The sequence below is a fragment of the Streptomyces sp. Rer75 genome (assembly GCF_013414305.1).
Taxonomy (GTDB): Bacteria; Actinomycetota; Actinomycetes; order Streptomycetales; family Streptomycetaceae; genus Streptomyces; species Streptomyces himastatinicus.
Map to the genome: position 1 here is coordinate 1,718,547 of NZ_CP058693.1, position 454,398 is coordinate 2,172,944.

Below are 454,398 nucleotides of genomic sequence, written 5' to 3' on the forward strand. Positions count from 1 at the left end.
TGCTCGCGCAGCGGGGTGAAGTCGACGTCGAGTTTTGGGTCGTACGCCTCGGGCTGGATGCCGAGTTCGTGGGTGCTGTACTCGCCGAACCGGTTGATGTGCTCGGTCAGGTACGGCGTGCGCTGCCGCATCGACTTCAAGTACGCCCTCGGCCTGGAGCTGGAAGACCCCGGCTTCCACCACAGCGTGCTGTCCGACTTCCGCGACCGGCTCGCCGAGGGCGACCGCGCCGACCGGCTGCTGGGCCTGGCACTGACCCGGATCCGGCGGGCCGGCCTGCTCAAGGGGCGCGCCGCCCGCGCCAGTCGACCATTTCCATTTCCATAAACTGTGAATATAAAAATGCTATGCTTCGAGCATGAGTCGTCAAGACACCGCTCCTGGCGCGTCCGCCGCCATCGGGGCAGCCCTCTACGGCCTGGCCACCAGGGCCGCGAGACGCCTGCCCCGGGACATGAGCCTGACGTCCGCCGCCACCCTGGCCACCCTGGACCGGACCGGCCCGCGGCGCATCACCGATCTGGCCGCGGTCGAGGGCGTCACCCAGCCCGCAATGACCGCCCTGGTCCGGGTGATGGAGGAGTCCGGCCTGGTCGAGCGGCGGGGCGACGCGTCCGACAAGCGGGTCACGCTGGTGTGCCTGACCGAGGCCGGCGCCTCCTATGTCCGGACGCGGCGCCAGGCGGGCGTCCACGCGTTCGAGCGGTTGATCGGCGAGCTCACCGGCGACGAGGTCGAGGCACTGGTGGCGGCCCTTCCGGCGCTGAAGCATCTGGAAGAGCTCGAAAGCCAGGACCGCGAAGGGCCGAAGCAGTGACCGGGCAGCCGGTCGGCGGGGTCGCGGTGAAGGCGTTCCCGGTGGCGCGTTCCGAGGCGCGGCTGCTGGTCCCCGCCCTGATGTTCATCGCTCTGGTCGTGGCGGCGGTCGCCAGCCTCGGGACGCCGCTCATCACCAGCGTGGCGACCTCGTTCCACGTCTCGCTCGGCAGCGCGCAGTGGACGCTGACCGTCGCGCTGCTCAGCGGCGCCGTCGCCACGCCGGTCCTGGGCCGGCTCGGAGCCGGCCCGCACCGGCGGGCCACGATCCTCGCCACGCTGGCGGTCGTCGTCGTCGGCAGCGCGCTCACCGTGCTGCCGCTGCCGTTCGCGTGGCTGCTGGCCGGCAGGGCGGCCCAGGGCGTCGGGCTCGGGCTGACGGCGCTGATGATGGGCGTGGCCCGGGACCACCTCCCCGAGGAGCGCAGCGCGGCCGTGATCGCCCTGATCTCGGTGGTCTCGATCATCGGGGCCGGCGTCGGCTACCCGCTGGCCGCACTGCTCGCCGAGCTCGGCGGGGTACGGGCCGCCTACGGCCTCGGCCTGGTCGTCACCGCCGCCGCCCTCCTGACCGCTTGGCGCTCCATGCCCGAAGCCCCCGAAGGCCGCTCCGCCCACGTGGACGTGGCAGGCGCGGTCATCCTGGCCGCTGCGCTGCTCCTGGTGCTGTTCCTCGCCGGCGAACGGAATCTGTGGAGCCGGCACCTCGCCGTGGCGGCGGGCCTCGCCGTCGTCGCGGTGGCGCTGCTCTGCGTCTGGGCCGTCATCGAGCTGCGCAGCACGACGCCCCTGGTCGATGTGCGGGCGGTGCGGCACCCGGCGGTCGCCGGGGCGAACCTCGCCATGTTCGTCGGCGGGATCGGCATGTACCTGCTGCTCACGCTCATCACCCGGTACGCGCAGACGCCGCACGGCGCCGGCTACGGCTTCGGGCTGACGACCTTCGTCGCCGGGCTGGTCCTCATCCCGTTCTCGGTGCTGGGGTTCGTCGCCGGCAAGCTCACGCCACGGGTCCGGACGCGGATCGCCGACCCCCTGCTCCTGGCCGGCAGCGCCGTCGTGGTCGGCGGCGGGTTCGCCCTGTTCGCGGCGGCCCGGTCGGACCTGGCCGAACTGTTCGCGGCGATGGGCGTGCTCGGCTTCGGCGTCGGCGGCTTCTCGGCCGCGATGCCCGGCGTCATCCTGGCCGTCACCCCCAAGAGCGAGACGTCGAGCGCCATGAGCTTCAACTACGTCGTCCGCAGCGTCGGGTACTCCCTGGGCAGCGCCATCGGCGGCCTGATCCTCGCCGCGGGCACCGGCCCCGGCCACCTCTTCCCCGACGACAGCGCCTACACCACCGCGGCGCTGGCCGGCATCGGCGCCATGGCGATCACGACGCTGACAAGCCTCGCTCTCGCCCGCCGACGCTCCTCCGAGACCAACCCGTAAGTCAGATGCACTCATCCCAACACTGGAGGTTCCATGCCCAAGGGCTACTGGGTCAGCGTCTACCGCACCATTTCAGACCCTGAGAAGCTGGCTGCTTACAACAAGCTGGCTGGTCTGGCCGTCGAGCCCGGGGGCGGTCGGACCCTCGTCCGTGGCGGTCGGGTCGTGGCGCATGACGCCGGAATCGCCGAGCGCGTCGTCCTGGTCGAGTTCGACAGCTTCGAGCAGGCCGTCGCGGCGCACGAGAGTGCGGCCTACCAGGAGGCGCTGGTCGCCCTCTCCGACGGCGTCGAGCGCGACTTCCGCATCGTCGAAGGCATCGACTGACCGAGGTCCAGTCGGATCTTCACTGAAGCAGCAGGATTCTGGGGTATACCGGCCCGCTCCCGTGAAGGGCGTCACCAGCTAGTTGTGCTGTCCGGAGAGGTTGGTGATGCGGCTGGCTGGGGTGTGGCCGTGTGGGGTCGGTGGTAGTTGTACCAGTCCAGCCAGTCGGGAAACGCTGCCTGACGTTCGCGCTCTGAGGTGTAGGGCTGTTGGTAGGCCCATTCGTCCAGCAGGGTGCGGTGGAAGCGCTCGACCTTGCCGTTTGTCTGCGGTCGCCAGGGGCGAGTCCAGCGTGGGCTGATGCCCAGGTCACGGCACGTATCGCGCCAGGTGTTCTTGCTGTAAGCCCAGGCGTTGTCGGTCAGCACCCGCTCGACGGTCACGCCGTGGTCGGCGAACCAGACGGCAGCTCGTCGTAGGAAGGCCGCGCAGGTGGCCGCCTTCTCGTCGGGCAGGTCTTCGGTGTAGGCAAGGCGGGAGTGGTCATCCAGCGCGGTGTGCAGAAAGGCATAGCCGACCCTGGTCTTGTTCTTGCGGCCGGCCGCGCGGCCCAGGACTTTGTGCCCGCCGCCGTCGGGGATGCGGCCGAGCTTCTTGACGTCGATGTGGACCAGTTCGCCCGGGCGGGAGCGTTCATAGCGGCGGAGGGGTTCGCCGGTGGCCCGGTCGCAGACGGTCAGCGGTGGCGGGCCGTGGCGTTGGAGGATGCGGTGAGCGGTGGAGGCGACGACGCCAGCACGGGCGGCCAGCCGCAGCGGGCCGATCCGGTGTTCACGGCGCATCCGCAGCACCCGCTCCTCCACACCGGCGGGTGTCCGGCGTGGTGAGTGATGGGGGCGGCTGGAGCGGTCGTGCAGGCCCGCTGCCCCGTGACGGCGGTAGCGTCCGGCCCAGCGGGCTGCGGTGGTGTGGCTGACCTGGAACCGTTCGGCCGCCCGTCGCAGCGGCCAGCCGTCCTCGACGACACACCGGGCCAGATGCAGCCTGCCGGTTGGAGTCAGCGGGGCGTTACGGTGGATCAACGAGGGCCTCCTGCGTGTTGGTGCAGATGTCGCAATCCACACCGAACCCAGAGGCCCTCACCTCATGCAAGGCCCCCTGAAGGCGAGTCGCCTGTCACCAACGTCCCCGGACAGCACAGCTAGTTCCCTCACGGCTCAGGCAGCCTGGCCGAGACCGGCGGCGGTCAGGTCCTGCTCGCGCAGCGGGGTGAAGTCGACGTCGAGTTTCGGGTCGTACGCCTCGGGCTGGATGCCGAGTTCGTGGGTGCTGTACTCGCCGAACCGGTTGATGTGCTCGGTCAGGTACGGCGAGATGTGCGCCAGATCTTCCGGGTCAATCTCCCATCCCTCTTCCCAGCAGCTGGCGGACGATCTCCGCGATGTCCAGGGCATTGCGGAGATCGTCCGCGTTCGTGAGCAGGGCGTTGAACTTCATCGCCTTTTCCTGCTCGATGGGGTCGTTGTCGGCGATGACGCCGCGGTTGCCGAAGCCGATCCACTGGGAGAACCGGTTGAACGACTCGACCTTCTTGGTCGCCGCGGTCACCCGTCGGCGAAGCGGCGCGTCCGAGAGGTAGCGCAGGAGCTGGACGCTGCGGATCACGCGGCCGACCTCGCGGAAGGCGGCGTAGGTGGCGTTCTTGCGCGACCCGGAGCGCAGGCGCTTGAGCAGTGTGGAGGAGGAGATGGTGCCCTTGCGTACGAAGACGGCGACGCGCATCAGGTGGCGGAACTGGGACTCGATCAGGTCGAAGTCGATGACGTGCTTGCCCGGCTCGCCGAACAGGGCGTCGATGTGCACGTACTCGCTCTGCTTGGAAGGCCGGTAGAAGGCCAGTTCCTTCCAGTTCCTGATCCTGGGCATCGAGTCGAAGCCCAGCAGGTGGGCGAGCGCAAAGACAGGGAAGCTCTGGCCCTGCGTATCCGCGTGCACGGTGGTCGGCTGCACCTCGCTGGTGTTCTCAAGACCTGGAACCGGGCACTGCGAACCTCCGCCTGCTGAAGCGCACAGCCCGCACACCTGTACCCGCGACAGCCTTCTGGAGACGCCGTGAACACTGTGTCCATACTCATCCTGCCAACGAAGCGGCTTGTGCACGTACTTGACGCTTGGGCACGCAGCGCCTGCCGCTCGCTTCGTACGGATACCTGGTGGTGGGTATGACTACGGCAAACGGGGATGCGTCCTCGTCACCAGATGAACCCGCAGGCGTGCCCGGTCCCCGCCGTGAACCGCTGGATCTTCCGCCGGCGTCGTTACCCACAGGGCCGAGGGACGGTGATGTGGCCGATGAGCTGGAAGAGGCCTACTGGGCGGTCTATGACGGCGCAGCTGCCAAGTCGACGGTCGGTGAAGTTCTCGTGCGGCTGCCGCGCATCGTGCGGCAGGTCGGCCGACTGGCGTGGCAGGCCGACCGGTCGGCCACGTTGGCGGTCGTGGTGCTGCAGTTGGCCTCGGCAGCGATGTCGGCCTTCGGGCTGGTGGCATCGGTCTCCGTGCTCCGTGAACTGTTCGGTCATGGGCCGACGCCGGACAAGGTTCGCAACGCGGTGCCGCAGATCCTTCTCGTAGTGGGCTTCCTGTCCGCACGGGCGCTTCTTGAGGCCGGAGTGTCCGTCGCCCAGGCGCGGGTGACCCCGAAAATCCGTACGGCCCTGGAATGCGACTTCCTGCGGTTGACCGCGCATGTGCGGCTGGAAGTCGTCGATGATGCCGACTGGCATGACGATGCCTATCGCGCTTCCGACCGCGGGCTGTTCTACGCCCGGCAGATCGTCGGCCAAGTCATCTCGCTGGCTTCCGCCCTTCTCGAGCTGATCGGGACGGCCGGCGTGCTCACCTCTTTACACCCCGTCCTTCTCCCCCTGCTCCTGCTGTCCGTCCTGCCCGTGGGCGTGGCGGCGGTACGTACGGCGCGAGCCCGGTTCCACAGTTTCAAGCGGTGGAACGCTCTGCAGCGCCGGGTTCGGGTCTTCTCCTGGCTGTTGCTGGAGCGGGACGCCGCCGCCGAGCTGCGCTCCGACACCGCGCAGAACGCCCTCTTGGATGAGCACCGTCGACTGGCCGCCCGGATCGCCGAGGAGGACACGAATCTCGGGGTCAGCTCTGCCGTGCTGACGCTGGCCGGGCGGGCCGTGGGAGGGATCGGAACGGGCATCACCTATGTCGCGCTGGGAGCCATGCTGATTTCCGGATGGCTTCCCCTCGCGGCCGGGGCCGGTGCGGTCCTGGCGATCCAGACCGGGCAGACCGCGCTGCGGCGCTTCGTGGACGTGGCGCACTTGGTCTACGAGCACGCCATGTGGGTCGATGACCTGCTGAAATTCCAGGAACGCTGCCGCGAGCTGCAGCCCCGCCGACGTGGCCTGGCCGCACCCACCACCGTCGCCGCCCTCACGCTCAAAGACGTCAGCTTCACCTACCCCGGCAAGAAGACACCGGCCCTGAGCGGCATCTCGATGACGCTGCGAGCCGGAGAGACCGTCGCCTTCGTCGGCGTCAACGGCTCCGGAAAGAGCACCTGTTCACGGCTGCTCGCCGGGTTGTACGAGGCGAGCGAAGGCACCGTGTGCTGGGACGGGGTGGATGTGAGGGAGATGGACGCCGAGTCGTTGCAGGCGCGCGTCGCCACCGTGCTCCAGGACCCGGTCCACTTCCCATTCAGCGCCTTGGCGAACCTGACCATCTCGCGCGGCACGCTCACCGGAGCCGACCCTCAGCGGGCCTGGGAGGCCGCGGTGGCTTCCGGAGCGGACCAGGTCATCGCCGACCTGCCGGGAACGTGGCAGGCGGTGCTGTCCAAACGGTTCCGGGGCGGTCAGGAGCTGTCGGCCGGCCAGTGGGCGAAGATCGCCGTCGCACGAGGACTGTACAAGAACGCCCCCGTACTGCTGCTCGACGAGCCGACCGCGAGCATGGACCCCAAGGCCGAGCACGCCGTGTATCAGGCGGTTCTGCGGAACAAGGGAAGGGCCGATCAGATCACCGTGCTGATCTCGCACCGGCTGGCGAGCGTCATCGAGTGCGACCGGATCTTCGTCTTCGACAGCGGCAGGATCACCGAAACCGGCTCGCACCAGCAGCTCATGGACCTCGGCGGCGACTACGCCCAGATGTTCACCCTCCAGGCAGCCGGCTACCAGGCCGCGTCCGCGGCGTCCGACTCGCAGCCAAAGACGGTGCACCCGTGAACGAGCAGACATCGCCCATCGGCTCAGCCCTGCCGCGCGCGTTCCCACCGGCGAACGCCTCAGCGCTGATCTACAACGGGTCCGGCGAGTACCTGCTTCACCTGCGGGACGAGATTCCCGGCATCTGGGAGCCGGGATCATGGTCCCTGCTCGGCGGCGGCCGTGAACCAGACGATCGGTCTCTGGAAGAGACGATCAGGCGGGAACTGCGAGAAGAGGCCGGCCTCGACCTCCCTGTCCTCGTCCCCTTCGCAGTGGAGCACGCCCGAGGCAGCGACGGCACGACCGTCCCGATCCAGATCTTCGCCGGCCACTGGTCCGGCGATCCCACGGCCTTGGACCTGACCGAGGGCGTCATGCTGCACTGGTTCCCGCCAGAAGTCATGCCACGCCTGAGGATGCCCCCTTCGACCCGCGACCTGGTCCGCCGCCACGCCGAGCTGCTCCATGCCGACCGTTACGGCTCCGCGCCGTCGGCGACGGACGCCAGCGCTCTCACGACCGCCCACCGGTCTCCGCACCCGCACACCCCATCAGCAGCGACCGCAGGCGGAAGGGCCGTCCTCAACGTCATCGGCGTCCACCTCTACCTGGAAAACACCGACGGCGAGGTCCTGCTCGGGCTGCGCCATCCTGACTCCGCATACGCGGGATCGACGTGGCACTTCCTGGCTGGCCACTGCGAGCAGGAGTCCGCCGTTGCCTGTCTCGTCCGAGAAGCACGTGAAGAAGCCGGCCTGCTGATCGACCCCGCCGACGTCACCTACGTGCACGCCGTCCATCTCGTCGACACACCCGGCACGCAGCCACGGATGCAGATGGTCTTCCGCGCCCGGCACTGGACAGGTACGCCGGAAATCCTTGAGCCCGACAAGTGCGTCGCCTGGAGCTGGTGGCAGCCGGAGACGCTCCCGGATCCGATCGTGCCCTACACCCGCGCCGCGATCGAAGGCATCCAGGCGGGCCGCCTCTACACCGAGATGGGCTGGTCGTGACCGATAGCCTCACGAGCTGCTCCACTTAGGCACCAAAAGCATCGTGATGCCGCACCAGCAGCGTCCGATCCCGTCTTGCCCAGCCGGGAGCGGTACACCTCACTCCTCGTAGGTGCCGTCGCTGCTGGCGTCACCAAAGGTGCCCACCAGCACGCTGACCACTGAAAAGCCGCGGAATGAGTTTGCCAAAATCAGCGCCTTCAAGGCGGGCTGGGCTGATCGAGTCGCCTGCCGACATCAAATGCGTACCGACGTGCGTCCCCCTGGATCAAGCAGTACGGGTACGGGCCGAGATCATGGACCGGGTGGCGGGGCGACCCCGCCCCTGGGCATCGCCATCATCGCGTTCCACCCGGAAGCCGAGCAGTTGGAGGCGCGCCCGAGTTCGGCCGCGACCACCGAAGGCCAACATCACCGTCGGCAGACCGCACAAGAGCACGCTTCTCCCCGACGAGTCACGACTCGAACCCCAGGCATCTGTGCCTCTTCTGTCACGCGAACACCCGATGGTGCGCTACCAATAAGGAGCAGTGAATGCGTACGGAAGCAGGCGGCGTTCACCTGCTGCGGACTACCCTCTCGTTGGTCAGCATGTTTGAAGGCAGCACTCGTGCCACAGGGTGCCTACAACGATCACCGCGCCCCGGGGTCTCACCCATGAGAGGAACCGTCAGGATGATCACGATGGCTTATGCCTTCTTCCGGGCTGGGAGCCGGCACCTCGATGTGCGCACCGGAGCCCAAGTGAATGAAAACAGCGTTGATCGCAGATAGAGCCCCAGGTCAACAAGTGTCGGCCCCGCGTTCGCGGGGGTTGCTCATCCGGGGGCGGGGTGTCGGTGTCGGGCTCTACGTCGGCCCCGCGTTCGCGGGGGTTGCTCGCGTGGGCGGACGGCGTACGCGGCGCGGACGGCGTCGGCCCCGCATTCGCGGGGGTTGCTCCTCGTACAGGGCCTGGCTCGGAGTCCGGTTCGCGTCGGCCCCGCGTTCGCGGGGGTTGCTCGGGCGGCGAGTGCGGCGACCCTGCCGAGGGCCAGTCGGCCCCGCGTTCGCGGGGGTTGCTCGTCCTTCTTGCGCACGGTCATCCCTCCTCGTAGGTCGGCCCCGCGTCCGCGGCGGTTGCTCGCCGCCGACCCCGCCGTCGTCCTCGACGTACACGTCGGCCCCGCGTCCGTGGGGGTTGCTCGCGCATGGCTTGGCTGTACGAGATCGAACGCGCCCTTCAACAACGCCGGTTCCTGGGAAGTTCATTACCGGGGCCTCCTCTTTACCAGCAGAAGCCAGCCTGGCACGCCCCCTGCAACCCGGCCACGGCGTTGGTGACGAGGCTCAGGTTTGGCCGTCTGCGACAGGCTCTGGCAGACCTCATGCTGACCCAATGCTGACTTTCCTGACTGGCCGCCAGAGTTACTGGCCGACGCCGCGCTGCGCTGCACGAACGGCGAGCCGTACGCGCTGATCGACCACTACGCCGGCGACGGGTACGCCACCGCGCCCGTGCCGAATTCCCACCGCTGGCCGCCATGTGAACGCAGACAGGCCCGCCGCGCGCGGGATTCAGCGGTCCGGTTCTCCGTCTTCTGCCTCCTTGAGTTGTTCGTCCGGGACGACGTGCACGGCGGCTTCCTCCGCTCCAGCGGCACCCGCGTCGATGCCCTCGTCCCTGGCGAGGACTTCCTTGGTGGCGTCGGGGCGGGTGCCCTCGTCGGGGGCAACAAGGCGGCCTGCGCGGTCCGTGCCGGCCTCGGGATCGATGGGCTCTCCCTCGCCCTCTTGCACATCTCCGACGCCGTCTCCCGCTGGGGCTTCGACGTCGGGAACCTCTTCGGCCAGCCGCTGGTCGAGCGTCTCCCGCTCGTGCTGTTCGGCTGCCGTTGTGCCGTGCTTGGTGACACCAAGCGGCTTCTCCGGCGGGGAGAAGCCCTCGTCGAGCATCTCGTCGTAATCACGCTCGTCCAGCGCGTCCTGGGTATCCAGAGGGGCCGCGTCCGCCTGTTCCTCGTTGGTTCCGGTCGGCTGGTAGACGTCGTCTGCCTTGTCCTCGCTCGTCATCACTGCCTCTTTTCGCATCTGAGGGTTTCGTCCGCAGTGCCGCTGATGCGGATGCGGACCGCTCGCCGGTCGAGTCAGCTCGCGGCTCGTCCGGCCATGGAGCTTGGCCCACTCGGATCTATTGCTCGAGTTACGCCTTGCCGGGATGATCGGGCGGAACCACTCCCCCCACGGTCACGGTGACGCGCTCGCCGCGTGCGCAGCGGAGCCCGTCGAGATCAGATGGCATGTCGTCGACGGCCAGGGCGGGCTCGGTCAGCCGCCGGGACATCAACCCCTTGCCCAGATAGGCGTACTGGCCACGGTGGAGGAAGTTCGGATCGGTGAGCAGGGTGAGCGCCCCATAGCGGATGAGGAGGGTGGCGTTGCCGACGAAGAGGAACTCGGCGGCTCCGTCCGGCCGAGGCGTCATGGGCCGACCACCGTCTCCTGCGCTTCCGGCCGACCGGGGGCGAACAGCGCGGCGGCCGCGGCTTGGTGGAGCGACTCCAGCACCGTGCGCTGCCGCCGGGCCCGGTTCAGCAGCTCGGCGAGCCGATCCGGGTCCAGACGGGTGTCCTGGTCGGCCGCGCCCAGCAGCGAATGCCACAGCATGGCCTTGCCCTCCACCCCGATCCGCAGGCCCTCCAGCTCGACGAGCGTGCTGAGCCCCGAACGATGCCGCAGACGGCCATTGGGCTTCAGTCGCCCGGCCTTCTCGCCCAGCCAGCCCGCGCAGAGCTTGTAGCGGCGTACGGGCACCTCAAGGTCGGCCATGATGTCCAGGAGCGCCTCCCGGTCCTCCATGATCTGTGCGGCGATGTCCTCCAGGTCGCCGCCGAAGGCCGACTGCCGGTGCTCGCGGGCCGTCCGGCGAGCGAGCTCCGCTCCGCCCGTCGCTCCTGCCGCATGGTCGTTGAGGTAGATGCCGAGCATGCGGGGGGATGTGCTGGGCTCGTTCATGATCACCCTCCCGGATCAGGCAAGGTTGCATCAGGCAATGTGCCCCTCCGGAGTGCCCAGTCATCGCCGCCTCAACCAGCCTCCTGACCTCTCCTGCCCGGCTGCTCGAACCGCGACGACGGCACCACGGATCCGGCTCGGCGACCCGGCACTCGATCACCGCCTGATCCGGCTCAAGGCGTTGCCCGACGGCTTCCAGACCGAGCTCATCGAGACGGCAGAACGTGGTCAGACAGGGCGCGGCGAAGGCAGCGTGGAGCATGTCGAGGTCTTTCGGACCTCCACCCCTACCCGCCAACACCCCCCGACTGCGAGAGGTAACGATCACTCCGCTGATCTGGGGTTTTTGCGCTGGTTGGCGTTGAAGCGCGCTTTCTTCTGACGATTCCCGCACGTGTTCATGTCACACCATTTGCGGGTGCGACTTTGACTGGTGTCGAAGAAGGCGGCTCGGCAGGTTGGTGATGCACACAAGGCCAATTTTCCGTCTCGTTCACCTGCGATGATGCTGATCGCGTCGGCGGCGATCACGCCGAGGGCATCTTCCACGCAGGAAGCCGAGCTGAGCCGCCATCGCCGCTCACCCTCGGGCGTCAGGATCGCCGCGGCCCGGCCCTGAGCGCTACAGCCATTGATGACTTGGACAGCAGACGCAGGGAGAGCGTCCTGGGTCGCGGCCGCTGTCGCGGCGGCGTGAATCGACTCCCTCAGTTCCCGAGCGAGGTCGAGCTGGGCAGTGGTGCAGGAGTCCACGGCGAGGCCGTTCACTGCCAGCCAGTCGACGAGTCGGTGCGGCGTGGGAATGCGCTCCACGGCGTTGCCATGCCGCTCCGACAGAGTCCCCGTGAAGCTGGTCGCCAGCACGCTACCGAGGCGGAAGTCAGGGAATCCAGCACGCATGGAACCACCTTAGGGGGTTGCAGCGTGGCTCTGAGAACTGCTAGAACCGCCTTAGCCGGTTCCACGATGGCCAGGAGGCCTCATGCCCCGTCTGACCAGCGACGTGCAAGCATTTGAAGCCCACGCAACTGACGCTGACCTCGACGATCTGCGCGCGCGACTGGCCGCGGCGCGACTACCGGAGGCCGAGACGGTCCATCGCGCCGCGCCCGACCCTCGCCGATGGGAACAGGGCGTTCCTCTCGCCGACCTCGTCGATGTCGTGAACTACTGGCGCACCGGGTACAACTGGAGGTCGTTCGAAGAGCGCCTGAACCGCATCGGCCAGTTCCGCACGACCATTGATGATCTGGGAATCCACTTCCTGCACCGCCGATCCGCGCGCGCAGATGCCACTCCTCTGATCTTGACGCACGGCTGGCCAGACAGCATTACTCGGTTCATCGATGTAGTGGACGAGCTGGCAGATCCGAAAGATGCAGGCGCGCCGGCCTTCCATGTCGTGGTCCCGTCGCTACCAGGCTTTGGTTACAGCGACAAGCCGGCCACCACCGGGTGGGGAACCGAAAAGATCGCGGCCGCATGGGTGGAACTGATGGGAAGGCTCGGCTACAGCAAGTTCGCAGCCCACGGCGGCGACTGGGGAGGTAATATCACCACGGTTCTCGGCGGCAGGTTCCCGGCGCACGTTCTCGGCATCCACACAACGTTCGCGGAGGGACCGCCCGGGTTGACAACGGACGGGCTGACGGCGGTCGAGCGCAAGTGGACCGAGGACACCCGCGATTTCTGGCGCCACCACGCGGCGTACGCGAAGCAGCAGGCGACCCGACCGCAGACCATCGGCTACTCGCTCGTCGACTCACCGGTCGGGCTTCTTGCCTGGATCCTTGACAAGTTCGCCGAGTGGTCGGACACCGAAGATAGCCCGTTCGAGACGATTTCCAGGGACAGCGTTCTTGACGACGTCACCCTGTATTGGCTGACGCGGACCGGCGCATCGGCGGCCCGTATTTACTACGAAAGCCACAACTCGCTGGATCCCGAACTTCGGGTCGACGTCCCGTCAGCAATCACTATGTATCCTCGCGACGTCGAGAAGTGTCCGCGCCCCTGGGCACAGGAGCGGTACCGACAGATCGTCCGATGGGGGTCGCCCGAAATCGGGGGGCATTTCCCGTCGCTGGAGGTTCCCGAGTATTTCGTCAAAGACCTGCAAGAGGGCCTCGCGGCAGTGCTGGCCGCTCATCGGTGAACGCGGCTCGGCGCCCCGGCACTCGATCACCGCCTGATCCGGCTCAAGGCGTTGCCCTACGGCTTCCAGACCGATCTCAAGAGGTCACCCGGCTCTACACCGACTGCCACGTGGCACTCACCAAGGAGATATTGCGTACCGTTATCAGCCGCGGCGAGGATCTCAAGCCGAATTCTCGCAGCGCTACGAACTGCTCAAGAAGCGGTTGCTCGTAGCCACGTTGGCTTCACTGATCGCACTCTCGATGCTGATGGTGACACTCCAGTACGGATACCTCTCCTGACCCCCTCCGGGGAGCCTGGCGCAAGCCACGCCAGGGCCACCTGAAGATGTATGCCAGTGGGCGAAACGCGGATGCCACTAGGCTGGAGAGCGCCTGCCGCGCTGGTGGAGGGAAACCGAGTCGCACGGCAAGGAGAGGTGATCGGTATGAGACATGACCGACGGCGCGATCACGGGCCGGGACCAATGGTGTATCCAGTGTTCCTCACCAGGGCACATGGTCTGTTCAATCTCGCTTCCGGGGCTTGGCCGCTGCTGCACATGACCGGCTTCAGGCGCTTCTTTCGGCCCCACACAGCCGGATCCGGAGCAGAACTGGCTGGTGAGAACGGTGGCCGGACTGCTGGTCACCACCGGGTGGGGCCAGCTGCGGGCGCGTCCGGCCGCCGATTCCCTGGCTGAGGCCCGGCGCAGTGGCCTGGGGACGGCCGCCACCCTCCTCGTGGCCGACGTGATCTCCGTACCCTCCGGCCGGGCACGCCCGGCCCACGGCCTCGACGCGGTGGTCGAAGCGGGATGGCTCGTCGCCTGGTGGGCGTGCCCGCCCCCAGGCCGCGCAGGGGCCGACCGGCGACCGCACAGCGCCCTCCGACCGGGACGCCGGGGCCGGTCGGAGCGCCGGCGCCCAGGTCCCGTACCGCACGGGTGCCGCCGGTGGCGTTACGGGGCAGGACGTGGTGGAAGCCTGTGACGGCCGGGGCGGAGGCATCGACCACGGCCGTGCGCGGGGCCGCAGACCAGGTGGGTACAGGGGTTTCCGGTTGCGCCAGCTGGTCGACCAGGTCCGCACCGTCCACCGGGCCCCGGTCAGCGGCCGTTTCAGGGCCGCTCGCCCACTCCGGTCGCCACCTCGTGGGCACGGCCCGCGGGCGAGTCCTCGGCCAGCGGCGCCGTGGGGCCGCCCGCTCCCCGCCGCAGCCCGTGCAGGAACTCCTCGAGGGCCTCGGTGGCCGTATGCCGCGGCTCCCACTCCAGCTCCCGCCGGGCGCGCGTGGTGTCCATCAGCGGGATCCGCAGCACCGCGTCGAAAAGCTCCGCGGAGGCCGGTGCCAGATGCAGCTTCCAGGCGGCCGCGACGCAACCGCGCAGGAAAGGCCGGGGCACTCGCAGCACCCGCGCGCCCAGGATCTCCGCGAGAACGCCCGCGTCCACCGGTGGCTCTGCCGCGATGTTGAACGCGCCGCGTACGTCCCGGATGGCCGCTGCCCGATAGGCCGCGGCGGCATCCTCGGTGTGCAGCACCTGGAAACGCAGCCCTGGCACATCCGGGACGACGGGCACGAGGCCCGGCCGGACCAGGCGGCCCGGCACCAGCGGCCCGCCGAAGAGCCGCCGCTGCTGGGAGGCGGACTGCCGCTGGAACAGGAAGCCGGGGCGCATCCGCACCACACGCAGGTCCGGATGACGCTGCTCGAAAGCGTCGAGGAAACGCTCCAGATACGACTTCTCCCGGGTGTACGCGGCCTCCGGCCAGCCATGGGTGGACCAGGACTCATCGACCGCGCGGCCCTTCGGCCCCGGCGCGTACGCACCAACCGACGACGCGTACACCAAAGCGGGAACACCCGCGGCGGCCACGGCCTCGAAGACTCGGACACTGCCCAGCACATTGCTGCGCCACGTGGTGACCGGCTCATGGGTGGGCTGGAACAGCCAGGCCAGGTGCACCACCACATCCGCACCCCGGAAGTGCGGCACGAGGTCCACGTCCGGGTCGCCGAGGTCCACGGCATGCCACGCCGTTTTCTCCGGTGCCCAATCCGGAACACGGCGCGCGAGCCCCAGAACCGAGGAAACGGCCGCCTCCTCGCCGAGCGCCCGCACCACCGCGGAGCCGACGTTGCCGGTGGCTCCCACCACGACCACCCGCAGTCCGGATGCGTCCGGATCCCGCTGGCGTGCTTTCGTCCGGCGATCAGCGGGCATCGGCCGCTCCTTCGGGACAGGTGGGGGGGACGAGTGGGACAGACCGGTTGCGAGGGTGCTCCCGCCCCTGCGCCGGTCGGCGCCACTCACCGCCCGAGTACCCGAAGCGGGCTGCCTCAATACGGTGCCCGGGTGGAGGGGTGTCAGGCCGCGCGCGTCAGCTCGATCCGGCCGAACAGGAGGGGTTCGGACTGGACCGGCATGGCTGGGTTGGTCGCCCAGACCAGCCACGGAGTGCGACGTCTCGGCCCGCTTGGTCCTTCGTGGCGGGGATACCCGGTCAGCGACGGCCGCACTGTGCGCTGTGGGGTCGACGTCTGCCGCGCACCACTACTGGCCCGCCGAGCCCGAATGGAGAAGCGGATGACCAAGACCATCAAAGAACAGACCGTCGGGCAGCTGGGCGGGAACGGCAGTGTCCTGGCGCGGCAGCGGCGCGATCACGCTGAGATCGACCGGCTGATGGACCACTACGCCCTTGCGGAAGGCGACGAGCGGGAGCGTGTGCTGAAGGAGATCGTCCAGCTCGTCTTCAGCCACGCCTTCGCCGAGGAAACCGTGCTGTGGCCGGTGGTCAGGCGCAGTGTGGCGGACGGAGAAGAACTCACCTCCCGCGTGGAGGAGGAGCACCAGGAGATCAACGATTTGATCGCCGAGGTCGAACGCCTGCCCCAAGGCGATCCCGTGCGTGAGGAGAAGATCGAGCGCGCCTTCAGCCTGATCCGTCAGGACATCCGCGACGAAGAAGACCTGCTGCTGCCCCGGCTACAGGGGGCGACGGACGCCGCCCGGCTGCGCCGACTCGGAGCGGTCTGGGAAGCCGCACGTCTGACCGCCCCCACTCACCCCCACCCCGTCGTCCCGCGGCGCCCTCCGGGCAACGCGGTCCTGGGCGTGCCACTGAGCGGATATGACCGGTCACGCGACCTGCTCGGCGGCCCCATCGGCCGCGGTGCCAGGAAGCTGCTGGCCTGGGGCGCGGGCCTGCTGTTCGCGGCCTTCACCGCAGCCCGATGGCTGCGCAAGAGGTCTTGAGAAGGCCCGGACCCGGAACGACGCCCATGCGGCCGTATCTCGCCGAACCCCGCGATATTCGCGGCGGCGGACTCGACGCCGGGGTGCGGGCGAGTGCATGCTGCATCTACTCGAACCGTTCATGGGCTTCGCGGACGTATCCGGCGCCCAGGGTGGTCAGGTCCAGCTGGTCAGCGATCAGCTCGCGCAGATACCCCTTGCGATGCGCAGGTGCTCCAGCTCCATGTTCAGGTGCAGCTCCCAGATCGCCTTGACCTTGGGGTCGCTCTCCTGCTCCATGCATTCGGACATCGTGGGCACTGGGGGGTGGCTTGCCGATCATGCCGGGCTCCCGGCATCGCCAGGCGTCGCCGGGACGGGCTGGGAGATTTGCGACGGCGTCGGGGTGCATACGAGTCAGCCGACAGGACGGGAGGGCGCGAAGGACCAGCGGTCCCCCGGCACGCGGTGCCGGGCGCCAGGGTCCGCAGGGCCGGGGTGAAAGGCGGGCCAGGACGAGCAGCAGCGGGGCTGTCCGACGATCGGTGCTGGACCATGTGGGTGGTGAGCGGCCCGCCCGGCATGGAGCCCGCCGCTGCGCAGGCTGCGCTGGTGCTCCCGGCGGCGCAGGACACATCTGCCACCAGGGCCATACGTCACCGCGGCGCCGCAGATGGGCGGCGGTGCCAGCGGATGGGCGGTTGCCGCCAGGAGCGCGACCCCGGCAGTGACCACCTCGCCCGGGCCAGCACCCGTGGCCGGGCCGGGATGGTGGGGTGTCTTCTGACAGAGCCTGCGTCTGCCGCCCAGTACGCCTGCCCCGCCCCGCCGCAAGCCCGCCGACCGCAGCATCCGGGTGAGCCGCCCAGCAACCGAGTGGAGTCCGTCCCGACCGGCGCCTCGAGGCGCCGGCACCGGGTACCCGTCGAGGCATGATCAAGCGCGCGCTGTGGCAAGGACTGATCGCCGGCACCGCTGGAGGTGTCGTGATGACCCTCGGTGAGAAGATCGAGCAAGCCCTCACCAAACGGCCCGAATCACACGTGCCCGCACGGGTCCTCCAGCGCCTGACCGGCTTGCCCGAACAGCCCGGAAAGCAACCCGTGCCGGTGAACTGGGCCATGCACTTCGGCCAGGCCGCTGTCCTCGGCGTGCTACGTTCCGTCATGGCCCACGCCGGGCTGCGCGGCCCGGTGGCCTCGGCGAAGTTCACCGTCGTGCGCCTCACCAACGACCAAATCCTCGAAAACGCCACCGGCATCGGCGCCCCGCCCTCCACCTGGCCCCGCAAGGAACTGATCGTGGACGTGTTGCACAAGACCGTCTACGCCTTCGCCACCGGCGCCATCGCCGACGCCCTCGCCGCACGAGGCGGCCCCGGGCCCGGACAACGCCACGCCGCCATCCGCCCCGGTCGCCACGGCGTCGGCCCCCTGCCCCGCAGGGACGCCTACGGCCGCTGACCCAGCCCCACACCGCCGCGACGCGCTGCGCCAGGTGCCGACAAGCCGGGCCGCCGGGGGCTACCGGCGGACCGCGGGCGAACCCGGGCGGTGCGGTGCCCCGGGAACGGCCGGTGCGGCAGGCCGGTTGCGTGTCAGCATGATCGCGGGCACGGCAGCGAGGGCGAAGAGCACTCCCGCCATCACGACGTAGAGGTACACGCCGGTCGCCGTGCTCACCGGGGCACCGTCGGCAAAGGTCCCGGGAATGAGGGTCGCTTTGAGCACCTCGCCCCCGGCGATGTTGAAGACGACCGAGCCGAGGGCGAGCACGACCGACACCAGACCGGCGATCGTGCCCTGCCGCTCGGGCGCTTCGATGCTGGTCGCCAGGTTGTAGCCGGAGGCGCCGATCGCGCCGGCGGCCATGCCGAGCATGGCGCCGCAGACGATCGCCAGCGGGAGCACTGATACGCCCGCCAGCATCGCGAAGGTCCCCACTGTCCCGACGGCGATTCCGCCGAGGAGGGGCAGTGCGGGGCCGAACCGCCCCGCGATCCATCCGGCGCACGTGCCGCCGATGACGATGCCGACGTTGGGCGTGGCGAGCAGCACCGCGACCGCCTCTCCGTCGCCGAGCCCGTAACCGAGCCCCAGGTCGGGGGGCACCTGGGCGATGAGGCCCGTCAGTTGCAGCATGCTCCGGAAGGAGCCTGCTGCCAGTACCAGGGCCAGCAGCGTCAGCAGGATCGGGCGGCTGAGGGCCCGGATGTCGATGATGGGTTCGTCGACCCGCAGCGCGAGGAACGCCCAACCGGCCAACGCGGCGGCACCGGCCGCCAACAGCGCGATCATGCCCCCGGCCAGCCATCCGAGGTTGCTCCCGAGGCTGGTGTAGGCGAGCACCGCGCCGAGGCCGCCGCCGAGCAGGAGCGCCCCGCCCACGTCGATCCGGCCGGTGCTGCGGATCGGCGACTCCGGGATGAAGGAACGCACGCAGAGCGCGGCCGCCGCGGCGAGCAGAGCCGCCACGATGAACACGCTCCGGTAGCCGAACACATCGATGACCGGCTTCATCAGGAACGGCTCGATGATTCCGACGACCGACGAGCCGGACGTCACGAGCCCGACCAAGGCCATCGCCACCCGCGGGGTGCAGATCTGGCGCGCGAGGGCCACCGTGAGGAACACCGCGGCGAAGGCGGCGCCTTGGAGGAAGCGCCCCACCAGGAAGATCCAGACGTTGGGGGCAACGAGGCAGACCAGCGCTCCTGCGCATGCGAGGAGCAGCGTGCCGATGAGTATCCGGCGCTTGCCGAAGATGTCGGAACTCTTCGCGAGCAGCGGCGACCAGAGGGCCCCGGCCAGCATCGCGCTTGCATTCAGCCACGCGGCCTGGTCGGTGTCGAAATGCTCCAGTAACTGGGGCAGGACCATCATCGGCGAGCCGATGGCCACGTCGGCCAGGACGTTGGCGAGCGTGAGAACGGCCGCCCAGAGGATGAGCCGCTTGCTCCAGCGGTGCTCCTGGGCAGCGCCGGGGGCGGGCTTTTCCAGCGTGTCTTTCACTATGCATTCTCTCCAGCGCATTGGGGGTGAGGTCCCGTAGCGGTGCCGGGTGCTTGCAGCGCCTTGTTCCGGGCGGCAATGGCAGCCCAGGTGGTCGGGAGCATGCGGTCGCGACCGCTGTAGACACGGTCCTGGGCGAACGTGACATAGGGGCGCTGCCGGGCCTCGTACCGTGCGAACGCGGCGGTGTGGTCATTGCCGCACCGCTGAAGTTCTTCGGCGAGAAAGCGGGCGCCGGTGAGCGCGAGTGAGGTGCCCCGGCCGGATAGGAAGGCCGGGCTGTACCCGGCGTCCCCGACGAGGGCGACGCGGCCGCGGTGCCAGGAGGGCAGGTGGATCTGGCTCGCGGAGGTGAAGAAGAAACCGGGATCGGCGCGGGCCACATCGAGCAACTCCGGGATCCGCCACGACCGGTAGCCCGCGAAGGCGTCGATGAGGATCTTCTTCTGGGCGTCCAGGTCATGGTGGTCGTAGTCGATCCGTTCCGAGCGGAACTGGAAGACCGCGACGGCCTTGCCGTTGTACCGGAAGATGCCTGCCATCCGGCGGGGGACGTTGTATATCGAGTTGGCGGCCTCGGATTGCGCCTCGCCGGGGTGGTCGGCGAGGGCTAAGTAGACACCGAGGTGCCGGAGGTAGTCCTCCTCGGGCCCGAACACCAGTCTGCGTACCGCGGAGTGCTGGCCGTCGGCACCGATCACCAGGTCGTACCGCCCGGTGCGGCCCGATGCGAAACGCACATCGACGCCGCCGCCCACGCCGCCATCGGTCAGTGTCTCGATCGAGTCGCCGAAGCGGATCGCCGCGGTGTCCGGGAGCGCATCGGCGAGGATGCGCACGAGGTCCTCGCGGAGGAGCTCGATGTCGTCGTCGGAGTCGCTGATCTCCGCCATCGGGATCCGGGCCACCGGCTCGCCCTCGCTGTCGACGAACTGGGTGAGCTCGGACATCCGGATTCGTTGCTTCTGGATCTCCGCGAGCAGTCCCATCCTGTCCGCGGTCTCGATCGCATCACCGCGGATGTCGATGGGTGTGCCGGTGAGCCGGAGGCGGCGGGCGTACTCGACAACGGTGACGTCGTGGCCGCGGGTGCCGAGCTCACGTGCGCAGGCGAGCCCGGCGATACCGGCTCCGGAGACAAGGATGTTCACGTGTGCGCTCCAGGTTTCGATGAGGTGGGCGTGCGGATCGGATCGGCCGCCGCTCGCCGGTCGGACAGGCGAACCCGCGGAACGGCGCGGCCGTCGGGCAGGCCGAGGCGCGGCAATCCGAACGACTAAAGAAACAAACTGTCGCTTTTAGCGAGCCTACTCACCACCGGCTTGCACCGCAACGCGGCACCTGGCGACAATCGGCACCCGAGGAGAGAACAGGAGGCGAGCGCGGCGATGGCCAACGGGACCGCTGACCGGCCGCCCGCACGGCGCCCCGGTGGCCGCAACGCGCGGGTGAGGGCGCAGATCCTCGCCGCGACCGTCGAGCTCGTGGCGCGCGACGGCATCGCGGGCTTCCGCTACGAGGAGGTCGCCGAGTTCGCCGGCGTGCACAAGACCAGCGTCTACCGCAACTGGCCCGACCGCGAGGAGCTGGTGGTCGAAGCGCTGCTGCGCTACGCCGAGGACCTCGCTTCGGTCGCCGACACCGGCGACATCCACCGGGACCTGGTGGACTTCCTGCTGGCCCTCGCCGGTGGCATGGAAACGCCGTTCGGCCGGACGCTCGAACAGGCCATCCAGCCCGCCCGCCAAAGCGCCACCGTCGAGGCGCTGACCAAGATCCTCGACCAGCGCGTGGCCGCGATGCAGCGACGGGTGGACACCGCCGTCGACCGGGGTGAACTCCCCCCGGTCGACAGCTCGTTCCTCGGCGAGATGATCTCCGGCCCGGTGCACCTCATCGTCAACCGCGGGATGCGCACGTTCACCCGCACGGACGCGGAACGCATCGTCGGCGTGGTGCTCGCCGGTATCCGGGCCACGGCACCGCACGTCTGAGCAATCGCCCTGGCCGCACCGTTCAGGCCGAAGGCCGGAGCGCCCGTCATACACCCCGGCACACGGCGGTCATGGGATGGTCATGAACTGCTTGGCGCTGGCAGGATCTCGACGTACCCGTCGGTTCCGTGCACACGGATCCGCTGCCCGTCCCGGATCAGCCGGGTGGCCTGCTCCACGCCCACGACGGCCGGCAAGCCGTACTCCCGGGCGATCACCGCGCCATGGGTCATCAGGCCGCCCACCTCCGTCACCAGGCCCGCGATGCCGACGAACAGGGGCGACCAGCTGGGGTCCGTGAAGGGCGTGACCAGGATGTCGCCCGCTTCGAGATCGGCCTCCGCCATGTCGAGGATGACGCGGGCCCTCCCCTCGATGGTCCCGGCGGAAACAGGTATGCCGATCAGGGCGCCGGCCGGGACGTCGTCGCGCCGGTACGCCCCGGTGACGGCCTCGCCATCCGAGGTGAGCACCCGGGGCGGTGTGAGCGCGTGGTACGACCGGAACGCGTCCTTGCGCCGCTGGATGAGCTGGTCGTCCACCTGCTTCGAGCGCACGACGTCGTGGAGTTCCTGGAACGTGAGGTAGAAGATGTCCTCCCTCTCAGGAAGCACGCCTGCCTGCACGAGGCGCCCGGCCTCCTCCAGCAGGGCCTGCTTGTAGACGAAGTAGCGGCTGACGATGCCGTACTTCGGGTACTCCCGGTACCCGATGAAGGTTCGGACGCGGTCGATCATCCGCTTGGCCTCGTCGGCCTTCTGGTCCCCGTCCGGCAGGGCCCGCAAGCGTGACAGCACGTCCTGTTCCTTCTTCTGCGCCTTCTGCCGCCCTTCTTCGAAGCGCCGTTCGGCGGCGCCCGGCTCGAAGTTCCTGACGTTGTCGAGGATCGCGGGCACGAGCGTGGTGGGGCGTTCGCGCCAACGTGGCCTCGTGATGTCGATCTCGCCGACGCAGCGCATGCCGTACCGGTCGAGGTAGGTCTCGATGGCGTCGCGCGCTTCGGTCCCGCCCGCGAGCTTCGCCAGCTCGTGCAGGAAGCCCTCGTCCTCGACGTCCTGGAGGAACGCCACCACCTCCGGATGCGGGCGGATCACGTCCGCGACATCGAGCAGCGCCAGTCCCATCTCCGACGTGACGTTGTCGGGGGCGGACAGCGTGAGCGTGTCAGCCGCGTTCTTCTCGCCCAACCACTCCTGAAGCTTGTCGTTGAGCCACCACGTGGCCTCCATCCCCGCCATGATCGCCTGAAAGTTCAGCGGATCACTGAGGACGCGTTTGTGCTCCTCGAAGGCCTCCAGCAGGAAGTCGAACAGCGCCGGTCCGGTCTTCGTCCGGATGTCGCGCTCCAGGGCGGCGATGGACGCCTGGCTGCGCTCGATCAGCTCGGTGACGATGGCCGGATCGGTCTCGATCGGGTCGGGCGCACCGCCGGGCGGCGGCCCGCCGGGGCTCGCGTCCGGGAGCGACGGGACGAAATCGTCGCGGTCGAGGACGGTCTCCAGCGCGTCCCTGACCAGCGGATCGCCTCTCTCCATGAGGTCCAGGAGGTTGGCGCGGCTCGCGGGCGAGGCCAGGCGCCGGGTGACGTCGACGAACAGCCTCCCGCCGGCCGTGTGCATCGGCGCCATGGCCGTCAGCTGCCACATGGAGAGCCCCAGGGGCTTCATGGGGTCGGTCATCATCTGCTGATGTCCGACGGAGACGTAGACGTGGTTCTCCTGGTCGTCGGTCTCGGGGATGGGGAACAGCGTCGTGATCGGCCTGCTCTGAACGATCTGGAAGTCATCGTCGACCAGGCACCATTCGATGTCCTGCGGGCGGCCGAAGTGCGCTTCGATCCGCCGCCCGAGCTGTACGAGCCGCACGACCTGCGCATCCGTCAGTGCCGGCTGCTCCTGCCGCTGCGACTCGATCGCCACTTCCTGCGTACCGCCGGTCGGCAGGGCGTGAACGGCACGCTGTTTGGCGGCGATCGCCTTGGCGACGACTTCGCCGTGTCGCACCGTGAAGACGTCCGGGTTCACCAGGCCGGAGACCAGGGCCTCGCCGAGGCCGAAACCGGCGTCCACGGTGGCGACCTTCCGGTTGCCCGTGACGGGGTCGGCGGTGAACAGGATGCCGGCCGCATGCGGGAAGACCATCTGCTGCACGACCACGGCCATGTGGACCGTACGGTGGTCGATGCCGTTCCGCTGGCGGTACGTCACGGCCCGCTCGGTGAACAGCGAGGCCCAGCACCGGCTGACGTGCTGGAGGATCGCCGCCGGCCCCACGATGTTCAAATACGTGTCCTGCTGACCGGCGAAGGAGGCCGTCGGCAGGTCCTCTGCCGTCGCGCTGGACCGGACGGCGCAGGCGGCGTGCTCGCCGAGTTGGGCGAGCGCGCGGGTGATCGCCCCCGCGAGATCGCCCGGGACGGCGATCCCTTCGATGGTCCGGCGGATCTGCGCGCTGAGCGTGCGGACCGCCTCCCGGTCGTCCGGGTTCAGGCGCGACAGCTGATCGAGCTGATCGTCGATCGACGGCGCTTCCGCCATGATCCGCCGGAAGGCGTCCGTCGTCACGCAGAAGCCGGCCGGGACGCGGATGCCTTCGAGGCGCGACAGCCCGCCCAGGTGCGCGCCCTTGCCGCCGACGACCGCGACCTGCGCCTCGTCAACCTCTTGAAGATCCCTCACGTACTGCACGTCGTGCCCCCCGTATCCGCAGGCTGTGGCTTCGGCCGACGATTCTGCGCCGCGACCGGGGTCTTGCCGCAAGCCCCCCATCGCGCTATAACTTGAGAGTGGCAAGGAGAGCGATCTCCTTGCCTTTGTCGTTTGCCGTCCGCGGTGGGAATGGTCCGCGAGGGCGCCTGGGTCGGCCGGACCCGGGGCGCGGCGCCGCTCAGCTTCTGACGCACGCCTCGATGACCGCCGCCACCTGTTCCGTCGCCGCCGAATTCCGGCCCGCTCGGCGCGCCAGCCCCAGGTCGACGGTTTCGGTCTCGACGAGCGGCAGGTAGGTCACGCCGTCGAGACGGAGGCTCTGTACGGACTCCGGGACCAGGGCGACGCCGTGGCCTGCGGCGACGAACACGACCAGAGTCGCGGTCTCACCGACCTCGACCAGGGCGGAGGGTTCGAAGCCCGCGCGGGCGCAGGCGGCGAGGACCCGGCCGTGCATGGAGGAACGGGCGCGGGACGGATGGACGACGATCGGCTCGTCGGCGAGTGCCGCGAGGGGGATCTCGTGGCGGTCCGCCAGCGGATGTCCGGTGGGCAGGACGGCCACCAGGCGTTCGGACCGGAGGGTGGTGACCTCGACGGCGGCGTCCACCGGGGTGTCGGTGCGCATCAGGGCGAGGTCGTAGGTGCCTTCGAGCAGTCCTCCGACCAGTTCGGGGTTGAGCAGCTCACCGCGCAGTTCCAAGGACACGCCCGGCAGCTGTGCCCGTACCGTACGGGCGATCCGCGGCAGGACGTCGTAGGTGGCGGTTCCGACGAAGCCGATGGACACGCGTCCGGTCCGGCCGGTGGCGAGCAGCGCCATCTGGTCCTTGGCCCGCTCCACCTCATCCACGATCGACCGCGCATGGGTGACCAGGTGGCGGCCTGCCTCGGTGAGCTCCACGCGCCGCGTGGAGCGGGTGAAGAGCGTCGTCCCGAGCTCTCGCTCCAGTTGCTTGAGCTGCTGGGAGAGGGCCGACTGGGCCACGTGCAGGCGCTGGGCGGCGCGGCCGAAGTGGCATTCCTCGACGAGAGCGAGGAAGTAGCGGACATGCCGGAGTTCCATGACCTCAGCTTATCTCTCCAGCTGATTAATCAAGCGGAACTGGATACTGGATTAGATCAATCCGGGAACCTACGTTGAGTCCCATGGTTGCCAGCTTCGTCTACACAGCGGCGAGAACGCCCTTCGGGCGGTTCGGTGGAGCGCTCGCCGAGGTTCGGCCGGACGATCTCGCCGCGGTCGCCCTCTCCGGGGCCCTGGCCAAGGCGCCGTCGCTCGACCCGGCCCTGATCGGCGACGTGGTCTGGGGCAATGCCAACGGCGCGGGCGAGGAGAACCGTAACGTCGGCCGGATGGCGGTCCTGCTGGCGGGGCTGCCGACATCGGTGCCCGCCACGACCGTCAACCGCCTCTGCGGCTCCTCGCTGGACGCGGCGATCATCGGCTCGTGTGCCGTCGAGAGCGGTGACGCCGACATCGTCCTCACCGGCGGAGTGGAGTCGATGACGCGTGCGCCGTGGGTGCTGCCGAAGCCGTCACGCGCCTTCCCCGCCGGTCATGTGACCGCCGTGTCGACGACCCTGGGATGGCGGCTGGTCAACGAGCGCATGCCGGAGGAGTGGACCGTCTCCCTGGGCGAGGCGAACGAGCAGCTGGCCGAGCGGTTCGCCATCGGCCGGGAACGGCAGGACGAGTTCGCCGCCCGCTCGCACCACCTCGCGGACGACGCCTGGAACTCGGGTTTCTACGACGACCTGGTGGTGCCCGTCGTGCTGGACGGCGAGGTCCGTCTCAACCGCGACGAGGGCATCCGGCCCGGATCGACGCCGCAGAAGCTGGCCGGTCTCAAGCCGGCGTTCCGCCCCGACGGCGTCATCACGGCCGGAAACGCCTCGCCCCTCAACGACGGTGCGTCCGCCGTGCTGATCGGCTCGGAGGAGGCGGCGTCGCACATCGGCCTCGCGCCGCTGGCCCGGATAGCGGGCCGCGGGGTATCCGCGCTGGAGCCGCAGATGTTCGGGTTCGCGCCGGTCGAGGCGGCCGAACGGGCCCTGAAGCGGGCAGGGATCTCCTGGTCGGACGTGTCCGCGGTCGAACTCAACGAAGCCTTCGCCGTTCAGTCGCTGGCCTGCGTGGACGCCTGGAAGATCGATCCGTCCATCGTGAACACCAAGGGCGGTGCGATCGCCATCGGCCATCCCCTCGGCGCCTCCGGCGGACGGATCCTGGGCACGCTCGCCGCGCGGCTGCGCGAGTCGGGGAAGCGGTGGGGCGTCGCCGCGATCTGTATCGGTGTCGGACAGGCCCTGGCGGTCGTCCTGGAGAACGTTGCGGAGCAGACACGATGACCGTTCAGGTGTGTACGGACGCCGATGAGGCCGTGGCCGGGATCAGCGACGGCTCGACGGTGCTGGTCGGAGGGTTCGGCATGGCGGGCATGCCGGTCGAGCTGATCGACGCGCTCATCCGGCAGGGCGCGAGCGATCTGACCGTGGTGTCGAACAACGCGGGCAACGGCGACACGGGCCTGGCCGCCCTGCTGGCCAAGGGACGGGTGCGCAGGATCGTGTGCTCCTTCCCCCGCCAGTCCGACTCCTGGGTCTTCGACCGGCTCTACCACGAGGGACGGATCGAGCTCGAAGTGGTGCCACAGGGCACCCTGGCCGAACGGATGCGCGCGGCCGGCGCCGGCATCGGCGCGTTCTTCTGCCCCACGGGCGTCGGTACGCCCCTCGCCGAGGGCAAGGAGACCCGCGAGATGGACGGCCGCACCTACGTGCTCGAGTACCCCATCAAGGGCGACGTCGCCCTCATCGGCGCCCACACGGCCGACCGGATGGGCAACCTCCTCTACCGCAAGACCGCCCGCAACTTCGGACCGGTCATGGCCACCGCCGCGACCACGGTCGTGGCACAGGTCCGCGACATCGTCGAGACCGGTGCCATCGACCCGGAGACCGTCGTGACCCCGAGCATTTACGTCGACCGCATCGTGCGGACGGAGGTGGCCGCATGAACCCGACCGACTCACTCGTGGAAAACCCCGACCGGGGGCCGCTGGGCAAGGACGAGATGGCCGCCATCGTGGCGCGCGACATCCCGCACGGCTCCTACGTCAACCTGGGCATAGGCCAGCCGACGCGGGTCGCCGACCACCTCCCCGCCGGATCGGGGGTGGTGCTGCACACCGAGAACGGCCTGCTCAACATGGGCCCCGCGGCCAAGCCCGGTGAAGTGGACCCCGACCTCACCAACGCGGGGAAGATCCCGGTCACCGAGCTGCCGGGAGCGGCCTACTTCCATCACGCCGACTCCTTCGCGATGATGCGCGGCGGCCACCTCGACGTGTGCGTACTCGGCGCGTTCCAGGTCTCGGCCGTCGGCGACCTGGCCAACTGGCACACCGGCGCGCCCGACGCGATCCCCGCCGTCGGGGGTGCGATGGATCTCGCGATCGGCGCCAAGAAGGTGTTCGTCATGATGACGCTCTTCGCGAAGGACGGCTCGCCCAAACTGGTGCGGGAGTGCGGTTACCCGCTGACCGGGCTGGGATGTGTCGACCGTGTCTACACCGACCTCGCGACCTTCCGGGTCGGGCCCGAAGGCGCCACCGTGCTCGAAACGTTCGGCATCACCTACGACGACCTCGCGGCACGCCTCGACGTACCTCTCGCACCGGCGAACGGGGCCGGGAGTGTGCCGCACGGCACCTCATGAAGGCGGCCTTGAGCCCGATCACGAGGAGGCCCCGGACGCCCTGTCGATTGCTGTCAGCACCTCCGCGCGCCGGGGCTGCCCGGACGCCCTGCTCACGACCTGACCAGCCGGGTCGAGCACCAGCACGGTCGGCGTCCGGAGGATGCCCAGCCGCCTGACCAGCTCCAGCCGCTCCTCCGCGTCGATCTCCACATGTGCCGTGCCCGGCACCGTCCCGGCGATGTCCCCGAGCAACCGCCGCGTCGGCCGACAGGGTGCGCAGACGGCGGTGGAGAACTGGACCAGTGTCGCCCGGTCCCCCAGCTCGGCCCCGAGTTCCGCCGCCGACAGGCGCACCGCGCCGTCCCGCGGCCGCGCCCGGAACCTCCCGCCGCGCGCGGCACGCACCACGCCGAAGGCGCTCGCCAGAAGGAGCACCGCGGCACACACCACCAACCCGATCATGCGACCAGTCTGCACCCGCCCGGCCCCTTCCACGCCACCTGGCCATCGCCGCTCGGTACGCCGCGCCACTACCATGACGGTCATGGACTCCCCCTGCCTGCTGTGGCTGACCACCCGCCGTGTGGTCGACCTCTGCCGGGCCACGACCACCGGCTGTCGCTGACACCCGCACCGGCCCGATCACAGCCCTCCCCTCTCCGGAGTTCCCCTCATGCACATCGACCCGCGCGGCCCCCGGTTCGCCGCCGCGCTCACCACCCTCGTCCTGTGCGCAGTACTGATCACCGGCAGCGGAGCCCTGCTCGCCGCGCAAACCGCGGTCTTCGCGCTCGGTGCGTTCGCCGGTGTGCGGTACTCCCCGTACGGCTGGCTGTACCGCGTCGCCCTCCGGCCCAGGCTCGCCGCGCCGGGTGAGCTGGAGGACGCCCGGCCGCCCCGCTTCGCCCAGGGCGTCGGCGCCGTCTTCGGCGTCGTCGGCACCGTCGGCTACCTCGGAGGCGCCCACTGGCTGGGCATGGCCGCGACCGGGCTCGCCCTGGCGGCGGCCTTTCTCAACGCGGTCTTCGGCTACTGCCTCGGATGCGAGATGTACGTACTCATCCGCCGCGTCCGAAGCGCCTGAGCACACGCGTCAACTCGTCGCTCACACCGCGGTGTCCGCCTCGCGGTCCGCCTCGCGGGAGGTGAGCAGGGCACGTACCGCCTCGATGGTGGCCCGGGTCATGGCGGGGTCGCAGCCGCTGCGGGCCCGGGCGCTGAGGCGGACCGGGGGGACGGCCGGGAGGTCGTGGCGTGGCGCGAGGCCGTCGGGGTACGGGCTGCCGGGGATGGCGAGCAGGGCGGCGCCGAGTCCGGCGCGGGCCGCGTCCAGGACTCCGGCGAGGTATCCGGCCTCGGCGACCACGGTGGCGGGGGTGTGCCGGGAGGCGAGCGCGGCCAGGGCGCGGCGGCGGATCACGCACGGGTCGCTGATGGCGACCAGGGGCAAGGGGGCGGGGGCGGCGGGTGGTTCCCAGCCGGGGGCGGCGTACCAGCGCAGGGGCAGTTCGCCCACCGGGGTGCCCGGGGCCTGTGCCGCCTCGGTGACGTAGACGGCGAGGTCGAGTTCGCCGCGTGCGACGGCGTCCGTCAGCTGCGCCGAGCGGTCGATGCGCACGCGGATCTCGGCGCCGGGCCGGGTGTCGCGTACGGCTGCGGTGAGTACGGGAAGGATCTGGTCGGCGCCGTGCTCGGTGGCGCCGATGACGACGGGTGCCTCGTCGGGCCGGTCCTCGCCCATGAGCCGGCGGAGGGCGGCGTCGTGTGCGCCGATGATCTGCTGGGCTTCTTCCAGCAGTCGGGCGCCGTGGGCGGTGAACCGGGTCTTCCTGCCGTCGCGTTCGACGACGGGGCGGCCGAGGGACTTCTCCAGCCGTCGAATGTGCTGGCTGACGGTGGATTGGCTGAGGGCGAGCGCGTCGGCGGCGCGGTGGAAGCCTCCGAAGTCGGCGACGGCGATGAGGCTGCGCAATGCCACGATGTCCAGTACCGGCCGCATGTGCGCAGGCTAGCACCGATCGATCGCTTATCACGATCGATTTTGATGGCGAATCATCGTTGGACGGTCGACTCCGGGCTCGTGCATCCTGAGGTCATGCCCCGCACACCGCTCGTGGCGGCCCGCCGGCCGCACACGCACCGCACCGGATCCGGGCCTTCGGCCGCCGGACCGGCGGTGTGCCGCGCCAGGTGCGCCTGGCTGACCCGGCGGCGCGTGGTCGACTTCGGCCGCACCGGCGCCATGCGCTGTCGCTGACCAACAGCTCTCCCCGGCCCTCGCCGCCGGTTCCCGCCGCCGGTCTTCGTGCCCGTCAGCCGTCGCCTGTTCGTCTCCTCGCTTCCGCGTCGGCAACGGCTTCCTGCCTTCGTCTCACCCTGTCCCGTCCGCGCATCCGCGCCGCGCGGCTGCTCCGCCCCGCTCGTGCGGGCGGGCGTCGCCGTCGATGAATCGAGTTCTCATGTCCTCTGCTCAGCCTGTCCACTCCTGGGACGAACCAGCGGGAATCGCCCCGCGTGGCACGCTCGTGCTCCTCCCCGGGCGGGGTGAACACGGCGGTGTGTACGAGCGGTTCGGCCGCCGGATCTCCGCCGACGGCTATCGCGTCCGTGCCCTGGGGGATGCCTCGTCCGCCCCGGAGGCCATCACCGAGGCGGCCGCCAAGCTGTTGCGCGACGAGACGCACCCGGGCCCCCGCGTACTGGTCGGCTCCGACACCGGGGCGTCCCACGCGGCGCGGCTCGCCGCCCTCGGCACCCCCGGGCCGGACGCACTGATCCTCGCCGGACTGCCGACCGGGCCGCACCCCACCGAAACGGCCACTGCGGACTGGGAAGACGAGCTGGAGCGGCGCACCGCCTGCCCCACGCACCGGGGCAGGCTGACCGCCGACGAGGCGTTCCGGCGCGGCGCGCTCACGGCCCCCACGGCGCCGGAGTCGCCGGTGCTGGACGGCATTTCCGTTCCGGTGCTCGGGCTGCACGGCGCCGAGGACGCCGTCAGCCCCCTCGATGCGGTCCGCCGCGTGTTCCGCGGCCTGCCCGGCGCGGAGCTGGTGAGCCTGGTCGGCACGCGGCACGACGTCCTCAACGACGTGACCCACCGCACCGCCGCCGCCACGGTGGTCCTCTTCCTGGAGCGGCTGCGGCTGGATTCCGGTCCTGCACCCATCGCCGTCACGGAGGACCTCGGATGACCGCGCCCGTCCTCACCACTCCGGCCGAGCTGTACTCCCGGCTGCTCCACGGCGATCAGGCGCCCGTCGTCCTGGACGTACGGTGGCGGCTCGGCGATCCGCACGGCCATGAGCACTACCTCGCCGGACACCTCCCCGGCGCGGTCTACGTCGACCTGGACACCGAACTCGCCGCTCCTCCCGCCCCGGAGAGCGGCCGCCATCCGCTGCCGGACCCCGCCGCGTTGCAGCGGGCCGCGCGCCGCTGGGGGCTTGCCCCCGGTCGGCCGGTGGTGGTGTACGACGACAACGGCAACACCGCCGCCGCCCGCGCCTGGTGGCTGCTGCGGTGGGCCGGGGTCGAACGGGTGTCGCTGCTGGACGGGGCGCTGGCCGCGTGGCGCGCGGCCGGACTGCCGGTCGAAACGGGCGAGCCCGCCCCACCGGCCGAGGGGGACATCGTCGTCGCCGCGGGGCACCTGCCGGTGCTGGACGCCGACGCGGCGGCCGAAGTGGCCCGTACGGGCGTCCTGCTGGACGCGCGGGCGGCCGAGCGGTACCGGGGCGAAACCGAACCGGTCGATCCGCGCGCCGGGCACATTCCCGGCGCCCGGTCCGCCCCGACGGGCGACAACCTGGCGCCGGACGGCACGTTCCACAGCGTGGAGGAGCTGGCGCGGCGCTTCACCGCGCTGGGCGCCGACGGCACGTCAGACGTCGGTGTCTACTGCGGCTCCGGCGTCACCGCCGCCCACACGGTCGCGGCCCTGGCCCGCGTCGGCATCACGGCCGCGCTCTACCCCGGCTCCTGGTCCGCCTGGTCCGCCGACACCGCGCGCCCCGCGGCCGTGGGTGCGGCGGCGGGCTGATCCGCCGCCCGCACACCTCCTGTGAACCCTTCCCGACCGAGAGGCCGCACCATGCCCTCCCCGCACTCCTCCGTGTCCGGGGCCGCACCGCCCCCGCGCACCTCCGCACCACCACCCCCCGGTGCGGCGAAGGACCCGACGCCGCCCGCCAAGTCCCCCGTGGCGCGGACGCCCGCCGCTACGCCCGCGCCCTGGACGACTCCGGCTTCGACTACACCCTGGTCACCTACCACTCGGCCTCGCCGGACGCGCTCCAGCTGGCCCAGTTCGTCGCCCATCACACCGAGCGCATCAAACCGGTGCTCGCCCACCGCCCCGGGGTGGTGTTCCCCACCCACGCGGCCCGCGCACTGGCCACGCTGGACCAGATCAGCGTCGGCCGGCTGGTGGTGCACATCATCTCCGGCGGCAACGACGAGGAGCAGCACCGCGAGGGCGACTATCTGGGCAAGAGCGAGCGGTACGCCCGCTCGGACGAGTACATCCGGATCCTGCGCAGGGTGTGGGAGGCCGACGGGCCGATCTCCCATGAGGGCCCGTACTACCGCTTCGAGGGCTTCCGCTCCGATGTCGCCCCGTACCACGGCACCATCCCCATCTCGGTGGGCGGCTCGTCGAGGGATGCGTACCGGGTGGGCGGGCAGCAGGGCGACATCTTCGGGCTGTGGGGCGAACCGTTGAAGGAGACCGCCGAGCAGATCGCCTCGGTGAACGCCTACACGGACGCCGCGGGCCGTCCCCGGCCGCGCATCTGGGTGTCCTTCCGGCCGATCATCGCCCCCACCGACGAGCTGGCCTGGGAGAAGGCCCACCGCACCCTGGGCGCGGTCAAGGCCCACCACGCCGAGCGGGCCAAGCAGCGGCACTACCCGGCGGTCGGCCAGGGCACCCCGTCCAACGTCGGATCGCAGCGGCTCCTGGCCGTCGCCGAACGCGGCGAGGTGCACGACCGCTGCCTGTGGACCGCGCCCGCCGCGGCCACCAACGCCGCCGGTGCGTCCACGGCCCTGGTCGGCTCCCCGGAGACGGTCGCCAAGGCACTGCTCGACTACGTCGACATCGGCTGCGAGCTGCTGTCCATCCGCGGCTACGACCCGCTCAACGACGCCATCGACTACGGACGTCACGTCCTGCCGCTGGTCCGTCAGGAGCTGGCGCACCGCGCCGCCACGTCGGCCGCCTGACCCCCTTCTCCCCGGTGCGCTGAGCGCCTGTGGCGAATCCGAGGCTGTCCCGCGACAACCCCCTGGAGCGCCATTTCCGAGACGTCCAGTGCGCCCCGGTACACGCCCCGCAGGAAGACACGGCGCTGCTCGCCATCGGCGCGGCCGCGCTCGGCACACGAAGTGAGAGGCCGACATGACCGTCCCGCTGTCCGATCCGGATACGGCCGAGCGCACGGGCTCCGCGCCCGCGCACGCCGCCGATACGGATACCGCCGACACAGGTGCCGCCGCGCTGCTGACGGCCCTGCGCCGCGACCTGCCCGACGATGCGCTCGGCACCGGTCCCGAGGCCACCGGCCCGTACGCCACCGACCGCTCCGGCAGCCAGCCGGACGGCGTGCCGCTCGCGGTCGTCCACGCCACGCACACCGAGCACGTGCAGACGGCTCTGCGGCACGCCCACGACCTGCGGATACCGGTCGTGCCGCGCGGGGCGGGAACAGGGCTGTCCGGAGGGGCGAGCGCGGGCGCGGGCAGCGTCGTCCTCGACCTGTCACACATGAACCGCATCCTGGAGCTGAGCCCCGAGGAACAGATCGCCATCGTCGAGCCGGGGGTCATCACCGCCGAACTGGACCGCGCGGCGGGCGAGTTCGGGCTGCGCTACGCCCCCGACCCGGCGAGCGCGGCGATCTCGACCGTCGGCGGGAACATCGCGACCAACGCGGGCGGACTCCGCTGCGCCAAGTACGGGGTCACCAGGGACGCGCTGCTGGGCCTCGACGCGGTGCTCGCGGACGGGACGCTCGTACGGACCGGACGGCGCACGGTCAAGGGCGTCACCGGCTACGACCTGACCGGCCTGCTCACCGGCTCCGAAGGCACCCTCGGGGTGATCACCTCCGCCACCCTGCGGCTGCGCCCGGTCCCGGAGGAGACCGTCACGGTCGCCGCCCACTTCGCCACGTTCGCTGAAGGAGCCGAGGCCGTCTCCGCGCTCACCGCCGCCCGTGTCGAGCCCGCCATGGCCGAGCTGCTCGACGGCCCGGTCCTGGCCGCCGTGGACGACGCCCAGGGCACGGCCCTGCGGTCGCGCGGGGGCGCCCTGCTGCTCCTCCAGTGCGATGGGCGGGGCGCGGCCGCCGAAGCCGACGCGGCCGTACGGTGCTTGCGCGGACACGCGACGTCGGTCGAGGTCACCGGGGACCCGGCCGAGGCGGATCGGCTGCTCGCCGCGCGGCGACTCGCCCTGCCCTCGCTGGAGCGGCTGGGCCGGGTCCTGATCGAAGACATCGCCGTACCCCGGAGCCGACTGGCCGCCGCCGTACGCGAGATCGACGCCGCGGCCGACCGCCACGGGGTGCGGATCTTCACCTTCGCCCATGCCGCCGACGGCAACCTCCACCCCATTCTCGTCCTCGACCCGGCCCTCCCCGGCATCCCGGACGCCGCCTGGCAGGCCGCGGGCGACATCTTCGGCGCCGCCCTCCGCCTCGGCGGCACGCTCACCGGCGAACACGGCGTGGGCACCCTCAAACGACGATGGCTCGCCGATGAGCTCGGACCGGACCAGCACCGGCTTCAGCGCCGCATCAAGGCGGCCTTCGACCCGCACGGCATCCTCAACCCGGGCAAGGCGCTCTGACGTTCCCCGGAGCCGGGCCCACCGGCTTGGCGCCGCGTCGTCGTACGAACGGCGGGCCGGTAGCTCTGGAAAAGCTCTGAACCGCACCATCAGGCCCACGGTTCTCCGCGGTCACCGCCACAGTAGGGGCATGCGAGCCTTTCGACAGTGGCCGCCGGGTGCGGCGTGGACCGCGGCGGCCGGTGGGTTGGTGGTGGGCGGGGCGCTGACGCTGGTGTTCACCCCCGTGGGCCAGTGGGTGGCGCAGTGGGCCTGGGGCCCGGACTGGCCGCGGATGGACGGTGCCGCCCGGTCGGCGGCCCTCGGACAGTTCCGGCTGGCCGTCGTCCAGACGGCGGCGTTCCTCGGTGCGGGCACGGCGCTCGTCCTCACCGGATTCACCTACCGCCTCTCCCGCCGCGGCCAGGTCACCGACCGTTTCACCAAGGCCCTCGAACGGCTCGGGTCGCCGGATCTGCATGTGCGCCTCGGCGGGATCCTCGTGCTGGAGGAGTTCGTGCGGGACTGGCCCGAGCAGGCCACCCACGCCGCCCATGTCCTGGGCGCCTACGTCCGCGACCGCGCCCCGCGCGCCCGGCGCCCCACGACGCGGGGCGCCCACGACGCGCGGGGCGCCGCCGCGCTGCGCAGCGCCCTCAACGAGAAGGCGCCCCGATCCCTCGCCCGCGCGAGGCTGCACGGGGCGCCCGACGCCGACGTACAGGCCGCCCTGACGGCGCTGACCCGTCCGGCGTCCCGCCGCCGCGCCCTCCCCCACCACACGATCGACCTGAGCGAACTCGACTTGTCGTACGCGGAGTTGGACGGCGCGGACCTCGCGGGCGCGCGGCTCGTCGATACGGACCTCACCGGCGCCCGGCTGGCAGGAGCGAAACTGACCGCCACCTGCCTCCAGGGCGCCGACCTCACCCGCGCCGAGCTGGACGGCGCCGACCTCACCTATGCGCAGCTCGACCGCGCGGACCTCTCGTACGCCACACTCGAGCGGGCCGACCTCACCGGCGCCTGGCTCAACGCCGCGAACCTCACCGGTGCCCGGCTCGACGAGGCCGACCTCACCCGCGCCCAGATGGACCGCACCGACCTCACCGGGGCACAGCTCGACGCCGCGAACCTCACCGACGCCCAGATCCAGCGTGCGAACCTCAGCGAAGCCCGCCTCGTGGAAGCGGACCTGACCCGCGCCTGCCTCGACGCGGATCTGACCGGCGCCACCCTGTACGGCGCCGTCCTCACCGATACCTGGCTCGACGGCGCGGACCTGCGGGAGGCCGGACTCATCACGGCGGAGCAGGTGGCGGCGGCCTGCCCCACCGCGGCCACGCGGCTGCCGTCCGAAATCGCCGACGATCCCCGGGTCACCGGCCGCATCGCCACCGTCGCGACGCGGGGAACCCGATGGAACGTCACCACCGTCTCCGTCACCTTCACCCGCGGGGCGGCCCGCGGCAAACGCGGCGCGGAAGGCGACGAGGTACTGGCCTTCCGGCGCAACGCCATCGAGACGGGCCCCGCGGCGCACGGCTCCGGGAACGGGGAGGTCCACGCGGTCAAGGCGACGAAACGCACGAAGGCCCAGCGCCGGCTTCGCCCGCGGATCATCGACAACAGCAGCAGTCCGTGAGCCTGCGGTCAGGACGACGGCGCACCGGCCCATCGGTGCAGGGCAGCTTCGAGGCCGGTGACGGCGGCAGGGTCGGCGGCGCTCGGCCTCGTAGGTGTCGAGCAGCCCGTCGGGCGCCCACCCGGCGACCACGGCACCGAGCTTCCAGCCGAGGTTCATCGCGTCGCCGACTCCGAGGTTGAGCCCCTGACCGCCGAACGGCGAGTGCACGTGCGCGGCGTCTCCGGCCAGCAGCACCCGCCCCGACCGCGGCCTGGCGGGCGTTGTCGGTCCAGCGGGTCGCGGCGCCGCGCAGCGCGGTCAGCGTGACGTCGGTGCCGAAGGGGTCCCCCCCCGCGCGAGCGAGGCCGAGCGTGGGGGAGGTCGGCGGGAGCACCGTCGAACTCCACGGTGACCACCCGCCCGGGCGGGGTCGGTGCCGGGGAAGTCGATGCCCGCGAGGCGGCGTACGGTGCTGCGTCCGCCGTCGCACCCGCCCAGCCACCCGGTGCGCCCCGGGGCGTCGGCACGTTGATCGCCCCCGCCTTCATCGCCCCGTCCGGCTCGGCCCGTCGCTCCAGCACCTGCACCGTCGCCCCGGCGAGCGCCAGCTCCGCGGCGAGCACGAGGCCCACCGGCCCGGCTCCGACCACGGTCACGTCGACGTCTTGGCGCTGCTACCCCGGGAGCCCGGCACCACGGGCCCGTCAGGAGCGCGTCAATCCCCCGGGGCACGGCGTCAGGATGGCGCCAAGGCCCATGGTCCGGATGCCGCCGCCGTGGGACGTTGAGGTCTCGCGGCGGAGAGAGCCGCGGAACGGCCGCTCAGCGGTGTGTTGGGGGTAGCAGCGCGTGACGGGCACCGTCGCCGCTGGCACCGCGGTCCGACGCGCTCACGGTGCCCGGCACCGTCACCTGAGTGCGCGTCGGCCCCCGTGGGGCACCGCTTCCGCCCCTCCCGCTCTCTCCGCCGCGCACCGTACGAGCCGCCTCGCCCCTCCGCCGGTCACGGCCTCCTCCACCCGCTGAAACCGCGCGCACGCGCTTGGCACATTATTTCTTTCGGCGCGATCGGAACCGTCTGCGAACGTGGAGCGTCAGTGATGACCACAAGGTGATCGTCGATGATGCGATCGGCAGCGGATTTGCAAAACGCCGAACGATAGAGCGAATACACACCCGCACCGCTCCGATAACATGATCGAACTCACGACGAGCACCCTCATCGCCCGCCAAACCATGCCACTGGCGCGAAGAGGAAACCAACATCGAACAAATCGGCCGAATAATTGATACCTAAAGCATCGCGGGTGTTTTCGCGAATAAACAGCAAAAACGCGTTCGCCGCGTGGCGTCGGCCACGGGCGATCCTGTGGGCCACGGCGGGTGTGGCGACCCTCGGATTCCTCATCGGGCTGGAGATCACCGCACGTCGCTACGGTCTGCCGGGGCCGCTCACCAGCCAGGTGCAAGAGGTGATAATCGCCCCCAAATCGGGATTCCTGCTGTACGCCGGTATGGCGTTGATGATGGTGGTGCTCACCTGGCGGGAACGGTTCATCGCGACCGGTGCCGCGATCGGCATCGACATCGTCTTCTTCCTGGTGCGGTGGGCGGTCGGCGCGAAGGTGACCGAGGGCCACCCCTTCGGCAACGGCGCGCTGTGGGTGATGCTGGGCTATGCGGTCATCGCCCTCACGCGCCGCACCGGCCGGGAGCGTGCCTTGCTGCTGAAGGGCGTCGGGCTGGGCCTGCTGCTGGTGGCCGGGCGCAAGACCGGCGACACCTGGCTGCTCATCACGGCGAAGACCCGCCCGGCGGTGCTCGACCAGTACCTGGCGGTCGCCGACCACGCACTGGGCAACCCCTCGTGGCTGGCGGGCCGGATCCTCAAGGCCACCGGTCCGATCGGGACCCATCTTCTCGACTACGTCTACATTCAGCTCCCGGTGGCCGCGGTCATCGTCACGATGTACCAGATGCGCAACGTGGCGACCGAGCGCCGCTTCCCGAGCCACCACCTGGTGCGCACCTTTCTGGCCATAGGCCTCCTCGGGCCGGCCATCTACATGATCTTCCCGGTGGTCGGACCGATCTTCGCCTACGGCGGCGGCGCCTTCGGCACCGGCGGCGAGCACTGGGCGATAGCCACCCTGTGGCCGAACACTCCGGTGCCGATCAACTCCCCGCACCCGGTGCTGTACGACGACCTCACCCCCCGCAACTGCATGCCCAGCCTGCACACGGCGTGGGCCACCGCGATCTTCATACATTCCCGCAAGGGCCCACGGATTCTGCGATTCGCGGGCACCTTCTGGCTCGTTGCCACGCTCGGCGCCACCCTGGGATTCGGCTACCACTACGGCGTTGACCTCATTGCCGGTGTGGTGTTCGCGCTCACGATCGAGGCGGCGCTGCGTTCGTCCGCACGCGGCTGGGACCGGTCGGGAATCCAGCTGGTCGCCTACGGCACAACGGTCTTCGCCGCGCTCCTGGTGTCGTATCGCTATCTGCCGATGGAGATGGCCAGGCATCCGTGGGTGTTCGGGCCACTGCTCATTCTGGCGATGGCCGCGGTGATCCAGGGATACGTACGGACCACCCAGCTGTGGGAGCCGAAGGTGCCACCGGTGCCGCAGCCGGAACCGCAGCCCGAACTAGCGTGAGTCCTGCGGGTACCAGCGCAGTTCCACGGTGTTGCCGTCCGGGTCCCGCACATAGAGGGAGACCGCGGTGCCCCGGGCTCCGAAGCGCTCGCCGGGGCCGTCCAGCACCGTGAAGACGCCGGAATCGATGACCTGCTGCCAGTCGAGCGGCTCGACGACCAGACAGATGTGGTCGACGTTGGATCCCTCCGGCCGCCCGTCGGGCGTCGCGTCGGGCGCCTCGACGAGGTCGATGATGGTAGTGGGGCTCACCCTCACGGACGGGAAGGAGACCTCGCCCGCGCGCCACTCCTCCGCCCGCACCGGTTCCAGCCCCAGCGGGCCGGTGTAGAAGGCGAGCGAACGCTCGACGTCGGCGACGTTCAGGACGAGGTGGTCGAAGGCGATCACGCGCATGGGTGTCTCCGCGGGGTCGGGGCGCCGGGGCGCCGGTGGGTTGCGTACGACGGGGCGCTTCGGCTGCCGTGCCCCGCCGTCGACTTCAGCATCGCCGAGCGAAGATCCATCGGTCCAACACATGTTTGTCATCCGATCCATCGTGTTTCACGATGGATCGATGGACCTCCAGCAGATGCGCTACGTCCTCGCGGTGGCGGAGACCGCGAGCTTCACCCGCGCCGCCGAGCGGTGCCACATCGTCCAGTCCGCGCTCAGCCACCAAGTGGCCCGGCTGGAAAAGGAACTGGGCGCCCGGCTGTTCGAGCGGACCAGCCGCCGGGTGCGGCTGACGACCGCCGGAGAGGCGTTCCTGCCAGCCGCCCGCCAGGCCCTGGAGGCGGCCGAGCGGGCCCGGGCGGAGGTGGCGGCGGCCACCGGCGAGATACGGGGCAAGCTGGCCGTCGGATCGATCTCCACCGTGTCCGCCGTCGACCTCCCGGCGGCGCTGCGGGACTACCGTCTGCGCTACCCCCGGGTGCGGATCAGCCTGCGGGTCGACTCCAGCGAGCGGCTCGTCGAGCAGGTGCGCGACGGCAGGCTGGACGCGGCGTTCCTCGGCGTACAGCCCGGATTCCGGCCGCAGGGCGTCCGCGACCGGGAACTCGCCCAGGGGCGGCACGTCGCCGTGGTCGCCCCGGGCCACCCGCTGGCGGTGGAAGACGAGGTGGACCTCCACCGCCTCGCCGAGGAAGTGTTCGTGGACTTCGCCGACGGCAGCGCCGCCCGCGCCCAGTCGGACGAGGCGTTCGCGGCGGCCGGTCTGCGGCGCGAGGTCGCCTTCGAGGTGTCCGGCGTCGAACTCATGGCCCGGATGGTCCGCCATGGCCTGGGCATCGCCCTGTTGCCCGCGGCGTTCGCCGCCGACCTGCCCGGCCTGCGGAGCGTGCCGGTCATCAACGGGCCGGTACGGGTGGAGCGCCTCGCCTGGAGCCGGTTCGCCCCCTCCCCCGCCGCCTCCGCCTTCCTCGCCCTGCTGGGCGTCAGTGAGCGGGATGGGGGCTGAAGCCCCCACCCCGGCTCCTCCGGGCTGAGCCCCGACCCCGGCTCCTCCGGGCTGAGCCCCGACCCCGGCTCCTCCGGGCTGAGCCCCCACCCCGGCTCCTCCGAGCGGTCAGCCGACGGCGGCGCCGAACCACTGGGGCAGGCGGCCGAGCAGATCCTGCTGGTCCTCGCCGACCCACGCCACATGGCCGTCCGGCCGCACCAGCACCGCGGGCGCGTCCAGTTCCTCGCTGACGTCGACGACGTGGTCGACCCGGTCCGCCCAGCCCGCCGCCGAGAGCCGGCCGGTCTGGTCGAGCAGCAGCCCGCGGCCGCCGTGCATCAGGTCGTAGAGACGCCCCCGCTTCAGCGCCACGTTCCGCAGCCTCCGGCCGAGCAGTTCGTGGCCCTCGCCGATGTCGTAGCGGACGTCGACCGCGGTGATGATCCCGGTCACGTACCGGTTCACCTCCTCGAAGTCCATCAGCTTCGAGAACAGCTCGCGCAGCGCGGTCGCGCCCGGATCGGTCCCCAGCAGCGCCATCTGCGCGCGGGTGTTGTCCAGCACGGCGGCGCCCACCGGGTGCCGTTCGGCGTGGTAGGTGTCCAGCAGCCCGTCCGGCGCCCAGCCGTCCACCGCGGCGGCCAGCTTCCAGCCGAGGTTGAACGCGTCCTGGACACCGATGTTGAGCCCCTGCCCGCCGGTCGGCGGGTGGATGTGCGCCGCGTCGCCCGCCAGCAGCACCCGGCCGACCCGGTAGCGCTCGGCCTGCCGGGTGGCGTCGCCGAACCGGGACAGCCAGCGCGGCGCGTGCACGCCGAAGTCGGTGCCCGCGGTGGCCCGCAGCTGCTGACGGAACTCCTCCAGGGTCGGGGCGGACGTACGGTCCTCCGCCACGCCGTCGGCGGGCACGCCGATGCGGTACACCCCCTCGTTCCCGTCCACGTCGGGGATGGCGCCGAACCGCAGCTGGGTCTTGCGGACTTCCTCGACGACGGCGGCGATCACCGCCGGGTCCTCGGTCGCCTCCATGTCCCCCAGCAGCGTCTCGACCGTGGCGGGCTCGCCGGGAAAGCCGACGCCGAGACGCTTGCGCACCAGGCTGCGGCCGCCGTCGCAGCCGACGAGGTAGCGCGAGCGCAGGTGCGTACCGTCCGCCAGCTCGACGGTCACCCCGTCCTCGTCCTGGCTCAGCCCGACCACTTCGCAGCCGCGCCGGATCTCGGCCCCGGCTTCGAGGACACGCTCGTTGAGCAGCCGCTCGGTGAGCTGCTGCGAGATGGCCAGGCCGTACGGATGCGCCGTGTCCAGCCGGTCCGGCCACGGCTTGATGATGCCGCCGAAGAGGCCACCGACCTGGAACGTCGAGCTGACCGCGAGGAACCGGTCCAGCAGGCCGCGCTGGTCCATCATCTCGACGCTGCGCGCATGCAGACCGCGCCCGCGGGACTGCCGGGTCGGCTCGGTCAGCCTCTCCAGCACGACCACGTGCACGCCGTGCAGCCGCAACTCGGCGGCCAGCATCAACCCGGTCGGTCCGCCGCCGACCACGATCACGTCAATCATGAAAGCCCCACCCACATACGCACTTCGCGAATCACCGAATTCCCCAGGTTCCGGCCCTGGGCGGGTCATTCTGCGGCAGGACCGGGGCCTTGCCGCAAGGCCCCTGGTGCGCTATATGTTGAGAGTGGCAAGGAGTGGGTGACCTCCTTGCCTTTCGTTTTGCCGTCGCATTTGCCGTCTCAGCGGCTGCCCGTGCGCACCGCGCCCGCGCTCGCCGTGACCACCATGGCGATCGCGGCGCACTGCGGCAGCGACAGGCCCTGGTCCAGCACCAGATAGCCCGCCGCCGCGGCGACGGCAGGGGCGAGGCTCGTGAGGACCGCGAAGGTCGCCGCGGGCAGCCGTCGCAGGGCGAGCAGTTCCAGGGCGTAGGGCACGCCCGAGCTCATCACCGCGATCGCCAGGCCCAGGCCGAGCGCCGTCGGCTCCAGCAGTGCCCCGCCCGATGCCCCGACGCCCAGCGGCAGGCTGATCAGCGCGGCGACGGACATCGCGATCGTCAGGCCGTCCAGGCGCGGGAAGCGGGCGCCGGCGCGGGCGTTGAGGACGATGTACGCCGCCCACATGACCCCGGCGCCGAGCGCGAAGGCCACGCCCGCGGCGTCGAGCTGCCCGAAGCCGCCGTGACCCAGCAGGTACACCCCGGCCAGGGCGAGACCGGCCCACAGCAGGCTGGTGGCGCGGCGCGAGGCGGCGACCGACAGCAGCAGCGGGCCGAGCACCTCGATGGTGACCGCCGCCCCCAGCGGGACGCGGTCGACCGCCTGGTAGAAGAGGATGTTCATGCCGCCCAGGGCCAGGCCGAACCCGCAGGCCACCGCCCAGTCGGTGCGCGCGTATCCGCGCAGCCGGGGCCGGGTGACGACCAGCAGCAGCAACGCGGCGATCGTGATCCGCAGCGCGACCGTGCCGAGCGCCCCGGCCCGGGGGAACAGCAGCGCGGCGCACGCCGACCCGAACTGGACGGACACGGTGCCGATGAGGACCAGGCCGACGCCGCCGAGCGTGCCACGGCCGGGGGTGTGGCGAAGGAGGACGGGGGCGGTCGTCGTCGCGGAAGAGCTGTGCGCCGGGGATGTCATGCCCCACACGCTAGGAACCCGGCCCACGCCCTGTGAAATGCGCGATTTCCTGCGGTTATGCTTCTCGGGCATGACCATCGAGCTGCGGCATCTGCGCGCCTTCCTCGCCATCGCCGAGGAGGGCAACGTCACCCGTGCCGCCGCCCGTCTCCATCTGAGCCAGCCCGCGCTCTCGCGCACGCTGCGCCAGGTCGAGGAGCACCTCGGCACCCGCCTCGTCGACCGCTCGACCCATCACCTCCAGCTGACCACGGAGGGCCGTATGTTCCGCGACAAGGCCCTCGCCGCCCTGGCCGCCGTAGAGACCGCACTCGACCCCCGGGGCCTCCGACGCTGGCCGCTACGGCTGGGCCACCCGTGGGCGGCGCTCGGCGACCACACCATCCCGTTGCTGCGCCGCTGGGACGAGACCCACCCCGGCACCCCGCTGGAGCTGCTCCGCATCGACGACCGCACGGCGGGCCTCACCCAGGGGAAGGTCGACGCGGCCCTGCTGCGCGGCGAGGTCACCGCGGACGGGCTCCGCACGGAGTTGCTGATGTCCGAGGAGCGGGTGGTGGTCATGCCCGCGGACAGCCCGCTGGCGACCCTCCCCCGGGTCACCCTGGCGGACCTCGCCGCCCATCCGATCGCCCTCAACACCGTCTCCGGCACCACGACGATGGACCTGTGGCCGCCGACGGCCCGACCCGTCGCGGCCATCGAGGTGACCAACACCGACGAGTGGCTCGTCGCCATCGCGGCGGGCCGCGCCGTGGGGATCTCCACCTCGGCCACCCCGAGCCATCACACCCACCCCTCGCTGGTCTTCCGCCCGCTCGCGGACGCCCCGGACATTCCCGTCGTCCTGGCCTGGCGCGAGGGGCTGGGGCACCCGGCCATCCCGAACCTGGTGGCGCTCGCCCACCAGGTCATCGCGGCCGACGGGGCGGGGCGCGCCACCGGGTGATCGACGCGCCACCCCGGCTTTTCAGACGCGGCGGACGCGGACGGTCAGCCCCTCCGGGCTGCTCACCCTCGCGTCGCGGCGACCGGTCTCGTCCCACCAGGTGACGGCGCCCGGGCCGTGGTCGCGGGCGCGCGCGAGGACGCCGTCCAGATCCTCGACGGCGACGACGAGTTCCCACTGCGGGGCAGCAGTGAGGGGTCCGGGTGCGGTGACGAAGTCGGCGCGGGCAAGACGGGCGCCCGTCGTCTCGCGGTAGAAGCGCCGGGCCCGGTCCGGCTCCTCGCACGCCAGGACCATGCGGTGGGGGGCGCCCGCGGTGCGGGGCGGGAACCCCCATCCGGTGAACCGATACGGCTGCCACAGGGAGAAGGCGGCGCCCACCGGATCGATCAAGGTCGCCATGCGGCCCTGATCGCCCGCGTCGAAGGGAGGGACGACGAGGCGGGCACCGTGCGCCGTCGCCGCTTCGGTGCGGAGGTCGACGTCGTCGACCGCGAGGTAGGAGGCGATGTGCGCGGGGGTTTCCGGTGGGTAGACCGGTTGCGCGAGGTCGCTCACGCCGCCGATCCGGTGGCCGTCGACGGCTATCACGGTGGCTTGGCGCCAGTCCTCCTCGTCCACCGCGAAGTGCCAGCCCAGCGTCTTCGAGAAGAAGGCGGTGGTGCCGGGCAGATCACGGGTCTTGAGGTCCATCCAGCAGAAGGCGTTCACGGATTCCTGACAGGGCGTCACCAGAGCTTCGCCGTCATCAGATTGATGCTTCGTCATGGCAACATCCTGCCAGCGTGGATCTTCGCTCCCCGCGGAGCGCAACCCTGTGCGGGGGCGGTGGGTCATGTAAGCGCCCGCCTACGGCTTTCCTGAGAGGAATCCATGAAGCTTCGCCGTGCCCTGTCGGCTGCCGCCGCCGTCGCCGCCCTCGGCTCCGCGACACTGCTCGCCGTCCCCGCCGCGCAGGCGACGGGGAACGCGCCCGCGGCCACTGCCGAGCCGTCGCCGTCTCCGACGTACACCCGCCCGACCTTCTGCTCCGGCATTCCCGATGAGGAGCGGGGGAAGACGGGGCTGCGCGGACTGCCGAGCACGATCGTCGCCGGGTCCGGATGGCACGAGTTCACCTATCGCGTCACCAACGTCTCCACGGTCACGGTGATGGAGACCGTCATCGGCCTCTATCCCGGTACCGCCGACCCCGAGATCGACGATGTCGCCGAACTCGGCATCACGGTCGAGTGGTTCAACCCGCAGACCGGCGCGTGGAAGCCCATCGAGGGTGAGGGCGCGGAGCCGCTCGACAACTACGACTTCGCCACGCTGGGCATGGTGAAGCCGGGCGAGCACACGGACGCCACGATGCGCATCAAGATCGCCAAGACCGCCAAGGCGGGCACCGGCTACTTCTTCACCCACGGGTATTCCTACGGCGAGGACGACCAGTGCGGCTTCGACGAGATCAGCCGGTTCAACTTCACCGTCACGTCGGCGAGCTGACGTCCGCAGGGAGATGAAACCGCCGGTTCGGACGATCCCCCGCGTCGCCCGAACCGGCGGAGGTTACGAGCCATCCTCGAAAGATCGCCGGACGGCATCCTGCCGCCTGAGTATATTGGCTCGCAGCCAACCAACGCAGGAGTTACAGCTTGTCCCCCCGCAGCCCATCGGTCAATGAGGAGTTGCGCCGCCGGTCCCAGGCCCGTCTGCTGCAAGCGACGGTGGAACTGGTCGGTGAGCGCGGCTACGAGGCGACGACGCTCGCCGACATCGCCGACCGGGCGGGGGCCGCGCGCGGGCTGGTCTCGTACTACTTCCCGGGCAAGCGCCAGCTGCTCCAGACCGCCGTGCACCGGCTGATGCACAGGGAACTGGCCAAGGCGCTGGAGCGCGAGCCGCGCCCGGAGGGCGCGGGCGCGGGCCGCGAACTGCTGGCACGCGCGATCGACGCGATCCTGGGGCTCGCCCGGGACCAACCGCGGCTGATGCGTACGCACATGGCGGGGATCCTGACCGCGGAGGGGTTCATCCAGTGCCCGGAGCAGCAGCGGCTGGCCGCCCTGCTGCGCGACACGGTGACCCGTTACGGCTCCCGGGACCCGGAGGCCGACTACCGGCTGCTGCGCGCGCTGCTGATGGGCGCGGTGGTCGCGGTGCTGCTGCCGGGGGCGCCGATGGAGCCGGAGCGACTGCGGACGGAGCTGTTCCAGCGCTATGGGCTGGACTGGGAGCTGGGTGTCCCGCCGGGCGGGGAGCCGCCCGGCGGGGTCCCGGTGAACGACCAGCCGGAAAAGGATCAGACAGGCTGAGCGCTCAGGCGAGCTGTCAGCGGTAGTCCGGCTGCGTCTGGACGTTCAGCTCGCGCAGCCGCACCGACCGGGCGCTGTCCGTGCGCCGGTCGTCGATCTTCAGGACGTCGAAGCCCTTGCTCATGTCGTTCGAGTAGATGTGGCCGTTGTAGTAGTACGCGGACCAGGAGCCGCCGGAGACCAGCTTGTCGGCCGAGATCGGGCCGCGTTCGAAGTAGCCGATCTCCTTGGGGCGGGTGGAGTCGGTGAAGTCCCAGATGGACACGCCGCCCTGGTACCACGCCTGGACCATGATGTCGCGGCCCTTGGCGGGGAGCAGCGAGCCGTTGTGGGCGACGCAGTTCTCGGTGGCTGCCTGGTGGCGCGGGATCTTGTAGTAGCTACGGAACTTCAACTTCCGCTTGTCGCCCTTGCCGACGATGTCGTAGATGCCGTCGGCGCCGCGCGTCGGGCCGGTCGCCTCGTTGCAGGTCGCGCTCGTGCCACCGCCCAGCTCATCGGTGAACACGACCTTGTTTCCGCGCTCGTTGAAGGTCGCCGAGTGCCAGAAGGCGAAGTTGACGTTGTCCTCGACCCGGTCGATGACCCGTGGCTTCGCGGGGTCGGCGATGTCGAGGAGGATGCCGTCGCCCATGCACGCGCCCGCCGCCAGCTTCAGCTTGGGGAACGTGGTGAGGTCATGGCAGCCGGTGGTCTCGCTGACGCCCGGGTTGGCGGGATCGCCGGGGTTGCCGCCGTCCGGGAAGAGGACGGGGAAGTCGACGACCGCGGCCTTCTCGGGCGCCTTGCGGGGCACCTTGATGACGGAGATGCCGTCGTGCGGGGGCTGGCAGTCCGGGAAGGTCTCGCTGGGGAAGTACGAGGAGACGTAGACGTACACGTTCTTGCGGTCGGGCGCCAGGGTGTGGGTGTGCGAACCGCACGAGGTCTCGACGGCGGCGACGTAGCGCGGGTTGCGCTTGTCGCTGATGTCGAAGACCTTCATGCCCTCCCAGGAGGACTTCTCGGTGGCGGGCTGCGTGGTGCTGTTGCAGGAGTTGTCGCTGCGCGAGGAGTCGGTGGAGAGGAAGAGCAGGTCCCCGGAGACCGAGATGTCGTTCTGCCCACCGGGGCAGAGCACCTGGCTGACGACCTCCGGGCGCTTCGGGCGGCTGATGTCGTAGATGACGAAGCCGTCGTAGTTGCCCGCGAAGGCGTACTTGCCCTGGAAAGCGAGGTCCGAATTGGTTCCCTTGAGGTCCTGCTTGGGGATGTTGGTGAGGTGACTGACGTTGTCGCTGTGAACGATCTCGTCCACCCCGGGGACCTCGCCGTTCTCGATGGCGGCCCTGGTGCCGGATGCCTGATCCTTCGTCATCCGCTCGCTGTGCGGCGCGTCACCGGGGTCCGGTGTCGCGACCGCGGGGCTCGCCGCCAGCAACGAGGCCACCAGGCCGAAGGCGGCTACGGCCGCACCGAGATATCTGCGCCGCTGCGGGGATCTTTCCCACGGCTTCACTGCGTCCTCCCTTACGTCCCTTGTGCCCGTTCGGAGTTGAACGGTTCATTGGACGACGTGGGCAGTATCGCGCCTCTCATGTACACCACAACAGACGGCAACATAGTCGTAACGAAGATCCCGACTTCCCCTGGAGGCAACGGTGTTGCACCGGCGTACGAGGCTTCACGCCGCATCCCTCGCGTTCGCGGCGACGGCCGCCGCCGTGATGCTCGCCCTCACCGGCTGTGAGCCGGACGGCGGCAGGCAGGACACCGGGAAGGGGAAGGACGGAAAGCCCGCGGTGATCGCCCCGGGGCGGCCGGGCGAGGCGGCACAGACGCTGTCGGCCGAGGAGGCGGCGAAGGCGGGCGACGACGACTCCCCGAACGCCGCCGACCGCCGTTACGTCGCCATGATGATCGAGCACCATCAGCAGGCCCTGGTCATGACCGACCTCGCCCCCGACCGCGCGAGATCGGCCAAGGTCAGACGGATCGCCGAGCGCATCGCGGCGGCGCAGGGGCCGGAGATCGACGCGATGCGGGGCTGGCAGCAGACGTCCGGCGGCGGTGCGGCCGACAAGCACCACCACGGCGGGACGGCGGACATGCCCGGCATGGCCACGCCGAAGCAGCTGGACGCGCTGCGCTCCGCCAAGGGCACGGGCTTCGACGCGCTCTTCCTCAAGCTGATGATCGCCCACCACCGGGGCGCGGTCTCCATGGCGACGGATGTGCTCGGCCGGGGCAACAACGTCCGGGTGGAGGAGATGGCCAACGATGTGATCGCCCAGCAGAGCAGCGAGATCCGCCGGATGCAGCGGGTGACGTGAGCGGCTCGCCCAAGCGGCCCGCCCGAGCGGCTTTGCTCGGGCGGCCCGCCCGAGCGGCTCGCCTGAGTGGCTTGCCCAAGCGGCTCGCCTGAGCGGGCCTCGTAAGCGGCTTGTGTCGGCGCCTCGCGTACACCAGGAGCCCCTTCCGTCACTCGTCCTCGTCGCCCGGCGCGTAGCACCGCACACCGCCGCCCGCCGGGTGCGATGCTGGAGACAGCCTGCGGAAGGAGCTCCTCCGTGCTTCGCGTCGCCGTCGTGGGATCCGGGCCGAGCGGCGTTTACGCCGCCCAGGCGCTCGTCCAGCAGCAGGCCGTACCCGAGGTGTCGGTGCATGTGCTGGACCGGCTGCCCTGCCCGTACGGGCTGGTGCGCTACGGCGTCGCGCCCGACCACGAGAAGATCAAGTCGCTCCAGAACACCCTGCGCGCGGTCCTGGAGCACCCACGGGTCAGCTTCCTCGGCAATGTGCACGTGGGTCCCCCGCCGCTGGTACCCGAGCGGCTGCTCGGGCTCTACCACGCGGTGGTCTACTGCGTGGGCGCGGCGACCGACCGGCGGCTCGGGGTGCCCGGCGAGGAGCTGTCCGGCAGCTACTCCGCCACCGAGTTCGTCTCCTGGTACAGCGCCCATCCGGACGCCCCCGGCGACGCCTTCGCGCTCGGCGCGCGCTCCGCCGTCGTCGTCGGGGTCGGCAACGTCGCGGTGGACGTGGCACGCATCCTGGCCCGCGGGGCGGAGGAGCTGCGGCCCACCGACGTGCCCCATCTCGCCCTCGGCGCGCTCGCCGACAGCCAGGTCGCCGATGTGCACGTGGTCGGGCGGCGCGGTCCGTCGCAGGCGAAGTTCACCACCAAGGAGCTGCGCGAGCTGGGTTCGCTGACCGGTGCCGATGTGCTCGTAACGCCCGAGGAGCTGGCGCTGGACCCGGCGTACGGCGACCCCTCGGGGCTGCCCGCGGCCAACCGGCGCAACGTCGAGGTGCTGCGCGACTGGGCGCGGCGCGAGCCCATGGGCCGTCCGCGCCGCATCCATCTGCGCTTCTTCCTGCGGCCCGCGGCGCTGCTCGGCGAGGGCGCGGTGCGCGCCGTACGGTTCGAGCGGACCGCGTCGGACGGGCGGGGCGGGGTGGCGGGCACGGGCGTCTTCGAGGACATCGAGGCGCAGCTGGTGCTGCGGTCGGTGGGCTACCGGGGCGTTCCGCTGCCCGGGGTGCCGTTCGACGAGCGGCGGGGCACCGTGCCGAACGCGGCGGGGCGGGTGCTGCGCGGCGGTGTGCCCGCGCCCGGTGAGTACGTGGCGGGGTGGATCAAGCGCGGGCCGACCGGGGTGATCGGCACCAACCGTCCGTGCGCCAAGGAGACGGTCGCCTCGCTGCTCGCCGACGCGGACGTCCTGGCGGCGCGGCCGGTGGCCGAGGACCCCCTCGCCGCGCTGCGCGCGGCGGGTGTGGAGCCGGTCGAGTGGACGGGGTGGCTGCGGATCGAGGCGGCGGAGGTGACGCTCGGGGAGGCGCTGGGCCGTACGAGGGTGAAGATCCCGGACTGGACGGGCCTGCTGGGCGCGGCCCGCGGGGAGGACTGAACCGGCGCACCCCGTGGACCCGGCGCGCCTCAGCCGTGGTCGCCCGCCCGGTCGTCCTGGCGGACGACGGCGGTCAGGACGCTGTCGAGCAGGCCGGGGAACAGCGCGTCCAGGTCCTCCCGGCGCAGGGCGTTCATCTTGGCGGTGCCCCGGTAGATCTGGTGGATCAGACCGCATTCGCGCAGCACCCGGAAGTGGTGGGTGGTGGTCGACTTGCTGACGGGCAGGTCGAACACCGAACAGGACAGGTCGCAGCCCTCCTCGGCCAGGGTCCGCACGACCCGCAGCCGCATGGGGTCGGACAGCGCGTGCAGCACGTCCTCCAGCCGGATGTCCTCGCGTCGCGGATGCTCCAGCGAACGGCCCGTCCCCTGCGCCTGAGGCGTGGTCTGCGTCTGCACGACTGCTGCTCCTCGTCGCGTCGTTCCGGGACCCACCATGGTACGAAGCTCCTCGTAGTTTGACATCCGCCGTACAACAACGGCAGGACGACGACGCGGGCGCGGGCCGTACTTGATAGTGAGTAGCCGGGATTGTCGGTGCGGACGACGACGGGCGGGGCCCGTCCGGAAAGGCTGGTGAGGTTCCCGAGAGCAGATGCGGAGACCTCTTCCATGGCGACCTTCTTATATCGACTGGGCCGTTGGGCCTTCCGGCGGCGCCACCTCGTCGCGCTCCTGTGGACGGCCGTCCTGACCGTCGTCGTCTTCGGCGCCGCCAACGCCTCCGAGCCTCCCGACGACTCGTCCTCGATGCCGGGCATCGAGGCCCAGAAGGCGTTCGACCTGATCAACGAGCGCTTCCCCGGCGCCGAGGCGGACGGCGCGGGCGTCCGGATCGTCTTCGTCGCCCCGGACGGGCAGAAGGTCACCTCGGCCGCGCGCCGCTCGGCCATCGACGCGCTGGTGACCGAGGTGGCCGACGGGCCGCAGGTGGCCGACGTGGAGAGCCCGTTCGACGGGCGCGGGGTGAGCGAGGACGGCTCCACGGCGTACGCCACCGTCACCTACCAGGTGAAGGAGGACGACGTCACCGACGCCAGCCGGGAGGAGGTGAGGGACGCCATCGAGCAGGCCCGGGACGCGGGTCTGACCGTCGAGGCGGGCGGGAGCGCCCTGGCCACCGAGGCACCGGCCGGGGCGGGCGAGGTGATCGGCGTCGGCATCGCCGCGGTGGTGCTGCTGATCACCTTCGGCTCCCTGGCCGCCGCCGGGCTGCCGCTGCTCACCGCGCTCCTCGGCGTCGGCATCAGCATGGCCTCGCTCATCGCGCTGGGCAACGTCCTCGGACTGTCCTCGACGACCGGCGAGCTGGCCATGATGCTCGGGCTCGCGGTCGGCATCGACTACTCCCTGTTCGTGGTGTCCCGCTACCGCGAGGAGCGGGCCAGGGGGTACGAGCCCCAGGAGGCGGCCGGGCTGGCCGCGGGCACCGCCGGTTCCGCCGTGGTCTTCGCCGGGCTCACCGTCGTCATCGCGCTGGCCGGGCTCTCCGTGATCGGCGTCCCGATGCTGACCACCATGGGCTGGGGCGCCGCGGGTGCGGTCCTGACGGGCGTGCTGATCGCGCTGACCATGGTCCCGGCGCTGCTCGGCTTCTGGCCGAACGCCGTCCTGGCGCGCCGGGTCCGCAAGGGCGCAAGCGGCTCGACCGGAGCCGCGGAGAGCGATGCGGGGAACACGGGCACCCGCTGGGCCCGGTTCGTCCTGCGTCGCCCCGTACCCGTGCTGGTCGCCTCGGTCGTCGGCCTGGGCGCGCTCGCCGTACCGGCGCTGGACCTGCGGATGGGCATGCCCGGTGACGAGGCCAAGTCCACCGCGACCACGGAGCGACGCGCCTACGACGCCCTCGCCGATGGCTTCGGCCCCGGGTTCAACGGCCCCCTGACCGTCGTCGTGGACACCCGGAGGGCCGACGACCCGAAGCGCGCGGTGGCGGCGGTCTCCGGCACGCTCGCCCGCACCGAGGGCGTGGTCTCCGTATCCCCGGCCCGGTTCAACGCGGCGCGGGACACCGCGGTGCTGTCCGCCGTCCCGTCCGCCGCGCCCACCAGCGAGCGGACGAAGGACCTCGTCCACACCATCCGCGGCGAGCGCCCCGCGACCGAGGCCGCCACCGGTGCCACCTTCGAGGTCACCGGCACCACCGCGCTGAACATCGACGTCGCGCAGAAGATGCAGAACGCGCTGGTCCCCTACCTCGCGGTCGTGGTCGGGCTGGCCTTCGTCCTGCTGCTGGTGGTCTTCCGTTCCGTGCTGGTCCCCCTCAAGGCCGCGCTCGGCTATCTCCTCTCGGTCCTCGCGTCCCTCGGCGCGATCGTCCTGGTCTTCCAGCAGGGGCACGGAGCCGGGCTCATCGGTGTCGAGCAGACCGGCCCGATCATGAGCATGATGCCGATCTTCCTGGTGGGCATCGTCTTCGGTCTCGCCATGGACTACGAGGTCTTCCTGGTCTCCCGGATGCGCGAGGCACATGTCCACGGGGAGCGGCCGGGACAGGCCGTGGCCACCGGGTTCCGCCACAGCGCCCGGATCGTGGCGGCGGCCGCGCTGATCATGATGGCGGTGTTCTCCGGGTTCATGACGGCCGGTGACTCCATGGTGAAGATGGTCGGCTTCGGTCTGGCCGGTGCCGTCCTGTTCGACGCCTTCGTCGTCCGCATGGCGTTCGTGCCCGCCGCCCTCGCCCTGCTCGGCAAGGCGGCCTGGTGGCTGCCGCGCCCGCTGGACCGGCTGCTGCCGCGCGTCGACGTGGAGGGCGAGGCTCTCGGGCGCGTCCGCAAAGTCGCGTCGGATCAGCAGGACCCGGTGCGCGTCTGACGCCTGCGCCGCACGGCGGGCGCACGGTCCGGTTGGCCGTCCGCCCGCCGTCACCCACTATGGGCCCACATCCCCGACCGGAGGACCCCATTGCTCACCGGCTGGCGGCGGTACGCCGCTCATCACCCCCGCCTCGTCGAGGCGGCGTTCCTGCTGCTGGTGTGCGCGGCCACCGGCAAGCAGTACGACCGGGGCGGGCCCGGCTGGTTACCCGGGCTGCTCATCGCGACCGCCGCCTGCCTCTCGCTGCTGTGGCGGCGCCGTCACCCCGGCCCGGTCGTCGCCCTCACCGCGGTCTGCGCCGGGGTCTCCAACCCGCTGGGCTACCCGGTCAGTCCGCTGCTGCTGCTTCCGGTGATCGTGGCGCTCTACGCGCTGACCGTCCGCGTCCCGCCGCGGACCGCGTACGCCTCCTGCTGCGCCGTCATCGCGCTGGTCGTCGTCACGGCGCTGCTGTCCGGCCGGAGCGACCAGCCCTGGACGTACAAGACGGTCGGCCTCGCCTTCTGGGTCGCACTGCCGGTCGTCCAGGGCTCGGCGGTCCGGGCGCGGCGCGGCTATCTGGACGCCGTACGCGCACGCGCCGAGCACGCCGAACGCACCCGCGAGCAGGAGGCGCGCCACCGCGTCGCGGAGGAACGCATCCGCATCGCCCGCGAGTTGCACGACGTCGTGGCCCATCACATGGCCCTGGCCAACGCCCAGGCCGGCACCGCCGCCCACCTCGTCCGCACCCGCCCCGGGCAGGCCGAGAAGATCCTCACCGAACTGGCCGGTACGACCTCCTCGGCACTGCGCGAACTCCAGGCCACCGTCGGTCTGCTGCGCGAGTCCGACGACGGCCCCGAGGATTCCCTGGAACCGGCGCCCGGACTCGGCAGGCTGCCCGAGCTGGTCTCCGCGTTCGCCTCCGCCGGGCTCCGGGTCACCGTCACGGTCGACGGCGAGGAGCGGCCGCTGTCGCCCGGGGTGGATCTGACCGCCTTCCGGATCGTGCAGGAGGCGCTCACCAACGTCACCAAGCACGCCGCTGTCGACGCGGCGCGGGTGAGGCTCGCGTACGCCGGTGACCGGCTGACCCTCACCGTCAGCGACGACGGCGGCACCACCCCGCCCGCACCGGCTCCCGGCGGCGGGTTCGGCCTGATCGGCATGCGGGAGCGCGTCCGGTCCGCCGGGGGCCGCCTCCAGTCGGGCCCACGCCCCGAGGGCGGCTTCGCCGTCACCGCCGAACTGCCCGTCCACGCCTGACCCGTTCGCTTCCCCCGGCCTCCATCCCCCTTGACCGACCCACCCCGGAAGGGCCCCGATGACCATCCGCGTGCTGCTCGCCGACGACCAGACCCTGCTGCGGGCGACCTTCCGGATACTGATCGACTCCTGCGCGGACATGGAGGTGGTCGACGAGGCCGCCGACGGCGCCAGGGCCGTCGAGCTCACCCGCGCCACCCGCCCCGATGTCGTCGTCATGGACATCCGCATGCCCGGCACCGACGGCCTCGCCGCGACCGACGCCATCTGCGCCGACCCGGACTTGCACGCCACCCGGGTCCTCATCCTCACGACGTTCCAGACCGACGAACACGTCGCCCGGGCGCTGCGCGTCGGCGCCAGCGGCTTCCTCGGCAAGGACGTCTCCGCCGAGGCGCTCCTCGACGGCATCCGCACCGTGGCCTCCGGTGACGCGCTGCTGTCCCCCGCGGCCACGCGCTCCCTCATCACCCACTTCCTCGCCACCCCCGAGCCCGGCGCGGCCACCGCGCTCCCCGAGCACCTGGCCGCCCTCACCGCCCGGGAGCGCGAGGTGATGGCGCTCGTCGCGGACGGCAAGTCCAACGCCGAGATCGCCGAGGACCTGTTCGTCAGCCCGCTGACCGTACGCACCCACGTCCAGCGCGCCAAGATGAAGCTGGGCGCCCGCGACCGCGCCCAACTGGTCGTCTTCGCCTATCAGTCCGGTCTCGCGCGGCCTCCGCGCTGACCAAGGAACGAGCGGGTCGGCGCGGGCGCGGCGGCGGAGCAGGACCGCGAGGTCCACGTCAAGGACACCCGTTCTGAGACACCCGCTCCGACCTGCGGGAAGACGCTTCCACGGGCCGTTGTCAGTGGTGGGGTGCAGACTCTGTGATGTCGGACACATCCTACGTCGCTCTTCTCACCCCCTCACCTCTCCCTACGTCCCAAGGAGTGAGTCCGTCATGGACGATGTTCTGCTCGCCGTCGGCACCCGCAAGGGTCTCTTCCTCGGCCGCCGCCGCTCCGGCCCGACCTGGGATTTCACCGGGCCGCACTTCCCCATGCAGGCGGTGTACTCCGTCGGCATCGACACCCGACGCTCCGGCACGCCGCGGCTGCTGGCCGGAGCGGACAGCTCCCACTGGGGCCCCTCGGTCTTCCGCTCCGACGACCTCGGGGAGAGCTGGCACGAACCCGCCCGCCCGGCGGTGCGGTTCCCGGAGGGGACCGACACCTCGCTGGAGCGGGTGTGGCAGCTGCACCCGGCCGGGCCCGCCGCGCCCGACGTGGTCTACGCGGGCACCCAGCCGGGCGCGCTGTTCCGCTCCGAGGACGGCGGCGAGACCTTCGAGTTCGTCCGGAGCCTGTGGGACCACCCGCAGCGGCCCGAGTGGGGCGCGGGGTTCGGCGGCCAGGCGGTGCACACGGTGGTCACCGATCCCCGGGACGCCGACGCGGTGACGGTGGCCGTCTCGTCGGGCGGGGTGTACCGGTCGACGGACGGCGGGGCGAGCTGGGCGCCGTCGAACAGCGGGCTCAGGGCGGAGTTCCTGCCCGATCAGTACCCCGAGTTCGGGCAGTGCGTGCACAAGATCGCGCAGGACGCGACCGATCCCGACCGGCTGTATCTCCAGAACCACGGCGGGGTGTACCGCAGCGACGACCGCGGGGCGCACTGGCAGGAGATCGGCAAGGGGCTGCCCGCCGACTTCGGGTTCGCGATCGCCGCCCATCCGCGGCGCGCCGGGGTCGCCTATCTCTTCCCGGTGTCCGACGGCTCGGACCGCTATCCGCCGGAGTACCGCTGCCGGGTCTTCCGCACCGAGGACGCGGGCGCGTCCTGGGAGGAGCGGTCCGCCGGGCTGCCGGGCGAGCCGCACTACGGGGTGGTGCTGCGGGACGCGCTCCGTACGGATGACGCGGACCCGGTCGGGGTGTACTTCGGCAATCGCAACGGGGAGGTGTACGCGAGCGCGGACGAGGGCGAGAACTGGCAGCAGATCGCCCGGTACCTTCCCGATGTGCTCTGCGTGCGAGCGGCGGTGATCGGATGAGACCGTGACCGGGTGAGACGGCACGCGGCCACGCGCTGAGCCACTAGAGTGACGCGGTGTGGCTGCACGACCGTTGAACGAAATTGTGGAACCGGGCTGGGCCAAGGCACTTGAGCCCGTGGAAGAGCGCATCGCGGCGATGGGTGACTTCCTGCGGGCCGAGATCGCGGCGGGCCGCACCTATCTGCCCGCCGGACCGAATGTGCTGCGCGCCTTCCAGCAGCCCTTCGACGAGGTGAAGATCCTCATCGTGGGTCAGGATCCGTATCCGACGCCCGGTCATGCGGTGGGGCTGAGCTTCTCGGTGGCGCCGGAGGTGCGGCCGCTGCCCGGCAGCCTGGAGAACATCTACCGCGAGCTGCACACCGACCTCGGTCTGCCGCGCCCGTCCAACGGCGATCTGACGCCCTGGACCCGGCAGGGCGTGCTGCTGCTCAACAAGGCACTCACCACGGCACCGCGCCGCCCCGCGGCACACCGCGGCAAGGGCTGGGAGGAGGTCACCGAGCAGGCCATCCGGGCGCTCGCCGCGCGCGGCCGTCCACTGGTGTCCATCCTGTGGGGCCGCGACGCGCGCAATGTCCGTCCGCTGCTGGGGCCGCTTCCCTCGGTCGAGTCCGCGCACCCCTCCCCCATGTCGGCCGACCGGGGATTCTTCGGTTCGCGCCCGTTCAGCCGGGCCAACGACCTGCTCGTACAGCAGGGAGCGCAACCCGTCGACTGGCGCCTTCCCTGAGCGCTTCTTTCCAGGTGGGCGAGGGGTAGTCTGCCCGCCATGACGACACATCCGAACACCCCTGCGGGCTGGTACGCCGACCCGCAGGGCACCCCCAACCAGCTGCGCTGGTGGGACGGCGCCCAGTGGACCGAGCACACCCACCCGGGGCAGCAGCCCGCACAGCCCGGACAGCAGCAGGGCCACCCCGGACAGCAGCCCGGCCATCCCGGACAGCAGCCGGGCCAGCTCCCGCCGCAGCAGGCCGCCCAGCCGCACCCCAGCCCGGCCAAGGTCCAGCACCAGGTGCAGCAGCAGGCGCACGTCGCCCCGGGCGCGGGCGGCGGCGGCACGCTGTTCACCGAGCCGGTGCTGGTGGTGAACCAGAAGGCCAAGCTGATCGAGCTGACCAATGAGTACGGCGTCTTCGACCAGCACGGCCGTGCCATCGGGTCGGTGGTCCAGGTCGGTCAGAGCACGCTCAAGAAGGTCGCACGGTTCGTGTCGAGCCTCGACCAGTTCATGACGCACAAGCTGGAGATCCGGGACGCGGCCGGGCAGCCGCATCTGGTGCTCACCCGGCCTGCCAAGTTCATCAAGTCCAAGGTGCTGGTGGAGCGCCCGGACGGCCAGCCGGTCGGCGAGATCGTCCAGCAGAACGCCATCGGCAAGATCAACTTCGGGATACAGGTCAACGGCCAGCAGATCGGCGCCATCAAGGCGGAGAACTGGCGCGCCTGGAACTTCGCCATCGTCGACCACACCGACACCGAGATCGCCCGGATCACCAAGACCTGGGAAGGTCTGGCGAAGACCATGTTCACGACGGCGGACAACTACGTCCTCCAGATCCACCGTCAGCTTCCCGACCCGCTGCTGAGCCTGGTGGTGGCCACCGCCCTGACCGTGGACACCGCGCTCAAGCAGGACGCCCGCGGGTTCGGCTGAGCCGGTGGACGATGCGACACATGTGCTCGGGATCGACTCGGGCGGATCGGGCGTACGGGTGGCCGTGGCACGCGCCGAAGCCCAGCTCGGCAGCGCCGCAGAGACGCCGCTGACCTGGGCCTCGGCCACCCCCGCCGGGGTCGGCGACCGGGGCATCGACGCGGCCGGGCTGCTGGAGCGGGTGCTGCCCGCCGCCCATGAGCTGCTGCGCCGGGCCGGGGCGCCGCGCCCGGCGGCCGTCTGCGTGGGCGCCGCGGGAATGGCCTCCCTCGGCGACGATCTGCGGGCGACGCTGCCGGGCGCGCTCGCGGAGGAGTTCGGGGTACGCCGCCTCGCGCTCGCCGCGGACGCGGTGACCGGCTATGCCGGGGCGCTCGGCCAGCGGCCCGGCGCCGTGGTCGCCGCGGGCACCGGCCTGATCGCGCTGGGCGCGGTGCCGCTGCCGGTACCGGTGGCCCCGGCCGGGAGCGCGGCGCGTGACCGCACGGGCGGCCCGGGCGGTCCGGGCGGTCCGGGCCGCCCCGGCGACGGCACACCCGGCGACCGTACGGCCGGGGACCGTACGCCCGGGGAGCCTACGACCGGGGGCGACGCGCCCGGCGACCGCGCGCCCGGGTGGCGGCGGGCCGACGGCTGGGGGCATCTGCTGGGCGACTGCGGCGGCGGGGCGTGGATCGGGCGGGCCGGTCTGGAGGCCGCGATGCGCGCGTACGACGGGCGCGAGGGCGGCTCGCAGCCGCTGCTGGCCCGGCTGGAAGCGGTCTTCGGCCCGGCCGCCGAACTGCCGGGCAAGCTGTATCCGCGGCCCGACCGGCCCGCCGTCCTGGCCTCCTTCGCGCCGGAGGTCGGCCGGTGCGCCGCCGCGGGCGATCCGGTCGCGGAGGCGGTCCTGCGGGACGCCGCCCGTCACATCGCCCAGGCCGCGGAGGCCGTCTGCCCCCGGCTGGAGTCCGGTGAGGTCGCGCTGACCGGCGGCCTCTTCCGCATGGGCGCACCCCTGCTGACGCCCCTGCGTGCCGAGTTGGCCGCGCGGCTGCCGGGGGTCCGGGTCACCGAGGCGGCCGGGGACCCGCTGGACGGCGCCCTGCGCATCGCGGCGGCGCTCGCCGCCGGGGAGCTGCGGCTGCCGCCGGACGCGGGGCTGCTGAGCGTCATCACCGCGTGAGGTGACGACGGCCACGACCGATAGCCGGGACCGCGGTTCCGGATGACGAACACCCTATCGGCTGTACGAGCAGCTCTGTTCGCCCACCGCACAGCAACGAACAGCAAGGCTCGGCAAAAGGGGACAGAAAACGCCCAGTCGCACCCCTCCCGAACAGCCAACCCTATAGAGCGACTAACATGCGGCGCCATGAGCTCCCCCACAGGGCCCGCGTCCGGCCTGCCAGTACGAATGCCGCGTCCCCGCCAGTCCGGACGGCACCGCCGCCCGGAGCCCGCGGCCGCACCCGTGGGCGCACCGCCGCTGGTGCTGGCCGTTCCGGGGACCCCTGAAGCCGCCACCCGGGGCCTGGCCGAGGAGATCGTGAGCATCGCCCGCTCCGAGCTGCCCGGCCTCGACGCCCAGGTCGGCTATGTGGACGTGGAAGGCGAGAACGAGGAGTTCCCGCAGCTGGAGACCGTGCTCGCGCGGGCCGCCCAGGACCGCACCGAGCGGCTGCGCCAGGCGCGGGAGGCCGCCAAGGCCACCGCCGCGGCCACCGCGGAGGCGATCGCCGCGGCCGAGGCCGCGGGCGAGGAGATCCCGGAGATGCCTCCGCCGCCGCCCGTCCCGACCGACGGCCCGTCGGCCGTGGTGGTCCCGCTGCTCGCGGGCCCGGACAACGCGCTGCTGCGCCGGATACGCCAGGCCGTCGTGCACAGCGGCTCCGCCGCCGACCTCACCGACGTCCTCGGCCCGCACCCGCTGCTCGCGGAGGGTCTGCACGTCCGGCTGTCGGAAGCGGGCCTCGCCCGTGCCGACCGGGCCCGCCTCTTCACGGTGGCGACCGCCGCGGACGGCATCATCCTGGCCACCGTGGGCGGCGGCGAGGCGGCCGACGCCGGTGGGATCACCGGCATGCTGCTCTCCGCGCGCCTCGCCGTGCCGGTGATGGCCGCCGCGCTGGACGAGGACGGGGCCGTGGTCCGCGTCGCCGAGCAGCTGCGCTCCGCCGGCTCGGCCCGGCTCGCGCTCGCGCCGTACCTCATCGGCCCGGAGGTGTCCTCCGAGCTGACCAAGGCGGCCGCCGAGGAGGCGGGCTGCGCCGCGGCCGAGGCGCTCGGGGCGTACCCGGCCGTGGGCAAGCTGGTGCTGGCGAAGTACGCGGCGGCGCTGGGCATCACGCTTCCGGCGTCCTCGGGACTGCGCTGAATCGTCCCTCCAGCCGAAGGGCCTGCGCTGCGCGGGGCGTGCCGCCCCGCGCACGGCCCGCGCCGTCGCGACTTTTCGGACATCCCCTGGCGGTCAGCCGAAGATCACGCAGGACGCGGCCGGTGCCTCGAGCGAACCGTCCCGGCTCGGCACCCCCGTGGTGGGGTCGAGGCCGAACCAGGTGACCTCGCCCGAGCGTTCGTTCGCGACGTAGAGACGGCTGCCCGAGGGGTCGAGCGCCAGGTCACGGGGCCAGTGGCCGCCGCAGGGCGTGGTGGTGACCAGCTCCATGCGGTCGCCCGGGGTGTCGAGGGCGAGCGTCGCGACGCTGTCGTGACCGCGGCTGGCGACCCAGACGAAGCGGCCGTCCGGGGAGACCGCCACCTCGGAGGGGAAGGTGGCGGCTTCCGTACCGGGCGGGACGACGCGGGTCTCGCCGAGCGGTTCGAGGGTGCCGGACGCCGCGTCCCAACGGCACACCGTGACCGTCGGATCCAGCTCGTTGACCACGTACGCGCGGTCGCCGCGCGGGTGGAACGCGAGATGGCGCGGCCCGCTCCCCGCCCGCAGCCGGACCTTCCGGTGCGCCCGCGGCCCGGCGGGCTCGTACACCCACACCGCGTCGGCGCCGAGGTCGACGCTCAGCAGCCAACTGCCGGACGGGTCGGGCAGCACCTCGTGGGCGTGCGGCTCGCTCTGCCGCTCGCGGTTCGGGCCGCTGCCCTCGTGCCGCAGCACCACCGTCGGCTCGCCGAGCCCGCCGTCGTCGCCGACGGGCAGCGCGCTGACGCTGCCGGAGCCGTAGTTGGCGGTGAGCAGATGCCCGTCGGCGAGCGCGAGATGGGTGGGCGCCGCGCCGTGGACGGGCACGGGGGCGCCGAGGAGGATGAGCGGGCGGGCGGGGTCGTCGCCGGTCCGGAAGGCGGCGGCCGCGCCGTCGTCCGTCTCGCTCACCGCGTAGAGGACGTCCCCGCCGGGTGAGAGCGCGAGATACGAGGGGTTGGCGACCTCGTCCGTGGCGTACCGCGGGGTCAGCGCGCCCGTGTCGCGGTCGACGTCCGCGACGGTGATCCCGGCTCCGCCCGCCTCGGTGAACGACCCGATGTACGCCCTGTACGCCCGTTGCTCCGTGCTCACCGTGCTGCCTCTCCAGCGGTTCCGCTTGCGGCCGACGCTAACAGCCCGGTCCGGACCACGACCGTGGAATGCACGATTCCCTGCTTGACGCGCAGTCAGCGCGCCCCGGTTGGGGGAACTGCCGCCGGAGCCCGCCCCCTCAGGCCCGCAGCGGGTCCGCGAGGCCGGTCAGGGCCGTCTCCAGGTCGTGCAGATGGGCCAGGGCGCGGTCCGTGGCCGGGTGGGGCGGCGGCCCGGCGGCGGGTGCGGGGGCGGCGGAGGACGGGGCGACGGGGGCGGTCAGTCGGCTCACCGCCGCCTCGACCCGCGCGCACGCCGCGGTCAGGCGGGCGTCGTGGGACGCGACCGGGTCGGCGGCGAGCGCGGCGAGGGCGCGCGCCTGGCGGGCGCAGTCGTCGAGTGCCAGCATGACCCGCCGGGCCCGGGCCCGGCGGGCGCGCAGCGGGCTGAGCGGGTGCAGCAGCGGGGCGATCGACATCCGCAAGCCCCGCAGCGCCGCCTCCAGCTCGGCGACGTGCGGCGCGGGGTCCGCGGCCGGGTCGCCCGCGAGCCGCCGTGCGGCGTCGGCGGCGCAGTGCCGTACGGACTCCAGGGCACGCCGGATCCAGGCGTCGGTCGCGGCGTGGGTGGTCACCGGGAGCACGAGCGCCACGGCCAGTCCCGCCCCGGCCGCGCCGATGGCGGTCTGCTCCAGGCGCAGCGCGAGCAGCCCGGGGTGCAGCACGCCGAGCAGGCCGTACAGCAGCCCGGCCATCAGCGTCACGAAGAACACCATCCAGCTGTACGACAGCGGCGCGGTGTAGAAGATCCCGAAGACGCAGGCGGCGACGAGGACGGCGGTGGGCGCCGGGGCGCCGTGCAGCGGTACGGCGACGGCGAGCCCGGCCGCGATGCCGCTGACGGTGCCGACGACCCGGCGGAAGCCGCGTACCAGTGTCTCGCCGCGCGAGGCGGTGTTGACGAAGATCCACCAGGCGGTGCCGACGGCCCAGTACCACCGCTCACCGGAGAGGGCCTGGCCGACGGCGAGCGCGAACGCGCAGGCGGCGGCCGCCTGGAAGGCCTGCCGGGTGGCGGGCCGCCCCAGGCCCGCTCCTCCGGGCGGCGCGGGCGCGGCGGTGGGCGCCCCGGGGGTGCGCCGCTCGATGCACCACACCCCGAACCGTACGAACGCGGCGACCGCCACGCCCATGGGCACCGCCACCGCCAGTACGGGCAGTTCCCGCGGCCCCGCCTCCAGGAACTGCGCCGCGAAGAACATCATGAACGCGAAGATGCCGAGCGCGTTGCCGCGCGGCCCCCACCGCCGGGCCGCGACACCGCAGAAGACCACCGCGAGGAAGGCGGCGTCGCGCCCGAGCGGAACCCGGTGCAGTACGGCGGCCAGCGCCAGCACCGGGAGGCCGACGGCCGGGAGCAGCGCGGTGGTGACGGCCTGACGCCGGGGCGTCGGGTCCGCCACCGTGAACAGCGCGAGGAGCGCCGCGAGCCCGCCCACGATCGCGGCGGACAGCGGCAGCCCGGCCCACGCCACCGCGGCGACCGCCGAGCCGACGCCGAGCACGGCCCGCGCCGAGATCCGCAGCCGCCGCAGCCCCGGGTCCGGAGCCGCGAACATCGTCGCGCACGGCCTCACCACCGTCTGAAACTCGCGCAGCACCGCTGTGACCTGTCCCTTTCACGTCCGGGCATGACAAAGGCGCTGCGGGGACCCGGATGCGGCTTCCTTGCCGTCCGGCGCAGCCCAGCGCAACGCCATCTGCCCCCAAGAGAAGCACCCCGCCACCATCGGCTCAAGCGATCACCGTTTCACTGGGCCATTGGTACAGTCACCCATCGAAGAAACCGACCACGAGGGAGCCGATGGCCCATGCCCGCACCGGTGGACGCGGTGGACGCGCTCGACGCGAAGATCCTGCGGCTGCTGCTGGAGCAGCCGCGCACCAGCGTGCGCGAGTACGCCCGGATCCTGGGCGTCGCCCGCGGCACCGTGCAGGCGCGGCTGGACCGACTGGAGCGGGACGGCGTGATCACCGGCTACGGGCCGTCGCTCTCCCCCGCCGCCCTCGGCCATCCGGTGCTGGCCTTCGTGCACATCGAGGTCACCCAGGGCCACCTGGACGACGTGGGCGACGCGCTGGCCACCGTCCCGGAGATCATCGAGGTGTTCTCGACCACCGGCGCGGGTGATCTGCTGACCCGGGTCGTGGCGCGGGACAACGAGCATCTGGAGGACGTCGTGCAGCGGGTGATCCGGCTGCCGGGCGTGGTCCGCACCCGCACCGAGATGGTGCTCCGGGAGCGGGTGCGCCATCGGATGCTGCCGCTGGTCGACGCCGTGGGGCAGACCGCGGGAACCCGCCGTCGACCTTGATCACGTGCTTGGCATGCTGTCCGTATGAGCATCCGGCGAACCCCTTCCGTGATCTTCGACCTCGACGGCACGCTCGTGGACAGCGAGCCCAACTACTACGAGGCGGGCCGGCGCACCCTCGCGCAGTACGGCATCACCGGCTTCAGCTGGGAGGAGCACACCCAGTTCATCGGGATCGGCACCCGCGAGACCCTGGAGACCCTGCGCGAGCGGTACGCGCTCGACGCGCCGGTGGACGAGCTGCTCGCCGTCAAGAACGGCCACTACCTGGAACTGGTCCGCACCTCCACCACCGTCTTCCCCGAGATGCGGGCGTTCGCCGAGCTGCTGCACTCCGCCGGGCATCCGATCGCCGTCGCGTCCGGCTCCTCCCGGCCCGCGATCGAGGCGGCGCTGACCGCCACCGCTCTGGACGCGCTGCTGCCGCTCTACGTCTCCGCCGAGGACATCGGGCGCGGCAAGCCCGAGCCGGACGTCTTCCTGGCGGCCGCGCGGCTGCTGGCCACCGATCCGGCCGACTGCGTGGTGATCGAGGACGCCGGGCCGGGGGTGGAGGCGGCGCGGCGGGCCGGGATGCGCTGCATCGCCGTCCCGTACGACGAGCACGCCGCCGGCGGCGGATCGGCGTACGACCACGCCGGGCTCATCTTCCGGGGCGGGCAGCGGGAGTTCGACGCGCGAGCGGCCTACGACTGGGTGACGTCCGACATATGAGACCCCGACACATCACCATTTCTCGTCCGGTGAGACGATGCGGGCGCCCATCCATCATCTGAGGAGAGCGAGGGCGAATGGGAAGACATGGGGGTAACGCGGTCCGCCGCTGGGGAGCGGCGGTCATCGCGACCACGGCGGCACTGGCGGTCGCCGCACCGGTGGCGAGCGCGCAGGCGGCACCGGCCGCCGCACCGGCCGCGCAAGCCGCCGCGGGCCCGTCCGGCATCAGCGCCAAGGGCGCCTATCTGCTCGACAACAGCGCGAACAAGAAGCTGTGGAGCAAGAGCCCGGACACCAAGCGCCAGATGGCGAGCATCACCAAGCTCATGACGGCGGTCGTGGTGCTCGACACCCGGGGGGTGAACCTCAACAAGAAGGTCACCGTCAAGAAGGCGTACCTGGACTACATCAGGACCAGTGGCGGCAGCGCCGCGGACCTGAAGCAGGGCGACAAGCTCACGGTCAAGCAGTTGCTGTACGGGATGCTGCTGCCGTCCGGCTGTGACGCCGCGATGGCCCTCGCCGACACCTTCGGCAGCGGGAGCACCACGGCGAAGCGCACCAAGTCGTTCATCTCCAAGATGAACAAGAAGGCGGACGCGCTGGGGATGACGAAGACCCAGTACGACTCCTTCGACGGCATCTCCACGCACGGCGCCAACTACACGACCGCCCGTGACCTGGCGAAGCTGGCGCGGCACGCGCTCCGCAACGCGACCCTCCGCACGGTGGTCAGGTCGGTCGGGACCGAGCAGAAGGCCCCGGCGGCCAACGGCCGGACCCGGACCTACTACTGGAACAGCAGCAACAAGCTGCTGGGCTCGTACGACGGCGCCATCGGCATCAAGACCGGTACCGGCACCGCCGCCGGCAAGTGCATCGTGTTCGCCGCCAAGCGGAACGGCCGGACGGTCGTCGGGGTGCTCCTCGGCGACAGCAAGCGGTACCCGGACGCGAAGAAGATGCTCGACTGGGCGTTCCACACCCGCACCACGGTGACCTGGCGCCAGCTTCCCGCGGGCACCCCGCAGGACTGATCACCCGCAACGCCCGGTGCCCCGGCCGGAATCCCTTCCGCCCGGTGCCCCGGCCGGAATCCCTTCCGGCCGGGGCACCCGCGTAGCGCGAACCGCTCAGGCGCGCGCGCGGCGAAGTCCCGCCAGGGCTTGCCCGCGACCGGTTCCGTGTCGACCCACAGGGACGTCACACAGTGCGGGCAGACGCAGGCGACGACGGTGAGCGCGTCGTGGACGCGGACGTCCCTGCCCAGGTCGTCCGGGCCGAGCGTGACGCGGCCCGCGAGCGCGTCGCGAGCCCGCCGCCCGACTGCATGAGCAGCGGCGCGGTCCGCAGGCCCACCTCGGCCAGGGTGGATTCGAAGCTGTCCAGCGACGCCCCCAGCAGCGGGCGCAGGCCCGCGTTGACCGCGGTGGTCAGGGTGCGCTCGTACTCCCCGATCCGCGGCAGGAACTCAGCTGACAGGGTGACGCTCGCCCCGGGCACCTCCTCGGCCACGATCTCGCCGACCCGGCGCTCGTGCGCGTCGTTGGCGAAGGACCACAGCAGCGAGACGGCGAACACCTCGGCCCCGGCGTCCCGCAGCCGCGCCACGGCGCGCCGCACGTCGTCCTCGTCCAGCGGACAGACGACCCGGCCCGCGTAGTCGACGCGCTCGGTGACCTCCTCGGTCAGCGAACGGGGCACGGCCGGGGGCTGTTTCACCAGCGTGCGGAACCGCTTGATCTCCTCTTCCTCGAGTCCGGTGCCCTTGAACCCGCGCATGGTCGTCAGGGTGTCCCCGAAGCCGCGGGTCTGGATCAGGCCGACCTTCTTGGTGCGGCCTTCGAGCATGGCGTTGGTGGCGATGGTGGTGCCGTGGGCGTCTCGACGTCCGCGAGCAGTTCGGCCAGGTCGACGCCGCGCTCCTCGGCGGCGTCGACCAGGGTGCCGAGCACCCCTTCGGCGGGGTTGTCGGGAACGGTGGAGGACTTGTACCTGCCGACCCGTCCGTTGCCATCGATCACGACGGTGTCGGTGAAGGTGCCACCGATGTCGGAAGCCACGTAGTACGAAGGCATCCGGGAAGGATCACTCGTCGGTATTCAGCTGATGCACGACGTGACGAGCCTTTCCGCCACGCCGGATCACTGTCAACCGGAAATGATCTTCGTCGGCGCCTCCGCCGGTGCCGGGGCCGGGGGGCCGGGGCGTCACGCGGCCGCGTGGGCTCCGGCCCCCTCCTCGCGGTGAATGGGCGTCCCCGAGCCGGTCAGCGGCACGCCCGTGCCGCCCCGCCGCGCCGCGACGATCTCCGCCGCGATGGACAGGGCGGTCTCCTCGGGCGTACGGGCGCCGAGGTCGAGGCCGATCGGCGAGCGCAGCCGGGCCAGTTCACGGTCGGTGAGACCGACCTCGCGGAGCCTGCGGAGGCGGTCCTCGTGGGTGCGGCGCGAACCCATCGCGCCGACGAACGCGACCGGCAGCCGCAGGGCCTCCTCCAGCAGCGGCACGTCGAACTTGGCGTCATGGGTGAGCACGCACAGCACCGTCCGGCCGTCGGTCTCCGTCTGCCGCAGATAGCGGTGCGGCCAGTCGACCACGATCTCGTCGGCCTCGGGGAAGCGGACGCGGGTGGCGAAGACCGGGCGGGCGTCGCACACGGTCACGTGGTAGCCGAGGAACTTGCCCGTGCGCGCCAGTGCGGCGGCGAAGTCCACGGCGCCGAAGACGATCATCCGGGGCGGCGGCACGCTCGACTCGACGAAGACCGTGAGGTCGCCCGCCGCACTCCCCTGCTGCTCCGGCAGGGTGAACGCGCCGGTGCGGCCCGCGGCCAGCAGGGCGCCCGCCTCGTCCGCCGCCGTGCGGTCCCGCTCCGGACGGCCGCCGAGGCCGCCTTCGTACGAGCCGTCGGGGCGGACGAACAGCGCCCGGCCGAGGAGTTCGGCCGGACCCCGGGACACCCGGGCGACCGCGGCCGTCTCCCCGCGGGCGGCGGCCGCCAGGGCCGCCGCGAACACCGCCCGGTCCGGGGCGTCCGCCCGCACCGGGATGACCAGGACTTCGAGCTCACCGCCGCAGGTCAGCCCCACCGCGAACGCGTCGTCGTCGCTGTACCCGAAGCGCTCCAGCACCGTTTCGCCGTCGCTGAGGGCCTGGACGCAGCGGTCGTACACCGCGCCCTCCACACAGCCACCGGAGACCGACCCGATGGCCGTGCCCTCGGCGTCGACGGCGAGGGCGGCGCCGGGACCCCGCGGCGCGCTGCCACCGACGGCCACGACGGTGGCGACGGCGAAGTCCCGGCCCTCCTCGACCCACCGGTTCAGCTCGGCGGCGATGTCAAGCATCCACGTCCCCACCCGGCGCGGCGCCCGCCAGCAGGACGCGGTCGGGGCGGATCGGCAGGTGCCGGTGGCGCACACCGGTCGCGTGCCAGACGGCGTTGGCGATCGCCGCCGCCGCTCCGACGATCCCGACCTCGCCGATGCCCTTGATGCCGACGGGGTCGTCCGGGTCCGGGTCGTCCACCCAGCCCACCTCGATGGGCGGCACGTCGGCGTGCGCGGCGACGTGATAGCCCGCGAGGTCGGGGCCGACGTGGCTGCCGAAGGCCCGGTCCCGGATCGCCTCCTCGTGCAGCGCCATGGACAGGCCCCAGGTCATGCCGCCGATCAACTGGCTGCGCGCGGTCAGCGGGTTGACGATCCGGCCCGCCGCGAAGATGCCGAGCATGCGCCGTACGCGCACCTCGCCCGTGGCGGTGTCCACGGCCACCTCGGCGAACTGCGCCCCGAAGGAGTGCCGTTCCTTCTGTGCCAGGGCGCCGATGGCCTCAGCCGTGTTCGACCGGGCGGTGATCCCCTGCTCCGGGATGGCGCCGCCGAGGGCCAGTTGCTCGCGCAGCTCCTTCGCCGCGGAGGTGACGGCCCAGGCCCAGGAGCGGGTGCCCATGGAGCCGCCCGCGATCATCGCCTGGCCGAAGTCGCTGTCCGCGATGCGCATGTGGATGCGGCTCGGCTCCACCTCCAGCGCGTCCGCGGCGATCTGGGTCAGCGCGGTCCGGGCACCGGTGCCGATGTCGGCCGCGGTGATCCGTACCGTGAACGAGCCGTCCGCCTCGGCCGTCACCGCGGCCGTGGACGGCATGGCGTTCGAGGGGAACGTGGCCGCCGCCGTGCCGGTCCCGAGCAGCCAGCGGCCCTCGCGGCGCAGCCCGGGACGCGGGTCGCGCTCCGCCCAGCCGAACCTGCGGGCGCCCTCCTCGAAGCAGTCGATGACCCTGCGGGTGCTGTACGGCAGCCCGGAGACGGGGCCCGCCTCGGGTTCGTTGCGCGCCCGCAGCGCGATCGGGTCCAGGCCGCACTTCTCGGCGAGTTCGTCGAGCGCGGACTCCAGCGCGAACGAGCCCGGGGCCTCGCCCGGCGCGCGCACGAAGGTCGGTGTCGGCACGTCGAGCGCCACCACGCGGTTGACGGTGTGGTGTGCGTCGGCGTCGTACATCGCGCGCCCGTAGTCGGCGCTGCGCTCGATGAATTCGTGCACGGTCGACGTGAGGCTGAGGGCCTCGTGGTCGAACGCGCACAGCCGCCCCTCCGCGTCGGCGCCCAGCCTGACCCGCTGCACGGTGGGGCTGCGGTAGCCGGTGATCGAGAACATCTGGCGGCGCGTCAGCACGACCCGGACCGGGCGGTGCAGGACCGTCGTGGCCATCACGGCGGCCACCTGGTGCGGGCGGAGTCCCTTGGAGCCGAAGCCGCCGCCGACGTGCTCGGACAGCACCCGCACCGAACCCAGGTCCAGGGAGAACATCTTCGCCAGCTCGTCGGCCACCCACATGCTGCCCTGGTTGGAGTCGACGACCTCCAGCCGGCCGCCGTCCCAGCGGGCGGTGGCCGCGTGGGGCTCCATCATGGCGTGGTGCTCTTCCGGAGTGGTGTACTCCGCGTCCACGACGGCGGCCGCAGCGGCGAGTTCGGCCGCGAGGTCCCCCTTCTCGGTCTCCGCCGACGGGTCCTCCGGCTTGCGGGCACCGGGGTGTGCGGCGGAGAACGCGATGTCGTGCGGCTCCTCGTCGTAGCGGACCACCAGCGCCTCGGCGGCCTCCCTGGCCTGCTCCGGCGTCTCCGCGACGACCAGCGCCACCGGCCAGCCCGCGAACGGCACCCGGTCGGTCTGGAAGAGCGTGACGGTCGGGTCGGGCTTCCCCAGCAGGCCGACGTAGTCGCCGTCGACCTGCGGGGCGTTCCCGTGGTGCAGGACGGTGAGGACGCCGGGCATCGCCTCGACGGGGGCGGACTCCACCGAGCGGATGCGGCCGCGGGCGATGGTGGACACCACCAGCCAGCCGTGGGCCAGGTCGGAGAAGGGGATCTCACCGGCGTAGCGGGCCGCTCCGGTGACCTTCTCCCGGCCCTCGACGCGGGTGTGCGCGGTTCCGACGGACGGAGTGACGGCGGCGGTTCCGGTCGTCGTGGTCATCGGACGGCCTCCTCGGAGAGTTCGGTCAGCATGGCCACGACGAGGTTGCGCATCAGCGTCACCTTGTATCCGTTTCCGGGCAGCGTCTCGGCGGCCGCCAGTTCGGCGTCCGCGGCGGCGGCGAACGCCTCGCCGGTCGCCGGCCCCCCGGTCAGCGCCCGCTCGGCCGCGCGGGCGCGCCACGGCCGGGACGCCACCGCGCCGAAGGCCAGGCGGACTTCGTGGACGACACCGTCCCGGACGTCGAGGGCGGCGGCGATCGAGCCGATCGCGAACGCGTAGGAGGCGCGCTCGCGCACCTTCCGGTAGCGCGAGTGGGCCGCGACCGGAGCGGGCGGCAGGGTGATGCCGGTGATCAGCGCGCCGGACGGCAGGGCGGTCTCCAGGTGCGGGGTGTCCCCCACGGGCAGATAGAAGTCGGCGAACGGCAACTCGCCCGGCCCGTCGGCCGTTTCGTACCGCACGACGGCGTCGAAGGCGGTCAGCGCCACCCCCATGTCCGAGGGGTGGATGGCCACGCAGTGCTCGGAGGCGCCGAGGATCGCGTGGTTGTGGTTCTCGCCCTCGACGGCGGGACAGCCGCTGCCGGGGACCCGCTTGTTGCACGGCTTGGCGGTGTCGGTGAAGTAGCCGCAGCGGGTGCGCTGGAGCAGGTTTCCGCCGACCGTGGCCATGTTGCGCAGCTGGCCGGAGGCCCCGGCCAGCACGGCCTGGGCCAACGCCGGGTAGCGGGACCGCACATCGGGGTGGGCGGCCAGATCGCTGTTGGTGACGGTCGCGCCGATGCGCAAGGCCCCGTCCGGCGTGGCCTCGATCTGGTCGAGGGGGAGGTCGCGCACGTCGATGAGGCGCGCGGGCCGCTCCACCCCGGTCTTCATCAGGTCGACGAGGTTGGTCCCGCCGCCGAGGTAGCGCGCGTCGGGGTCGGCGCCGAGCAGGGCCACCGCCCCGGAGACGTCGTACACGCGCTCGTACCCGAATTCCCTCATACCGCTGCCTCCGCTTCCGTCGCGCCGATCCCGTCACCCGAGCCGCCGGATGGCGGCTGCGCGGCCTCCGCCGCCCGTGCGACCGCCTCCACGATCGACACGTACGCGCCGCAGCGGCACAGGTTGCCGCTCATGCGCTCCCGGATCTCCTCGGCCGTGAGGGGCTGCGCTCCCGCGTCGGGCCGCACGTCCTGGGTCGCGGCGCTCGGCCAGCCCGCCGCGTGTTCCTCGATCACGGCGATGGCCGAGCAGATCTGGCCGGGGGTGCAGTAGCCGCACTGGTAGCCGTCGAGGTCGAGGAACGCCTGCTGCACCGGGTGCAGGTCCTCGCCTTCGGCCACGCCTTCGATGGTGGTGATGACACGCCCCTCGGCGGCCACCGCGAGCTGGAGACAGGAGACGGCGCGGCGCCCGTCGATCAGCACCGTGCAGGCACCGCACTGACCTTGGTCGCACCCCTTCTTCGTGCCGGTCAGGTCGAGACGTTCGCGCAGGGCGTCGAGCAGGGTGGTGCGGTGGTCGACGGGCAGCGTGTGCTTCTCGCCGTTGATGTTCAGCGTGATGGCGCTGGACGTCGGGGAGGGGGCTGGGGCCATGATCAGCCTTCTTTCGCGTATCTGGTGCGCGTCGAGCGAGATGATCCGGGCGGTGCGGGAAGGGCCCGGGGAGTGACCCGGGAGGAGTCTGGGAAGGTGAGCTGGCTGGTGGCGACCGGCACCAGCCGTTCGCACCGGCCGGTTCTGCCGCTAAGGTAGACCTAAGTGGACAGCTGTCCGGCTGGTATGAACTTATCGGACAGTTGTCCGGTTAGCAAGGGCGGCCCGACCGCGATTCCGGGAAGGAGGAGGCGTGCCCGAGAAGAAGGACACCCCACTGCGCTCGGACGCGCAACGGAATCGCGAGCGCATCCTGGAAGTGGCCCTCGCGGAGCTGACGCGCTCGGCGGACGCGCCGCTGAGCGCGATCGCGAAGAAGGCGTGCGTCGGACAGGGGACGTTCTACCGCAACTTCCCCAACCGCGAGGCGCTCGTCCTGGAGGTCTACCGCTACGAGGTGCAGCAGGTCGCCGACACCGCGGCCCAGCTGCTCCGGACCCGGGCACCGGACCAGGCGCTGCGGGAGTGGATGGACCGCCTCGCCCAGTACGCCATGACCAAGGCGGGCCTGGCGGGGGCGCTGCACAAGGCCACCAGCGCGCACGGCGGCCTGGTCCAGCTGGCACGCGGCTCGCTGACCTCCGCCGTCGCGCTCCTGCTGACGGCGAACGAGGAGGCGGGCACCATTCGCCCGGGGGTCACCCCCGACGACTTCATGCTCGCCATCGCCGGGCTGTGGCAGATCGATCCGCACGGGGACTGGCAGCGGTGCGCGGGACGGCTCCTGGACCTGGTCATGGACGGCCTGCGCGCCGGTGCGCCCGGGCAGGCGCCTCATTAGGACTTGCGGCGCGGCCTGCCGCGCTTGGCGCCCTTGGGGGCCGCGGAGCGGCCCCGCGGGTTCTTCCCGGCCCCGGCCGCCCTGCCGGATCCGGACTTGCCGGATGCCGACTTGCCCGCCGCCGCCTTGCCGGACGCCGTCTTGCCCGCCGCGGGCTTGCGCTTCTGCTGCGCCGGGGGCGGAGTGCGGCCCCGGGTGCTGTTGACGGTCCGCCCGCGGACGATCCCGATGAAGTCCTCCACCAGGTCGGTGGTCGCGTCCTCCGGCCATGACAGCGCGACGCTCGACTGGGGCGCGTCCGTGAGCGGCCGGTACGTGAGGTCCCTGCGGTGGTGCAGCCGGGCGAGCGACTGCGGCACGACCAGCAGCCCCACTCCGGCCGCCACCAGCTCGATGGCGTCCGCCGTCGTGGCGGGGCGCTCGATCGCGGGCCGCCCCGGCGGGCGCTCCCAGCCGATCACGTCGTCGAGGGGGTGCAGCACGATGTCGTCGGCCAGATCGTCGGCGGTCACCTCGTCGACCGCCGTCACGACGTGGTCCTTCGGCACCACGACCACCGTCGTCTCGGTGTAGAGGGGGATCGCGCTGAACACCGTACGGTCCACCGGCAGCCGCACGAGCCCCGCGTCGGCGTCGCCGCCCCGCAGCACATCGGGGGCTTCGGCGGCGGACACCGCGAGGAGGGTGAGCGGGACGTCGGGCAGGCGCTCGTTCCAGATCCGCACCCACTTGGCGGGCGTCGCCCCCGGGACATACGCGAGCCGGAACGTAGGGGATTCTTCCGAGCCTGTCACCCCGCCAGGCTACCGGTCGCGCGGCCCGAGGCCGTGGTCCGGGGCCGCGCATACGGTCGATACCCTTGACACCATGAAGTCGCACCAGACCACCCAGACGATGAAGCCCGCGACCGCGGCGAAGAAGCTGGGTGTGTACCTCCAGGCCACCCCCGCCGAGTTCCAGGAGGGTGTCGTCACGCGCGCCGAACTGAACGCCCTCCAGACCGATCCGCCCGAGTGGCTGCGGGAGCTGCGCCGCAACGGCCCGCACCCCCGGCCGGTGGTCGCGGCGAAGCTGGGCACCTCCATCTCGGGTCTGGCGCGCGGCGGCATCACCGAGGCCCTCACCACCGAGCAGATCGAGGCCCTGAAGGCGGAGCGCCCCGAGTGGCTGGAGAAGGAGCGCGCCACCCAGGCCGAGGTGCGCAAGGAAGCGGTGCGGATCAAGGAGAAGAAGGCGGAGAAGGCCGAGAAGGCGGAGCGCGACGCCCAGCCCGGCCCGCCGCACTCCTGACCCTTTCCTCCGTCCCGTTCAGTCCCTTCAGTCCTTGTAGTCGGGAGCGACGCGCTCCACGAGCCGCAGCAGCGCCGACCAGGCCAGGTCGAACGCCTTGTCGTCCTGGAGGTCGGAGCCCTCGTCCTCACCCGCCAGCTGACGCGCCGTCAGTTCGCGGATGTCCGGAGGAGGCATGACGAGTTTCGCGCCCCCGGCCGTCGCCGCGACCTGGATCTCACACGCCTTGTCCAGGTAGTACATGCGCAGGAATGCCTGGGCGGGGGTTTCCCCGACGGTCAGCAGGCCGTGGTTGCGCAGGATCATCGCCGGGTGACCGGCGAGATCGGCGACGAGCCGCTGCTGTTCGGCGAGGTTGAGGGCGACGCCCTCGTAGTCGTGGTAGCCGAGCCTGCCGTAGAACTCCATGGAGATCTGGTTGAGCGGCAGCAGGCCGTCCTCCTGGGCGGCGACGGCGCAACCGGCCTTGGTGTGGGTGTGCAGGACGCAGTGGGCGTCGGGCCGGGAGGCGTGGACGGCGCTGTGGATGACGAACCCGGCGGGGTTGACGGGGTGCGGGGTCTCCTCGACGGGGCGGCCGGACAGGTCGACCTTGACGAGGTTCGACGCGGTGATCTCCTCGAAGAGGAGACCGTAGGGGTTGATCAGGAAGTGGTGTTCTGGGCCGGGGACGCGGGCGCTGATGTGCGTGAAGATCAGGTCGGTCATCCGGAAGTGCGCCACCAGGCGGTAGACCGCGGCGAGTTCGCGGCGCAGCCGCACCTCCTCGGCGTAAGGGTTCGCGGTGGCCGGAGCGGTGTGGTGGGGCGTCGAAGCGGTCACGGGGTGAGTCCTTGGGTCGTGGGGGTGACGGAGGAGTCGATCCGTCTCAGACGGTCACGGGTGCGGGTTCGGGCGCGGTGGCCGGTTCGCCCGCCACGCGGCGGCGCCAGGCGTCGACCGCGGCGTCCTCGGTCGGCTTGGTGGCGAGGCTGACGGCCACGTAGGCGACGAGGGCGGCGAGGAGGCCGAAGTAGATCGGCTCGTTGGCGAGCAGCCCCTCGACCACCATGAGCGTGATCACCGTGATGCCGCCCGCGATCATCGCGGCCAGCGCACCGGGCAGGTTCCCGCGCTTCCACACCAGCCCGCCGAGGATGGGCACCAGCAGGCCGCCGACCAGCAGGTTGTAGGCGACGGTGAGCGCGGCGAGGACATCGCCCAGGACACAGGCGATGACGATGGCGGTCACGCCGAGGACGACGATGGCCAGCCGGTTCGAACGGATCTCATCGCGCTCGTCCGGGCCGTCCGCGGCCCCTGTGGTGCGACGTCGCAGCCGGGCCCAGATGTCGTTGTTGGCGACCGTGGCCGAGGCGATCAGGGCACCGCTGGCGGTGGACATCATCGCCGACAGTGCGGCGGCGAGGACGAGCCCCCTGACACCGGTGGGCAGGGTGTGCTGGACGATGGTGGCGAACGCCTGGTCGGCACTGGCCAGATGCGGGTACAGCGCCTTGGTCGCCATGCCGATGAAGGCCCCGGCCAGGGCGTAGACGAGACAGTAGATCCCGGCGGCCGTACCGCCCCAGGTGGCCACCCGGTCGTTGCGGGCGGTGAAGACCCGCTGCCAGATGTCCTGCCCGATCAGCATGCCGAACGTGTAGATCAGCACATACGTGAAGATGGTCTGCCCGCCGATGGAGGTCGGGGAGAGGTAGCCGTGCGGCAGCCGGTCCGCCATCTCCGAGAATCCCCCGGCCTTGATCACCGCGATGGGCAGTAGCAGGACGAGCACGCCCACGCTCTTGACCACGAACTGCACCATGTCGGTGAGCGTGATGGACCACATGCCGCCGAGCGCCGAGTAGCCCACGACGATGCTCCCGCCGATGACGACCGCGGCCCAGCGCGGCACATCGAAGAGCACGTCGAAGACGCTGGCGTACGCGATCGTCGAGGTCACGGCCAGCATCAGGGTGTAGACCCACATCACCACGCCGGAGATGACGCTCGCGGCGTCGCCGTAGCGCAGGGAGAGCATTTCGGCGACGGTGTAGACGCGCAGCCGGGCGATCCGGGCGGAGAAGAACACGCTGAGGGCCAGCAGCCCCAGCCCGATGGCGAACACCATCGCGGCGCCGGAGACACCGTAGGTGTAGCCCAGGCGCACCCCGCCGATGGTGGAGGCGCCGCCGAGGACGACGGCGGCCATCGTGCCCGTGTACATCAGCGGGCCCAGCCGCCGCCCGGCGACCAGGAAGTCGCTCTTGGAGGCGGCGAGTCTCTTGCCCCACCAGCCGACACCGACGATGGCCAGCAGATATCCGAGCATGACGAGGTAGTCGACGGCCATCAGGTCCTCCGGTTCCGCGGCCGCGCCGGGGAAGGCGAGGCCGCCGCGCACATACGGCGTGGGGGGGTGATGCGTGACCTTATCCACGGTGCACACTGGCGCTGAACCCGCGGATTCGCCCGATGTGAAACCGTCCGTTGGACGAATCCGACACCCCGGCGTGGTGCCGCAGGATGAGAGGATCCCTGCCTTGTGACCGAGCACGATCCACCGTCCATCCACCTCAGCGTGCTGCTCTCCGATCCCTCACTGGGGCTGCGCCGGGTCGCAGGTCCCGCCGAGGACCGGCGCATCGGCACGGTCGGCACCACCGAGATCGAGGACCCCACGCCCTATCTCGTCGGCGGCGAGCTCCTCCTCACCGCCGGAGTGCGGCTGCCGCCCGACGCGGACGGCATCGACACCTATGTGGCGCGCGTGGTGGCGGCCGGGGTCGCCGCCCTCGGCTTCGGCGTCGCCCCGGTGCACGAGGAGGTACCGGCCGATCTCGTCGCCGCGTGCGACCGCCATGGGCTGCCGCTGCTGCGGCTGCCGCCGCACACCCCGTTCGTCGCCGTCGGCCGGGCGACGTACGCCGCCATCGCCGAGGCGCGCAACCGCGACCTGAAGAAGGTCTCGCAAGCGCAGTCGGCCCTTGCCTCGGCCGCCGCCCGTCCGGACGCGCTTCAGGCCGTGCTCACCCAGCTCACCGCGCACACCGGCGCCTGGGCCGTCCTCTTCGACGGCCGGGGAAACGAACTGTTCCGCGCGGGCCGGCGTCCCCCGGAGCCGGTGCCCGGTCTGCTGCGCGACCTCGCCGTCCGTACGACCGCCCGCACCGCCACCGGCCGGGCCGCGAGCAGGCCGCCGCCACCCGCGGCGGCGGCCCACCACCACGACGGCGTGCACCTGACCGTGCACACGTTGCCCGGCGCCGACGGCACCACCACCCTGGCCCTCGGCCAGGCCGCCGCCACCGCCGCCCTGCCGCTGGTCCACCGCCAGGTGACCGGCACGGCGACCGTGCTGCTGTCCCTGCTCACCAGCCCGCGCCACGCCCTGAACACCGACAGCCACAGCGTCGGCGCGCTGGTGCGGCTCATGCTCGGCGCCACCCCGGCGGAGGTCGCGCCCGCCCTCGTACCCTCCGAACACCCGGCGCACGACCACTGGATCGTCGTCCACGGGCGGCAGGATCCCCGGCACCGGTCCGCGCGAGCACCGCGGGGCGAGGACCCCGCGCAGCTCGCCACCCTCGGCACGGCCCTCGGCACGCCCTATCTGCACATCGACGGCCCGGCGTTGAGGGCCCTCGTCCCCTGCCCGCCGGGAACCCGCCCGCACGCCCCCGCCCAGGCCGCCGCCCTCGGGTGGACCCTCGGCTTCAGCGACCCCTCCCCCGCGGCGGACCTGCCCCGCGCCGACGCCCGGGCCGAACGGGCCCTCCAGCGCGCGATCGCCGCCGAGGTGCCGGCCGTCGTGCACGAGGCCACCGCACCGGCCGTGCACAGCCTCGTCTCGCCCGCCGACGCCCGGGAGTTCGCCCGTGCCCGCCTCGCCGCGCTCGACCGGGCCGGGCCGCCGGGCGCCGCCGTCCTGCTCGGCACCCTGCGCACCTGGCTGACGTTCCACGGCAGTTGGGACCGTACGGCCGCCGAACTCCAGGTCCACCGCAACACCGTGCGCCACCGCATGACCCGGGTCGCCGAACTCCTCGGCGCCGACCTCCAGGACCCGGCCGTCCGCATGGAACTCTGGTTCGCCCTGGAGTGGCTTTCCGACGACGACTTCTAGTCCGGGCTAGTCCGGCAGCCCCCACGGCTTCGCGTCGCCGACGGCCGGTACGTCGCGCGGGCCCGGGTCCGGGTGGGTGCCGCGCGGGGCGACGACGGCCGTCTCCTCCCGGCGGAGCGGGATCTCGATGCGGCCCGGCCCCGTCTCCCGGTACCGCAGCCGCCTGCCGCGCTCGTCCCGTACGTCCACGGCACCGCGGATGCCGTGGTCCAGCACCAGTGGCGCGCCCGCCTCGCTGCGGACGCGCACCCACCGGGTGCGGCCACCGGCCCGGTCCGCGTCGATCAGGAACGCGCCCTGGGTGCGCAGGGAGGCCACGGACGCGTCGGGCCAGCGGCGCGATACGGACGGGAAGACCCGCACCACGCCGCCGTGGCTCTGCACGGCCATGTCGAGCACCGACTGCGTCGCCGTCAGAGGGCTCTCGATACCCAGGTTTCCGCCCTCGACGTACATGGTGTTCGGGGTCATCCAGGCGTTGTTGATGACCTTGCCGCCGGTGAAGAAGGTGAGGAAGTCGAGGGCCTCCTCGGGGCGGTCCATCCGCGAGGCCATCGACGAGGCGGCGGCGTAGCTGTAACCGGCCCACAGGGCACGGTCCTTGACCCAGTGGTCGAAGGTGGTCCGCATGATGTCCCGGTCGCCCGGCCGGTCCCAGTCCAGCTCGTGCAGCGGATACAGCCACAGCATGTGCGAGAAGTGGCGGTGGGATTCGGTGAGCGGCTTGCCCGAGCCGATCATGACGCCGGTGGCGTCGCGCGGGTAGTCCACCAGGCGCTTCAGGATCTCGCGCCAGCGCGCGGCACGCGGATGGTCCGTACGGAGGATCCGCAGGCAGTCGAGGAGCGTGGCGCAGCCCCAGCGGAGCAGGGAGAGGTCGTAGGTGCAGTCCTCGGCGTCCGCCCACTCGGGGGAGCGGGTGAGCGGAAGGTGCAGCTTTCCGTCACTGCCCTCATGCAGGAAGTGGTCGTAGAAGTTCACCGCCTTGACCAGGACCGGGTAGAGGACGTCGCGCACGATGCGGGTGTCCATGGTGTGGCGGTAGCTGAGCCAGACGTTGTGCATGGCCCAGATGAGGTTGCCGTTGTTGTCGGTCTTGGTGGAGGTGCCGGGGATGCCGACGGTCTTGGCGCCGGGACGCAGCATCCAGTCGGAGGGGTGGGCGAGGGCGTAGGTCTGCCCGTCCTGGTACTCCGGCGGGACCGAGAGCGGCAGATACTTCTCGAAGCGCTGGAAGGTGGAGGTGACGGAGTCGAGTTCGAGGTGGTTGGACCCCTGGATCAGCCAGGTGGCGATCTGCACGTTGAGGTTCCACCAGACGGCCGTCCAGCTGCCGCCGGTCTCCGGGTACCACGGCCCCCACTCGGACATCGAGGGCCCGTCGGCCCGGGTGGCGCAGGCCGCCTTGTAGAGCTGGATCCAGTAGAAGTCCTGGATGCGCTTGTCGGGTACGGACAGCAGGCTGCGCCGGTAGAAGCGGTGCCACCAGGCGCGGTGTTCGTCCACCAGGTCGTCGGGGTCCGCGGCCAGCGTACGGGCCACTTCGGCGACGGCCAGCTCGGTGGTGCGGGACAGGTCTTCGGGATGGCGGTAGACGATGTGCGCGGCCAGCAGTCTGCCGGTGCCGACGCGCCGTTCGCGCCAGGCGGTGGTCCATCCGCCGCCCGCGATGAGCGGCTGCTCCACGTATCCGGTGTCGCCTGTGGAGCCGGTGCGGGGGTCTGGGTTGCCGGTGTAGTCGGCGGGCTTGTCCTTGGTGCGCGGCGAGGTGGCGGGCAGCCAGGTGAACGACCAGGCCGCTTCGCGCTCGCCCGCGCTGGGCCGGGTGGAGATGAGCAGCGCGGTACGGGTGTTGTGCACCAGCATCGAGAAGCGGACGCTGCCCCGGGTGGTGGTGACGGTGCCGCGCAGCTCGGCGTCCCAGAGGTCGAGGGTCCAGTCGATGCCGGTCACCTCCCCGGCCAGGGTGAGGTCGAAGTGGCCGATGGGCAGCCGCGAGAAGCCGTACGGGGCGCGCCACTGCGGCCGCTGGTCCTGCACCTGGCTGTGGCTGACCATGACCTTCACGGAGTTGGGCGTCGCGCCCCGGTAGACCTGCGCGCCGAGCAGGCCATTGGCGAGGAAGGGGCCGTCCTTCCAGTCGCCGGGCATCCGGCGCCACCGCAGGGCCGCGTCCCTGACGATGCGTTCGGTCAGGTTTCCTGCCCGGCCCGCGTCCTGGGGTGCGGCCCAGGCGGTGCCGGATCCGGCCAGCCAGCCCGCGGCACCGGCCGCGGCCGCCGAGCCGATCACACCTCTTCGAGAGATCCCGTTCCCTGTCGTCGGGGTCACGTATGTGCCTCCCATACCTGGTGGTGAACTACCCGGCATGGTGCAGGGGTCGGGACAGCAAGGGAAGACCTCCGACGTATCGGAAATCGACCCGCTTCATCTCCGCAGGTGGACGAGGCGTGCGTGATCGGAACGCGGCGACAGCGGTGTCAGCCAACCGATCTCTCAGACGCTGACCAGGCAGAGGAGAGCGACCACACCCACGAAGCCGAGAGCGCCGAGAGCGGTTCCGGCGACGCACATCCACAGACGGCCCGCACCGCGGCGGGCGTGGTGGATGCCCATGGCGCCGAGGGCGACGGCGAGGCCCCCGGCGATGGGCACCAGGGGGAGGGTGAAGGACAACAGCAGGGGCGGCAGTACATCGACGATGGCGAGGACACCGACGACGGAGAAGACACCGAGGACCAGGGCGGTGGGGCCCAGCGCGACGGCGGGTGTGTCGGTGCGGTGGGCCATGGTCGGTGCAGGCATGAGTATCCCCCTTGCGAAGCCCCCGGAGCGGGCTCATGTGACGTACCGATCGTAACTGGGGTTCCTCTGCGCTCCGGTGGGCAGGGTGGGTGCGTCAAGTCCGCCTGATGGAGAGGACGTTCCATGCGAGGCATTCTTCGAAGACTCGGTCCGCTGGTGGCGGTTCTCCTCTGCGTGACCCTGGTGGCGGTCGCCCAGGGAGCCGAGCGGAGCCGGGCGCGCACCGCGTCGGCCGAGGAGGGCGGCGGGCCGCGACCGGGCAGCCACTGGGTGGGGACCTGGACGTCCATGCCGCAGCTGACCGAGCCGGCCAACATGCCGCCCCCGCCGTACACCCAGGACGGCGCGGTCCTCGCCGACAGCACCCTGCGGCAGACCGTGCACGTCTCGGCGGGCGGCCGCCAGCTGCGGCTCCGCTTCTCCAACGCCTTCGGCGGGGGCCCCTGCCCATCTCCCGCGTCTCCGTGGCCCTTCCCGCGGGGGGCAGGGCCGGGGTGAGCGCGATCGAACCGGGCACCTCCCGGCCCGTCACCTTCGACGGCCGCGCCGCCACCACGGTGCCGATGGGCGCCCTGGTGGTCTCCGACCCGCTGGACTTCCGGCTGCCGCCGGGCTCGAACCTCACCGTGACCGTGTACCTGGCCACCGGTCAGCAGTCGACCGCCATCACCTCCCACCCCGGCTCGCGCACCGCCTCCCACATGCTGCGCGGCAACCACGTCGACGCAACCGACCTGACGGGCGCGGCCTCGGTCGAGCACTGGTACTTCCTGAGCGGCGTCGAGGTGTGGTCACCGGCGCGCGCCCGGGCCACCGCCGTGCTGGGCGACTCGCTCACCGACGGGCGGGGCTCCACCAGCAACCACAACGACCGCTGGACGGACCGGCTGATGACCCGTCTGCGCACCGACCACAGGACGGCCGACACCGCCGTGCTCAACCAGGCGGCAGGCGGGAACCGGATCCTCCAGGACGGTCTCGGCCCGAACGGTCTGGCCCGTCTGGACCGTGACATCCTGGCGCAGAGCGGCGTCACCTCGCTCGTCGTCTTCGAGGGCATCAACGACATCGGCACCGCCCCCGCCACCCCCGAAGCACAACAGGACGTCGCGGACCGGCTCATCTCCGCCTACGGCCAGATCCTCCTGCGCGCCCACGCCCAGGGGATCCGCGTCTACGGCGCCACCCTCACCCCCTTCGGCGGCAGCACCCCCTACGACGACGCGGCGGGCCACCGCGAAGCGACCCGGCAGCGGATCAACGACTGGATACGGACCAGCGGCCGCTTCGACGCGGTCGTGGACCTGGACCGGGCGACACGCGACGAGGACGATCCGAGCAGCCTCCGCGCGGACCTCGACGTGGGCGACCATCTGCACCTCAACCCCGAGGGCTACCGCGTGATCGCCGACGCCTTCCCGCTGCGCCTCTTCCACCGCTGACGGCTTCCCGCCCGCTGACGGCCGGGGTCACGCCCGCAGACCGGGGTCACGCCCGCAGATAGGTGAGCACCGCGAGCACTCTGCGATGGGTGGCGTCGGTCGGCGGGAGGTCCAGCTTGCCGAGGATGTTGCCGATGTGCTTGCCCACGGCCGCCTCGGACACCACCAGGTGGCGGGCGATCGCGCCGTTCGACTTGCCCTCCGCCATCAGGGCCAGGACCTCCCGCTCGCGCGCGGTGAGCCGTTCCAGCGGGTCGCGGCGGCGGCGCAGCAGCTGGCGCACCACTTCGGGGTCCACGACCGTGCCGCCGTCCGCCACCTCGCACAGGGCGTCCACGAACTCCTCGACCCGCCCGACGCGTTCCTTCAGCAGATAGCCGACGCCCGTTCCGTCGCCGGAGTCCAGCAGCTCCGAGGCGTACGTGCGCTGCACATACTGGCTGAGGACCAGGATGGGCAGGGTGGGCCGGGTCTCGCGCAGCCGCACGGCCGCGTGCAGTCCCTCGTCCTGGAACCCGGGAGGCATGCGAACGTCCGTGAGGACGATGTCGGGGGCGTGTTCCTCGACCGCGGCGAGCAGCGCGGGAGCGTCGCCGACGGCCGCGACCACGTGGTGGCCGCAGCGGCCGAGCAGCCCGATGAGCCCTTCCCGCAGCAGCACGCTGTCCTCGGCGAGTACTACGCGCAGCGGTCGGTCCGGTCGCAAGGAAACTCCACACGCAGCAGGGTCGGTCCGCCCGGCGGGCTGGACAGGGAGAGTCTGCCACCCAGCGCGGACACCCGGTCGCCGAGTCCGGTGAGCCCGCTTCCGGCGCCGGGGTCCGCGCCGCCCCGGCCGTCGTCGCGCACCTGGAGGAACAGCCGTCCGTCGCGGTGGGCGCCGCTCACCTCCGCACGGTTCGCCCCGCTGTGCCGGGCGATGTTGGTGAGGGCCTCGCGTACCACGAAGTACGCGGCGGCCTCGACCGCCTGGGGCAGCCGTCCGGGCAGCTCCAGGGCCACGTCCACGGGAACCACGGAGCGGTCCGCCGCGTCGGCGACCGCCGCGGGGAGGCCGTAGTCCGCGAGCACCTTGGGATGGATGCCGTGGATGAGTTCGCGCAGCTCCGCGAGCGCCTCGTCCGCCTCCTCGTGGGCCGCGGCGAGCCGGTCGGCGAGCGGGCCTGGGGTGACGTCCAGGCGGGCCAGGCCGAGCGTCATCGTGAGCGCCACCAGCCGCTGTTGGGCGCCGTCGTGCAGATCGCGTTCGATGCGGCGCCGTTCCGTCTCGAAGGCGTCCACCAACCGGAGGCGGGAGCGGGCGAGTTCGGTGACCTTCTCCTTCAGGTCACCCTCGCGCGGGGCGATCAGCAGACGCGTCAGTTCGGCCCGGGCCCCGGCCACGACCCCCAGCACGTAGCCGCACAGGCCCAGGAGCACCAGTCCGAGCACGGCGACCGCGAAGGCCACCGGCCAGGAGGTGACGATCCATTGCTTGAGCACCTTCGTCTCCCGGCCGCCACCGACCGTGGCCATCAGCAGCGGTGTCGCGACCACGGAAAGCGGGGCGAGCAGGGCGACGGCGAGGACGATCGCGTCGACCGGCCACAGCAGCACCGCGAACAGCACGGCGTATCCGAGCTCCCGCCACGTCGTCCGCTCCCTCATGCGGGTCGTCAACCAGGCCCACAGGCCGTAGGCCGTGGGCGCCCGGTGCCGGTCGGGGGCCGGGTCCCGGTCGATCAGGCGCAGCCTCCGGCGTTCCACCCAGGCCACCGGGATTCCGGCGAGCGCCGCGAGGACGAGCAGCGGCAGCCCCACCAGCACGACGGCGAGGATGCCGCCCGCCGCGGCCGTGGTGGCGATCCCCGCGAGGGCGACCGCGCCGGTCACCACACCGGTGAGCAGGTATCCAACCGAACGCCACGGCCACGACGACAGCAGGAAGCCCGGCCCGGACATGGCCTGCCACACATTCCGAGGGTGCATGGAGATCACCGTAGAAGGCCCGGCCTGCCCGTGCCATCGGTCCAGGGGGCGTACCGGAGGTATGCCTGGCCCTACCCCAAGTCTCGGTTCCGCCGTACTGCGCCGTGGTGTCCGCGCGCGGTTTCGTGGCGCTCGACATCGATACGACTCGACATCGATACGAGTGGGGACACATGAACAACGACGCGATCCGATTGCGCTCCGTCAGCAGACGCTTCGGCACCGGCGACGGCGCGGTGACAGCGCTCGACCAGGTCTCGCTTTCCTTCCCCGCGGGGACGTTCACCGCCGTCATGGGCCCTTCCGGCTCGGGCAAGTCGACGCTGTTGCAGTGCGCGGCGGGGCTGGACCGTCCCACGTCGGGGTCGGTCACCGTGGGCGGCACCGAGCTGACGACGCTGAGCGAAACCCGGCTGACGCTGCTGCGGCGCCGGCGCATCGGCTTCGTGTTCCAGGCGTTCAACCTGCTGCCGTCCCTGACCGCCCAGCAGAACGTGGCACTGCCCCTGCGGCTGGCGGGCCGCCGTCCCTCCGCGGCCCGGGTGCGCGAGGTGCTCCGGCAGGTCGGGCTCGGCGAACGGGCACGGCACCGGCCGTCCGAGCTGTCCGGCGGCCAGCAGCAACGGGTCGCCCTGGCCCGCGCCCTGATCACCCGCCCCGAGGTGCTCTTCGGCGACGAGCCGACCGGTGCCCTCGACACCCGGACCGGCCGCGAGGTGCTGACCCTGCTGCGCGGCATGGTCGACGGCGAGGGCCAGACGGTCATCATGGTCACGCACGACCCGGTGGCCGCGTCCTATGCCGACCGGGTGGTCTTCCTGGTCGACGGACGGGTCGGCGGCGAGCTGGCCGGTGCGGGCGCCGACGCCATCGCGGCGCGCATGACCGGCCTGGAGAGCCCGGAGGACGTGCCGTGCTGAGCATCGCCCTGAGTACCCTGCGCACGCGCTGGGTCACCTTCGTCGGCAGCTTCGTCGCCCTGTCGCTGGGTGTCGCGCTGCTCGCCGTCATGGGCCTGGCCCTCGCCTCGTCGCTGGACGCGCCCGACCGGAAACCCGAACGGTTCGCTGCCGCGCCGGTGGTGGTCAAGGGAGCCGACACGTTGCGGGTGCGCACCCCGAACGGCGTCCGGGTCCGGAAGCTCGCACATCCGCGCGCCGTCCCCGCGGCGACCGTCGCGCGACTGCGGCAGCTCGGGCCCGTGGTCGAGGACCGTTCTTTCGCCGTACGGGCGCGGAGCGGGCCGGGCGATCTGGTGGGCCACCCCTGGTCCACCGCCGCGTTCGCCCGGTACGAGATCGGCGCGGGGCGCGCGCCCCGCGCGGCCGACGAGGTGGTCATCAGCGGCTGGGCGAAGCCGGGCGAGCGGGTACGGACCGGTGGCGGCACCGTACGGGTCGTCGGCACGGTACGGGTCGCCGGAAACGCACGGGCCACCGGGACCGCAGTCGGGCGCGGCCTCGAGAACGCCGTCTTCTTTACCGACGAACGCGCCGCCCACCTCTCCCCCCGCAGCGTCCAGCTCGTCGTGGACGCCGACCCGGCGGCCGTGCGCGCGGCGGTGCGCGGCAGCGAGGGGGTCCGGGTCCTCACCGGGGACGGGCGCCGCCTCGCCGACCCCGCCCCGGACCGGGACCGCGAAGCGCTGATGGCGATGAACGCCCTGTTCGGCACGGCCGGTGGTGTCACCGCCTTCGTGTCGGTGTTCGTGGTGGCATCCACCTTCGCGTTCGCGGTGGCCCAGCGGCGCCGCGAGTTCGGGCTGCTGCGCACGGCCGGGGCGACCCCGGGACAGCTCCGCCGGATGGTGTTCGCCGAGGCCCTCATGGTCGGCGTCCTCGCCTCGGCCACCGGTTGTCTGCTCGGCGCGTACGGTGCGCCACGGCTGGCCGCGTGGGTGGTCGACGGTGGTGTGGCGCCCGGCTGGTTCACCATCGGCGACCACATCTGGCCGTACCACGTGGCGTTCTGGACGGGTCTGCTGGTCGCCCTGTGCGGCGTGGCGGCCGCGTCCTGGCGGGCGGGCCGCACCGGACCCGCCCAGGCGCTGCGCGAGGCCGCCGTGGACACCGGGACGATGCCCAGGGGGCGGTGGCTGTCCGGCCTGGCGCTCCTGCTGACCGCCGTCGTCACCCTGTGCCTGGCCCTGGCCACCGACCCGGGAGACCTGCTGCACCGGAAGACCTATGTGAGCCGTCCGATGCTGCTCATCACCGCGGTCGCGCTGCTCGCGCCCGCCGTGGTGCCCCCGCTGACCCGGCTGATCGCCTGGCTCCCGGCCCAACTCCCCGGCGCCGGTGGCATGCTGGTGCGGGAGAACGCCGCCGCCGCTGTGCGCCGCACCGCCGCGATCGCGGCGCCCGTGCTGGTCACGGTCGCCCTCACCGGTTCGCTCCTGGGCGCCACCGCGACGCTGAACGAGGCGAAGGCCACGGAAGTCCGCGCGCGGACGGCGGCCGACTTCGTCGTCACCCCGGCAGGCGGAGCGGGCTTCGACGCGGCGACCCTGCGAAAGCTGCGCGCGGTGCCCGGCGCCGAGGTGTCCGCGACCGCGTCGAGCGCCGTCTACGTCCTGGAGGACGGCGTGTCCCTCGTGACCTCCGAGGCCCGCGCCGTCGACCCCGGCCCGCTCGCCGCCACCACCCGGCTGCCGGTCGAAGCCGGAACGGCCGCTGATCTCGACGACGACTCGATCATCGTCAACGGCGAGTGGCAACAGCACACCGTGGGCCGACGCGTTCAGGTGTGGCTCGGCGACGGCACCAGGAAGTGGCTGCGCATCGCCGCGGTGATGGCCACCGGCACCGGCGGCAACGGCGTCTACGTCACTCCGCGCAATGCCCCGGGCGCCACTGTCGACCGGGTCGACGTCACCCTCACCGACGGCGCCGACGCGAGCGCCGTGGCCACAGCGCTGAGGAAGGCGGTGCACACCGCGGGCGGGCGGCTGCTCACCAAGGACCAATGGGTCAGGGCGAGTTACCCCCAGACGAAGGACATCACCCGGATCGGCCTGCTGCTGGTCCTCGGCATCGCCCTCCTCTACACCGGCATCTCCCTGGCCAACACCATGGCCATGGCGACCTCCGACCGCGTCCGCGACCTGGCCACCCTGCGCCTGGCCGGGGCCACCCCGGGGCAGATCCTGCGGCTGGTGGGCGCCGAGGCGCTGATGGTGGTCGTGGTCGGCGCGGTCCTGGGTGTCTTCGTCGCCGGGCTCAATCTGATGGGCATGGGGAGCGCTCTGCACCTGCTGTCGGTGCGGACAACGATCCGGATCCCCTGGGCGGCCATCGGCGTGGCCGTGGGCGCGTGCGCGATGCTCGCCGTGGTCTCGTCCGTCGCCCCCGCCGCGCTCGCCCTGCGCTCAGTGGCTCCCCGGACCCGTCGCGAGCAGTCCGCCCACCACGAGGGCGGCCAGCGATTCGGCCGTGGCCGTGAGCTGTTCCGGTGAGACGGGCTCGGGCCTGCCCAGGCGTCGCGCCAGGGGCACGTCCACCATTCCCGAGACGGGCGGGACGACGGCGAAGAACAGCACGTCGCTGCGGGAGATCGGCACGCGATCGTCATGCTGTAGGAGTCGGGTCCGGCGGGGCGTCGCATACTGGCCACATGGCTGCTGAGGCGGGACGGGAAGGCGAGGCGTTCCAGGAGTTCGTGCGGTGCACGCCCCGGCTCGGCGGGATGGTCGCGTCCGCGGTGGGCTATCGCTCCGGCGGGCAGCCACCGGCCCTGCACCGGGGGCTGCCCTCCCCCTGGCTGACGTTGATCTTCTCGCTGGACGGGCCGGTGACCAGCGGACTCACCCTGGAACAGGCGCGCGGTGCCGATGCCGTGCGGACCGACATCGTGGTGGGCGGGCTGCACCAGAGTCCGGCGTACATCATCCAGCCTGAGCACGAGACCGGGGTGCAGCTGGCCCTGCATCCGCTGGCGGCGCGCAGGCTGCTCGGCCTGCCCGCGGGTGCGCTCACCGATCAGCTCGTGGTGTCGGGGACGGAGGTGCTGGGCGCGCGGGCCGCGGAGATCCACGAGCGGATGCGGGAGCAGCCGGGGTGGGAGGAGCGGTTCGCCCTCCTCGGCTCGTATCTGCGGGCGCGTGCGGCCGCGGCGGACGAGGCCACGCCGGTCCGGCGCGAGATCGTCGAAGCCTGGGCGTGGCTGGCCCGCCACCGTGGTGCGGGCACGCTGCGCGGGCTGGCCGAGCACGTGGCGCTCAGCCCGCGCCGGCTCACGGCGCTCTTCCGGGCCGAGACCGGTCTGAGCCCGAAGCAGGCCGCCCGGCTGATGCGCTTCGAGCACGCCAAGGGCACCGTGGTCCGGGCCTTCGCCGCGGGCGCCCCGGCCGATCTGGCGCGGGTCGCGGCCGACTGCGGCTACTACGACCATTCGCATCTGGTGCGGGACTTCCGCCAGTACACCGGCGTCAGCCCCACGGTCTGGCTGGCCGAAGAGTGCCGGAATATCCAAGCGGGCGGGCACCGGAACGGCGAAGAGTGAGAGGCATGAACACCATGGAATCCCCCCAGCGACCGCCGAACATCTGGCCGACCCTCCAGGCCCATGACGCGCCCGCCCTGATCGACTTCCTCGTCGGCACGGTCGGCTTCCTGCGCACCGCCGTGTACGAGGACGGCAACCGGGTGGCGCACGCCCAGCTCGACTGGCCCGAGGGCGGCGGGATCATGCTCGGGTCGTACAAGCCGGACAGCGCGGAGTGGTGTCTGCAACCGGGCACCTTCGGCGCGTACGTCGTCACCGACCACGTCGACAGCCTCTACGAACGGCTGAAGGCGGCAGGGGTGAAGGTCATCCGCGAGATCGAGGACCAGCCGTACGGCAGCCGCGAGTTCGCGATCGCCGACCCCGAGGGCAACAAGTGGTCCTTCGGCACCTACCGGGGCGAACCCCGCCCGACGGGCTGACCCGGCCCGTGGCCGCCGCGCCGCACCGCCCTACGACGACGTCGTGGGCGGTGCGGCGCGGCGCGCCCGGTGTGCGTCGGCCACCGCGGCGTGCAGCTTCGTACGGATGTCCTCGGGAAGCCCGGCGATGCTGCGCCGCGCTCTGGCCCACATCGACGACCACGCCGACCAGCCCGTCACCGTCGCCGCGGCGCGCGTCACCGTACGCGCGCGCCAGTACGCCTTCCGTCGACACGTGAACACCACGCCGCTCGCCCATCTGCGCCGGGTGCGCCTCTCCCGCGCCCACCATGACCTGCTGAACACCGATCCCGGCGGAGGAGCCACCGTCACGGAGATCGCTGCCCGATGGGGCTTCTGGCACCCCGGCCGCTTCGCCGCCCTCTACCGGGAGGCCTATGGCCGGTCACCGCACCGGGCTCTCCGCGGCTCGTACCACGACTCGTGAGGCCGTACTGCCGGGCGACCGGCCGCTCCGCCCGCCTGAGGCAGGCGGGCGGAGCGGCCCCTGGTCACGGCATCAGCCGAGGTTCAAATCGAGGTTGGTGACGTACCAGGCGTCCTGGATCTCGGTGGCCTCCACCTTGACGTCCAACTGCCCCGCCTTCAGGCCGGTGGAGTTGGACAGGATGACCTTGTCGAGCGTCTGTCCGTCGACGGTGACCTTGTCGGCGGGCACCACCGCCTTGCCACCAGTGGCCGGAACGCGGGCGACGTCCACCTTCGGGTCGCCCGTGGACTGCTTGGGCGTGAACGACGTACGGAGCTTCCCGACGTTCTCGCGCATCTCCCGCACCTCGGGCGTGTTGCCGTTACACCTCGACGGGGTGCCGACCTGCGCGGGCGACGAACCGGCGGCCGGGTCCGCCATCACCAGGCACGCCTGCTTCGGCTGCCCCTTGATGACCGCGGTCACCCACGTGGCAACCGCCTCCTCGGCCGTGGCCTGACGGGTCTTCGAGGGCTGCGAGGCCGCCGAGTCCTCCCCCTTCTCCTCCGACCCGGCAGCGGTCGAGCTGTTCGCCACCGGCTTCTCCCCCTCGCCGGATTCCGTCTCCATCGAGCAACCCGTGACACCGACGACGGCCGCCACCACGGCGGCCCCGGCGATCCAGCGGACGGTCCTGTTTCTGTAGCTCTCTGACACTCTTTCAGGAGCCTTTCGCATAGACATCCATATGACCCGATGTCACCCCGAGGTGTCTCTCATCAAGACACCACATCGACCATGGAGACGAGTTGGGCGGCGAAACGGTTTCACCCGCCGCCTGGCTGGCCACGGGCCCCGGCCTGCTGACAAGATCATTTGGTCGACACGGCCCACGCTGGGCGGGTCGAGTGCCATCAACGCGATGGTGTTCCTGCGCGGACACCGCAACGACTACGACCGCTGGGCCGCGTCCGGGTGCACGGGATGGGGCTTCGACGCGCTCTTGCCGTACTTCCGGCGGCTGGAGACCGTCACCGGAAAGGACCCGGAGAGTTCCGCGGTGACAGCGGCCCGATGCGTCCGGCGCAGGCACAGGACGGCAACCCGCTCTCCCAGGTCTTCGTCGATGCCGCCACCTCTGCCGGGCACCCGGCTACGGACGACTTCAACGGCGCCGCCCAGGAAGGCGTCGGCTGGGCACGACCTGAGCATCGCGGACGGCAAGCGGCAGAGCACCGCGGCCGCCTACCTGCACCCGGTCAGCGCGCGGCGGCCGAATCTGACGGTCTCGACCGACTCCCGCGCGCACCGCCTGCTCGTCGAGGGCGACCGGTGTACGGGCGTGGAGTTCCGGCGGGGCGGCGAGCCGGTCGTCGCGCACGCCCGCGCCGAGGTGATCCTCAGCTCCGGCGCCGTCGATTCGCCCCGTCTGCTCCTGCTGTCGGGCATCGGGCCCGCCGACGAGCTGCGGCAGGCCGGTGTGGACGTCCGCCACGGCCTGCGCGGCGTGGGCCGCAACCTGCACGACCATCCGCTGTGCGGGGTCGTCTACGAGGCGAGCAGGCCGGTCCCCGAAGGACTCACCAACCACGCGGAGACCTCAATGGCGTGGCGCAGCGACGCGTCCGCTCAAGGCCCGGACATGCAGCTGATGTTCATCCATGTGCCGTTCCACCCACCGACGTTGCGGGCACCGGAGAACAGTTTCACCTTTGGGGTGACGACCGTCCCCGAGAGCCGTGGCGCTCGCGCGAGGTGCTCGCCGGGGACGACGTCAAGGACGAGGAGGGACTGCGTGCCTTCCTGGCGCGCGGCACCGGAACGTACTACCACCCCGTGGGCAGCTGCGCGATGGGGGTGGGCCCGGACGCCGTGGTCGCCCCGGATCTGACCGTTCACGGCCTCGAGGGCCTGCGGGTGGTGGACGCGTCGGTCATGCCGACGATCGTCTCCGTCAACACGAACGCGGCGACGATCGTCATCGCGGAGAAGGCCGCCGACCTCATCCGCCAGGCGGCGTAGACCGGCCATCACTCCGGGGCCACTTTTTGCGGGCCCCGGTGTGATGGACCGATCCCGCACCGGAGCGCGCCCATGCGGAGCGCGGCCCGCTCGGCGACCCTGGGGGTGTGACACACCAGCCCCCTGCGCCTGATGCGCGGAGCCGGCCGCCGACCGGTGCCGCGCGCGTCGACTACAGCGGCGCGGTGTACGGCTCGCTGCTCGCCGCCTCCGTGGTGGCCGGTGTCGGCACGCTCGGCTCGTATCCACGGTTGGAACTCGTGTTGCTCCTGCTGTGTACGGGCGTGGTGTTCTGGGCCGCGCACGTCTTCTCCCGCCTCTTCGGAGCCCGGATGGCGCAGGAGCCCGGGAGCCGCGAGGAAGTCCGCCGCGTGTGCGCCGACGAGCGGCCCATCCTCGAGGCGGCCGTTCCACCGGCCGTTGCCGTGGCGATCAGTCCACTCCTCGGGCTGGGAGTCGAGGGCGCGGCATGGCTGGCGCTCGGCGTCGCACTGGCCGGGCAGGTCGGCTGGGCGGCCCTGGGCGCCGTCCGCGCCGGCGCCTCACGCCGTCTGATCCTGATCGCCAGTGCGGCCAACCTGCTCCTCGGCATGGTCATCGTGGTCTTCAAGGTCGCGCTCCAGCACTGACCTCAGGGCTGCTGCGCGTTCGAGGCCACGTCGGTGTGGAAGGCCAGTTGTCCGTCCGCGACCTCCACCCGGATCCGCTCGCCGGAGGCGAGGCCGCCGTCGAGGAGCATCCGGGACAGCCGGTTGTCGACCTCCCGCTGGATGGTGCGGCGCAGCGGCCGGGCCCCGTATTCGGGCTGGTGGCCGTGGCGCGCGAGCCAGTCGATGGCCTCCGGGGCGAACGCGACGGTGATGCCCTGGGCGTGCAGCCGACGGCGGGTCTCCTCCAGCATCACGTCGGTGATCCGGCGCAGCTGCTCGTCGTCAAGCTGCCGGAAGACGACGATCTCGTCGATGCGGTTGAGGAATTCGGGGCGGAAGTGCTCGCGCAGCGGGCGCAGGACGCGCTCGCGCCGGGCCTGCTCGCCGGTCTCGGCATCCGTGGTGCCGAAGCCGAGCGCGGTGCCGCCGATGGCCTCGGAGCCGAGGTTGCTCGTCATCACGACGACGGTGTTGCGGAAGTCGACCGTGCGGCCCTGGGCGTCGGTGAGGCGGCCGTCGTCCAGCACCTGGAGCAGGATGTTGAAGACATCGGGATGGGCCTTCTCGACCTCGTCCAGCAGCAGCAGTGAGTACGGGCGCCGACGCACGGCCTCGGTGAGCTGTCCGGCCTCCTCGTGGCCGACGTACCCGGGCGGGGCGCCGACCAAGCGGCTGACGGTGTGCCGCTCCTGGTACTCGCTCATGTCGAGTCGCACCATCAGCTCTTCGCTGCCGAACAGCGCCTCGGCCAGTGCCCGTGCGAGTTCCGTCTTGCCGACACCGGTGGATCCGAGGAAGAGGAAGCTCCCGGTCGGGCGGCCGGGGTCGGCCAGGCCGGTCCGGGAGCGCAGCACCGCCTCGGCGACGGCGCCGACGGCCTCGTCCTGCCCGATGACGCGCTTGCGCAGGTGTTCCTCCAGGCCGAGCAGCCGGTCCTTCTCCTCCTGGGTGAGGCTGCTGACCGGAATGCCGGTCTGTCGGGACACCACTTCGGCGATGTCCTCGGCGACGACCTCCAGGCTCTGCCCGTCGTCCGGCTCCGTGCCGTCGTCCGCCTCGATCCGGCCGTTCAGCTCGCCGATGCGGTCGCGCAGTTCGGTGGCCCGCTCGTATTCCTCCGCGGCCACCGCCTGGTCCTTGTCCCGCGTCAGCTGCTCGACCTCCCGCTCCAGTGCACGCACATCGGTGCCCTTGGTCCGCGAGCGCAAGCGCACGCGGGCACCGGCTTGGTCCATCAGGTCGATGGCCTTGTCGGGCAGGAACCGGTCGGTGAGGTAGCGGTCGGACAGCTCCACGGCCGCGCACAGCGCCTCGTCGGTGAAGCGGACCTGGTGATGGGCCTCGTAGCGGTCGCACAGGCCCCGCAGGATCTCCACCGCGTCGGCGGCGGTGGGCTCGGGCACCAGGATGGGCTGGAAACGGCGGGCCAGTGCCGCGTCCTTCTCGATGTGGCGGCGGTACTCCTCCATCGTCGTGGCACCGATGACATGCAGTTCGCCACGGGCCAGCGCGGGCTTGAGCATGTTGCTCGCGTCCATGGAGCCGCCCTCGCCGCCGCCCGTGCCCGCGCCGACGACGGTGTGGAGCTCGTCGATGAAGACGATCAGCTGCTCGGAGTGCGTACGGATCTCCTCGATGATGCCGCTCAGCCGCTCCTCGAAGTCACCCCGGTAGCGGGTGCCCGCGACGACGGCGGAGAGGTCCAGGGCGACCACGCGGCGGCCGAGCAGGATGTCGGGGACATCGCCTTCGGTGACGCGCTGGGCGAGCCCTTCGACGATGGCGGTCTTGCCGACACCGGCATCGCCGATCAGCACGGGGTTGTTCTTGCCGCGGCGGGACAGCACCTCGACGGTCTGTTCGATCTCCTCTCCGCGGCCTATGACCGGATCGATGCGGCCCTCGTGGGCGAGTTCGGTCAGGTCGCGGCTGAACTTGTCCAGGGTGGGCGTGTCCTGCGCCCGGCCCCCGGGCTGCTGCCCGTTCGCGGTGACCGGCGGCTGCCCCGGTGCGGTCTGCGGTCCCTGCTGGGCCGCCGCGGGGTCGAAGTGGAGGGTGTTGAGGATGCGGCCGGCGGCGGAGTCGGGGTTGGCGGCGAGCGCCCCGAGGACGTGCTCGGGGCCGATGTAGGAGGCGCCGGTGGCGCGGGCCAGGTCGTGGGCGTCCAGCAGGGCGCGCTTGACCGCGGGGGTGACGGACAGCCGGTTCTGTGGCGGCCCGTCGCCGCTCGTACGGTCGATCTGGGCGGCCAGCGCGTCGGTGTCGGCCCCCGCCCCCGCCAGCAGACCCCGGGTCGGCTCCGCGGTCAGCGCCGCGCGCAGCAGGTGCTTGGTGTCCAGGTCGGTGCTGCCGTGCTCGGCGGCGTAGGAGACGGCGTCGGCGACCAGTTGCCGGGCGGGGTCGCTCATCAGACGACCGATGTCGATCTGCCGGGGGCCGCGGGGCCCGCCGCCGAGGAATCGCGCCAGGTATTCCTCGAACGGATCCGGCCCGAAGCCTCCCGGACCCATGAAACCGCTGTTCATAGCCTTCCGTTCCGCGGTTCCGGCCAAGCGCGTACCGGCCGGGCCGGGCCCGCTGTTCTGGTAGGCGTGGTGCTTGCCGGGCGCGGGTGCCCGGGATCGGCGCGGATTACACCTGGTGCCGCATGAGCTCCGTCGAGCAGGAGGGCATTCGTCGCGGGGCTTCTTCCATGACGGTCGTGTTCATGCCACGATGCACAACATGGGAGCGCTCCCATTCGCTCCCACTCCCTGCCCCCAAGGAGAGACATGACCCTGACCCAACGACGCGGCCGGCGCCGAGCCTCGGTGCTCGGGTTGGTGGCGGCTACTGTCATGACCATGACCGGATTGGCCGGGACCGCGGGTGCGGCGACCGGCCCCGCGCAGGACCGGACGACTCACGACCGGACGGCTCAGGGCCAGACTGCTCTGGACCGGACGACTCACGACCGGACGGCTCAGGGCCAGACGGCGACCGGCTCCGCCAAGGCCTCCACCCTGGGCGCACAGGCGGCCCAGTCCGGGCGGTACTTCGGGGCCGCCGTGGCCGCGGGCAAGCTCGGGGACTCGACGTACGCGACGATCCTCAACCGGGAATTCAACATGGTCACCCCGGAGAACGAGATGAAGTGGGACACGATCGAGCGGTCCCGCGGCTCGTTCAACTTCGCCCCCGCCGACCAGATCGCGAACCACGCCACCTCACGCGGACAGCGCTTACGGGGACACACCCTGGTCTGGCACTCCCAGCTCCCCAGCTGGGTCAGCTCCATCGGCGACGCCACCACGCTGCGCAGCGTGATGAAGAACCACATCACCACCACCATGGCCCACTACAAGGGCAAGATCTACGCCTGGGACGTGGTGAACGAGGCATTCGCCGACGGCGGCAGCGGCCAGCACCGCCCCTCCGTGTTCCAGAACCTGCTGGGCGACGGCTTCATCGAGGAGGCCTTCCGCACCGCCCGGTCGGCCGACCCGGCGGCCAAGCTCTGCTACAACGACTACAACATCGAGAACTGGACCGACGCGAAGACCCAGGGCGTGTACCGCATGGTGCGCGACTTCAAGGCGCGCGGGGTGCCCATCGACTGCGTCGGCCTCCAGGCCCACTTCGGCACCGGCAGCCCGCCGGCCAGCTTCCAGACCACCCTGTCCAGCTTCGCCGCCCTCGGCGTGGACGTGCAGATCACCGAGCTGGACATCGCACAGGCACCGGCGGCCGCGTACACGAACACCACCAGGGCCTGCATGAACGTCCCCCGCTGCACCGGCATCACCGTCTGGGGCATCCGGGACCGCGACTCCTGGCGCGCCGGGGAGAACCCCCTGCTCTTCGACAACAACGGCAACAAGAAAGCGGCCTACAACGCGACGCTGACCGCGCTGGGCGGCACACCCACGACCAAGGCCACCGCCGCGCGGGCGTCCTCACCGGCCTCCCCCGCCGCCTCGCTGCCCAGCAGCTTCCGGTGGAACTCCAGCGGGATCCTGATGTCCCCCAAGCCGGACGCCACCCACAACATCGCCGGGCTCAAGGACCCGACGGTGGTCCGCCACAACGGCAAGTGGCACGTCTTCGCCAGCGTCGCCAGCTCCTCCGGCTACAACCTGGTGTACCTGAGCTTCACCGACTGGTCCCAGGCGGCCTCGGCCACCCATCACTACCTGGACCGAAGCGCCATCGGCACCGGCTACCGGGCCGCGCCGCAGGTGTTCTACTTCGCGCCGCAGAACAAGTGGTACCTGGTCTACCAGACCGGCAACGCCTCGTACTCCACCAACAGCGACATCAGCAACCCGAACGGCTGGAGCGCCCCGCGCCACTTCTACTCCTCGATGCCGGACATCATCAAGCAGAACATCGGCAACGGGTACTGGGTGGACATGTGGGTGATCTGTGACAGCGCCAACTGCTACCTGTTCTCCTCCGACGACAACGGACACCTGTACCGCTCGCAGACGACCCTGGCCCAGTTCCCGAACGGCTTCACCAACACCGTCATCGCGGCCCAGGACTCCAACAAATACGCCCTGTTCGAAGCGAGCAACATCTACAAGGTGCAGGGCAGCAACCAGTATCTGCTGATCGTCGAGGCGATCGGATCGGACGGCAAACGCTACTTCCGGTCCTGGACCTCCGGCAGCATCGCGGGCTCGTGGACACCGCTGGCCGCCTCCGAGGCCAACCCCTTCGCCCGGGCCAACAACACCGCCTTCCCCGCGGGCGCCTGGACCAAGGACATCAGCCACGGCGAGCTGATCCGCGCCGGAAACGACCAGACGCTCACCGTCAACCCATGCAAGCTCCAGTACCTCTACCAGGGCATGAACCCGAACGCCAGCGGTGACTACAACACCCTGCCGTGGCGCCTCGGCCTCCTCACTCAGACCAACTCCACCTGCTGAGCCCCCGAGATGCCGAAGCCCTCGGCCGACTCGATGAGCCGGCCGAGGGCAGAGGGCAGGCTCAGCCAGGGGTGACGGTGTAGGTGAAGGACTGGGAGGAGTCGGTGCCGCCCGCACTGGTGAGGGTGACGGTGACGGTGCCCGTGCCGCCCGGGGAGTAGGCGATGATGGTGTTGTCATCGATGATGTTGAAGGACGTCGAGTCGGGGCCGTACGAGATATCCGTGACGTCACTGAGGTTGGTGCCGGTGATGGTGGAGGCCGTGCCCCCGTAGTCCGGTCCGGCCGTCGGGTCCATGCTGGTCACCGTGGGATCCCCGACGTAGGTGTAGGTGAACCCGTTGGTGGTACCGCCCACCGTGGTGACGCTGACCCCGACGGTCTGGGGGGTGGTCACGGTCGGCACCGTGACGTTCAGCGTGCCGTCGTTCACGACTGTGGGAACTGCGGTGTTGGCGCCGAAGGCCATCGACGTGGCGGTGTACAGGTTCGCACCGGTGAGGGTGGTGGTGCCGCCGCTGAGCGGTCCCATGGTGTTACTGAGACTGAACTTGTGCGGGGCCGGGATGTAGTAGTACCAGACCGGAGCGGACGAACCGCCCGGCGTGGTCACGACGACCTGGACGGCGGAGCTGTTCGAGGGTGCGACAGCGGTGATCTGGGTGGCGCTGTCGACCACGAAACTGGCCGATTTGATTCCGAACTTCACGCTGGTGGCGCCCGTGAAGCCAGTGCCGGTGATGACGACCTGGTTACCACCCGAGGTGGGTCCCTGGTTCGGATTGAGAGTGGGCACGATGCCTTCTCCTCGCCTTGAGTGATTTCTTCTCCGGAAAGGGACGACCCCCGCATGCAGGAGTGCGGCTGGGCCTATGGGCATCGGCACGACGCGCGGTGGAGACTGATTCCCTTACAGGGCATTCCCTTGTACGAAAATTGAACCAGGCATTCCACGAAAGGGGGAGGGCGTATATGGGGCACTCGCTGGTTAATGCGATGATGTGAATTAACTTTTCAGGGTCGAGTGTGCGCCGGAGTGACCCCGATTGCCCCCTTCTGCTGGGTCCCGGTCGATGGGATGCTCATGGAACATATAGGGAATCGACTCCTGAAGCCTGGGCGCCAGGTTACGAATGTCAGCAAGTGGGAGATCAACTCGCTCTGGTACTCGCCGAATTCGGGAGTTCGGACGAGAGGAGCCCACATGCCCGCCACGCATATCGTGCCGACTGTCCAGCAGTTCGCGGATCCCCCGCGCACCAGGCGGATGCCCGTCTCGGTCGCGATGTCCACGCCCGGCACCATCCCCGTCGGCTCGGCGCCCCATTCCATTGCCATGCGGCCCGACGGACAGCGCGCCTATGTGACCAACTCCGGTTCCGGCACTTTGAGCGTGATCGACACCGCCGCCGGCGTCGTCACCGCCACCATCGGCGTGGGTGCCGGACCGTGGGGCGCGACGGTCACCCCCGACGGCCAGTTCGTCTGCGTGACCGAGCCGGGCTCGGGATCGGTCGACTTCGTCAGCACCACCACCGACGCGCTCGTCGGCACCGTCAGTGGCCTGACCGTGCCGCGGGGGCTGGCCGTCACGCCCGACGGGACCCGCCTGTACGTCGCCAACTCCGGTACCAATACGGTGAGCGTCATCAGTACGGCCACCAGAGCCATCACCGGCACCGTCACCGTGGGGAACAGCCCGGAGACCGTCGTGATCCGTCCGGACGGCCTGCGTGCGTATGTCTCCAATTCCGCCAACGGCACCGTAAGCGTGATCAACACGCTCAGCAACACCGTCACGGCCACCGTGACGGGGTTCGACGTGCCTCTGGGCATGGCTGTCGCCCCCGACGGGGCCCGACTGTACGTGGCGAACTCCGGCGGCACTGAAGTAAGCATCGTCAGCACGACCGACAACTCCGTCATCGGCACCATCACCGTCGCGGCCAGCCCTGCCCATGTGGCCGTCTCCCCGGACGGGACCCTCGTCTACGCCACGATGACCGGCTCGGACTCACTGACGGTGATCAACCCGAGCAGCAACACGGTTACCCACACGCTCTCGGGGTTCGCCACGCCCCACGAGGTGACGACCACCCCGGACGGCGGCTACCTCTATGTCGCCAACTACGGCGACGACACGGTTGGCGTCCTGAGAAGGCCGGCCGCCATCTCCCCCAACCAGGGCCCCCTGGGCGGCGGCACGACGGTCACCATCACCGGCCGGGGCTTCCTCGGGACGACCAGCGTCCTCTTCGGTAATCGGCCTGCCAAAAGCTTCGCCGTACTGAGCGACACCACGTTGACCGCCGTCACCCCTTCCCTCAGCAGAACCGGCGCCAAGGCCGTACCGGTCACCGTGACCGCCAGTGGCGGAAAGGCGATCATCGGCCACTTCTACTACCAGCTGCTGCCCGTCATCGACGAGATCTCGTCACCTTCCGGACCTACGACCGGCGGGAACGTCCTCACTCTCACCGGCAGGCGGCTCACCGGCGTCAAGTTCGTGCGGTTCGGCAACGTCACGGCCCCAGCCACCGTCCTGTCGGACACCCGGCTCACCGTCACCGTCCCGCCATCGGTGCTCGCCCGCAGCGTCCCCATTTACGTGACCAACAGGGGAGGCGTCTCCAACAGCCTCTCCTACACCTACGTCAGCACCGCCGCGATCACCAGCATCAGCCCGATCTCGGGACCCTCGGCCGGAAGCCGTATCGTCAACATCAACGGCACCTCACTGTCCCAGGTCAACAGCGTGACCTTCGGGGGCGTCCCGGCCCTCTCGTTCAAGGTCATGTCCGCCATCAAGGTCCAGTCCATCACGCCGCCGCACGCGCCCGGCCCCGTGGCCGTCGTGGTGACCACCTCCACCGGCGCCACCGCCACCGCCCCCCAGTCGTACACCTACACCTGATGAGGGCAGGGCCGGTCAGCCCAGGAAGCTCAGCCGGACCTTGCGGTGGGGGTTGTCCCGGTTGGTGTCGACCAGGCACACCGACTGCCACGTGCCGAGCGCCAGGCTGCCGCCGAGGACCGGGAGGGTGGCGTGGGGCGGGACGATGGCCGGGAGGACGTGGTCGCGGCCGTGGCCCGGGGAGCCGTGGCGGTGGCGCCAGCGGTCGTCGGCGGGGAGGATGTCGCGGAGGGCGGCGAGGAGGTCGGTGTCACTGCCCGCGCCCGTCTCCAGAATCGCGATACCGGCAGTCGCGTGCGGGACGAACACATTGAGCAGGCCGTCGGCGCCCTGCGCCACCTCGCGAAGATACGCCTCGCAGTCGGCAGTGAGGTCGGCGACGGTCTCGGTGGTGCCGGTGGTGATGTCGAGCGTGTGGGTGCGGAAAGTAGTCATGACTCCATCCTCGTACGTGCTCCGTTAAAACTCCCGCAACAAAGGTCCGAGGGGCAAGACGGCGTTGACCCCGGTCGGACCCGCTGGCTAGCTTCAGGGGCATGTCTACGTCAGCCCTGCTCACCACGCGCGGTCACATCGACCTGCTGCGGGTGGCGTCCGCCACGTGTCCTGGCGCCTGCTGACCTTTTCTCACCCCTCCCTCTTTTTCGTTTTCGTCGTACCGCGCTGACCGTCGTGCCGTGCGGGCGCCGAGGCGTACCCCTTTCCTGGAGTCCCCGTGTCCCCGGTTCTTCTCGAACCGGTCGTGCCCCTGTCCGCGCGCCGTCGCTCCGTACCCCGCTGGCTGCGCCGCACGACCGGTCCCCTCTTTCTGCTGCTGCTCTGGCAGGTGTGCAGTGCGACCGGCGTGCTGCCCTCCGACATGCTCGCCTCGCCCGGCACCATCGCCGGTACCGCCTCCGGCATGGTCCAGGACGGCACGCTCCCGCACGCCATGCTGGTGTCGGTGCAGCGGGTGCTGAACGGGCTGGTGATCGGCGGGGTCGTCGGGGTTGCCCTGGCGCTGATCTCCGGGCTGTCGCGGCTCGGCGAGGACCTGGTCGACGCGAGCGTGCAGATGTTCCGCACCATCCCGTGGGTCGGGATGATCCCGCTCTTCATCATCTGGATGGGCATCGGCGAGGCCCCCAAGATCGCGCTGATCGCGCTCGGTGTCACCTTCCATCTCTATCTGAACGTGTACGCGGGCATCCGTGGTGTGGACGCGCAGCTCATCGAGGCCGGCAACTCGCTCGGGCTCGGGCGCTGGGCGCTGATCCGTCATGTGGTGCTGCCGGGCGCGCTGCCCGGGGCCATGACCGGGCTGCGGTATTCGCTGGCCACCGCCTGGCTGGCGCTGGTCTTCGGCGAGACGATCAACGCGGACGACGGGATCGGCTTCCTGCTCAATCGTGCGCGTGAGTTCTTCCAGACCGATGTGATCGTGGTCTGCCTGATCGTCTACGCCGCCCTCGGCCTGCTCGCCGATTTCATCGTCCGCACTCTGGAGAGGCTGCTGCTGCAATGGCGACCGACCTTCACCGGCAAGTGAACCCGCTCACGAAGGAAACGACGGACGACGCGGCGGTACGGGTCGACTCGCTCACTCGGTCCTTCGACGGCCGCGCCGTCATCGACAACCTCGAACTGACCATTCCGCAAGGCGAGTTCGTGGCGCTGCTCGGCCGCAGCGGCTGCGGCAAATCGACGCTCCTGCGCGTACTGGCCGGGCTCGACCGGGAAATCAACGGCGAGGTGCTGGTCCCGCGGCGCAAGGCCGTCGCCTTCCAGGCGCCGCGGCTGATGCCGTGGAAGAAGGTGTGGCGCAACGTGCTGCTCGGGCTCCCCGGCCGCCCCGGGCGGGAAGTCGCAGAGCAGGCGCTGGAGGAGGTCGGGCTCGGCCACCGGACCGACGCCTGGCCCAAGACGCTGTCCGGCGGCGAGGCGCAGCGCGCCTCGCTCGCCCGGGCGCTGGTGCGCGAACCCGATCTGCTGCTGCTCGACGAGCCGTTCGGCGCGCTGGACGCGCTCACCCGGATCACCGCGCAGCGGCTGGTCGCCGAGTTGTGGCAGCGGCGCGGCTGCGCGGTGCTGCTGGTGACGCACGACGTCGAGGAGGCGCTGCTGCTCGCCGACCGCGTGCTGGTGATGGACGGCGGTGTCATCGCGCATGAGATCCGGGTGGACCGTGACCGCCCGCGCGACATCGCCGACCCCTACATCGCGGATCTGCGCACCCAACTGCTGGACCGGCTGGGTGTGGAGGCACCCGAGACCGCCGAGGTCGAGAAGGTCGCGTAGCCACCCCTCACCCCCCGTCCCCTCCTGTACGACCCTCACGAACGGAAACCCGCTGCCATGAGACGGCGACTCGCCCCTGCCCTGCTCCTCCCCCTCGCCCTGGTGCTGTCCGCATGCGTCAGCTCGAACTCGAACAATGCCTCGTCCGGTGCCGCCGGCAACGTCGACGGCAAGGGCGATGTGACCCTGAACGTCGGCGACCAGAAGGGCAATGACGAGGCGGTGCTGCGCGCCGCCGGTGAACTGAAGAACCTTCCCTACAAGATCAAGTGGTCGACGTTCACCTCCGGCCCGCCGATCCTGGAGGCCGTGAGCGCCAAGGCCGTGGACATCGGCGGCGTCGGCAACACCCCGCCCGTCGTCGCCGCGGCCGCCAAGTCCAAGATCAAGGTCGTGGGCGCCAAGCACGGTACGACCGACGGCGAGGCGATCGTGGTGCAGAAGGGCTCGCCGCTGAAGAAGACCGCCGACCTCAAGGGCAAGAGGGTCGCGGTCGCGCAGGGCAGCTCGGCCCACTTCCAGCTCGTCGCCTCGCTCCGCAAGGCCGGGCTCTCGATCAAGGACGTCAAGGTCAGCTTCCTTCAGCCCGCCGACGCGCTGGCGGCCTTCAAGGGCGGCAAGGTGGACGCCTGGGCCATCTGGGACCCGTACACCGCACAGGCGCAGCGCCAGGCGGACGCACGGGTCATCACCACCGGCAAGGGCGTGACCAACGGCCTCAACTTCCAGGTCGCCAACCCCTCCTCCCTCGACGACAAGAAGAAGACGAAGGTCATCAAGGACTATCTGGAGCGGCTGCGGCGCGCCCAGAACTGGGTGTACAAGCACCCCGAGGCGTGGGCCAAGGTGTGGGGCAAGGAGACCGGGCTCCCGTACGACGTGGCGCTGGACGCCGTGAAGCGCACCAACGGCACCCGGGTGTACACCGCCGTCGACAAGCCCGCCATCGCCTCCGAGCAGGAGATCGCGGACACCTTCGCCGAGCTGAAGCTCACCCCGCGCCGCTTCGACTTCTCCGACTACGTGGACACCCGCTTCAACGGCGGTCTACCGCCGTCCAGCACCGCGCCCCGCACCCTCGGGAAGGGCTCTTGATGTCCGTCCGCCTGCACTGGTTCCTGCCGACGGGCGGCGACGGGCGCACCCTTGTCGACCGGCACGCCTACACCGGCGGTGACCGCTCGCGCATCACCCCGGTGAGCGGCGTCCGGACACCCGACATCGACTACCTCGCGCAGATCGCCAAGGCCGCCGAGCACCTGGGGTTCGAGGCGGTGCTGACCCCGACCGGCACCTGGTGCGAGGACGCGTGGCTGACGACGGCGGCGCTCGCCCAGCACACCGAACGGCTGAAGTTCCTGGTGGCCTTCCGTCCAGGGCTGATCTCACCGGTGCTGGCGGCGCAGATGGCCGCCACGTACCAGCGGGTCACCCGCGGGCGGCTGCTGCTCAACATCGTCACCGGCGGCGACTCCACCGAGCAGCGGCGTTTCGGCGACCATCTCGACCACGACCAGCGGTACGCGCGCACGGCGGAGTTCCTGGAGGTCGTACGGGGTGTGTGGGGCGGCAAAGCCTACGACTTCGACGGTGAGCACTACCGGATCGCGGGCGGGCTGACCGCGGTGCCGCCCGACCCACTGCCGCAGGTCTTCTTCGGCGGCTCGTCCCCGGCCGCAGGGCCGGTCGCCGCCCGGCACACAGACGTCTATCTGACCTGGGGCGAACCGCCCGCCCAGGTCAAGGAGAAGATCGACTGGATCCGGGGTCTGGCGGAACGGGAGGGCCGGGAGGTCCGTTTCGGCATCCGCCTGCACACCATCGCCCGCGACTCCTCACGCGAGGCATGGGCCGTCGCCGACCGGCTGCTGGACGACCTCGACCCGGAGGCGATCGCCGGGGCCCAGCAGGCGCTCGGGCGCAGCGAGTCCGTGGGGCAGCAGCGGATGCTGGCACTGCACGGCGGCTCGCGCGACCAGTTGGAGATCGCGCCCAATCTGTGGGCGGGGGTCGGGCTGGTGCGCGGCGGCGCGGGGACGGCGCTGGTCGGCAGCCATGCGGAGGTGGCCGACCGGATCGAGGAATACCACGCGCTGGGCATCGAGCACTTCGTGCTCTCGGGCTACCCGCACCTGGAGGAGGCGTACTGGTTCGGCGAGGGCGTGACGCCGGAACTGGCTTCGCGCGGTCTGGTGGCGGACACCCCGACCGCGGGCGGCGCGCCGCTGCTGGTCGCCGGGGGCCGGTAGGCCCGTACGTACGTCCGCGGTCGGGCCCGCCCTTGTGGTCAGGGCCCGCCGTCGACGAACAGCAGCCTGCGGTCCAGGGTGTCCTTACGGATCTCCAGCGCCTCGGCGTACTCGGGGGACGCGTACCAGCGGCGGGCCTCGGCCATGGAGGGGAACTCGAGGATCACCATCCGCCGCTCGTCCGGCCACTCCCCCTCCACCGCGTCCGGACGGCGGCCCCGGGCGAGATAGCGGCCGCCGTAGCGGGCGATCGACTCAGCCGCCAGCTCGCGGTAGGTGGCGGCGCGCGGCTCGTCGAGCACCTCGACCTCGGAAATGACATACGCAGGCATTCCGCCCCCCATGTCTCTCGCCGGACAGTTTTCCTGGAAGGTACCACCGGCCCGGCCTAGGGGATCGAGCGTGCGTTGGCCCGCAGCGTGTCCAGGTCCCGTCGGACCGCTTCGTACGCGGCCTTGTTCCGGTCGATGTCGGCTCGCTGACGCTTCGCCATCACGGACCACCACACCCCGAGGGTGTTGTGCTTCCGCTTGCACTCGATGTCCGCGACGGCAGTGCCCACCTCCCGCTCGGTGTGTGTGGTGTTGCCGTCGCGGCTCGTGCCCCAGCCCTTGTCCTTCCGAGCGGCCTCCGGGTTCCCGTATCGCTTGAACCCCTTGTCCACGACGCAGTCCGACCAGGTCGCGACCGCCTTCCGCAGGCGCGGTTCCTTGGCCACCGCCTTCTCCAGCCGCTCCTCGCGGCGGCTGGGGTACGCCCACATGTGGGTGGTGTCCTCGACGCCCTTGAGCAGCTGCCGGTCCCCCTGCCCCGCGCAGCCGCCCTTCGGGGCGCGGGAGCTGGACAGGCCGTACAGGGCCGCGTACTCCTTGTCCGTCATGGCGCGGCCCTTCGGCCCGGCCCCGCCCAACGGGCTTGCCTTCGGAGCCCAGCCGTACCCCCACCGCTTCGCCCGGTCGAGGTCGAGCGGCCCCAACGGCGTCTCGCTCAAGCGGAGCGTCAGGAGCGACGACCCCGACGACCCGGAACTCTTCGGGGGTTTCGGGTCCAGGGGGAAGTCGGCGAAGCCGAGGCCCACCATGCAGCGCTGTGCGAGGCGATCCCGCGCCGTGTCGAACTCCTTGGTGGCCCGCTTGCCGAGCTTGTACCGGTCGATGGGCAGCATCGGCAGGTCGTCCGCCTCCTTGACCTCGGGCACCTTTCCACCTCCGGATGGGGAGGAACCGGAGCCGCAGCCCGCCACGACCACCGTCAGCAGCAGTGGGGCAACTTGCCACCACACCCGATTCGGCCTCAAGACCCTCCCCCATTCCTCCGTCAGCAGAGGTTGGACCTTACCGCGCTGACGAACGCGGTCCACGCGACGGCCGGGACCACCAGGGCGGGGCCGGTCTTGTCCTTCGAGTCACGGATACCGACCTCGGTGGTGCGGGTGAGGTGGGCGATCTCCACGCAGCCGGTGCCGTTCGCTTCGCTGTAGGAGGATTTGAACCAGGCCGCCTCGGGTGCGACGTTGGTTGCTATGCCGTGGGTCATGTCAGATCTCCCGTACTAGTCGTTGCAGGAACGCCGGTGTATCGCCAGGCGCGAGAGCGGCGGCCCGCAGGTTTTCGAACCTGCGTGAGAAGGACCAGATCGTCGTTTCCTTGTCGCTGATGTCGGATCCGTCGACGGCGTCGCTCTGCACCACGGACGGCAGCGGGGCGCCGAACTCCCACAGGTTGAAGTTCGTGTGAGGCCGATAGGCGGGTGTGGCCATCGGAATGATCTGGACCGTCACATTGTCGAGCCGCAGCAGGGTCTGGATCTCCTCGTATTGCTCGCGCATCACTTCGGGGCTGCCGACCACGCGTCGCAGCGACGCTTCATCCTGGATGACCCAGAGTTCCATCGGGTTGTCCCTGCGCGTCAGGGCCTTCTTCCGTTCCATCCGGATCTGGATGTGCCGTTCGACGAACTCGGTCGTGGTCTCCTCGACCGGCTTGGCGGCCTGGAACAGCTCCCTCGCGTAGCGATCGGTTTGCAGCAAGCCGAAGACCACGTTCGGCTGCCACGTCCGGCTGGTGCGGGCGCCGCTCTCCAAACCGATGTGCATCCCCATGCCGGACGGCAGCACACTGCGATAGACGGACCACCAGCCCCTATTGAGCGAATCGCGGTGGATCTGCATGAGGAAGTCGATGTCTTCCTCGTCCTCGACGCCGTACCGGTCCAGGAGGGCTTTCAGGTCCGCGGCCTTGGGCAGGGCAGAGAGCCCGTTCTCGACGCGGAACAGCTTCGTGGTGGAAAACGTCAACCCGTCCACCGCCTCCGCGAGGGTGAATCCGGCCTTGTCCCTCAACCGCTTGAGTTCCCAGCCGAGTTGCATGCGACGGACCGTCGGTCCTGTTGGTGCTGCCACGAGTATGCCTTCCGTCGGGTCGAGCCTGCCATGCCGTGATGCGGGTCCTGAGTCTGGCAGCGGCAGACCAGCACATCAGGCCAATGGCTCACTCGGTCACATATGCCATCTGAAGCGGAAATTAGCTGTCATCTTGCGCGTCAGCTTTCGCGCGCCCGAAGCTGTTTCCGCCATCACGTCCCCATTCCACGGAGCCGCCCCATGCCATCCCCACGCCCCCGCCTCCTGCCCTGGCCCGCGGAGAACGGCAAGCCCTGCTACCTCGTCGCCGACGACTCCGGAGCGGGCTACATCTCACTGCTGGCCGACGAGATGGAGACCGTGCAGCTCCGCACCGGGGCCGAGCTGCTGGCGCACGCGCGCCCGCTCCTCCGGGACCGTAAGGCGCACGCCGGTGAGCTGCGCTTCGTGGGGCATCGGCTCGCCGAGGCGCTGCACGACGCGCTGCGGGTGGCCGAGAGCCGGGGCATGCGGCTGGAGCACCGGGAAGAACCGGCGCCGAAGCCGAGTTAGTAGAAGCATGAACAACGTGGACGTCGTGGTCGTGGGCGCCGGGCAGGCGGGGCTGTCCGGGGCGTATCACCTGCGGCGGGCGGGGTACGAGCCGGGCACCGGATTCGTGGTGCTCGACCACTCCCCCGCCCCCGGCGGGGCGTGGCAGTTCCGGTGGCCGTCGCTGACGTACGGCAAGGTGCACGGGATGTACGACCTGCCCGGGATGCGGCTGGCCGACGACGACGCCGACCCCGAGCGGCCGTCGTCCGAGGTGGTCCCCGCGTACTTCGCACGTTACGAGCGCGCCTTCGACCTGCGGGTCGTCCGGCCCGTGCACGTCACCGCCGTGCAGGAGGACGACGGCAGGCTACGGGTCGAGACCTCCGCCGGGACGTGGTCCGCCCGCGCGCTGATCAACGCGACCGGCACCTGGGACCGCCCCTTCTGGCCGCGCTACCCCGGGCAGGAGACCTTCCGGGGGCGGCAGCTGCACACCGCGCAGTACCCGGGCCCGGAGGCGTTCGCCGGGCAACGGGTGATCGTCGTCGGGGGCGGGACGTCCGGGGTGCAGCACCTGCTGGAGATCGCCGAGGTGGCGGCCGCGACCACCTGGGTCACCCGGCGCCCGCCGGTCTTCCGCGCCGGACCGTTCGGCCAGGACCAGGGGCGGGCCGCGGTGTCGCTGGTGGAGGAGCGGGTACGGCGGGGGCTGCCGCCGCAGAGCGTGGTGTCGGTGACCGGGCTGCCCATGACGGAGGCGATGGAGCGGGCCCGGGCGCGGGGTGTGCTGGACCGGCTGCCGATGTTCGACCGGATCACCCCGTCCGGGGTGAGCTGGGCGGACGGCCGCACGGTGGCGGCGGACGTCATCCTCTGGGCCACCGGTTTCCGCGCCGCGATCGACCACCTCGCCCCGCTGCGGCTGCGCGAGCCGGGCGGCGGGATCGCCGTCGAGGGGACCCGGGCGGTCCGGGATCCGCGCGTGCACCTGGTGGGCTACGGGCCGTCGGCGAGCACGGTCGGGGCGAACCGGGCGGGCCGGGCCGCGGTGCGCGAGATCCGGGCGCTGCTGGACGCGGCTCCTGCGCAGGCTGCCGTCTGACGGATCGGCCCGTCACGGGCACCGCGTCCCCGGGAACAGCCCGCGGCTCACGCGCCCGGCTTCGCCCCCAGCGTCGAGTCCCGTACGACCAGTTCCGGCTGGAGGACGATCCGCTGGTGGCGGTGGGCTTCGGCGTCGTCGCCGGTCTCCTCGATCAGCAGCTCCGCCGCCGTACGCCCCATCCGGAACGCGGGCTGGCGCACCGAGGTCAGCGGCACGGCCGCGGCCGCCGCGAACTCGATGTCGTCGTACCCGACCAGCGCCACCTCGCCCGGCACCGAGACCCCGGCCGCGAAGAGCGCCTGGAGGACGCCCAGCGCCAGCAGGTCGTTCGCGCAGAACACCGCGGTCGGCCGAGGTGAGATGCCCAGCAGCCGGGCACCGGCGTCGCGGCCCGCCGCCACGTCCAGCCGCGCGGCCTCGATGTGCAGCAGCGCCTCCGGCGGCAGGCCCTCGTCGGCGAGCGCGGCGAGCGCCCCGGCGCGGCGGTCCTGGCACTGCGGCAGCTGCATCGGGCCGCTGACGTACACCAGTCCGCGGTGGCCCTGGGCGAGCAGGTGGCGGACGGCGAGCGCGCCGCCCTCGATGTCGTCCACCGACACCGAGCAGCCCTCGGCGCTGGGCACCTCGCGGTCGACCAGGACGAAGGGGATGTCGTGGCGGCGGAAGTTCTCCAGGTTGCCGCCGGTGGCGTCGGCGGGGGTCACCAGGACGCCGCGTACCCGGTGCTCGGCGAAGAGCCCCAGGTAGTCGGCCTCCTCGTCGGGGCTCTGGGCGCTGTTGCACACCATGACGCCGAGGCCCGCGTCCCGGGCGGCGCGCTCGGCGCCGCTGGCCACGTCCACGAAGAAGGGGTTCGCCATGTCGAGCACCAGCAGCGAGATGATCCGGCTGCGTCCGGCGCGCAGCTGGCGCGCGGATTCGCTGCGTACGTAGCCGAGCCGCTCGATCGCGGCCTGCACCCGGTCACGGGTGGCCTCGGCGACCATCTCCGGTCGGTTGATCACGTTCGAGACGGTGCCGACGGACACTCCCGCCTGCCGCGCGACGTCCTTGATCCCCACCATGCGTCCCACGACCTCGGCCTCCGCCTTCCCGCGACCCACCTCGGCCGCGGGACCCATGCTATGGCGTGCCCGGCGGAGATTTCCTCCACCCCGCCGCCACCGTCACATGCCGTGAACGTTTCGGGTCAGGCTCGATCCCCGGACGACGAGTTCGGGCCGCAGCACGATCCGCCGGTGGCGGTGGGCGTCGGCGCCGTCGCCCGTCTCCTCGATCAGCAGCTCCGCCGCCGTACGCCCCATCCGGAACGCGGGTCGGCGCACCGAGGTCAGCGGCACCGCCGCGGCCGCCGCGAACTCGATGTCGTCGTATCCGACCAGCGCCACCTCGCCCGGCACCGACACCCCCGCCGCGTACAGCGCCTGCAACACCCCCAGCGCCAGCAGGTCGTTCGCGCAGAACACCGCCGTCGGGCACGGCGACATGCCCAGCAGCCGCGCGCCCGCGTCCCGGCCGCCCGCCACGTCCAGCCGTTCCACCTCCACGTGGCGCAGCGCGGCCTCGGCGACCCCCTCCTCTCGCAGCGCACTGAGCGCACCGGCGCGGCGGTCACGGCACTGGGCGAGGTGCATCGGGCCGCTGACGTACGCCAGCGTGCGATGCCCCTGGCCGAGGAGGTGGCGGGCGGCGAGCGCCCCGCCCTCGATGTCGTCCACCGACACCGAGCAGCCCTCGGCACCGGGCACCTCGCGGTCGACGTAGACGAACGGAATGCCGTGCCGCCGGAAGGACTCCAGGTTGCGCCCGGTGGTGTCGGCGGGGGTGACGAGGACGCCGCGTACCCGCTGCTCGGTGAAGAGCCCCAGGTAGTCGGCCTCCTCCTGGGCGCTCTGCGCGCTGTTGCACACCATCACCCCGAGGCCCGCCTCGCGCGCCGCGCGCTCGGCGCCGCCCGCCACGTCCACGAAGAAGGGGTTCGCCATGTCGAGCACCAGCAGCCCGACGATGCGGCTGTGGCCCGCGCGCAGCTGGCGTGCCGACTCGCTGCGGACGTACCCCAGCCGCTCGATGGTGGACAGCACGCGGGCCCGGGTCTGCTCGGACACCGCATCCGGGCGGTTGATGACGTTGGAGACCGTGCCGACCGAGACCCCGGCCTCCTTCGCCACCTCCTTGATGCCGACGCCGTGGGCGCTCAAGTCCCCTAGCCCGGCAGTCGGAAGTCGATGACACGGAGGGCCGAGGGCGTGGTGCCGCTCGACTTCCGCTGGTACATGAACGACAGCACGCCGTCCTGGGCGAGCCGGGTGTCGTCGACGACGACCTCGCCGAAGGCGTTCAGCCCGCTGCCGTCGAAGAGCGTCTTCCAGTCGGTGTATCCCGACGCGCTGGACGCGGCGACGATGCGGCCGTACGGCATGACGGCGTAGGCGTTGTCGTACTTGTCGAAGGCCAGGTGGGTGCGCTGGCTGGAGTTGAGCGCGACCGGGATCTCGGTCTTCTTCCAGGCGCCCGCGGCGTTCTTGAAGAGGTGGAAGGCGCGGCCGTTCGCGGTCCGGTCGGCCACATAGTTGGTGGTGCACTGGCCGAAGCGGCCGGGGACGTAGCTGATGACGGCGTGGGGGCGCCCGGCGGAGTCGGTGGCCTGGCTCTCCTGGTTCATCAGCGAGTGGTCGGGGTTCAGCGGATCGACGACGGTGCCGGTGTCGTTCACGGTCACCTTGTCGGCGCCGCCGGTGGTGCCGACCACGGTGCCCGCCGCGTTGCGCCAGGTGCGGCCGCGGTCGGTGCTGTAGACGTAGCCCGTGTCGTGGTTGGTGAGGCCACCGGCGTTGCACATCACCGCGTTGTTCTGCTCGCGCCAGGTGTAGAAGGCGTGCAACCGGCCGTCGGCGCCGTAGTCGATGCCGTGCAGATACATGTTGCGGGCGGTGCTGGAGCCGTGCTCGCTGGTGTACGTGCCGGTGGACGCGGACCACTCGCCGAGCGCGGTCCACTTGGTGCCGTCGTACTCGGCCAGCGCGTTGCGGCCGTTGCCGGAGACCCCGACCCGGTAGCTGAGCTGAAGACGGCCCTCGGGGGTGGCCACGAACTGCGGATACGTGAACTGGGAGGTGAGCGCGAGCCCGTCCAGGGTGGTCTGCACGGCGCCGAACTGCGCGCTGTTCCACGGGTGTCCGGCGGGATCGTCCAGCAGCCCGGCCACCGACTTCACGTAGAAGAAGCCGCTGCTGTGCGAGTCCATGTTGAGGTGCAGTCGGCCGTCGACGCGCGAGATCCCCATGGAGATCACGTTGTGGGAGTCGTCGGTGGTGAGCTTGTGCGGCAGCCGCACGGTCTGCCAGCCCTGCTGGTTGAGCGCACGGCGCCCGATGACGGCGGTGCGGTCGCCGGTGTACCAGACGGCGTACTGGTAGCCCCGGTAGGTGAGCAGCCCGTTCTTCTGGAACGCGTTGTTGTTGACGAGGCCGTTGTACGACTCGAAGTACACGGCCCCGGGGTCGAGCTGGGTGTCGGCGACCTTGCCGACCGCCGGGCCGGGGGCACTCGGGCCCGCGGCGGTCGCGTTTCCGGCCGGGATGGCGGCGGTGAGGAGGGTGGTGGCCAGCACGGCGACGGCCAGGGGTCTCATATCCGTATGTCTCCTGCGTGTCCTAGGCGAGGTGAAACACTTCGGTGAGCGGTGTCATGGCCTCATCCGGCTTGGCACCGTCCAGCGCTTCGAAGAAGGGCGCCATCTCCGCCTGCCACCGCGCGTTGACGTCGGTGGCGGCCATCGCGGCCTGCGCTGCCGCGAAGTCCTCGGTCTCCAGATAGCCGACCAGCAGCCCGTCCTCCCGCAGGAAGAGCGAGTAGTTGTGCCACCCGGCCGCCGAGAGCGCCTCCAGCATCTCCGGCCACACGGCCTCGTGCCGCTCGCGGTACTCGGCCAGCCGTTCCTGACGGACCTTCAGCAGAAAACACACACGCTGCATCACCGACCGCCCGCCTCAGAAGTGGAACTTGTCGATGTTGGACTTGTCGAAGACCGTGGGCGGGCCGAGGATGACCTCGCCGTTCTTGCCGACGGTGTACTCACCGAGCTTCCCGGCCTTGAACTTCTCCCCCTCGGCCCCGGTGATCTGCCCGGAGGCGAGCGCCGCGGCGGCGTACGAGCCCAGGTAGCCCAGCTTCTTGGGGTCCCACAGCGCGAACTGCTCGACGGTGCCGTCCTTGATGTACTTGCGCATCTGGTTGGGCGTGCCGAGGCCGTTCAGCACGACCTTGCCCTTGTACGAGGAGTCGCTGATGTAGCGGGCGGCCGCGGCGATGCCGACCGTGGTGGGCGAGATGATGCCCTTCAGCTTGGGGTACGCCTTCAGCAGGCCCTGGGTCTCCTGGAACGACTTCTGGTCGTCGTCGTCCCCGTACACCGTCTTGACCAGCTTCATGTTCTTGTACGCGGGCTTCTTCAGCTCGTCCTTCATGAACCCGATCCAGGTGTTCTGGTTGGTCGCGTTCTGGGTGGCCGAGAGGATCGCGATCTCGCCCTTGTAGTCGAGCTGCTTCGCCAGGTGCCGGACCTGGCTGCGGCCGATCTCCTCCGAGCCGGCCTGGTTGATGAACAGCTGGCGGCACGCCGGGGCGGTGTCCGAGTCGTACGCGACGACCTTGATGTTCTTCTTCATGGCCTGCTTGAGCGGGCCGCACACCGCGTTGGGGTCGTTGGCGGCGATGAGGATGGCGTCCTGTCGCTGCTGGACCAGGGTGTTGATGTACGACACCTGGGAGGAGGCGCTGGCGTCGGACGGCCCGACCTCCTTGCCCTTGCTGCCGAACTCCCGGGCGGCGCCGATCCCGGCCGTGTCCAGGATCTTCAGGTACGGGTTGTTGATCTGCTTGGGCAGGAAGGCGAGCTTCAGCCCCTTCTTCAGCGGGGCGTCGGGGTTGGCCTTGGCGTTGCTCTTGGCGGGGCCGCTGTTGTCGGTGTCCTTCTTGGTGGTGCCGCCGCAGCCGGCGAGGGTGACGGCGAGGGCGCAGACCGCGGCCGCGGTGGCGGCGGCGCGGCGCCGCGAGGAGTAGCGCTGGATCATGGGTGACCTTTCAGCCGTATCTGTGTCAACTCGTCGTGGCGGCGCGCCGATGGCGCCAGGCACTCACGGTGGTGATCATGCGCGGGGTGAGGACGGACGCCACCAGCAGCAGCCCGGTGACGATCACCTGGACCTCGTTGGCCACGTCGTTGAGGGTCAGCAGGTTCTTCAGGACGCCGATGAGCAGCACCCCGGCGACCGCGCCGAACACGGTCCCCTTGCCGCCGTCGAAGTCGACCCCGCCCAGCAGGACGGCGGCGATGACCAGCATTTCGAAGCCCTGCCCGTTGTCGGCGCGGGCGCTCCCGTACCGCAGGGTGAACACCACCCCGGCGAAGGCGGAGACGAGCCCCGCCACGACGAACAGCAGCAGCTTGATCCGCTTGACGCGGATGCCCGCGAAGTACGCGGCGTCCTCCTGGGCCCCGATGGCGAACAGCGACCGCCCGAGTCCGGTGGAGTGCAGCACCACGGCGGCGACCACGGCCAGCACGATGAACAGCGCCACCGGATAGGTGAGGAAGGTCCCGGGCACGGTGGTGGTGTCGACCGCCCACTTCGCGTACGTCTCCGGGAAGTCGGTGATGGCGTTCGAGCCGAGCACCACCGAGGCCAGCCCCCGGTACAGGGCGAGCGTGCCGATGGTGACGGCGAGCGACGGCAGCCCGACCCGGGTGACCAGCCAGCCGTTGAGCAGCCCGCCGGCCACGCCGACCAGCAGCACGCACGGCACGATGGTCTCGAACGCCCAGCCCTTCTCCCACAGTTCACCGGTCAGCGCGCTGGACAGGCCGAGCATCGAGGCCACCGACAGATCGACCTGCCCGGCCACCACCAGCAGCGTCATCGGCAGCGCCATCAGCGCGACCTCGGCGATGTCGTTGAAGGCGAAGGCGAGGTTGTCACGGCTGGCGAAGCCGTCCGTCGTACCGAGCCCGGTGACGAAGACGGCCACCAGCAGCACCCCGACCGCGGTGTCCCACCTCGGCTTCATCGCGCGCTCCTCTTCCTCAGCGCACGGGTCATGCGCACGTTCACGATCCGGTCCACGCTGATGGCGGCCAGCAGCAGCGCGCCCGCGATGGCGTCCGCCCAGAAGGAGTCGACCTTCAGCACGGCCAGCGCACTGCCGATGGTGGTGAGCAGCAGCGCTCCCAGCGCCGCGCCCCACACGGTGCCGGTGCCGCCGACGATGGCGACCCCGCCGACCACGACCGCGCTGACCACGGTCAGCTCCCAGCCGTGCGCGTTGTCCGCGACGACGGTCCCGAAGCGGGCCAGCCACAGCGCGCCCGCGAAGCCCGAGACGGCCCCGGAGAAGAGGTACGCGCCGAGCACCCGCCGCCGGATCGGCACCCCGGCGAGCCGGGCGGCCTCGGGGTTGGAGCCGATGGCGTACAGCTCCCGGCCGCTGCGGTACGTCCGCAGGACGTACGCGGTCCCGGCGAGCACCGCTATGGAGATCAGCGGCAGATACGGCAGCCCCAGGACACTGCCGCTGCCCAGGTCCAGCACGGACTGCGGCACGTCGGCGGCGTTGATCTGCTCTCCTTGCGCCCACCAGTAGTCGAGGCCCTGGATGATGTAGAGCATCCCGAGCGTGACCACCAGCGCGGGCACCTTGCCGAAGCTGACGAGCGATCCGCTGACGAGGCCGCAGACCGCGCCGACGAGGACGCCGAGCAGCAGCACCGTCAGCACCCCGTGGTCCGTACCGGAGACGAACTTGCCGCAGGCGAAGGCGGACAGGCCCACCACGGACCCCACCGACAGGTCGATGTTGCGGGTGATGACCACGACGGACTGCCCGACCGCGAGCAGCACCAGGATCGCGGCGTTCAGCAGCAGGTCCTTGATGCCCTGGTCGTTCAGGAAGCGGGGTTCGGCGACCCAGGTGAACAGCACCAGCAGCACCAGCGCGCCCGCGATGCTGATCTCCCGCGCCCGGAAGACGGCGTCGACCAGCGAGCGCGCCGACCGCTCCGTGTCCGGCGCCGGTGCGGGTTTCTCGACCGTGACCGTCATGCCGCCCTCCCCTCGCCGCCGAGCCCCGTCGCGGCGGCCATCACCGACTCCTCGGTGGCCTCGGCACGCGGGATCTCGGCGACCAGCCGCCCCTCGTGCATCACCAGCACCCGGTCGGCCATGCCGAGCACCTCGGGCAGATCGGAGGAGACCATCAGCACCGCAAGCCCCTCGGTGGCCAGCGACGACAGCAGCCGGTGCACCTCGGCCTTCGTGCCGACGTCGATGCCGCGCGTCGGCTCGTCGACGATGAGCACCGCCGGGTCGGTGGCCAGCCACTTGGCGAGCACGACCTTCTGCTGGTTGCCGCCGGACAGCACCCCGACGTGGTCGCCGAGGCTGCCGTACTTCAGCTGGAGCCGCACCGCCCAGTCGGACGCCCGCCCGCGCTCCAGCGCGCGCTTCACCATCCCCGCGCGGCCCAGCCGGCCCAGCCCGGTCAGCCCGATGTTGCGTTCGATGGACATCTCCATGACCAGGCCGCGCTGGCGCCGGTCCTCGGGGACGAGCGCGAGCCCCGCGTCCATGGCCGCCGTCGGCGACCCGGGCCGCAGGACCGTGCCGCCCACCCGCACCTCGCCCGCGTCCGCCCGGTCCACCCCGAAGACGGCCTGCGCGACCTCGCTGCGCCCGGCGCCGACCAGCCCCGCGAGCGCGACGATCTCCCCGCGCCGCACGTCGAACGACACGTCCCGGAAGACGCCCTCCCGGGTCAGCCGCCGCACGGACAGCGCGGTCTCGCCGACCCGGGTCGGCTGCTTGGGGTACAGCTCCTCCAGGTCCCGGCCGACCATGCGGCGTACGAGGTCGTCCTGCGTCAGCCCGTCCAGCGGCTCGGACGCCACCCAGCGCCCGTCCCGGAGCGTGGTGACCCGCTGGCACAGCTCGAAGATCTCCTCCAGCCGGTGCGAGATGAAGAGCACCGCGGCGCCTTCCGCGCGCAGCGCCTCGACCACCGCGAAGAGCCGGGCGGTCTCGCTGCCGGTCAGCGCCGCCGTCGGCTCGTCCATGATCAGTACGCGGGCGTCGAAGGAGAGCGCCTTGGCGATCTCCACGATCTGCTGGTCGGCGATGGACAGCCCGCGCGCGGGCCGGTCCGGGTCGAGGTCGACACCGAGCCGCGCCATCAGACCGGCGACCTGCGCCCGTACCGCCTTGTGGTCGATCCGGCCGAACGTCCGCCGGGGCTGGCGGCTCATGAAGATGTTCTCGGCGATCGACAGATCGGGGAAGAGCGTCGGCTCCTGGTAGATCACGGCGATGCCCGCGTCACGGGCGTCGGCGGGGCCGTGGAAAACCACCGGTCCGCCGTCCAGCAGCACCTCGCCGGAGTCCGGCCGGTGCACTCCGGCCAGAGCCTTGATGAGCGTCGACTTACCCGCGCCGTTCTCCCCGGCCAGGGCGTGCGCCTCCCCGGCGAAGAGCTCCAGCGAGACGTCCCGGAGGGCCCGTACGGCGCCGAAGGACTTGTTCACCCCCTTGAGGGCGAGGACCGGAACGCCGGTCGGAACAGACTGGCTCACGGAGTCTCCTGATACGTGCCGAGCACAGTGCGAATGAAATGTTTCAATGCGGATCCCGGGAAGCTAGCTCCACGCCATGGACCCGTCAAGGGGGTGCGCGCCAGGTAAATCCCCTACCCGCACGACCACTTGACGCACCCCGGCCACCACCCCTACGGTCCAGGCGCCTGCTCGGTTGAATCGTTTTCATCCAGCCGTCCCTGGAGGAAGCTCGTGATCAGCAGACGCCACCTGCTCGCCACCACCGCTGCCACCGGTACGGCCCTCACGGGTCTGCCCGCACTCGCCCCCTCCGCCACCGCGGAGAACCGCCCCACCGCGGGACTGCGGATCCGGAGCACCGCGGTCGAGTACGCCACCCAGCCGCTCGGCCTGGACACACCCCACCCCCGGCTGAGCTGGATCCTCGAATCCGACGCCCGCAACCAGTCGCAGAGCGCCTACCGCATCCGGATCGCCACCTCCCCGGACCGGCTCGGCGACCCGGACGTCTGGGACAGCGGCAAGCGGAAATCGAGCCAGTCGGTCCTGGTCCGCTACGACGGCCCGGCCCTGCGCCCGCGCACCCGCTACCACTGGTCCGTACGCGTCTGGGACGACCGCGGCCGCCCCTCCCCGTGGTCCGCCCCCGACTGGTGGGAGACCGGACTGCTCGGCGCCGGGCAGTGGCGGGCGCACTGGATCACCGCGCCCGCCGAGCTGACCGCGCCCCCGCAACTGGACGGCGCCACCTGGATCTGGTTCCCCGAAGGCGATCCGGCCGCCGACGCCCCGGCGGCCACCCGCTGGTTCCGCACCACCGTCCGGACCACCGGCACCGTCCGGCGCGCCCGCCTGGTCGTGGCGGCCGACGACGGCTTCACCGCCCACGTGGACGGCACCGAGGTCGCCGCCCGCGAGGCGTTGGGCGTGGCCAAGGCGTGGGCCCACCCGGTCACCGTCGACGTCACCGAACACCTGCGCCGAGGAGCGGCCACCCTCGCGATCGCGGCCACCAACGCCGAGCAGGGCCCGGCCGGTCTGCTGGCCACCCTGGAACTCACCACCGAGGACGGCACCACCCACCACCACACGGACCGGACCTGGCGCACCACCGACCGCCGGCCACCCGACACCTGGACCTCCCCCGGCCACGACGACAGCGGCTGGACCACCGCCGAGGAACTCGCCCCCTGGGGCGGCGGGCCGTGGGGCAGGGTGCTGCCGCAACAGTCGCCCGCCCAGCTGCGCCGCACCTTCCGGCTCGAGCGGAAGCCCGTCGCCCGCGCCCGGCTGTACGCCACGGCGCTCGGCCTCTACGAGGCCCACCTCAACGGCGTCCGCGTCGGCCACGACCAACTGACCCCCGGCTGGACCGACTACCGCAAACGCGTGCAGTACCAGACGTACGACGTCACCGACGCGCTGCGGCGCGGCACCAACGCCATCGGCGTGACCCTCGCCCCCGGCTGGTACGCCGGCAACGTCGCCTGGCTCGGCCAGCACCAGTACGGCACCCACCCCGCGCTGCTCGCCCAGCTGGAGGTCACGTACACCGACGGCAGCACCGAGCGCGTCACCACCGACCCCGCGTGGCGCGCCGCCACCGGCCCGCTGCTGACCGCCGACCTGCTGATGGGCGAGGCGTACGACGCCCGCAAGGAGACCCCGGGCTGGACCTCACCGGGCTTCGACGACACCGGATGGCGGCCCGCCACCACCGCCGCGGACATCACCACCGAGGTGGTGGCCCAGGTCGACGCGCCGACCCGGGTGGAACGCGAGCTGAAACCCATCAAACGCACCGAACCCGCCCCCGGGGTGCACCTCTTCGACCTGGGCCAGAACATGGTCGGCAGCGTGCGCCTCACCGTCTCGGGACCGGCCGGCCACACGGTCCGGATCCGCCACGCCGAAGTGCTGAACCCCGACGGCACCGCGTACACGGCCAATCTGCGCACCGCCCACCCCGCCGACACGTACACCCTGAAGGGCGGTGGTACCGAGACCTACGCACCGCGCTTCACCTTCCACGGCTTCCGCTACGTCGAGGTCACCGGCTACCCCGGCACACCGCCCCTCGACGCGGTGACCGGCCGGGTCATGCACACCGCCGCCCCGTTCACCATGTCCTTCCGCACCGACGTGCCGATGCTGAACCAACTGCACTCCAACATCACCTGGGGCCAGCGCGGCAACTTCCTCTCCGTCCCCACCGACACCCCGGCCCGCGACGAACGGCTCGGCTGGACCGGCGACATCAACGTCTTCTCCGGCACGGCCGCGTACACCATGGAGTCGGCCCGCTTCCTCACCAAATGGCTCCAGGACCTGCGCGACGGACAGGGCGCGGACGGCGCCTTCCCCGACGTGGCCCCGGTCGTCAGCGGCCTCGGCAGCGGCACCGCGGGCTGGGGCGACGCCGGGGTGACCGTCCCCTGGAACCTGTACCAGGCGTACGGCGACACCCGGGTCCTGCGCGAGAACTGGCCCGCCATGCGCGGCTGGATCGCCTACCTGGAGAAGCACAGCTCGGGCCTGCTGCGCCCCGCCGAGGGCTACGGCGACTGGCTCAACGTGGACGCCGAGACCCCCAAGGACGTCATCGGCACCGCCTACTTCGCCCACGCCACCGACCTCGTCGCCCGCACGGCACACGTCCTCCGCGAGGACCCCGCCCCCTACGAGGACCTGCTGGCCCGCATCAAGAGCGCGTTCACCGCCGCGTACGTCTCCGCCGGCGGCAAGGTCAAGGGCGACACCCAGACGGGTTACGTCCTGGCGCTCTCCATGGACCTGCTGCCCGCCACCCTTCGCCGCCCGGCGGCCGACCGCCTCGTCGCCCTGATCGAGGCCCGCGACGGACACCTGTCCACCGGCTTCCTCGGCGCCCCACGGCTGCTCCCGACGCTCACCGCGACCGGGCACACCGACCTGGCCCACCGCCTCCTCCAGCAGCGCACCTTCCCCTCCTGGGGCTACCAGATCGACCGGGGCTCGACCACGATGTGGGAGCGCTGGGACTCCATCAAGCCGGACGGCGGCTTCCAGGACGTCGGGATGAACTCCTTCAACCACTACGCCTACGGCTCGGTCGGCGAGTGGATGTACCAGAACATCACCGGCATCGCCCCCGCCGCCCCCGGCTTCCGCCGGATCCTCGTCCGGCCCCGCCCCGGCGGCGAGGTGCGTTTCGCCGAGGGCCGCCACGACTCCCTCTACGGGCCGATCACCACACGCTGGTCACAGCGGGACGGGCAGTTCACGCTCGCCGTCTCGGTACCGGTCAACACCACCGCGGAGATCTGGGTGCCCGCGCGCCGCGAAACCGACGTGGTCCAGCGGGGCGCCCGGTTCCTGCGGCTGGCCGACGGCTGCGCGGTGTACGCCGCGGGCTCGGGTTCGTACCGCTTCTTGACGCGCACCGACCTGCACGCTTAGCTTTCTTGAATCGTTTCACTCCCAAGGAGACCCATGTCTGACGTTTCGGCCGTGAAGGCAGCCCTCAAGAGCCAGGCGATCGAGACGCCGTCATGGGCGTACGGCAACTCCGGAACCCGCTTCAAGGTCTTCGCCCAGCCCGGTGTCCCCCGCACCCCCCAGGAGAAGCTGGACGACGCCGCCCAGGTGCACGCCTTCACCGGCGTCGCCCCCACCGTCGCCCTGCACATCCCCTGGGACAAGGTCGACGACTACGCGGCGCTCGCCAAGTACGCCCAGGAGCGCGGGCTGAAGCTGGGAGCGATCAACTCCAACGTCTTCCAGGACGACGACTACAAGCTGGGCTCGGTCACCCACCCCGACCCGGCGGTCCGCCGCAAGGCCGTGGACCACCTCCTGGAATGCGTCGACATCATGGACGCCACCGGCTCCCGCGACCTCAAGCTCTGGTTCTCCGACGGCACCAACTACCCCGGTCAGGACGACATCGCCGCCCGCCAGGACCGCCTCGCCGAGGCCCTGAACACCGTCTACGACCGGCTCGGGGACGACCAGCGCATGCTGCTGGAGTACAAGTTCTTCGAGCCCGCCTTCTACACCACCGACGTCCCGGACTGGGGCACCGCCTACGCCCACTGCCTGAAGCTCGGCCCCAAGGCCCAGGTCTGCGTCGACACCGGCCACCACGCCCCGGGCACCAACATCGAGTTCATCGTCGCGCTGCTCCTCCGCGAGAAGAAGCTCGGCGCCTTCGACTTCAACTCCCGCTTCTACGCCGACGACGACCTCATGGTCGGCGCCGCCGACCCGTTCCAGCTGTTCCGCATCATGTACGAGGTCATCCGCGGCGGCGGCCTCACCCCGGACATCGCCTTCATGCTCGACCAGTGCCACAACATCGAGCCCAAGATCCCGGCGATCATCCGCTCGGTGATGAACGTCCAGGAGGCCACCGCCAAGGCCCTCCTGGTCGACCGCGACGCCCTCGCCGCCACCCAGCGGTCGGGCGACGTCCTCGGCGCCAACGCGGTCCTGATGGACGCGTACAACACCGACGTACGCCCCCTCCTCGCCGAGGTCCGCGAGGAACTGGGCATCGGCCCCGACCCGATGGCCGCGTACCGGGCGTCCGGCTGGGCGGACCGGATCGTCGCGGAGCGCGTGGGCGGCCAACAGGCGGGCTGGGGCGCGTAACGCCCGCCGTATCCCCGCCCCTTCCTCCCCAGACAGGTCCGCACCCCACACAGAGGACGACATGACCGCAGAACTCCACCCCGAGGCGGCCACGCTGCTGGAGCGGAGCCACCGCCTCGGTGCCGATCCGCGCAACACCAACTACGCGGGCGGCAACACCTCCGCCAAGGGCACCGACACCGACCCCGTCACCGGACAGGACGTCGAGCTGATGTGGGTCAAGGGCTCGGGCGGCGACCTGGGCACCCTCGCCCCCGCCGGTCTCGCCGCGCTCCGCCTGGACCGCCTCCGCGCGCTCACCGGCGTCTACCCGGGGGTGGAGCGCGAGGACGAGATGGTCGCCGCGTTCGACTACTGCCTCCACGGCAAGGGCGGCGCGGCGCCGTCCATCGACACCGCCATGCACGGCCTGGTCGACGCCGCCCATGTGGACCACCTCCACCCCGACTCCGGCATCGCCCTCGCCTGCGCCGCCGACGGCGAGGCGCTCACCAAGGAGTGCTTCGGCAATCAGGTGGTCTGGGTGCCCTGGCGCCGCCCCGGCTTCCAGCTGGGCCTGGACATCGCCGCCATCAAGAAGGCCAATCCCCAGGCCATCGGCTGCATCCTCGGCGGCCACGGCATCACCGCCTGGGGCGACACCTCCACCGAATGCGAAGCCAACTCCCTACGCATCATCCGCACCGCCGAGAAGTTCCTCGCCGAACGCGGCAGGACAGACCCCTTCGGCCCCGTAGTCCACGCCCCCCTCCCCCCGGCCGAGCGCCGTGCCCGCGCCGCCGCCCTCGCGCCCGTGATCCGCGGCCTGGCCTCCACGGACCGCCCGCAGGTGGGCCACTTCACGGACAGCGACACCGTGCTGGACTTCGTCTCCCGCGCGGAACACCCCCGCCTGGCGTTGCTGGGCACCTCGTGCCCGGACCACTTCCTCCGCACGAAGGTCCGCCCCCTCGTGCTGGACCTCCCCCCGAACACCCCCCTCGACGAGACAATCACTCGCCTCAAGGAACTCCACGCCACCTACCGCACCGACTACGCGGCCTACTACGACCGCCACGCCACCCCCGACTCCCCGGCGATGCGCGGCGCGGATCCGGCGATCGTGCTGATCCCCGGGGTGGGCATGTTCAGCTACGGCAAGGACAAGCAGACGGCCCGGGTCGCGGGCGAGTTCTACGTCAACGCGATCAACGTGATGCGGGGCGCCGAGGCGGTCTCGTCCTACGCGCCCATCGAGGAGTCGGAGAAGTTCCGCATCGAGTACTGGGCACTCGAAGAGGCCAAGCTCCAGCGCATGCCGAAGCCCAAGCCCCTCGCCACCCGCGTCGCCCTGGTGACCGGCGCGGGTTCGGGCATCGGCAAGGCGATCGCCCACCGCCTGGTGGCAGAGGGCGCCTGCGTAGTGGTGGCGGACCTGAACGCGGACTCAGCGGCAGCCGTGGCCCAAGAGCTGGGCGGCCCGGACAAGGCAATCCCCGTAACAGCAGACGTCACCAAAGAAGACGACATCAACGAGGCCTTCACCACCGCGGTCCTGGCCTTCGGCGGCGTGGATCTCCTGGTCAACAACGCCGGGATCAGCATCTCCAAGCCACTCCTCGACACCACCGCCAAGGACTGGGACCTCCAGCACGACATCATGGCGCGCGGTTCCTTCCTCGCCTCCCGCGAGGCGGCCCGCGTGTTCATCGCCCAGAACAAGGGCGGCGACATCGTCTACATCGCCTCCAAGAACGCGGTCTTCGCGGGCCCCAACAACATCGCGTACTCCTCCACCAAGGCCGATCAGGCACACCAAGTACGCCTCCTCGCCGCCGAGTTGGGCGGTCACGGCATCCGCGTCAACGGGGTGAACCCCGATGGCGTCGTCCAGGGCAGCGGCATCTTCGCGGGCGGCTGGGGCGCGCAGCGCGCCGCGGTGTACGGGGTGCCCGAGGAGAAGCTGGGCGAGTTCTACGCCCAGCGCACCCTGCTCAAGCGCGAGGTGCTCCCGTCCCACGTGGCGAACGCGGTCTTCGCGCTCACCGGTGGCGATCTGTCCCACACCACGGGCCTGCACATCCCGGTCGACGCGGGGGTCGCGGCGGCGTTCCTGCGCTGACGCGCGCGTGAGGGGGACGGGGTCGCAGGGGTGGGGTCCTGGACGCTGACGTGTATTTGTGGCGCCTGCTTCCGGCCCACCTCACGTCTCCGAGCACCGGCGCCAAAAATATACGGTCCAGGACCCCGCCCCGGAGGCCCCGGCCCCGCCCCGAACCGAACACCGCAACCACAAAACCGCCCACCCCACCACGAGGTCAACGTGTCCAAAGAACACCGCTTCGCCGCCGTGGACCTCGGTGCGTCCAGCGGCCGCGTCATGGTCGGCCGGGTCACCCCGGACACGCTGACGCTCCAGGAGGTGCACCGCTTCCCCAACGAACCGGTGCGCCTCTCCGGCACCCTGCACTGGAACATCCTGTCCCTCCACCAGGGCGTCCTGACCGGTCTCAAGGCAGCCGCAGAGGCAGCCGCAGCGGCAACCACAGGGGCCGCACCCCTGACCAGCATCGGCATCGACAGCTGGGCGGTCGACTACGGCCTGCTCGACGCCACCGGCTCGCTCCTCGGCAACCCCGTCCACTACCGCGACACCCGCACCGCCGACGCGGCGGACACCGTCTCGGCGGCCATCCCACCCCCGGCCCTCTACGCGGCGACGGGCCTCCAGCACCTCCCCTTCAACACGATCTACCAGCTCATCGCCGCCCGGGGCACCCCCGCCCTGGCCGCCGCCCACCGCCTGCTCCTCATCCCCGATCTCATCGCGTACTGGCTGACGGGCGAGGCGGGCACGGAGCTGACGAACGCCTCCACCACCCAGCTCATCGACCCCCGCACCCGCACCTGGTCCCCCCACATCGCGGACACGCTCGGCATCGACCTCGCCCTCTTCCCACCCCTCCGGAACCCCGGCACCCCCGCCGGAACCCTCCTCCCGGACGTCCTCGCCGCAACCGGCCTCCCGCACCCCACGCCCGTGACCGCGGTCGGCTCGCACGACACCGCCTCCGCCGTGGTCGGAGTCCCCGCCACGAGCCCCCGCTTCGCGTACATCGCCACCGGCACGTGGTCGCTGGCCGGGCTGGAGCTGGACGCGCCGGTCCTCACCGAGGCGAGCCGGCTGGCGAACTTCACCAATGAGCTGGGCGTGGACGGCACGGTGCGCTACCTGCGCAACATCATGGGCCTGTGGCTGCTCCAGGAGTGCCTGCGCACCTGGGAAAACACCGGAGAACAACACCACCTCCCCGCCCTCCTCGAAGCAGCAACCCACGCCACCCCCCTGCGCTCCGTCGTGGACGCGGGCGACCCGGCGTTCATCGCCCCCGGCGACATGCCCGATCGCATCGCCGCCGCCTGCCACCGCACCGGCCAGCCCGCGCCCCGTACCCCCGCCGAGACGACACGCTGCGTTATGGACTCCCTCGCCCTGGCGCACCGCCGTGCGCTCCAGGACGCCGTCCGCCTGTCGGGCCGTACGGTCGACACCGTGCACATCGTCGGCGGTGGCGCGCACAACACCCTGCTGTGCCAGCTCACCGCCGACGCCTGCGGCCTCCCGGTGGTCGCGGGCCCGGCCGAGGCGGCGGCGCTCGGAAACGTCCTGATCCAGGCGCGCACGGCCGGAACGATCAGCGGCGGGCTGCCGGAACTCCGCGCGCTGCTTCACAGCACCCAGCCACTGAGGCAGTATGAGCCCACGGGTGATCACTCGGCGTGGGACAGGGCAGCGTCCCGCCTGGAAGGCGCACAGGTCACCGCGACCGAGGAGGCCGAGGCGGCCGAGGAGGAACCGTGCGGGTAGCGCTCTTCATCACCTGCGTCAACGACACGCTCTATCCGCGCACCGGCCAGGCCGTGGTCACCCTGCTGGAGCGGCTGGGCGTGGAGGTGGGCTTCCCGCCCGAGCAGAGCTGCTGTGGCCAGCCGCAGTTCAACACGGGCTACCGCCACGACACCGAGCCCCTCCTGCGCCGCTACGCCACCGCGTTCCGCGGCTACGACTACATCGTCACGCCCTCCGGATCGTGCGCCGCGATGGTGCGCGACAACTATCCGAGGATGGGCGCGAAGGCCGCCGCCGAGGGCCGTGGCCAGGAGCTGGCGGACCTGGCGGCCACCGTCGTCCCGAAGACGTACGAGCTGACGGAGTTCCTCACCGAGGTGCTCAAGGTGACGGACGTCGGCGCCTACTACCCGCACACCGTCACGTACCACCCCACCTGCCACGGTCTGCGCATGCTCCACCTGGGCGACCGCCCGCGCACCCTCCTCTCCGCCGTCAAGGGGCTGGACCTGGTGGAGTTGCCGGGCGCGGAGGAGTGCTGCGGTTTCGGTGGCACGTTCGCGGTCAAGAACGCGGCCGTGTCGGCGGCGATGGGCGCGGACAAGGCGCGCAACATCACGGCGACCGGCGCCGAGGCGGTCTGCACGGTCGACAATTCCTGCCAGATGCACATCGGCGGCACCCTCGCCCGCCAGGGTTCGGCGGTCCGCCCGGTGCACATCGCCGAGATCCTGGCCAGCACGGAAGGAGACGTCTGGTGAGCGGAACCCACCAAGCCACCTATCTGGGGATGCCCGCCTTCCCGGCGGCGGCCGACGCCTCCACCCGCAACACCCAGCTGCGCGCCAACCTGCGCCACGCCACGCACACCATCCGCGCGAAGCGCGCCACGGCCGTGTCCGAGCTGGACGACTGGCAGCGGCTGCGCGCCGCGGGCGCGGCCATCAAGGACCGTACGCTGCGCCATCTCGACCACTACCTGGAGCAGCTGGAGAACGCGGTCACGGCGGCCGGGGGCCAGGTGCACTGGGCGGCGGACGCCGACGAGGCGAACCGCATCGTCACCGACCTGGTGCGGGCCACGGGCGAACGCGAGGTCGTCAAGGTCAAGTCGATGGCAACGCAGGAGATCGGGCTGAACGGCGCGCTCGCCACCGCCGGGATCACCGCGTACGAAACCGATCTCGCCGAGCTGATCGTGCAGCTCGGCGACGACCTCCCGTCCCACATCCTGGTCCCGGCGATCCACCGCAACCGCGGCGAGATCCGCGACATCTTCACCGAGCGGATGGCAGGGTGGGGCCGCCCGGCCCCCGAGGGCCTGACCGACGCCCCCGCCGATCTGGCGGAAGCCGCCCGTCTCCACCTCCGCGAGAAGTTCCTGAACGCCAAGGTGGGGATCTCCGGCGCCAACTTCATGATCGCGGAGACCGGCACCCTGGTCGTCGTCGAGTCCGAGGGCAACGGCCGGATGTGTCTGACCCTCCCCGAGACGCTGATCTCCGTCGTCGGCATCGAGAAGGTGGTCCCCACCTTCCAGGACCTGGAGGTCTTCCTCCAGCTCCTCCCCCGCTCCTCGACCGCGGAGCGGATGAACCCGTACACCTCCACCTGGACCGGCACCACGGACGGCGACGGCCCGCGCGCCTTCCACCTCGTCCTGCTGGACAACGGCCGCACCGACACCCTCGCGGACACCGTGGGCCGCCAGGCGCTGCGCTGCATCCGCTGTTCGGCGTGTCTGAACGTGTGCCCGGTGTACGAGCGGGCCGGCGGCCATGCGTACGGCTCGGCGTACCCGGGCCCGATCGGCGCCATCCTCACCCCGCAACTGCGCGGCACCCAGAGCGAGTTGGACGCCTCCCTGCCGTACGCGTCGTCCCTGTGCGGTGCGTGCTACGAGGTGTGCCCGGTGGCCATCGACATCCCCGAGATCCTGGTGCACCTGCGCGAGCGGGTGGTCGAGGGCGGCCCGGCGTCGGTGCGCGGCACCCGCGCGGTGGTCAAGCCCGCCAAGGGCCACGCCGCGGAGCGGGCCGCCATGCGGGCCGCGCGCTGGGCCCTGGACCACCCCGGGGTGCTCCGCACCGGCCAGCGCCTGGCCGCCCGCACCCGCCGCTTCCACCCGCGCCGCCTGCCCGGGCCGGGACGGGCGTGGAGCGACACGCGGGACCTGCCGAAGGTGCCCGCGGAGTCGTTCCGCGACTGGTGGCAACGGACGCGGGGCACCACGCAATCCGCCCATGACCACGACGCGAGGAAAACACCATGAGTTCCCGAGCCCTGGTGATGGCCCGTATCCGCCGCGCCCTGGCCGATGTGCCGCGCGCGGAGACACCGGCCGAGGTCGCGGTCGACCGTACGTACCACCGCGTTCACGGCGACCGCACCACCGCCGAGACGGTCGACCTGCTCGCCGAGAACCTCGCCGACTACCGCGCGATCGTCCACCGCACCACGGCCTCCGAGCTGCCCGCCCTGATCGCGAGCCTGCTCACCGCGCGCGGTGCGACGAGCGTGGTCGCCCCGTCCGGTCTGCCCGCCGAGTGGCTGTCCGCGACCGACGTCGTACGGCTGACGGACTCCCCCGACCAGACCCCCCACGACCTGGACGACGTGTCCAGCGTGGTCACCGCCTGCGCGGTGGCCATCGCCGAGACCGGCACCATCGTCCTGGACGCCGACACCGACCAGGGCCGCCGCCGCATCTCCCTCGTCCCCGACCACCACATCTGCGTGATCCGCGTCCCGGCCCAGGTGGTGGACTCGGTCCCGCAGGCCCTCGAACGCCTCGACCCAGCCCGCCCGTTGACCTGGATCTCGGGCCCGTCGGCGACGAGCGACATCGAACTGGACCGCGTGGAGGGCGTCCACGGCCCCCGCACCCTGGAAGCGGTCCTCGTAGCGGACTGAGGCCCTCGACGTATCCTCCACGTATTCGAACACGCCGCACACCCTCCGTCGCTCGCGGTGACCACGTGTCGTACGGTGCTGGTTGGATGGGGGCCGTGTCGAACGGGGAGGACGAGCGGTGAGCGGCGGCGGCGCCAAGGGCGGCAACATAGACCTGGCCTTCGACAAGGATTCGCAGGCCGAGATCGTGAAGGGCCTGCGGGCGGCGATCGGCGAGCTGAGGGACATTGCCTCGGCGTCGGATGCCGAGACGGGGGCGGGGTTCGAGGAACTGTCCATGACGTCCATGGAGGCCGGACACAACGGACTGGCCAAGGACTTCGAGGACTTCTGCGAGCTGTGGGACTGGGGTGTGCGCGGCCTGATCGAGGACGCCAGCAAGCTCGCGGAGAAGGTGGGACTGGCGGCCGGCTCGCAGTGGGAGCAGGAGCAGTACGCCCAGGGGACGTTCAAGGTGGCCGCGAACTCGATGCTGGGCAATCCGCACCTGGATGAGAAGACGGTCGTGAAGCAGGACATGGGGGAGCTGATCTCGGTCGACACCTGGACGCCGGACTACAGCAAGGAGTCCTTCGAGAAGAGCGCGGCCGACTCCGAGAAGGCATGGGATGCCGCACGTGAGGAGACGTCCCAGAAGTCGACCGGCATTCAGCATTTCGTCGACCAGGCTGCCGAGGAGAGCGCCAAGAGGGGCGACCGCTGATGGGCTGGGACCTGACCCCCGACTTCGTCGACGACGCCGTCGAGAAGGGCGGGGAGCTCGTCGGCGACGGCGTCGAATGGGCTGGCAACAAGACCGCGGACGGGCTGGACAAGGTCGGCTGGGAGAGCGGGGCGGACTTCGTCCGTGACAAGTCCCGTTCCGCCGCGAACTACCTGGGCGCGGACGTCGCCGAGATGCAGCTCGGGGAGACCGAGGACCCCAAGAAGCTGATCTACGGCAGCGTGAGCAGGATCCGCTCCACGGTGAAGCACCTGAAGGACTTCCAGTCGGCGTTCGAGAAGGTCGGCAACGGCCTGAAGGCGCTGGACTCCTCCCACTGGAAGGGCGAGGCCGCCGACGCCTTCCGGGACGAGGTGTCGGTCAAGCCGAAGGAGTGGTTCAAGGCCGCGGACGCGTGCAAGAAGGCCGCCGGGGCGCTGGATGACTTCGCCGGGACCGTGGAGTGGGCGCAGGGCCAGGCGCAGGACGCGATCGACGCGTACAAGGCGGCCAAGACCGCGTCCGAGGAGGCCCGTTCCGCGCACAACGCCAAGGTGGACGCGTACAACACTGCCGCCGAGGCGTACAACGCGAAGGTGGACGACGGCAAGGACCCGGGCAAGAAGCCCACCAAGCCGGGCGAGTTCCACGACCCCGGCACCGCCAAGGCGAAGGCCGCGCAGGAAAAGCTGGACGAGGCGCGCCGCCAGCGGGACGAGGCCGTCATCGCGGCACGCAAGGCGGTGCAGCAGGCCAAGGACGCGGCCCCGCCGAAGCCGTCGTACGGCGAGCAGTTCGGGGCCGGCCTGGACGGGCTGGGCGCGGACGCGATGCACTTGACGGGCGGAGTCATCAAGGGCGTCGCGGGGCTGAACTCCTTCGCGCGCAGCCTGAATCCCATGGACCCGTACAACCTGACCCACCCGGCTGAGTACCTCACGGGTCTGAACAGCACGGCGGCCCAGCTCCACACGGTGGCCAGCAACCCGGGCGCGGCCCTCAAGAACATGTTCAACGAGTTCTCCAAGGACCCCTCGGAAGGCTTTGGCCGGGCCCTCCCTGAGCTGCTCGGTACGAAGGGCCTTGGTCTCGCTCGCAAGGGGGCCACCGCCGGCAAATATGGTCGTCACCTGAATGAGGCTCGCGAAGCGACGAAGGGCCGCAGGCCCGGTGAGAACACCACCGAGCAGAGGAACAGGGAGAACGGCAACACCGATCCGGTCGATCTGGCGACCGGGAAGATGTACCTCCCGCAGACGGATGTGTCCCTGCCGGGTGCGCTGCCGCTGGTGTTCCGCCGCCAGGTGGAATCGGGCTACCGCGTGGGCCGGTGGTTCGGCCCCTCGTGGTCGAGCACGGCGGACCAGCGGCTGGAGATCGACGCCGAGGGCGTCATTTTCGTCAGCGAGGACGGTCTGCTCCTCGAATACCCCCACCCCGCACCCGAAGTCCCGACGTTCCCCTCCGCGGGCCCCCGCTGGCCCCTCGAACGCGACTCCCAGGGCGACTACACCGTCACCGACCCCGCCACCGGCCGGGTCCGCCACTTCAACGGTCCACGGGACGTGGATCCGGGCGGCGACGGGGTCGCCCCGCTGGAGCAGATATCCGACCGCTCCGGCCACTGGATCACCTTCGAGTACGACGCCGAGGGCACCCCGACCGCCATCGCGCACAGCGCCGGATATGAGCTGAAGCTCAGCACCGCCGATGGACGGATCACTGCGCTCCACCTGGCGGGCGCGGCCGAGGACGGCAGCGACCAGGAGCTGATCCGCTACGCCTACACGGACGGCAACCTCACCGAGGTCATCAACTCCAGCGAACTCCCCCTGCGCTTCGAATACGACGAAGAACGCCGCGTCATAGCGTGGATCGACACCAACGACCGCCGGTACGACTACGCGTACGACAACCAGGACCGCTGCATCGCCGAGGGCGGCGAGGCGGGCCACGTAGCCATCCACATCTCATATGACGAGGTCGACCAGGCAACAGGCCACCGCGTCACGAGGGTCACCACGCCCGAGGGCCACACCACCCGCTACTTCATCAACGACGCGGGGAAGGTGGCCGCCGAGACCAACCCCCTGGGCCACACCACCCGTTCCACCTACGACCGCCACGACCGGCTGCTGTCCCGCACCGACGCGCTGGGCCACACCACTCAGTTGACGTACGACGAGGCGGGCCACCTCATCCGGATCACCGCCCCGGACGGCAGCGAGTCGACGGCGACGTACAACGACCTCGGCCTGCCGACGTCCATCACCGGCCCGGACGGCGCCACCTCGACACAGACGTTCGACGAGGCGGGCCGCCGCACCTCGGCCACCGACCCGGCGGGCCACACGACGCACTACGCCTACGACTCGTACGGCCACCTGTCATCCGTCACCAACGCGCTGGGCGAAACCACGGTGGTCCGCTGCGACAAGGCGGGCCTGCCGGTGGAGATCACCGACCCACTGGGCGCGGTGACCCGCTACGAGCGCGACGCCTTCGGCCGCCCCGTCACGATCACCGACGCGGTCGGCGCCACCACTCACCTGACGTGGACGGTGGAAGGCAAACTCACCCGCCGCACCAACCCCGACGGCTCCACGGAGACCTGGACGTACGACGGCGAAGGCAACTGCACGACCCACACCGACGCCATCGGCGCCACCACGACCTTCGAGTACACCCACTTCGACCTCCTCGCGGCCCGCACCGGCCCGGACGGCGTCCGCTACGAGTTCGAGCACGACGCGTCGCTGCGCCTCACGCAGGTCACGAATCCGCAAGGCCTGACCTGGTCGTACGAGTACGACCCCGCTGGCCGCCTGACCTCCGAGACGGACTTCGACGACCGCACGCTCACGTACGAACACGACGCGGCGGGCCAACTAATCCGCCGGACCAATCCCCTCAGCCAGTCCGTCACGTACGAACACGACGCGCTAGGCCAGATCACCCACAAGACCGCCGACGACCACACCACAACTTTCACCTACGACCCGGCAGGCCGCCTCACATCCGCCGTCGGACCAGATACGGAAGTCGTCTATCAGCACGACCGCGTGGGCCGGATCAAGTCCGAGATGGTGAACGGCCGCGTTCTGGCCCACTCGTACGACCCCCTGGGCCGCCGCACCCGCCGCGTCACCCCGACGGGCGCGACGACGACGTACGCGTACGACGCGGCAGGCAACCGCACCGCCCTGACGGCCGGTGGCCACACGCTGGCCTCCGAACACGACGAGGCGGGCCGCGAGACCACCCGCCGTATCGGCGACACCCTGACGGTCACCAACACCTGGGACCCCCTGGGCCGCCTGACCACCCAATCCCTTGCCGGGGTGTCCGACCACGAAGCCCCCATCCAGCACCGCACCTACACCTACCGAGCAGACGGCAACATCACCGCCGTAAACGACCGTCTGAACGGCCCGAGCAGCTTCGACCTGGACGCGGCAGGCCGCGTGACAACGGTCCGAGCCACTGGCTGGACCGAGACGTACGCCTACGACGAGGCAGGCAATCAAACCCAAGCGACCTGGCCCGCGCCCCATCCCACCGAAGCCACCGGCGAACGCACCTACACCGGCACCCGCATCACCCGCGCCGGAAATCTGCGCTACGAACACGACGCCGCGGGCCGCCTCACCCTCCGCCAGAAGACCCGCCTCTCGAAGAAGCCCGACACCTGGCGCTACACCTGGGACGTCGAAGACCGCCTCACCACCGTCACCACCCCCGACGGAACCCTCTGGCGCTACCTCTACGACCCCTTCGGCCGCCGCACCACAAAGCAACGCCTCGCCACCGACGGCGAAACCGTCCTGGAGCAAACAGACTTCACCTGGGACGGCCCCACCCTCATAGAACAAACCACCACCACCCCAGACCTCCCCAACCCGGTCACCCTCACCTGGGACCACGACGGCCTGCGCCCCATAGCCCAGACCGAACGCATCACCGAAACGACAACCCAGCGCGAAATCGACGCCCGATTCTTCGCCATCATCACCGACCTGGTCGGCACCCCCACCGAACTCGTCGACGAAACAGGCACCATCGCCTGGCACACCCGCTCCACCCTCTGGGGCACCACCACCTGGGCCGCCAGCAGCACCGCCTACACCCCCCTCCGCTTCCCGGGCCAATACTTCGATCCGGAAACCGGCCTCCACTACAATTTCCACCGCTACTACGACCCCGATTCCGCCCGCTACCTCTCCCCCGACCCCTTGGGGCTACTTCCCGCCGACAACCCAGCGATCTACATCCACAATCCTCACACTTGGACAGACCCACTTGGCCTGGCCCCAAAGTGCCTGAACGAACTCGGCAAGCAAGGGAAAGACGCAAACGAAAACTTCATACCCGGATCCGCCGAAGGACAAAAACTAGCCGATCACCTCCGAAGGAAATCCGCCGAATCCCTCTTCAACGAGAACGGATGGCTCACCCCGCAGGCGATCGCGGAATCACGTCGCATCATTCCTGGTGACGATATCCAAAATCCCGGAGCCCGTCATTACATGACGTCAGATGGCAGTAATCTCAGCGACTGGGGCAAATACACAACCAGGACACATCAGTCCCCATACGGGAATTTCCAAGTCCACTACTATTACAACCCCGAGACGGGCAGAATGCTGAATTACGCCTATAAAGTCGTCATGGACAGAAGGAAGCAATAAAATGCGCGCCAGATTCGAGTCACCCCGAACTGCAGATGCCAGGCTCCTGCAAGGCGCGGATGCACTCAAAGAAGGCGGGGAATACGTCATTCTCGAGCTTTTCGCACCTCACGGCAAGAGCGCACTATTCCGCATCGAGCACACTGAAGGAGAAGGGCCCGCTCTTTTCGACAGCAGGCTGTTCACCGTAATTTCCCCCATCTTGCCACCCACGTGGCGCTACGTTCAGTTCGATACAGGATCGTTCGCGTTGCGCCCCGAGCCGTGGAGCCAGCCAGGGTTCTGGGAATCATATTTCGATCACGAGCCTCAAGCGCGTGAGGTTTTCGAAGCAGAGAAGCGAAAGATCCTGGCATCTTCTTAGCGGAGCTACGTAACAGCGGAGTCGACCCCTGGTCTAGCTCTCAGGGCGCGTACACGAGTATGGGCGGCGCGTTCGCTCTGTACTCGCACCCCGATCCCTTGAACCATGACATCGCGCATACCGACCATCTCGACGGTGCTCTGTATCTGGAGGAGGATGCGACCGTGGAAAAGTACTGGAGGGCCTTGGACGGACTGCGGACGGCAGCGCTATCGTCGCGGCAGTCCATGGAGCCGATCTCGTCGATCGTGCGAGACCTTGAGCATGAGTGAAGAGGCACGCGCGTGATACGTCACGGTCTGCCGGAGAGCCGATGGCACAAGTCGTCGTGCAGCTCTGGTGAAGGTCCGACTTGTGTCGAGACACAGTCCACGGACGACGGCTTGATGGCAGTGGGCGATAGCAAAGATCGCAGCCGTGGCGCCATCACCTCCACTACCGTGGCCTGGGCAACCTTCATCGACGCGGTGAAGTACGAGGGATTCGCCGCACTGTAGTTCCCACTCACGTCTCTCGGCGGCAGCCCTGCGCATACGTGCGCCAGGCCGCGAGACACACACTTCGTATAGGCAACATGGGACGCGCTGGGCCGCCTGACCTCAAAGTCGTGGACCAGGGTGACCGACAACTCGGTTCAGCATCGCGCCTACACCTACCGAGCAGACGGCAACGTCACCGCCGTGAACGACCGTCTGAACGGCCCGAGCACCTTCGACCTGGACGCGGCAGGCCGCGTGACGACCGTCCGGGCCACTGGCTGGACCGAGACGTACGCCTACGACGAAGCAGGCAACCCAACCCAAGCGACCTGGCCCACCAAGGGTGCCCCCCCCAGGAAGCCACCGGCGAACGCACCTACACCGGCACCCGTATCACCCGCGCGGGCGCCATCCGCTATGAACACGACGAAGCGGGCCGCCTAACCCTCCGCCAGAAGACCCGCCTGTCCCGCAAACCCGACACCTGGCAGTACACCTGGGACGCCGAAGACCGCCTCACCACCGTCACCACCCCCGACGGAACCCTCTGGCGCTACCTCTACGACCCCTTCGGCCGCCGCACCACAAAGCAACGCCTCGCCACCGACGGCGAAACCGTCCTGGAGCAAACAGACTTCACGTGGGACGGCCCCACCCTCATAGAACAAACCACCGCCACCCCAGACCTCCCCAACCCCATAACCCTCACCTGGGACCACGACGGCCTGCGCCCCATAGCCCAGACCGAACGCATCACCGAAGCCACCACCCAACGCGAAATCGACGCCCGATTCTTCGCCATCATCACCGACCTCGTCGGCACCCCCACTGAACTCGTCGACGAATCAGGCACCATCGCCTGGCACACCCGCTCCACCCTCTGGGGCACCACCACCTGGGCCGCCAACAGCACCGCCTACACCCCCCTCCGCTTCCCCGGCCAATACTTCGACCCCGAAACCGGCCTCCACTACAATTTCCACCGCTACTACGACCCCGACTCCGCCCGCTACCTCTCCCCCGACCCCCTAGGCCTAACCCCCGCCCCCAACCCCGCAACCTACGTCCATAACCCCCACACCTGGGCGGATCCCCTCGGCCTCGGCCCCTACCCGCCAAAGGAAACTGTTCTTGATCCATTCGAACACTTCGAACAGGCGCGCAATAAGGCCCTGGACCTGCTTGGGGATGTGGATTCCGGTACCCGCGTACCGCTTGTAGGTCGGCTTGAGAAAGCAACATCGACCTACGGCAAGATCGTTGGGTTCACAACAAGAGTCGATGGAGTATTCAAACAGTTCAGGATGGACTTTGACCCAGAAAAGGGACCCCACATCAACATCATGATCGGCAAGGGCTCATCCAGCCAAAAATGGGCAGTGCCCTGGAACGGCTCGGAAGCTGACTTCATCAAGCTGCTGGAGAGGAACACATGACACCGGCAAGCGCTTACGGGACCCGCAGAGACCTTCTACCCAAATTCATAAGAAGCAGTGCACATATAGGCGGCCCGATCAAGATTCTAGACTTCCACGAGTCCCGAGAATTCGAGTCGACTAGCTTGAACCGATTTCCTCACTCATCCGCCGGGACGATCGAGTGGGACGACGCGCACTACTCCGATCGTTCATATTTTACGGACGAAGAGGATGGCGCCCGGAAAGTCAGTGACCTACTGACGAGGCTGTTGCCCCCCGAAGCGGAAGTCACAATTTTCTGGGGCACACTCGTCATGCCGTCAGTCACCCTATCCGCCAAGTCTGCCGCCGATCACTCGCATGAAATCTTGGAGGTCGGCCCAGATTTTTGGATATTCTGCCCTGCCCAGCGACTCATTTTCGAATTCCTGCAGGACGGGCAAGTGACTGTCGCCGATACCTCTTCGACGGATCAAGAATAATTAACTGCAAAACCCTAGCCAACCCCGCACGGAAATCTAGCGCACTGACGGCAATTTCACCGCGCCGCGCGACCGCCCATCGACGGCGAACACCGTCTCCAGCCGGGTGCGCTGCTTCTCGGCGAGAAGGCCCACGCCGGTGTGCAGGGTGCGGCGGGTTTGTAGAGCGGTCGCCGGCGAGGCAGACGACATGGAACGGGTCCATCACCGGGACCGCGTCAGGGACTTCGGCGGCGGTCTTGAACCCGGTGAACCCATCCGTCGCGACCACTTCGATCCCGGCGGACCAGGCCTTCGGGCGCCCGGCGAGCCACTGCTTGAACACTGCCTTCGAGCGCCCCTCGACCATGTCCAGCAGCCTCGCCAGCCCGGTCTTCGCATCCACCAGCGGACCGTCGCTGCCTACCGGGAGCCGGACAAGGGCAAGGGCAAGCAATTGATGCAGGCCGTAATTGACGCGGTCACCAGAGGCGTCCCGACAGCGCTCGTCGGGATCCGACCTAAAGGCATCATTTTATTGCCGATTGGGAGTATTATTCGTTCAGGAATTATGTTCGACGGTTCCGCCATAACCTTCTCCCCTCCTCGGATAAAATGGAAGCCATATCCAATATCGCCACCACTGCTGTCTCGCGCATGCCTGCCGAAGACGTAGAGGAGTTGCTCTCCGCGACACCCAGACCGCAGTTCGCCACACAATTATGGCCGCTGCTCGCGAGCTGTGTGTCGGCAAGGTGCAAAATCATCGCCTTGCAGACGGCCAGCGCACCAACTGGGGGGATCTCGCCGTGCGGATCGCCCGCCTAAAGTGCAGCGAAGGTGGCGTCAATCGGTATGACGCCATGGGTGAGGAAGCGCTCTCCCGTTCGTACATGATCAAAAATTTCGACCCAGAAGAGGCACACCCCGCGAGGGACCGGGAAGATCTCGCAGTGCGCTCCATCAAGACCATCGGCTGTGATCGCGATGAGGTCGCACACGCGGCCGAAGCCTGGCACCGGCTCACCATGCCCGAGATTCTTCACATGCGTCGCATCAAGAACATTTTGACGCCTTTGCAGGAAGTTTTGGATTATCTTGGCAAAGGAGCCGTCCGAGACGACCTCAGCGCATGGCTGGCGCTAATTCCGAAGCTTCCATGAGGAGTACGCCGTCTTGATCGCTACCGCTCACGAGGTCAAGGGCCGAGAGGGTCGTGGGGAGGGCCTCAGCTGACATGGTGGAGAAGATCGATACGGTCGGACGCATCCGTGCCGGGGACGAGGCAGGGAAGTACGTCAGGATCCAGGAGCTTCCCGACTCTCCGCCGGGCTATCTGATCTTGATGGCCCGCGATCGAGACTTCCGGGACGGCTGTGGCGACTACTGGGTGGAGGACCGTGAGTCGTTGGAAGCGTTCTTCGCCGAGGGGGATTGGATCATCGAGTGGGCGTGAGCGAGCGAGGCGCATTCCGGCAGCCGACTTCCGCGGATCGCCTCTGACCAATGCGCTTGCTCGCGACGACGCACGCCATGGGTGACAGAGTCCACTTGGCCCGGCGCCCCCGTGGGCGGGCTCAGATTTCCTTGACGAAGACGATGGCGTCCATCTGGTCCGTGGCGGTCGGGTCGAGGGGCACGTACGTGTGGTCGGCCGGGGTGCGGGGGGTTGGGGTTCGGGCGAGGGTCGTGGTGAGGCGGGCGGGGTCGATGACGGTGCGGGGGTGGGGAAGGGGGGACAGGATGCCTTCGAGGGTGTCGGGGTGGGGGACGTCGGAGCCACGGGTGCCGAAGGTGGAGGCGGCGAAGGCGTACTGGTCGCCGATGCGGGTGCCCATGATGGCGCCCGCGCTCCACCACTGGAGCGGCGTGCCCGCGAGGTTGAGGTGGCCCTTGTGGCGCTGGAGGTGAGCGTTGTGGGCGAAGGCGAGGGTGGGGCCTCGGCGGGCCTCGCGGCGCACGATGGCGTCGAGGTTGTCGGCCATCATCGCGTCGCGGAGCGACATGAGCGCGCCGACGCGGGTGGGCGCGGTGTCGGCCATGGCGGCGTGGTAGCGCAGGAGTCCGGTGGCGGTACGGGCGTGGAGTTCGGCGTGCCAGAACTCGCCGGGGGAGGTGGCGGCCGTCAGGTGGGGGGCGTGCGCGGTGAGCAGCGCGCTCAGGTCGTCGGCGATCAGGCGCAGCTTCCCGGTCTCCGGGGTGCCGCCGATGGACTGGGAGGGGTCCATCATGGCGGCGGGGTTGGTCCAGTGCTCGTCGGGGCCGAGCAGTTCGTCGAGGGTGGCGCGGTTCCAGGGCAGGTCGAGGTGGGTGGCGAGGTAGTCGTGCAGTGCTATCAGGGCGGGGCGGGGTGCGGCGGCGCCGGTGATTTCCAGGGGGCCGTCGAAGCCGTAGAAGCGGAGCCGCTCGTGCGGGGGACGCTGTTCGTTGTGGGCACGCATCCAGCGCAGGAGCGCGCGGTTGGCGGATGAGGCGCCGAAGCCGTGGCTGAAGCCGCGGCTCATCGCATCGTCGAGGGTCGCGGTCCCGTCGGTGACGTAGGCGTCGGCGACCAGGGCCGACAGGCAGTCGCTCTCGATGGCGATCGAGCGGTAACCCTCGTGTTCGACGAGGTGGCGGAAGAACTCGTTGCGCAGTTCGGGGAAGGCTTCGACGCCGTGAGTGGGCTCGCCGAGGCCAAGCAGGCGGGTGGCGGGAGACAGGAGCGTGGTGAGGGCGCCGCCGGTGAAGGGACGGGCGGCGTCCTGGATGGTGGCCGTCATGACTTCAACCGTATCGTTGAACTCTCGGTGTAAACTTTGGCGGCATTTTCCCCTGTGGACGAGGACGAACCTTCAAAATGCGGTTGCGGCCCATCGATCTGGCGCGCGAGCACGGCCTGTCCACGCAGGCGGTGCGCAACTACGAGGAGTCGGGGATCCTGCCACTCGCCGAGCGCTCGGCGAGTGGCTACCGCGTCTACGCGCCGCGCCATGCGGCGGCGTTGCGGACGTTCCTGGCGCTGATCCCGGCGCATGGCCACGCGACGGCCGGAGCGATCATGCGGGCCGTGAACGGCGACGCGGTCGAGGAGGCGCTGCGGCTCATCGACGAGAGCCACACGCAGCTGGCCGAAGACCGGCGCACGCTGGAGGACGTGGAAGAGGCGCTGCGCGACCTGGCGCCGCCACGCGAGCCGGAGTCGGTTGAGCCGGTTGTGACGTTCATCGGGCCGCTTGCGCGCAGGCTCGGCATCCGGCCGGCGACGTTGCGCAAGTGGGAGCGAGCCGGGCTGATCGTGCCCCGGCGCGACCCACGCACCGGCTACCGCATCTATACCTCCGCCGACGTGCGTGACGTACTGCTGGCCCACCAACTGCGGCGCGGCGGGCACGGACTGGAGCAGATCGCGCGGGTGCTGGAGCGGGTTCGGGCGGCAGGCGGACCGGAGCCGCTCCAGGCGACGCTGCGGGAGTGGCGCGACCGGCTGACGGCACAGGGCCGGGCGATGCTGACGGGCGCGGCCGCGCTCGACACCTATCTGGGGAGCCGATCCGACTGAGGGCGCTTCAGCCCTCCCCCAGTACCGCCCGGATCACGTGGCGGGCGTTGCGCGCCATCGTTGGGTTCGTCTTCCGGTGGTACGGCAGGGCGATCAGGGCCTGGGAGAGGGTCCGGGCGCGGCCGCGGATCCAGGTCGCGTCGTCCACGGCCAGCGCCTCGCGGAAGACCATCCGCGCATCGGTCGGCAGGAGACCCCAGGCGGGGAACAGGTCGCAGGCCGGGTCGCCCACACCCATGCAGCCGAAGTCGATCACCGAGGTCAGCCTCCCACTCCCGTCCACCAGCAGGTTGCCCGGCATCAGGTCGGCGTGCAGCCATACCGGCGGGCCGGGCCAGTCGGGGGTGCGCAGGGCGTCGTTCCAGATGGCGAGTGCGGCGTCGCAGTCGATGTCTTCGTCAGGGATGGCGCGCAGTTGCTCGATCGCCGCTCGGGTCTCCGCGTCGAGCGTGGCGAGGGGGCCGCCGCGGTAGGCGTTCGGTGCGTCCGGCAGGGAGACACCGCGCATCGCCGCCACGAACTCGGCAAGGTCCTTGGCCAGCAGCAACGGCTCGCTCAGTGCCCCCTCCTTCGGGTTCTCCCCCGCCAACCAGCGGTGCACCGACCACGGCCAGGGGTATCCCTCGGCGGGCTCCCCGGTGCCGAGCACCTCGGGGATGGCCGCGGGCAGCAGGGGTGCGAGGCGGTGCAGCCAGTGCCGCTCCGTCGCCACGTCCGAGGCTCCGCCCGCCACCAGCGGTAGCCGTACGGCCATGGCATCGCCCAGCCGGTATACGGCGTTGACGGTGCCGCCGGACGGGAGCCGTTCAACGTCCAGCCCCGCCCATTGCGGGAATTGTCCGGTGATCAGCCGCCGTACGAGGGTGTCGTCGACGAGGGGCACTGGGCTCATGGGGCACTATCCGACCGCCGTACGGCGACGGGGGCAACTGCTTTTCCGCACCGCCCCGGGGGTCCGCAGGATGCCCGCCGCGCACGCGGCGATCACGCAGAAGGCGACGGGGAGGAAGAAGGTGAGGTTGAGCGGTACGAGGTGGGTCAGCGGGCCGATGACGGCGGGGCCCGCGAGCATGCCGAGGTAGCCGAGACCGGCGACGCGGGAGACGTTGGCTCCGGCGGTGAACTGGTCGGTGTGGCCCGCGGCGCTGAAGAGTTGGGGGACACAGCCGGAGAGTCCGGCGCCGAACACGGTCCAGCCGAGCAGCGCCAGGGGGATCCAGGGCGAGAGAGCGGCCACGGTCATGCCGAGGGCGGCCGCGGAGGCGCCGTAGCGGAGGATGGCCACCGGGCCGAGCCGGGCGGCCACTCGGTCGGCGAGCAGGCGCCCTGTCGTCATGGCGGTGGCGAAGGCTCCGAAGGCGAGGGCGGCGGTGGCGGCGGGCGCGTCCAGGACGTTGCGCAGATGGAGCACGCTCCAGTCGTTGGCCACGCCCTCGCACAGCATGATCATCAGCGCCAGGGCGGCCAGCACCCAGATGCGGCGGGGCGTGCGATACCGGGTCTTCACCACAGGAGCGTCGGGGCCCGGGGCAGTGGCGGGCCGCCCCAGCAGTGCGCGGGACGCCGCCGCCGTGACCGCGAGGCCGAGGGCCGCCGCCGCGGTCAGGGTCGCCGCGGGACTCCAGCCCCAGCCGAGGGTGCGGGCGCCGACGAGCGAGGCGAGGACGCCGCCGAGCGAGTAGGTGGCGTGGAAGGCGGACATGACGGGCCGTCCGTAGCCGCGTTCCACCTGGACGGCATGGGCGTTCATGCTGACGTCCAGGCAGCCGTTGCCCACGCCGAGCACCAGCAGTGCCGCCCCCAGCGTCCAGGCGTTGGTGGCCAGGCCCGGCAGGATCAGGGTGGCGCTGCACAGCGCCGCGCCGAGCGGTACGACGACGCGGGCGCCGAAACGGTCGGTGAGGGGGCCCGCGATCTGCATGGCCCCGAAGGCTCCCGCGCCGAGGAGGAGAAGGAGCCAGCCGAACAAGGCGTGGCCGGTGCCCGCGCGGTGTTCGATGCCGGGGATGTGGACGATCCACATCCCCATGAGGAAGCCGTTCAGGGCGAAGTAGGTGAAGGTGGCCAGCCGGGCGGCCCGCAGCGAACTCCCAGCGCTCTCCGCACTCTCCATGTTCTCCGTACTCTCCATGCCTCGAACGTAGCGAACAAACATCGCGTTCGTAAGGTTGCCTTTCGAACGTCAGACGTGTTCAATCACGCCATGGCAGGCACAGATCGACTGAGGCAGATCACCGAGGCCGTACGAAGCGCGGGCCGCGTCGGGGTCGCCGAACTGGCCGCGCTCACCGGCGCTTCGGAGATGACCATCCGGCGCGACCTGGAGGTGCTGGCCGAGCAGGGCGTCCTGGAGCGCTACCGGGGCGGGGCGAGGAGCCTGCTGCTGCGCGGCGAGGAGCCGCCGTTCGCGCTGCGCGCCCAGGAGGGGCTGGACGCCAAGCGGCGCATCGCCGCGGAGGTCGCCGGGCTGATCGCCGACGGGGAGTCCGTCGTCCTCGACAGCGGCACCACCTGCCTGGAGGTGGCCCGGGCGCTGGAGCACCGTCGGCTGACCGTGATGCCGCTGTCCCTGCACGCGGTGAACGCGCTGGCCGGGGCGGTGCAGCTGACGCTGCTGGTGCCCGGCGGGCGGCCCCGGCAGGGCGAGTTGGCGCTGACCGGCCCGCTGGCCCAGGCGTCGCTGGCCGCGCTCCGCTTCGACACCGCGGTCATCGGCTGCTGCGGGCTGAACTCCGCCGACGGGCTGACCGCCTACGACCTGGACGACGCCGCCGTGAAGCGCGCCGCCATCGCCTCGTCCCGCCGCGTGATCGCCGTCGCGGAGGCCGCCAAACTCACCCGCACCGCCCTGGCCTTCGTCACCGCCGCCTCCGCCCTGGACGCGGTCGTCACGGACGAGACGGCGCCGGACGAGGAGAGGGACCGGCTGGCCGCGGCCGGTGTGACCGTACGGACGGTATGACCGTACGGACGACGTGACCGCACGGACAAGGACAGGGCGCTGACCTGCGGCGATTCCGTTCACCGGGGCGCGGCAGAGCCGGGGCATATGCCAGACCGCACGACAGGGGAACACCCGTGCGGCGGATGCGTTGTTCCTCACATACCGGGGGTAACAGGCCAGTTGAGAGGTTTGGGCCACAGCGATTGTCACTGGCTGCCCCTACTCTATTGGTCATGCGTCCGACTCCTACTCCCCAGACCCCTGCCTTAGTGACGACTTCCACCGACCAGGCCAACGAGGCGATCCGCGTGTTCCTGCGGGCCCGGGCCGGGCGGGCTCTGCGGCCTGCCGAGCGGGCGGAGTACGGGCGGCTGCTCGGGGTGTACACGCGGGCGCTGCGCGGTGAGATGGAGCAGGCGGCCTGAGAGGCAGGGCGCCGACCACACCTGGGGGGCGGGCGACGCCATGCGTACAACGGGGAGAGTCGTACTCGGTACGGCGTTAGCGGGGTTCATCGGCGTTGCGGGGATCGGGGGGTACAACCTCTACACGGGGGTGACCGGCGGCAGCGGGCCGTCGGTTCCGGACGGCGCGGTGACGCCGGCCGAAGTCAAGTACACGGCGCGGGAGTTCCTGACCGCGTGGGCGGACCAGAACGACCTGCGGGCCGCCGCGTTCACCAATGACGCCCAGAGCGCGGGTGCCGCGTTGAGCCGCTACCGCGAGGACGGCCGGGTGGAGAAGGTGACGCTCACGGCGAGCGAGGCCGACAGCGCCACGGTGCCGTTCCGGGTCAAGGCGGAGATCGTCTTCGGGAAGAACCGTTCGACCTGGACGTACGACTCGACGCTGACCGTCGTGCGGGGCCGGACCACGGGGAAGCCGCTGGTGGACTGGAAACCGGCGGTCATCCACCCGAAGCTGACGACCGGTGAAACGTTACAGACGGGCATGGCGGACGATCAGCCGGTCCGGGTGCTGGACCGGACCGGCAAGGTGGTGAAGCAGGGCCGCTATCCGTCCCTCGACCCGGTGCTGAACACGCTGCGGGCGAGATACGGCTCCAAGGCCGGTGGCGCGGCCCGGGTCGAGGTGGCGGCGGTCAAGGCCGACGGGACGGCCGGGCCGACGCTGCACGTGGTGGCCAAGGGCAGGCCCGGGAGCCTGCGCACGACACTGGATCAGAAGGTGCAGCGGCGTGCGGAGTCGGCCGTCGGCGAGCGGGCCGGGGCGTCCGTGGTGGCGCTCAAGCCCAGCACCGGGGAGATCCTCGCGGTGGCCAACTCGGACAAGGCCGAGTTCAACGCCGCGTTACAGGGCCAGACCGCGCCCGGGTCGACGTTCAAGATAATCACCGCCGCCGCGCTGCTGGAGTCGGGCAAGGTGACGCCCGCCCAGCGGGTGCCGTGCCCGAAGACGGCGGCGTACGCGCAGGGCATGACCTTCCACAACGTCGAGGACAGCGAGAATCCGAGCGCCACCTTCGCGCAGGACTTCGCGGCCTCCTGCAACACCGCGTTCGTCTCGCTCGCGGGCTCCATACCCGACGCCGGGGTGGCCGAGGAGGCGCGGTCGGTGTTCGGGATCGGGCTGGACTGGCAGGTGGGGGTCACGACGTTCGACGGCTCGGTGCCGGCGGAGGGCGGGGACGGCAAGGCCGCGGCGGTCATCGGGCAGGGCAGGGTGCAGATGAATCCGCTCACCATGGCGTCGGTGGCGGCCACCGTGCGGACGGGCGCCTTCAAGCAGCCGGTGCTGGTGCCGCCGTCGGTGGACGGCCGCAGGCTCGCCAACAGCGAGCGCGCCCTGAGCCCGGCGGCCGTGCAGCAGCTGAAGGGCATGATGCGGCTGACGGCGACGAGCGGCACCGCCCGAGCGGCCATGGCGGGCCTCGGCGGCGACATCGGCGCCAAGACCGGCTCGGCCGAGATCGACGGTCAGGTGAAGACCAACGCCTGGTTCACGGCGTACCGGGACGACATGGCCGCGGCCGCCGTCGTCACGGCGGGCGGACACGGGGGCGAGGCCGCCGGGCCCGTCGTACGGCAGGTGCTCGACGCCCGCTGAGGGGCCAAGGGCCCGAACCCTCCTCCGCTCCCTGCGATCCGCCGGGCTCACCCCTCAACCCTGACGCTTCGTACAAGGGTTGTGCGAAGGGGTTGTCTATGGTCTGGCGCACGCTCTAGCCTGGCGCGGCATCAGCCGAGAGAGCCACGGAGGGGATTCCGGCGTGAAGCGCACATCCCGCGACATCCGCACCGCCAACCGCTACGGGGTACTGCGCCACATCGTCGCCGAATCCCCGGTGTCCCGGCAGGAGGTGGCCGCGGCGACCGGGCTGAGCCTGGCCACGGTCGCCAATCTCGTCGGCGAGCTGCTGGAGCTGGGCATGCTGGTCGAGGTGGGTTACGAGGACTCCGACGGCGGCCGCCCGCGCGGGCTGGTCGCCGTCAACTCCTCCGGGGGCGCGCTGATCGGGGTGGACGTCGCGGAGACGTACGTCCACGTCGAGCTGTTCGACCTCGCCCTGACCGTCCTCGCCCGCGCCGACCAGGAGTTGCGCCCGGAGCGCCCGGAGGAGAACGACCCGACCAAGGTGGTGGCGCACATCGCCGCCGCCGTGGCGTCCGTGGTCGGGCAGGCGGAGATCGCGCCCGACCGGGTGCTGGGCGTGGGCATCAGCATGCCCGGGCAGGTGGACCGGGAGGGCGGGGTGTCGGTGTTCGCGCCCAACTGGGACTGGCACGACGTACCGCTGCTGCGGATGCTGGCCGACCACATCCCGTACCCCCTGTACCTCGACAATCCGCTGCGCGCGTGCACGGTGGCCGAGCAGTGGTTCGGCGCGGCGCGCGGGCGGGGCGACGCGGTGGTGGTGAACCTCGGTACGGGCGTGGGGGCCGGGCTCGCGCTCGGCGGGGCGCTGCACCGCGGGGTCAGCAACAGCGCCGGCGAGTGGGGGCACACCACCCTGATCCTGGACGGGCGGCAGTGCCACTGCGGCAACCGCGGCTGTGTGGAGACGTACGTCGGCGCGCCGGGCATCATGCGGAATCTGCGCGAACTGAGCCCGGACAGCCCGCTGTTGCGCGCCGACGACCAGACGGCGACCATCGAGGCCCTGGGGCGGGGGCTGGCGGACGGGGACCCGGTGGCCGCCCAGGTGGTCCGTGACACCGCCCGCTATCTCGGGGCGGGCCTCGCCGACCTGATCAATCTGCTCAACCCGGAAGTGATCGTGCTCAGCAGCTGGGTCGCGGCCGCGCTGGGCGAAGGGCTGCTGGCCGAGGTGCGCGAGGCGGTGGCCGGGCGCGCGCTGCGGCGTCCGCTGGCGAGCACCGAGATCGTGCTGTGCCCGATCCCGTCGAACCCGGTGAGCCTCGGGGCGGCGACCTTCGTGCTGGAGGGTTCGCTGGCGTCCGTCGGGCTGAAGCACCGGCGCCCGACGGCCGCGAGGACTCGCGGCACATCCTCGTAACGGGGACGTGGGAGCGTTCCCATTCCCCTGGTCGTTCGAACCCTCGAACCGTCCCAAAAGTCGCGCCACCCACTTCGTCCAACCCCTTGCCGAAGTCTTCGTCTATGGCTAACGTCCCGCTGCACCAACGCACTTGGCCGTGAACCGTGATCGTGATCGTGATCCGAGACAAGGACGTCACATGTCGGCAATGAACAGAGCCAGGGATGCCAGGGACTGGGACCGCCGCAGCGTGCTGCGCGCCGTCGGCGGGGTGGCCGCTCTGGGCGGGCTCGCCGCCTGCGGTTCGAACACCGGCCGCTCCGGCGGCGGTGGCAAGTCGATCAAGCAGATGTACCACGCCTACGGGGAGCCGGGCACGCAGCAGGCCGCCAAGAAGTTCGCCGACGCGTACGACAAGGCGAAGGTCACCATCGAATGGGTGCCGGGCGAGTACGAGTCCAAGTTGGCGACCTCGCTGCTGGGTTCGGGCCGCCCGGATGTCTTCGAATACCACCCCGATCTGCAATTGGTGCGCTCGAAGCAGATCGTCCCGCTCGACGACATCATCGCCGACGTCAAGGACGACTTCCTGCCGGAGGACATCACGGCGAATTCCGTGGACGGCAAGATCTACGGAATCCGCATGATCGATGACCCGCAGTTCTTCTTCTACCGCAAGTCCCTCTTCGAGGAGGCCGGGGTCAAGCCCCCGACCACGTTCGACGAACTCATCGACATCGCGCACAAACTGACCAAGGGCAAGGTCAAGGGGCTGTACATCGGCCAGAACCTGAAGACCATCAGCAAGCCGCTCGTCTGGTCCAACGGCACCCATTACCTCACCGAGGACCACAAGATCGCCTACCACACGGAGGAACTGGAGGAGACCCTCACCAAGGCGCGGGAGCTGTACACGAGCAAGTCGCTGCTGCTGGGCGCCCCGACCGAGACCTGGGACCCGACCAGCTTCGTCCAGGGGCTGTGCGCGATCCAGTGGTGCGGGATATGGGCGATACCGGCGATCCAGAAGGCGTTCGGAGACGACTTCGGGATCTTCCCCTTCCCCAAGTCCGGGAAGAACGGCCGCCCGGTGGTCTACAACGGCGGCTGGTCCACCTACGTCTCCGCCAAGGCCAAGGACGTCGACGGGGCGAAGGAATTCGTCAAGTGGCTGTGGATCGACCAGAAGAAGTACCAGCAGGAATGGGCACTGGACTACGGGTTCCACATTCCCGCGCGCAAGAGCATCGCCGCCGGGGCGGACAAGCTCAAGAGCGGGGTCGCGGCCGAGGCGGTCGAGCTGTTCAACAGCCACGGAATCTTCGACGACCCGTACTGGACGGAGGGCATGTTCAACATCGTGCTCGACGCGGTGGTCAGCTCGGTGCGCGACAGCAAGAATCCCGCGGCCGAACTCGACAAGGCCGATAAGAAGGTCGAGCGCGACCTGAAGAAGCTCGGTTAGGCGGGCGTCCGGAACCGATATGGCGACCACCACACCCACCCAGAGCGCCACCCCCGGCCAGGCGACCCGCAAGGCGGCCCCCACCGGGCGGCGGCTGCGCGGACTCGGCGGCAGCCGCGGCCGCACCCTCAACTTCTGGCTGTTCACCGGCCCGTTCCTCATCGGGCTGATCGTCTTCGTCTACGTACCGATCGGCTGGAGCCTCTGGCTCAGCCTGCACAACGCGAAGGGCACCGTCGCGCCCACCGAGTTCGTCGGCCTCGGCAACTACGCCGACATGCTCGGCGACGGCGACTTCGTGGACAGCCTGATCAACTTCACCGTCTTCGCCGCGATCATCGTCCCGATCACCTACGCGTTCTCCCTCGCCCTCGCGCTGCTGGTGCACCGCATCCGCTTCATGAAGGCGTTCTTCCGCTCGGTGTTCTTCCTGCCGACCGCGTGCAGCTTCGTCGTGGCCTCGCTGGTCTGGAAGATGTCGATGTTCAACGGGCTGCACTACGGCCTGGTCAACACCGTCCTGAGCTGGTTCGGCATCGACTCCGTCGCCTGGCTCGCCTCGCCCCATCCGCCCTGGTACTGGCTGGTGCTCTGCACCGCGCGGCTGTGGCTCCAGTGCGGGTTCTACATGATCCTGTTCCTGGCCGCGCTCCAGAACATCCCGCGCGAGCTGTACGAGGCCGCGGCCGTCGACGGCGCCAAGTCCGGCTGGCAGACGTTCCGCCACATCACCCTGCCGCAGCTGCGCGCCACCTCGGTCGCGGTCGTCCTGCTGCTGCTCATCGCGGCGTACCAGGCGTTCGACGAGTTCTACAACATCCTGGACGAGGGCCGCGCCACCTGGGGCCGCCCGCCGCTGGTCGAGCTGTACCTCCAGGCGCTCGGCGCCAACCAGGACTACGGGCACGCCAGCGCGGGCGCCCTCATCCTCGCCCTGCTGATCGCCATGGTCACCCTGGCCCAGGGCAAGTTCCTCGGCTTCGGAAGGGGTGACGACAAGTGACCATGACGGCACCGGTCAAGCAGCGCACCGCGCGCTCCGTCATGAGCAGCACCGGACTGTACGTCGCGCTCGGCGTCGCGACGGTGCTGTTCCTCGTCCCCTTCTATCTGATCGTCCGCAACGCCCTGTCCTCCGACGCGGACATCACCGGCGAGGACTGGGCGTTCTTCCCCACCGATCTCCAGTGGGGGAACGTCAAGGAGCTGTTCGACGACCCCTCCGTCCCCTTCGCCCGAGCGCTGTGGAACTCCACCGTGGTGGCCGTGCTGCACACCCTCGGGACCCTGCTGGTGTGCTCGCTGGCCGGATACGGACTGGCCCGCATCCCGTACAAGCACGCCAACAAGGTGCTGTACACCGTCCTGTTCACCCTCATGGTCCCGGCGGCCGTGACCTTCGTACCGAGCTATGTCCTGGTCTCGTCGCTCGGCTGGGTCTCCTCGCTGCGCGGTCTGATCATCCCCGGCCTGTTCAGCGGCTTCACCGCGTTCCTCTTCCGCCAGTACTTCCTGGGCTTCCCCAAGGAGCTGGAGGAGGCGGCCCGGGTGGACGGGCTGGGCTACTGGGGCGCGTACTGGCGCATCGTCGTGCCCAATTCGCTCAACTTCTTCGCGGCGATCTCGGTCATCACGTTCATCAGCGGCTGGAACGCCTTCCTGTGGCCCCTGGTGATCGGCCAGGATCAGAACTCGTGGACCGTGCAGGTCGCGCTGTCCTCGTACATGACCGCCCAGACGATCAACATCCACCTGATCTTCATGGCAACGGCCGTATCGATCCTGCCACTTGTGCTCGTCTTCGTGTTCCTCCAGCGCTGGCTCGTGCAGGGTGTGGCACAGACCGGTATCAAGGGCTGACCGAGGAGAACGATGAACTCCACGCAGCACACACCGCCGCTTCCCTACTACGAGGACGTCTCCCCCGGCACCGGATGCCTGCCGCCGCGCGCCTGGGCCCCCGGTTCCGACGCCGCCCGGCTGAGCCTCGGCGGCACCTGGGCGTTCCGGCTGTCGCCGACCGCGGCCGCCGAGGACGACTCCTTCGCCCGCCCCGGCTACGACGCCTCCGGCTGGGGCGAGATCCCGGTGCCCGCGCACTGGGTGCTGCACGGCCACGGCGCGCCGATCTACACCAACGTGAACTATCCGTTCCCGGTGGACCCGCCGCGCGTGCCCACCGAGAACCCGACCGGTGACCATCTGCGCGTCTTCGACCTGCCCGGCGACTGGCCGGCGGCCGGGGACGCGGTGCTGCGCTTCGAGGGCGTCGAGTCCTGCGCCCGGGTCTGGCTCAACGGGGAGGAGCTGGGCACCTTCAAGGGCAGTCGGCTGCCGCACGAGTTCGCGGTCTCGGGGCTGCTGAAGCCGTCGGGGAACGTGCTGGCGGTGCGCGTGCACCAGTGGTCCTCCGGCAGCTATCTGGAGGACCAGGACCAGTGGTGGCTGCCGGGGATCTTCCGCGAGGTGACGCTGCTGCACCGCCCCGCGGACGCCGTGGCGGACTTCTTCGTGCACGCCTCGTACGACCACGTCGGCGGCGCGGGCACGCTGCGGGTCGACGCCGAGCCGGGCGGCGGCCGGGTCACCGTGCCCGAGCTGGGGCTGGACCTGGCGACCGGGGAGAGCGCCACCGTCGCCGTCGAGCCGTGGACGGCGGAGACGCCGCGGCTGTACGAGGGCACGCTGACCACCGGGGGCGAGACGATCGCGTTGCGGATCGGCTTCCGCACGGTCCTGGTCGAGGACGGGGTGTTCAAGGTCAACGGCCGGAGGGTGCTGTTCCGGGGCGTCAACCGGCATGAGTTCCACCCGGAGACGGGCCGCGCGCTGGACCTGGCGACGATGCGCCGCGATCTGGAGCTGATGAAGCGGCACAACATCAACGCCGTGCGCACCAGCCACTATCCGCCGCACCCCGCCTTCCTCGACCTGTGCGACGAGCTGGGGCTGTGGGTCATCGACGAATGCGACCTGGAGACCCATGGCTTCGTCGACCTCGACTGGCGGAACAACCCGGTCGGCGACGACCGCTGGACCCCCGCGCTGGTCGACCGGGCCGCCCGGATGGTCGAGCGCGACAAGAACCACCCGTCCATCGTGATGTGGTCGCTCGGCAACGAGTGCGGCACGGGCCGCGGGCTGTCCGCGATGGCCGACTGGATCCGGGAGCGCGACCCGTCCCGGGTGATCCACTACGAGGGCGATCTGTCCTGCGCCGACACCGGGATCTACTCCCGGATGTACGCGCCGCACGAGGAGGTCGCGCAGATCGGTGCCCGTACGGAGGCGCCGTGGGGCGACCCCGCGCTGGACGCGCGGCGGCGGGAGCTGCCGTTCATCCAGTGCGAGTACGCGCACGCCATGGGCAACGGGCCGGGCGGACTCAGTGAGTACCAGCGGCTGTTCGAGACGCATGAGCGGCTCCAGGGCGGATTCGTGTGGGAGTGGATCGACCACGGCTTCGCCCGGCACACGCCGAACGGCACGCCCTACTACGCGTACGGCGGCGACTTCGGCGAGGAGCTGCACGACGGCAACTTCGTCTGCGACGGGCTCCTCTTCCCCGACCGCACCCCGTCCCCGGGGCTGATCGAGTACAAGAAGGTCATCGAGCCGGTGCGGATCGAGGGCGACGGGTCCGCCGGGACGGTCCGGATCACCAACGGCCACGACTTCACCGACCTGTCCCATCTCGCCTTCACCTGGGCGTACGAGGCCGAGGGCGTGGCGGTCGGCTCCGGCGAGCTGACGGTGCCGCCGCTGGCCCCCGGCGAGTCCACCGACCTCAAGCTGCCCGCGCCCACCGCCACCGCGCCGGGCGAGGAGACCCGCTGGACGGTCGAGGCGCGGCTCGCCGCGGCCACGGCGTGGGGCGAGGCGGGGCATGTGGTGGCCTGGGCCCAGCTGCCCGGCTCAGCAGCCGCCGCACCCGCCTCCGTTACGGCCACGGCGGCGCCGCGTCGCGACGGGGACCGGATCACCCTCGGCCCGGGCACCTTCGACGCCGCCACCGGCACCCTGGCCACGCTCGGCGGGCTCACGCTCACCGGCCCCCGGCTCGACCTGTGGCGTGCCCCCACCGACAACGACAACGGCGCGTCCTGGCAGCCCGATGAGCGCTACGGGCTGATCTGGCGGGAGCTGGGCCTGCACCGGCTCCAGCACCGGGTCGACGCGGTGGACCTCGCGGACCGGGAGCTGACCGTCCGTACCCGGGTCGCCCCGGCGGCGACCGACGCCGGGCTGACGGCGGTCTACCGCTGGACGGCGGACGGGGACCGGCTGCGGCTGGCCGTCTCCGTCACCCCGCTCGGCGAGTGGACCTGCCCGCTGCCCCGGCTGGGCGTACGGCTCGGGGTGCCGGCCGCGCTGGGCGCCGCGGAGTGGTTCGGCGGCGGCCCCGGCGAGGCGTACCCGGACACCCGGGCCGCCTCCCGGCTGGGGCGCTGGGCGCTGTCGGTGGACGAGTTGCAGACGCCGTACGTGCGGCCGCAGGAGAACGGGGCGCGGGCCGATGTGCGCTGGGCGCGGCTGACCGCCCCGGACGGCACGGGCCTGCGGATCGAGGGCCACCCGCCGTTCTGGTTCACCGCGCGCCGCTGGACCACGGAGCAGCTCGACGCGGCCGAGCACACCCCGGATCTGGTCGCGTCGCCCGACACGGTGTGGATCAACCTCGACCACGGCCAGCAGGGCATCGGCAGCCAGTCCTGCGGGCCGGGGGTGCTGGAGCCCCACCGGCTGCTCGTGGCCCCGGCGGAGTTCTCGTTCACCTTCGCCCCGCTTGGCTGATCCGACGGCCCGGGCCGGGGTCAGGTGTCCAGCACCCGGTGCAGGAACTGCTGGGTACGGGCCTCGGCCGGGCTGCCGAAGACGCGCTCGGGCGTGCCCTGTTCGAGGACGACACCGCCGTCCATGAAGACCACGTGGTCGGCGGTGTCCCGGGCGAACCGCATTTCGTGGGTGACGACCACCATGGTCATGCCCTCGTCGGCCAGGGACCGCATGACGCCGGTGACCTCGCCGACCAGCTCCGGGTCGAGGGCGGAGGTGGGTTCGTCGAAGAACATGACGGCGGGGTCCATGGCGAGCGCGCGGGCGATGGCCACGCGCTGCTGCTGGCCGCCGGACAGCTGGGCCGGGTAGGCGTCCGCCTTGTCGGCGAGCCCGACCCGGGCCAGCGCCTCCCGGCCCCGCTCGTCGGCCGCCTTACGGCTGGTCTTGCGCACCTTGAGCAGCGCGAGGGTCACATTGCCCAGCGCGGTGCGGTGCGGGAACAGGTTGAACTGCTGGAAGACCATGCCGACGTGGCCGAAGATCTCGGGTGCGCGCTTGCGGTCGTGCAGCGGGACGCCGTTGACCCAGACCTCTCCGCGGTCGGCGCGTTCCAGGTCGCACATGATCCGCAGCAGGGTGCTCTTGCCGGAGCCGCTGGCCCCGATGAGCACCACGACCTCACCGGAGCCGACTTCGATGTCGACGCCCTTGAGGACCTCCAGGTCGCCGAAGCGCTTGTGCACGCCGGACAGGGCGACCTGGGCGGTGGCGGGCGGGGTCCGTTCCATGGGGGACTTGGTGATCATCAGGCGGTCACGGCCTTTCTCTCCATGCGCCGGACGACGACCGACAGCGGGGAACAGATGACGAAGTACAGGACGGCGATGGCCAGGTACGCCATGCCCGGGTGTCCGTCCCGGTCCACGATGGCCTGGCCCTCGCGGAGGAGTTCGGCGTAGCCGATGACGACGGCGATGGAGGTGTCCTTGACGAGCGAGAGGTACTGGCCCACCAGCGGGGGCAGCACGATGGCCCGGGTCTGGGGCAGGATCACCGACCCGAAGGTCTGGGTGCGGGACAGGCCCAGGACCCGCGCCGCCTCCCACTGGCCGCGCGGGACGGCCTCGATGCCGGAGCGGAAGATCTCCGCGACGTAGGCGCCCTGGAAGAGGGTGAGCGCGAGGAGGGCGGCGCCGAAGACGGAGATGTTCCCGATGCCGAGGTAGGCGGCGCCGAAGTAGATGAAGAGCATCTGCACCAGCAGCGGGGTGCCCCGGAAGATCTCCAGGTAGCAGCGGGCGAGCTGGGCCAGGACGGGGATCCGGCTGGTGCGGATGGCCGCGATGACCAGGCCGAGCAGGGTGCAGGCGGCGATGGCCGCGGCGGACAGCTCGACGGTGGACCACAGCCCGGAGGCGTACAGGTCCCGGTTGGACCACAGGACCGACCAGTCCATCACGCCTCCTTGCGGATCAGGACGAGGCGGCGGGCCGCGGTCCGCAGACCCGCCAGGACCGACTGGTGGGGCCGGAGCGGGCGGAGCGGCGGTTTGAAGGCCGCGCGGCCGATCAGCTCCGCCACCAGCACGACCACGTTGGTGAGCACCAGGTAGAGCACGGCGGCGATGCCGAACACCTGGATGGTGAGCAGATTGCGGGAGTTGATCACCATGGCGGTGCCGGTGAGTTCGGGCACGGAGATGGCCGAGAGCAGCGACGAGCCCAGGATGATCTGGACGAGCTGGTTGATCACGGCCGGGTAGACGTTGCGCAGCGCCTGCGGGAGCACGACGTGCAGGAAGGTCCGGAAGGGGCTGAGGGCGAGCACGCGGGAGGCCTCGCGCTGGCCGCGCGGGACGGCCTGGATACCGGCCCGGAAGATCTCGGTGAGGTACGCGCCCACGTTGACGCCGAGCGCCGCGATGCCCGCCTGGACGGGGCTGAGCCGCAGCCCGGCCGAGGGCAGGGCGAAGTAGGCGACGAACATCTGGAGCAGCACCGGGGTGTTGCGGATGACCTCGACGTACACGGCGGCCGGGGCGCGGACGAGGGCGTGGCGCGACCGGCGGGCGAGGGCGCCGAGCAGCCCGAGGGCGCAGGCGAGGACGAAGGCGGCGAGGGACAGCTTCAGGGTCAGCCAGGCCGCGCCGAGGTAGGTGGGCCAGTCCTGGAGGGCGTACGTCCAGTCGGCGAACATGGGGTTCCTCCACGGGGGCGGCGGCCGGGGTGCCGCCGCCCGGCAGGGCTCAGTAGGACGGGTTGAGCGGGTACACGGGCTTGACGCCGAACCACTTCTTGTAGAGGGCCGCGCTCTGGCCGGAGGTGTTGAACTCGCGCAGCCAGGTGTTGATCCACTGGAGCCAGTCGGGGTCGCCCTGGCCCACCCCGATCGCGTTGTACTCCAGCGGTACGACGGAGTCCTTGGTGACCTTGAGGGAGGGGTCGAGCTTGGCCTGGTAGTTGAGGAAGTTGGAGTCCTCCACCATGGCGTCGGCCTGGCCCTGCTTGACCGCGAGAACGGCGGCAGCCGAGGTGTCGTACTCCTGGATCCGCGCCTTCGGGTTGCCCTCCTTCACGGCGGCACCGTTGGTGGAGCCCTTGGTGACCGCCACCCTCTTGCCCGAGAGGTCCTTCAGGCTCGCGATGGCGCTGGACTTCTTCACCATCAGCACCTCACCGGCGACGATGTACGGATCGCTGAAGGCGACCTGCTTGGCGCGCTCGGCGGTGGTGGTGAAGTTGCAGACCACGGCGTCGACCTTGTGCGTGCGCAGATTGGGGATGCGGTTGGCGGAGGTGGTGTCGACGATCTTCGCCTTGACGCCGAGCGCCTTGGCCATGGCCTTGGCGACGTCGACGTCGAAGCCCTGGGGCTTGTTGGCCTTGTCCGTCGAGCCGAAGGGCGGGAACGTCAGACAGCTGGCCACCCGCAGCGTGCCGCTGCGGGTCACCTTCTGGAGGGTGGAGTCCTGCGCACGGGAGGCCGGGTTCTGGCTCGAGGAGCAGGCGGCGAGCAGGGAGGTGGCGGCGAGGGCGCTCACGGAGATCGCGGCCATTCTGCGGGCATGAAGGCGTCGTCGTCCCATGGCGGGACTCCCTTCGGGGGTGAAAAGAGCGAGACAGATCATCGAGGCCGCGATCGGCGATGACCGTCGGGCTCTGGGGATTCTGCAATGCAGAATCGAATTCCGTAATGAGTGCGCACAAGCTAACCGAGCCGGTCAAGGCCGTCAATGGTTGATTTCGAATTCCGGCATCCGATGCTGCTATGCAAAAACGGGGAGGTCGGCTACCTTCCCCGCATGACTTCTCGGCCGGACACCGCCCGCGGCGGCCAGGACGACCGCCCCGCCGGGACCGGCCCTGGGCGCAACACCTCGTCGTCGCTGCGCCGGGCGCTGTCCATCGTGATGTTCCTGGCCGGGGACCGCGGCCATCCGCGCGGCGCGACCCTCACCGACCTGGCCGAGGGCCTGGGCCTGAGCAAGAGCACCATCCTGCGGCTGCTGGCACCGCTGCGGGAGGTGCGCCTGGTGGACCAGGACGCCGAGAACGGGCGCTATCGGCTCGGTCCGCAGAACGCATTCCTCGGCCAAGTCTATTTGGAGCGGCTCGACTTCCGGGAAACCGCCGCCCCGCATCTGCATGAACTCGTCGACGGCATAGGGGAAACGGTCCACTTGGTGGTCTTCGATCCACCGGAGATCGTTTATATCGACAAGGTCGAAAGTCCCCAGCCGGTGCGCATGCATTCACGCATCGGCAGCCGCCAGCCCGCGTATTGCACCGCCGTCGGAAAGGCGTTCCTCGCCTACGCGTCCCACGCCGTGGTGGACCAGGTGATCGCGCGGGGCATGCCGCCCCGCACCCCCGCCACCATCACCACCGCCGAGCGGCTGCGCGCCGAGCTGGGCGCCGTTCGGGAGCGCGGGTACGCGATCGACGACGTGGAGAACGAGGAGGAGATCCGCTGCGTAGCGGCGCCGGTCTTCGACCACAGCGGGGCGGTCGCCACCGCCATCAGCGTCTCCGGGCCCGCCTCCCGCGTCACCCGGGACCGCGTCGCCGAGATCGGCGAAACCCTCCTCGCCTCGACCAGGGCCCTGTCCGAACGCCTCGGCGGAACGCGGCCGCCCGCTCCCGCGCCGTAGCCGCCCGTCGGCGACCCGTTGTCGGTGGTGACCTCTACCGTGATGTCATGACTCTCCTGAGCTTTGACCGCATGTGTGCCGAGATCGTCACGCAGAGCGGGCTGCTGACGTCCCGCATCGAGGGCGCGGACCTGACGGCACCGGTGCCGTCCTGCCCCGGGTGGAACGTGGGGCAGCTGCTGCGGCACCTCGGCGGCGGCCAGCGCTGGGCGGCGGAGACGGTGCGGACGCAGGGCCCCGAGCCACTGCCCGACGAGCACTTCCGCGATCTCACCCCGTACGCCGACGAGGACCCGGCCGTGGTCGGGCCGTGGCTCGCCGAGAGCGCGGCCCAGCTGGCGGAGGCGCTGCGGGAGGCCGGGCCCGACGCGCGGGTGTGGACGCCGCCGGTGCCCCAGGAGACCGCGGCGTTCTACGCGCGCCGGTTCACCCATGAGACGGCTCTGCACCGGGCCGACGCGACCCTGGCCCTCGGCGCGGAGTTCACCCTCGACCAGGACGTGGCGCTCGACGCCCTGGACGAGTGGATGGAGCTGGGCTCGCTGCCGTTCCACTTCGAGGTCCACCCCTGGATGCGCGAGCTGCTCGGCCCCGGCCGCACGCTCCATCTGCACGCCACCGACACCGCGCCGGAGGCCATGGCGGAGTGGGTCGTCGACCTCACCGGAGAGGCCATCACCTGGCGCCGGGCGCACGAGAAGTGCGCCGTCGCGGTGCGGGGGCCGCTGACGGAGCTGCTGCTGCTCGTCTACAAGCGGCGCCCCGCGCACGGCGGGCGCGTCGAGGTCCTCGGCGATGCGAAGCTGCTCGACTTCTGGCTGGAGCGGGTCAGCTTCGGCTGACCGGCGCCGGGATCGCCGGGGCGACCCGTACCGCCTGCTCCGACAAGTGGGCGCGGTAGGCGGCGCCGTCCCACCAGGCGACCCGGACCTCGTAGCCGCCGTCGGCGGGCGCCACGTCCACGCGGGCCAGCGTCTCCAGCGGGGCCGGGTCCGGTTCGGCCGTCAGCCGGGCCAGGCAGACGAACAGGTCACCGGCCGCGCCCCCGGTGGTCTCGCCGGTGAGGGCGGGGGCGACGGCACGGCCGGAGAAGGCCGTGGCGGCGGCGGGCAGCGGATCGGCGGTCAGCAGGCCGTGCAGCGGCAGGAGTTCGGAGCGCAGGTCCTCGTCCGGGGCCGCCCAGCCGGTCTGGCGTACGGGGTGGCCCGGGGCCGCCCCCGCCACCAGGTGGACGCGGACCTCCGCCGCGCCGTGCGCCAGCACCAGGCCGGTGATCCGGACCTCGTCCGGCCGCTCCTCCCCCACCACCCGGGCGTGATGGCGGGAGGCGGCCCAGCCGTCTCCCGCGCCCAGGGGCTCCAGCCGGGTCCGCAGGGAGACCCGGTCGCCGCTCAGCAGGCCGAAGTGGTTGTCGGGCGCGGCGCCGTACGGGACGGGGCCGGTGGCCGTGGAGTAGGCGAGCCGGGCGTAGTACGGGTCGTCCTGGTCGGGGTCGCCGGGCGGGGGGAGGTGTTCGCTGCCGTGGTTGTGGAGGCGCACCAGGCCGTCGGCGGTGGTGGACTGGAGCAGCCAGTTCGGTCCGTGCACCGCGCGGGTGACGTCGTGGCCTGCGGTGGCGGGACCCGGCTCTTCGGGGGCCGTCCACACCTCGTGGCCGTCCGGGAGCAGCAGCCCGAGGAAGCCCTTGGCGGCCCAATAGGGGGACGCGGGGCCGGAGTAGGGCTGGACCAGGCCCTCGTACCGGCCGTGCCAGCCCAGCGACAACAGCCCGTCGCCCGATGCCGCGCCGCGGTCGAGGAAGTAGCGCAGGGCGCCGGAGGCGAGGCGGCGGGTGGTGCCGGGGGCGAGCGGGCTGTGCCCGGTGAGGGCGCCCAGCCACAGCGGGGCGGCGGCCGCGAAGCGGTAGATCAGCGAGCGGCCCTGGTGGAGCGGGGCGCCGTCGCCGCCGAAGAGGTGGGCGTAGTCGGCGAGGTGGGCGGCCAGCCGCTGTCCGTAGCGGGCGAGCCGCTCGGTGTCGCCGGACAGCCAGGCGTCGAGGGCCGGATAGAGGTGCAGGGCCCAGCCGTTGTAGTAGTCGAAGGCGCGGTTCGCTCCGTCGCTGTACCAGCCGTCGCCGGTGTACCAGGGCTCGATGCGCGCAAGGCCCCGGGCGACGGTGGCGCGGGCGGCCTCCGGTTCCACGTCCGCCTCGGCGAGGAACCCGCCGACGGCCACCGGGAACAGCTCCCAGTTGGTGGGCACGGGGGTGGCGGTGAGCGCGTCCGTGAGCCAGGCGCCGACGCGCTGGCGCACGCCGTCGTCCAGCCGGTCCCACAGCCAGGGCCGGGTGATCCGCAGCCCGAGCGCGATCGAGGCGGATTCGACCAGCGGCTGGCTGCGGTCGGCGATCCGGGGCCAGTCCTCGGGCCCGTCGCCGCCGGGCCGCCGGGTGCCGGTGGCGAAGCCGTCCGCGTACCGCTCCAGCAGGCCGTGCGGGTCGGCGCCGCGCGCGCCCGCGACGCGGAACGCGGCGAGCAGGAAGGTGCGGGCGAATCCTTCGAGTCCGTCGGAGCGGGCGCCGGACCAGCTCGGCCGGTGGCCCGGCAGTTGGTAGAGGGCCTGGCCGGGGGTGGCGTACGGGGTGACGGCGGCGAGCAGCCCGTCGGCGGCGGCCTCCCAGTGGGCCCGGGTCCAGCCGGTGTACGGGCTGGTGGCGCGGTCCTCGGCGGGCAGCGGGAAGGGGTGGGTCACCTGCGGGTGGCTCCTCTGGGTGTGGCTTCTCCGGGAGTGGCTTCTCCGGGAGTGGCTTCTCTGGGTGTGGCTTCTCCGGGGGTGCGTCACCGGATCACCCCGCCGGGGACCAGGGCTTGCGCGCGCAGCTCGCCGAGCACGAGCCGGGCGAACTCGGTGGCGCCGTGGGCGGAGGTGTGGGTGTTGTCGCGGGCCTCGTCATAGAGGTACAGCGCCTTGGAGTCCTCGGGGCCGAGCCGTTCCACCAGCCGCCGGGTGAGGGCGGTGAGGTCGATGAGGGGAACGTGCCGCTCGGCGGCGAGGGCGCGCATCTCGGCGGGCAGGTTCACGCCGAGGCCGTTGATGTGCAGGGCGGTGCCGTTGTCGAGGGTGCCGTCGTCGTTGAACCAGCGGCGCACGATGGGCGTGACGAGGACGGGCTTGCCGCCGCGCGCCCGTACCCCGTCGAGCAGCAAGGTGAGGTTGGCCCGGTAGTCGGCGGCGGTCGTCTGCTTGTCGTTGTGAGCGAACTGGATGAGGACGGTGTCGCCCTTGCGGATCAGTGGCCGCATGGTGGGGAAGAGCCGGGGGTCGGCGAGGAAGGAGCCGGAACCCTCGCCGGAGTCGGCGTAGTTGGCGACCGAGAGACCGCCGCGGAAGAACTGCGGAAGCTGCTGCCCCCAGCCCGTGTACGGGGCGGCGATCTGGTCGCAGACGGTCGAGTCCCCGGCGAGGAAGAGCTGCGTACGGCGGCTCGCGGTGACCCGCAGATCGGCGAGGCGGGGCGCGTCGCCGCCGAAGGAGAGGTCGAGCCCGGGCGATCCGCTCGGCCCGGTCGGCTCTCCTTCCGGTTCGCGCACATCGACGGTGAAGGTCCTCGTCAGCCGTTGCCGGGCGGCGGTCGGTGTCGCGGGCAGCAGCGTGCGCCGCGACTCGGCGGTCACGGCGGTGCTTCCGGCGTCGGCGCCGCCGAGGACGGCCGTCACGTCGTACGTCCCCGGGGCGACGTCGAAGTGGCAGGTGATGGGGGCGGTGCCGGTGCAGTCCGGGAGGGCGTGGCCGGGGCGGTGGCCGGAGGTCCCGGCCCATGCCGGGGCGCCGGGCAGCAGGGCGAGGCAGGCGGTGGCGGCCAGCAGTGCGGTACCGGCGCGTCTCATGGAGGCTCCTCAGCTCGGCGCATGCGGCATGGCGGGCGTACTACGGTCGGGCGGCCGACCTTACGCCGCGCGGCAAGCGCTTGCTAGAGGTGTCACCAAGGTTTGCGGGGCGGCCCAACGCACCGCCCCCGCAAGTGTTTTCGCGCCTGGGTCGCTACGCGGCCCGGCGCCGGAGCGCGTCCAGCGCCCGGTCCGCGTGGACCCCCATCCGGAACTCGCTCTTGACGACCTCCAGCACCCGGCGGTCGGTATCGATCACAAAGGTGACCCGCTTGGTCGGTACGGCCGCGATACCGCGCTTCACCCCGAACCGCTCCCGCACCGTCCCCTCCGGATCCGACAGCAGCGGATAGCCGAAGGAGTACGCGCGGGCGAACTCCGCCTGCTTTTCGACCGCGTCGGCGCTGATGCCGACCGGTTCGGCGCCCAGTTCCCTGAACTCCGCCGCGATGTCGCGGAAGTGGCAGGCCTGTTTCGTACAGCCGGGTGTGAAGGCCGCCGGGTAGAAGAACAGCACGACCGGGCCGTTCGCGAGCAGCCCGCTCAGGGTGCGGGTGTCGCCGCTCTCGTCGGGAAGTTCGAAGTCCTCGACCACATCACCGATGTCCATGAGGATCAAGCTATACGGCCGGACCGCCGCCCCGTGGGGGACAAGGCATGTGCGATGCCCGCGGCGGTCCGGCTCACCCCGCGGGGCGCTACGCGGGCGCGTCGCCGAAGTCCGGGATGTCCAGGCGGGCACCGCCCTGGAGCGCGGACCGGTGGGCGACGATGCCCGGCAGGGTGTAGCGGGCCGCGACCCATGCGTTCACCGTGGGCAGGGTGCGGGTGTTGACGGCGGTGACGAAGTCGTCGACGAGGAAGTGGTGGCTGCCCTCGTGCCCGTTGGGCAGCTGGGCGAACTCCTTCGGCAGCCGCGACCGGTCGTGCACGGGCGCGCTGCCCGAGGTGAAGGCGTCCCGCAGCGCGGGGGCCACCTCGGCGAGCGACGGATCGTCGGGGGACAGGGTCGGTGCGGGCTGAAGGTGTGCGGAGACGTCCTGGACACCCTTCTTGTCCTGCCAGAAGCTCACGGTGGCGAGCTGTTCGAGACTGCCCTCGGTGCCGAAGAAGCGGAACCGCGACTCGCGGATGTGCGAGGGATAGCCCACCCGCCGGAACTCGTTGATGCGGAACGATCCGCCCCCGGCGGCCTCGAAGAGCGCGGTGGCGTTGGAGAAGTCGTTGTCGAACTGGCTGACCTCCCGGTCGAAGACGCCGTCTCCCCGCTCGTCCCGCACGCCTATCGCGGACACGCTCACCGCATGGGTCTGCCAGGCGCCCAGCACCCCGCCGACCGAGTGGGTGGGGTAGAGCAGCGGCGGATAGCTCGCGGTGGACTTCCAGTTCTCGCCGCCGCTGTACTGGTACGCCTCGTAGAAGCCGAGGTCCATGTCGTGGACGTAGTCGCCCTCGGCGTAGAAGAGCCGCCCGAAGCCGCCCTCGGTGATCTTCTCCCGGGCGTAGACGGTGGCCGGGTTGTACTGGCTGGTCTCGCCCATCATGTACGTCAGCCCGGTCTCCCGGACGGCGTCGATGATGGCGGCGATCTCCTCCTCGCTGACGGCCATCGGCACGGCCGAGTACACGTGCTTCCCGGCGTGCAGGGCCCGGACGACGAGGGGACCGTGGGTCCAGCGCTGGGTGAACAGCGCGACGGCGTCCACGTCGGATTCCAGCATGGCCTCGAACGTGGGGTGCGTCCCGGCCAGCCCGTACTGGGAGACCAGCCGGTCCGCGCGCTCGGGCAGCAGATCGGTGACGGTGACGTCCCCGACGCCCGGGTGGGCCTGGAAGAGCTTGGCGAACTGGCCGGCGAACTGCCCGGCGCCGACGATGCCAAGGGTGAACGGCATGGAGGGCCCTTTCACTGGTCAAAGACTCGTTGGTCGAAGAGTCACTGGTCGAAGAGTCATTGGTCGAAGAGGAAGTTGACCTGCTGATTGGTGCGGTCGAGCACGTCGGACGCGGACGCACCGTTGGCGTAGACGTCCTGCATCGCGGGGGTCATCAGGGCGTCGATGTCCGCGGCGTAGTCCGTGACGGGGAAGGGGAAGGTGGTGCGGTCGGCGACCGGCTTGGTGAAGGCCGTGGTGTCGATGCCGTCCTTCTGATAGGCGGCCGCTGCCGCTGCCGTGCCCGCCCTGGTCGCGGGGAAGACGATGCCGTGCTTACCGACCGTCTTCTGGCACGCGTTCGAGGCGAGATAGGCCACCCACTTCTGGGCGCCCTTCTTGTTCTTCGCGTGCTTGCTGATGGAGTCGGCGAGGCCGTTCATCATGGTGGCGCGATGTCCGGACGGGCCGACGGGGGTCAGGGCGGCGCCGACGTCGACACCCTTGAGTCCCGCGAAGGTCGAGATCATCCAGGAGCCGTGCATGGCGATGGCCGCCTTGCCCGAACCGAGCTGCACCTCGGGGCCGTTGGATTCGGAGAAGTCCGTGAACGGTGCGAGGTATCCCTTCTTCGCGAGCCCGAAGTACCAGCTGATGGCCTTCTTGAAGGCGGGCTGGTCGTAGTTGTAGTGATCGCCCCACTGCCGCTTGTTGGTGTAGCTCCAGCCCGCCGAGCCGGTGAAGGCGCTCCACTGGGTCTGGCCGTCGGCATGGCCCGCGTCATTGGTGGCGAGGCCGTAGGTGCGTACGTGGTTCTTGTCGAACCCCGGCTCGTCGCCCCGGACGCCGTTCCGGTCGACGGTGAGATGGGCGATGGTCTTCTCGAAGGTGCCGCCGTCCCGGGGGTTCCAGGCCAGGGAGTTGAGATCCTTGGCGGAGACCCCGGCGGCCTTGGCCATCTTCTTGTTGTAGAAGAGGGCGACGGTGTCCCAGTCCTTCGGGGCGCCGTAGCGGTGGCCGTCCTGCCCGATCCACGAGGCCCCCAGCCCGGGCTGGTAGTCGGCGTTCTTGATGCCCTTGGTGGCGGGCAGCTCGTCGAGCGGGGCGAGCACGCCGAGGTCGGCGAACTGGGCGAACTTGGAGACGTGGTCGGTGAAGACATCGGGCGCGGTGTCCGCGATGAACGCGGCGGTGAGCTTGGTCCAGTAGTCGTCCCACCCCACCTGGGTGATCTTGACGGTGAGCCCGGGGTTCTTCTTCTCGAAGTCCCTCGCGCACGCCTGGTACGCGGGCAGCTGATTGGCGTCCCAGAGCCAGTAGCTGACGGTCCGCTGCGCGGAGACCGACGAGGAACCCTGCGGTGCGCAGCCCGCCACGAGGGTGAGCGCGGCGGCTCCGCCGAGCGCGACCGCGGTGCGGAAGGCGCGAGGTGCCCGCGGTGTGCGGAAGGTCCGTGCCGTTGCCATCGCTGCCTCCTACTTGATTCCGGTGAAGCCGACGGAATTGACGATGCGCCGGGCGAAGGCGGCGAACAGCAGGAGCATCGGGAGCGCGGCGACCAGGGTCGCCGACATCAGCCCGGCCCAGTCCACCCCGCTCTGCGGCGACTGGGCGCGGAAGATGCTCAGCGCGACGGTGAGCACCCTGGAGCTGTCGCTGTACGACACCATGAGCGGCCAGAAGTAGTCGTTCCATGACGTCATGTAGGTGAGGATGGCGAGGGTCGTGATCGGTGCTCCCGCCATCGGCAGGACGAGCCGGAAGAAGACCCGCACCTTCCCCGCCCCGTCCAGCAGCGCGGCCTCCTCGATCTCCCGGGGGATGTTCATGAAGAACTGGCGGAGGAAGAACACGGCGAACGGCGTCATGAACATCGTGGGCAGCGCGATGCCGAGCAGGTTGTCGACCAGGCCGAGCTCCTTGATGAGGACGAAGTTCGGCAGCAGGGTGAAGACGGCGGGCACCATGAGCCCGGCGAGCACCAGCCCGTACACGGTGTCCCGGCCGCGCCATCGGAGGCGGGCGAAGGCGTAGGCGGCCATGGCGGAGAACAGGACCTGGCAGAAGGTGATCACCGTCGAGACGAGCACCGAGTTGAGCAGATAGCGCCAGAAGTGGAGGCTGCCGCCCGAGCCGCCCTGGGCGAGGGCGTCCTTGGTGCTCTGGAGGCCGAAGACCCGGGCGAAGCCGCCCAGGCTGACGTCGACGGGCAGCAGGGAGGAGGGGTGGGCGGCGAGCGCGGTGTTGGTGGACAGCGCGGTTCGCAGGATCCAGTAGAAGGGGAACAGCGTCACCACCATGACCCCGCCCATGAGCACCCAGGCGAGGACGCGGCCGGGCGAGGGCCTGCGCCGCGCCGCCCTGAGCGCGGTCCGGGTGGTGGCCGGGCTGGGGGCACCGAGTTTCGTGGGTGTCGCCAATGCCATGACGGGCTCCCTAACCGAGGTCCGTTTGGCCGGCCTTGGTGAGCCGGTACTGAACGATGGTGATCACGCTGAGGACGATCAGCAGCGCGACGGACATCGCGGAGGCGTAGCCGAACTGGAACCGTCCGAACGCGGCGCCGTAGATGTAGTACTGGAGCACGTTGGTGGCGTTGGCCGGGCCTCCGGCGGTGGTGACCGCGACCGTGTCGAACACCTGGAACGACCCGATGACGGTCATGATGAGCACGAGCGCGAGGATCGGCCGCAGCAGCGGCATCGAGATCCGCCAGAACATCCGCCACTCCCCCGCCCCGTCGATCCGCCCCGCCTCGTACATGTCCTTGGGGATCGCCTGGAGCCCGGCGAAGAGCAGCAGGGCCGTGTAGCCCACGTGCCGCCAGACGTTGACGAGGGCGATGGTGGGGATCGCCCACTCCTGGCTCCCGAAGAAGGCGATGTGGCCGAAGCCGAGGGCGCCGAGGATCTGGTTGCCGATGCCGAGCTGGGTGTCGAGCATCCACAGGAAGACGATGCCGGTGACCACGTTGGAGACCAGATACGGGGTGAGCACGATGCCGCGCACGAACGCCGACTGGGTCAGCCGCTGCATCAGGACGGCGATCAGCAGGGCCACGACCGTCTGCACCCCGATGTTCATGACCACGTAGACGACGGTGACGCGCAACGAGTCCCAGAAGATGGGGTCGTTGACCATGCGCACGTAGTTGTCCAGACCCACCCACTCCGGCGGGGTCAGCAGGTTGAAGCGGGTGAAGCTCAGATAGATGCCGCGCAGGGTGGGCCAGAGGAGGAAGACGAGGAACCCGAACAGAGCGGGTGCGATGAACGCCGCCGCGAGCAGCCCGTCGCCGCGGGCGTCCTGGCGGTGGGCGCCCGTGCGGTGGGGCGAGGCGATGGCCATAAGACTCCCTTGTCCATGACGTGGTCCATGGCCGATTAGTTTCGTGACGAAAAAATAGAGCTGTCAAGACCCCTGCATGAGGTGGGGAAAAGCCGTTATCCACAGCCAAGGACCCCGCCATTGTTTTCGTGAGGAAATATATATAGGCTCCGGGATGTGGATGATGACGGCTCGATGAGTGCACTGGCGGCCAGTTGGGCACCGCTGAGTCCCGCCGAGCGGGCGGTGGCGATCGAAGTGCTGATGCACGGCCCGCTCTCCCGCGGTGAGATCGCCAGGCGGCTGGATCTGTCGGCGGGCAGCCTCACCCGGCTGACCAAGCCGCTGATCGAGTCCGGGCTGCTGGTCGAGGAGGCATGGCCGAACTCGTCGCGTCCGGCCCGGGCCGGCGGGCAGGGGCGCCCCTCCCAGCCGCTGGACATCGTGGCCGAGTCCCGCTACTTCGCCGGATTCAAGATCACCGGCGATGCGGTGTACGGGGTGGTCACCACGCTCAAGAGCGAGGTCGTGGCGCAGCGGACCCGTCCGCTCGACACCCATGACCCCGAGGAGATCGCGGACCTCCTCGATGCGCTCGTCCAGGACTTCAGCCGCGACTTCCCCCGGCTGGCCGGGATCGGCGTGGGCGTGGGCGGCCACGTCCGGGGCCGCTCCACCGTCGTCGACTCCGCCTTCCTGGACTGGGACGACGTCCCGTTCGCCGAGCTCCTGGAGCGGCGCACCGGGCTGCCGGTGGTGGTGGAGAACGACGTGGTGGCCCTCACCGAGGCCGAGACCTGGTTCGGCGCGGGGCGCGGGCTGGACCGCTTCGTCGTGCTCACGATCGGCGCGGGCATCGGATACGGCCTGGTCATCGGCGGCACCCTGGTCCGCGGCGCGGAGGACGGCCACGGTCTCGGCAAGCGCTGGATCATCGATCCGAACGGGCCCCTCACCCCGGACGGGGAGCGCGGCAGCGCGGTCGCGCTGCTGTCCATCCCGAGCATCCGCTACCAGGTGCAGGCCGCGCTGGGCCGGGAGATCGACTATCCCGGCATTCTCGCCCTCGCCGCATCCGGCGATCCGGTCACCGGCCGGGTGATCGACGAGGCGGCGCGGGGGCTGGGCATCCTGGTGGCGCAGATCGCCAACTTCGCGATGCCCCAGAAGATCCTGCTCGCCGGGGAGGGGGTCGGTCTGGTCGACGTGGCGGGCGAGACCATCCGGCGGACCATCGCCGCCCATCGCCATCCGCTGGCGGACCCGATCGACCTGGAGACCAAGGTCTCCGACTTCAACGACTGGGCGCGGGGGGCCGCCGTGCTGGCCATCCAGGTGCTCGTCCTCGGCAAGACGGACGGATAACCGCAGAGCGCTTCAGTGGCGCACGAGCACTTCAGTGGCGCACGAGTACTTCGGCCGAGCACGAGCACTTCGGCAGCGCAGGCGCGCTTCAGCAGCGCAGGCGGGCCGTGTGACCGTCGATCCGCAGGATGCACTCCGTGAACAGCGCCATCGGGGGGCTGCCGTCCGCGGGGACCAGCCGCAGTTCGAGGTCCATGATGGATCTGATCACCTGGGCGGTACGGCTTCCGTCAGGGTCCGGGCCGCGCAGCGCCGACCACGACTCGAACTTGTCCCGGGCGTTTTCCCATGCTGGTCCGGGCGTGAAGTGGCACAGGAAGACCGGCTGGTCGACTCCGTACTGCCGTAACTCGCCGACCGTGGCCTCACCCTGCATAAGCCACCAAGTGGCAGTCATCGCGCCCCCAACTCCGTACATGGGACTGGATACCGATCATACGGGTGCGGAAGGGCCGCCGAGGACCAACTCGATTCCGGAGCCCCACTCCAGCAGCCGCTCGTCCGCCCCCGGCCGGGCCACGCACTGCATTCCCAGCGGGAGGGAGTTGGCCGCCCGGCCCGCGGGCAGGCCGAGCGCGGGCACTCCGGCGACGCTCCAGGGGAGGGACATGATCGAGTCACCGGTGCTCTCGAGGCCACGCGGCGCCGGGCCCGTGGCCGCCGGGGTGATCCACAGGTCGATGCCCTCCTCGTCCATCGCCGCCGGCAGCCGGTCCCGGAACCGGTCGCGGGCGCGCAGGGCCGACGCGTACTCCTCGTGGCCGATTCCCTGACCCTCCCGGATCACCGTGGCGGTCTGTTCCCGGTACAGCTCGCCGTAGCGCGGGAACCACGCGGCGTGGGTGCGGGCGGCCTCGTAGCGGTTGATCACCCGCTGCCGGGCGACGAGGTCGTCGAAGTCGGCCGGGAACGGGACCCGGAGCACCGGGAATCCGGCGTCGGCCAGCCGCCGCACCTGCTCCTCGAAGGCTTCCGCCGCCTCCGCGTCCGCCCGGTCGAGGTACGGGCCGGTCGGCACCGCGAGCGTCGGCCGCGGCCCCTCCCCCGGGCTTCCGCCGTCCGGGCCCGGCCGCCAGTCGTCGCAGAGCACGCCCGCCGCCGGGGTCAGCCCGGCGGTGTGCGGGGCGAAGAGGCCCACCGTGTCGAAGGTCGGCGCGTTGGGGATGACGCCGTCGGCCGGGATGCGGCCGTGGGTCGGCTTGAAGCCGACGACCCCGCAGTACGCGGCCGGGCGGATCATCGAGCCGATCGTCTGTGTGCCGATGGCGAGCGGCACCATGCCCGCGGCGACGGCCGCCGCCGAACCGCTGCTGGAGCCGCCGGGGGTGTGCTCCACGTTGTGCGGATTGCGGGTCGGGCCGGGCGCGGTGACGGCGAACTCGGCGGTGACGGTCTTGCCCGCCACCAGCGCGCCCGCCGCCCGCAGCCGGTCGACCAGCGACGCCTGCGGACCGGCCAGCGCCTCGGCGGGGACGGCCGAACCGGCGCCCGTGGGCAGCCCGTCGACGTGCACGATGTCCTTGACGCCCACCGGCACCCCGTACAGCGGTGGCCGGTCGGCGGGATCGGGCCACCGCACGGCCGCCGCCCGCGCCTCGCGCCGCAGCCGGTCGCGTCGGCCGGGCTCGGGGACGAAGGCCCGAAGCGGGCGGTCGGCGGCCTCGATCCGGTCGTGGGTGTCGTCCATGAGGGGCAACGTTACGGCCCCGTGCGGGACGTCAGTTGCCGCCGGTCACCTTCACGTAGTCGACCACCAGTTGCTGGGGGAAGGTGGTGCTGCCGTCCGGGTCGCCGGGCCAGTAGCCGCCGACCGCGAGGTTGAGGATGAGGTAGAAGGGGTGGTCGAAGGCCCAGCGGTTGCCGTTCAGATCGGCGGGGGTGCGGGTCTGGTAGACGTTGCCGTCCACCGACCAAGTGATCTTGTTGGGCGACCAGTCGACGGCGAAGGTGTGGAAGGCGTCGGAGAACTTCGCCCCGCCCGGGAGGGTGTAGCCCGCGCCGATGCCGCCCGACCCGGAGTAGCCGGGTCCGTGGATCGTGCCGTGGACGGTGCCGGGCTCGTAGCCGACGTTCTCCATGACGTCGATCTCACCGCAGTTGGGCCAGCCCGCGCTGCCGATGTCGTTGCCGAGCATCCAGAAGGCGGGCCACATGCCCTGGCCGCGCGGCAGTTTCATGCGGGACTCGACGTGGCCGTAGGCGGTGGTGAAGGTGCGCGCGGTGGACAGTCGGGCGGAGGTGTACTCGCAGCGGCCGTACCAACAGGAGTAGTTGGCGGGGTTCTCCTTGCGGGCGGTGATGACGAGGTTGCCCTGACCGTCCAGCGCGGCGTTCTTCGTGCCGTCCGTGTAGTACTGCCGCTCATGGTTGTTGACGTTGTCGCCGGTCTCGTAGCCCCATCGGGCGGCGTCGACCGCGCCGCCCGCCGGGCCGTCGAAGGTGTCCGTGAAAGCGGCCGTGGGGGCGGACGGCCCGGCGGCGGCCGGAGCGGTGAACCAGGGGGTGGCGGCGAGCGCGGTCGCCGGGAGCAGGCCGATCAGGGTGGTGCGCAGCGTCCTTCGCATGGCGCCGATTGCCTTCCTGTGTGGGGGTCCCGGAACCGGCGCGCGGGCCGGTTCCGGGAGGGAAGGTGCGCGGCACAATCTCCAGCGCTGCGGTGCCCATGTCAACAGGTCTGGACCAACCCCCTTTGTGGTCCTTCGATGCGTACGGGATCGGCCTGCCTCGATGCGTACGGACCGGCCCGGCGCTACGAGTCCGCGGGCCCGAACAGCGCGAGCAGGTCCTCCCGTCCGAACATGCGCGCCGTGTCGACCGCCGACGGCGAGCCCGCGCGCGGGTCGGCACCGGCGCCCAGCAGGACCCGCAGCACCTCCTCCTCCCCCTTGAAGGCCGCCCCGGCGATGGGGGTCTGCCCCCGCTCGTTGACGCGGTTGGGGTCGGCGCCGCGCTCCAGCAGGGCGGACACGACCGCGGCGTGGCCGTAGTAGGCGGCCAGCATGAGCAGCGAATCGCCCTTGTCGTTGGTGAGGTTGGCCGGAACGCCCGCGTCCACGTACGCGGCGAGCGTGTCGGTGTCACCGTGCCGGGCCAGGTCGAAGACCTTGGCCGCCAGTTGCAGCACCTCCGGGTCGTGAGCGGGCTCGCTCTCGGGGTTCGGTGCGCTCATCGCGTATCGCCTCCGGCTTCGCTAGCTGTGCGTTCACTGCCTGTGCATGCCGCTACCCGCGCACGCGCCACCTGTGCATGTGATCACCGGCACGTGACCATTGTGACGCTTGCGGCGTCAATCTCCCCATTTGCACCTTTCCCCGGATGGATACATGCTGTGACCCTGGAATGACTCATGGTGAGAGTCCCCCACCAGCCAGGAGACCGAGATGATCCTGTCCATTTCCGGTGTCGTCCTGCTCGGCATCGTCGTCTTCATCTTCTTCCGCAAAGACGGCCTCAAGGCATCCCACGGCGTCGTGTGCGCCCTCTTCGGCTTCTACCTCGCGAGCACCGCCATCGCCCCGAGCATCAAGGCCGGTGGCGCAAGCCTCGCCAGTTTGCTGGGCGGGATCAAGATCTGACGTGGGCCTGCCACCGCTCCCCCGGCTCCGCCTCGGCGGCGCCGGGCGCGCCCCGTTCCGCCGCGGCCGCGAGTTCGCCCGCACCGCGGCCGACAGCGCCGCCGATGTCCTCCACCCGCTGCTCGCCCTCTCCCGGGGCTTGCGGGTGCTCGCCGCCGGAGCACGGCGCCGGTGGGCGGAGCTTCCGGGCGAACAGCGGGGGCCCGCGTTCTTCGTCGCGGCCGCCTGCGTGTTCGTCGTCTTCCTGCTGCCGTACGGACCGCTGGCCTCGGCGATCGGCCTGCTCGGCGCCGCGGGCTGGGCCGGGCGGGTGCGCGCCCCCGCCTCCCCGGGGCCGGGCGCCGACGGGACCGAGCGGCTGCGCCTGATCTACGAGGCGCTGGTGCCGTACTTCGCCGCCACCGAGGACCCGGACCCGCTCTACCGCCACGGCGGTGACTGGTCGCGCCCCTTCGAGTCGTTCGACTTCGACGAGGACGGGAGGCTGACCCGGCTGCTGCTGCGGTACCCCGCGTACTTCACGGACGGCGAGGCCGAGTCCCGGGCCCGCGTCGAACAGGTGCTGTACGCGAAGTCGGGGCGCGACCGGGAGTACCTGTTCACCTGGGACGAGGAGGCGAACCGGCTCACCCTGGCGGTGCTGCCCGCCCTGTCCACCACGATCTGCGCCCAGCGCTTCGTGACCGCGCCGGGCGAGACGGTGCTCGGCTTCACGGACGCGTCATCCGTGCGGCGGACCCTGCCGGTACTGGAGGGCGTCGACGACGAGACGTCCCGGGCCCGGGACGACTGCGACGCGGGCGAGGCGGCCGACGACGGGGCGGCGGCGACGCGGGACGTGCCGCCCGTCGTCTGGCGCACCGGGCCGCGCTCCACCGAACCGCATCTGCTGGCGCTCGGCCGCCCCGGCAGCGGCACCACCACCCTGCTCCGCTCCATCCTGCTCCAGGCGCTGCCGCACGGCGACGTGCTGGTGGTGGACGGCAGCGGAACCGGCGAGTACGCGTGCCTCGGCGGCCGCGCCGGGGTGCTGGCCGTCGAATGCGGGCTCGCCGGGGTGCTGGCGACGCTGGAGTGGGCCGGGCACGAGACGGAACGGCGGCTGCTCGCCGCCAACCGCGCCCGCCAGTTCGGCCACCCGCCGCCGGACGATGTCCAGCGCCCGCTGTGGATCGTGCTGGACCGGCCGTCGGCGCTCAGCCATGTGGCGGCGGCGGACGGCCGTACGGACCCGCAGGAGCTGCTCCAGGTGCCGCTGCGGCACGGGCGGGCGGCGAACGTACGGGTCGTGGTGGCCGATCAGCTCGACGCGGCGGAGGGCCTGAGCGAGGCCGTACGGTTCCACACCCGCGCCCGGGTGGTCCTCGGCCCGGCCTCACTCGAACAGACCACCGCCGTGCTGGGCGCCCCGCCGCCGACCACCCCCGTGCCGGAGGTACCGGCGGGCCGGGGGTACGCGCGGCTCGGCGCGGGGCCGGTGCACCGGCTCCAGGTACCGGCCACGCCCGATCCGTACGACGACGCGACGAGCGAGGGCCAGCGGCGGGCGGTGCTGCGGCTGCTGCCGGGACCGGAGGCGGGCTCCCCGGGCGAGCGGGTGGTGGCCACGCGCACATGACCCCGCGCCCCGGGAGGTGAGCGCGGGTCAGGCCACCCAGGTGCGCGGGGTCTCCGCCTCCACCGTGGCGCCGGTCGCCACCAGGTCCGCGGCCGCCGCCAGGCGCTCGGCGGCCTTGTCGGCCACCGCGCCCGCCACCGTGAACGGGAGCCGGACGTAGCCCTCGAAGGCGCCGTCCACGCCGAAGCGCGGGCCCGAGGGGACGCGGACGCCCAGCCGGGCCCCGGCCTCCGCGATGCGGGAGCCGGAGAGGCCGCCGGTGCGGGCCCAGAGGGTGAGGCCGCCGTGCGGGACGGTGAACTCCCAGTCGGGGAGGTGGCGTCGTACGGCGGCCACCAGCGCGTCCCGGTTGTCGCGGGCGAGCGCGCGGCGGACCTCGATGGCCTCCTCCCAGCCGCCGGTGTTCAACAGCCAGGCGACGGCGAGCTGTTCGATGACGGGCGTGCCCAGGTCGGCGTAGGCGCGGGCGGCGACCAGGCTGCGGATGACGTCGGGCGCCGCACGGACCCAGCCGATGCGCAGCCCGGCCCAGAAGGACTTGCTCGCGGAGCCGACGGTGATGACGGTGCTGCCCGCCGGGTCGAAGGCGGAGACCGGGCGGGGCAGCTCGACGTCGTCGTCCAGCCGCAGTTCGGTCATGGTCTCGTCGGCGATCAGGACCGTCCCGGCCGCGCGGGCGGCGTCGACGAGGCCGCGGCGCTGTTCCTCGGTGGCGAGCGCGCCGGTGGGGTTGTGGAAGTCCGCGACGACGTAGGCCATGCGGGGCGCGGCGGCGCCGAGGACCTGGCGCCAGGCCGGGATGTCCCAGCCCACGAGCCGGTCGGCCATCGCGACGGGCACCAGCCGGGCGCCCGCTTCCCGCATCAGCTGGAGCACATTGGCGTAGCTGGGCGATTCGACGGCGACGCGCTCACCGGGGCGGACCATGAGCCGGCAGGTGGCGGCGACGGCGCCCATGGCGCCGGTGGTGACCATGATCTGTTCGGGCATGGTCGGTACGCCGCGGGCGGTGTAGCGGTCGGCGAGCGCCTGGCGCAGGGCGGGCAGGCCCGCGGGGTAGTCGCCGTGGGTGTGGGCGTACGGCGGCAGCTCCTCCAGGGCGCCGCGGGTCGCGCGGGTCAGCCAGGGCTCGGGGGCGGGGAGCGCGGCGCAGCCGAGGTCGATGACGGAGGCGGCGGCCTCCGGGGGCAGCGGGTCGAGTCCGCGGGTGGGCAGCGGGCTTCCGGCGGGCATGGCGGTCCAGCTGCCCGCGCCGCGCCGCGACTCCAGGAACCCCTCGCCGCGCAGCGCCTCGTAGGCGGCGGCGACGGTGGTGCGGCTGACGGCGAGCGCCGCGGCGAGTTCGCGCTCGGCGGGCAGGCGGGCCGCGACCGGGACCCGGCCCTCCAGCAGGAGCAGGCGTACGCCGTCGGCGAGCGCGCGGTAGGCGGGGACGCGGCGGCCGCCGTTGAGCGACGCGACGGGGCTCTCCACCGTCGCCTCGCGGGTGTGCTGGGAGCCGAGCAGGCGGGCCAGTTGAGGTGCCCCCACCGCGGAGGTCCACGGACTCATCGAATGCGGTCCACCTTTCCCGGATTGGCCATGGAACTGGACTGGTTTCAGGCATCAGAGTGACATGCCACCGGTCAATGGCACCAGTCCGGGCACCAATGGCCACTGACGACCACTCACCCTCAGGAGTACGCGTTGTCCAAGGAACCCTCGGGGGGCTCCCGTCTCGCCCGTCGTCTCGTCCAGCTCTACGGAGGGCTCGTGCTGTACGGCGTGGGCATGGGGCTCCAGGTGCGCGCCGCGCTCGGGCTCGATCCGTGGGACGTGTTCCACCAGGGGATCGTCAAGCGCACCCCGCTGTCGTTCGGCACGGTGACGATCATCGTCGGGGCCGCCGTGCTCCTGCTGTGGATTCCGCTGCGGCAGCGGCCGGGGCTCGGCACGGTGTCGAACGTGATGGTGATCGGGGTCACGGTGGACGCCACCCTGTGGCTCCTGCCGCAGCCGGACGCGCTGGCGCTGCGCGTTCCCCTGCTGCTGGTCTCGATCGTGGTGGGCGGCGCGGCCACCGGGCTGTACATCTCGGCGCGGTTCGGTCCGGGCCCGCGGGACGGCCTGATGACGGGGCTGCACCGGCGCACCGGCCGGTCGGTCCGGCTGGTGCGGACCGGGATCGAGGTGGCGGTGCTGGCCACGGGGTTCGCGCTGGGCGGCTCGGTGGGAGTGGGCACGGTTCTGTACGCGCTGGCCATCGGACCGCTTTCGCAGTACTTCCTGGGCCTGTTCGCGATACCCTCAGCCACCGGCGCAGCGACCGGAGACGCTCCCGAGGGGACGACGGAGAGTTCACCGGTGGTGGCGCAGGGCGGTCCACGGAGTCCGATCCGTGACCTGATTTAGCCCTCGCGTGCGTGGAGCGGTAGTGTACGCCCTTGGCCCACCAGGCGGACCGTTACTGCGCGCTAAAGCATGAGAAACGCTGGGTGACATCTGCTGCCAGATGTGACAAACCGGGCGCCTGTGGGTAGAACAACGGGGCGGCACGACGGGCGACGCATGTCCCAGTACGGGAATCTTCACCGCCGACCGGACGTTGACCGGATGACGACGACAGCGACACCTGTCCTGTGGGCGAGAAGCCCGGGAGGCACGATTCATGAGTGAGCGAGCTCTTCGCGGCACGCGACTCGTGGTGACCAGCTACGAGACCGACCGCGGCATCGATCTGGCCCCGCGCCAGGCGGTGGAGTACGCATGCCAGAACGGACACCGATTCGAGATGCCGTTCTCGGTGGAGGCGGAGATTCCGCCGGAGTGGGAGTGCAAGGCGTGCGGCGCCATGGCACTCCTGGTGGACGGCGAGGGACCTGAGGAGAAGAAGGGCAAGCCCGCGCGCACGCACTGGGACATGCTCATGGAGCGGCGTACCCGTGAAGAGCTGGAGGAGGTGCTGGCCGAGCGGCTGGCGATCCTTCGGTCGGGCGCCATGAACATCGCCGTGCATCCGCGCGACACGAGCCGTAAGTCTGCCTGACCTTCACGGCAGTACTGACGCACAAGGGCCGGGGCCACTGCTGAGCAGTGGCCCCGGCCCTTGTGCGCTTTTCGATCAGTCCTTGTCGTCCCGGACCACATCGCCCCGGACCACGTCCCCCCGGCCCGCGTCGTCCCGGCCCGCGTCGTCCCGGCTCACATCGTCGCGGACCACCTCGCCCTGGATGACCTGGCCCTCCCGCGAGCCCTCGGCCGAACCCGCCCCCGGCTGCCGCCCCGGTCCGCCCTGCCCGAAGGCGACGCCCAGCGAGCCCGGCGTGTAGCCCATCCGGCGCGACAGCGCGGACTCGGCGCGCCGCCGCAGCACCGCCGCCGTCGGCGGGAACAGGCACAGCAGCGCGGCCACGTCCGAGAGCAGCCCCGGAATCATCAGCAGCAGCCCGCCAAGCATGGTGAAGGAGTTGCCGGTACGCCCCGGCTGCTCGGCGGGCTCCGCGCCCGGCTGCATCGTCCGGGCCAGGTTCTGCCAGGCCCGGCGCCCCGCCCGCTTGACGACGGCCGCGCCGCCGACCGCGCCCGCGATCAGCAGCAGGAAGACGGTGAACCCACCGGCCGCCTCCGCGACCAGGGTCAGCAGCCAGATCTCCAGCACCAGCCAGGCGGCGATGCCCAGCGGTACGAACGTGCGGGCACGGCTGCGCTTCGGGCGGGTCGGGTCGCTCTGCGGGGATGCGCCGGTCATCATGCCTCCAAGTGTGCCCGGGCCCGAGCGCTGTACGGACCCCGGGGCGTGGATCCAGGCAGCCCCGGACGCGCATCCACGGGGAATCGGCGGCGGCCGTCCGGGTACCCGCCGCCGCGGAGGTGGCGGAATGTCCGGTCTGCTCGAAGTGCTCGCCTGGTGGCTGGTGCTGACCGGGGTCTGGCTGGTGCTCATCAGCACCGTCGACTCCCTGGAGGTCATGGTGGGCGCGGCCGCCGCGCTGCCCACCGCCCTCGTCGCCCGCGCCGCGCGCCGGGTGGTGACGGGCCGGTGAGGGCGGACGACGGCTGGCTGCTGGTGGCGCTGGTGCCGCTGCTCGCCCTCGTACCGGTGCTGTGGTGGGTCTCCCGCGGGGCACCGGAGGACCGGTTGATCGCCCAGAACCTCAGCTCGCTGCTGGGCGGTCTGGCGCTGCTCCCGGCCGCGCAGGGCTTCGGGCGCCCCGGATACCTGGACGTGGCCCTCGTCCTGTCCGTGCTCGGGCCCACCGGCACGCTGATCTACGCCCGCTTCCTCGGCGTCCTGCCCGGCTCCCGGCTGGTGCGCCGGACGGCCCTGCTCGGGGTTCCGGCGATCGTGCTGCCGCTGTGCGTGGCGGCCGGGCCCGGCCGGTCGATGGCGAAGCTGCTGCTGATCGGGGCGCTGCTGATCGCGGGCAGCGTGGTGACCGGCGCGGGCGGCGGCCGCATGCGGAAGGGCGCGGCGGACGGGGGCCGTACGGCATGACCGATGCCCTGATCGTCGTGGCGCTGCTGCTGGTCGCGGGCGCCGCCACCGCCGCCGTGCTCAACCGCGACCCGGTGCGGCAGGCGCTCGTGCTGTCGTTCCTCGGGCTGGCGCTGGCCCTGCTGTTCACGTTCCTCCAGGCCCCGGACGTCGCGTTGTCCCAGCTCGCGGTGGGCTCCGCGGTGACCCCGCTGATGATCCTGCTGACCGTACGGAAGGTGCGCCGCCGCCCCGGAGACGGAACCGGAGACGGAACCGGAGCCGGACCCCACGGCGAGCCGGACGAGCCGCGCGAGCGCGAGCGATGAGCGCCCGCGGGCGGCTGTGGCTCTTCCTGGCGGGAGCGGCCGCCTTCGCGGCGCTGTTCGCCACCGCCTGCTTCTCCCTGCCGCCGTTCGGCAGCGGCCCCCATCCGTACGGGGAGCGGGCCGTGCGCGCCGCCCTGAGCCACCACACGGCCAACGTGATCGCGTCCGTCAACTTCGACCTGCGCGCCCTGGACACGCTCGGCGAGGAGACGATCCTGTTCGCCGCGGTGCTCGGCACCGTCGTCCTGCTCCGCCAGACCGCCGACGAGCAGCGGAGGCGGCCCGCGCCCGCCGTGGTGCGTCCCCGGGTGCGCTGGTTCGCGCTGGCGATGCTGCCGCTCGCGATGCTGACCGGCCTGTATGTGATCGCACACGGCCAGATCAGCCCGGGCGGCGGCTTCCAGGGCGGGGTGGTCACGGCGACGGCGCTGCACCTTCTCTACCTCGCCGCCGACTACCGGGCGCCGGAGCGGGTCCGGCCGGTCCCCCTGTACGAGATCGGGGACGCCGCCGGCGAGGCGGCCTATGTCGTCACCGGGCTCGGGGCGCTCCTCGCGGGATCGGCTTTCCTCGCCAACGTCCTCCCCCTGGGCACCTTCGCCACCCTGTCCTCCGGCGGCACCGTGATCCTGCTGAACGCGGCCGTCGGCATCGAGGTCACCAGCGGGATCGTCGTCCTGCTGGCCCGGTTCCTGGACCAGGCCGTGGAGATCGAGAACGCCGACGACGGAAACGACCACGGAAACGACGGAAAGGAGCGGGTGTGACGGTCCTGCCGTACCTGATCGCCGGATGGATCTTCCTGATCGGGGTGTACGGGCTGGTGACCAGCCGGAACCTGATCCATGCCGTGGGGTGCCTGGCCGTCACCCAGTCCTCCACGTATGTGCTGCTGCTCGGCGTCGGCTACCACCGCGGCGGCACCGCCCCGGTGTTCTCCGACGCGCCCACCGACAGCCGCGTGGTCGACCCCGTGGTCCAGGCGCTCGCCCTCACCGACATCGTGGTGGGCGCGACGGTGACCGCGCTGCTGCTCGCCCTCGTCGTCCAGCTCCGCAAACGGCACGGCACGGTCGACCCGGACGCGCTGTCCGAGCTGAAGGGCTGACCGGATGGACGCCGCGCGGCTGCTGCCGCTGGTGGTGGCCGTACCGCTGTTCGGCGCGGCGGTGCTGGTGGCCGCCGGGCGGCGGCTGCCCCGGCTCGCCTCCGACGTCCTGGGCTGCGCCTTCGCCGCCGCCACCGCCGCGACGACGCTGATCCTGGCGGGGCACTCCACGGGCCGTCCCGTGGAATGGGTGGGCGGCTGGCGCCCGGTGCGGGGCGAGGGCGTGGGCATCGTGCTGGTGGGCGATCCGCTGGGCACCGGGCTCGCGGCGCTGGTCTCGCTGCTGGTGGTGGCCGTCCTGGTCTACTCCTGGCGCTACTTCGAGGAGCCGCCGCGCGGCCACACCGGCTCCTTCCCGGCGCTGATCCTGCTCTTCCAGGCGGGCATGTGCGGCTTCGCGCTGACCGGGGACCTGTTCAACGCGTTCGTCTTCTTCGAGCTGATGGGCGTCGTCGCGTACGCCCTGACCGGCTTCCGGGTGGAGGAGCCGAAGCCGCTCCAGGGGGCGCTGGCCTTCGGCGTGGTGAACTCCCTCGGCGCCTACTGCATGCTGCTGGGCATCACGCTGCTGTACGCGCGCACCGGGGAGCTGGGCTTCGCCCAGCTCGGGCGGGCGCTGGACGCGCGCCCTCCGGACGCCCTCGTCCTCGCCGCGTTCGTCCTGGTGACGACGGGCCTGCTGGTGAAGGCGGCCGCGGTGCCCTTCCACTTCTGGCTGCCCGACGCGCACGCGGTCGCCCCCACGCCGGTGTGCATGCTGCTGTCGGGCGTCATGGTGGAGCTGGGGGTGTACGGGGTCGGCCGGGTCTACGGGACGGTCTTCGCGGGCCCGGGCGGCATCGCGCACCCCGCCTTCACCCACGCGCTGCTGGCCCTCGGCGTGCTCACGGCCGTCCTGGGCGCGCTCATGTGCTGGCAGCAGCGCCATCTCAAGCGGCTGCTGGCGTTCTCCACGGTGGCCCACACCGGGCTGTTCCTGATCGGTCTGGCCGTGCTCTCCCCCGACGCCGTCTCCGGGACGGCGCTGTACGTCGCCGGTCACGCGGGCGTGAAGGCGGCGCTGTTCGCGTGCGCGGGCATCCTGCTCGACCGGTACGCCTCCGTGGACGAGCACGAGCTGTACGGGAAGGCCCGGGAACTCCGCCTGGTGGGGGTCCTGTTCGCGGTCGCCGGCCTGGCGCTGTGCGGGCTGCCGCCGTTCGGCCCGGGGCTCGGCAAGGCGGTCGCGGAGGAGGCCGCCGGGCATGCGGCGGGCTGGCTGCCCGCGCTGTACGTCGTGGTGTCGGCGGTGACCGGCGGCGCGGTGCTGCGGGTGGGCCTGCGGGTCTTCGCCGGGGCGGGCCGACCGCCGCGCAACGGGCGGAGCGCGGGCCCGGAGACCACCGGCGAGGAGGAGCCGGAGACCGGCGGCCGCCTCGGGCGCATCCCGGTGCCGATGCTGGCCGTACCGGCGGTGCTGCTGGCCGGGGCGCTGGCGGTCGGGCTGACCCCGTCGCTGGCGTCGGCCGCCGGCCGGGCCGGGGCGCTGTTCGCCGACGGCTCCGGCTACCGGCACGCGGTACTCGGCGGACGTGCGGCGTCCGCCCCGGCGTTCGTTCCGCCGCACTGGTCGGCGGCCGGGCTCCTGCTCGGGCTGCTCTCCACTGCCCTCGCCATCGCCCTGGCCGCACTCGCGGTGCGGCGGCCCGCCCGCACCGGGGCGGCCGCGCTGCTCGCGCCCGTACGGCGGCTCCAGTCCGGGCACGTCGGCGACTACGTCGCCTGGATGGTCGCCGGGACGGCACTGCTGACCGCGCTGACCGTCCCGGGGATCCGCTAGCGGATCGTTTCGGCGTCTGGGTGTCCGGGCGTCCGGCACCTGGGCCTTGGGGCGCCCGGCTGTCCCGGTGTCAGCGGTTACGGCGCAGAGCGGAGATCAGCTGACTCTTCGACATCTGCGACCTGCCCTCGATCCCGGCCTTCTGGGCCTCGCGGTACAGGTCCTCCTTGGTACGCGCCTCCATGCCGCCGGACTTCGCACCCTTGGGGGCCATCGTCCTGCGCTGTGTGCGCTTGCTGCTCTTCATGGTCGTCTTGGGCATGTTCCGCCTCCTTCCGCCTTCAGTGTCCGGCAGATGACGGAACGCCGCCCGTGGGACTACTCCGAGCGCGCACGACCCCCGGCGGGCTACGGCTCCTTGCGGCCCAGCAGCTTGTTCACGCGCGAGCCCACGCCCCAGGACATGACGCGCCAGGCCGCCTCGGTGACGATGTCCCGGCTCATCTTGCTCTCCCCGCGCTCGCGCTCGATGAACGTGACGGGGACCTCGATGACGTGGAAGCCCGCCTTGACGGCGCGCCAGGCCAGGTCGATCTGGAAGCAGTAGCCCTGGGAGGCGACGGCCTCCATGCCGAGCCCCTCCAGGGTCTCCTTGCGGAAGGCCCGGTAACCCGCCGTCATGTCGCGGATCGGCACGTCCAGCATGAGCCGGGAGTACGTGCTGCCGCCCCGGGAGATGAACTCGCGGGACTTGGGCCAGTTGACGATCCGTCCGCCGGGCACCCAGCGCGAGCCGATCACCAGGTCGGCGCCCTTGAGCGCGGTGAGCAGCCGGGGCAGCTCCTCGGGCTGGTGCGAGCCGTCCGCGTCCATCTCCACCAGGACGCCGTAGCCGTGCTCGATGCCCCAGCGGAAGCCCGCCAGATAGGCGGCGCCCAGGCCCTCCTTGCCCTTGCGGTGCAGGACCTTGACGTGGTCGTCGTCGGCCGCCAGCTCGTCGGCGACCTTGCCGGTGCCGTCCGGGCTGTTGTCGTCGGCGACGAGGATGTGGGCGTCCGGTACGGTCTCCCGGACCCGGGCGACGATCGGCGCGATGTTCTCCGCCTCGTTGTAGGTCGGAATGATCACCAGAACGGTGCCCAGCGGACCGTACTTCCGCCGTCCGCCGTCGTCCTGGCCGGTGCGGCGCGGCTCCGGACCCCCGTCTGCGGTGCCCGGCCTGTCGGCCTCGGTGCCCGGCCCCTCGGCCCCGGTGCGCGGCTGGTCGGCCTCGGTGGTCGGCTCCTCGGCCTCGCGTGCGTCGCTCACGGCTACTGCCCCTTCTTGTCCGTACGTCCCCGACGGCCAATCATGATCGCGGCCGCGCAGGACAGAACGCCCACCATAGCGAGCACCCACTCCGGGGTCGCACCGACGCGGTCGGCGAGGGTCGTGCCGTCACGCAGCGGGATGCGCGCGGTGAGCACATCTTGCGTGAATTCTTTCGTCCGCTGCTCGATCGTGCCATCCGGCGCGACGACCGCGCTGATCCCGCTGGTGGCTGCGCTGATCACCGGACGGCCGTGCTCGACGGCCCGCAGCCGGTACATGGCCAGCTGCTGCTCGGGCTGGCCGGTGCGGCCGTAGGTGGCGTTGTTGGTCTGGACGACGAGCGCGCGGGCGCCCGCGTTGACCGTGTCGCGGACGATCTCGTCGTACGCGACCTCGAAGCAGATCACGTCACCCAGCCGGGCCGGGCCGACCTTCATCAGCCCGGTGTGGTCGCCGGGGTAGAAGTCGCGGGGGACGCGCTGGAGCCGGGTGATGATCTTGCTCAGTTCCTTGCGGAACGGCACGTACTCGCCGAAGGGCACCGGGTGCTGCTTGGTGTACGAGGCGCCGGGGCCGTCCTTGGGGTCCCAGACGATGCCCTGGTTGAACACGTACCCCTCCTTGGAGGGGTGGTCGACCAGGGCGCCGACCAGCACGGGCACGCCGATCGCCCTCACGGCCTCGTCGATCCGGGCGTAGGCCTCCCGGTACTGGAAGGGGTCCAGGTCGGAGGAGTTCTCCGGCCATATGACGAGGTCGGGCTTCTTGATCCGGCCGGCCTTGACGTCCTTGGCCAGGTCGAGCGTGGCGTCCACGTGGTTGTTGAGGATCTTCATGGGGCGGCCCAGGAAGTCCATGCCCGCCTGCTGCACGTTGCCCTGGACGACGGCCACGTCCACGCTGTCGTCCGCGCGCGTCGGGATCGGCACCGCGTATCCGGCCGCGGTCACCGCGGCCGCGACGACGACCGCACCGGCGGCGGGCAGCGCGCCCCGCACCGAGAGCCGCCCGTCCGCCCGCAGCCGCCACAGGGCGAACGCGGCGGAGGCCAGCAGTCCGCCGGTCAGCGCGACGGCGAAGGTGACCAGCGGAGCGCCGCCGACCGCGGCGAGCGGGGTGAACGGCGACCCGGTGTTGGCGAAGGCCAGCCGACCCCAGGGGAAGCCGCCGAACGGCACCCGGTCCCGGGCCCACTCCTCCGCCACCCACAGACAGGCCGTCCACAGCGGCCACAGGGACGGCACCGGCAGCCGGGAGACCAGCGCGAACCCGGCACCCATCAGCACCAGGAAGAGCGACTCGATGACGGACAGGCCGATCACCGCGTCCCAGCCCACCACGTGGAGCCACTTCAGCAGCAGCACGAAGAACGGCAGCCCGAACGCGAACCCCGTCCAGGCGCCCTGGCGAGCGGTGCGGCCGTACGTGAGCAGGCTCAGGGCGGCCACGGCCAGCAGCGACAGCGGCCAGGCCCCGAACGGCGGGAAGGCGAACCCGAGCGCGAGCCCGGCGACGGCCGCGAGCGCGCTGCGCCCCGCCTCACGGCGGGCGAGCCCGCCCAGGCGGCGCCACCGGCCGGGGCGGTCCCCGCCGGGGGGCGTGGACGCCTCCGCCGCGGCGTCGCCCTGGTCGCCCGTACGGGGCGCGTCCGCGGGCGTCCGCGGCCCGTCCGGTCGTTCTTCGGCCGGGCCGGACGAGGCGGCTTCGGCGGTGGTGTCGGAACCCGAGGGCACGATGCGGCCTTCCTGCCAATCAAGCTGTGGTGAGGTTGACCGTATAACGCGGGCGCGCGGCTGTGTCCCCGAGGTGTGGAACGCAGGGAATGAAGACCGGGGTTCCCTGTTCTGACCTGTGCAGACCCATGCGGGCCTGTTCGGAGCGGGTCTGGTTTGGCGGGGTTTCGGCGGAGTTTCGGCGGATGCCGCCCCCTCGCGGGGGGCGGTCCGCCGTGTGCGTGCGGATGGGGGCCCGACGCCCTTCGGGCCGGCCTGGGACCCGCTGGCTGCGGGTCGACCGAGAGCCGTTGTCTACTGAGCGTCCGGGCCCCTCCCGGGTCGCACCTGCCGACCCGGCGACCCTTCCTCGCCCCCGTGCGCTGGACCTGGCTCCCAGTGGTGACGGCCTGGGCGGCGCGTCTCCCTCTGGCCCAGCGGCGTTCGACGACTGCGTGAAGATTCCCCGGTCGGGTGTCCAGTGGTGGACGGGGCCGAACCTACCGGCCACCGACCGGACCCTGTCAACAGTCGCATGACCTGCGCCGTTTCCTCAAATGACCAGGTCAGTACGGACAATGTTCAGCCGCCGCGACAGGCCGGTGGGACATCGTTCGGCGGTACGCGAACGCGTCGCGTCACTCGTCCGGACGGCTGTGCACGGTGCGTCCGGCCACCACCGTGCGCACGCACACGGGCAGTTGGCCGCCGGGAGTGAGGTCGGGCAGCCCGGGCGTGCCGGAGCGCGGATCGGTCGACCAGCCCGCCACCCGCGTGTCGGGGACCTGGACGACGAGTTCGCCGGTCCGCCACACCGCGTAGTCGGCGGGCGCGCCGGGCACGAGGACGCCCGCGTCGTCCCGTCCGATGGCCCGCCAGCCGCCGCGGGTGTGGGCGGTGAAGGCGGCGCGGGCGGAGACGCGGTGCTCGGGGGTGCGGTGGAAGGCGGCGGCGCGCACGGTGCCCCACGGGTCCAGCGGGGTGACGGGGCTGTCGGAGCCGAGCGCCAGGGGCACCCCGGCCCGCAGCAGCGCCGCGTACGGGTTGAGGGTGCGGGCCCGCTCGGGACCGAGCCGCTGGGCGTACATGCCCTCCTCGCCGCCCCAGGCGGCGTCGAAGGCGGGCTGGACGGAGGCGGTGAGGCCGAGGTCGGCGAAGGCGGCGATGGTCTCGGGGGTGAGCATCTCGGCGTGCTCGACGCGGTGCCGGGCGGCGCGGATCCGGGCGAGGCCGACCTTGTCGGCGGCGGCCCGTACGCCCTCGACGACGGCGGAGACGGCGGCGTCGCCGATGGCGTGGAACCCGGCCTGGACGCCGCCCTCGGTGCAGACGGCGACATGGGCGGCGACGGCGGCCGCGTCCAGGTAGGCGGTGCCGCTGTGCGGGGCGTCGGCGTACGGCGCGTGGAGGCAGGCGGTGTGGGAGCCCAGGGAGCCGTCCACGAAGAGGTCCCCGGCGGCCCCGGCGGCGCCCAGCGCCCGCACCTTCTCCAGGTCGGCGGCGCTCGTCACGGCCTCGGCCCAGTAGCCGTGGACCCGGGGGCCGGGCCCCTCGGCGGCGAGCCGCAGCAGCCCGGTGAGGTCATCCTCGCCGGAGATGCCGGGGCCCGCGCATTCGTGGACCGAGCCGATGCCCATCGAGGCGGCGTGGGCGAGGGCGGCGCGCTGGGCGTCCTCGCGCTGCCGCGCCGTCACGCTCGCGTACGCGGCGGCGCGTACGGCGTGGTGGGCGTCGGCGGTGAGCGGCGCGTCGGGGTGGTAACCGGTGCGTCCGGTGATGTCCGGGACGCGGTCGAGCAGCGCGGTGGTGACCACCGCGGAGTGCACATCGGCCCGGCTGAGGTAGAGGGGCCGGCCGCCGGTGGCCTCGTCCAGTTCGGCGCGGGAGGGCGGGCGGCCCCCGGGCCAGCCGCTGGCGTCCCAGCCATGGCCGAGAAGCGTCTGGTCGGCGGGGTGGGCGGCGGCGTACGCACGCACCCGCTCCAGGGCTTCGGCGAGGGTGGGGACGCCCGTCAGATCGAGGCCGGTGAGGGCGAGTCCGGTGGCGGTGGTGTGCACGTGCGCATCGGTGAACGCGGGGGTCACCAGCGCCCCGTCCAGCCGCACCACCTCGTCCACGCCGTCGGCGAAGCCGTCCGCGGCGCCCTCGGAGCCGACCCAGGCGATGGTGTCGCCCTCGATGACCATCGCGGTCGCGAACGGGTCGGCGGGGCTGTGCACCTCGCCCCCGCGCAGCAGGACGGTACGGCCTTCGTCGGCCTGGACGGGGGTCGGGTCGTTCACGGCGGGCTGCCTCGCGGGGTCGGTTTTCGGACGTTTCCGGGCACGGGGGATCACACGTCCGGCCGGGCCCGTACGGGGTCGGTCAGACGCGCGGCGGGCGCGCCTCGTACGGAGTGGACAGGACGACGGTGGTGCGGGTGGAGACCCCGGCCAGCGAGCGGATCCGGCTGAGCAGGTGCTCCAGCTCCAGCGGCGTGGCGACCCGCACCTTGAGGATGTAGTTCTCGTCGCCCGCGACGCTGTGGCACGCCTCGATCTCCGGCACCTCGGCGAGCCGGTCGGAGATGTCGTCCGGCGCGCTGGGGTCGAAGGGTTTCACCGAGATGAAGGCGGTCAGGGGCAGCCCCACGGCCTCCGGGTCCACGACGGCCGCGTAACCGCGGATGACACCCCGCTGTTCGAGGCGGCGGACCCGCTGATGCACGGCCGATGTGGACAGGCCGGTGGCCTTGCCCAGGTCCGTGTAGCTCATCCGCCCGTCCTTGACGAGCAGCTCCACGATTTGTCTGTCCAACTCCTCCACAGCCGATCACCTTATGTGGTCGGAGGCGTCCGGGCCCAGCGGGCGCACCCGCTTACCCGGTGCGGCGCGACGCATCTGCACGGGGCATGTGACGAACACCACATCTCCTCATGGGTGTCCTATGAGATGCGGCGATTACCTATGCGGCGGCAAGGGAAATGCTTGCTGTGGTCGAGGCCGACGCGCCTGGCCAGCCCACCCGAGGGGGAAATCTCATGCAGCATGTTGAGCGCCTCGACGAAGGCGACGTCGAATCCTACGAGACCTACGAGATGTTCCGGGTCATCTGCCCGGACTGCGCGCAGCCCATCGCCCTGCTCGCGGACGAGGACGTTCTCCCGGAGCACGCGCTGTGCCCGTCTCCGTGGAACCCGTTCGGGCTGACGGTGTGCGCCGGTACCGGGCGCGGGGTGGCGGACGCCGCCGCCGCGGACGCCTCGCTCGACGCACTCGAGCAGGACGCGGCGCTGCTGCTGACGCTTCCGGAGGGCCTGGACTGGCGGAAGCAGCCCTTCTCGCACATCGGCGGCCCGGGCTCGCGCCCGATCAGGACGCCGATGACGCTGCGCCACGCCGCGTCCCGCTCGTAACACCGTCAAGCCGCGCAGGACACGCGAACACGGCGGGGGCCCGGCACTGCCGCGCCCCCTGACCGCTCCGTCACGGCAATCCGTGCGGCGAACGCCGCCTACCGGCTTTCCGGACCCGCGACGCTGCGCGCGATGACCACGCGCTGGATCTGGTTGGTGCCCTCCACGATCTGGAGGACCTTGGCCTCGCGCATATAGCGCTCGACCGGGAAGTCCGCCGTGTAGCCGTAGCCGCCGAACAGCTGGACCGCGTCGGTGGTGACGCGCATCGCGGTGTCGGTGCAGAACAGCTTGGCCATGGCCGCCTGCTTGGAGAACGGCCGCCCCGCGTCCCGCAGCCGGGCGGCGGCCAGGTAGAGGGCGCGCCCGGCCTCGATCTGGGTGGCCATGTCGGCCAGCATGAACCTCAGCCCCTGGAAGTCGGCTATCGGACGGCCGAACTGCTGCCGCTGCGCGGTGTACGCCAGCGCCTCGTCCAGGGCCGCCTGCGCGAGGCCGATCGCGCAGGCCGCGATGCCCAGGCGGCCCGCGTCGAGGGCGGACAGGGCGATGGCGAAGCCCTGGCCCTCCTCGCCGATCCGGCGGGTGTCGGGGACCCGGACCCGGTCGAGGTGGATCTGCGCGGTGGGCGAGCCGTTCATGCCCATCTTGCGCTCGGGGGCGGCGGCGGAGAGCCCGGGGGCGTCACCGGGCACCAGGAACGCGCTGATGCCACGGGTGCGCTCGGGGCCGGTGCGGGCGAGGACGGTGTAGAAGTCGGCGATGCCGCCGTGGGTGATCCACGCCTTGCCGCCCTCCAGCGTCCAGGTGTCGCCCTCCCGGGTGGCCCGGGTGGTGAGGGCGGCGGCGTCGGACCCGGAGGAGGGCTCGGAGAGGCAGTACGCCCCGAGCAGCCCGCCGCCCAGCATCGCCGGAAGGTGCTCGGCCAGCTGCTCCTTGCTGCCGTATCCGGCGAGGCCGTGGCAGGACAGGGTGTGGACGCTGACGCCGAGGCCGACGGTGAGGCGGGCCGCGGCCAGCTCCTCCAGGACCTGGAGGTAGACCTCGTACGGCTGGTCGCCGCCGCCGAACTCCTCGGGGTACACCAGCCCCAGCAGCCCCGATTCGGACAGCAGGGTGAACAGTTCGCGGGGGAAGCGCCCGGCGGCCTCCTCCTCGGCGGCGCGGGGACGGATCTCCCGCTCGGTCAGCTCGCGGACGAGCGAGATCAGGTCGCGGGCTTCCTCAGTGGGCAGTTCGCGTTCCACCGGCTGCGGGCCGTGGTCGGTCATGGCGGCGCTCTCCTCTCCCTGTAGGGCGCGGCGGCGGCGTACGCGCCCGGTGGGGCGGCGCCGCCCGTGTCCTGCCGTCGAGCCGGCCCTCCCGCCGGGTCGCGAACGGGTGATGACCTGCACCGTGGCGGTTGGAGTATGCCCGATCCAGGGGCCCGCGTCACCGGTGTATCGATCTTCAACAAAGTTCGTCCGTCCGGGTGTTGCCCGGACCCGGATTGGCCCAGACCATTGACCCCACTGGTCTAGTCCTTCTACCGTTCTCCCACCCTGCCCTGCGCGTGCATGTCAATATCGGGTCAGGTCGTCGGGCACTTCACCTCCCCTCACCCCCACCGAGGAGAATCCATGCTCAGACCACGCGGACTACGGGCCGCACTCGCGGCCCTGTCGACGGCGGTGCTGACCGCCACCCTGCTCGCGGGCGCGGCGACGGCCAGCCCCGGCGCCGCCCCGGCGGCGGAGTCCCCCACCAGCGCCAAGGCTCCGCAGGCGGCCGGCAACAAGGTGGTCGGCTACTTCACCGAATGGGGCATCTACCAGCGGAATTACCACGTCAAGAACGTGGAGACCTCCGGGTCCGCCGCCAAGCTCACCCACATCAACTACGCCTTCGGCAACGTCACCGGCGGCAAATGCGCGATCGGTGACGCCTACGCGGACTACGACAAGGCGTACGACGCGGCGAGCAGCGTCGACGGCAAGGCCGACACCTGGGACGCGGGCGCCCTGCGCGGCAACTTCAACCAGCTGCGCAAGCTCAAGAAGCTGCACCCGAACCTCAAGGTCCTGTGGTCCTTCGGCGGCTGGACCTGGTCGAACGGGTTCGGCGAGGCGGCCAAGAACCCCGCGGCGTTCGCCCAGTCCTGCTACAACCTGGTCGAGGACCCGCGCTGGGCTGACGTCTTCGACGGCATCGACATCGACTGGGAGTACCCCAACGCCTGCGGCAACACCTGCGACACCAGCGGCCGGGCCGCGTTCAAGAACGTGATGGCCGCGATGCGCGCCAAGTTCGGCCAGAACAACCTGGTCACCGCCGCGATCACGGCCGACGCCTCGTCCGGCGGCAAGATCGACGCTGCCGACTACGCGGGCGCCGCGCAATACGTGGACTGGTACAACCCCATGACGTACGACTTCTTCGGCGCCTGGGCGGCCCAGGGCCCGACCGCCCCGCACTCGCCGCTGACCTCCTACGGCGGCCTGCCCCAGCAGGGCTTCTACACCGACGCCGCGATCCAGAAGCTCAGGGGGCTCGGCGTCCCGGCCTCGAAGCTGCTGCTCGGCGTCGGCTTCTACGGACGCGGCTGGAGCGGCGTCAGCCAGGCCGCCCCCGGCGGCACCGCGACCGGCGCCGCGCCGGGGACGTACGAGGCGGGCATCGAGGACTACAAGGTGCTCAAGCGCGCGCGCGGGGACGTACGAGGCGGGCATCGAGGACTACAAGGTGCTCAAGAGCAAGTGCCCGGCCACCGGCACGGTCGCCGGAACGGCGTACGCGCACTGCGGCAACCAGTGGTGGAGCTACGACACCCCCGCCACCATCGCCGGGAAGATGACCTACAAGCAGCAGCAGGGCCTCGGCGGCACCTTCTTCTGGGAGCTGAGCGGCGACACCACCAACGGAGAGCTGATCAAGGCCATCAACTGAGACCGTCAACTAAACGTAAGTGATCGGCCGAAGGAGCCGGGAGCCAGGTGCTCCCGGCTCCTTCGTACCCGCCAGTAGCCCAGCGCGCAAGCGCCTCGCGCACATGCCGCACGCATGCGCCGAAAACCCGCGCTCCGATGAACCGATCCGGCACCGGAGCCGTATCGCAACGCGGCTTGTTCTGACTATTGCGGGGCATCCGCCTCACAAGGAAATCTGAGCGCTGGGGTGGCCCTGACCGGCCCGTTGCGCATGAACCAAAGGATCGATCATGAGTTCCGAGCAGTGCCCGAGCTGTGGCGGCCAACTCGCCGTCAACCAGGACGGGTGGAAGATCTGCCACTCCTGCGGCTACGCCTCACCGCCCGGCTTCGCACCCGCCCCCGCGCCCGGCGGCTGCGCCGTCCCCGCCGCCCCTCCCACCTGACCCTCCGACCCATCCGACCCCCCGTACCGTTGAGCGAGGCCCCGTGGTCAATCCCTGGCTGGCGATGGCGTCCGGCACCGATCCGGCGGAGCGCACCCGTGCGGTGCGCCGCGCCCACGAGGCGTTCCTGACGGAGGGGGCCGTGGGCCCGGCCGTCCGCCCGGTGGTGGCGGACTCCTGGCGGCGTTCCGTCGACGCCCGGGTGGCGCAGGAGTGCGTGGCACCGATCGATCTGGCGGACGACGCGCTGGAGGCGTACCGGGCGGACCATCCGCTGGCCGGGGTGATGCCGCTCTTCCGCGAACTGCTGGGAAGCATCGCGCACGACGGCGCCCATCTCCTCGCGGTCTGCGACGACCTCGGCCGCATGCTGTGGGTGGAGGGGCACACGGGGATGCGCCACCGGGCCGAGCGGATGAACTTCGTGGCCGGGGCGCGCTGGGACGAGCGCCACGCCGGGACCAACGCCCCCGGCACCGCGCTCACGGTCGACCACGCGGTGCAGATTTTCGCCACGGAGCACTTCAACCGCAGCGTGCAGCCGTGGACCTGCGCCGCGGCCCCCATCCACGACCCGCACTCCGGGCGGCTGCTGGGCGCGGTGGACCTCACCGGCGGCGACCATCTGGCCGCCCCGCACAGCCTCGCCCTGGTCCAGGCGACCGCCCGCGCCGCCGAGGCGCAGCTGGCCGCCCTGGCGCCCCCGGCGCGCGGGCCGCGCGTCGCGCTGACGGCGCTGGGCCGCGACGAGGCGCTGCTGGTCACCGAGGAGCGGCGGCTGCGGCTCGGGCGGCGGCACAGCGAGATCATGGTGCTGCTCGCGGGCCATCCGGAGGGCCTCAGCGGCGACAGGCTGGCGCTGGAGCTGTACGGGCCGCGGGCCGACCACCGGTCGCCGGTGACGCTGCGCGCCGAGATGTCCCGGCTGCGCCGGCTGGTGGGCCCGCTGCTGGGCTCGCGCCCGTACCGGCTGTGCACGCCGGTGCGGACCGATGTGAGCGTGGCGGCCGAGGAGGTGGCGGCCGGTGAGGTGGCCGCGGCCCTGCGGGCGTATCCGGGGCCGCTGCTGCCGATGTCGGAGGCGCCCGGGGTGTGCCGGATGCGGCGGACGCTGGAGGACGGGCTGCGGCGGGCCGTGCTGTCCCGCGGTGACCTGGAGCTGCTGCGGCGCTGGGCGCAGACGCCATGGGGCGAGGACGACCTGGAGGTGGCGGAGGCACTGCTGGCCGCGTATCCGCCGCACTCCCCCGGCCGGGCGGCCCCGGCGGCGCGGGTGCGGCGGCTGCGCGAGGTGTACGGACTGGCGGACGCCGCCCGGGAGGACGGCCTGCGGGAGGACGCCCACGGGGACGCAACGTTGCTGCAACGTTGCCACGTCTAGCCTCCCCTCATCTCCGCCCGTCCCGTGGCGGGCGGAGCCCGCAGGCACGACAGGGAGGGCCGCCCCCATGACGCGTTACGCAAACCCCGGCTCCGAGGGATCGGTTGTCAGCTACCAGCCGCGCTACGACCACTGGATCGGCGGGGAGTACGTACCGCCCGCCAAGGGCCGCTACTTCGAGAACCCGACCCCGGTCAACGGGCAGCCGTTCACCGAGATCGCCCGGGGCACCGCCGCGGACGTCGAACGCGCCCTGGACGCCGCGCACGCGGCCGCGCCCGCCTGGGGCCGTACGGCGCCCGCCGAGCGCGCCGCGGTGCTGCTGAGGATCGCGGACCGCATGGAGCAGCACCTCGAAGAGCTGGCGGTCGCGGAGAGCTGGGAGAACGGCAAGCCGGTACGGGAGACCCTGGCCGCCGACATCCCGCTGGCCATCGACCACTTCCGCTACTTCGCGGGGGCGATGCGCGCCCAGGAGGGCAGCCTCTCCGAGATCGACGACGACACGGTCGCCTACCACTTCCACGAGCCGCTGGGCGTGGTCGCCCAGATCATCCCGTGGAACTTCCCGATCCTGATGGCCGCCTGGAAGCTCGCCCCGGCACTCGCCGCGGGCAACGCGGTGATCCTCAAGCCCGCCGAGCAGACGCCCGCCTCGATCCACGTCTGGATGAACCGGGTGGCCGACCTGCTGCCGCCCGGCGTCGTCAACATCGTCAACGGCTTCGGGGTGGAGGCCGGAAAGCCGCTGGCCTCCAGCCCGCGGGTGGCCAAGGTCGCCTTCACCGGCGAGACCACGACCGGCCGGCTGATCATGCAGTACGCGAGCGAGAACCTGATCCCGGTCACGCTGGAACTCGGCGGCAAGAGCCCGAACATCTTCTTCGACGACGTCTCGGCCGCCGACGACGACTTCCTCGACAAGGCCCTGGAGGGCTTCACCATGTTCGCCCTCAACCAGGGCGAGGTGTGCACGTGTCCGTCGCGCGCGCTGATCCAGGACGGCCACTACCAGGACTTCATGGACGCGGCCGTGGCGCGTACGGAGAAGATCGTCCAGGGTCATCCGCTGGACACCGACACCATGATGGGCGCGCAGGCGTCCAACGACCAGCTGGAGAAGATCCTCTCCTACCTCGACATCGGCAAGCAGGAGGGCGCCCGCGTCCTCACCGGCGGCACCCGCGCCGAGCTGGGCGGCGAGCTGGAGGGCGGCTACTACGTGCGGCCCACCATCTTCGAGGGCGGCAACCACATGCGCGTCTTCCAGGAGGAGATCTTCGGGCCGGTGGTGGCGGTGGCCCGGTTCGCGGAGTTCTCGGACGCGATCGAGATCGCCAACGACACGCTGTACGGGCTGGGCGCGGGCGTCTGGACCCGGAACGGCACCGCCGCGTACCGGGCCGGACGGGCGATCCAGGCGGGCCGGGTGTGGACGAACTGCTACCACGCCTACCCGGCGCACGCCGCCTTCGGCGGCTACAAGCAGTCGGGGATCGGGCGCGAGACCCACAAGATGATGCTGGACCACTACCAGCAGACGAAGAACCTGCTGGTGAGCTACTCGCCGAAGAAGCTGGGCTTCTTCTAGACCGGCGAGTGCCTCTCATGACGGAGATGGGATGACGGAGATCTCACGCATCGCCCTGACCGACTCCGCGGCCGACCTGATCCGCCAGTTGAGCGCGGAGCACGGGCCGCTGATGTTCCATCAGTCCGGCGGCTGCTGCGACGGCAGCGCGCCCATGTGCTACCCGCTGGGCGAGTTCCGTACGGGCGCGTCCGACGTGCTGCTCGGCGAGCTGGAGGTGGACGGGGTCGAGAAGCCGGTGGGCTTCTGGATGTCCGCGTCGCAGTTCGAGCGGTGGCGGCACACGCATCTGACGGTGGACGTGGTGCCGGGGCGCGGCAGCGGCTTCTCGCTGGAGGCGCCGGAGGGCGTCCGTTTCCTGATCCGCTCCCGGCTGCTGGACGCGCCGGAGCGGGACGCGCCGGAGTAGCGCGCGGCGAGGAGGGCGCGCGGGCGGGCCGGGCGACCGGCCCGCCCGTACAGGGACGCGTACGGCGCTCAGCTGGCGTCGGCCAGCGCCAGGGTGTGCAGCCGCTCCGGGGGGCCGGGGCGGGCGTAGTACCAGCCCTGGGCGGTGTCGCAGCCCAGCATCCGCAGATGTTCGGCCTGCACCGCCGTCTCGACGCCCTCCACCGTGACCGCCAGGTCGAGCGTGTGGGCCAGCGAGACGATGCCCTCCACGATCTTGACGTCGACGGGGTCGGCCGGGGCGCGCTGCATGCCGCGGGTGAAGGAGCGGTCCAGCTTGAGGGTGCTGACCGGGAGGCGGCGCAGATACGAGAGGTTGGAGTAGCCGGTGCCGAAGTCGTCCAGGGCGATGTCCACGCCCAGGTCGGCGAGTTGCCGCAGCGGCCGCAGGGCGTCCTCGTCGGCGCCGATGAGGTCGTTCTCGGTGACCTCCAGGCACAGGGCGCTCGGGCACAGTCCGGCGTTCTCCAGGACCGCCACGGTGTCGGACACCAGCGTGGGGTGGCTCAGCTGGCAGGGCGACAGGTTGACGTTGACCCGCAGCCGCTCGGCTTCGCCCTCGTCGGCGTCCTGCCAGGCGCGGGCCTGCCGGGCGGCCTGCTCCAGCACCCAGCGGCCGAGCGGCACGATCAGGCCGGTGTCCTCGGCGAGCGGGATGAACTGGTCCGGGCCGAGCACCCCGTGCACCGGGTGCAGCCAGCGCACCAGCGCCTCGGCGCCGCGTACGGTGCCGTCGGCGAGCCGTACCAGCGGCTGGTACTCGATGAAGAACTCGCCGTTCTCCAGGGCCGACGGCAGCCCGTTGCTGAGGCTGTGACGGGCGATCACCCGGGCGTTGGAGTCGTCGTCGGCGAGTTCGTAGCGGTTGCCGCCCGCGGCCTTGGCCCGGTACATGGTGATGTCGGCGCTGCGCAGCACCTCGGCCCGGCCGATCTCCCCGGCCCGCCCGTCGACGACGCCGATGCTGGCCCGTACCCGCAGCTCGCGGCCCTCGACCTGGACGGGGTCGGCGAGCGCGGCGAGCATCCGGCGGGCCATCGCGGTGCCGTCCGCCTGCGCGGCGGGCCCGGTGACCAGCGCCAGGAACTCGTCACCGCCGACCCGGGCGACCAGCTCGTGCGGGGACGTCACGCATCCCTGGAGCCGCTCCGCGACGGCCCGCAGCATCCGGTCCCCCGCCACGTGCCCGAGGCTGTCGTTGACGGCCTTGAAGCCGTCGAGGTCCAGGTAGCACACGCCGAAGCGCTGGGCGTCGGCCGCGGCGGCGAGCACCTGGTCGAGGCGTTCCAGGAACAGGGCGCGGTTGGGCAGCCCGGTCAGCTCGTCATGGGTGGCCTCGTAGCGCAGCCGCTCACGCAGCAGCCGGTGCTCGGTGATGTCCTCGGCGAGCGCGAGCTGATACTGGGGCGCGCCGTTGGAATCGCGGAGCAGGGTGACGGTGAGATTGGTCCACAGCACGCTGCCGTCGTCGCGGTAGTGCGGCTTCTCGATGCGGAAGTGGTCGCGCTCGCCCGTCACCAGCTCGCGGTACAGCTCGTGGACGCCCGGGGCGTCGTCGGGGTGGACGAACTCGGTGACGTTGCGGCCGGGGCGGAAGAAGGAGGCCCCGCCGAACATCCTGGCCATCGCGTCGTTGACGACGAGGACTTCGCCGTCGAGTCCGGCGATCCCCACGCCGATCACCGCGCCCTCGAACACGGCCTGGAACTTGGCCTCGCTCGCGTGCAGCGCCTTCTCGGCCTCGACGCGCGCGGTCAGGGCGGCGCGGGAGATGGCGTTCCGCTCGTCGCGCTCACGCTCGCGCAGCGCCCGGACGAAACCGGCGGCGAGCGCGTGCTGGAGCCGGGCGCAGCGGGCCCGTACGTCCTCGTCGCTCATCGGCAGGTCCGGCGGGGAGTAGAGCACCAGATACGCGTCGATGATGCCCAGGATCGCGGGCAGCGCCTCGGGCTCGGCGCACTGGGCGTCCACCAGCGCGGCGCCCACCTCGTAGGCGTCGGCGGTGTCGAAGGGGACGGTGCGCAGGGCCTCGCTCAGCCGGTGGGCCAGCGGCAGCAGATAGCCCTCGAACTCGTCGAGGGTCATGGTGGTGGCCGCCATCGGGTGGACGGCCCGGCTCCAGATCGCCGCGAACCGCCGCAGCCCCTCGTGGTCCGCCTCGGCGTCCCCGGCGCCGTCCCGACGTCTCGGCCCGCCCGGCGTCGAGGTCATATCGCACGCCTCGCCGGGGGGACGCCACCCGGGGCTGGTTCGTCCTCGCCTGTGGCGTCGATGTCCGCGCCTGTGGCGTAGATGCCCGCCGGCCGCCAGGTGGCTTTCAAGTCCCGCACTTCCTTCGCCCTCTTCCGGCTTCCGGGGCCGCCCTCGGGGTCGTCCGCGTCCTCGGGGCAGTGGAGCACGACGAAGAGCGGCAGGGCAACCCGCTGCTGAGGCGAGATTACTGATCAACCGTTGGCTGAGGAAAGGAAAAATGGACATTGGCCATCCGGATGTACCCGCGGGGAGGGGAGAAGCCGGGAGAAGCCGGGCATCGGTCGGCGGCGCCCGGGTGGGGCGCCGCCGTGGGGAGGGTGGGTTTCAGCGGTTGCGGCCGCGGAACCCCCAGCCGGATGTGCGGGTCTCCTCGGCCTCTTGGGCACCTTGAGTCCCTTGAGCACCTTGAGTCTCTTGGGCTTCGGCGCCCCCTTCGGTCACTCGCGTCCTTCCGGCTTCGGCCTGTTGCCCGCTGCCGATCTCCCCGCTCTCGGTGATCTCGACATGACGGGGTTTCACGGCCTCCGCCTTCGGGACGGTGATGGTGAGCACACCGTCGGCCATCCCGGCCTTGACGGCCTCGGTGTTGACCTCGGCGGGCAGCAGCATCCGGTACTCGAAGCGCCCGGTGCGACGGGTGCTCCGGCGCAGCACGCCCTCGCGTTCGCGTTCCCCGATCTCGCCGGAGACGGTCAGCTCCTGGCCGCTCACCTCCACGTCCACGTCGGCGCGCCGGACGCCGGGGAGGTCCACTTCGACCCGGTAGGCGTCGTCGGCCTCGGTGACGTCGGCGGCGGGCGCCCACGCGGTGAGGGCGGGCGGGGCGGCGCCGACGGTGGATTCGAGGAGTCCGCCCATCTGGCTGAGCAGTTCGTCGAATTCCGCCAGGGGGTTGCGGCTCCAGCCCGAGGGGCGTTCGAGGGGGCCTGCGCCCCGGTGTCGTCGGACGGGCATGCTCATCGTCCTTCACCTCCGTATCCGTGGTTCTGTGGTTCCGTGGCTTCGTGGTTCCGTGGTGATGGGTGTCGGCAGGTCAGACCAGGGCCTCGTGGACGTAGCACCACCGCCATTCCTCGCCCTGCTCCAAGGGCTCGACGATGGGATGGCTCGCCGCCGCGGCATGGGCGCGGGCGTGCTTGAGCGGGGAGGAGTCGCAGCAGCCGACGTGTCCGCAGGTCAGGCAGAGCCGCAGATGCACCCAGGGCGACCCGAGGCGCAGGCACTCCTCACACCCCTGCGGGGTGTGCGGGGTGACCGGGCGCACCATGGACAGATGGGGGTCGGGCTCGATGGCCATGGCGTTCACCCTCCTTGCCGTAGCGGGCGACCGGTTGTGCGCGTCGCCGCCGGTGGCCCGGCCCCTCGGGTCATTGGCCGGACCATTGGCGGGGCGGAGGCCCACGCCGTCAGGGTGACAAGGGCGGACGGCGGTGTGCCTGCGTCCCCGAGGTCGAAATTACGACCCTGAATTCGCCCTCTTGCGGTGATTCGCCGGGATGGGGGTACTCCGGCACGGGTGAGGTGCCGAGGAGGCAGAGCGCCGAGGACGCCCGGAGTGACCGCATGGCCCCAACAGGTGTCGCCGATGAGCTGATGCTGCGCTGTCTGACCATGTTCGACAGCCGGGACGAGACGGAGATACTGCGCCGGGCGATGGCCCAGGTCAGTACCGTCGGCCCGGGCCGCGCCGAGGCGGGCTATCTGCTGCTCGGCGACGGCCTGGTGCGCTGCCCGGACGACGGCTTCCGGGCGACCGCGGCCCTGGACGCGCAGGTCAGGGAGCTGGCGGGCCGGGACGGTCCGGTGCGCTTCCCCCGGCGGGCCTGGGGGTGGGCGTTCGCCCTGCGCGAGCCGGACGGGCTGGGGGCGCCGGATGAGGCGCGCGTCTCCGATGGGCCGGGGGCACCCGATCGGCCGGGGGCGCCGGGCGGGCTGCGGGGCGCGCTGGTGGTCAGTTCCCGGGACCGGCCGGGCGAGGACGAGCGGTTCCTGCTCTCCCTCCTGGTCCACCAGACCTCCGCGGCGCTGTCCATCGCCGCCGCCCACCGCCGCGAGCGCGCCCAGGCCGCCGAGCTGCGCCGCGCCCGCGGCGAGCGGGAGGCGATCCGGCGGCGGCTGGACCACTCCCTCTCCGACCTGGGCCATCTGTACGAAGTCCACGACGCCCTCGCCCGGGCCGCCGCCCGCGGCGACCGCGAGGCGGGGATCGCCCGGGCGCTGCACCGCGTCACCGGGCTGCCCGCCGCGGTCGAGGACCGGTTCGGCAATCTGCGGGCCTGGGCGGGACCCGGGCGCCCCGATCCGTACCCCAAGCCCGATCCGGCGCAGCGCGAGGAGCTGCTGCGGGACGCCGCCAGCCGGGCCCGCCCGGCCCGGGTGCGGGACCGGCTGGTCGCGGTCGCCGCGCCGCGGGGCGAGCTGCTGGGCGCGCTGTGCCTGGTGGACCCCGAGGGCCGGGCCGACGAGCGGGCCGTACGCGCCCTGGACCACGCCGTGTCCGCGCTCGCCCTGGAGCTGGCGCATCTGCGGGAGCTGGCCGAGCTGGAGCTGCGGCTGCGGCGCGAGCTGGTGGACGATCTGCTCACGGGCGCGGACGACACCAGCGCCTACGCCCGCGCCGAGGCCGTCGGCCACGATCTGCACGGTCCGCACCATGTGGTCGCCGTGCGCTGGGCGGACGGACCGGCGGACGACGGGTTCCTGCGGGCCGTCGGCCGGGCGGCCGCGGGGCTGGGGCTGCGGGTGCTGCCGACCCGCCGCTCCGGTACGGCGGTGCTGGTGGCGCGGGGCCGTCCGGCCGAGCGCGCGCTGCACACGGCGCTCAGCCGGGAACTGGGCTCACCGGCCGGGGCGGTCGGCGTCGGCGGCCGCTGCGACACCCCGCACGAGGTGCCCCGTTCGTATCAGGAGGCGCTGCGCGCGCTGGAGGTCCGGCAGGGCTCGCACAGCGCGTACGGCATCACCTTCTTCGACGATCTGGGCCTGTACCGCATCCTGCGTACCGGAGAGGATCAGCGGGAGGTCGAGCAGTTCGTACGGGAGTGGCTGGGCCCGCTGCTGGACTACGACGCGCTGCACCGGACGTCCCTGGTGGAGACCCTGACCGCGTACTTCGACCGCGGCGGCAACTACAGCGCGACGGCCGCCGCCCTGGTCATCCACCGCTCCACGCTGCGCTACCGGCTCCAGCGCATCCGCGAGATCAGCGGCAGCGATCTCACGGACGTGGACAGCAGGCTCAACCTCCAGGTTGCCACCCGCATCTGGAAGATCATGCGGAGCGGGCCGGAGTGAGAAGACCCCGGCAAGCTCCCCAACAAGGAGGTGGATTCCGAGATGAGCGAGAAGAACAAGAACGCAAGCGTGGTACGCAGCCTGCTGGACCGGCAGGGCACGACGTACGCGGCCGAGGCCGGAATCACCCTGCGGAACACCCCCGGCCCCCTCTACCAGCTGCTGGTGCTGGCCCATCTGCTGTCCGCCCGGATCAAGGCGGACATCGCGGTGGCCTCCGCGCGCGCCCTCTTCGACGCCGGGATGCGCGATCCGCGGAGGATGGCCGACGCCACCTGGCAGCAGCGGGTCGACGCGCTGGGCGAGGGCGGCTACCGCCGTTACGACGAGCGGACCGCGACCCAGCTCGGCGAGGCGGCCGAGCTGGTGCAGCGCGAGTACCAGGGCGACCTGCGGCGGATGCGCGAGGCCGGGGACCCGCGGAAGCTGCTGCGGGAGATCACCGGCATCGGACCGTCCGGGGTCGACATCTTCCTGCGGGAGGCGCAGGGCGTCTGGCCGGAGTTCGCCCCGTACTTCGACCGCAAGGCCCTGGAAGGCGCCGAGCGCGTCGGCCTGCCGAAGAACGCCGCGTCCCTGGAGAAGCTGGTGTCCGGCAAGGACCTCCCCCGGCTCGCCGCGGCCCTGGTCCGGGTGGCCCTCCACGCCGACGCCGCCCAGGAGGTGCGCGCCGCGGCGTAACGCCTCAGCCGGCGGGGCGGGATCAGAAGTCGTTCGCGCCGCGGGCCGTCAGGCCGCCGTCCACGTAGAGGTGGCTTCCCGTCACATAACTGGCCTGGGGTCCGAGCAGCCAGTCGACCGCTTCGGCGATCTCTTCCGGGCGTGCGAGCCGGCCGAGCGGGATCTGCTGTTTCGCGCGAGCGGCGACGCCGTCGATGCCGTCGGTGTTCGTTGCCACAACGTCGAGAAGCGGGGTCGCGGTGGCGCCCGGGATGACGCCGTTGACGCGGATGCCCGCGGGCGCGCAGTCGATGGCGAGGGCCCTGACGAGTGCGGAGATGCCGCCTTTGGAGCTTCCGTAGGCGCTGTTCGCCCCTCCCGCGAACCCGATGACGGCGGAGGGGGACGAGATGCAGACGAGGGAGCCGGTCAGTTCGTGCTCCAACAGCAGCCTGACGGCCTCGCGGCAGGTGAGGAACGTGCCGGTGAGATTGGTGCCGATCACCCGCTGCCAGTCCGCGATGTCGGTCTCATGGACCTTCACGGATATTTCGATGCCCGCGCCCGCGACCACGCGCGTGGGGACGCCCAGCGCCTCACGGCAGTGCCGGAAGCCTTCGATCACGGCGGATTCGGACGCGATGTCGGCCGGGATGGCCACCACCTCCGGGGAGCCGAGCGCCCGCGCCTCGTCGGCCGCCTTCCGCAGGCTGGTCTCGTCCCTGTCGACCAGGGCGACGGCGCGGCCCGCCGACGCCTGCATGAGCGCGATGGCCCGCCCGATTCCCGATCCCGCACCGGTGATCAGTGCGATGTCGTGCGTCACGTCGGCCTTCCGGTGTGCAGGAGGGTGTCGACGTCGGTGTAGCGGGCCAGGGCTTCGGGGTCGAGACTCACACCCAGTCCGGGGCCGTCGGGGATGGGGAGCATCCCGTCGGCGTCCAACTCCCAGGGCCGGGAGGTGATGTGGTCGACGTACGGGGAACCGGTCACGTACTCGACGAGGTCGGTGTCCGGCAGGGCGGACGCCAGGTGGAGGTCGGCGGCGAGGCCGATGGCGGTGTTCCAGCCGTGCGGGATCAGCCGTACGCCGTGGTCCTGCGCGGCCCACCCGATACGGCGCTGTTCGCTCAGGCCCCCGACCTTGGTCACATCGGGCTGGACGATGTCCCAGGCCCCCGCCTCCAGCCAGGGGTGGAAGCTCTGCCGCCGGGTGAGCACCTCCCCGCCGGAGATGGCGACCGGTGCCTCGCGGCGCAGGTGTACGAAGTCCTCCAGGGCGTCGGGGCCGAGCGGCTCCTCGAACCAGGCGACGTCATAGCGGTGGAGCATGTGCGCGGTGCGGAGCGCCCACTTGTAACCGTTGGACCAGGCGCTGTCGCTTCCGCCCGCGTCCACCATGAGCACGGCCTCGGAGCCGACGGCTTCCCGGGCGGCGGCCACGATGCGCTCGTCCAGGGCCTCGCTGACCCGGCCGAAGGGGCCCCAGCCGATCTTGAAGGCGGTCCAGCCCCGCTGCGCCAGCCCGCGCAGCCGCTCGGCCAGGACGTCGGGCCGGTCCATGAGCAGGGACGCGTACGGACGGACGCGGTCCCGGTACCGCCCGCCGAGCAGGCGCCCGACGGGCTGGCCGGTGATCTGCCCCAGCAGATCCCACAGGGCCGTGTCGATGCCGCTGATCGTGTGGGTCACCGAGCCACCGCGGCCCAGCCAGAACGTGGCCCGGTGCAGCCGCTCCGATACGCGCTCGGGCTCGGCGGCGTTCTCGCCGATCACCAGCGGCCGCAGCACCTCCAGCGCGCCGCGCACCAGGGCCTCGCTGGTGAACACGCTCCCCACGCCGACCAGTCCGTCCTCCGTGTGCACCGCGACCAGGGTGTGGACGACGTCATCGGGGACCAGCTCCTCCTGCCACCCGCCCGCAGGGGTCGCGCCCCGGAGGCCTGTGGCACGGATGTCACGGATCTTCATGGTGCGGACACTAGGTTCACGCATGGCAGATGGTCAACCATCTGCCAGATGGGGGTTTGCGTTAGGGTGTGGCGTGCCGGGTTCGCACCGGGCGGGCCCTATCGGTGGGACGGGAATCACGTGACGCAGTCGAGTCCGGGCTCAGCGCCGCCCATGTCGCGACGGGACTGGATCCTGAACTGGCTCCGGCAGGCCATCGCCACGGGCGAGCTGAAGCCCGGCGACCGCCTGGTCGAGCGGGACATCTCCGCACGTTCCGGAGTGAGCCGCGGCCCGGTCCGCGAGGCGATCATGGTCCTTGAGCAGGAGGGGCTCGTCGTCTCCCACCCCTACCGCGGGGCCTCGGTGGTCGGAGTGTCGCAGCGCGAGGTGCGCGAGGTCCTGGTGCCCATCCGCCTGACGATCGAGCGTGTCGCGTTCGCCGACGCGGCCCGCAACGGCTCGTCCGAACTGCTCGACCGCCTGGAGCGGCTGGTCGACGAGATGTCCGAGGCCGCGGCGAGCGGGTCGGGGTCCGGGGCCGCCGAACGCCTCGCCGACCTCGACCTCGCGTTCCACGAGGCCGTCATCGAAGCCACCGGACACACCCAGACCCTACAGATCTGGCGCATCATCCAGCCCCGCGTGCTGGCCTACTTCGTACGCGACGCGTCCGGGCACCCGACCCTGGACGAGATCCCCCGGCAACACCGGGCACTGCTCGACGCGTTGCGTTCCGGCACACCCGCCGATGTCGAAGTCGCCGTCACCGAGCACATCGAGACCTACCTCGGCGACGAGGTCCAGGAGGTGTCTCCGGCACCGTAGCGCCGCAGCAGCCACACCCCGAACGCGACGTAGAAGACGTACACGGTCGCCTCCCACCAGTCCGGCGCCGAACCCGGCGAGCGGATCTGGAAGAAGTCGTCCAGCCCGTGGACGAGGACCAGGGGCCAGACCGAGCCGATCGCGTGGCCGAGCGCCTGCTGCACCAGGCCCCGGCTGTGGGCCTCCTCGTTGATGCCCACCCACAGCAACGACACCAGCGAGCTGACGATCACGCTCACGCTGCCGTCAAGGCCCACGACGGCGTACGAACACGCGACGAGCAGCATGGGCACGCCCAGCCACCAGCGCCGCGCCCGGCCGGGCGTGGCGACGCCCGACGCACGCAGCCACCAGCACACACCAGACGCCCGCGAAACAGATCGCGTTGACCACGGCGGCGCCGAGGTCGGGAAACCAGGACGGAGCCAGCGGAGGCAGGATCACCTCGGCGAACAGCACCAGTACGACATGCCAGGCGAGCGTCAACTCGACGGCGCCCAGGAGCGGATGGCGCGTGACATGGCCTTTCCACCGGCTCCCCACGGCCCGAGGATAGCCGCGCTCCCCGCACGACCGCATGGCCCGTGCGGGCTGTGCGGGCTGTGCGGTGTCAATTCCTCATGTGCAGCAGGCGCCCCCGGGACGGCCGCCGCAGGCGGCGGCTCCAGCCGCCTGTGGCGGCGCAGTCGCGGCCGGTGTCGTGCAACAGCCCTTGCCCTGCCAGGCGTCGCGGCCTTCCTTGACCGCGATGGCAGCGATGACGAGGGCGGCGATGGGGTCGGCCCAGGACCAGCCGAGGGTGGCGTTGAGGACCAGGCCGACCAGGAGGACGGCCGAGAGGTAGGTGCACAGCAGCGTCTGCTTGGAGTCGGCGACGGCACTGGCCGAGCCGATCTCGCGACCGGCCTTGCGCTGGGCGGCGGAGAGGAAGGGCATCACGGCCAGGGACAGCGCGGCGATGACGATGCCGGGGGTGGAGCGTTCGGCCTCCCCGGTGCCGGTCAGCGCCCGGACCGCGTCGACGCCGACGTACGCGGCGAGGGCGAAGAAGGAGACCGCGATGAGCCGCAGCGCGGTCTTCTCCCTCGCCTCGCGCACGGCGTGCTCGCGGGCGGAGAACTGCCAGGCGACCGCGGCGGCGGAGGACACCTCGATGACGGAGTCCAGACCGAAGCCGATCAGCGCGGCGGAGGAGGCGAGCGTCCCGGCGGTGATCGCGACGATCGCCTCGATGGCGTTGTAGCTGATGGTGGCCGCGACCAGCAGCCGTATGCGCTTCGCGAGCGCGTCGCGGCGGGCCGGGGACGGACCTATGCCGATGGATGTCTCCGCGGTCATCTCAGCAGCAGCCCTTGGTCTCCGTGTCCGGGCAGGTCTTGTCCGTCTCGACGGCCACCACGGCGGTGCGCAGGTCGTCCAGCGCGTGCCCGAGGCGTGCGTCGGCGAGTTCGTAGCGGATACGCCGACCGACCGGCACCGCGACGACCAGGCCGCAGTCGCGCAGGCACGTCAGGTGGTTCGACAACCGGGTCCTGGAGATCTCCAGGGCGTCGGCAAGGTCGGCGGGATGAGCCGGAGCCTCGCGCAGGGCGAGCAGGATCCGGCAGCGGATCGGGTCGGCGAGGGCGCGGCCGAACCGCGCCAGCACCTCGATGTCAGTGGCGAGAGCGGGCATGCCGATGAGAGTACACGGAATCCTGAATTCATGAATCCATGACGGATCGCTGTGACTGAGCGCTTCCGTTGGCCAGTTGAGAAAGGGTGGCGCGCCCACACCGTCCGCCCAGCGGGCCTCGCTGTCAGCGCTCTGTGTCATTATGCGGACGCGTCCCAGGGGAGTGGGCGCGGTCTACTGACTGCCAGGGGGTTGGAGATGGGCGCGGGTACGGAGCCGGACGGCTCGTTCAGATCCGACGAGGAGTGGGAGCGGTTCCTGCGCGAGTCGGTGGCGGGTGCCGCCGACGCGCCCAAGGAGCCGTCGGCGCGGGCCCGCGAGGTGGCGAAGCGGCTGCGCGCGGAGCCCGACCGCGACCCGGAGGGCTGGCGCACCTACACGCCCGCGCGGCCCAAGCGGCGCACGGGCTGGTACGTGGTCGGACTGCTGGCCTCGCTGGTGCTGCTCGTGGTGGCGCTCGCGCCGGGGCGGATAGTGGACCTGTTCGCCGGCGACGACCCTGACTCCCCGCCGCTGGCGGCCGAGACCCCGACCCAGGTACCCCCGGCGGAGGCGGCCCAACGCCCCACCACGGACAAGCCGTTCCGCGGTTCGCCTGCGGCGAGCTGGGCGAGCGGAGCGGCGGGGATCACCGTGCCGAAGGCCGGGGCGGTCGGCTGGATGAGCGCGGCCGAGGTCGAGCGGGCCCTCGCCCGCAGCCGGGACTTCCTCGTCGCGTCCGGCCTGGACCGCGGGGTGCTGCGGGGCGAGCGCCCCGAGAAGGCGATTGCACTGATCAACCCGCACCAGAAGGACGTCCAAGACCTTCTGAAAACCGCTTTCCAGGCCCCGAGCGAGAAGAACGACCCCCTCCTCCTCTTCAGCCGCTTCCAGCCCTCCCGCACCCACCTGGTCGGCGACGTCGTGAAGACCCGGGGCCTGCTCACCTACCGGGAGGGCGAGCGCGGCGCGCTCCAGGTGACCGCCGACGTCACCTTCGTCTACCCGGTCACCCGCGCGGACGGGGGCGGCGACGACGAGATCGTGCGCACGATCGTCCGGCGCGAGCTGGTCCTGAGCTGGGACGACCCTGACAAGGTGATCACCGAGCCAGGCACGTTCTCGATCGTTTCGTACAAATACCACATGACCAACGGCGGCTGCGGCGCCCCCACGGGCTACTTCACCCCGCCCTTCGGCACCGACCGCCGGGCGGACGAGGCCGGCACGGAGATCGACCCGTACGACCGCAGCGCGCCGGTCGGGCGGGGCGAGTCCTCCGGGGACGAGTGCGGGCGGGCAACGCGGTCCTAACGGGCGTTACTCGGTGGCGGCCACCCCAGCCCCGAGGGCGATGAAGATCCCGCCACCGATCTGCTCTGCTCCGGTGGCACGCGCGATGCGCAGCATGCCCTGCCGGAACAGGCCCGGCGCCTCCTCGGCTCGTACCGGCTCACCATCGCTGTAGAAGAAAGATGGCGCAGGAAGGCGGCCCGCCTCCGTGAGAGACAGCATCCGGCGGTGTGCGGCACCGCTGCCGGGCTCGGTGCGCTGATCGATCTCGGACCACAGGGTGCGACGAAAGTCGCCCGAAGGCTTCGGTCACGGAATGAGGAGGGTGCTCAGCGGATGCCGTACTCCTTCAGCACCTTGCGCTGGGCCGCGGTCGGCTTGGCCGGGAAGTAGAGGTAGCTTGCCGTCGGCGTTGTACCGCTTGGTCCGCAGCCAGATGTTCTCCAACTGTGCAGCGCACCGCTAGCAGACGTCGAGCTCGATGACAAACACACAGGTCAACGGCTTGGGCTCACTCACGTCGAGTGAGCCCAAGCCGGGCCGTGCTGACTTCGTGCTGAGTTCCGCTGCCGCCCGTTCCGGACCGTTCGAGTCCGTCGAGCTGGATCCGTGCTGACCCGGGGGCTGCCGGTGAGCTTCCACCGACCAGGTCGGACATACGCGTCACTCTTAGTCACAGCTGTACCTGCTCTTCTCCCCTTGGAGGTCATCGCCTGGCGGGAAGAATACTCGACATGGCATGCGGACTCGTTTGGTCCCGCCGCCATTCATCCATACCTTGTGTCGCGCTCCGAAACCTACGGAAGTGGACACCGATGAACCAACCGATGTGGACGGTCTCGGCCCTCGCTGACTATCTCGGAAAGCCGGTCTCCTGGGTCTATGACAACCATGCGAAGGAGGCCATACCCAGCTTCCGCGTGGGCCAACAGCTGCGCTTCTCCCCCACCGAGATTGAGACTTGGCTGGAAAGCAAATGCCGCGAGAGTGCGACCGCGTGAAGAGGCACGACCCCGGGAAGCCCCTTTGCCAAGAGGTCACTCCCCCGAAGGAGATGCAGAGCCGTTCCGGGCGATGACCGGTCGGCCGGGCCTCTCACTATCCAGGCCCCGCTCGCTGGGCCCACGCACAAATCTGTACAACGCCATGGAGTTGCCCCTCGAACACACGGCCCCTGACCTGAGGAAACACATTCGAGGATGTGCTTGGCACACTATTTTTCGTTACCAAGATCAAGAGGTCCGGCAAGGTGAGCCCAAATGGAGCAGTCGGATCTTGGAGGCTGTATGAGCTGGGTCCCTGGACACCGGTACAGCCGTTGACTGAGACCGTGTGGGGCTCGGAAAGTCGTCGCTGCAGGTGACGTCAGGTATTCGGCCTCGGCTGAGAGCATGTCCGCGTGACCGTCTCACTGGTGTACAAGGTCGTGCGCAAGCTACTGTCCATCCCCCAGGTACTGCTGCGCAGCCAGGCCACGAAGGACGCGGAGTTGCTCGTGTTGCGGCACGAGAACACGGTGTTGAGGCGTCAGATCCACGGCCGAGTCCGGTATGAGCCCTTTGATCGATTCTGGCTGGCTGCGCTGTCCGGGCTGATACCCCGCTGCCGGTGGCGTGGGGTCTTCCCGATCACGCCCGGCACCCTGCTGGCGTGGCATCGCAGGTTCATCGCGGCGAAATGGGACTACAGCGCGCGACGCGCCCCGGCCGGGAGACCACCGACCAGGGCGGCGCTCAGGAAGCTCATACTGCGACTGGCACGGGAAAATACGAGGTGGGGCCACAGGCGGATCCAGGGCGAGCTAGCTCGCCTGGGGCACCCGATCGCCGCATCCACCGTATGGAACATCCTGACAGCCGCGGGCATCGATCCAGCCCCACGCCGTACCGGCCCAACCTGGCGCGAGTTCCTCACGAACCAGGCCGAGGGCATCATCGCGGCAGACTTCTTCCATCTCGACACCGTGTTCGGACGCAGACTGTACGCGCTCGCCTTCCTCGAACACGGCACCCGGCGCCTCCATATCTCCAACGTCACGGCACATCCCTCCCGGGAATGGGCCGTGCAGCAGGCCCGGAACGTAGCCGCCGACCTGAACACGCGTATGGAGTCCCTGCGAATCCTGCTCCGTGACCGCGATGGCAAGTACGGACAGTCCTTCGACGCCGTCTTCGAAGCCGATGGCATGGAGGTGATCAAGAGCGCGCCACGAACGCCGCGGATGAACGCCCACTGTGAACGGGTGATCGGCAGCATCCGGCGCGAGGCCCTCGACCACATCCTGATCACGAACGAGGCACACGCCCGACAGGTCCTGGCCGCCTACCAGCGGCACTACAACACACATCGCCCTCATCGAAGCCGAGACCAGCTACCTCCTGACGCCGGGCAGCAGCCCATCACCGTGCACAACCTCAACGCACGCAGACTCCTGCGCACACGCGTCCTCGGCGGCCTCATCAACGAGTACCACTACGCCGCTTGACCAGTAGCGATGACTTTTCGAGCCCGACAGGCGCCACTGCACGGCGAGGCACTGCGATCTCAGCGGGCGATCTGGATCGACGCGGGCACCCGCGACGAATGGTTCCTCGACCCGGGTGCACAAGCATTCCGCGACGCCCTCGCCGAGGTGGGAGTGGATGAGGATGTCATACGCTTCGAGTTGTTCGACGGAGGGCACCATGCCGTGGAATACCGGATGCCGCCCGCACTCGCATGGCTCTCTCAACGGATCGCGCGCCCGTAGCACGTAGCAGGGACCCCTCCGGAATCAAGACGTTGACGGCACCGAACTCTGAGGCAGCAGGGCGGCAGGCACCCGCGCGGCCGGGCCGTGCAGACGGCGTCGAGTGACGATCCGATGCCTTCATGGATGTGGCTCGATGCCTGCCCGCCGCGTAGGACGTGTGCGAGGTAGACACCCGTCCGTTCCCGCTGGACAACCCCGTGTCGGGGCTGAGGAGATCCAGTCATCTCGATGAGGGTTCCACTCAATCGTCGCCATCGCCCATCTCTGCCGCATCAGACACCTCACGTTGCTATGCCGTCAAGCGGCGCCGGTGCAGCGTTCGATAGTTGAGCTCGCAGAAGGTGCCTTCCATGGCTCCCTCTCGCCTGCAAAGATCACCTGCATGCCCAAGTCCAACCGCCCCTTCGCCGAGGTCGACGAACCTGCTCTGGCCGTGCGGAGCGAGCGATTGAGCCTGCTGGCCGTGGCAGGAGCGCGGGCATACAGGGTCCCGGTTCCTGTCGCGGTCTACGACGTCTCTGGTCTGGGCTGCCGCTTCCTCGTTCACTCGCAGTTCCCGGTGCATGCGATGGCCTTCCATCCCGCGCTTCCGCTGCTCGCGGTGGGCACGGGCCGATACGACGGTGGCTACTTCTTTGAGGGCGAGCTGCTGCTACTGCGTCTGGAGACTGGCGAGACCCGGTCACTCATCGAGCACGAGATCGGCCGGCAGGTCCTGGGGTTGGAGTGGCTCGACGAGGAAGCCCTTCAGGTCCTCATGGCACCGCCCGATGACTGGCAGGACGAGCGAGCTCGAGTGGAAGGGCACGTCGCAGTGGTGCGCCGGGGGAACTGGGATGCTGTCCCTGCCCGGTCACTCACCGGGCTTGACCTTGCTGGCCCGAGGGTGCCTGCACCACGTCCTGATGGCCGTGAGGACGCTCGCCGTGTACTCGCTGAAGTCAGCGCATCCTGGCGCGTGCAGCGCACGGGCCGTGTAGGTGATCTGTGATCGTCTCAAGCCGCTTCGGCTAGCGAAAGGGCGGGAAATGCCGCCTGCTCGTCGAACGGCTTGCGGTGCTGGAGGCAGTGGTAGAGCTGGCCGATCATGCGGTTGAAGAGGTTGCGCTGGGCGGCCGCGTGCCAGTCGCCTTGTTCTCGGCGGCGCCGGTAGTGGGCGTTGGCCCCGGTGGATGCCCTGAGCGAGGCGAAGGCCCAGAGGTAGCCAGCGTGGTTGAGCCGGTCGTTCTTCATCCACCGTCTGGTGATGGCGGACTTCTTGCCGGAGGCGCGGGTGATAGGTGAGGAGCCGACGTAGGCCTTGAGTCCACGGGCGTCGGCGAAGCGGGTGCGGTCGTCGCCGATCTCGGCCAGGACCCGGTCGGCGAGCTGGATGCCGAGTCCTGGGAAGCTCAGCAGGATCTCGGCGTCCGGGTGCTGAGGGAATGCTTCTTCGACCGCTTCGGCGAGCTGGTCAGCGGCGGTGCAGGCGGCGTCCATCTGGATGAGGAGGGCGAGCATCTGCTTGCCGAGTGCGTCTTCGATCAGCGGCGGCTGGTGGGCCCACTCAGCGCGGAAGACTTCGCGAAGGCGGTCGGCCTCGGGTTCGATGCCACGCTGGCGGCCAGCTCGCTTGAGCGCGGCCTGAATCTGGGTGCGGGTCAGACGTGCGGCTCGGGACGGTGTTGGGGCGGTCTTGAGTAGTTCACGGGCTTCGGGGCGACACAGGCCGTTGGGTCCGCCCTCTGCGCTTGCTAGGACTCTCCGGCGAGTCACGCTCGCAGCCAGAGGCGGCCGCGGCGACGGTGACAGTGCCTTGCAACACGTAGGGTCTCTTGTCATAGCTGGTTGCCACAGCCCGGAAGTCCTTGAAGGCATTGACTGTCCGCTCGACTTCGTTCCTGCGCGCGTACAACTCCCAGTTGAAGCCAGCGGGCCTGCCGCCCGCGCCGCCGCGGTTGCGGCGGTGGGCCCGCTGGTCGCGACGTGCGGGGATGGTGTGGAAGCGGACCGCCGCCCGGCCGGCTGCCTCGTTGGCCGCGGCGATCAGGCGTGGGGTCATCAGCCGGACCTGGGCCGCGTACGCGGGCGAGCCCTGAAGGGTGTCAATATTCCGATCAGGCTGCTGAGCTGGGCGTTTCCTGCGGACGGTAAGGCAGCCGGGGTGGCGCCGGGAAGTACTCGTTGAGCAGCCCGCCAAGTACCTGGCAGCGCCTGACGCGCGGAGGTGTCGTTCACCAGTAATGAGGAGCCGGTCGGTGCATTCGGCGCGGGCTGTGCGTATCCATCGCTCGGCGAACGCGTTGGACCGTGGGCTTTGCGGTGGCGTCGGAATGACGGCTGTGCCGTTGCCTGCGAAGACGGCGTCGAACGCGGCGGTGAACTTGTTGTCCCGGTCCCGGATGAGGAACCGGAAGCAGCCAGCCCTCTCCTCGAGCTCCATGAGCAGATTGCGGGCGAGTTGGGCGACCCATGCACCGGTCGGGTGGGCCGTGACGCCCAGGACATGGACGCGCCGGGTCTTGATTTTCCATGACGAAGAACACGTAGAGACGTTTGAGAAAGACGGTCTCCACGTGCATGAAATCGCAAGCCAGCAGCGTGTGGGCCTGGGACCGGAGGAAGGAGCGCCAAGTCTGCTGGCTTGCTCGCTGCGGTGCGGGCGGCAGACCGGAGCGGCGCAGAACGCGCCGGATCGTGGCGGCGGCAACCCGATGACCGAGCCGCCGCAGTTCACCTTGGGTCCTGACGTATCCCCAGGTCGGGTTCTCTCGCGCCAGGCGCTGTATGAGCGCGACTGTCTCTTCCGGCAACGGTGGCCGGGCGAGCCTGGCTGGTGCCTGCCGCCATTTCCAGCGCACCAGACGGCGGTGCCAGCAACAGGGTGCCCGGGGTGACCAACCGATGACGGCGCAAGGCGGATGGCAGGTGTCGCGCGAGAGCAGAGAGCACAGCACGGTCAGCCCATGAGAGCCGCGGCCGCTGGACCTGCCGACGAAGCACAGCGACCTCATGACGAAGGGCAAGGATCTCGGCGTTGTTCGCGGCGGTCGAGCGGCCCAGCACGAGGAGGCAACCCAGTAGCCGACACAAGACCAGGTAAAGCAGTCGCAGACCCACGATCACTGATCATGCCCATACACGGGCGATTGCAAAGCCCCAGGTCAACCACGGTACGCCAATAAAGACACCCTTCAGGGCCAGGAGGACAAGCCATCGGAACGTCTGACAGGCGAGCAGGTAGATCAGCCGTATCACCACGCCCCGGATGTTGCCCCAGAACAGCCTGCAGCCACCCGAGCTCTGGCAAACTCGAACCAGCAGGTCAACCTGGGTGACATACTTTCCGGCACCCACAGGTCTCTGGCCACTGCTCGACACGGCGGTCGAGACAGTCGCGCAGGAATTGGACGCTGATCCACTGCACGTGAATTTCGCTGCGCGTCGTCGAGCGCTGCGTACCTGGCAGATCCCTGTCAAGGACCTTGCTGCGCTCACGGAAGGCCTGGTCCGCCTTGCCAACGTGGAGTCCCCCTTGACCCGGGCTGCGGTAACCGCGCTCGTGTGGGCTCGCGTCAACCAGGGCGACCATCTGCACAGCCCATCGATCGAAGCACTTCGCAGAGCGAGGCAAAGTACCAAGCCCTTGGTCTCCGCCATCGGACAGTTGCAGACCCCCAGCAACCGCAGAGGCGCCAGACTCCGCATCCTTCAGCGCGTCAGCGAATACGCCGATGCTTCGCCCAAGCGCTGAACGAGGGGGCCGATTGAGCTGAGGGACCAGCTACTCGCAAGCGTCCCTGACAACCGACCACCAAGCCTACCTTCAGCCCGGCCCATCTGCTGTGCCTCTGCGCCCAGTGTGCGACATCCCGTGAGTTCCCCTATGCCTCGATGAGACCCTGCGCCCCTGGCCAGCAGACTCCATCTCGTTCTGGAGGTGCGGAGCTCGATGATGGACGTTCGGAATTCCTGAAGGCTGCTCGGTCTCTCGGAACGATGTGCGGTCCGATTGAAGACGCGGCTTCGCAGTTCGGCTGCCTCTGGGTGGAGCCGTGGGGAACCGATCACTGGATGACGGCGGGGTCCAAATATTCTCTGCCTGCGGCGGTGAAGTGCTCGATCTGGGCGCGCAGGACTTCTCGACGGCCGGCTGCAATGATCAGCGTTCCGGCAACCCGACTCCGCCAGGACCGGGGTATACCACTCCAACCTGGGGCGACCTTCTACCGCCTATGCCCGTTTAGCACCGGTCTGCTCCCGGACGGTGTCGAACAGACAGGTCAGAGCGGGACTCCCCGCGAGGCTGCCCAGCAGGACGTGAAGCGAGTGCCGTTCCGTGGTGCCCAGGTCTGCGAGAATTTCGCTGTCGAGATCCACGAGCGCGCGGTTGAGATCGGCCAGGACCTTGCGCCCGCCGTCAGTGATATCGACGGCATACCGGCGCCGGTCCTGTGGATCGCGTGTCCGCTGGGCAAATCCTGCCCGCTCCAGGTCGTCAAGACTCGTCACCATCGTCGCCGGATCGATTCGCAGGAACGAGCCGAGTGCCAGCTGCGGCATCGCCCCGTTGTCCGCCAGGGCCTGCAGGACGCTGTAGTGCCGCACCCGCAGACCAGTCCCAGCGATACCGTCCTCGGCGATCTTGAACGCCACCTGTCCGAGCTTCACCAGAAGGCAGATGGTGTGTTCGGCCACTGTCCCCGGTACCAGCGGAGCCTCGGACATCATTTATCCCACCCATGGTTAGCCATACGTATAGTCTCGGCCCATCGTACGAGAGAGCCCGGGGCGGCTGGACCATGGCAGGGATCTCCATGCGCGGAAGACGGGCGTGGGGCAGGGCGTGAGCGGGGGCGTCAGCCGACGATGGTCCGGCCGAAGATCTGCCGGGCTATGACCCACTTCTGGATCTCGTTGGTGCCCTCGTAGATCTCGCCGATCTTGCTGTCCCGGTAGATGGCCTCGACGGGACCGGGAGTGCCGTCGGCGCCCAGTTCGCGCGCGAAGCCGAGGCCTCCGAAGGTCTGGACGGCGTCGCGTGCCATGTCCACGGACAGCTTGGTGGCGTAGTGCTTCGCCATCGCGGCCTCAGGTTCCGGGGACGGGTTGCCGGTGTCCAGGCGCAGGGCGGCCTTGGTGTAGAGGGTGCGGGCGTTCTCGATCTCGGTGGCCCGTTCGGCGAGCAGGAACTGCCAGTGCTGGTTGGCGGCCACCGGCTTGCCGAAGGCGTGTCGCGTCGACAGGTGGGCCACGGTGTGGTCGAAGGCGGCCTGCGCCATGCCGACCCCGGCAGCCGCGATGCCGATCCGGCCGTAGGTCAGAGTGGACAGCGCATGGCGCAGTCCGTGTCCCTCGGCGCCACCGAGGAGGTCGTCGTCGGTCAGGCGCACATCCGTGAAGCGGATGTCCGCGGTGAGCTGGCCGCGGTTGCCCATCTTGCGGTCGGGAAGGCCGACTTCCACTCCGGGAAGTGCCGTGTCGACGATGAACATGCTCAGCCGGGTGCCGGTGCGGGCGAGAACCACCACGAACCCGGCGACGGGCGAGTTGGAGATCCACCGCTTGTGGCCGTTCAGCACCCAGCCGGCCTCGGTGCGTATCGCCTCGGTCTGAACCGCCTGCGGGGACAGGTCACTTGAGGCGTTCGGCTCGGTTGTGGCGAACGCGCCGACCACTGAGCCCTCCGCGACCTTTCGCAGCCATCGCTGCTGCTGCTCCTCGGTGCCCTGCCGCAGGGCGTTGCCCGCCAGGATGCAGTGCACATCGAAGACGGCCGCGACGCTGCTGGAGTAGTAGGCCAGCTCCTCGATGGCCGCGGCGGTGGCGGTCGCCGGGTGGGTCAGACCGTCGCCGCCGACCTCGCCGGGGAAGGGGATCCGGAAGACCCCCGCCGACGCAAGCCCGTCAAACACATGCCGGGGGAAGCCGTCCGTGCGCTCGTCGCCCCCCGCGATCGCCACGGCGTGCGGAGCCACTTCGTGCTCTGCGATCCGGCGCACGGCAGCGCGAACGGACTGTGTCTCTTTAGGGGCGAGGAGCTCGCGGTAGAGCCGGTCGATCTGGCGTATGGGAGTGGAAGTCATACGGGGAAGATATCATTAGCATCACGTACCATTAGCTCGGCAATCCATTTTTGGAGGTTCGACCATGACACAGACGCTGGCCGACAAGACCATCCTGATGTCGGGAGGCAGCCGCGGCATCGGACTCGCCATCGCCCTGCGCGCGGCCCGCGACGGGGCGAACGTGGTGATGCTCGCCAAGACCGCGGTGCCGCACCCGAAGCTGGAAGGCACGGTGCACACCGCTGTCGATGAGGTTGAGCGGGCGGGCGGCAAGGGGCTGGCCGTCGTCGGTGACGTCCGAAACGAGGTCGATGTGCGCACCGCTGTCAACGCGGCGGTCAGTGCCTTCGGCGGCATCGACATCGTGGTGAACAACGCCAGCGCGATCGGCCTGTCGTCGTCGGAGCAGCTGGAGATGAAGCGGTACGACCTGATGCAGGACATCAACACGCGTGGCACGTTCCTGCTGAGCAAGGCCGCTATCCCGCACCTGCGCGAGGCGGAGAATCCGCATGTCCTCACGCTCTCCCCGCCGTTGAACCTCGCGCCGTACTGGGTGGGGAAGCATCTCGGTTACACGCTGTCGAAGTACGGCATGAGTCTGTGCACCATCGGGCTCGCGGAGGAGCTCGCCGCCGACGGTATCGCCGCCAACTCGTTGTGGCCGCGAACCCTGATCGACACAGCTGCTGTACGCAATGTGGTCGGTGGCGCCGGGCAGGCCCGCAGCCCACAGATCATGGCCGACGCCGCGTACGCCGTCGTCACGCGTGACGCGCGGAAGTGCACCGGCAACCTGTTCATCGACGACGAGGTCCTGTCGGACGAGGGCGTCACCGACCTGTCCGTCTACAGCCCTGCCGGCTTCGAGGGTGATCTCGCGCTCGACATATTCGTCGATCCGGCCTGATTCCGCACTGCTCAGCACATTAACGCGAGGGCGTTCTCGATGCCCTTCTCGAGGACCTCAACGGCGAGCTTCGAGTCGAAGGCGGCGCGGGACAGTTGCAGCGACCCAGGCCTGCTTGGTCGCGTCCGCGCAGCGGTCGATGTCGTCGAGCAGGGCGGCGGAGGGACATCCGACGCCGCGCTGGTCCCGGTGCTCGGGCGACAGATAGTCGCGAACGAGATCCTCGAGTCCCGGGCGGCCGGGCAGCCGGGCCGCAGAGTGCCGTACCTCGCCGCCTGCGTGCGTAGCTCCTCCGCGACGACGTTGGCGACGTTGGCGACGAGGTCGTCCTTTGATGCCACAGGATCCTCTGACGCCACGGAACTGCCTCGCGCACAGGTCGGTAACGCGGCAGACCACCCAGCCCATACTCACGTCGCGTTTCGAGAGGGCAGCGCCTGCTACATGTTGATCATGTGGCCCGCGAGGCCGTGGACGGCTTCCTTGACCGCCTCGCCGAGGGTGGGGTGGGCGTGGACGTTGCGGGCGACCTCATGGACGGTGAGGTCCCACTGCTGGGCCAGCGTCAGTTCGGGGAGCAGCTCGGTGACGTCCGGGCCGATGAGGTGAGCGCCTATGAGCTCGCCGTACTTGGCGTCACTGATGAGCTTCACGAAGCCGGTCGCATCACCCAGGCCATGAGCCTTGGCGTTCGCGGTGAACGGGAACTGGGCCACCTGGACGTCGAAACCCTGCTCCCTCGCCTGTTCCTCGGTGTAGCCGAAGCTGGCGATCTGCGGCTGGCAGAAGGTGGTGCGCGGGATCATGTCGTAGTCCAGCTCCATGGTCTCCGCGCCTGAGAGCGTCTCAGCGGCGACCACTCCCATCGCCTCAGCGGCGTGCGCGAGCATGAGCTTCGCGGTGACGTCACCGATGGCGTAGATGTGCGGAACGGACGTACGGCAGCGCTCGTCCACATCGATGGCGCCGCGCTCCGTGACCTTGACGCCGGTGTTCTCCAGGCCGTACCCGGTCACGTTCGGGGCGAAGCCGATCGCCTGGAGGACCTTGTCCGCCTCCAGGACCTGGCGGGCACCGTCCTTTCCGGTGACCGTGACGCGGACCTGCTGCCCGGACTCATCGATCGACTCGACACGGGTCGAGGTGAGTACGTCGATGCCCAACTTTCGGTACTGCTTGGCGAGTACGGCGGAAACCTCGGCGTCCTCGAGGGGAGCGACTCGGTCCAGGAACTCCACGATCGTGACCTGCACACCGTAGTTGTGCAGGACGTACGCGAACTCGATGCCGATGGCGCCGGCACCCGCGATGACGATCGACTGCGGGAGGTCCTCCGCGAGGATCTGCTCCTCGTACGTCACCACGCGCGTGCTGCGCTTGGTGCCGGGTAGCAGCTTCGGGGTGGCGCCCGTGGCGATGATGCAGTGGTCGAAGCCTATGGTGCGGGAGTTGCCGTCGTGGTCGGCGACCAGAAGCGTGTGCGGGTCGAGGAACGTACCGCGGCCACCGACTTCCGTGATCTTGTTCTTCTTCATCAGGTAGTGGACGCCCTTGACCCGGCCGTCCGCGACCTTCCGACTACGGCGGAAGGCCTCCCCGTAGTCGAAGGAGACCTCACCGTCGACCTTGATGCCGAAGGTCTTCGCCTCGCGCGTGAAGACGTGCGCCAGTTCGGCGTTGCGCAGCAGGGCCTTGGTGGGGATGCAGCCCACGTTCAGGCAGACGCCGCCCCAGTACCTCTCCTCGACGACCGCTACGCGCTTGCCCAGTTGGGCGGCCCTGATGGCGGCCACGTACCCACCTGGGCCCGCGCCGAGTACGACGACGTCGAAGTGCTCACCCTGCTCGTCCATGGACCTTTCCTTTCCACTGGGACGGTCGACTCCACGTCAGTGGCCGACTCGCTCCCGATCGCACAACCTGTTCAACAACTCAGTCGCGGTGGTTCAACGCCCCGATGCCGTGATGCATGCCCGCGCAGCGATCACCGACGGGCCAACGCCCCGTCGACTTCGTGTACTCCCGCCTCGGCGGCACCGAGCCTGAGGGTGTCGAGCCCGAAGGCCGCGACCGGACCGTGCACACCGGGCTTGAGGACGGCATCCGGTGCCGCCGCATGGACTGCGCCCCACGCCAGGAGGGAGCCCGTCATCTCGTAGGGATCGGGTCCGGTGAGGGCCGTCGTGGCCAGGGGACGACCGTGGCCGTCGCGGGCGACTGCGATCACCAGGGAACGGCCGTCGGCGTCCGGCTCATGATGTGCTCCCGGGAGCCGCCCGGACCACCGCGCCAGAGCAGCCCGCACCTTCGCCGACCTCAGCAAGGGCGCCTGGAGCATGGCGGCGATCTGTACCGGACGCGTCCACCGCCCGAGCCAGCCCATCCCCACCTCGACGCTCTCCAACTGAGGGAAGACCTCAGGCAGGCCGAGATGCTCCGTGCCCGGGACGGTCATGGCCGGGCGTCGCACACCGGCGTAGCGGAAGGTGAGGACACGCTTGGCGGCCCGCTCGTCGACCAGTCGGGAAGAGGCTCCAGGGCGTGGAGAGCGGTAGGCGAACCCGTCCTCGGCCGCCGCGGCGACCAGCGTCTGGCGCGTGCCACCCGTGGTCAGGTCCCAGGAGTCGCGCAGGGTGCTCCGGTAATGCAGCTCACTTCCGCGCCCCGAACGGGTGATGAAGTAGCCGATCTCGACATGGCATGCGCGCTCGCCCGCCTGTTCCAGGGCCAGGGCGCCGGCGAGATTGCCGGGCACGTAGTCGTAGCCGAACGCGGGCACGAGAGTCGCTCCCCGGGCGGCCGCGACGGAGTCCAGCTCAAGGAGGACCCGGCGGGCGAAGGGGCCCTCCCCCGTGGAGTCGAAGTAGCGCGCTCCCGCCCGCGCGGCAGCCGTGACCGTGGCCATGCCCAGCTGCATGAACGGCCCGACTGTGGAGACGACCACATCGCTGGGGCCCAGAAGGCGCGTGAGGTGGGCGGAAGAGGTGAGGTCCACTTCTGCCACCGGCAGTTCCGCCTCGAAGCGGTCGGCCAGGGTCAGCATCTTCGTTCGGCTTCGCCCGACCAAGGTCGGCTTCTCACCTCGAGCGAGCAGTTCCCTGAGAACTCGCCGCCCCGTGTACCCCGTCGCGCCCAGCAACAAGATTCTGCGCTTTTCCACGGCTACGTCTGCCTTCCGGAGGGCACTGTCACGACGACCACTGACCGACCACGAGTCATTCATTGACTTCAGGTCATTGAATATACGATGGTCAACATGAGAGGGCCAAACCGACGACAGCTATATGCGGAGCAGACCCGGGCGGACCTGGTGGCGGCCGCGCGCAAACTCTTCGTCGACAACGGGTTCGCGGACACGTCGGTCGAGGCCATCACCGCGGCGGCGCAAGTGAGCAAGGGCACCTTCTACCACCACTTCTCGGACAAGAAGGCGATGTTCGCCGAGCTCTACACGGAGCTGCTCCAGCGGGTCGGAGCGCTCGCCGACGCGGCGTCCGAGGCGATCCGTGCGACACCGGGCGAGCCTGCCTTGACCGCCGTGTCGAACCTCACGCACGCCTTCTTGCGGCGGACCATCGACGATCCCCTGCATCGAGAGCTGATGGCCCAGGCGCCCTCGGTGCTGGTGGAGCAGTACCGGCACATCAACGACACGGTGGCTCAGCCGCCGATCGAACGGCTATTGACTGTCCTGACCGAACGCGGTGACGTGGAACCGGACGTTCCGGTCGCCACCGTCGCCCGGCTGCTGTTGGCCGTCCTGTGCGAGGGCAACCAGATCATCGCCGCCGCGGCGGACCGGGAGGACGCCCTGGCCAGGACGTTCCACACGATCACCCTGCTGATGTCGGGCCTGGCGGCGGACGGCGTCAGCGCGCACGGTTGACGTCGACCAACGCCTGCAACAGCACTCCTCGACTGCACCCGGCCGTGCCGCTACCGTGCCGCCTCGTCCTCGATGTCACGGACCAGGTCGATGGCCCGGCCGAGAGTGGTGAGCCGAGCGTCGAGGGTCTCTCCGGCCGGATAAAAACGTACGGTGTCCACACCGGCGTCGCGCCACACACGCAGCCGTTGGCGCACCATGGCCTCGGTTCCGATCAGAGTGGTCGCCAGGACCATTTCGTCGGTGACCAAGCCGGCCGCGCCGTCCCGGTCCCCAGCCTGCCAACGTGTCCGGACTTCGGCCGCCACCTCGGCCCAACCCTGGCGGCTGTAGGCGTTGTTGTAGAAGTTCGTGGTCGCGGAACCCATGCCGCCGAGGCTGAAGGCCAGTTCCTTCTTGCGTCCGGCCACCATCGCGCTCAGCGCGTCCTCGTCGTCCGCGAAGGCGACCTCGGCACCTTGGCAGATGTCGAGGTCGGCACGGGCGCGACCGGCGGTGGCCAGGCCCTGGTCCAGGTGGTCGAAGTACGCCTCCTTGGCGCCCTCGGGCACGAAACTGGTGCCCAGCCACCCATCGGCGATCTCACCGGTCAGGTGCAGCATCTTCGGCGAGAGAGTGGCGAGGTAGACCGGAATGTCATGCTCGGCACGCATCGACAGACGCATGGGCTTCGCCTCCGCGCCCGGCAGTGGAATCTGGAACTCCTGTCCTGAGTAGGAGACTTTGCCGCCCGCGGCGGCCTCCCGCACGATCTCGACGGTCTCCCGCATCCGCACCAGCGGCCGGGCGAAGGGCACGCCGTGCAGCCCCTCGATCACCTGCGGCCCGGAGGGACCCAGTCCGAGAAGGAAGCGCCCCTGGGAGATCTGCGACAGTGTGATCGCGGCGCGGGCGATGGCCATCGGCGTGCGGGTGCCGAGTTGGATGATTCCGGATCCGAGGAGCATGCGCTCGGTCTTCGCCGCGAGGTAGCCCAACGGCGAGGGAGCCTCGGAGCCCCACACCTCCGCCACCCAGCAGATGTCGAGACCGAGCTTCTCCGCCTCGGTGACATAGGCGACGATCTCCCGCCAGTCGCTCCCGGAAGCTTCGATCGTGGTGGAGGTACGCATCAGAGCCTCGCCTCGCCCGCGGGCTGGGCCCTCTCGGCCAGCTTCTTGATCTCTTCGAGGGTGATGGTCATGTTGGCCTCGAACTCCCGCATGCGCACGAAGACGATCTTCTGCTCCTTCTCCGGCATGCGATCGATGGCGAAGGAGAGGCCCGAACGGGCCGGCCCCATCTGCATCCATTCGCTCAGCAGAGTGCCACCGCCCTGCGGCTCCAACGTGAACCGCCAGATCGCCGTTGGGTTCTGCGGGTTCTCGACGCCCCAGGCAAGCAGCCTCGGCGGCTCGTACTCGACGATGTGGGATGTGGTGGTCCACTCCCCGAGTGCCTCGTGCTTGCTCCGGCCGATGAACCGGGCTCCCAGAGCAGGGGCGGTCCTGCCGTCCAGCCATTCGACGTACTGCAGCTCGGAGCTCATACGCGGCATCAGCTCGATGTCGGACACGAGCGTCCACACCTGTTCGGGCGGAGCAGCGATCCAGGTGCGGACCTCCACCGTCGGCTTGTCCGCATAGCGCGCGCCTGTCCACTCCATGTTCCTGCAGCCTCCATGCCGATCCGAGAACTCCCATGACCAGACGTGACCAGTAAAGTTGCGTAGATAGACTCACATGTCAAGGGCAAACGCAGCCCCGGCAGAGCCGCTGAGTCAGCCGACGAAGCGCTCCCGCACATCCGGCCGTTCGGCCAGATGTGGCGGATAGCCGGGGCCCATCCGAGGACTGGTGTTCTCCGCGGTCATCTGCTCGCCGCAGGAAGAACACACCACCTCGGCATGGGCTTCCTGTCCGCAGACCTCGTGATGCATGACTACCGGCGGGCCCTCTTCACCGGACAGCCAGCGGTCCCCCCACCGGTTCATCACCAGCAGCACACCGTAGAAGTCGCGCCCCTTCTCCGTGAGCACGTAGTCGTACCGAACCGGCTCCGTTTGGTACGGCCGTTTCTCCAGCAGCCCCTCGTCCACCAGCCGGCGCAACCGGTCCGTCAATGTGTTGCGCGCGATCCCCAGTGACACCTGGAACGCGTCGAAGCGCCGGATCCCGTAGAACGCCTCACGCAGCACCAACGGCGTCCACCAGTCCCCGAGCAAGTCCATGGTGCGCGCGATCGAACAGGGCCAGTGCGCAAAGGATGTCCGCCTCATGACAGTCAGCATAGGTTCGTCCAGTCGTGAGACCCAGCAGGTGGAGCGGCGACAGTTCATACACGCGACATCTTGCGCTCATTAAATAACGAAGTTATGTTGCCGCCATGAAACGTGACTTGCTGGGCAGAAAGCTGGTTGTCACCGGAGCGGCGCGCGGCATCGGCGAGAAGGTGGCCCGCCTGGCCATCGCCCGAGGCGCTCAGGTGACCTTGATCGGACTGGAGCCCGATCGGCTCCGTGACCTCGCCCGCGATCTGGGCCCCGCCGCTTCCTGGCGTGAGGCCGATGTGCGCGACGGCACCGTCCTGCGGTCAGCGATCGACGAGGCTGCGGGGGTCATGGGCGGCATCGATCTCGTCGTCGCCAATGCCGGCGTCGTGGCGTACGGGACCGTGCGACAGACGGACGAGGCGTCGTTCGAGCGGATCCTGGACATCAATCTGAACGGTGTCTTCCGGACCCTCAAGTACGTGACGCCCCATCTGGAGCGCAGCCGGGGACACGTGCTGGTTGTGGCGTCCGCGCTGTCCTTCATGCCGCTGGCGGCGATGGCCTCCTATGGCGCCAGCAAGGCCGCGGCCGAGCTGCTCGCCCTGACCTATCGCCAGGAGGTGGCGCACCTCGGCGTCACGGTCGGCCTGGTGCACCCCTCCTGGATCGACACGGATCTCGTCCGGGGCGCCGAGGTGGACCTCCCCTCGTTCCAGGGCCTGCGCAACCGGCTTCCCTACCCGGGCAATGTCACCACGAGTGCCGACCGGGCGGCCGCCGCGATCGTCGACGGGCTCGTGCGCCGCCGCAGCCGCGTGTACGTCCCGCGCGCGGTCGTCGTGGCCAACTGGGCCAAGGCAGCGCTGAATTCGCCACTGGCCTGGCCATGGGCGAGGCGCTTCGCGGCCCGTGCCGTTCCGTCCCTCGAACGGGAGGTCACGGCGCTGGGGAGGCATGACCAGCTCACGCCGGGCACCGGTACCTCTGCCGCGGAGACCAAGTCGCCCTAGCCGCACATGGGTAGTCCCGCGCGGGACAGCGACCTGCCCTACCGACTTTCACCGACCTTGAACGATCGAGTCGTAAAGGCGCGCGCCCGCCTCGTGCGAGGCTTCGGCCCGTTCCCGCTCGTCGCCCAAACCGACAGAGAAGTTCACGCCCATGGGCAGCATCACCTGCACCACGGGGTCCTCGAACTCGCCGAAGTGCTCGGCCAGCTCAAGGGTGATGTACCCGTGGACCAGACTCCACAACTGGGCGGCTATGACTTCAGGTTCCTGCCGCTCGGCCCTGCCCGAGTCCACGAGCCGTTGACATGCCGCGGTGATATGGACGTGGGCATCCCGGAAGGCCGGCGAATGTCCGCTGAAGCGAAGGTCCGCGTCCGACAGCGGCCGGTACGTCGCACGAGTGGACAGGCCGAACATCAAGTCGTACAGGTGAGGGTTCTCGTGGGCCACTCGGCGGCAGGTCAAAGCCATGGCGAAGAGATCCGCGATCGGATCATCCGTCACCGGCACCTGGGCGAACGCCGCGCCGAGCTCCCTGAAGCCATGGTCGGCGACAGCGCGCATCAGTTCGGGGATCCCACCGAAGTGGCCGTAGACGACCATCGTCGACAGCCCGCTCGCGGACGCCACCGTACGCGCCTTGATGGCCGACGGCCCCTGTTCGGCCAGCAGGCCGACAGCGGCTCGCACAAGCCGCTCCGGTGCGTCATCGAGCCTCGGCCGCCCTGCCATGCCTCTCGCGCCTCCACCATTGACACTCTTAAAATAACTTGGTTATCTAACTCGTCACGGCAATAGTACACATCTCGAGTGACGTGCCGTTTCGGACACGGGCGCGCCTCCCCGGACGGGCTTTCACGCACTGTCCCAGATTCCTGGCGCCGGTAGCCCCTCCCTCACTCGCTTTGCACTCCCCCATGAACTCAGCACGGGAGCAGAATCCATGCCATACAAAGACAAGGGTCATCTGGAGATCGAGGACCGCGGAGCCGTCCTTGTCGTCCGGGTCGACGGCGGCCCGCACCAGTTGTTCGGCCTCGATATCGCCCATCAGCTGGACAAGCTGGTGAACCGGGTCGACCGCGATCCGAGTATCCGTGCCGTCGTCTTCACCGGGGCACATCCCGAGCGGTTCGTCAGCCATGCCGCGGTCCGGTGGCTGCAGGAAGAGGGCGCCGCGAGCCCGACGGTCGGCCGGCGCGGTGCCGCCGCCGTCGTACGCATGGCCAAGCACGTGGACCGGTCCCGTCTCCTCGGGCCCGTGATGCGCAGGACCCCGATGCGCGGGGCCCTCCAGCTGGAGCGTCTGCACACGACCTTCCTCCGGATGAACGCCAGCGGTGTCCTCTTCGTCGCCGCCCTCAACGGCTCAGCTCTCGGCCTCGGCGCGGAGTTCGCCTGGGCATGCGATCTGCGGGTCATGGCCGACGGGGACTTCTTCATCGGCCAGCCGGAAATCCTGCTCGGCATCATCCCGGGTGGAGGCGGCACCCAGCGGCTGACCCGCCTGATCGGCACCCATCGGTCCTTGGCCGCGATCCTCGAAGGCAAGCCGTTCACGCCTGCGGAGGCGCTCGCCAATGGGGCGGTCGACAAGGTCGTTTCGCAGAACAAGGTGGTCGCGCAGGCGATCGAACTCGCGGAGCACTTCGGCCAGCGGTCGAAGGGGTCGGTCGCGGCGGCCAAGAGGTCGGTGTACTTCGGCGGCTCGATGCCCCTGGAGGACGGACTCCATGTCGAACGCGCCGAGTTCTTCACCAGAGTCATGTCGAAGGACGGCCAGGAACTGATGCTCGACTATATGGAGACGACGGACGCCACCGGCGAGCTCCCGCTCTACAACCCGGACACCTACGCCCAGGCGCTCGCCTCGGGCAGCGTGCCCGGGCACCGCTCGACGAAGACGACGCGGCGGTGAGCCGACGATGACCACTGCGCACTCCTTCACCCGCCACGACATCACCTTCCCCTCCGGCGACAGCACCTGTGCCGGATGGCTCTACCTCCCGACCGGCGTCACCTCCCCGCCCGTCGTCATCCTCGGGCACGGCCTCGGCGCCACCCGCGAGATGCGCCTGGACGCCTTCGCCGAGCGTTTCGCTCAGGCCGGCATCGCCGCCGTGGCCTTCACCTACCGGCACTTCGGCGACAGCGGCGGCCACCCGCGCCAGCTCCTGTCGATCAAGCGTCAACTCGCCGACTGGGACACCGCCATCGCCTACGTCAAGGCCCGCCCTGACATCGACCGCTCCCGCATCGCGGTGTGGGGCAGCTCCTTCGGCGGAGGCCACGCCATCACCGTCGCCTCTCGGCATCCCGAACTGCGCGCGGCCGTGTCCCAGTGCCCGTTCACCGATGGTCTCGCCTCCGCGCTCGCGCTCGGCCCGGTCGCCTCGCTCAGGATGACCCCCGTGCTCGCTCGGGACATGGCGGCCAGAGTGCGCGGCAAGGCACCCGCGATGGTTCCCATCGCCTCCGCCCCCGGTTCGCCGGCCCTCATGAACGCTCCGGACGCCCTGCCCGGATATCAGGCGCTGCAACCGACGGGGACGACGTTCCGCAACGAGGTGGCGGCACGGGTCATTCCGACCATCGCCACCTACCGGCCTGGGCGTGCGGCGAAGAAGGTCGCCATGCCGATCCTCTTCTGCGTCAGCAACACCGACTCCGTCACGCCTCCCGCACAGACCCTCCGGTACGCGCGCACCGCACCTCGGGGAGAGATCAAGAGGTACGACGCCGGCCACTTCGACTTCTACACCGGCGAGACCTTCGAGGCCCTGGTCCGCGACCAGATCGAGTTCCTCACCCGGCAGTTGCAACCCGCGCCGGCATCGACTCCTTGACCGGATCGCATAACACCGAGATGGGTACGCCCGCCATGAACTTCGCTTCACTGCCCGACCGTCGCGCCGCTCTCGACCCCGATGGGGCAGCGGTCTCGGACGGGCGCCAGTCACTCACCAACACTCAGTTGCTGGACCGCGTCCGTGCGGCAGCGCGTCAGCTCCAGGACCTCGGCATCGGTCCCGGCGATGTCGTGGCCCTCAAGCTGACGAACCGCATCGAGTTCGTGCTGCTGTTGTTCGCCGCCTGGCGGATCGGCGCCACCATCACGCCGGTCAACCCGAGCATGACCGACGTCGAGGTGGACCGACAGGTCAAGGACTCCGGTGCGCGTCTGCTGGTGGTCGAAGACCGCGAGGCGCCCGTCACGGACGGTGCTGCCGTACTCGCCGTCGGCGCACTGCACAAGGAAGGGGTGAGATCGGATCACGCACCGCATGTGGACTCGTCCGCGCTGGCTCTTCTCATATACACCAGCGGCACCACCGGGATGCCCAAGGGCGTGATGCTGGACCACGCCAATATCGACGCCATGACGGAGATGGGCCGCCTGTCCCTGGACATCGGGCCCGCCGACCGGTGCCTGCTGATCCTGCCGCTCTTCCACGTCAACGGCATCGTAGTCAGCATTCTCACGCCTCTTCTCGTGGGGGCGAGCGTCGTCATCGCGGGCCGCCGGTTCGACCCACACAGCTTCTTCGACCTCGTCGAGCAGGAGCGCCCCACCTTCTTCAGCGCCGTGCCGACGATCTACGGCATGCTCGCTGCGCTCCCGGACGACGTGCGGCCCGACACATCGTCGCTGAGGTTCGGAGTCTGTGGCGCCGCACCTGCCTCCGCCGAGCTGCTGAACCGGTTCGAAGCCCGGTACGGGTTCCCTCTTGTCGAGGGGTACGGCCTGTCCGAAGGAACCTGCGGGTCCACCATCAACCCCGTCGCGGGCCCGCGACGTGCCGGCACCGTGGGACTTCCCTTCCCCGGCCAGGAGATTCGGATCGTCGACGCCAAAGGTACCGAGGTGGGGCCGGGCACGGACGGTGAGGTCCTCGTGAAGGGCCCCAACGTCATGCGTGGCTATCTCGGCCGCCCTGAGGAAACGGCCAGAGTCATCGTCGATGGCTGGTTGCACACGGGCGATGTGGGTCACCTCGACGCCGAGGGCTATCTGACCCTGGTCGGGCGCTCGAAGGACATGATCATCCGTGGTGGGGAGAACATCTACCCCAAGGAAATCGAGGACGTCCTCACAGGCGACCCGTCGGTGCTCGAAGCCGCCGTGATCGGCGTACCCGACGAGAAGTGGGGAGAGGTGGTCGTGGCCTACATACAGCCGCGACCAGGCGTGACCGTCGATCTGACGGCGCTGCGGGAGCTCTGTGCGCGCAGCCTCACCAGCTTTAAGCGTCCGACCGGGTTCTTCGTGGTAGAGGCCATAGCGAAGAACGCGGTCGGGAAGATCGACAAAGCCTCCTTGCGCGCTGCCCACGTCGCGGCTTCCTGAGATTCACCGCGCGCCGAGCCTGGATGCCCAGGCAGCGCATATCCGACAGCGCGGCCGCGGGGGACGCTTCGGCGGGTGTCCCGGTCTCGGCCAGGATCTGACTGAGTGGCGGCCCAACCGGAAGCAACTGGGCCGCCCCTCGGTTCGGGTGGCTGCTCGGACGACTTGCCCCGGCCGGCCAGTGAGACTGTGGACCCGCAGGGGCGCCGCTCTCGTCACGGTGGCAGGGTCACCGACTCGCCTCGTCGGCCAGGAACGACCGCAAATGGCCCAACAGCGCCTCCGGTTGCTCTTCCGGGATGAAGTGGCCGCACTCCGGGATTTCTGCTCCGGTGACGTCGTCCGCGTAGGCGCGCCAGATCTCCAGCGTCGGCAGGCGGGAGGGCAGCCCTGCGGAACCCCAGAGCGCCAGTACCGGCATGGTGAGGAGGCGGCCCTCGGCGGCGTCGATGTCGTCGAGGGCGACGTCCTGCTCCATGGCGCGGTAGTCGTCGAAACTCGCGCGCATGGCACCCGGGCGGGAGAAGGCTCGGACATATCCGTCGACCGCTTCGGGTGTCAGCCCGTGCCGGTTATAGGTCCACCGCTCGAAGAAGTACTCGAGATACCCGCGTATGTCGTGCCCCACGAGCCGCTCGGGAAGGTCAGGCTGCATCTGGAACAGCCAGTGCCAGTACCCGGAGGCGAGCGAGGCGTCCAGCCGGCGGAACATCTCCCGGGTCGGCACGATGTCGAGCACAGCCAGCCGTTCCACCTGCTCGGGGCGGTCCAGCGCCCAGCGGTGCCCCACGCGGGCGCCCCGGTCGTGACCCACGACGGCGGTCGTCTCGAAGCCGAGTGCTTCGACGAGGCCCGCCATGTCGGCGGCCATCCGCCGCTTGTCGTATCCGGTCGAGGGCTTGTCGCTCAGGCCGTAGCCACGCAGGTCGGGTGCCACAACGGTGTGGTCGGCGGCAAGATCCGCCAGCACCGGCTGCCAGCAGTCGGAGGTCTGCGGCCAGCCGTGGAGCAGGACGAGCAGAGGTCCGGATCCCGCTCGGAGGTAGTGCAGGCGGACCCCGTCCACCTGCGTCACGCCTGTGGTCACAGTGGGTTGTCCCATGGATGCGCCTCCCGGGCACGAACTAACCCTCTTAGGGGGTTAAACCTAACGTGCAGAATGAAGGCGTGGTAACGGACGACACGTGGATCTGGGACGGCGGGCGGGTCTGTTTGGACTTCACCAACACCCTCCGCCACCGGTGGCGACCCACGCCGGGGGAGACGCTCCGGAACCCGGGCGATCTCACCCTCTGGCTTCAGCGGGCCGGACTACTCACACCGGGCATCCCGGATCCCGTGGATGCCGCCGTCCTGGCATCGGGCCGACGGCTGCGCGAGGCGGTCGACCGGGCCGTACTCGCGGTCTCCGACGACCGACTGCCCTCCTCCAGCGACGTCGTGCTGCTCAACGAATCGGCAGCAGAGGCGCCCCGGCCGGCGCCGCAAATCGCCATCAAAGGCGGCCACTTGGAGCCCGCCAGCACCACGACCATGGCACCTGATCCCGCGACCGCGCTGGCACTGATCGCGCAGGACGCTGTAGATCTGCTCCTGTCGACCGAGATCCGGCGCGTACGCGTGTGCGGCGCGGACACGTGCGCCCTGCGCTTCCTGGACCGCTCCCCCGCCCATAACCGCCGCTGGTGCTCGATGTCCCGCTGCGGCAACCGCACCAAAGTCCGCCTCCACCAGGCCCGAGCCAGACGGAGTGAGCACACCCCGGCGGACTGAGCCCTGCGCTTGCCGAGAATGTCATCCGCCCTGGTAGGAGGCATGCACCCGGACTGGCGGTCGTCGGCTCCGTCGCTCGAGTCGGCGCTCTCGCGTAGCCGGTGGTCCACGCGTCATGATGATCGATCGTGCTGCTACGACTGGCCTACCTCGGTGTGACGAATGCCTTCGCGGTGCTGCGTTTGCTGCCGATGAGTGGCCGGGACAAGGATGTAGAGATCCTGGTCCTGCGCCATCAGATCGCGGTCCTGGAACGCCAACTCGGCAAGGGCAAAGTCCGGTTCAGCTCAAGCGACCGGGCGTTCCTGGCGGCGCTGCTGCACCGGCTGCCGTTACCCGCCCTGCGGCGGGTGCGGCTGCTCGTGCGTCCTGACACGGTGCTGCGCTGGCATCGCGACCTCGCCAGGCGCCGGCATGCCGCCTTATCGCGGCCCAAGCGACCCGGCCGACCTCGTACGGTGCGCTCTATCCGGATTCTGGTACTGCGTCTGGCGAGGGAGAATCCAAACTGGGGCTACAGGCGTCTGCACGGTGAGTTGCTCGTACTCGGCGTGAAGGTGTCCGCCTCGACCGTCTGGAAGATCCTCAAGGACGCGGGCGTCGATCCAGCGCCCGACCGGAGTTCCAGCACGTGGGCCGACTTCCTGCGCTCCCAAGCCGACGCCCTCCTGGCCTGCGACTTCTTTGAGACGGTCACCTTGTCCGGCACGCGGATGTACGTACTCGCGGTGATCGAACACAGCAGTCGCCGCCTCCGGATCCTGGGCGCCACCGCACACCCGGCAGCCTCCTGGGTAACGCAAGCTGCGAAGAACCTGGTCATGGACCTCGAGGACGTCGGCTGCCGGGCACGGTTCATGATCCCGGACAGGGACGGGAAGTTCCCCGCCCTGTTCGACGCTGTCCTCAAGGACACGGGGATCGAGGTCGTCCTCACCGGCATCCAGATACCGAGAATGAACTCAATCATGGAAAGGTGGGTGCAGACCTGCAGACACGAGCTCCTGGACCGGACCCTGATCTGGAACCAGCGCCACCTCCTCCACGCCCTACGAGAGTTCGAGGAGTTCTACAACTCCCATCGACCGCACCAGGGCATCGCGAACGCCCGACCGCTACACCCACTGCCCACACCAATCAACGATCCCGAAAAGCTAAGCCAGCTCGACATACGACGCCACGACCGCCTTGGCGGCATCCTCCACGAGTACAGACATGCCGCGTGACCTGCACGGATTAAGTATTCGGCAAGCACAGGAGCAGGTGGCCGTAAAGGTTGACCGTGGTGGCCAGTGTCGAGTGGCGCAGCGTCTTGGAGATCACGGCCAGCGGCACCCGTGAGCTGATCATGATGGTGGCGGCCGTGTGCCGCAGGTCGTGCACGCCGATCCGCGGTAGACCGAGCTCAGCGGCGCGCCGCCGCAGCTCGGCAAGCACCCCTTGTGGACGCAAGGGGGAGCCGTCCGGCTGGCAGAAGACCCGGTGTCACCCCCGTCACCGAACGCGCCGAGCGGATCGTCGCCAAGCGGGGCGCGAACGCGGCGCTCCACGAACGTGTACGGGCCGGGACTTCCGGTTTGCCGTGACGGGCGTCGAAGCCCGCGGCACCTTGCGTATCGAGGTCGCCGACACCCGTGGCGAGAAGCCGAAGCAGCCGGTGCATTGGGCTCCCTGTTCGCCTGGAAAGGCTGGAAGCTGCCGTGCACCTTGTACGTAGCGGTCGCGCAACGGTCCGGCGCGGCATTACCGACTCACGCTGCGCAGCGCATCGGTCACCGTTCTGATGCCGTTTCCTGCACTGTCCTGGTTCCGGAAGCTGCACGGTTTTTATCTCGTTTGAGGGCTTGGCAGCGGCCAGAGTTGACCTTGCAAGAACGAGACCGAAGACACGAGACCACGTAATGTGCCCATCAGGGGGGAACATCGTGAACAGCAACAAAGTGGTGAGAACCTTACGCCGTTCCTCGGCAACGTTTCTGGCCGGTGCAATGCTCGCCCTCGCGGCCCACGGCGTCACGTACGCCGCCGACGGTGCGTCGGCCCCGTGGCCCGGCCGCGCGGTCATCGCTCCGGTAGACCTGCCCTTTCCGGCCATCGAGCCTAGCCGGACCAACGACTGGGGCTGATCCGGTTCAGCCTTCCTGACCGTTGAGTGTCTGCCGAGAAACAGAAGAGGCTCCCGCCGTGACTGAGCTGTCAGTTCTCATCCCGTTCGTTCCTCGCCGTCTGGAGCAGGTGCTGCCGTTCGCCGGCCTGGTCAATTGGACTAGCGCGGCGCGGCTGTGGCAGGGCCAGTCGATGGTGCTCGAACCGCATCAGACATTCGTCGGTGTGGCGGGGGCGGGCTTCAGGGTTCCGGCTGGGCTAGGGGTGACACTGATGCCGCTGAGGAACCCCTTCGAAGCAGCGACGCAGGCCCGCTCGGTGGCGCTGGCCACGGGACATCCGGTCACCGCGGGATTCGGGACCGGAGCCGTGCAGTTCCAGCGGAACATCCTTGGCTCCGCCTACTCCAGCCCGCTCAACACGGCGCGTGCTTACGTCACCGCCGTGCGCAGCCTGCTGGATGGTGAACTGGTGCAGAGTGACGGGACGGAATTCACCCTGACCGGCCAACTTCCCCCGGCGGTGGCCCCTCGGGTCGATGTGGGGCTCGGTGTGCTCAGGCCAGGCATGGCCCGTCTCGCCGGTGAGGTCGCGGATGCCGTCATCACCTGGCTGACCCCGCCGTCCTATCTGAAGGACGTGTTGGTTCCAGCGGTCGCGGAAGGGATGAAGAAGGCAGGACGCACCCGTCGGCCGAGGATTATCGCGATGGTGCCCGTAGGGGTGAGGCGGGACGAGACCGATCCCGAGCGGTTGGCGCTGGCGAGTAACCTCGCCCACCTCCAGGCACCGCACTACCAGGACATGCTCCGCCGGGCCGGCGCGGACATCGGCGACGGCAACGACGTGCACCAGGCGGCGCGCGCAGTGGTCGACACCGGGGGGTTCGTCACTGGCGATCTCGATGATGTTCTCAAGGGTCTGGACGCGTACCAGCAGGCCGGAGCCGACGAGATCGTCCTGAACACCACGGGTGTCAACAAGATGTTCGGCTCTCCCGAGGCCCTGGCTGACCTCCGCACCATTCTCAAGGCGCACCAGTAGAGCTTCAGTTGCCCGCCGGGGCCCTGTTTCGAGAGGTTCTTTGATGGACACCATCGCGCGCAGACGCGCGAAACAGCACATCATGTCGTGGGGCTCGGGCCATGTCCGCCCGGACCGGGTTCCTGCCGGGCAGGCAGCCACGGTTGTCCTCGCCAACCGCGCCCACCTCGATGACGCCGTATCCTCCGGCGTCATCGGAGACTCCACCGTGGCCTTTGCCCCCCGAACCAGTGATGGCCCCGTCGTGGGCTATGACGGGGCGCTCGACGAACCCGGCACGGAACTCGCTCTCGGACACGACTTCTACCTCCAGACGCAGGACTACGCCTCCAGCGCCTACATGACGGTCCTCGGTCCCACCATCGTCCGCCTCTTCACGAACGAGGACTTCGCCGCCTGTCTGCGCGACGCCGACCGTGCGCTCGAGGAGGGCGCCTTCCCCGAGTTTCTGATCACGCCGTCCGTGCTGCTCGCGGACACATCCGGTCTCGGCGGCGGCCCGGCGGGCGACGGCCCGCTGACGAGGTTGTACGCGGACCGCGCCGGGAACTGGTCGACCTCGCCCCGAGGAGCCGTTCTGGGCACGATCGGCGACAGTCTCGACACGCTGATAGCCCGTTACGAGGAGATCAACGCCGCAAGCCCGGCGCCGTGCGCTGTTGCCTTGGCCGCAGTGATCAGCGATCCGGACCGCTCTGCGGCTCTCCGGGAACGCCCGTATCTGGGACGCTACCTCGCGGCGGTACGTGCCCTGCGCTCGGTGATCGCCCGGGGTGCGCACGAGCCGAAGGTATCCGGGTTCGGCGTACGGCTCGTCCCCGGCCTCGTCCTGGAAGGGCCGGACGTCACGGACGCCGAGGCTCCGCTGGTGATGTTCACCGAAGAAGAGGCGTATGTCTCCGCCGCAGGGCGGCTGTTCAGCGTCAGCCGCGACGTCGCCGGGGCCGTCGAATGCCTCCTGGCCGGGGCAGCCGATCCGGACTCTGCCGAACGGTTGTCGCAGGTGCGCGACTACTTCACCCAGCAGGGCGTCCCGCTCCCCGAGCCCGTGGTGGTGGCGTGATGACTCCTGTGGCCACTCCCTTTCTACCGGGCCAAGCCGGTGAGCGCGTCGCGCAGCTCGGTGACCGGGCACGCCTGTGCGGCCTGTACGACGAAGACGGATCCGGCGTGTACGACGATCTCGCAGCGGCGGACGGCTTCGAGATCCGAGACATCATCATCGCAGTTCGAACCCTTGACGGACCGGTGCTGGACTTGGCCGCCGGCTCCGGGCGCTTCACCCTCCCGCTGCTGGCACTCGGCCGCGATGTGACGGCACTGGACATGTCTCCGCACATGCTCAGCCTGCTCACTCAGCGGCTCGCCAGAACACCTGAGCGGGTGCGCGAGCGGTGCACCGTGGTGCAGGCAGACATGTCTGGCTTCACCCTGAGGCAGCGTTTCGCCCACGTCCTGCTTGGCACCACTTCACTGTCCCTATTGGATTCATCTGGCCGGGCTGGCCTCTACCGGTGTGTCGCCGACAGTCTCAGCGAAGGCGGCCAGTTCCTGGTGTCGGTTCTGGAGCGTGGCGGGGACGGCGACCCGGACGAAGTCGTTCAGCGTGCCCACGGTGCCAGCGGTACCCCGTACGACCTGTACGAGTACTGGCCGACGGGCGCCTCCCACCGTACGGTCACCATCGTTCCCGCTGATCCGCCGCCCACCGGACACGTGGTCGTGGCACATGACGAGGTTCCCAGCATGAGCATCTCCACCATCGAGAGGGAACTTCATCAGGCCGGGTTCACCGCGCTCGACCAGCGGGAGCTGACCCCGGTCGGGCAACGGCACCGTGTCGTTCTGATCAAGGCGGTGCGCGCATGACCGGGAACATCCTGTGGCCCTACCTGATCGCTCCCTCGGCGCACGGCAGTGACCGGCAGTGCGCGGTGCAGGCCGCAGGCCACCGCATCACCTTCGCGGACGGCAGCACGGTCCTCGACGGCGACAGCGGCCTGTGGAACGCCAACCTCGGCTACGGCAACCCAGTGATCGCGGATGCCATCGGCGAGGCCACGAGGGAAGCCTCCTACCTGGGTGCGTTCAGATTCGAGAACAGTTACGCCCGCGGTGCCGCAACCGATCTGCTCGCTGTAGCTGACACCGAAAACTACGCACGCGTGTTGTTCTCGTCCGGCGGCGGCGTCGCCAACGACGCGGCGATGAAGCTGGTGCGCCAATACCATGCCCTCGACGGGCACCCGGAGCGCAACCTGATCGTCGCTCTGCGCGGTAGCTTCCACGGCCTGACATTCGGCGGGTTCGCCTTGACCGGCGAGGAGTTGGGCCAGCGTGTCTACGGTGTCGATCAGCGCCTGATCCGGCACATCAATCCCAACGACATCGGCGAGCTGCGCGACCTCATCCAGCGCATCGGCCGTCAGGTTGCCGCACTCGTGGTCGAACCTGTCCTGGGTACCGGAACGATCCCGCTCGGCGCGGATTACATCGAGGAACTGCTTCGGCTGCGCGATCGGTCCGGGTTCCTGCTCGTCGCGGACGAGGTGGCGACCGGCTTCGGCCGCACCGGCAGCTTTTTCGCCTCTCACACCTGGCCGGGCCGACCGGACGTGTTGATCACCTCGAAGGGGCTGACGAACGGCACGATGCCCGCGTCGGCGGTCATCTTCTCCCACCAGGTCGCGGAGATTTTCACCCGCCACGACGCCATTCTCACGCACGCGGAGACCCAGGGCGGAACGGCCGTCTCGTGCGCCGCGATTCGCGCGACGATCAACGAGATGCAGCGACTCGATGCTGTCGTCTCGGGTCGGCGTGTCGCCGACCGCCTCGCCGCTCGCATCGATGAGCTGGTGGATCAGCATCCTCTGGTGAATCACTCCACCGGGCAGGGCTGCTTCCGAACTCTGCACCTGCGGGGTCCCGGTGGGCACCGCCTCGCACCGCCCGGTGTCGCATGGCTCGTCGGCCGCATCCGCGACGAGGGCGCAATCGTGCACCCCGGACCCTCTGGCATCCAGCTCGTCCCCGCTCTGACGTGGACCGACGCGGAGACGGACGAACTGATGGCCTGCGTCCAGACGGGCCTGAATGCCCTGACCGCCGTCGCCGCACGCCACTGAGCGGGACCAGCCTTCGCCTCGAAGACTCCAGAACCTCGCGGGTTCTGGCTACCCCAACCCGACCCCTGTGGAGAGGAGGAGAGCAACATGACCGACCGCAATCTTGCTGAGGAGCCGCAGATCGACGCCTGTGAGCTGGAGATGCAGGAGCTGGAGGCCCTGGAGGCCCCGGGCTTCTGGACCGGCGTTTCGATCGGCACCGTGGTCAGCGTGTCCGTCGTCGCGGCGACCTGACGCCGCCATCTGTTTCGCACAGGTTGTGCCTCGGCCCGCGCCCACCGGCCGGGCCGGGCGCAGCCGTCCTCTCCCTGAGCACCCTTTCACGGCCTTCCGTTCCGGCAAGGAGACGATATTGATGTCCGACACCGCCGCGCGAGCTGCCAGGCAGGCGTTCACGCTGCCAGCCGCACCGCTGCGGTCCATCGGCTCCCTTGCCGAGTGGCTGCGCGGTGACGAGGCCGATGCCGTCACCATGATCTGCGATCCTGCCCTCACCGGGCAGCCCGTCACCGTAGGCGTGCGCGACCAAATCCGCAGCGCGGGCATCACCTCCAGGGTGGTGACCCTCCCGATCAACCGGGATGCCGAGGCGATCCGGTCGCTGGCTGCCCGGCTCGCGCCGCGCGAACTGGTCGTCGCCATCGGTGGCGGCAGCACCCTCGACTTTGCCAAGCTCACCGCGCTGTCAGCCATTCAGCCGGACATTTACCGCTACCTCACCGCGCCGCAGCGCAGCGGATTTCTCCTCCTGCCACCCCACCTTGGCAACAGCGTACGAGTCCTGGCCGTACCCACTACTTTGGGCACCGGGAGCGAACTGGGCACCGTGGCCTGTTTCGAACGCGCCGGCCACAAGCTCTTGGTCACCGGATCATGCTTGCGTCCGGTCCAAGCGATGTGGATTGCGGAGGCCACCGACACGCTGCCCGCCGACCTGGTTGCCGACGGCGTCCTGGAGGCACTGTTCCGCACCGTCAGCCCCTACACCGGTGACCCGGCCCCCTTGCCGGAGCAGGATGCCGCTGTCGAAGACCTTGCCGTACGCCTTATCCAGGCGGGGGACGAGGTCGCCCGCCTGCGCGCCGCGGGGAATCCGATTCCCGCGGATCTGCGGCTGCGTATCGCAGAGATGAGTGCGCAATCCCAGATTGGCCACCTCAATATCGGCCGCAGCCCCTATGCCGTGAAGTGCTGGTGCATCGCCAACGAGCTCTCAACTTTGCTGGGACTGGCCAAGATGCGCACCGTGTCCGCCGTGTGGCCCGTGCTGTGGCGGCACTGCCTGGCCGGGAACGACCGGCTCGGCAGCCCCGACCGGATCCTCAGCCTGTGGACAGTGATCCGCGGCACCTTCCCACACTTCGGCCAGGATCCGGTCACTGGGCTGGAACGGCTGATGGACGCCTGGCGCATCGAACGCACCGTGCACGCCGGCACCCGTCAGGTCGAGGAGACCACCGAGCGGATCATGCGCGCATGGGGGGCCGGCCTGCCCATCCTCGACGGCGTCCGCGCGCAGGAAATTCGCCGACTCCTCACGGACGCCACCTACTCGACTGCCGACGGTGTCGTGTCCCCGCCCGGCACCGTCGGCCCACCAGACCACCGCACGCCCACGGAACCAGACCGTGTGCATGCGGAGGAACACACCATCCGAGCGCACCAGGCGTGATCACACCGGGTGCCGCGTAAAAGGAGAAGTTCATGGACCACATCGAGGTCGAGCTTCAGAACCTGACCATCTCGGAGCTGGAGATGCAGGAGCTGGAGGCCCTGGAGGCTCCGGGCTGGGCGACCAGCGCCGGTGTCAGCGTCGGCATCTCCGTCGTCTCCGTGGCCTGGAGCCTCACCTGAACCCTGCACCCTGCCTCGCGCCTTCGGGCGGGCCGGGTACAGCGCGGCCGTGTGCCGCATCCCACTCATCCACCTCTCACGAAGGAGAACCCTCCGATGGAGAACATCACGAACGAAGCCCCGGCGCTGGAGCTGGAGATGCAGGAGCTGGAGGCCTTGGAGGCCCCCGGATTCTGGACCGGCGTCTCGATCGGCGCCACCATCTCCTCCGCGGTTGGCACGTCGATCGCCCTCACCTGATCAACGGTGACCGCCGTTCGGTGAGCGTCCCTGCGCTCACCGGATCTCCGGAGAAACCGTAGACGCTGCCTCCGCCCCGCTCCTGAGCCAGGGGCCGGGCGGAGGCGGGGCACAGTGCCGCCCTTTCTCTGTACATTCCGAGGAGCCACCACCGTGAGCACTACCACCGCGCCGGTCCTGCCGGACGCGCAGCGGCCCCGGCTCGCACCGGGCATAGAGGTCCACCCGCCCATGGGCGACGGTGGCTCCTGGGTCATCCAGCATGGCCCCCGCTACATCCGGGTCAGTGCCTCCGTCGCCTCCCTGGCCCAGCGCCTGGACGGCGAGACCACGATCGATGCCCTCGCCGGATCGATGGGCGTCCCGTGGACCGCGGAACTGGTCACTGATGCCGTTGGTCGTTTCGACGCGCTACGTCTGCTCGACCGCGGTGAGCAGACGCCGAAAAAGAAGCAGCGCTCGTCCCGCATCAAGTTGGTGCCGCCGTTCACCGTGCAGCTCACGCTGCTCAGCCCCGGTCGGACGATGCAGGCCCTTCAGCCGGCCCTGGCCCGCTGGAAGGGGCGCCGACTCGCGGCCACTTCCGTCGTGACCGCCTTGGCCGGTCTTGTCGTGCTGGCTGTACAGGCTCCCTACGTGACCAACCTCGTGTCCCAGCCCCTGTCTCCGCTGGCCTATGTGGGTCTCCTCGTCGGGCTGATCGCCGGTACCTCGCTGCACGAACTCGGGCACGCCTTCACTCTCATCCGCTACGGCGGTCGCCCGTCCCGTATCGGGATCATGCTGTTCTACCTGATGCCGACGTTCTTTTGCGACGTCTCGGACTCGTGGCGGCTTGCCGAACGGTGCCAGCGCGTCCACGTCGCCCTCGCCGGACCCGCGGTGCAGACGTTCCTCGCCGGAGCATCCGCCCTGGCCGCGTGGCCGCTCGATGTCGGGGGCGTGAAGACGTGTCTGGTGCTGTTCGCCGTCGGCAGCTACATCACCGGGCTGCTGAACCTGCTGCCGCTGATCAAGCTGGACGGATACATCGCGCTGATGAGCCGCGTGGATATCCCCTACCTGCGGGACAGGGCGATCAAGGACGCACGCCGCAGCGTCGCACGTCTGCTCTTCGGCGGTACCTACCGGCGGGAACTACCCGGCCGCAGCTGGACCGTCTGGTACGGGCTAGCATGCATGACCTTCCCCCTGTACCTGCTGTCGACCGCGCTGAAGCTGTGGATAGGGCTGCTGCAGCGTGCCGGGTTCGTCGGTGCATGCCTAGCTGCCTCGGCCTTCTGCTACGTGCTCTATCTCGTCGGCCGTGGCATCAGGCGCCTGGTGGGAGAGGTGCGGGGCTCCGGAGCCTCCAGGGTGAGGGTCACCCTCGTCGGCGCCCTGCTCGCCGCCGCGGCTTCCGCGGTGGCGTTCCTTCCGGTCACCTGCACAACCCCGGCCGCCTATGTCACACGCGCCGGCGGAGTCGATGTGGTCCTCATGCGGGGCTCGGACGCGAGCCGCATCGAGCCGGGCCGACCCGTGTCCCTGAGCACCAACGGCCTGATCCTCACTCCGTCCACCGGACACGGGGTCATCGGCCAGCAGGGCGGAAAACGGACGACTGCTCCGGTGTCGGCGTTCTTTCCCATCGCGCTCGGTCCGGAGCCCGAGACCCCAGTGATCAGCTACCGGCTCACTACCAGCCAGGCCCCCACTGAGCCGTTCGGAACGGCCGAGGTCGACACCGGACGCTTGCCGCTGTGGGAGGTGGCGTACCGCACTTATGTCGCCCCGTTCATCCCTTGAGATTTTTGAGGCCCTGCCGTGACCGATCTTCGCTTTCTCGATTTCATCCGCCAGGACACCTTCTTCTACGACGCACCCGACCAGGAAGACGCGCCCGACCAGGACTTCCACGCTGACCGCACCCCCGCCGAGGGATGGACCGTGGCGCGGGGCCGTGAGTGGACCGTGTGTACGCCTCCAGATCCGGGCATCCCCGGCCAAGGATGGAAGATTCATGTCTCGGCGCTGCCCGGCAACGCGGCCGACCTGCTGGACGTGGTCGCCCCGTATTGCGTCGAGCACGACCTTATGTACAAGTACATCAACAACAAGGCGATCGTGGCCCGGCGGGGAAGCAAGTACGGAGACCGCACGGCAAGCGGCAAGTTCATCACCATCTACCCGCCCGACGAGCAGGCCTTGGAGAAGACCCTCACCGACCTGGACGCGCTGATCGGCGGTACCCCCGCGCCCTACATCCTTAGCGACCTGCGGTGGGGCAAGGGGCCTCTGTACGTGCGCTACGGCGGGTTCGTGTTGCTGATGGCCCGCGCCAGGGACGGGCAACTCGTTCCCGGCATTCGCACCCCTGACGGGGAGCTGGTCCCGGACGAGCGCAAACCCTCGTTCCGCCCGCCCGCGTGGGTGGCGATCCCGGACTTTCTCCAGGACGCTCACCGGGCTCGCAAGCAGGGCACGTTGCGAGACTTCCCGTTCCGCGTGTACAAGGCGCTGCACTTCTCCAACGGTGGTGGCGTCTACCGTGCCGTCGACGCCCGCACAGGCAGTGAAGTTCTGTTGAAGGAAGCCCGCCCGCTGGCCGGCCTGGACGCCTCCGGCGCCGACGCGATCGCCCGGATGGAACGCGAGCACTGGGCTCTGCAGAAGCTCGCCGGCCTGCCTGGCATACCAGCGGTGGTGGACTACCGTCAGGGGCACGAACATCGTTTTTTGGCAAGGGAGTTCATCGACGGCCGCCCGCTGGTCGACATCCTGAGGTTCAAGCACCCATTCGCCTCGGGCGAGGACAGCCCGGCCGCACGTGCCGCCTACCTGACATGGGCGATGGACATCCTCAAGCAGGTGGAGGACGGCGTATCAGCGATGCACGAGCGGGGCGTCGTCTTCGGCGACCTGCACCCCGGCAACATCCTTCTCCGCGAAGACGGCACCATCGCGTTCATCGACATGGAGACCTGCACCAAACCGGAGGACGGCTACCAGCAGGCGATGGGCGCGCTCGGTTTCCATGCCCCCGGCCACCTCACCGGCACGCAGGTGGACCTGTTCGCGCTGAACGTCCTGAAGCTGACACTGTTCATGCCGCTTCCGCAGGTTGTGCCGTGGGGCGTGGAAAAGGTTCACGCCCTCGTCGACGCAGCAGCCGAGAACTTCGATCTCCCCGTGTCTTTCACCACCGGGGTGAAATCGGTGCTCGGCCGCGACGCCTTGCGCTCCCCCCAGGACTACTCAGCGCCGTGGCCAGAGTCCGGGCACATGCCCGGTGCCGCGATACGCGACGCCCTGGCCGCTTCCATCCTCAATGCGGCAACCCCTGAGCGTGACGACCGCCTCTATCCCGGTGACGCGTTGCAGTTCCTGTTACCGGAAGGTGGCATCACCTTCGCCTACGGTGCTGCCGGAGTCATGTGGGCGCTCCACCAGTGTGGCTATGAGGTCCCAGCAGAGCATGTTCAGTGGCTCGCCGACCACGCCCGGCGCCCGCTGCTGGACGGCCCCGGCTTCTTCACCGGGCTCGCTGGAGTCGCCTGCACGCTCCATATGCTGGGGCGACAGGGCGAGGCCGCGCAGGTGATGGAGCGCGCCTTAACGGTGGCCGAAGGAACCGACCTGTCGCTGGGTTCGGGCCTGTCTGGTTTGGGGCTCACCGCGCTGCATCTCGCCGACCGCGAAGGCGGTAACAAATGGCTGGATGAGGGCCGTGCCCTGGCCGATCGCATCACCGGCACGAGTATGGACCACCGGCGTGCGGGCCTGATCCAGGGCCGTGCCGGACACGCCCTGTTCCTGCTGCGCTTGTTCGAACGCACCGGAGACGAACGCTACCTGGATCAGGCGGTGACCGAGCTGCGCGTGGATCTCGGCGCCATCCCGCTCGACACCGGCGATCCGGACGGTCTCGGTCTGGGCCTCGCGGGCGCCGCCGGCCTTGCCCTCGTCACGCGCGAGATCACCGCCTATCGCTCCGGCACGAGTCTGGAGCAGACGTGCCGGTGGCTTCAGGAGATGAGCCGTTGCCGTCTGGCCTCGACGAACGGATTGTTCCACGGCCGCGCCGGTTCCCTCACCGTCCTGGACCGGCGTGACCCCGAGCAGATGCGGCTGCACCTGGATGCTATCGGCTGGGAAGCCGTCTCCCTGGAGCCGGGCCGGATCCACACGCTCGGCGAGCACGGCTACCGCCTCTCCACCGATCTGGCCACCGGATCCGCCGGAGTCCTGCTCGCTCTCACCTCCCTAGTCCGCGACGACATGCACATGCTGCCGCTCCTTCCTTTCCGTTCGGCACGTCCGGTCCCCGTGGGGGTGGCAGCGTGATGCTCGACATCCCCCGTACCCTTCATCCCTCCACCGGTGTCGCGGAGCGGTACTCGCTCCAGTCACCGCAGGGCGCGGGCCTGCTGTGGTCCAGCGCGGTCGCCCTCCACCCGGTGCCCGGCGTGCCGACGGGAGAGGTACCGCCCTCGGCACTCATCGCGGGAGCCCGCGGTCACTCACGCGCCGATGTACTCATACGTGGCGCGGGCGAGGCAGTCGAACGCCGTGCCCTGCATCCGCTGCCCGGCCTGGTCTCCTACCGGGGCACCATCGATTCCCTCACTCTGCCGGCGCTGGATGCGTCTGCGCACGCTCTGGCCGCCCCACACGCCAATGCCACGGTGCTGACGTGGTATCCGGCCCGATGTCTTCGTAACGACACGGCCATCCTGGTTCCCGCCAGTCTGGTGAACTGGCCGGCCATCGAGGAGGAGGGCCTGTTCGATCCGAGTCCGTCCGGAGCGGCTGCCGGAACCACCGCAGACGCGGCTCTGCGCTCCGCCCTGGTCGAGATCGTCGAACGCGATGCCTTCACCACAGCCTGGGCACGGCAGCTGCGCTTGCCGTCCTGGCCCCACCCGGAACAGGCGCTTGGCTACGCGCCCGCGGGCCCGCTCCGTTCGTTGTGGCAGCGCGCTCTCGGCCAAGCAATCAGCCCGGTGATTGCGCGGATCCCCACCGCTGTACCCGGATTGTGCTGCGTCGTGGTCGTGCTGCTCGACCCGCCCGGTCCCAATGCGATGGCGGCGGTCGGCATGAAGGCATCCGGACGGCCTGAGCAGGCGATTCTCGGCGCCCTGCAAGAGGCATGGCAGGTTAGGGCTGCTCTCGACGAGACGTCCCGCACCGACGCTCCGACACCGGAGGTGGTGGTCAGCGAGCACGATCGGATCCGGTACCTGCTCAGCCCGCGGGCGTACAGGTCCGTCGCGGACTGGGCAAAGGGGTTCATGCCCGGCCATGTGGTGATGCGTTCCACCGACGTGACACTTCGGCACCTGACCGACGCGGTTCTTGCCGACGGCGCGGATCCGCTGGTGGTCGACCTAACCCCCCGCTTGTCCACGCACATCAGGGGCATGGGCTGGCGGGCCGTCAAGGTGATCCCGGCGGGATACCAGGGCTTGCGCATGGACGAGCGACACGTATGGACGTGGAACCTCCGCCGGGTGGACAGCGCACCCCAGCGCACCGGGTGCGCGGCAGGGAACAATGACCACCGGGCTGCGGGACCGCACCCCCTGCCCTGACTCGCAACGACGAAAGCGACAGTGATGCTGGAACTGGACAAGGTGACGCGGTACTTCGGCGACCGTGCCGCCGTCGAACGGACCTCCTTCTACGTCGAGGGAGGCCGGATGACGGGCTTCGTCGGCGTGAACGGGGCCGGGAAGACCACCACCATGCGCTTGATCATGGGTGTGTTGGCGGTCCACGACGGCACGATTCGCTGGGACGGGCGTCCGGTCACCGCCGACGATCGCAGACGGTTCGGTTACATGCCCGAAGAGCGCGGCTTATATCCGAAGCAGACCGTCATAGGACAGCTCACCTACCTCGGCCGACTGCGCGGACTGTCCGCGCAGTCGGCCCAGCGGTCGGCCGGCGAGCTGATCGACCGGCTGGGCCTGGCGGAGAGGAGCACCGCCCGTCTGGAGGCGCTGTCGCTGGGCAACCAGCAGCGGGTCCAGATCGCCGCCGCCCTCATCGGCGACCCCCAGTTCCTCGTGTTGGACGAGCCGTTCTCCGGTCTTGACCCGCGCGCGGTGGACACGATGGTCGAGGTGCTGCGCGAGTACATCCGGCGAGGGGTGCCGGTGCTGTTCTCCTCGCACCAGCTCGATTTAGTGGAACGGCTCTGCGACGACCTGGTTTTCCTGGATAGGGGCAGGGTTCTGGCGCAGGGATCCGCGCACGAGCTGCGGCGTCGCGGCACTGTTCGGCACCGTCTCGCCATGTCCGGGCCGACCGGCTGGCTGCATACCTTCACCGGCGTCACCGTCATCAGCGAGAACGATGAGGGCGGTGGTGTGCTGCTGCAGCTCGACGATGACGGCGTGGTCGACCGGTTGCTGGCCGAGGCGCTGCGCCGCGGGAGCGTACGGGAGTTCGGCGAGATCGTTCCCAGCGTGTCCGATGTTTTCAGGGAGATGACGAACGCATGAGCACCTCTGTCCGCGACGCCGAGGCCCGCACCAACCCGGCCACGGCCCATCCAGCACAAACCGGTGCACGGCCTGTCGGTGCATGGCGTATCGTCACCGCCCGCGAAATAGCTGTCAAGTTACGTGACCGGGGGTTCCTCGTCTCCACCCTGGTCACGCTGGCCCTGATCGTCGGGGCGATCGGTCTTCAGGTGTACCTGGCCTCCACCGCCGGGAAGGTCACCATCGCCGCCACGGGCACCCGCAGCACACAGATCGTCCGCCAGGCCCAAGCGTTGGCTGACCGGGCGGACCAGGATGTGACAATCAAATTTCACCAGGAGTCCTCCCAAGAGGCCGTGGAGTCGGCGGTGACCTCAGGGAAGGCGGACGCCGGCCTGGTCCCCTCTGCCGAGGGGTGGCTGCTGGTGGGCGACACCGGCATCGACGACACCGCTGCCACCTGGCTCGGCGCCGCGGTGCAGAACACAGCCATGGCCGACAACGCCTCCAATGCTGGAACGAGCCTGGGCACGCTCACGAAGGATTCGGCGCTCGGTCACAAGCTGCTCTCCCCGGAGAGCACGCCTGAGAGCGTAGTCCGCATGGCCACGTTCTTTTTCGGCTTCCTGTTCTATCTCGCCGCGGTGATGCTCGGCGTCGCGCTGGCCACGAGCATCGTGGAAGAGAAGCAGAACCGCATCGTCGAAATCATCGCGTCCTCCATCCGGCTGCGCGACCTGCTCATCGGCAAGATCGTCGGACACACCATGCTCGCTCTCGTGCAGATGGCCGCGTTCAGCGCCGCGGGCGCCATAGGCCTGATCGCCACTGGCCACCATGATGTGCTGTCCCAAATCACCGTTGGCCTGAGTTGGTTCCTCGCGTACTACCTGGTCGGCATCGCGGTGCTGGCCTGTGTATTCGCCGCGGCAGGGGCGATCGCCGGCCGCAGCGAGGACATTCAGTCCACCACCACCCCGGTAAACATGGTGGCCGCCCTGGTCCTCATCGCAGGGATCACCGCCTCGGGCACCGCGCAGACCGTCCTGTCCTACGTTCCGCTCACGTCGACGATCACCATGCCGATCCGCATCATCGGCGGAGACGTCTCCTGGTGGGAGCCGATCGTTTCGATGCTGATATCGCTGTTCGCCGCAGCCGGAGTGGTGGGGCTCAGTGAGCGAATCTACCGCCGGGCCCTGATGCAGACCGGCGGAAAGCTGTCCTTCCGGCAGGCCCTCAAGCTCACCGACTGATCAGCCGCCTTTCCCCAACCTTCCACTGAAGGAGACCGAAAGATGAACTCCACCACAGCCCGCCCCGCCACCGTGATCGCCAGCCTGCTCGCCGTCATGTGCGGGGCCATGATCGTGGTCATCACCAGCAGCCTCGGCGACACCGCCCGCTACGCCCTCGGCGCCGCCCTGCTGATCGGCATCGCCACCGGCGCCTACAAGCTCTCCCAGGCTCTTAAGGAGAACCGCACCCGTTAACAACAGCGCCGCCTTCGTCACGGGGCCGCACCCCTTCTGGCCCCTGACGAAGCCATTCCTCATGGGAGTCCCGCCGTCCATGGAGCACCGCATCCGCATCACCAGCATTGATCCGGCCTCTCCAGAGACCGCCAGTGTTCGGCTGGTCGCCAAGCTGCCGCCCACGTGGCGGTTGAAACAGATCAAATGCACTCCCGACCCCGCGATAGCCGAACTCACACTCGACATCCCGAGCGACTTCGAGGTGGGCGATGTGGGGCAAACCGTCGACGCGATCCTCACCACCCCTGGCCTGGAAGGCTGGGCCAGGTTCTACTGAGGTCAAACTCGTGATGTCGCAGGGGCTGACGGCCGGGATTTACGCGCGGTATCACCAGGGGTATTCGGGCAGAAATGTCGACGTACAACGTCCTGATCGACATCATGGCCATGGGCAAGAAGTTTCGCGCCCAAACTCATATCGTGGCCCCGAACTGGGTGAACCTTGCCTGATGCGGCACTAGATCCAGCCCCGTTCGCGGGCCAGCAGGGCGGCCTGGAACCGGTTCGAGGCGCCCAGTCTATCCATCAGTGACGCCACGTATTTGCGGTAGGTGCGCACGGACATGCCCAGGTCACGAGCACCGCTCTCGTCCTTGTCCGCCGTATACAACACCTTGAGGACACTGCACTCGGTCTCACTGGGCGCATCCTCGTCCTCGAGCGGCAGCTCCTGCGCGCTGACCCACATCCGCTCGAACAAGGCGACCAGCGTGGCGACCAAGCCGGTTTCACGCGTCAGCAGAGCACCCCTGGCCGTACGGGAGGGGTCGATCGGGGTGAGAGCCGCACTTCGGTCACATATGATCATGCGTTCCAGTGGCTGATAGGAGATGCGTATCTCCGCGCCTTTCGCGGCGAGTTCTCGCAAGTAGGCCATCGTGGCCGGGTCGTCCAGGGCCGGAGCGGCCATCAGGGTGCGCATGCGCAGCCCCCGTCGCAGCACGCGCAGATCCATGGGACGGGAGGCCTCGATGGATTCAGGGGTGAGCACGCCTATTGGATTTACCGTTAGGTTCTCCGAACGCGCGAAGAAGGTGAGCTCATCGATGGCCTCCCTTACCGCCGCCGTCCCCTTCAGTTGCTGAACCGGCGGAACGTCCACGGGCGAGCTGTGCGATCCGGCCATCTCGGAGATTAACGACTCGACCACGCCCGTGGCCGCTATGGCCGCCTCCAACTCCCCCCGCAGCCGTCGCAGCCGGTCATCGATGAGCTGATCCACCGCACGCGCGGGCCCGACAGCGCGCACCCCTCCGGCTAAGCCGCCACGCACAGCGACGCCGAGTTCGACTAACCGGTCTGCCAGGACTTCCTCGCCCGACACGAGGCATGTCGCACTCACGCAACCGTTCCCACTGCGCAAAAGCCGCCGGTAGAGGGCTTCCTCCGCTGCCGATACACCAAGGATTCCCAGACAAGCCCCCGCAGTGTCCTCCTGGTCTGGATGGATCGTTTCACTCACCCTTTCTCCTTTGTGTTCCATAGGGTGTGCGTGGTGACGGTATTGGCCAGCTCCAGCTGCCGGGCCTGTAGTCGTCGTACTTCTGTTTGGGCTTCCTCGGGCCCCATCCTTCGGTCTCGGGGCGCTGCCGCGGGCGCCTGGCGACTTGGTGGAGTTCTCCCTGTGCGGCGAGCGGGTCCGTAGGGAAGTAATTGGCTCTGGCCATGACCAGAATGATAAGCCTGTTCGGTTTCTTCGCCGTTCGCGCGGTGTGTTTTGGGTCAGGGTGGTGAGGTTCGTCCGGCGGGAGAGAAGACGAAGGCGCCGTGACAGCCGTCGCAACGCGACCGGAGCGCAGCCGCCGGAGCAGGCCTGGAGGAGTGAGTGTGCGGGGACCGCCCCCGCGACCGTGGGCCCTGCATGGTTGACCCGAAATCGCCGGAACCCTCACCGGAGCGACTTCAGCGGCTCGCTGACGAGATACGGCTGCCACTGGCGGTGCACCCCCGGAGTGCCCCGCAGATTCGGCATCGCTCGCGGCAGTATCCCTGTGCCGTTCAGAAATGCGTCGCTGCAGGTCGTAGGCGGTCTGGCGGGATCGGCAGGCGCGCTGGGGCCATGTCCAGGTGATCGTGTCACTGGTGTGTCAGGTCATGCGGAAGCTTCTCTCGGTCCCAGTGGTGTTGCTGCGTCGGCAGACGTCCAGAGACGCTGAGTTGCTCGTGCTCCGGCACGAGAATGCGGTGCTGCGCAGGCAACTTGCGAGTCCGGTGCGGTATCAGTGGGCGGACCGGTTGTGGTTCGCGGCATTGTCCTCGCTGATACCCCGGCGTCGCTGGGCTCAGGTGTTCCCTGTGACACCAGGGACGTTGCTGGGTTGGCATCGACGTCTCGTTGCACGCAGGTGGGACGACAGCGAGTGTCGGAGCAGGCCGGGTCGGCCAGCGACGGCGGAATCCGTGAAGGAGTTGGTGCTGCGGCTGACACGGGAGAACCCGCGCTGGGGTGCCGCAGGATCAAGGGGGAGCTCGTCTTCGCCGGGTCTACGCGCTGGTTTTCCTCGAGCACGGCACACGCCGCCTCCACATCGCCGGGGTGACCACGCATCCGGCCGCACAGTGGACGGCCCAGCAGTGCCCTTGCCGGAAACTTCATCCGTGCAGGTCACGCCGCATTCCGGTACTCGTGAAGGATGCCGCCGAGGCGATCGTGTCGGCGTATGTCGAGGCGCGCTAACGTGTCCGGGTCATCGATCGGCGGGGGCAAGGGGCGCAGTGGCCTGGCGTTCGCGATGCCCTGGTGTGGTCGGTGTCTGTTGTAGAACTGCTCGAACTCGCGCAGGGTGTGGAGGAGGTGCCGCTGGTTCCAGATCAACGTCCGGTCCAAGAGCTCGCGGCGACAGGTCTGTATCCTGAAGGGTGTCTTTATTGTCGTACGGTGGTTGACATGGGGCTTTGCGATCGCCTGCGTGTGGGCATGATCAATGATTGTGGGTCTGCGACTGCTCTACCTGATCTTCTGTCGACTACTGGGCTGCTTACTCTTGCTGGGCCGATCGACCGCCGCGAACCATGCTGAGATCCTCGTGCTTCGTCATGAGGTCGCTGTACTTCGCCAGCAGGTCGAGCGGCCGCGGTTTTCGTGGGCTGATAGTGCCGTGCTCTCCGCCCTTGCACGGCACCTTCCCTCCGTCTTACGTCGCCATCGGCTGGTCACCCCGGGCACGCTGCTGACCTGGCACCGACGTCTGGTGCGCTGGAAGTGGCGCCAGACGGCGGTCGGACCCGGTCGGCCACCGTTGCCAGAAGAGACGGTCGCGCTCATCCAGCGCTTGGCGCGAGAGAACCCGACCTGGGGCTATGTCAGAATTCAAGGTGAGCTGCGGCGGCTTGGCCATCGGGTCGCCGCCGCCACGATCCGGCGCGTCCTGCACCGCCTCGGTCTACCGCCCGCACCGCAGCGCGCCTCCAGCAGACCTGGCGTTCCTTCCTGCGCTCACAGGCCCACACGCTACTCGCCTGCGACTTCATGCACGTGGAGACCGTCTTCCTCAAGCGCCTCTATGTCTTCTTCGTCATGGAGATCGCCACCCGGCGCGTCCATGTCCTGGGCGTCACCGCCCACCCGACCGGCACATGGGCCACCCAACTCGCCCGCAACCTGCTCATGGACCTCGAGGACAGAGCCGGGCGCTTCCGGTTCCTCATTCGTGACCGGGACAGCAAGTTCACCGCCGCATTCGACGCCGTCTTCGCCGGCAACGGCACAGCCGTCATCCCGACTCCGCCACAAAGCCCACGGTCCAACGCGTTCGCCGAACGATGGATACGCACAGCCCGCACCGAGTGCACCGACCGACTCCTGATCACCGGCGAACGGCACCTGCGCACCGTCCTCACTCAGTACGCCGAGCACTACAACGCGGGACGGGCCCACCGCAGCCTCGGCCTACGGGCACCAGACGACGACCCGAACGTTATCCCCCTGCCCGCTGCCACGGTCAGGCGTCGCCAGGTACTTGGCGGACTGCTCAACGAGTACCGCACCATGTCACCCCGAGTGCCTCATCATCCACAGGAAACGCCCAGCTCAGCAGCCTGACACTGCGGGTGCCGATAAATCATCCACGCAGGTCGGGAGCCTGATCACGGATCTTCGGTTCTCCTCGACATTCGCCCAAGTGCCTTCACCCGCAAGGGCCGGGGCGGCATCATGATCTGTCGTGCTGCTGCGCCTGGCCTACCTCGCCGCGACCAACGCCCTGGCGTTCCTACGCCTCCTGCCGATGAGCGACAGAGAAAAGGACGTCGAGATCCTGGTGCTCCGGCACCAACTGCTGGTCCTGCAGCGTCAGGTCGGCAAGCCGAGCTTCACCGACAGCGACCGTGCCGTCCTCGCCGGCCTGCTCCACCACCTCCCCAAAGACAGACTGCGGCACCTTCTGCTGCTGGTCCGCCCCGAGACCGTCTTGCACTGGCATCGCGAACTGCTCAGGCGGCGCCATGCCGCAACCTGCGTACCCAGGCGACGCGGACGCCCGCGCACCCTACGGTCAATCCGCGCCCTGGTCCTGCGCATGGCCAGGGAGAATGCCTCGTGGGGCTATCGCCGGATCCACGGCGAACTCGCCGCACTGGGGATCAAGGTCGCCGCCTCCACCGTCTGGGAGATCCCCCGCGAACACGGCATCCCACCCGCACCCGAACGACAGAGCACCACCTGGGCCGACTTCCTCCGCAGCCAGGCCAAGGCCCTTCTCGCCTGCGATCTGTTCGAAGTCCGCACGCTGACGGGGGCGCGCCTGTACGTCTTCGCCGTCATCGAGCACACCACCCGTCGCATCAGAATTCTGGGCGCCAACGCACATCCGACCGGCGACTGGATCGTGCAGCTCGGACGCAACCTCCTCATGGACCTCGAAGACGCGGACAGCAGAGCACGGTTCCTGATCCACGACCGAGACTCGAAGTTCACAACCGCCTTCGACGCCCTGATGGCCGATGCCGGACTGAAAGTCGTCACCACCGGCATTCGGATACCCCGGATGAACTCCCTCATCGAGCGCTGGATAAAGACCTGCCGCACCGAACTCCTGGACCGGACCCTGATCTGGAACCAGAGCCACCTCCTCCGCGCACTACGCGAGTACGAATCCTTCTACAACGAACACCGCCCGCACAGAACCCTGAAAAACGCCGCCCCATGCCGCCCCACAACCCACCCCCATCACCCAACAAGCCCAGCTCACCCACCTGGAAATCCACAGACGAGACCGGCTCGGCGGAACGCTCCACCAGCACCAGCACGCCGCCTGAGCTGCGCAGATGATTTATCGGCACCCGCACTGTCAAACCAACCCACGGGTCAGATGCCGCCCAGGCTGTCCGGCCTCCCGTGCCACCCAGGCCGGATACATCAACGACAAGAGCACCGCATTCGAGCGACACGCAGGCAAGCAGGCAAGCAGGCAAGCAGTGCTCGTCGACCACCACGCCAAGCGCACACACAGCGGGGACATCATTCTCGCTCGCTTGGCACACTTTTTCTTCCGGCCAGGCCTCCGCAAACAGTCTCCCTACGGCGCTCCAGAGCCGGATACAGCGCTCACGCCCTGGGAGTGCCCTATCTGCCGGCAGACGCCAAGGGGCTTTACCGCCCCTTGACGCAGACCCCTACGGTAGCCAAAAGCCCCACGTACAGACTGCCTGCGGAAACTTGCCCACAAGGATCACCGACGGCCTCTCTGCGCCTGTCGCATGGGGAGCGCGGGGCCGTGCTCCCACCCGGAAAGGGGGTCGGGAGCCGACAAGGGGTTCTTATGCCTCTCGATGCAGAGAGCATCCAGATCGATGGGGTGACCTCAGAGGCCTACGGTTGACAACGGCACGCAGGCGCTCGGTACGGCGCAGCAGGTCTACCGGATCGAGTGACGGACGAATCGGACACCCTTGACACGTCCGCGAGTTGGGAGCACGAGGGCTCCCAGAGGGCTCCCCATCGCTCCCAGCCCGGAAACGGTTAAGGCCGTTCCCGCTACCTGCGGAAACGGCCTCCGACCTGCGAAAACGCTGGTCGGGACGACAGGATTTGAACCTGCGACCCCTTGACCCCCAGGCGTGGCAACTCTCTGCAACACTCCGTACCACGCTGTAACCGCCAGTACGGCCCCGCACGGAGCGGTACACCTCCATCCGCGAGGGAGTACCGAACAGACCTGACAGCCGTCGGCAGCAGCCCCAACAGATCATCACGACGCGAAGCCGACACACGATCGTTCCCGCCCTCACGTGCTCGTCCACTCAATTCCTGCAGAGACGACTGTCCGTCCAGCAATGGGTGGACTCCCTCCCACTCGCTGACTACCTGCGCGTGATGAAGCTAGGGCCTGTTGTGAAAGTGCTGGTCACAGCCACTCGTTGATGGCTGCGACCAGCACTGTCGCTTCGTAGCGGACGGCGAGTTTGTCGTACCGAGTGGCAACGGCCCGGTGCCGCTTGAGCCGGTTGATCCCGCACTCGACCGCGTGCCGTTGCTTGTAGTCGTCCTTGTCGAACTTCGGCGGCCGCCCGCCACGCGATCCACGCTTGAGGCGGTTGCGGACTCGGTCCGCCGGAACCGCAATGGTGGCTTTGATCCCGCGTCTGCGCAGGTAGGAGCGATTGCCGCGGGAATCGTACGCCTTGTCGGCCCGCACCCGGTCCGGGCGCGCGCCTGCCGAGCCCCAGCCTCGGAACCCGGATGGCTTCCAGGACCGCTTCGAACTGCGGGGAGTCGCCCCGCTGCCCGGCCGTGATCACGAGGGACAAGGGCTTCTGCCCCTGCTCGACTGCAAGGTGGATTTTGCTGGTCAGTCCGCCGCGGGAGCGTCCGAGGCCGTGGTCGGCCGGCTCGACGAAGATCCCGCCGGGCGGTTCCTTCTGGAGGTCCCCTTTTTCGCCGCTCCCGCGGCGTGCTGATGAGCCCGGCAGACGGTGGAGTCGACGTTGACCTCCCAGGTGATCAGGCCCTTCGCGTCCGCCTCGGCCTGGAGCTGGGTGAGGATCCTTGCCCAGGTGCCGTCCCGCTGCCAGCGCCGGAACAGGTCATAGACCCGGTCCCACGGCCCATAACGTTCGGGCACGTCCCGCCAGGGAGCACCGGTCCGGGTCCGCCACCGTATGCCGTCTATCAGCTGCCTCCGCGTCCACACCTGCGGCCGCCCCGGCTTGATGCCCGTCGGCAGCAGAGGCTCAAGCCGGGCCCACTGGCCGTTCGTCAGATCCCCACGTCCCACAGGAAGTGATCATCAACGAACAAGATCCACTTTCGCAACAGACCCTAGCCGACTTCCTCGCCAACCGCGCCGAAAACGCCGCCCGGCAAAACTGCGAAGCCAAGCACCGTCCCGCCATCGACCACGAGATGTACGACCGCGACATGATGGAGGAGGCACTATGAATCCCCCCAAAGAAGACCGCTGCGCCGAGGAACTGACCGAGGAGGAGACCGGTCTCGCCCCCAGGCCCAGCAGATCTACGACAAAACCGGGCTGGCCATCGAAATCGGCCGCACCGCCCACCAGCGCCGCACCGACCTGGGCTGGTCCCAGACCGAACTCCCCCGCCACGCCGACATGACCAGCCCGCCACCGCCCGCCTGGCAACCAGCATCACCCTCCCCTCCACCCGCGCCCCGCTATGCGTGGCCACCGCCCTGGGCCAGCCACTTCACATCACCATCGGCTACGCAGCCTGACCAGGGGCGACGAGTTTCCGAACAGCACACACCACCTCCCGGGTGCACTCCCGTCAGTGCTCTCACCCGGGCTGACTCCGCCCTTCCCGCTCGGGTTCGATCGAAGTCGTGAGGCCGACCGCTCTCGGGACGGGCCAAGGCCACGACTCGGACAGCGTTCCGTCGGCCTCGATGCCGTGGCGCTCGTAGCTGTCCACCGGCTCCCCTCGGGAAGAGGCCAGGTCGAACAACCAGTCGTCGTCTCCGGTGTCGATAACCGCGAGGTACAGCCGCTCCGCCTTCTCAGGGTGTCCCGACTCTGCCGCCCACTGCGCCAGCTTCCGCAACGCTTTGGAGTTCCCCAACCAGCCAGCCGCCTGGTACAGGCGTTCGGCCTCCTTGCGGTTTCCTTTACGTTCGTGCGCATCCGCGAACAGCTCGTGCATACTGCCGTACTCCAGGAACCAGCGGGTCACGGGATCGGCGTCTGGCCTGTTGTGGCGCAGCACATAGGAGTCGACGTCCTCCAAGACGAACAGGGCCGTGTCCTCGGCCCCGGAGGACGAGGGCTCCAACGCCTCCCGTCGCTCCGCATTTCGATCCGCTTCCCATCGCGCCTCCCAATCAAGATGCCTTCGCGCGGAGTCGTTTCCCAGCTCAGCTGCGGCCAGGTACAGCCGCCTGGCCCGGACTCGGTCCCCGGACAGTTCGTGCCGGAGTGCCAGCCTCGCCAGGGCGTCCGGGCGCACGGCATCAGTAGCGTCTCGGAGTATCCGGTCCGCTTCCGCGGACTCCCCCGCCTTCATTCGCCGCCACGCCAGTTCGCTCGCCGCCTGCCCTTCGCCCGCGGCTGCGGCGGCCTCGATGAGCCGGTGTGCCATCTCGTGGTCTTCGGCCCGGTCCATCTGCATTGCGAGCACGAACAGGGCGGACGGGTTCCCGGCGTCTGCACTGGCTGCGTACAGAACGGCGGCGTGGCGCAGCCTCGCGCGCTGCTGGGCGGCGCAGGCGAGGCGGTGGAGGTCCGTGGCATCCGTGAGGTGCTCGGCCGCGGCGTCCCAGAAGGAGGCAGGCGGGCAGACGGTTCGGCGGGTCCGGTCACCGTGCTGCTGCAGGAAGTCGGCAAGGCGCACCATGCCCGACACAATGCCCATCCGGCCCGGACGGGCGACGTTCTGTAGCGGGCTGGTGGTCTGCTTGACGACGGTGCGGGCGCGGGCGAGCGCCCGGGTGAACCACTCGGAGCCGACGGCTCTTTCGTCGTCGTCTAGGTAGCCCGGGGCTGCGGCCTCCAGGAAGGCAAGCGGCAACGGTCCGGTGACGCCGAGGCGGTGGGCGTCCATCGCGGCGCCGAGAACGGCCCTGCAGTGGATCCCCGCCTCGCCGACGGGGTGCTCGTAGAAGTCGACGAGATCGGGGCCAGCGGCCAGGACCTGGGTCAGATCGGCGAGGCCGGAGTCCAGGGCCACGGCCAACGAAACATCCTCGCAGGCAAGTTCCCTGGCGGACTCCAAACCTTCGGCAAAGGTCCGGGGCACGTGGACATACGCGGCCTGGGCGAGAAGCGCGCGGGATAGCCAGTGCTGATCGGGACCGCCGTGGCGGAACCCGCCGCCGTGACTGTGGCAGTGCCCAGCGCCCCGCAGGGTCTCGAGGTGTTCCGGCCGCAGCGTGGCGACCACCGCGAGCGGCCCCTCACCGTCAAGGCGCCGTAGCAGCGCCGCGGCGACCGCCTCGCCCCTCGGGCCGGTGAGGTAGTCCTGGGCCTCGTTGAGCCACAGCACACTCCCCGGCCCGAGGGCCTCCGCCGCTAGGACGTCCAACAGACCGGCCGGGTCCACCGGGAAGAGCAGCAGAACATCCGGCGACACCGCCGCACGCAGTCCCTCGAAGGCCGTTCTGCTCTTCCCCGTGCAAGAGCCCCCCGCCACCACGATCAGACTTGGCCGCGCCCCCGCCGCTACCGCCTCCGACAGCAGGCCGCGCAGCCGCTCATCATGCGGGCGGAGCACGTAGCGAGGCAGGACGAAGGCTCGTCCGCCGCCGACACCGTCACCGACAGGTCGTCCAGGGATGGCCGGGTGCACGCCGAGCCGCTGGGCGCTCCACGCCCCGACCGGTCGCGGGCGGTCCGCGAGCGCGGCCTGCCGGGCACGCCGCTCGTCCTCCACCAAGGCCGCCCGCGCCTGCCGGCGCTCGACCGCCGAGCGGGTGTCCTCAACCCGGCGCTCGCGCTCCTCGGCGAAGGCCGCGCGCCAGCGCCCGGGATCCAGCAGCTCGGCAGCGGTCTTCCCGGAGTCATCGACGGGGCCGTCCAAGGCGCCCGTGCGGGCGGCTTCGGTACGGATCGCGCCGAGGACGACGATCAGTTTCCCGAGGTCCTGCGGCAGGTTCGCACCGTGGAGCCAGGTACCCGGCGTGCCGGGGGCGACCTCCGCCAGCCGCGCCAGTTCCCGGTTCGACGGACGGTCGCGCAGCGCACAGCGCTTGAACTCCCCCACCCGCCGGAGATCCGCCAACACGTCACCCATGCACCCGCTCCTCACCGACCGCCTGCGGCCCGGGTGTCCGATCCGCCGCCATCGGACACCCGGGAGCGTAACAACCCGGAGCGGCACCTCGGGTGCCTCGTGATCGATCTGCCGCAGAACCTCGCCGGACACGCCGTCGGACGGACAGGGTCTCCGCCAAGCCCCCTGGCCGGCGGGGGCACCGCCCGAGGAACGGATCGTCCCGATGACCCAACAGCAGCTCTTGGCCCTCCTCCTGGCCCTGTCCGTCGCCCTCCACCTCGGGTGCGCGGCCGCGTTCGTCGCGTGGCGCGAAGGCGCCCGCCCCGGCGCCGCTCTCCTGATCGGCGGGAGCACCGCAGGCGCGGCGGGCAGCCTGTACCTGACCGCCATCAGTGCCTACCGCTGAGAACTCCCAGTCGATGGGGCCTGGTCACAGAACTGTTCCCGGCATGCCGGGGCCGCCAAGCCCACTACTACCCCGCCCGCGGGAACATGGCGACGCGTCCGCTCTTCTCGAACCGTCGCTGCCCAACTCGGCCTGGCCACCACCGAGGTGCTTCTCGCCTCCTGGCCTGCCGCTCCGGACGACTGGCCGCGCCTGGTCCACCCGACCGTCCACCAGATGCTTGGCCTCTGCGCCGCCCTCACCGTCGCGACCACCGCCCTCGACCTCTCCAATCGCCTCGCCGAGGTCTGACCCGTACCCCCAGCACCACGAAGCGGCTCCGTCCTGGCAGGGCTGAGCCGCTTCGCGCGTCTCGGCCACCGGGCGCTCGTGGCCCGGCTCGGGGCGGATCAACGCGCCGGCGGGTAGACCCGGAAGTTCCAGGGCCGTCGGCGCCGCGTCGGCTGCGGGGTCAGGGCTCCCTCCCTCGGCGGCGGGGCGGTCTCGACGTACAGCGGGCTCGCCACGATCAGGCGGTGCTGTCCGTCCACCGGTTTGAAATTGCACAGGACCCGGGCGTGGCCGTGCACATGGGCGGGGCCCTGGCGCCAGGAGATCATCATGTCGTGGGCCACTCGGGCCGCGTACTCCTGCATCCCGTGCCGCGTGCGTACGAGGGATTCGGGGAGCGTGGTCTCGCCACGCTCCTCCAGGGCCACCAGCTCGGCGGCCATGTCGTGCAGCCAGTCCGACCCGGACCCCATCCGGGTCGGGGGCTGGTCCTCCTGACCGATGACGTGCCGGGCGGAACCGCACAGCAGCACCTCGACACCCGCACACTCGGTTCCCTCGGTGAACCGGGGGCAGAGCAGGGGGCTTTCGTGGGAGGTGAAGGTATACACGCCCTTGTCGTGCAGGCCCCAGTCACGGAGGCGGGGTCCTCTGTAGAAGGGGCCCGAGAACTCCACCCATTCGTCCATTCCGACGGAACGGCACGAGGCCGGGACCGCCGTGTGTGCGGTGCAGGTCTTCTCCAGGTGCGCGATGGCCGTTTCCAGATCCGGGCCCTCGGGCTCTCCGGTGCCGGGCGGTTCGGCCCCGCCGAGCGCCACACGGGCCGAGGCGCCGAACGCCGTCGTCTCGACCTCGACGGGTCGGCCCCCGAGGAGACGCGGACGGCCGCCGCCGTGGAAATGCCTGAGTTTCAACGGAGAAAAGTAGAGCAGGTCCCGCATCCGACCCCCCACAGCTCGAACCGATCAGCAGCACCACGAGCCTACTGATCGTACTCGGCCCGGCCTGCGTGGTGGCGGTTCGTGTGAGTTCTCATTGGTGTTGAGGTAGTGCCAGTCCTCTGGCTTTGTGGTCTTAGAAGCCGTTGCCCTATCGATCACGGTGATCACTGGTTCGAGTGCAGTGACTCGGTTGGGTGATCTCCAGCCGAAGCAGGCATGAAAGCAGGGCCTCCTGCCCAGCTCGGGATTGCTGAAGTCCTTCGAGCGTCAGGAGGCCCTGTGCCGCAGTCTTGCGTTCCGTTGTCCTCGTCGTCCAACTCGGTTGCTCGGTCGTGTGATTGCCTCGCGCACGTGTACGGCAATGCGGGGGATCGTTCGGACAGACGGCCTCGGTATCCGTCGGACATGACGGACGCCGAGTGGGCCGAGGTGCGGGGCTTGCTGCCGGTGCCGGGATGGCTGGAGGGCAGGGGCGGGCAGCCGGAGGGCTACTGTCACCGGCAGATGATCGACGCCATCCGCTACCTCGTGGCCGGCGGCATCACGTGGCGGGCGATGCCTGGCGATTTCCCCGCCTGGGACCGCGTCTACGCCTTCTGGCGGCGCTGGCGGGACAACGGCCTGATCAGCGAGTTCCACGACCGGCTGCGTGACCGGGTCCGCGAGGCCGGGGGACGGGACGCGGAGCCGACGGCCGCGGTCATCGACGCGCAGTCGGTGAAAGCCGCCGCGTCGGTGCCCGCCGCCAGCCGGGGCTTCGATGGCGGCAAGAAGGTCAACGGGCGCAAGCGGCACATCGTGGTCGACACTCTCGGGCTGCTGCTGGCCGTGATGGTCACGGCAGCGTCGGTCACCGACCGGGACGCGGGCCGGGTCCTGCTGGCCCGGCTGCGGCACAGGCATTGGCGCGTGGCCAGGGTGTGGGCCGACGGCGGTTACACCGGGCCGCTGGTCGACGTCGCCCGCAGCCTCTGGCAGATCGCGCTGACGGTGGTCAAACGCAGTGACGGTGCCTCCGGGTTCACCGTGCTGCCCAAGAGATGGCTGGTCGAGCGCACGTTCGCGTGGCTGATGCGCTCCCGCCGCCTGGCCCGCGACTACGAGAGCCGCACCGACAGCGCGGAGGCGATGATCTGGTGGTCGATGAGCATGGTCATGAGCCGCCGCCTGGCCCGGCAGCCTCACTGAACCTGCCCGGCACCGTCTCGGCCAGCCAGCCCCGCGCGGCCAGGCGCTTGACCTTCGACCGCACCCCCTCGACTTTCGCCGGGACTACCGCCAGACCGAGTGCCGCAGCGAGCTGCCGACAGTCCACCGCCTCCCCGCCCTGGTCGGCCACGATGGCCATGATCCGCCGATAGTCCGGCGCCAGTACGCCGACGTCGAGTCCTTCCCTCCACACCGGCACCACCGAGCCGGGCACCGCACCCACGACCGGCCGCTCTCGCCCATCAGACACGGTCACCGGTGCATCCCCGCGGCCGCTCGGCTCCGCCAGGACCTGCCCGACCGTCTCACGAGCGATCACGAACCGCTCCAACGCGGCCTCCGCTTCCCGCAACTCGGCCTGAAGAACCTCCACCCGCTGCTGGGCAGCACGCTCGCGTTCCTCCAGCAACCCCATCACCGACGGCACACGGCACCTCCACCGAGGAGACAACACGACACGCCATCACTGCCGCACGAGAAACGGACTATGCCTGGCCAGCACAAACGCAGCAGTCACGCTCGGAAAGACAACGGCTTCTAGGACGCGCTCGATGCGTGCCGTGGGCGCGGAAGAAGGCGGCTGCGCGGCTGAGCAAGTCTGCGCTGGTCACTGCCTTCTCGTCGACGTGGATCAGTCCACCGGGGCGGTCGCGTTCATAGCGGCGGATCACAGCGCCGGTCGGCCGGTCCAGCCAGGCCAGGCGGTTGATGCCGTGCGCGATCGCGCAGACGAGGCTCCGGGCAGCGGCATCGTCCAACGCCGGGCCCTGCGGGGCCGTCTGGCTGTTCGCCGACATATATTGAGCTTCTTCAGCGGTGCCGCTCCAGGGTGAGTACGGCTTTGGCGATTGACGTCATGCGGTTCGGGCTGCAGCGGGCGTGACGGAAGATCCGCCAGGACTTGAGGCGGGCGACGCCACGCTCGGCCGGGGCGCGGGTCCGGGCCAGCGACCGGTTCACGGTCTGCTGGGTGGGAGTGAGGCCGTGGTGCGGCCGACGCTTGACGCCGGTGGTGCCCCAGGGACCTCCTCCTTGGTAGGCGAGGTCGGCCAGGATGGGGATGCCCTGGCGTTCGCAGACCGCCTTGTCGAGGCCGTCCTTCGAGCCAGTACCGGCTGGAGTTCGGCGCAGGCGAGTCGCTAGGGCCGTAACGCCCCGCCCACGGGCGGGTTGGCGGGCACAAGGTGCTTGCCCCTCCCACCTGGTCAACACGGGGACATTAGGCAAGCAGTCAGGCCCCATGGGCACGGCTGTCCGGTGAACCAGGGTGCCCGGTATGCCCACCGTATGAGGGGCTCGGTCAGACCTGCGCCTGACCTTGCGCCTGCCGAAAAACCCGTCCGCCCTGGTGGGAAGTGCTGTGCGAGGGTGTAGGGAGTCTCGTTGGAAGGCGCTCGCCCCCGTGCCCTCGCGCGGCTATCGATCGTCGCGGGATGATGGTCGACCGTGCTACTGCGACTGGGCTACCTGGCTGTGACCCACGCGTTCGCCACGCTGCGCCTGCTACCGATGAGCGACCGCGACAAGGACGCGGAGATCCTTGCCCTGCGCCACCAGCTGACGGTGCTGGAGCGGCAACCCGGCAAGGAGAGGGTGCGGTTCACTCCAACCGACCGGGCGTTCCTGGCGGCGCTGCTGCACCGGCTACCACGGGACGTGCTCGGCAGCGTACGGCTGCTGGTGTGCCCCGACACGGTACTTCGCCGGCACCGCAGCGTGGTCGCACGCCGCCACGCGGCTGCCTCCCGGCCCAAGCGTCCCGGAAGACCCCGCACTGTCCAGTCCGTGCGGGCCCTGGTGCTGCGTCTGGTGAAGGAGAATCCCGGTTGGGGCTACCGGAGGGTGCATGGTGAACTTCTCGTCCTGGGCGTGAAGGTCGCTACGTCCACCGTCTGGCAGATCTTGAAGGAAGCTGGGATCGACCCTGCACCCGAGCGGGCCTGCAGTAGCTGGGCCGACTTCTTGCGTTCCCAGGCCGATCCCCTGCTGGCCTGCGACTTCCTGGAAACAGTCACCTTGTCCGGGGCCCGACTGTACGTGTTGGCGGTGATCGATCACGCCAGCCGACGCATCCGGATCCTGGGGGCGACCGCGCACTGACCGCCTCATGGGTGACGCAGGCCGCCAAGAACCTGGTCATGGACCTTGAGGACGCGGGCTGCCGGGTGCGGTTCCTGATCCGGGACCGGGACGGGAAGCTCCCCAGCCTGTCCGATGCCGTCCTTGCCGATGTGGGGATCGAGGTCGTCCTCAGCGGTGTCAGGATACCGAGAATGAACTCGGTCATGGAGCGATGGGTGCAGACCTGCCGGCGCGAACTACTGGACCGGACCTTGATCTGGAACCACCGGCACCTGCTCTATGCGCTGCGGGAGTTCGAGCGGTTTTACAACACTCATCGGCCACATCAGGGCATCGCCAAAGCCCGTCCGCTGCACCCGTTACCCGCGCCGATCATCGATCCGGACCAGATCGCCAGCCTTGACATACGAAGACGCGAGCGCCTCGGCGGCATCCTCCGCGAATACCGACATGCCGCATGACCTGGGCGGATGAGATTTCCGGCAAGCGCAGCGTCAACCGCCTGAAACAGTGGCGAGGCATCGCCACCCGCTACGAGAAGACCGCCACCATCCATCTGGCCGGACTCCACACCGCGGGCGCCTTCCTCTGGCCCGCCCAGTGATTCCGGATGGCGCTGCCTAGCGCTTGTCGACGGCGAGTTCGCCGTTCAGGATCACCATGCGGAGGTCGCGTACGTTGCGGATGTCCGTGGTGGGATCGGCGTTCAGCACGAGCAGGTCGGCGCGCTTGCCGGGGGCCACCGTGCCGAGGTCGGGTCGGACACACTGCCGCGACGCACCGCTGGTGCCTGCGGCCAGTACCTGGGTGGGCGTCATCCCGGCCGCCACCATGAGTTCGGCCTCTTCCAGAGTGTTGGCTCCGAACAGGCCCCGACCGCTGAAGGTGTCGCTGCCCAGCGCGATGTGCACGCCGGCCTCGGCGACCTTCCGGAGATTGCCACGGGCGTCCGGGTGGGAGTCGTCGATCCAGAGCGTGGGTGTGTAGGTGATGCCGTGTTCGAGCATCAGGTCGATGAGCGAGCGGTCGGTGAGGGGCTCGACGGTGACCCCGTGCTCCAGGCCGTCTGCCCCCGCCTCGATCGCCTCGCGTGCCGCGGCTTGCTGGGTGGTGTGGACGGTGACCCGAAGACCCCGCTCGTGCCCGGTCTCGATACCCGCCCGAAGGAGGTCGAGGGGAAGCCGTTCCAACTCGACACCATCCGGAAAGGCAGGATTCTGCCAGAGGTATTTCGGCCCGCCGGAGTGTGGGCACGCCCCCTCTGACAGGAGTTTGATCGCGTCCACCTTGCGGTCAGCCAGGTGGTGCACCAGGTCGCGGATCTCCTGCACGCTGCCGGCCTCTCTCGTGAAGCGCTCGCGCGCCCAGGGGTTGTCGCTGAAGACAGTGGCGGCGGGGTGCCCACCGCGTCCGGTGATGCCGCAACCGGCCGCCAGAAGTCGCGGGCCACGCAGCGTGCCTGCGGCGATTCTGGCCCGTGTGGCCAGGATTCCGTCCGTCGGATCGCCCACCGACTTGATGGTGGTGATCCCGTGGTCGAGGAACAGCCCGAGCCTTCCGGGAAGCTCGTTCTCCTCGAAGGCCCGCATCGAATCGGGATCGGAGACCGCGCGCACGTCGTAGAAGTGGATGTGCGTGTCGATCAGGCCCGGCATGACCCATCCTCCGGCCGCGTCCACCTCCTGTCTGCCCCTGAGCGGCTCGGTCGATACGGAAGCGATCCGTGCGCCGTCGACGGCGACGTCATACAGACCGGTGAGCGCCTGGCGGCCGTCGAAGACATGTGCGCGACTGATCACGAGGTCGTAGGTCGCAGGACCGCGAGCCTCGGCGCTCGCGATCGCTTCGTCTTTCTGGTTCATCGCTCTCACTCCTGGCACGTTCTGAGTAGGTGTTCAGGTTCGGGTGCGTGTAGATGGACCGTGCGGCCGCTGACACCGGGAGTCGGGAGGCCCTGGAGCACCGCGCCCCCGAGCAAACTGCAACTAAGCGAGTTACAGTTTGGGCGTGCGTCAAGACGCAGGACGTGTATGCGTCACCGCTGAATCAGTGGTCCTTCGCTTCGTTGTCGGAGGCCAGTATCTGCTGCAGCAGGGCGGCGATCGTCGTCCGGCCGAGCCGCTCCTCCAAGGCTCGCTCCGCGTTCTGGAACTCGACGTCAAGCAGATTGCCGATGTTGCGGCCGACCACGCACGCCCCGCTGGGCGGATGGGGGTGCCTCGAGAAGACCTGCTCCCCCTCCACGGCGGCGTACGCGTCATAGAGCGTGATGTCCCGCGGGGCGCGAGCAAGGGACCAGCCACCTCCACGCCCCTCGGTGGACCGCACCAGGTGAGCGTCTCGCAAGCGGCCGAGGATGCGCCGCACAAGAACTGGATTGCTTTCGAGGCTGTCCGCGATCTCCGCGGAAGTCAACGAGCCTCCACGCCGGTGCGCCAGCATCGCAAGCGCGTGAATCGCGACCGCGCTCCTGCTGCTGAGCCCCGCCATCTCCGACTCCTGTCGCCGCCAGCAAACTGCCACCAATCTAGTTGCAGATGATTCGATGGTCAACCGAGTCGTCCGGGCCCCTCGGACCCGAGCAGGCCGGATGCACCCTGGCCGGCTCATCGCCTTCATGGCCCGACACCTTCGGGGTCTTGCCGCATCCACTACGAGATACGCCCCTACCTCCACCAGGGCTCCGCCGACTCGGGTGCTCGGGCGGGCCCATCGTCCGTGATGCCGACATCAGCGACACGACCCGGGGCCTCACAGGTCTGATCGAGAGCGGCGAGTTCACACGGATCCTGCAACGCCTCGACGAGTGACAGCCGCCCGGCCTGCACTTCTCATTCCGAAACGATCGATCAGTCGCCGCAGGCGACCGACTCGGGATCCGCGTCGAGCGCCTCGGGTACTGCGTCGCCGTTCGCCATCGCCCGCTCGGCCAGCATGTGGACCGGGTCGATCAGCGCCGTCCCGAGAGCTCCGGTCACGCCCGCAGCCCGTCCAGCGCCGTGTCGATCGCCGCCAGGGCCGCAGCCCTGTCGAGCCCCGCCCTCGATACGAGCGAGAGACCTTGGACCAGGTAGAGCAGCATCTGGGCCTGGGCCGCGGGACGGGCTTTGTCGGTGACCTCTCCGGCGGCCTGTGCGCGGCGGAGCGCGTCGGTGACGATGTCGGTGAACCGGTGGTACGAGCGGGTGACGATCTCCGTGGCTTCGCTGTCCTGGGGGACGAGTTCGGCGGTCGTGTTGCCGACCAGGCAGCCGTGCGGCATGCCCACGTCGGAGATCAGTTCGTCCAGCCGCGCGGGATGGGTCAGGATCTCCCGCAGGGCGGGCAGGAGCGGGCTGGTGTCGAGGGCGGCGATCAGGTGCCGCTCGTACACCTCCCAGTAGAGCCTGACGGCTTCGAGGTAGAAGCGGCGCTTGTCGCCGAATGTGCCGTAGAGGCTGCCGCGCTCGACGGCCAGCGCATCGACCAGGTCCTGGACCGACGTCGCCCCGTACCCCCGGGACCAGAACAGTTCGAGTGCCCGCTCCAGCGCTTGTTCCTTGTCGAACTCGCGGGGGCGTCCGGTTCGTGCCACGTGCCCGATACTACGACTTCTTGACTCCTTGTTCAAGAAGTCGTAGCTTCCATTGAGTCACTTCTTGAACGCACGCACAGAAGTCGGTCGCTCGCCGGCCGGCACGAAGGGCGAAGCAATGGAATTCGCAGGCAAGACGGCACTCGTCACCGGATCCGGCGCGATCGGCGGACTCGGGCACGCGACCGCCAAGGTGCTGGCCACGGGCGGAGCCGACCTGATCCTGACCGGCACCGATCCACAGCGCGGCGCCCAGGTCGTGGAAGACCTCGGCGCAGCCGGTGGCACTTCCGCCGGGACGGTGCGTTTCGTCGCCGCCGACGTGTCCGACTTGGCAGGCGCGCGACAGCTGGCCGCGGACGCAGGAGCCGTCGACATCCTGATCAACAACGCGAGCGTCATGACGTTATCCCCGACCACCGGGCAGGATCTCGCGAGCTACGACGCCGCCTTCGCGGTCAATGTGCGTGCCCCGTTCCTGCTCACCGCTCTGCTCGCGGAGAAGATGGCCGCCAACGGCGGCGGCAGCATCGTCAACGTCAGCTCCACCGCGGCCGGCCTCGGCATGCCGGGCATGGCCGTCTATGGCGCCACCAAGGCGGCGCTCGAATCGCTGACCCGCACCTGGGCGGCGGAATTCGCCGAGTCGAACGTGCGGGTCAACGCCGTCGCTCCGGGCCCGATGGGCACCTCGAAGGTGGTCGCGGCGATGGGACCGGACATGGGTGGCATGGGCCTGGCCACCGCACTCAAGCGCACCTCCGACCCGGCCGAGGTGGCCCACGTGATCGCCTTTCTCGCCAGTGACCGGGCCAGTTACATGACCGGCGCGATCGTGGCCGTCGACGGTGGCCGCACCGCAATCTGAAAGGGGCCAGAAACATGGATCGTCTCGCGGGAAAGCACGCGCTGATCACAGGAGGGACGAGCGGCATCGGCCTCGAAACGGCCCGCGAGTTCCTCGCCGAGGGAGCGACCGTCGCCATCACCGGCCGCTCTCAGGAAAAGCTGGACGAGGCAGCACGGCAATTGGACGGCCCGCTGCTGACCATCGCCAGTGACGCCGGCGACGTACCCGGCCAGGCGGCGCTCGCGGCGCGGCTCCGGGCGGAATGGCCGAAGCTCGACATCCTGATGAGCAACGCCGCCGACGTCACCCACCTCCCCATCGAGGCATGGACCGAGGAGGCGTTCGACAGGCTCGTCGCGACAAATCTCAAGTCGCCGTTCTTCCTGATCAGGGACCTGCTACCGCTCTTCTCGCAGCAGTCCTCGGTCATCCTCGTCGGCTCGGTCTCCGCCTACATCGGACACGAGAACGCGACGGTCTACGGCGCGGCCAAGGCGGGCCTGCTCTCCTACACCCGCGGGCTGACCCATGAGCTGAAGGACCGGGGGATCCGCGTCAACGGACTGAGCCCGGGCCCGACGATCACCAACGCGTTCGCGCCGCTGGGCCCCGAGCGCCAGGCCGCCCTCTACGAAGAACTCCGGCAGACCGTGCCTCTCCATCGCCTGGGAACCGCCACCGAGCTGGCGAAGGCAGCGGTCTATCTCGCCTCGGACGAATCCACTTACACCGCGGGGACCGTGCTGCGCGTTGACGGGGGCATCGGGCAGCTCGCGTACTAGTACTGCAACGGTGGTTGCCGTGACGGGTGGCCAGCTTGGTCGTTGTAGTGGGCGTGGGCGGGCCGGACCTGCGGCCGTCCCGGTCCCTGGCGGGGCACCCGGATCGCCTCCTTCACGGTGGTGAACTGCGTGCAGCCGTTGGTGTTCCCGCTCGTGACGGTGAAGGCGAGCGGGCGGCCATAGACATCGCAGGCCAGGTGGATTCTGCTGGTCAGCCCACCTCGAGAACGGCCGAGACCGGGACTGTGCAGCCCCCTCTTCGGGCCCCCGCCACATGCAAGGCCCGGCCGCCAAAGGGACCGCCGTACGAGTCGTGCCAGGGCAACGCGGGCGGCGTCGCAGCGGCCGACCGGGGCCACCCCGACCGCAGCGCCCAGCCCCGGCAACACGCCCGGGCGCGGGATACAGCGGCTGGCCAGGTACAGGCGCACCGCTCGCTTTCGTGACCTAAAACACCGTCCCGGCGTGGGTCTGCCGCACAGATTCCCCGGCACGGGGCAGGAGGGCGCACCGCCCCACGGCCCCGGCCCGCGCCCCCGCGTTACCTCGGCCGCGTGTGCGTCCGACGGGTGCGGGCAAGGCCGGGCGTCATGCCCTGTCGACGTGGCCGTACACGCGATCGAAGCGCAGGGACGCCAGGTCCTGGCGGCGGATCATCCAGCTGACGACGTGCGAGTCCAGCTCGCGGACCTGCTCACCGCAACGCCAGGTGGCCAGCAGGACCCAGTCGTCGGTGTCCGCCGCGGTGTCGCCGGTCTCCGACTCGTCGTCCCTGGCGAGGAGAAGAGGGTCGTCGTTGATGACAACAGGGTGGGCGCCGAGTGCGAACGTCCAGGTCGGCCAGGAGCCCCCCACGTGCGTCCAGGCGCTCTCCAACTCCTCGGCGAGTTCGTGCTCCTCGTCGTCGGGGGCGTCCCACCTGGCCTCCGCGAAGCTCTCCGGCATCGGCGGGGACAAGTGGTGCCACGTCGTGCGCATATCCTGCGACTCGAACGGCCCGTACCCGGTCTCCACACGCCGGACGGCCGCCGGTGTCCCGGCGGGGACATGGCACACCGCGTCACTCATCGGGCCATGCATGCCCAGCTCCAGGTCGGCGAAGAACAGCAGGTGGCCCGCTGACGGCAGGGGGAGTCCGGTGGCGCTCTGGGGTATCAGCGCGCAGTCGACGCGGGCGATCAAGGGGTGGCATGGATCCGGGGCGCCTTCCGGCAGTACCGGATCACCACCCATCCGCGCCGCGAGCGGCCCGTCACCGCCCTGTGTGAAGAACGTGCCCGGCACAGCGGCCCGTATCCACTCCTCGGCCTCCTCCGCCGGCAGCCCACGGAACGCCGCCTCGGCGCGGAAGCGATGCACTCTGTCGGTATTCCAGTCATCGATCACAGCCACACCCTAGCCAGGAGGGACAACACCGCAGGGGGACCGCAGCCGCGGCAGCGGTTCACCGCGGCCAGGGCAACCGACCTGGCCCCGCGTCCTGAGTCCCGTGTGCCGGGCGCCCGCGGCGACCTGCTCCGAAAGCTCCGCAGGCCGACGACGCCCCGAGAGGGCCCTGAGACCAAGGGTCGAGGCGGCCGCCGCGCACCTGCATATCCGGGACACCTATCTGTACCGATATGCAGGCCGGGCCGCCGACGCGTGGCAGATCCGGCGGCGAACTGCCACGACACCCTCCGCGGGGTACTCCGGTCCAAGCCGGAGCACGGGCAGAACGAGGGTGGAAGGACACCGGCCGGGAGCACCGCCAGACACCGGCCTTGTGGGTGTGTCCGCGAAGGTTCAGCGGAGTCGGGGCAGGCGGTCCGGGGCGCAGCGGTCTTCGCCGGTGCCGGCCCCGCCACACCGACCGACCAGGTCCGTGCGCAGTCAGCCGGTCCAGGCCCTCGGCTTCGTAGCGTCGGCGCCAGGTGTAGAAGCACTGCCGAGTGATGCCGTAGTAGCGGCGGGTCGCGGCGACGTTGCCGCTCACTTCCTCGGCGTGGCGCAGCACAGCGAGCCGATGCCGGGCGCGTCTTGCGAGCTCGCGTTCAGTCATGCGGGTCTCCTAGGGACGGGAGACCCACCTGTCAATAACGTCCGTCAGTTTTAAACCTAGGCGGTTTCGTTTGGATCATCGGGCGGACCGCAGGAGATGCCGGCGATGTGGAGTCCGGCCAGGTGGATGGCCGCGGTCTTCTCGTAGCGGGTGGCGAGGCCGCGCCACTGCTCCAAGCGGTTGATGCACCGCTCGACGGTGTTGCGTTGCTTGTACGCCTCCCGGTCGAAGGCCGGCGGTCTGTCGCCGGCCGGTCCGCGCCGCATCCGGTTGGCCTCCTGCCGACTCACACGAAACTGCCTAGTCATGGAAGGCCGTGGTCGACTCGAGTGGAGCCCGCTCGGCCTTCACCCGATTCACCGGCGCCGTCTCGTCGGCGTACCCGAAGGAGATGCCAACGAGCAGCTTCCCTCCGGTGACGCCGAGTTCGGTGCGGACGGTGTCGGCGTAGAAGCTCAACAGTCCCTGCGGGCAACTGTCCACGCCGTACGCGGTCATTGCCAGGAGCAGGGTCTGCATGTAGGCGCCGACATCCGCGGCCAGCCGGGCCTCTCCGTCACCGTGGACGAAGAGGAAGGCCGCGTGTGGCGCGCCGTAGAAGCGCAGGCTCTCCGAGTCGTAGGCCGCACGTGCCGTGTGATCGTCGGGGCCGATGCCCAGCGCCCCGTACAGTTCGGCACCGAACGCCGCCCGACGTGTCTGGTGCACCTGCGCGTACATCCCCTCGGAATACGGGAAGTCCACCGAGGTGCGCCCCTCGGCGTGGGCCGTCTGCAGGGCACCGGCCAGGCGCTGACGTGCCGCGCCGCTCACCACCTCCACCTGCCACGGTTGTGCGTTGGAGTTGGACGGCGCGGTGCCGGCCAGCGAGAAGATCCTGCGCATCGTGTCCTCGGGTACGGGTTCCGGACGGAACGCGCGGGTCGCGTGACGACCGCGTATCAGCTTCTCCGCGCAGTTGCTCAGCTCAGTGGAGACGAACCGGCTCATGGGACTCCTTGATGACGAAAGAGTTCATGTAAACGGTACCGTTTACATGCGGAGGTCACCTTAACGCGGCGCGCCGACCCAAGTAAACGAGTACGTATACTTACTTCATGAACACGACCGTGAGTACGACGGCCACGGCATCCCGGCGGCGAGGGCGTGGCGGGCGGGAGCGCATTCTGGCTGCCGCCGCCCGACTGTTCGCGACCCAGGGCATCAGCGCGACCGGCATGGAACAGGTCGCCGAGGAAGCGCCGGTGTCCAAGCGGACGCTCTACGCGCACTTTCGCACCAAGAACGATCTGGTCATCGCCCACTTGCAGGGCCTCGCGCTGTCGGGGGCCACCCTGGAATGCGTGCTGACCCGCGAGGACATCCCTCCGCGTGACCGGATCCGCAGGTTGTTCGACCAGCCGGTGACGGACGCGGCTCCGGTGCGCGGGTGTCCGTTCATCGATGCCGCCGCGGAGTTCCCCGACCCGGAGAGCGCGGTGCACTCCTACGCCCGGGAGCAGAAGCTGCGCATGGTGCAACTGATCGTCGCGGTGGTGACGGAGCTGGGCTGCCGCGAACCCCTCCTACTCGCCGAGCAACTGGCCACCCTCGCGGACGGGGCGGCCAGCCGTGCCATGGTGCTGGACGAATCGGACTACGGCCGACACGCGCGGGCGGCGGCGGAAGTCCTCCTCGATCAGGCTTTGCCGGGAAAGACGGGAAAGGGCTGACGAGGAAGACGTCGGGGCCGGCGCGGTCGAAGGGCTGGAGGCGCGCTGGTGACCCGAACGAAACGGCCCAGGCGGTTTCCGTTCGGATCAGCTGCTCGTTGGTCCGGGTGTGTCGTTGACTGACGCGCAGTGGGCGCGGATCGAGCCGTTACTCCCGGACCGGACGCCGAAACGGGGCGGCCGGTGGCGAGACCACCGTGAGATGATCGATGCGACCGCCTTCAAGTTTTGGACCGGGCGCTCCCAACGGCCGCCAGTCCCGTCGAAGGCCCGACCAGCCGGGCACAGGGCGGACTGAATCGAGGTATCGGCATCCGGCAGACCAGCAGCACCCGTCCATCTGATGCCCCATCAAGTCGAGCGTCAAATGAGCGTCGAGGCGATGCTGTGCCGCTCGAAAAGTCATCGCTGCACGTCATGCCGCATGTCTGTATTCGTTGATGAGGCCGCCGAGGATCCGGGTGCGCAGGACTGTGTGGATGTGGAGGTCATACGCCGCGGCGCGTTGTTCGTGAGCGTCAGGTGGGAGCTGGCAGCGGGCCTGATGAGGTCGGTGCTGCGCCGGTGATCGCGTCTCGGCCAGGGCAGGTGGTGGTACTGGACTCGTCACCATTGCCGTGGAGTGGCGCGGGCACGTGCAGGCGCTGGGCGAAATGAACCGTGAGCAGTGGCCGACGTATCAGCGGGGGTTGGGCGACCCGCCGAGGGGTGTGGATCAGGATGGGGCGCTGGTCGGTGACCACCAGCGCGATCTACCTGCACGCCTTGCAGTAGCTGGAGATGCGCGCCCGGCTGGAGCTGGTGTCCGAGGATGTGTGGGAGCCAGCCGGGTACAGCGCGGACGGCTGGGCCCACAAGAAGTCGGCCCTTGTCGCCCGTTCCGCGGGCGGAGTCGCTCCGTCAGCTGCCCATTCCGAGCCGGGCGCCGCCGGCGACATCCAGGCTCAGGCCGGTCAGGTACCGGTTGGCCGGGTTGGTGAGGAAGGTGATGGTCGCCGCTACCTCCTCCGGCTCGGCGAACCGGCCCATCGGGATCTGCGCGGACCGGGCTTGGCGGGCGCGCCGGTCCCCCTCGGGGTCGCCGCCGCCGGCGCGGGTCGCGAGCTGGTCCCACATGGCGGTGTTGACCGGGCCGGGGCACACGCAGTTGACCGACACGTTGTCCGGGCCGAGTTCCAGAGCCAGTGACCAGCAGATGTTCAACACGGCGGCCTTGCTGGCGTTGTACGGCACGTACGCGCGACGGGCCTCCTTCGCGGCGACCGAGGCCACCGCGACGATGGAGCCGGAGCGCTGGGCCTGCATGACAAGGCCGACTTCGCGCAGTACGGAGAAGGCACCCGTGGCGTTGATCGCCATCACCCGGGCGAACTCGGAGCTCGAAGTCGTGAGCAGGTCCGGCTCGTTGCCGAGAACGCCGGCGGCGTGCACCAGGACATCGATCGCCCCGTACTCCGCCTTGATCCCGGTCACGGTGTCGCGCACCGACTGCTCGTCGGTGACGTCGAGTTCACGGAAGTCCGCCAGCCACTTCGGGCGGCTGTCCGATGCCGTGCGGTCGCAGCCGATGACCACCGCGCCCGCTGCATGCAGTCGTTCGGCGGTAGCGGCTCCAATGCCTCCGCTGGACCCTGTGACCAGCGCGATCTGGGACGGGGCGGTCATGGGGTGTCCTCCGTGGACTTCGTGGATTTCGTGGATGTGGAGCTGTACTCGGCGTCGGATACCGCAGCAAGGGGCGTGGTGGAAGTGGTGTGCGTGCCTGCGCTGCCCGTCTCCGGCAGGGTCAGGTAGACAATCAGGCAGAGCAGGACGATGGCCGTCATGTACACCGCTACGCCCATGGGGTGGCCCGCCTCGATGAAGGCGCTGGCGATGAGCGGTGCCGTCCCACCGAGGGCCGCGATGACGATTTGGTGGGCCACACCGATGCCGGACACGCGAACGGCGGCGGGGAACAGTTCGGCCTGGATCGTCGGGTAGACCCCCTGCCAGATCGCCAGGACCACCCAGCCGGAGACGGTCACCGTCACATATATGCCGAATCCGGGGTGCTGCAGCAACAGCAGCAGCGGATAGAAGAGCACCACCATGCCGATGGCCCCGATGATGGGGAACGGCTTGCGCCGGCCGATGCGGTCGGACAGGGCACCGCACAGCGGCACGATGATCACCAGCAGGCCCAGCCCGATGGTGTTGCCGGCCAAGGCGGAGTCCAGGTCACGGCCGGTGGTCAGGTGCGCGTAGGTGGGCAGGAAGGTGGCCCACGTGTAGTAGGCGACGGCCGGGGCCGACAGAGCCGCGGTTTGCAGCAGTGCCTTGGGGTGCCTGCGCAGCAGTTCCCGCAGTCGCAGGTTCTCGGGTTGCCGGCCGGCGGCGGACTCCTCGACGGCGGCCTCGAACTCCGGGGATTCGTCGGCGCGCGAGCGCAGCAGCAGACCGACGACGCCGAGGAGGCCGCCGATGGCGAACGGGATGCGCCAGCCCCACGTCTCCAGGTCATGGGTGTTCAGCGTCGAGGTGACGATCGCCCCCATGCCGGTGGCGGCCAGCGTCGCCAGGCCGCTGGCCACATTCGACAACGAGCCGAACAGGCCGCGCCGGTCGGTCGAGCCGTTCTCCACCATGTAGGCGATGGCGCTCTGCATCTCGCTGCCGGCCGAGATGCCCTGCAGTACGCGGGCGAACAGGAACAGCAGCGGCGCCGCGTATCCGATTGCGGAGAACGGCGGGGTGAGCGCGAGGATCAGGCTGCCCGCGGCCATGCCGCCGACCGTGGTGGCCAGGACGACACGGCGGCCGTAGCGGTCGGCCAGGGGGGAGATGATGATGCCGCTCAGCGGACGCACCACGAACCCGACCGCGTAGGTCAGCAGGGCGCCGATCAGCGACATCGCCGGGCCGCCCCCGGGAAAGATCTGGCTCGAGAAGACGGCGGCCAGGAGGCCGTAGATGTACCAGTCGTACCACTCGATGAAGTGGCCGACGGTGCCCGCCAGGATGTTCAACCGCCTCCCGCGGGGCGGGGCTTCCGCGTGGCCGGTGGCGGAGGGGGACTTCGGTGAGGCTGTTCTTGGTGCGTTCGCCATTGAGCGCTCCTCAGTGCAGTGAGGGATGGGGCTGTGCGAACAGTCGGCGGTCTGGGGCGCCGCGGACCAGGGGGTTCCGGTCGATTCCGGTCGACGCTGTCGGCGGTTCCGGAAGCCTTCTTCGAAAGTTGATGCCACCGATGCCGGCCGCGATGAGGGGCCGGTCGGGGCTCGCGGAGGGTCAGCGCGTCGCGTGACTGGACCAGGCGCGGCCCTCCTGCTCCTTCACCGGGAGGCCGGCGGCCAGCAGGATCCTGTCGAGGAGCGCCTGCGTGCGGGCGGCTTCCCGCCCCGACGTCAGCGGCGCGCCACGGTCTCGTACGCGGTCGAGAAAGTGGTGAACGGCGGCGGCGAACCCGAAGGTGTTCGTCGCCGTGGCCCAGCCGAATGCCTCGGGGCTCATCGAGCGCACGGTGCTCACACCGTCCCGGGTGAGGGTCACCGTGTCCGGAGCCACCACCTCGGCCGAGCGCTCCGCACCGTAGGCATCAAGCTTTTCTGCCCACGCACCCGCGTTCCGTGCCGCCGTCAGGACGCCGGTGCCGCCCCCGGCGAATCGGACCAGGGCGGAGACGCCGTCCTCCTCCCAGGGGTCGTCACCGGCGGCGTGGGCGGAGACATCGACCGGTTCACCCGGACAGAACCAGCGCAGCAGGTCCACCATGTGGATGGCGTTCTCGAAGGTCGCGCGGTACTCACTGCCGCGACGGTTCTTCTGCGCGATACAGAAGGCGGCGCCGGCGTTCCCGAACTCGTCACGAGCGGCGACGTAGGACGGCGCGAACCTGCGGTTGAACCCCACCATCAGCACGCGGTCGCGCTCGTCGGCGAGGTCGGCGAGCCGCTCCGCGTCGCTGGTCGCGGTCGCGAGGGGTTTTTCGCAGAAGACGTCGACGCTCGCCTCCAACGCGCGGCTCACGCCGGCGAAATGCTCCGACCTCGGGGTCAGGACGAACAGGGCGTCCAGATCACGTTCGAGGGCCTGCTCGATCGTCGGGACCGCGGTGGAGAATCCCCATCGACGGACCAGTTCGGAGGGGTCCTCGCGCCGGGACACCAGGACGTCGAGGTCGACGTCGTCCCGCGCCACCAGGGTGGGCAACTGCGCGATGTGCGCGATGTTCCCGGCGCCGACTACACCGACGCGCAGCGGGGGCCGGCTCATCGGGACACCTCCGCGGGCGTGAGGCCGGCGGCCTCGTCGAGGAGTGAACGCAGCACGCGGGCGGCCCGGGCGAAGCCCTCAGCCGGAGCCGGGAGATCCTGCGGGTGCCAGCGGTATTCGTACTCGAGGCTGAGGACGTCGTCGTATCCGTGCTGCTTGACCGCCCGAAGGATGTCGGACCAGGGCACGATGCCGTCGCCGACGACGCGCGAGCGCACGGCCCGCTCGTCCGCCTTCACCCGGGCCGTCTCGGAAGCGACGAAGGGGGCGTCCGGGTCGGTGAAGACGAGGTCCTTCACGTGGACGTGCCCGATCAGGTCGCCCTGCTCCCGCAGCGCCTCCGGCCATGCCTCGTCGTGCGTGAAGGTGAGGTTCGCCTGGTCGTAGAGCACGCGAACGGCAGGCGAGTCCACCTCACGTATCAGCCGAGCGGTCTCCTTGGCCGACTGCGTCATGGTTCCGAAGTGGTTCTCCACGCACAGGCGCACTCCGGCGTCGGCAGCGAGCGGCGCCAGCTCCGAAAGGCTCGCGCGTAGGCGCTCCCAGTGTCCGGCGTGGTCGGTTCGATCGGCTCCCCAGGAACCCGCGTACACGCGGATCCGGGTCGCTCCCACGCGATGAGCGCAGTCCACCGTCGCCCGCAGCTCGTCGAGCGCGGCCCGGCGCTGCGCCGGGTCCTCATGGTTGAGCCCCGTGGTGTACGGAGCGAGCCCCACCACCGGTACGCCGAGATCGTCCGCCACGCGGGCCGCCTCGGCCGCTGCCGCGTCGTCCCCGACCGGCAGTCCGCTGCGGTAGTCGTTCTGGTAAATGACCTCCGCTCCCTCCAGACCGGCGGAGGCGAAGAGCTCCAGCGCCTCGGGGAGGGTCTGTTCCGGCGTGCCGAGGGTGTGGCCAATGATCCGCACTACAGGTCCTTTCCAGTTCGGGAGGGGGCGGCCCAGTCGGCGGGACCGACCAACGGTGGCGGGTTGTGGACGCGGGACCGGTCGACCAGTTCGATCAACAGGCCCCAGGGCGCCCGGAGATAGGTCCACCGGTTGCCCGCGACGCGCGGGCTGTCCGGGCCGACCTCCTTGGTTCCGCCCAGCACACGGGCGCCGTGCGACCGGAGATGCTCGACGGCCGCGTCGACGTCCGCCACGGTGAAGCACAGGTGGTGGCCGCCGGGATCGCAGTGGCGCGGGTAGTCGCGCCGCTGGTCCGTGCTCCACCACTGGAACAGCTCCACGTTGAGGTTGGGCGGCATGCGCAACATGGCGAGTTCCAGGCGCGCGTCGGCCGGAACCTCGAAATGTTCGGGCATGAAGTGGGCGTCGGGCCCGCGCGTCGAGCGGTAGAGCTCCTCGGCGCCCAGGGCGTTGACGAAGAAGGCGACCGCTTCGCCGAGGTCGGGCACCGTGAAGGCGACATGGTCGACGTGTTGAAACCCTGCGGGCAGGCTCATCGGGGCACCTCCGCGGTCGACTCACGGATCAGCAGATCGGGGGCGAGGACGACATGTCCCGTCTCCCCGTCCTTGAGGAGTTTCTCGGCGAGGTCGATGGCGATCACTCCCATGTCGGCGATGGGCTGGCGGACGGTGGTCAGTCGCGGGTTGAACCGGGCGCCGAACTCCAGGCCGTCGAAGCCCATCACCGACACCTCGTCCGGGACGGACACACCTCGCACACCAAGAGCGGAGATGAGGGCGAAGGCGACCATGTCATTGGCCGCGATGACCGCTGTCGGGCGCTCCTCGCGTGTCATGTGCACGAGGCGCTCGGCGGCCCGCTCCCCCACATCGGGCCCGGTGCCCCCGTCCAGGATCATCGCCGGCATGTCCAGCTCCGCGGCCAGCCCCTCGTAGGCGGCCAGGCGGTCCCTGGATGTGTACGCCCCGGAGATGCCGGACACGTAGGCGATGCGCCGGTGCCCCAGGCCGCGCAGATGGTCGACGGCGAGTGCGATGCCCTCGGCGCTGTCCACCGTCACGGTCGGCACCTGTGCCTGTTTGACGCGGTCGACGACGACGACCTTGCTGCCGAGCGCGACGTTCTGCAGCTCGTCGAGGTCCACGGTGGTCGACGGCGCGACGATCCCGAAGGGCGCGTACATCTCCTGCAGGGATGTCAGATACGCGTTGGTCTGGGCCACCTCGCCGCCGGTCACGCACAACACCAACTGGTAACCCCGGTCGGCCGCCGCTGCCGCCATGGTCCTCGCCAGCTCACCGTAGAAGGGGTTGGTGATGTCCGGGACGATCAGCGGGACAAGCTTGCTCGCACGGCGGCGCAGGGCTTGCGCCAGCGGGTTTACCCGGTACCCGAGACTCTCCGCCACCTCCAGGACATGTTTCCGGGTCGCGGCATTCACGGCTTCCGGCCGGGAGAAGGCGCGGGAAACCGTGGAGCGATGCACGCCCGCTCGGGCGGCGACGTCGTCGATGCTCACCTCAGCCATGGCTGACCTCCAGGGACGCAATGGGGGACCGCCTGTACGCGGCCCAGATGAGGCTCATTGTGTCGGCAAGGTCGGCCAAGGTAGGCAGCCCGGGAAAGCCGTCCGCCCAGGTGTCGGCCACCTGTCGGACGAACACGTCGTACAGCGGGTCGCTGTCCACGTCGATGGAGTTCGACACGGTGACACCGTCCGACGCGCGCGTGAAGGAGACGTCGCCGGAGGTACCCACGTCGACGTATCCCCCGTCGCCGGCGCTGGTGTAGGAGCAGTACCGCTTGGCGGGACTCGACGGGAAGGCATAGCCGACCTCGATGATGGCCTCACTGCCGTCGTCGCCCGCGAGCACCAGCGTGGCATGGTCCTCGACGGCCTCGCGGTGCAGGCTTGCGGAGAGATTGGCCGCCACCAGTTCCACGCGCCGGGCCCGGCTTCGCTGCAGGAAGAGGTCGACGAAGTGCGGCGCCAGGTTCACCAGACACCCCCCGCCGGAGCGGGCGGGCACGAGCATCCAGGAGCAGCCTGCCGCGTGATAGCGCTCCGGCGGGCCGGCCACAAAGCTCGCCCGTTGGTACGTCGGCGCGCCGGCCAGGGACAGCGCGTGATCCACGGGGCCGCCGCGCTGGACGAACGGGACGGTCGCCGCGACCCCTGCCGAAGCGGCGGCATCCCGAATCCGCTCCACGTCTTCGGCCCCCAGGCCGCCCGGCTTCTCGACCACGAAGGGGATGCCGCGCTCGACCAGGGACAGGCAGGTGTCCACCATGCGGTCGTGTGGCCCGAAAACGTAGGCCAGGTCCAAGGGTCCGGCGTCCAGAGCTGCCTCGATGTCCCCATACACGGATGCGTCGAGCCGTCGGGCCATGTCCGTGATCTGATCGGGCTCCCCGTCCTGGACCAGCACGACATCGTGAGTGTCCGCCCAGGCACTGACATACAGGGGTACGTGCCAGTGGCGGGCGCCTAGAACTGCCGTGAGCGGACGTCTCACGACGCGCCTCCCAACTTCGGTATGGGGCAACTACTGCCGATCTCCCTCTCCGAAGCCGGACTGCAATCGAGTGCTGAGATCGATTGCTGAGATCGGTTGCATCACCGAAGCAGAGGGTCCTAAGCTCCGTCAACACCCCCAGCCCACCGATTTCCCTTGAGGTGACCGATGCGCAAGCTGCGCACCCTGAATGCCGTGTACGAGACCGGGACGGTGCTGATCGTGCGCCTTCCCACCGCCGAGGCGTCGTACGAAGTGGCCTGCGAGGCCATCGCGGGAGGGATACGAGCGGTCGAGGTGACACTCACGACGCCGGGTGCCCTGGACGTGATCCGCCGGCTGGGCTCGGAGTACCCCGAGGCCGAGATCGGCGCCGGCAGCGTGCTCGACGCGACATCGGCGTACGCGAGCATCCAGGCCGGCGCGCGTTTCCTGGTAAGCCCCCACGTCGACCTCGGCATGCTGGAGACCGCGGGCCGCTACCAGGCCGTCAGCATCTGCGGAGCCGCGACACCCACGGAGATCGTCCAGGCGGCCACGGCAGGAGCCGACCTCGTCAAGCTGTTTCCCTCGTCGGTCCTCAACCGCGACTACGCCCGTGCGGTCCTCGAACCACTCGGCCACATCCCCCTGGTCCCGGCCGGGGGTGTGTCCCCGGACAACGTGGCGGAGTGGTTCGACGCCGGAGTCGCGGCGGTCGGAGTCGGAAGCTTCATCACCAAGGCGACACAGCGGGAAAGCACCGAGCGGCACCCGGTCGGTGCGGCGGCCCGGACATTCCTCGAGGCGGTGGCCGATGCCCGCGCCTGACCCGCTGCCCCCCGCCTCCGGGACGCCACCAGTATTCGTCGCGATCGGGCCTGCGGGATCGGGAAAGTCCCATGTCGCCCGCGAGCTCGCACGCCGGCTCCGCGCGGTCTACCTCGACAAGGACTCACTGACCGGCGACCTCGTGGACGCCGCGCTCGAACTGGTCGGTCGACGGGCCGGGGGCCGCGAGGATGACCCGACGTACATCGAACGGTTGATGCCGACCGAGTACGCAGCCCTGTTCACCACGGCGGCGGACAACCTGCGGCTGGGTCTCCCTGTCGTCCTGGACGCACCGTTCGCGGCGTACCTGGCCGACCCCGACTTCTTGGCCGCCTCCGCCGACCAAGCTTCCTGGCCCACGGGGACACCCGTCGTCGTGGTCGAGGTACGGACCTCCGCGGAGACCGTTCGCACGAGACTGACCCAACGAGGCCTGCCTCGCGACCGGGCCAAGCTGGCCGACTGGCCCGCATTTTGGCAACAGCTGGGGACCCAGGACTGCACCTGGTCCGGCGCTCGACACATCGTCGTGGACAACGACGGGGAACCGGACCTCGATGGTGTTGTGGGGCTCGCGGGCAATGCTGAGCGGGAGTCCGTTCACGTCGTGTAATGAGGTGTCGCAGAGGCGCAGACGGCTCAGCAGGACCCGCCAGCGACCCAGGTGGCTACCTCCTGCTGTCACCAACGGGCCGAGACGGCCCGCCAAGCGTCACGCGCTCCGCTGCCGCAGCCGGTGCGGATGTGCGGGATAGACGCCGAGCACGCGGACCTCGGAGGAGAAGAAGCGCAGCTCCTGCAGCGCGAGTGCGGCACGGGGTTCGTCGAGATGACCTCGATCTCGACGTAGAAGCAGCTCGGGTTAAGGCCCGCGCCCATCTCGTCCTCGCCTCCCTGTGGGCCAAACTCGGCGAGGTGGATCCGGCGCCGCGCACCGGAAACCTGCGGGGGGACCTCATCGCCTGGCTGGAGGCCGCGCAGTCGCGCGCCACAGAGGTCGGCGAGCCGAACTACCGCGCTCTCCTGGGCGAGGCTGACCCCGAGCTGCTGCACGAGACCGGCGCGATTGGCGGAGCCGCAGGCGTCGAGCTTGACCGCGACATCATCGAGCCCGCGTGCGCACGTGGCGAGCTCGGCCCCGAACCTCTCGCGCCGGAGGTCCTCGCGCTGCCGCTCGTCATGCTGCGCGACCGCTTCTTCGGCCGGGCAATCCGTGAGCTGAAGGACACTCTGGCCACCTACGCCAACCAGATCCAGATCCTGACCTTGCGCAACGCTGAACTGGAGACCCAGAACGCCCGTCTCCTCGAACGGCTGCGGCAGTCCGGGGACAACGTCGCGTTCCTGCCGGCCTTCAGTGGTGTGACTACTGTGTCGCGCGACAGGCATATGCGGCCCGCCAAGGGGGACCTGATCCTCCCCTGAGCGAGATTGGCAGGCCTTTGTCCTGGCAGAGCGCACGGTCCGGGCGATTAGGTACGCGAGCAATCTGGTGATGCGCGAGCTGGACGAGACGGCCGCTGGCGGTCCGATTGGGGCCGCGCCCGCACCGCGCGCGGCGGCGTCCGCTGCGGATGCCATCGGATCATCGCGACGAGGAGAGCCCGCGTTCCTTCAGACGGGCCCGATAGGCCCGTACGTTCTGAGTGTTCCCGCAGGTGGTGACGTTGTGCCAGGCGCGCGAGCAGTTCTTGGAGCGGTCGTAGAACGCGCCGCGGCAGCGAGGGTTCGCACACACCTTCAGTCGCCGCATCGTGTCGGCATAGGTGGCGGCGGCCAGCTGGATCAGGACGTACGAGCGGAGAAGTTCGACACCCTTGCCGCGCGGATGCAGCCGCGCGCCTCCGGCGTCCAGACTGACGGCTGCCGTCGTCTCGATCGACGGTACGGCGACGGCGGCGGAGGGTTCGTCGGCATGCCCGGTGGCCAGCGCGGCGCGGATGTCGTCGCGCAGCGACCGGAGGCGACTGAGGCCGCGTGCGTCGAGGGGACATGGCGCGGGAGGAGCGCTGGAGTCGATACTGCTGAGCGTTGCGAGGGAGGACTGGAGCCATTGTTCCGCCGCGTCGACGGACTCCAGGAGGTCAGGCCGGCGTGGCTTGCCCATGCTCGCTGTGTTCAAGAGATCCTGTACGAATCCCAGCCCGCCTGGTGCGCTGTGCTCGACTTCCTTAAAGCGAGCCGAGGCCGGCCATTGGACCGCCGCACTCATCTCGTCCTCCTGGTGCCTTCAGGGTGCTTGCATCGCCTCTGTAAGAGCCTATCGCTTTCACTTGTGACCACGGCCAGACCGCGGGGGCGGGGCCGCCTGCACGACGGCCCCGCGAGGGAGCCTATTCCCCGGTGAAGTCGACGGTGGGTCGGGGTCGTCCGGCCTTGTAGGCCGCCACGGCCGACGTGAGACCGCCCGTCGCATCCTTGGACTCGAACAGCGGGATGGCGATGTCGAACATCGAGTCGTCGGCAGCGTTCACACCCCCGGCTTCCCACATCCGCAACAGCGCCTTGTGCGCGGCATGCGCCCGGGTGGGCCCCGCGGCCACCTTGCGCGCGAACGCCCGAGCGGCTTCGAGGGCTTCGTCATCGGGGAGGACGTGGTTGACGAGTCCGGCCTGCGCCATGGTGGCAGCGGGCACCTGTTCCGAGGTCAGCGCCCACTCGTAGGCCCTGGCACGGCCCGCACGAGCGGCCGATCGGTAGATGCCGCCGAGCAGTGTGACGAGGCCCAGTGTCTGCTCGGGGTGCCCGAACCGGGCCCCCTCGCCGGCGAAGATCACATCGGAGCGCAGCGCGAGTTCGAAGCCCCCACCGAAGCACAGGCCGTTCACCGCTGCGACCACCGGCACGGGAATCTGCTCGAAGCGGTTGAACGCGAACATGTACCGCTCGAACAGCAGCCGCAACTGCCGCACGTCGAGATCGGGCCAGGTGACGATGTCCCCGCCGAAAGAGAAGTCAGGCCCTTCGGCACGCAGAAGGATCGCCCGCGCCCCCGATGACTCCGCCTTTTCAACCGCTGCGAGCAGCTCGTCGGCCATCTGTTCATCGATGCGGTTCTGTGGCGGGTTGTCCAGGACGATCTCGGCGACGTGGTCGTCGATGTCGAAGCCCAAATGGCTCATCGGTACTCCATTCCTTCGAACACGGCTACTCAAGGTGGCCTGTGCGGGACAGACGGGGGAAACGGCTATGCGCCCGGAACGGGCTGCGGGTCACCGGCATAGAAGTGATCGGACGGGACGATGCCCACCAGCCGGTCGCGGAGCGTGGCGGAGAATCGCAGGGCTGCTCCGAGAGGACGATGGTGGATCGCCGCCCGGACGACATCGCCATCTGCGTTCTTCTCCAGAATGGTGATGCCGGAGATCTCCACTCCGCCGAACGCCGTCGCCTTCCACTGCAGGTAGGTCGTGGTTGCGTCGGAGGCCTCGGCCGTGAACTCCAGCGACTCGTAGATCGTGCTCGCAGCCGCGACAGTCGAGGCGACGAGCGCCCGACCGGCGATCGGCCGGGCAAGAACGCTGGCCTCCAGCACGATGTCCTCGGCGAAGCCCTCGGCGAAGGTGCTCGCGGAATGCTCCGAGAAGCCGCTGCGCCAGCCCGAAGCCGCAGCGTCGGCATTCAGGTTCTGGAGGAAGCCGAGGACTTCGCGGGCCAGGGCATGGGGGTACTCCACGTGCAGCCAGTGCCCGCCGCCGGAAACGGTCGCAAGGCGCGTACCGGGGAAGCGCGGCGCGATGGCTCCGGTGATCAGCTCCTCGGTGACGAAGCCGTCGCTGTCGCCGCGGACGATGAGGACGGGGCCGGGGTACGCGCTCTGCTCCGGTGCCGCGTCGACACCGTTGTTCCACAGGTCGGCGTAACGTGCGGCCACGAGCGGAGGGACCAGCAGGCCGCTGCGGCCCAGCGTGTCCAGCGCCTCCTCGTCAAGCGTCGGCGAGAGCTGGTTGCGTACGGCGCGCTGGCCCTCCGCGTTCCCGCCGAGGGCCCGGAACGGCGCGACGGCGTCTTCGGGCAGACGGGTGCCGCCGAGTGGGACCGGCGTGAGCAAGACCAGTCCTGCGACCCGCTCGGGCCTGGCAGCAACCGCGAGCTCGGCGACCTGGGCTCCCATACTCTGGCCCACCAGGGCGACTGGTCCCTCGATGTCGTCGATGACGGATGCGACCTCGTCAGCCAACAGGGCCAGGCTCAGCTTCTCCGTGTCCACAGGGGCGGACGCGCGGGCCCCGGAACCCGGAAGATCCAGCCGCGCCGTCGCCACCGAGCCGTCCAGGGCCTTGACGAAGCCGTCCCAGACGGTGGCGTCGTCCAGGAACCCGTGCACGAGCAGCAGTGTCGGAGCACATGGGAGCACCTCGCCACCACCGGTGGCCGCACGGTCGATGTGAACAAAGTCGCTGGTCATTTCGGTCCTGTCTTCGTTGACCCGGAAGGCGACCATTCCGCCGTGTCGATGGGGGAGAACTCGGTCGCACGCTCATCGAGGCGTGCGCTGCGAGTGGCGAGCAGGCCTTCGACGAGTTCCTCGGGGAGCGGGGTGGTGAAGATGTTGTTGACGAGCGAGTACTCGGCGGCCAGGCGCCCGACGGCACCCAGGGCACCGGTGTCGATGCGCCCACCGGGCAGGTAGAGGTCATCGCGGACGTGGAAGCGCTCCACACGTCCCCACACCACGTGGTCCGGCAGCGGGGGCATCGGGATGATCCGGTCGACCACGCACTCCATGGAAATGGGGGCACCGGCGATCCGGGGTGCCGACACGATCTCACCTTCGGCCTTCTCCAGGCCAAGGGCTTCGAATTCGTCGACCTCGGAGTCGAACTCGAAGGCGGAGCGGTGCGCCTCGTCGACCTGACCGAGGGACACCATGTTGACCACGAACTCACCGGTGTCCCGGATGTTGACGAACGTGTCCTTCAGGGTGACCCCGTCGGAGCGGGGCTGCAGGGAGATCGACACCGTCGGAGGGATGCGGCCGACCACGGTGAAGAACGACACGGGGGCCACGTTGCCGACGCCTGCGGTCGACCGGGTGCTGACCCAGGCGATCGCGCGGGGAAGCACACTGCCGATGAGGAGTTTGTAGCTCGACCTGGCGTCGAGTGATGCCGTATCGATGATCATTTCACTCTCCGTTTGAGTGCCTCAGCGGATGTGCCGCCGGGCTTGGCCCGTCCGCGGCGTCCGCGACGATGGAAGGGTCGGCTCGCTGCCTGCGCCGGGGTGTCCAGGGGCGGCAAGTGCGAGCGCCTGCTTTGTACAGAGGCATAGCGCTTATGGCTATGACGTGGTCAGCATTGTGACACACGGGGCGGCGGTCGACACAAGAAGGCGTGGCGGTCGTTCCGCGATACCCGTAGGCGACATAACCAAACCGTTGTCACCTATGTACATGACTGCTAACGTCCGCCGTATGAGAGCAATGATGCTTCCTGGTCTCGTCGGCGAGCCGGCACTGGAGATGTCCATGCCGCGCCAACGGGTCCCGCGATACCCGGATCGCCCCGCCTGCTGTTCGTGCACGGTCTGGGGCAGGAGGCCTGGTGCTGGGAGGACCGGTTGTCCGCGGCGGCTGCGGCGTCCGAGGCCGCTGCCATGATCCTGGTTGCTCCGCTTCCCCCACGTCCTGCCGTGCACACGGCGCTCGCCGTGCTCCGCCGGCAGCCGTTCGAGATACTGCGGTACATAGCCGGCAGACCTCTCCGGCTCGGGCCCCACATGCTCTTCGCCCGGCGGAACGACCCGGCGACGGCCGAGCTGAGCGGGCGCCTGGCTCCTGATCCCGCTCGTCCAGTACCAGTTCCTGTTCCACCTGCCCAAGCGGGTACCGGCGCTGCCAGTCCTGGTGCTGGCCGCCACCGAGGACCGCCTCGTGCCACTTGTCCCAGTGCGGGCCACCGCGCGGCGCTATGGGGCGGAGATCCGGGCAATCGACGGCGTCGGGCACAACACGATGCTCGACGCGGGGTGGCCCGAGGGCTGGAAGCAGATCGAGTCGTGGCTCGCCGACGGCCGGGCGCACTGATCCCACACGTGCGGTACCGCAGAGAGGAAATGATGGACCATGCTTGACAGGCGAGACGTGGCGTTCACCGCCCAGGGCGGAGTGACCCTGCGCGGCTGGTACTTCGTACCAGAAGGCGAAGGTCCGCATCCGGCCATCTCGATGGCCCACGGCTACGCGGGCGTCAAGGAACACGCCCTGGAGGGCTTTGCGCGACGGTTCGCCGATGCGGGTTTCGCGGTGCTGCTCCATGACCACCGCACGTTCGGCGCCAGCGACGGCGAACCCCGTCAGGACGTCAATCCCTGGGAACAGGCCGAGGACTGGCGCCGGGCGATCTCCTTCCTGGAGGCGCAGCCCGAGGTCGACCCGGGCCGAATCGGCGTCTGGGGAAGCAGTTACGCCGGCGGGCACGCCATCGTGCTCGGTGCCACGGACCGGCGCCTGAAGGCCGTCGTCGCGCAGGTCCCGACCATCAGTGGCTACCAGCAGGCACTTCGGCGGGTTCCTCCGCATCTTGTTCCTGCCCTCGAAGAGGGGTTCGCGGAAGAGGAGCGCAGAAGCGCCCGCGGGGAACCGCTCGACTACCAGCAGATCGTCAGCGCCGATCCCGCGGTCCGCGCGTCCTACTACTCCAGTGACGCGGTCGACTTCTATCTCCAGGAGCTACCCGAGGGGGTCTGGGAGAACCGGGTGACCGTGCGCTCCACCCGCATGGCGCGCATGTACGAACCCGGGCTGTTCATCCGGAGGGTGTCACCCACGCCCTTGTTGATGATCGTTGCCGAGGACGATTACCTCACGGTGACCGACGTCGCTCTCGAGGCCTACGAGGACGCCCTCGAACCCAAGAAGCTGATCCTCATCCACGGTGGCCACTTCGACCCGTACCGCGCCCAGTTCGAGCGCGCCAGCACGGAAGCACTCGACTGGTTCCGGAAGCATCTGCAGGCATAGAACGAGTGCACCCGCGGCGGAACTCGGCCAGGAGCATCCTGTGCCGCTCGAAAAGTCATCGCTGCACGTCATGCCGCATGTCTGTATTCGTTGATGAGGCCGCCGAGGATCCGGGTGCGCAGGACTGTGTGGATGTGGAGGTCATACGCCGCGGCGGGTTGTTCGTGAGCGTCGGATGGGAGCTGGCAGCGGGCCTGATGAGGTCGGTGCTCGTCGTAGTGCCGCTCGTAGGCGGCGAGGACGTGGCGCGCGTGGGCCTCATTCATGATCAGGACGTGGTCGAGGGCTTCGCGTCGGATGCTGCCGATGATGCGTTCACAGTGCGCGTTCGTGCGGGGAGCCTGTGGCGCACTTTTGAGGATCTCCATCTCCTCGGACTGGAAGATGGCGTCGAACGCCTCGCCGTACTTGCCGTCGCGGTCGCGCAGCAAGAAGCGCAGGTTCTCGATGCGTACGCCCAGGTCGTATGTGAGGTTCCTGGCTTGCTGCACTGCCCAGTCCCGTGTTGGGCGGGCGGTGACCCCGGTGATGTGCAGCCGCCGGGTGCCGTGCTCAAGGAACGCCAATGCGTACAACCGCCTGCCGAGGGCGGTGTCGATGTGGAAGAAGTCTGCCGCGATGATGCCCTCGGCTTGCGCGGTCAGGAACTCGCGCCAGGTGGGGCCTGAGCGACGCGGCGCGGGGCCGATGCCGGCCGCGTTGAGGATCTCCCAGACCGTCGAAGCTGCGATCCGATACCCGAGTCGGGTCAGTTCACCTTGGATCCGCCTGTGCCCCCACTGCGGATTCTCCCGGGCCAACCGCACAACGAGTGTCTTGATCGCTGCCGGGGTGGGTGGGCGTCCGGTGCCCCGGCGCGCGGTGTAGTCCCACTTCGCGGCGATGAACCGACGATGCCAGGCGAGCACAGTGCCGGGCGTGACAGGGAAGACCTTGAGCCAGTGGCGCCGGGGTATCAGCCCGGACAGGGCTGCGAACCACAACCGGGCAGCACGCTCATAGCGGACCGGTCCGGCCAACTGGCGGCGCAGGACCGCGTTCTCGTGCCGCAGCACCAGCAGTTCCGCGCCCTTCGCCGTCCCACAACGGAGGAGCACCGATGGAACCGTCAGCAGCTTCCGGGTCACCTTGTACAGCAAGGACACGATCACGTACGCATGATCCCAGCGGACTGACCGCATCCCGCTCACCTGCGGCGATGACTTTTCGAGCGGCACAAGATCGTCGGGGATGACCTCGCCTTCCCGTCCCAGGCGCAGGGCCAGAGCGGAGGCCCACGCGGCGAAGGCCTCGATGCGCGAGTGCAGCCCCGCAAAGCGCAGGGAGGCTGTGCTGCGCGTGGGGGCGTTCACCAAGGTGTGCGTGGCCGCATCGAACAGCAGCCCTTCGCCCGGGGCGAGCTTCTCCCAGGACGCGGATCGCCCTCACCACCGGCGGGATTGCCACCCAGGGGACCTCGCGCAGGCGCCCGGCGGAGTGATGGTTGCCGTCCTCGTCAAAGGCGTTCTTGAACTCGCGCCCCTAGATGAGGTGCCGGCCGGAGGCGACCTCGGGGCAGCACCCGCTTTGCAGGCCGAGCACTACTGGCGGGAGGGGGTTATTCCGACCGTGCACTATTCCCCTTCTTCTCCAGCTTGTTGGCCTCGTCTTGAGCGGGTGCTTTCGAACCCAGGGGTGGGCGATCTCGAAGGCAGTACCGATCATTTGAGCGTCCCCCCACATGACGGTTAAATTCGGTTGCGGCGGGACATGTGAGCCCGGTGGGGTGGGCGGCGAGGTGGTGTCCCCTGGAGTGGTGTAGGAGCGATCACTTCTCGCGACTTGCTGCTACCACATCGCGCTACTACACCGCTCTGCGGGACACCCTCCGCACACCGGACCGGCGGTCGACGGCAGTCACCCCCAGCCCTGGCAGCCAGCCGACCCTGTTTATGCTCACGCCCATGGCACTCGAATGGGAACAGATCATCGTCGACTCCTCCGACCCCATCGCCCTCGGACGCTGGTGGGCCGAGGCTCTCGGCTGGATAGTGGTCGACGAATCCGAGGAGATCATCGAGATCCGGCCTGAGCCGGACCAGATGCCGGGGCTGCTCTTCGTGCCTGTCCCCGAGGGCAAGACGTCGAAGAACCGGCTCCACCCCGACTTCCGCCCCGACGACCAGGAGGCCGAGGCCGCCCGGCTGCTCTCCCTCGGTGCCCGGCGCGCCGACACCGTGCAGGACGAGCAGCACTGGGTGACCCTCCTCGACCCGGAGGGCAACGAATTCTGTGTCCTGGGTGAGCGGAAGAGCTGAGCGGGGCCGGGCAGCCGTTTGGGCGGAGGTGCCGGACGGTTTCGCCCACCCGCAGCTGCCCCAGCCGCTGTTCGCCAACCCGGCTACACCACTACACGGGACATGACCGGCGGCGACGAGGCGATAGGAATGCCGGTCTCGATGGTGTTGCCTGAAGGGTGTCAATATTCCGATCAGGCTGCTGAGCTGGGCGTTTCCTGTGGATGGTGAGGCGGTCGGGGTGGCGTGGTGTGGTACTCGTTGAGCAGTCCGCCGAGTACCTGCTTGCGCCTGACCGTGACGGCGGGCAGGGGGATGATGTTCGGGTGGTCGTCTGGGGCTCGTAGGTTGAGGCTGCGGTGGGCTCGTCCGGTGTTGTAGTGCTCGGCGTACGTGGTAAGAACCGTATGTAGGTGTCGTTCGCCGGTGATGAGGAGGCGGTCGGTGCATTCTGCACGGGCTGTGCGTATCCATCGTTCGGCGAACGCGTTGGACCGGGGACTTTGCGGCGGTGTCGGGATGACGGCTGTGCCGTTGCCGGCGAAGACGGCGTCGAACGCGGCGGTGAACTTGCTGTCCCGGTCTCGGATGAGGAACCGGAAGCACTCAGCCCTCTCCTCGAGGTCCATGAGCAGGTTGCGGGCGAGTTGGGCGACCCATGCGCCGGTCGGGCGGGCAGTGACACCCAGGACGTGAACGCGCCGGGTCTTGATCTCCATGACGAAGAAGACATAGAGACGTCTGAGGAAGACGGTCTCCACGTGCATGAAATCGCAAGCGAGCAGCGTGTGGGCCTGTGAACGGAGGAAGGAGCGCCAGGTCTGCTCGGAGGCGCGCTGCGGTGCGGGTGGCAGGCCGGAGCGGCGCAGAACGCTGCCCGTTGCCGACTCGCCCTCCCCCACACCAGCATTGGTGGAGTGCTGCTGCGACTGCTCTACCTGGCCTTGACGAGCATGTTCACACTGTTACGACTCATTCCGGTAAGTGACCGAGACAAGGACGCCGAGATCCTGGCGTTACGCCACCAACTGGCCGTACTACAGCGGCAGACCGACAAACGGAAGCTCACCTGGCCAGACCGTGCACTGCTGGCCACCCCCCTACATCGCCTCCCCCGGGTACGTCTTCGTCAACTACCGCTGATCGTCTCGCCTGACACGGTGCTGCGGTGGCACCGGGAGCTGCTGCGCCGCCGCCACGCAAAGGCTTCCCGCCCCAAACGGCCGGGACGGCCCCGCACCGTACGATCTGTCCGTGCTCTTGTGCTACGGCTCGCGCGGGAGAATCCCAGCTGGGGCTATCGGCGAATCCATGGCGAACTCGCCTCCCTCGGGATCAAGGTGGCCGCCGCCACCGTGTGGAACATCCTCAAGGAGCACGGCATAGACCCAGCACCCGAGCGTGGCCACACCACCTGGGCCGCCTTCCTGCGCTCCCAGGCCCAGGCAATCCTCGCCGCAGACTTCTTCGAGACCAAGACCCTGAGCGGAGCGACGCTGTACGTCCTCGCGGTGATCGAGCACGTCACCCGCCGCGTGCGGATCCTCGGCGCGACGGCACACCCCACCGCTGTCTGAGTCACCCAGCTCGCCCGCAACATGGTCATGGACCTCCAAGACGCAGGCATCAATGCGAAGTTCCTGATCCGGGACCGAGACGGACGGTACCCGGCATTCTTCGACACCGCCCTGCAAGCCGAAGGCGTCAAAGTCGTCCAGACTGGCGTCCGCATGCCGCGCATGAACGCGATCATGGAACGCTGGGTGCGCTCATGCCGAACCGAACTCCTCGACCGCACCCTCATCTGGAACCAGACCCATCTACTCCACGCGCTACGCGAATACGAGACGTTCTACAACGAGCACAGACCCCACCGCACTCTCGCAAGCGCCGCACCACTCCACCCGCTACCCGAACCGATCACCGAACCCGACCAGCTCACCCATCTCCACGTCCATCGACGCGATCACCTCGGCGGCCTCCTGCACGAGTACCGGCACGCCGCGTGACCAGCAGGGATGCAGTTCTTGGCACCTACAAGGTCCAAACCACCTGCGATTGAGCACCGCCAGCGCCCGTCTAACCAACCCACGGGTCAGATGCCGCCCAGGCTGTCCGGCCTCCCGTGCCACCCAGACCGGCATCAACGACAAGAGCACCGCACTCGTGCGACACGCAGGTAAGCAGTGCTCGTCGACCACCACGCCAAGCGCACACACAATGGGGACATTAGTCTCGCTCGCTTGGCACACTTGTTCTTCCGTCCAGGCCTCCGCAAACAGTCTCCCTACCGCGCTCCAGAGCCGGATACAGCGCTCACGCCCTGGGAGTGCCCTATCTGCCGGCAGACGCCAAGGGGTTTTACCGCCCCTTGGGGCAGGCCCCTACGGTAGCCAAAAGCCCCACGTACGGACTGCCTGCACAAACCTGTCCACAAGGATCACCGACAGCCTCTCTGCTCCTGTCGCATGGGGAGCGCGGGACCGTACTCCCACCCGGAAAGGGGGTCGGGGGCCGACAAGGGGTTCTTATGCCTCTCGATGCAGAGAGCATCCGGATCGATGGGGTGACCTCAGGGGCCTACGGTCGACGACAGCGCACAGGGGCGCGGTACGGCGCCGTAGGTCTACCGGATCGGGTGACGGACGAATCGGGCACCGTTGACACGTCTGCGAGTTGGGAGCACGAGGGCTCCCAGAGGGCTCCCCATCGCTCCCAGCCCGGAAACGGTTAAGGCCGTCTCCGCTACCCGCGGAAACGGCCTCCGACCTGCGAAAACGCTGGTCGGGACGACAGGATTTGAACCTGCGACCCCTTGACCCCCAGCGGTGCGGCAACTCTCCGCGACGATCCATATCACGCTGTAGCCGACAGCACTGCCCCGCACGGACCGGTATACCTCCATCCGCGGGGGAGCGCCGAACGGACGTGACAGCCGTCGGCAGCGCCGCAGGGCCAGCACCCGGCCCTTCTCGGCACCCGCCCTCACGCCCCTCGCCCACTCCATTCCCGCAGAGACGACTGTCGAGCCAGCCGAATGGACCCACTCGCGACATCGGTATATGATTTTTGATATGGGTGAGCGGTACGACATCGAGCTTGAAACAGAAGTCCAGCAGTGGCTGGACTCGCTCCCACCCGCCGACTATCTGCGCGTGATGAAGCTAGCCGACTTCCTCGCCGACCATGCCGAGACACTCGGCGAACCCCAGACCCGCCATCTGGGCGGCAAGCTACGCGAACTGCGGTTCTCCCTGCACCGCCGGGAACAACGCATCACGTACTGGCTCGCCCCTGCCCGGCGCATCGTGATGCTGACCGTGTTCCATAAGACCCGCATGCGCGAAACTGCCGAGGTCGATCGCGCCCACGCGTCCCAGTAACACTGCGAAGCCGAGCACCGTCCCGCCGAGAACCATGAGATCTACGACCGCAACGTGAAGGAGGAAGAACTGTGAACCACTCCGCATGGAGGACCCGCCGCGCCAAGGAACTGGCCGACGAGGAGGCCGGTCTCGCTCCCCAGGCTCAGCAGATCTATGACGAAACCGGGCTCGCCATCGAAATCGGCCGCACCGTCCACCAGCGCCGCACCGAACTGGGCTGGTCCCAAACCGAACTCGCCCGCCGCGCCGGCATGACCCAGCCCGCCATCGCCCGCCTGGAAACGAGCCTCACCCTCCCCTCCACCCGCACCCTGCTACGCGTGGCCACCGCCCTGGGCCAGCCTCTCCACATCACCATCGGCCACGCCGCCTGACCAGGGGCAACGAGTCTCCGAACGGCACAGATTCTTCAGTCCGCGGTCGTCGGGGAGCTGACCACTGCCGACGGACAGGCGCGGGATTCCCTGGGTCCAGCGGTGAGCTAGGTCTGCAGACCGACTCATCACTGCCAGCCCCACAGTGTCGTCGAGGACCTCACCGCCAGCAGACTACTTTCGGTCAGCTCCCCGCAGGACATCGATCAGGTCCATTCGCGCTCAGGCTGATGCCCTGCTGGCCTGCGACTTCATGGAAACAGTCACGCTGTCGGGGGTACGGATGTACGTGCTCGTGGTGATCGAACACGGCAGTCGCCGGATCCGCGTCCTGGGCGCCACCGCGCATCCGAGCGCCTCCTGGGTAGCGCAAGCGGCGAAGAACCTCGTCATGGACCTCGAAGACCTCGGCTGCCGGGCACGCTTCATAGTCCGAGACAGAGACGGGAAGTTCCCCGACCTGTTCGATGCCGTCCTCAAGGACGCGGGGATCAAAGTCGTCCTCAGCGGCATCCAGATGCCAAGGATGAACTCGATCATGGAAAGGTGGATACAGACCTGTCGTCGCGAGCTCCTGGACCGGACGTTGATCTGGAACCAGCGACATCTCCTCCACACCCTGCGCGAGTTCGAGCAGTTTTACAACGGACACCGACCACACCAGGGCATCGCCAACGCCAGACCGCTGCATCCCTTGCCCCCGTCGATCGACGACCCTGACGCGATAGCCCGCCTCGACATACGACGCCACGATCGCCTCGGCGGCATCCTTCACGAGTACCGTCATGCGTCGTGACCTGCACGGATGAGGTCTCCGGCAAGGGCAGTGCCAGGAGCAGCCGGACGGCGGCGCGGTCTCCCGGACGGGGGCTGCTCCAGGACGACGTGCGCGTTGATACCGCCGAGGCTGAAGGAGCTGACTCCGGCGCGGCACGGCATCCCCTCGGGCCGCCACTCCCGCGGCTGCGTGACGACGCGGAACGGGCCCGGCCCCGAAGTCGCTCTGCGGGTTGGGGGTGGTGAAGTGCAGGCTCGGCGGGAGCAGGCCCTGTCTGAGGGCCAGGACCGTCTTGATCAGTCCGGCGGCACCGGCAGCTGCGTCGGTGTGCCCGATGCCGGTCTCCACGGAGCCGGTTCCGCAGGGGGCGCGGCGCTCGCCGCCGCGCCGGAACGCCTTGGTGAGCGCGGCGATGTGGATGGGGTCGCCCAGAGGAGTGCCGGTGCCGTGCGCTTCCACGTAGGTGCAGGTGGCCGGGTCGATGCTGGCGGCGCGATGGGCGGCTTCGATCACGGCGGCCTTGAAGGGTGTCAATATTCCATTTAGGCTGCTGAGCTGGGCTTTTCGTGTGGATGGTGAGGCAGCCGCGGTGACATGGTGTGGTACTCGTTGAGCAGTCCGCCAAGTACCTGTCGGCGCCTGACCGCGGCGGCGGGCAGGGGGATGACGTTCGGGTCGTCGTCGGGTGCTCGTAGGCCAAGGCTTCGGTGGGCCCGTCCCGTGTTGTAGTGCTCGGCGTACCGGTTGAGGACCGTACGCAGGTGTCGTTCACCGGTGCTCAGGAGTCGGTCGGTGCATTCGGCGCGGGTTGTACGTATCCATCCGCGTTGGACCGGGGACTTTGCGGCGGGGTCGGGATGACGGCTGTGCCGTTGCCGGCGAAGACGTCGTCGAACGCGGCGGTGAACTTGCTGTCCCGGTCCCGTATGAGGAACCGGAAGCACCCGGCCCTGTCGCCGAGATCCATGAGCAGATTGCGGGCGAGTTGAGTGACCCATACGCCGGTCGGGTGGGCGGTGACGCCCAGGACGTGAACGCGCCGGGTGGCAGCCTCCATGACGAAGAAGACGTAGAGGCGTTTGAGGAAGACGGTGTCCACGTGCATGAAATCGCAGGCCAGAAGCGTGTGGGCTTGGGCTCGGAGGAAGGTACGCCAGGTCTGCTGGGATGCGCGCTGCGGTGCGGGCGGTAGACCGGAGCAGCGCAGGACGCGCCGGATCGTGGCGGCGGCAACCCGATGGCCAAGCCGTCGCAGTTCACCTTGGATTCTGACGTATCGCCCAGGTCGGGTTCCCTCGCGCCAAGCGCTGGATGAGCGCCGCAATCTCTTCTGCCAGCGGTGGCCAACCGGGTCCGACCGCCGTCTGACGCCACTTCCAGCACACCAGACGGCGGTGCCAGGCCAGCAGCGTCCCCGGGGTGACCAGCCGATGGCGGCGTAAGACGGGTGGCAGGTGCCGGGCGAGGGCGGAGAGCACGGCACGATCGGCCCACGACAATCGCGGCCGATCGACCTGTCGGCGCAAGACGGCGACCTCATGACGCAGCGCCAGGATCTCGGCGTTGTTTGCGTCAGGCGAACGGCACAGCAGGAGGAAGCAGCTCAGTAAGCGGCGGAAGATCAGATAGAGCAGTCGCAGTCCCACAACTACTGATCATGCCCATACTCATACGATCGCAAAGCGCCTGGTCAGTCGCCGTACGGCAATAAAGACACCCTTCAGGCGTGACCTGGTGTTCTTCACCTATTTGACGGAGCGAGCGGCGACGACTCGGCCTGAAAATTCAGCGGCCCACGACGCCGAACCGGCTGCGCGGGTACTCGCCATGTCCCGGCACATTCATCGGCATACCTACCCCCGCAGTCAGAGCAGGAGGTTTCCGATCATGCACGCAAATCGTTCCCTCCCTCTTCGCGCCGTGGTGGCCGCTGCTACAGCGGCTGTCGCGCTTCTCGTGTCCGCCCTCAGCGGCCACCACACCACCGGGGCCGCTACGGCCCTCCGCGCCACCGCATCCGCCCACGTGAAAACCACCACCGACAAACACAACCAGGCCGACGTCACGTTCGCCCAGACAATGATCCTGCACCACCGCCAGGCCATCGGGATGGCAGAAATGGCCCGGACACGCGCCTCCTCCAGTGACGTCAAGACCCTCGCGGTAAAGGTCAAGAAGGAGCAGGCCCCAGAGATCCGGACCATGGTCGGCTGGCTGAATGCCTGGGGCGAAAAGGTCCCACGAGGCATGTATGGCATGCGTCACGGCCACCCCTCGGACATGGCAGGCATGATGAACAAGAACGAGATGCACGCGCTGAACCGCGCCTCCGGCAAGTCCTTCGACACCATGTTCCTGGCCATGATGATCAAGCACCACGAAGGCGCGGTCCAGATGGCCAGAACCGAGAAAAAGCACGGTTCCTACGGCCCCGCCAAGGCACTCGCCAACCGCATCGTCATCACCCAGACCGCTGAAATCGCCCAGATGCGGAAGATCCTCCAGACGAGCTGACGCCGGGCTGCTGGGGCGCATATCGCCCGCCTACGACGTGACCCCCTGGGACGAGCCCGTCTCTCCGAGGACCCGTCCCTAGGGGCAGACGCCTGCAATCAGGACTGGTAGGCCACCAGTGCCATCATCCCGGACTCGCCGTGGTAGGCGTTGTGGCAGTGCAGCATCCATTGGCCGGGGTTGTCGGCGTCGAAGACGACGGACACCTTCTTCTTGGGTAGCACGATGGTGGTGTCCTTGCGCGGACCCGTGCTGCCGAGCTGGTAGGTGTGGCCGTGGAGATGCATGGGATGCCACATGTCGGTGGTGTTGACGAAGTCCAGCCGCACCCGCTGGCCCTCCTCGACACGCAGCGGACTCGCGTCCGGGTTGTTCATGTCGAACCGCTTACCGTTGATGGCCCAGTTGTACTTGTCCATGCCGCCGGTCAGCTCGATGCGGTGGACCCGGTCCGCCTTCTTCGACGACAGCCGCACATCATCGGCGGCGCGCAGCTGGGACGCGGTTGTGACCATGCCGTCCAGCTCCTCAGGGCGGACGGTGGGGGACGGCTTGCTGCCCGAACCGGTACGGATCAGCGCCATGGCGCTGGCCTTCTTGCCCTCGGCCAGTGCGACCAGTGGGAAGACCCCGTCCTTGAGGGTGACCAGGACGTCGTAGCGCTCTCCCATTCCGATCAGTAGGGCGTCAGTCTGACGGTGCTCGACGGGGTAGCCGTCGGTGTGGGTGATGGCCAGCTTGTGGCCGCCCAGCGCCACGCGGTACGCGGTGTCCGAGCCCGCGTTGATGATCCGCAGCCGCACGCGCTTGCCGGGCTTGGCGGTGTAGACGTCCGGGTCCTGCGGAACCCTTCCGTTGACCAGGTGATACGGGTACTTCACATCCCCCGCGTCGCCACCGAGGAGTTCGCTGTCGGCGCCCATGAGCATGAACTTCATCGACATGCCGCCGGCGGAGTCCGAGGGGGATGGCGACGGACTCATGTCCTTGCCACCGCCACCGCTCATGTCCATGCCGCCCATATCGTGGCCACCCGAGCCTTCAGGACTGGGGCTGCTGCCTCCCATACTGCTCATACCGCCGTGGTCCATCCCGCCCATCCCCTGCTTGAGCTCCGCGAATGCCTCATCCGGGGTGCCGGTGACGCCATCGAGCCAGTCGTCGAGGACAACGACCCACTCATCGTCGTAGGACAACGGTTCCTTCGGGTCCTCGACGATCAGCGGGGAGTACAGGCCGCGGTCGAGCTGGACGCCGACGTGGGGGTGGAAGAAGTACGTGCCGGGTGCGTCGGCGATGAAACGGTAGGTGAAGGTCGATCCGGCGCGGACCGCCCGTTGGGTGGCCGGGGGGACGCCGTCCATGTCGTTGCGCAGGGCGAGACCGTGCCAGTGAATGGATGTGGTGGCCTTGCCCGGCAGCTGATTGTTGAGCTCGGCGGCCAAGATGTCCCCGGCCGTAAGGCGGATCTCTCGGCCCGGGGCCCGTCCGTCGAAGGCCCAGCTCCTGGCCATGACGCCGCCGCCCAGATCGAGCCTGACGGGGGCGGCGGTCAAGCTTCGCTTGTGCACCTTGCCGGTGGACGAGCGCTTCTTCTCCACGCGAGTGACCGCCGGGCCGGAGGGGCTGACCAGACCAGGGGTGCTGCCGGAGCCGGAGGCGCTGCTGCAGGCGGCGAGCGCACCGGCGCCGGCCGCTCCCAGTCCGGCCAGCAGGATGGATCGGCGATTGATGCTGTTCACAGAATTGGTGTCCTTGTCTCGATATGCCGTTCAGGCCGTATGCGGACATGGCTCCTCGTCCCGTCGCTGGGCGGGGATGCCATGGGGCGCGGCCTAAATGCGCAAACGAGAAAGGAGAGAGAGAAGGTCAGGCGGTGCACGCTCCGCCGTGCCGGAGGCGCCGCGCTCCGAAACGGCTGCGTGCGGGGCGGCGGCGTGTACGGCGTACGACATCGCAGGCGGCGCCGTGAGCTTCAGAGTGTCGATACTGAAGGCGGAACAGTGCTCCACGCCCGCTCCGCCGCAGGCCATCTTCCCGTCCCCGTGCATGACCGGATCGGCCTGGAGTGCCGCCCGCGGGGCCGCAGAGCCCGCCGGGGCACCGGTGGTGGCTTGTGCGGCGCCCTTGTGGGCGGCGTGCTCGGCGGTGTCCATGGGCATGGCCATGGAAGCCATCACGCGCGAAGCATCCGGCGAAGTCGAAGTCATCAGCGTGATCGCCTGGTGATGCACCAGGACGGCGATCACTACGAACAGGGCGACGGTGGCAGCGCGAGCCCAGCGGACGGCACCACTATGGGTGCAGGTCAGCCGGACTTTCCGCACGGTCATCGCTTCCACCTACGCTCCCTGCCGATGAACCGCCAATATACCCATGGGGGGTGTGCCTCGCACAGCCCTCTGTTCAGCCTCGGTGTGGGAACGCGGCCGACGCGTAAGCGGTCCCTGCGATACCTGGATGCGACAGTGCCCGAGGACTGGGCGATGTCGCCTACGGTCGATGACCAGGAACCCGGAGCCCGAGGCCGCACACCCGAAGTTCCTGGCCCAGCCTGATCGCCACGGCTTCGGCCCCATCGCCCCCGCTAAGTTCCTTAGCAGCATAGGGGTAGGGTGCGAATCGACCTGCCGCCCGGGTGGCAACCCGCCGCGGACAGCTACCCTCCATGGAAAGGGCAACTTCCTTGTCCGTCGACATCGGCCAGGTGGTCGGTTCGGGATCCCTGCTCCTGGCCGCCCCGATCGCGCTGGCCGCGGGCGCGTTCACCATCGCTTCGCCGTGCTGCCTGCCCCTCGTACCTGGCTGGCTCTCGTACGCGACAGGTATGGCCGGCTCCGACGCGGAGGCGGCCCCGGAAGGACGCAGCAGACACCGCGCGCTGCTTGGTACAGCCCTCTTCGTGCTCAGCTTCGCTGCCCTGTTCGCCGCCTACGGGGCCATGTTCGGCGGGATCAGCACCCTCCTCTTCGCCCACCAGGACACGCTCATCAAGGTTTTGGGCGTACTGACGATCGTTCTCGGGCTGATGTTCATGGGGGTTCTGGAGCGGGTTCCGCTGCTCTCCCGCACCCTGCGGCCCCGCTTCACTCCGCGCGCCGGCTTGGCGAGCGCTCCCCTGCTGGGGGTGATGTTCGGGCTCGGTTGGACCCCGTGTATAGGCCCTACGCTCTCCGCTGTGCTCTCACTCTCGCTCACCACCGGATCGGCGAGCCGCGGCGCGTTCCTGGCGTTCCTCTATGCCCTGGGTATCGGAATCCCGTTCATGCTGTTCACGCTGGCCCTCGGCAAGAGCCTCCGCGTCTTCGACTTCGCCCGTCGGCACGCCCGTGGCGTCATGCGCACAGGTGGGGCCCTGCTCGTACTGGTCGGCCTGCTGCAGGTCAGCGGCCTGTGGAGTCAAATGATCAGCGGCATGCAGGGCTGGGTCAGCGGATACCAGCTCCCCTTGTGACGCCCCTGTGCGCCACAGACAAAGAGGCTCAGCCCGGGGGGGGGAAGCTGTGACCTGCTTGAGCTGTGCAATGGGCCATTATTGGGCAGAAGAGGTCGCTGAGCCGCGTGCCACCGGCCCTGCGACCAGGCCACAGTCCCGCAGACACGCCAGATGGTTCGACAAGCGCATGCGCGAGATTTCCAGCGCCTCGGCGAGGCTCGAAGGATGAGCTGGGGCCTCGGCAGGTGCGAGCCGTAGGCGGCACCGGATCGGATCAGCGAGAGCTCGGCCGAAGCGGGTCGGAACCCCGAAGATTCCCCCCTCCTGCGGCTACGCCTGCCCCTCCCGGCGCCCCATGGCACGACATACCCCTCCGGGGTATTCTCCGAGGGAAGTTGCAGCCGCCCAAGACACAGGAGGGCGGATGTGCTGCGACTGCGGGCTGGACAAGAGAAGAGGGCGGGATGAGCGTCGAGGGGTTCGCCGCGGACGGCTACGAAGCGGTGCGCGAGGTCTTACAGCGGTTGGTGGACGACGGCTCGGAAACTGGGGCGGGTCTCTCGGTCTGGCGGGAGGGCCGCGAGGTCGTCCGGCTGAACGCGGGGTGGGCCGATACCGGGCGGAGCCGCCCCTGGCGCAGCGACACCCTGGTCCAGCCTTACTCGCTGTCAAAGGCGTTCGTCACCATCGCCGCACTGGTGGCGGTTCGCGAGGGCGCGCTGGCACTGGACGAGCCGATCGCCAGCTACTGGGGCGAGTACGGCGTCCGAGGCAAGGAGCGGACCACACTCCGTCACGTGCTCACTCACCGGGCGGGCCAGCCCCGTTTCACGGCCGACGCCGCAGATCTCGACCTGCTGGATGACAGCGGACTGCGGAAGGACCTGGCACAGGCAGCACCGGAGTACGCTCCCGGGACGACGCTCGGGGAACACGCGTTGACCTACGGCCACTTGGTCGACGGCATCCTGCGCGCAGGCGCCGGGACCACACTGCGGGACGTCTTCAACGATGTGGTGCGACCTGCGCTGAGTCTCGATGCCTGGTTCGGAGTGCCGGACCAGGCGCTGGACCGCGTCGCCGACCTGGAGTACGCCGACCCGAACTGGCCGCGGCGGCTCCACGCGGCGCCGTGGCTCGAGATCCCCGCCGGGGCTCTGGATACAGGGCGGGTCAACTCCCGGGCATGGCGGCAGTCTGTCTTCGGAGCGGTCAACCTGCACACCACCGCGACCGCGATGGCGGCGTTCTTCTCCCACCTCACCGGCGAGGACGGGCCGGTACGCCACCTACTGGGTCCACAGTTACACACCGAGCTCCTCACCTCCCAAGTCACCGACTACGACGAGGTCTTCGGCACCGAGATCACCTGGACGCTGGGCTTCGTACGAGACAAGGGCAAGATCGCCAAGGGTGGTATCGGCGGCTCCGTTGCCTGGTGGTCACTTCGACACCACCACGCCTGCGCTTACCTGACGCGACGATTGGACGATCACTCCCGGGCCGCCGAAATCGCCGCCGCCCTGGGGGACGACCTGACCGTCATGAGCGAGGACTGAGCAAGCGCTCCCTCCTGCGGACTGCCCGCTGCCCAGTTTCGAGCAACCGGCTGCGCGGCATTCGCGGACCAGCCCACTGAACTCATTCCCATCTCCTTACGTACCAAGAGGAGCTAACACAATGCTCGGACGCGTCGATAGGTGATCACGCAACAGGCCAGCTTCAGGAGTGCCTCGTGGATGTCGTCGCGGATTTCCCAGCGGATGCGCAAGCGGCGGAAGCCGTGGGTCCAGGCATTCGTGCGCTCGACCACCCAGCGCACGGCGCCGAGACCGGAACCGTGCGGCACCCCGCGGCGGGCGATGACCGGCTTGATGCCGCGTTTCCACAGCATGCGGCGGTACTTGTCGTAGTCGTAGCCACGGTCGGCGAACAGCTGCTGTGGGCGGTGGCGAGGGCGACCCGTGCGGCCCTTGACCTGCGGTATCGCATCGAGCAGGGGCATCAGCTGGGTGACATCGTGGCGGTTGCCGCTGGTGAGGGTGATGGCGAGCGGGATGCCGTGCGCGTCAGTGATCACATGGTGTTTCGAGCCCGGCCTGGCGCGGTCGACCGGGCTCGGCCCGGTTTTGGGCCGCCCCGACGGGCCTGCCGGTGCGAGCCATCGATCACCGCCCGTGACCAGTCCAGCTTCCCAGCCCGGTGCAGATCGGTCAGCAACACCTGGTGCAGACGCTCCCCGTTCCAGTCCCGCAGCCGGCGCCAGCACGTCATCCCGGAACCGAACCCGAGCTCCTGCGGAAGCCACTCCCACTGGATGCCCGTGTGCAACACAAACAGGATTCGGCGGACATGGCCACGCAGCACCTTTCTGTTAGCTCCTCTAAGGACATCAGCAGTTCTGTTCGATGCCCCCGTCGGTCGAAAGGGCGATCATGGGAAGCATGGCCATGAGCTGGTCCATAGCGGCGGTCTCCGTGGTGGTGGCGGCCATCAGCGCCGCCAGACTGACGGCGTCGAACGGGGTGACCCGGTTCGCGGCGGGGAACGACCTGCTGATGGCTCTTGGCATGGCCGCCATGGCGCTGCCCGCGACGGCGGTCTGGTTCGGAACATACGGCGTCTGGTGGGCCTCGGCGTTCGGTGTACTGGTACTGGCGGGGATCGGTATGTCCGTCGTCCGCACGCGCGAGCAGGGGCGCCACTGGGCGCACCACATCATCGGCAGCGCGGCCATGCTGATCATGTCGCTGGCGATGCCGGGCGCCTCCTCCGGACCTGTACTCGCGCTCGGCGGGCACCACATGGCGGGGATGCCGGGGATGAGTTCCACGGAGGGCATGCAGGGGATGGAGGGCATGGGTCACACGCAAGGGATGGAAGGAATGGCAGGCATGGAGGGCATGGACGGCATGGCGATGCCGGGTATGACCACCGGCGCCGCTGCCCCTTCCTCCGACTCGGCCACCATGTGGCGTGTCGTCCTCGCGGCCTTCGCCCTGTACTTCCTGCTCTCCATTGTCGCGTCCGTGCGGGCGAGGGTGCGAGGCACGGACCAACCCGCCGCCCGGCGGCGCGGACGACCGGCCGGCTGCTCGCGGTGCCGGACGGGGTCGTCGTCTTCCTGGTGTCCCTGACCGTGTCCGTATGGGACCGAACCCGCAGTGCGGGCCAGGGCAAGGGCGTGGCCAACCACCGCCGGCGCCCCGGCACGTCGCCCACCACGGCGCTCGCCGCCCACATCGGCATGGGCGGCACCATGGCGACGATGCTGCTGATGATGGCCGCCTGACGCCCGCGCCCTGACGGCTACGGAGCACCACAACGACTGTTGGACGAGCCGTCCGCTGAGCAGCTTGCTTCAAGGTCGAGGGACGAGCCACACGTACCAGATCGGCACATCCGGGCCGCGCAAGAACACCGCGATCGCGCTGCCCAAGAAGATCCTGTCCGTCTTCTTCGACACCGCCAACCGGGCCGGTGTATACCGCACTGCCACGGCCCACACCACGGCCAGGCCGAAATGAGGGCGAGCCTGGGCTACCGGGCGCCGTGAGGCGGATCACGTCTGACGGTGGCCAGATGATCGCGGCTCGTGCGAAAGGGCGCCGGGGGTGGCGCGACCTGCCGTTTCATGAGACCCGAAGCATCAGCCTGATCCTTTGCGTGAAATCTGTGTACAGCTGTTAACTCCATGTTTCCGGGAGAAGTTTGCGCCGCGTCGCCGGGCAATGGTTACGATCACGGCATGGTTACGGCTTGGTCGCGCTCCGGCATGCTACGGCCCCGCTCCGCGGGGCCGTTGCGTCTGCTGTGGCTGGCCGTGCTGGTGCTCGGCGTACTGGTCACGCACGGCGCGAGCGCTGAGAGCGCCCAGGGGCACGCAAGGGCCGGTGCGACGGCGCCCGCACACGCGTCCGCCATGATGCAGGAAGGTCACGCGAGCGGGGCCGGAGAAGGCGGCGCTGCCGCGAGCGCTTCGCCTGACGTTGCGGCAGCCGACGGCCAGCACGAGGATGACGGCTCGCCCCACCCGGCTGCCGACTGCGTCTCCGGCCAGCCCCAGCAGGACCTGTATCTGGCCGCTCCCAGTCAGTCCACACTGGGCCGTGTGCCATCGACGCACCCGTTTGCGTTGGAGAAGCCCGACCCCTTCCGATCGGGGCCCGCCGTTCTTTCGTTGACGGGTTCGAGAGTCTCCGTGGTGCAGCAGGTCTAGATTCCGGCGTCCCCGACTGGCCGCCGCTCTTCTGAGAGATGACAGCCCCGTCCTGCGGGACGGGTCGGCCAAGTGCGGTCAGTTCCCGGCCCCTGGACGTCCGTAGCCACGCTTCCTCGCGTTGAACGGACCGCTCCCCGGTGCCTGCCTGCTCGGATGCCTGCTGATCCCGATCCGCCGCTCCCTCGCCACGCCGTGGGAGCGACGGCCACGCCCCGGAGGAACCGTGCCGTTCCACCCCCTTTCCCACGCTCACATCAGCCGCCCGGCCACCAGGGCTCGGCTGCTGCGGCTGCTGGTCTTCGTCCTCGGAGTCCTGCTGCTGTGGGCGTCCGGCTGTTCTGCCACGCACGCTGACGACAGCCACGCGCAGAGCCGACCCTCGGCCTCGGCCGACCTCGTCCCGCTCGCCTCGTCAGACACCGAGCGTGCGATGCCCCACGAACCGCATCCACACTCCGGTGCGCATTGCGTGCCGTACGTGGTCAGCCAAGTGCCTCCGCAGGCACGGCAGTTGTTCACGGACCCCGCGGCCCTGGCCGTCTTCGCCGGAGTGGCGGCCGGAGTGACCGCCGCCGTGGCCGGCCAGCAGTGGGTCGCTCGACACGGAGGAAGCAGACCCCGGATACGGCGTTCAGGCCGGCCCACCCTCGCCGTCGTCTGTCGGTGGCGGATCTAGACGGGGCCTTCGCGGCCATCGACACGGGCCGCGCGTGCTGCCACCAGGTCCCGAGGCGGATGCCTCTTCCTGGGCCGGACGGCGCGCCCGACGAAACCCCGTCACACCACCGATGAGAGCGGAAGATGAACCCGCAGACCACCACCGAGATCACACTTCCCGCCCGCTCGGCCCTGTCCGAGCTCGTGGGCGACACCCCGGTTCTCCGGATCTCCGATCCCCTCACCCCCGCTGACCGGGGGTTCTGGGCGAAGCTGGAGGGTTTCAACCCCGGCGGGATCAAGGACCGGCCCGGCCTGTACATGGTCGAGCGGGCCCGCGCCCGTGGCGATCTGCGCCCCGGCGCCAGGATCATCGAATCCACCAGCGGCACCCTCGGCCTGGGACTGGCCCTGGCCGGCATGGTCTACGGCCACCCCGTCACCCTGGTCACCGACCCGGGGCTGGAGCGGTCCATGACCCAGTTGCTGACCACCTACGGAGCCCAGGTCGACGTCGTCTCCGAGCCCCACCCCACCGGCGGCTGGCAGCAGGCGCGGCGCGAGCGAGTGGCTCAGCTCATGGCCCAGTACCCCGGCTCGTGGTGCCCCGACCAGTACAACAATCCCGACAACACCACCGCCTACACCCCGCTCGCGCTGGAGCTGGCCTCCGAACTGGGCCACATCGACGTGCTGGTATGCAGTGTGGGTACCGGCGGCCACTCCGCCGGCGTCTCCCGGGTGCTGCAGGCCCTGTACCCGGAGCTGAAACTCATCGGCGTCGACACCATCGGCTCGACCATCTTCGGGCAGCCCGCCCGCACCCGGCTGATGCGCGGCCTGGGTTCCAGCATCTACCCCCGCAACGTCGCCTACGACAACTTCAGCGAGGTGCACTGGGTGGCACCGGCCGAGGCGGTGTGGACCTGCCGCCAGCTCGCCGCCTCCCACTACGCCACCGGCGGCTGGAGCGTCGGCGCGGTCGCCCTGGTGGCGGGCTGGCTGGCCCGCACCCTGCCCGCGGACACGAAGATCGCGGCGATCTTCCCCGACGGCCCGCAACGCTATCTCGGCACGGTCTACGACGACGACTACTGCGCCGCCCACGGTCTGCTCGACTCCCCGCCGCCCGTCGAACCGGAAACCATCGGCCGCCTGGACGAGAAGGAAGTCAGCCGCTGGACCCGGTGCACCACCGTGGTCGACCCGCTCACCCTGTCCGACCCGGCACAGGAGAACGACGCTGCCGAGCTCGCTGAGTTCGACACCCAGGAGGAGGGAGACCGGTGATGGACCGGCAGTCACATTCCGGGGGAGCCCTGGCGCAGATGCGCTCCTACCCGCGCAGCGTCCAGCTGTTGATGGTGAACCAGTTCTCCATCAACCTCGGCTTCTACATGCTGATGCCGTACTTGGCCGCGCACCTGTCCGGCACGGTCGGGCTGGCCGGCTGGGCCGTCGGGCTCGTGCTCGGCATCCGCAACTTCAGCCAGCAGGGGATGTTCCTGGTCGGCGGAACCCTGGCCGACCGGCTCGGCTACAAGCCGCTGATCATCGCCGGGCTGATGCTCCGCATCGTCGGCTTCGCGACCCTCGGACTGGTGGACGCGCTGCCCGCGCTGCTCGCTGCATCCGCGGCGACCGGGTTGGCGGGCGCCCTGTTCAACCCGGCGGTGAGGGCCTATCTCGCGGCGGACGCCGGGGAGCGCCGGGTCGAAGCGTTCGGGCTGTTCAACATCTTCTACCAGGCCGGCATCCTGCTCGGCCCACTCGTCGGCATGGTGCTCACCGGTGTCGACTTCCGCGTCGCCTGCCTGGTGTCGGCCGGGATCTTCGCACTGCTGAGCATCGTGCAGATCCGCAGCCTGCCCGCCCGCCGGGCAAATGACGCACCGACCACCAAGGGAAGCGGCCGGCAGGACGGCGTGCTGTCCCAGTGGCGCACCATCGTGGCCAACCGGCCGTTCCTGCTGTTCTCGGTCGCCATGATCGGCTTCTACGTCATGCAGTTCCAGGTCTATCTCGCCCTGCCGCTGGAAGTGCGGCGCCTGGGCGGCGACGGAACGTCCGGGACAGCGGCGGTGGCGATGCTCTTCGCTGTTTCGGGCTTGAGCACCATCCTCTTCCAGACCAAGGTGACCGCGTGGTGCAAAGCCCGCATGGAACCGGGCCGGGCACTTGCCTGGGGGCTGTTCACCATGGGCGTGGCGTTCTTGCCCCTGCTGGTACCGACGGCCGTGCCCGTGCCGGAGGGCGGAGTGGGGCTGTGGCTGCTCGCAGCCGTGCCGCCCGCGCTCTCCGCTCTGCTCCTGGCGGTGGGAACGATGATCGCCTACCCGTTCGAGATGGACACCATCGTCCGACTCTCCGGTGACCGCCTGGTCGCCACCCACTACGGGCTCTACAACACCATCTGCGGCGTCGGCATCACGCTCGGAAACCTGCTGACCGGAGCCTCTCTGGACGCCGCCCGCGCGGCCGGCGTCTCCGCGCTCCCGTGGATCGTGCTCTGCGCGCTCGGGCTGGCCTGTGCCGCCGCCCTGTACGGGCTGCACCGCACCGGCCGCCTCGCGCCGCCGGTACGCGAGACACAGCCCGAGTCGGTGTCTGCCTGACCGATGGTCCTGCGGCAGGGGGGACGAGCTTTCCTTCGTCCTCCCTGCCGATCATGCGTCGAAGACGCCGCCGTATGCGGCCGCCGGGACGGCCGTTCCTCAACGAACCAGTAGGGATTGAAACCCACCGTGAGCTCGAAACCTGTCGTACTCCTGGCTGAAAAGCTGTCGCCCGCCACTGTCGGCGCCCTGGGCCCGGACTTCGAGATCCGGCTCTGCAATGGCGCCGATCGAGCCGAACTCCTCCATGCGATCGCGGATGTCGACGCGATCCTGGTGCGAAGCGCGACCAAGGTCGACGCGGAGGCCATCGCCGCCGCCAAGAAGCTGAAGGTCGTCGCCCGCGCCGGGGTCGGCCTCGACAACGTCGACGTCTCCGCCGCCACCAAGGCCGGCGTCATGGTCGTCAACGCCCCGACCTCCAACATCGTCACCGCCGCCGAGCTCGCCTGCGGCCTGCTCATCGCCACCGCGCGGAACATTCCGCAGGCCAATACGGCGCTGAAGAACGGCGAGTGGAAGCGCAGCAGGTACACCGGCGTCGAGCTGAGCGAGAAGACCCTCGGCGTGGTCGGCCTCGGCCGCATCGGCGTGCTGGTCGCCCAGCGGATGTCCGCCTTCGACATGAAGGTCGTCGCCTACGACCCGTACGTGCAGCCCGCGCGCGCCGCGCAGCTGGGCGTCAAGCTCCTCTCGCTCGACGAGCTGCTGGAGGTCTCCGACTTCATCACGGTCCACCTCCCGAAGACGCCTGAGACCGTCGGCCTGATCGGCAACGAGGCACTGCACAAGGTCAAGCCCGAGGTGCGGATCGTCAACGCTGCGCGCGGCGGGATCGTCGACGAGCAGGCGCTGGCCAGCGCGCTCAAGGAGGGCCGCGTCGCTGCCGCGGGACTGGACGTCTTCGCCCGGGAGCCGTGCACCGACTCCCCGCTCTTCGAGCTCGACAACCTCGTGGCCACCCCACACCTGGGCGCATCGACCGATGAGGCCCAGGAGAAAGCGGGCATCGCCGTCGCCACGTCGGTGCGGCTGGCGCTCGCGGGAGAGCTGGTCCCGGATGCGGTCAACGTCGAGGGCGGCGTCATCGCCGAGGACGTCCGCCCCTGCGTGCCGCTCGCCGCGAACCTCGGCCGGATCTTCACCGCCCTGGCCGGAGAGGTCGCGGTACGGCTCGACGTCGAGGTGTACGGCGACATCACCCAGCACAACGTCAAGGTGCTGGAACTCTCCGCGCTCAAGGGCGTCTTCGAGAACGTCGTCGACCAGGCGGTTTCCTACGTCAACGCACCACTGCTGGCGCAGGAACGCAGGGTCGACGTGCGCCACACCACCAGCTCGAAGTGCCCCGACCACCACCATATGGTGACCGTCCGCGGCACACTCACCAGCGGTGAGCAGGTTGCGGTCTCCGGCACCCTGGCCGGCCCCAGGAACATCCAGAAGATCGTGTCGGTGGGTCAGCACACCATCGACCTCGCGGTCAGCGATCACCTGATCTTCCTGCGGTACAAGGACCGGCCCGGCATCGTCGGCACCGTCGGCCACGTACTCGGCGAGGCGGGCCTCAACATCGCCGGCATGCAGGTCTCCCGGTCCGTGCCGGGCGGTGAGACGCTCGCCGTCCTGAACGTCGACAGCAACGTCCCAGCCGACGTACTCAACGAAATCGCCCAGGAGATCGACGCCACCTTCGCCCGCTCGGTCACCCTCGGCTGACCCACATCAAGGTCGCAGAACCCGGGCCGCTCACTGCTTCGGCGGTGGGTGGCCCGAGGCCGAACGCTCTACGCTCCAAGCTCGGCCACGTCCCAAGACTGACTTTCCGAACGTGACTAGTCAGTTCTGCCCGCCGTCCTCGTCGTCGTGCTCCGGGTAGACGAAGGTGCGGTTGACGAGGTGGTTGGGTGCGGTGAGGGTCTCGCGCAGGATGCGGCCGTCGTCGGCGAGGGTGAGGTCGAGCTGGATGTGTTCGGCGGGGAAGGCGAGAGCGATCCTACGTTGTCCGTTCTCGTCGGGCAGGCGGGTGGTGATGGGGGCGGTGCCGCTGCCGTACGGCTCGGAGTCGAGGAACCGGCAGCCGGTCAGAGGGCAGTTCCCGTGGGCTGCCGAGGCCGAGTGTGGTGTTGCTGGTGACCAGTTCGTGCAGGGTGAAGTGGGGTGCCTTCTTCATGGCGGTGACCGCTTCGCGTAGCAGCCCGGTGGCCGGGCGCGGTGGCCAGGAGAGCGTCAGCCCGGCACGGCCGCCGGCCCACTGCCGGGCCGAGGCGTTGAGGGTGAGGCGGCTGGTGCCGTCCCGCCAGGCGACGGGGGCGTAGAAGCAGCCCGTGCCACAGCTGCGGAGCCCCAGGCGCCGGGTGGCGCCGTGTGGGTCGGCGAGGGTCGCGCTAAGGGCGTAGGACGCCCGGGCGGTGTCGCCGATTTGTGGTGTGGTGAGGTCGAGGACGAGTTGTCCGGCGCGGGCGCGGGCGCTGATGCCGATCTCTCCGGCGCGGGTTCCGGCGGGCACGGTCGGCCCGTCGGCCGGGGGTGCGAAGGGGGCAGTGCGCGGTCGCGGTCGATGGGCACGGCCAGCACAGTGAGGGTGGCGGACAGGGCGAAGACCACGGCCAGCGTGGCGGTCTCGGCACGGGCGGGGCGGCGCGGAGACCCCCGTCTTCGGTGAGCGCAGACGGCGGCGGGCGGCGAGCGCGAGCGCGCCGACGGCCAGGACCAGGATGAGCTTGGCCAGCAGGACCTGTCCGTAGGAGGTGGTCGCGATGTCGTCGAGCGGGACCAGGAGCAGTGCGGAGATCAGCCCGGTGACCGCGACCGCTCCGAACAGCCACGCGGCGAGACGCGCGTAGCAGAGGAACAGTGCCCGGGCCGCAGCGGGCTCGGCGCGCCAGACGACCACGGTCCGCAGTACATGGAACAGGGCTGAAGGGTGTCAATATTCCGATCAGGCTGCTGAGCTGGGCTTCCCCCGCGGGGATGAGGCACTCGGGCTGACATGGTGTGGTACTCGTTGAGCAGTCCGCCGAGTACCTGCTGGCGCCTGACCGTGGCGGCGGGCAGGGGAATGACGTTCGGAGCATCGTTCGGCGCCCGTAGGCTCAGGCTGCGGTGGGCCCGTCCTGCGTTGTAGTGCTGGGCGTACGCGGTGAGGACCGTACGCAGGTGTCGTTCACCGGTGATGAGGATCCGGTCGGTGCATTCGGCACGGGCTGTGCGTATCCATCGTTCGGCGAACGCGTTGGACCGGGGGCTTTGCGGCGGCGTTGGGATGGCGGCTGTGCCGTTGCCGACGAAGACGGCGTCGAATGCGGCAGTGAACTTGCTGTCCCGGTCGCGGATGAGGAACCGGAAGCATCCAGCCCTTTCCTCGAGATCCATGAGCAGGTTGCGGGCGAGCTGGGTGACCCATGCGCCGGTAGGGCGTGCGGTGACGCCCAGGACATGGACGCGCCGGGTGGCAATCTCCATGTGAACGATCACGTAATTCCCCGGGGCTGAGTTCACATAATTCCCCAGCCCCGGATGCGGCAGCGGTTACTTGATCTTGGGGTTGTCCAGCTTGTCGGTGCGGTTCTTGGGGCGTTTGTTCGGTCGGTAGCTGGGGCCGTTCATGATGACCTGGTGGCTGGTGTTGATGAGCCGGTCGAGGAGTGACTCAGCGACGACGGGGTTGGGGAAGAGGGGATACCAGTCGCTGGGCGCTCGGTTGCTGGTGATGATCAGGGACCGGCCCTGCCGCTCGGAGACGAGCTCGTAGAGGTCGTCCGCCTGGGTTGCATTGAGCTGGCGCATCGCGAAGTCGTCGAGGACGAGGACGTCGGGCCGTACCAGTTCGCGGATCCGTTTCTCCCATGTGCGGTCCGCGTGGCCGCCCGCGAGGTCAGCCAGGACGCGGCTGGTCTTAGCGAAACGGACGTTCGCGCCCTGGCGGACGGTCAGGTGTCCGAGAGCCTGGGCGATATGTGTTTTCCCGACCCCGACCGGTCCGAACAGAATGACGGACTCGCCAGCGTGCAGCCACCGCAGGGCTCCCAGATCACGGATCTGGGCCGTGGGCAGTTTCGAGGAGGCGTTGAAGTCGAACTCCTCCAGCGTGACCTGTTGCTCAAACTTCGCCCGCTTCAAGCGACGTTGGAAGGCGACGGTCTCGCGACGGGTGATCTCGTCCTGGCAGAGGACCTGGAGGAAGTCGAGGTGTCCGAGCTCGCCGCCGTGGGCCTGAGCCAAGCGTGCGTCGAGGGTCTCCAGCATGCCGGACAGCCGGAGGGCTTTGAGCGACTCCCGCAGAGCGCTGTCCATCACGGTCATCGGGCTTCCACCTCGGCTTCGTCGTGCACCTGGTCGTCGGGGATGTCGCCCGCCGTGTCGGGAGTCGTGACGGTCGGGGCGAAGAGTTGGGCCGGTCCGTGGAGGAAGGCCGCAGCCCCGGCGTCTCCGCTGGTCTCGGGCTCGGGCTCGGGATCGGTCTCGGTGCCGGCGACGAGGATGCCTTTGACGGTGCGGTAGGAGGGATCGCCTGCTGCGATGGCCCTGGCGCAGGCGGCTTCCAGCCGTGTCTCGCCGTACTTCTTCCGCAGGCCGAGAACCCCTTGGGCGGCGCGGAGCCGGTAGAGGGCGTTGACTTCCAGGAGCTGGTCGACGACCTCGCGGCAGGCGTCCCCGATCTCGGACGCCTGGCTGCGGCACCAGATGGGGGTGCGCATCTGGAAGGCGATCTTCTCGGGCGGATAGTCGTGGCCATCGGTGCGTTTGCCCTGCTCAAGTGCTGCGTGCGTCTTGACGAGTGCGCCGTCGTGGAAGACCTGCAGCATCGTGGCGGTGGAGCGCACGTCGACCTTGCGTCCGATCAGCTTCCAAGGCACAGAGTAGAGCGTGCGGCCGACCTTGATGTGGATGTCCGGGCCGACGGTCGCCCTCGACCAGCGGGCCAGGACGAACGGGGTGGGTGGCAGCGGCAGCAGCTCGGCTGCTTCCAGTGCCTCGAACACCGCAAGCGGGGCGGCGCCGTCCAGTGGCCGGCACTGGCGACGTCCGGCGACCTGCCGGCTCCAGGTCACGGCCTCGGCCTGCATGTGCTCGATTGAGGTGAACTCCCGTCCCCGCCAGAACGAGTCGCGGACATAGGGCATGGGCCGCTCCACTCTGGGCTTGTCCTTCGGCTTCGATGCCCGGGCTGGGTCGACCAACGCGCCGTAATGGGTGGCGAGTTCGGCATACGCCTTGTTGATTTTCGGGTCGTAGAGGTCGGGCTTGTCGACGCCGGTTTTGAGGTTGTCCGGCACGAGCCGGCGCGGGACACCGCCGAAGAACCGGAAGGCCGCGACGTGTGCCTCGGTCCATGCCTGTTGGTCCAGGTGCAGCACCGGACGCACGAACATGTGCCGCGAGCAGGGCAGCACCATCACGAACGCCCAGACTCGGTGCCGTCGGCCCGTGCGTGGGTTGATCCACTGCCCGAGGAAGCCGTAGTCAATCTGGGCCTCCGAACCGGGCTCGACTTCGTCCCGCAGGACGGTGACCTGTGATTTCGCCGCCTCGTCCGGCAGTGTGGCGTGCACCCAGCGGCGGAAGGAGGAGATCGACACCTGGAGCTTGTGCTCGTCGCGCAGTCGCTGGTGGATCGTCGAGACGGTCACCGTTCCCAGCAGGTTCTTGATGTAGTCGCGGTGCTTGTCGATCTCCGGCCAGGTCACCTGCCGCAGCCGTCTGTCTGCCAGTCCCGGGAACCACTCCTTGACCAGTTTCGACCAGTCGGCCTCGCTCATCGGCGGCCCGCCCGGGGTGATCCCGGATGCCTCCGCCGGGGCCAGGTACTTTCTGACCGTCTTGCGGTCCACCCCCAGCGACGCGGCCAGCGCGCTCTTCGAGCGGCCTGCGTACCAGTGGATGTAGATCTCAGTGATGTCGACCACGACGAACGTTCTCCTCGCCATCCGGGCTGCCCATCGGCCTTCCGAACCACGGGACGAGGAACATGGGCAGCTCCGCGACGACCAGGTCCCTCGGTCCCGGACTCCGCGCTACCCATGACCAATAAGGAGGATTCGGGATAGATAGCCGCGTAGCGCTCAAACCACCCTAGACGGGGAAAATTGATCTTCGATAAGGGCGTGATGCATTGTCTTATCCAGGGCTTGGTGGTCACTGCGGTCTGCCCCAGGCGGCCTGGTTTCCAAGCCACCCCGAAACCCGATCCATGCCGGTCAGACTGATCGTAGGTTCATGCCATGACGACCGTTGACGACATGGACTACGAGTTCCGCACTGCCCGGCCTGAGGACACCGAGGCTATCGAGGCACTCGACGGATCCTTCACCACCCGCACTATCTTCCACGTGGCCGTCACCGAGGACGGGTTCGCCCTCCAGGAGATCCCGGTGGACCCGCCCATCCACAAAGTCTTCCCAGCGGAGGACACCGACGACGGCGACGACCCCGCGGCCCAGGAGGATCCGAACAGCCGCACCTTCGTCGCCGTCGGCGCTGACGGTTGTCTGGCAGGCTTCGCCGTCGTCTCCTACGCTCCGTGGAACCGGCGGCTGACCATCGAGGACATCGAAGTCGCTCCAGCCCATCGAGGCCAGGGCGTCGGCCGTGCCCTGGTGGGCCACGCCGCCGAGTTCGCCCGTGAGCGCGGTGCCGGGCACATCTGGCTGGAAGTCACCAACATCAACGCCCCGGCGATCCACGCCTACCGGCGTATGGGATTCAGCTTCTGCGGGCTGGACACGACGCTCTACGACGGCACACCCTCATCGGGCGAGCAAGCCCTTTTCATGAGCATGCCTTGCCGCTGAGCCGCCAGCAGGCGGATGACAGCGGGAGCCGACACGTCGCCCGGCGCGACCGTCGTCCTCATGGGGAAACGTGACCGCCAGGGTGGGGAATTACCTGACGCCGAACCCACATGAGGTGGGGAATTCCATGACCGTCGACACTCCATGACGAAGAAGACGTAGAGGCGCTTGAGGAAGACGGTCTCCACGTGCATGACGTCGCAGGCGAGCAGCGTGTGGGCCTGGGAGCCCAAGAAGGAACGCCAGGTCTGCTGCGAGGCGCGCTGCGGTGCGGGCGGTAGACCGGAGCGGCGCAGGACGCGCCGGATCGTGGCGGCGGCAACCCTATGCCCGAGCCGTCGGAGCTCGCCTTGGATTCTGACGTATCCCCAGGCGGGGTTCTCTCGCGCCAGGCGCTGGATGAGCGCGACTGTCTCTTCCGCCAGTGGTGGCCGTCCGGGTCCGGCTGGGGTTTGGCGCCATTTCCAGCGCACCAGACGACGGTGCCAGGTCAGCAGTGTGCCTGGAGTGACCAGCCGATGGCGGCGTAATGCGGGTGGCAGGTGCCGTGCGAGAGCCGAGAGCACGGCACGATCAGCCCATGAGAGCCGCGGGCGCTCGATCTGCCGGCGCAGCACAGCGACCTCATGGCGGAGGGCGAGGATCTCGGCGTTGTTCGCGGGGGCAGACCGGCTCAGTAAGAGGAGGCAGCCCAGCAGTCGGCAGAAGATCAGGTAGAGCAGTCGCAGGCCCACGATCACCGATCATGCCCATACTTGGACGATCGCAAAGCCCCAGGTCAACCACCCTACGGCAATGAAGACACCCTTCAGGGCTCTGGCGGGCCTTCGCGATCGCTGATGCCCGTCCGGATCTGCTGCGCGGTGAACCCACCCCCCCCGTCACCTGGCGCGGCTGCTGGGCGCGGACCGCGACCATCTACCTGGCCAGGCTCCATCGCAGGCATCTATCTTTGGTCCGCCTACTGACCCGGGGAAGCTGCCTGGTGTCAGCTGTACGTGGATCGGTACGCCCATTGTCAGAGGCTGCTGGCAGCATCGTCGCTATGAACGTCATCCGTACCACTCCGCCGCGGCCGGTCGACGTTCCTGCGGTCTTCCCCCAACTGGCTCCGCTGGCACGCACGGCGACCCGGTTGCATCCCCGCCCCGGGTCTCCGTCACCGCAGGACAGTTCGGTCGGTGGGCCGCTGCTGTGGCCCGCCGACGAGCCGTGGCCGCACTGCGATGGGCCGCACATGTGGGACCAGGTGAACGAGATCCTCTCGCCGGAAGATGTGCGGCTGCGTCGTCGTATACGGGCGGCCGTGGCGAGCCGACCGCACCTCGATCGCCGCCTCCCCCCATCCGCTTATTACACGCCTGAGGAGCGGGCGAACGCGGAGCGGATCGAAGCCGGCCGCCCGTGGCCCGAGAGCCCGATCGCCATGCTGCCCGTGGCCCAGTTGTACGTGCGCGACATCCCCCTGCTGCGCCCGCCGGGTCAGGCCGAGGCCGATCTGCTCCAGATCCTGTGGTGCCCCTTCGACCACCCGATCATGCCCAGGACCGCGCTGTTCTGGCGATCCGCCGCCGCGGTCACCGACATCCTCACCACTCCCCCGGAACCGCCCACAGTGCAATTCTCCGACTACGTGCTTGAGCCATGCCTGCTCGACCCGGAACGGATCACCGAGTACCCCAACCCCATGGAGCTGAGCAAGGAGCTGCGAGAGCCGCTCAGGGATTGGAGCACCTGGCAGGCAGCCGACGCCGGTGTGGACAGCTCCTACACGCCCTACCCGGAGGAGTTCTATCGGAACAATCTGTCCGTCGCACCCGGCTGGAAAGTCGGCGGATGGGCTTCCTGGGGCCCCACCGACCCCGCACCCCGGTTCTGCCCCGCCTGCGACACCGAGATGGACCCGCTGCTGACCATCGCCACCTTCGAATGGGACGACAGCACCCGTAGCTGGATCCCGGACGAAGACTGCGAGGGTCAAGCCCCCGCCAGGCCGTCCTTCACCCATACCCGCCCGGAGGCCCAGACCATGATCGACCTCCTACGAGCCGCAGGTTATGTGAAAGTCGGTCGTGTCCCCGGAGGCCAAGCCCGCGCCACACTGCGCATCACCGACTCTGTCCCGAGGCAACCGACCGCGGTTCAAATCGGCCGCAGCGACCGACAGCAGCTCTACGTTTGCCCGACATCGCCGGAACATCCCCACACCGAGCTGATGCAGTAGCCAGGCAGACGGCAACAGACCGCACAGTGATCGCCCCTGCCAACTCCCCTCCCGAGCAGAAAACCTGGCCGAACACGCTGGAATCGCATTCCCCACCACGAGATGTACGGCATTTCGGCTTGGATCAGGCCGTCGTCGCGGGCGGGCCCTCAACGCGTTGACCGACCACCTCATCCTGCTCGTCGACGACGCCGAGGAGACCCTGCGGCAGCGGTTGCTCGCGTCTTCGCGTCGACCGGCGACGGGAACGTGACGGTCGAGTGGGAGGCCGAGAGCGACTCCGAGCGCGCCCTGGAGCCCTACGACGCAGCCGTGGGGCACGTGCTCGCCGCCGCTTTCGGGACCGGCGCCGAGCCGATGTGAAAGCTCACCTTGAACGCCGTGCTCGATCTGTGGCCCTGAGGCCAGGGCCTCAGATCTCCGTCCCGGGCAGCAGGTGGGAGCAGGTCGAGCGTGCGACGAACGCGAGGCCGTCGTAGTCCTGTGCCGGGACAAGCGGGGCCGTGTGGAAGCGATAGACGAACCGGGGGACGTTGGCGCCGAAACTGCGCTGCGCCTGGGGGGTGTGCATCCAGGGCGCTGTTCGGTTCCGCAGGTCGGCGTAGTAGTCGCCGCGTACGGCGTCCGCGAGCCACGCCTCCAACGAACGGATGCCGGTGCCGATGCGATGCGGTACCGGCGGGCCCTGGAGGTCGTCGCCGCGCCGGGCGAGGAAGAACCCCTTACCGAAGAAGAGGGCCAGGGCGTAGTAGGCGTCGCCATACCGTTCGCGGAGCCTGCTGCCGAGGGCGGGTACCTGTTCCCCATACGTGCCTTTCGCGATGTGGCCATGGTGCGCCCACACCACGACGCGCGCCTCGGGGCCGTCCATGTGCCGTATGACGGCCTCGGCCATGTAGCGGTCGCGCGCGGCGAACACGACGCTTTCGACCCGGCCGCAACAGAAATGCAGCACCGCAGCACCGCAGCACCGCTGAACCGGGCAAGGAGAAGCAGATCGGCGACGATGCCTTGCGTTTCTCCATGGGGCTCCGGAGCACCGCGGGTCTGCCGCTGCTCGGGGAGTCGGACGATGCGATCTACTACACCCTGCAGTCCCGGGCGTATCGCGTCTCGTCCGCTTCCAAGGACGGGGTGAGGGTGTTGATCCTCACCGACACCGAGCTGTCTGCCCGCGGGGTAACGGACTCGGACACGGACGTCCAGACGGCCGACCTGGTGTGGGCCGCGGGGGACTGGAAGTTCACCAGCCTGGACGAGAAGGGAAGTAAGCCGGACCCGGTGGTGCCGGACAGCGCCCAAGCGGTCAACGCGGGGTGGAGGAGCCTTGCGTACGCCAAGTAGCCCGGCCACTTCCCTCCGAACCGCTCGTCCTCAGCGAGGCATGCAGGAGCACCCAACCACCGTGTGCTGAAAGTGGGCTGTCTCCTCGCGGCGGAGGATGGAAGACTGCTGATCATGTCGGGTTTCACCAGGGACAGACAGCAAGTGGAGCCGCTACCACGCCACCCACTGCGGGTGCGGGCAGGACTGGCTCACCACGCACGCTGTCCCGGCCGGGTTCACAGTGCTGCCCCGGGGCAAGACCGGCTACTACGGACTGGTCGGACCTGGCCTGACCGAGGGCGTAGACGAGTCGGCGCTGACCACGAACGCGTTGTGGGAAGCGGTCACCGGCCAGCCCGGCACCCAGAACTGGTACGAAACCGTGCGCGTCATCTGCCGCAGTGAAGAAGCCGAGGCGGCCCGCAAGGCCGAGAACGACCGCGTATATGGCCCCCGGCGGGAGCGAGCCGCGAAGGCGAAGAGGGAGCCGGCCACGCCCGCACAGCTGAAGTACCTCACCAGCCTCGCGGCGTCGGCAGGGATCGAACGGTTCGACGCCGAGTTCGTCAACGCCGTCAAAGGAACCGACATCAAGCCCCGAGGCCCCAGGGAGCGGACGGCAACGGCCGCAAAACGGCTGACCAAAGCAGCGGCGCGCAAGCTGATCAGCGCGCTGGCCAACCCCTGAACCACCCGCCTACCCGGCGCTCCTACCTGCGGCGGAGCGTGTAGGTCGTCAGTCGTCCGCGGGGTCCGGCTCCTCGTGCTGGGGCGAGGCGTAGTCCGGATCGGTCACGCTCACGGCGTGCTCCTCTGTTCGGGCATGCGGATGCCGCACGCGGTTGATGGTGAGCCGCACCCCGCGTTCGCAGCGGGGAGGGAAGGCGGTCGACGGCACTGTGCGGGAGGCCGTGGCTAGCCGCGCCCCAAGAGTGCTGGCCCGGTCCGGCCCTCATGGGGTGGGCTAGCGTGGCCGGGTGATCAGGAGCTGGATGGAATGGGGCGCGATCATCGACCCTGAGCGCTTCAACGGCTGGTACCGGAAGGAGCGGGACCGGCTCTCGGACATGGCCCGGGTCGCCGACTGGACCGGTCTGTTCGAGGAGCTGGGGAGACAGCCGGGGCCGGGGCGGGTCAACCTCCCCCGGATCGGAAACCACCCGAACCGCAGCGGGTTCGCCGCGCTGCATCAGGCGGCCTGGCACGGCGCGCCCCTCGCCATCGTCTCCCGGCTGATCGCGCACGGCGCCTGGCGCACGCAGCGCGCCCTGGACGGGCGGCGTGCCGTGGACGTCGCGCGGGAACGGGGGCACACGCATCTGCTCCAGCTTCTGGAGCCGGTCGTGGTGCGGCAACTCCCCTCCCCTCCCGAGTTGGAGCGCCGCTTCCACTCGCTGCTGCTTCGAGGAGGCCGAGCACCTGCTGCCGCCGCTGGCCCCCCTGACGGAAGGACCCGCCGTAGAGATCACCTTCACTGTCTGGGGGCTGATGGGCGGCGTCACCTACCGCCTGGAGGAGGACGATGTGTACGTGCACATCCACTCGCGGATGGACGCCGACGACGGCGAGCACTACCGGGTCGCCCCCGACGGCTGGACCAAGGTCCGATCCCCGCGTCCCCACGTCCTGACCGGCGAACGGGCCAGACCATCCGTCGGCGGCTGATGGCCGTACAAGGACTTCGACGTCGCCGCCGCCCTGCGCGCCGCATGACGCGCACGATCGGGAGGCTCGGCCTCTCCTCCCACGATCAGCCGGACACGATCGCCAGCGCACCGACGCCGTGCTGGCGGAGTGCGGGACGCGCGGTGGGGCACGTCCGGGATGATGCCTCACTGGCCGACGGGCTGTCAGAAGTCGTACAGCTTCGTGGTGCTCCAGTTCAGCACGTCGGCCTCGTTCCAGCTGAACTGCGGCTTCTCGCCCTTGGCGTCGACGGAGTAGAAGGGGCCGTCGCGACCGTCGGCGCCGCGCAGCGCGATGGCGAACGACTGCGCCGTGGTTGTTCGAGCCGTAGTCGAAGAGGTTCGGCGCACCGGGCGGCTCGGGACATGCGGGGTGTGCTCAGAAACCATCTGTGAACTCCGGTGGGTGTCTTCGCCATGTTGGGTTGGGATCCTTGGCCTTTCGGCCGAGTGGGAAGGAGGACGCGTGACTGTCGAGGAATCGTGGGAAAAGATCGAACGCTGGATAGCCCAACGTGCTCCGGACGAAGCCCCATTGCCGGCTCCCTGTACTCGCGCAGACCTGGAGGCCTTGTACGAGTCTCTCGGGGGGCGGCTGCCGGACGATGTCGAACGCTCACTGCTACGTCACAACGGGTCAGGCCTGACCGTGATTCTCCCGCCCGGGTACACGCTCCTGAGCGTCGACGACATCCTCAAGAACCGCGCGACCTGGTTGAAGTACGCGGCACCTGATGACGCAAACCTGGAGGAAGGAGACAAGCCCTTCCTCGTCCCGTTCGCGATGTTGAGTACTATTCAGCTCCTGGTCGACATGAGGACTGGCCGTCTTGGCTGGTGGGACATCGAGCAGGGCTTCGCCTGGGAACGTGATCGCCTCTGGCACTCCTTCAGCAGCGCCCTGGACTTCGTCGGGAACCTGCTGGCCTCGCCGCCTCCCTGGATCGCGATACTGCCGGGTGACGACGAGTGGGAGGTGACCGACAGGGACCCGGATTTCCCCGGGACGCTCGTATGGACCGAAGACCCCGTCGACTGACGTCTCGGGATGACCCCGTACGGCGTCCTCTGCCCCGTGGCCAGCCGGGTCGCCGCCGCCCGAGACCGCCTCGAGGCGCTGGTGTTGTTCGTTGCATCCGACAGGGAGCGGCGGCGCATCGCCGCGCAGGCCCGCCCCGGACAGCGCATCGAGGTTCTGAACGGCGGCCCAGCCGCCGCACCGTCCCCACCGCCGCTGACAAGGCAAGACACCCTCCAACTCCCCGACACTGATGGGGACCTTTGAAAACGGCTCTGTCCGCAGTTCCGTGAATCCCCAGGTCAGGGGCGGGAACGGGGGATCGTTTCAGCAGGGTGTTCCCTGCTATGGCGAGCAAGACGGTCGAGGATGTGCTGTTTCCCGGGATCGATGTGCGAGTGGAGCGCGTCAGCGACTCCTCCGGCGGCCTGGTCGTGGAGGCGATATCCACCGGTCGCCCGGGCCGGTGCCCGGACTGCCGGAAGCAGGCGCAACGCGTGCACAGCTCGTATCAACGCTCCCTCGATGAGCGGCCGTTGGGCTCCCGCCGGGTCGTGGTCCGGCTCCGGGTACGCCGGTACTTCTGCGACCGCAGGAGCTGTTCCCGCAGGACGTTCGTCGAGCAGGTCGGCGGGCTGACCGAGCGGCATCGCCGCTCCAGCGTCGGGCTGACGGGCTTGCTGCGCTCGATCGCGGTCGAGCTGGGCGGCCGACCGGCCGCGCGGCTGTGCCACCGGCTGCGACTGGCCGCGGGCCGAACCCGGCTTCTGCGACTGCTCAAGGCGCCGGCGGTGCCGGACCGCGCCCCGCGGGTGCTGGGGGTGGACGAGTTCGCCTTCCGCAAGGGCTGCACCTACGGCACCGTGCTGGTCGACGTCGAAGCCGGCCGGGTCGTGGACGTGCTGCCCGACCACACCTCGGAGACGTTCGCGGCCTGGCTGGCCGAGCATCCCGGCGCCGAGATCATCTGCCGCGACCGGGCCACCGCCTACACCAAGGCGGTCAAGGAAGCCGCCCCACATGCCCTGGAAGTGGCTGATCGCTGGCACCTGTTGCAGAACCTGTCCGCCGCAGTGGAGAAGACCTGCCATCAGCACTGCGACTGCCTGCGCAAACGTGCCGAGGAGGAGACGGCGACCGCGGTGTTGGAGCCGCCCCCGATGCTGTTACCGCCCGCGGAACTGCCCCGCACCCAGATCATGGAACGCACCCCCACCGCTACGAGGACATCCACCGGCTGCTGGAGAAGGGCTGGACGATCAGTGCCATTGCCTGCAGGCTGAACCTCGATCGCAAGACCGTGCGCCGCTTCCGCGACACTGACCTCGACTAGATGCTGGTCTCCGCCCGCGACCGACGGCCCAACGGCATCCTGGAACCCTTCAAGGCATACCTCAACGCCCGCTTCACCGAAGCACAAGGCCAGGTCAGCGGCACCCGCCTCTTCCTGGAGATCCGTGAACGCGGCTACCTCGGCAGTCGCCAGGTCGTCCGCAAGCACCTCGCCGCCCTGCGCGCGGGCACCGCCGAACCGGTCCGCGCCGACATTCCCAGCCCGCGCAAGATCACCTCATGGATCATGTGTCCGCGCGACACGCTCACCGACAGCCAGGAGGAGCGGCTGCTTCAGGTTCGGCTCGCCTGCCCAGACATCACCCGCGCCTGCGACCTCGCCCGCGCGTTCGCCGATCTGGTGCGTCACCAGCGCGGACACCTGCTCCAGCAGTGGATCCGCCAGGCCGAGCAGGACGCGCCGAATCCGATGAGCGGATTCGCCGGCTTCCTCCGCCGGGACCTCGACGCCGTCACCGCCGGCCTCACCCTCCCCTGGAGTTCCGGAGCCGTCGAAGGACACGTCAACCGCGTGAAAACGCTCAAGCGAGCCATGTATGGACGGGTCTCATTCGAACTACTCCGAACCCGCATCCTCACCCAGCTAACAGCGGCCACTTCGTATCCCCCACGTACGGCCACTTACCGAGGTAGCCGTGAGTAACTACCCCGGCGTGGGCACCTAGCGCGCATTTCCTCCGTCTTGGCGCTCACCGCCATCGGGCCTAGTGCTGTGACCGAATAGGTTCGCCGGGTTGGTAGTTGGAACGGTTGGATAGGGCGGTGACGTCCGTTCCGATCGCTGGAGGTGTGGTGACCGAGCCTGTGCGGGTGCGCAGACTGACCGATCAGGAAGGGCAGAAACTGCAGCAGATCGTGCGCTGCGGCAGCACCAGCTCGGTGCGCTATCGCCGGGCGATGATGCTGCTGGCGTCCGCCGGCGGAAACCGCGTACCGGTGATCGCCCAGCTGGTCCAGGCCGACGAGGACACCGTGCGTGATGTGATGCACCGGTTCAACGAGATCGGCCTGGCCTGCCTGGACCCTCAATGGGCGGGAGGCCGTCCCCGCCTGCTCACCCCTGACGACGAAGACTTCGTCATCCAGACGGCCACCACCCGCCCCACCAAACTCGGCCAGCCTTTCACCCGCTGGTCGATTCGCAAACTCGCCGCCTACCTGCGCCGCGTCCACGGACGCCCCATCCGCATCGGCCGCGAAGCCTTACGCTGCCTGCTCCGCCGCCGCGGCATCACCTTCCAGCGCACCAAGGTCTGGCAGGAGTCCCCCGACCCCGACCGCGACGCCAAACTCGACCGGATCGAGCACGTCCTGGAGCACTTCCCGGACCGGGTCTTCGCCTTCGACGAGTCGGGCCGCTGGGGGTTGGGCCCACCGCGGGCTCCTGCTGGGCGAAGCAGGGCAAGCCCGACCGCCTGCCGGCGACCTACCACCGCACCCACGGCGTCACCTACTTCCACGGCTGCTACTCCGTGGGCGACGACCTGCTGTGGGGCGTCAACCGGCGCCGCAAGGGCACCGCCAACGCCCTGGCCGCTCTGAAGTCGATCCGCGCCGCCCGGCCCGACGGAGCCCCGATCTACATTATCCTGGACAATCTCTCCTGCCACACCGGCGCGGACATCCGCCGCTGGGCGAAGAAGAACAAGGTCGAGCTGTGCTTCACCCCGACCTACGCGTCCTGGGCCAACCCGATCGAGGCCCACTTCGGCCCGCTGCGGCAGTTCACCCTGGCCAACTCCCACCACCGCAGCCACCCCGCGCAGACCCAGGTCCTGCACGCCTATCTGCGCTGGCGCAACGCTAACGCCCGCCATCCCGACGTCCTGGCCGCTCAACGCCGAGAACGGGCCCGCATCCGCAGCGAGAAGGGCATTCGCTGGGGCGGGCGCCCGCTCGCTGGCGCGGCCTGACAGCACTTCGTGCACATCGCCTCCGACCCATCGAAGGATCCAGAGGACACTCGTGAGCATCCGTACGACTCATCGCGCTCTGCTGAGCCGTCTGCTGCCCGACGACAAACCGGACGACCTTGCAGTACGTCAGGGGCAATTCCACATCGTGGTCATTGGCTCAGACCGCGTCGTGTGCCTGCCTCGCACCCGGGCAGCGGCCGCCCGGTTGCCCCAGCGGGTGGCCGCACTACACGCACTCGCCGGCCTCGGCCTCGGTTTCCGCACACCTGAGCCGCTGCTCCAGGGCGGCACCCACAGCACCGACGAGGCGCCGTTCCTGGTACTCAGCCGCATTCCCGGAGAACCGCTGAAGACCGACGCACTCAACGATGCCCAAGTGGTCGACACCGTGGCGGCGCAGTACGCCACGCTGCTGTCCGGTCTGGCCCGTGCCGGCACCGACGAGACGGTACGAGCAGTTCTCCCTCAGGCACCAGAAGGCCAGTGGCGGCAGTTCGCGGAGAACGTGCGCACGGAGCTGTTCCCGCTCATGTCCGACAGCGGACGCCTACGGGCCGAGCGGGAACTCACAGCACTCGACAGCCTTCCCCACCTCACCCGAGCAGTGGTGCATGGCGACCTCGGTGCCGAAAACGTCCTATGGGAGTGGACGCACGGCCTACCGTACCTCTCCGGAGTACTCGACTGGGACGACGTCACACTCAGCGACCCGGCCGAGGACCTCGCAGCCATCGGAGCCAGCTACGGCCCCGACCTCCTGGAACGGGTGCTCGCCCTGGGCAACTGGTCAAACCACGGACTCCTCACCCGCATCGCCACGATCCGCGGCACATTCGCCCTGCAACAAGCCCTCTACGCAATCCGCGACGGCGCCAAAGAAGAACTCGCGGACGGCCTGGCCGACTACCGCTGAGGCACACCAGCACATCCGCTTCATCGAGCACTTCACAGCAACAGCAACCCGGCGAACCTATGCGGTCACAGCACTAGCCGTAGAGTTGACCGGATGAGCAGGGATCTACGCATGTGCTTCATCGGCGACTCCTTTGTCCAGGGCATCGGTGACCCGGAGCACCGGGGCTGGGTTGGCCGGGTGCTCCAGGCCACCTGCGGTGATGTCACAGCTTTCAATCTCGGGATCCGGCGCAACACCTCCGAGGATGTCCTGCGTCGCTGTTGGCAGGAGGTCGCACCGCGCACCCTGCCCGATGCCGACAATCGGCTGGTCGTTTCCTTCGGCAGCAACGACATGGTTGAGGAGGAAGGCAAGGTCCGCGTTGCCCCCTCCCGCTGTGTGGGCAACCTGGCCTCGCTCCTCGACGGGTGCAGGCAGCGGGCGATCGGTGCGCTGGTCGTAGGTCCCCCGCCCGTCGTCGACGCAAGTGAAGGCCATCTGCGACGGACCTCGCAACTGGCTGAGGAGATGGCCGCTCTCTGCCGTTCGCGGCACGTCCCGTTCATCGCCACGACCCAGGCCCTTGCCAGCGACCCTGCCTGGACGAGGGAAGCACTGGCCGGCGACGGTGCCCACCCAGGCAGCGCGGGCTACCACAGGCTCACTGACATCGTCCTCGCCGGCAGGTGGCACGAATGGACCGCTCGCCCAGGCCAATAGTCGGCTTCCGCTACTCGGTGTCGCCCTCTGTCATATTCGCGGCCAGATAGTTCCCCACCAACTGCCGCGAGCGGGGAATCGGAACTGGCCACCCACACCCAGCCATGACCTTCACGAAACTGCGGACAGAGCCTTGAAAACGGCCGGGGCTGCTCCTCGCCCCACCGGCAGCCAGACGAGCTGCATCCGACGGCCGTCACCTTCGGCAAGCAGCAGCACCTGGTCGACGGGCAGACGCTGGCGGTGTGGGCGTCTGGCTCCCGCCCGCTGTGGGAACTCCTGCGGGTAGTCCCGCCTCCCCGGCGGTCAACTCACCTGAGCTGAACAGGGGACGGGTGGGCTTGTACCTCAGGCCCTGTGAAAACGCGGTGCCCTGCTTCTCGGCGTGGGGATCCGTCACACCTGCCGTATCTCCGTATCTCGTCAGAATTCCAGCACCGCGCGGTAACGGGAGCGGCCGTGGCGGACGTGGTCCAGTGCCTCGTCGAGGCGCTCGGCCGGAAAGGTCTCCACGTCCGCCCTGATGCCGTGCCGGGCCGCGAAGTCGAGCATCCGCCTGGTGTCCATCGGTGTCCCGACGGTGCCTCCAGCGAGACTCTTCTCCGCCACCAGGAGGTCCACCGACTGGATGGTCAGCGGTCCCTTGGGGACCCCGACCACGCACAGCGTCCCGTGCGGTCGCAGCGCCGCGAGATACGCGTCCCAGGGCAGATCAGCCGAGACGGTCGAGAGGATGAAGTCGTACGAGCCGGCGACACGTTCAAGTCCCTCGTTCGCGACGACGAACTCGTGTGCGCCGAACCGGCGGGCGTCGTCCGCCTTCGCGGAGGTCGAGGAGATCGCCGTCACGTGGCAGCCCCACTTCGCGAGGAACTGGATCGCGAGATGACCCAGGCCGCCCACCCCCACCACGGCGACCCGGTCCGTGGGCCGTACTCCGTACCGTGTGAATGCGGAGAACACCGTGATGCCGGCGCACAGCAGCGGCGCCGCGTGCTCGGAGGCGAGGGCGGCGGGCAGCGGGTGGACGTACCGCCAGTCGCTCGCGCGCACGTGGGTGGCGAACGCGCCGCGATCGCCGCGGAAGACCGTGTCGTCCTTGTCCGGGCACAGGTGCTGGCGGCCGCTGAGACACCATTCGCAGGCGAAGCACGCCCCGGCCGTCGCGCCGACCCCCACGCGCTGTCCGACGGCCAGGCGCGTGCGGTCGACAGCACTGCCCACCGCCGTCACCACGCCGACCGCCTCATGGCCCGCGACCACGGGGTACCGGGAGATGCCGTGCTCGTTGTCGACCATGGCGACATCGGTCTGGCAGACGCCGCAGTGCGTCACGGCAACATCCACCTCCAGGGAGCCCAGGGGCTCCGACTCGTAATCGAGCACGTGAACAGGGCCGCCGGCCTCTTCCACCGCGTATGCGCGCACCAATGACACGTTCCGCCACCTCTAACTAACTAGTTGGTTTTAGCGAGGCGCACGCTAACCCACCGGATGCCCATTCAGCAACTAACCAGTTGGTAATCTGGGCTCCGTGTCTACTCGGTCTACCCGTCCCGCTCGGTCCACTCGGAAAAGCGACGCCGCCCGCAGCCGTCTGCTCGACGCGGCCACCGCCGACTTCGCCGCCCATGGCATCGCGGGAGCCCGCGTCGACCGCATCGCCGCCGCCGCGGGCATCAACAAGGCCCAGCTCTACGCCTACTTCGGAGACAAACTCAGTCTCTTCGGCGCCGTCTACCGCCTGCACGCGTACGCCGTCGTCGGTTCCGTACCGTTCACGGCCGACGACCTCCCCGGCTACGCCGTGGGGCTGTACGACGCCTCCGTCGAGCGGCCGGAGCTGGTCCGCCTGACCACGTGGGCGAGGCTCGAAGGGGTGGTGACCGACGACCTGGTGGCCGGGGACTCGTCGGTCGCCGCCAAACTTCGAGCTATCGCCGAAGCGCAGCGGTCCGGAACCGTCAGCGCCGCGATGGAACCGAGGGATGTCCTCGCCCTGGTGCTTGCCATGGCCCTGGCCTGGTCCCCGGCCGGCCCCTCCGCCACCGCCACCACCTCCGACACCCCTTCCTCGGACCACGTACGCCGTAAGCGGGCCCTGCGCGAAGCAGTCTCCGGCGCCTTCGCCCCGTCCTCGCGGGTGTCGTGAGCCCGCACGCAGGTTGACCGATGCCCCGGTACCCCGGTGCCCCCGACATCCTGGTGCCAGGTGCGCCGCCCTCACGGTCAGGAGCATCGCCGAGATCGTCCACCGCTGCCGACGCAGTGCATGAGCATCCACGTCTTCCTCCCGCGTGAGCATCCAGGACCCCGAACAGGCCGAACTTGCGCACGCAGGCTTTCCGGACCAACCGCCAGATGCGACGACATACTGGGCAAGATCACGCGATGGATGGGGAGATCAACAGAGCAAGTTTGCCCCACCCTGAGCAGCAAGTGGGGAGATTCAAGAAGCGCCATCAACACGACCGGGGGCACCTCTGTTTCCTCGGCAGCAGCACCGCCCGGTTGAGACTGGTAGGGGTGTGACCCAGCATGCGTGCCTTTCGAGGCGAGGAGCGGTCTCCGAGCAACCAGGCACCGGCTGGCCGCCTGCCGCCGACGGGACTTCGTCCGGCCCGCGATTCTGGCACCCAGAGCACCCCAGCCACCCCGGCGCAGCGCAAGCACGCCACAAGTACGGGAACCGTGTCAGCGCACTACCGACGGCTACAGCCAGACCATGACCAAACGCAGCGCCAACCACGGTTCGATTGATCCCCAGGGCCGGAGGCGGGGGTGCGCGCACCCGGGGCCAGCCCAGACGGATGGCCCCGGGCCCGGGACGGCGCATCTGGTCTACGCGGCAGTCAGCGGCCACGACTCCGACGGATCACCCAGCCACGCCTGGTGGCCGTCCAGCTCGACCGTCAGCCCGAAGTCGAACAGCTCCGGCCGGCCTGCGCCCGCCCGCCAGGTGAGCGCTGTGGCCGTCTCATCGGCGAGATTCCGCGGCCCCCACTGGTGCACGGTGCCGTCCGCCGCGTACGCCCACGAGTCGTGACTGCACCACCAGTGCCCACCGTCCTGCGGCCAATGGGCCACGTCCGCGAGCCGCAGACTGATGGCGAACTCCGCGTGCGGGTCGGCCAGCAGCGAGACGTCCAGGTCGGTCTTCGACTCCCGGCTCTCCTCCCACGCCCCCGGGCCGAACACCTCCGAGATCACCGGCCGCCGCCGCTGCCCTCGCACAGCCCGGCCACGACCCACACGACCGCGGCCTGCGGGACGTGTGGGAGACCATCATCGTCACCGTGTGCCGTTCATAAACGCGTCGCTGCTGGTCATGCCGCGTATCTGTACTCATTGATCAGACCGCCAAGGACACGGGTCTGGAAGAGCCGTCGTGGGGTTTTCAGGTCAGCGGCGCGGTGTGGTGGTCGGCGAGGGGAGGTAGTTGCTCTCGGGCCTGATGCGGTCGATGTCCGTTGCAGTGTCCGGCGTAGGTGCTGAGAACACGGAGAGCGTGGCGCTCGCTCCAGAGCTACAGGTGGTCGAGGACCTCGCGCCGCAGTGTCCCGATGGCCCTCTCACAGTGTGCGTTCATCCGCGGGGACTGCGGGGCGGTCTTGACGGTTTCGATGCCCTCGTCTTCGAAGACGGCGTCGAAGGATTCGGTGTGTTTGCTGTCCCGGTCGCGGATCAAGAAGCGCAGTGGCTCCAGACGCATGCCCTCGTCGAAGGCGAGGTTTCGGGCCTGCTGGGCCGCCCACTGTGCGGTCGGATGCGCGGTTACGCCGGCGATGTGGAGGCGGCGTGTGCCGTGCTCGAGGAAGACCAGCGCGTAGACCCGGCGAAGATCCACCAGATCGATGTGCAGGAAGTCGCAGGCGATGATGGCGTCGGTCGGTCTGGGATGTCAGGAACTCGCGCCATGTCGGCCCGGCGCGGCGGGAGCCGGGTCGACACCGGCTGCGGTCAAGATCTTCCAGACCGCGGGAGGCGCCGATCCTGTGGCCCAGCCGGGCGAGCTCCCCCTGGATCCTGCGGCAGCCCCAGCGCGGGTTCTCCCGCGCCAGCCGCAGCACCAACTCCTTCACGGCTTTCGCTGTCGCTGGCCGGCCCGGCCTGCTCCGGCACTCGCCGTAGTCCCACCTGCGTGCAACGAGACGTCGATGCCAACCCAGCAACGTCCCTGGTGTCACAGGGGAACACCTGAGCCCAGCGACGCCGGGGTATCAGCGAGGACAATGCCGCGAACCACAACCGGTCCGCCCACTGGTATCGCCCGGGACTCGCAAGTTGCCTGCGCAGCACCGCGTTCTCGTGCCGGAGCACGAGCAACTCAGCGTCTCTGGACGTCTGCCGACGCAGCAACACTGCTGGGACCGAGAGAAGCTTCCGCGTGACCTGATACGCCAGTGACACGATCACCTGGACATGGTCCCAGCGCGCCTGCCGATCCCGCCAGACCGCCTACGACCTGCAGCGACGCATTTCTGAACAGCACAGGCCGATCGACCTGTCGGCGCAGGACGGCGACCTCATGACGCAGCGCCAGGATCTCGGCGTTGTTTGCGGCAGGCGAACGGCACAGCAGGAGGAAGCAGCTCAGAAGCCGTTGCCCTATCGATCACGGTGATCACTGGTTCGAGTGCAGTGACTCGGTTGGGTGATCTCCAGCCGAAGCAGGCATGAAAGCAGGGCCTCCTGCCCAGCTCGGGATTGCTGAAGTCCTTCGAGCGTCAGGAGGCCCTGTGCCGCAGTCTTGCGTTCCGTTGTCCTCGTCGTCCAACTCGGTTGCTCGGTCGTGTGATTGCCTCGCGCACGTGTACGGCAATGCGGGGGATCGTTCGGACAGACGGCCTCGGTATCCGTCGGACATGACGGACGCCGAGTGGGCCGAGGTGCGGGGCTTGCTGCCGGTGCCGGGATGGCTGGAGGGCAGGGGCGGGCAGCCGGAGGGCTACTGTCACCGGCAGATGATCGACGCCATCCGCTACCTCGTGGCCGGCGGCATCACGTGGCGGGCGATGCCTGGCGATTTCCCCGCCTGGGACCGCGTCTACGCCTTCTGGCGGCGCTGGCGGGACAACGGCCTGATCAGCGAGTTCCACGACCGGCTGCGTGACCGGGTCCGCGAGGCCGGGGGACGGGACGCGGAGCCGACGGCCGCGGTCATCGACGCGCAGTCGGTGAAAGCCGCCGCGTCGGTGCCGACCGCCAGCCGGGGCTTCGATGGCGGCAAGAAGGTCAACGGGCGCAAGCGGCACATCGTGGTCGACACTCTCGGGCTGCTGCTGGCCGTGATGGTCACGGCAGCGTCGGTCACCGACCGGGACGCGGGCCGGGTCCTGCTGGCCCGGCTGCGGCACAGGCATTGGCGCGTGGCCAGGGTGTGGGCCGACGGCGGTTACACCGGGCCGCTGGTCGACGTCGCCCGCAGCCTCTGGCAGATCGCGCTGACGGTGGTCAAACGCAGTGACGGTGCCTCCGGGTTCACCGTGCTGCCCAAGAGATGGCTGGTCGAGCGCACGTTCGCGTGGCTGATGCGCTCCCGCCGCCTGGCCCGCGACTACGAGAGCCGCACCGACAGCGCGGAGGCGATGATCTGGTGGTCGATGAGCATGGTCGCGAGCCGCCGCCTGGCCCGGCAGCCTCACTGAACCTGCCCGGCACCGTCTCGGCCAGCCAGCCCCGCGCGGCCAGGCGCTTGACCTTCGACCGCACCCCCTCGACTTTCGCCGGGACTACCGCCAGACCGAGTGCCGCAGCGAGCTGCCGACAGTCCACCGCCTCCCCGCCCTGGTCGGCCACGATGGCCATGATCCGCCGATAGTCCGGCGCCAGTACGCCGACGTCGAGTCCTTCCCTCCACACCGGCACCACCGAGCCGGGCACCGCACCCACGACCGGCCGCTCTCGCCCATCAGACACGGTCACCGGTGCATCCCCGCGGCCGCTCGGCTCCGCCAGGACCTGCCCGACCGTCTCACGAGCGATCACGAACCGCTCCAACGCGGCCTCCGCTTCCCGCAACTCGGCCTGAAGAACCTCCACCCGCTGCTGGGCAGCACGCTCGCGTTCCTCCAGCAACCCCATCACCGACGGCACACGGCACCTCCACCGAGGAGACAACACGACACGCCATCACTGCCGCACGAGAAACGGACTATGCCTGGCCAGCACAAACGCAGCAGTCACGCTCGGAAAGACAACGGCTTCTCAGTAAACGGCAGAAGATCAGGTAGAGCAGTCACAGTCCCACAACTACTGATCATGTCCATACTCAAACGATCGCAAAGCCCCTGGTCAGTCGCCGTACGGCAATAAAGACACCCTTCAGGGGCGAACTGCCCTGTCCGGACCGTGTCCGCCCTGGTCAGCGGGTCGCGATCGTTTCGATTGTCAGCCCCGAAAAGGAGCGGTGCTCCCGCGGACGACAAGTTCGGTGGCGAGCTCCGCGCGTCCGCGCTCGAGCGGCCGACCCTGGGCAAGGGCAATCACCATGCCGGCGGCGGCGGCGGCCATCTCGGCGAGCGGCTGGCGCACGGTGGTGAGTGGCGGGGTGAGCCACCGGCTCGGAAAGAGGTCGTCGAATCCGACGACGCTCAGGTCCTCGGGAACGCGCAGCCCGGCCTCGGCCGCCGCGCGGTAGACGCCGAGCGCCTGACCGTCGTTGCCGGTGAAGACGGCGGTCGGCGGCTCCGGGAGGCGCAGCAGGTCCCGGGTGTGCTTGAGTCCGTCCAGGATCTGGAAGTCGCCGACGCGGACGAGGGCGGGGTCGATCGGAATGCCGGCCATGTCGAGGGCGGCCCGGTAACCGTCCAGCCTGGCCCGGCCGGCCAGGACGTGCTCCCCTCCCGTGATGACGGCGATGCGCCGGTGCCCGAGCTCCAAGAGGTGCCGGGTCGCCGACAGCCCGCCACTCCAGTTGCTCGCGCTCACCGACGGGGCGTCGTGGTCGGGATCCCCAGTCGGATCGACGAGCGCGAACGGTATGCCCCGGGTGCGCAGTTGTTCGGCCTGCTCGCCGCTAGGTCCTGAGAACACCGAGACGACACCGGTCGGGCGGCGGGCCAGCACACCCTCGACCCAGCCTCGCTCCGGGGTGTGGCGGCCCCGTAACTCGGAAACCACGACGGCTAGTTGGTGTTCGGCGGCCACTCGCTGGACGCCGCGGAAGATCTCGGTCGGGTAGGGCCCGCGCACCTCGTGGAAGACCAGTTCGAGCAGGGCGGCGGGGCCCGCCGCCTTCTGCCGCCGGTACCCGTGCCGGCGGATGATGCCCTCGATCAACGAGCGGGTCGTCGGGGCCACGTCCGCCCGCCCGTTGACGACCTTGGAGACCGTGGCTACGGAGACCCCGGCGCGCTGAGCGATCTGCGCGATGGTCAGCGATTCGCCCTGGCGGCCGTCGGCTGAGCACATACGGGGCAGTGTACTGGCCGCTCCGATCCTTTCGAAGAGAACACTCCTGTCCGCAACAAGGGCCACCGCAGGGGCTTGACGGCACAAGGAGGTACTTCTACGGTCCCCTCACCGCCATAACGATCGGTAGAACTCCCCAAAATCATTCGCTGAGGAGCCTGCGGTGAAGAGGGATCTTTCTGCACACACTGCCATGGGAGCGCTCCCGCATCCGTCCGGAACTCCGGCCGTCGTCCACCATCGACCCGACCAACCCGACGAGATCCACGGGGCATGGCGAGCACGCACCTCCGGAATCCGACGTACGGAGACCCGAAGCGAACGCCCGGTGGAAGCGGCCCGGGCGCTCGGAGCAGCAACAACCGCGCACCACGTCGCACTCCCGGCCCTCCGTCCCGCCCGCCGAGAAGAGTGATACCCGTGCCCGCGTCCGAACAGCCACACTTCCCCAGCCGCCGGGGAATACTGACCACCGCCACCGGACTGGCCGCAGGAGCCGCGATGCCACTGGTCAGCGCGCAGTCGGCACACGCCGCGTTATCTCGTGCGGCGACCCAGGAGCCTCATGTGGGCGCCGCCTCGTTCACCAATCCGGTGATCTGGCAGGACTTCGCCGATATCGACATCATCCGGGTCGGTGACACGTACTACTACTCGGCCTCGACGATGCACTACTCGCCAGGTGCACCGATCCTGCGCTCCTACGACCTGGTCAACTGGGAGTTCGCCGGCCACTCGGTACCACGTCTGGACTTCGGGGCCAAGTACGACCTGAACGGCGGGCGTGGCTACGTGAGGGGCATCTGGGCGTCGTCGCTGGCCTACCGGCCGAGGAACCGCACGTTCTACTGGCTGGGCCAGATCGACTTCGCCCGCACCTACATCTACACCGCCACGTCGGTCGAGGGCCCCTGGACCCGGCACGCCGACCTGCCGCACGTCTACTACGACGCCGGGCTGCTCGTCGACACCGACGACACCCTCTACGTAGCCTACGGCAACACGCAGATCAGCGTCGCCCAACTCTCCCCGGACGCCCGCAGCCAGGTCCGCGCCCAGCAGGTGTTCTCCACCCCCGCCGGCATCGGAACACTGGAGGGCTCCCGCTTCTACAAGATCAACGGGAACTACTACATCTTCCTCACCCGCCCGGCCAACGGGCAGTACATCCTCAAGTCCACCTCGGGCCCCTTCGGCCCCTACACCCTCCGCCAGGTCCTCCTCGACCTGCCGGGACCGATCCCCGGCGGCGGTGTCCCCCACCAGGGTGGACTCGTCCAGACCCAGAACGGCCAGTGGTACTACCTGGCCTTCGTCGACGCCTACCCCGGCGGACGCGTCCCCGCCCTCGCCCCCGTCACCTGGACATCCGACGGCTGGCCCCAACTGCACCTTGTGAACGGCGCCTGGGGCACCGCCTACCCCACCCCCAACCTCCCCCCACCACCCCGTCAGGTCGAACCCCTCACCGGCGTCGACACCTTCCAGGGGACCACCCTCAAACCCGCCTGGGAGTGGAACCACAACCCCGACAACGGCCGATGGGCCGTCAACGACGGCCTACGCCTGACCACCGCCACCGTCACCAACGACCTCTACGCCGCCCGCAACACCCTCACCCACCGCATCCAGGGCCCCACCTCCACCGCCACCATCACCCTCGACCACGCCCAGATGCGCGACGGCGACCGAGCCGGCCTCGCCATGCTTCGCGACTCCTCCGCCTGGATCGGCCTCAAACGCGAGAACGGCACGACCCGCCTGGCCATGGTCGACGGCCTGACCATGGACAGCAACTGGAACACCACCGGCACCGGCACCGAGCGCGCCACCACGGCCATCACCGGCACCCGCATCTGGCTGCGCGCCGCCACCGACATCCGCCCCGGCACCGGCCGCCAAGCCCGGTTCTCCTACAGCATCAACGGCAGCACCTACGCGCCCCTCGGCCCCGCCTTCACCCTCAACAACGCCTGGCAGTTCTTCATGGGCTACCGCTATGCCATCTTCAACCACGCCACCCGGGCACTCGGCGGCACGGTGACCGTCAGCCGCTTCGAACTGACCACGCCCTGAACGCGGTCGTCCGCCGGTGATCCCGACCGGACATTCACATGATCGCGGGCTCGAGTACAGACGTCTGATGACGCTTTCCATCCCGGTGAAAGGAGAGGTACATGCCCATGCCCATCGCTCACCACCCCAGGAAGTCACGGATGTCGCTGCGTAAGCTCTTACTCGTACCCGTCGCTGTCGCAGCGGCGCTCGTCATGGCCACGGGCGGCCCGGCGGTAAGCAGCAGCCACGGCGAACGCACGTCCGCCACGCGGGCGGGCACCGCGTCGGCGGCCGCCGGGTGCGGCCAGGCCCCAACGCTCCGGGACGGCACGTACACGATGCAGAGCGGCGGCAAGAGCCGCAGCTTCATCCTGGACGTTCCCGACAATTACGACCGCAACCGCCCCTACCGGCTGGTCCTGGGATTCCACTGGTGGGGAGGCACCGCCACCGACGTCGCCACCGGGCAGACCGTGGAGCGGGACGTCTGGTCCTACTACGGGCTCAAGCGGCTGGCGAACAACAGCGCCATCTTCGTCGCGCCCCAGGGCCTCAACAATGGCTGGGCCAACGCCGGCGGCGAGGACGTGACCTTTGTCGACGACATCCTCAGGAGGGTCGAAGGAGACCTCTGCGTCGACACGACGCGGCGGTTCGCCCTGGGCTTCAGCTATGGCGGCGCCATGAGCTACTCGCTCGCCTGCTCCCGGCCGAACGTCTTCCGCGCGGTCGCGGCCTACGGCGCTCCCGGCCAGATCAGCGGCTGTAGCGGCGGCACCGGGGCCGTCGCGTACTTCGCGGCGCACGGCGTCAGCGACAACATCGCCAACGCACGGTCGATGCGAGACCGGTTCGTCAGGAACAACGGCTGCACCACCCAGAACCCGCCCGAGCCGCCCCGGGGCAGCCTGCGGCACATCACCACCACCTACTCCGGGTGCGCCGCCGGACGGCCGGTCGCCTGGGCCGCGTTCGACGGAGGCCACATCGCCGCACCACAGGACGGAGCTCCCGGGGACAGTGGCTCCAGAACCTGGCTCCCCGGCGAGACGTGGAGGTTCTTCACGCAGTTCTAGCCTGACGGCACGAGCACCCGGGGGTGGATCACTTCCGGGATCCACCCCCGGACGCCCGCACGAGATGCCGCGTCATGTCATGCTCACGCCATAGACGGCGCCCGGCCATCACGGCTCGACGCGGCCCGGCGCCCCAGGTCAATCGTGGAAGGACCAGACGATGCGTACGTCAATCCGCGGACGTCTGCCGCGCCTGCTGGCAGCGGCGGCTGTCGCGCTGACGCTGCTCTCCTCCGTGCCGGCCCAGCCGCCGGCTCAGGCCGCGCCCGGAAGCCCGGCGCTCACCCCGCCGCTGGGCTGGAACAGCTGGAACAGCTTCGGCTGCAACAACGTCAACGAGAGGGTGATCCGACAGGCCGCCGACGCCATGGTGAGTTCGGGCATGCGGGACGCCGGCTACGACTACGTCGTGGTCGACGACTGCTGGTTCGATCCCCAGCGCGACGCCCAAGGCAACCTGCGCGCGCATCCGACGAAGTTCCCCAACGGCATGAGGGCGCTGGGCGACTACATCCACAGCCGCGGGCTCAAGTTCGGGATCTACCAGGTGCCCACCGAGCGCACCTGCGCCCAGCGCGTCGGCACCTACCCCGGCTCAACCGGCAGCAGCGGACACGAGGTGCGGGACGCCAACACCTTCGCCTCCTGGGGCGTGGACTATCTGAAGTACGACTGGTGCTCTCCCGAGGGCACCCGCGAGGAGCAGATCGCCCGGTTCACGCTAATGCGAGACGCCCTCCGCGCCACGGGACGTCCCATCGTCTACAGCATCAACCCCAACAGCTTCCACGCCGTCACCGGCCCCACCTACGACTGGGGTCAGGTCGCCGACCTGTGGCGCACCACCGAGGACCTGCTGGACATCTGGCAGAACGGCAACACCAACAGCTATCCGATGGGCGTGGGAAACGTCGTCGACATCAACGCTCCGTTGGCCGCCCAAAACGGCCCCGGCCACTGGAACGACCCGGACATGCTGGTGGTCGGCAGACCGGGGCTCACGCTGACCGAGTCCCGGTCACATTTCGCGCTGTGGGCTCTGATGGCCGCGCCCCTGATGGCGGGCAACGACATCCGCACCATGTCCGCCGAGGTCAGCGCCATCCTGCGCAACCCACGTCTGCTGGCCGTGAACCAGGACGCCCTGGGCGCGGGCGGACGACGGGTGCGCGACGACGGCGCCGCCGAGGTGTTCGCCAAACCCCTGTCCGACGGCTCGGTCGCCGTCGGTCTGTTCAACCGCGGCGGCGGAACCACCGCGATCACCACTACGGCGGCCCAGATCGGGCTGTCCGGCGGAACGTTCACCCTGACCGACCTGTGGACCGGGGCAACATCCACCACCGGCGGTCAGATCTCCGCGAGCGTGCCGGCACATGGCGTCGCTCTGTACCGGGTGTCCGGGGGCACCCCGCTGGAGAACACGACATCCCGGTTGCGTGGTGCCGGCTCGGGCCGCTGCCTGGATGTCGACGACGCCTCCACCGCGTCCGGCGCCACCGTACTGATCTGGGACTGCCACACCGCGGCGAACCAGTCCTGGACCACGTGGCCTGGCGGCGAGATCCGCGTCTACGGCGACAAGTGCCTAGACGCCTACAACCAGGGCACCACCAACGGCACCCCTGTGGTCACCTGGCCGTGCAACGGACAGAACAACCAGAAGTGGACGCTCACCTCCGATGGCTCGATCCGCAACGTTCACTCGGGACTGTGCCTCGATGTCAGCCAGGCGGGCACCGCCAACGGAACCGCGGTGATCCTGTGGACCTGCAACGGCCGGCCGCACCAGAAGTGGGCTCGCACCTGAGGAACCATGTGCTGTTCAGAAATGCGTCGCTGCAGGTCGTAGGCGGTCTGGCGGGATCGGCAGGCGCGCTGGGACCATGTCCAGGTGATCGTGTCACTGGCGTATCAGGTCACGCGGAAGCTTCTCTCGGTCCCAGCAGTGTTGCTGCGTCGGCAGACGTCCAGAGACGCTGAGTTGCTCGTGCTCCGGCACGAGAACGCGGTGCTGCGCAGGCAACTTGCGAGTCCCGGGCGATACCAGTGGGCGGACCGGTTGTGGTTCGCGGCATTGTCCTCGCTGATACCCCGGCGTCGCTGGGCTCAGGTGTTCCCCTGTGACACCAGGGACGTTGCTGGGTTGGCATCGACGTCTCGTTGCACGCAGGTGGGACTACGGCGAGTGCCGGAGCAGGCCGGGCCGGCCAGCGACAGCGAAAGCCGTGAAGGAGTTGGTGCTGCGGCTGGCGCGGGAGAACCCGCGCTGGGGCTGCCGCAGGATCCAGGGGGAGCTCGCCCGGCTGGGCCACAGGATCGGCGCCTCCCGCGGTCTGGAAGATCTTGACCGCAGCCGGTGTCGACCCGGCTCCCCGCCGCGCCGGGCCGACATGGCGCGAGTTCCTGACATCCCAGACCGACCGACGCCATCATCGCCTGCGACTTCCTGCACATCGATCTGGTGGATCTTCGCCGGGTCTACGCGCTGGTCTTCCTCGAGCACGGCACACGCCGCCTCCACATCGCCGGCGTAACCGCGCATCCGACCGCACAGTGGACGGCCCAGCAGGCCCGAAACCTCGCCTTCGACGAGGGCATGCGTCTGGAGCCACTGCGCTTCTTGATCCGCGACCGGGACAGCAAACACACCGAATCCTTCGACGCCGTCTTCGAAGACGAGGGCATCGAAACCGTCAAGACCGCCCCGCAGTCCCCGCGGATGAACGCACACTGTGAGAGGGCCATCGGGACACTGCGGCGCGAGGCCCTCGACCACCTGTAGCTCTGGAGCGAGCGCCACGCTCTCCGTGTTCTCAGCACCTACGCCGGACACTGCAACGGACATCGACCGCATCAGGCCCGAGAGCAACTACCTCCCCTCGCCGACCACCACACCGCGCCGCTGACCTGAAAACCCCACGACGGCTCTTCCAGACCCGTGTCCTTGGCGGTCTGATCAATGAGTACAGATACGCGGCATGACCAGCAGCGACGCGTTTATGAACGGCACAGGCTCCCAGAGGGCTCCCCGTTACTCCCTGCCCGGAAACGGTTAAGGCCGCCTCCGCTACCCGCGGAAACGGCCTCCGACCTGCGAAAACGCTGGTCGGGACGACAGGATTTGAACCTGCGACCCCTTGACCCCCATCGGCGTGGTAACTTTCTGTTACTTCCCGCATCGCACCGTAACGCGCTCCTGATCGTCTTCCACAGTTCGTACCGCGCTCTGATGCGCTACAGAGAAGGCCGTCTGTCACCCGAGGAACTCTCTCTCGCAGGACGTCTCATTCCTGCGCAGCAGCCTGCGGTCACGATTCTCCGATGTCGTGGCGCCCACCACGCACCCGCTTGTCCACACGCCCACACCGATGGGCACCCACACGATATGGTACGAACAGTAATCCCCCGCAATCGGAGGTCATCGTGAGCGCGCAGCCAGACGGCCCGCACGGACCGCTGATCCCCATGCCCGACCTCACCCCTGATGCACTGCGCGCGGCCGTGGCCCGGATCGCTCCCAGCAGGATCCCTGCACTCACCCAGCATCTGTTCGAGGCAACTACAAACGCACAACAGACACAGAGCCTCGCTCCCCTTCGGGCTTTCATCCACTCTTGGGCTGTGTTCATCGCCATCGAGCGACACCCTGAACGTGCAGCCCGCCTCCGTGAACTCGAGCGAATCGTAGATACGGCCGAACAAGACCCCACGACGGCCATCGATGAAATCCAGCAGATCCGCAAGACAGCGGAGGCCGAGGCCGGGCTGTGACCGACTGGACCTGGGAGTACAACCCCAGCGAGGAGCACGTCGCTGGCGGACTTGCGCCGGGCGTCGTGGCAGAGGTTGAACGGATGGCAACCGAGCTCGCGGCCCTCGGAGTTGACGCGGCAAAGGTGGGCCGCCCCTTGGACAGGGAAGGCGGACTCCGGGAATTCGACATTCTCGGCGGACGTGGCTTTATCAGTTTCCTCGCAGTGGCGCGCCATCATTGCGTCTACGTCTGCAGTATCGCCTGGTACGGCTGACGTCGCCCGCGTTGCGCTCAAGACAGGAACATCAATCGGCCTGTCCCTGCCCTTGTCGGAAATCTCATCCGCCCTGGTGGGGCCCGGTGCATCGGGTTTCCCGAAATCTGGCCGCGGTCGCTCGAGTCGGCGCTCTCGCACAGCTGCCGTCAGCGCGTCATGTGATCGTGCTGCTGCGACTGGCCTACCTGGGTGTGACAAACGCGTTCGCCATGCTGCGCCTGCTGCCGATGACCGACCGGGACAAGGACGCGGAGATCCTTGTCGGCGTACGGACCTTTCTCCCCAGGTGCGTACGGACGAACGCCTGAATGGTGTCAATATCCCATTTAGGCTGCTGAGCTGGGCTTTTCGTGTGGATGGTGAGGCAGCCGGGGTGGCATGGTGTGGTACTCGTTGAGCAGTCCGCCAAGTACCTGGCGGCGCCTGACCGCGGCAGCGGGCAGGGGGATGACGTTCGGGTCGTCGTCGGGTGCTCGTAGGCCAGGGCTTCGGTGGGCCCGTCCCGTGTTGTAGTGCTCGGCGTACCGGTTGAGGACCGTACGCAGGTGTCGTTCACCGGTGCTCAGGAGTCGGTCGGTGCATTCGGCGCGGGTTGTACGTATCCATCGTTCGGCGAACGCGTTGGACCGGGGACTTTGCGGCGGGGTCGGGATGACGGCTGTGCCGTTGCCGGCGAAGACGTCGTCGAACGCGGCGGTGAACTTGCTGTCCCGGTCCCGTATGAGGAACCGGAAGCACCCGGCCCTGTCGCCGAGATCCATGAGCAGATTGCGGGCGAGTTGAGTGACCCATACGCCGGTCGGGTGGGCGGTGACGCCCAGGACGTGAACGCGCCGGGTGGCAGCCTCCATGACGAAGAAGACGTAGAGGCGTTTGAGGAGGACGGTGTCCACGTGCATGAAATCGCAGGCCAGAAGCGTGTGGGCTTGGGCTCGGAGGAAGGTACGCCAGGTCTGCTGGGATGCGCGCTGCGGTGCGGGCGGTAGACCGGAGCGGCGCAGGACGCGCCGGATCGTGGCGGCGGCAACCCGATGGCCAAGCCGTCGCAGTTCACCTTGGATTCTGACGTATCCCCAGGTCGGGTTCTCTCGCGCCAAGCGCTGGATGAGCGCCGCAATCTCTTCTGCCAGCGGTGGCCGACCCGGTCCGACCGCCGTCTGACGCCACTTCCAGCACACCAGACGGCGGTGCCAGGCCAGCAGCGTCCCGGGGTGACCAGCCGATGGCGGCGCAAGGCGGATGGCAGGTGCCGTGCGAGAGCGGAGAGCACGGCACGATCAGCCCATGAGAGCCGCGGCCGCACAACTTGCCGGCGAAGCACAGCGACCTCATGGCGAAGCACGAGGATCTCGGCGTTGTTCGCGGCGGTCGAACGGCCCAGCAAGAGGAGGCAGCCCAGTAGCCGGCAGAAGATCAGGTAGAGCAGTCGCAGACCCACGATCACTGATCATGCCCATACGCGGACGATCACAAAGCCCCAGGTCAACGACCGTACAGCAATAAAGACACCCTTCAGGCGAGAACGAGCAATGCCGCTAGCCCGGCTCGCCCGGGAAACAATCTGTGGACCGGCATCATGCGACTCACTCGGTGCTCGGTGACATGGCTCTCCCCGGTCGGTCGGACCGCAGTTCGCCCAGGGGCTGGATGCGCTGGAGCCGGAATCGCTGGTTGGTGCTACCAGTGGCTGCCCACTGGGAGATGCGGGCTCCGTCGGCGGTGGAGGCCTCCCACACGTCCAGGGCGAGGCTGCTCTGCCGGTTGACCAGACTGATCACGCCACCGCCGTGGTCGACTGTCCGCCACTGCTGGCCGGCGGCGTTGGTATCCGGCTGCTGGGTGATGTCGGCGCCGCTGCTGCTACTGGCGACCTGCAGGACCAGACCACTGTGCCCAACCCGAATCCTGTAGTGCCCGTCGTCGGAGGGCAGGAACTCGAAGTGTTGGTTGAGACCGGCGGTGATCTGCCACTGGATCAGCCGCGCACCGGCAGCCGTGGACGCACCGTTGATGTCGGCAGCCTTGCCGCTGTGCTGGGCCACCAGCCGGTAGGCCACGCCGGCCTCCACCGGCCCCGGCCTGAGTGCGGACGCGCGGTAGGTTTTGCCGGCCTGGCCGACGAACTCGATGAGATCGGCCTCGAGCCGCTTCGGCTGGACCGGCTCGCCGCTGGAATCGTCCCGCAGCGTGAAGTCGCCGGCGAAGATCCGATTGCGCACCCGGACGGCACCGGTTCGGTCGGGTGTGACGACGAACTCGATCCGGCCGCTGCTCCACTCGGCGCCGACGGTGTATCCGCCGCGGCCGCGCAGTCCGCTCACGCGCCCGGTGGGCCAGGCGGCCGGCAGCGCCGGCAGCACGTGCAGTTCGCCGTTGTGGCTCTGCAACAGCATCTCCGCGATGCCCGAGGTGGCGCCGAAGTTGCCGTCGATCTGGAAGGGTGGGTGCAGGTCGAACATGTTGGGCGCGAGCCGGTCAGTCCGCACCAGGTCCCGGATCAGCTTGTGGGCCCGGGCGCCGTCCTCCATCCGTGCCCAGAAGTTGATCTTCCACGCGAGTGACCATCCCGTCCCGTCGTCACCGCGCAGCTCCAGCGTCCGCCGCGCGGCCTCGTACAACTGGGGTGTCCCGCGCTTGGTGATCTGGTTGCTCGGATGCAGACCGTACAGGTGGGAGACATGCCGGTGAGTCCGCTCGGTCTCCACCCAGTCGGCCAGCCACTCCTGGATATTACCCCTGGAGCCGACCCGCGTCGGCGCCAGCCGGTCCCGGGCCGCCACTGCCTGGGCGCGGAAGGTGGCGTCCACGCCGAGGATTTCGCCGGCGCGGGCGACGCTGTTGAAAAGGTCGCGCAGGATCTGGTTGTCCATGGTGGGCCCCGCGCAGACGGTGGCGTTCGCATGGTGAGTGAGCTCCGGAGAGTTCGACGGGTTGGTGACCAGGTATCCGAGCGTCGGGTGGGCGACCAGGGTGTCGAGGAAGAACTGAGCGGCGCCCTTCAGGGCCGGATAGTTCGAGCGGAGGAAGTCGACGTCACCGGTGAACAGGTAGTGGTCCCAGATCAGGGTGGCCAGCCATGCGCCACCGGTCTGCCACATCCCCCACCGCGCTTCGTCGACGACCGAGGCGCCCCGCCACGCGTCGGTGTTGTGATGCGTCACCCAGCCGCCGGCGCCGTACTGCGCCTGGGCCACCCGGGCGCCGGTCACGGTCAGGTCGTTGATCATGTCGAAGACCGGGAGGAAGCATTCGGACAGGTTCGTCGTGTCGGCGGGCCAGTAGTTCATCGGCAGGTTGGCGTTGACGGTGAACTTCGAGTCCCAGGACGGAGCCATCTGGTCGTTCCAGATGCCCTGCAGGTTCGCCGGCTGGGTGCCCGGCCGCGAGGATGAGATGAGCAGATACCGGCCGAACTGGAACAACAGGGCGGAGAACTGCGGGTCGTTCACTTGCGCGTGCTGTGCGATCCGTACGTCGGTCGGCTGGTCGGCCGCCGTCGTACGTCCAAGATCGACCGACACCCGGCTGAACAGCGCCTGATAGTCGGCGAGATGCCGGCTGCGTAGTTCGTCGACGCCGACGTTGCGGGCAGCGTTGAGGCGGCTCCGCGCGATCCCCTGGTAGTCGCCGCCGACGTTCCGGAAGTTGACGTAGCTGGAGCCGATCGACACGAGCACCGTCACGCTGGTGGCGCCGGAGACCCGCAGCGTGCCGCCCGAGCTGCTGACCGTGCCGCCCGTCACGGCGGCGTTGGCCAGGGCGAGGAACCGCACCCGCCCGGCGATGCCCTCCATGGTGGCGGAGATGCCGTCGAGGGCGATCGTGGCCCCGTCCGGGCTGGACACCGTAGTCCGTTGTGGACTGTCGAATGTGGCGTTGAAGGCGATGGAGTTGGCCCGGTCGGCCGTCAGCCGGACCACGATCACCTGGTCAGGTGCGCTGGCGAACACCTCACGCTGGTACCGCACGCCGTTCAGCACGTAGGTCGTGATGGCCGTGGCGGTGGCGAGGTCGAGCGTCCGGTTGTACTGCGACGCACCGGTAGCGCTGCCAAAGGAGAGCAGAAGGTTTCCGACCGGCTGGTAGGCCAGCTGTCCGGCCGGGCTGCCCAACATCGTCTGATTGATCAGGTCCTGCGCCGGCCCCCACTGATCCGCAAAGACCCGCCGCCGGATCTCGGCGATGTTGGCCGCGCCGCGGGTGTTGGCGGAGTCGTACGGACCGCCGGCCCAGACGGTGTCCTCGTTGAGCTGCAGCCGTTCGGTGTCGACGTTGCCGAACACCATCGCGCCGAGGCGTCCGTTGCCGATCGGCAGTGCCCGCAGCCAGTCCGTGCCGGCCGGCTTGTCGTACCACAGGGCGAGGTCGTCGGCGGCCAGGACCTCCGGCGGCGCGGCCGAGCCGCCCCTGGCAACGGCCGTCCACCCACCCGGCACGATCCCTGCTCCAGCCGCCGCCCCGGCGGCGAGAAACCGTCTGCGTGTCACCTCGGACATGTCGTTCTCCCTTCACGGACTGGAGCAGGTCACTGACTTCGGTGATGACAAACCGCCGGTGAGAAAGGCGACGGCCGTACGCTGTCTTCTCCGACGAGCCGTAGGCCGGCCACCGGCTGGGTGACCGGCCCTGCGCCGGCCTCGGTCCTTCCTCGCGAAAGCGGCGTCGAACGCGGGGCGGCCGGGCGCGTCGGCCTGGCGGGCCGCGACCGGAACCGGGCGGATCCAGGGTTCGACCTCAGCCAGGTCGTCGGAGACGGCGACCACCAGCCGGGCGGGGATCACGCCGGAGTCGGCCAGTGCCTCCGCCTTCTTGATCACCGGAATGGTCACCAGGTCATGTCCGCCGAAGACCAGGTCGGCCACGTCGGGCAGCGCCGGTCCGCGCAGTACGGGCAGCGCCGTGACGCAGCCGGTCGGCTCCGTGACCCCGGCCCGCAGAGTGAGCGCACCGACGGTGGCCGTCACGGCGACGGCTCCGCGCGCCGACCAGCCAGACACCTGTACCCATGTGCGACTCCTTACGCATCGGAGCGGCACCATGGTGTGCCACTCGCGGTGAATGCCCCGCCCACCCGGCCGGCTCAGGATGGCGTCCGGAGTCGGCGGCATCCGATCACCACCGGTCCCACGCCGGTCCGGGCGGGCAGGGCTGGAGACGAGGCCGGTCGGCCTCACGGCCTCGCAAACCCCGCAGACACGCAAGGCCGTGCAGTCGCGCCGGTCTCTGTCCGTGTCCGCGCCGCCGATGACTGGACGGTCACCGTCGCCGCTACGGGCATCACCTCCGTCCACGACGGGCCCGCCTCGGCCGAGCGCAGCACCGCGTCCCGAACGAACTGGACTTGGAGGGCGTCAGCAAAGGGCTCCAGTCGAAAGCGACCGCGCCGAGCGACCCGTTGATCTCCACGCGGAGCGCGTTCTTGCGCCCGGTGGCGAACCTCGTCGCCTCGTAGCACAAAACGACCCTTGCGCTGCCAGCAGACCGTTTACTGTGGCGTCGTTGTTGCCATCGGCTCGGCCGCGGCCGGCGGTCACCGTCCACCGTGTCCGCCGAGTCGGGCGTCGCGTCGCGCGTCAGTGTTCTGGATCTGCCATATCTGGTTGTCACCGCCCCAGCACGCCCACAGCTGCACCTTGAAAGTGGCGGTGTTCACGTCGAGGCAGAGACCGGAGTGAACGCTGCGGATGGCGCCGTCAGCGCCCACCGTCCAACGCTGGTTGTCGCCGCCGTTACACGCCCACGTGCCGACCACGGTGCCGTTCGTCGTCCCGCTGTTGTACGCATCCAGGCACTTCTGGCCCCCGAGTGCGGTGATCTGTCCGCCGGCCGTCGAGGTCCACTGCTGGCCAACCGTGTTGGCGCAGGTGTACACCTGGACCTGGATGTTCCCCGTGGTCCCGCCGGGGATGTCCAGACAGCGCCCGGTGCTGACATTGCGCAGCAGGCTGGTCGGGGCCGGAACCTCGCCATCCAAGCCCCAGCCGTATCTGAGGCGCTCGCGGCCGCTGGCGCTGGGGGTGCTGAGCGTGAGGTTGGTACCGGTGCCGTGCAGTTTCTGCATGGCATACCAGTCGTCGCCCTGGCCGGCGCGTATCTTCCCGCCCAGCCCGGGCCAGTAGATGGAGCCGATCCGCAGTTCCCGGAGCACCGTGGTGGTGGCCCGGAAATAGCGCACGAAGTTGTCGGTGCTGCCGGCGTCGTGGTAGTTGAGCCCGGTATCCATCGGCGCGCCGAACTCGTCGACGACAGTGCGGTCGGCGCAGGACCCGATCGCGTTCCGCAGGTACGCCACCCACTGGTCGTAGGTCTTCGCGCCGCTGAAGAACGTGTAGTGGTGCAGCGACAGGAACGTCCCGTCAAGGCGGCGGTCGGCGCACATGGATCTGATGTCAGTGTTCAGGCCGGCGCCGCTGACGAAGATGCGGCTCCGTGGAATCGACGGGTGGCTGCTGATCCAGTCGCTCACCACGTTCGCCCACTCGCCGGCGCTGTGCCCCCCCGGTTCGTTCATCGGCTCGAAGTAGACGAGGCTGTTGGTGCCGTACCGGGCAAGCACGGTGTTCCACATGGTGTCGAAGGCGCTCGGGTTGACGATGCGACCGCCGCGGGCAGCCACCCCGTCGTCCCAATAGGAGAGGACGACCTTGAATCCCTTCGCGGTGGCTGCGTCTATCGCGCCCGTGTACGCGCTCCACCAACTCGTCCCGACCGTGTAGGTGTTAATCGGGAGCCGAACGGTGTTGGCGCCGAGGTTGTTCTCGAAGCCGGTGTAGATGGCGTTGGCTTTCGCCACGACCGTCTGGTAGCTGTCGGAACCGCTCAACCCGTGCAGGACCAGCGGTCCACCGTGGAAGTTGTCACCGAGCCGGGCCCAGTTGACGCCGCGGAACCGGGCGGTGTCGGCGGCGGCCGGCGAGGCGCTCTGGTGCTCGACGACCGCGAGCGCGCTGAGAGCGGTCAGGACGCAGGCGAGCGCCCGGGCGAGGTAGCGCCGACGATGGGTGTGGGGCATGGTCGTGCCTTCCCGGTTGGCGGTGTGTTCACGTCTGCGCTGCGCCGGATCTGTTGACGTCGGCCGCCTGCCGGCAGCCGGCCGAGCCGGCGCGGAGCTTGCCCTCTCCGCGCCGGCCCCTCCCAGATCGCTCGCGCAGCGAGCATGTCAGCGTCATGCCGCTGCCGTGGCGCCTGGAAAGCCTCGCTCCCCGGCTTCGCCCGGATCTCCGGTCAGCAGGTGGAGTTGGTCTGGGTGAGCAGCCCCGTCCGCCACGGCAGGGAGATGTAGTCGCCGCCGGCGTTGGGGTCCATGCCCTGGTACAGGAACTGCGACTGGCACGGGTTTAACGGCACGGTCAGGTCGTTACCGGCTCGGATCAGCTCCCCGTGAAGTCCCGGGTCCACGCCGGGCCCGAGAATGTCACGTCGTTGGAGCGGGCGAACGGGCGTGCTGGACGTGCCAGAGCAGCGTGTGGCCGCGCACGCCCATGCCGCCTGCCCGGGCATGGCTGACGATGCGGTCACCGCCGCTGTAGTTGAAGACACCCCACTGCGGCTCGGTGGCGTCCCACTTCATCTCGTTCTCGGCGACGACGCTGTTGAACTCGCGGTTGAGAACCGACATGTAGGTGCTGTCGGAGAACTTGTACGTTCCGACCGCGGCGCCGAAGTAGCGGCCCTTCTCCGCCTCCGAGGCGCCCAATGTGGACACCGCGTCGGCGGTTCCCGTGAACAGCGGCACCGTGCCGGCCGCGACCAACCCGGCTGACAGGGTCAACAGCAGGGGCAGGATCGCTCGGGCCCGGGGCCGCCGCGGCGGATCAGCCGAGTGCACGAATTCGTTCATCACCGGCACCTTTCGAAGTCGGAGCCACCTCACTGTGTTAGCGTCGGCAATCCGTAGATCGCTTTTGGCTTCCGCTTTCACAGGTCATGAATGGGGGAACCTTACGCGTCGACCACTAGAAGATTGACAGATTGCCATGGTCCATTCAAGAGGGAACCGTCGACATATTCGGGCCCGAGCCGTCGTGCAACCAACCGGAGAAGCGGGACTATTGACGGCCACCTCTCATAACCTTTTCAGGCAACGAATTGGAGTGACGGACGCGTGTAAATCGCGGCAGTTTTCGTTATCGGCGGCCGGCTTGAACAGTCGCAGTCGCCGTAATGCCGAAAAGCACGGCGCCGTCGCCGAACGCGAAGACTCGGGTGCCGACTCGAGCGGCCCTCAGGCGAGTTGGCCGAGTAACCCGGCCTTGACGCCGGCAACCGGCCCGCAGCCGACCTCGGCCGACTCGGCTCCCATCACGACGGCATTCCCGGTCGCCCTGGCGAGCGCAGGTCTGTCGAGCACCGTGGCCGACCGCGTCGGCGGGACGGGGAGCAGCGCCATGGCGACGATCAGCCGCTCAAGGGGTACCAGTTCGTCGGCGGCCCGGCCGCAGTCCGCACAGGATCGGGTGTGCCGGGTGATGCGCTTACGCCACAGCGTGCTCGGTACGCCGTCCCAGCCCCCCAGCGCGGCGGTCAGCTGTGGGCACCGGGGGCTGGCTTCCAGCGCGGCGACCAGTGACCGGCTCAGCTCCAGCTGGTTGCGCATCCGCTGGACGCGCACACCCGCGTGAGCCGCGCTCGTTCCCAGCGCCGCCGCGAGCTCCGCCCTCGTCAGCCGGCCCGCGGCCTCCAGCCACCACAGCGACAGCAGCGCCCGGGCGTCCGGGTCGAGCCATCGACTGGCGCGTACGGTCTTTCGGCGATGACCGGACAGCTCGACGTGGATCAGGGCCAGGTTCTCGGCGTCGGCGTCCGGCAGGTCGGTCATCTCGTCCAGGGGGGCCGTCCGTTCGGCGTCCGTCCGCCGCCGGTGCAGATGGGTGCTGATCTGTCGTGTCGCGATCGTGGCCAGCCAGGGCCGGAAGCACTCCGGGGCGCGCAACGTGCGCAGCTCGGGAAGTGCCCGCAGCATCGTCTCCTGCACCACGTCGTCGACGTCCGCAAGCTCACCCAGTGCCCTGCGCACGATCGCGTATACCAGCGGCAGGTACGTCGCGGCCAGGTCGTCGAGCGCTCGTGGATCGCCGGCCTGTGCGGCGACGACCAGGCTCCTCTCGTCGGCTCGCCCGGCTCGCATCACGAGCCCATACACGTTGCCTCGGGCAAGACCGCCCCAGGTGCCGCGCACGTCGCCACCCTCGGGTTCGCACTCACGATCGACTCGGGCGCGGCCGGCCGGTAATGCTTGGCAGCCCATCATCGCCCCAGCCATCCGCCATCAACGGGAAGAACGATGCCGTTGACATGGTCGGACGCCGGGGAGGCGAGGAACACCGTGGCCCCGGCGAGATCGTCGGCGCGTCTCCAGCGACCGGCCGGGATCCGGCCGAGGATCGCCTGGTTGTGCGGGGGGCCCGCGCGTAACGCCTCGGTGTTGTCGGTGGCGATGTAGCCCGGTGCGATGGCGTTGGCGTTGACGCCGCGCCCGCCCCACACCTTCGCCAGGGCCGGCGCCTCGGCGACCCGGCCTTCGATCTCGAGGGTGCGGGCCCCGCGGTAGACAAGCGCCTTCATCGGTCCTCCATCCCCATGGTGTCGAACGTCCCTTCCGCGGTGGATCGGCATGGTCCAGGGGTGACCGCGAGCAGCCGCCGACCGGCCTGCTCCGGCCGTATGTGCGGTCCGTCGGGTGCGTGTGCCGTTCGCTGACGGGCCGCGGCCATCACCGTTTCGTCGATCCGGATGCCCAGGCCCGGCGTGTCGCCGAGCACAAAGGCGCCGTCCTCGACGTGCAGGTCCATCGCGACACCGATCGGCGGCTGCAGGTCCTGCAGTTCGCTGACGAGGTGGTTGGGCACCGACGTCGCGGCGTGCAGCAGCGCGACGGGCGTGTTGCCGATCGGGCTGACCGGCAGGTCGTAGGCGTGCGCCAGCGCGGCGACACGCAGGAAGTGGGTGACTCCCCAGACCGCGGCCGTCTGGACGATGTCGACGCCTCCCGCCGCGATCAGCGGACGGAACTGCTCGAGGCCGGTGAGGTTCTCCCCACTGGCGACCGCCGTCCGTACGCCACGGCTGACAGCGGCCAGGCCGTCGGCGTCCCAGCGCCGGACCGGCTCCTCGATCCAGGTCAGGTCGAGTGTGCGTTCCAGTTCACCGACGTGGCGTACCGCCTGCTTGCGGCTCCAGGACTCGTTCGCGTCCAGCATGAGCCCTGGCCGGGTCCCGTGCGCGGCCTCGGTCAACACCTCGCGTACGAGCAACAGCCGGTGCCGGTCACGCTCGACGTCCAGGCCGCCCTTGAGCTTCGCCGCCCTCAACCCGCGTTCGGCATAGACCTGGTACGTGGCGACGAGCTCGTCGTCGGTGAGGCCGATGTCCAGGCCGGAGGCGTAGGCGTGGACCATGCGGTCGTTGCCGCCGAGCAACCGCCACAGCGGCTCACCCGCGGCCTGTGCCTTGATGTCCCACAACGCCGTGTCGAACGCGCCGATCGTGCCGAACACCACGCCGGCATGCCCGGCTTTGAAGGTGTGCCGCAGCATGCGGTCGTAGAGGGCGGTCACCGCGCGCGGGTCCTGGCCGTCGATGGCGGCGAAAATCACCTCGGCTTCCACGTGCGGTCCCAGGCCGACTCCGGTGATCCCCTCATCGGTCTCGACGATGACGACCTGCACGGGCACGACGCCGTCGGCGTAGACGCCGTTGGCGTCACCGACAGGTCGACCCCATTGCTGCGCCGTCGTCAGGCTTCTGTACCCGGTGATGCGCATGCGTCATCCCTTCGTCGCGCCGGCCGTCACGCCGTCGGCGATCTGGCGCTGCAGGAACAGGTAGGTCACCAACACGGGCAGCCCGGCGATCAGGACACCGGCTGCGAAGGTGGGGATGTCGGCGGAGTACTGGCCGCGCAGTGAGGTGATGCCCACCATCAGGGTGCGATGGTCGGCCGACGGCATCATCAGCAGCGAGATGAGCACGTCGTTCCAGCAGAACAGCGCGTCGAGGATGCCCACCGACAGCAGTGCCGGGGCCCCCATCGGCAGCATGATTCGCCGGTAGACGCCGTACAGGGTGTTTCCGTCGATCCGTGCGGCGTCGACGAGCTCGGTGGGCACCGCTCGGTAGTAGCTCGTCATCAAGAAGACGGTGAACGGCAGGAACTGCGCGACGTAGGCGAGGATCAGCCCCGGATAGGTGTCGATGAGACCGCCGTCGGCCATGATCCTGGCCAGCGGCACCATGATCACCTGGAACGGGATGAACAGTGCCGCGAGGCAGACCAGAGCCAGCGCGGACGAGCCACGGAACCGCACCTGGGCCAGCGCGAACCCGGCCATGGACCCGATGAGCAGTAACAGTGCTACGGCGCAGGCCACCACGATCACGGAGTTGAGGAAGTACCGCCCCATGCCGACGCTGTTCCACGCGGTGCCGAGGTTGTCCCACTGGAGAGTGCTTGCCAGGGAGAACCGGTCGAGGATGTACTCCCGGCGGGTCTTCATCGCGACGTTGGCGGTGAACAGCAGCGGGTAGATCGTCGCCAGGGCGAGGAGCACCATCGGCACGGCGACCAGCCATCTGCCCGGCCCCAGGCGGGACATCAGTCCTCCCTCCCCGCCCGGCGCAGCAGGCCGACCTGCAGCAGGCCCACGACCAGCATGATGAGGAAGAGGACTGTGGACGCGGCCGACGCGAGCGCCGGGCGGCTCATCTGCCCCTGTTGGACCCAGATGTAGTACTCCGGCAGGTAGGTCGACCCTTCCGGGCCACCACTGGTCATGACGTAGAGCAGCCCGAACATCGAGGTCAGCATCCCGATCATCGTGGTGACGACGACGAACTGGATGGTGCGGGACAGACCCGGGATGATGACGTGCCAGATCATCCGCGTGAGCGAGGCGCCGTCGACCCGGGCGGCGTCCAGAAGTGCGGAGTCCAGGGTCGCGAACCCGGCCAGGAACACCACCAGCGCCATCCCTGACGTCGCCCAGATGTGCACGCCGACGACGGCGAAGATGGCTACGTCGGGATCGCCGAGCCAGTCCACCGGGCCGACCCCTGAGCCGCCGAGCACGGCGTTCAGCGGACCGTCGAAGGCCAGGAGCAGGTTGAAGATCGCGCCGACGATCACCGGTGAGAGCACAGCCGGGAAGAAGTAGGCGCTCCGGAAGAACGGGTGTCCTGGCACCCGCAGGTGGATGAAGGTGGCGAGCAGTCCCGGGATCGCGACCGCGACCGGCAGCAGCAGCACCAGCAGTCCGACGTTGCGCAGCGCGGTGCGGAACAACGGGTCGTCGATGAGCTCCGCGTAGTTGTCGAGTCCCACCGGGGCGCCGTTGCGTTCGCCGTCACCAGTGAAGGAGAAGCTGACACCCAATCCCAGTGGCCAAAGCCGGAGCACCACGATGATCAGGACAGCGGGAGCGACCAGGATGTAGGGGGCGAGGCGTTCGGCGCGCCGGCCGTTCCGGACTCGCGGAGATTTCGACGCAGGGCCGCGGCCGCCTACCGCCTCACCTGCTCGCGCCCCTTGAGCAGCGCGGACCGACGAACCAACGGGTGACATGGCCTCAGCCCGTTTGGTCGGACGCCGCAAGCTGCTTGACCGCCGCGTCGACCGTGACCGATCCGCTCAGCAGTTGCTGAGACAGCCGCCCCATCAGGTCTACGGTCTTGGACGACAGCGCCACGTGCAGGGCGGGCTTGCCGCGGTCGATCTCGGACACGATGGCGGCGACGGCTGGGCCACCGCTCGAGACGTCCACGGTGCGGTCGGCCGCGATGGCGCCCGCGTCGGCGTAGAACGACTTCAGTGCGTCGGTCGAGGTCAGGGAGCGCACCAGGTCGGCGGCGACCTTGGGGTCCTTGGTCCACTTCGCGACGGCGTAGCCGATGCCGCCGTCGTAGGGAAGGCTCGGCGTGGCGCCGGCCGTGACGACCGGCGACTTCATGACGCCGACATTTCCGGCGTCGAGGAATTCGGCGAAGTCCTTCCAGTGCCCGATGTCCGACATCAACCCGATGACGTGGGCGGACTTGTTGGACTGGAACACCGCGAACGCGTCGTTGAACATCGCGGTCGAGTTCGCCCCGTCGTTGTTCAGGCCTTTGTCGTTGGCCTCTTTCCAGAGCGAGAAGACCCGCTTGACCGCCGGCGAGGACCAGTCTCGTCTGCCGGCGATCCAGTCGTCGTACTCCGTGGGCGACAGGACGCCCGAGCCGAGTCCGGACAGGAAGAACTGGATACCGATGCCTTCCTTGTTGCCCTGCGCGAAGCACCTGGCACCGGTCGCCTTGGTGATGGTCCGGCAGTTGGCGACGAACTCGTCCCAGCTGGTGGCCGGCCGCTCCGGGGCCAGCCCTGCCTTCCGGTAGAGCGACTTGTTGTAGTAGATCGGGTGACCTTGCAATGTCACCGGAGCGGCGTAGGTCTTTCTGTCCTTGGTGAAGGCCTCCCACCCGGCCAGCCGCTTCTTGTCATCACGGACGTACTCGTCCAACGGCAGAAGGGAGTCCGCGCGGTCACGGATCTGCCCGCCGCCGTTGAAGAGCATGACGTCCGGCCCCTTGCCGGCTTGGATGGCGGCCCCGAGCAGGGTGTAGTACTGCTCGAACGGCTGCGCGACGAACTCGGCCGTCACGCCGGGATGCCGCTTGGCGAAGTCGGCCTTGGCCTTCTTGACGTATGAGGACGCTGTGGCGTCGCCGGACTTCCAGTCCCAGACGACGAGCTTGCCCTTCGAACCACCGGACGCCGCATCCGGGTCGGCGGCGCTTCCGCAGCCGGCTAAGACGACGAGCCCGGCAACCAGGATCGCCAACCACAGTGTTCGCTGCTTCATTGCTGCCCCACTCTCCTGAGGTGGCCGGCTGTCCGGCGATTGAGGTTGAGGAGGAACGCAACTCGTATGAGGTATGTAACCCGTATGACGTATGACGTCAACCGGATGCCGTATAGTTGGCGAGCATCCGTGATACAGCACGGGTCCCGGGGGGTGTCATGACGGCAGTACCGCAGTCATCCGCAGAGGCCTCCGAGGCCCCCGCCTGGAGCCGGCGCCCGGCGAACCTTGCCGCCGCGGTCACGGCTGAGCTGGTGGAGCGGATCGTCCGTGGAGTCCATCCGTCCGGTTCGCCGCTACCCCCCGAGCCCGTGCTCTGCGAGACCTTCTCGGTCAGCCGCACCGTGGTCCGCGAGGCGGTGAAGATACTTCAGGAGAAGGGGCTGGTGCAGGTCCGCCAGGGCGCCGGCACGATGGTTACCCCGCCTGCGATGTGGAACATGCTTGACGAGCTGGTCCTCGGCGCGACCATCGCCGAGGACGAGAGCCTGGCCATCCTCGATCACCTCGTCGAGACCCGCCGCGTGCTGGAGTCCGATATGGCCAACGTCGCCGCCCGCCTGGCGAACGCCGAGGTGATCGACCAGCTACGCAGTCTGGTGGAGCGGATGGACGAGCTCGTCGACGACCCCGCTTCGTACCACGAAGAGGACCGGGCGTTCCACGACACCGTCATGCAGGCGTCGGGGAACCGCATCGGCCGTGCCGTGGTCCGTTCGCTGGAGCGCCAGGTCATCAACTCCGCCCGTTACACGGGCCGAACCGGCCGCGCCTTCTGCGTCGCGTCCAACCACGGCCATCGGCGCATCTACGAGCGGATCGCCGCGCACGACCCCAAGGGTGCGGCCGAGGCGATGTTCACCCACATCACCGAGGCGTGGGTGGTGCGCCGCAGCGGGCCGGGCGAGCCGACCCGGCTACGGCGTTAGAGGTCGTTTTCTCCTGATATTTTATCCCGGAATGAGTGTTTGATCCCCGGGTGTCGGGTCGCGCCAGGAGAGGGTGGCCCCCGCTGCGCACCGCCCGCCGCGCGAGCACACCGGTCCAGGCCGCATCCTCGCCTTCCGGTCCCGCGAACAATTCTGACTCCCGGCTCACGGCGGATTCCCTGCTCGCCACCCACCCCTGTAATCAACTCCGTCTGCTTCATTGACATCTCACACAGAAGGCCTAGCTTTGGGAGCGCTCCCATAGCAGCCTTGCAACTGGAAGGAGTCCCCCCACATGCGCAAAAAAAGTCCGTTAACCGGGCGTTCGCGGGCGTCCCTCCGCCGGCCTCTCCAGGCGCTCGTCATGCTGTTCGCCGTGGCCGTCGGCGCCCTCGCCTGGTCGACCCCCGCCCAGGCTCACGGCACCGTCGTCGGCCCCGCCACCCGCGCGTACCAGTGCTGGAAGACGTGGGGCAACAACCACACGAACCCGGCCATGCAGACCCAAGACCCCATGTGTTGGCAGGCCTTCCAGGCCAACCCCGACACCATGTGGAACTGGATGAGCGCGCTCCGCGACGGCCTCGGAGGCCAGTTCCAGGCACGGACCCCCGACGGGACACTCTGCAGCAACAACCTCTCGAGGAACGCCAGCCTGGACAAGCCCGGACCGTGGAAGACCACCACCATCGGCAACAACTTCTCGGTCCACTTGTACGACCAGGCGTCCCACGGTGCCGACTACTTCAAGGTCTACGTGAGCAAGCAAGGCTTCAACCCCAAGACCCAGACCCTGGGCTGGAGCAACCTCGACTTCATCGCGCAGACCGGCCGCTTCGCCCCGGCACAGAACATCACGTTCCCCGTCCAGACCTCCGGCTACACCGGACACCACATCCTGTTCGTGATCTGGCAGGCCTCGCACCTCGACCAGGCCTACATGTGGTGCAGCGACGTGACCTTCGGCTGAGCCGCAAAGCACCGCACACGGCACCGGCCTCTGCCGGGCGCCGGTAACCCGCCGCCCGGCCGACCGAGCCCCGTCGGGGCAGGGGCCCCATTTGGTCACCCTGCCCCGACGGGGCTTCCTGCGTTCCTCACTTGACTCTGTCGGGGATCTTGGATGGTCGGGCTCAACTGCCGAGGATCCGCCAGGACTTCGACCGGGAAATCTCGTTCTGGTCCAGGAAGGTCTGGAAGGCGGTCGGCGGTCTCGGCGAAGAGGGTTCCTCGTCGCTGAGAGATCGTTTTCTCTCGTTGCTTCATCCCGGTATATGTTTTTGATCCGTTGATGTCGGGTCGCGCCAGGAGATGGTGGCCTCGCCGGTGAGGCAGCGGGCCATCAGGTCGGTCATGGCGAGGTGAACCATGGCTTCGGAGCGGTGCGGGTGGGCTTCGTAGTCGCGGACAAGGCGCCGGTGGAGCATCAGCCAGCCGTAGGTCCGCTCGACCGCCCACCGTTTCGGTATCGGGATGAAGCCCTGGTCCCGGGGGCGCGAGTGGTGATTTCCATGTCGATGCCCAAGGCGGCGGCATGTTCGACGAAGTGCTTGCGGTAGCCGCCATCGACCCAGACCTTGCGCAGGTCGGGGTGGGCAGCCGCGACCTGACCGAGCAGCTGGGTGCCGGCCACGGAGTCCTGAACGCCGGCCACGGTGACCAGCACCGCCAGCAGGAGGCCGAGCGTGTCGGTCACGATGCTGCGCTTGCGGCCCACGATCTTCTTGGCGTTGTCCGTGCCTTGACTGGTGGCGGGCACGCTGGTGGAGGTCTTGACGCTCTGCGCGTCGATCACGCACGCCGACGGCTTGGTGTTCCGGCCCTCCTGCTGGCTCACCAACTCCCGTAACAGGCCGTTGAGCTGGGCAAAGATGCCGTCGGACTGCCACTTGGCAAAGTAGCCGTAGACTGTGTTCCAGTGCGGGAAATCATGCGGCAGGTAGCGCCACTGCACCCCCGTGCGGTCCACGTACAAGATCGCGTTCATGATCTCGCGCAGGTCGTGCTCGGGTGGCCGCCCGAAGTCCAGGGCCCGGCCCCGGCGCTCGGCGCGCCAGGCGGACAGCACCGGCTCGATCAACTCCCAGCGGGCATCAGACAGATCATTCGGATACGACGACGGTCGGCCATGCCTTGAACGTACCGCCGGTCGGGGGCGTGCGCCCAGGCATGCGGTCTGCCGGACTGAAGCACGGAACAGATACGGGCGTCCTGGAATGAGACAGGCGCAGGCCGCCTTCTGCCCCAGCTGTCACATCACCCGCCTCTGCAAGCAACTCCAACCCGGCTGACCCACCCGCACCAGATCATCAGCGGACGCAATACCGGAGATAGCGCCGCACTACAGATGAAAACGACCTCCTTAAAGCGTGTTGCAGAAGGCTGTGATTTTGCAGGTCAGGGCCCGACCAGTGCTGTTCTGATCACGCGGCCAGAGCGAGGTTGTGCAGGTGCGCGACGGCTTGGACCGCATGGTGGAGGCCGTCGCCGCGCTATCGGCAGTCGCGGAGGATCTTGTAGTTCTTCAGCCGCCCGATCGCATGCTCGACCCGTGCACGGACCCGGCGATGCTCCGCGTTGTCGGCTTCCTCGCCGGCCAGCAGGGGCCGGCCGGGTCGTTTGCGATGCGGCACTACAAGACCGGTGTTGATTAAGCGCCGTCGCCGAGCACGGTGACGCCCTGGCACTGGTCCGACAGGCCAGAGTCGCGCCACACATGGGCGTCGACCTTGTTGCCCGGGGCCGGACGGCCGGTGGCCACGACCAAGCGTGTGTCGGCGTCGATGATGACCTGCACGTTCGCGGAGAACCGGTAGTTGCGGCTCGAGGCAGCGACCTTGCGGTCGCGGACCGGGACCAGCGTGCCGTCCACGATCCACAGCCGGTCCGCGGCATCGACGGGACGTGCGGCTGGCTCGAGCGCGAGGAGGGGCCTCAGCCGCTGGATCACCCTGCACACCGTGGCCGGCGAGACCCCGAACAGTGGCGCGAGCTGCCTCATGGTGAGGTTCGTCCGGTAGTAGACAGCCACCACCAGCACCCGGTCGGCAAGCGGCAGACACCACGGTCGCCCGATTCGCGACCCGTCGCCACCACGCTCCCGCACCACCTTCAGCAACCGCTCGAACTGCTTCATCCGCAGCCCCGTGAACGTCTCCACCCACAACGGATCAGCCCTCAACACCCCACGCATACAAGGGAAATGCCCTGATCACAGCCCTCTGCAACACGCTTCAGAGGCGACTGACGGGTCCTGCCGCGAGCGAGTCCGATGCCATCGCAGCGCAGGTGGTCATCTCCTAGTGGCAGTTGATGGGTAGGGCGTTGCGGCCGAAGAGGTAGTCCGTCGCCTGCAGAGAGAGCGAATAGGCGTTGATTCCGCTATCGCAGTGCCCACTGCTGGTTGGTGCCGTTGTGGCAGGACCAGAGGGTGATCCTGGTGCCGTTGGCGGTACCGCCGGCGTTGGCGTCGAGGCACAGTCCGGACTGGACGCCGGTGATGGTGCCGTTGGGGTTGACGTTCCACTGTTGGTTGTTCTGGCCGTTGCAGTCCCAGACGATGACCGGGGTGCCGTTGGCGGTGCCGCCTCCGCTGGCGTCGAGGCACTTGTCGCCGTAGAGGGTCAGTTGTTTGCCGGCGGTGTAGGTCCAGGTCTGGCCGGCTGCGCCGGTGCAGTCCCAGAGTTGGGTCTGGGTGCCGTTGGTGGTGCTGGAGCCGGGGACGGTCAGGCAGCGGCCGGACTGCGCGCCCACGATCTGCTGAGCCGTTGTCGGCGGTGGGGTGGTGCCCTGCGGTCCGGCGGACGCCATCACCTCCTGGGCACCGGAAGGCCAGTTGCCATTGGTGACCGTGACATTGCCGGAGACCACGTTGCCGCGGTCCCCGTTGGTCACGTTCGTGCTGCCGTTGGTCGACCAGTTGTTGGTGACGGTCCAGTTCCCCATGTTCTCGCCGCCCCAGTAGTTGGCCGTCGCCCACGTACCGGTGTTCGAGAAGACATTGTTGGTGGCCGTGTAGTACTTCGAGCCCTCGTCGAAGTACACCCCGAAGTGTCCGTTGGTCCGCAGGCAGTGGTTCCGGCTGATCAGCGCGCTCGGGTTCCATCCGAGTGTGTAGATGCAGCCACCGTCGTTCATCTGCTGCATGACATCGTGGATGTAGTTGCCGATGAGCCGGTTGTTGGACGCGGTGGTCGGCGTCGTGTAGCGCGGCTGGTAGTTGTACAGGCCGCGGTTGGCATAGTGGTTGCTGCCGCCCGCGTCGTTGGCGCCCCAGCCGTACCCGATCGACATGCCGGAGTACGGCATGTTGTAGACCTCGTTCTGGGCGACGGTGCTGTTGGTGACGTACGTGGTCAGGACAGAGACGATGCCCCGGTAGTCCGCCCCGAGGTCGTGGATGCGGTTGTCGCTGATCGTGATGTCCCTGTTGACCATGCGCTGGTCGCTGGGGTGGTGGGCGTCGGCGCGCACGCCGCCCACGAGGATGCCACCGGCTGAGCTCCGGGCTATCTCCGACCGGGTCACCGTGATGTTGCGGGCGCCGAGGCCGACGCCGCTGGCGTGCGCGTTGGCGTCGTTGCCGATACCGATGGCCGTCTGGCCCAGGTTGACGAACTTGGAGTCGCTGAAGGTGATGGTGTCGGCGGCGGAGACCTGCACGGCGGACGGCATCTGCAGCCAGTGTGGCCGGGCGGCCTCGAACTGCGTGCAGCCGTTGTGGCAGGAGTCGAAGCCCGGCCAGCTCCAGTTGCCGGCGATGTACGCGCCGGTCTGCTGGTCCGCGTAACCCTGGTTGCTGCTGGGGCCCAGCCAGCTCGTACCGGTGAAGGTGATCCCGCTGAACGTGATGTGGTGCGCCTGCTCGCTGTACGTGCCCCCGACGTTCACCAGCGACTGCAGCGTCGGCAGTTCCACGCTGACGTTGCTCATGTTCTGCCCGGCCAGGGGGATGTAGTACAAGGCTCCGGCCGTGGGGTTGAGGTACCACTCGCCGGGCGAGTCCAGGAACTCGTACGCGTTGGACAGGTAGAACGGACCGGCCCGGTGTGGCCGCATGAGGGTGTCGTAGCCGAAGTTGTTGTTGTTCCACGCCGGCTGCTGCATCGTGATGAAGTTCGCACTGATGCTCTGCACCGGCGAGTACCGGTCGGTGAAGGAGTTGACGCTCTCCACCTCGATCCGGCTCTGGTCGGCCAGGTTGTTCAGATAACTCAGCGCACCGCCCGAGAACCTCATTCCGGCGCTGGAGGCCGTGAAATCGGCCCTGTTCACCTGCGTGCGTGCCCGGGTGGCGACGGCGCCGTCGACGTAGAGCTGCCGGGCATCGAGACCGGCGGGCACATCGGCCCGCCAGATGTTCCTGGCCGCGTCGGCCACCGACCAGCCGGTGACCGCCCGGGCACCGGTGATCACCGGACGCGCCGACGGGGCGGCCCGCCACACGACCGTGTGACCGCCTGAGCCGGAGTCCTCCGCCGTCAGCCGCAAGGGTTGGGCCAGCCGGTACACGCCGTCGGCCAACTGCACCACGATGTCGTCCGACATGTCGTCGTTGAGCGATCGCACCGCCGCCTGCGCGGCTGTCAGTGAGCACGGCCGCGCGCTGGAACAGTCAGTGCCGGTGCCGGAGGGCGAGACGTACACAGTGAGGGGAGCTGCGGATGCGGGCGCGGGGGACGCCATCACGGCGGTCGCGGCTAAACCGACTGTGGCGGCTCCGGCCAGAAGCCGCCTTCGTAGCGTGAGAGTTGTGGACATGTTTTCTCCTTAGGGCGGTTCCCGGGCCAAAGGGGATGACGGCAAGAGCGACCCCACCCCTAACGCCCGGTCAAGGGAGCGTTTTCCAGTCCGCGGAGGACAGCTCGGAGGTAGGCCAGCCCGTCACGGGCGAGGGTGTCCTGCGACGGGGCAAGCGGCCGCCAGATCGAGGCCGCGGTAGCGATGGCCTCGTTCTGCGCGGTGAACGACTCGATGCACACCGCGCCGCCGTAGCCGGTCGTGGCCAGGCCGGCGAGGAAGCGCGGCCAGTCGAAGTGGTCGGCGCCCGGGGTGCCGCGGTCGGTGCCGCTGACCTGGACGTGCTTGAGGTGCGGACCAGCCGTGGCGAGCGCCTCGTAGGGGTCGGCCTCCTCGATGTTCATGTGATAGGTGTCGATCATGAGACCGACGTTCGCGGGCAGGCCGTCGATCAGCTCCACCGCCTGCTCGACCGTGTTGACGACGCTCGTCTCATAGCGGTTGAGGGCCTCCACGCCGATGCTCACGCCCCGCTCCCCCGCGTGGTCGGCCACGGGCCGCAGGGCGCGGCGGACGTCCGCGTAGCAGGCCGCGCGCTCAGGCGGTGACATGCGCCAGGTCCGCCCCACCGCGGCGTAGACCGGGCCGCCGACGCAGGGCGCGCCGACAGCCACCGCACTGTCCACACACGTCTTCAGGTACGCCACGGTGGAGGCGACGACCTCCGGCGGGGCGTTCACGAGGTCACGTCCGGGCGAGGTGACCGCACAGACACCGACCGCGCGCAGGCCGTACGCCGCCAGCAGGTCCCGGGTGCGGGCCGGGTCCCAGTCGCCGGGTCGCTCGATCGGCAGCTCGACCGCGTCGAAACCGAACGCGGCGATCCGCGGCACCAGCTCGGCCATGGCCTCGTCGTCGACCGGCGAGGCCCACACCCACGGGTTGACACCGATGGTGTACACCGGACTACTTCCAGCGCCGCGGGTAACCGGGCAGGTCGGTGCAGCCGCACATCGCGTAGTGCAGCGGCGGCATGGCGGGGTCGACGTACTCGTCCAGGTTGTCCTGGGTGATGGTCGGCTGTGGCAGCTTCCACGGGTTCGGCACCTGCTCACCGTCGAGGATCTTCAGCGCCGCGATGATCGGGGTGCGCCACTGGTAGGTCGGGTAGGTCGGGGCGATCGCCGTGAGCTTCTTGTCCTTCCACATCTTCAGGAAGTCGAGCTGGTCCTCGCCGTTGATCGGCGGCACGGGCGTGCCGGCGTCCTCGAACGCCTCGACCGCCGCGCCCGCGACCGCCCCGGCGTCCATCCAGACGCCGTCGATCGTGCCGTACCGCTGGAGGTAGTCATTGACGATCTTCTTCGTCCTGGCCGGGTCGCCGTCGGTGAACTCGACGCCGACGACGTCGACGCCCGCCTTGTCGAAGGCGACCTTCGCCGCGGACCAACGGGTCTCCAGCACGTCGACGCCGGGCAGGATGCGCAGCGCGAGCACCTTGCCACCCCGCTTCATCTTCCGGGTGACGAACTCCGCCGCGACGTGGCCGAATCCGTAGCCGCCGATCGGGTTGATGAACGTCACCGGGCAGGTCGTGTCGACGCCGCGGTCGAAGACGATGACCGGCAGGCCCTTCTGACAGGCGGCCTTCACGGCCGGGGTGAGCGTCGCGGTGGTGTTCGGCGAGACGATGAGCGCGTGGCAGCCCTTGCCGAGCAGGTCGTTGATGTCGGCGATCTGCTTCTGGTCCTTGCCTTCGGCATCGACGTGGACGAACTCGGAGATCCGGCCGCGGTGCGTGTCGACCTCGGCCCGCATGGTCTTGAAACCGACTTGGCGCCAGGGGTTGTTCAGCCCCGCGTTGGAGAAGCAGATCTTGTACGGTCCGGGCTTCGTGAACTTCGCGGTCTCCACCATCGACGGGTTGAGCGCCTGCTCCCAGGGCTTGCCGGCCGGCCCGGTGGGCGCGGCGTCCAGGAGCGCGAGCTGCTTGTCGTAGTCGGCCCGCACGAAGAACTTCGACTGCTCACCGGTGCCTGACCCGGTGTCCGCGGAGGGCGAACTCGATGCGCCGGTGGTGGGCTCGTCGGTGGCGCAGCCGGCCAGCACCAGTAAGGTGCTCACGGCCAGCACCGTCATGGAATGCCTCACTGAATCCCCTTTATCTGGACGGGAAACGGAAGGACGCCGCCGCCACGGCGAACAGAATGATCGCGCCCTGGATGGTCGGTTTGAGGGCGCCGGAGACGCCGTAGAAGTTCATGAGCGTGAAGAGCGTCTCGAGGGTCAGCGCGCCCAGCATCGCGCCGACGACCGAACCGCGGCCCCCGCCCAGGGCGACACCGCCGAGGACCGCCGCGGTGATCGCGCCGAACTCGAGGCCGGCACCGGCCTGGAACGACACTCCGCTGTACCCGCCGATGAGGACCGCCGCGAGCGTGGCGGCGACTCCGCTGAGGACGAACGCCAGGGTCTTGGCGCGCCTCACGCGCACGCCGCTCAGCTCGGCGGTCCGCGGGTTGCCGCCGACGGCGACCAGGGTGCGGCCGAAGTCCGAACGCGTCAGCACCAGCGCCAGAGCGGCCGCCGCCACCAGGATGACCAGGGCGTACGGTATCCGGCCCAGCGCGGGCACGTCCTCGAACGCCGACCGGCCGAGCCGGCGGAACTCCTCGGAGAGGCCGCCCTTCGGGGCACCGTCGGACCACAGGTACACGGCACCGACGAGGATCAGGAACATCCCGAGGGTCGTGATGAACGACGGCACCCGCAGCCGCGTGGTGACGAGCCCGTTGACGAGACCGACGGCGATGCCGAACGCGAGCAGGAGCACGACGACAGGCCAGCCGGCCGACGGATCGCCGTCGATCAGCCGGGCGGCGACAACCACCTGCGCGGTGACCAGGGAGCCGACGGACAGGTCCAGCTCGCCGGAGACGATCACGAAGTACTGGCCGGCGGCGAGCAGGATGACCGGCGCGGAGCGGCCGAGGAACGACATCAGCGACGGCGGCGAGAGGAAGTCCGGTTGGCGTGCGGTCAGCAGAACCAGCAACACCGCCAGGATCACGATGATCGGTGCGAGACCGCCGGAGCGGAACGTGAGGAGCCGCAGGGGGCGCGCGATCCGCATGCTATGACGCCTTTCGCATCGCCCGGCGGGCGTAGACGGCGACCGCCGCGATGATGATCACGCCACGGATCACCTGCTTGAAGAACACGTCGACCTCGAGCTGGTTGAAGATGGCGTCGATGCTCGCGAGCAGCAGCACGCCGCCGACCGTGCCGACGACGCCGCCGCGCCCGCCGGCCAGGGCGGTGCCGCCGAGCACCACCGCGGCGATCGACTCCAGGTCGTACAGTCCCTCGGTGCCCACCCTTGGTGCGCCGGCGCCGAGCCGACTGGCGAGGTAGACCCCGGCGAGGCCGGCGCAGAGGGCGCACAGCACATGGGCGGTGACGAGGACCCGGCTGCCCCGCACGCCGGAGAGCCGGGCGACCTCCGGGTCACCGCCCACGGCGATCAGGTGGTGGCCGAAGCGGGTGCGCGCCAGCACGAACCAGGCCGCGGCGGCGACGGCGAGCAGCAGCAGGAACGACAGCGGCACCGGGCCGATGCGCTGGTACCCCAGACCCTGCACCAGGGCGGGTGCGGTCTTGCCGGCGGGGCCGTCGTATCCGTTGTCGAGGTATCCCTTCAGCAGCAGTCCGACGCCGACGGTCGCGATGAAGGGGTTGATCCGCGCTGTGGTGACGAGCAGGCCGTTGACGAGGCCGATGGTGGCGCTGACGGCGAGCGTCAGGCCGATCGCCGGCAGCAGCGCGCCGTCGTCACCGGCCATGGCCTCGGCGGCGACGAGGGTGCTCAGGCTGACCACGTACGCCACGGACAGGTCCAGCGAGCCCCCGACGATGACCAGCGTCTGGCCGACCGCGACGAGGCCCAGACCGGCTGCGACGTGCAGCAGGCTCACCGTCGTCGGCAGGCTGAACAGCCGGCCGCCGTCGACCGTGACGATGAGCCAGCCGATCGCCAGGGTGAGGACCAGGGCGACGAACACGCCGGGCGGGGTCCGCCGGGCCGGCAGGGACAGCGCGCCGCTCATCCGGCCGCCTCCCGCGCGGTGCCGACCGCCAGGGCGACGACATCCTCCTCACTCGCGCCGGCGGGTAGCTCGCCGGCGATCCGGCCGTCGCGCATGACGATGATCCGGTCGCTCATGCCGAGCAGCTCGGGCAGCTCGGACGAGACCATCAGCACGGCGGCACCGTCGCGGGCCAGCCGGCGGACGAGATCGTGGATCGCCGACTTGGCGCCCACGTCGATGCCCCGGGTCGGCTCGTCGAAGAGCAGGATCCTCGGGGCGAGCGCGAGCCACCTGGCGAGCACGACCTTCTGCTGGTTGCCCCCGGACAGGAAACGGATCTCCTGGTCCTCCCCCGCGGCGCGGAGCTCAACGGCCGCGAGCAGCTCCCGGACCCGCGCGGTCCGGGCACCGCGGCCGACCCGGCCCGGGCGGACGGCGCGGCCGGCCAGCAGCGCGTTGTCGAGCACCGACTGCTCGGCGACGATCCCCTCGCCCTTGCGGTCCTCGGAGACGTAGGCGATACCGGCCCGTATCGCGGCGCGGGGCGAGCGCAGCCGGACCGGCGCTGCGTCGACGGTCACCTGGCCGGTGCTGAACGGTGCGGCGCCGAACAGTGCGCGGGCCAACGCCGACCGGCCGGAGCCCTGCAGGCCGCCGACGCCGAGCACCTCGCCGGCGCGCAGCCGCAGGTCGATGCCGCGCAGCTTCCGGTTGCCTCCGCCCCGGACAGTCAGCCGCACCGGGCCCAGCTCCCGCGGCTTCGCCAGGTCGGGGTAGTAGCTCGACAGCTCGCGGCCGACCATGTGGCGCACCAGCTGATCAGGGCTGGTGTCCGCGGTGTCCAAGGTGGCCACCGCCCGGCCGTCCTTGAGCACGGTGATCCGGCTGGACAGGTCGAAGACCTCCTTGAGGCGGTGCGAGACGTACAGCAGGCCCATCCCGTGCTCCTGCAGCCGCCGCACGAGCGCGTAGAGCTGGTCGACTTCGTGGTCGGCGAGAGCCGCGGTGGGCTCGTCCATGATGAGCAGCCGCGCGTCGAGGGCGAGTGCCTTGACGATCTCGACCACCTGTTGTCGCGCCACGCCGAGTCGTCCCACGCGCGTGTCGGGCGGTAACGAGCCCTCCCCGATCGAGGCGAGGAGCTCCGCGGTGTGGCTGAGCATCGCCCTGCGGTCGACGAGCCCGCGGCGCAGGGGCTCGCGGCCCAGGAAGACGTTCTCCGCGACGGTGCGCTCGGGCAGCAGGGTCAGCTCCTGGTAGACGATGCCGATACCGGCCTGTTGGGCCTCACGCGGGCTGCGGAACGTCCGCGGTGCGCCGGCGAACTCGACCGTTCCCTCGTCGGGCTGGTGGACGCCGGACACCACCTTCATGAGCGTGGACTTGCCGGCGCCGTTCTCGCCGACGACCGCGTGCACCTCGCCCGGCCGGACCTGGAGGTCGACGCCATCGAGCACCCGCACGCCGAGGAACGACTTGCCGATGCCTCGCAGAGCGAGCAGCGGCGACGGCAGCAGGCCAGACATCGTGGAAACCTCTGCATTCGCGTCGTCAGGTCGAATAGCCGCGACATTTCACCGGACGCGATGGCGACATCGCGGCCCCGAGGGTAAATGCCTCGATGAGTGCCTGGCAATACCACCGGACATCACAGCAGGACATTCGCCGTTCGAACCGCTGAATGTGGACCGGCGATCAGCTGGCAGCGATTGATACGCAAGAATCTGTTATCGAATGGGCCCGTCCACAGTCGCGCACGAACCACGACGATCGATGCGGGAAATGCGTTATGGAATCGACCCGACGGCAGTCGCGCACCGAACCAACGACGATTGATGCGCAAAATGTGTTATGCAATCGGCCGCACCAGAACCATATTGACTCTTGCGATACGCCGCTGCATGCTGGCCGGCAGACCACGGGAGACGGTCGCATCTGGTGTGACGCCCCCCTCTCTTCCGTAGGGACTTGACTGCCCGTCACGGCGGACGGGATGACGAGCTGACGGCACACGCGTGCCTGCGACGCGCTCAGGTACTCCGGCGCATCGGAGGTGCGGCCGGCGCGTGCCCGTGGTCATGCCATCGTTGCTCCGCCGAATAGGAGACGGCATGCGTCGCATCATATTTATCTTCGGGGCGATCGCGAGCGTGCTCCTGTCGCTCGTCATCGCCCAACCGGCGTCGGCCGCGCCGGCCTTCCGAGCCCTGGTCTTCACGAAGACGGCCGGCTACCGGCATGATTCCGGCATGATTCGATTGGTCCCAGCGAGGACTCGAGCGTTTTCACCCCGGCGAACCTCGCCACCTTCGACGTGCTCATCATGTTCCAGACCTCGGGAATGGTGTGGGCCACGGCGGCCCAACGTCAGGCGGTGGAGGGCTACCTCGCCAGCGGCAAAGGCATCGTCGCGATCCACAACGCCACCGACATGGGCATCGAAAACGAGTACCCGTGGTGGGACCAGACCATCAACGGCGGGGCGCACATGCCGGAGCACTCCCCCGGTGTGCTGTCCGGCACCGCGATCGTCGCGGACAAGAAGCACCCGTCGACGGCCGGCCTGCCGGACCGCTGGAACCGCAGCGAGGAATGGTACAACTTCGACCGCAACCCCCGCGGCGACGTCCATGTCCTGGTCACCGCGGACGAGCGCACGTACAACCCGGGCCCCCGCGCCATGGGGCCGGACCACCCCATCTCCTGGTGCCGCAACACCGGCGGCGGCCGCGTGTGGGCCACCGGCATGGGCCACACCAGCGCGGCCTACAGCGAGACCCATTTCCGCAACCACGTCCTCGGGGGCGTCAAGTGGGCGGCCGGCAAAGAGCCCGGCGACTGCGGCGGCACCGTGTGGAGCAACTTCGAGAAGCGCACCCTCGACGACAACACCGCGGACCCGATGGCCCTCGCGGTCGCCCCGGACGGGCGGGTGCTCTACGTCCAGCGGGCCGGACAGTTGAAGATCTTCAAACCGACCACGAACAGAACCGTGACAGCCGGCACGCTCAGCGTCTACACCGGCGGCGAGGACGGCCTCACCGGACTGGCGCTCGACCCCGACTTCGCCAGCAACGGCTACGTGTACCTGTATCACTCCCCGGCCGGAGTCCCGACCGACATCAACCGGCTCTCCCGGTTCACGCTCACCGGCGACACACTCAACATGTCGAGCCAGGTGACGATCATCGACATCCCCGCGACCCGGGACCGCACGTTCGCCGAGCCCGGGCACACGGGCGGATACATCGAGTTCGGCCCCGACAAGAACCTCTACATCGGCACCGGGGACGACGTCCCACCGAACCTCGACTCCAACTGGCAGGGCTACGCCCCGCTGGACTGGCGGCCGGGCAAGGCCAACCTCGACGCCGCCCGCACCGCCGGCAACACCAACGACCTGCGGGGCAAGCTCCTGCGCATCCGGCCTTCGGCGGGCGGGGGCTACACCATCCCGGCCGGTAACCTCTACCCGCAAGGCACAGGGCAGACCCGGCCGGAGATCTACGCGATGGGCTTCCGCAACCCGTTCCGCTTCTCGATCGACCCGGACAACGGGTGGGTCTACCTCGCCGACTACGGCCCGGACCGGAACCCGCCCGCGACGAACCGCGGCCCCGAAGGGCTCGTCGAGCTCAATGTCATCAAGGCCCCGGGCAACTACGGCTGGCCGTTCTGCCACGGCGACAACCAGGCCTACGCGCCCTACAACCCGGACACCAGGGTCGTCGGCCCCAAGTTCAACTGCAGCGCGCCTGTCAACAACTCGCCGAACAACACCGGCCTGACCAGCCTCAAGCCGATCGTCGCGCCGAACATGTGGTACGGCTACGGCGTCTCGCCGAACTTCCCCGAACTCGGCTCCGGCGGCTCGGGGCCGATGGGCGGACCGGTCTACCGCTACGACGCCGCGAACCCGTCCGAGACAAAGTTCCCGCCCTACTACGACGGGGTCCACTTCTTCTACGAGTGGTCGCGCCACTCCGTCAAGGAGGTCCACTTCGACTCCGCGACCGCGGTCACCCGGACCAACTCCTTCATGCCCGCGAGCAAGTTCCTCAAGCCGATGGACATGGAGTTCGGGCCCGACGGCTCGCTGTACCTGCTCGAATGGGGCAACAACTTCGGCGGTGGCAACAACGACTCGGGTCTTTACCGCATCGACTACAACCAGGGCGGGCGGGCGCCGATCGCCAAGGCCAAGGGAACGCCCACCAGCGGGAACGCGCCGTTGACCGTGCAGTTCAGCAGCGCGGGGTCCACGGACCCGGATCCCGGTAACACGCTCAGCTACCACTGGACATTCGGCGACGGCACCACGTCCACGGCGGCCAACCCGTCACACACCTACACCGCCAACGGCAACTACACCGCCCAGCTCAAGGTCACCGACAACACCGGCAAGACGGCCTTCGCCAACGTGCCGATCACCGTGGGCAACACCGCACCGATCGTCACCATCACGATTCCGCCCGACGGCGGCATGCTGGACTTCGGCGACCGCGTCTCGTACAAGGTGTCCGTCTCGGACCCCGGCGGCGCGCCCATCGACTGCGCCAAGGTGTTCGTCAACCCCGCCCTCGGCCACGACGACCACCAGCACGAGACCACTGACTACCCGGGGTGCTCGGGCACCATCGACACGAAGCTGCTCGGCGGGCACCCCGAGGGCGCCAACCTGTACTACGTCCTCAACGCCCGCTACACCGACGACGGCGGCCCCGGCGGTGCCAACCCGCTCACCGGCTACGCTCAAACGATCCTCCAGCCCAAGCACAAGCAGGCCGAGTTCTACACGGACCAGTCGGGTGTACGGGTCGTCGAGCAGGCCGGCGCGGAGAGCGGCAAGCGGGTCGGCGACATCTCGGACAACGACTGGATCGCGTTCAACCCGATGAGCCTGTCGGGCATCACGAGCGTGAGCTACCGCCTGTCGTCGCCGAGCGGCGGCGGATCGATCGAACTGCGCGCCGACTCCCCGACCGGCACACTCCTGGCCACGACACCGGTGCCCAGCACCGGCGGCTGGAACGACTACCGGTCCACGCCGGCGGTGAACACTGCCGATCTCGCCGGCTCGCACCAGCTCTACCTGGTGTTCAAGGGCACCTCGAACAACTGGTTCGACCTCGACTCGCTCACCTTCGGCGGCAACGGGGTCGGCGAACCGGGCAGCGGCGACGGTGGCGGCGTGGCCGGTCGGACCTGGACGGTCGCGGCGCAGCACAGCGGCAAGTTCATGGACGTCAGCGATGCCTCGACCGCTGACGGCGCCCAGATCGTCCAGTGGCCGGCCACCGGCGGCAACAACCAGAAGTGGCAGGCCGTCGACGCCGGCGGCGGCGCCGTCCACCTGAAGGCGGTGCACAGCGACAAGTGCCTCGCCGTCACGGGTGGGTCCACCGCCCAGGGCGCGTTCCTGCAGCAGTCCACCTGCAACAACGGCAACCCGCAGAAGTTCCTCGTCACACCGACCACCACGGTGGGCGTGTACACGGTGAAGACTCTCCCGAGCGGACTGTGCGTCGACGTCAACGGCGGCTCGACCGCCGACGGCGCACGACTCCTGCAATGGAGCTGCCACGGCGGCACCAACCAGCAGTGGCGGTTCACCGCCGTCTAGCCCGTCCGGACGGGATGCCCGGCGCGGTCGCGCGCCGGGCATCCCACCCTACGAACAGGTGAGGAACCGCCATGGTGTTTCGGATACCTCGGCCCCGCCGGTACGGACGGCTGTCCGCGCTGGGCACCGTCCTGGTGCTCGTCGCCGTCGGCGCCACCGCGGTGGCGGCACCGATCGAGCCCGGGCAGAGCGCCCCCATCGTGGGCACGCAGTCCGGCCGCTGCCTGACCGTCCCCGGCGCCACCAACGGCACCCGGACCCAACTCCAGGACTGCACCGGCGCAGCCGGCCAGACCTGGACCTACACCACCGGCAAACAACTGACCGTCCAGGGCGACAAGTGCCTCGACGCCAGCGGACGCGGCACCGCCAACGGCACCCCGGTCATCGTCTGGGACTGCAACGGCCAGAACAACCAGCAATGGAACGTCAACCCCAACGGCACCATCACCGGCGTCCAGTCCGGACTGTGCCTCGACGCCAACGCCGGCGGTACCGCCAACGGCACCAGGATCACCCTCTGGTCCTGCCACAACGGCACCAACCAGCAGTGGAACTCGCCGACCCAGCCCCCGACCCCTCCGGTGCCGGGCGGCGCGGGCACGTGCGACATCTACTCCTCGGGCGGCACCCCCTGCGTCGCCGCCCACAGCACCGTGCGAGCGCTCTACGGCACCTACAACGGCAACCTCTACCAGGTCCGGCGCTCGTCCGACAGCGCGACCCGGAACGTCGGCGTCCTGAGGACGGGTGGCTCCGCCGACGCGGCGGCGCAGGACTCGTTCTGCGCGGGGACCACCTGTGTCATCACCGTCATCTACGACCAGTCCGGCCGCGGGAACGACCTGTGGTACCAGGGATCGAGTGTGGTTCCCGGCTCCAGCCAGAGCCGCCCGGCGAACGCGACGTCGGAGTCGCTGGCGGTCGGCGGCAGCAAGGCCTACTCGCTCTACATCAACCCCGGCAACAGCTACTGGCGGGACGGACACCTGACCGGCGTTCCGACCGGCAGCGCCCCCGAAGGCATGTACATGGTGACCAGCGGCACCCATGTCAACGGCGGCTGCTGCTTCGACTACGGCAACAGTGAGACGACCCGAGCGGCCGACGCGGCCGGGGCGATGGACGCGATCAATTTCAGCACCCAGTGCTGGTTCGGCGGGTGCGCCGGCACCGGCCCGTGGGTCCAGGCCGACCTCGAATGGGGGCTCTACTCCGGTGGCAGCCAGGCCTGGAACACGAACCAGCGGGCCTTCACCAGCAAGTTCGTGACGGCGATGCTGAAGAACAACGGGACGAGCCGTTTCGCGCTCAAGGGTGGCAACGCCCAGACCGGAAGCCTGACCACGCTCTGGGACGGCGCGCTTCCGCCCGGCTACAGCCCCATGAAGAAGCAGGGCGCCATCATCCTCGGCAGCGGTGGCGACTGCTGCAAGCCCGGCGGCGGCGCGAACCTCAGCGCCGGCACCTTCTACGAGGGCGCGATGGTGTCCGGATATCCGTCCGACGCGACCGAGAACGCGGTACAAGCCAACATCGTCGCCGCCGGCTACCGCTGAGTCGCTGCATCCATGAATGGAGAAACGTGATGCGACCAGGCAAGAATCGTCACCGATGGCGCACGCCGATCGCCGTGGCCACCACGCTCTTGCTCGCCGCGGCCGGAATCATCGGCGTCTCGCTGCCGTCCGCCGCCGCCGAGGTCCCCTCCCGCGCCGCGAGCGCCGGATGTGGCAAGCCCCCCGCGCTGTCGAGTGGTCCGCGCTCGATTCAGAGCAGCGGCAGGACGCGGAACTACATCCTGCGGGTGCCCGCCAACTACGACAACAACCGCCCGTACCGACTGGTCTTCGGATTCCACTGGAACGGCGGCACCGCGGGCGACGTCGACTCGGGCGGAACCAGCGGATACTCCTGGTCGTACTACGGCCTGCGAGCGATCTCGAACGACAGCGCGATCTTCGTCGCGCCTCAGGGCCTCGGGAATGGCTGGGCCAACTCCAATGGCGAGGATCTGACCTTCGTGGACGACATGATCAGGCAGATCGAGGCGGGTCTGTGTGTCGACACGAACCAGCGCTTCGCCGGGGGTTTCAGCTACGGAGGCGGCATGAGTTTCGCACTCGCGTGCGCCCGGCCGACAGTGTTCCGCGCGGTCGCCGTCTACGCGGGCGGGCAGCTGAGCGGGTGCAACGGCGGCACCCAGCCGGTCGCGTACATCGGACTGCACGGCTTGCGGGACCCGGTGCTCCCGATCTCCACAGGACGCTCGCTGCGTGACAGGTTCGTGCGGAACAACGGCTGCACTCCCCAGAACCCGCCGGAGCCGGCACGGGGCAGCCTCACGCACATCGTCACGACCTACTCGGGGTGCCGCGCCGGCTACCCCGTGGCATGGGCCGCGTTCGACGCGGGTCATACGCCGGGTCCTGTCGATGGATCGGCCGGCGACTACGAACCGGGTGAGAGGTCGTGGACCCGGGCGGTGGTGTGGAACTTCTTCACGCAGTTCGACGACACGACGCCGAACCCGGCCACGTTCCGGCTGCGCAACGAGGGTTCGGGCCGGTGCCTGGACGTCAACGGCTCAAACGCGGCCAACGGCACACCGATGATCATCTGGGACTGCCACAGCAACGCCAACCAGCAGTTCACCCAGAACGGTCCGGCGCTGCAGGTGCTGGGCAAGTGCCTGAACGTTCCGCCCGAGGCCGCCGCCGGCACGCGGGTGCAGATCCAGGACTGCAACGGTGGCGCCAACCAGCAGTGGGTCTTCAACAGCAACGGCACGATCCGCAACGGTCAGAACGGGTTGTGCCTGGATGTCAACGGCGCAAGCACCGCGGGCGGCTCCGCTGTCATCGTGTGGAGCTGCCACGACGGCGCCAACCAGCGCTGGACGCGGGCATAGGCGCACGAGTGAAGGCGGTACGTGACAACACGTGCCGCCTTCACTCCCTCCGTGGCGAGCCGGGGCGCACCACCATCACCGTGGTTCTACCGATCACCGAGGAGCCCAGAGATGAGACGGATCTTCATGGCGGTCGCCACGGTGCTCGCCATCGCTGTGGTGTCGCTCGGACGGCCGGCGGTCGCGTCGCCGGCAGCCGTGGCCACGCTCGTCGAGGTCACCGGCTTCGGCGCCAACCCGACGAACCTGCGCATGTACCTGTACGTGCCGGACCGCCTGGCGGCGCGGCCACCCGTCATGGTCGCCTCGCACTACTGCGGGGGAAGTGGCCCGGCCTTCCACGACGGAAGGCGGTACGCCTCGCTGGCGGACCGGTACGGCTACATCGTGATCTACCCGTCGGTGACGCGCAGCAGCAAGTGCTGGGACGTCGCGTCGCCACGGGCGCTGCGGCGCGGCGGAGGCAGTGACCCAGTCGGGATCATGTCGATGGTCGACTACGTGAAGCAGCGCTACCTCGTGGATCCCGCCAGGATCTTCGCCGTCGGTGAGTCGTCCGGGGCGATGATGACCAACGTCCTGCTCGGCCTCTATCCGGACGTGATCGCCGCGGGTGCCTCGATCGCCGGCGTGCCGTTCGCCTGCTTCGCCACGACCAACGGCTCGGAGTGGAACGCCGACTGCGCCCAGGGGCGGATCACGAAGACCCCGCAGCAGTGGGGTGACCTGGTGCGGGGCGCCTACCCGGGGTACACCGGGCCGCGGCCCCGGATGCAGATCTGGCACGGCACCAACGACGACATCCTGCGGTACCCCAACTTCGGGGAGCAGGTCAAGCAGTGGACGAACGTGCACGGCCTCAGCCAGACGCCCGCGCTCACCGACTCGCCGAAGGCCGGCTACACCCGAACCCGCTACGGCAGTACGTGCGGCGCCGCGCCGGTCGAGGCGATCAGCCTGCAAGGCCGGGGGCACGGTCTGCCGGACGAGGCCGCGGAAACCATCCGCTTCTTCGGCCTTGACGCGACGCCGCCCACAAACCCACCGCCGCCCACGGTTCAGCAGATCGTGGGCGCGCAGTCCGGCCGCTGCCTGACCGTCCCCGGCGCCACCAACGGCACCCGGACCCAACTCCAGGACTGCACCGGCGCAGCCGGCCAGACCTGGACCTACACCACCGGCAAACAGCTGACCGTCCAGGGCGACAAGTGCCTCGACGCCAGCGGAGGCGGCACCGCCAACGGCACCCCGGTCATCGTCTGGGACTGCAACGGCCAGAACAACCAACAGTGGAACGTCAACCCCAACGGCACCATCACTGGCGTCCAGTCCGGACTGTGCCTCGACGCCAACGCCGCCGGCACCGCCAACGGCACCAGGATCACCCTCTGGTCCTGCCACAACGGCACCAACCAGCAGTGGAGCCGTCGTTGAGCGGCGGCGCCGTCCTTCTACCTCACCGCCGCGGCGGCGGTCCTTCAGGAGTGGGCGCACGCGCACGCGCCGGGCGTCCCTGCCTGCTCGTGAGCACGTACTCGGCCAGGCCCGCACCGGAGGGCGGCACAGCCTGACGTCAGCCGCACCCGGCCCGGGAACTCGGAAGGGCCACCGCACAGTGGCCGGTGGCCCTTCCAGCGTGCCGCGTCAGCTCAGGGCAGGGTCCATTTCTGGTTGGCTCCGCCGTGGCAGGTCCACAGGTGCACGAGGGTGCCGTCCGAGGAGTTGGCGCCCGACACGTCCAGGCACTTGCCCGACTGCGGGTTCCGCAGCGACCCGTCCGGGTACGCCTGCCAGTTCTGGTTGGCGCCACCGTTGCAAGACCACAACTGGACCTTCGCCCCGTCCGCCGTGCTGTTACCGCTGACATCCAGGCACTTGCCCAACGCCTTGACCGTCGACCCCGGCGTCACCGTCCACCGCTGCCCCGCCGAGCCCGTACACGACGAGATCTGCACCGCCGTCCCATCCGCCGAGCCGCCGTCACGGACATCCAGACACTTACCCGCGAGCCCCACGACCGGACCCACGGCGGGGGTGGGTGGCTGGCTGCCGCCCAGCTCCTTGATCCGGACGTTGCGGAACGACACGTCGTCCCCCGTGCCGTGATTCTGGATGCCGACGTGGCCGGCGAGCGAGCGGGCGGGGTCGGTGTTGGTGAAGTCATTGATCCTCACGCCATTGAGCCATACCTGGAGCCGCTCGCCCTCCACCAGCAACTCGAAGGTGTTCCACTCGCCCGGTGGGTTGAGCGCCGCGTCCCGGGCAGCCGTGTCCGGGGCCTTGACGGCGTAGATCGAGCCAGTCGTGCGGTCAGGCGCGTCGGTGGCGTCGATCTGGACCTCGTAGCCGTTGTTCAGTGCCGACGACGGGTCGCTCGACGGTGGGAAGCCCACGATCACGCCGGAGTTGTCGTCGCCGAGCATCTTCCAGTCCAGCTTCAGCGAGTAGTCGGTGAACTGCCGGGCGCTGTACCAGAGCATCCCCATGCCGCCGTACGAGGCGAGGGTGGCGTCCGAGTTGGTGAAGCCGCCCGGGCCGGCCTGCGACCAGCCGGTGGTCGAGCCGTTGTAGAGGGTCGTATAGCCGAACTCGGGCCGGCAGTCGGCCTTGGTCCGGCCTGCCGCGTACCGGATGCCGCCGAGCAGGTGCGCCCGGAACGCCGGCTCCGCGTACGACGCCTGGCTGTGTCCGCCGCCGGTGTAGAAGGCCCGGCCCCCCGAGTAGGTCTTGCACCAGGTGTGCGGGTGGTCGGCGCCCATCGAGCCGCCCGAGTACGACGACTCGTCCAGCGTGGTGAGCACGCGCGCGGTGGTACGGGGGTTGGTCCGGAAGTTGTACCACTCATCGGTGCGGGTCCATGTCTGCGGCAGGTGGGCGGTCGCCGCGTGCACCCGCCCCTCCACCTTGACCTTGGCCTGCTGGACAGCGGGGTGCGAGGCGAAGTAGGCGCCGACCAGATCGCCGTAGAACGGCCAGTTGTACTCCGTGTCCGCGGCCGAGTGGACGCCGACGAAGCCGCCGCCTGAGCCGATGTACGACTGGAACGCCGACTGCTGGGCGTCGTTCAGAACGTCGCCGGTGGTGTTGAGGAAGATCACCGCCTCGTAACGGCTCAGGTTGCCGGTGGTGAAGTGGTTGCCGTCCTCCGTGGCCGTCACCGTGAAACTGTTCGCCGCGCCGAGGTCGCGGACGGCCTGGATCCCTGCCGGGATCGAGTCGTGCCGGAAACTGGCCGTCTTGGAGAACACGAGGACGTCGTAGGACGTGTCCGCGGCGTTGACGGGGCTGGGCTGCCCGAGGATGGCCAGGGCGGCGAGTGTCGCGGCCGCCCCACCGAGCAGGGTTCGGGGTTGTCTGCGCATGTCCGTCGCTCTCTTCCTGGTGACAGAAATCAGGGCAGGGTCCATTTCTGGTTGGCTCCGCCGTGGCAGGTCCACAGGTGCACGAGGGTGCCGTCCGAGGAGTTGGCGCCCGACACGTCCAGGCACTTGCCCGACTGCGGGTTCCGCAGCGACCCGTCCGGGTACGCCTGCCAGTTCTGGTTGGCGCCACCGTTGCAGGACCACAACTGGACCTTCGCCCCGTCCGCCGTGCTGTTGCCGCTGACATCCAGGCACTTGCCCAACGCCTTGATCGTCGACCCCGGCGTCACCGTCCACTTCTGCCCCGTCGAGCCCGTACACGACGAGATCTGCACCGCCGTCCCATCCGCCGAGCCGCCGTCACGGACATCCAGACACTTACCCGCGAGCCCCACGACCGGACCCACGCCGGGGGTCTGGCCGCCGCCGGGATTGAAGGTGAACGCGTCGACGTCGAAGAGGAATCCGGAGCCGCCGGCGAAGGTCAGGTAGAGCGTGGTGGTGCCGACCGGCGCACCGGAGATCGAGCCGCCCACGGTGGTGAAGTTCGACCACGAGCCGGTGACCGGGACGGTGGCGGAGCCGAGGACGGTGCCGGTCGGCGAGCCGGCCCGGACCTGCAACGTGCCGCCCGCGCCGGCTGACGACACCCGGGCGCTGAACGACGTGGCGTTGCTCAGCTTGTAGGGCTCGAATGCGATCCAGTCGCCGTTGTCGATGTCACCGACGGACTTGCCGCCCTCGGCGGTCGACTTGTCGAAGGTGGCGATGCCGGACGATGTCTTGTAGTGCTCGGCCTGCCGGTGCTTCGGCTGCAGGATGTGCTGGGTGTGCGTGGTGAGCCCGGCGTTGTCGGTGTACTCGGCATCGAAGACCCCGAAGATGTTAGCCGCGTCGTCGTGCTCACCGTCGACCGGGATGGTGATCGTGCCGGAGCAACCGGTCTTCGAGGTGATCGGATGGCCGTGGCTGTCGTGACCGACGATGTACGTCAGCTTGACCTTGGTGCAGTCGACCGTGCCGTCCTCCGGATCCGTCACGGTGATACGGAACGGCACGGTGTCGCCGAAGGCGAAGATCTCCCCCGCGGCGGGGCTGTCGATGGTCACGGTCGGCGCGGTGTTGCCGACGGTGATCCGCACGTCGGCGGTGCCGGTGGCACCCTGCGGGTCGCGCACGGTCAGCGTGGCCTTGTATTCGCCGTTCGTGTGGTACGTCTTCGTCGGGTTGGCGTCGGTGGAGCTGGTGCCGTCACCGAAGCTCCACGCATAGGTCAGTGCCCCACCGTCAGGGTCGGTTGAGCCGGCCGAGGAGAACGTCACGGTCAACGGCGCCGCGCCGGAGGTCCGGTTGGCGCCGGCCACCGCCGTGGGCGCCCGGTTGCCGCCGCCGACGTGGTCGAAGCGGTAAAGGGCGGAGTACTGGTCGCCCTGGTACAGCCCGGCGCCGTAGTCCAGCACGTAGTAGGAGCCGTCCGGGCCGAACGCCGAGTCGATCACCTGCTTGCCGTTCCAGGGGAAGCTGTCGATGGTCCCCGGGGAGCCGTCGGCGTTGAGGTGGATCGGCTTGATCCAGCCGCGGCCGAACTCCGTGGCGAAGAACTGCCCGTCGAACGACTGCGGGAACTTGGTGGGCGAGCTGACGTCGGGGTCGTACCGGTACACCGGGCCGGCCATCGGCGACTCCGAGCCGCTGCCGAACGCCGGCGGGCTGCCGGCGTCGCCGCCGTAACGGATCCAGGCGGCCTTGGCGGGGGGCAGCGCGCTCAAGCCGGTGTTGCGGAACGAGTTGTTCGTCGGCCCGCCCGAGCAGTTGTACTTCGCGCCTGCCGTGTTGGTGGCGAAGTCCCACTCGGCGTACGTCTCGGAGTTCGTGTTCGTGCCGGTGCAGTACGGCCAGCCATAGAACCCCGGGCCCGTGACGCGGTTGAACTCGACCTGGCCCTGCGGCCCGCGCGCCGAGGTGGCGCCGGCATCGGGGCCGTAGTCGCCGACGTAGACGATGCCGGTGGCCTTGTCCACGCTCATCCGGAACGGGTTGCGCAGGCCCATCGCGTAGATCTCCGGCCGGGTCCTGGCCGTTCCGGGCGGGAACATGTTGCCTGCCGGGATCGAGTACGACCCGTTCTCGTTCACCTTGATCCGTAAGATCTTGCCGCGCAGGTCGTTGGTGTTGGCGGCGGTGCGCTGCGCGTCGAACGCCGGGTTGCGGTTGGCCCGCTCGTCGAGTGGGGAATATCCGGCGGACTCGAACGGGTTGGTGTCGTCGCCCGTGGACAGGTACAGGTTGCCTGCCGCGTCGAAGTCGATGTCTCCGCCGGCGTGGCAGCAGATACCTCGGTCAGCCGGCACGTCGAGGATGTCCACTCTGCTGGACTGGTTGAGCGAGAAGTCGGCGTTGAGCGTGAACCGGGAGAGCCGGTTGACACCCTGCCACGCCGACCAGTTGCCGCCGGTGGTCGGTGCGTCGCCTCCTGGTGTGGACAGCGGCGGGGCGTAGTAGAGGTAGATGTGCCGGTTGGTGGCGAAGCCCGGGTCGATGCCGATGCCCTGCAGGCCGTCCTCGTCGTGCGCGTACACGGGGATGGTGCCGATCACCGTGGTGGTGCCGCCCGCATCCGTGCGGCGCACGGTCCCGTTGCGAGCGGTATGCAGCACCGACCGGTCGGCGAGTACGGCCAGCGACATCGGCTCACCGACCTCCGCGACTCCGCGGGCCAGTTGGACCTGCTGGAAGTCGGCGGCGTTGATCGGGTGCGCCGAGGCCGGGGTCGCACTGGACAAGGCGGCGATGAGAGCGGTCGCGACCAGGAGCAGAGCCGAACCAATGGCCTGCCAACGCGCGGTTGCAACCTTCCTGGTTTTCATGAACATGTCAATCACCCCCTTCCTGAACAGGTGGCTGCCAGGCTTGGGGCGCGCGCTGCCGCGCCGATGCCGTAGCGGGATGTCACCGCTTCGGCCTGCTGGGTGTGCTTCAGCAGGCCACTACGCCGAGCGGGGGCAACAGCTCGGAAACAGTAGAAGTCGATGGCCACCGCGCTGTCGGGTCACATCGACGACTGTGACGGTGCACCGACAAGACTAGAAGGCTTCAGCCCAATATGTCCACACTTCCCTCCGGACCAGCCAGGCTTTTGGTCTGTTGTGGAGCAAGTTACGAAGGGCCCGAGCCCTGTCAGGACTCGGTGCCATCTCCAACCCGAACTGGCGGGACGCAGACGGGTGCGTGATCGCCGCCGCCCGCGCGACAACCCGGCCGAGCCCGGCCACACCTTCGCCGACCACGAACACACCCTGCGCTCCGCAGCCGAGGTTGGAACGCCCGGAGTCCCGCGAGGAAGGAGCGGGGCGAGGACGAACGAGCTGGAGGCCGAGGAAGCGTCACGGCGCTCTCACACAGGCCTCACCAACTGTGCGGACTCTTCCCGGACCGTGAGGCCTGACCTGGCACAACACGCCCGCCCCTGGATCGGCTGGACGCCCCTGGACGGTCGTTACGACCTGCGCCATGTGGGACCGTCCTGTCAGAGCCCTTGGCCATCGCATGCGGCCACGGCCAGCGGATTGCCGCCCCACGGTGGCCGCGTGCGGGCCTCAGCGTGCAAGGCAGTGTTGGCCAGTCCCACCGTCTGGCCGGGAGTACGAGCAGTTGCCGCAGGGCCGACCGCTGCCTGCCGCCGGGCGGCCGCTCCGGGCAAAGATGCGGACCATTCCCGGGCCAACGACTCCGACGAGCTGTCCATGACCGCTCTGTGCGCAGGTCAGCGATGCGTTGCCGCTGTACCACCAGCAGACGAAGAACCTGCTGGCGGTCGCCCTTCGGGGGCGACCTAGGATCGCAACGACGAGGACTCCCAGGAGTTCACCCCGCGGGGCCAGTTGGCGGTCGCCCTCCAGGGCGGCCGAGGATCGCAACCTGACCATCCAGGGCAACGCGTACGCGTACAACCAGGAGTAGCGGTCGCCCTCCGGGGCGGCCAGGGATCGCAACAGAATCTGCCCGGTGGTCTCACCGAGGGCCACGACGTGGCCGTCGCCCTCCCGGGCGTGAAGGGTGTCAATATTCCGATCAGGCTGCTGAGCTGGGCGTTTCCTGTGGATGGTGAAGCGGTCGGGGTGGCGTGGTGTGGTACTCGTTGAGTAGTCCGCCGAGTACCTGCTTGCGCCTGACCGTGGCGGCGGGCAGGGGGATGATGTTCGGGTGGTCGTCTGGGGCTCGTAGGTTGAGGCTGCGGTGGGCTCGCCCGGCGTTGTAGTGCTCGGCGTACCTGGTCAGGACTGCACGTAGGTGTCGTTCGCCGGTGATGAGGAGGCGGTCGGTGCATTCTGCACGGGCTGTGCGTATCCATCGTTCCGCGAACGCGTTTGACCGCGGGCTCTGCGGCGGAGTCGGGATGACGGCTGTGCCGTTGCCGGCGAAGACGGCGTCGAACGCGGCGGTGAACTTGCTGTCCCGGTCACGGATGAGGAACCGGAAGCACCCAGCCCTCTCCTTGAGGTCCATGAGCAGGTTGCGGGCAAGTTGGCTGACCCATGCGCTGGTCGGGTGGGCGGTGACACCCAGGACGTGAACGCGCCGGGTGGCGATCTCCATGACGAAGAAGACATAGAGACGTCTGAGGAACACAGTCTCCACGTGCATGAAATCGCAGGCGAGCAGCGTGTGAGCCTGTGAACGGAGGAAGGAGCGCCAGCTCTGCTCGGAGGCTCGCTGCGGTGCGGGGGGGCAGGCCGGAGCGGCGCAGAACGCGCCGGACCGTGGCGGCTGCGACCCGATGGCCAAGCCGTCGAAGTTCACCCTGGATTCTGACGTATCCCCAGGTCGGGTTCTCTCTCGCCAGGCGCTGGATGAGCGCGACTGTCTCTTCCGCCAGCGGTGGTCGGCCGGGTCCGACCGCTGTCTGGTGCCACTTCCAGCGCACCAGACGGCGGTGCCAGGTCAACAGTGTGCCCGGGGTGACCAGCCGATGGCGGCGTAAGGCAGGTGGCAGGTGCCGGGCGAGAGCGGAGAGCACGGCACGGTCAGCCCATGAAAGCCGCGACCGCTCGACCTGTCGACGCAGCACAGCGACCTCATGCCGAAGGGCAAGTATCTCGGCGTCGTTCGCGGCGGCCGACCGGCCCAACAAGAGGAGGCAGCCCAGTAGTCGGCAGAAGATCAGGTAGAGCAGTCGCAGACCCACGATCAGGGATCATGCCCATACATGGGCGATCGCAAAGCCCCAGGTCAACCACCGTGCGGTAATAAAGACACCCTTCAACCCACAGGCTCCGGGGCGACTTCGTCTTCCACCAACCCGACGGCAGGCCACTCCACCCGCAATACGCACTCAACCGCTTCCACCTACTGTGCCGAGACGCCCGCGTCCCCCGCACCACACTTCACGACCTCCGCCACCTCGCGGCCACCATCTCGATCATCGCCGGCGTCCCGCTGACCGTGGTCTCGAAAACCCTGCGCCACTCGACACTGTCCACCTCCGCGAATATCTACAGCCACCTCACCGCACAAGCAGCACGCGACGCAGTTGACGCCATAGACAAAACCCTCACCCAGGCCGCCCGCCCGACCACTCCCCCACAGCCCATACCGGCCCCGCGACCACACAACCAGGTGACCACCATCAGACGGCCCACAGAAGCCACGAGTTACAGCAGCCCAGCCCCAAAGCACTCGGCCGCATGCGACCACCTTGCGACCACAAGCCGACAAAACGTCAGAAAGGTCGTTCCCTCACTTCGAGGAAACGACCTCCGACCTGCGAAAACGCTGGTCGGGACGACAGGATTTGAACCTGCGACCCCTTGACCCCAGCACCGAATTCCCCGGAATTACGGCGCTTTCCATAGGCGAAATACGTGCGGTAACGCCTGAGTTGTGCGGGGTCGCGCACACCGTGTGGCCCCAAATGGTCCCCACGACAATGCCTCCAAAAGCCAGCTTCGCTTCCACTTCCATCATGCCCCTCTTGGCAACATCCGACAAGAACTCACCAGAGAGACGCCAGCAGGGGGAATACCCGGAAACGTCTGGGAGTGCGGCTGCCTACCGCGCGGCCGCAACGCAATGCCTCACCGATCCGGAAGTCAGGCATCATCCGACAAGTACCCGTATGCCGCCTGAAGCGCAGCGATGAGTATTCGAGCCCCACACTCTTCGCCCCCGACCCCGCAGCCCTGGCCCCCTCCGCCGAGGCAGCCGGTACTCGAAGGGCACTGCGGACCTGGCCCGACGGCGAGCACACGCTCTACAACCACGCCGCCGAGCGCGACGCGCTGGTCGCCGACTGGTTCGCCGGCCGCCTCACGCCGGCCTCCGGATCCTGACGCCAGTCACACAGCGCCAGCAGGTCAATGTCGGCGGCCGGTGTCAGCACGCTCCGACAGCGACGAAAACTGACTTCGGCCTCTCCGGCGGGAGCGACGGGCGCCTCGCCGACTTCAGTGCTGAGGTACGGGTTCGGCTTCGTACGGACCGCTTTCGTGGCCGCTTTCGTGGCCGCTTTCGTGGCCGCTTTCGTGGCCGCAGGTCTCGTCGAGGCCGTAGGTTTCCCAGGCGGGGAAGGGGTCGTCCCAGGCCGACCAGCCCTGGGGGCCCAGGGCGTGTTCGTCCTCGGTGAGCAGGCATGCGGACAGGGCTTCGTGCAGGGCAGTGGCGTGTAGCCCGGTGCCTATGAAGACGAGTTCCTGTCCGTGGTCGGTGTCGTCCCCGGCCACGCTTCGGCCGTCACGAGCTGCGGAGGGCTCGAACCGGGCGACGGCGCCTGCCTGTGACCACAGTCCGGTCACCCGTGGGCGGGTGGCCAGGTGGAAGAAGCCCTTGGAGCGCAGGACGCTGCCGTAGGCTCCGCTTTCCAGGTCCATGGCGATGAAGTCCCACAGTCGGGAGGGGTGGAAGGGCCGGGTGGCGCGGAAGACAGTGCTGGAGATGCCGTACTCCTCGGTCTCCGGCACATGGTCGCCGTTGAGTTCCATGACCCAGCCGGGGGCCTGCTGGGCGCGTTCAAGGTCGAAGCGGCCCGTTCCGAGTACCTCCCCGGAAGCGACCCGGCCGTGGGTGGCGGGTACGAGCGATGCGGCTGGGTTGAGCCGGGACAGCGTCGCGGCCAGGCGTTCAGCGGCCTCCGGTGTCACCAGGTCGAGCTTGTTGAGGACGATGACATCGGCGAACTCGACCTGGTCCATGAGGAGATCGCTGACGGTGCGCTCGTCGTCCTCGTACTGGTCCAGGCCGCGCTCGATCAGCTCGTCGCCGCCGGTCAGCTCCGGCAGGAAGCCCGCGGCGTCGACGACGGTGACCATGGTGTCGAGGCGCGCGACCTCGCCCAGCGTGGCGCCGTCGTCGCGAGGGAAGGCGAAGGTCGCGGCGACGGGCATGGGCTCGGAGATGCCGCTGGACTCGATGAGCAGGTAGTCGAACCGCCCTTCCCGCGCGAGCCGGTCCACCTCCTCCAGCAGGTCGTCGCGCAGGGTGCAGCAGATGCAGCCATTGGTCATCTCGACCAGGCGTTCTTCAGTGCGGGAGAGGGCCGCGTCGCCGTCGCGGACGAGCGCGGCGTCGATGTTCACCTCGCTCATGTCATTGACGATCACCGCGACCCGCAGCCCTTCGCGGTTATTGAGGAGGTGATTGAGGAGGGTGGTCTTGCCGGATCCCAGGAAACCCGACAGGACCGTCACCGGAAGCTGGTCGGACATGGCGCGGTCAGTCCTCGGGGCGGAGCAGACCCCGCCGGTAGGCGGGGACGAGCCGCCGCGGCACCTGGTGTTCGCGTCCGTCGATGGTGATCGTCACCAGCTCCGGCGTACTCGCCTTCCACTGCGCGCGGCGATGGCGGGTGTTGCTGCGGGACATCTTCCGTTTGGGTACTGCCATGACATGGGTCCTTTCCTGGCCGGTCTTGCTCAGCCACCATATATGAAAATGGATACCGTTTCCATGTAGCGTACGCGGTGGCCGCTGCGACGTCGTCTTTGAGGAGGAGAAGTGCCGTTGGTGGTGTTGCGGGTGCGTAGGACCGCTCATGCGTTGGTCACCGCCATTGGATCGGTGGCGGAGTGAGGACCAGGGGAGAGGGTCGGCTGTTGCTGGGCCTGGTGTCCGGCAATACCCCTGAAGCGCGAGGTCGCGTGCTGGACCTGCTGCTGCGCGCCTCGCCCGATGCGCTGGTGCTCTCGGTCTCGATCGAGGGTGACGAGGCGGGGTCGTACCCCTTCGTGCAGCGCTTCGTCGCAGGTGCTGACGAACGGCAGCGAGCGTCGCTGTCTCAAGTGGCCACCGGAGACCCCGCGGTAATTGTGCGTCAGGATCTGCGCGCCATCGCGCGGGAGGCCCCAGGCTCGCATGTAGTGCTCGCCCTCCCCGGCAATGTCGACCCCGCGCCGTTTCTGGCCGAGCTGTCGCGCACCCCGCTGGGCAGGACTGCGCTGTCGGACCACTACGATCTGGCGCCGCTCGCTGTCGGCGTCGACCCGGGCCGGCTGTTGAGCGACCTGGGATGTGTGCACCGTGCCGTCCACGTCTTCGGCCACCATCCGCACGCCGAGCCCCTCACGGTCGCCGAGGCCGCTGCCCGGCAAGTGGAGGCCGCCCAGGTGATGGTCCTGCGGGATGGGCGGCGGGAGGATGACGGCCGTCGGGAAGGGCCCCGCGCCCTGCTCGCCCACCTCAACCCGTCCGCAGAGGTCCTCCTCGACGCTGAGGAACGCGACAGCGCTCGGCTGACGACGCTGACGCGCCCCGGCCCTGGGTGGACCGCGGCCGGATCGGCGGACCGGCTCGATGTGGTCGCTCCCGTCGTGCGCCGTCGGGGCGTCGACCACGGTGTGGTCTCGGTGCTGTGGCGGTCCCGGCGCCCGCTGCACCCCGAGCGGCTGGCGGAGGGCCTCCCTCAGATCATGCCCGCGGTGGTGCGCAGCAGGGGGCACCTGTGGGTGGCCACCCGCCCGGACGCGGTCATCTCCTGGCGCTCGGCCGGTCGCCATCTCGAACTGCGGGAGGCCGGGCGCTGGTTGGGGGACGGCGATACGGAAGGCTGGCGGGCCGCCTCGCCCCAGCGCCGGACGCTGGCCTCGTGGTACTGGGACGACTACTACGGCGAGCGCCGCAACGAGATCGTGTTCACCGGTGCCGAGATGGACCAGTTCGGGCTGCGCGCCGTGCTGGACGCCGCCTTGCTCGACGACCGTGAACTGGCCCTCGGCGCCGACCGCTGGTCCTGCCTGCCCGATCCCCTGCTCGGCGCCGATACGCAGGACCTGGACGGCTGAGCCGTGCGATCCCCGACGGCCGGATGGTCTCGGAGACCGCCCGGCCGCCTCGCCGACGTCAGGCGGTCCTGCGGGGGTTCACCAGCTACTTTTTGTCACCCCGGGCAGTTCGCCCGCGTGTGCCATCTCGCGCAGCCGGATGCGGGACAGGCCGAAGGCGCGCAGATGACCGCGGGGGCGGCCGTCGATGGAGTCACGGTTGCGCACCCGGGTGGCACTGGCGTCGCGCGGCTGGCGGCGCAGCTCCCGCTGAGCGTCGAGGCGTTCCTCGTCCGAGGTCCGGGGGTCGGCGATGATCGCCTTGAGCTCGGTGCGGCGCTTGGCGTATCGCGCCACGATCACGCGCCGCTGTTCGTTCTTGACGATCTTGCTCTTCTTCGCCATCAGACCTTTACTCCCCGGGCGCGGATGCGGGCCACGGCGGCCTCGATCCCGATCGCGTCGACGGTCTTGATGGCCTTGGTGCTGAGCGTGAGCCGGATGTGGCGGCCCTCGCTCGGCAGCCAGTAGCGCTTGCGCTGGATGTTCGGGTCGAACCGGCGCCCGGTGCGGCGGTGGGAGTGGGAGACGTGGTTACCGAAGCCGGGTTTCCGGCCGGTGAGCTGGCAGTGGGCGGACATGGCTCCTCCTGCTTCTCGTCGCTGTGCGGATGCAGCACCGTAGCACCTACATGAAAATGAAAACCAACTCTATGTATGCTTGCGTGCATGGCCCGGAACGAACTTCGCCCGATCATCAAGCTGCGGTCCACTGCCGGCACCGGCTACACGTATGTGACCCGCAAGAGCCGACGGAACGACCCCGACCGCATGACCCTCCGCAAGTACGACCCGGTCGTCGGCCGCCATGTCGACTTCCGCGAGGAGCGCTGACCGCCATGAAGCCCGGCTCTCACCCCCCGTACCGGCACGTCGTCTTCCGCGACCGGGCCGCCGACTTCGCCCTCCTCACCCGCTCCACCGCCACCAGCGACAAGACCGTCGAGTGGGAGGACGGCCGCACCTACCCGGTCATCGAAGTCGAGATCTCTTCGGCAAGCCACCCCTTCTACACCGGCAACCAGCGCGTCGTGGACACCGCGGGCCGCGTCGAGCGGTTCGAGCGGCGCTACGGACGCGGACGGAGGGACCGGTGAGCGCGGACGAGCCCCGGCTGGCCGTCGCTGTCGTGGGCGGACTGCACGCCGACGCCCGCCGTGCCGCCGTCGAGGAGATCCTGCGTACGGTGCCCGGCTCCGTGGCGCTGCACCACGACCTGTCCGCCGCCACCGACAGCGCCGTACACCGCACTGTGCACGATGCCACGGGGCTGCTCGACAGCGGCGAGGCGCCTTTGGTGAACGATTGCGCGTGTTGTGCGCTGCGCGAGGACATGGTGCCCGAACTGCTGCGGCTGGCCGCGGGTGGCGGCCACCAGCTGGCCGTGGTGGAGCTGTGGGACTCGGTCGAGCCGCAAGCCATGGCCGCCGTCATCGCCTCCGAGGGCACGCCCCTGGAGCTGACCGGGGTGGCCACGGTCATCGACCCGGCCCTGATCGTGCCGTACCTGTCCAACGGCGATGACCTGGCCGACGTCGGCCTAGCCGCGGCCCCGACCGATCAGCGCACGGTCGCCGACACGTTCGCCCGGCAAGTGGAGTACCCCACCGTGATCGCCGTCGCCGAGGACACCACTTGTGAGGAGCCCGCAGACGACGGCGACCACGCCCTGCTCACTCAACTCACCCCTGGCGCACGGCAGGTGCGGCTCGACGAGGGTGCCCTGGGGCCCGCGCTCCTCCATGGCTTCGATGTCGAGGCTGCGGCCGTCCGTCAACATCCGGCGTGTGCGCTGCTGCCCCAGGACAGTGACGAACACGGCGTGAGCACCCTCGTCTGGCGACGGAGGCGCCCCTTCCATCCGGGTCGGCTCCACGCCGCCCTGGAGGACCTGTCCTGCGCCGCCGCGCGCAGCCGGGGACGGTTCTGGCTGGCCGACCGGCCCGACACCTTGCTGTCGTGGGACGCGGCCGGCGGCGCGCTGTGTGTGGAGTCCGCCGGTCCCTGGCTGGCCGCCCTCCCGGACGCCGCCTGGGAGATGGTTCCCGCCGAGCGCCGCGTCGCCGCCTCCCTGGACTGGCACCCGGAACACGGCGACCGCTGCCAGCACCTCACCTTCACCTCGCCCGGTCTCGACCGCGACAACCTGCTCGCGCTGCTCGACTCGTGCCTGCTCACCGACGACGAGTCCGCGGCGGGAGCGGACGGCTGGAAGCACCTCTCCCACACCTTCGACGAACTGCTCGATCCCGCGGTGTGAAGCGCGTGGCGAGCACCGTACAGAAAAGGACGCATCATGTCTCGACGTATCGGCACCAAGCGCCAGGACACCAAGCACCGCCGCGTCAATCCACTCGACGCCGCGGGCATCACCTACGTCGACTACAAGGACACCAACCTGCTGCGGAAGTTCATCTCCGACCGCGGCAAGATCCGCAGCCGCCGGGTGACCCATGTGACGCGACAGCAGCAGCGCCAGATCGCCCGCGCCATCAAGAACGCCCGCGAAATGGCCCTGATCCCCTACAGCTCCCGATAGCCACCCCATGAAGGAGCCCAGAGAATGCCGCATGGAGCATTCGGTCGTCCGAACCGCCCTTTCACGCTTGCCGTGTGCGTGAGCTGTCGCGAGGGAGCAGACGGTGGTGAGGTGATGGAGAGCCTGCGGAAGGCGGTCCAAAGCTCTTCGCACGGAGTGCTGGTTTCCACCGGGTGCCTGGGCAAGATCCTGGACTGCCGTCGCCGCCGTGGGCTCTACGCTGCCGTGCAGCCGTGTGCGGTGGACCGCAAGCCCAGCGGGCCCGTGGTGCGGGCCGGGCCGATCGTCACCATCGCCGACGCCGAGGCGCTGGGGACGTGGCTGCGGCGAGGGATGCCGGACGACGGCTCACTGCCTGACCGGCTGCGTGCGGCCCCTGCTCCGTCGCATGTCGCCCACCTCAACTGACTGCCTCGTATGCCCGGCAGGGCACCTCTTCCGTACCGAGGCCGGGGCCCGACGGTCGTGCCGTCGGGCCCCGGCCTCGCGGTGTTGGTGGTCTTTCGGCGACCGTCCGCCTGTGCGGGGTCAGGGCGTGCCGCGGATGCCGAGGCGTAGGTGTTCGGTGTGGTGGACGGCCTGGTCGAGGAGTTGGGCGACGTGATCGTCATAGAGGCTGTAGACGATGCGGCGGCCGTCGCGGCGGCGGGTGATCAGGCCGAGGGTGCGCAGGAGCCGAAGTTGGTGGGAGATAGCGGATTGCTCCATGCCGATCCCGGTGGCGAGTTCGGTGACGGAGTGCGGCGAGTGGCGCAGTGCCGTGAGGATCAGCAGCCGGGAGGGGGTGGCCAGGGCCTGGAGAGTGGTGGCGACGGTGGCCGCCGTGGCGTTGTCGAGGCGGGCGGCCGCGAGGACATCGCGGCCGCCCCTGGCCTCATCGGCGTGCACGACCGCGACCGCGCCCGCGGGTCCGTGCCCGGGCTTCTCCCGGTGGGCGGATGAACTGCAACTCCAGCGTGGCCGGTGGTGCCGCCAGGCCGGGTCCGCCCGCGGCGACCCAGCCGAGGAGGTCGTCGGTGCAGTCGTCGTCCTTGGCCCAGCCGATCCATGTCGCGCGGCCGCCGCCCCGGCGTCCGGCGGCGGAGGGCTGCACCACGATGACGTTGGCCTGGTCGCACGGGCCGAGGCAGTCCGTCGTGCGGACGGCGAGCCGCCCGCCGGAATCGGCGGCCGCGGCCCGTAGCCGGTCGAGTTGCCACTGATGGTCGGTGCCGGGGTGCTTGCGCGGGTTGCCGCAGCAGCAGCCCCGGCAGACGACGAGTGTGCACGGTCGGTCGCGGGCGGCTCCCACTGTGGCCATGCGCGGGCTCACAGCGCGGTCCGCGAGGGCAGCCGGTGGGCCCGTATCCGACCGTCCCGGTACGCGGTGACCAGCAGCTCGGGTCCGGCCCAGGTCAGCGCGGCGACGGCCGCGTCACCGTCCAGCGTGTGGGCAGGGGAGAGCCGTGACTCCGGGCGCCCCGCGGTGGCGTGCCACAGCGCGACCGTGCCGTCGGCGCCACCGCTGGCGAGGTGGCTGACTCCGCCGGGACGCCAGGTCAGCGCAGTGACGGCCTTGTGGCAGCGCAGGGAGCGGGGGGCGGTGCCGGCGGGGCCCTTGCCGGAGAAGTCCCAGACGGTGACGTCGGCGGCGCCGTCGGCGGCGAGCCAGAAGCCCGTGTCGTCGAAGGCGAGGCGGGAGACTTTCCCCGGGTAGCCGGACATGGTCAGTTCGCCGCCGTCGCGGGTGCGCCAGATGTGGATGGAGGCGTCCTGGTTGCCGCTGCAGATCCACCGTCCCGTGGGCGCGACGGCGAGAGCGAGGTGCGAGCCGATGTAGGGGTAGGTCGTCACTGGCTTGAGGGTATGCCGTTCGTGGCAGCGCACGGCACCGTAGGCGGCGACGGCCAGGCGTCGTCCCTGGCGCAGCCAGGCGAGGTCGGTGATGGTGCTGGCGGCGGGCTCGGTGGCCCATAGTTCGTCGCCGTCGGGGGTGAGAACGAGGGCGCGGCGTCCGGTGGCGATGGCGACCCGCTCGTGGTCCGCCCACGCCGCTGTGGAGGACCAGGCGCCGCTCTCATGAACCACCGTACGGTCGTCTTCCCTGCGCCACAGTGCGTAGCCGGTGGGCCCGGTGGCGGCGGCGTGCCGGGCATCAGGGGCCAGGGCCACGTTCAGCGCTCCGCCGGGAAGTTCGAAGGTGGTGATGCCCGCTCCGGTGGCGGCGTCCAGAATCCAGACCGTGCCCGCGGCGCCCGCGACCGCGATGAGGTCGTGGCGCGCGCTGAGGGCGACGGGCGCGTCGTCGACGGCGGTGTCCCAGGCCGTGGCGGGACCGGCGTCGGATGCGGTGATGCTCATGCGGCGGCTCCGGCGGTGACCAGGCAGTCGGCGAAACCGCGCTCCAGCGCTTCCCGGTCGAGGTTTCGGCCGATGAAGACCAGCCGGTTGCGGCGCTGTTCACCATCGCGCCACGCGCGTCCGAACTCGCCGACCAGCAGCATGTGCACACCCTGGAAGACGTACTGACCGGGCGCTCCGGCGATGGCGAGGATGCCCTTGGAGCGGAAGATGTCGACCCCCTTGGTGCGCAGCAGGGTGCCCAGCCACTGGTTGAGGCGGCCCTCGTCGAGTTCGCCGGTGAGGTCCAGGCCGACCGAAGTGACGGTGGTGTCGTGCTGATGATCGGTCTCGGTGAGGAAACTCGGATCCTCGGCGAGCACCCGCTCCAGGTCGAACGCACCGACGTCCAGCACCTGCGGGAGAGGGATGTCGGCGTGCTGGGCGGGGATGATCTGCACGCCGCTGTTGATGGCGCGGATGCGTGCGGTGACCTCGGCGATGGTGGCATCGTCCACCAGGTCGGTCTTGTTCAGCACGATCCGGTCGGCGAAGGCGATCTGCTCGACGGCCTCATTCTCCACGCCCTCGGGCTTAACCTCGTCCAGATGCTGGAGGACGTGCGCGGCGTCGACCAGGGTGACGATGGCGTCCAGCCGCAGCCCGGCGGCGATTTCGTCGTCCATGAAGAAGGTCTGGGCGACGGGAGCGGGATCGGCGAGGCCGGTGGTCTCGATCAGGATGTGGTCGAACTTCTCGCGCCGCCGCATCAGCGCGCCCAGGATGCGGATGAGATCTCCCCGCACGGTGCAGCAGATGCAGCCGTTGTTCATCTCGAAGATCTCTTCTTCGGCGTCGAGGACGAGGGCGTCGTCGATGCCGACCTCGCCGAACTCGTTCTCGACGACGGCGATCCGCATTCCGTGCTGCTCGGTGAGGATGCGGTTGAGCAGGGTCGTCTTGCCGGAGCCGAGGAAGCCGGTCAGTACGGTGACGGGGACGCGCTGGTCACGGGGCTCGTCGGATGTTCGGGCGGTCATTCGGGCTCCTTCGGGTCACGGGCGATCAGGGCGGCCCGCAGGTCGTCCTCGGTGATTTCTTCGGCGGTGGTGTGCAGGGTCCAACGGCGGCCCCGGCCGTTCAGGGGGAGAACGGCGATGACCGTTTCCACGGGCGGGCAGCCGGGTTCGGTGCAGGTGAGTTGCCGGACGACGACGGCGGTGTCGTCGTCGAGTCCGAGCAGGCGCCGTACGGTCTGCCTCAGCTCGCGCAACTGCGGGCTCGGTCCCGGTCGGGCTCCCAGCGGCATGGCGGCGGTTCTCCTTCGTCGGTGACGGGTTGACAGTCGGCGCAGATGCCGGTGAGTTCGACGGTGTGCTCCACCGCGGCGAATCCGGTGTCCGCTCCGATCCCGTCCGCCCAGCGCTCCACGGCCTCGGAGTCCACTGGGCGGCTGCGGCCGCAGCAGCGGCAGATCAGGTAGTGGCGGTGCCCGTCGGCGGGGCGTGGCCGGTAGAGCCGCTCCCCCGCGTCATCGCGGACGACGTCGACGCCACCGGCTGCCTCAAGATCCCGCAGGGCGCGGTAGACGGTGGTCAGCCCTATAGAGACGTCGGCGGCGGTCAGCAGCGCGTGCAGTTCCTGCGCCGAGACGAAGTCCTGACACCCGGTGAGGACACGCAGGACGGCGCTTCTCTGCCGGGTCGTCCGGCTGGTCATGGCGGATCACCTCCACTGACGCGTGGCGGGAGCGGTACGATCCTGAGCGTAATTGAAAATGAAATCCATCGCCACATGAATGATGGCTCATACTTTGTCGGTGCTCGACGCCGCGGGTCCGCGCGCCCAGCTAAGGTGGGTCGCCGTATGTCGACTTGGTGAAGGTCCTGTGCGAGGAGGCAGGTTGGGCAGCGATGTCGACCTCGCGCCGCCGCCGTCGTCCGCAGACCGCGACAGTGGTGGGGTGACGTCTCCCCCGACGGGGCCGGTGGGTTGCGCGCGGCGGCGGTACGCATCGCCTCTCACGCGCTGATCGCGGGCATCCCGGTGGCGCTGCTGGGTGGTGTCGCCATCGCGTTGGGGCCGAAGATCACCGCCGCCCTCGACGACCGGGCGGTGGCGGCGTGGCGGACGGTGTTCACCGCGATCGTGATCCAAGGGGTGCCGTTTTTACTCCTGGGCACGCTGGTGTCGGCCGCGATCAGCGCGTTCGTCCCGGCGTGGGTGTTCACGCGGGTGCTGCCGCGCAACCCGGCGCTCGCCGTACCCGTGGCGGGCGCCGCCGGGGCGGTGCTGCCCGGCTGTGAGTGCGCCTCGGTGCCGGTGGCCAGTAGCCTGATGCGGCGCGGGGTGGCCCCGGCGGCGGCGCTGGCCTTCCTGCTGTCGGCCCCGGCCATCAACCCGATCGTGCTGGTCGCGACCTACGTGGCCTTCCCCGGTAATCCGCAGATGGTCGCGGCCCGTCTGATCGCCTCGCTGCTGACCTCCGTCGCCATGGGCTGGCTGTGGATCCGGGCGGGCCGTGAGGAGTGGCTGCGGCTACCGAAGGGACCGGTCGGGCACACCCCTGGCGCGAGCCGCGCGGAGGAGTTCCGGCTCTCACTCCAGTACGACTTCCTGCACGCCGGGGGCTTCCTCGTGGTCGGCGCGGCGGCCGCGGCCACCTTCAACGTCGCGGTGCCGCACTCCGTGCTGCGCACCTTCTCCGACTCCCTGTGGTTGTCACTGACCCTGCTGGGGCTGCTCGCGGTGATCCTCGCGGTCTGCTCCGAGGCCGACGCCTTCGTCGCCGCATCGCTCACCGGTTTCTCACCCACTGCCCGGCTGGCCTTCATGGTGGTCGGCCCGATGGTCGACCTGAAGCTCATCGCTCTGCAGTCCGGCACCTTCGGCCGCGCCTTCGCCCTGCGCTTCTCGTCGGCCACCTGGGTCGTGGCGGTGCTCTTCAGCGGGCTGGTGGGGTGGTGGCTGCTGTGAAGCGCAACATTGAGGTGCTGCTGCTCCTCTTCTTCGGCGTCGGCCTGCTGCACATCTCCCTGCTGACCGATCTGTATCTGCGCTATGTGCGTGCTGGTCTGCGGCCCGCGCTCATCGCTTCGGGGGTGCTGCTGATCTTGCTCGGCGCGGTCAGCGCTGCCCGCGACGACTTCCCGTTCAACCGCCCCCGCACCGACCAAGTCCACGAACACGAGCACGGTCACGCGGGCGGTCCGAAGGTCGCCTGGTTGCTGTACGTGCCGGCGCTGACCATCCTGTTCCTGGCCCCGCCCGCCCTCGGCTCGTACACCGCCTCGCGGGGTGACGCCGAGACGCCGACGGCGCCCGCCTCCACCACCGGCGACAGCCTCTACCCCGCGCTGCCGGGCAAAGGCGTGGTCGAGATGTCGCTGAACGACTTCACCTCCCGTGCGGTCTGGGACACCGGCGGCTCACTGAAGGGCCACACCGTGCGCCTCACCGGATTCGTCACCCCCGGGCGCCATGGCACCTGGTACGTCAGCCGCCTGGCCATCAGCTGCTGCGCCGCCGACGCGACGGTGCGCAAGGTGCGGGTGCACGGGATCACCGCCCCGCCCGCCTACGCCTGGGTGACCGTCACCGGCACCTGGCATCCCACCGGAAAGATTGGTACGGATGACGCAAGCGCGGCCCTGGACGCCACCGCGGTCCGGCGTGTCCCCGCGCCCAAGGACCCGTACAACGATGTGGTGGCGACTCGGGCGGGCTCGTGAGCCCGGCGCATGGGTGAGCCCCAGGCCAGTGGCCTGGGGCTCGGTCGTGTGGCTCGATGTCAGCAGTCCCGGAACTCGGGAGACTGGTTGAGGATCTGGGACCGCGTGGAGGTGAACTTCGCGTAGGTCGAGCCTTCTTCGGTGCCCGGGCGGAACACGGCCACCCGGTGGCAGTTCATGAAGGCGAGAGTGACGCCGAAGTGGCGTTCCAGGCTGCCGCGGATGGCGTCGCTGGCGAGCGCGCGCAGCAGCTGGCCACGCTCGGCCTCGGACGGGGGCGGGGTCTGGTTGTCGGCGAACTCGGCCTCACCCTCGCGGAGCGCGCCCGCCAGCCCGGCGATGAGGTCGTAGGCGTACGGCAACGATTCCCGGACGGTGGCGACGAAGTCCTGCTCACGGACCTCGCCCTGCTCGGCCTGGGCCAGAAGTTCCGGTGCGACGTTCAACGACATGGCGGCTGTGTGTCCAATCGGTCGGGTTACGAGTGATGAAGCGTGGCGTTCAGCCGACAGTGGCGGCGTGGGCCTCCGGCTCGGAGTGCGCGGCCAGCGCGGCCGGTCCGTGCCGGAAGTCGGGGTCGATCTGGGTGCTCAGGTCCTGGCCGGTGGAGCGGTTCGCCCAGGCGTGGGCGTTGCGCAGATGGAACTCGATCGCCTGTCGCTGGAAGGTCTCCCAGTCCTTGGTGCGGGAGTCCACGGCGGTCCGCAGCTCCTCCAGCGCCAAGCGGTGTTCGGGCTCGAGGTCGCCGGTGTGGCGGCCCTGTTCGCGGGCGCGGACCCAGTCGGAGTGACCGAAGCAGGCCAGCAGGTCCTCGCCGATGTGCTCCTTGAGGAAGAGGCGGTCGTCTTCGCCGGTCACCTTGTTGCCGACCACGGCGAGGGGTACGCCGAACTCGGCGGCGTGGTCCTTGTACTGGCGGTAGACGGACACGCCCTTGCGGGTGGGTTCGGCGACCAGGAAGGTCATGTCGAACCGGGTGAAGAGCCCCGAGGCGAAGGAGTCGGCCCCGGCTGTCATGTCGACGACCACGTACTCCCCGGGGTCGTCCACCAGGTGGTTCAGATACAGCTCGACGGCGCCGAGCTTGGAGTGGTAGCACGCCACACCGAGGTCCTCTTCGGTGAACACACCGGTGGTCATGAGCCCGACTCCAGCGATGTCCCGGACGTGGCCGGCGTGCACCGGATCGTTGCCGAGCGGCCGCAGGAGGCGGGAGCCGCGTCCAGGGGGAGTGGTCTTGACCATGGCATCGACGGAGGCGATGCGGAGGTTGTCGCCGCGCAGATACTCCTTGATTTCTGCGAGGCGGGTGCTGAGCGGGACGACCTCGCGCAGCTCGTCCTCGTCCAGCCCCAGGGCGGCCCCCAGATGCTGGTTGATGTCGGCGTCGATGGCGACAACGGGGGCGCCTGAGCGGGCCAGATGCCGGGCGAAGAGGCCGGAGAGGGTGGTCTTGCCACTCCCGCCCTTGCCGACGAACGCGATGCGCATGGCCGTGCATCACCTCCAGGTGAATGTGAATTTCATGTTCGCTCGATGAGGCTTCCCGAGGCGCGGCCCCCCTGTCAAGTCGCCGCCGATGGAGGGGAGATGGATGCCGGATGCCGTCTTCTGTGGGCTGATGCCCGGGTCAAGTTTTGGCAATGGTTTTCATCTCGAAAGAGCCGTCGATGGTTTTGGAAATCATTTTCATCTAGCGTTCCCGGTGTTCGCCCCGCACCGAGGAGACCGTGTCATGAGATCTTCCATATCCCGCCGCCGCCCTCGCGCCCTCGCCGGAGGTGTGGCCGCCGCAGCCGTACTCGTCGGCACCAGCGCCTGCTCCACCGCTTCCTCCGGCGCAGCCGACGGCTCCGCTTCCGGTAAAGCGGCCTCCGGTAAGGCGATCGAGGTCGTGGCGGCGGAGAACTTCTGGGGCAGCATCGCCCAGCAGCTCGGCGGGAGCCACGTACACGTCAAGAGCATCATCGACAACCCCGCCGCCGATCCCCACGACTACGAGCCGACCGCGGCCGACGGGCGCGCCGTGGCCACCGCCCGGTACGCCATCGTCAACGGCATCGGCTACGACGCCTGGGCCGACAAGCTGCTCTCAGCCAACCCCGGCAGCGGCCGCACCGAGCTCAAGGTCGGCGACCTCGTCCACCTCAAGCCCGGTGGCAACCCCCACCGCTGGTACTCCCCGGCCGATGTCCGCCAGGTGATCGAGAAGATCACCGCTGACTACAAGAAGATCGACCCGGATCACGCCGCCTCCTATAACGCGCGGAAGAAGACGTATCTGGACACCACACTGGCTCCGTACAACAGGCTGGTGTCCCACATCAAGACCACCTACAAGGGCACCTCCATCGGTGCCTCCGAATCCATCGCCACGCCGCTCGCCCAGGGTCTCGGCCTGAAGATGCGCACCCCCGCGTCGTTCCTCGACGCCATCAGCGAGGGCACCGACCCCACGGCCGAGGACAAGAGCGCCATCGACCGGCAGATCAAGAACAAAGAGATCAAGGTCTACGTCTACAACAGCCAGAACTCGACCCCCGACGTGCGGGCTCAGGTGAAGGAGGCAAAGGCGGCCGGGATCCCGGTGGCCACGGTGACCGAGACCCCCACCCCGGCCCGCGTCTCGTTCCAGGACTGGCAGGTCCGCCAGCTCAAGGGCATAGAGAGGGCCCTGGCGCAGGCGAAGGGTGAATAGGGCGATGAAGACGATGGCCCGGATACGCGAGGCGGTGCGACACCGTGTCCCGCCGCACGCCACCACGCTCACCGGACCACGCCGCTGCGGTGGCGGAGATGTCGCGTCCCTGCGCGGGGCGGCCGTACGGGTCGGCGGACGCACGCTGTGGTCCGGAGTGGACCTGGACGTCGGTGCCGGAGAGTTCATCGCCGTCCTCGGCCCCAACGGCGCGGGCAAATCCACCCTGGTCAAGGTGATTCTCGGAGCGCTCCCCGTCGCCGCGGGCGAGGTACGCGTGCTGGGCGAGGCGCCGGGCCGGTCCGGGCACCGGATCGGTTACCTGCCGCAGCGTCGCAGCTTCGACCCGTCGTTGCGGATCCGGGGCATCGACGTGGTGCGCATGGGGCTGGACGGCGACCGGTGGGGCGTGCCGATGCCTTTGCCCGCGCGGTTCAGTGCGCGGCGCCGGGCGGCCCGCGACCGTATCGCCGAGGTTATCGATCTGGTCGGGGCGAGCGCGTACGCCCATCGGCCGATCGGCGCGTGCTCCGGCGGCCAGCAGCAGCGGCTGCTGATCGCCCAGACGCTGGTGCGGGAGCCCGAACTCCTGCTGCTGGACGAGCCGTTGGACAGCCTGGACCTGCCCCACCAGGGCGCGGTGGCGGAGCTGATCGGGCGGATCTGCCGCGATCGCGGTGTCAGCGTCCTGATGGTCGCCCACGACATCAATCCGATCATGCCCTGGCTGGACCGGGTGCTCTATCTTGCCGAGGGCGGTGCGGCGTCCGGGCCGCCCCGGGAGGTCATCACCACACCGACACTCTCGCGGCTGTACGGGACGCCGGTGGAGGTCCTGCGCGCCTCCGACGGGCGATTGGTCGTGGTCGGTGGCGGGCACGGCACGCAGGGAGGGGGAGGCCATGGCCATCACCCTGAGTCTGGCTGACACGTACCCGGCCTGGTCCTGGAACCCGGTGACCGACCTTCGGGCCATGTGGGCGTTCCCCTTCATGGTCAACGCCTTCCGGGCCGGGACCATCGTCGCCGTACTGGCCGCCGTCATCGGCTGGTACATGGTGCTGCGCCGGCAGAGCTTCACCGGCCACACGCTCGCCCAGGTCAGCTTCCCCGGCGCGGCCTGCGCCACGTTGCTGGGAATCGCTCCGGTCGTCGGTTACTTCACCTTCTGCGTCGGTGCCGCCCTCGTCATCGCCGCCATTCCGCGCGCCGGACAGGGAGGCAACGGGCAGGAGGCGGCCCTCACCGGCACGGTCCAGGCATTCGGACTGTCCTGCGGCTTCCTCTTCGTCGCCCTGTACAAGGGGTTCCTCGGCGGGATCAACTCCCTGCTTTTCGGCAGCTTCCTCGGCATCACCACCACTCAGGTGTCCGTCCTGGCGGCGGTGGCGGTGGGAACGCTCGCCACGCTGGCGCTCATCGCCCGACCCCTGCTGTTCGCCTCCATCGACCCCGATGTGGCCGCCGGGCGCGGAGTGCCGGTGCGCGCCGTGTCCGTGGCGTTTCTTCTGCTGCTCGGCGTGGCCACGGCGGCGACCAGCCAGATAACCGGCGCGCTCCTGGTCTTCGCTCTGCTGGTGATGTCCCCCGCCACCGCCCAACAGCTCACCGCCCGCCCTGCCGCGGGTTTGGCCCTCTCGGTGCTGATCGCGCTCGCTGTGACGTGGGCGGGGCTGATCGCCGCCTACTACTCGCCGTACCCCATCGGGTTCTACGTGACCACCTTCGGCTTCGCTGCGTACGTGTCGGCCCGGCTCGCGCGACTGCTCGTGCGGGATTTCCGCCGGGACCGCCGGGCTACGGCCGGCTTCGTGGGTGGTGCGGTATGAGTGCCCTCGGCCACCCCTACTTCGTGCACGCGCTGCTCGCCGGGACGGCGATCGCCGCGGCAGCGGGCCTGGTGGGGTACTTCCTGGTGCTGCGGGCCCAGGTCTTTACCGGCGATGTGCTCGGCCACGTCGCGTTCACCGGATCACTGGCGGCGCTCGCGCTCGGCTACGACATGCGGCTGGGGCTTTTCGCCGCGACCGCCGTGTTCGCCGTGCTGATCGGCTCACTCGGTCGCCGGGGCCGCTCGGACGACGTGGCCATCGGCAGTGCCTTCTCCTGGATCCTGGGCTTGGGCGCCTTCTTCCTCACCCTGTACACCACACGCGGCGCCGCCCACGGAACCGCCGGGGTGACCGTTCTGTTCGGCTCTATCTTCGGCCTGTCGGCGGAGCAGGCACGCATGGCGGCTTTGGTGGCCGCCGGAGTCTGCGCAGGAGTGGCCCTGCTCGCCCGCCCACTGCTGTTCGCCTCTGTCGACGAGGCGGTGGCCGCCGCGCGCGGTGTGCCTGTACGGGCGCTGGGCCTGGTGTTCCTGGTGCTGGTCGGAGCCTCCGCCGCCGAGGCCACCCAGGCGGTCGGCTCGCTGCTGCTGCTCGGCCTGCTCGCCGCTCCCGCGGGAACCGCCCACCGGCTCAGCACCCGTCCTTACCACGCCCTGGCCCTTTCGGCGAGCCTGGCCGTGGCCGAGGTGTGGGCGGGACTGGCGCTGAGCTACGTGGTGCCGCGGCTGCCGCCGAGCTTCGCCATCCTGGCCGTCGCCACGGTCGTCTACGCCGCGGCGCTCATCACCGTGCGGCGGAGTTCGATCGAGGTCGGCACGGTGTGATGAGCGCACTCGCGGCAGATGCGGTCAGTGGTCGTCCCAGTGACCCTCGTGGGCGGCGTGGCGATGTCCGTCGTGGACGTAATCCACATGGTTCCCGTGCGGGACGGCGACGTGGCCGCAGCCGTCGCGGTGCTCATGGTCGTGGCCTTCATGGACGGTGTGACCCGCGGGTTCGCACTCGTCGACGTGGTCGTTGTGTGCGCGGTGGAGGTGGCCGTCGTGGACGTAGTCGGTGTGGTCCTGATGCGGTACGGCGACGTGGCCGCACGCACTGCCGTGCTCGTGGGGGTGATCGGTGTGGGGCATGTGCGTGGAGGTGGTCATGAGGGCCTTCTTTCTCCCCCCTTGGTTCCCCTCGCATTCTGCATCCGGGCCACCGTCCGTGCCATCCCCGGCCGCCGGAATTCTGGTCGGCCCGGCGCGCCGTGCTACCGGATGGCCACGAGAACGTGACTGTGCCCGTACTGCCACACCGCGCCCTGAAGGGTGTCAATATTCCGATCAGGCTGCTGAGCTTGGCGTTCCCTGTCGATGGTGAGGCAATCAGAGTGGCGTGGTGTGGTACTCGTTGAGCAGTCCACCGAGTACCTGGCGGCGCCTGATTGTGCCAGCAGGTAGGGGGATGATGTTCGGGTCGTCGTCTGGGGCCCGTAGGTCCAGGCTGCGGTGGGCGCGTCCCGCGTTGTAGTGCTCGGCATACGTGGTGAGGACCGTGCGCAGATGTCGTTCGCCGGTGATGAGGAATCGGTCGGTGCACTCGGTGCGGGCTGTGCGTATCCATCGTGCGGCGAATGCGTTTGACCGGGGGCTCTGAGGCGGTGTTGGGATGACGGCGGTGCCGTTGCCGGCGAAGACGGCGTCGAACGCGGCGGTGAACTTGCTGTCCCGGTCACGGATGAGGAACCGGAAACACCCGGCCCGTCGCCGAGGTCCATGAGCAGATTGCGGGCGAGCTGATTGACCCATGCGCCGGTCGGGCGTGTGCTGACGCCCAGGACATGGACGCGCCGGGTGGCAATCTCCATGACGAAGAAGACATAGAGGCGCTTGAGGAAGACGGTCTCCACGTGCATGAAGTCGCAGGCAAGCAGCGTGTGAGCCTGGGAGCGCAGGAAGGAGCGCCAGGTCTGCTGGGAGGCTCGCTGCGGCGCGGGCGGTAGGCCGGAGCGGCGCAGGACGCGCCGGATCGTGGCGGCGGCGACCCGATGCCCGAGCCGTCGGAGCTCGCCTTGGATTCTGACGTATCCCCAGGTGGGGTTCTCTCGCGCCAGGCGCTGGATGAGCGCTGCAGTCTCTTCCGACAGCGGTGGCCGTCCGGGTCCGGTTGGGGTTTGGCGCCATTTCCAGCGCACCAGACGACGGTGCCAGGTCAGCAGCGTGCCCGGAGTGACTAGCCGATGACGACGCAAGGCGGGTGGTAGCTGGCGGGCGAGGGCGGAGAGCACGGCACGATCGGCCCATGAGAGCTTTGGCCGCTTGATCTGCCGGCGCAGCACGGCGACCTCATGGCGAAGCGCGAGGATCTCGGCGCTGTACGCGGCGGTCGATCGGCCCAGCAGGAGGAGGCAGCCCAGTAGTCGGCAGAAGATCAGGTAGAGCAGTCGCAGACCCACAATCACTGATCATGCCCATACTCGGAGGACCACGAAGCCCCAAGTCAACCACCGTACGCCAATAAAGACACCCTTCAGCCAGCGGCACGTGGTTGTGGACAAGCTCGGTCTGTTGCTGGCCGTGATGGTCACCGCGGCGAGCGACCTTCGACGCCCACCGGGTCGCCCGGGCCCTCACTCGCCCGGCAGGCTCAGCAGGCGGGTGATCGTGCGCAGGACGCCGTTCTCGTTGTTGGACGGTGCCAGATACCGGGCCCGGCGGATGACGTCCGGATGGGCGTTGGCCATGGCGAACGCCCACTCGGCGGCGTCCAGCATTTCCAGGTCGTTGAGGTAGTCGCCGAACACCACCGTCTGCGCGGGCGTGATGCCGAGATCTCGCTGGAGCCGGCCTATGGCGGCGCCCTTGTTCGCGGTGAGGTTCATGACGTCGATCCAGTGCTCACTGGAGACGACGACCTGGTGAGTGGCAGTGAACGACTCCAGGGCCGGGGCGGTGATCCGTGCGGCCGGTCCAAAGTCAAAGAGCGCGACCTTGATGATCTCGTCCTCGACCGCGGTGACGTTGGCGACGATCTGAAGCCGGGTGTAGTACTTCCGCACCTCCGCCAGAAACGGTTCGTCGGTCCGCTCGACGTAGGCGGACCGCTTCCCGCACACGACGGCGCCCACATCCACGCCGTCGTCCGCGAGCTGCCGTACGGTCTTGGCCACCCGGGCGGCGACGGCGGGATCCAGCGGGTCGGAGCTCAGCTCCACACCGTCACGTACGACGTAGGTGCCGTTCTCGGCGATGAACACCATGCCGTTCTCCGCACCGGCGAACTGCTGGACCAGCGTGGCGTACTGACGGCCGCTCGCGGGGCTGAAGAGGACGCCACGTTGCCGCAGTCGGGCCAGCACCCGTCCCAGCTCCCGGGGGACTTCCCCGGCGTCGTCGAGGAGGGTGCCGTCCATGTCGGTGACGATCAGCCTGATGTCGGCACGCGGGTTCGCCAACGCAGGCACGGTGAGGTCGGGCTCGTACGAGAAGGCGGGCATGGTGTCCTGTTCGTGTATGCGGTCTCAGGCTCCCTGGGCCTGGCTGTGCAGATCACCCCGGGCGCGACGCAGAGCGACGGCGAGGGCGCCGCGCAGGGGCGCTGCGTCGCCCAGGGCGCCGGCCTCGACGGGCGGGGGCAGGGGCGCGAGACCGTTCACGGCTGCGCGGACGGGTTCGAGCAGGGCGGGGTGGCTGCCGATGGGTCCGCCGAGGAGGACCACTTCGGGGTCGACGACCGCGCAGACGGTGGCGATGGCCTCGCCGATGGTGCGGCCTTCCTCTTCAACGACGGCGCGTGCCTCCGCATCGCCCTCGTCGGCGCGCTGGAGGATCTCGCGGGCGACGGCCACGGAATCCAGGCTGTCGGTCGGTGACAGCTGCCGCGGGCGGAACCCCGCTGCCGCGACGGCGCGGGCGAATCCGTGCCGCAGATGGGTGCCGGGGGACTCGGAACCCATGCCGAGGTAGCCGATCTCGCCGGCCACCCCGCGTGCGCCCCGGATGAGATGGTCACCGATGACCAGCCCCATGCCCATGCCGGCGCCGATGAAGACGTAGACAAAGCTATCGGCGTCGCGTGCCGCGCCGTGCCAGCGCTCGGCCACGGCGGCGAGGTTGACGTCGTTCTCCACCAGCAGCGGGGCGTCGGTCAGGCCGGCCAGGGCTTCCTGGGGCTGGAAGAGGCCCTCCGGGTAGGGCGTGTCCTCCAGCGGGATCACGGCGGAGGTCATGGGATCGACGGGGTTGGCGACGGAGACTCCGACGGCCAAGGGGTTTCCGTGGCCGACGGTTCCCTGGTCGATCGCCCCGGTGATGATGGAGCGCAGCTGCCTGGCGATGTGGTCCGGGTCGCGGGGCTGCGCGGGTTGGTGCGTGCTCTCCAGGAACGGGCGGCCGAAGAGGTCAGCGGCGCACAGCCTGATCTCGCTCGGATGGAGGTCCACGGCGATGACGAAGCCCGCGTCCGCAGCTACCTGGTAGTAGGTACCAACCCTTCCCTGCCGGCCACGCTGTTCTCCAGCGGGCAGCAGCAGCTTCATCTCCTCCAGGCGGCGTACGGATTCCGAGACGGTGGTCTTGGAAATCCCTGTCCGCTGCGCGATCTCCGCTCGGGTGATGGGCGCGTGCTCGAACACGGTGTCCAGCACGATCTGGTCGGTCAGTTCGCGCAGCAGGGTCATGCTGGGCAGAGCCGCGCCGGCGAGCTCTCGACGGATCTCCATCGCACCTCATTGTCGTCCGTTGTCGTCGGACCTCTTGTCGCCCCATGTCGTCGCTGTTACCTTATCGCGAAATCCCTAGTAAGGACCCCTTCCTAACTAGGCGCGGTTTACGAGATCGACCAAGCGTCGAAACGTGGCCCACCAGCAGCAGTGCGACGTGGGTGCCGACTGCCAGGACGAGGCGGAGATCCCGCGAGACGGCCAGGAGCGCGTGCCCTCGGTACCACCGACCCGGTGGGGCTCCATGCCCGGCCGACGGCCCGGCACCCAGCCCCCAGCAGATCCAGTCACTACGGCCGCCCGGCGGCCCCAGGCCCCGAAGGGACTCGATCACCATGACGCAGCCGCCCCAGACAGCACAGCACGGACGGAAGGCACCTCGATGAACGCCACGACCACCCCGGCGGCACCCGGCAGCCTGCGTGCCTACGGCCATTACCTGGACGGACGCTGGACCCCTGCGCCCGAGCAGGGAGAGGGTATCGAACGCGTTGCCCCCGGAAGCGGCGGCCGTGTGGCGGCCCGGTTCGCCTCCGGCACCGCCGACGACATCGCGGCCGCGGTCCACGCCGCCCGGCGGGCCTTCGACGCCGGCCCCTGGCCGCGGATGACCGGCATGGACCGCGGTCGGGTATTGCTGCGCCTGGCCGCGCTCCTGCGGACACACTCTGAGGACTTCGCGCACCTGGAAGCCGAAGAAGTGGGCAAGCCGCTCCAGCTGGCCCGCGGGGACGTGGCCGGATGCGTCGAGATGTTCGAATACGCCGCCGGCCTGGCCATGGCCGCGCGCGGAGACGTCCACACCAACCTTGGCGAGGACTTCACGGCTTGGACGGTACGCGAGCCGGTCGGTGTCGTCGGGATGATCACTCCGTGGAACTTCCCGCTGCTCCAGGTGGCACAGAAGCTGCCCTTCGCCCTCGGCGCCGGCTGCACCGCTGTGATCAAACCCTCCGAGTTGACCTCCAGCACCACCCTGGAGCTCGCCCGCCTGGCAGAGCAGGCCGGTGTCCCCGCGGGCGTGGTCAACGTGGTCACCGGTTACGGCAAGGACGTCGGGCAGCCGCTGGCGGAGAGCGGCGGCATCGACCAGCTGTCCTTCACTGGCAGCACCGCCACGGGTCGGGCCATCATCACCGCTTCCGCAGCCCACGCCACGCGCCTGTCCCTGGAACTCGGCGGCAAGGCAGCCAGCGTCGTCTTCGCCGACGCCGATCTGGAGGACGCCCTCGACGGCGTGCTGTTCGGTGTCTACTTCAACCAGGGTGAATGCTGCGTGTCCGGCGCTCGGCTGCTGATCGAGGACGGCATCGCCGACGACTTCGTCGCCCGGCTGGTCGACCGCGCGGGCCGCATTCGCGTCGGCGACCCGTTCGACGACGGCACCGAGGTCGGTCCGCTGATCAGCCAGGACCACGTCGAGAAGGTCCTCGGCTACCTCAGCGGCGAGATCCTCGGGGACGCGCGGATCGCCGTCGGCGGCAGCGTGCTGAACGACGACGCGCATGGCAGCGGCGACTACCTGGCTCCGACCGTCGTCGACGGCGTACATCCCGACAGTCGGCTGTTCCGTGAGGAGATCTTCGGGCCTGTCCTGACCGTCACCCGATTCCGCGACTTCGAGGAGGCCATGGACTTGGCCAACGCCGTCGAGTACGGCCTGGCCAACACGGTGTGGACCAAGGACGTCGACAAGGCCATACGGGCCGCGCGCCGACTGCGCAGCGGTCGGCTGTGGATCAACACGACCATCGACGGCTCCGTCCAACTACCCGCTGGCGGCATGGGCGCCAGCGGCTATGGCCGTGAGATGGGACAGGCCGGGTTCGACGAGTTCACCGAGCTGAAGTCGGTCCAGCTGCGCACCGGTGCGCGCACCCCCTTCTTCCGCGACTGACGGCAGGGATACACACTCATGTCCACCCAGCACACCGAGTTCGACTACATCATCGCCGGGGGCGGAACCGCGGGCTGTGTGCTCGCCAACCGCCTCTCCGCGGACCCGGGCGTCAGCGTCCTGCTGATCGAAGCCGGTCCCACCGACCGCAACCCCCTCATCCATGTCCCCGCCGGTTTCGCGAAACTGACCGCCGGCCCCTACGAGTGGGGCTACCTCAGCCAGCCGCAGCGGCACTGCGACGGACGGGAAATCCCACTCGCCCAAGGCAAGGTGATCGGCGGAGGCGGGTCCATCAACGCCCAGGTGTTCACCCGCGGCACCCGCGAGGACTACGACGAGTGGGCAAAGACCTACGGTTGCACCGGATGGGGCTTCAACGACATCCAGCCCTACTACCTGCGCTCCGAGGGCAACGACCGGCTCTCCGCACCCTGGCACGGCACCGACGGCCCACTGGGGGCCTCCGACCCGGTCAACCCCCACCCGCTGTCCCGGGCCTTCGTCAAGGCAGGCCAGGAGTTCGGACTGCCGTACAACAGCGACTTCAACGGCGAGCACCAGTACGGCGTCGGCCTCTACCAGAACACCACGCGGAACGGACGGCGTTGCAGTGCGGCCGTGGCTTATCTGCATCCGGCCCGCAAGCGCCTCAACCTCACCGTGAGGACCGGCCACCTCATCGGCCGCATCCTGCTGGAGGGCACCCGCGCGGTGGGCGTCATGACCAGCAACGGCCATTCCCTGCACCGCTTCCGGGCCCGAAAGGAGGTCATCGTCTCGTCCGGCACCATCGGGTCCCCCAAGCTCCTGCAGCTCTCGGGCATCGGAGACCCCGCCGACCTGCGAGAAGCCGGTATCGAGGTGCGCCACGCCTTGCCTGGGGTGGGCAAGAACCTGCACGACCACTGCGACCTCGACATCATCTACCAGCTCAAGGCATACCAGAGCATGGACCGCTTCGACCGTCCCCGGCCGGCCACGGTGGGCGCGGGCCTGGAATACCTGGCCTTCCGCAAGGGGCCGCTGGCCTCCACCGTCGTCGAGGGCGGCGCCTTCACCTTCGGCGACCGCGACGAAACCACCCCCGACCTGCAGTTCCACTTCCTGCCCGCCGCGGGCGTCGAAGCCGGCATCGCCGCGGTGAGGCCGGGCTTCGGCTGCACCCTCAACTCCTACTTCGTACGGCCCCGCAGCCGCGGTACCGTCCGCATCGCCTCCGCCGATCCCGCGGCGCCGCCCCTCATCGACCCGAACTACCTGGCCGACGACTACGACGTCGAGATGAGCGTGGAAGGCGTTCGGCAGAGCCGCGAGATCATGTCCCAGCCCTCCATGGCCCAGCACATCAAGGCCGAGCATCTGGCCGGCGGGCGGGCGCTCGACTCGAAGGACGACTACATCCGGTTCCTCCGCAGCCACGGCCGTACGTCCTACCACCACGTCGGCACGTGCGCGATGGGCAACTCCGACACCTCCGTCGTCTCCCCCGACCTGAAGGTGCACGGCCTGGACGGCCTGAGGGTCGTCGACGCCTCCGTGATGCCCCGCATCGTCAGCTCCAACACCCAGGCCCCGACCGTCATGATCGCCGAAAAGGCATCCGACCTGATCCTCGACGCGGCCTGAAACCGGCCGACGCACTTCACTCACAGGGCCTTCCCCGCCCATCGAGCCCCACATCATCGCGCCGGACCATCGCATTCCCCTCCGCTCCTCCCTCTCGCCGAACGCGAGGGAATCGCGCCCAGCGTCGTCCGTCGCCCCCCGTGACGGACCGCATCAGAAAGAAGAGCCGAATCATGACCCAAGCCGTACACGGCAGCACGCGGTCTGCCGCAGGACCACCGCCCATGGCCGTTCGGCCGACCCTGAGCCGCGAAAAGGACGGAGGACGCCATGCTCACGCTTGCTGAGGCCAGCCTCCGCCTCGACGCCACACCGATCGACTACCTGCTCATCGCCGTGTACTTCGTATTCGTCCTGGGGATCGGCCTCCTGGCACGGCGCAGGGTCGCCTCCAGCCTGGACTTCTTCCTCTCCGGACGTTCGATGCCCGCGTGGGTCACCGCCCTGGCGTTCATCTCGGCGAACCTCGCCGCGGTGGAGCTGATCGGCATGACCGCCAACGGCGCCCAATACGGCATGCCCACCATGCACTACTACTGGATCGGGGCCATCCCGGCCATGGTGTTCCTGGGCCTGGTCATGATGCCGTTCTACTACGGCTCCAAGGTACGCAGCGTCCCCGAATTCCTGCTGCGGCGCTTCGGCCCCTTCGCCCACCTCGTCAACTCCATCAGCTTCGCCGTCGCCCAGGTCCTCATCGCCGGCGTGAACCTCTACGCGCTGTCGACCGTCGTGAACGTGCTGCTGGGGTGGCCGACCTGGGTGTCGATCATCGCGGCGGCCATGGTCGTCCTCGCGTACACCGCCCTCGGTGGCCTGTCGGCGGCGATCTACAACGAGGTGATGCAGTTCTTCGTGATCCTCGCGCTGCTCGTACCGCTGACCGTCATCGGCCTGCACAAGGCCGGCGGCTGGGACGGGCTGGTCGCGAAGATCAACGGCGGTACGGCCGGAACGGCCCTGCAGGTGGACTCCTGGCCCGGCACCAACATCACAGGCATCGGCGACTCCACGCTCTCGGTCCTCGGCATCGTTTTCGGCCTCGGCTTCGTCCTGTCCTTCGGCTACTGGACGACGAACTTCGCCGAGGTCCAGCGGGCCCTGTCCGCCCGCAGCATGTCCGCCGCCCGGCGCACCCCGCTGATCGGCGCCTACCCCAAGGCGCTGGTCGCCCTGGTCATCATCATCCCGGGCATGCTGGCCGCCGTCCTCTCCCCCGAGCTGGCCAAGCTCAAGGCTGCCAACATGGCCGACCCCCGTGTGCAGGAACTCGGCGGTGTGTCCTTCAACAACGCACTCGAGCTACTGATGCGCGACCTGCTGCCCAACGGTTTGCTGGGCATCGCCATCGCCGGACTACTCGCGGCGTTCATGGCCGGCATGGCCGCCAACGTGAGCGCCTTCAACACCGTGGTCACGTACGACATCTGGCAGACGTACGTGAAGAAGGGCCGCTCGGACCGCTACTACCTGTTGACCGGCCGGGTCGTCACGGTGGCAGGCTGCGTGGTGGCCATCGGAACCGCGTTCATCGCGGGGAACTTCGGCAACATCATGGACTACCTGCAGACGCTGTTCGGCTTCTTCAACGCCCCGCTGTTCGCCACCTTCATCCTCGCCCTGTTCTGGAAGCGGATGACCCCGGCGGCAGGCGGCATCGGGCTCATCGCCGGCACCGTCTCGGCGGTCACCGTCGACCTGCTCAACCGAGGCGGCGTACTCGACCTGTCCGGCCAGGGCGCCAGCTTCCTCGCCGCCACCACGGCGTTCGTCGTCGACATCGCCCTCAGCGTCGCCGTCTCCCTGGTCACCAAGCCCAAGCCGGACAGCGAACTCGTCGGTTTGGTATGGCAGTTGACCCCGCGCAGCAGCCGTACGCACGACGCGACCGGCGAGGACGCCGGCTGGTACCGCAAACCGGTCGTTCTGGGCGGCGGCGCACTGCTGCTGACCGCGGCACTCAACATCATCTTCTGGTGAGAAGGAAAGCTCCGATGCCCGACAGCAACCACCAAGCGACACCGTCCCGCCGCGCCGCCCTGTTCGACCTGCGTATCCTCATCGCCGCCCTATTCACCGTCTACGGAACGGTCCTGACGGTCATGGGCGCGGCAGGAGCCTCGAACGAGGACCTCGAAAAAGCCGGAGGCTGGAACGCCAACCTCTGGAGCGGGATCGCGATGCTCGCGGTCACCGCGGCCTTCGGCACCTGGGCCCTGCTGCGCCCTGTGCGGATCCCCGCACCCGCCGAGCAGGAGCCGACGCCGGACGAGGAGCAGCCCCAGCCGGTCTGACCCGGCCCTTGCACGTCCCGGCCGGACCGCACAGCCCGCCCCGCCGCGGTTCCGGCCGGGACCACCAACCCGAGACGCCCGACTCACCCATGAGCCGACACCGGGCGCCGCACCCCGAGCTTCCGTGCGACGGGGCACCTGACGCACCGAGAACGGGGTTTCCCACTCCCGACAACCACACGACGTAACTGGCGGAATTGGAACCGCCCTCAGACCTTGGAGCTGCAATGAGACTGGCCGGGAAAGCCGCCGTGGTGACCGGCGGCGCCTCAGGAATCGGACGCGCGGTGGTGGAAGCCTTCCTCCGGGAGGGGGCTCGCGTCGGCACCGTCGACCGGGACGCGGAGGCCGCCGAGATCGAGGGGCCGGAGTTCGCCGTCATCGGGGACGCAGGGGCCCCGCAGACCTGGCAGCAAGTGGAGGACCAGGTCACAAAGCACTGGGGAGGGCTGGACGTCCTGGTCAACAACGCCGGCTACGGGATCCGCGCCTCGGTGACCGACACCTCGTGGGAGGACTGGCAGACGATTCTGACGACCAACGTCAGCAGCGTCTTCCTCGGCTGCCGCACCGCGATCACGCTCATGCGCAAGACGGGCGGCGGCAGCATCGTCAACATGGCATCCGTCGCGGGCCAGATCGGCATGTCCGAACGGGCCGCGTATTGCGCCACCAAGGCCGCGGTCGTGGGTCTGTCCAAGGCGATGGCCGTGGACCACGCCAACGAGGGCATCCGGGTCAACTGCGTTGCGCCCGGCACGACCGACACTCCGTATTTCTCGAAGATCTCCGCGCACCTGGCCGATCCCGACGCCTACCGGGCAGACCTGGCCGCCCGGCAACCGCTGGGACGGCTCGGCCGGCCCGAGGAGATAGCCGCCGCGACGCTCTTCCTGGCCTCCGAGGAGTCCTCGTTCGCGACCGGCTCCGTCCTGACCGTCGACGGCGGAATGAGCGTCTGGTGAGCACCGCACCCCGAACCCCGAGCCCCGCGAAGACAGCGGCCCCGCGCCTCTGCGAGCCGGCTGAGCTGGCACGGATGGTGCCCGACGGAGCGACCGTCGCCATCACCGGCGCCGGCGGCGGCGTGATCGAGCCGGAGGCGGTCTTCGCCGCGCTGGAGCAGCGTTTCCTCAGCGAGACCCTCCCCCGCGACCTGACGCTGGTGCACGCCCTCGGTGTCGGGGACCGGCAGCAGCGGGGCACCAACGCGTTCGCCCACCCCACGATGGTGCGCCGGGTCATTGGCGGCCACTGGACCTGGTCACCGGAGATGACACGGCTCGCGGCCGACGAGGAGATCGAGGCCTACGTCCTGCCCGGCGGCGTGATCAGTCTGTTGCTGCGCGAGATCGGTGCCCGCCGCCCCGGCCTGATCACCACGACCGGCCTGGGCACGTTCGTCGACCCCCGCCAGTCCGGCGGCCGGGCCAACGCCTCCGCCAAGGACGCCCTCGTCGAACGGATCGAGTTCGACGGCCAGGAATACCTGCGCTACCGCCCGTTCCGCGTGGACGTCGGCATCGTCCGGGGCACCGCCATCGACCCGAACGGCAATGTCACCCTGTCCGGTGAAGCCGCGCAGCTCGACGCCTTGGCGGTCGCCCAGGCCGCCAAGGCGTCCGGCGGCATCGTCCTGGCCCAGGTGCAGCGGCGGCTGGACACGCCGCTCAATCCCCGGGACGTGCATCTGCCGCGCTTCCTCCTCGACGCGGTCGCCGTCGTGCCCGAGCAGCGGCAAACGTACCTCGGGGCCCACGACCCCGCCCTGTGCGGAGACGCACCGGCTCCTCCGTACGAGCCCGCTCCCGCCGCATCGCCCGTCCGCAGGCTGATCGCCCGCCGCGCGGCCGAAGAGGTGCGCACCGGAGACGTGATGAACCTCGGCTTCGGCATCTCCAGTGAGGTCGTCGACGTCCTGGCCGAACAGCACCGGCTGGGCGAGGTCACGACCTGCATCGAACAGGGGCACACCGGCGGCACCCCGCTGTCCGGCGACATGTTCGGCGTCTGCAGCGGCGCGGAGATCACCGTACCGTCCACCACCCAGTTCGACTTCTTCGCCAGCGGTCTGCTGGACGCGACGTACTTGGGCATGGCCGAAGTCGACGCGAGCGGATCGGTCAATGTCAGCCGCATCGGCGGGGGCATCATCGGCCCCGGCGGCTTCATCGACATTTCGCAGTCGGCCCGACGTGTGGTCTTCTGCGGCCAGTTCACCGCCAAGGGCACCCGCATGACGGTGGCCGACGGCGCCCTGCGCATCGATCGCGAGGGTGAGGTCGGCAAGTTCGTCCAGGCCGTCGACGAAGTGACCTTCTCCGGCCCGCAGGCGCTGGCCCGCGGGCAGGAGGTCCTCTACGTCACCGAGCGCGCCGTCTTCCGCCTCGTCCCCGACGGTGTCGAGCTGATCGAAATCGCGCCAGGGATATCCGTCGACCGCGATGTCCTGCCGCACATGGGCTTCATTCCCATCGTCCGGGACCCGCGGGTCATGGATCCGGCCCTGTTCACCACCAGCACCCGCTGAGCCCTCCAGGAGGCAGCCATGGACCTGCGCAGGCAGGGACCCGTCGCCCACATCACCTTCGACCGGCCCGAGAAACTGCACGCGATGGACGCGGCCGGCTGGACCGGCCTGACCGAGCGGCTTCGGGAGGCCGGAGCCGACCCGGCGGTACGCGCCGTCGTCCTACACGGCTCACCGCGCGCCTTCTGCGCGGGCAACGACATCGACGAGTTCTTCCGGCTCACCACTCCCCAGCAGGCCCGCGACTACTTCATCGGCCTGGTGCTGCCGGCCATGCGGGCCGTCGTCGAATGCGACGTGCCCGTCATCTCCGCCGTGCGCGGCCGTGCCATCGGCGGCGGAGCCGAGATCGTCCTGGTGAGCGACCTCGCCATCGCCGGGACGAACGCCACCTTCCGCCTGCCCGAGGCCCGGATCGGCGTCTGGCCCACGGTCTTCGCCGCCGTCGCTCCGTACACCCTCGCCCACAAGCCCGCCGGCCTGCTGTCCCTGACCACTCGGCAACTCGACGCGGACACGGCTCTGCGCTGCGCCGTGGTGCACGAGGTCGTCGACGACCAGGACGTCGATACGGCAGCGGAGCGCCTGGCGGAAACGATCGCCGAAGGCAGCCGCGACGCCATACGCCACACCAAGAGGTTCGCCACCGCACGGCTGCGCACCGACGGCATGAGCGCCGTCCACGACGCGCTCGCCGCGCTCGCCGATGACACGCTCTCCGGCCCGGATGCCGCCGAAGGAACCCGGGCCTTCCGGGAGAAGCGCACCCCGTCGTTCGCCGTCGCCCCGCCATCCGCCCTGCCCACCGTCAGGAGCCTGCCGTGACCCGCACCCTCCACCTGCCCGTATCCGCCGGTGGGCTGCAACCCTATACACCCGGCCACGCCTTCGGGCCTTACACGCCTCCGCGCAGCCCCTTGACCAGCCGCGTCGCCTACGCCGCGGCCCACGTCGTCGCCGACGCGCACGCGGAACAGCCTCCCGGCTCGCCCGCGGTGCTGGACTGGGACCGCACCCTGGCCTTCCGGCACGAGCTGTGGCGGTGGGGTTTCGGTGTCGCCGAGGCCATGGACACCGCCCAGCGCGGCATGGGCCTGGACTGGCCCACCGCCGCCGAACTCATCCGCCGGTCGGCCGCCGACGCCCGCTCGGTCGGCGGCCGGATCGTGGCCGGCGTGAGCACCGACCAGCTCACCGCGCCACAGCCGTCCCTCGACGACATCACTGCGGCCTACCTCGAACAGCTCGCCGTCGCCGAGGAGGCCGGAGCCACCGCAGTGGTGATGGCCAGCCGCGCCCTGGCCTCCGTGGCGCGCACCCCCGAGGACTACCTCACCGTCTACGACCGCATCCTCAGCCAGGTCTCCCAGCCCGTCGTGCTGCACTGGCTCGGCGACATGTTCGACCCCCGACTCCGAGGCTACTGGGGGTCGGTGGACCTCGACGCCGCCACAGAGACCGTCCTCACGATCATGCACGCCCATGCCTCGAGGATCGACGGCATCAAGCTGTCACTACTGAACGCCGACCGCGAACGCGCGCTGCGCCGCCGTCTCCCCGTGGGCGTACGCCTGTACACCGGCGACGACTTCAACTACAGCGACCTCATCCTCGGCGACGCCGACAGCGGCCACAGTGACGCCCTCCTCGGCGTATTCGCCGCCATCGCTCCCGCGGCCTCTCAGGCCCTGCAGGCGCTGGACAAGGGTGACGTTGACGCCTATCGGGCCCTGATGGAACCGACCGTCCCCCTCGGTCGGCACCTCTTCGAGACGCCCACCTTCCACTACAAGACCGGGGTGGTCTTCCTCGCCTGGCTGGGTGGCCACCAGGACCAGTTCACCATGATCAACGGGGCACAGACCAACCGCTCGCTCATCCATCTCGCTCAACTCTTCCGCCTGGCCGACCAGACCGGACTGCTGCGCGATCCGGATATCGCCGCAGGCCGCATGTACTCCTTCCTCGAACTCCACGGAGCCACCCGATGAGCGAGCTGAGCCGTTTCTCCTTCAACTCCGAGACGGCCAAGTACTGGCCGCTGCACGAGCTCATCGACACTGCGGCACGGCGCGGTCTGGGCGGGGTGGGCCTGTGGCGGGAGCCGGTCCAGGAAGCCGGGATCGACCGTGTTGCCCGGCAGGTTCGCGCTGCGGGTCTGCTGGTGACCAGTCTGTGCCGGGGTGGCTTCTTCCCCGCCACTGATGCCGCCACCCGTCAGCAGCACATCGAGGACAACCGCCGGGCGCTCGACGAGGCCGCACGCCTCGGCGCCCAGACGCTCTGCCTGGTCTGCGGGGGTCTGCCGTCCGGCAGCCGGGACCTGGCCGGAGCACGGCAGATGGTCGCCGACGCGATTGCCGAACTAGCCCCGGAGGCCGGTGACTTGGGTGTCGTACTCGCCATCGAGCCGATGCACCCCATGTACTGCTCCGACCGCAGCGTCATCTCCACCCTGCGCCAGGCCCGGCTCCTCGCCGAGCAGTTCCCGGCCGAACAGGTGGGCGTTCTCGTGGACGCCTACCACGTCTGGTGGGACCCCGACCGCTTCAACGAACTGGCACTGCTCGGGGAACGCATCGCCGGCTTCCAGGTCTGCGACTGGACCGTCCCGTTGCCCGCTGGCGTACTCACCGGCCGCGGCATGATCGGCGACGGCTGTATCGACCTCCGCCGACTGCGCCAAGCCGTGGAGCACAGCGGATACCGTGGCCTCACCGAGGTCGAAATCTTCAACTCCGCGCTCTGGCAGCAGCCCGGCGAGGAGGTCTTCGACCTTGCCTGTGAACGGTACCTCGCCCACGTCGCCTAGCCTCTCCGACAGCGGCTCTCGGTCATCTGATGCATCGCGAGCGGCAGGACCAGCGCCCGCTCACAGCGATACACCGCCAGGCATAGTCGTTGCGCCAAGACCGGCGACAGCACGTTCCCAGGCACGCACTCCACGTGATCAATGCGGTCATAGATGACTTGAGCTGCATGTTCACCTACCAGACAGGTTGCCTGAGCTGATCGGTTTCGTTGTGCGTGTGAAGGCAATAGCTGACGCCAACCACGCGAGCCCGTGCGCGTCGAGCCGACTACTTGATCAGCACCGCGCTGGCGCAGCACCCCCAGCCGAACAGCCCAGCCAATGGGGTGGCCAGCACCCCTGCACATGAACCGTGCGCCACGGCGCGGACCTCGCAGTTGGGGTCTCAGGACGGTGCCGGTGCTCAAGGTAGTGGCGCTTAATTTTTTGGATTATTTCGGCCCGTCTCACCCCTCTGACCAGTTAGACAGGACGCCTTACCAAATGTGGGGCGACGATCCTTCAGTGCTTGGCGGCGACCCCGCGGGCCCGGGCGGAGCAGGCGCATACGCAGCAGGTCCTGGCGCTCGGCGAGCCCCAGGACCTGCATGTTTCGTATATGCGGTGATGGCGTGTGGCCGGAGCCCCCTCCTCGGTGGCCCTCATCATCACCTCGACTCAGTCCAGACCGAGCCCTCGGCGACCGGCGTCGTTGAGCTGGTCGAGGGTGAAGCGACCGGCCCAGGAACGCTCGTAGTGCTCCTCGGGGAAATCGCTCGGGCTGGACCCGGTCACGAACGCCTCCCGCACATGCGCGGCATACTCCTCGTTGCGCGGGCACCAGGGGGCCGCGGGGATGTACATGACGTTGCCCCAGCCCTTCTGCTTCTTCACCGGCGCGACACTGTGGATCATGTCGCAGTGCCACCACACCGAGTCCCCGGGCTGCACGTCGGGGATGCCGGTGAGAGCCTCCATGAGCAGCGGGTGCCACTTCTCATTGGCCGGGAAGACCTGATTGACCGTGACTCCGCACATGTCGTCCTCGGGCACGTCCGGCAGCAGCGGGCGCAGCATGAGGTAGGCCATGGCCTCGGGGATCGGGACCGTGTGCAGGACGCCCTGGTCGTGCCCCATCTCCGACAGCGCGGTCCAGCCCTGGAAGGTGCGGAAGGCCGAGCACATCGTCGAGCCCGGGTACGTCGGGCCCGCGGTGCGGTGGGCGGCGTCCCAGGGGTCGTACTGCTCAACGGCGCCGTCGAAGAGGTGCCGGAACGCCTTTTGGTATGCCTCGGTCATCCACAGGTCCAGCGTGCCGGGATCACAGTGGGTGCCCAGGCCGCCGGAGTCGGATCCCGGCGGGCGGCGGCGGATGCGGTCGGGGTACAGGGCGTCACGCTCGGGGTCGAACCATTGCACCCCATCCGACTCGTGCTTCCAGAACGAGTTCAGGAAGGACTGCACGCGAGCCATGCGGCGGCTCTGCCGGACCTCCATCTGCGCCTGGGACCAGTAGATCGGGTAGATCTCGGGCTTGGAGCCGACGCTGCCGAAGAAGTCGTCGCCGGGGCCGGCATAGTTCTCGAAGAACTTGTTCCGCTCGACGTAGTCGACGATGTCCGCGTCCCACGCCATGGCCTGCTCACGGGGGAAGTGGCCGCGCACCACCAGACAGCCGCGCTTCTTCAGCTTGGCCATCCGGTGCGGGGTTACCGTGCCGCTTTCGATGTCGGCGTAGTCGATGACCGGCCAGACACTCTCTCCGCGCTCCTTCTCGGCCTTGATCTCGGCCACGCGGGCGGCGACCCGCCGCTCGACCGCGGCGAAGACCTCCTCCACACTCCGGCCCGATGCCTCTATACGGGTCCGCAGAGCGACCTTGATCTCACGGATCGCAGCGGGCAAGTCCTCTGGAACGGTCTCCCAGTGGGGCAGGGCTTCGGCGGCCTGCTCCCCATGGGCGGTGATGGTCATACTGAACCTCTTTGGTCAGGTGTCCTAACTGTTTCTCGAAGGTAACATCATCCACCATCTTTTAGGCAAGCCTCCTGACTAGCTTGCTGCACATCTTGTTGCCAGGTGCGGAGACGTGGCTCTCGATGTGCACCACGACCTGGTGCCTTCACACGAGCGGGCGCATCTGCCGCGCCAGTCGACGAACGCCGGGCAAAGTCTGCTGCGACCATGGCCAGCATTCCCGTCGGATGGCGTCGCAGCCGGTGTGCAGGAGTTGCTCGACGGCGGCGGCGACCTCATCGGCGGTGAGCATGGGTGTACCCGCGGCCCGTAACCGGTCCCGCCCCACCGCGGTCAGTGGGGTGTCGACCAGACCCGGGCAGACGGCACTGAGGCGGATTCCCTCCCTGGAGAGCGGACCGGGCAGGGCCCGGACCAGACCGATGACCGCGTGCTTGGTCATGATGTAAAGAAGACCATGACTGCCCATGCTCCCCGCCAGGCCCACGTCACCTCCACCGACGGCACAAAGATCGCCGTCACGATCACCGGCCAGGGCCGCCCTCTGGTTGTATCTCCGGGCGCCCTCAACGCCGCCCAGGACTGGCAGGTCCTTGCCGATCTGCTGGCCCCGCGCTTCGCCACCTACGCGATCGACCGCCGCGGCCGGGGTGCCAGTGGCGACAACGGTGAGCACACCATCCAGCGGGAGGCCGACGACATCGCCGCCGTCCTCGGCCTCGCCGGGCCCGACGCGATCCTGCTCGGCCACTCCTACGGCGGACTGGTCACCCTCGCCCACGCCCTGCACCAGCCCCCGGCGGCTTTCATCCTCTACGAGCCCCCGATCCCGCTGGGCGGCCCTGTCGGCGGCGACGCCATCGCTCCCTTCGAGGAGGCCGTCCAGGCCGGCGACCTCGACCGAGCCCTCACCCTCGGGCTGCGGAACTTCCTGCGGTTTCCCGAGGAAGCCATCGAGGAGTTCCGTCAGACCCCGTTCTGGGCCATCCGCGCGTCCATGACCCCGACATGGGCCCGCGAGATGCGTGCGATGGACAGCTTCGGCGACGACCTTGCCCGCTTCGCGGCCCTCGACATCCCGACGCTCCTCGTGATCGGCGAACTCAGCCCCCGCTGGCTGACGGACGTCTCCCGCCGCCTGCACCAGGCCCTGCCCGACGCCCGACTCGTCGAGATCCCCGGCGAAGCCCACGACGCCTTCCTCACCGGCCCCCACGCCCTCGCCGACGCCATCGCTGCTTTCGCTGGCGGCCTGCCTTGCCTGCTTAAGCCTTTGCGCGAGCAAGATTAGTCACGGGCCGCCGGACCCCCGCCGACCCCGGATTCGTTCGCAGAACCCGTTCTCACTCAAAAGCGGGACGGACCCCTTCTGAGACTTGCGCGCAGGGGGGCTACTTGTCACTTCGCCGTAGCTTCGGGAGACAGGGCCTTCGCCGTGGCCGCCAAGGCCGAAGCACTACGGGCCCAGGGCGCGGACGTCGTCACGCTCGCCGCCGAGAGCCCCAGTCGGCCACCAGCGCCGTGGTCGTGGAGACCGCCGTCGCCGCCCTACGCGACCCCACCACCCACCACTACGGGACGGCCCAGGGCGGCCCCGCCCTGCGCGCACTCGTCGCCACCGCCATCGCCGACGACACCGGGCTCTCTTGGAGCGCGGACGACGTCCAGATCGCCCTCGGCGTCAAGCACGCCCTCTTCGTCGCCACCCAGGCTCTGATCGACGCAGGCGACGAGGTCCTGGTCGCCGCGCCCGGCTGGCCCGGACATGCCGAGGTCGTCACCGCCGCCAGCGGCATCGCCGTCCCGGTCGCCACCGACGGCGAGTTCCGTATCTCGGCCGAGGTTCTCGACGGCTGCCGCACCCCGCGCACACGGGCGGTGCTCCTCTCCAGCCCCGGCAACCCCACCGGCGTTGCGTACCCAGAGGCCCGGCTGAGGGAGATCGCCGACTGGGCGGAGCAGCACGGCATGTGGGTCATCAGTGACGACATCTACCGGGCGTTCGACTACACCGGGACCTACCGGTCGATCCTGCGGGTGGCTCCGCAGCTGCGCGGCCGTACCGTCGTCGTGGGCGGAGTGCCCAAGGAGCACGCCATGACAGGCTGGCGCGTCGGCTGGCTCGCGGCACCGCCGGAGATCATCGCCTCGGCGCGGCTCCACGTCTCACGCGCCATCACCCACGTCCCGACGGTCAACCAGCGTGCCGCGCTCGCCGCCCTGGGCGACACCGGCACCCCTATCGAGGCCGCCGGCAATTATCGGCGCCGGCGCCCGCTACTGGTGGAGGCGCTGAACGGGATCGACGGCATCGACTGCCCGCTGCCCGCTGCCCGCTGCCCGACGGCGGCATGTTCGCCTTCCCCGACGTCAGCACGCTCCTCCGTGACCGGGATTGGTCCAGCAGCGCCGAGCTCGCTGCCTGGCTCCTCGACACCGCCCATCTCGCCGTCGTACCCGGCGAGGCGTTCAACGCGCCCGGACGCATTCGCGTGTGCTTCGCTGTCGACGACGACACGCTGATCACCGCGATCGAACGACTGCACACCGCCCTCGGGCCCACGCGCCACGAGTCGGCCGCACCACAGCTGGAGGAGGCCCGATGAGCCCCCTGAGGAAACTCGAACGGCACATCATCGCGCTTGGCACACTATTTATTCCTTTGCAGCAAGATCGACAGACCATCCGCACTTGTCGCCCCGCCAAGGGATCACCGCAGGTCAGGAGGACTCCAGATGCCGTTGTGGTCGCATGTGGTCGCAGGATTGCCCAGGCCGTGCGCGACAATGGGCGTAGCGGTTCAATGTGCAACTTTTGGAAGCGATCACCATGCGCTCCGCCACCGCTCGCGGGCGTGTCTACCGCCGGTGCGGCTGCCGGGACCAGCAGGATAAGCAGCTCGGCTCACGCTGTCCACGGCTCCCCGGCGAGTCTGATCACGGCACCTGGACCTTTGCCGTCGATCTCCCCTCTCCCGCTCATCGCCGTCGTACCGTTCGCCGCGGCGGCTTCCCCACCCAGCACGATGCCTCGGATGCTCTGCGGCGGCTGGTCGCCAGCGACGGCGACGGGTTCTTCGCCGATCCGAACCAAACGGTCGGCGACTACCTGACTGCCTGGCTCCAGGCCATGGCCATGACGCTGAAACCGACCACCATGGCCCGCTACCGTGCCTACGTCCAGGCCGACCTCGTCCCCGCCCTCGGACACATCAAGCTCGACGACCTCGGCTACGCACACATCGCCGCCTTCGTGCGGAACCAGTTCGCACACGGCCGCGGGCCGGTCACCGTTCACCGGATCCTGGCCACCCTCTCCAGCGCCCTCGGCGAAGCCGTCAGACACCGCCGCCTCGGCCGCAATCCCGCCCGGCCCACGATCATCCCCCGCCCCGCGGCAGCCGAACGCCACATCTGGGCCGTCCAGGACGCCCTCACCTTCCTGCGGTACAGCCATACGGCCGACCCGCCTCATGGCCGATCTGGTCGAGCTGCTGATCGGCACCGGCATCCGCAAGGGAGAAGCTCTCGGACTGCACTGGGAGGACGTCCACCTCGATGAGCGCGTCCTCTATATATGCCGCACGCTCTCCGCGATCGACAACAACCAGCTCGCGCTGACCACACCCAAGACCCGCGGCAGCAAGAACTGGGTCGCCATCTCCGACCGCGTCGCCACCGCCCTCCGCCACCGCGTCCGGGAGAAGTGCTCCTCGACGGCACAGGGGCTCCAGGGCTACTTCGTCTTCCACCGCCCCGACGGCAAGCCACTCCACCCGCAATACGCACTCAACCGCTTCCACCTACTGTGCCGAGACGCCCACGTACCGGGCACAACCAGCTGACCATCATCAGGCGGCCCACAGAAGCCACGAGTTACAGCACCCCAGCCCCAAAGCACTCGACCGCATGCGACCACCTTGCGACCACAAGCCGACAAAACGTCAGAAAGGCCGTTCCCTCACTTCGAGGAAACGACCTCCGACCTGCGAAAACGCTGGTCGGGACGACAGGATTTGAACCTGCGACCCCTTGCCCCCCCGGCCGCCTGTACGTTTGGGATCATCGTCACGGAGGCCAGACGGTTGCGGTTCTCGATCGCTCTGGAGAGCGGATACAGCTACTTGGTTACGATCTCGGTCGCCACGAAGGACGACCGTCACTCTCGATCGTGGCCCGGTGGCTCGTGCCGGATCGCGTTGCGATCCCGGTCACCCCGAACGGTGACCACCACTGGTGGCGGACGCCAGCGTAGTAGGCCACTACGTCGTTGCGATCCTCGGCCACCCCGGAGGGCGACCGCCACTGCCTGCGCGGCCCGCAGAAGCACATGGTGGGCGGGTTGCGATCCTCGCTCACCCCGTAGGGCGACCGCCACCGCCGCCGCGGTGTTCGCCGAGATGCGCGCGGAGTGGTTGCGATCCTCGGTCACCCCGTAGGGCAACCGCCACCCGGACCCGGGCGGTAGCTCCTTGTCGCTGGACCGCGGCGGCCAGGGCAGCCACCTCGGTGCCCTGGAGGCCCGGGTTCGCCCAGCCTCACATCCAGGACTGCTCGTCCATGTCATAGGTGCCCAGCACGCCCACGTGCAGCTTCAGCTCGCCCTGCTGGTACCGGCAGGACGGCAGATCGGCGGTCCACGGCCCTTCCGGCAGAAACGCGGTCAGGGCCTCCAGTTGGGCTGCGCCCCATGCGGCATGCCGTTCGGCCTCCAAGAGGAAGGCATCGCTGAATTCACTCGCCATTCCCTGACCCTATGAGTGGGCGGTTCGTAAGTATTTGGGTCGTTCTGTGATCGCCTGATGGTGTGAGGTGGGGGCGGAACCCACGGGTCCACGGTGCGAGGTCTGCTGGGGTGGGCGGGGTGAGTGGACGGAAGCCGTATCCCAGCGACTTATCGGACGGGCAGTGGTCGTTGATCGAGCCGGTGATCACCGCGTGGAAGGACCGGCACCGCTCGGTCAGCGGTCATCAGGGTGCCTATGACATGCGGGAGATCGTGAACGCGATCCTCTACCAAGGGCGGACCGGCTGCCAGTGGTCCTACCTCCCGCACGACCTGCCGCAGAAGAGTGCGACGTACTACTACTTCGCCGCCTGGCGGGACGACGGAACCGATTAGGTCATCCATGAACTCCTGCGCTGCCAGGTCCGTGAACGCGCCCGGCGATTAGAGGACCCGACCCTGGTGGTGCTGGACACCCAGAGTGTCCACGCGGCCGTCGGGGTCCCCGCCGCCACGACCGGCTACGATCCGGCCAAGCGGGTGCCAGGCCGCAAGCGCGGCCTGGCCGTGGACGTCCTCGGCCTGGTCATCGCGGTCGTCGTCCTCGCCGCGAACATCCACGACAACACCGCGGGCATCGCCCTGCTGGACCAGGTCGCCGAACACACCGGCGACACCGTCCGCAAAGCCCTGGTCGACCAGGGCTTCAAGAACCAGGTTGTCGACCACGGCGCCGGCCTGGGCATTGACGTCGAGATCGTCGGACGCGACCCGGGATACCGGGGATTCCTGCCGCAGCCGAAGCGGTGGAGGGTCGAGCAAACGTACGGGGTGCGGGCGTCGGCGTCGCTGTCGAGGTGACCGACAGCACGCTGGTGGCGATGTTCTGCTGGTTCATCATCGCGATCGCGCTGCTCGTGCTCCAGGCCGGGATGGCCAGCCACCGGAGTCCAGGCCACGCGTGGCGAGGGCGTCGGTCCAGACCGGCGGGACGATGTGCTGGTGGACATCGATGCGGGCAGGGAGGTTCACGATCTTTACCTCTCTCCAAGTGGCTTACTGAGGAAGGACGTTGGCTGACAGACATGCGAGCGACGACCGAGCGGGTAGGCGAAGTGCACCGGGAGCCTGCCCCCGAGGAGGGAGTTTGGAGGAGCTGGCACAGGCCGCTGACCAGCTCCTCCATGCTTTGCGCCGCTCCCGGGCCGCCACCGTCGGTCAGTCCGCGGCCGCACTATCCATGGCCCGGTTGATGCTGCCGAATCCCGATACGGAAGACACCCGGGGTGAGGCTGCCGATCGGCAGCCTCACCCCCGGTGCCGCGGTCGGCGTCCCCACCGGACCTCTATGGCATCGCCGTCCAACTCTTGCCCGGTAGCGTCCGGGAGGCCGTCAATCAGAAATCGGCACGATAGGGCTGCAGGAAGGGCAGCAGGACATTGAGGAAGTCCTCGGGGGCTTCTTCCGGTACGAAGTGGCCGCAGTCGGAGATGACGACGCTGCTCACATCTTCGGCCAGGGAACGGACTTCGTTCTCCATGTTCTCTCCGCCCAGGGCATCGCCGGCGACGGCCAGCACGGGGATCGTGAGCTTGTTCTTCTTGCGCAGGACGCTCTGCGCCATGGTCTCGTCGATGGCGCGGTAGTACTCGAAGCTGGCCCGCAGCGCTCCGGGCAGGCGCATCGCCTGGACGTACACGTCCACCGCGGCAGCCGGGATCGCGGTGGGAGTGGCTGCCTTGGTGGCGAATTGGTGCCCGAAGTAGAGGTCTTCGCGCCCCTGGACGAGCTGTTCGTTGATGTCGATGGCGCGGTTGAAGTTGAAGTGCCACAGAAAGTCGCTCGTGCGCCGGTCGCCCAGCAGCGGGGGCGAGGGCGAGATGCCGGGGATGATCGCGTCCACGAGTGCCATCCGCTGGATGGGGCCTGGTGCGTCCGCCGCCATGGCGTAGGCGGTCCACATGCCGATGTCGTGGCCGACGACGGCGAACCGGTCGTGTCCGAGCAGTTCCATCAGCCGGTGGAAGTCCTGTGCGCAGGTCGCGGAGTCGTACCCGGTGTGCGGTTTGTCGGAGAGGCCGGTGCCACGCGGGTCGGCGACGACGACCGTGTAGTGCTCGGCGAGCGGCAGCATGACGTGGCGCCACTGGTACCAGAACTGCGGCCAGCCGCCGATCAGCAGCAGGGCCGGTCCCTGTCCTCCGGTAACGGCGTGCAGGCGTACTGAGTCCACGTCGATGTACCGGCTGGAGAAGACCTTGTCGAATGCGGCGGGCAGGCCGGGTGTGCCGGTGACGGTGCCGAAGCCAGTCGGCCGTGCCGTAGGGAGGTGTGCAGCGGTCATGGTGATCAGGTGTTTCCTTTCAAGAGCCCGCTTGGCGCATATGTGGCGCTGCGGGGGTCGGGATGGCCGGCGAGGGAGTGAGCGGGGCTGGGTGATGGGCGTTGTGGGCGGCGTCCCCAGCGGTGCGAGCGAGGGAGAATGCCGCTTGCCGACCGTGGTGGGCCCCGGGCTTGACCGCCGTCGGCTGTCAGGCGGGTTGGGGACCTGGCATGTGCCGTCTCGGCGCGTCCAGGTGCCCGAGCAGGGTGTCCGCTGCAGAGTGGAGCTGCCGGGCGGGGACGCCGTCGCAGACCTGGGTGGAGATCCCGAGCAGGAAGCCGTGGATCATGGTGGTGACGGCGTCCACGTCGGTGTCCTGGGCGAGTTCGCCCGAGGCGACGTCGCGGGTGATGGCAGCGGCAATGCGCGCCCGGTCGGTCGCGCGACGTGCCGCGACGACCTCCCGTACGCCGGAGTGATCGGCTCCGTGCGCTTCCACCGTAGCCGACAGGGCCACGAGGCATCCGCGGGGGTGGGAGGGGTCGGTCTGCATGTCGATCGACCCGTGCAGCAGACGTGCGATCGCCTCCCGCGCGCTCAGCGTCTCGTCGGTGATGACGTCGGTCACGCTGCCCGGCCCGGCGATGTAGTGCTCGACAGCGCGGGTGAACAGCCCTTCCTTCGAGCCGAAGGCGCCGTACAGGCTCGCGGACGACAGCCCCGTGGCCTCGCGAAGCTGTGCCAGTGAGGTTGCCTCGTAGCCCTGTCGCCAGAACAGCAACATGGCCGCTTCAAGGGCGAGTTCCTCGTCGAAGGTGCGGGGACGACCTGCGGGGGACACTGCGGACCTCCTTCCAAATTTCGGATCGACTGATCCAGTTTGACACCAGAAATTTGCCGACGTCAATATCGGATCGTTCAATCCGTAATTTGAATGAAGGAGACGCCCTCGTGGCCACGGCACCTCCCGCCCCACGCCCAACCCGAGCCCACACGGACTTCCCCCTGCCGGCGCTGGCCGTGATGGCCTGCACAGGATTCCTCGTGATCATGACCGAGACGCTGCCGGCCGGCCTCCTGCCCCAGCTGGCCGCTGGACTTCATGTGTCCGAGGGCGGCGCCGGCCAACTGGTGAGTGCCTACGCGATCGGCACGGTGCTCGCTGCGATCCCCGCGGCCGCGCTGACCCGCGGGAGCCGTCGGCGACCGCTCCTGCTGGCGGGTCTGTGCGGGTTCCTGGTGGCCAATGCCGTCACCGCCCTGGCGCCGTCCCTCGCCGTCGCACTGACGGCCCGGTTCGTCGCAGGCGCCTTCTCCGGCCTGCTCTGGGGCATGCTGGCCGGGTACGCGCGCCGCATCGCGGCACCCGAGCACGCCGGGCGGGCCCTGGCCGTCGCCATGGCCGGAACCCCGGTTGCCCTTTCCGTGGGAACGCCCCTGGGCTCCTGGCTCGGCAGCGCGGTCGGCTGGCGGTGGTCCTTCGCCGCGATGGCACTACTGGCCGCGCTCGTGATGGCAGCCGCCCGCGTCCTCGTACCCGACGCCGCGGGGCAGCGCGCGCAGACGCGCGTATCGCCCGCCCAGGTGCTGCGACTCCCCGGAGTGGCGACCATCCTCGTGGTCGTCTTCACCTGGATGCTCGCACACAACCTTCTCTACACCTACATCGCGCCCTACCTGCGCGAAGCACACCTCGCGCTCCGAGCGGACCTTGCCCTCGTCGTCTTCGGTGTCGCCGCTCTGGCCGGAATCTGGATCACCGGTCTGTTCATCGACCGCGCGCTGCGCAGGCTCACCCTGTCGAGCGTGGCTCTCTTCGCCGTCGTCGGAGCAGTACTCCTGGCTGCCCAGGACTCCCTCGCCGTCGCGCTCCTCGCGATCGTCCTGTGGGGCATCGCCTTCGGAGGCGCGGCGACACACCTGCAAACGGCGATGAGTGAAGCCACCGGCGAGAACGCCGATGTGGCGAACGCGATGCTCACCACCTCCTTCAACCTCGCGATCTTCGCGGGCGGCGCCCTCGGCGCCGTTGTCGTCGAGGGCGTCGGCGCCCGGATGCTGCCCGCGGCACTGCTCGTCCTCGCGCTCCTCGCCCTCGTCATCGTCGGCTGCGGTCGGCGGACGGCCTTCCCCACGAACAGGTGAGAGAAGAGGACGGGCGGGCCGGCTGCGTGCGACGAGACAGCCAGCCTCTACCAGCGCGTCGGACGCCTGTGTCGGTCAACGTCCCCTGCATCGGCGCGCCTCGCCCTCCGACGATCGGGCGGAGTGCACCGGCACCGAGGACGCCGGGCGCCCAGCAGTGCCGAACGCGCCCGGCTGCGGCAGGTCCTGGGCGAGGAACGGCCCGAGCACCATGTCGGGCGTGAACCCGGGCGACACCACGAAGCGGCGCGGCCCGCTCGGCTCGTCGAGGTGTCCCTGTCCGACAACGCCGACCTGGACAACGCCGTCGTCACTGGCGACGGGGTCATCGCCGCCTGAGCCACCCGCGCCGAACGCACTGCAATCCGGCAGGGATCAGACGCCTTCGACCGGGGCCGGGTTGGATCGAGGGGGTGAAGGCAGAGGGGGACGGTAGGGCCGGAAGAATTCGGTGATGTCGTGGGCCAGCAGGCCGGGTTCCTCGTGGGCGGCGAAGTGTCCGCCGCGGGGCATGTGGGTGTAGCGCGTGATGTTGTAGGTGCGCTCGGCCCAGCTCCGTGGCGGCCGGCTCAGGTCGGCGGGGAACAGGGCGACGGCTGTGGGAACGCTCACCCGCTCCACGCGTCGGGTCAGGCCGTGGGCGTACTCGTAGTAGGGCCGGAAGGAGGTGGAGATCGTGCCGGTGAACCAGTAAAGGGAGGCCTGGGTGAGGAGGAAGTCGTCGCTGAAGCGGGCGGACACGTCACCGCCGCAGTCGCTCCCACGCACGGTACTTCTCGACGAGCCAGGCGATCAGGCCGGCGGGGGAGTCGGCCAGGCCCTGGCTCAAGGTGAGGGGGCGGGTGCTCTGCTGATGCTGGTAGCCGCCTTCCTGCGCCTGCCAGGCCGCGAGGGATTCGAGGTGGGCCTGCTCCTGAGGGGTGAGGGTGGCGGGGTCGTAGGTGGCCGGGTGTGTTCCGCGAGGTCATGTAGGAGGTGTTCAACAGAGCTGATGTTGGTGTGCGCGGTGAATCGGGGGACGAGGTCGCTGATTTGTTGGATGCATCGTGAGGCGCCCAGGGGCTGGGCGAGCTGGACGGCTTGGTGGGCGGTAACAGCAGCTTGGTCCACGTCACCTTGGCTGAGGAGGCTGTCGGCCTGGTAGGCGTAGAAGATGGCCTTGGTTTTGGTGCGTGACTCGGGCAGGCGAGCGATCCCCTGAGTGATCTGGCGGTCAGCCTGCCGCGGCTGGCCCAGGAGGCTGAGGCAACGGCCCGTATCCACTGCAAGGTCCGCCGAACTCATCCAGGCACACCACGGAGGTGGGTCGGTTGTGGCTGTGGTGAGGTGATGCTCGGCGGCGGCAAGGTCGCGATAGCAGGCGCGGGCGTGGGTGGTGCCGAGCATGGCGTGGGCTCGGGCCCGTCGGAGGTGGAGCAGTGAGCGTGCGGTGGGGTCGGTGGCACGGGTGAGAGCGTGGGAGAGGCTGCCCACGGCGGTCGCGGGCTGGTCGAGCCAGACACTCTGGTACGCGATGTCCGCGATGACGCCGGCGCCCAGGTCGGTGGCTTGGGCCTGGTGGGCGGAGTGGAGGGCGGCGTTCCAGTAGCTGGTGGCGGCGGTGTGGTGCTGGTGGTCGAATCGGTGCCAGGCAATGGTCTGCGCCAGGGTTGCGGCGAGGGTGTGCAGGCGAACTTCATCTGTGTCGCTGTACACGGCGTTTTCCAAAAGGTCCACGACGTCGCGATAGAAACCGATGAGGATGTGGGCGATGTTCTGTCGCTGGGCTGTGGCGAGGCTGTTGAGCTGCCGGGCTGTTGTCTCGATCCAGTCGAGGACCTCGGGGTCGACCCTGCGGCTCCGTTCCGCCTGGACGATGCGGGCCGGGCTTGTTGTGGCCCACTGGTGGGCGATGGTTGTCAGGGCCGCAGCAGTGTGGGCCATGAAGGTGCGGCGGTCCAGGTCCATGGCGATGGCCTCTCTCAGGACGGACACGGTCAGCCCGGCTCCCAGCGGGGGCAGTGTTTCGTATCCGGGCAGCCACAGCGGCCACTCGAATGCGAACACGAGTTCTTCAGGCACCTCGAGAGCGTCCCCGATCAGCATTTGAGACCGCTTGCTGGGGCGGCCTCGCCACTGTTCCCACAGGGAGACCCGCTGCCGGGTGGTGCCACAGGAGACTTGCCGGCGCTTGGCGCGGTACCGCATCTGAAAGGCCAGGCCGGCCTGCGATAAGCCCTTGAGTTTTCTGGCGTAAGCCAGCGGATGCCCGATCAGCTCGTCCACGTGGCTATCACAGCACTGCGCTTGCCGAAAATGTCGTCCGCCCTGGTGGGAGGGGGTGTGCGCGGTGCGCCGGAGGTCGACCGGCGAAGTCGCCAAAACAGGCGCTCTCGCGAGGCTGGCGCTCACCGCGGCAAGATGATCGACCGTGCTGCTGCGACTGGCTTACCTCGGCATGACGAACGCGTTCGCGATGCTTCGCCTGCTGCCAATGACCGACCGGGACAAGGACGCTGAGATCCTCGCCCTGCGCCACCAGATCACCGTGCTGGAACGCCAACTCGGCAAGGCCAAGATCCGGTTCACGCCCAGCGATCGAGCGTACCTGGCTGCGCTGTTGCACCGGCTGCCACTGCACGTCCTGCGACAGTTACGGCTGCTCGTACGCCCCGACACGATACTGCGTTGGCACCGCACCCTCATCGCGCGCCGCCATGCCGCCTCCTGCCGACCCAAACGCCCAGGACGACCGCGCACCGTGCGCTCCATCCGCACCCTGGTACTGCGCCTGGCAAAGGAGAACCCGAGCTGGGGGTACCGACGCCTGCACGGCGAGCTGCTCGTGCTGGGGGTGAGTGGGCGCGTCCACCGTCTGGGAAATCTTGAAAGAGGCCGGCATCGACCCAGCACCCGAGCGGAACTCCAGTACCTGGGCCACCTTCCTTCGCGGCCAGGCTGATGCCCTGCTGGCCTGCGACTTCCTGGAAACAGTCACCCTCTCGGGGATGCGGATGTACGTGCTCGTGGTGATCGAACACGGCAGTCGCCGGATCCGCGTCCTGGGCGCCACCGCGCATCCGAGCGCCTCCTGGGTAGCGCAAGCGGCGAAGAACCTCGTCATGGACCTCGAAGACCTTGACTGCCGGGCACGGTTCATGATCCGGGACCGGGACGGGAAGTTCCCCGACCTGTTCGATGCCGTCCTCAAGGACGCGGGGATCGACGTCGTGCTCACCGGCATCCAGATACCGAGGATGAACTCGATCATGGAAAGATGGATACAGACCTGTCGCCGCGAGCTCCTGGACCGGACGTTGATCTGGAACCAACGACATCTCCTCGCCACCCTGCGCGAGTTCGAGCAGTTCTACAACGGACACCGACCACACCAGGGCATTGCCAACGCCAGACCTCTGCACCCCCTGCCCCCACCGATCGACGATCCGGACACGTTAGCCCACCTCAACATACGTCGACACGATCGCCTCGGCGGCATCCTCCACGAGTACCGGCATGCTGCTTGACCTGCACGGATGAGGTTTCCGGCAAGGGCAGTCGTGGTGGAGCTCGCCGCCGCCCGACTGGACGAAGGCCGACCCGTACGCGACCGAAGTCTGGTCGGTGATGGCTCGTTCGCTATGGCGCGCACGTGGACAGGGGCGCAGCCCGTGAGTACCGCCGCGCCGACCAGGACCGCCGCGTCCAGGAAGGCCCCCGGCCCCTCGCCGTCGAGCACCACGACCTCGTCGGCCATGCGGGCGTGCAGCGCGTCCGCCTCGTCGCGGGAGCGCAGCGCCACCGTCGGCAGGTCCGGCTCGCGGGCTGCGCGGATCACCCGTACCGTGATCAATTGAATGCGGTACGAATGAATCGTTAATTGACACCTCCGGGGCTGATGCAAGTCAAACAGCGGGCATGCCCCAGGTGATCCCATTCCCGGCCAGGGCGACGATCCACGCGCGGAGACCCTTGTGTTCGGCAATGGCGCAAATTCGGCTTCAGCACGGCTTCACATCCCGACATGCTCTGGGTGCCCAGGGGCCAGCGCCGATCACTGGTCGAGCAGGCGTTGGCCATGGCGGTATGGGAGGAGTCTGCGCGGACTGAGGACTGTTGAATGCAGCAAGGACATTCGGGTGTCGCGCCGGGGTGGGCCGCACCGAACGTTCGGCGCTTGCGGCCACACTCTTTCCCCCGGTACTCCGCCGGAGCCGGTTATCAGGTCCCGGCCGCGGTCGGCAGACCGCAAAAGGTAGCGCTCCTTCGAGCGAACACCGGCAATTTCGACCGGGAAGCACTGCGCACAGTTGCGAGATCGATATTCAACGCCCTATTTCAGGAGCAGGTCATGAAGAGAACGCACCATCGCACCGGGGCACTTCTGGCCACGGTGTGCGGTTTCACTCTGTGCCTCCCTGGCGTGGCCCGCGCGGCCGACGCACCGACGCCACATCTTTTCGCCACGACGCTGGTGAACAAGACCGGCACCACGATCACGGTCACCGCCGGAGTCGGCCGGGGCAACACGATCAGCGTCTGGCAGTCGGGCAGCAACATCAGAATCAGAGACACCGGAGACACGGTCGCACCGTCCGGCGATTGCACCGCCATCAGCACGACCGAAGTCGCCTGCAGGGCCGCCGACACGACCGAACTCGTGGTCAACGCCGGCGACCAGGACGACACCGTCACCTCCTCGCTGGCGGCCCTCGGCGTCACCCTCATCGGCGGTGCCGGCAACGACAACCTCTACGGCGGATCCGCCAACGACACCCTCGAAGGCGACGAGGGATCCGACTTCCTTTCCGGCGGCGCAGGAAACGACACGCTGACAGGGGGAGCCGAGGCGGACAGGATCTTCGGCGGCTCCGGCAACGACTCCATCGAGGGACGCGGCGGCTCGGACATCGTGGACGGCGGTGCCGACAACGACGTGATCTACGGCGGCAGCGGCAACGAGCAGATCGTCGCCGGCGCCGGCAACGACTACGCCGAGGGCGGCAACGGCCGGGACACCATCGACGCCGTGGACAACGTCAGCGGTAACGACTACGTCGAAGGCGGCGCTGACGTGGACGTCTGCCGCGCCGACTTGGGCGACAACGTCAGCGGATGCCCCTGACCAGCGTGAGTGAGCAGCACGCCAGTACCCGTACACGGCGAGACGACACGAAAGGCGGGCACCGATGAGAACACGAGGTATCTGCACCACGGTGGTGGCGATCGGCGCACTCACCTGCGCCCCGCTGACCGCCGCTTCCGCCGCGCCCGGTGCGGCCCCCGGCGGAAGCCTGGCCGACACCACGGTCGTGCAGGAGGTGGGCGACACCCTTAGCGTCACGGCTGCCCAGGGTGTGGCGAACGACATCACCATTCGGCGTCAGGGCAACGTTGTCGTGGTGACGGACGCGGGGGACACCGTGTCCGCCGTCGCCCCGTGTCAGTCGACGGGGACGCACACGGCGGAGTGTCCGCTGCCCGTCACGTCGACACGGGTCAACGCCAACGACTCCGATGACAGCGTCAGCATCTCCCCGAACCTGGAAGCCGCCGGAACGGTGATCGGCGGTGCGGGTGACGACCGCCTCAACGGCGGTCCCCGGGCGGACCGGCTCGTCGGTGACGACCCGGATGCCACTGGCCTGCGGGCGACGCCGGGCAACGACACCATCAACGGCGGCCCCGGCAACGACACGATCTCCGGGCTGGCCGGCAACGACACCATCTACGGCAATGCCGGCAACGACACTCTCAACGGCGACGACGGAAACGACACACTCGAAGGTGACCAGGGCAACGACACCCTCACCGGAGGCCGCGGCAACGACACGCACATCGGCGGCGAGGGCAACGACACCCTCAACGCCGTGGACAACGTGATCGCCAACGACAACCTCGACGGCGGCCTCGGCTTCGACACCTGCAACCGTGACACCGGCGACACGGCCGTCAACTGCCCCTGATCAATCACTCGTTTCCTCGGTACTGCGCTGCTCAAATCGGGTGGAGGCGTCGCCGGACAGCCGTAGCGGCTGTCCGGCGGCACGATGACAGCCGGTGATGAACGACTGCTGGGCGCCTACTTCACCAGTTGCGGCGCGTGTTGTGCTCGCCTGGAACGTCCAGGAGAGACGCCGAGAGCGCGTCGGTCGGCGCCGCAAGCCCGGTTGACATCCCCGCTGCCCCTCTGAAGCATCAACGCCATGACTGCGCTCCCCCGCCTCAAGCGGCTCCGGCTCGTCGTCGGTCAGACCTGTACATTCCTCGCCCGGCCCCGGCCGGATCGTGCTCGATCGCCCCGCGAAGCAGGCGGCTTTCCGCCTCGCGCTCGCCCGTGCGCCGGCACTTGGGAGCCGACCTGCTCGGCGATGAGCCGCCGGTAGTTCGGGCACTGGGTGACGTCCTCGTACTCGCAGTTCAGGCCACCCTCGATGAGCTCCAATGAGGCCCGGGCGGCGGCGATCCTCGATCGGAGCTCTTAGGGGAGGCCGGGCTTCGTTGATGCTCGGCGAGGCGGGCGGAGGCCGTGGGCGCCATTCCCACGTCGGGGCTCAGGGCCCGGGATACCTTCGGGCGTACCACGGTCCGCCCGCCTCTCCCGCTCTGGCCGAGAGCGGGGGCCTTCACCGCCGGACGGTGAACGCTTAGAAGCCGTTGCTCTATCGATCTTGGTGAGCGTGAGTTCGAGGTCGTCGACTCGGTCGGGTGATCTCTTGGCTGGCTGCGCATGAAGGCAGGGCCTCCCGCACAGCTCGTGGGTGTCGAATCCAGCCGAGCAACAGGAGGCCCCTGGTGCTGCAGTCTTCCGTGTCCGTGCCAGTGTGGTCTAACTCGGCTTTTCTGAAGTGTGATTGTCTCGCTCACCGGTTCGGGAACGCAGGGGACCGGCCGTACAGGCATCCGAGGTATCCGTCCGACATGAGCGACGCGGAGTGGGCGGTCGTACGCGAGGCGATGCCGGTTCCCGGCTGGCTGGAGGGCCGCGGCGGCCAGCCGGAGCGCTATTGCCACCGGCAGATGGTCGACGCGGTGCGTTACCTGGTCGCGGGCGGCATCACCTGGCGGGCGATGCCCGCGGACTTCCCCGCGTGGGACCGCGTCTATGCCTTCTTCCGGCGCTGGCGCGACAAGGGCCTGACTGCCGAGTTCCACGACCGGCTGCGCGACCGGGTCCGCAAGGATGCGGGCCGGGACCCGGAGCCGACGGTCGGCATCATCGACGCGCAGTCCGTGAGGGGAGCCGCATCGGTGCCTGCCGCGACCAGGGGATTCGATGGCGGGAAGAAGGTCAACGGCCGTAAGCGGCACATCCTGGTGGACACTCTCGGACTGCTGCTGGCCGTGATGGTGACCGCGGCCTCGGTCACCGACCGGGACGCGGGCCAGACTCTGCTGGCCCGCCTGCACGAGCGGCACTGGCGTGTTACGCGGGTGTGGGCCGACGGCGGCTACACCGGGCGGCTCGTCGACTTCGCCCGCGAGGTCCTGCGCGTCGCGTTGACCGTGGTCAGACGCAGCGACGACTCCAGCGGTTTCACCGTGCTGCCCAAGAGGTGGCTGGTGGAGCGCACGTTCGCCTGGCTGATGCATTCACGCCGCCTGGCCCGCGACTACGAGACGCGCACCGACACCTCGGAAGCGGTGATCCGGTGGTCGATGAGCATGGTCATGAGCCGCCGGCTCGTGCGACGGGCACGCTGAACAGTCCCGGATCTTCCTCCGCCAGCCACCCCGCGCGGTCAGGCGCTTCGCCTTCGACCGCACCCCTTCGACCTTCGCGGGGACGGGCTCCAGCCCGAGGGACACCGCGAGTTGACGGCAGTCCATCGCTCCCCTGCCGGTTCCGCCCCCATCTGCCAGGACATCCATGATCCGCTGGTAGTCCGGCGCGAGAACCGTCGGGGCGAGCCCTTCCCGCCAGTGCGGCACCACCGAACCGGGCACAGCCGCCGTGACCTGCACCGACTCTCCGCCGGCCACCGCGGCCGACGGCGCATCCGCGCCGCCGCGAGGCTCCGCCAGAACCTCGCCCACCGTCTCACGGGCGATCACGAACCGCTGCCACACAGCCTCGGCCTCCTGCAGTTCGGCCTGGAGAACCTCCACCCGCTCCCGAGCGGCGCGTTCCCGCTCCTCCAGCAACCCCATCACCGACGGCATCCCGGCACCTCCACCGAAGAGGACGACACGACACCTCGTCCCTGCCGCCGAAACACCCCACCTACACCTGACCAGCAGAAACGCACCCGTCACGCTCGGAAAGACAACGGCTTCTTAGGGTCTGTCGTCAAATGATCTTCGGTTTGGGATCATGGTCGGGTGATACGTCGCCATGAACTGTCCGATGCCGAGTGGGCCTTCGTGGAGCCGTTGCTGCCTCGGGCTGAGCGGGGCCGCAGACGGCTGGACGACCGGACGGTCCTCAACGGGATCGTCTGGAAGTTCCGGACCGGCACGGCCTGGCGGGACGTGCCCGAGCGGTATGGCTCTTGGGCAACGCTGCACACCCGCTTCCGCCGCTGGGCCAGGGACGGCACCTTCGAGCGGATGCTCCGGGCCGCCCAGGCGAAGGCCGACGCGGCCGGGGACATCGAGTGGCTGGTGTCCGTCGACTCCACGGTCGTGCGGGCCCACCAGCACGCGGCCGGAGCACGAAAAGGGGGCTCCGTGCCCCGGGGCTCGGCCGGTCCAGAGGCGGTCTGACCAGCAAGATCCACCTGGCCTGCGATGCTCTGGGCCGACCGCTCGCCTTCACCATCACCGGCGGGAACACCAACGACTGCACCCAGTTCGCGGCCGTAATGGAGGCGATCCGGGTGCCCCGGATCGGGCCAGGAAGGCCCCGGATCCGACCTGCCAACGTCATAGGCGACAAGGGCTACAGCTCCAAGGCCATACGCACCTGCCTGCGGCGACGGAGCATCCGGCACACCATCCCGGAACGGTCCGACCAGATCCGCAACCGGCTCCGACGCGGCAGCCATGGCGGACGTCCGCCAGCCTTCGACAAGCAGGTCTACAAGCGGCGCAACGTCGTCGAACGGTGCTTCAACCGCCTCAAACAGTGGCGTGGCATCGCCACCCGCTACGACAAGACCGCCGAGTCCTACCAAGCAGCCGTCACCCTCGCATCGCTCCTGATGTGGGCGTGACATTTTGACGACAACTCCTAGAGCCAGCTCGTCATTGCCGGGGATCCGGAACGCCGTGCCGGAGGCGGTCGTACTCCTTCCGCCGAGCCTCGGCCCGGAACACCCCCACGCCGGTGGGAACCACCCGTAAATCATCTTGGTGAGATCCGGCTCGAGCGGAACACCCCCACGCCGGTGGGGACCACGTCGCCGCCTTCACCTTCGTCTCGACGGGGGGCGGAACACCCCCACGCCGGTGGGGACCACTCGTTCAGGCCTGAAGGGTGTCAATATTCCGATCAGGCTGCTGAGCTGGGCGTTTCCTGTGGATGGTGAGGCGGTCGGTGTGGCGTGGTGTGGTACTCGTTGAGCAGTCCGCCGAGTACTTGCTTGCGCCTGACCGTGGCGGCGGGCAGGGGGATGATGTTCGGGTCGTCATCTGGGGCTCGTAGGTTGAGGCTGCGGTGAGCTCGTCCAGTGTTGTAGTGCTCGGCGTACCTGGTGAGGACCGTACGTAGGTGTCGTTCGCCGGTGATGAGGAGGCGGTCGGTGCATTCTGCGCGGGCTGTGCGTATCCATCGTTCGGCGAACGCGTTGGACCGTGGGCTTTGCGGCGTGGTTGGGATGACGGCTGTGCCGTTGCTGGCGAAGACGGCGTCGAACGCGGAGGTGAACTTGCTGTCCCGGTCCCGGATGAGGAACCGGAAGCACCCAGTTCTGTCCTCAAGATCCATGAGCAGGTTGCGGGCGAGTTGCGTGACCCACCCGCCGGTCGGGTGGGCGGTGACGCCCAGGACGTGAACGCGCCGGGTGTCAATCTCCATAACGAAGAAGACGTAAAGACGCTTGAGGAAGACGGTGTCCACGTGCATGAAGTCACAGGCGAGCAGCGTGTGGGCCTGGGAGCGGAGGAAAGTACGCCAGATCTGCCGAGATGCTCGCTGCGGTGCGGGTGGCAGGCCGGAACGGCGCAGGACGCGCCGGATGGTGGCGGCGGCGATCCGATGACCGAGCCGTCGCAGTTCACCCTGGATCCTGACGTACCCCCAGGTCGGGTTCTCTGTCGCCAGGCGCTGGATGAGCACGACTATCTCTTCCGCCAGCGGTGGCCGACCGGGTCCGACTGCCGTCTGGCGCCACTTCCAGCGCACCAGACGACGGTGCCAGGTCAGCAGGGTGCCCGGGGTGACCAGCCGATTGCGACGTAGGACGGGTGGCAGGTACCGGGCGAGAGCAGAGAGCACGGCACGGTCAGCCCACGAGAGCCGCGGCCGCTTGACCTGCCGGCGCAGCACAGCGACCTCGTGGCGGAGAGCAAGGATCTCAGCGTTGTTCGCCACGGTCGATCGCCCCAGCACAAGGAGGCAGCCCAGGAGACGGCAGAAGATCAGGTAGAGCAATCGCAGACCCACGATCAGAGATCATGCCCATACTTGGACGATCCCAAAGCACCAGGTCAACCACCGTACGGCAATAAAGACACCCTTCACGGGTGAGCTGTGCCCAGAGTACGTCCAGGTTCTGCTGCCCGACCCTAGTATCCGAGATGACTCCTGGCTTGACCGGCGCTCACGTGATGTGTGCCGGTTCGATCCCGGCTTCACCCCAGAGCTGCTGAGGAGCCAGGTCAGGACGAACATGGCCTACTTGATCCATGTCGCCAGCACACAACGCAACTTCGCGCTCCACAGCTTCAACCTGCCCAACACTTGCCGCGTGATCGCAACCGACCGCGCTGCCTACATCACCTTCTACAGCAACTCCGCCCACGGAAGGAACTCCCCGTGCCTGTACGCCCGGGCGCCCGGACTTCTGTACTCCATCGCCTGCCAGCAGTTCGACGCAGCCTGGACGGATAGCTCACCCGCACTTCCGGCGCCCCAGCCCTGACGTCACCCCGGCAAGCACCCAGCCTCCACAGCTCACGCCAGAGCAACCAGGTTCGTCATCTTCGGGGCAGGCACCGCCCGACCCTCCAAAGGGGTCGCTGCTGGCCAGCGTTCATGATGGTATTCCTGTGATGGCGAGGTGATGGCAGTCGCCCTTGCTACGCCATGATCAGCCATCTGTTACGCCGGGCACCGGCGACTCCACGGTGGAGTCACGCACTCCCCCACCGGAGGTGAACACAGTGACTTCTCCATCGCCCGAACGCGGCCGCCTGTATCGGCGTTGCGGCTGCCGTCGTCCCGACGGTCGGCAGTACGGCGCCAGCTGCCCCCAACTTAATGATGGCTCGAGGCACGGGTCGTGGGCCTTTGCCGTCGATCTTCCCTCCGCCGACGGCAAGCGCCGTCCGCTCTGCCGCAGCGGATTCGCCACCCGGAAGGCCGCCGAGACAGCACTCGAGCGCGCGCTGGAATCGGAGCGCACCGGCCTGGAGTGCAGCCACGACGTCACCCTCGCGGCCTTTCTGGCCGAGTGGCTGCGCATCAAGGAGAAGACGCTCAAGCCGACCACGTTCGCCCGCTACCGCGACCACGTGCACGCGGACCTCATTCCGTCCTTCGGCCAGCTGGCACTTACCGACCTGCGGGCCCGGCATACCACCGCCTGGAGCGAGGCCGAGCTCGCCCGCGGCCGCGGCTATACCGCCGTCTACCGGAGCGGTGCCACCTTCTCCAGCGCCCTTGGCCACGCCGTACGCACCCGGCTGATCCCCGCCAACCCGTACGTGCTGCTCCCCCGTCCGGTCGCCCCGGAGCGGATCTGCTGGAACCCCACCCAGGCCGCAGCCTTCCTGCGGCACAACCACGCCCACTATCGCGACCAGATCGCCGACCTGTTCGAACTGCTGCTGGGCACCGGCATGCGGCGCGGCGAGGGCCTTGGGCTGCACTGGACGGATGTACATCTGGCCGAGCGGATGTTGCTGGTGCGCTGGAGCCTGACAGCGGTGAACAACAACCGCCTCTACCTCGGACACTGCGGGTGCCGATAAATCATCCGTGCAGTTCACGCCGCGTGCTGGTATTCGTGGAGGGTTCCGCCGAGTCGGTCTTGTCTGTGGACTGCCAGGTGGGCGAGTTGGGCTTGTTGGGTGATGGGCGTGGGTAGCGGGCGGCATGGGGCCGCCTGCTCCAGGGCCCTGTGCGGGCGGTGCTCGTTATAGAACGATTCGTACTCGCGCAGGGCGTGGAGAAGGTGGCTCTGGTTCCAGATCAAGGTCCGGTCCAGCAGCTCCCTGCGGCAGGTCTGTATCCAGCGCTCCACGAGTGAGTTCATCCGCGGTATCCGAATGCCGGTGGTGACGACCTTGAGACCGGCATCGATCATGAGGGCGTCGAAGGCGGCTGTGAACTTCGAGTCGCGGTCGCGGATCAGGAACTGTGCCCTGCTGCCAGCATCTTCGAGGTCAATGAGGAGGTTGCGTCCGAGCTGCACGATCCAGTCCCCGGTGGGGTGTGCCGTGGCGCCGAGGACCCTGATACGACGGGTGGTGTGCTCGATGACGGCGAAGACGTACAGGCGCGCCCCCGTCAGCGTGCGGACTTCGAAAGATCGCAGGCGAGAAGAGCCTTGGCCTGGCTGCGGAGAAAGTCGGCCCAGGTGGTGCTCTGCCGTTCGGGTGCGGGTGGGATGCCGTGCTCGCGGAGGATCTCCCAGACGGTGGAGGCGGCGACCTTGATCCCCAGCGCTGCGAGTTCGCCGTGGATCCGGCGATACCCCCACGAGGCATTCTCCCTGGCCAGGCGCAGGACCATGGAGCGGATTGACCGTAGTGTGCGCGGGCGTCCGCGTCGCCTGGGTACGCAGGTTGCGGCATGGCGCCGCCTGAGCAGTTCGCGATGCCAGTGCAAGATGGTCTCGGGGCGGACCAGCAGCAGAAGGTGCCGCAGTCTGTCTTTGGGGAGGTGGTGGAGCAGGCCGGCGAGGATGGCACGGTCGCTGTCGGTGAAGCTCGGCTTGCCGACCTGACGCTGCAGGACAAGCAGTTGGTGCCGGAGGACGAGGATCTCGATGTCCTTGTCTCGGTCGCTCATCGGCAGGAGGCGTAGGAACGCCAGGGCGTTGGTCGTGGCGAGGTAGGCCAGGCGCAGCAGCACGACAGATCATGATGCCGCCCCGGCCCTTGCGGGTGAAGGCACTTGGGCGAATGTCGAGGAGACCGAAGATCCGTGATCAGGCTCCCGACCTGCGTGGATGATTTATCGGCACCCGCAGGTGCAGCAGGCGCGGAATCTCACCGCCGCCCTGGGCATACGCATCGAGTCCCTGCACTTCTTGTTACGCGACCGCGATGGCAAGTACGGCGAAGCGTTCGACGCCGTCTTTGCAGCCGAGGAGATGGACATCCTCACAAGTGCGCCGCTGGCTCCCCGCATGAACGCACACTGCGAACGCGTCATCGGCAGCATCCGACGCGAAGCCCTCGACCACGTCCTCATCATGAACGAGGCCCACGCCCGCCACGCCCTCGCAGCCTACGAACAGCACTACAACGAACACCAACCCCACCAGGCCCGCAACCAGCTACCACCCGACGCCCACGAACAACCCACCGCGGCGCATGGCCTCAGCACCGGCGTAGTCCTACGCACCCGGATCCTCGGCGGCCGCATCAACCAGTACAGATACGCGGCATGACATGCAGCGATGACTTTTCGAGCGGGCACACGGTGTCCGCGGCACTGGCCGGATACGTCAGTCGTACGTTCGTGAAGTCGCAGGAGGTGGCATCCTCCCACCTGCGGGCCTACTTTGATCAGCCGCTGGAATTCTCCCGCTACCTGGCCGCTGAGCGACTGATCGAAGACGCGAAACCGAGACAGGAGCAGCGCGCCGAGGTGTTGACCGCATTGGTGCAGGCCATGGTCGCCGGGCCTGCTGCGCCGTTGCCGCCGACGGACGTCAACGGCCAGCAGCCCCGAGCCTGACTCAGACGTTGTATCAGTTGGTGGGCACTGGGCCAGATTCCGTCGTGAGGACAGCCAAGCGGCGGCGCCGTTGGTAGGACTGGATCTCATCCGGCTGGACCAGTAGCAGCGCTACCCGGTCGAGATCGCTGAGGCAGCCGCGCAAGATCCGTTGACGATCCGCATCAAGGGAACCGCCTCTGTTTTGCCAGGTCGACACGCATCCAGCGATGTCCGCATCGAGCATCACCAGGTCGATGCCCGCCAGCTCCACACCGCGCAATGCCGCGGGACACTGCGCGGCCACCTGCTCTTCCCAGAGCTCGCCGACAATTACCGATGCTTCATCCGATCTGTCCATGGCCACATCCTCTAGCACGCTTCTATCAGCGACGTGTGAATCGTGACCCAGTTCCGACGGGCCAAAAGTGATCCCCCACTGCGTCAGTTGATGTTGGTCATTCCCCGGTGTTAGCCGCGGGAACCCGTCCGAGGCCGCGGCCGCGCATGCGATAGCTGTCGCCCTTCAACGAGACCACCTCGGCATGGTGGACGAGGCGGTCGATCACCGCGGCGGCGACGGTGTCGTCGCCGAAGACCTCTCCCCAGCATCCAGTTGGTCACGATCACCGAGGCTCGTTCGTAGCAGCCCGAGATGAACTGGAAGAACAGGTTCGCGGCCACGGGTTCGAAGGGGATGTAACCCAAGTCGCAGACCCACAATCAAAGGATCGTGCCCACACGCAGACGGCCGCAAAGCCCCAGGTCAACCACCGTACGGCAATAAAGACACCCTTCAGGGGGGTTCACGCGATGGAGTGCCGGTCGATCAATGCGGCCACGACAGACCGAATGCAGGGCGGCAGCCCGGCGGAGAATATGCGCTCCCCGGCCGCGGCAGCCTTGTAGGGGCCAAAAACCTCATCCGATCTGGTCATGACGGGCGAGCGCTGCGGTGGACCCACCGACCTCGTTGCCGACCCAGCCTCTCCCCCACCAGCATGGTGGAGTGCCGCTGCGACTGCTCTACCTGACCTTGACGAACGTGTTCACCTTGATACGGCTCCTGCCGCGGAATGAGCACGACAAAGACGCCGAGATCCTGGCCCTACGCCACCAACTCACCGTGCTGCAGCGACAGACCGACAAACCGAAGCTCACCTGGCCAGACCGCGCGCTGCTGGCCGCTCTGCTCCGCCCCCTTCCCCGGATACATCTTCGCCCTACCGCTGATCGTCACTCCCGACACGGTGCTGCGCTGGCACCGTGACCTGCTGCGCCGCCGCCACGCGAAGGCATCCCGCCCCAAGCGCCCGGGACGACCTCGCACGGTTCGTTCCATCCGCGCCCTGGTGTTACGGCTGGCACGAGAAAATTCCAGCTGGGGCTACCGGCGTATCCACGGCGAACTCGCCTCCCTCGGCATCAAGGTCGCCGCCGGTACCGTGTGGAACATCCTCAAGGAGCACGGCATAGAACCAGCGCCCGAACGCGACCACACCACCTGGGCGACTTTCCTGCGCTCCCGGGCCCAAGCCATCCTCGCCGCCGACTTCTTCAAGACCAAGACTCTCAATGGAGCGACGCTCTACGTCCTCGCGGTGATCGAGCACGCCACCCGCCGCGTGCGGATCCTCGGCGCGACGGCACATCCCACCGCCACCTGGGTCACCCAGCTCGCCCGCAACATGGCCATGGATCTCCAAGACGCAGGCACCAAAGTGAAGTTCTTGATCCGGGACCGGGACGTTCGATACCCGACATCCTTCGACACTGTCCTACAAGCCGAGGGTATCGCGGTCGTCCAGACCGGCGTCCGGATGCCGCGCATGAACGCGATCACGGAGCGTTGGGTGCGGTCATGCCGAACCGAACTCCTCGACCGCACCCTCATCTGGAACCAGCGCCATCTCCTCCACGCACTGCGCGAGTACGAGGCGTTCTACAACGAGCACAGACCTCACCGCACTCTCGCAAGCGCCGCACCACTCCACCCCCTACCCGAACCGATCACCGTCCCCGACCAACTCACCCATCTCCACGTCCATCGACGCGATCGCCTCAGCGGCCTCCTGCACGAGTACCGACATGCTGCGTGACCAGCACGGACGTAGTTCTTGGCACCTACACCGCTGTCGACCACGTCTTCCCCTACTCCCTGATGCGGCGCTTCGGCGGCGTATCAGGCTGGGACGGACCGGACTTGGATCTCATCTGGAACCTCGCGCCCGCACACCAAGCGTGCAACAGCGCGAAGAGCGACCGGCTCCCCACCCCCGAAGAACTCCACCGGCTCGCTCAGCGCAACGAGGCGATCATGCACTCACCCCACCCGCTCAGGAAAACCCTCCAGCTCAGCTTCCGCAGCATGCGGCACAGCGCCAACCCACCGGAGCACTGGCCGCACTTCCTGCGCCAGGTCCAAATCGCCTGCGATTGAGCACCGCCAGCGCCCGTCAAACCAACCCACGGGTCAGATGCCGCCCAGGCTGTCCGGCTTCCCGTGCCACTCAGGCCGGATACATCAACGACAAGAGCACCGCACTCGAGCGATACGCAGGTAAGCAGTGGTCGTCGACCACCACGCCAAGCGCTCACACCAGCGGGGACCTCATCTTCGCTCGCTTGGCACACTTTTTCTTCCGGCCCGGCCTCCGCAAAGAGTCTCCCTACGGCGCTCCAAAGCCGGATACAGCGCTCACGCCCTGGGAGTGCCCTATCTGCCGGCAGACGCCAAGGGGCTTTGCCGCGCCTTGACGCAGGCTGTCCATGGCGACCAGGACACCCGCGCGCTAGCTGCCTGCGGGAACTGGCCCGGAGAGACCACCGGTGGTCCACCCCACCCCTGTCGCATGGGGAGCCCGATGCCGATGCCCCACCCCCAGAAACGGGGGCGCTCCGACACGACTCCCAGTCAAGCTCCGTACGACGCCGTACACGGAAGCGGTCAAGTGGCACATGGATCAGCTTCGACGCGGTGCATCGCGACCCACCGAACAACGCAACTACCCAGGTTTCGAACCTATGAGACCGCTACCAAGCACCCGACACCTGACCAGGGCGGATGTAATATTCGGCACCCACAGTCGCCCTCCTGCAGCTCGTTCTGGGTGGCGCAGGGCAGGGCGACGTCGCCGGGGACGTCCCACAGTCCGGTGCCCGCCACGTACTCGGCGGCATCCTGCACGAGTACCGACATACTGCGCGACCAGTACGGACGTATTTCTTGGCGCCTACAACGCTGCTGTTCGCGCGGCATGAGCGGTCTGCTCCTTCCTGCGCACCCGGCGAGCGGTGACACGATGTCGAGGAGCGGCAGCGTGGCCGTTGCGGCTTCGGTCTCGGTCTCGATATGCACCAGACGCCGACGGATGCGTTGAAGTCGGAGCGACTTCTCCGGCTTCCGGTTGACGCCCTGCCAGGTGCGCCCGAGCAGCCGGGGACGTCGGTCCGGAGATGCTGACGACCGCGACCAGGTCCGCTCAAGCCGCCTCGTCCGCCGCCGCGCCCGGAACGAAAGGCACCGGGAAAACCTCAATGGCCCGCGGTAACCGATAGCGAAGCAAGAGGCCGACGAAAAGGCTGAATTAGGGTAGTTCTTTCCGAGCCGAGCAGCAGTATCGTACTGGTGGAAGCCGTTGAAGCGGAACTGCATCAGCCGGGGGGACCCCTTTGATTACCCATGTCCGGAGCGTGGCGCTCGGTGTACCCGACCTCTCCGCCGCGCGCGAGTTCTTCCAGAAGCACTGGAAATTGGACCTCGTCGATACGGACTCGGACCGGGTGTTTCTCGGAGCCGGGTGCCAGGAGAACCAAGTGCTGCGGTTACGGGCCACCGCCGAGCCCCGGGTCGATCTGCTGTGCCTGGCCGCGGCCACCGACGCGGATGTGGACGCGATCGCCGGGCGAGTGGCGGCACACCCGCTCGGCCGCCTCGTTAGCGAGCCTGCCACCTGTGATGATGTGGGTGGCGGTTACCGGTTCCGGTTCCTTGACTGCGAGGGGCGCACGGTCGAGGTGTCGTCCCGGGTGGCCGCGCGGGCGTTCCGGTCCGTCGAACCGGGCGAGGGCAGGCCGACCGGGATCAGCCACGTGGTGCTCAATACGTCTGATCTGCGGACCGCGCTGGCCTTCTACCAATCGATATTCGACCTCAAGGTGAGCGACTGGGTGGAGGACATCATGGTATTCCTCCGATCCGGTACGGCCCACCACATGCTCGCGTTCACCCGCGCACCGCACACGTCGCTGAACCACGTCGCCTTCGAATTACGCGGGATCGATGAATTCATGCGAGCAACCGGTGCCATGGTCAGGAAGGGGTACTCACCGCTGTGGGGGCCAGGCCGGCACGGGGTCGGTGCGAATACTTTCACGTATTTCCAGGAACCCGTATCGAGATTCGTCGCCGAATACACCACGGGGATGCTGCGGATCGACCCCGACCACGAGTGGACTCCCCGCGTCTATCCGGGCAACGCGCAGACCAGTGACACCTGGGGGGTGGCATCGCCGCGTGACGACGCGGTGTCGGCGAACCTCCTGGGCTGCCCGGACACGGGATTGTGGCAGCCGCCGCCGGTGTGACCGGGAGGGGGGACCGGGGAACGAGGAGTGAGGGAGGGCGAGATGGGAGGAGACAGCCGCATGGGAGGCGAAGGTGGACGGCGGATGGAGCGGGAGCCGGTTGCCGTGGTGACGGGTGGTACCTCCGGAATCGGCCGTGCCGTCGTGGCCGACCTGGCCGCACACGGCTACCGGGTTGTCGTGCTCGACCGCGACGCTCCCGTGGACGGCGACTCGGACAGGGTGCGGTGGGTTGTCGGCGACGTACGCGACCCCGATGCGAACGACCGCGTGGTGGACGCCGCGTTGGGCCGCTTCGGAGGGCTGGACCTGTTCGTCGGGAACGCGGGGGTTCACGACGGCGGGGTCGGGGTGCGCGACGTCGGCGGCGCCGAGCTGGCCGAAGTGGCCCGGTATGTGCTCGACGTAAACGTCGTCGGCTACCTGCTCGGGGCACGGGCTGCCGCCAGGAGCCTCGCCGACAGTGAGGGATCGATGGTCTTCACCCTGTCCGACGCCTCCTTCCTCGTGCGTGGCAACGGCGCGGGCATCGTGTACGCCGCCGCCAAGCACGCGGCGCTGGGGGTGGTGCGCCACCTGGCCGCCGACCTGGCGCCCGCCGTCCGGGTCAACGCCGTGGCCCCGGGTGGGATCGTGACCGGGCTGCGCACGGTGGACGGTCGGCAGGTCTACGCTGACCCTGACGAGATCACGGCGACGGTGCGGGCGTTCAACCCGCTGGGCGTGATGCCGCGCGCCGAGCAGGTCGCCCCGCTCTACCGATTCCTGGCGTCCCCCGCGGCAGCGGGCATGACCGGTGAGGTGCTGCGGCCCGATGGCGGCCTGACCGTGCGGTAGGGCGTGGCTCACCCGTTCACCACCACGTCGAGCACGTGGGGGCCGGTGGCGGTGAGCGCGGTCCTCAGCGCGGGCACCAGTTCGGCCGGGTCGACGACGCGTGTGCCCGCGCACCCCTGGGCGGTGGCGAGTGCGGCGAAGTTCAGCCCGTCGAGCGTCGTGCCCACCGGTTTGCCCATGCCCAACCGTTCAGCGAAGCCCTCCACCGTGGCGTAACGGCGGTTGTTCACCACGATGACGGCGATCGGGAGACGCAGCCGGGCCGCCGACCACAGCGCTTGGATGGCGTACATGGCGGAGCCGTCGCCCACCAGGGCGACCACGCGGGTCCCCGGCCTGCCCAGCGCCATGCCGACCGCTGCGGGAAGTCCGTGTCCCAGCGCGCCGCTCGCGGTCGTGTAGAAGGTTTCGGGCCCCAGGTTGGGCAGGTACTGGCACATCACGGGCCGGGTTCCGGGGGCCTCCTCGACCACGACGCAGCCCACGGGCCGTTCCTCCGCAAGGGCGTGCATCAAGTGAGCCTGGGAGATCCGGTCGGCGGAGGGCACGGGCGGCTTTACGGGCTGCCGGGCGGGCGGCGGTGTGCGCGGCCGCCTCGGCGGGTGGGCGCCAAGCATGCGCAGCGCGGGCGCCAGCCCGGTGATGACAGCGGTTCCGCTCGGGCACCAGGACGCCTGCTCGGGGTCGTCGGTGAGCAGGTAGAGGTCGGCCCCGGGCGGGAGGTGCGGGCCGGTTCCCGGCACGTGGTAGGTGAACACCGGCGCACCCACCGACAGCACGAGGTCGTGGCCGGTCAGCTCGCGCACGATGGCCTCGCGCACCGGCGGCAGGAAGCCGGCGAACAGCGGGTGCAGTTCGGGGAAGGCGCAGCGGTGGGACATCGGTTCCGCCCAGACCGGCGCCTGGTGTGCCTCGGCCAGCGCCACCAGGTCGGGTACGGCCCTCTCGCGGTCGACCCCGGCCCCCGCGATGAGGACGGGCGACTCCGCGCGCGCCAGCGCCTGGCCGACGCGGGCGAGCAGGCCGGGGTCCGCGGCCACGGTGGTGCTGGTCACCCTGGCCGTGACGGGTGGTTCGGCGGGGTGGTCCCAGTCGTCGCTCGGGACGGACACGAGCACGGGCCCCGCGGGCGGAGCGGTCGCGAGGTGCCGGGCGCGGGCGATGGCCGACGGCACGTCCTGGGCGCGGGCGGGCTCGCGACTGAGCTTGACGTACGGGCGGGGCAGCGTGGCCGGGTCCTCCGACAGCAGGTACGGGTGGCCCTCCAGCAGCGAGCGCGCCTGCTGGCCGGCGACGACCACCAGCGGCGTCCGGTTGCGGCGAGCGGTGAACAGCGCGCCCATCGCGTGGCCCACCCCGGCCGCCGAGTGCAGGTTGACCAGCACGGGACGGTGGGTGGCCTGCGCGTACCCGTCGGCCATCGCCACCACCACCGATTCCTGAAGGCCCAGCACGTACCGGAAGTCGTCGGGAAAGTCGCGCAGCATGGGGAGCTCCAGCGACCCGGGGTTGCCGAAGACGGTGGTCATGCCCTCCGCGCGCAGCAGGTCGAACACCGCCTCGCGCACTGTTGTGGTCATGGGGAGCTCCAGCGACCCGGGGTTGCCGAAGACGGTGGTCATGCCCTCCGCGCGCAGCAGGTCGAACACCGCCTCGCGCACTGTTGTGGTCTCGCCGGAGTGTGTCATCGGACGTCGCCTTCCGCCGTGATGCCCGCTGCTCGGAGCGCCGCGCGGACGCGCGACGGAGTCAGGGGGAGCGAGGTGAGGGTGTGTGCGATCTCCGGAACCGCGGCGGCGACCGCGCAGGTGACCGCCGCGGGCGGCAGGATGGTGCCGCCCTCGCCGAGGCCCTTGAACCCGCCGGGGATCGCTGTGCTGGGAGTGCAGGTGTGCTCGATGACGAGGTCTTCGGGAATGTCCTGGGCCGCGGGGATGGCGTACTCGCGGAAGGACCGGGTGACGGGGATGCCCTCGGTGTCGGCCCCGGACTCCTCGGTGAGGGCCTGTCCCAGTCCCTGGGCGATCCCCCCGGCAATCTGTCCGTGCGCGATCAGGGGGTTGACCAGCACGCCGCTGTCATGAACGGCCCAGTAGCCGGTCACCGTGACGCGCCCGGTGCCGACATCGACCGTGACCTCGGCTGCGTGCGCGCCATGGGCGAAGGTGAGCTGCGGGGGGTCGAAGTCCACCGCCTCTTCCAGCTGTATCCGGTCGGTGCTCTTCCTGGTCCCCCATCCCCGGTAGCCGCGGTGGGCGACCTCGCGCCAGGTGATCCGCGCGCCGTCGGTACCGTGGAAGGCCGCGTCCGGGGACGAGGGGGTCGCATGGGGGGCGATCCGCTGGGTCACCCGGTCGGGATCGGTGCCCAGGAACCCGGCAGCCAGTGTTCTCATCCGGTCGGCGAGCCGCCGAGCGGCGATGAGCAGTGCGCCGCCCGCGAGTGTCAGCGCCCGGCTGGCCTGGGCGGACAGGTCGGAGTGCGGGGCGGTGTCGGTGTCTCCGAGTTCGACCCGCACCCAGTCGAGGGGTACGCCCAGCCCCTCGGCTGCGATCTGGGCCAGGCTGGTCTCGATGCCCTGGCCGACCGCGATCACCCCGGAGTAGGCGGTGACGGTCCCGTCGTGGTTGATCCGCAGCCGCACTCCCTCCCAGCCGCTCCACGCGATCCCGAACGCTTCGAGCAGGGCCGAGGGCGCGAACGCGCTGATCTCCACTGCGGCCACGATGGCGGTGGCCCGGCGCACCCACGGCGGGTCCGAGGGGGGCGGGCGCTCGGCCAGGGCGGCGGCACGGCGCAGTGCGGCACCGTAGTCGCCGCTGTCGTAGGTGAGTCCGGTGTGCGTGGTGTGCGGCAGCTCCTCCGGCCGGATCAGGTTGCGCAGCCTCAACTCAAGTGCGGGAAGGCCGAGTTCGCGGGCCGCTTCGTCGATGAGCCGTTCGCGGATGAACGCCGCTTCCTGCATGCCGTACCCGCGGTAGGCGCCGGTGGGGACGCGGGTGGTGTACACCCCGGTGACGGTGCCCGCAGCGGCGTCCACGTGGTACGGGCCCTGGAGGGTCAGGGCGGTCACCTGGTGCGGTCCGCTGCCCGCCTGGGTCGCGTACGCACCCAGGTCCGCGAGGATGTGCGCGTCGAACGCGAGGAACCGGCCCTCGGAGCCGACGGCGAGGCGAGCGGTGGTCCGCTGGCCCCGCCCCTGGTAGGCGCCGGTGAAGTTCTCCGTGCGCGACTCCACCCAGCGCACCGCGGCGCCCAGCGCGACCGCGGCCGCGCACACCATCGCCTCGTCCGGGTAGAGCAGGACCTTGCTGCCGAACGACCCGCCCACGTCGGGCGCGATGACGCGCACCCGGTCCGCGCGCATCCCCAGCACGGCGCAGAGGTCCTGACGCATGGAGTGCGGGGACTGGCTGCTGGCGTGCACGGTGAGCAGTCCGGTGCCCGGGTCGTACTCGGCCAGCACACCGCGCGGCTCCAGAGGGGAGTGGTTCACCCTCGGCAGGGTGAACTCGCGTTCCACGACCAGTTCCGCTCGTGAGAAAGCCGCGGCGATGTCCTCCTCCGGGGAGCCGAAGCGAATGCTCCCGGCCTCGTTGCCGACGGCGCCCGGCACGATGAGCGGCGCTTGCCCGGACAGCGCGTCGGCGATGGTGGCTGCCGGAGGCAGGGGATCGAGGTCGAGCCGTACGGCTTCGGCCAGGTCCTCGGCCGCGGTCGGCGTGTCCGCGACGACGATGCCCAGTGGCTGCCCGGCGTAGCGAGCGGTGTGCGTGGCGACGGGGATGTGGTCCTCCGGCTGGCCGGGCAACCGCCAGACGGTGGGGATCGGCGCCGTGCGCTCGGCGAGGTCGTCGGGGCCCAGCACGAGTGCGCAGCGCGGGTCGTTCCTGGCGGCGGTGGCGTCGAAGCCGACGACCCGAGCGTGCGCGAGCGGGCTTCGCACCAGCGTCGCGTACAGCACTCCCGCCGCGCGCAGGTCGGCGAGGAAGCGGCCGTGCCCGCGCACCAGCCGGTCGTGGTGGTGGGGCGGAACGGGCCGTCCGATGTGTTGGTGCCGCGTCCCGCTCATCGGTCGGTCCCCCGGTCACCGGAGATCCTGCGCAGCGCGGCGCGGATGCCGCCGTAGCCGGTGCACCGGCACAAGTGCCCGGCCAGCACGTCCTCTTCGCTGCCGCCGCGGTCGGCGGCGTGGGCCATCCGCACCACCAAGCCGGGGGTGCAGAATCCGCACTGGAGGCCGTGCTCCTCGATGAGGGCGCGTTGCGCCCTCGTCAGGTCACCGCTGTCGGCGACGCCCTCCACCGTGCTGACCTCCCGGCCGTCGGCCTGCACCGCGAGGACGAGGCAGGAGCAGACCGACTCCCCGTCGAGCAGCACGACGCAGGCGCCGCAGTCCCCGGTACCGCAGCCGACGTGCGTGCCGGTCAGCCGCAGCGCGGTCCGCAGGTGTTCGGCCAGTGTGGTGTGGTTCCAGGCGTCCTCGGTGCGCACGACCCCGTTGACCCGTACCGTGACCGTCCGGACGCTCATCGTCCCTCCCGGCCGGCCCGCGCCAACAGCGCTCGCAGGAGCAGCACACCGGCCACCTCGGCCCGGTACTCCTGGTCCTCGTGTCCAGGGCCTCGGGCCGCCTCCCGTGCCACCGAGGCGACCAGCTCCGGGTGCGGTCCGGCGACGGGGCGGCCCGCCAGTCCGGCCTCGACGCCGGGCAGCCGGGCGGGGACGGGCCCGCATCCGGCCACCACCACGCGTGCGGTCCGGACGAGACCGTCGGCGACCTGGAGCCCCAGGCACACGCCGACGACGGGGTACCCGGTGCTGCCGCGCGTGCACAGCTCGCTGAATTCGTACCCGAGCTCGCCGGAGCGGGGGAGAACGACCTCGGTCAGCACCTCGTCCGGCGCCCGGACAGTGGTTCCCGCGCCGGTGGCGAATCGAGCGGCGGGAACGGACCGCGCACCGCGCACCGACCGCAGTACCACGTCGGCGCCGAGAGCGACCGCGACCGCGGGCAGTTCGGCGGCCGGGGCCGCATGGCACAACGAACCGCCCAGCGTGGCACGCACGCGGATGTGCGGGTGGGCCACCGAGGCGGCGGCGGCGGCCAACACGGGCAGCGCGGTGGCCAGTTCCGCGTGCTGCTCCAGATCACGCAGCCTGGTCATCGCGCCGATCCTGACGCGGTCGGGACCCACGTCGATCCCCGCGAGCCCGGATATCCCGTTCAGGTCCACGACCACGTCCGGGCGTACCTCCCGGCGGGTCAGCAGGGGGACCAGGCTCTGCCCCCCGGCCAGCGGTGTCACCGTCAGCCCCGGGGTGTGAAGCGCGCGCAACGCGTCGTCGAGAGTCGTGGGCGCGGTGTAGTCGAACGCGACGGCCGTCATGTGGGCGCCCCCTCCTGTACGGCGGCGCGCACCACGGCGGTGACCGCCGAGGGAGTCAGGGCGCACAACGCGTCCAGGACCGAGGCGTCGAGCAGCGCACGGCGTCCCGTGCGCTCGGACACCAGCATCAGCCGCCGGCCGTTGCCGGTCGGGTGCAGCAGGACGTCGACCGATGCCGACTCGCACGAGACCCTGCACAACAGTACATCCTCCCGGTGTTCGCCTTCAGAAGATGACGGAGAGCTGTTCATGGGTGGCGACCTCCACGTCTAGCAGGACACACCTGCGCAGCAGCAACCAGCGCCCGTGGTGTTCGCGGAGCAGGTCCCGGCGCGCGGCGCTGATGAGTACGGTGTGCTCGGCCCCCCGGTTACTGGTGACCAGGAGGTTGGCGTCGGCCCGCACCACGTCGGCGGCGGGTGCGTCGAACACCCGCACCGAGCCGATGAAGTGACGCGTGGTGGTGGCGGGCCGGTCCGACCACGCCGGGAGCAGTCCGACACGGCCGAACTTCAGCTCGAGCACCCGCTTGGAGGCCTCGAACAGCACGGCGGACCGGCTGTGCCGGGGCAGCGCGGGGTCCTCCCGCAGCAGCGGCACCGGGATCTCGTAGCGGAAGGCGGAGTCGAGCATGTCCAGCCAGCGCTGGTGCTCGCCCTCGTCCAGCGCGGCGCTCTCCTCCGTGAGCACGGCGGTGATCTCCGCGTCGAGGCCGGTGAGCCGTGGGCCGCGGTCGGGAAACGGGCCTCGGGCCAGCTCCTCGGGGCGGGCGGCGAACCGCGTCGGCGGGTGCGGGTCGGGCTGGTCGATCACGGCAGTTCCCCCATCAACGTCGACCAACGCCGGTAGAAGGCCCGCTGGTTGTGCTCGCTGAGGGAGGCGACCTCGGCCGGTGCCGGCCCCGGGAATCCCCGGGCCGGGATGGACCGGCCGACGCCGAGGGTCAGGTCCACGGGCCCTCCCCGTCCCGGTGCCAAGCGGGCGAGGGCGGCATCGATCCGGGCGAAGTTCTCGAAGTCGTCCATCTCGAACAGGATTCCACCCGCGGACTGGGTACGCGCTTGAAAACGGTAGGAGCGGCGCCGCCACTCCGGGTCCATCGCGGTGGGCACGAGCGTCCAGTACAGGCACTCGGTCTCGCGGGCACTGACCGGCACGTGGGCGCGGACGACCAGGTAGCGGGTCAGCGGATCGGCGTCCTCGCCCACAGCGCGGTCGTGCGCGACGGTGAGGAACACGGTGTTGGGGAACACCACCCCGTGCGCGACCTCGCAGTGCGAGGTGAACCGCACCTGTTCCGGGGTCTGCGCCGCGGCCAGTTCGGCCCACCGCTCGGGCGGGTAGCCGGGGAACTGCGGGGCGGTGAGGTCCCTGTCGTCGATGGAGCGCCCACTCTCGACGACGTAGCCCGCGCGCACGCTGTGCCCGGTCGGGGTGGCGATGTTGACCGCGACGAGGTCGGTTCCCGCGCGCCCCCGGGTGCCGTCGGCCAGGGTGTCGCCATAGATCCCCTGGTCGAGCGCGATCTGGTGAGTGGTCCGCATGTGGTATCCGTCGCCCGCGAAGTTGTCCGTGGGAATCTTCCAGTTGCCCTTGGCGCGCACGCGCTGCGGGGGGCCGCAGACCTCCCACTCCCCTGCCCCGCAGTCGAGGATGGCGTCGAGGTACCAGGCGATCTCGCCGAGGTAGTCCTCCAGGGTGGGGGCTTCGGGGTCCCAGGTGGCGAAGAGGAACCCGCGTCGGCACGCCACGCGCGCAGTGGGCAGGCCGTGACGGGTGTGGTCGAAGTCCGGTGGGTACCCCGACCGGAGCGCGGGCACGCCGACCAGCCTGCCGTCGTTGGCGAAGGTCCAGCCGTGGTAGCTGCACCGAAGGTGTGCGGTGTTGCCCAGGCTCGCACGGCACAGGCGGGTGCCCCGGTGAGTGCATGAATTGTGCAGCGCGCGTACTTCGCCGTCTTCTCCGCGGACGACGACGACCTCGTCCCGGCCGAGCACGCGCAGGACGTAATCGCCCGGCTCGGGCACCTCGTCGGCGAATCCGAGAAGCTGCCAGGAAGGGTAGAAAACGCGGTCGTATTCAGTATCGAGAATGTCGCTGTCAATAAATGCCCGGCGACCGATTGCACGCACGAAAGCATCAACTCCGAACGGCATGCATCCCTCCCGGAGGGCATTTCGCGACAGGGTGAACCGCGCATCATGCAGCGAGGGTCGCCCGTTCCGGAAAGCGGATCGCGTAACGCCGCGAGGGCCAGGACAAGAAGGAGGACAAAGGGGACGTACGAACGCGAGCCCCGTCAGGCAGTCGCGTCGTAGGTCACTACCGGATGAGGACTCCGGGTCCCGCCAGACGACGGAGTGCCACTCACCGGAAAGCCATGCTAAATGCGGCGACTTGAGCACGCAAGGGCCGGTCCCCAGGGCCGTGTGCCACCCGTACCGTCCTCCCCGGCGTGCCTCCGCTCCCGCCTGGCGGCCGGGCCTTCATGTCCTTTTCCCCGGTCGCGAGGGGTGTCCGCGGTGGGTGCGGGTGTACCCGGGCGGCAGGTCTGCCGCGTCGGGCCGCCGACTGCGCGGGAAGGGGCAACCGTCTCAACTGAGCCAGGTGCACCGGCCGTTTGTTGGCGCTATCCGGCCGCTTTTCCTTCCCTTGGCACCTCCCGCCACGGGTCTTTCGGCCTTGTCGGCGCGCATCTCCGGCCCCTGCCCCCGTCCCGTGAGGCGGCGTCTGTTGGCCTGTCGAAGCTGACCGAAAAACAACTGCAATTCCGCCTGGAATCCAGAAACGGAAGACGGAATCCCATCGCCTTGAATCGCGGAAGAAACATATATTACGGTGACACTACGAGAGCCACGGATTCATGCCCCGGCTCCGAGCCCCCGGTGACAACTCCGGCGCTATCGGATGCCCAGTGCCCTCCCACCGACCTCTTGGGAGTCCTTGCTGTGTCACTCGACCTGACAGTCATCGATGACTTCTCCCACAACAACTTCCAGTACATCGAGGACCCATTCTCCTTCTACGCGCTGATGCGCGAGCGCAGCCCGGCCCACATGTCCGGAACGATCTTCGGTGGCACCTGGCTGATGTTCCGGTACGCCGACTGTGTGCGTCTGATGAAGGACGAGCGGCTGTCCAACGCGCGCTCGGCGGTCCCGCTGCGGTTCCTCCCGCCCGAGCAGCGCGAGGAGTTCGCGGACATGCTCGACATCTACGGCCGCTGGCTGGCGTTCCACGACGGCAAGGAGCACACCCGCAACCGCCGACAGGCCAACCGGGGCTACGTGCCGTTCACCGACGAGTACCTCGAGCCGCGCATCCAGGGGATCGTCGACGGACTGCTCGACCGGGTCGACCCCGCCGGGTTCGACCTCATATCGGATTTCGCCTTCCCACTGCCCGCGATGGTGATCGCCGATGTGCTCGGCGTCCCCGTCGAAGCACACGCCGACCTCAACCGCTGGACGGATGACATCGCGCATCTGTTCGGCTCGACCTCGGTTTCGGTGGAGCACCTGCGCCGGACCAGGAGGAGCACCCGGCAACTCGCCGACTTCCTGGCGTCCGAGGACAACGCGCGCCGCTCGCGCGCCGCGGGCGGGTTGCTGCACCACTTACGGGAGATCGAGGTACACGGGCACCGCTTCTCCGAGCGCGACGTGATCGCGCAGGCGGCGTTGCTGCTGTTCGCGGGCGTGGCGTCCATCCGGTATCTCATCGGCAACAGCGTGCGCGCCCTCGCCGCCGTCTCCGCCCCCGAGCGGGATCTGCTGCTGCATCCGGGCACCGTGGGTCCCGCGGTCGAAGAACTGCTGCGTGTGTGCACACCGGTCTCGTTCGTCGGACGGGTCGCGGGTGAGGACTTCGAGTACACCGCTTCCGACGGGACCGTCGTCCCGCTACGCAAGGGGCGGCCCCTGCTGCTGTACGTGGCCTCGGCCAACCGCGACCCCGACGTCTTCGACCGCCCGGACGAGCTGGTCCTCGACCGTCCGCTGCCCAACCGGCACCTCACCTTCGGCATCGGTCGGCACCTCTGCTTCGGCGACCCGCTCGTGCGTCAGACGACACGGATCGCGCTGAGCGCCCTGTACCGCAGGTGGCCGGCCCTGCACGTGCCGCCCCAGGAGACCAACTGGAACAACAACCTCGGCTTCCACGGCTTCACGTCGCTCTGGGTCACCGGCGGCCACTGAGCACCGGACCGGCCCGGTCGCCACGCTCGTCCGACACCAGCCGCAGATCCCCACCCACAACGGACTCCTCGGAGCCGACAGGAGAACACCACCGTGACAGCACCCACCGTTCGCAACGTCGTCAACGGCAAGCGGGCCGACCCGGTCCCGGGCACCGAACACATCGAGGTGCTCGACCCGTGCACCGGCGAAGCGCACTTACGCGTACCCCGCACCGGAGGGGAAGACGTCGATCGCGCCATGCGCGCGGCGGCGTCGGCCTTCGCGGAGTGGTCGCGGACCACACCCGGCGACCGCCAGTCCGCGCTGCTGGAGCTGGCCGACGCCGTCGCCGGGCAGGCCGTCGAGTTCGGCGAGGCGGAGCTGAGGGACACCGGAAGCCGGGACGCCGCGGGCGAGATCCGCGGGATCGTCGACGAACTGCGCTTCTTCGCCGGTGCCGCGCGGCTGCTCGACGGTGTGGCGGGTGGCGAGTACGCACCGGAGCACACCTCCTATACCCGGCGCGAACCGGTGGGAGTGTGCGCGCAACTCGCCCCGTGGAACTTTCCACTGCTGATGGCGGTGTTGAAGGCGGCTCCGGCGATAGCCGCCGGGAACACCGTCGTGCTCAAGCCCGCGCACACCACCCCTTCGTCGGCGCTCATGCTGGCCGACCTCGCCACGCGAATCCTGCCGCCCGGCGTGCTCAACGTGGTCTGCGGCGGCCCGGCGACGGGGCGCCTCATGGTCGAGCACCCCGTGCCCGCCGCGGTCTCGCTGACCGGGTCGGTGGCGGCCGGTGTGGACGTGGCCACCCGCGCCGCCGCCACGCTCAAACGCACCCACCTCGAACTGGGCGGCAAGACCCCGGTCCTGGTGTGCGCCGACGCCGACATCTCCAACGCCGCGCGGACCATCGTCACCGGGGCCGTCACCAACGCGGGGCAGGACTGCACAGCCGCCAGCCGGGTCCTGGTGGCCGACGCGGCGCAGGCGCCGCTGCTCGAGGCGCTCGTGGCGGAGGCCTCGACACGGCGCCCCGGTCCGCCCTCGGAACCCGGCAGCGCGTACGGGCCGCTGAACAACCCCGAGCAACTGGCGCGCGTGCGGGGGTGCATCGACGCGCTGCCGCCGCACGCACGAGTGGTCACGGGTGGCCACGAGGTGGGTGACCGCGGCTTCTTCTACGCCCCCACCGTCATCGACGGAGTGCGCGGGGACGACGACATCACCCGTACGGAGATCTTCGGCCCCGTGATCACCATCGAGCGCTGCACCGACGAAGCGGACGCGCTCCGACGGGCCAACTCCTCACCGTACGGCCTCGCTTCCGCCGTCTGGACCACCGATCACCAACGGGCGATGCGGCTTTCGGCGGAGCTGGCCTACGGCACCGTATGGGTCAACACCCATCTCCAGTTCCCATCGGAACTGCCGCACGGCGGCTTCCGTCAGTCAGGGCATGGCAAGGATCTGTCACGATACGGTTTCGAGGCGTACACGCGGATCAAGCAAGTGACGCATCGCCTTTAGCAGTTGGGTGAGGAGATCGTGGCACGTACCCCTGGCGTTTTCGCGCCGCAGTGGCGGCTCACCAGCATCGGCATCGCCGTGTCCATCAGCCTGTTCGCGTTCGAGGGGCTGGCGGTCGCGACCGCAATGCCCTCGGCGGTGCGCGAGCTGCGCGGACTCGCCTTCTTCGGCTGGGCCTACAGCGCCTTCTTGGTCATGAACCTGGTGGGCCTCGGCGCGGCGGGCCAGTGGTGCGACCGCGTCGGTCCGCGCAAACCGCTGCTCACCGGCATCGCCGTGTTCACCGTCGGACTGCTGGTGGCGGGAACCGCAGTGAACATGGCGCTCTTCGTCCTCGGCAGGAGTGCGCAGGGGATCGGCGTCGGGCTGGCCTCGACCGCGGTGTTCAAGATCGTGGCCACCGCCTACCCGCCGGAACTGCGCCCCCGGGCACTGGCCATCATCTCCGCGGCCTACGTCGTGCCGGCGCTGGTCGGGCCGATCCTCTCGGGCACGATCACCGCGCACGCCGGGTGGCGCTGGGTGTTCCTCGGCCTGGTGCCACTGGCACTGGCCTGTGGGGGAGCGCTGCTCCCCGCCCTGCGCAGGTCGGCCGCGCCCGGTGGCGCCCCGGCGGGCGGATTCCGCAAACCCCTGTTCGCGCTGCTCGCCGGGTGTGGAGTCGTCGTGCTCCAGTCGGGGGGCAACGCCGTCGTCGCCGGGCGGACGCCGCTGGCCGTGCTCCTGCTGGGGGTGGGTCTGCCGGCGCTGGTGGCGGGGCTGCGGGAACTGCTGCCCCGGGGGGCGACACGACTGCGCAGGGGAGTGCCCGCCGTGATCGCGGTGCGTGGCCTGCTGGCGGGGGCGTTCTACGCCGTGGAGTCCGTCGTGCCGCTGACCCTCGCCACGCTCCACGGCTTCGGGACCGCGGCCGCGGGCCTGCCCCTGCTCGCGGGATCCATCGGCTGGTGGGCCGGGGCCCAGGCGCAGGGCCGGATCACCAGGATGACGAGGCCGTCGCTGCTTCGGTGCGGTCTCATCGCCCTGGCGTGCTGCTTCGTGGGCATGGCCGCCCTGTGCCTGGACGGGGCTCCGGGGTGGCCGGTGTACCTGCTGTGGATCGTGGGCGGTCTGGGCATGGGGGTGTCCGTTCCCACCACCGGCGTACTCATCCTCGAACAGTCCGCCGAGGACGAGACGGGAGCGAACTCGTCTGCGCTGCAGATCAGCGACGTGACCGCGGCCGGACTGGGCACGAGTGGGGCCGGGATACTCGTCGGCGCCACCGCGGCGGGGCACCTGGGGTTCGGCCTCGGGATGGGGATGCTCGGCCTGGTGGCCGCGGCCGTCTGCGCCGCCGCGGCGGTGGGCGCCCCGCGCACCGCGCCCGCGCGGGAGAGTGCCGC

402 protein-coding genes, 53 pseudogenes and 2 CRISPR repeat arrays (2 of these 457 running past the window's edge) are annotated in these 454,398 nt (G+C 69.6%); of the genes and pseudogenes, 242 read left to right on the forward strand and 213 right to left on the reverse strand.

Features of this window, described 5'->3' with window-relative positions; translation table 11 throughout:
• Positions 1-131, reverse strand: the 5' portion of a protein-coding gene (locus HYQ63_RS06660) for a hypothetical protein (protein WP_179932994.1). The gene continues 37 nt to the left of window position 1, outside the view; the window shows 131 of its 168 coding nt (coding positions 1-131); it begins with the start codon at positions 129-131; its stop codon lies beyond the left edge, outside the window.
• On the opposite strand from HYQ63_RS06660, the pseudogene HYQ63_RS45895 reads away from it, so the two are divergent.
• The 4 genes and pseudogenes from HYQ63_RS45895 to HYQ63_RS06680 form a co-directional block, all read left to right on the forward strand.
• Positions 118-294 (forward strand): annotated as a pseudogene (locus HYQ63_RS45895) (transposase); the annotation flags it as partial. The gene HYQ63_RS06660 and the pseudogene HYQ63_RS45895 overlap by 14 nt on opposite strands.
• A 160-nt stretch (positions 295-454) precedes the next feature.
• Positions 455-817 (forward strand): MarR family winged helix-turn-helix transcriptional regulator, encoded by a 363-nt coding sequence (locus tag HYQ63_RS06670; RefSeq protein WP_179939815.1) that lies wholly within the window; start codon positions 455-457, stop codon positions 815-817.
• Positions 814-2,247, forward strand: coding sequence for an MFS transporter (locus HYQ63_RS06675; protein WP_179932995.1), 1,434 nt, complete (start codon positions 814-816; stop codon positions 2,245-2,247). The genes HYQ63_RS06670 and HYQ63_RS06675 overlap by 4 nt, the downstream gene beginning before the upstream one ends.
• Before the next feature lie 33 nt (positions 2,248-2,280).
• Positions 2,281-2,574, forward strand: a complete 294-nt coding sequence (locus HYQ63_RS06680) for a DUF1330 domain-containing protein (protein WP_179932996.1) — start codon at positions 2,281-2,283, stop codon at positions 2,572-2,574.
• Between the two features lie 78 nt (positions 2,575-2,652).
• Here the strand turns inward: HYQ63_RS06680 and HYQ63_RS06685 are convergent.
• The 3 genes and pseudogenes from HYQ63_RS06685 to HYQ63_RS06695 form a co-directional block, all read right to left on the reverse strand.
• Positions 2,653-3,596: pseudogene (locus HYQ63_RS06685) on the reverse strand (IS481 family transposase).
• Positions 3,597-3,731: 135 nt separating this feature from the next.
• Complete coding sequence (locus HYQ63_RS06690; RefSeq protein WP_179932998.1) at positions 3,732-3,968, reverse strand: Tn3 family transposase; 237 nt, start codon at positions 3,966-3,968, stop codon at positions 3,732-3,734.
• Positions 3,910-4,524: a Tn3 family transposase gene (locus tag HYQ63_RS06695; protein ID WP_179932999.1), complete on the reverse strand. Its 615-nt coding sequence runs from the start codon at positions 4,522-4,524 to the stop codon at positions 3,910-3,912. The genes HYQ63_RS06690 and HYQ63_RS06695 overlap by 59 nt, the downstream gene beginning before the upstream one ends.
• 161 nt (positions 4,525-4,685) lie before the next feature.
• On the opposite strand from HYQ63_RS06695, the gene HYQ63_RS06700 reads away from it, so the two are divergent.
• Positions 4,686-6,767 (forward strand): ABC transporter ATP-binding protein, encoded by a 2,082-nt coding sequence (locus tag HYQ63_RS06700; protein ID WP_257231673.1) that lies wholly within the window; start codon positions 4,686-4,688, stop codon positions 6,765-6,767.
• Positions 6,764-7,762 carry an NUDIX domain-containing protein gene (locus HYQ63_RS06705; RefSeq protein WP_179933000.1) on the forward strand — a complete coding sequence of 333 codons (999 nt, stop codon included), beginning with the start codon at positions 6,764-6,766 and terminating at the stop codon, positions 7,760-7,762. The genes HYQ63_RS06700 and HYQ63_RS06705 overlap by 4 nt, the downstream gene beginning before the upstream one ends.
• Positions 7,763-8,554: 792 nt before the next feature.
• Positions 8,555-8,948: direct repeats of the CRISPR family, unit length 28 nt; unit sequence GTCGGCCCCGCGTTCGCGGGGGTTGCTC.
• 371 nt (positions 8,949-9,319) lie between these two features.
• Here the strand turns inward: HYQ63_RS06705 and HYQ63_RS06710 are convergent.
• The 5 genes and pseudogenes from HYQ63_RS06710 to HYQ63_RS06730 all read right to left on the reverse strand — a co-directional run bounded on the left by HYQ63_RS06710 (position 9,320) and on the right by HYQ63_RS06730 (position 11,656).
• Positions 9,320-9,814, reverse strand: a complete 495-nt coding sequence (locus HYQ63_RS06710) for a DUF5709 domain-containing protein (protein ID WP_179933001.1) — start codon at positions 9,812-9,814, stop codon at positions 9,320-9,322.
• Between the two features lie 205 nt (positions 9,815-10,019).
• Positions 10,020-10,226 (reverse strand): annotated as a pseudogene (locus tag HYQ63_RS06715) (MBL fold metallo-hydrolase); the annotation flags it as partial.
• Entirely contained in the window at positions 10,223-10,756 is a 534-nt protein-coding gene (locus HYQ63_RS06720) for a hypothetical protein (RefSeq protein WP_179933002.1), read from the reverse strand. The pseudogene HYQ63_RS06715 and the gene HYQ63_RS06720, both read right to left, overlap by 4 nt.
• A 106-nt stretch (positions 10,757-10,862) precedes the next feature.
• Positions 10,863-11,018: pseudogene (locus HYQ63_RS06725) on the reverse strand (ISL3 family transposase); the annotation flags it as partial.
• 62 nt (positions 11,019-11,080) lie between these two features.
• Entirely contained in the window at positions 11,081-11,656 is a 576-nt protein-coding gene (locus tag HYQ63_RS06730) for an ABATE domain-containing protein (protein ID WP_179933003.1), read from the reverse strand.
• A gap of 82 nt (positions 11,657-11,738) precedes the next feature.
• On the opposite strand from HYQ63_RS06730, the gene HYQ63_RS06735 reads away from it, so the two are divergent.
• Complete coding sequence (locus tag HYQ63_RS06735; RefSeq protein ID WP_179933004.1) at positions 11,739-12,911, forward strand: epoxide hydrolase family protein; 1,173 nt, start codon at positions 11,739-11,741, stop codon at positions 12,909-12,911.
• Between the two features lie 1,101 nt (positions 12,912-14,012).
• Here HYQ63_RS06735 and HYQ63_RS06740 read toward each other — a convergent pair.
• Positions 14,013-15,119 (reverse strand): NAD-dependent epimerase/dehydratase family protein, encoded by a 1,107-nt coding sequence (locus HYQ63_RS06740; protein WP_179933005.1) that lies wholly within the window; start codon positions 15,117-15,119, stop codon positions 14,013-14,015.
• A 363-nt stretch (positions 15,120-15,482) separates the two neighbouring features.
• Here HYQ63_RS06740 and HYQ63_RS06745 point away from each other — a divergent pair, with 363 nt between their 5' ends.
• Positions 15,483-16,154, forward strand: coding sequence for a hemerythrin domain-containing protein (locus tag HYQ63_RS06745; RefSeq protein WP_179933006.1), 672 nt, complete (start codon positions 15,483-15,485; stop codon positions 16,152-16,154).
• Positions 16,155-17,065: 911 nt separating this feature from the next.
• Positions 17,066-17,596, forward strand: coding sequence for a hypothetical protein (locus HYQ63_RS06750; protein WP_179933007.1), 531 nt, complete (start codon positions 17,066-17,068; stop codon positions 17,594-17,596).
• Positions 17,597-17,656: 60 nt separating this feature from the next.
• Here the strand turns inward: HYQ63_RS06750 and HYQ63_RS06755 are convergent, their stop codons facing one another.
• Entirely contained in the window at positions 17,657-19,144 is a 1,488-nt protein-coding gene (locus HYQ63_RS06755) for an MFS transporter (RefSeq protein WP_257231678.1), read from the reverse strand.
• Positions 19,144-20,295: an FAD-dependent monooxygenase gene (locus tag HYQ63_RS06760; RefSeq protein ID WP_179933008.1), complete on the reverse strand. Its 1,152-nt coding sequence runs from the start codon at positions 20,293-20,295 to the stop codon at positions 19,144-19,146. Before HYQ63_RS06760 ends, HYQ63_RS06755 begins: the two co-directional genes overlap by 1 nt.
• 237 nt (positions 20,296-20,532) lie before the next feature.
• On the opposite strand from HYQ63_RS06760, the gene HYQ63_RS06765 reads away from it, so the two are divergent.
• Positions 20,533-21,138, forward strand: coding sequence for a TetR/AcrR family transcriptional regulator (locus HYQ63_RS06765; protein WP_179933009.1), 606 nt, complete (start codon positions 20,533-20,535; stop codon positions 21,136-21,138).
• An 80-nt stretch (positions 21,139-21,218) separates the two neighbouring features.
• Here HYQ63_RS06765 and rph read toward each other — a convergent pair whose 3' ends face one another.
• Together rph and HYQ63_RS06775 are read right to left on the reverse strand one after the other, a co-directional pair.
• Positions 21,219-23,825, reverse strand: coding sequence for a rifamycin-inactivating phosphotransferase (rph, locus tag HYQ63_RS06770; protein ID WP_179933010.1), 2,607 nt, complete (start codon positions 23,823-23,825; stop codon positions 21,219-21,221).
• Positions 23,826-24,024: 199 nt separating this feature from the next.
• Positions 24,025-24,912, reverse strand: coding sequence for a LysR family transcriptional regulator (locus HYQ63_RS06775; protein WP_179933011.1), 888 nt, complete (start codon positions 24,910-24,912; stop codon positions 24,025-24,027).
• Between the two features lie 83 nt (positions 24,913-24,995).
• Between HYQ63_RS06775 and HYQ63_RS06780 the strand changes: the two genes are divergently transcribed.
• The 3 genes from HYQ63_RS06780 to HYQ63_RS06790 are packed head-to-tail and all read left to right on the forward strand — an operon-like array spanning position 24,996 to position 27,567.
• On the forward strand, positions 24,996-26,198 hold the full coding sequence (locus HYQ63_RS06780) for a thiolase family protein (RefSeq protein WP_179933012.1): 1,203 nt from the start codon (positions 24,996-24,998) through the stop codon (positions 26,196-26,198).
• Positions 26,195-26,866 (forward strand): 3-oxoacid CoA-transferase subunit A, encoded by a 672-nt coding sequence (locus tag HYQ63_RS06785; protein WP_179933013.1) that lies wholly within the window; start codon positions 26,195-26,197, stop codon positions 26,864-26,866. The genes HYQ63_RS06780 and HYQ63_RS06785 overlap by 4 nt, the downstream gene beginning before the upstream one ends.
• A complete protein-coding gene (locus tag HYQ63_RS06790) occupies positions 26,863-27,567 on the forward strand; it encodes a 3-oxoacid CoA-transferase subunit B (protein WP_179933014.1) in 705 nt (234 codons plus the stop codon). Before HYQ63_RS06785 ends, HYQ63_RS06790 begins: the two co-directional genes overlap by 4 nt.
• Before the next feature lie 18 nt (positions 27,568-27,585).
• Here HYQ63_RS06790 and HYQ63_RS06795 read toward each other — a convergent pair whose 3' ends face one another.
• Complete coding sequence (locus HYQ63_RS06795; protein WP_179933015.1) at positions 27,586-28,011, reverse strand: thioredoxin family protein; 426 nt, start codon at positions 28,009-28,011, stop codon at positions 27,586-27,588.
• Between the two features lie 211 nt (positions 28,012-28,222).
• Here HYQ63_RS06795 and HYQ63_RS06800 point away from each other — a divergent pair, with 211 nt between their 5' ends.
• A complete protein-coding gene (locus HYQ63_RS06800; RefSeq protein WP_179933016.1) occupies positions 28,223-28,633 on the forward strand; it encodes a DUF4395 domain-containing protein in 411 nt (136 codons plus the stop codon).
• A 21-nt stretch (positions 28,634-28,654) separates the two neighbouring features.
• On the opposite strand, the gene HYQ63_RS06805 is transcribed toward HYQ63_RS06800, so the two are convergent.
• Positions 28,655-29,548, reverse strand: a complete 894-nt coding sequence (locus HYQ63_RS06805) for a LysR family transcriptional regulator (protein ID WP_179933017.1) — start codon at positions 29,546-29,548, stop codon at positions 28,655-28,657.
• A 96-nt stretch (positions 29,549-29,644) separates the two neighbouring features.
• Between HYQ63_RS06805 and HYQ63_RS06810 the strand changes: the two genes are divergently transcribed.
• The 6 genes and pseudogenes from HYQ63_RS06810 to HYQ63_RS06835 all read left to right on the forward strand — a co-directional run bounded on the left by HYQ63_RS06810 (position 29,645) and on the right by HYQ63_RS06835 (position 36,026).
• On the forward strand, positions 29,645-29,806 hold the full coding sequence (locus HYQ63_RS06810; RefSeq protein ID WP_179933018.1) for a hypothetical protein: 162 nt from the start codon (positions 29,645-29,647) through the stop codon (positions 29,804-29,806).
• A 202-nt stretch (positions 29,807-30,008) separates the two neighbouring features.
• A complete protein-coding gene (locus HYQ63_RS06815; RefSeq protein WP_179933019.1) occupies positions 30,009-30,743 on the forward strand; it encodes an alpha/beta hydrolase in 735 nt (244 codons plus the stop codon).
• Complete coding sequence (locus HYQ63_RS06820) at positions 30,740-31,591, forward strand: sulfurtransferase (protein ID WP_179933020.1); 852 nt, start codon at positions 30,740-30,742, stop codon at positions 31,589-31,591. Before HYQ63_RS06815 ends, HYQ63_RS06820 begins: the two co-directional genes overlap by 4 nt.
• Before the next feature lie 131 nt (positions 31,592-31,722).
• Positions 31,723-32,775 (forward strand): annotated as a pseudogene (locus HYQ63_RS06825) (LLM class flavin-dependent oxidoreductase); the annotation flags it as partial.
• Positions 32,776-32,950: 175 nt separating this feature from the next.
• Positions 32,951-34,402 carry an FAD-binding oxidoreductase gene (locus HYQ63_RS06830; RefSeq protein ID WP_179933021.1) on the forward strand — a complete coding sequence of 484 codons (1,452 nt, stop codon included), beginning with the start codon at positions 32,951-32,953 and terminating at the stop codon, positions 34,400-34,402.
• 130 nt (positions 34,403-34,532) lie between these two features.
• Positions 34,533-36,026, forward strand: coding sequence for a pentapeptide repeat-containing protein (locus HYQ63_RS06835; RefSeq protein WP_179933022.1), 1,494 nt, complete (start codon positions 34,533-34,535; stop codon positions 36,024-36,026).
• A gap of 132 nt (positions 36,027-36,158) precedes the next feature.
• On the opposite strand, the pseudogene HYQ63_RS45900 reads toward HYQ63_RS06835, so the two are convergent.
• The 3 genes and pseudogenes from HYQ63_RS45900 to HYQ63_RS06845 form a co-directional block, all read right to left on the reverse strand.
• Positions 36,159-36,263, reverse strand: a pseudogene (locus tag HYQ63_RS45900) (FAD-dependent monooxygenase); the annotation flags it as partial.
• 47 nt (positions 36,264-36,310) lie between these two features.
• A pseudogene (locus HYQ63_RS45905) lies at positions 36,311-36,664 on the reverse strand (FAD-dependent monooxygenase); the annotation flags it as partial.
• A gap of 563 nt (positions 36,665-37,227) precedes the next feature.
• Positions 37,228-37,386, reverse strand: a complete 159-nt coding sequence (locus tag HYQ63_RS06845) for a hypothetical protein (RefSeq protein ID WP_179931894.1) — start codon at positions 37,384-37,386, stop codon at positions 37,228-37,230.
• On the opposite strand from HYQ63_RS06845, the gene HYQ63_RS06850 reads away from it, so the two are divergent.
• Positions 37,316-38,671 carry a phosphatase PAP2 family protein gene (locus HYQ63_RS06850; RefSeq protein WP_179933023.1) on the forward strand — a complete coding sequence of 452 codons (1,356 nt, stop codon included), beginning with the start codon at positions 37,316-37,318 and terminating at the stop codon, positions 38,669-38,671. The two genes, HYQ63_RS06845 and HYQ63_RS06850, sit on opposite strands and share 71 nt — an antisense overlap.
• Here HYQ63_RS06850 and HYQ63_RS06855 read toward each other — a convergent pair.
• Positions 38,663-39,067 (reverse strand): VOC family protein, encoded by a 405-nt coding sequence (locus HYQ63_RS06855; protein ID WP_179933024.1) that lies wholly within the window; start codon positions 39,065-39,067, stop codon positions 38,663-38,665. The genes HYQ63_RS06850 and HYQ63_RS06855 overlap by 9 nt on opposite strands.
• A gap of 160 nt (positions 39,068-39,227) precedes the next feature.
• Here HYQ63_RS06855 and HYQ63_RS06860 point away from each other — a divergent pair, with 160 nt between their 5' ends.
• Complete coding sequence (locus tag HYQ63_RS06860) at positions 39,228-40,112, forward strand: LysR family transcriptional regulator (RefSeq protein ID WP_179933025.1); 885 nt, start codon at positions 39,228-39,230, stop codon at positions 40,110-40,112.
• Positions 40,113-40,220: 108 nt separating this feature from the next.
• Here HYQ63_RS06860 and rox read toward each other — a convergent pair whose 3' ends face one another.
• Positions 40,221-41,657 carry a rifampin monooxygenase gene (gene rox / locus HYQ63_RS06865; RefSeq protein ID WP_179933026.1) on the reverse strand — a complete coding sequence of 479 codons (1,437 nt, stop codon included), beginning with the start codon at positions 41,655-41,657 and terminating at the stop codon, positions 40,221-40,223.
• A 179-nt stretch (positions 41,658-41,836) separates the two neighbouring features.
• Entirely contained in the window at positions 41,837-42,739 is a 903-nt protein-coding gene (locus tag HYQ63_RS06870; RefSeq protein ID WP_179933027.1) for a DMT family transporter, read from the reverse strand.
• A 70-nt stretch (positions 42,740-42,809) separates the two neighbouring features.
• On the opposite strand from HYQ63_RS06870, the gene HYQ63_RS06875 reads away from it, so the two are divergent.
• Complete coding sequence (locus HYQ63_RS06875) at positions 42,810-43,688, forward strand: LysR family transcriptional regulator (RefSeq protein ID WP_179933028.1); 879 nt, start codon at positions 42,810-42,812, stop codon at positions 43,686-43,688.
• A 21-nt stretch (positions 43,689-43,709) separates the two neighbouring features.
• Here HYQ63_RS06875 and HYQ63_RS06880 read toward each other — a convergent pair whose 3' ends face one another.
• Positions 43,710-44,456: a VOC family protein gene (locus HYQ63_RS06880; RefSeq protein WP_179933029.1), complete on the reverse strand. Its 747-nt coding sequence runs from the start codon at positions 44,454-44,456 to the stop codon at positions 43,710-43,712.
• Positions 44,457-44,561: 105 nt separating this feature from the next.
• On the opposite strand from HYQ63_RS06880, the gene HYQ63_RS06885 reads away from it, so the two are divergent.
• Together HYQ63_RS06885 and HYQ63_RS06890 are read left to right on the forward strand one after the other, a co-directional pair.
• A complete protein-coding gene (locus HYQ63_RS06885; RefSeq protein WP_179933030.1) occupies positions 44,562-45,179 on the forward strand; it encodes a hypothetical protein in 618 nt (205 codons plus the stop codon).
• A 149-nt stretch (positions 45,180-45,328) separates the two neighbouring features.
• Positions 45,329-45,988 (forward strand): TetR/AcrR family transcriptional regulator, encoded by a 660-nt coding sequence (locus HYQ63_RS06890; protein ID WP_179933031.1) that lies wholly within the window; start codon positions 45,329-45,331, stop codon positions 45,986-45,988.
• 16 nt (positions 45,989-46,004) lie between these two features.
• On the opposite strand, the gene HYQ63_RS06895 is transcribed toward HYQ63_RS06890, so the two are convergent.
• On the reverse strand, positions 46,005-47,486 hold the full coding sequence (locus tag HYQ63_RS06895; RefSeq protein ID WP_179933032.1) for an LVIVD repeat-containing protein: 1,482 nt from the start codon (positions 47,484-47,486) through the stop codon (positions 46,005-46,007).
• Positions 47,487-47,628: 142 nt separating this feature from the next.
• Between HYQ63_RS06895 and HYQ63_RS06900 the strand changes: the two genes are divergently transcribed.
• Entirely contained in the window at positions 47,629-48,300 is a 672-nt protein-coding gene (locus HYQ63_RS06900; RefSeq protein ID WP_179933033.1) for a DUF305 domain-containing protein, read from the forward strand.
• A gap of 237 nt (positions 48,301-48,537) precedes the next feature.
• A complete protein-coding gene (locus HYQ63_RS06905; protein WP_179933034.1) occupies positions 48,538-49,881 on the forward strand; it encodes an FAD-dependent oxidoreductase in 1,344 nt (447 codons plus the stop codon).
• Positions 49,882-49,910: 29 nt separating this feature from the next.
• Here the strand turns inward: HYQ63_RS06905 and HYQ63_RS06910 are convergent, their stop codons facing one another.
• Positions 49,911-50,282: a helix-turn-helix transcriptional regulator gene (locus HYQ63_RS06910; protein WP_257231680.1), complete on the reverse strand. Its 372-nt coding sequence runs from the start codon at positions 50,280-50,282 to the stop codon at positions 49,911-49,913.
• Positions 50,283-50,495: 213 nt separating this feature from the next.
• Between HYQ63_RS06910 and HYQ63_RS06915 the strand changes: the two genes are divergently transcribed.
• From HYQ63_RS06915 to HYQ63_RS06950, 8 genes are all read left to right on the forward strand, one after another.
• Complete coding sequence (locus tag HYQ63_RS06915; protein WP_179933036.1) at positions 50,496-52,700, forward strand: MMPL family transporter; 2,205 nt, start codon at positions 50,496-50,498, stop codon at positions 52,698-52,700.
• Between the two features lie 90 nt (positions 52,701-52,790).
• Complete coding sequence (locus HYQ63_RS06920) at positions 52,791-53,951, forward strand: sensor histidine kinase (protein ID WP_179933037.1); 1,161 nt, start codon at positions 52,791-52,793, stop codon at positions 53,949-53,951.
• A gap of 58 nt (positions 53,952-54,009) precedes the next feature.
• Positions 54,010-54,681 (forward strand): response regulator transcription factor, encoded by a 672-nt coding sequence (locus HYQ63_RS06925; RefSeq protein WP_179933038.1) that lies wholly within the window; start codon positions 54,010-54,012, stop codon positions 54,679-54,681.
• A gap of 217 nt (positions 54,682-54,898) precedes the next feature.
• Positions 54,899-55,990 carry a sialidase family protein gene (locus tag HYQ63_RS06930; RefSeq protein WP_179933039.1) on the forward strand — a complete coding sequence of 364 codons (1,092 nt, stop codon included), beginning with the start codon at positions 54,899-54,901 and terminating at the stop codon, positions 55,988-55,990.
• A 58-nt stretch (positions 55,991-56,048) separates the two neighbouring features.
• Positions 56,049-56,726, forward strand: coding sequence for a uracil-DNA glycosylase (locus tag HYQ63_RS06935; RefSeq protein ID WP_179933040.1), 678 nt, complete (start codon positions 56,049-56,051; stop codon positions 56,724-56,726).
• Between the two features lie 39 nt (positions 56,727-56,765).
• The gene (locus tag HYQ63_RS06940; protein ID WP_179933041.1) at positions 56,766-57,653 is read left to right on the forward strand and encodes a phospholipid scramblase-related protein; all 888 of its coding nucleotides are present in this window, start codon (positions 56,766-56,768) and stop codon (positions 57,651-57,653) included.
• A 4-nt stretch (positions 57,654-57,657) separates the two neighbouring features.
• Positions 57,658-58,818: an N-acetylglucosamine kinase gene (locus tag HYQ63_RS06945; RefSeq protein WP_257231681.1), complete on the forward strand. Its 1,161-nt coding sequence runs from the start codon at positions 57,658-57,660 to the stop codon at positions 58,816-58,818.
• A 189-nt stretch (positions 58,819-59,007) separates the two neighbouring features.
• A complete protein-coding gene (locus HYQ63_RS06950) occupies positions 59,008-60,009 on the forward strand; it encodes a hypothetical protein (RefSeq protein WP_179933042.1) in 1,002 nt (333 codons plus the stop codon).
• A 93-nt stretch (positions 60,010-60,102) separates the two neighbouring features.
• Here HYQ63_RS06950 and HYQ63_RS06955 read toward each other — a convergent pair whose 3' ends face one another.
• Both HYQ63_RS06955 and HYQ63_RS06960 read right to left on the reverse strand, forming a co-directional pair.
• On the reverse strand, positions 60,103-61,146 hold the full coding sequence (locus HYQ63_RS06955; protein WP_179933043.1) for a lactonase family protein: 1,044 nt from the start codon (positions 61,144-61,146) through the stop codon (positions 60,103-60,105).
• A gap of 139 nt (positions 61,147-61,285) precedes the next feature.
• Positions 61,286-62,764: an FUSC family protein gene (locus HYQ63_RS06960; RefSeq protein WP_179939822.1), complete on the reverse strand. Its 1,479-nt coding sequence runs from the start codon at positions 62,762-62,764 to the stop codon at positions 61,286-61,288.
• Positions 62,765-63,016: 252 nt separating this feature from the next.
• Between HYQ63_RS06960 and HYQ63_RS06965 the strand changes: the two genes are divergently transcribed.
• The 3 genes from HYQ63_RS06965 (at position 63,017) to HYQ63_RS06975 (ending at position 65,274) form a co-directional block, all read left to right on the forward strand.
• Positions 63,017-63,520 (forward strand): Lrp/AsnC family transcriptional regulator, encoded by a 504-nt coding sequence (locus HYQ63_RS06965; RefSeq protein ID WP_123106617.1) that lies wholly within the window; start codon positions 63,017-63,019, stop codon positions 63,518-63,520.
• Between the two features lie 24 nt (positions 63,521-63,544).
• Positions 63,545-64,234, forward strand: a complete 690-nt coding sequence (locus HYQ63_RS06970; protein WP_179933044.1) for an HAD family phosphatase — start codon at positions 63,545-63,547, stop codon at positions 64,232-64,234.
• A 77-nt stretch (positions 64,235-64,311) separates the two neighbouring features.
• Positions 64,312-65,274, forward strand: a complete 963-nt coding sequence (locus HYQ63_RS06975) for a D-alanyl-D-alanine carboxypeptidase family protein (RefSeq protein WP_179933045.1) — start codon at positions 64,312-64,314, stop codon at positions 65,272-65,274.
• Positions 65,275-65,440: 166 nt separating this feature from the next.
• Here the strand turns inward: HYQ63_RS06975 and HYQ63_RS06980 are convergent, their stop codons facing one another.
• The 6 genes from HYQ63_RS06980 to HYQ63_RS07005 all read right to left on the reverse strand — a co-directional run bounded on the left by HYQ63_RS06980 (position 65,441) and on the right by HYQ63_RS07005 (position 71,303).
• Positions 65,441-66,088, reverse strand: a complete 648-nt coding sequence (locus HYQ63_RS06980) for a hydantoinase/oxoprolinase N-terminal domain-containing protein (RefSeq protein ID WP_257231684.1) — start codon at positions 66,086-66,088, stop codon at positions 65,441-65,443.
• On the reverse strand, positions 66,055-66,315 hold the full coding sequence (locus HYQ63_RS06985) for a hydantoinase/oxoprolinase N-terminal domain-containing protein (protein ID WP_179933046.1): 261 nt from the start codon (positions 66,313-66,315) through the stop codon (positions 66,055-66,057). Before HYQ63_RS06985 ends, HYQ63_RS06980 begins: the two co-directional genes overlap by 34 nt.
• Positions 66,316-66,447: 132 nt before the next feature.
• The gene (locus HYQ63_RS06990; RefSeq protein ID WP_179933047.1) at positions 66,448-67,587 is read right to left on the reverse strand and encodes an XdhC family protein; all 1,140 of its coding nucleotides are present in this window, start codon (positions 67,585-67,587) and stop codon (positions 66,448-66,450) included.
• The gene (locus tag HYQ63_RS06995; protein WP_179933048.1) at positions 67,580-69,718 is read right to left on the reverse strand and encodes a xanthine dehydrogenase family protein molybdopterin-binding subunit; all 2,139 of its coding nucleotides are present in this window, start codon (positions 69,716-69,718) and stop codon (positions 67,580-67,582) included. Before HYQ63_RS06995 ends, HYQ63_RS06990 begins: the two co-directional genes overlap by 8 nt.
• Positions 69,715-70,707: a xanthine dehydrogenase family protein subunit M gene (locus tag HYQ63_RS07000; RefSeq protein ID WP_179933049.1), complete on the reverse strand. Its 993-nt coding sequence runs from the start codon at positions 70,705-70,707 to the stop codon at positions 69,715-69,717. Before HYQ63_RS07000 ends, HYQ63_RS06995 begins: the two co-directional genes overlap by 4 nt.
• Positions 70,704-71,303 carry a (2Fe-2S)-binding protein gene (locus HYQ63_RS07005; RefSeq protein WP_179933050.1) on the reverse strand — a complete coding sequence of 200 codons (600 nt, stop codon included), beginning with the start codon at positions 71,301-71,303 and terminating at the stop codon, positions 70,704-70,706. Before HYQ63_RS07005 ends, HYQ63_RS07000 begins: the two co-directional genes overlap by 4 nt.
• 253 nt (positions 71,304-71,556) lie before the next feature.
• Between HYQ63_RS07005 and HYQ63_RS07010 the strand changes: the two genes are divergently transcribed.
• Positions 71,557-72,144, forward strand: a complete 588-nt coding sequence (locus HYQ63_RS07010) for a TetR/AcrR family transcriptional regulator (protein ID WP_179933051.1) — start codon at positions 71,557-71,559, stop codon at positions 72,142-72,144.
• Here HYQ63_RS07010 and HYQ63_RS07015 read toward each other — a convergent pair.
• Positions 72,141-72,938: a LysR substrate-binding domain-containing protein gene (locus tag HYQ63_RS07015; RefSeq protein ID WP_179933052.1), complete on the reverse strand. Its 798-nt coding sequence runs from the start codon at positions 72,936-72,938 to the stop codon at positions 72,141-72,143. The two genes, HYQ63_RS07010 and HYQ63_RS07015, sit on opposite strands and share 4 nt — an antisense overlap.
• Before the next feature lie 73 nt (positions 72,939-73,011).
• Between HYQ63_RS07015 and HYQ63_RS07020 the strand changes: the two genes are divergently transcribed.
• On the forward strand, positions 73,012-73,434 hold the full coding sequence (locus tag HYQ63_RS07020) for a DUF5997 family protein (RefSeq protein ID WP_179933053.1): 423 nt from the start codon (positions 73,012-73,014) through the stop codon (positions 73,432-73,434).
• Positions 73,435-73,461: 27 nt separating this feature from the next.
• On the opposite strand, the gene HYQ63_RS07025 is transcribed toward HYQ63_RS07020, so the two are convergent.
• On the reverse strand, positions 73,462-74,256 hold the full coding sequence (locus tag HYQ63_RS07025) for a class II aldolase/adducin family protein (protein WP_179933054.1): 795 nt from the start codon (positions 74,254-74,256) through the stop codon (positions 73,462-73,464).
• A 46-nt stretch (positions 74,257-74,302) separates the two neighbouring features.
• Complete coding sequence (locus HYQ63_RS07030) at positions 74,303-75,769, reverse strand: sodium:solute symporter (protein ID WP_179939824.1); 1,467 nt, start codon at positions 75,767-75,769, stop codon at positions 74,303-74,305.
• 192 nt (positions 75,770-75,961) lie between these two features.
• Between HYQ63_RS07030 and HYQ63_RS07035 the strand changes: the two genes are divergently transcribed.
• Positions 75,962-77,542, forward strand: coding sequence for a PucR family transcriptional regulator (locus tag HYQ63_RS07035; protein ID WP_179933055.1), 1,581 nt, complete (start codon positions 75,962-75,964; stop codon positions 77,540-77,542).
• A 6-nt stretch (positions 77,543-77,548) separates the two neighbouring features.
• Here the strand turns inward: HYQ63_RS07035 and HYQ63_RS07040 are convergent, their stop codons facing one another.
• Together HYQ63_RS07040 and HYQ63_RS07045 are read right to left on the reverse strand one after the other, a co-directional pair.
• Positions 77,549-79,873 (reverse strand): glycoside hydrolase family 95-like protein, encoded by a 2,325-nt coding sequence (locus HYQ63_RS07040; protein ID WP_257231685.1) that lies wholly within the window; start codon positions 79,871-79,873, stop codon positions 77,549-77,551.
• A 165-nt stretch (positions 79,874-80,038) separates the two neighbouring features.
• Positions 80,039-80,347, reverse strand: coding sequence for a hypothetical protein (locus HYQ63_RS07045; RefSeq protein ID WP_179933057.1), 309 nt, complete (start codon positions 80,345-80,347; stop codon positions 80,039-80,041).
• 123 nt (positions 80,348-80,470) lie between these two features.
• On the opposite strand from HYQ63_RS07045, the pseudogene HYQ63_RS07050 reads away from it, so the two are divergent.
• A pseudogene (locus HYQ63_RS07050) lies at positions 80,471-81,789 on the forward strand (SGNH/GDSL hydrolase family protein).
• A 46-nt stretch (positions 81,790-81,835) separates the two neighbouring features.
• Here the strand turns inward: HYQ63_RS07050 and HYQ63_RS07055 are convergent.
• Both HYQ63_RS07055 and HYQ63_RS07060 read right to left on the reverse strand, forming a co-directional pair.
• The gene (locus HYQ63_RS07055; protein ID WP_179933058.1) at positions 81,836-82,495 is read right to left on the reverse strand and encodes a response regulator transcription factor; all 660 of its coding nucleotides are present in this window, start codon (positions 82,493-82,495) and stop codon (positions 81,836-81,838) included.
• The gene (locus HYQ63_RS07060; RefSeq protein WP_179933059.1) at positions 82,468-83,757 is read right to left on the reverse strand and encodes a sensor domain-containing protein; all 1,290 of its coding nucleotides are present in this window, start codon (positions 83,755-83,757) and stop codon (positions 82,468-82,470) included. Before HYQ63_RS07060 ends, HYQ63_RS07055 begins: the two co-directional genes overlap by 28 nt.
• A gap of 173 nt (positions 83,758-83,930) precedes the next feature.
• Here HYQ63_RS07060 and HYQ63_RS07065 point away from each other — a divergent pair, with 173 nt between their 5' ends.
• The 5 genes from HYQ63_RS07065 to HYQ63_RS07085 all read left to right on the forward strand — a co-directional run bounded on the left by HYQ63_RS07065 (position 83,931) and on the right by HYQ63_RS07085 (position 89,130).
• Positions 83,931-84,677 (forward strand): ABC transporter ATP-binding protein, encoded by a 747-nt coding sequence (locus HYQ63_RS07065; RefSeq protein ID WP_179933060.1) that lies wholly within the window; start codon positions 83,931-83,933, stop codon positions 84,675-84,677.
• Positions 84,671-87,211 (forward strand): ABC transporter permease, encoded by a 2,541-nt coding sequence (locus HYQ63_RS07070; protein ID WP_257231686.1) that lies wholly within the window; start codon positions 84,671-84,673, stop codon positions 87,209-87,211. The genes HYQ63_RS07065 and HYQ63_RS07070 overlap by 7 nt, the downstream gene beginning before the upstream one ends.
• A gap of 158 nt (positions 87,212-87,369) precedes the next feature.
• The gene (locus HYQ63_RS07075; RefSeq protein ID WP_257231687.1) at positions 87,370-88,257 is read left to right on the forward strand and encodes a helix-turn-helix domain-containing protein; all 888 of its coding nucleotides are present in this window, start codon (positions 87,370-87,372) and stop codon (positions 88,255-88,257) included.
• Between the two features lie 14 nt (positions 88,258-88,271).
• The gene (locus HYQ63_RS07080) at positions 88,272-88,682 is read left to right on the forward strand and encodes a VOC family protein (RefSeq protein ID WP_179939827.1); all 411 of its coding nucleotides are present in this window, start codon (positions 88,272-88,274) and stop codon (positions 88,680-88,682) included.
• Positions 88,683-88,725: 43 nt separating this feature from the next.
• Positions 88,726-89,130 (forward strand): helix-turn-helix transcriptional regulator, encoded by a 405-nt coding sequence (locus tag HYQ63_RS07085; RefSeq protein WP_257231688.1) that lies wholly within the window; start codon positions 88,726-88,728, stop codon positions 89,128-89,130.
• Positions 89,131-89,202: 72 nt separating this feature from the next.
• Here HYQ63_RS07085 and HYQ63_RS07090 read toward each other — a convergent pair whose 3' ends face one another.
• Positions 89,203-89,829: a hypothetical protein gene (locus HYQ63_RS07090; protein WP_257231689.1), complete on the reverse strand. Its 627-nt coding sequence runs from the start codon at positions 89,827-89,829 to the stop codon at positions 89,203-89,205.
• A 205-nt stretch (positions 89,830-90,034) separates the two neighbouring features.
• Between HYQ63_RS07090 and HYQ63_RS07095 the strand changes: the two genes are divergently transcribed.
• From HYQ63_RS07095 to HYQ63_RS07100, 3 genes are all read left to right on the forward strand, one after another.
• Positions 90,035-91,003, forward strand: coding sequence for a GMC family oxidoreductase (locus HYQ63_RS07095; protein ID WP_257231690.1), 969 nt, complete (start codon positions 90,035-90,037; stop codon positions 91,001-91,003).
• Positions 90,916-91,134: a GMC oxidoreductase gene (locus HYQ63_RS44415; protein WP_257232575.1), complete on the forward strand. Its 219-nt coding sequence runs from the start codon at positions 90,916-90,918 to the stop codon at positions 91,132-91,134. Before HYQ63_RS07095 ends, HYQ63_RS44415 begins: the two co-directional genes overlap by 88 nt.
• A 107-nt stretch (positions 91,135-91,241) precedes the next feature.
• Complete coding sequence (locus HYQ63_RS07100) at positions 91,242-91,763, forward strand: hypothetical protein (RefSeq protein ID WP_179933061.1); 522 nt, start codon at positions 91,242-91,244, stop codon at positions 91,761-91,763.
• Between the two features lie 2 nt (positions 91,764-91,765).
• Here the strand turns inward: HYQ63_RS07100 and HYQ63_RS07105 are convergent, their stop codons facing one another.
• Positions 91,766-94,309, reverse strand: a complete 2,544-nt coding sequence (locus tag HYQ63_RS07105; protein WP_179933062.1) for an ATP-dependent Clp protease ATP-binding subunit — start codon at positions 94,307-94,309, stop codon at positions 91,766-91,768.
• Positions 94,310-94,555: 246 nt separating this feature from the next.
• On the opposite strand from HYQ63_RS07105, the gene HYQ63_RS07110 reads away from it, so the two are divergent.
• Entirely contained in the window at positions 94,556-96,697 is a 2,142-nt protein-coding gene (locus HYQ63_RS07110) for a non-reducing end alpha-L-arabinofuranosidase family hydrolase (RefSeq protein WP_179933063.1), read from the forward strand.
• 61 nt (positions 96,698-96,758) lie between these two features.
• Here HYQ63_RS07110 and HYQ63_RS07115 read toward each other — a convergent pair whose 3' ends face one another.
• Positions 96,759-97,493: an IPT/TIG domain-containing protein gene (locus HYQ63_RS07115; protein WP_179933064.1), complete on the reverse strand. Its 735-nt coding sequence runs from the start codon at positions 97,491-97,493 to the stop codon at positions 96,759-96,761.
• A 408-nt stretch (positions 97,494-97,901) separates the two neighbouring features.
• Between HYQ63_RS07115 and HYQ63_RS07120 the strand changes: the two genes are divergently transcribed.
• On the forward strand, positions 97,902-99,611 hold the full coding sequence (locus HYQ63_RS07120; protein WP_179933065.1) for an IPT/TIG domain-containing protein: 1,710 nt from the start codon (positions 97,902-97,904) through the stop codon (positions 99,609-99,611).
• A gap of 15 nt (positions 99,612-99,626) precedes the next feature.
• Here the strand turns inward: HYQ63_RS07120 and HYQ63_RS07125 are convergent, their stop codons facing one another.
• On the reverse strand, positions 99,627-100,046 hold the full coding sequence (locus HYQ63_RS07125; protein WP_179933066.1) for a YjbQ family protein: 420 nt from the start codon (positions 100,044-100,046) through the stop codon (positions 99,627-99,629).
• A 101-nt stretch (positions 100,047-100,147) separates the two neighbouring features.
• On the opposite strand from HYQ63_RS07125, the gene HYQ63_RS45910 reads away from it, so the two are divergent.
• The 5 genes from HYQ63_RS45910 to HYQ63_RS07145 all read left to right on the forward strand — a co-directional run bounded on the left by HYQ63_RS45910 (position 100,148) and on the right by HYQ63_RS07145 (position 104,137).
• The gene (locus HYQ63_RS45910; protein ID WP_370593019.1) at positions 100,148-100,231 is read left to right on the forward strand and encodes a putative leader peptide; all 84 of its coding nucleotides are present in this window, start codon (positions 100,148-100,150) and stop codon (positions 100,229-100,231) included.
• 95 nt (positions 100,232-100,326) lie between these two features.
• The gene (locus HYQ63_RS07130; RefSeq protein ID WP_179933067.1) at positions 100,327-101,139 is read left to right on the forward strand and encodes an ABC transporter permease; all 813 of its coding nucleotides are present in this window, start codon (positions 100,327-100,329) and stop codon (positions 101,137-101,139) included.
• Positions 101,112-101,888 carry an ABC transporter ATP-binding protein gene (locus HYQ63_RS07135; protein WP_179933068.1) on the forward strand — a complete coding sequence of 259 codons (777 nt, stop codon included), beginning with the start codon at positions 101,112-101,114 and terminating at the stop codon, positions 101,886-101,888. Before HYQ63_RS07130 ends, HYQ63_RS07135 begins: the two co-directional genes overlap by 28 nt.
• A 57-nt stretch (positions 101,889-101,945) precedes the next feature.
• The gene (locus tag HYQ63_RS07140) at positions 101,946-102,983 is read left to right on the forward strand and encodes an ABC transporter substrate-binding protein (RefSeq protein WP_179933069.1); all 1,038 of its coding nucleotides are present in this window, start codon (positions 101,946-101,948) and stop codon (positions 102,981-102,983) included.
• Complete coding sequence (locus HYQ63_RS07145) at positions 102,983-104,137, forward strand: LLM class flavin-dependent oxidoreductase (RefSeq protein ID WP_179933070.1); 1,155 nt, start codon at positions 102,983-102,985, stop codon at positions 104,135-104,137. Before HYQ63_RS07140 ends, HYQ63_RS07145 begins: the two co-directional genes overlap by 1 nt.
• A 38-nt stretch (positions 104,138-104,175) precedes the next feature.
• Here HYQ63_RS07145 and HYQ63_RS07150 read toward each other — a convergent pair whose 3' ends face one another.
• The 4 genes from HYQ63_RS07150 to HYQ63_RS07165 form a co-directional block, all read right to left on the reverse strand.
• The gene (locus HYQ63_RS07150) at positions 104,176-104,469 is read right to left on the reverse strand and encodes a DUF1330 domain-containing protein (protein WP_179933071.1); all 294 of its coding nucleotides are present in this window, start codon (positions 104,467-104,469) and stop codon (positions 104,176-104,178) included.
• A gap of 56 nt (positions 104,470-104,525) precedes the next feature.
• Positions 104,526-105,335 (reverse strand): hypothetical protein, encoded by an 810-nt coding sequence (locus HYQ63_RS07155; RefSeq protein ID WP_257231691.1) that lies wholly within the window; start codon positions 105,333-105,335, stop codon positions 104,526-104,528.
• A 119-nt stretch (positions 105,336-105,454) separates the two neighbouring features.
• A complete protein-coding gene (locus HYQ63_RS07160; protein ID WP_179933073.1) occupies positions 105,455-105,673 on the reverse strand; it encodes a DUF397 domain-containing protein in 219 nt (72 codons plus the stop codon).
• Between the two features lies 1 nt (position 105,674).
• Entirely contained in the window at positions 105,675-106,505 is an 831-nt protein-coding gene (locus tag HYQ63_RS07165; RefSeq protein ID WP_257231693.1) for a helix-turn-helix transcriptional regulator, read from the reverse strand.
• Between the two features lie 234 nt (positions 106,506-106,739).
• Between HYQ63_RS07165 and HYQ63_RS07170 the strand changes: the two genes are divergently transcribed.
• Both HYQ63_RS07170 and HYQ63_RS07175 read left to right on the forward strand, forming a co-directional pair.
• Positions 106,740-107,051, forward strand: coding sequence for a hypothetical protein (locus tag HYQ63_RS07170; RefSeq protein ID WP_179933075.1), 312 nt, complete (start codon positions 106,740-106,742; stop codon positions 107,049-107,051).
• Between the two features lie 7 nt (positions 107,052-107,058).
• A complete protein-coding gene (locus tag HYQ63_RS07175; protein WP_179933076.1) occupies positions 107,059-108,135 on the forward strand; it encodes an NAD(P)-binding domain-containing protein in 1,077 nt (358 codons plus the stop codon).
• 47 nt (positions 108,136-108,182) lie between these two features.
• On the opposite strand, the gene HYQ63_RS07180 is transcribed toward HYQ63_RS07175, so the two are convergent.
• The 8 genes from HYQ63_RS07180 to HYQ63_RS07215 form a co-directional block, all read right to left on the reverse strand.
• Complete coding sequence (locus HYQ63_RS07180) at positions 108,183-109,202, reverse strand: LacI family DNA-binding transcriptional regulator (RefSeq protein WP_179939833.1); 1,020 nt, start codon at positions 109,200-109,202, stop codon at positions 108,183-108,185.
• 102 nt (positions 109,203-109,304) lie between these two features.
• Positions 109,305-110,339, reverse strand: coding sequence for a LacI family DNA-binding transcriptional regulator (locus tag HYQ63_RS07185; protein WP_179933077.1), 1,035 nt, complete (start codon positions 110,337-110,339; stop codon positions 109,305-109,307).
• Between the two features lie 5 nt (positions 110,340-110,344).
• Positions 110,345-111,772 carry a BNR repeat-containing protein gene (locus HYQ63_RS07190; RefSeq protein ID WP_179933078.1) on the reverse strand — a complete coding sequence of 476 codons (1,428 nt, stop codon included), beginning with the start codon at positions 111,770-111,772 and terminating at the stop codon, positions 110,345-110,347.
• A 22-nt stretch (positions 111,773-111,794) separates the two neighbouring features.
• Positions 111,795-112,115, reverse strand: a complete 321-nt coding sequence (locus HYQ63_RS07195; protein ID WP_179939835.1) for an L-rhamnose mutarotase — start codon at positions 112,113-112,115, stop codon at positions 111,795-111,797.
• Between the two features lie 15 nt (positions 112,116-112,130).
• A complete protein-coding gene (gene rhaS / locus HYQ63_RS07200; RefSeq protein WP_179933079.1) occupies positions 112,131-113,213 on the reverse strand; it encodes a rhamnose ABC transporter substrate-binding protein in 1,083 nt (360 codons plus the stop codon).
• A 25-nt stretch (positions 113,214-113,238) separates the two neighbouring features.
• Positions 113,239-114,207, reverse strand: coding sequence for an ABC transporter permease (locus tag HYQ63_RS07205; protein ID WP_179933080.1), 969 nt, complete (start codon positions 114,205-114,207; stop codon positions 113,239-113,241).
• Positions 114,204-115,238, reverse strand: a complete 1,035-nt coding sequence (locus HYQ63_RS07210) for an ABC transporter permease (protein WP_179933081.1) — start codon at positions 115,236-115,238, stop codon at positions 114,204-114,206. The genes HYQ63_RS07205 and HYQ63_RS07210 overlap by 4 nt, the downstream gene beginning before the upstream one ends.
• Positions 115,235-116,761 (reverse strand): sugar ABC transporter ATP-binding protein, encoded by a 1,527-nt coding sequence (locus HYQ63_RS07215; protein WP_179933082.1) that lies wholly within the window; start codon positions 116,759-116,761, stop codon positions 115,235-115,237. The genes HYQ63_RS07210 and HYQ63_RS07215 overlap by 4 nt, the downstream gene beginning before the upstream one ends.
• 213 nt (positions 116,762-116,974) lie before the next feature.
• Here HYQ63_RS07215 and HYQ63_RS07220 point away from each other — a divergent pair, with 213 nt between their 5' ends.
• The 13 genes and pseudogenes from HYQ63_RS07220 to HYQ63_RS07275 all read left to right on the forward strand — a co-directional run.
• Positions 116,975-120,181 (forward strand): alpha-L-rhamnosidase, encoded by a 3,207-nt coding sequence (locus tag HYQ63_RS07220; protein WP_179933083.1) that lies wholly within the window; start codon positions 116,975-116,977, stop codon positions 120,179-120,181.
• Positions 120,182-120,214: 33 nt separating this feature from the next.
• The gene (gene rhaI / locus HYQ63_RS07225; RefSeq protein ID WP_179933084.1) at positions 120,215-121,375 is read left to right on the forward strand and encodes an L-rhamnose isomerase; all 1,161 of its coding nucleotides are present in this window, start codon (positions 120,215-120,217) and stop codon (positions 121,373-121,375) included.
• Positions 121,376-121,436: 61 nt separating this feature from the next.
• Positions 121,437-123,476, forward strand: a complete 2,040-nt coding sequence (locus tag HYQ63_RS07230; RefSeq protein WP_179933085.1) for a bifunctional aldolase/short-chain dehydrogenase — start codon at positions 121,437-121,439, stop codon at positions 123,474-123,476.
• Positions 123,477-123,734: 258 nt separating this feature from the next.
• Entirely contained in the window at positions 123,735-125,222 is a 1,488-nt protein-coding gene (locus HYQ63_RS07235; protein ID WP_179939837.1) for a rhamnulokinase family protein, read from the forward strand.
• Positions 125,213-125,965 carry a (Fe-S)-binding protein gene (locus HYQ63_RS07240; protein WP_179933086.1) on the forward strand — a complete coding sequence of 251 codons (753 nt, stop codon included), beginning with the start codon at positions 125,213-125,215 and terminating at the stop codon, positions 125,963-125,965. Before HYQ63_RS07235 ends, HYQ63_RS07240 begins: the two co-directional genes overlap by 10 nt.
• A gap of 29 nt (positions 125,966-125,994) precedes the next feature.
• On the forward strand, positions 125,995-127,476 hold the full coding sequence (locus tag HYQ63_RS07245) for a lactate utilization protein B (protein WP_179939839.1): 1,482 nt from the start codon (positions 125,995-125,997) through the stop codon (positions 127,474-127,476).
• Positions 127,473-128,117, forward strand: a complete 645-nt coding sequence (locus HYQ63_RS07250) for an LUD domain-containing protein (protein ID WP_179933087.1) — start codon at positions 127,473-127,475, stop codon at positions 128,115-128,117. The genes HYQ63_RS07245 and HYQ63_RS07250 overlap by 4 nt, the downstream gene beginning before the upstream one ends.
• 118 nt (positions 128,118-128,235) lie before the next feature.
• Positions 128,236-128,820 carry a hypothetical protein gene (locus tag HYQ63_RS07255; RefSeq protein ID WP_179933088.1) on the forward strand — a complete coding sequence of 195 codons (585 nt, stop codon included), beginning with the start codon at positions 128,236-128,238 and terminating at the stop codon, positions 128,818-128,820.
• Positions 128,820-133,508: a putative T7SS-secreted protein gene (locus HYQ63_RS07260; RefSeq protein ID WP_179933089.1), complete on the forward strand. Its 4,689-nt coding sequence runs from the start codon at positions 128,820-128,822 to the stop codon at positions 133,506-133,508. The genes HYQ63_RS07255 and HYQ63_RS07260 overlap by 1 nt, the downstream gene beginning before the upstream one ends.
• A 1-nt stretch (position 133,509) precedes the next feature.
• A complete protein-coding gene (locus HYQ63_RS07265; protein ID WP_179933090.1) occupies positions 133,510-133,872 on the forward strand; it encodes a hypothetical protein in 363 nt (120 codons plus the stop codon).
• Positions 133,863-134,144, forward strand: coding sequence for a Scr1 family TA system antitoxin-like transcriptional regulator (locus tag HYQ63_RS45915; RefSeq protein WP_373689203.1), 282 nt, complete (start codon positions 133,863-133,865; stop codon positions 134,142-134,144). The genes HYQ63_RS07265 and HYQ63_RS45915 overlap by 10 nt, the downstream gene beginning before the upstream one ends.
• Before the next feature lie 12 nt (positions 134,145-134,156).
• A complete protein-coding gene (locus HYQ63_RS07270) occupies positions 134,157-134,369 on the forward strand; it encodes a DUF397 domain-containing protein (RefSeq protein WP_179933091.1) in 213 nt (70 codons plus the stop codon).
• Positions 134,370-134,447: 78 nt separating this feature from the next.
• Positions 134,448-135,787: pseudogene (locus HYQ63_RS07275) on the forward strand (RHS repeat-associated core domain-containing protein); the annotation flags it as partial.
• A gap of 542 nt (positions 135,788-136,329) precedes the next feature.
• Here the strand turns inward: HYQ63_RS07275 and HYQ63_RS07280 are convergent.
• Positions 136,330-136,624: pseudogene (locus tag HYQ63_RS07280) on the reverse strand (transposase); the annotation flags it as partial.
• 328 nt (positions 136,625-136,952) lie between these two features.
• Between HYQ63_RS07280 and HYQ63_RS07285 the strand changes: the two are divergent.
• The gene (locus HYQ63_RS07285; protein WP_179933092.1) at positions 136,953-137,393 is read left to right on the forward strand and encodes a hypothetical protein; all 441 of its coding nucleotides are present in this window, start codon (positions 136,953-136,955) and stop codon (positions 137,391-137,393) included.
• A 74-nt stretch (positions 137,394-137,467) separates the two neighbouring features.
• Positions 137,468-137,686: a hypothetical protein gene (locus HYQ63_RS07290; RefSeq protein ID WP_179933093.1), complete on the forward strand. Its 219-nt coding sequence runs from the start codon at positions 137,468-137,470 to the stop codon at positions 137,684-137,686.
• A 121-nt stretch (positions 137,687-137,807) separates the two neighbouring features.
• Here HYQ63_RS07290 and HYQ63_RS07295 read toward each other — a convergent pair whose 3' ends face one another.
• A complete protein-coding gene (locus tag HYQ63_RS07295) occupies positions 137,808-138,992 on the reverse strand; it encodes an erythromycin esterase family protein (protein WP_179933094.1) in 1,185 nt (394 codons plus the stop codon).
• Positions 138,993-139,069: 77 nt separating this feature from the next.
• On the opposite strand from HYQ63_RS07295, the gene HYQ63_RS07300 reads away from it, so the two are divergent.
• Entirely contained in the window at positions 139,070-139,771 is a 702-nt protein-coding gene (locus HYQ63_RS07300; protein WP_179933095.1) for a TioE family transcriptional regulator, read from the forward strand.
• A gap of 7 nt (positions 139,772-139,778) precedes the next feature.
• Here the strand turns inward: HYQ63_RS07300 and HYQ63_RS07305 are convergent, their stop codons facing one another.
• Positions 139,779-140,663: an aminoglycoside phosphotransferase family protein gene (locus tag HYQ63_RS07305; RefSeq protein ID WP_179933096.1), complete on the reverse strand. Its 885-nt coding sequence runs from the start codon at positions 140,661-140,663 to the stop codon at positions 139,779-139,781.
• Positions 140,664-140,669: 6 nt separating this feature from the next.
• Positions 140,670-141,902: an MFS transporter gene (locus tag HYQ63_RS07310; RefSeq protein ID WP_257231695.1), complete on the reverse strand. Its 1,233-nt coding sequence runs from the start codon at positions 141,900-141,902 to the stop codon at positions 140,670-140,672.
• Positions 141,903-141,974: 72 nt separating this feature from the next.
• Here HYQ63_RS07310 and HYQ63_RS07315 point away from each other — a divergent pair, with 72 nt between their 5' ends.
• The 8 genes from HYQ63_RS07315 to HYQ63_RS07350 all read left to right on the forward strand — a co-directional run bounded on the left by HYQ63_RS07315 (position 141,975) and on the right by HYQ63_RS07350 (position 152,434).
• The gene (locus HYQ63_RS07315) at positions 141,975-142,733 is read left to right on the forward strand and encodes a DeoR/GlpR family DNA-binding transcription regulator (RefSeq protein ID WP_179933097.1); all 759 of its coding nucleotides are present in this window, start codon (positions 141,975-141,977) and stop codon (positions 142,731-142,733) included.
• A gap of 251 nt (positions 142,734-142,984) precedes the next feature.
• The gene (locus HYQ63_RS07320; RefSeq protein WP_246096865.1) at positions 142,985-143,140 is read left to right on the forward strand and encodes a hypothetical protein; all 156 of its coding nucleotides are present in this window, start codon (positions 142,985-142,987) and stop codon (positions 143,138-143,140) included.
• A gap of 40 nt (positions 143,141-143,180) precedes the next feature.
• Positions 143,181-144,782 (forward strand): penicillin-binding transpeptidase domain-containing protein, encoded by a 1,602-nt coding sequence (locus HYQ63_RS07325; RefSeq protein ID WP_179933099.1) that lies wholly within the window; start codon positions 143,181-143,183, stop codon positions 144,780-144,782.
• A gap of 163 nt (positions 144,783-144,945) precedes the next feature.
• Positions 144,946-146,193, forward strand: a complete 1,248-nt coding sequence (locus HYQ63_RS07330) for an ROK family transcriptional regulator (RefSeq protein ID WP_179933100.1) — start codon at positions 144,946-144,948, stop codon at positions 146,191-146,193.
• Between the two features lie 190 nt (positions 146,194-146,383).
• Positions 146,384-147,640, forward strand: coding sequence for an ABC transporter substrate-binding protein (locus HYQ63_RS07335; RefSeq protein WP_179933101.1), 1,257 nt, complete (start codon positions 146,384-146,386; stop codon positions 147,638-147,640).
• 19 nt (positions 147,641-147,659) lie between these two features.
• Entirely contained in the window at positions 147,660-148,643 is a 984-nt protein-coding gene (locus HYQ63_RS07340) for a carbohydrate ABC transporter permease (protein WP_179933102.1), read from the forward strand.
• 2 nt (positions 148,644-148,645) lie between these two features.
• Positions 148,646-149,500, forward strand: coding sequence for a carbohydrate ABC transporter permease (locus tag HYQ63_RS07345; protein ID WP_179939843.1), 855 nt, complete (start codon positions 148,646-148,648; stop codon positions 149,498-149,500).
• Positions 149,501-149,512: 12 nt separating this feature from the next.
• Positions 149,513-152,434, forward strand: coding sequence for a glycoside hydrolase family 2 TIM barrel-domain containing protein (locus HYQ63_RS07350; RefSeq protein ID WP_179933103.1), 2,922 nt, complete (start codon positions 149,513-149,515; stop codon positions 152,432-152,434).
• Between the two features lie 20 nt (positions 152,435-152,454).
• Here the strand turns inward: HYQ63_RS07350 and HYQ63_RS07355 are convergent, their stop codons facing one another.
• From HYQ63_RS07355 to HYQ63_RS07370, 4 genes are read right to left on the reverse strand one after another with little or no spacing between them, the layout of a single operon-like run.
• On the reverse strand, positions 152,455-153,207 hold the full coding sequence (locus HYQ63_RS07355; protein ID WP_179933104.1) for an amino acid ABC transporter ATP-binding protein: 753 nt from the start codon (positions 153,205-153,207) through the stop codon (positions 152,455-152,457).
• A gap of 17 nt (positions 153,208-153,224) precedes the next feature.
• Positions 153,225-153,875 carry an amino acid ABC transporter permease gene (locus HYQ63_RS07360; protein ID WP_179933105.1) on the reverse strand — a complete coding sequence of 217 codons (651 nt, stop codon included), beginning with the start codon at positions 153,873-153,875 and terminating at the stop codon, positions 153,225-153,227.
• Positions 153,875-154,615 (reverse strand): amino acid ABC transporter permease, encoded by a 741-nt coding sequence (locus HYQ63_RS07365; protein WP_179933106.1) that lies wholly within the window; start codon positions 154,613-154,615, stop codon positions 153,875-153,877. Before HYQ63_RS07365 ends, HYQ63_RS07360 begins: the two co-directional genes overlap by 1 nt.
• Before the next feature lie 49 nt (positions 154,616-154,664).
• Positions 154,665-155,504: a transporter substrate-binding domain-containing protein gene (locus HYQ63_RS07370; protein ID WP_257231696.1), complete on the reverse strand. Its 840-nt coding sequence runs from the start codon at positions 155,502-155,504 to the stop codon at positions 154,665-154,667.
• A gap of 216 nt (positions 155,505-155,720) precedes the next feature.
• On the opposite strand from HYQ63_RS07370, the gene HYQ63_RS07375 reads away from it, so the two are divergent.
• The gene (locus HYQ63_RS07375) at positions 155,721-156,569 is read left to right on the forward strand and encodes an IclR family transcriptional regulator (protein ID WP_257231697.1); all 849 of its coding nucleotides are present in this window, start codon (positions 155,721-155,723) and stop codon (positions 156,567-156,569) included.
• Positions 156,570-156,616: 47 nt separating this feature from the next.
• Positions 156,617-157,411: a maleylpyruvate isomerase family mycothiol-dependent enzyme gene (locus HYQ63_RS07380; RefSeq protein ID WP_179933108.1), complete on the forward strand. Its 795-nt coding sequence runs from the start codon at positions 156,617-156,619 to the stop codon at positions 157,409-157,411.
• Here HYQ63_RS07380 and HYQ63_RS07385 read toward each other — a convergent pair.
• The 7 genes from HYQ63_RS07385 to HYQ63_RS07415 form a co-directional block, all read right to left on the reverse strand.
• Positions 157,398-159,299 carry a DUF2264 domain-containing protein gene (locus HYQ63_RS07385; protein WP_179933109.1) on the reverse strand — a complete coding sequence of 634 codons (1,902 nt, stop codon included), beginning with the start codon at positions 159,297-159,299 and terminating at the stop codon, positions 157,398-157,400. The genes HYQ63_RS07380 and HYQ63_RS07385 overlap by 14 nt on opposite strands.
• Before the next feature lie 86 nt (positions 159,300-159,385).
• Positions 159,386-160,435 (reverse strand): rhamnogalacturonan acetylesterase, encoded by a 1,050-nt coding sequence (locus tag HYQ63_RS07390; RefSeq protein ID WP_179933110.1) that lies wholly within the window; start codon positions 160,433-160,435, stop codon positions 159,386-159,388.
• Between the two features lie 154 nt (positions 160,436-160,589).
• A complete protein-coding gene (locus HYQ63_RS07395; RefSeq protein WP_123100910.1) occupies positions 160,590-161,045 on the reverse strand; it encodes a peroxiredoxin in 456 nt (151 codons plus the stop codon).
• Between the two features lie 88 nt (positions 161,046-161,133).
• The gene (locus tag HYQ63_RS07400; RefSeq protein WP_179933111.1) at positions 161,134-162,330 is read right to left on the reverse strand and encodes a Gfo/Idh/MocA family protein; all 1,197 of its coding nucleotides are present in this window, start codon (positions 162,328-162,330) and stop codon (positions 161,134-161,136) included.
• Positions 162,331-162,386: 56 nt separating this feature from the next.
• A complete protein-coding gene (locus tag HYQ63_RS07405) occupies positions 162,387-163,775 on the reverse strand; it encodes a sugar ABC transporter substrate-binding protein (protein WP_179933112.1) in 1,389 nt (462 codons plus the stop codon).
• A 9-nt stretch (positions 163,776-163,784) separates the two neighbouring features.
• Complete coding sequence (locus HYQ63_RS07410; RefSeq protein WP_179933113.1) at positions 163,785-164,735, reverse strand: carbohydrate ABC transporter permease; 951 nt, start codon at positions 164,733-164,735, stop codon at positions 163,785-163,787.
• A 10-nt stretch (positions 164,736-164,745) separates the two neighbouring features.
• A complete protein-coding gene (locus HYQ63_RS07415; protein ID WP_179933114.1) occupies positions 164,746-165,657 on the reverse strand; it encodes a carbohydrate ABC transporter permease in 912 nt (303 codons plus the stop codon).
• 174 nt (positions 165,658-165,831) lie between these two features.
• Here HYQ63_RS07415 and HYQ63_RS07420 point away from each other — a divergent pair, with 174 nt between their 5' ends.
• Positions 165,832-167,001, forward strand: a complete 1,170-nt coding sequence (locus tag HYQ63_RS07420) for an ROK family transcriptional regulator (protein ID WP_179933115.1) — start codon at positions 165,832-165,834, stop codon at positions 166,999-167,001.
• An 88-nt stretch (positions 167,002-167,089) separates the two neighbouring features.
• Here the strand turns inward: HYQ63_RS07420 and HYQ63_RS07425 are convergent, their stop codons facing one another.
• The 4 genes from HYQ63_RS07425 to HYQ63_RS07440 all read right to left on the reverse strand — a co-directional run bounded on the left by HYQ63_RS07425 (position 167,090) and on the right by HYQ63_RS07440 (position 170,170).
• Positions 167,090-167,398 carry a hypothetical protein gene (locus HYQ63_RS07425; protein ID WP_179933116.1) on the reverse strand — a complete coding sequence of 103 codons (309 nt, stop codon included), beginning with the start codon at positions 167,396-167,398 and terminating at the stop codon, positions 167,090-167,092.
• Positions 167,399-167,434: 36 nt separating this feature from the next.
• Entirely contained in the window at positions 167,435-168,688 is a 1,254-nt protein-coding gene (locus HYQ63_RS07430) for an amidase (protein ID WP_179933117.1), read from the reverse strand.
• 31 nt (positions 168,689-168,719) lie between these two features.
• Positions 168,720-169,565, reverse strand: a complete 846-nt coding sequence (locus HYQ63_RS07435) for a family 16 glycosylhydrolase (protein WP_179933118.1) — start codon at positions 169,563-169,565, stop codon at positions 168,720-168,722.
• A gap of 185 nt (positions 169,566-169,750) precedes the next feature.
• Positions 169,751-170,170, reverse strand: coding sequence for an ankyrin repeat domain-containing protein (locus HYQ63_RS07440; RefSeq protein WP_179933119.1), 420 nt, complete (start codon positions 170,168-170,170; stop codon positions 169,751-169,753).
• 211 nt (positions 170,171-170,381) lie between these two features.
• Here HYQ63_RS07440 and HYQ63_RS07445 point away from each other — a divergent pair, with 211 nt between their 5' ends.
• Together HYQ63_RS07445 and HYQ63_RS07450 are read left to right on the forward strand one after the other, a co-directional pair.
• Complete coding sequence (locus HYQ63_RS07445; protein ID WP_039936790.1) at positions 170,382-170,576, forward strand: hypothetical protein; 195 nt, start codon at positions 170,382-170,384, stop codon at positions 170,574-170,576.
• A 1-nt stretch (position 170,577) separates the two neighbouring features.
• Positions 170,578-172,194, forward strand: a complete 1,617-nt coding sequence (locus tag HYQ63_RS07450) for a hypothetical protein (RefSeq protein WP_179933120.1) — start codon at positions 170,578-170,580, stop codon at positions 172,192-172,194.
• 27 nt (positions 172,195-172,221) lie between these two features.
• Here the strand turns inward: HYQ63_RS07450 and HYQ63_RS07455 are convergent, their stop codons facing one another.
• Positions 172,222-173,745, reverse strand: a complete 1,524-nt coding sequence (locus HYQ63_RS07455) for a PLP-dependent aminotransferase family protein (protein WP_179933121.1) — start codon at positions 173,743-173,745, stop codon at positions 172,222-172,224.
• A 219-nt stretch (positions 173,746-173,964) separates the two neighbouring features.
• Here HYQ63_RS07455 and HYQ63_RS07460 point away from each other — a divergent pair, with 219 nt between their 5' ends.
• Both HYQ63_RS07460 and HYQ63_RS07465 read left to right on the forward strand, forming a co-directional pair.
• A complete protein-coding gene (locus HYQ63_RS07460; RefSeq protein WP_257232576.1) occupies positions 173,965-174,585 on the forward strand; it encodes a YitT family protein in 621 nt (206 codons plus the stop codon).
• A 256-nt stretch (positions 174,586-174,841) separates the two neighbouring features.
• Complete coding sequence (locus tag HYQ63_RS07465; protein WP_009713547.1) at positions 174,842-175,219, forward strand: RNA polymerase-binding protein RbpA; 378 nt, start codon at positions 174,842-174,844, stop codon at positions 175,217-175,219.
• 75 nt (positions 175,220-175,294) lie between these two features.
• Here HYQ63_RS07465 and fxsA read toward each other — a convergent pair whose 3' ends face one another.
• Complete coding sequence (gene fxsA, locus HYQ63_RS07470; protein ID WP_179933122.1) at positions 175,295-175,924, reverse strand: FxsA family membrane protein; 630 nt, start codon at positions 175,922-175,924, stop codon at positions 175,295-175,297.
• Positions 175,925-176,051: 127 nt separating this feature from the next.
• Here fxsA and HYQ63_RS07475 point away from each other — a divergent pair, with 127 nt between their 5' ends.
• The 6 genes from HYQ63_RS07475 to HYQ63_RS07500 are packed head-to-tail and all read left to right on the forward strand — an operon-like array spanning position 176,052 to position 179,903.
• Positions 176,052-176,216: a hypothetical protein gene (locus HYQ63_RS07475; protein WP_179933123.1), complete on the forward strand. Its 165-nt coding sequence runs from the start codon at positions 176,052-176,054 to the stop codon at positions 176,214-176,216.
• On the forward strand, positions 176,213-176,668 hold the full coding sequence (locus HYQ63_RS07480; protein ID WP_179933124.1) for an MrpF/PhaF family protein: 456 nt from the start codon (positions 176,213-176,215) through the stop codon (positions 176,666-176,668). Before HYQ63_RS07475 ends, HYQ63_RS07480 begins: the two co-directional genes overlap by 4 nt.
• Positions 176,665-176,976, forward strand: a complete 312-nt coding sequence (locus tag HYQ63_RS07485; protein WP_179933125.1) for a DUF4040 domain-containing protein — start codon at positions 176,665-176,667, stop codon at positions 176,974-176,976. The genes HYQ63_RS07480 and HYQ63_RS07485 overlap by 4 nt, the downstream gene beginning before the upstream one ends.
• Positions 176,973-177,743, forward strand: coding sequence for an MnhB domain-containing protein (locus tag HYQ63_RS07490; protein WP_179933126.1), 771 nt, complete (start codon positions 176,973-176,975; stop codon positions 177,741-177,743). The genes HYQ63_RS07485 and HYQ63_RS07490 overlap by 4 nt, the downstream gene beginning before the upstream one ends.
• Complete coding sequence (locus HYQ63_RS07495) at positions 177,740-178,084, forward strand: sodium:proton antiporter (protein ID WP_179933127.1); 345 nt, start codon at positions 177,740-177,742, stop codon at positions 178,082-178,084. Before HYQ63_RS07490 ends, HYQ63_RS07495 begins: the two co-directional genes overlap by 4 nt.
• Before the next feature lie 4 nt (positions 178,085-178,088).
• Entirely contained in the window at positions 178,089-179,903 is a 1,815-nt protein-coding gene (locus HYQ63_RS07500; RefSeq protein WP_179933128.1) for a complex I subunit 5 family protein, read from the forward strand.
• Positions 179,904-179,973: 70 nt separating this feature from the next.
• On the opposite strand, the gene HYQ63_RS07505 is transcribed toward HYQ63_RS07500, so the two are convergent.
• The 5 genes from HYQ63_RS07505 to HYQ63_RS07525 form a co-directional block, all read right to left on the reverse strand.
• On the reverse strand, positions 179,974-180,165 hold the full coding sequence (locus HYQ63_RS07505; protein WP_179933129.1) for a Rho termination factor N-terminal domain-containing protein: 192 nt from the start codon (positions 180,163-180,165) through the stop codon (positions 179,974-179,976).
• An 86-nt stretch (positions 180,166-180,251) separates the two neighbouring features.
• Positions 180,252-180,986: a polyprenol monophosphomannose synthase gene (locus HYQ63_RS07510; protein ID WP_257232577.1), complete on the reverse strand. Its 735-nt coding sequence runs from the start codon at positions 180,984-180,986 to the stop codon at positions 180,252-180,254.
• A gap of 167 nt (positions 180,987-181,153) precedes the next feature.
• Positions 181,154-182,887 (reverse strand): apolipoprotein N-acyltransferase, encoded by a 1,734-nt coding sequence (gene lnt / locus HYQ63_RS07515; protein ID WP_179933131.1) that lies wholly within the window; start codon positions 182,885-182,887, stop codon positions 181,154-181,156.
• Between the two features lie 617 nt (positions 182,888-183,504).
• Complete coding sequence (locus HYQ63_RS07520; RefSeq protein WP_179933132.1) at positions 183,505-185,148, reverse strand: amidohydrolase; 1,644 nt, start codon at positions 185,146-185,148, stop codon at positions 183,505-183,507.
• An 82-nt stretch (positions 185,149-185,230) separates the two neighbouring features.
• Positions 185,231-185,671 (reverse strand): Lrp/AsnC family transcriptional regulator, encoded by a 441-nt coding sequence (locus HYQ63_RS07525; RefSeq protein WP_009713557.1) that lies wholly within the window; start codon positions 185,669-185,671, stop codon positions 185,231-185,233.
• A 158-nt stretch (positions 185,672-185,829) separates the two neighbouring features.
• On the opposite strand from HYQ63_RS07525, the gene HYQ63_RS07530 reads away from it, so the two are divergent.
• The gene (locus HYQ63_RS07530) at positions 185,830-186,261 is read left to right on the forward strand and encodes a hypothetical protein (protein ID WP_179933133.1); all 432 of its coding nucleotides are present in this window, start codon (positions 185,830-185,832) and stop codon (positions 186,259-186,261) included.
• A gap of 98 nt (positions 186,262-186,359) precedes the next feature.
• Here HYQ63_RS07530 and HYQ63_RS07535 read toward each other — a convergent pair whose 3' ends face one another.
• A complete protein-coding gene (locus tag HYQ63_RS07535; protein WP_179933134.1) occupies positions 186,360-187,532 on the reverse strand; it encodes an acyl-CoA dehydrogenase family protein in 1,173 nt (390 codons plus the stop codon).
• A gap of 348 nt (positions 187,533-187,880) precedes the next feature.
• On the opposite strand from HYQ63_RS07535, the pseudogene HYQ63_RS07540 reads away from it, so the two are divergent.
• The 5 genes and pseudogenes from HYQ63_RS07540 to HYQ63_RS07560 all read left to right on the forward strand — a co-directional run bounded on the left by HYQ63_RS07540 (position 187,881) and on the right by HYQ63_RS07560 (position 192,994).
• Positions 187,881-189,186: pseudogene (locus HYQ63_RS07540) on the forward strand (glycoside hydrolase family 18 protein).
• A gap of 271 nt (positions 189,187-189,457) precedes the next feature.
• Positions 189,458-189,613 (forward strand): hypothetical protein, encoded by a 156-nt coding sequence (locus tag HYQ63_RS07545; RefSeq protein WP_179933135.1) that lies wholly within the window; start codon positions 189,458-189,460, stop codon positions 189,611-189,613.
• 43 nt (positions 189,614-189,656) lie between these two features.
• Positions 189,657-190,994 carry a GAF domain-containing protein gene (locus tag HYQ63_RS07550; RefSeq protein ID WP_257231700.1) on the forward strand — a complete coding sequence of 446 codons (1,338 nt, stop codon included), beginning with the start codon at positions 189,657-189,659 and terminating at the stop codon, positions 190,992-190,994.
• A gap of 67 nt (positions 190,995-191,061) precedes the next feature.
• Entirely contained in the window at positions 191,062-192,585 is a 1,524-nt protein-coding gene (adh, locus tag HYQ63_RS07555; protein WP_179933136.1) for an aldehyde dehydrogenase, read from the forward strand.
• 31 nt (positions 192,586-192,616) lie between these two features.
• A complete protein-coding gene (locus tag HYQ63_RS07560; RefSeq protein WP_179933137.1) occupies positions 192,617-192,994 on the forward strand; it encodes a DUF779 domain-containing protein in 378 nt (125 codons plus the stop codon).
• Positions 192,995-193,062: 68 nt separating this feature from the next.
• Here HYQ63_RS07560 and HYQ63_RS07565 read toward each other — a convergent pair whose 3' ends face one another.
• From HYQ63_RS07565 to HYQ63_RS07575, 3 genes are all read right to left on the reverse strand, one after another.
• Positions 193,063-195,243, reverse strand: coding sequence for a bifunctional diguanylate cyclase/phosphodiesterase (locus HYQ63_RS07565; RefSeq protein ID WP_257231702.1), 2,181 nt, complete (start codon positions 195,241-195,243; stop codon positions 193,063-193,065).
• A gap of 366 nt (positions 195,244-195,609) precedes the next feature.
• Complete coding sequence (locus tag HYQ63_RS07570; protein ID WP_306664813.1) at positions 195,610-196,239, reverse strand: Hsp20/alpha crystallin family protein; 630 nt, start codon at positions 196,237-196,239, stop codon at positions 195,610-195,612.
• A gap of 79 nt (positions 196,240-196,318) precedes the next feature.
• On the reverse strand, positions 196,319-196,582 hold the full coding sequence (locus HYQ63_RS07575) for a UBP-type zinc finger domain-containing protein (RefSeq protein ID WP_179933139.1): 264 nt from the start codon (positions 196,580-196,582) through the stop codon (positions 196,319-196,321).
• A gap of 266 nt (positions 196,583-196,848) precedes the next feature.
• Here HYQ63_RS07575 and HYQ63_RS07580 point away from each other — a divergent pair, with 266 nt between their 5' ends.
• On the forward strand, positions 196,849-198,579 hold the full coding sequence (locus HYQ63_RS07580) for a CdaR family transcriptional regulator (RefSeq protein ID WP_179933140.1): 1,731 nt from the start codon (positions 196,849-196,851) through the stop codon (positions 198,577-198,579).
• 42 nt (positions 198,580-198,621) lie between these two features.
• Entirely contained in the window at positions 198,622-199,260 is a 639-nt protein-coding gene (locus tag HYQ63_RS07585) for an endonuclease (RefSeq protein WP_179933141.1), read from the forward strand.
• Positions 199,261-199,282: 22 nt separating this feature from the next.
• Here HYQ63_RS07585 and HYQ63_RS07590 read toward each other — a convergent pair whose 3' ends face one another.
• Both HYQ63_RS07590 and HYQ63_RS07595 read right to left on the reverse strand, forming a co-directional pair.
• Positions 199,283-200,065, reverse strand: coding sequence for an SDR family NAD(P)-dependent oxidoreductase (locus HYQ63_RS07590; protein WP_179933142.1), 783 nt, complete (start codon positions 200,063-200,065; stop codon positions 199,283-199,285).
• Complete coding sequence (locus HYQ63_RS07595; RefSeq protein ID WP_179933143.1) at positions 200,062-201,210, reverse strand: mandelate racemase/muconate lactonizing enzyme family protein; 1,149 nt, start codon at positions 201,208-201,210, stop codon at positions 200,062-200,064. The genes HYQ63_RS07590 and HYQ63_RS07595 overlap by 4 nt, the downstream gene beginning before the upstream one ends.
• Positions 201,211-201,363: 153 nt before the next feature.
• Here HYQ63_RS07595 and HYQ63_RS07600 point away from each other — a divergent pair, with 153 nt between their 5' ends.
• The gene (locus HYQ63_RS07600; protein ID WP_218929551.1) at positions 201,364-202,017 is read left to right on the forward strand and encodes a GntR family transcriptional regulator; all 654 of its coding nucleotides are present in this window, start codon (positions 201,364-201,366) and stop codon (positions 202,015-202,017) included.
• Here the strand turns inward: HYQ63_RS07600 and HYQ63_RS44420 are convergent.
• From HYQ63_RS44420 to HYQ63_RS07615, 4 genes are all read right to left on the reverse strand, one after another.
• Positions 201,975-202,310 (reverse strand): hypothetical protein, encoded by a 336-nt coding sequence (locus tag HYQ63_RS44420; RefSeq protein WP_257231704.1) that lies wholly within the window; start codon positions 202,308-202,310, stop codon positions 201,975-201,977. The genes HYQ63_RS07600 and HYQ63_RS44420 overlap by 43 nt on opposite strands.
• On the reverse strand, positions 202,264-202,560 hold the full coding sequence (locus tag HYQ63_RS44425) for a hypothetical protein (RefSeq protein ID WP_257231706.1): 297 nt from the start codon (positions 202,558-202,560) through the stop codon (positions 202,264-202,266). The genes HYQ63_RS44420 and HYQ63_RS44425 overlap by 47 nt, the downstream gene beginning before the upstream one ends.
• A 75-nt stretch (positions 202,561-202,635) precedes the next feature.
• Entirely contained in the window at positions 202,636-203,355 is a 720-nt protein-coding gene (locus HYQ63_RS07610; RefSeq protein ID WP_179933145.1) for a cation transporter, read from the reverse strand.
• A gap of 1 nt (position 203,356) precedes the next feature.
• On the reverse strand, positions 203,357-203,692 hold the full coding sequence (locus HYQ63_RS07615) for a helix-turn-helix transcriptional regulator (protein WP_179933146.1): 336 nt from the start codon (positions 203,690-203,692) through the stop codon (positions 203,357-203,359).
• A 198-nt stretch (positions 203,693-203,890) separates the two neighbouring features.
• On the opposite strand from HYQ63_RS07615, the gene HYQ63_RS07620 reads away from it, so the two are divergent.
• A complete protein-coding gene (locus HYQ63_RS07620) occupies positions 203,891-204,985 on the forward strand; it encodes a hypothetical protein (RefSeq protein ID WP_179933147.1) in 1,095 nt (364 codons plus the stop codon).
• A 6-nt stretch (positions 204,986-204,991) separates the two neighbouring features.
• On the opposite strand, the pseudogene HYQ63_RS07625 reads toward HYQ63_RS07620, so the two are convergent.
• Positions 204,992-205,231, reverse strand: a pseudogene (locus HYQ63_RS07625) (hypothetical protein); the annotation flags it as partial.
• 548 nt (positions 205,232-205,779) lie between these two features.
• Here HYQ63_RS07625 and HYQ63_RS07630 point away from each other — a divergent pair.
• From HYQ63_RS07630 to HYQ63_RS07645, 4 genes are all read left to right on the forward strand, one after another.
• A complete protein-coding gene (locus tag HYQ63_RS07630; RefSeq protein WP_063728706.1) occupies positions 205,780-205,965 on the forward strand; it encodes a helix-turn-helix domain-containing protein in 186 nt (61 codons plus the stop codon).
• Between the two features lie 398 nt (positions 205,966-206,363).
• The gene (locus tag HYQ63_RS07635; protein WP_179933148.1) at positions 206,364-207,449 is read left to right on the forward strand and encodes an integrase core domain-containing protein; all 1,086 of its coding nucleotides are present in this window, start codon (positions 206,364-206,366) and stop codon (positions 207,447-207,449) included.
• Between the two features lie 9 nt (positions 207,450-207,458).
• Positions 207,459-207,713: a hypothetical protein gene (locus HYQ63_RS07640; RefSeq protein ID WP_257231707.1), complete on the forward strand. Its 255-nt coding sequence runs from the start codon at positions 207,459-207,461 to the stop codon at positions 207,711-207,713.
• A gap of 385 nt (positions 207,714-208,098) precedes the next feature.
• Entirely contained in the window at positions 208,099-208,707 is a 609-nt protein-coding gene (locus HYQ63_RS07645) for a hypothetical protein (protein WP_179933149.1), read from the forward strand.
• A gap of 5 nt (positions 208,708-208,712) precedes the next feature.
• Here HYQ63_RS07645 and HYQ63_RS07650 read toward each other — a convergent pair.
• The 4 genes and pseudogenes from HYQ63_RS07650 to HYQ63_RS07665 all read right to left on the reverse strand — a co-directional run.
• Positions 208,713-209,426 (reverse strand): annotated as a pseudogene (locus HYQ63_RS07650) (transposase); the annotation flags it as partial.
• Between the two features lie 41 nt (positions 209,427-209,467).
• Positions 209,468-209,792 (reverse strand): annotated as a pseudogene (locus HYQ63_RS07655) (IS5/IS1182 family transposase); the annotation flags it as partial.
• Positions 209,793-211,928: 2,136 nt separating this feature from the next.
• Complete coding sequence (locus tag HYQ63_RS07660) at positions 211,929-212,393, reverse strand: MarR family winged helix-turn-helix transcriptional regulator (protein ID WP_179933150.1); 465 nt, start codon at positions 212,391-212,393, stop codon at positions 211,929-211,931.
• 161 nt (positions 212,394-212,554) lie between these two features.
• Complete coding sequence (locus tag HYQ63_RS07665; protein WP_179933151.1) at positions 212,555-213,781, reverse strand: acyl-CoA dehydrogenase family protein; 1,227 nt, start codon at positions 213,779-213,781, stop codon at positions 212,555-212,557.
• A gap of 64 nt (positions 213,782-213,845) precedes the next feature.
• Here HYQ63_RS07665 and HYQ63_RS07670 point away from each other — a divergent pair, with 64 nt between their 5' ends.
• The gene (locus tag HYQ63_RS07670; protein ID WP_179933152.1) at positions 213,846-214,673 is read left to right on the forward strand and encodes an NAD(P)-dependent oxidoreductase; all 828 of its coding nucleotides are present in this window, start codon (positions 213,846-213,848) and stop codon (positions 214,671-214,673) included.
• Between the two features lie 11 nt (positions 214,674-214,684).
• On the opposite strand, the pseudogene HYQ63_RS07675 reads toward HYQ63_RS07670, so the two are convergent.
• The 3 genes and pseudogenes from HYQ63_RS07675 to HYQ63_RS07685 form a co-directional block, all read right to left on the reverse strand.
• A pseudogene (locus tag HYQ63_RS07675) lies at positions 214,685-215,011 on the reverse strand (TetR/AcrR family transcriptional regulator); the annotation flags it as partial.
• A gap of 102 nt (positions 215,012-215,113) precedes the next feature.
• Complete coding sequence (gene lpdA / locus HYQ63_RS07680; RefSeq protein ID WP_179933153.1) at positions 215,114-216,526, reverse strand: dihydrolipoyl dehydrogenase; 1,413 nt, start codon at positions 216,524-216,526, stop codon at positions 215,114-215,116.
• A 131-nt stretch (positions 216,527-216,657) separates the two neighbouring features.
• Positions 216,658-217,896, reverse strand: a complete 1,239-nt coding sequence (locus tag HYQ63_RS07685; RefSeq protein ID WP_179933154.1) for a saccharopine dehydrogenase NADP-binding domain-containing protein — start codon at positions 217,894-217,896, stop codon at positions 216,658-216,660.
• Between the two features lie 33 nt (positions 217,897-217,929).
• Here HYQ63_RS07685 and HYQ63_RS07690 point away from each other — a divergent pair, with 33 nt between their 5' ends.
• Positions 217,930-218,559 carry a TetR/AcrR family transcriptional regulator gene (locus HYQ63_RS07690; protein ID WP_179933155.1) on the forward strand — a complete coding sequence of 210 codons (630 nt, stop codon included), beginning with the start codon at positions 217,930-217,932 and terminating at the stop codon, positions 218,557-218,559.
• A gap of 50 nt (positions 218,560-218,609) precedes the next feature.
• On the opposite strand, the gene HYQ63_RS07695 is transcribed toward HYQ63_RS07690, so the two are convergent.
• The 3 genes from HYQ63_RS07695 to HYQ63_RS07705 all read right to left on the reverse strand — a co-directional run bounded on the left by HYQ63_RS07695 (position 218,610) and on the right by HYQ63_RS07705 (position 220,816).
• The gene (locus tag HYQ63_RS07695) at positions 218,610-219,671 is read right to left on the reverse strand and encodes an LLM class flavin-dependent oxidoreductase (protein WP_179933156.1); all 1,062 of its coding nucleotides are present in this window, start codon (positions 219,669-219,671) and stop codon (positions 218,610-218,612) included.
• Positions 219,671-220,204 carry an SRPBCC family protein gene (locus tag HYQ63_RS07700; RefSeq protein WP_123107143.1) on the reverse strand — a complete coding sequence of 178 codons (534 nt, stop codon included), beginning with the start codon at positions 220,202-220,204 and terminating at the stop codon, positions 219,671-219,673. Before HYQ63_RS07700 ends, HYQ63_RS07695 begins: the two co-directional genes overlap by 1 nt.
• 114 nt (positions 220,205-220,318) lie before the next feature.
• On the reverse strand, positions 220,319-220,816 hold the full coding sequence (locus HYQ63_RS07705) for a helix-turn-helix domain-containing protein (protein ID WP_123107151.1): 498 nt from the start codon (positions 220,814-220,816) through the stop codon (positions 220,319-220,321).
• 107 nt (positions 220,817-220,923) lie between these two features.
• On the opposite strand from HYQ63_RS07705, the gene HYQ63_RS07710 reads away from it, so the two are divergent.
• Positions 220,924-221,820 carry an SDR family oxidoreductase gene (locus HYQ63_RS07710; protein WP_179933157.1) on the forward strand — a complete coding sequence of 299 codons (897 nt, stop codon included), beginning with the start codon at positions 220,924-220,926 and terminating at the stop codon, positions 221,818-221,820.
• 48 nt (positions 221,821-221,868) lie between these two features.
• On the opposite strand, the gene HYQ63_RS07715 is transcribed toward HYQ63_RS07710, so the two are convergent.
• Positions 221,869-222,552: a TetR/AcrR family transcriptional regulator gene (locus tag HYQ63_RS07715; RefSeq protein ID WP_123103897.1), complete on the reverse strand. Its 684-nt coding sequence runs from the start codon at positions 222,550-222,552 to the stop codon at positions 221,869-221,871.
• 211 nt (positions 222,553-222,763) lie between these two features.
• On the opposite strand from HYQ63_RS07715, the gene HYQ63_RS07720 reads away from it, so the two are divergent.
• The 3 genes from HYQ63_RS07720 to HYQ63_RS07730 are packed head-to-tail and all read left to right on the forward strand — an operon-like array spanning position 222,764 to position 226,168.
• Complete coding sequence (locus tag HYQ63_RS07720; RefSeq protein WP_179933158.1) at positions 222,764-223,738, forward strand: enoyl-CoA hydratase/isomerase family protein; 975 nt, start codon at positions 222,764-222,766, stop codon at positions 223,736-223,738.
• 7 nt (positions 223,739-223,745) lie between these two features.
• A complete protein-coding gene (locus tag HYQ63_RS07725) occupies positions 223,746-224,666 on the forward strand; it encodes an alpha/beta hydrolase (protein WP_179933159.1) in 921 nt (306 codons plus the stop codon).
• A 20-nt stretch (positions 224,667-224,686) separates the two neighbouring features.
• A complete protein-coding gene (locus HYQ63_RS07730; protein WP_257231710.1) occupies positions 224,687-226,168 on the forward strand; it encodes a class I adenylate-forming enzyme family protein in 1,482 nt (493 codons plus the stop codon).
• A gap of 229 nt (positions 226,169-226,397) precedes the next feature.
• Here HYQ63_RS07730 and HYQ63_RS07735 read toward each other — a convergent pair whose 3' ends face one another.
• Positions 226,398-227,270 carry an alpha/beta fold hydrolase gene (locus HYQ63_RS07735; protein WP_179933160.1) on the reverse strand — a complete coding sequence of 291 codons (873 nt, stop codon included), beginning with the start codon at positions 227,268-227,270 and terminating at the stop codon, positions 226,398-226,400.
• A gap of 65 nt (positions 227,271-227,335) precedes the next feature.
• Between HYQ63_RS07735 and HYQ63_RS07740 the strand changes: the two genes are divergently transcribed.
• Both HYQ63_RS07740 and HYQ63_RS07745 read left to right on the forward strand, forming a co-directional pair.
• Entirely contained in the window at positions 227,336-227,941 is a 606-nt protein-coding gene (locus HYQ63_RS07740; protein WP_179933161.1) for an ABATE domain-containing protein, read from the forward strand.
• Positions 227,942-228,069: 128 nt separating this feature from the next.
• The gene (locus tag HYQ63_RS07745) at positions 228,070-229,167 is read left to right on the forward strand and encodes a helix-turn-helix domain-containing protein (protein WP_179933162.1); all 1,098 of its coding nucleotides are present in this window, start codon (positions 228,070-228,072) and stop codon (positions 229,165-229,167) included.
• Positions 229,168-229,177: 10 nt separating this feature from the next.
• Here HYQ63_RS07745 and HYQ63_RS07750 read toward each other — a convergent pair.
• Positions 229,178-229,408: pseudogene (locus HYQ63_RS07750) on the reverse strand (tyrosine-type recombinase/integrase); the annotation flags it as partial.
• Between the two features lie 458 nt (positions 229,409-229,866).
• Between HYQ63_RS07750 and HYQ63_RS07755 the strand changes: the two are divergent.
• The 16 genes from HYQ63_RS07755 to HYQ63_RS07830 all read left to right on the forward strand — a co-directional run bounded on the left by HYQ63_RS07755 (position 229,867) and on the right by HYQ63_RS07830 (position 244,598).
• Complete coding sequence (locus HYQ63_RS07755; protein WP_179933164.1) at positions 229,867-230,067, forward strand: hypothetical protein; 201 nt, start codon at positions 229,867-229,869, stop codon at positions 230,065-230,067.
• A 58-nt stretch (positions 230,068-230,125) separates the two neighbouring features.
• Positions 230,126-231,091 carry an LLM class flavin-dependent oxidoreductase gene (locus HYQ63_RS07760; RefSeq protein ID WP_179933165.1) on the forward strand — a complete coding sequence of 322 codons (966 nt, stop codon included), beginning with the start codon at positions 230,126-230,128 and terminating at the stop codon, positions 231,089-231,091.
• Positions 231,092-231,134: 43 nt separating this feature from the next.
• Positions 231,135-232,154, forward strand: coding sequence for a daptide biosynthesis RiPP recognition protein (gene mpaB / locus HYQ63_RS07765; protein WP_179933166.1), 1,020 nt, complete (start codon positions 231,135-231,137; stop codon positions 232,152-232,154).
• Positions 232,154-232,960 carry a daptide-type RiPP biosynthesis methyltransferase gene (gene mpaM / locus HYQ63_RS07770; RefSeq protein ID WP_179933167.1) on the forward strand — a complete coding sequence of 269 codons (807 nt, stop codon included), beginning with the start codon at positions 232,154-232,156 and terminating at the stop codon, positions 232,958-232,960. The genes mpaB and mpaM overlap by 1 nt, the downstream gene beginning before the upstream one ends.
• Entirely contained in the window at positions 232,957-234,219 is a 1,263-nt protein-coding gene (gene mpaD / locus HYQ63_RS07775) for a daptide-type RiPP biosynthesis aminotransferase (protein WP_179933168.1), read from the forward strand. The genes mpaM and mpaD overlap by 4 nt, the downstream gene beginning before the upstream one ends.
• A gap of 87 nt (positions 234,220-234,306) precedes the next feature.
• On the forward strand, positions 234,307-234,453 hold the full coding sequence (locus HYQ63_RS07780) for a daptide-type RiPP (RefSeq protein ID WP_179933169.1): 147 nt from the start codon (positions 234,307-234,309) through the stop codon (positions 234,451-234,453).
• A gap of 121 nt (positions 234,454-234,574) precedes the next feature.
• The gene (mpaC, locus tag HYQ63_RS07785; RefSeq protein ID WP_179933170.1) at positions 234,575-235,891 is read left to right on the forward strand and encodes a daptide-type RiPP biosynthesis dehydogenase; all 1,317 of its coding nucleotides are present in this window, start codon (positions 234,575-234,577) and stop codon (positions 235,889-235,891) included.
• A 32-nt stretch (positions 235,892-235,923) separates the two neighbouring features.
• Complete coding sequence (locus tag HYQ63_RS07790) at positions 235,924-236,073, forward strand: daptide-type RiPP (protein ID WP_179933171.1); 150 nt, start codon at positions 235,924-235,926, stop codon at positions 236,071-236,073.
• A 96-nt stretch (positions 236,074-236,169) separates the two neighbouring features.
• Entirely contained in the window at positions 236,170-236,313 is a 144-nt protein-coding gene (locus tag HYQ63_RS07795) for a daptide-type RiPP (RefSeq protein ID WP_179933172.1), read from the forward strand.
• Positions 236,314-236,466: 153 nt separating this feature from the next.
• Positions 236,467-238,101, forward strand: a complete 1,635-nt coding sequence (mpaP, locus tag HYQ63_RS07800) for a daptide biosynthesis intramembrane metalloprotease (RefSeq protein ID WP_306664877.1) — start codon at positions 236,467-236,469, stop codon at positions 238,099-238,101.
• Positions 238,102-238,119: 18 nt separating this feature from the next.
• Complete coding sequence (gene lanKC / locus HYQ63_RS07805; RefSeq protein ID WP_179933174.1) at positions 238,120-240,639, forward strand: class III lanthionine synthetase LanKC; 2,520 nt, start codon at positions 238,120-238,122, stop codon at positions 240,637-240,639.
• Positions 240,639-241,889 carry a YcaO-like family protein gene (locus tag HYQ63_RS07810; protein ID WP_257232579.1) on the forward strand — a complete coding sequence of 417 codons (1,251 nt, stop codon included), beginning with the start codon at positions 240,639-240,641 and terminating at the stop codon, positions 241,887-241,889. Before lanKC ends, HYQ63_RS07810 begins: the two co-directional genes overlap by 1 nt.
• Before the next feature lie 24 nt (positions 241,890-241,913).
• Entirely contained in the window at positions 241,914-242,804 is an 891-nt protein-coding gene (locus tag HYQ63_RS07815) for an ABC transporter ATP-binding protein (protein WP_179933176.1), read from the forward strand.
• Positions 242,801-244,042 carry an ABC transporter permease gene (locus HYQ63_RS07820; protein WP_179933177.1) on the forward strand — a complete coding sequence of 414 codons (1,242 nt, stop codon included), beginning with the start codon at positions 242,801-242,803 and terminating at the stop codon, positions 244,040-244,042. Before HYQ63_RS07815 ends, HYQ63_RS07820 begins: the two co-directional genes overlap by 4 nt.
• Positions 244,043-244,084: 42 nt before the next feature.
• On the forward strand, positions 244,085-244,279 hold the full coding sequence (locus HYQ63_RS07825) for a hypothetical protein (RefSeq protein WP_179933178.1): 195 nt from the start codon (positions 244,085-244,087) through the stop codon (positions 244,277-244,279).
• A 79-nt stretch (positions 244,280-244,358) separates the two neighbouring features.
• Entirely contained in the window at positions 244,359-244,598 is a 240-nt protein-coding gene (locus tag HYQ63_RS07830; RefSeq protein ID WP_179933179.1) for a hypothetical protein, read from the forward strand.
• 180 nt (positions 244,599-244,778) lie between these two features.
• Here the strand turns inward: HYQ63_RS07830 and HYQ63_RS07835 are convergent, their stop codons facing one another.
• On the reverse strand, positions 244,779-245,783 hold the full coding sequence (locus HYQ63_RS07835; RefSeq protein WP_257231711.1) for a helix-turn-helix transcriptional regulator: 1,005 nt from the start codon (positions 245,781-245,783) through the stop codon (positions 244,779-244,781).
• Between the two features lie 605 nt (positions 245,784-246,388).
• On the opposite strand from HYQ63_RS07835, the pseudogene HYQ63_RS45920 reads away from it, so the two are divergent.
• From HYQ63_RS45920 to HYQ63_RS07850, 3 pseudogenes are all read left to right on the forward strand, one after another.
• Positions 246,389-246,896 (forward strand): annotated as a pseudogene (locus tag HYQ63_RS45920) (integrase); the annotation flags it as partial.
• Positions 246,897-247,251: 355 nt separating this feature from the next.
• A pseudogene (locus tag HYQ63_RS45575) lies at positions 247,252-248,363 on the forward strand (integrase core domain-containing protein).
• Positions 248,364-248,484: 121 nt separating this feature from the next.
• Positions 248,485-249,577, forward strand: a pseudogene (locus HYQ63_RS07850) (integrase core domain-containing protein).
• A gap of 1,088 nt (positions 249,578-250,665) precedes the next feature.
• Here HYQ63_RS07850 and HYQ63_RS07855 read toward each other — a convergent pair.
• Positions 250,666-251,535, reverse strand: a pseudogene (locus tag HYQ63_RS07855) (IS5 family transposase).
• Between the two features lie 5 nt (positions 251,536-251,540).
• Between HYQ63_RS07855 and HYQ63_RS07860 the strand changes: the two are divergent.
• The gene (locus HYQ63_RS07860; protein ID WP_179933181.1) at positions 251,541-251,699 is read left to right on the forward strand and encodes a hypothetical protein; all 159 of its coding nucleotides are present in this window, start codon (positions 251,541-251,543) and stop codon (positions 251,697-251,699) included.
• Positions 251,700-252,058: 359 nt separating this feature from the next.
• On the opposite strand, the gene HYQ63_RS07865 is transcribed toward HYQ63_RS07860, so the two are convergent.
• A complete protein-coding gene (locus HYQ63_RS07865) occupies positions 252,059-254,506 on the reverse strand; it encodes a sel1 repeat family protein (RefSeq protein WP_179933182.1) in 2,448 nt (815 codons plus the stop codon).
• A 205-nt stretch (positions 254,507-254,711) separates the two neighbouring features.
• On the opposite strand from HYQ63_RS07865, the gene HYQ63_RS07870 reads away from it, so the two are divergent.
• Entirely contained in the window at positions 254,712-254,894 is a 183-nt protein-coding gene (locus tag HYQ63_RS07870; RefSeq protein WP_179933183.1) for a hypothetical protein, read from the forward strand.
• 147 nt (positions 254,895-255,041) lie between these two features.
• On the forward strand, positions 255,042-255,185 hold the full coding sequence (locus HYQ63_RS07875) for a hypothetical protein (protein WP_179933184.1): 144 nt from the start codon (positions 255,042-255,044) through the stop codon (positions 255,183-255,185).
• A 98-nt stretch (positions 255,186-255,283) separates the two neighbouring features.
• Here the strand turns inward: HYQ63_RS07875 and HYQ63_RS07880 are convergent, their stop codons facing one another.
• Positions 255,284-256,081 carry an SAVMC3_10250 family protein gene (locus tag HYQ63_RS07880; protein WP_257231712.1) on the reverse strand — a complete coding sequence of 266 codons (798 nt, stop codon included), beginning with the start codon at positions 256,079-256,081 and terminating at the stop codon, positions 255,284-255,286.
• A 432-nt stretch (positions 256,082-256,513) separates the two neighbouring features.
• On the opposite strand from HYQ63_RS07880, the gene HYQ63_RS07885 reads away from it, so the two are divergent.
• Positions 256,514-257,296, forward strand: a complete 783-nt coding sequence (locus tag HYQ63_RS07885; RefSeq protein WP_257231714.1) for an IS5 family transposase — start codon at positions 256,514-256,516, stop codon at positions 257,294-257,296.
• Here HYQ63_RS07885 and HYQ63_RS07890 read toward each other — a convergent pair.
• From HYQ63_RS07890 to HYQ63_RS07900, 3 genes and pseudogenes are all read right to left on the reverse strand, one after another.
• On the reverse strand, positions 257,262-257,744 hold the full coding sequence (locus HYQ63_RS07890; RefSeq protein WP_179933186.1) for a hypothetical protein: 483 nt from the start codon (positions 257,742-257,744) through the stop codon (positions 257,262-257,264). The genes HYQ63_RS07885 and HYQ63_RS07890 overlap by 35 nt on opposite strands.
• A 187-nt stretch (positions 257,745-257,931) precedes the next feature.
• Positions 257,932-258,033: pseudogene (locus HYQ63_RS44435) on the reverse strand (IS481 family transposase); the annotation flags it as partial.
• 94 nt (positions 258,034-258,127) lie between these two features.
• Positions 258,128-258,397: pseudogene (locus HYQ63_RS07900) on the reverse strand (transposase family protein); the annotation flags it as partial.
• A gap of 366 nt (positions 258,398-258,763) precedes the next feature.
• Here HYQ63_RS07900 and HYQ63_RS07905 point away from each other — a divergent pair.
• Together HYQ63_RS07905 and HYQ63_RS07910 are read left to right on the forward strand one after the other, a co-directional pair.
• Positions 258,764-259,860, forward strand: a pseudogene (locus HYQ63_RS07905) (integrase core domain-containing protein).
• Positions 259,857-260,003 carry a hypothetical protein gene (locus tag HYQ63_RS07910; protein ID WP_179933187.1) on the forward strand — a complete coding sequence of 49 codons (147 nt, stop codon included), beginning with the start codon at positions 259,857-259,859 and terminating at the stop codon, positions 260,001-260,003. The pseudogene HYQ63_RS07905 and the gene HYQ63_RS07910 overlap by 4 nt, the downstream one beginning before the upstream one ends.
• Before the next feature lie 16 nt (positions 260,004-260,019).
• Here the strand turns inward: HYQ63_RS07910 and HYQ63_RS07915 are convergent, their stop codons facing one another.
• The 4 genes from HYQ63_RS07915 to HYQ63_RS07925 all read right to left on the reverse strand — a co-directional run bounded on the left by HYQ63_RS07915 (position 260,020) and on the right by HYQ63_RS07925 (position 262,973).
• Positions 260,020-261,261 carry an amidohydrolase family protein gene (locus HYQ63_RS07915; RefSeq protein ID WP_179933188.1) on the reverse strand — a complete coding sequence of 414 codons (1,242 nt, stop codon included), beginning with the start codon at positions 261,259-261,261 and terminating at the stop codon, positions 260,020-260,022.
• A 184-nt stretch (positions 261,262-261,445) separates the two neighbouring features.
• The gene (locus tag HYQ63_RS07920; protein WP_306664814.1) at positions 261,446-262,018 is read right to left on the reverse strand and encodes an Rrf2 family transcriptional regulator; all 573 of its coding nucleotides are present in this window, start codon (positions 262,016-262,018) and stop codon (positions 261,446-261,448) included.
• Positions 262,019-262,248: 230 nt separating this feature from the next.
• A complete protein-coding gene (locus HYQ63_RS44440; RefSeq protein ID WP_306664815.1) occupies positions 262,249-262,377 on the reverse strand; it encodes a hypothetical protein in 129 nt (42 codons plus the stop codon).
• The gene (locus tag HYQ63_RS07925; protein WP_179933190.1) at positions 262,374-262,973 is read right to left on the reverse strand and encodes a TetR/AcrR family transcriptional regulator; all 600 of its coding nucleotides are present in this window, start codon (positions 262,971-262,973) and stop codon (positions 262,374-262,376) included. Before HYQ63_RS07925 ends, HYQ63_RS44440 begins: the two co-directional genes overlap by 4 nt.
• Before the next feature lie 118 nt (positions 262,974-263,091).
• Between HYQ63_RS07925 and HYQ63_RS07930 the strand changes: the two genes are divergently transcribed.
• Together HYQ63_RS07930 and HYQ63_RS07935 are read left to right on the forward strand one after the other, a co-directional pair.
• Complete coding sequence (locus tag HYQ63_RS07930) at positions 263,092-263,841, forward strand: SDR family NAD(P)-dependent oxidoreductase (protein ID WP_179939858.1); 750 nt, start codon at positions 263,092-263,094, stop codon at positions 263,839-263,841.
• 14 nt (positions 263,842-263,855) lie between these two features.
• Positions 263,856-264,605: an SDR family oxidoreductase gene (locus HYQ63_RS07935; protein WP_179933191.1), complete on the forward strand. Its 750-nt coding sequence runs from the start codon at positions 263,856-263,858 to the stop codon at positions 264,603-264,605.
• A 59-nt stretch (positions 264,606-264,664) separates the two neighbouring features.
• Here HYQ63_RS07935 and HYQ63_RS44445 read toward each other — a convergent pair.
• From HYQ63_RS44445 to HYQ63_RS07955, 5 genes and pseudogenes are all read right to left on the reverse strand, one after another.
• Positions 264,665-264,844 (reverse strand): annotated as a pseudogene (locus HYQ63_RS44445) (IS5/IS1182 family transposase); the annotation flags it as partial.
• A gap of 349 nt (positions 264,845-265,193) precedes the next feature.
• On the reverse strand, positions 265,194-265,991 hold the full coding sequence (locus tag HYQ63_RS07940; protein WP_179933192.1) for a DUF1963 domain-containing protein: 798 nt from the start codon (positions 265,989-265,991) through the stop codon (positions 265,194-265,196).
• 58 nt (positions 265,992-266,049) lie between these two features.
• A complete protein-coding gene (locus HYQ63_RS07945) occupies positions 266,050-266,643 on the reverse strand; it encodes a helix-turn-helix domain-containing protein (protein ID WP_179933193.1) in 594 nt (197 codons plus the stop codon).
• 56 nt (positions 266,644-266,699) lie between these two features.
• A pseudogene (locus HYQ63_RS07950) lies at positions 266,700-266,924 on the reverse strand (hypothetical protein); the annotation flags it as partial.
• A gap of 19 nt (positions 266,925-266,943) precedes the next feature.
• Entirely contained in the window at positions 266,944-267,633 is a 690-nt protein-coding gene (locus HYQ63_RS07955; RefSeq protein ID WP_179933195.1) for a nitroreductase, read from the reverse strand.
• A 107-nt stretch (positions 267,634-267,740) separates the two neighbouring features.
• On the opposite strand from HYQ63_RS07955, the gene HYQ63_RS07960 reads away from it, so the two are divergent.
• The 3 genes from HYQ63_RS07960 to HYQ63_RS07970 all read left to right on the forward strand — a co-directional run bounded on the left by HYQ63_RS07960 (position 267,741) and on the right by HYQ63_RS07970 (position 268,923).
• Positions 267,741-268,355 carry a TetR/AcrR family transcriptional regulator gene (locus HYQ63_RS07960; RefSeq protein ID WP_179933196.1) on the forward strand — a complete coding sequence of 205 codons (615 nt, stop codon included), beginning with the start codon at positions 267,741-267,743 and terminating at the stop codon, positions 268,353-268,355.
• 109 nt (positions 268,356-268,464) lie between these two features.
• A complete protein-coding gene (locus HYQ63_RS07965; RefSeq protein WP_373689042.1) occupies positions 268,465-268,653 on the forward strand; it encodes a transposase in 189 nt (62 codons plus the stop codon).
• 69 nt (positions 268,654-268,722) lie between these two features.
• Entirely contained in the window at positions 268,723-268,923 is a 201-nt protein-coding gene (locus tag HYQ63_RS07970) for a hypothetical protein (protein WP_179933198.1), read from the forward strand.
• Positions 268,924-269,255: 332 nt separating this feature from the next.
• Here the strand turns inward: HYQ63_RS07970 and HYQ63_RS07975 are convergent, their stop codons facing one another.
• From HYQ63_RS07975 to HYQ63_RS08005, 7 genes are all read right to left on the reverse strand, one after another.
• Positions 269,256-270,020 carry an SDR family NAD(P)-dependent oxidoreductase gene (locus HYQ63_RS07975; RefSeq protein ID WP_179933199.1) on the reverse strand — a complete coding sequence of 255 codons (765 nt, stop codon included), beginning with the start codon at positions 270,018-270,020 and terminating at the stop codon, positions 269,256-269,258.
• Positions 270,017-271,444: an MFS transporter gene (locus HYQ63_RS07980; protein ID WP_179933200.1), complete on the reverse strand. Its 1,428-nt coding sequence runs from the start codon at positions 271,442-271,444 to the stop codon at positions 270,017-270,019. The genes HYQ63_RS07975 and HYQ63_RS07980 overlap by 4 nt, the downstream gene beginning before the upstream one ends.
• 181 nt (positions 271,445-271,625) lie before the next feature.
• Positions 271,626-272,609 (reverse strand): Gfo/Idh/MocA family protein, encoded by a 984-nt coding sequence (locus tag HYQ63_RS07985; protein ID WP_179933201.1) that lies wholly within the window; start codon positions 272,607-272,609, stop codon positions 271,626-271,628.
• A complete protein-coding gene (locus HYQ63_RS07990; protein WP_123101913.1) occupies positions 272,606-273,517 on the reverse strand; it encodes a sugar phosphate isomerase/epimerase in 912 nt (303 codons plus the stop codon). Before HYQ63_RS07990 ends, HYQ63_RS07985 begins: the two co-directional genes overlap by 4 nt.
• The gene (locus HYQ63_RS07995) at positions 273,517-274,056 is read right to left on the reverse strand and encodes a VOC family protein (protein WP_179933202.1); all 540 of its coding nucleotides are present in this window, start codon (positions 274,054-274,056) and stop codon (positions 273,517-273,519) included. The genes HYQ63_RS07990 and HYQ63_RS07995 overlap by 1 nt, the downstream gene beginning before the upstream one ends.
• Entirely contained in the window at positions 274,053-275,051 is a 999-nt protein-coding gene (locus HYQ63_RS08000) for a LacI family DNA-binding transcriptional regulator (protein ID WP_179933203.1), read from the reverse strand. Before HYQ63_RS08000 ends, HYQ63_RS07995 begins: the two co-directional genes overlap by 4 nt.
• Positions 275,044-276,039 (reverse strand): Gfo/Idh/MocA family protein, encoded by a 996-nt coding sequence (locus HYQ63_RS08005; protein ID WP_179933204.1) that lies wholly within the window; start codon positions 276,037-276,039, stop codon positions 275,044-275,046. The genes HYQ63_RS08000 and HYQ63_RS08005 overlap by 8 nt, the downstream gene beginning before the upstream one ends.
• Positions 276,040-276,207: 168 nt before the next feature.
• On the opposite strand from HYQ63_RS08005, the gene HYQ63_RS08010 reads away from it, so the two are divergent.
• Positions 276,208-276,849: a bifunctional 4-hydroxy-2-oxoglutarate aldolase/2-dehydro-3-deoxy-phosphogluconate aldolase gene (locus HYQ63_RS08010; RefSeq protein WP_078644655.1), complete on the forward strand. Its 642-nt coding sequence runs from the start codon at positions 276,208-276,210 to the stop codon at positions 276,847-276,849.
• On the forward strand, positions 276,836-277,465 hold the full coding sequence (locus tag HYQ63_RS08015; protein WP_179933205.1) for an ATP-binding protein: 630 nt from the start codon (positions 276,836-276,838) through the stop codon (positions 277,463-277,465). Before HYQ63_RS08010 ends, HYQ63_RS08015 begins: the two co-directional genes overlap by 14 nt.
• A gap of 99 nt (positions 277,466-277,564) precedes the next feature.
• On the opposite strand, the pseudogene HYQ63_RS44450 reads toward HYQ63_RS08015, so the two are convergent.
• Positions 277,565-277,734, reverse strand: a pseudogene (locus HYQ63_RS44450) (prephenate dehydratase); the annotation flags it as partial.
• A 33-nt stretch (positions 277,735-277,767) separates the two neighbouring features.
• Here HYQ63_RS44450 and HYQ63_RS08020 point away from each other — a divergent pair.
• On the forward strand, positions 277,768-278,277 hold the full coding sequence (locus HYQ63_RS08020) for a TetR-like C-terminal domain-containing protein (protein WP_179933206.1): 510 nt from the start codon (positions 277,768-277,770) through the stop codon (positions 278,275-278,277).
• Between the two features lie 160 nt (positions 278,278-278,437).
• Here HYQ63_RS08020 and HYQ63_RS08025 read toward each other — a convergent pair whose 3' ends face one another.
• From HYQ63_RS08025 to HYQ63_RS08045, 4 genes are all read right to left on the reverse strand, one after another.
• Entirely contained in the window at positions 278,438-279,064 is a 627-nt protein-coding gene (locus HYQ63_RS08025; protein ID WP_179933207.1) for a CGNR zinc finger domain-containing protein, read from the reverse strand.
• 121 nt (positions 279,065-279,185) lie between these two features.
• Positions 279,186-279,974 (reverse strand): enoyl-CoA hydratase/isomerase family protein, encoded by a 789-nt coding sequence (locus tag HYQ63_RS08030; protein WP_179933208.1) that lies wholly within the window; start codon positions 279,972-279,974, stop codon positions 279,186-279,188.
• A gap of 65 nt (positions 279,975-280,039) precedes the next feature.
• Positions 280,040-281,296, reverse strand: a complete 1,257-nt coding sequence (locus HYQ63_RS44010) for an alpha/beta fold hydrolase (protein WP_218929553.1) — start codon at positions 281,294-281,296, stop codon at positions 280,040-280,042.
• Positions 281,257-281,979 carry a flavin reductase family protein gene (locus HYQ63_RS08045; protein WP_179933209.1) on the reverse strand — a complete coding sequence of 241 codons (723 nt, stop codon included), beginning with the start codon at positions 281,977-281,979 and terminating at the stop codon, positions 281,257-281,259. The genes HYQ63_RS44010 and HYQ63_RS08045 overlap by 40 nt, the downstream gene beginning before the upstream one ends.
• Positions 281,980-282,727: 748 nt before the next feature.
• Here HYQ63_RS08045 and HYQ63_RS08050 point away from each other — a divergent pair.
• Positions 282,728-282,880 carry a hypothetical protein gene (locus tag HYQ63_RS08050; RefSeq protein WP_179933210.1) on the forward strand — a complete coding sequence of 51 codons (153 nt, stop codon included), beginning with the start codon at positions 282,728-282,730 and terminating at the stop codon, positions 282,878-282,880.
• 57 nt (positions 282,881-282,937) lie between these two features.
• Positions 282,938-283,816, forward strand: coding sequence for an alpha/beta hydrolase (locus HYQ63_RS08055; protein WP_257231717.1), 879 nt, complete (start codon positions 282,938-282,940; stop codon positions 283,814-283,816).
• 68 nt (positions 283,817-283,884) lie between these two features.
• On the opposite strand, the gene HYQ63_RS08060 is transcribed toward HYQ63_RS08055, so the two are convergent.
• A complete protein-coding gene (locus HYQ63_RS08060; protein ID WP_179939862.1) occupies positions 283,885-284,967 on the reverse strand; it encodes an integrase core domain-containing protein in 1,083 nt (360 codons plus the stop codon).
• A gap of 792 nt (positions 284,968-285,759) precedes the next feature.
• Here HYQ63_RS08060 and HYQ63_RS08065 point away from each other — a divergent pair.
• Positions 285,760-286,113, forward strand: a complete 354-nt coding sequence (locus tag HYQ63_RS08065; RefSeq protein WP_218929554.1) for a VOC family protein — start codon at positions 285,760-285,762, stop codon at positions 286,111-286,113.
• A 173-nt stretch (positions 286,114-286,286) separates the two neighbouring features.
• Here the strand turns inward: HYQ63_RS08065 and HYQ63_RS08070 are convergent, their stop codons facing one another.
• Entirely contained in the window at positions 286,287-286,859 is a 573-nt protein-coding gene (locus HYQ63_RS08070; protein ID WP_179939864.1) for an integrase core domain-containing protein, read from the reverse strand.
• Positions 286,860-287,009: 150 nt separating this feature from the next.
• On the opposite strand from HYQ63_RS08070, the pseudogene HYQ63_RS08075 reads away from it, so the two are divergent.
• The 4 genes and pseudogenes from HYQ63_RS08075 to HYQ63_RS08090 form a co-directional block, all read left to right on the forward strand.
• A pseudogene (locus tag HYQ63_RS08075) lies at positions 287,010-288,101 on the forward strand (integrase core domain-containing protein).
• A gap of 1,065 nt (positions 288,102-289,166) precedes the next feature.
• Positions 289,167-289,550, forward strand: a pseudogene (locus HYQ63_RS08080) (type II toxin-antitoxin system RelE/ParE family toxin).
• Positions 289,547-289,852, forward strand: coding sequence for a helix-turn-helix domain-containing protein (locus HYQ63_RS08085; RefSeq protein WP_179933213.1), 306 nt, complete (start codon positions 289,547-289,549; stop codon positions 289,850-289,852). Before HYQ63_RS08080 ends, HYQ63_RS08085 begins: the two are co-directional and overlap by 4 nt.
• Positions 289,853-290,066: 214 nt before the next feature.
• A pseudogene (locus HYQ63_RS08090) lies at positions 290,067-290,648 on the forward strand (integrase core domain-containing protein); the annotation flags it as partial.
• Here HYQ63_RS08090 and HYQ63_RS44455 read toward each other — a convergent pair.
• The 3 genes and pseudogenes from HYQ63_RS44455 to HYQ63_RS44465 all read right to left on the reverse strand — a co-directional run bounded on the left by HYQ63_RS44455 (position 290,636) and on the right by HYQ63_RS44465 (position 292,276).
• On the reverse strand, positions 290,636-290,791 hold the full coding sequence (locus HYQ63_RS44455) for a hypothetical protein (RefSeq protein WP_257231719.1): 156 nt from the start codon (positions 290,789-290,791) through the stop codon (positions 290,636-290,638). The pseudogene HYQ63_RS08090 and the gene HYQ63_RS44455 sit on opposite strands and share 13 nt — an antisense overlap.
• Before the next feature lie 142 nt (positions 290,792-290,933).
• A pseudogene (locus tag HYQ63_RS44460) lies at positions 290,934-291,143 on the reverse strand (hypothetical protein); the annotation flags it as partial.
• A gap of 29 nt (positions 291,144-291,172) precedes the next feature.
• Positions 291,173-292,276, reverse strand: a pseudogene (locus HYQ63_RS44465) (integrase core domain-containing protein).
• 241 nt (positions 292,277-292,517) lie between these two features.
• Here HYQ63_RS44465 and HYQ63_RS08110 point away from each other — a divergent pair.
• Positions 292,518-293,144, forward strand: coding sequence for a DUF305 domain-containing protein (locus HYQ63_RS08110; protein WP_179933215.1), 627 nt, complete (start codon positions 292,518-292,520; stop codon positions 293,142-293,144).
• Between the two features lie 98 nt (positions 293,145-293,242).
• On the opposite strand, the gene HYQ63_RS08115 is transcribed toward HYQ63_RS08110, so the two are convergent.
• Both HYQ63_RS08115 and HYQ63_RS08120 read right to left on the reverse strand, forming a co-directional pair.
• Positions 293,243-294,886, reverse strand: a complete 1,644-nt coding sequence (locus HYQ63_RS08115; RefSeq protein WP_179933216.1) for a multicopper oxidase family protein — start codon at positions 294,884-294,886, stop codon at positions 293,243-293,245.
• 93 nt (positions 294,887-294,979) lie between these two features.
• A complete protein-coding gene (locus HYQ63_RS08120; RefSeq protein ID WP_179933217.1) occupies positions 294,980-295,486 on the reverse strand; it encodes a hypothetical protein in 507 nt (168 codons plus the stop codon).
• A 344-nt stretch (positions 295,487-295,830) separates the two neighbouring features.
• On the opposite strand from HYQ63_RS08120, the gene HYQ63_RS08125 reads away from it, so the two are divergent.
• Positions 295,831-296,598, forward strand: a complete 768-nt coding sequence (locus HYQ63_RS08125) for a cytochrome c biogenesis CcdA family protein (protein WP_257231720.1) — start codon at positions 295,831-295,833, stop codon at positions 296,596-296,598.
• A 123-nt stretch (positions 296,599-296,721) separates the two neighbouring features.
• Here the strand turns inward: HYQ63_RS08125 and HYQ63_RS08130 are convergent.
• A pseudogene (locus HYQ63_RS08130) lies at positions 296,722-296,895 on the reverse strand (ArsR family transcriptional regulator); the annotation flags it as partial.
• Between the two features lie 149 nt (positions 296,896-297,044).
• On the opposite strand from HYQ63_RS08130, the gene HYQ63_RS08135 reads away from it, so the two are divergent.
• Complete coding sequence (locus tag HYQ63_RS08135; protein ID WP_179933219.1) at positions 297,045-298,139, forward strand: serine hydrolase domain-containing protein; 1,095 nt, start codon at positions 297,045-297,047, stop codon at positions 298,137-298,139.
• Between the two features lie 113 nt (positions 298,140-298,252).
• Here the strand turns inward: HYQ63_RS08135 and HYQ63_RS08140 are convergent.
• Positions 298,253-299,017: pseudogene (locus HYQ63_RS08140) on the reverse strand (IS5 family transposase).
• A 7-nt stretch (positions 299,018-299,024) separates the two neighbouring features.
• Between HYQ63_RS08140 and HYQ63_RS08145 the strand changes: the two are divergent.
• The 7 genes from HYQ63_RS08145 (at position 299,025) to serA (ending at position 305,793) form a co-directional block, all read left to right on the forward strand.
• Entirely contained in the window at positions 299,025-299,717 is a 693-nt protein-coding gene (locus tag HYQ63_RS08145; RefSeq protein WP_257231721.1) for a DUF5134 domain-containing protein, read from the forward strand.
• On the forward strand, positions 299,681-299,872 hold the full coding sequence (locus HYQ63_RS44470; protein WP_257231722.1) for a hypothetical protein: 192 nt from the start codon (positions 299,681-299,683) through the stop codon (positions 299,870-299,872). Before HYQ63_RS08145 ends, HYQ63_RS44470 begins: the two co-directional genes overlap by 37 nt.
• Before the next feature lie 64 nt (positions 299,873-299,936).
• Positions 299,937-300,107 (forward strand): hypothetical protein, encoded by a 171-nt coding sequence (locus tag HYQ63_RS08150; RefSeq protein WP_179933221.1) that lies wholly within the window; start codon positions 299,937-299,939, stop codon positions 300,105-300,107.
• Between the two features lie 813 nt (positions 300,108-300,920).
• Positions 300,921-301,478 (forward strand): hypothetical protein, encoded by a 558-nt coding sequence (locus HYQ63_RS08155; RefSeq protein ID WP_179933222.1) that lies wholly within the window; start codon positions 300,921-300,923, stop codon positions 301,476-301,478.
• 125 nt (positions 301,479-301,603) lie between these two features.
• On the forward strand, positions 301,604-302,749 hold the full coding sequence (locus HYQ63_RS08160) for a PLP-dependent cysteine synthase family protein (RefSeq protein WP_179933223.1): 1,146 nt from the start codon (positions 301,604-301,606) through the stop codon (positions 302,747-302,749).
• Positions 302,749-304,074 carry an MFS transporter gene (locus tag HYQ63_RS08165; RefSeq protein WP_179933224.1) on the forward strand — a complete coding sequence of 442 codons (1,326 nt, stop codon included), beginning with the start codon at positions 302,749-302,751 and terminating at the stop codon, positions 304,072-304,074. The genes HYQ63_RS08160 and HYQ63_RS08165 overlap by 1 nt, the downstream gene beginning before the upstream one ends.
• A 129-nt stretch (positions 304,075-304,203) precedes the next feature.
• On the forward strand, positions 304,204-305,793 hold the full coding sequence (gene serA / locus HYQ63_RS08170; RefSeq protein WP_179933225.1) for a phosphoglycerate dehydrogenase: 1,590 nt from the start codon (positions 304,204-304,206) through the stop codon (positions 305,791-305,793).
• A gap of 277 nt (positions 305,794-306,070) precedes the next feature.
• Here the strand turns inward: serA and HYQ63_RS44475 are convergent, their stop codons facing one another.
• Positions 306,071-306,970, reverse strand: coding sequence for a CopD family protein (locus HYQ63_RS44475; protein WP_257231723.1), 900 nt, complete (start codon positions 306,968-306,970; stop codon positions 306,071-306,073).
• Complete coding sequence (locus HYQ63_RS44480; RefSeq protein WP_257232581.1) at positions 306,868-307,341, reverse strand: transposase; 474 nt, start codon at positions 307,339-307,341, stop codon at positions 306,868-306,870. Before HYQ63_RS44480 ends, HYQ63_RS44475 begins: the two co-directional genes overlap by 103 nt.
• Here HYQ63_RS44480 and HYQ63_RS44485 point away from each other — a divergent pair.
• Positions 307,234-307,569: a hypothetical protein gene (locus tag HYQ63_RS44485; RefSeq protein ID WP_257232718.1), complete on the forward strand. Its 336-nt coding sequence runs from the start codon at positions 307,234-307,236 to the stop codon at positions 307,567-307,569. The two genes, HYQ63_RS44480 and HYQ63_RS44485, sit on opposite strands and share 108 nt — an antisense overlap.
• A 36-nt stretch (positions 307,570-307,605) precedes the next feature.
• On the opposite strand, the gene istB is transcribed toward HYQ63_RS44485, so the two are convergent.
• Both istB and istA read right to left on the reverse strand, forming a co-directional pair.
• Entirely contained in the window at positions 307,606-308,379 is a 774-nt protein-coding gene (istB, locus tag HYQ63_RS08185; RefSeq protein WP_179933226.1) for an IS21-like element helper ATPase IstB, read from the reverse strand.
• On the reverse strand, positions 308,376-309,983 hold the full coding sequence (gene istA, locus HYQ63_RS08190; RefSeq protein WP_179933227.1) for an IS21 family transposase: 1,608 nt from the start codon (positions 309,981-309,983) through the stop codon (positions 308,376-308,378). Before istA ends, istB begins: the two co-directional genes overlap by 4 nt.
• 315 nt (positions 309,984-310,298) lie before the next feature.
• Between istA and HYQ63_RS08195 the strand changes: the two genes are divergently transcribed.
• Entirely contained in the window at positions 310,299-310,868 is a 570-nt protein-coding gene (locus HYQ63_RS08195) for a GNAT family N-acetyltransferase (protein ID WP_179933228.1), read from the forward strand.
• Here the strand turns inward: HYQ63_RS08195 and HYQ63_RS45580 are convergent.
• Complete coding sequence (locus HYQ63_RS45580; RefSeq protein WP_373689043.1) at positions 310,808-311,608, reverse strand: IS3 family transposase; 801 nt, start codon at positions 311,606-311,608, stop codon at positions 310,808-310,810. The two genes, HYQ63_RS08195 and HYQ63_RS45580, sit on opposite strands and share 61 nt — an antisense overlap.
• 305 nt (positions 311,609-311,913) lie before the next feature.
• Between HYQ63_RS45580 and HYQ63_RS08205 the strand changes: the two genes are divergently transcribed.
• A complete protein-coding gene (locus HYQ63_RS08205) occupies positions 311,914-313,092 on the forward strand; it encodes a hypothetical protein (protein ID WP_257231724.1) in 1,179 nt (392 codons plus the stop codon).
• A gap of 412 nt (positions 313,093-313,504) precedes the next feature.
• Here the strand turns inward: HYQ63_RS08205 and HYQ63_RS08210 are convergent, their stop codons facing one another.
• The gene (locus tag HYQ63_RS08210; protein WP_257231725.1) at positions 313,505-314,047 is read right to left on the reverse strand and encodes an erythromycin esterase family protein; all 543 of its coding nucleotides are present in this window, start codon (positions 314,045-314,047) and stop codon (positions 313,505-313,507) included.
• 68 nt (positions 314,048-314,115) lie between these two features.
• Between HYQ63_RS08210 and HYQ63_RS08215 the strand changes: the two genes are divergently transcribed.
• The 3 genes from HYQ63_RS08215 to HYQ63_RS44500 all read left to right on the forward strand — a co-directional run bounded on the left by HYQ63_RS08215 (position 314,116) and on the right by HYQ63_RS44500 (position 316,083).
• Positions 314,116-314,436: a hypothetical protein gene (locus HYQ63_RS08215; RefSeq protein WP_179933229.1), complete on the forward strand. Its 321-nt coding sequence runs from the start codon at positions 314,116-314,118 to the stop codon at positions 314,434-314,436.
• Between the two features lie 223 nt (positions 314,437-314,659).
• Positions 314,660-315,106, forward strand: coding sequence for a hypothetical protein (locus tag HYQ63_RS44495; protein WP_257231726.1), 447 nt, complete (start codon positions 314,660-314,662; stop codon positions 315,104-315,106).
• A gap of 593 nt (positions 315,107-315,699) precedes the next feature.
• Entirely contained in the window at positions 315,700-316,083 is a 384-nt protein-coding gene (locus HYQ63_RS44500) for a hypothetical protein (RefSeq protein ID WP_257231727.1), read from the forward strand.
• Positions 316,084-316,268: 185 nt separating this feature from the next.
• On the opposite strand, the gene HYQ63_RS08230 is transcribed toward HYQ63_RS44500, so the two are convergent.
• Positions 316,269-316,493: a hypothetical protein gene (locus HYQ63_RS08230; protein ID WP_179931896.1), complete on the reverse strand. Its 225-nt coding sequence runs from the start codon at positions 316,491-316,493 to the stop codon at positions 316,269-316,271.
• Positions 316,494-316,569: 76 nt separating this feature from the next.
• Between HYQ63_RS08230 and HYQ63_RS08235 the strand changes: the two genes are divergently transcribed.
• From HYQ63_RS08235 to HYQ63_RS44505, 7 genes and pseudogenes are all read left to right on the forward strand, one after another.
• On the forward strand, positions 316,570-317,142 hold the full coding sequence (locus HYQ63_RS08235) for an SMI1/KNR4 family protein (RefSeq protein WP_179933230.1): 573 nt from the start codon (positions 316,570-316,572) through the stop codon (positions 317,140-317,142).
• Between the two features lie 326 nt (positions 317,143-317,468).
• Entirely contained in the window at positions 317,469-318,404 is a 936-nt protein-coding gene (locus HYQ63_RS08240) for an ISL3 family transposase (protein ID WP_179933231.1), read from the forward strand.
• A 50-nt stretch (positions 318,405-318,454) separates the two neighbouring features.
• Positions 318,455-319,117: a transposase gene (locus HYQ63_RS08245; RefSeq protein WP_179933232.1), complete on the forward strand. Its 663-nt coding sequence runs from the start codon at positions 318,455-318,457 to the stop codon at positions 319,115-319,117.
• Positions 319,118-319,266: 149 nt separating this feature from the next.
• A pseudogene (locus tag HYQ63_RS08250) lies at positions 319,267-320,387 on the forward strand (IS630 family transposase).
• A gap of 52 nt (positions 320,388-320,439) precedes the next feature.
• Complete coding sequence (vph, locus tag HYQ63_RS08255; protein ID WP_179933233.1) at positions 320,440-321,303, forward strand: viomycin phosphotransferase; 864 nt, start codon at positions 320,440-320,442, stop codon at positions 321,301-321,303.
• A gap of 93 nt (positions 321,304-321,396) precedes the next feature.
• Entirely contained in the window at positions 321,397-322,005 is a 609-nt protein-coding gene (locus HYQ63_RS08260; RefSeq protein WP_179933234.1) for a GDSL-type esterase/lipase family protein, read from the forward strand.
• 192 nt (positions 322,006-322,197) lie between these two features.
• Positions 322,198-322,329, forward strand: a pseudogene (locus HYQ63_RS44505) (restriction endonuclease); the annotation flags it as partial.
• Between the two features lie 99 nt (positions 322,330-322,428).
• Here HYQ63_RS44505 and HYQ63_RS08265 read toward each other — a convergent pair.
• On the reverse strand, positions 322,429-323,442 hold the full coding sequence (locus tag HYQ63_RS08265; RefSeq protein ID WP_257231728.1) for an NAD(P)-dependent alcohol dehydrogenase: 1,014 nt from the start codon (positions 323,440-323,442) through the stop codon (positions 322,429-322,431).
• A 97-nt stretch (positions 323,443-323,539) separates the two neighbouring features.
• Between HYQ63_RS08265 and HYQ63_RS08270 the strand changes: the two genes are divergently transcribed.
• On the forward strand, positions 323,540-324,157 hold the full coding sequence (locus tag HYQ63_RS08270) for a TetR/AcrR family transcriptional regulator (RefSeq protein WP_179933235.1): 618 nt from the start codon (positions 323,540-323,542) through the stop codon (positions 324,155-324,157).
• Between the two features lie 689 nt (positions 324,158-324,846).
• Here HYQ63_RS08270 and HYQ63_RS08275 read toward each other — a convergent pair.
• The gene (locus tag HYQ63_RS08275) at positions 324,847-325,215 is read right to left on the reverse strand and encodes a hypothetical protein (RefSeq protein WP_179933236.1); all 369 of its coding nucleotides are present in this window, start codon (positions 325,213-325,215) and stop codon (positions 324,847-324,849) included.
• 116 nt (positions 325,216-325,331) lie between these two features.
• Positions 325,332-326,421 (reverse strand): annotated as a pseudogene (locus HYQ63_RS45925) (integrase core domain-containing protein).
• Positions 326,422-326,870: 449 nt separating this feature from the next.
• Between HYQ63_RS45925 and HYQ63_RS08285 the strand changes: the two are divergent.
• The gene (locus tag HYQ63_RS08285; RefSeq protein ID WP_257231730.1) at positions 326,871-327,653 is read left to right on the forward strand and encodes an IS5 family transposase; all 783 of its coding nucleotides are present in this window, start codon (positions 326,871-326,873) and stop codon (positions 327,651-327,653) included.
• A gap of 742 nt (positions 327,654-328,395) precedes the next feature.
• On the opposite strand, the gene HYQ63_RS08290 is transcribed toward HYQ63_RS08285, so the two are convergent.
• Positions 328,396-329,418, reverse strand: coding sequence for a LacI family DNA-binding transcriptional regulator (locus tag HYQ63_RS08290; protein ID WP_179933238.1), 1,023 nt, complete (start codon positions 329,416-329,418; stop codon positions 328,396-328,398).
• Between the two features lie 501 nt (positions 329,419-329,919).
• Here HYQ63_RS08290 and HYQ63_RS08295 point away from each other — a divergent pair.
• The 7 genes and pseudogenes from HYQ63_RS08295 to HYQ63_RS08325 all read left to right on the forward strand — a co-directional run bounded on the left by HYQ63_RS08295 (position 329,920) and on the right by HYQ63_RS08325 (position 336,894).
• On the forward strand, positions 329,920-331,494 hold the full coding sequence (locus HYQ63_RS08295; RefSeq protein ID WP_179933239.1) for a glycoside hydrolase 43 family protein: 1,575 nt from the start codon (positions 329,920-329,922) through the stop codon (positions 331,492-331,494).
• Positions 331,495-331,634: 140 nt separating this feature from the next.
• Entirely contained in the window at positions 331,635-332,552 is a 918-nt protein-coding gene (locus HYQ63_RS08300; RefSeq protein ID WP_179933240.1) for a PHB depolymerase family esterase, read from the forward strand.
• Between the two features lie 160 nt (positions 332,553-332,712).
• The gene (locus HYQ63_RS08305) at positions 332,713-334,362 is read left to right on the forward strand and encodes an RICIN domain-containing protein (protein WP_179933241.1); all 1,650 of its coding nucleotides are present in this window, start codon (positions 332,713-332,715) and stop codon (positions 334,360-334,362) included.
• Positions 334,363-334,446: 84 nt separating this feature from the next.
• A pseudogene (locus HYQ63_RS08310) lies at positions 334,447-335,537 on the forward strand (integrase core domain-containing protein).
• A 483-nt stretch (positions 335,538-336,020) separates the two neighbouring features.
• On the forward strand, positions 336,021-336,326 hold the full coding sequence (locus HYQ63_RS08315; RefSeq protein WP_009712577.1) for a DUF6247 family protein: 306 nt from the start codon (positions 336,021-336,023) through the stop codon (positions 336,324-336,326).
• Entirely contained in the window at positions 336,323-336,583 is a 261-nt protein-coding gene (locus HYQ63_RS08320) for a hypothetical protein (protein ID WP_179933242.1), read from the forward strand. The genes HYQ63_RS08315 and HYQ63_RS08320 overlap by 4 nt, the downstream gene beginning before the upstream one ends.
• Before the next feature lie 167 nt (positions 336,584-336,750).
• A complete protein-coding gene (locus tag HYQ63_RS08325; RefSeq protein ID WP_179931897.1) occupies positions 336,751-336,894 on the forward strand; it encodes a hypothetical protein in 144 nt (47 codons plus the stop codon).
• A gap of 18 nt (positions 336,895-336,912) precedes the next feature.
• Here the strand turns inward: HYQ63_RS08325 and HYQ63_RS08330 are convergent.
• The 12 genes and pseudogenes from HYQ63_RS08330 to HYQ63_RS08380 form a co-directional block, all read right to left on the reverse strand.
• A pseudogene (locus tag HYQ63_RS08330) lies at positions 336,913-338,024 on the reverse strand (integrase core domain-containing protein).
• Between the two features lie 145 nt (positions 338,025-338,169).
• Positions 338,170-341,082, reverse strand: a complete 2,913-nt coding sequence (locus HYQ63_RS08335; RefSeq protein ID WP_179933243.1) for a glycoside hydrolase N-terminal domain-containing protein — start codon at positions 341,080-341,082, stop codon at positions 338,170-338,172.
• 12 nt (positions 341,083-341,094) lie between these two features.
• A complete protein-coding gene (locus HYQ63_RS08340; RefSeq protein ID WP_179933244.1) occupies positions 341,095-341,550 on the reverse strand; it encodes a hypothetical protein in 456 nt (151 codons plus the stop codon).
• Between the two features lie 566 nt (positions 341,551-342,116).
• Positions 342,117-343,598: a ricin-type beta-trefoil lectin domain protein gene (locus HYQ63_RS08345; protein ID WP_179933245.1), complete on the reverse strand. Its 1,482-nt coding sequence runs from the start codon at positions 343,596-343,598 to the stop codon at positions 342,117-342,119.
• 212 nt (positions 343,599-343,810) lie between these two features.
• On the reverse strand, positions 343,811-343,933 hold the full coding sequence (locus HYQ63_RS44520; protein ID WP_257231732.1) for a hypothetical protein: 123 nt from the start codon (positions 343,931-343,933) through the stop codon (positions 343,811-343,813).
• A 67-nt stretch (positions 343,934-344,000) separates the two neighbouring features.
• Entirely contained in the window at positions 344,001-344,426 is a 426-nt protein-coding gene (locus HYQ63_RS08350; RefSeq protein ID WP_179933246.1) for an endo-1,4-beta-xylanase, read from the reverse strand.
• Positions 344,427-344,810: 384 nt separating this feature from the next.
• Positions 344,811-345,713 (reverse strand): RNA polymerase sigma factor, encoded by a 903-nt coding sequence (locus tag HYQ63_RS08355; RefSeq protein WP_257231733.1) that lies wholly within the window; start codon positions 345,711-345,713, stop codon positions 344,811-344,813.
• A 119-nt stretch (positions 345,714-345,832) separates the two neighbouring features.
• Positions 345,833-346,084, reverse strand: a pseudogene (locus HYQ63_RS08360) (SDR family oxidoreductase); the annotation flags it as partial.
• Positions 346,085-346,146: 62 nt separating this feature from the next.
• Positions 346,147-347,349 carry a mandelate racemase/muconate lactonizing enzyme family protein gene (locus HYQ63_RS08365; protein ID WP_179933248.1) on the reverse strand — a complete coding sequence of 401 codons (1,203 nt, stop codon included), beginning with the start codon at positions 347,347-347,349 and terminating at the stop codon, positions 346,147-346,149.
• A gap of 3 nt (positions 347,350-347,352) precedes the next feature.
• The gene (locus HYQ63_RS08370; RefSeq protein ID WP_179933249.1) at positions 347,353-348,180 is read right to left on the reverse strand and encodes a carbohydrate ABC transporter permease; all 828 of its coding nucleotides are present in this window, start codon (positions 348,178-348,180) and stop codon (positions 347,353-347,355) included.
• Complete coding sequence (locus HYQ63_RS08375; protein ID WP_257232583.1) at positions 348,180-348,980, reverse strand: carbohydrate ABC transporter permease; 801 nt, start codon at positions 348,978-348,980, stop codon at positions 348,180-348,182. The genes HYQ63_RS08370 and HYQ63_RS08375 overlap by 1 nt, the downstream gene beginning before the upstream one ends.
• 169 nt (positions 348,981-349,149) lie before the next feature.
• The gene (locus HYQ63_RS08380; RefSeq protein ID WP_179933251.1) at positions 349,150-350,421 is read right to left on the reverse strand and encodes an ABC transporter substrate-binding protein; all 1,272 of its coding nucleotides are present in this window, start codon (positions 350,419-350,421) and stop codon (positions 349,150-349,152) included.
• 158 nt (positions 350,422-350,579) lie between these two features.
• On the opposite strand from HYQ63_RS08380, the gene HYQ63_RS08385 reads away from it, so the two are divergent.
• On the forward strand, positions 350,580-351,350 hold the full coding sequence (locus tag HYQ63_RS08385; protein ID WP_179933252.1) for a FadR/GntR family transcriptional regulator: 771 nt from the start codon (positions 350,580-350,582) through the stop codon (positions 351,348-351,350).
• Positions 351,351-351,714: 364 nt separating this feature from the next.
• Positions 351,715-352,320 (forward strand): lytic polysaccharide monooxygenase, encoded by a 606-nt coding sequence (locus HYQ63_RS08390; protein WP_179933253.1) that lies wholly within the window; start codon positions 351,715-351,717, stop codon positions 352,318-352,320.
• Between the two features lie 292 nt (positions 352,321-352,612).
• Here HYQ63_RS08390 and HYQ63_RS08395 read toward each other — a convergent pair.
• From HYQ63_RS08395 to HYQ63_RS08430, 8 genes and pseudogenes are all read right to left on the reverse strand, one after another.
• A pseudogene (locus tag HYQ63_RS08395) lies at positions 352,613-353,517 on the reverse strand (IS5 family transposase).
• A gap of 256 nt (positions 353,518-353,773) precedes the next feature.
• Positions 353,774-354,543: pseudogene (locus HYQ63_RS08400) on the reverse strand (transposase family protein).
• Between the two features lie 188 nt (positions 354,544-354,731).
• Positions 354,732-357,035: a ricin-type beta-trefoil lectin domain protein gene (locus HYQ63_RS08405; protein ID WP_179939876.1), complete on the reverse strand. Its 2,304-nt coding sequence runs from the start codon at positions 357,033-357,035 to the stop codon at positions 354,732-354,734.
• A 134-nt stretch (positions 357,036-357,169) separates the two neighbouring features.
• Positions 357,170-358,051 carry a sugar phosphate isomerase/epimerase gene (locus tag HYQ63_RS08410; protein ID WP_179933254.1) on the reverse strand — a complete coding sequence of 294 codons (882 nt, stop codon included), beginning with the start codon at positions 358,049-358,051 and terminating at the stop codon, positions 357,170-357,172.
• 4 nt (positions 358,052-358,055) lie between these two features.
• On the reverse strand, positions 358,056-359,228 hold the full coding sequence (locus HYQ63_RS08415) for a substrate-binding domain-containing protein (RefSeq protein WP_179939878.1): 1,173 nt from the start codon (positions 359,226-359,228) through the stop codon (positions 358,056-358,058).
• A gap of 22 nt (positions 359,229-359,250) precedes the next feature.
• Positions 359,251-360,222, reverse strand: coding sequence for an ABC transporter permease (locus HYQ63_RS08420; RefSeq protein WP_179933255.1), 972 nt, complete (start codon positions 360,220-360,222; stop codon positions 359,251-359,253).
• Between the two features lies 1 nt (position 360,223).
• Complete coding sequence (locus HYQ63_RS08425) at positions 360,224-361,195, reverse strand: ABC transporter permease (protein ID WP_179933256.1); 972 nt, start codon at positions 361,193-361,195, stop codon at positions 360,224-360,226.
• Entirely contained in the window at positions 361,192-362,703 is a 1,512-nt protein-coding gene (locus tag HYQ63_RS08430) for a sugar ABC transporter ATP-binding protein (RefSeq protein WP_179933257.1), read from the reverse strand. The genes HYQ63_RS08425 and HYQ63_RS08430 overlap by 4 nt, the downstream gene beginning before the upstream one ends.
• Before the next feature lie 585 nt (positions 362,704-363,288).
• On the opposite strand from HYQ63_RS08430, the pseudogene HYQ63_RS08435 reads away from it, so the two are divergent.
• From HYQ63_RS08435 to HYQ63_RS08450, 4 genes and pseudogenes are all read left to right on the forward strand, one after another.
• Positions 363,289-366,800: pseudogene (locus HYQ63_RS08435) on the forward strand (ThuA domain-containing protein).
• 71 nt (positions 366,801-366,871) lie between these two features.
• Entirely contained in the window at positions 366,872-368,359 is a 1,488-nt protein-coding gene (locus HYQ63_RS08440) for an arabinofuranosidase catalytic domain-containing protein (protein ID WP_179933258.1), read from the forward strand.
• A 29-nt stretch (positions 368,360-368,388) separates the two neighbouring features.
• Positions 368,389-369,711, forward strand: a complete 1,323-nt coding sequence (locus HYQ63_RS08445) for a ricin-type beta-trefoil lectin domain protein (RefSeq protein ID WP_179933259.1) — start codon at positions 368,389-368,391, stop codon at positions 369,709-369,711.
• A 111-nt stretch (positions 369,712-369,822) separates the two neighbouring features.
• A complete protein-coding gene (locus tag HYQ63_RS08450) occupies positions 369,823-371,145 on the forward strand; it encodes a PHB depolymerase family esterase (RefSeq protein WP_257231735.1) in 1,323 nt (440 codons plus the stop codon).
• Positions 371,146-371,360: 215 nt separating this feature from the next.
• Here the strand turns inward: HYQ63_RS08450 and HYQ63_RS08455 are convergent, their stop codons facing one another.
• The 3 genes and pseudogenes from HYQ63_RS08455 to HYQ63_RS44525 form a co-directional block, all read right to left on the reverse strand.
• Entirely contained in the window at positions 371,361-373,073 is a 1,713-nt protein-coding gene (locus tag HYQ63_RS08455; RefSeq protein WP_179933260.1) for a ThuA domain-containing protein, read from the reverse strand.
• 29 nt (positions 373,074-373,102) lie between these two features.
• Positions 373,103-375,946, reverse strand: a complete 2,844-nt coding sequence (locus HYQ63_RS08460) for a carbohydrate-binding protein (RefSeq protein WP_179933261.1) — start codon at positions 375,944-375,946, stop codon at positions 373,103-373,105.
• 1,198 nt (positions 375,947-377,144) lie between these two features.
• Positions 377,145-378,258, reverse strand: a pseudogene (locus HYQ63_RS44525) (integrase core domain-containing protein).
• A 98-nt stretch (positions 378,259-378,356) separates the two neighbouring features.
• On the opposite strand from HYQ63_RS44525, the pseudogene HYQ63_RS08470 reads away from it, so the two are divergent.
• Positions 378,357-378,884 (forward strand): annotated as a pseudogene (locus HYQ63_RS08470) (tyrosine-type recombinase/integrase); the annotation flags it as partial.
• A 632-nt stretch (positions 378,885-379,516) separates the two neighbouring features.
• On the opposite strand, the gene HYQ63_RS08475 reads toward HYQ63_RS08470, so the two are convergent.
• Together HYQ63_RS08475 and rpmF are read right to left on the reverse strand one after the other, a co-directional pair.
• On the reverse strand, positions 379,517-380,773 hold the full coding sequence (locus HYQ63_RS08475) for a GTP-binding protein (protein WP_179933262.1): 1,257 nt from the start codon (positions 380,771-380,773) through the stop codon (positions 379,517-379,519).
• Positions 380,774-380,780: 7 nt separating this feature from the next.
• Positions 380,781-380,951: a 50S ribosomal protein L32 gene (rpmF, locus tag HYQ63_RS08480; protein WP_179933263.1), complete on the reverse strand. Its 171-nt coding sequence runs from the start codon at positions 380,949-380,951 to the stop codon at positions 380,781-380,783.
• Positions 380,952-381,205: 254 nt separating this feature from the next.
• Between rpmF and HYQ63_RS08485 the strand changes: the two genes are divergently transcribed.
• On the forward strand, positions 381,206-382,345 hold the full coding sequence (locus HYQ63_RS08485; RefSeq protein WP_257231736.1) for a GTP-binding protein: 1,140 nt from the start codon (positions 381,206-381,208) through the stop codon (positions 382,343-382,345).
• Positions 382,346-382,423: 78 nt separating this feature from the next.
• Here the strand turns inward: HYQ63_RS08485 and rpsN are convergent, their stop codons facing one another.
• The gene (rpsN, locus tag HYQ63_RS08490; protein WP_179933264.1) at positions 382,424-382,729 is read right to left on the reverse strand and encodes a 30S ribosomal protein S14; all 306 of its coding nucleotides are present in this window, start codon (positions 382,727-382,729) and stop codon (positions 382,424-382,426) included.
• Positions 382,729-382,965 (reverse strand): 50S ribosomal protein L28, encoded by a 237-nt coding sequence (gene rpmB, locus HYQ63_RS08495; protein WP_179933265.1) that lies wholly within the window; start codon positions 382,963-382,965, stop codon positions 382,729-382,731. Before rpmB ends, rpsN begins: the two co-directional genes overlap by 1 nt.
• A gap of 87 nt (positions 382,966-383,052) precedes the next feature.
• On the opposite strand from rpmB, the gene rpmG reads away from it, so the two are divergent.
• From rpmG to HYQ63_RS44530, 5 genes are all read left to right on the forward strand, one after another.
• Positions 383,053-383,217, forward strand: a complete 165-nt coding sequence (gene rpmG, locus HYQ63_RS08500) for a 50S ribosomal protein L33 (protein WP_055555174.1) — start codon at positions 383,053-383,055, stop codon at positions 383,215-383,217.
• Positions 383,218-383,222: 5 nt separating this feature from the next.
• Positions 383,223-383,480 carry a type B 50S ribosomal protein L31 gene (locus HYQ63_RS08505; protein ID WP_179933266.1) on the forward strand — a complete coding sequence of 86 codons (258 nt, stop codon included), beginning with the start codon at positions 383,223-383,225 and terminating at the stop codon, positions 383,478-383,480.
• Complete coding sequence (locus HYQ63_RS08510; RefSeq protein WP_179933267.1) at positions 383,477-384,643, forward strand: GTP-binding protein; 1,167 nt, start codon at positions 383,477-383,479, stop codon at positions 384,641-384,643. Before HYQ63_RS08505 ends, HYQ63_RS08510 begins: the two co-directional genes overlap by 4 nt.
• Positions 384,644-384,679: 36 nt before the next feature.
• The gene (rpsR, locus tag HYQ63_RS08515) at positions 384,680-384,922 is read left to right on the forward strand and encodes a 30S ribosomal protein S18 (protein ID WP_179933268.1); all 243 of its coding nucleotides are present in this window, start codon (positions 384,680-384,682) and stop codon (positions 384,920-384,922) included.
• Between the two features lie 114 nt (positions 384,923-385,036).
• Positions 385,037-385,330 carry a hypothetical protein gene (locus HYQ63_RS44530; protein WP_257231738.1) on the forward strand — a complete coding sequence of 98 codons (294 nt, stop codon included), beginning with the start codon at positions 385,037-385,039 and terminating at the stop codon, positions 385,328-385,330.
• 120 nt (positions 385,331-385,450) lie between these two features.
• Here the strand turns inward: HYQ63_RS44530 and HYQ63_RS08525 are convergent, their stop codons facing one another.
• Genes HYQ63_RS08525 through HYQ63_RS08550 form a run of 6 tightly spaced genes read right to left on the reverse strand, consistent with a single transcriptional unit; the run spans position 385,451 to position 388,960 of the window.
• Positions 385,451-385,810 (reverse strand): metalloregulator ArsR/SmtB family transcription factor, encoded by a 360-nt coding sequence (locus HYQ63_RS08525; protein WP_179933269.1) that lies wholly within the window; start codon positions 385,808-385,810, stop codon positions 385,451-385,453.
• Positions 385,797-386,222 (reverse strand): (2Fe-2S) ferredoxin domain-containing protein, encoded by a 426-nt coding sequence (locus HYQ63_RS08530; protein ID WP_179933270.1) that lies wholly within the window; start codon positions 386,220-386,222, stop codon positions 385,797-385,799. The genes HYQ63_RS08525 and HYQ63_RS08530 overlap by 14 nt, the downstream gene beginning before the upstream one ends.
• Positions 386,223-386,230: 8 nt before the next feature.
• Complete coding sequence (locus HYQ63_RS08535) at positions 386,231-387,262, reverse strand: WD40 repeat domain-containing protein (protein ID WP_179933271.1); 1,032 nt, start codon at positions 387,260-387,262, stop codon at positions 386,231-386,233.
• Complete coding sequence (locus HYQ63_RS08540) at positions 387,259-388,281, reverse strand: GTP-binding protein (RefSeq protein ID WP_179933272.1); 1,023 nt, start codon at positions 388,279-388,281, stop codon at positions 387,259-387,261. Before HYQ63_RS08540 ends, HYQ63_RS08535 begins: the two co-directional genes overlap by 4 nt.
• A complete protein-coding gene (locus HYQ63_RS08545) occupies positions 388,278-388,514 on the reverse strand; it encodes a hypothetical protein (RefSeq protein ID WP_257231739.1) in 237 nt (78 codons plus the stop codon). Before HYQ63_RS08545 ends, HYQ63_RS08540 begins: the two co-directional genes overlap by 4 nt.
• Complete coding sequence (locus HYQ63_RS08550; RefSeq protein ID WP_179933274.1) at positions 388,502-388,960, reverse strand: Fur family transcriptional regulator; 459 nt, start codon at positions 388,958-388,960, stop codon at positions 388,502-388,504. The genes HYQ63_RS08545 and HYQ63_RS08550 overlap by 13 nt, the downstream gene beginning before the upstream one ends.
• A 273-nt stretch (positions 388,961-389,233) precedes the next feature.
• On the opposite strand from HYQ63_RS08550, the gene HYQ63_RS08555 reads away from it, so the two are divergent.
• Positions 389,234-390,217, forward strand: coding sequence for a permease (locus HYQ63_RS08555; protein ID WP_179933275.1), 984 nt, complete (start codon positions 389,234-389,236; stop codon positions 390,215-390,217).
• Positions 390,214-390,972 (forward strand): TIGR03943 family protein, encoded by a 759-nt coding sequence (locus HYQ63_RS08560; RefSeq protein ID WP_179933276.1) that lies wholly within the window; start codon positions 390,214-390,216, stop codon positions 390,970-390,972. The genes HYQ63_RS08555 and HYQ63_RS08560 overlap by 4 nt, the downstream gene beginning before the upstream one ends.
• A gap of 59 nt (positions 390,973-391,031) precedes the next feature.
• Here HYQ63_RS08560 and HYQ63_RS08565 read toward each other — a convergent pair whose 3' ends face one another.
• Both HYQ63_RS08565 and HYQ63_RS08570 read right to left on the reverse strand, forming a co-directional pair.
• Positions 391,032-391,424 carry an SCO5389 family protein gene (locus HYQ63_RS08565; RefSeq protein WP_179933277.1) on the reverse strand — a complete coding sequence of 131 codons (393 nt, stop codon included), beginning with the start codon at positions 391,422-391,424 and terminating at the stop codon, positions 391,032-391,034.
• Positions 391,425-391,473: 49 nt separating this feature from the next.
• On the reverse strand, positions 391,474-392,463 hold the full coding sequence (locus tag HYQ63_RS08570) for an AAA family ATPase (protein WP_179933278.1): 990 nt from the start codon (positions 392,461-392,463) through the stop codon (positions 391,474-391,476).
• A gap of 244 nt (positions 392,464-392,707) precedes the next feature.
• On the opposite strand from HYQ63_RS08570, the gene HYQ63_RS08575 reads away from it, so the two are divergent.
• The 4 genes from HYQ63_RS08575 to HYQ63_RS08590 are packed head-to-tail and all read left to right on the forward strand — an operon-like array spanning position 392,708 to position 396,326.
• Entirely contained in the window at positions 392,708-393,670 is a 963-nt protein-coding gene (locus tag HYQ63_RS08575) for a metal ABC transporter solute-binding protein, Zn/Mn family (RefSeq protein WP_179933279.1), read from the forward strand.
• 4 nt (positions 393,671-393,674) lie between these two features.
• A complete protein-coding gene (locus HYQ63_RS08580) occupies positions 393,675-394,598 on the forward strand; it encodes a metal ABC transporter ATP-binding protein (protein WP_257231740.1) in 924 nt (307 codons plus the stop codon).
• Complete coding sequence (locus tag HYQ63_RS08585; protein ID WP_179933280.1) at positions 394,573-395,499, forward strand: metal ABC transporter permease; 927 nt, start codon at positions 394,573-394,575, stop codon at positions 395,497-395,499. The genes HYQ63_RS08580 and HYQ63_RS08585 overlap by 26 nt, the downstream gene beginning before the upstream one ends.
• Positions 395,496-396,326 carry a metal ABC transporter permease gene (locus HYQ63_RS08590; RefSeq protein ID WP_179933281.1) on the forward strand — a complete coding sequence of 277 codons (831 nt, stop codon included), beginning with the start codon at positions 395,496-395,498 and terminating at the stop codon, positions 396,324-396,326. Before HYQ63_RS08585 ends, HYQ63_RS08590 begins: the two co-directional genes overlap by 4 nt.
• A 24-nt stretch (positions 396,327-396,350) precedes the next feature.
• On the opposite strand, the gene HYQ63_RS08595 is transcribed toward HYQ63_RS08590, so the two are convergent.
• From HYQ63_RS08595 to HYQ63_RS08610, 4 genes and pseudogenes are all read right to left on the reverse strand, one after another.
• Complete coding sequence (locus HYQ63_RS08595) at positions 396,351-396,650, reverse strand: hypothetical protein (RefSeq protein WP_179933282.1); 300 nt, start codon at positions 396,648-396,650, stop codon at positions 396,351-396,353.
• Between the two features lie 219 nt (positions 396,651-396,869).
• A pseudogene (locus tag HYQ63_RS08600) lies at positions 396,870-397,939 on the reverse strand (integrase core domain-containing protein).
• A 174-nt stretch (positions 397,940-398,113) separates the two neighbouring features.
• Positions 398,114-398,980, reverse strand: a complete 867-nt coding sequence (locus HYQ63_RS08605) for a Cof-type HAD-IIB family hydrolase (protein WP_179933283.1) — start codon at positions 398,978-398,980, stop codon at positions 398,114-398,116.
• 24 nt (positions 398,981-399,004) lie between these two features.
• Positions 399,005-400,204: an ROK family transcriptional regulator gene (locus tag HYQ63_RS08610; RefSeq protein WP_179933284.1), complete on the reverse strand. Its 1,200-nt coding sequence runs from the start codon at positions 400,202-400,204 to the stop codon at positions 399,005-399,007.
• 382 nt (positions 400,205-400,586) lie between these two features.
• Here HYQ63_RS08610 and HYQ63_RS08615 point away from each other — a divergent pair, with 382 nt between their 5' ends.
• The 9 genes from HYQ63_RS08615 to HYQ63_RS08655 all read left to right on the forward strand — a co-directional run bounded on the left by HYQ63_RS08615 (position 400,587) and on the right by HYQ63_RS08655 (position 411,366).
• On the forward strand, positions 400,587-402,101 hold the full coding sequence (locus HYQ63_RS08615; RefSeq protein ID WP_179933285.1) for an aldehyde dehydrogenase family protein: 1,515 nt from the start codon (positions 400,587-400,589) through the stop codon (positions 402,099-402,101).
• Positions 402,102-402,119: 18 nt separating this feature from the next.
• Complete coding sequence (locus HYQ63_RS08620; protein WP_179933286.1) at positions 402,120-403,730, forward strand: GMC family oxidoreductase; 1,611 nt, start codon at positions 402,120-402,122, stop codon at positions 403,728-403,730.
• A gap of 270 nt (positions 403,731-404,000) precedes the next feature.
• Positions 404,001-405,710 carry a sodium:solute symporter family protein gene (locus tag HYQ63_RS08625; RefSeq protein ID WP_179933287.1) on the forward strand — a complete coding sequence of 570 codons (1,710 nt, stop codon included), beginning with the start codon at positions 404,001-404,003 and terminating at the stop codon, positions 405,708-405,710.
• Positions 405,711-405,724: 14 nt separating this feature from the next.
• Entirely contained in the window at positions 405,725-406,024 is a 300-nt protein-coding gene (locus HYQ63_RS08630; protein ID WP_179933288.1) for a hypothetical protein, read from the forward strand.
• 227 nt (positions 406,025-406,251) lie between these two features.
• Positions 406,252-406,989 (forward strand): glucose 1-dehydrogenase, encoded by a 738-nt coding sequence (locus HYQ63_RS08635; RefSeq protein WP_179933289.1) that lies wholly within the window; start codon positions 406,252-406,254, stop codon positions 406,987-406,989.
• Positions 406,990-407,063: 74 nt separating this feature from the next.
• Positions 407,064-408,554, forward strand: a complete 1,491-nt coding sequence (locus HYQ63_RS08640) for a CoA-transferase (RefSeq protein ID WP_179933290.1) — start codon at positions 407,064-407,066, stop codon at positions 408,552-408,554.
• 18 nt (positions 408,555-408,572) lie between these two features.
• Positions 408,573-409,379, forward strand: a complete 807-nt coding sequence (locus HYQ63_RS08645) for an enoyl-CoA hydratase/isomerase family protein (protein ID WP_179933291.1) — start codon at positions 408,573-408,575, stop codon at positions 409,377-409,379.
• Positions 409,376-410,545, forward strand: a complete 1,170-nt coding sequence (locus HYQ63_RS08650) for a dihydrodipicolinate synthase family protein (protein ID WP_179933292.1) — start codon at positions 409,376-409,378, stop codon at positions 410,543-410,545. The genes HYQ63_RS08645 and HYQ63_RS08650 overlap by 4 nt, the downstream gene beginning before the upstream one ends.
• A complete protein-coding gene (locus HYQ63_RS08655; RefSeq protein ID WP_179933293.1) occupies positions 410,542-411,366 on the forward strand; it encodes a sugar phosphate isomerase/epimerase in 825 nt (274 codons plus the stop codon). The genes HYQ63_RS08650 and HYQ63_RS08655 overlap by 4 nt, the downstream gene beginning before the upstream one ends.
• Before the next feature lie 657 nt (positions 411,367-412,023).
• On the opposite strand, the gene HYQ63_RS08660 is transcribed toward HYQ63_RS08655, so the two are convergent.
• Positions 412,024-413,319 (reverse strand): DUF1479 domain-containing protein, encoded by a 1,296-nt coding sequence (locus tag HYQ63_RS08660; protein ID WP_179933294.1) that lies wholly within the window; start codon positions 413,317-413,319, stop codon positions 412,024-412,026.
• Positions 413,320-413,467: 148 nt separating this feature from the next.
• Positions 413,468-413,764 carry an SDR family oxidoreductase gene (locus tag HYQ63_RS08665; RefSeq protein ID WP_257231742.1) on the reverse strand — a complete coding sequence of 99 codons (297 nt, stop codon included), beginning with the start codon at positions 413,762-413,764 and terminating at the stop codon, positions 413,468-413,470.
• Positions 413,765-413,779: 15 nt separating this feature from the next.
• On the opposite strand from HYQ63_RS08665, the gene HYQ63_RS08670 reads away from it, so the two are divergent.
• The 5 genes and pseudogenes from HYQ63_RS08670 to HYQ63_RS08685 all read left to right on the forward strand — a co-directional run bounded on the left by HYQ63_RS08670 (position 413,780) and on the right by HYQ63_RS08685 (position 417,166).
• Positions 413,780-414,613, forward strand: coding sequence for an alpha/beta fold hydrolase (locus HYQ63_RS08670; protein WP_179933295.1), 834 nt, complete (start codon positions 413,780-413,782; stop codon positions 414,611-414,613).
• Between the two features lie 230 nt (positions 414,614-414,843).
• Positions 414,844-415,626 (forward strand): annotated as a pseudogene (locus tag HYQ63_RS08675) (aminotransferase class I/II-fold pyridoxal phosphate-dependent enzyme); the annotation flags it as partial.
• Between the two features lie 47 nt (positions 415,627-415,673).
• A complete protein-coding gene (locus HYQ63_RS45930; RefSeq protein ID WP_373689044.1) occupies positions 415,674-415,928 on the forward strand; it encodes an aminotransferase class I/II-fold pyridoxal phosphate-dependent enzyme in 255 nt (84 codons plus the stop codon).
• A 529-nt stretch (positions 415,929-416,457) separates the two neighbouring features.
• Positions 416,458-416,883, forward strand: a complete 426-nt coding sequence (locus HYQ63_RS45935) for a hypothetical protein (RefSeq protein WP_373689204.1) — start codon at positions 416,458-416,460, stop codon at positions 416,881-416,883.
• The gene (locus tag HYQ63_RS08685) at positions 416,795-417,166 is read left to right on the forward strand and encodes a tyrosine-type recombinase/integrase (protein WP_179933298.1); all 372 of its coding nucleotides are present in this window, start codon (positions 416,795-416,797) and stop codon (positions 417,164-417,166) included. Before HYQ63_RS45935 ends, HYQ63_RS08685 begins: the two co-directional genes overlap by 89 nt.
• Positions 417,167-417,859: 693 nt before the next feature.
• Here the strand turns inward: HYQ63_RS08685 and HYQ63_RS08690 are convergent.
• Entirely contained in the window at positions 417,860-418,066 is a 207-nt protein-coding gene (locus HYQ63_RS08690; RefSeq protein ID WP_179933299.1) for a DUF6882 domain-containing protein, read from the reverse strand.
• Between the two features lie 119 nt (positions 418,067-418,185).
• Here HYQ63_RS08690 and HYQ63_RS08695 point away from each other — a divergent pair.
• Positions 418,186-418,881: pseudogene (locus HYQ63_RS08695) on the forward strand (IS5 family transposase); the annotation flags it as partial.
• Positions 418,882-419,444: 563 nt separating this feature from the next.
• Here the strand turns inward: HYQ63_RS08695 and HYQ63_RS08700 are convergent.
• Positions 419,445-420,392 carry an alpha/beta fold hydrolase gene (locus HYQ63_RS08700; RefSeq protein WP_179933300.1) on the reverse strand — a complete coding sequence of 316 codons (948 nt, stop codon included), beginning with the start codon at positions 420,390-420,392 and terminating at the stop codon, positions 419,445-419,447.
• 187 nt (positions 420,393-420,579) lie between these two features.
• Complete coding sequence (locus HYQ63_RS08705; protein ID WP_179933301.1) at positions 420,580-421,212, reverse strand: TetR/AcrR family transcriptional regulator; 633 nt, start codon at positions 421,210-421,212, stop codon at positions 420,580-420,582.
• A 182-nt stretch (positions 421,213-421,394) separates the two neighbouring features.
• Between HYQ63_RS08705 and HYQ63_RS08710 the strand changes: the two genes are divergently transcribed.
• Together HYQ63_RS08710 and HYQ63_RS08715 are read left to right on the forward strand one after the other, a co-directional pair.
• Entirely contained in the window at positions 421,395-422,516 is a 1,122-nt protein-coding gene (locus HYQ63_RS08710; protein ID WP_179939888.1) for an MFS transporter, read from the forward strand.
• A gap of 123 nt (positions 422,517-422,639) precedes the next feature.
• Complete coding sequence (locus HYQ63_RS08715) at positions 422,640-422,855, forward strand: hypothetical protein (RefSeq protein WP_179933302.1); 216 nt, start codon at positions 422,640-422,642, stop codon at positions 422,853-422,855.
• Between the two features lie 36 nt (positions 422,856-422,891).
• Here HYQ63_RS08715 and HYQ63_RS08720 read toward each other — a convergent pair whose 3' ends face one another.
• Positions 422,892-423,284 carry an alpha/beta fold hydrolase gene (locus tag HYQ63_RS08720; protein ID WP_257231745.1) on the reverse strand — a complete coding sequence of 131 codons (393 nt, stop codon included), beginning with the start codon at positions 423,282-423,284 and terminating at the stop codon, positions 422,892-422,894.
• A gap of 57 nt (positions 423,285-423,341) precedes the next feature.
• On the reverse strand, positions 423,342-424,781 hold the full coding sequence (locus HYQ63_RS44540; protein ID WP_179933303.1) for an XRE family transcriptional regulator: 1,440 nt from the start codon (positions 424,779-424,781) through the stop codon (positions 423,342-423,344).
• Positions 424,782-424,926: 145 nt separating this feature from the next.
• Between HYQ63_RS44540 and HYQ63_RS08730 the strand changes: the two are divergent.
• Positions 424,927-426,022 (forward strand): annotated as a pseudogene (locus tag HYQ63_RS08730) (integrase core domain-containing protein).
• Between the two features lie 185 nt (positions 426,023-426,207).
• On the opposite strand, the pseudogene HYQ63_RS08735 reads toward HYQ63_RS08730, so the two are convergent.
• Positions 426,208-426,432 (reverse strand): annotated as a pseudogene (locus HYQ63_RS08735) (biotin carboxylase N-terminal domain-containing protein); the annotation flags it as partial.
• A gap of 486 nt (positions 426,433-426,918) precedes the next feature.
• On the opposite strand from HYQ63_RS08735, the gene HYQ63_RS08740 reads away from it, so the two are divergent.
• The 3 genes from HYQ63_RS08740 to HYQ63_RS08750 all read left to right on the forward strand — a co-directional run bounded on the left by HYQ63_RS08740 (position 426,919) and on the right by HYQ63_RS08750 (position 430,199).
• Entirely contained in the window at positions 426,919-427,620 is a 702-nt protein-coding gene (locus tag HYQ63_RS08740; RefSeq protein WP_179933304.1) for a calcium-binding protein, read from the forward strand.
• Between the two features lie 64 nt (positions 427,621-427,684).
• Entirely contained in the window at positions 427,685-428,461 is a 777-nt protein-coding gene (locus HYQ63_RS08745; protein ID WP_123107483.1) for a calcium-binding protein, read from the forward strand.
• A 955-nt stretch (positions 428,462-429,416) separates the two neighbouring features.
• Positions 429,417-430,199, forward strand: a complete 783-nt coding sequence (locus HYQ63_RS08750; RefSeq protein ID WP_179933305.1) for an IS5 family transposase — start codon at positions 429,417-429,419, stop codon at positions 430,197-430,199.
• Here HYQ63_RS08750 and HYQ63_RS45940 read toward each other — a convergent pair.
• Positions 430,165-430,658 (reverse strand): annotated as a pseudogene (locus HYQ63_RS45940) (hypothetical protein). The gene HYQ63_RS08750 and the pseudogene HYQ63_RS45940 sit on opposite strands and share 35 nt — an antisense overlap.
• 201 nt (positions 430,659-430,859) lie before the next feature.
• Here HYQ63_RS45940 and HYQ63_RS08755 point away from each other — a divergent pair.
• Positions 430,860-431,650: pseudogene (locus HYQ63_RS08755) on the forward strand (IS5 family transposase).
• A gap of 95 nt (positions 431,651-431,745) precedes the next feature.
• A CRISPR array of direct repeats spans positions 431,746-431,896; the repeat unit is 23 nt; unit sequence CGGAACACCCCCACGCCGGTGGG.
• A gap of 32 nt (positions 431,897-431,928) precedes the next feature.
• Here HYQ63_RS08755 and HYQ63_RS08760 read toward each other — a convergent pair.
• Positions 431,929-433,041: an integrase core domain-containing protein gene (locus tag HYQ63_RS08760; protein ID WP_123107482.1), complete on the reverse strand. Its 1,113-nt coding sequence runs from the start codon at positions 433,039-433,041 to the stop codon at positions 431,929-431,931.
• Positions 433,042-433,345: 304 nt separating this feature from the next.
• Here HYQ63_RS08760 and HYQ63_RS08765 point away from each other — a divergent pair, with 304 nt between their 5' ends.
• Together HYQ63_RS08765 and xerC are read left to right on the forward strand one after the other, a co-directional pair.
• The gene (locus tag HYQ63_RS08765) at positions 433,346-433,519 is read left to right on the forward strand and encodes a hypothetical protein (RefSeq protein ID WP_179933306.1); all 174 of its coding nucleotides are present in this window, start codon (positions 433,346-433,348) and stop codon (positions 433,517-433,519) included.
• Between the two features lie 241 nt (positions 433,520-433,760).
• On the forward strand, positions 433,761-434,570 hold the full coding sequence (xerC, locus tag HYQ63_RS08770) for a tyrosine recombinase XerC (protein ID WP_179933307.1): 810 nt from the start codon (positions 433,761-433,763) through the stop codon (positions 434,568-434,570).
• 14 nt (positions 434,571-434,584) lie between these two features.
• Here xerC and HYQ63_RS08775 read toward each other — a convergent pair.
• Positions 434,585-435,675: pseudogene (locus HYQ63_RS08775) on the reverse strand (integrase core domain-containing protein).
• A 97-nt stretch (positions 435,676-435,772) separates the two neighbouring features.
• Here HYQ63_RS08775 and HYQ63_RS08780 point away from each other — a divergent pair.
• Entirely contained in the window at positions 435,773-436,216 is a 444-nt protein-coding gene (locus HYQ63_RS08780) for a transposase (protein WP_257231746.1), read from the forward strand.
• Positions 436,213-436,506 carry a hypothetical protein gene (locus tag HYQ63_RS08785; RefSeq protein WP_257231747.1) on the forward strand — a complete coding sequence of 98 codons (294 nt, stop codon included), beginning with the start codon at positions 436,213-436,215 and terminating at the stop codon, positions 436,504-436,506. The genes HYQ63_RS08780 and HYQ63_RS08785 overlap by 4 nt, the downstream gene beginning before the upstream one ends.
• Positions 436,507-436,519: 13 nt before the next feature.
• On the opposite strand, the gene HYQ63_RS08790 is transcribed toward HYQ63_RS08785, so the two are convergent.
• Both HYQ63_RS08790 and HYQ63_RS45945 read right to left on the reverse strand, forming a co-directional pair.
• Positions 436,520-436,846 (reverse strand): hypothetical protein, encoded by a 327-nt coding sequence (locus HYQ63_RS08790; RefSeq protein ID WP_179933308.1) that lies wholly within the window; start codon positions 436,844-436,846, stop codon positions 436,520-436,522.
• Positions 436,847-436,943: 97 nt separating this feature from the next.
• The gene (locus HYQ63_RS45945) at positions 436,944-437,054 is read right to left on the reverse strand and encodes an ATP-binding protein (protein WP_373689045.1); all 111 of its coding nucleotides are present in this window, start codon (positions 437,052-437,054) and stop codon (positions 436,944-436,946) included.
• 440 nt (positions 437,055-437,494) lie between these two features.
• Here HYQ63_RS45945 and HYQ63_RS08800 point away from each other — a divergent pair.
• The 4 genes and pseudogenes from HYQ63_RS08800 to HYQ63_RS08815 all read left to right on the forward strand — a co-directional run bounded on the left by HYQ63_RS08800 (position 437,495) and on the right by HYQ63_RS08815 (position 441,909).
• A pseudogene (locus HYQ63_RS08800) lies at positions 437,495-438,584 on the forward strand (integrase core domain-containing protein).
• Positions 438,581-438,925: an HNH endonuclease domain-containing protein gene (locus HYQ63_RS08805; protein ID WP_257231749.1), complete on the forward strand. Its 345-nt coding sequence runs from the start codon at positions 438,581-438,583 to the stop codon at positions 438,923-438,925. Before HYQ63_RS08800 ends, HYQ63_RS08805 begins: the two are co-directional and overlap by 4 nt.
• Positions 438,926-440,178: 1,253 nt before the next feature.
• Positions 440,179-441,072, forward strand: a complete 894-nt coding sequence (locus HYQ63_RS08810; protein ID WP_159043313.1) for a VOC family protein — start codon at positions 440,179-440,181, stop codon at positions 441,070-441,072.
• Positions 441,073-441,132: 60 nt separating this feature from the next.
• Positions 441,133-441,909, forward strand: coding sequence for an SDR family oxidoreductase (locus HYQ63_RS08815; RefSeq protein WP_257231750.1), 777 nt, complete (start codon positions 441,133-441,135; stop codon positions 441,907-441,909).
• A gap of 8 nt (positions 441,910-441,917) precedes the next feature.
• Here the strand turns inward: HYQ63_RS08815 and mdlC are convergent, their stop codons facing one another.
• Genes mdlC through HYQ63_RS08850 form a run of 7 tightly spaced genes read right to left on the reverse strand, consistent with a single transcriptional unit; the run spans position 441,918 to position 449,431 of the window.
• Positions 441,918-443,597, reverse strand: a complete 1,680-nt coding sequence (gene mdlC / locus HYQ63_RS08820; protein WP_218929557.1) for a benzoylformate decarboxylase — start codon at positions 443,595-443,597, stop codon at positions 441,918-441,920.
• Positions 443,594-445,981, reverse strand: a complete 2,388-nt coding sequence (locus HYQ63_RS08825; RefSeq protein ID WP_179933309.1) for a xanthine dehydrogenase family protein molybdopterin-binding subunit — start codon at positions 445,979-445,981, stop codon at positions 443,594-443,596. The genes mdlC and HYQ63_RS08825 overlap by 4 nt, the downstream gene beginning before the upstream one ends.
• Entirely contained in the window at positions 445,978-446,442 is a 465-nt protein-coding gene (locus HYQ63_RS08830; RefSeq protein WP_179933310.1) for a (2Fe-2S)-binding protein, read from the reverse strand. The genes HYQ63_RS08825 and HYQ63_RS08830 overlap by 4 nt, the downstream gene beginning before the upstream one ends.
• Positions 446,439-447,299 (reverse strand): xanthine dehydrogenase family protein subunit M, encoded by an 861-nt coding sequence (locus HYQ63_RS08835; RefSeq protein WP_179933311.1) that lies wholly within the window; start codon positions 447,297-447,299, stop codon positions 446,439-446,441. Before HYQ63_RS08835 ends, HYQ63_RS08830 begins: the two co-directional genes overlap by 4 nt.
• Positions 447,296-447,499, reverse strand: coding sequence for a hypothetical protein (locus tag HYQ63_RS08840; protein ID WP_179933312.1), 204 nt, complete (start codon positions 447,497-447,499; stop codon positions 447,296-447,298). The genes HYQ63_RS08835 and HYQ63_RS08840 overlap by 4 nt, the downstream gene beginning before the upstream one ends.
• A 25-nt stretch (positions 447,500-447,524) precedes the next feature.
• Entirely contained in the window at positions 447,525-448,112 is a 588-nt protein-coding gene (locus HYQ63_RS08845; RefSeq protein ID WP_179933313.1) for an aromatic-ring-hydroxylating dioxygenase subunit beta, read from the reverse strand.
• Entirely contained in the window at positions 448,109-449,431 is a 1,323-nt protein-coding gene (locus HYQ63_RS08850) for an aromatic ring-hydroxylating dioxygenase subunit alpha (protein ID WP_179933314.1), read from the reverse strand. Before HYQ63_RS08850 ends, HYQ63_RS08845 begins: the two co-directional genes overlap by 4 nt.
• A gap of 816 nt (positions 449,432-450,247) precedes the next feature.
• Between HYQ63_RS08850 and HYQ63_RS08855 the strand changes: the two genes are divergently transcribed.
• The 3 genes from HYQ63_RS08855 to HYQ63_RS08865 all read left to right on the forward strand — a co-directional run.
• A complete protein-coding gene (locus tag HYQ63_RS08855) occupies positions 450,248-451,498 on the forward strand; it encodes a cytochrome P450 (protein WP_179933315.1) in 1,251 nt (416 codons plus the stop codon).
• Between the two features lie 93 nt (positions 451,499-451,591).
• Complete coding sequence (locus HYQ63_RS08860; RefSeq protein WP_179933316.1) at positions 451,592-453,013, forward strand: aldehyde dehydrogenase family protein; 1,422 nt, start codon at positions 451,592-451,594, stop codon at positions 453,011-453,013.
• A gap of 18 nt (positions 453,014-453,031) precedes the next feature.
• A protein-coding gene (locus HYQ63_RS08865) for an MFS transporter (RefSeq protein WP_179933317.1) crosses the window boundary here: on the forward strand, positions 453,032-454,398 show its 5' portion. It continues 10 nt past the right edge of the window; only the first 1,367 of its 1,377 coding nucleotides appear in the window; it begins with the start codon at positions 453,032-453,034; its stop codon lies off the right edge, out of view.

What these genes read in the sequence shown, in the direction of transcription:
- HYQ63_RS06670 (WP_179939815.1), top strand. Translation starts at nt 455, where the DNA reads ATGAGCCTGACGTCCGCCGCCACCCTGGCCACCCTGGACCGGACCGGC.
- HYQ63_RS06680 (WP_179932996.1), top strand. Translation starts at nt 2,281, where the DNA reads ATGCCCAAGGGCTACTGGGTCAGCGTCTACCGCACCATTTCAGACCCT.
- HYQ63_RS06690 (WP_179932998.1), bottom strand. Translation starts at nt 3,968, where the DNA reads ATGCCCTGGACATCGCGGAGATCGTCCGCCAGCTGCTGGGAAGAGGGA.
- HYQ63_RS06710 (WP_179933001.1), bottom strand. Translation starts at nt 9,814, where the DNA reads ATGACGAGCGAGGACAAGGCAGACGACGTCTACCAGCCGACCGGAACC.
- HYQ63_RS06720 (WP_179933002.1), bottom strand. Translation starts at nt 10,756, where the DNA reads ATGAACGAGCCCAGCACATCCCCCCGCATGCTCGGCATCTACCTCAAC.
- HYQ63_RS06730 (WP_179933003.1), bottom strand. Translation starts at nt 11,656, where the DNA reads ATGCGTGCTGGATTCCCTGACTTCCGCCTCGGTAGCGTGCTGGCGACC.
- HYQ63_RS06735 (WP_179933004.1), top strand. Translation starts at nt 11,739, where the DNA reads ATGCCCCGTCTGACCAGCGACGTGCAAGCATTTGAAGCCCACGCAACT.
- HYQ63_RS06740 (WP_179933005.1), bottom strand. Translation starts at nt 15,119, where the DNA reads ATGCCCGCTGATCGCCGGACGAAAGCACGCCAGCGGGATCCGGACGCA.
- HYQ63_RS06745 (WP_179933006.1), top strand. Translation starts at nt 15,483, where the DNA reads ATGACCAAGACCATCAAAGAACAGACCGTCGGGCAGCTGGGCGGGAAC.
- HYQ63_RS06750 (WP_179933007.1), top strand. Translation starts at nt 17,066, where the DNA reads ATGATCAAGCGCGCGCTGTGGCAAGGACTGATCGCCGGCACCGCTGGA.
- HYQ63_RS06765 (WP_179933009.1), top strand. Translation starts at nt 20,533, where the DNA reads ATGGCCAACGGGACCGCTGACCGGCCGCCCGCACGGCGCCCCGGTGGC.
- HYQ63_RS06775 (WP_179933011.1), bottom strand. Translation starts at nt 24,912, where the DNA reads ATGGAACTCCGGCATGTCCGCTACTTCCTCGCTCTCGTCGAGGAATGC.
- HYQ63_RS06780 (WP_179933012.1), top strand. Translation starts at nt 24,996, where the DNA reads ATGGTTGCCAGCTTCGTCTACACAGCGGCGAGAACGCCCTTCGGGCGG.
- HYQ63_RS06785 (WP_179933013.1), top strand. Translation starts at nt 26,195, where the DNA reads ATGACCGTTCAGGTGTGTACGGACGCCGATGAGGCCGTGGCCGGGATC.
- HYQ63_RS06790 (WP_179933014.1), top strand. Translation starts at nt 26,863, where the DNA reads ATGAACCCGACCGACTCACTCGTGGAAAACCCCGACCGGGGGCCGCTG.
- HYQ63_RS06795 (WP_179933015.1), bottom strand. Translation starts at nt 28,011, where the DNA reads ATGATCGGGTTGGTGGTGTGTGCCGCGGTGCTCCTTCTGGCGAGCGCC.
- HYQ63_RS06800 (WP_179933016.1), top strand. Translation starts at nt 28,223, where the DNA reads ATGCACATCGACCCGCGCGGCCCCCGGTTCGCCGCCGCGCTCACCACC.
- HYQ63_RS06805 (WP_179933017.1), bottom strand. Translation starts at nt 29,548, where the DNA reads ATGCGGCCGGTACTGGACATCGTGGCATTGCGCAGCCTCATCGCCGTC.
- HYQ63_RS06810 (WP_179933018.1), top strand. Translation starts at nt 29,645, where the DNA reads ATGCCCCGCACACCGCTCGTGGCGGCCCGCCGGCCGCACACGCACCGC.
- HYQ63_RS06815 (WP_179933019.1), top strand. Translation starts at nt 30,009, where the DNA reads ATGTCCTCTGCTCAGCCTGTCCACTCCTGGGACGAACCAGCGGGAATC.
- HYQ63_RS06820 (WP_179933020.1), top strand. Translation starts at nt 30,740, where the DNA reads ATGACCGCGCCCGTCCTCACCACTCCGGCCGAGCTGTACTCCCGGCTG.
- HYQ63_RS06830 (WP_179933021.1), top strand. Translation starts at nt 32,951, where the DNA reads ATGACCGTCCCGCTGTCCGATCCGGATACGGCCGAGCGCACGGGCTCC.
- HYQ63_RS06835 (WP_179933022.1), top strand. Translation starts at nt 34,533, where the DNA reads ATGCGAGCCTTTCGACAGTGGCCGCCGGGTGCGGCGTGGACCGCGGCG.
- HYQ63_RS06855 (WP_179933024.1), bottom strand. Translation starts at nt 39,067, where the DNA reads ATGCGCGTGATCGCCTTCGACCACCTCGTCCTGAACGTCGCCGACGTC.
- HYQ63_RS06860 (WP_179933025.1), top strand. Translation starts at nt 39,228, where the DNA reads ATGGACCTCCAGCAGATGCGCTACGTCCTCGCGGTGGCGGAGACCGCG.
- rox (WP_179933026.1), bottom strand. Translation starts at nt 41,657, where the DNA reads ATGATTGACGTGATCGTGGTCGGCGGCGGACCGACCGGGTTGATGCTG.
- HYQ63_RS06870 (WP_179933027.1), bottom strand. Translation starts at nt 42,739, where the DNA reads ATGACATCCCCGGCGCACAGCTCTTCCGCGACGACGACCGCCCCCGTC.
- HYQ63_RS06875 (WP_179933028.1), top strand. Translation starts at nt 42,810, where the DNA reads ATGACCATCGAGCTGCGGCATCTGCGCGCCTTCCTCGCCATCGCCGAG.
- HYQ63_RS06880 (WP_179933029.1), bottom strand. Translation starts at nt 44,456, where the DNA reads ATGACGAAGCATCAATCTGATGACGGCGAAGCTCTGGTGACGCCCTGT.
- HYQ63_RS06885 (WP_179933030.1), top strand. Translation starts at nt 44,562, where the DNA reads ATGAAGCTTCGCCGTGCCCTGTCGGCTGCCGCCGCCGTCGCCGCCCTC.
- HYQ63_RS06915 (WP_179933036.1), top strand. Translation starts at nt 50,496, where the DNA reads ATGGCGACCTTCTTATATCGACTGGGCCGTTGGGCCTTCCGGCGGCGC.
- HYQ63_RS06925 (WP_179933038.1), top strand. Translation starts at nt 54,010, where the DNA reads ATGACCATCCGCGTGCTGCTCGCCGACGACCAGACCCTGCTGCGGGCG.
- HYQ63_RS06930 (WP_179933039.1), top strand. Translation starts at nt 54,899, where the DNA reads ATGGACGATGTTCTGCTCGCCGTCGGCACCCGCAAGGGTCTCTTCCTC.
- HYQ63_RS06940 (WP_179933041.1), top strand. Translation starts at nt 56,766, where the DNA reads ATGACGACACATCCGAACACCCCTGCGGGCTGGTACGCCGACCCGCAG.
- HYQ63_RS06950 (WP_179933042.1), top strand. Translation starts at nt 59,008, where the DNA reads ATGAGCTCCCCCACAGGGCCCGCGTCCGGCCTGCCAGTACGAATGCCG.
- HYQ63_RS06960 (WP_179939822.1), bottom strand. Translation starts at nt 62,764, where the DNA reads ATGTTCGCGGCTCCGGACCCGGGGCTGCGGCGGCTGCGGATCTCGGCG.
- HYQ63_RS06965 (WP_123106617.1), top strand. Translation starts at nt 63,017, where the DNA reads ATGCCCGCACCGGTGGACGCGGTGGACGCGCTCGACGCGAAGATCCTG.
- HYQ63_RS06970 (WP_179933044.1), top strand. Translation starts at nt 63,545, where the DNA reads ATGAGCATCCGGCGAACCCCTTCCGTGATCTTCGACCTCGACGGCACG.
- HYQ63_RS06975 (WP_179933045.1), top strand. Translation starts at nt 64,312, where the DNA reads ATGGGAAGACATGGGGGTAACGCGGTCCGCCGCTGGGGAGCGGCGGTC.
- HYQ63_RS06980 (WP_257231684.1), bottom strand. Translation starts at nt 66,088, where the DNA reads ATGCTCGAAGGCCGCACCAAGAAGGTCGGCCTGATCCAGACCCGCGGC.
- HYQ63_RS06985 (WP_179933046.1), bottom strand. Translation starts at nt 66,315, where the DNA reads ATGCCTTCGTACTACGTGGCTTCCGACATCGGTGGCACCTTCACCGAC.
- HYQ63_RS06990 (WP_179933047.1), bottom strand. Translation starts at nt 67,587, where the DNA reads ATGCTTGACATCGCCGCCGAGCTGAACCGGTGGGTCGAGGAGGGCCGG.
- HYQ63_RS06995 (WP_179933048.1), bottom strand. Translation starts at nt 69,718, where the DNA reads ATGACCACGACGACCGGAACCGCCGCCGTCACTCCGTCCGTCGGAACC.
- HYQ63_RS07000 (WP_179933049.1), bottom strand. Translation starts at nt 70,707, where the DNA reads ATGAGGGAATTCGGGTACGAGCGCGTGTACGACGTCTCCGGGGCGGTG.
- HYQ63_RS07005 (WP_179933050.1), bottom strand. Translation starts at nt 71,303, where the DNA reads ATGGCCCCAGCCCCCTCCCCGACGTCCAGCGCCATCACGCTGAACATC.
- HYQ63_RS07020 (WP_179933053.1), top strand. Translation starts at nt 73,012, where the DNA reads ATGAAGTCGCACCAGACCACCCAGACGATGAAGCCCGCGACCGCGGCG.
- HYQ63_RS07030 (WP_179939824.1), bottom strand. Translation starts at nt 75,769, where the DNA reads ATGGCCGTCGACTACCTCGTCATGCTCGGATATCTGCTGGCCATCGTC.
- HYQ63_RS07045 (WP_179933057.1), bottom strand. Translation starts at nt 80,347, where the DNA reads ATGCCTGCACCGACCATGGCCCACCGCACCGACACACCCGCCGTCGCG.
- HYQ63_RS07060 (WP_179933059.1), bottom strand. Translation starts at nt 83,757, where the DNA reads ATGCACCCTCGGAATGTGTGGCAGGCCATGTCCGGGCCGGGCTTCCTG.
- HYQ63_RS07065 (WP_179933060.1), top strand. Translation starts at nt 83,931, where the DNA reads ATGAACAACGACGCGATCCGATTGCGCTCCGTCAGCAGACGCTTCGGC.
- HYQ63_RS07075 (WP_257231687.1), top strand. Translation starts at nt 87,370, where the DNA reads ATGGCTGCTGAGGCGGGACGGGAAGGCGAGGCGTTCCAGGAGTTCGTG.
- HYQ63_RS07080 (WP_179939827.1), top strand. Translation starts at nt 88,272, where the DNA reads ATGGAATCCCCCCAGCGACCGCCGAACATCTGGCCGACCCTCCAGGCC.
- HYQ63_RS07095 (WP_257231690.1), top strand. Translation starts at nt 90,035, where the DNA reads ATGGTGTTCCTGCGCGGACACCGCAACGACTACGACCGCTGGGCCGCG.
- HYQ63_RS07105 (WP_179933062.1), bottom strand. Translation starts at nt 94,309, where the DNA reads ATGAACAGCGGTTTCATGGGTCCGGGAGGCTTCGGGCCGGATCCGTTC.
- HYQ63_RS07110 (WP_179933063.1), top strand. Translation starts at nt 94,556, where the DNA reads ATGACCCTGACCCAACGACGCGGCCGGCGCCGAGCCTCGGTGCTCGGG.
- HYQ63_RS07120 (WP_179933065.1), top strand. Translation starts at nt 97,902, where the DNA reads ATGCCCGCCACGCATATCGTGCCGACTGTCCAGCAGTTCGCGGATCCC.
- HYQ63_RS07125 (WP_179933066.1), bottom strand. Translation starts at nt 100,046, where the DNA reads ATGACTACTTTCCGCACCCACACGCTCGACATCACCACCGGCACCACC.
- HYQ63_RS45910 (WP_370593019.1), top strand. Translation starts at nt 100,148, where the DNA reads ATGTCTACGTCAGCCCTGCTCACCACGCGCGGTCACATCGACCTGCTG.
- HYQ63_RS07135 (WP_179933068.1), top strand. Translation starts at nt 101,112, where the DNA reads ATGGCGACCGACCTTCACCGGCAAGTGAACCCGCTCACGAAGGAAACG.
- HYQ63_RS07140 (WP_179933069.1), top strand. Translation starts at nt 101,946, where the DNA reads ATGAGACGGCGACTCGCCCCTGCCCTGCTCCTCCCCCTCGCCCTGGTG.
- HYQ63_RS07145 (WP_179933070.1), top strand. Translation starts at nt 102,983, where the DNA reads ATGTCCGTCCGCCTGCACTGGTTCCTGCCGACGGGCGGCGACGGGCGC.
- HYQ63_RS07150 (WP_179933071.1), bottom strand. Translation starts at nt 104,469, where the DNA reads ATGCCTGCGTATGTCATTTCCGAGGTCGAGGTGCTCGACGAGCCGCGC.
- HYQ63_RS07160 (WP_179933073.1), bottom strand. Translation starts at nt 105,673, where the DNA reads ATGACCCACGGCATAGCAACCAACGTCGCACCCGAGGCGGCCTGGTTC.
- HYQ63_RS07165 (WP_257231693.1), bottom strand. Translation starts at nt 106,505, where the DNA reads ATGCAACTCGGCTGGGAACTCAAGCGGTTGAGGGACAAGGCCGGATTC.
- HYQ63_RS07170 (WP_179933075.1), top strand. Translation starts at nt 106,740, where the DNA reads ATGCCATCCCCACGCCCCCGCCTCCTGCCCTGGCCCGCGGAGAACGGC.
- HYQ63_RS07175 (WP_179933076.1), top strand. Translation starts at nt 107,059, where the DNA reads ATGAACAACGTGGACGTCGTGGTCGTGGGCGCCGGGCAGGCGGGGCTG.
- HYQ63_RS07180 (WP_179939833.1), bottom strand. Translation starts at nt 109,202, where the DNA reads ATGGTGGGGATCAAGGACGTCGCGCGGCAGGCGGGAGTGTCCGTCGGC.
- HYQ63_RS07190 (WP_179933078.1), bottom strand. Translation starts at nt 111,772, where the DNA reads ATGAGACCCCTGGCCGTCGCCGTGCTGGCCACCACCCTCCTCACCGCC.
- HYQ63_RS07195 (WP_179939835.1), bottom strand. Translation starts at nt 112,115, where the DNA reads ATGCAGCGTGTGTGTTTTCTGCTGAAGGTCCGTCAGGAACGGCTGGCC.
- rhaS (WP_179933079.1), bottom strand. Translation starts at nt 113,213, where the DNA reads ATGATCCAGCGCTACTCCTCGCGGCGCCGCGCCGCCGCCACCGCGGCC.
- HYQ63_RS07205 (WP_179933080.1), bottom strand. Translation starts at nt 114,207, where the DNA reads ATGAAGCCGAGGTGGGACACCGCGGTCGGGGTGCTGCTGGTGGCCGTC.
- HYQ63_RS07210 (WP_179933081.1), bottom strand. Translation starts at nt 115,238, where the DNA reads ATGACGGTCACGGTCGAGAAACCCGCACCGGCGCCGGACACGGAGCGG.
- rhaI (WP_179933084.1), top strand. Translation starts at nt 120,215, where the DNA reads ATGTCTGACGTTTCGGCCGTGAAGGCAGCCCTCAAGAGCCAGGCGATC.
- HYQ63_RS07230 (WP_179933085.1), top strand. Translation starts at nt 121,437, where the DNA reads ATGACCGCAGAACTCCACCCCGAGGCGGCCACGCTGCTGGAGCGGAGC.
- HYQ63_RS07235 (WP_179939837.1), top strand. Translation starts at nt 123,735, where the DNA reads ATGGTCGGCCGGGTCACCCCGGACACGCTGACGCTCCAGGAGGTGCAC.
- HYQ63_RS07245 (WP_179939839.1), top strand. Translation starts at nt 125,995, where the DNA reads ATGCCCGCCTTCCCGGCGGCGGCCGACGCCTCCACCCGCAACACCCAG.
- HYQ63_RS07250 (WP_179933087.1), top strand. Translation starts at nt 127,473, where the DNA reads ATGAGTTCCCGAGCCCTGGTGATGGCCCGTATCCGCCGCGCCCTGGCC.
- HYQ63_RS07260 (WP_179933089.1), top strand. Translation starts at nt 128,820, where the DNA reads ATGGGCTGGGACCTGACCCCCGACTTCGTCGACGACGCCGTCGAGAAG.
- HYQ63_RS07265 (WP_179933090.1), top strand. Translation starts at nt 133,510, where the DNA reads ATGCGCGCCAGATTCGAGTCACCCCGAACTGCAGATGCCAGGCTCCTG.
- HYQ63_RS07285 (WP_179933092.1), top strand. Translation starts at nt 136,953, where the DNA reads ATGGCCGCTGCTCGCGAGCTGTGTGTCGGCAAGGTGCAAAATCATCGC.
- HYQ63_RS07290 (WP_179933093.1), top strand. Translation starts at nt 137,468, where the DNA reads ATGGTGGAGAAGATCGATACGGTCGGACGCATCCGTGCCGGGGACGAG.
- HYQ63_RS07295 (WP_179933094.1), bottom strand. Translation starts at nt 138,992, where the DNA reads ATGACGGCCACCATCCAGGACGCCGCCCGTCCCTTCACCGGCGGCGCC.
- HYQ63_RS07300 (WP_179933095.1), top strand. Translation starts at nt 139,070, where the DNA reads ATGCGGTTGCGGCCCATCGATCTGGCGCGCGAGCACGGCCTGTCCACG.
- HYQ63_RS07305 (WP_179933096.1), bottom strand. Translation starts at nt 140,663, where the DNA reads ATGAGCCCAGTGCCCCTCGTCGACGACACCCTCGTACGGCGGCTGATC.
- HYQ63_RS07310 (WP_257231695.1), bottom strand. Translation starts at nt 141,902, where the DNA reads ATGGAGAGTACGGAGAACATGGAGAGTGCGGAGAGCGCTGGGAGTTCG.
- HYQ63_RS07315 (WP_179933097.1), top strand. Translation starts at nt 141,975, where the DNA reads ATGGCAGGCACAGATCGACTGAGGCAGATCACCGAGGCCGTACGAAGC.
- HYQ63_RS07325 (WP_179933099.1), top strand. Translation starts at nt 143,181, where the DNA reads ATGCGTACAACGGGGAGAGTCGTACTCGGTACGGCGTTAGCGGGGTTC.
- HYQ63_RS07335 (WP_179933101.1), top strand. Translation starts at nt 146,384, where the DNA reads ATGAACAGAGCCAGGGATGCCAGGGACTGGGACCGCCGCAGCGTGCTG.
- HYQ63_RS07340 (WP_179933102.1), top strand. Translation starts at nt 147,660, where the DNA reads ATGGCGACCACCACACCCACCCAGAGCGCCACCCCCGGCCAGGCGACC.
- HYQ63_RS07345 (WP_179939843.1), top strand. Translation starts at nt 148,646, where the DNA reads ATGACGGCACCGGTCAAGCAGCGCACCGCGCGCTCCGTCATGAGCAGC.
- HYQ63_RS07350 (WP_179933103.1), top strand. Translation starts at nt 149,513, where the DNA reads ATGAACTCCACGCAGCACACACCGCCGCTTCCCTACTACGAGGACGTC.
- HYQ63_RS07355 (WP_179933104.1), bottom strand. Translation starts at nt 153,207, where the DNA reads ATGGAACGGACCCCGCCCGCCACCGCCCAGGTCGCCCTGTCCGGCGTG.
- HYQ63_RS07360 (WP_179933105.1), bottom strand. Translation starts at nt 153,875, where the DNA reads ATGGACTGGTCGGTCCTGTGGTCCAACCGGGACCTGTACGCCTCCGGG.
- HYQ63_RS07365 (WP_179933106.1), bottom strand. Translation starts at nt 154,615, where the DNA reads ATGTTCGCCGACTGGACGTACGCCCTCCAGGACTGGCCCACCTACCTC.
- HYQ63_RS07370 (WP_257231696.1), bottom strand. Translation starts at nt 155,504, where the DNA reads ATGGGACGACGACGCCTTCATGCCCGCAGAATGGCCGCGATCTCCGTG.
- HYQ63_RS07375 (WP_257231697.1), top strand. Translation starts at nt 155,721, where the DNA reads ATGACTTCTCGGCCGGACACCGCCCGCGGCGGCCAGGACGACCGCCCC.
- HYQ63_RS07380 (WP_179933108.1), top strand. Translation starts at nt 156,617, where the DNA reads ATGACTCTCCTGAGCTTTGACCGCATGTGTGCCGAGATCGTCACGCAG.
- HYQ63_RS07390 (WP_179933110.1), bottom strand. Translation starts at nt 160,435, where the DNA reads ATGAGACGCGCCGGTACCGCACTGCTGGCCGCCACCGCCTGCCTCGCC.
- HYQ63_RS07395 (WP_123100910.1), bottom strand. Translation starts at nt 161,045, where the DNA reads ATGGACATCGGTGATGTGGTCGAGGACTTCGAACTTCCCGACGAGAGC.
- HYQ63_RS07400 (WP_179933111.1), bottom strand. Translation starts at nt 162,330, where the DNA reads ATGCCGTTCACCCTTGGCATCGTCGGCGCCGGGCAGTTCGCCGGCCAG.
- HYQ63_RS07405 (WP_179933112.1), bottom strand. Translation starts at nt 163,775, where the DNA reads ATGGCAACGGCACGGACCTTCCGCACACCGCGGGCACCTCGCGCCTTC.
- HYQ63_RS07410 (WP_179933113.1), bottom strand. Translation starts at nt 164,735, where the DNA reads ATGGCATTGGCGACACCCACGAAACTCGGTGCCCCCAGCCCGGCCACC.
- HYQ63_RS07415 (WP_179933114.1), bottom strand. Translation starts at nt 165,657, where the DNA reads ATGGCCATCGCCTCGCCCCACCGCACGGGCGCCCACCGCCAGGACGCC.
- HYQ63_RS07420 (WP_179933115.1), top strand. Translation starts at nt 165,832, where the DNA reads ATGAGTGCACTGGCGGCCAGTTGGGCACCGCTGAGTCCCGCCGAGCGG.
- HYQ63_RS07425 (WP_179933116.1), bottom strand. Translation starts at nt 167,398, where the DNA reads ATGACTGCCACTTGGTGGCTTATGCAGGGTGAGGCCACGGTCGGCGAG.
- HYQ63_RS07430 (WP_179933117.1), bottom strand. Translation starts at nt 168,688, where the DNA reads ATGGACGACACCCACGACCGGATCGAGGCCGCCGACCGCCCGCTTCGG.
- HYQ63_RS07435 (WP_179933118.1), bottom strand. Translation starts at nt 169,565, where the DNA reads ATGCGAAGGACGCTGCGCACCACCCTGATCGGCCTGCTCCCGGCGACC.
- HYQ63_RS07440 (WP_179933119.1), bottom strand. Translation starts at nt 170,170, where the DNA reads ATGAGCGCACCGAACCCCGAGAGCGAGCCCGCTCACGACCCGGAGGTG.
- HYQ63_RS07445 (WP_039936790.1), top strand. Translation starts at nt 170,382, where the DNA reads ATGATCCTGTCCATTTCCGGTGTCGTCCTGCTCGGCATCGTCGTCTTC.
- HYQ63_RS07455 (WP_179933121.1), bottom strand. Translation starts at nt 173,745, where the DNA reads ATGAGTCCGTGGACCTCCGCGGTGGGGGCACCTCAACTGGCCCGCCTG.
- HYQ63_RS07460 (WP_257232576.1), top strand. Translation starts at nt 173,965, where the DNA reads ATGGGGCTCCAGGTGCGCGCCGCGCTCGGGCTCGATCCGTGGGACGTG.
- HYQ63_RS07465 (WP_009713547.1), top strand. Translation starts at nt 174,842, where the DNA reads ATGAGTGAGCGAGCTCTTCGCGGCACGCGACTCGTGGTGACCAGCTAC.
- fxsA (WP_179933122.1), bottom strand. Translation starts at nt 175,924, where the DNA reads ATGATGACCGGCGCATCCCCGCAGAGCGACCCGACCCGCCCGAAGCGC.
- HYQ63_RS07475 (WP_179933123.1), top strand. Translation starts at nt 176,052, where the DNA reads ATGTCCGGTCTGCTCGAAGTGCTCGCCTGGTGGCTGGTGCTGACCGGG.
- HYQ63_RS07485 (WP_179933125.1), top strand. Translation starts at nt 176,665, where the DNA reads ATGACCGATGCCCTGATCGTCGTGGCGCTGCTGCTGGTCGCGGGCGCC.
- HYQ63_RS07490 (WP_179933126.1), top strand. Translation starts at nt 176,973, where the DNA reads ATGAGCGCCCGCGGGCGGCTGTGGCTCTTCCTGGCGGGAGCGGCCGCC.
- HYQ63_RS07500 (WP_179933128.1), top strand. Translation starts at nt 178,089, where the DNA reads ATGGACGCCGCGCGGCTGCTGCCGCTGGTGGTGGCCGTACCGCTGTTC.
- HYQ63_RS07505 (WP_179933129.1), bottom strand. Translation starts at nt 180,165, where the DNA reads ATGCCCAAGACGACCATGAAGAGCAGCAAGCGCACACAGCGCAGGACG.
- HYQ63_RS07530 (WP_179933133.1), top strand. Translation starts at nt 185,830, where the DNA reads ATGCTTGCTGTGGTCGAGGCCGACGCGCCTGGCCAGCCCACCCGAGGG.
- HYQ63_RS07535 (WP_179933134.1), bottom strand. Translation starts at nt 187,532, where the DNA reads ATGACCGACCACGGCCCGCAGCCGGTGGAACGCGAACTGCCCACTGAG.
- HYQ63_RS07545 (WP_179933135.1), top strand. Translation starts at nt 189,458, where the DNA reads ATGAGTTCCGAGCAGTGCCCGAGCTGTGGCGGCCAACTCGCCGTCAAC.
- adh (WP_179933136.1), top strand. Translation starts at nt 191,062, where the DNA reads ATGACGCGTTACGCAAACCCCGGCTCCGAGGGATCGGTTGTCAGCTAC.
- HYQ63_RS07560 (WP_179933137.1), top strand. Translation starts at nt 192,617, where the DNA reads ATGACGGAGATCTCACGCATCGCCCTGACCGACTCCGCGGCCGACCTG.
- HYQ63_RS07565 (WP_257231702.1), bottom strand. Translation starts at nt 195,243, where the DNA reads ATGACCTCGACGCCGGGCGGGCCGAGACGTCGGGACGGCGCCGGGGAC.
- HYQ63_RS07570 (WP_306664813.1), bottom strand. Translation starts at nt 196,239, where the DNA reads ATGCCCGTCCGACGACACCGGGGCGCAGGCCCCCTCGAACGCCCCTCG.
- HYQ63_RS07575 (WP_179933139.1), bottom strand. Translation starts at nt 196,582, where the DNA reads ATGGCCATCGAGCCCGACCCCCATCTGTCCATGGTGCGCCCGGTCACC.
- HYQ63_RS07580 (WP_179933140.1), top strand. Translation starts at nt 196,849, where the DNA reads ATGGCCCCAACAGGTGTCGCCGATGAGCTGATGCTGCGCTGTCTGACC.
- HYQ63_RS07585 (WP_179933141.1), top strand. Translation starts at nt 198,622, where the DNA reads ATGAGCGAGAAGAACAAGAACGCAAGCGTGGTACGCAGCCTGCTGGAC.
- HYQ63_RS07595 (WP_179933143.1), bottom strand. Translation starts at nt 201,210, where the DNA reads ATGAAGATCCGTGACATCCGTGCCACAGGCCTCCGGGGCGCGACCCCT.
- HYQ63_RS07600 (WP_218929551.1), top strand. Translation starts at nt 201,364, where the DNA reads ATGTCGCGACGGGACTGGATCCTGAACTGGCTCCGGCAGGCCATCGCC.
- HYQ63_RS07610 (WP_179933145.1), bottom strand. Translation starts at nt 203,355, where the DNA reads ATGACCGCGGAGACATCCATCGGCATAGGTCCGTCCCCGGCCCGCCGC.
- HYQ63_RS07615 (WP_179933146.1), bottom strand. Translation starts at nt 203,692, where the DNA reads ATGCCCGCTCTCGCCACTGACATCGAGGTGCTGGCGCGGTTCGGCCGC.
- HYQ63_RS07620 (WP_179933147.1), top strand. Translation starts at nt 203,891, where the DNA reads ATGGGCGCGGGTACGGAGCCGGACGGCTCGTTCAGATCCGACGAGGAG.
- HYQ63_RS07630 (WP_063728706.1), top strand. Translation starts at nt 205,780, where the DNA reads ATGAACCAACCGATGTGGACGGTCTCGGCCCTCGCTGACTATCTCGGA.
- HYQ63_RS07640 (WP_257231707.1), top strand. Translation starts at nt 207,459, where the DNA reads ATGACTTTTCGAGCCCGACAGGCGCCACTGCACGGCGAGGCACTGCGA.
- HYQ63_RS07645 (WP_179933149.1), top strand. Translation starts at nt 208,099, where the DNA reads ATGCCCAAGTCCAACCGCCCCTTCGCCGAGGTCGACGAACCTGCTCTG.
- HYQ63_RS07665 (WP_179933151.1), bottom strand. Translation starts at nt 213,781, where the DNA reads ATGACTTCCACTCCCATACGCCAGATCGACCGGCTCTACCGCGAGCTC.
- HYQ63_RS07670 (WP_179933152.1), top strand. Translation starts at nt 213,846, where the DNA reads ATGACACAGACGCTGGCCGACAAGACCATCCTGATGTCGGGAGGCAGC.
- lpdA (WP_179933153.1), bottom strand. Translation starts at nt 216,526, where the DNA reads ATGGACGAGCAGGGTGAGCACTTCGACGTCGTCGTACTCGGCGCGGGC.
- HYQ63_RS07685 (WP_179933154.1), bottom strand. Translation starts at nt 217,896, where the DNA reads ATGAATGACTCGTGGTCGGTCAGTGGTCGTCGTGACAGTGCCCTCCGG.
- HYQ63_RS07690 (WP_179933155.1), top strand. Translation starts at nt 217,930, where the DNA reads ATGAGAGGGCCAAACCGACGACAGCTATATGCGGAGCAGACCCGGGCG.
- HYQ63_RS07695 (WP_179933156.1), bottom strand. Translation starts at nt 219,671, where the DNA reads ATGCGTACCTCCACCACGATCGAAGCTTCCGGGAGCGACTGGCGGGAG.
- HYQ63_RS07700 (WP_123107143.1), bottom strand. Translation starts at nt 220,204, where the DNA reads ATGGAGTGGACAGGCGCGCGCTATGCGGACAAGCCGACGGTGGAGGTC.
- HYQ63_RS07705 (WP_123107151.1), bottom strand. Translation starts at nt 220,816, where the DNA reads ATGAGGCGGACATCCTTTGCGCACTGGCCCTGTTCGATCGCGCGCACC.
- HYQ63_RS07710 (WP_179933157.1), top strand. Translation starts at nt 220,924, where the DNA reads ATGAAACGTGACTTGCTGGGCAGAAAGCTGGTTGTCACCGGAGCGGCG.
- HYQ63_RS07715 (WP_123103897.1), bottom strand. Translation starts at nt 222,552, where the DNA reads ATGGCAGGGCGGCCGAGGCTCGATGACGCACCGGAGCGGCTTGTGCGA.
- HYQ63_RS07720 (WP_179933158.1), top strand. Translation starts at nt 222,764, where the DNA reads ATGCCATACAAAGACAAGGGTCATCTGGAGATCGAGGACCGCGGAGCC.
- HYQ63_RS07725 (WP_179933159.1), top strand. Translation starts at nt 223,746, where the DNA reads ATGACCACTGCGCACTCCTTCACCCGCCACGACATCACCTTCCCCTCC.
- HYQ63_RS07730 (WP_257231710.1), top strand. Translation starts at nt 224,687, where the DNA reads ATGGGTACGCCCGCCATGAACTTCGCTTCACTGCCCGACCGTCGCGCC.
- HYQ63_RS07735 (WP_179933160.1), bottom strand. Translation starts at nt 227,270, where the DNA reads ATGGGACAACCCACTGTGACCACAGGCGTGACGCAGGTGGACGGGGTC.
- mpaB (WP_179933166.1), top strand. Translation starts at nt 231,135, where the DNA reads ATGGACACCATCGCGCGCAGACGCGCGAAACAGCACATCATGTCGTGG.
- mpaM (WP_179933167.1), top strand. Translation starts at nt 232,154, where the DNA reads ATGACTCCTGTGGCCACTCCCTTTCTACCGGGCCAAGCCGGTGAGCGC.
- mpaD (WP_179933168.1), top strand. Translation starts at nt 232,957, where the DNA reads ATGACCGGGAACATCCTGTGGCCCTACCTGATCGCTCCCTCGGCGCAC.
- HYQ63_RS07780 (WP_179933169.1), top strand. Translation starts at nt 234,307, where the DNA reads ATGACCGACCGCAATCTTGCTGAGGAGCCGCAGATCGACGCCTGTGAG.
- mpaC (WP_179933170.1), top strand. Translation starts at nt 234,575, where the DNA reads ATGTCCGACACCGCCGCGCGAGCTGCCAGGCAGGCGTTCACGCTGCCA.
- HYQ63_RS07790 (WP_179933171.1), top strand. Translation starts at nt 235,924, where the DNA reads ATGGACCACATCGAGGTCGAGCTTCAGAACCTGACCATCTCGGAGCTG.
- HYQ63_RS07795 (WP_179933172.1), top strand. Translation starts at nt 236,170, where the DNA reads ATGGAGAACATCACGAACGAAGCCCCGGCGCTGGAGCTGGAGATGCAG.
- HYQ63_RS07810 (WP_257232579.1), top strand. Translation starts at nt 240,639, where the DNA reads ATGCTCGACATCCCCCGTACCCTTCATCCCTCCACCGGTGTCGCGGAG.
- HYQ63_RS07815 (WP_179933176.1), top strand. Translation starts at nt 241,914, where the DNA reads ATGCTGGAACTGGACAAGGTGACGCGGTACTTCGGCGACCGTGCCGCC.
- HYQ63_RS07820 (WP_179933177.1), top strand. Translation starts at nt 242,801, where the DNA reads ATGAGCACCTCTGTCCGCGACGCCGAGGCCCGCACCAACCCGGCCACG.
- HYQ63_RS07825 (WP_179933178.1), top strand. Translation starts at nt 244,085, where the DNA reads ATGAACTCCACCACAGCCCGCCCCGCCACCGTGATCGCCAGCCTGCTC.
- HYQ63_RS07830 (WP_179933179.1), top strand. Translation starts at nt 244,359, where the DNA reads ATGGAGCACCGCATCCGCATCACCAGCATTGATCCGGCCTCTCCAGAG.
- HYQ63_RS07865 (WP_179933182.1), bottom strand. Translation starts at nt 254,506, where the DNA reads ATGGGTGACGTGTTGGCGGATCTCCGGCGGGTGGGGGAGTTCAAGCGC.
- HYQ63_RS07870 (WP_179933183.1), top strand. Translation starts at nt 254,712, where the DNA reads ATGACCCAACAGCAGCTCTTGGCCCTCCTCCTGGCCCTGTCCGTCGCC.
- HYQ63_RS07885 (WP_257231714.1), top strand. Translation starts at nt 256,514, where the DNA reads ATGACGGACGCCGAGTGGGCCGAGGTGCGGGGCTTGCTGCCGGTGCCG.
- HYQ63_RS07910 (WP_179933187.1), top strand. Translation starts at nt 259,857, where the DNA reads ATGACCTGGGCGGATGAGATTTCCGGCAAGCGCAGCGTCAACCGCCTG.
- HYQ63_RS07915 (WP_179933188.1), bottom strand. Translation starts at nt 261,261, where the DNA reads ATGAACCAGAAAGACGAAGCGATCGCGAGCGCCGAGGCTCGCGGTCCT.
- HYQ63_RS07920 (WP_306664814.1), bottom strand. Translation starts at nt 262,018, where the DNA reads ATGAAGGCGATGAGCCGGCCAGGGTGCATCCGGCCTGCTCGGGTCCGA.
- HYQ63_RS07930 (WP_179939858.1), top strand. Translation starts at nt 263,092, where the DNA reads ATGGAATTCGCAGGCAAGACGGCACTCGTCACCGGATCCGGCGCGATC.
- HYQ63_RS07935 (WP_179933191.1), top strand. Translation starts at nt 263,856, where the DNA reads ATGGATCGTCTCGCGGGAAAGCACGCGCTGATCACAGGAGGGACGAGC.
- HYQ63_RS07945 (WP_179933193.1), bottom strand. Translation starts at nt 266,643, where the DNA reads ATGACTGAACGCGAGCTCGCAAGACGCGCCCGGCATCGGCTCGCTGTG.
- HYQ63_RS07955 (WP_179933195.1), bottom strand. Translation starts at nt 267,633, where the DNA reads ATGAGCCGGTTCGTCTCCACTGAGCTGAGCAACTGCGCGGAGAAGCTG.
- HYQ63_RS07960 (WP_179933196.1), top strand. Translation starts at nt 267,741, where the DNA reads ATGAACACGACCGTGAGTACGACGGCCACGGCATCCCGGCGGCGAGGG.
- HYQ63_RS07970 (WP_179933198.1), top strand. Translation starts at nt 268,723, where the DNA reads ATGAGCGTCGAGGCGATGCTGTGCCGCTCGAAAAGTCATCGCTGCACG.
- HYQ63_RS07975 (WP_179933199.1), bottom strand. Translation starts at nt 270,020, where the DNA reads ATGACCGCCCCGTCCCAGATCGCGCTGGTCACAGGGTCCAGCGGAGGC.
- HYQ63_RS07980 (WP_179933200.1), bottom strand. Translation starts at nt 271,444, where the DNA reads ATGGCGAACGCACCAAGAACAGCCTCACCGAAGTCCCCCTCCGCCACC.
- HYQ63_RS07985 (WP_179933201.1), bottom strand. Translation starts at nt 272,609, where the DNA reads ATGAGCCGGCCCCCGCTGCGCGTCGGTGTAGTCGGCGCCGGGAACATC.
- HYQ63_RS07995 (WP_179933202.1), bottom strand. Translation starts at nt 274,056, where the DNA reads ATGAGCCTGCCCGCAGGGTTTCAACACGTCGACCATGTCGCCTTCACG.
- HYQ63_RS08000 (WP_179933203.1), bottom strand. Translation starts at nt 275,051, where the DNA reads ATGGCTGAGGTGAGCATCGACGACGTCGCCGCCCGAGCGGGCGTGCAT.
- HYQ63_RS08010 (WP_078644655.1), top strand. Translation starts at nt 276,208, where the DNA reads ATGCGCAAGCTGCGCACCCTGAATGCCGTGTACGAGACCGGGACGGTG.
- HYQ63_RS08015 (WP_179933205.1), top strand. Translation starts at nt 276,836, where the DNA reads ATGCCCGCGCCTGACCCGCTGCCCCCCGCCTCCGGGACGCCACCAGTA.
- HYQ63_RS08025 (WP_179933207.1), bottom strand. Translation starts at nt 279,064, where the DNA reads ATGAGTGCGGCGGTCCAATGGCCGGCCTCGGCTCGCTTTAAGGAAGTC.
- HYQ63_RS08030 (WP_179933208.1), bottom strand. Translation starts at nt 279,974, where the DNA reads ATGAGCCATTTGGGCTTCGACATCGACGACCACGTCGCCGAGATCGTC.
- HYQ63_RS44010 (WP_218929553.1), bottom strand. Translation starts at nt 281,296, where the DNA reads ATGGTCGCCTTCCGGGTCAACGAAGACAGGACCGAAATGACCAGCGAC.
- HYQ63_RS08045 (WP_179933209.1), bottom strand. Translation starts at nt 281,979, where the DNA reads ATGATCATCGATACGGCATCACTCGACGCCAGGTCGAGCTACAAACTC.
- HYQ63_RS08065 (WP_218929554.1), top strand. Translation starts at nt 285,760, where the DNA reads ATGGCACTCGAATGGGAACAGATCATCGTCGACTCCTCCGACCCCATC.
- HYQ63_RS08070 (WP_179939864.1), bottom strand. Translation starts at nt 286,859, where the DNA reads ATGCACGTGGAGACCGTCTTCCTCAGACGTCTCTATGTCTTCTTCGTC.
- HYQ63_RS44455 (WP_257231719.1), bottom strand. Translation starts at nt 290,791, where the DNA reads ATGCCGTGCCGCGCCGGAGTCAGCTCCTTCAGCCTCGGCGGTATCAAC.
- HYQ63_RS08110 (WP_179933215.1), top strand. Translation starts at nt 292,518, where the DNA reads ATGCACGCAAATCGTTCCCTCCCTCTTCGCGCCGTGGTGGCCGCTGCT.
- HYQ63_RS08135 (WP_179933219.1), top strand. Translation starts at nt 297,045, where the DNA reads ATGAGCGTCGAGGGGTTCGCCGCGGACGGCTACGAAGCGGTGCGCGAG.
- HYQ63_RS08145 (WP_257231721.1), top strand. Translation starts at nt 299,025, where the DNA reads ATGGCCATGAGCTGGTCCATAGCGGCGGTCTCCGTGGTGGTGGCGGCC.
- HYQ63_RS08160 (WP_179933223.1), top strand. Translation starts at nt 301,604, where the DNA reads ATGAACCCGCAGACCACCACCGAGATCACACTTCCCGCCCGCTCGGCC.
- HYQ63_RS08165 (WP_179933224.1), top strand. Translation starts at nt 302,749, where the DNA reads ATGGACCGGCAGTCACATTCCGGGGGAGCCCTGGCGCAGATGCGCTCC.
- istB (WP_179933226.1), bottom strand. Translation starts at nt 308,379, where the DNA reads ATGACCGTGATGGACAGCGCTCTGCGGGAGTCGCTCAAAGCCCTCCGG.
- HYQ63_RS08195 (WP_179933228.1), top strand. Translation starts at nt 310,299, where the DNA reads ATGACGACCGTTGACGACATGGACTACGAGTTCCGCACTGCCCGGCCT.
- HYQ63_RS08205 (WP_257231724.1), top strand. Translation starts at nt 311,914, where the DNA reads ATGAACGTCATCCGTACCACTCCGCCGCGGCCGGTCGACGTTCCTGCG.
- HYQ63_RS08215 (WP_179933229.1), top strand. Translation starts at nt 314,116, where the DNA reads ATGGGGCTCCGGAGCACCGCGGGTCTGCCGCTGCTCGGGGAGTCGGAC.
- HYQ63_RS08230 (WP_179931896.1), bottom strand. Translation starts at nt 316,493, where the DNA reads ATGGTTTCTGAGCACACCCCGCATGTCCCGAGCCGCCCGGTGCGCCGA.
- HYQ63_RS08240 (WP_179933231.1), top strand. Translation starts at nt 317,469, where the DNA reads ATGGCGAGCAAGACGGTCGAGGATGTGCTGTTTCCCGGGATCGATGTG.
- HYQ63_RS08245 (WP_179933232.1), top strand. Translation starts at nt 318,455, where the DNA reads ATGCTGGTCTCCGCCCGCGACCGACGGCCCAACGGCATCCTGGAACCC.
- HYQ63_RS08260 (WP_179933234.1), top strand. Translation starts at nt 321,397, where the DNA reads ATGAGCAGGGATCTACGCATGTGCTTCATCGGCGACTCCTTTGTCCAG.
- HYQ63_RS08285 (WP_257231730.1), top strand. Translation starts at nt 326,871, where the DNA reads ATGACGGACGCCGAGTGGGCCGAGGTGCGGGGCTTGCTGCCGGTGCCG.
- HYQ63_RS08290 (WP_179933238.1), bottom strand. Translation starts at nt 329,418, where the DNA reads ATGTGCTCAGCCGACGGCCGCCAGGGCGAATCGCTGACCATCGCGCAG.
- HYQ63_RS08295 (WP_179933239.1), top strand. Translation starts at nt 329,920, where the DNA reads ATGCCACTGGTCAGCGCGCAGTCGGCACACGCCGCGTTATCTCGTGCG.
- HYQ63_RS08300 (WP_179933240.1), top strand. Translation starts at nt 331,635, where the DNA reads ATGTCGCTGCGTAAGCTCTTACTCGTACCCGTCGCTGTCGCAGCGGCG.
- HYQ63_RS08305 (WP_179933241.1), top strand. Translation starts at nt 332,713, where the DNA reads ATGCGTACGTCAATCCGCGGACGTCTGCCGCGCCTGCTGGCAGCGGCG.
- HYQ63_RS08315 (WP_009712577.1), top strand. Translation starts at nt 336,021, where the DNA reads ATGCCCGACCTCACCCCTGATGCACTGCGCGCGGCCGTGGCCCGGATC.
- HYQ63_RS08335 (WP_179933243.1), bottom strand. Translation starts at nt 341,082, where the DNA reads ATGTCCGAGGTGACACGCAGACGGTTTCTCGCCGCCGGGGCGGCGGCT.
- HYQ63_RS08345 (WP_179933245.1), bottom strand. Translation starts at nt 343,598, where the DNA reads ATGCCCCACACCCATCGTCGGCGCTACCTCGCCCGGGCGCTCGCCTGC.
- HYQ63_RS08350 (WP_179933246.1), bottom strand. Translation starts at nt 344,426, where the DNA reads ATGAACGAATTCGTGCACTCGGCTGATCCGCCGCGGCGGCCCCGGGCC.
- HYQ63_RS08355 (WP_257231733.1), bottom strand. Translation starts at nt 345,713, where the DNA reads ATGCGAGCCGGGCGAGCCGACGAGAGGAGCCTGGTCGTCGCCGCACAG.
- HYQ63_RS08365 (WP_179933248.1), bottom strand. Translation starts at nt 347,349, where the DNA reads ATGCGCATCACCGGGTACAGAAGCCTGACGACGGCGCAGCAATGGGGT.
- HYQ63_RS08370 (WP_179933249.1), bottom strand. Translation starts at nt 348,180, where the DNA reads ATGTCCCGCCTGGGGCCGGGCAGATGGCTGGTCGCCGTGCCGATGGTG.
- HYQ63_RS08380 (WP_179933251.1), bottom strand. Translation starts at nt 350,421, where the DNA reads ATGAAGCAGCGAACACTGTGGTTGGCGATCCTGGTTGCCGGGCTCGTC.
- HYQ63_RS08385 (WP_179933252.1), top strand. Translation starts at nt 350,580, where the DNA reads ATGACGGCAGTACCGCAGTCATCCGCAGAGGCCTCCGAGGCCCCCGCC.
- HYQ63_RS08390 (WP_179933253.1), top strand. Translation starts at nt 351,715, where the DNA reads ATGCTGTTCGCCGTGGCCGTCGGCGCCCTCGCCTGGTCGACCCCCGCC.
- HYQ63_RS08405 (WP_179939876.1), bottom strand. Translation starts at nt 357,035, where the DNA reads ATGGCGTCCCCCGCGCCCGCATCCGCAGCTCCCCTCACTGTGTACGTC.
- HYQ63_RS08415 (WP_179939878.1), bottom strand. Translation starts at nt 359,228, where the DNA reads ATGACGGTGCTGGCCGTGAGCACCTTACTGGTGCTGGCCGGCTGCGCC.
- HYQ63_RS08420 (WP_179933255.1), bottom strand. Translation starts at nt 360,222, where the DNA reads ATGCGGATCGCGCGCCCCCTGCGGCTCCTCACGTTCCGCTCCGGCGGT.
- HYQ63_RS08425 (WP_179933256.1), bottom strand. Translation starts at nt 361,195, where the DNA reads ATGAGCGGCGCGCTGTCCCTGCCGGCCCGGCGGACCCCGCCCGGCGTG.
- HYQ63_RS08430 (WP_179933257.1), bottom strand. Translation starts at nt 362,703, where the DNA reads ATGTCTGGCCTGCTGCCGTCGCCGCTGCTCGCTCTGCGAGGCATCGGC.
- HYQ63_RS08440 (WP_179933258.1), top strand. Translation starts at nt 366,872, where the DNA reads ATGGTGTTTCGGATACCTCGGCCCCGCCGGTACGGACGGCTGTCCGCG.
- HYQ63_RS08445 (WP_179933259.1), top strand. Translation starts at nt 368,389, where the DNA reads ATGCGACCAGGCAAGAATCGTCACCGATGGCGCACGCCGATCGCCGTG.
- HYQ63_RS08450 (WP_257231735.1), top strand. Translation starts at nt 369,823, where the DNA reads ATGAGACGGATCTTCATGGCGGTCGCCACGGTGCTCGCCATCGCTGTG.
- HYQ63_RS08455 (WP_179933260.1), bottom strand. Translation starts at nt 373,073, where the DNA reads ATGCGCAGACAACCCCGAACCCTGCTCGGTGGGGCGGCCGCGACACTC.
- HYQ63_RS08460 (WP_179933261.1), bottom strand. Translation starts at nt 375,946, where the DNA reads ATGTTCATGAAAACCAGGAAGGTTGCAACCGCGCGTTGGCAGGCCATT.
- HYQ63_RS08475 (WP_179933262.1), bottom strand. Translation starts at nt 380,773, where the DNA reads ATGTCCGACCAGCTTCCGGTGACGGTCCTGTCGGGTTTCCTGGGATCC.
- rpmF (WP_179933263.1), bottom strand. Translation starts at nt 380,951, where the DNA reads ATGGCAGTACCCAAACGGAAGATGTCCCGCAGCAACACCCGCCATCGC.
- rpsN (WP_179933264.1), bottom strand. Translation starts at nt 382,729, where the DNA reads ATGGCGAAGAAGAGCAAGATCGTCAAGAACGAACAGCGGCGCGTGATC.
- rpmB (WP_179933265.1), bottom strand. Translation starts at nt 382,965, where the DNA reads ATGTCCGCCCACTGCCAGCTCACCGGCCGGAAACCCGGCTTCGGTAAC.
- rpmG (WP_055555174.1), top strand. Translation starts at nt 383,053, where the DNA reads ATGGCCCGGAACGAACTTCGCCCGATCATCAAGCTGCGGTCCACTGCC.
- HYQ63_RS08505 (WP_179933266.1), top strand. Translation starts at nt 383,223, where the DNA reads ATGAAGCCCGGCTCTCACCCCCCGTACCGGCACGTCGTCTTCCGCGAC.
- rpsR (WP_179933268.1), top strand. Translation starts at nt 384,680, where the DNA reads ATGTCTCGACGTATCGGCACCAAGCGCCAGGACACCAAGCACCGCCGC.
- HYQ63_RS44530 (WP_257231738.1), top strand. Translation starts at nt 385,037, where the DNA reads ATGGAGAGCCTGCGGAAGGCGGTCCAAAGCTCTTCGCACGGAGTGCTG.
- HYQ63_RS08530 (WP_179933270.1), bottom strand. Translation starts at nt 386,222, where the DNA reads ATGGCCACAGTGGGAGCCGCCCGCGACCGACCGTGCACACTCGTCGTC.
- HYQ63_RS08535 (WP_179933271.1), bottom strand. Translation starts at nt 387,262, where the DNA reads ATGAGCATCACCGCATCCGACGCCGGTCCCGCCACGGCCTGGGACACC.
- HYQ63_RS08540 (WP_179933272.1), bottom strand. Translation starts at nt 388,281, where the DNA reads ATGACCGCCCGAACATCCGACGAGCCCCGTGACCAGCGCGTCCCCGTC.
- HYQ63_RS08550 (WP_179933274.1), bottom strand. Translation starts at nt 388,960, where the DNA reads ATGACCAGCCGGACGACCCGGCAGAGAAGCGCCGTCCTGCGTGTCCTC.
- HYQ63_RS08565 (WP_179933277.1), bottom strand. Translation starts at nt 391,424, where the DNA reads ATGTCGTTGAACGTCGCACCGGAACTTCTGGCCCAGGCCGAGCAGGGC.
- HYQ63_RS08570 (WP_179933278.1), bottom strand. Translation starts at nt 392,463, where the DNA reads ATGCGCATCGCGTTCGTCGGCAAGGGCGGGAGTGGCAAGACCACCCTC.
- HYQ63_RS08575 (WP_179933279.1), top strand. Translation starts at nt 392,708, where the DNA reads ATGAGATCTTCCATATCCCGCCGCCGCCCTCGCGCCCTCGCCGGAGGT.
- HYQ63_RS08580 (WP_257231740.1), top strand. Translation starts at nt 393,675, where the DNA reads ATGAAGACGATGGCCCGGATACGCGAGGCGGTGCGACACCGTGTCCCG.
- HYQ63_RS08585 (WP_179933280.1), top strand. Translation starts at nt 394,573, where the DNA reads ATGGCCATCACCCTGAGTCTGGCTGACACGTACCCGGCCTGGTCCTGG.
- HYQ63_RS08590 (WP_179933281.1), top strand. Translation starts at nt 395,496, where the DNA reads ATGAGTGCCCTCGGCCACCCCTACTTCGTGCACGCGCTGCTCGCCGGG.
- HYQ63_RS08595 (WP_179933282.1), bottom strand. Translation starts at nt 396,650, where the DNA reads ATGACCACCTCCACGCACATGCCCCACACCGATCACCCCCACGAGCAC.
- HYQ63_RS08605 (WP_179933283.1), bottom strand. Translation starts at nt 398,980, where the DNA reads ATGCCCGCCTTCTCGTACGAGCCCGACCTCACCGTGCCTGCGTTGGCG.
- HYQ63_RS08610 (WP_179933284.1), bottom strand. Translation starts at nt 400,204, where the DNA reads ATGGAGATCCGTCGAGAGCTCGCCGGCGCGGCTCTGCCCAGCATGACC.
- HYQ63_RS08615 (WP_179933285.1), top strand. Translation starts at nt 400,587, where the DNA reads ATGAACGCCACGACCACCCCGGCGGCACCCGGCAGCCTGCGTGCCTAC.
- HYQ63_RS08620 (WP_179933286.1), top strand. Translation starts at nt 402,120, where the DNA reads ATGTCCACCCAGCACACCGAGTTCGACTACATCATCGCCGGGGGCGGA.
- HYQ63_RS08625 (WP_179933287.1), top strand. Translation starts at nt 404,001, where the DNA reads ATGCTCACGCTTGCTGAGGCCAGCCTCCGCCTCGACGCCACACCGATC.
- HYQ63_RS08630 (WP_179933288.1), top strand. Translation starts at nt 405,725, where the DNA reads ATGCCCGACAGCAACCACCAAGCGACACCGTCCCGCCGCGCCGCCCTG.
- HYQ63_RS08635 (WP_179933289.1), top strand. Translation starts at nt 406,252, where the DNA reads ATGAGACTGGCCGGGAAAGCCGCCGTGGTGACCGGCGGCGCCTCAGGA.
- HYQ63_RS08640 (WP_179933290.1), top strand. Translation starts at nt 407,064, where the DNA reads ATGGTGCCCGACGGAGCGACCGTCGCCATCACCGGCGCCGGCGGCGGC.
- HYQ63_RS08645 (WP_179933291.1), top strand. Translation starts at nt 408,573, where the DNA reads ATGGACCTGCGCAGGCAGGGACCCGTCGCCCACATCACCTTCGACCGG.
- HYQ63_RS08655 (WP_179933293.1), top strand. Translation starts at nt 410,542, where the DNA reads ATGAGCGAGCTGAGCCGTTTCTCCTTCAACTCCGAGACGGCCAAGTAC.
- HYQ63_RS08660 (WP_179933294.1), bottom strand. Translation starts at nt 413,319, where the DNA reads ATGACCATCACCGCCCATGGGGAGCAGGCCGCCGAAGCCCTGCCCCAC.
- HYQ63_RS08665 (WP_257231742.1), bottom strand. Translation starts at nt 413,764, where the DNA reads ATGACCAAGCACGCGGTCATCGGTCTGGTCCGGGCCCTGCCCGGTCCG.
- HYQ63_RS08670 (WP_179933295.1), top strand. Translation starts at nt 413,780, where the DNA reads ATGACTGCCCATGCTCCCCGCCAGGCCCACGTCACCTCCACCGACGGC.
- HYQ63_RS45930 (WP_373689044.1), top strand. Translation starts at nt 415,674, where the DNA reads ATGTTCGCCTTCCCCGACGTCAGCACGCTCCTCCGTGACCGGGATTGG.
- HYQ63_RS45935 (WP_373689204.1), top strand. Translation starts at nt 416,458, where the DNA reads ATGACGCTGAAACCGACCACCATGGCCCGCTACCGTGCCTACGTCCAG.
- HYQ63_RS08685 (WP_179933298.1), top strand. Translation starts at nt 416,795, where the DNA reads ATGGCCGATCTGGTCGAGCTGCTGATCGGCACCGGCATCCGCAAGGGA.
- HYQ63_RS08690 (WP_179933299.1), bottom strand. Translation starts at nt 418,066, where the DNA reads ATGGCGAGTGAATTCAGCGATGCCTTCCTCTTGGAGGCCGAACGGCAT.
- HYQ63_RS08700 (WP_179933300.1), bottom strand. Translation starts at nt 420,392, where the DNA reads ATGACCGCTGCACACCTCCCTACGGCACGGCCGACTGGCTTCGGCACC.
- HYQ63_RS08710 (WP_179939888.1), top strand. Translation starts at nt 421,395, where the DNA reads ATGGCCTGCACAGGATTCCTCGTGATCATGACCGAGACGCTGCCGGCC.
- HYQ63_RS08745 (WP_123107483.1), top strand. Translation starts at nt 427,685, where the DNA reads ATGAGAACACGAGGTATCTGCACCACGGTGGTGGCGATCGGCGCACTC.
- HYQ63_RS08750 (WP_179933305.1), top strand. Translation starts at nt 429,417, where the DNA reads ATGAGCGACGCGGAGTGGGCGGTCGTACGCGAGGCGATGCCGGTTCCC.
- HYQ63_RS08780 (WP_257231746.1), top strand. Translation starts at nt 435,773, where the DNA reads ATGATTTATCGGCACCCGCAGGTGCAGCAGGCGCGGAATCTCACCGCC.
- HYQ63_RS08785 (WP_257231747.1), top strand. Translation starts at nt 436,213, where the DNA reads ATGACATGCAGCGATGACTTTTCGAGCGGGCACACGGTGTCCGCGGCA.
- HYQ63_RS08790 (WP_179933308.1), bottom strand. Translation starts at nt 436,846, where the DNA reads ATGGACAGATCGGATGAAGCATCGGTAATTGTCGGCGAGCTCTGGGAA.
- HYQ63_RS08815 (WP_257231750.1), top strand. Translation starts at nt 441,133, where the DNA reads ATGGGAGGCGAAGGTGGACGGCGGATGGAGCGGGAGCCGGTTGCCGTG.
- mdlC (WP_218929557.1), bottom strand. Translation starts at nt 443,597, where the DNA reads ATGACACACTCCGGCGAGACCACAACAGTGCGCGAGGCGGTGTTCGAC.
- HYQ63_RS08825 (WP_179933309.1), bottom strand. Translation starts at nt 445,981, where the DNA reads ATGAGCGGGACGCGGCACCAACACATCGGACGGCCCGTTCCGCCCCAC.
- HYQ63_RS08830 (WP_179933310.1), bottom strand. Translation starts at nt 446,442, where the DNA reads ATGAGCGTCCGGACGGTCACGGTACGGGTCAACGGGGTCGTGCGCACC.
- HYQ63_RS08835 (WP_179933311.1), bottom strand. Translation starts at nt 447,299, where the DNA reads ATGACGGCCGTCGCGTTCGACTACACCGCGCCCACGACTCTCGACGAC.